The 454,103-nt window shown below is 69.6% G+C and carries 413 protein-coding genes, 15 tRNA genes, 3 rRNA genes, 1 other RNA gene, 7 pseudogenes and 2 riboswitches (2 of these 441 only partly in view); of the genes and pseudogenes, 210 read left to right on the top strand and 229 right to left on the bottom strand.

Annotation, left to right across the window (positions count from 1 at the left end):
* Nucleotides 1–471, top strand: the 3' portion of a protein-coding gene (locus OG504_RS29255) for a methyltransferase domain-containing protein (RefSeq protein WP_405992476.1). The gene continues 177 nt to the left of window position 1, outside the view; only the last 471 of its 648 coding nucleotides appear in the window; the start codon falls outside the window, past its left edge; it ends in the stop codon at nt 469–471.
* Nucleotides 472–496: 25 nt separating this feature from the next.
* Here the strand turns inward: OG504_RS29255 and OG504_RS29250 are convergent, their stop codons facing one another.
* The 4 genes from OG504_RS29250 to OG504_RS29235 all read right to left on the bottom strand — a co-directional run bounded on the left by OG504_RS29250 (nt 497) and on the right by OG504_RS29235 (nt 4,801).
* Nucleotides 497–2,134, bottom strand: coding sequence for a glycosyl hydrolase family 28-related protein (locus tag OG504_RS29250; protein WP_405992475.1), 1,638 nt, complete (start codon nt 2,132–2,134; stop codon nt 497–499).
* A gap of 110 nt (nt 2,135–2,244) precedes the next feature.
* The gene (locus OG504_RS29245; RefSeq protein ID WP_405992474.1) at nt 2,245–2,757 is read right to left on the bottom strand and encodes a YbjN domain-containing protein; all 513 of its coding nucleotides are present in this window, start codon (nt 2,755–2,757) and stop codon (nt 2,245–2,247) included.
* Nucleotides 2,750–4,087, bottom strand: coding sequence for a D-inositol-3-phosphate glycosyltransferase (mshA, locus tag OG504_RS29240; protein ID WP_405992473.1), 1,338 nt, complete (start codon nt 4,085–4,087; stop codon nt 2,750–2,752). The genes OG504_RS29245 and mshA overlap by 8 nt, the downstream gene beginning before the upstream one ends.
* 189 nt (nt 4,088–4,276) lie before the next feature.
* Nucleotides 4,277–4,801, bottom strand: a complete 525-nt coding sequence (locus OG504_RS29235; RefSeq protein WP_405992472.1) for a hypothetical protein — start codon at nt 4,799–4,801, stop codon at nt 4,277–4,279.
* A 136-nt stretch (nt 4,802–4,937) separates the two neighbouring features.
* On the opposite strand from OG504_RS29235, the gene OG504_RS29230 reads away from it, so the two are divergent.
* The 3 genes from OG504_RS29230 to OG504_RS29220 all read left to right on the top strand — a co-directional run bounded on the left by OG504_RS29230 (nt 4,938) and on the right by OG504_RS29220 (nt 8,835).
* Entirely contained in the window at nt 4,938–5,753 is an 816-nt protein-coding gene (locus tag OG504_RS29230; RefSeq protein WP_405992471.1) for a class I SAM-dependent methyltransferase, read from the top strand.
* Nucleotides 5,754–5,976: 223 nt separating this feature from the next.
* Nucleotides 5,977–7,062 carry an NlpC/P60 family protein gene (locus OG504_RS29225; protein WP_405992470.1) on the top strand — a complete coding sequence of 362 codons (1,086 nt, stop codon included), beginning with the start codon at nt 5,977–5,979 and terminating at the stop codon, nt 7,060–7,062.
* Nucleotides 7,063–7,344: 282 nt separating this feature from the next.
* The gene (locus OG504_RS29220) at nt 7,345–8,835 is read left to right on the top strand and encodes a PP2C family protein-serine/threonine phosphatase (protein WP_405992469.1); all 1,491 of its coding nucleotides are present in this window, start codon (nt 7,345–7,347) and stop codon (nt 8,833–8,835) included.
* A 93-nt stretch (nt 8,836–8,928) separates the two neighbouring features.
* On the opposite strand, the gene OG504_RS29215 is transcribed toward OG504_RS29220, so the two are convergent.
* From OG504_RS29215 to OG504_RS29205, 3 genes are all read right to left on the bottom strand, one after another.
* Nucleotides 8,929–9,264: a DUF2516 family protein gene (locus tag OG504_RS29215; RefSeq protein WP_327407202.1), complete on the bottom strand. Its 336-nt coding sequence runs from the start codon at nt 9,262–9,264 to the stop codon at nt 8,929–8,931.
* A gap of 131 nt (nt 9,265–9,395) precedes the next feature.
* The gene (locus OG504_RS29210; protein WP_405992468.1) at nt 9,396–10,049 is read right to left on the bottom strand and encodes a hypothetical protein; all 654 of its coding nucleotides are present in this window, start codon (nt 10,047–10,049) and stop codon (nt 9,396–9,398) included.
* A 58-nt stretch (nt 10,050–10,107) separates the two neighbouring features.
* Nucleotides 10,108–10,539 (bottom strand): helix-turn-helix domain-containing protein, encoded by a 432-nt coding sequence (locus OG504_RS29205; RefSeq protein ID WP_405992467.1) that lies wholly within the window; start codon nt 10,537–10,539, stop codon nt 10,108–10,110.
* A 244-nt stretch (nt 10,540–10,783) separates the two neighbouring features.
* Between OG504_RS29205 and OG504_RS29200 the strand changes: the two genes are divergently transcribed.
* The 4 genes from OG504_RS29200 (at nt 10,784) to OG504_RS29185 (ending at nt 14,517) form a co-directional block, all read left to right on the top strand.
* Nucleotides 10,784–12,061 (top strand): sensor histidine kinase, encoded by a 1,278-nt coding sequence (locus OG504_RS29200; protein WP_405992466.1) that lies wholly within the window; start codon nt 10,784–10,786, stop codon nt 12,059–12,061.
* On the top strand, nt 12,058–12,744 hold the full coding sequence (locus OG504_RS29195; protein ID WP_405992465.1) for a response regulator: 687 nt from the start codon (nt 12,058–12,060) through the stop codon (nt 12,742–12,744). The genes OG504_RS29200 and OG504_RS29195 overlap by 4 nt, the downstream gene beginning before the upstream one ends.
* 73 nt (nt 12,745–12,817) lie before the next feature.
* Entirely contained in the window at nt 12,818–13,360 is a 543-nt protein-coding gene (locus tag OG504_RS29190) for a hypothetical protein (RefSeq protein ID WP_405992464.1), read from the top strand.
* Between the two features lie 122 nt (nt 13,361–13,482).
* Nucleotides 13,483–14,517, top strand: coding sequence for an alpha/beta fold hydrolase (locus OG504_RS29185; RefSeq protein WP_405992463.1), 1,035 nt, complete (start codon nt 13,483–13,485; stop codon nt 14,515–14,517).
* Nucleotides 14,518–14,629: 112 nt separating this feature from the next.
* Here the strand turns inward: OG504_RS29185 and OG504_RS29180 are convergent, their stop codons facing one another.
* A complete protein-coding gene (locus OG504_RS29180; protein ID WP_405992462.1) occupies nt 14,630–15,658 on the bottom strand; it encodes a zinc-binding dehydrogenase in 1,029 nt (342 codons plus the stop codon).
* Between the two features lie 351 nt (nt 15,659–16,009).
* On the bottom strand, nt 16,010–16,987 hold the full coding sequence (locus OG504_RS29175) for an aldo/keto reductase (RefSeq protein WP_405992461.1): 978 nt from the start codon (nt 16,985–16,987) through the stop codon (nt 16,010–16,012).
* Nucleotides 16,988–17,192: 205 nt separating this feature from the next.
* Here OG504_RS29175 and OG504_RS29170 point away from each other — a divergent pair, with 205 nt between their 5' ends.
* Nucleotides 17,193–18,101, top strand: coding sequence for a helix-turn-helix transcriptional regulator (locus OG504_RS29170; protein WP_405992460.1), 909 nt, complete (start codon nt 17,193–17,195; stop codon nt 18,099–18,101).
* A 57-nt stretch (nt 18,102–18,158) separates the two neighbouring features.
* Here OG504_RS29170 and OG504_RS29165 read toward each other — a convergent pair whose 3' ends face one another.
* The 5 genes from OG504_RS29165 to OG504_RS29145 form a co-directional block, all read right to left on the bottom strand.
* Nucleotides 18,159–18,779 (bottom strand): DUF4240 domain-containing protein, encoded by a 621-nt coding sequence (locus OG504_RS29165; RefSeq protein ID WP_405992459.1) that lies wholly within the window; start codon nt 18,777–18,779, stop codon nt 18,159–18,161.
* Between the two features lie 97 nt (nt 18,780–18,876).
* Complete coding sequence (gene sigJ, locus OG504_RS29160; protein WP_405996455.1) at nt 18,877–19,809, bottom strand: RNA polymerase sigma factor SigJ; 933 nt, start codon at nt 19,807–19,809, stop codon at nt 18,877–18,879.
* 380 nt (nt 19,810–20,189) lie between these two features.
* On the bottom strand, nt 20,190–21,050 hold the full coding sequence (locus OG504_RS29155; protein ID WP_405992458.1) for an SDR family oxidoreductase: 861 nt from the start codon (nt 21,048–21,050) through the stop codon (nt 20,190–20,192).
* A complete protein-coding gene (locus OG504_RS29150; protein ID WP_405992457.1) occupies nt 21,047–21,478 on the bottom strand; it encodes a hypothetical protein in 432 nt (143 codons plus the stop codon). The genes OG504_RS29155 and OG504_RS29150 overlap by 4 nt, the downstream gene beginning before the upstream one ends.
* A gap of 55 nt (nt 21,479–21,533) precedes the next feature.
* Nucleotides 21,534–21,986, bottom strand: coding sequence for a GNAT family N-acetyltransferase (locus OG504_RS29145; protein WP_405992456.1), 453 nt, complete (start codon nt 21,984–21,986; stop codon nt 21,534–21,536).
* Between the two features lie 63 nt (nt 21,987–22,049).
* Here OG504_RS29145 and OG504_RS29140 point away from each other — a divergent pair, with 63 nt between their 5' ends.
* Nucleotides 22,050–23,126, top strand: coding sequence for an aminoglycoside phosphotransferase family protein (locus tag OG504_RS29140; protein ID WP_405992455.1), 1,077 nt, complete (start codon nt 22,050–22,052; stop codon nt 23,124–23,126).
* Between the two features lie 40 nt (nt 23,127–23,166).
* Here the strand turns inward: OG504_RS29140 and OG504_RS29135 are convergent, their stop codons facing one another.
* Nucleotides 23,167–23,664 (bottom strand): HAD domain-containing protein, encoded by a 498-nt coding sequence (locus OG504_RS29135; protein WP_405992454.1) that lies wholly within the window; start codon nt 23,662–23,664, stop codon nt 23,167–23,169.
* 128 nt (nt 23,665–23,792) lie between these two features.
* The gene (locus tag OG504_RS29130) at nt 23,793–24,416 is read right to left on the bottom strand and encodes an RraA family protein (RefSeq protein ID WP_405992453.1); all 624 of its coding nucleotides are present in this window, start codon (nt 24,414–24,416) and stop codon (nt 23,793–23,795) included.
* Nucleotides 24,417–24,620: 204 nt separating this feature from the next.
* Here OG504_RS29130 and OG504_RS29125 point away from each other — a divergent pair, with 204 nt between their 5' ends.
* Nucleotides 24,621–25,463: a nitroreductase/quinone reductase family protein gene (locus OG504_RS29125; protein WP_405992452.1), complete on the top strand. Its 843-nt coding sequence runs from the start codon at nt 24,621–24,623 to the stop codon at nt 25,461–25,463.
* Between the two features lie 98 nt (nt 25,464–25,561).
* On the opposite strand, the gene OG504_RS29120 is transcribed toward OG504_RS29125, so the two are convergent.
* Both OG504_RS29120 and OG504_RS29115 read right to left on the bottom strand, forming a co-directional pair.
* Entirely contained in the window at nt 25,562–27,703 is a 2,142-nt protein-coding gene (locus OG504_RS29120; RefSeq protein ID WP_405992451.1) for a phosphotransferase, read from the bottom strand.
* 183 nt (nt 27,704–27,886) lie between these two features.
* Entirely contained in the window at nt 27,887–28,930 is a 1,044-nt protein-coding gene (locus tag OG504_RS29115) for a phosphotransferase (protein WP_405992450.1), read from the bottom strand.
* Between the two features lie 246 nt (nt 28,931–29,176).
* Between OG504_RS29115 and OG504_RS29110 the strand changes: the two genes are divergently transcribed.
* Nucleotides 29,177–29,950: an HAD family hydrolase gene (locus OG504_RS29110; RefSeq protein WP_405992449.1), complete on the top strand. Its 774-nt coding sequence runs from the start codon at nt 29,177–29,179 to the stop codon at nt 29,948–29,950.
* On the opposite strand, the gene OG504_RS29105 is transcribed toward OG504_RS29110, so the two are convergent.
* Nucleotides 29,913–30,800, bottom strand: coding sequence for a winged helix-turn-helix domain-containing protein (locus OG504_RS29105; RefSeq protein WP_405992448.1), 888 nt, complete (start codon nt 30,798–30,800; stop codon nt 29,913–29,915). The two genes, OG504_RS29110 and OG504_RS29105, sit on opposite strands and share 38 nt — an antisense overlap.
* Before the next feature lie 172 nt (nt 30,801–30,972).
* Between OG504_RS29105 and OG504_RS29100 the strand changes: the two genes are divergently transcribed.
* Entirely contained in the window at nt 30,973–31,155 is a 183-nt protein-coding gene (locus OG504_RS29100; protein WP_405992447.1) for a hypothetical protein, read from the top strand.
* A 5-nt stretch (nt 31,156–31,160) separates the two neighbouring features.
* Here OG504_RS29100 and OG504_RS29095 read toward each other — a convergent pair whose 3' ends face one another.
* The 3 genes from OG504_RS29095 to OG504_RS29085 form a co-directional block, all read right to left on the bottom strand.
* The gene (locus OG504_RS29095; RefSeq protein WP_405992446.1) at nt 31,161–32,033 is read right to left on the bottom strand and encodes a GntR family transcriptional regulator; all 873 of its coding nucleotides are present in this window, start codon (nt 32,031–32,033) and stop codon (nt 31,161–31,163) included.
* A 74-nt stretch (nt 32,034–32,107) separates the two neighbouring features.
* Nucleotides 32,108–32,821 (bottom strand): HAD family hydrolase, encoded by a 714-nt coding sequence (locus OG504_RS29090; protein ID WP_405992445.1) that lies wholly within the window; start codon nt 32,819–32,821, stop codon nt 32,108–32,110.
* A 29-nt stretch (nt 32,822–32,850) separates the two neighbouring features.
* Nucleotides 32,851–33,729: a GntR family transcriptional regulator gene (locus OG504_RS29085; protein WP_405992444.1), complete on the bottom strand. Its 879-nt coding sequence runs from the start codon at nt 33,727–33,729 to the stop codon at nt 32,851–32,853.
* Nucleotides 33,730–33,885: 156 nt separating this feature from the next.
* On the opposite strand from OG504_RS29085, the gene OG504_RS29080 reads away from it, so the two are divergent.
* A complete protein-coding gene (locus OG504_RS29080) occupies nt 33,886–34,074 on the top strand; it encodes a hypothetical protein (protein WP_019062567.1) in 189 nt (62 codons plus the stop codon).
* A gap of 58 nt (nt 34,075–34,132) precedes the next feature.
* On the opposite strand, the gene OG504_RS29075 is transcribed toward OG504_RS29080, so the two are convergent.
* The 4 genes from OG504_RS29075 to OG504_RS29060 all read right to left on the bottom strand — a co-directional run bounded on the left by OG504_RS29075 (nt 34,133) and on the right by OG504_RS29060 (nt 38,732).
* Nucleotides 34,133–35,047 (bottom strand): winged helix-turn-helix domain-containing protein, encoded by a 915-nt coding sequence (locus OG504_RS29075; protein WP_405992443.1) that lies wholly within the window; start codon nt 35,045–35,047, stop codon nt 34,133–34,135.
* A gap of 226 nt (nt 35,048–35,273) precedes the next feature.
* Nucleotides 35,274–36,533, bottom strand: a complete 1,260-nt coding sequence (locus OG504_RS29070) for a GNAT family N-acetyltransferase (RefSeq protein ID WP_405992442.1) — start codon at nt 36,531–36,533, stop codon at nt 35,274–35,276.
* A 578-nt stretch (nt 36,534–37,111) separates the two neighbouring features.
* Nucleotides 37,112–38,032 carry an asparaginase gene (locus OG504_RS29065; protein WP_405992441.1) on the bottom strand — a complete coding sequence of 307 codons (921 nt, stop codon included), beginning with the start codon at nt 38,030–38,032 and terminating at the stop codon, nt 37,112–37,114.
* Nucleotides 38,033–38,129: 97 nt separating this feature from the next.
* Nucleotides 38,130–38,732 (bottom strand): aerial mycelium formation protein, encoded by a 603-nt coding sequence (locus OG504_RS29060; RefSeq protein WP_405992440.1) that lies wholly within the window; start codon nt 38,730–38,732, stop codon nt 38,130–38,132.
* Nucleotides 38,733–38,912: 180 nt separating this feature from the next.
* Here OG504_RS29060 and dtd point away from each other — a divergent pair, with 180 nt between their 5' ends.
* Nucleotides 38,913–39,338, top strand: a complete 426-nt coding sequence (gene dtd, locus OG504_RS29055) for a D-aminoacyl-tRNA deacylase (RefSeq protein ID WP_405992439.1) — start codon at nt 38,913–38,915, stop codon at nt 39,336–39,338.
* Between the two features lie 10 nt (nt 39,339–39,348).
* Here the strand turns inward: dtd and OG504_RS29050 are convergent, their stop codons facing one another.
* From OG504_RS29050 to OG504_RS29025, 6 genes are all read right to left on the bottom strand, one after another.
* Entirely contained in the window at nt 39,349–40,314 is a 966-nt protein-coding gene (locus tag OG504_RS29050) for a YgfZ/GcvT domain-containing protein (RefSeq protein WP_405992438.1), read from the bottom strand.
* A 10-nt stretch (nt 40,315–40,324) separates the two neighbouring features.
* On the bottom strand, nt 40,325–40,765 hold the full coding sequence (locus tag OG504_RS29045) for a transcriptional repressor (protein WP_318021720.1): 441 nt from the start codon (nt 40,763–40,765) through the stop codon (nt 40,325–40,327).
* 34 nt (nt 40,766–40,799) lie between these two features.
* Complete coding sequence (locus OG504_RS29040; RefSeq protein ID WP_019062576.1) at nt 40,800–41,375, bottom strand: FABP family protein; 576 nt, start codon at nt 41,373–41,375, stop codon at nt 40,800–40,802.
* Between the two features lie 221 nt (nt 41,376–41,596).
* Nucleotides 41,597–42,463, bottom strand: a complete 867-nt coding sequence (locus OG504_RS29035; RefSeq protein ID WP_405992437.1) for a hypothetical protein — start codon at nt 42,461–42,463, stop codon at nt 41,597–41,599.
* Between the two features lie 719 nt (nt 42,464–43,182).
* Complete coding sequence (locus OG504_RS29030) at nt 43,183–44,082, bottom strand: hypothetical protein (RefSeq protein ID WP_405992436.1); 900 nt, start codon at nt 44,080–44,082, stop codon at nt 43,183–43,185.
* Nucleotides 44,079–44,822: a hypothetical protein gene (locus tag OG504_RS29025; protein WP_405992435.1), complete on the bottom strand. Its 744-nt coding sequence runs from the start codon at nt 44,820–44,822 to the stop codon at nt 44,079–44,081. The genes OG504_RS29030 and OG504_RS29025 overlap by 4 nt, the downstream gene beginning before the upstream one ends.
* 147 nt (nt 44,823–44,969) lie before the next feature.
* Between OG504_RS29025 and OG504_RS29020 the strand changes: the two genes are divergently transcribed.
* Nucleotides 44,970–45,332 (top strand): DsrE family protein, encoded by a 363-nt coding sequence (locus OG504_RS29020; RefSeq protein ID WP_405992434.1) that lies wholly within the window; start codon nt 44,970–44,972, stop codon nt 45,330–45,332.
* Here OG504_RS29020 and OG504_RS29015 read toward each other — a convergent pair.
* Together OG504_RS29015 and OG504_RS29010 are read right to left on the bottom strand one after the other, a co-directional pair.
* Nucleotides 45,326–45,526 (bottom strand): DUF397 domain-containing protein, encoded by a 201-nt coding sequence (locus OG504_RS29015; protein WP_405992433.1) that lies wholly within the window; start codon nt 45,524–45,526, stop codon nt 45,326–45,328. The two genes, OG504_RS29020 and OG504_RS29015, sit on opposite strands and share 7 nt — an antisense overlap.
* Nucleotides 45,508–46,350 carry a helix-turn-helix transcriptional regulator gene (locus OG504_RS29010; RefSeq protein ID WP_405992432.1) on the bottom strand — a complete coding sequence of 281 codons (843 nt, stop codon included), beginning with the start codon at nt 46,348–46,350 and terminating at the stop codon, nt 45,508–45,510. Before OG504_RS29010 ends, OG504_RS29015 begins: the two co-directional genes overlap by 19 nt.
* A 183-nt stretch (nt 46,351–46,533) precedes the next feature.
* Here OG504_RS29010 and OG504_RS29005 point away from each other — a divergent pair, with 183 nt between their 5' ends.
* Both OG504_RS29005 and OG504_RS29000 read left to right on the top strand, forming a co-directional pair.
* Entirely contained in the window at nt 46,534–46,899 is a 366-nt protein-coding gene (locus tag OG504_RS29005; RefSeq protein ID WP_405992431.1) for a hypothetical protein, read from the top strand.
* On the top strand, nt 46,896–47,162 hold the full coding sequence (locus tag OG504_RS29000) for a hypothetical protein (RefSeq protein WP_405992430.1): 267 nt from the start codon (nt 46,896–46,898) through the stop codon (nt 47,160–47,162). The genes OG504_RS29005 and OG504_RS29000 overlap by 4 nt, the downstream gene beginning before the upstream one ends.
* Before the next feature lie 34 nt (nt 47,163–47,196).
* Here the strand turns inward: OG504_RS29000 and OG504_RS28995 are convergent, their stop codons facing one another.
* On the bottom strand, nt 47,197–48,321 hold the full coding sequence (locus OG504_RS28995) for an FAD-dependent oxidoreductase (protein WP_405992429.1): 1,125 nt from the start codon (nt 48,319–48,321) through the stop codon (nt 47,197–47,199).
* 141 nt (nt 48,322–48,462) lie between these two features.
* Between OG504_RS28995 and OG504_RS28990 the strand changes: the two genes are divergently transcribed.
* Nucleotides 48,463–49,146, top strand: a complete 684-nt coding sequence (locus OG504_RS28990; protein WP_405992428.1) for a TetR/AcrR family transcriptional regulator — start codon at nt 48,463–48,465, stop codon at nt 49,144–49,146.
* Nucleotides 49,147–49,235: 89 nt separating this feature from the next.
* On the opposite strand, the gene OG504_RS28985 is transcribed toward OG504_RS28990, so the two are convergent.
* A complete protein-coding gene (locus OG504_RS28985; protein ID WP_405992427.1) occupies nt 49,236–49,919 on the bottom strand; it encodes a TetR/AcrR family transcriptional regulator in 684 nt (227 codons plus the stop codon).
* A 160-nt stretch (nt 49,920–50,079) separates the two neighbouring features.
* Here OG504_RS28985 and OG504_RS28980 point away from each other — a divergent pair, with 160 nt between their 5' ends.
* Nucleotides 50,080–50,778 carry an MBL fold metallo-hydrolase gene (locus OG504_RS28980; protein ID WP_405992426.1) on the top strand — a complete coding sequence of 233 codons (699 nt, stop codon included), beginning with the start codon at nt 50,080–50,082 and terminating at the stop codon, nt 50,776–50,778.
* 35 nt (nt 50,779–50,813) lie between these two features.
* Nucleotides 50,814–50,999 (top strand): hypothetical protein, encoded by a 186-nt coding sequence (locus tag OG504_RS28975; protein WP_405992425.1) that lies wholly within the window; start codon nt 50,814–50,816, stop codon nt 50,997–50,999.
* 33 nt (nt 51,000–51,032) lie between these two features.
* Here the strand turns inward: OG504_RS28975 and OG504_RS28970 are convergent, their stop codons facing one another.
* The 9 genes and pseudogenes from OG504_RS28970 to OG504_RS28930 all read right to left on the bottom strand — a co-directional run bounded on the left by OG504_RS28970 (nt 51,033) and on the right by OG504_RS28930 (nt 56,651).
* Entirely contained in the window at nt 51,033–51,407 is a 375-nt protein-coding gene (locus OG504_RS28970; RefSeq protein ID WP_405992424.1) for a VOC family protein, read from the bottom strand.
* Between the two features lie 33 nt (nt 51,408–51,440).
* Nucleotides 51,441–51,713 (bottom strand): annotated as a pseudogene (locus OG504_RS28965) (DUF3099 domain-containing protein); the annotation flags it as partial.
* A gap of 62 nt (nt 51,714–51,775) precedes the next feature.
* Nucleotides 51,776–52,063, bottom strand: coding sequence for a DUF1416 domain-containing protein (locus tag OG504_RS28960; RefSeq protein WP_019064558.1), 288 nt, complete (start codon nt 52,061–52,063; stop codon nt 51,776–51,778).
* 39 nt (nt 52,064–52,102) lie between these two features.
* On the bottom strand, nt 52,103–52,942 hold the full coding sequence (locus tag OG504_RS28955) for a sulfurtransferase (protein WP_405992423.1): 840 nt from the start codon (nt 52,940–52,942) through the stop codon (nt 52,103–52,105).
* A 117-nt stretch (nt 52,943–53,059) separates the two neighbouring features.
* Nucleotides 53,060–53,170, bottom strand: coding sequence for a putative leader peptide (locus OG504_RS28950; protein WP_365309200.1), 111 nt, complete (start codon nt 53,168–53,170; stop codon nt 53,060–53,062).
* A 199-nt stretch (nt 53,171–53,369) separates the two neighbouring features.
* Complete coding sequence (locus OG504_RS28945; RefSeq protein WP_405992422.1) at nt 53,370–54,116, bottom strand: DUF2993 domain-containing protein; 747 nt, start codon at nt 54,114–54,116, stop codon at nt 53,370–53,372.
* 194 nt (nt 54,117–54,310) lie between these two features.
* Complete coding sequence (locus tag OG504_RS28940; protein ID WP_405992421.1) at nt 54,311–55,447, bottom strand: hypothetical protein; 1,137 nt, start codon at nt 55,445–55,447, stop codon at nt 54,311–54,313.
* An 8-nt stretch (nt 55,448–55,455) separates the two neighbouring features.
* Entirely contained in the window at nt 55,456–55,710 is a 255-nt protein-coding gene (locus OG504_RS28935; protein WP_405992420.1) for a MoaD/ThiS family protein, read from the bottom strand.
* Nucleotides 55,711–55,766: 56 nt separating this feature from the next.
* Entirely contained in the window at nt 55,767–56,651 is an 885-nt protein-coding gene (locus tag OG504_RS28930; RefSeq protein ID WP_405992419.1) for an alpha/beta hydrolase, read from the bottom strand.
* A 193-nt stretch (nt 56,652–56,844) separates the two neighbouring features.
* Between OG504_RS28930 and OG504_RS28925 the strand changes: the two genes are divergently transcribed.
* The 6 genes from OG504_RS28925 to OG504_RS28900 all read left to right on the top strand — a co-directional run bounded on the left by OG504_RS28925 (nt 56,845) and on the right by OG504_RS28900 (nt 62,982).
* Nucleotides 56,845–57,645 (top strand): response regulator transcription factor, encoded by an 801-nt coding sequence (locus OG504_RS28925; protein ID WP_033281324.1) that lies wholly within the window; start codon nt 56,845–56,847, stop codon nt 57,643–57,645.
* A 118-nt stretch (nt 57,646–57,763) separates the two neighbouring features.
* Nucleotides 57,764–58,789, top strand: a complete 1,026-nt coding sequence (locus OG504_RS28920; RefSeq protein ID WP_405992418.1) for a LacI family DNA-binding transcriptional regulator — start codon at nt 57,764–57,766, stop codon at nt 58,787–58,789.
* Nucleotides 58,790–59,062: 273 nt separating this feature from the next.
* Nucleotides 59,063–60,325: a S1C family serine protease gene (locus OG504_RS28915; protein ID WP_405992417.1), complete on the top strand. Its 1,263-nt coding sequence runs from the start codon at nt 59,063–59,065 to the stop codon at nt 60,323–60,325.
* A gap of 35 nt (nt 60,326–60,360) precedes the next feature.
* Nucleotides 60,361–60,567, top strand: a complete 207-nt coding sequence (locus OG504_RS28910) for a hypothetical protein (protein WP_366093107.1) — start codon at nt 60,361–60,363, stop codon at nt 60,565–60,567.
* Between the two features lie 160 nt (nt 60,568–60,727).
* Complete coding sequence (locus tag OG504_RS28905; RefSeq protein WP_019073726.1) at nt 60,728–61,465, top strand: response regulator transcription factor; 738 nt, start codon at nt 60,728–60,730, stop codon at nt 61,463–61,465.
* 62 nt (nt 61,466–61,527) lie between these two features.
* Nucleotides 61,528–62,982, top strand: coding sequence for a sensor histidine kinase (locus OG504_RS28900; RefSeq protein ID WP_405996454.1), 1,455 nt, complete (start codon nt 61,528–61,530; stop codon nt 62,980–62,982).
* A gap of 93 nt (nt 62,983–63,075) precedes the next feature.
* Here the strand turns inward: OG504_RS28900 and OG504_RS28895 are convergent, their stop codons facing one another.
* The 6 genes from OG504_RS28895 to OG504_RS28870 all read right to left on the bottom strand — a co-directional run bounded on the left by OG504_RS28895 (nt 63,076) and on the right by OG504_RS28870 (nt 65,343).
* Nucleotides 63,076–63,474 (bottom strand): hypothetical protein, encoded by a 399-nt coding sequence (locus OG504_RS28895; RefSeq protein WP_405992416.1) that lies wholly within the window; start codon nt 63,472–63,474, stop codon nt 63,076–63,078.
* Nucleotides 63,471–63,758 carry a hypothetical protein gene (locus OG504_RS28890; RefSeq protein WP_405992415.1) on the bottom strand — a complete coding sequence of 96 codons (288 nt, stop codon included), beginning with the start codon at nt 63,756–63,758 and terminating at the stop codon, nt 63,471–63,473. Before OG504_RS28890 ends, OG504_RS28895 begins: the two co-directional genes overlap by 4 nt.
* A gap of 140 nt (nt 63,759–63,898) precedes the next feature.
* Nucleotides 63,899–64,108: a DUF397 domain-containing protein gene (locus OG504_RS28885; RefSeq protein ID WP_405992414.1), complete on the bottom strand. Its 210-nt coding sequence runs from the start codon at nt 64,106–64,108 to the stop codon at nt 63,899–63,901.
* A complete protein-coding gene (locus tag OG504_RS28880) occupies nt 64,105–64,314 on the bottom strand; it encodes a DUF397 domain-containing protein (protein WP_405992413.1) in 210 nt (69 codons plus the stop codon). Before OG504_RS28880 ends, OG504_RS28885 begins: the two co-directional genes overlap by 4 nt.
* Nucleotides 64,311–64,520: a DUF397 domain-containing protein gene (locus tag OG504_RS28875; protein WP_405992412.1), complete on the bottom strand. Its 210-nt coding sequence runs from the start codon at nt 64,518–64,520 to the stop codon at nt 64,311–64,313. Before OG504_RS28875 ends, OG504_RS28880 begins: the two co-directional genes overlap by 4 nt.
* Nucleotides 64,504–65,343, bottom strand: a complete 840-nt coding sequence (locus tag OG504_RS28870; RefSeq protein WP_405992411.1) for a helix-turn-helix domain-containing protein — start codon at nt 65,341–65,343, stop codon at nt 64,504–64,506. Before OG504_RS28870 ends, OG504_RS28875 begins: the two co-directional genes overlap by 17 nt.
* A 136-nt stretch (nt 65,344–65,479) precedes the next feature.
* Between OG504_RS28870 and OG504_RS28865 the strand changes: the two genes are divergently transcribed.
* The 5 genes from OG504_RS28865 to OG504_RS28845 all read left to right on the top strand — a co-directional run bounded on the left by OG504_RS28865 (nt 65,480) and on the right by OG504_RS28845 (nt 68,175).
* The gene (locus OG504_RS28865) at nt 65,480–65,668 is read left to right on the top strand and encodes a hypothetical protein (protein ID WP_405992410.1); all 189 of its coding nucleotides are present in this window, start codon (nt 65,480–65,482) and stop codon (nt 65,666–65,668) included.
* Nucleotides 65,665–65,982, top strand: a complete 318-nt coding sequence (locus OG504_RS28860) for a hypothetical protein (protein WP_405992409.1) — start codon at nt 65,665–65,667, stop codon at nt 65,980–65,982. Before OG504_RS28865 ends, OG504_RS28860 begins: the two co-directional genes overlap by 4 nt.
* Before the next feature lie 67 nt (nt 65,983–66,049).
* Nucleotides 66,050–66,634, top strand: a complete 585-nt coding sequence (locus OG504_RS28855) for a hypothetical protein (protein WP_405992408.1) — start codon at nt 66,050–66,052, stop codon at nt 66,632–66,634.
* A 33-nt stretch (nt 66,635–66,667) separates the two neighbouring features.
* The gene (locus tag OG504_RS28850) at nt 66,668–67,408 is read left to right on the top strand and encodes a PH domain-containing protein (RefSeq protein ID WP_405992407.1); all 741 of its coding nucleotides are present in this window, start codon (nt 66,668–66,670) and stop codon (nt 67,406–67,408) included.
* A 44-nt stretch (nt 67,409–67,452) separates the two neighbouring features.
* Nucleotides 67,453–68,175, top strand: coding sequence for a response regulator transcription factor (locus tag OG504_RS28845; protein WP_405992406.1), 723 nt, complete (start codon nt 67,453–67,455; stop codon nt 68,173–68,175).
* A 3-nt stretch (nt 68,176–68,178) separates the two neighbouring features.
* On the opposite strand, the gene OG504_RS28840 is transcribed toward OG504_RS28845, so the two are convergent.
* Entirely contained in the window at nt 68,179–70,020 is a 1,842-nt protein-coding gene (locus tag OG504_RS28840) for an ABC transporter ATP-binding protein (RefSeq protein ID WP_405992405.1), read from the bottom strand.
* A 1,322-nt stretch (nt 70,021–71,342) separates the two neighbouring features.
* A complete protein-coding gene (locus OG504_RS28835; protein ID WP_405992404.1) occupies nt 71,343–73,154 on the bottom strand; it encodes a bifunctional metallophosphatase/5'-nucleotidase in 1,812 nt (603 codons plus the stop codon).
* Nucleotides 73,155–73,300: 146 nt separating this feature from the next.
* Here OG504_RS28835 and mshD point away from each other — a divergent pair, with 146 nt between their 5' ends.
* A complete protein-coding gene (gene mshD / locus OG504_RS28830) occupies nt 73,301–74,230 on the top strand; it encodes a mycothiol synthase (protein WP_405992403.1) in 930 nt (309 codons plus the stop codon).
* A gap of 167 nt (nt 74,231–74,397) precedes the next feature.
* On the opposite strand, the gene OG504_RS28825 is transcribed toward mshD, so the two are convergent.
* The 5 genes from OG504_RS28825 to OG504_RS28805 all read right to left on the bottom strand — a co-directional run bounded on the left by OG504_RS28825 (nt 74,398) and on the right by OG504_RS28805 (nt 78,965).
* Nucleotides 74,398–75,045, bottom strand: a complete 648-nt coding sequence (locus OG504_RS28825) for an ABC transporter (protein ID WP_405996453.1) — start codon at nt 75,043–75,045, stop codon at nt 74,398–74,400.
* A gap of 59 nt (nt 75,046–75,104) precedes the next feature.
* A complete protein-coding gene (locus OG504_RS28820; RefSeq protein WP_405992402.1) occupies nt 75,105–76,637 on the bottom strand; it encodes an ABC transporter permease in 1,533 nt (510 codons plus the stop codon).
* Entirely contained in the window at nt 76,634–77,494 is an 861-nt protein-coding gene (locus OG504_RS28815) for an ABC transporter ATP-binding protein (RefSeq protein ID WP_405992401.1), read from the bottom strand. Before OG504_RS28815 ends, OG504_RS28820 begins: the two co-directional genes overlap by 4 nt.
* Nucleotides 77,495–77,586: 92 nt before the next feature.
* Nucleotides 77,587–78,426 (bottom strand): zf-HC2 domain-containing protein, encoded by an 840-nt coding sequence (locus OG504_RS28810; RefSeq protein ID WP_405992400.1) that lies wholly within the window; start codon nt 78,424–78,426, stop codon nt 77,587–77,589.
* Complete coding sequence (locus OG504_RS28805; protein WP_405992399.1) at nt 78,423–78,965, bottom strand: RNA polymerase sigma factor; 543 nt, start codon at nt 78,963–78,965, stop codon at nt 78,423–78,425. Before OG504_RS28805 ends, OG504_RS28810 begins: the two co-directional genes overlap by 4 nt.
* A gap of 141 nt (nt 78,966–79,106) precedes the next feature.
* Between OG504_RS28805 and OG504_RS28800 the strand changes: the two genes are divergently transcribed.
* The 11 genes from OG504_RS28800 to pstB all read left to right on the top strand — a co-directional run bounded on the left by OG504_RS28800 (nt 79,107) and on the right by pstB (nt 91,073).
* Nucleotides 79,107–79,490 carry a GntR family transcriptional regulator gene (locus OG504_RS28800; protein WP_405992398.1) on the top strand — a complete coding sequence of 128 codons (384 nt, stop codon included), beginning with the start codon at nt 79,107–79,109 and terminating at the stop codon, nt 79,488–79,490.
* Complete coding sequence (locus tag OG504_RS28795; RefSeq protein ID WP_405992397.1) at nt 79,490–80,371, top strand: ABC transporter ATP-binding protein; 882 nt, start codon at nt 79,490–79,492, stop codon at nt 80,369–80,371. Before OG504_RS28800 ends, OG504_RS28795 begins: the two co-directional genes overlap by 1 nt.
* Before the next feature lie 139 nt (nt 80,372–80,510).
* The gene (locus OG504_RS28790) at nt 80,511–81,539 is read left to right on the top strand and encodes an ABC transporter permease (protein WP_405992396.1); all 1,029 of its coding nucleotides are present in this window, start codon (nt 80,511–80,513) and stop codon (nt 81,537–81,539) included.
* A complete protein-coding gene (locus OG504_RS28785; protein WP_405992395.1) occupies nt 81,536–82,492 on the top strand; it encodes a hypothetical protein in 957 nt (318 codons plus the stop codon). The genes OG504_RS28790 and OG504_RS28785 overlap by 4 nt, the downstream gene beginning before the upstream one ends.
* A 265-nt stretch (nt 82,493–82,757) precedes the next feature.
* Entirely contained in the window at nt 82,758–84,992 is a 2,235-nt protein-coding gene (locus tag OG504_RS28780; RefSeq protein ID WP_033281345.1) for an RNA degradosome polyphosphate kinase, read from the top strand.
* Nucleotides 84,973–86,085 (top strand): CHAD domain-containing protein, encoded by a 1,113-nt coding sequence (locus OG504_RS28775; RefSeq protein ID WP_405992394.1) that lies wholly within the window; start codon nt 84,973–84,975, stop codon nt 86,083–86,085. The genes OG504_RS28780 and OG504_RS28775 overlap by 20 nt, the downstream gene beginning before the upstream one ends.
* Nucleotides 86,086–86,126: 41 nt before the next feature.
* On the top strand, nt 86,127–86,570 hold the full coding sequence (locus tag OG504_RS28770; RefSeq protein ID WP_405992393.1) for an NUDIX hydrolase: 444 nt from the start codon (nt 86,127–86,129) through the stop codon (nt 86,568–86,570).
* A gap of 371 nt (nt 86,571–86,941) precedes the next feature.
* On the top strand, nt 86,942–88,072 hold the full coding sequence (pstS, locus tag OG504_RS28765) for a phosphate ABC transporter substrate-binding protein PstS (RefSeq protein WP_405992392.1): 1,131 nt from the start codon (nt 86,942–86,944) through the stop codon (nt 88,070–88,072).
* Nucleotides 88,073–88,180: 108 nt separating this feature from the next.
* Nucleotides 88,181–89,191 carry a phosphate ABC transporter permease subunit PstC gene (gene pstC, locus OG504_RS28760; protein ID WP_405992391.1) on the top strand — a complete coding sequence of 337 codons (1,011 nt, stop codon included), beginning with the start codon at nt 88,181–88,183 and terminating at the stop codon, nt 89,189–89,191.
* Nucleotides 89,188–90,249, top strand: coding sequence for a phosphate ABC transporter permease PstA (gene pstA, locus OG504_RS28755; protein WP_405992390.1), 1,062 nt, complete (start codon nt 89,188–89,190; stop codon nt 90,247–90,249). The genes pstC and pstA overlap by 4 nt, the downstream gene beginning before the upstream one ends.
* 47 nt (nt 90,250–90,296) lie before the next feature.
* Nucleotides 90,297–91,073, top strand: coding sequence for a phosphate ABC transporter ATP-binding protein PstB (pstB, locus tag OG504_RS28750; protein ID WP_318017226.1), 777 nt, complete (start codon nt 90,297–90,299; stop codon nt 91,071–91,073).
* Between the two features lie 339 nt (nt 91,074–91,412).
* Here the strand turns inward: pstB and OG504_RS28745 are convergent, their stop codons facing one another.
* Entirely contained in the window at nt 91,413–92,411 is a 999-nt protein-coding gene (locus OG504_RS28745) for an anion permease (RefSeq protein WP_405992389.1), read from the bottom strand.
* A 7-nt stretch (nt 92,412–92,418) separates the two neighbouring features.
* On the bottom strand, nt 92,419–93,039 hold the full coding sequence (locus tag OG504_RS28740) for a DUF47 domain-containing protein (RefSeq protein WP_266770821.1): 621 nt from the start codon (nt 93,037–93,039) through the stop codon (nt 92,419–92,421).
* A 197-nt stretch (nt 93,040–93,236) separates the two neighbouring features.
* On the opposite strand from OG504_RS28740, the gene OG504_RS28735 reads away from it, so the two are divergent.
* On the top strand, nt 93,237–93,602 hold the full coding sequence (locus OG504_RS28735) for a metal-sensitive transcriptional regulator (RefSeq protein WP_405996452.1): 366 nt from the start codon (nt 93,237–93,239) through the stop codon (nt 93,600–93,602).
* Here OG504_RS28735 and OG504_RS28730 read toward each other — a convergent pair.
* Together OG504_RS28730 and OG504_RS28725 are read right to left on the bottom strand one after the other, a co-directional pair.
* Entirely contained in the window at nt 93,599–93,781 is a 183-nt protein-coding gene (locus OG504_RS28730) for a hypothetical protein (RefSeq protein WP_365309157.1), read from the bottom strand. The two genes, OG504_RS28735 and OG504_RS28730, sit on opposite strands and share 4 nt — an antisense overlap.
* Nucleotides 93,782–93,888: 107 nt before the next feature.
* Nucleotides 93,889–94,752: a hypothetical protein gene (locus OG504_RS28725; protein WP_405992388.1), complete on the bottom strand. Its 864-nt coding sequence runs from the start codon at nt 94,750–94,752 to the stop codon at nt 93,889–93,891.
* 172 nt (nt 94,753–94,924) lie between these two features.
* Here OG504_RS28725 and OG504_RS28720 point away from each other — a divergent pair, with 172 nt between their 5' ends.
* Both OG504_RS28720 and OG504_RS28715 read left to right on the top strand, forming a co-directional pair.
* Nucleotides 94,925–95,104 (top strand): hypothetical protein, encoded by a 180-nt coding sequence (locus tag OG504_RS28720; RefSeq protein WP_078652460.1) that lies wholly within the window; start codon nt 94,925–94,927, stop codon nt 95,102–95,104.
* A 65-nt stretch (nt 95,105–95,169) separates the two neighbouring features.
* Entirely contained in the window at nt 95,170–96,741 is a 1,572-nt protein-coding gene (locus tag OG504_RS28715; RefSeq protein ID WP_405992387.1) for an FAD-binding oxidoreductase, read from the top strand.
* A 148-nt stretch (nt 96,742–96,889) separates the two neighbouring features.
* On the opposite strand, the gene OG504_RS28710 is transcribed toward OG504_RS28715, so the two are convergent.
* The 3 genes from OG504_RS28710 to OG504_RS28700 form a co-directional block, all read right to left on the bottom strand.
* Nucleotides 96,890–97,597, bottom strand: a complete 708-nt coding sequence (locus OG504_RS28710) for a phosphatase PAP2 family protein (protein WP_405992386.1) — start codon at nt 97,595–97,597, stop codon at nt 96,890–96,892.
* Nucleotides 97,598–97,763: 166 nt separating this feature from the next.
* The gene (locus OG504_RS28705) at nt 97,764–98,708 is read right to left on the bottom strand and encodes an NlpC/P60 family protein (protein ID WP_405996451.1); all 945 of its coding nucleotides are present in this window, start codon (nt 98,706–98,708) and stop codon (nt 97,764–97,766) included.
* A gap of 247 nt (nt 98,709–98,955) precedes the next feature.
* Complete coding sequence (locus OG504_RS28700; RefSeq protein WP_405992385.1) at nt 98,956–99,744, bottom strand: trypsin-like serine peptidase; 789 nt, start codon at nt 99,742–99,744, stop codon at nt 98,956–98,958.
* 189 nt (nt 99,745–99,933) lie between these two features.
* On the opposite strand from OG504_RS28700, the gene OG504_RS28695 reads away from it, so the two are divergent.
* Nucleotides 99,934–100,239, top strand: a complete 306-nt coding sequence (locus OG504_RS28695) for a DUF397 domain-containing protein (RefSeq protein WP_405992384.1) — start codon at nt 99,934–99,936, stop codon at nt 100,237–100,239.
* Nucleotides 100,232–100,615: a VOC family protein gene (locus tag OG504_RS28690; protein ID WP_405992383.1), complete on the top strand. Its 384-nt coding sequence runs from the start codon at nt 100,232–100,234 to the stop codon at nt 100,613–100,615. The genes OG504_RS28695 and OG504_RS28690 overlap by 8 nt, the downstream gene beginning before the upstream one ends.
* A 39-nt stretch (nt 100,616–100,654) precedes the next feature.
* On the opposite strand, the gene OG504_RS28685 is transcribed toward OG504_RS28690, so the two are convergent.
* Nucleotides 100,655–101,416 carry an SDR family oxidoreductase gene (locus OG504_RS28685; protein WP_405992382.1) on the bottom strand — a complete coding sequence of 254 codons (762 nt, stop codon included), beginning with the start codon at nt 101,414–101,416 and terminating at the stop codon, nt 100,655–100,657.
* 56 nt (nt 101,417–101,472) lie between these two features.
* Between OG504_RS28685 and OG504_RS28680 the strand changes: the two genes are divergently transcribed.
* Nucleotides 101,473–102,096 carry a TetR/AcrR family transcriptional regulator gene (locus OG504_RS28680; protein WP_405992381.1) on the top strand — a complete coding sequence of 208 codons (624 nt, stop codon included), beginning with the start codon at nt 101,473–101,475 and terminating at the stop codon, nt 102,094–102,096.
* Between the two features lie 464 nt (nt 102,097–102,560).
* Here the strand turns inward: OG504_RS28680 and OG504_RS28675 are convergent, their stop codons facing one another.
* Nucleotides 102,561–103,526 (bottom strand): oxidoreductase, encoded by a 966-nt coding sequence (locus tag OG504_RS28675; RefSeq protein WP_405992380.1) that lies wholly within the window; start codon nt 103,524–103,526, stop codon nt 102,561–102,563.
* Between the two features lie 99 nt (nt 103,527–103,625).
* Between OG504_RS28675 and OG504_RS28670 the strand changes: the two genes are divergently transcribed.
* The 9 genes from OG504_RS28670 (at nt 103,626) to OG504_RS28630 (ending at nt 115,150) form a co-directional block, all read left to right on the top strand.
* On the top strand, nt 103,626–104,222 hold the full coding sequence (locus OG504_RS28670; RefSeq protein ID WP_405992379.1) for a TetR/AcrR family transcriptional regulator: 597 nt from the start codon (nt 103,626–103,628) through the stop codon (nt 104,220–104,222).
* A gap of 440 nt (nt 104,223–104,662) precedes the next feature.
* Complete coding sequence (locus OG504_RS28665; RefSeq protein WP_405992378.1) at nt 104,663–106,024, top strand: peptidase S8; 1,362 nt, start codon at nt 104,663–104,665, stop codon at nt 106,022–106,024.
* A gap of 338 nt (nt 106,025–106,362) precedes the next feature.
* Nucleotides 106,363–107,676, top strand: coding sequence for a peptidase S8 (locus OG504_RS28660; protein WP_405992377.1), 1,314 nt, complete (start codon nt 106,363–106,365; stop codon nt 107,674–107,676).
* A gap of 376 nt (nt 107,677–108,052) precedes the next feature.
* On the top strand, nt 108,053–108,361 hold the full coding sequence (locus OG504_RS28655; protein WP_033281366.1) for a hypothetical protein: 309 nt from the start codon (nt 108,053–108,055) through the stop codon (nt 108,359–108,361).
* A gap of 166 nt (nt 108,362–108,527) precedes the next feature.
* On the top strand, nt 108,528–109,370 hold the full coding sequence (locus OG504_RS28650) for a hypothetical protein (protein ID WP_405992376.1): 843 nt from the start codon (nt 108,528–108,530) through the stop codon (nt 109,368–109,370).
* Entirely contained in the window at nt 109,360–110,682 is a 1,323-nt protein-coding gene (locus OG504_RS28645) for a hypothetical protein (RefSeq protein WP_405992375.1), read from the top strand. Before OG504_RS28650 ends, OG504_RS28645 begins: the two co-directional genes overlap by 11 nt.
* Nucleotides 110,679–112,238: an SCO6880 family protein gene (locus tag OG504_RS28640; RefSeq protein WP_366433775.1), complete on the top strand. Its 1,560-nt coding sequence runs from the start codon at nt 110,679–110,681 to the stop codon at nt 112,236–112,238. Before OG504_RS28645 ends, OG504_RS28640 begins: the two co-directional genes overlap by 4 nt.
* 7 nt (nt 112,239–112,245) lie before the next feature.
* Nucleotides 112,246–113,679 carry an ATP-binding protein gene (locus OG504_RS28635; RefSeq protein ID WP_019065414.1) on the top strand — a complete coding sequence of 478 codons (1,434 nt, stop codon included), beginning with the start codon at nt 112,246–112,248 and terminating at the stop codon, nt 113,677–113,679.
* A gap of 16 nt (nt 113,680–113,695) precedes the next feature.
* Nucleotides 113,696–115,150 carry a type IV secretory system conjugative DNA transfer family protein gene (locus OG504_RS28630; protein WP_405992374.1) on the top strand — a complete coding sequence of 485 codons (1,455 nt, stop codon included), beginning with the start codon at nt 113,696–113,698 and terminating at the stop codon, nt 115,148–115,150.
* A gap of 32 nt (nt 115,151–115,182) precedes the next feature.
* On the opposite strand, the gene OG504_RS28625 is transcribed toward OG504_RS28630, so the two are convergent.
* The 5 genes from OG504_RS28625 to OG504_RS28605 form a co-directional block, all read right to left on the bottom strand.
* A complete protein-coding gene (locus OG504_RS28625) occupies nt 115,183–115,728 on the bottom strand; it encodes a GNAT family N-acetyltransferase (protein ID WP_405992373.1) in 546 nt (181 codons plus the stop codon).
* A gap of 71 nt (nt 115,729–115,799) precedes the next feature.
* Nucleotides 115,800–115,916 (bottom strand): 5S ribosomal RNA (gene rrf, locus OG504_RS28620).
* A 93-nt stretch (nt 115,917–116,009) separates the two neighbouring features.
* A 23S ribosomal RNA gene (locus tag OG504_RS28615) occupies nt 116,010–119,132 on the bottom strand.
* Nucleotides 119,133–119,446: 314 nt separating this feature from the next.
* Nucleotides 119,447–120,974, bottom strand: a 16S ribosomal RNA gene (locus OG504_RS28610).
* Together the 16S, 23S and 5S rRNA genes form the textbook arrangement of a ribosomal RNA operon.
* 709 nt (nt 120,975–121,683) lie before the next feature.
* A complete protein-coding gene (locus OG504_RS28605) occupies nt 121,684–122,235 on the bottom strand; it encodes a MarR family winged helix-turn-helix transcriptional regulator (protein ID WP_405992372.1) in 552 nt (183 codons plus the stop codon).
* A gap of 118 nt (nt 122,236–122,353) precedes the next feature.
* Between OG504_RS28605 and OG504_RS28600 the strand changes: the two genes are divergently transcribed.
* Nucleotides 122,354–123,655 carry an MFS transporter gene (locus OG504_RS28600; protein WP_405992371.1) on the top strand — a complete coding sequence of 434 codons (1,302 nt, stop codon included), beginning with the start codon at nt 122,354–122,356 and terminating at the stop codon, nt 123,653–123,655.
* Nucleotide 123,656: 1 nt separating this feature from the next.
* Here OG504_RS28600 and OG504_RS28595 read toward each other — a convergent pair whose 3' ends face one another.
* Nucleotides 123,657–125,315, bottom strand: coding sequence for a SpoIIE family protein phosphatase (locus tag OG504_RS28595; protein WP_405992370.1), 1,659 nt, complete (start codon nt 125,313–125,315; stop codon nt 123,657–123,659).
* 214 nt (nt 125,316–125,529) lie between these two features.
* The gene (locus tag OG504_RS28590) at nt 125,530–126,897 is read right to left on the bottom strand and encodes an NAD(P)/FAD-dependent oxidoreductase (RefSeq protein WP_405992369.1); all 1,368 of its coding nucleotides are present in this window, start codon (nt 126,895–126,897) and stop codon (nt 125,530–125,532) included.
* Nucleotides 126,898–127,274: 377 nt separating this feature from the next.
* Between OG504_RS28590 and OG504_RS28585 the strand changes: the two genes are divergently transcribed.
* Both OG504_RS28585 and OG504_RS28580 read left to right on the top strand, forming a co-directional pair.
* Nucleotides 127,275–128,042: a TetR/AcrR family transcriptional regulator gene (locus OG504_RS28585; RefSeq protein ID WP_405992368.1), complete on the top strand. Its 768-nt coding sequence runs from the start codon at nt 127,275–127,277 to the stop codon at nt 128,040–128,042.
* A 515-nt stretch (nt 128,043–128,557) separates the two neighbouring features.
* Complete coding sequence (locus OG504_RS28580; protein ID WP_405992367.1) at nt 128,558–130,471, top strand: sigma-70 family RNA polymerase sigma factor; 1,914 nt, start codon at nt 128,558–128,560, stop codon at nt 130,469–130,471.
* Here the strand turns inward: OG504_RS28580 and OG504_RS28575 are convergent.
* On the bottom strand, nt 130,458–133,712 hold the full coding sequence (locus OG504_RS28575; protein WP_405992366.1) for a BTAD domain-containing putative transcriptional regulator: 3,255 nt from the start codon (nt 133,710–133,712) through the stop codon (nt 130,458–130,460). The genes OG504_RS28580 and OG504_RS28575 overlap by 14 nt on opposite strands.
* Before the next feature lie 224 nt (nt 133,713–133,936).
* On the opposite strand from OG504_RS28575, the gene OG504_RS28570 reads away from it, so the two are divergent.
* Nucleotides 133,937–136,954: an AfsR/SARP family transcriptional regulator gene (locus OG504_RS28570; protein WP_405992365.1), complete on the top strand. Its 3,018-nt coding sequence runs from the start codon at nt 133,937–133,939 to the stop codon at nt 136,952–136,954.
* 74 nt (nt 136,955–137,028) lie between these two features.
* Here OG504_RS28570 and OG504_RS28565 read toward each other — a convergent pair whose 3' ends face one another.
* The 11 genes and pseudogenes from OG504_RS28565 to OG504_RS28515 all read right to left on the bottom strand — a co-directional run bounded on the left by OG504_RS28565 (nt 137,029) and on the right by OG504_RS28515 (nt 147,564).
* Complete coding sequence (locus OG504_RS28565; protein WP_405992364.1) at nt 137,029–137,184, bottom strand: hypothetical protein; 156 nt, start codon at nt 137,182–137,184, stop codon at nt 137,029–137,031.
* Nucleotides 137,185–137,224: 40 nt separating this feature from the next.
* Nucleotides 137,225–138,208 (bottom strand): acetyl-CoA carboxylase biotin carboxylase subunit family protein, encoded by a 984-nt coding sequence (locus tag OG504_RS28560; RefSeq protein ID WP_405992363.1) that lies wholly within the window; start codon nt 138,206–138,208, stop codon nt 137,225–137,227.
* Complete coding sequence (locus OG504_RS28555) at nt 138,205–138,420, bottom strand: 4-oxalocrotonate tautomerase family protein (protein WP_405841516.1); 216 nt, start codon at nt 138,418–138,420, stop codon at nt 138,205–138,207. The genes OG504_RS28560 and OG504_RS28555 overlap by 4 nt, the downstream gene beginning before the upstream one ends.
* 39 nt (nt 138,421–138,459) lie before the next feature.
* Nucleotides 138,460–139,380 (bottom strand): annotated as a pseudogene (cysK, locus tag OG504_RS28550) (cysteine synthase A); the annotation flags it as partial.
* 27 nt (nt 139,381–139,407) lie between these two features.
* The gene (locus tag OG504_RS28545) at nt 139,408–140,673 is read right to left on the bottom strand and encodes a hypothetical protein (RefSeq protein ID WP_405992362.1); all 1,266 of its coding nucleotides are present in this window, start codon (nt 140,671–140,673) and stop codon (nt 139,408–139,410) included.
* Nucleotides 140,674–141,414, bottom strand: a complete 741-nt coding sequence (locus tag OG504_RS28540) for a hypothetical protein (protein WP_405992361.1) — start codon at nt 141,412–141,414, stop codon at nt 140,674–140,676.
* Entirely contained in the window at nt 141,411–143,912 is a 2,502-nt protein-coding gene (locus OG504_RS28535; RefSeq protein ID WP_405992360.1) for an ATP-grasp domain-containing protein, read from the bottom strand. The genes OG504_RS28540 and OG504_RS28535 overlap by 4 nt, the downstream gene beginning before the upstream one ends.
* Before the next feature lie 56 nt (nt 143,913–143,968).
* A complete protein-coding gene (locus OG504_RS28530) occupies nt 143,969–145,240 on the bottom strand; it encodes an MFS transporter (protein WP_405992359.1) in 1,272 nt (423 codons plus the stop codon).
* The gene (locus OG504_RS28525) at nt 145,237–146,172 is read right to left on the bottom strand and encodes a PLP-dependent cysteine synthase family protein (RefSeq protein WP_405992358.1); all 936 of its coding nucleotides are present in this window, start codon (nt 146,170–146,172) and stop codon (nt 145,237–145,239) included. The genes OG504_RS28530 and OG504_RS28525 overlap by 4 nt, the downstream gene beginning before the upstream one ends.
* 43 nt (nt 146,173–146,215) lie before the next feature.
* Nucleotides 146,216–146,806 carry a serine O-acetyltransferase EpsC gene (gene epsC, locus OG504_RS28520; protein ID WP_405996450.1) on the bottom strand — a complete coding sequence of 197 codons (591 nt, stop codon included), beginning with the start codon at nt 146,804–146,806 and terminating at the stop codon, nt 146,216–146,218.
* 182 nt (nt 146,807–146,988) lie between these two features.
* Complete coding sequence (locus tag OG504_RS28515) at nt 146,989–147,564, bottom strand: NADPH-dependent FMN reductase (protein WP_405992357.1); 576 nt, start codon at nt 147,562–147,564, stop codon at nt 146,989–146,991.
* A gap of 162 nt (nt 147,565–147,726) precedes the next feature.
* Here OG504_RS28515 and OG504_RS28510 point away from each other — a divergent pair, with 162 nt between their 5' ends.
* The gene (locus OG504_RS28510; RefSeq protein ID WP_405992356.1) at nt 147,727–151,572 is read left to right on the top strand and encodes an amino acid adenylation domain-containing protein; all 3,846 of its coding nucleotides are present in this window, start codon (nt 147,727–147,729) and stop codon (nt 151,570–151,572) included.
* A gap of 293 nt (nt 151,573–151,865) precedes the next feature.
* On the opposite strand, the gene OG504_RS28505 is transcribed toward OG504_RS28510, so the two are convergent.
* A complete protein-coding gene (locus tag OG504_RS28505) occupies nt 151,866–153,944 on the bottom strand; it encodes an asparagine synthase-related protein (RefSeq protein ID WP_405992355.1) in 2,079 nt (692 codons plus the stop codon).
* Between the two features lie 671 nt (nt 153,945–154,615).
* Between OG504_RS28505 and OG504_RS28500 the strand changes: the two genes are divergently transcribed.
* From OG504_RS28500 to OG504_RS28485, 4 genes are all read left to right on the top strand, one after another.
* Nucleotides 154,616–156,040, top strand: a complete 1,425-nt coding sequence (locus OG504_RS28500; protein ID WP_026151123.1) for a hypothetical protein — start codon at nt 154,616–154,618, stop codon at nt 156,038–156,040.
* Between the two features lie 149 nt (nt 156,041–156,189).
* On the top strand, nt 156,190–157,413 hold the full coding sequence (gene lhgO / locus OG504_RS28495; RefSeq protein WP_405992354.1) for an L-2-hydroxyglutarate oxidase: 1,224 nt from the start codon (nt 156,190–156,192) through the stop codon (nt 157,411–157,413).
* Between the two features lie 127 nt (nt 157,414–157,540).
* Entirely contained in the window at nt 157,541–158,329 is a 789-nt protein-coding gene (gene trmB / locus OG504_RS28490; RefSeq protein ID WP_405992353.1) for a tRNA (guanosine(46)-N7)-methyltransferase TrmB, read from the top strand.
* 49 nt (nt 158,330–158,378) lie between these two features.
* Nucleotides 158,379–159,686, top strand: coding sequence for a PrsW family intramembrane metalloprotease (locus tag OG504_RS28485; RefSeq protein WP_405992352.1), 1,308 nt, complete (start codon nt 158,379–158,381; stop codon nt 159,684–159,686).
* Between the two features lie 12 nt (nt 159,687–159,698).
* Here the strand turns inward: OG504_RS28485 and OG504_RS28480 are convergent, their stop codons facing one another.
* From OG504_RS28480 to OG504_RS28450, 7 genes are all read right to left on the bottom strand, one after another.
* Nucleotides 159,699–160,643: an aldo/keto reductase gene (locus OG504_RS28480; protein WP_405992351.1), complete on the bottom strand. Its 945-nt coding sequence runs from the start codon at nt 160,641–160,643 to the stop codon at nt 159,699–159,701.
* Between the two features lie 54 nt (nt 160,644–160,697).
* A complete protein-coding gene (locus tag OG504_RS28475) occupies nt 160,698–161,708 on the bottom strand; it encodes a M23 family metallopeptidase (protein ID WP_405992350.1) in 1,011 nt (336 codons plus the stop codon).
* Nucleotides 161,709–161,719: 11 nt separating this feature from the next.
* Nucleotides 161,720–161,876: riboswitch (cyclic di-AMP (ydaO/yuaA leader) on the bottom strand.
* Nucleotides 161,877–162,109: 233 nt separating this feature from the next.
* On the bottom strand, nt 162,110–163,285 hold the full coding sequence (locus OG504_RS28470) for a PP2C family protein-serine/threonine phosphatase (protein ID WP_405992349.1): 1,176 nt from the start codon (nt 163,283–163,285) through the stop codon (nt 162,110–162,112).
* 121 nt (nt 163,286–163,406) lie between these two features.
* Nucleotides 163,407–163,480, bottom strand: a tRNA-Met gene (locus OG504_RS28465).
* 52 nt (nt 163,481–163,532) lie between these two features.
* Entirely contained in the window at nt 163,533–164,738 is a 1,206-nt protein-coding gene (locus OG504_RS28460) for an alginate lyase family protein (protein WP_405992348.1), read from the bottom strand.
* A gap of 119 nt (nt 164,739–164,857) precedes the next feature.
* Nucleotides 164,858–166,060: an IS110 family transposase gene (locus tag OG504_RS28455; RefSeq protein WP_405992347.1), complete on the bottom strand. Its 1,203-nt coding sequence runs from the start codon at nt 166,058–166,060 to the stop codon at nt 164,858–164,860.
* Nucleotides 166,061–166,370: 310 nt separating this feature from the next.
* A complete protein-coding gene (locus OG504_RS28450) occupies nt 166,371–167,501 on the bottom strand; it encodes a dihydrofolate reductase family protein (RefSeq protein WP_405992346.1) in 1,131 nt (376 codons plus the stop codon).
* A 93-nt stretch (nt 167,502–167,594) separates the two neighbouring features.
* On the opposite strand from OG504_RS28450, the gene OG504_RS28445 reads away from it, so the two are divergent.
* The 5 genes from OG504_RS28445 to OG504_RS28425 all read left to right on the top strand — a co-directional run bounded on the left by OG504_RS28445 (nt 167,595) and on the right by OG504_RS28425 (nt 174,185).
* A complete protein-coding gene (locus OG504_RS28445; RefSeq protein ID WP_405992345.1) occupies nt 167,595–168,092 on the top strand; it encodes a MarR family winged helix-turn-helix transcriptional regulator in 498 nt (165 codons plus the stop codon).
* 116 nt (nt 168,093–168,208) lie between these two features.
* A complete protein-coding gene (gene ribA, locus OG504_RS28440; protein WP_405992344.1) occupies nt 168,209–168,850 on the top strand; it encodes a GTP cyclohydrolase II in 642 nt (213 codons plus the stop codon).
* Between the two features lie 157 nt (nt 168,851–169,007).
* Complete coding sequence (locus OG504_RS28435; RefSeq protein WP_405992343.1) at nt 169,008–171,227, top strand: MMPL family transporter; 2,220 nt, start codon at nt 169,008–169,010, stop codon at nt 171,225–171,227.
* A gap of 170 nt (nt 171,228–171,397) precedes the next feature.
* Nucleotides 171,398–172,351 (top strand): SGNH/GDSL hydrolase family protein, encoded by a 954-nt coding sequence (locus OG504_RS28430; RefSeq protein ID WP_405992342.1) that lies wholly within the window; start codon nt 171,398–171,400, stop codon nt 172,349–172,351.
* Nucleotides 172,352–172,505: 154 nt separating this feature from the next.
* On the top strand, nt 172,506–174,185 hold the full coding sequence (locus OG504_RS28425) for a carboxylesterase/lipase family protein (RefSeq protein WP_405992341.1): 1,680 nt from the start codon (nt 172,506–172,508) through the stop codon (nt 174,183–174,185).
* 13 nt (nt 174,186–174,198) lie between these two features.
* On the opposite strand, the gene OG504_RS28420 is transcribed toward OG504_RS28425, so the two are convergent.
* From OG504_RS28420 to OG504_RS28410, 3 genes are read right to left on the bottom strand one after another with little or no spacing between them, the layout of a single operon-like run.
* Nucleotides 174,199–174,645, bottom strand: coding sequence for an NUDIX domain-containing protein (locus OG504_RS28420; RefSeq protein ID WP_405992340.1), 447 nt, complete (start codon nt 174,643–174,645; stop codon nt 174,199–174,201).
* A 35-nt stretch (nt 174,646–174,680) separates the two neighbouring features.
* Nucleotides 174,681–175,088: a hypothetical protein gene (locus OG504_RS28415; protein ID WP_405992339.1), complete on the bottom strand. Its 408-nt coding sequence runs from the start codon at nt 175,086–175,088 to the stop codon at nt 174,681–174,683.
* Nucleotides 175,089–175,124: 36 nt separating this feature from the next.
* On the bottom strand, nt 175,125–176,393 hold the full coding sequence (locus OG504_RS28410) for a serine hydrolase (protein WP_405992338.1): 1,269 nt from the start codon (nt 176,391–176,393) through the stop codon (nt 175,125–175,127).
* Nucleotides 176,394–176,712: 319 nt separating this feature from the next.
* Here OG504_RS28410 and OG504_RS28405 point away from each other — a divergent pair.
* Nucleotides 176,713–176,811 (top strand): annotated as a pseudogene (locus OG504_RS28405) (flavoprotein); the annotation flags it as partial.
* 151 nt (nt 176,812–176,962) lie between these two features.
* On the opposite strand, the gene OG504_RS28400 reads toward OG504_RS28405, so the two are convergent.
* The 5 genes from OG504_RS28400 to OG504_RS28380 form a co-directional block, all read right to left on the bottom strand.
* Nucleotides 176,963–177,035: transfer RNA gene (locus tag OG504_RS28400), tRNA-Lys, on the bottom strand.
* A 131-nt stretch (nt 177,036–177,166) separates the two neighbouring features.
* Nucleotides 177,167–178,726 (bottom strand): amino acid permease, encoded by a 1,560-nt coding sequence (locus OG504_RS28395; protein ID WP_405992337.1) that lies wholly within the window; start codon nt 178,724–178,726, stop codon nt 177,167–177,169.
* Nucleotides 178,727–178,819: 93 nt separating this feature from the next.
* Entirely contained in the window at nt 178,820–181,900 is a 3,081-nt protein-coding gene (locus OG504_RS28390; RefSeq protein WP_405992336.1) for an FG-GAP-like repeat-containing protein, read from the bottom strand.
* A 182-nt stretch (nt 181,901–182,082) separates the two neighbouring features.
* On the bottom strand, nt 182,083–184,305 hold the full coding sequence (locus OG504_RS28385; RefSeq protein WP_405992335.1) for a DEAD/DEAH box helicase: 2,223 nt from the start codon (nt 184,303–184,305) through the stop codon (nt 182,083–182,085).
* Between the two features lie 220 nt (nt 184,306–184,525).
* Complete coding sequence (locus OG504_RS28380) at nt 184,526–185,035, bottom strand: hypothetical protein (protein ID WP_405992334.1); 510 nt, start codon at nt 185,033–185,035, stop codon at nt 184,526–184,528.
* 177 nt (nt 185,036–185,212) lie between these two features.
* On the opposite strand from OG504_RS28380, the gene OG504_RS28375 reads away from it, so the two are divergent.
* Entirely contained in the window at nt 185,213–185,635 is a 423-nt protein-coding gene (locus OG504_RS28375; RefSeq protein WP_405992333.1) for a hypothetical protein, read from the top strand.
* Here the strand turns inward: OG504_RS28375 and OG504_RS28370 are convergent.
* Entirely contained in the window at nt 185,614–186,372 is a 759-nt protein-coding gene (locus OG504_RS28370; protein WP_405992332.1) for a helix-turn-helix domain-containing protein, read from the bottom strand. The genes OG504_RS28375 and OG504_RS28370 overlap by 22 nt on opposite strands.
* 85 nt (nt 186,373–186,457) lie before the next feature.
* On the opposite strand from OG504_RS28370, the gene OG504_RS28365 reads away from it, so the two are divergent.
* The 10 genes and pseudogenes from OG504_RS28365 to OG504_RS28320 all read left to right on the top strand — a co-directional run bounded on the left by OG504_RS28365 (nt 186,458) and on the right by OG504_RS28320 (nt 194,894).
* The gene (locus OG504_RS28365) at nt 186,458–187,402 is read left to right on the top strand and encodes an LLM class flavin-dependent oxidoreductase (protein WP_405992331.1); all 945 of its coding nucleotides are present in this window, start codon (nt 186,458–186,460) and stop codon (nt 187,400–187,402) included.
* A gap of 40 nt (nt 187,403–187,442) precedes the next feature.
* Entirely contained in the window at nt 187,443–187,793 is a 351-nt protein-coding gene (locus tag OG504_RS28360; RefSeq protein ID WP_033285124.1) for a metallopeptidase family protein, read from the top strand.
* A 42-nt stretch (nt 187,794–187,835) separates the two neighbouring features.
* Complete coding sequence (locus tag OG504_RS28355; RefSeq protein WP_405992330.1) at nt 187,836–189,470, top strand: metallophosphoesterase; 1,635 nt, start codon at nt 187,836–187,838, stop codon at nt 189,468–189,470.
* A gap of 80 nt (nt 189,471–189,550) precedes the next feature.
* Nucleotides 189,551–189,623 (top strand) — tRNA-Glu (locus tag OG504_RS28350).
* A gap of 49 nt (nt 189,624–189,672) precedes the next feature.
* Nucleotides 189,673–189,747, top strand: a tRNA-Asp gene (locus OG504_RS28345).
* A 24-nt stretch (nt 189,748–189,771) separates the two neighbouring features.
* Nucleotides 189,772–189,845: transfer RNA gene (locus OG504_RS28340), tRNA-Phe, on the top strand.
* A gap of 70 nt (nt 189,846–189,915) precedes the next feature.
* Nucleotides 189,916–190,185, top strand: a pseudogene (locus OG504_RS28335) (hypothetical protein); the annotation flags it as partial.
* A 247-nt stretch (nt 190,186–190,432) separates the two neighbouring features.
* The gene (hrpA, locus tag OG504_RS28330; protein WP_405992329.1) at nt 190,433–194,398 is read left to right on the top strand and encodes an ATP-dependent RNA helicase HrpA; all 3,966 of its coding nucleotides are present in this window, start codon (nt 190,433–190,435) and stop codon (nt 194,396–194,398) included.
* 95 nt (nt 194,399–194,493) lie between these two features.
* Nucleotides 194,494–194,568 (top strand) — tRNA-Asp (locus OG504_RS28325).
* Between the two features lie 149 nt (nt 194,569–194,717).
* Complete coding sequence (locus OG504_RS28320; RefSeq protein WP_405992328.1) at nt 194,718–194,894, top strand: DUF6274 family protein; 177 nt, start codon at nt 194,718–194,720, stop codon at nt 194,892–194,894.
* A 413-nt stretch (nt 194,895–195,307) separates the two neighbouring features.
* Here OG504_RS28320 and bldC read toward each other — a convergent pair whose 3' ends face one another.
* A complete protein-coding gene (gene bldC, locus OG504_RS28315) occupies nt 195,308–195,514 on the bottom strand; it encodes a developmental transcriptional regulator BldC (protein ID WP_003949541.1) in 207 nt (68 codons plus the stop codon).
* A 533-nt stretch (nt 195,515–196,047) separates the two neighbouring features.
* Nucleotides 196,048–196,893, bottom strand: a complete 846-nt coding sequence (locus tag OG504_RS28310; RefSeq protein WP_405992327.1) for a hypothetical protein — start codon at nt 196,891–196,893, stop codon at nt 196,048–196,050.
* A gap of 223 nt (nt 196,894–197,116) precedes the next feature.
* Between OG504_RS28310 and OG504_RS28305 the strand changes: the two genes are divergently transcribed.
* Nucleotides 197,117–198,211: a Leu/Phe/Val dehydrogenase gene (locus tag OG504_RS28305; protein ID WP_405992326.1), complete on the top strand. Its 1,095-nt coding sequence runs from the start codon at nt 197,117–197,119 to the stop codon at nt 198,209–198,211.
* Nucleotides 198,212–198,514: 303 nt separating this feature from the next.
* Complete coding sequence (locus OG504_RS28300; protein WP_019061825.1) at nt 198,515–198,772, top strand: DUF3073 domain-containing protein; 258 nt, start codon at nt 198,515–198,517, stop codon at nt 198,770–198,772.
* A gap of 200 nt (nt 198,773–198,972) precedes the next feature.
* On the opposite strand, the gene purM is transcribed toward OG504_RS28300, so the two are convergent.
* The 5 genes from purM to OG504_RS28275 form a co-directional block, all read right to left on the bottom strand.
* Complete coding sequence (gene purM / locus OG504_RS28295; RefSeq protein WP_405992325.1) at nt 198,973–200,043, bottom strand: phosphoribosylformylglycinamidine cyclo-ligase; 1,071 nt, start codon at nt 200,041–200,043, stop codon at nt 198,973–198,975.
* Between the two features lie 35 nt (nt 200,044–200,078).
* Nucleotides 200,079–201,605, bottom strand: coding sequence for an amidophosphoribosyltransferase (gene purF, locus OG504_RS28290; RefSeq protein WP_393764904.1), 1,527 nt, complete (start codon nt 201,603–201,605; stop codon nt 200,079–200,081).
* 61 nt (nt 201,606–201,666) lie between these two features.
* Entirely contained in the window at nt 201,667–202,125 is a 459-nt protein-coding gene (locus OG504_RS28285; RefSeq protein WP_405992324.1) for an META domain-containing protein, read from the bottom strand.
* Nucleotides 202,126–202,181: 56 nt separating this feature from the next.
* Nucleotides 202,182–202,979: a sterol carrier family protein gene (locus OG504_RS28280; RefSeq protein WP_405992323.1), complete on the bottom strand. Its 798-nt coding sequence runs from the start codon at nt 202,977–202,979 to the stop codon at nt 202,182–202,184.
* A gap of 262 nt (nt 202,980–203,241) precedes the next feature.
* Entirely contained in the window at nt 203,242–203,883 is a 642-nt protein-coding gene (locus tag OG504_RS28275; RefSeq protein ID WP_405992322.1) for a TetR/AcrR family transcriptional regulator, read from the bottom strand.
* A gap of 79 nt (nt 203,884–203,962) precedes the next feature.
* Here OG504_RS28275 and OG504_RS28270 point away from each other — a divergent pair, with 79 nt between their 5' ends.
* Nucleotides 203,963–205,453: an MFS transporter gene (locus OG504_RS28270; RefSeq protein WP_405992321.1), complete on the top strand. Its 1,491-nt coding sequence runs from the start codon at nt 203,963–203,965 to the stop codon at nt 205,451–205,453.
* On the opposite strand, the pseudogene OG504_RS28265 reads toward OG504_RS28270, so the two are convergent.
* From OG504_RS28265 to OG504_RS28255, 3 genes and pseudogenes are all read right to left on the bottom strand, one after another.
* Nucleotides 205,438–205,542, bottom strand: a pseudogene (locus OG504_RS28265) (DUF397 domain-containing protein); the annotation flags it as partial. The gene OG504_RS28270 and the pseudogene OG504_RS28265 overlap by 16 nt on opposite strands.
* 73 nt (nt 205,543–205,615) lie before the next feature.
* Nucleotides 205,616–205,840, bottom strand: a complete 225-nt coding sequence (locus OG504_RS28260; protein ID WP_405992320.1) for a DUF397 domain-containing protein — start codon at nt 205,838–205,840, stop codon at nt 205,616–205,618.
* On the bottom strand, nt 205,837–206,700 hold the full coding sequence (locus tag OG504_RS28255; protein ID WP_405992319.1) for a helix-turn-helix domain-containing protein: 864 nt from the start codon (nt 206,698–206,700) through the stop codon (nt 205,837–205,839). The genes OG504_RS28260 and OG504_RS28255 overlap by 4 nt, the downstream gene beginning before the upstream one ends.
* A gap of 245 nt (nt 206,701–206,945) precedes the next feature.
* Here OG504_RS28255 and OG504_RS28250 point away from each other — a divergent pair, with 245 nt between their 5' ends.
* From OG504_RS28250 to OG504_RS28240, 3 genes are all read left to right on the top strand, one after another.
* Nucleotides 206,946–207,218 carry a hypothetical protein gene (locus OG504_RS28250; protein WP_405992318.1) on the top strand — a complete coding sequence of 91 codons (273 nt, stop codon included), beginning with the start codon at nt 206,946–206,948 and terminating at the stop codon, nt 207,216–207,218.
* Nucleotides 207,215–207,571: a hypothetical protein gene (locus OG504_RS28245; protein WP_405992317.1), complete on the top strand. Its 357-nt coding sequence runs from the start codon at nt 207,215–207,217 to the stop codon at nt 207,569–207,571. The genes OG504_RS28250 and OG504_RS28245 overlap by 4 nt, the downstream gene beginning before the upstream one ends.
* Nucleotides 207,572–207,861: 290 nt before the next feature.
* Nucleotides 207,862–208,995, top strand: a complete 1,134-nt coding sequence (locus OG504_RS28240) for an FAD-dependent oxidoreductase (protein ID WP_405992316.1) — start codon at nt 207,862–207,864, stop codon at nt 208,993–208,995.
* 7 nt (nt 208,996–209,002) lie between these two features.
* Here OG504_RS28240 and OG504_RS28235 read toward each other — a convergent pair whose 3' ends face one another.
* The 4 genes from OG504_RS28235 to purS all read right to left on the bottom strand — a co-directional run bounded on the left by OG504_RS28235 (nt 209,003) and on the right by purS (nt 213,709).
* On the bottom strand, nt 209,003–210,325 hold the full coding sequence (locus OG504_RS28235) for a hypothetical protein (protein WP_405992315.1): 1,323 nt from the start codon (nt 210,323–210,325) through the stop codon (nt 209,003–209,005).
* A gap of 188 nt (nt 210,326–210,513) precedes the next feature.
* Complete coding sequence (gene purL, locus OG504_RS28230) at nt 210,514–212,772, bottom strand: phosphoribosylformylglycinamidine synthase subunit PurL (protein ID WP_393034197.1); 2,259 nt, start codon at nt 212,770–212,772, stop codon at nt 210,514–210,516.
* A complete protein-coding gene (gene purQ / locus OG504_RS28225) occupies nt 212,769–213,449 on the bottom strand; it encodes a phosphoribosylformylglycinamidine synthase subunit PurQ (RefSeq protein WP_327402949.1) in 681 nt (226 codons plus the stop codon). Before purQ ends, purL begins: the two co-directional genes overlap by 4 nt.
* Nucleotides 213,446–213,709 (bottom strand): phosphoribosylformylglycinamidine synthase subunit PurS, encoded by a 264-nt coding sequence (purS, locus tag OG504_RS28220; RefSeq protein WP_015659417.1) that lies wholly within the window; start codon nt 213,707–213,709, stop codon nt 213,446–213,448. The genes purQ and purS overlap by 4 nt, the downstream gene beginning before the upstream one ends.
* 382 nt (nt 213,710–214,091) lie before the next feature.
* Between purS and OG504_RS28215 the strand changes: the two genes are divergently transcribed.
* The 6 genes from OG504_RS28215 (at nt 214,092) to OG504_RS28190 (ending at nt 217,971) form a co-directional block, all read left to right on the top strand.
* Nucleotides 214,092–214,409, top strand: coding sequence for an Lsr2 family protein (locus OG504_RS28215; RefSeq protein ID WP_019073805.1), 318 nt, complete (start codon nt 214,092–214,094; stop codon nt 214,407–214,409).
* A 136-nt stretch (nt 214,410–214,545) separates the two neighbouring features.
* Nucleotides 214,546–214,617 (top strand) — tRNA-Gly (locus OG504_RS28210).
* Between the two features lie 83 nt (nt 214,618–214,700).
* Nucleotides 214,701–214,776 (top strand) — tRNA-Gly (locus tag OG504_RS28205).
* Nucleotides 214,777–214,928: 152 nt separating this feature from the next.
* Nucleotides 214,929–215,867: an ABC transporter ATP-binding protein gene (locus OG504_RS28200; protein ID WP_405992314.1), complete on the top strand. Its 939-nt coding sequence runs from the start codon at nt 214,929–214,931 to the stop codon at nt 215,865–215,867.
* Nucleotides 215,864–216,640: an ABC transporter permease gene (locus OG504_RS28195; RefSeq protein WP_405992313.1), complete on the top strand. Its 777-nt coding sequence runs from the start codon at nt 215,864–215,866 to the stop codon at nt 216,638–216,640. Before OG504_RS28200 ends, OG504_RS28195 begins: the two co-directional genes overlap by 4 nt.
* Nucleotides 216,622–217,971, top strand: coding sequence for a sensor histidine kinase (locus OG504_RS28190; RefSeq protein ID WP_405992312.1), 1,350 nt, complete (start codon nt 216,622–216,624; stop codon nt 217,969–217,971). The genes OG504_RS28195 and OG504_RS28190 overlap by 19 nt, the downstream gene beginning before the upstream one ends.
* A gap of 14 nt (nt 217,972–217,985) precedes the next feature.
* Here the strand turns inward: OG504_RS28190 and OG504_RS28185 are convergent, their stop codons facing one another.
* Complete coding sequence (locus OG504_RS28185) at nt 217,986–218,606, bottom strand: hypothetical protein (RefSeq protein ID WP_405992311.1); 621 nt, start codon at nt 218,604–218,606, stop codon at nt 217,986–217,988.
* A 26-nt stretch (nt 218,607–218,632) separates the two neighbouring features.
* On the opposite strand from OG504_RS28185, the gene OG504_RS28180 reads away from it, so the two are divergent.
* Nucleotides 218,633–219,250 (top strand): response regulator transcription factor, encoded by a 618-nt coding sequence (locus OG504_RS28180; protein WP_327402944.1) that lies wholly within the window; start codon nt 218,633–218,635, stop codon nt 219,248–219,250.
* A gap of 23 nt (nt 219,251–219,273) precedes the next feature.
* Nucleotides 219,274–219,346, top strand: a tRNA-Gly gene (locus tag OG504_RS28175).
* Nucleotides 219,347–219,391: 45 nt separating this feature from the next.
* Here OG504_RS28175 and OG504_RS28170 read toward each other — a convergent pair.
* From OG504_RS28170 to ffs, 6 genes are all read right to left on the bottom strand, one after another.
* Nucleotides 219,392–220,291 (bottom strand): phosphoribosylaminoimidazolesuccinocarboxamide synthase, encoded by a 900-nt coding sequence (locus OG504_RS28170; protein WP_405992310.1) that lies wholly within the window; start codon nt 220,289–220,291, stop codon nt 219,392–219,394.
* Nucleotides 220,292–220,381: 90 nt separating this feature from the next.
* The gene (locus OG504_RS28165) at nt 220,382–221,893 is read right to left on the bottom strand and encodes a N,N-dimethylformamidase beta subunit family domain-containing protein (RefSeq protein WP_405992309.1); all 1,512 of its coding nucleotides are present in this window, start codon (nt 221,891–221,893) and stop codon (nt 220,382–220,384) included.
* 233 nt (nt 221,894–222,126) lie between these two features.
* Nucleotides 222,127–224,031, bottom strand: a complete 1,905-nt coding sequence (locus tag OG504_RS28160) for a hypothetical protein (RefSeq protein WP_405996449.1) — start codon at nt 224,029–224,031, stop codon at nt 222,127–222,129.
* 336 nt (nt 224,032–224,367) lie between these two features.
* Nucleotides 224,368–225,621, bottom strand: a complete 1,254-nt coding sequence (gene purD, locus OG504_RS28155) for a phosphoribosylamine--glycine ligase (RefSeq protein ID WP_405992308.1) — start codon at nt 225,619–225,621, stop codon at nt 224,368–224,370.
* A 366-nt stretch (nt 225,622–225,987) separates the two neighbouring features.
* Nucleotides 225,988–228,270, bottom strand: coding sequence for a DNA polymerase III subunit gamma and tau (locus tag OG504_RS28150; protein ID WP_405992307.1), 2,283 nt, complete (start codon nt 228,268–228,270; stop codon nt 225,988–225,990).
* Nucleotides 228,271–228,373: 103 nt separating this feature from the next.
* Nucleotides 228,374–228,472: signal recognition particle sRNA small type (ffs, locus tag OG504_RS28145), an RNA gene on the bottom strand.
* Between the two features lie 71 nt (nt 228,473–228,543).
* On the opposite strand from ffs, the gene OG504_RS28140 reads away from it, so the two are divergent.
* Nucleotides 228,544–228,631: transfer RNA gene (locus OG504_RS28140), tRNA-Ser, on the top strand.
* Between the two features lie 78 nt (nt 228,632–228,709).
* Here OG504_RS28140 and OG504_RS28135 read toward each other — a convergent pair.
* Genes OG504_RS28135 through OG504_RS28125 form a run of 3 tightly spaced genes read right to left on the bottom strand, consistent with a single transcriptional unit; the run spans nt 228,710 to nt 231,435 of the window.
* Nucleotides 228,710–229,963, bottom strand: coding sequence for a tyrosine-type recombinase/integrase (locus OG504_RS28135; protein ID WP_405992306.1), 1,254 nt, complete (start codon nt 229,961–229,963; stop codon nt 228,710–228,712).
* Between the two features lie 10 nt (nt 229,964–229,973).
* A complete protein-coding gene (locus OG504_RS28130) occupies nt 229,974–230,207 on the bottom strand; it encodes an excisionase family DNA-binding protein (protein WP_019075273.1) in 234 nt (77 codons plus the stop codon).
* Nucleotides 230,200–231,435 carry a replication initiator gene (locus OG504_RS28125; RefSeq protein WP_405996448.1) on the bottom strand — a complete coding sequence of 412 codons (1,236 nt, stop codon included), beginning with the start codon at nt 231,433–231,435 and terminating at the stop codon, nt 230,200–230,202. Before OG504_RS28125 ends, OG504_RS28130 begins: the two co-directional genes overlap by 8 nt.
* Between OG504_RS28125 and OG504_RS28120 the strand changes: the two genes are divergently transcribed.
* Nucleotides 231,361–231,513, top strand: a complete 153-nt coding sequence (locus tag OG504_RS28120) for a hypothetical protein (RefSeq protein ID WP_405992305.1) — start codon at nt 231,361–231,363, stop codon at nt 231,511–231,513. The genes OG504_RS28125 and OG504_RS28120 overlap by 75 nt on opposite strands.
* 144 nt (nt 231,514–231,657) lie before the next feature.
* Here the strand turns inward: OG504_RS28120 and OG504_RS28115 are convergent, their stop codons facing one another.
* The 8 genes from OG504_RS28115 to OG504_RS28080 all read right to left on the bottom strand — a co-directional run bounded on the left by OG504_RS28115 (nt 231,658) and on the right by OG504_RS28080 (nt 235,932).
* The gene (locus OG504_RS28115; RefSeq protein ID WP_405996447.1) at nt 231,658–231,900 is read right to left on the bottom strand and encodes a SpdD protein; all 243 of its coding nucleotides are present in this window, start codon (nt 231,898–231,900) and stop codon (nt 231,658–231,660) included.
* 25 nt (nt 231,901–231,925) lie between these two features.
* Complete coding sequence (locus tag OG504_RS28110; protein WP_019075277.1) at nt 231,926–232,120, bottom strand: hypothetical protein; 195 nt, start codon at nt 232,118–232,120, stop codon at nt 231,926–231,928.
* A gap of 16 nt (nt 232,121–232,136) precedes the next feature.
* Nucleotides 232,137–232,328, bottom strand: coding sequence for a mobile element transfer protein (locus tag OG504_RS28105; RefSeq protein ID WP_405992304.1), 192 nt, complete (start codon nt 232,326–232,328; stop codon nt 232,137–232,139).
* A gap of 2 nt (nt 232,329–232,330) precedes the next feature.
* On the bottom strand, nt 232,331–232,513 hold the full coding sequence (locus OG504_RS28100) for a hypothetical protein (RefSeq protein WP_405992303.1): 183 nt from the start codon (nt 232,511–232,513) through the stop codon (nt 232,331–232,333).
* Between the two features lie 3 nt (nt 232,514–232,516).
* Nucleotides 232,517–233,155: a DUF2637 domain-containing protein gene (locus OG504_RS28095; RefSeq protein ID WP_405992302.1), complete on the bottom strand. Its 639-nt coding sequence runs from the start codon at nt 233,153–233,155 to the stop codon at nt 232,517–232,519.
* Between the two features lie 81 nt (nt 233,156–233,236).
* Nucleotides 233,237–234,619, bottom strand: a complete 1,383-nt coding sequence (locus OG504_RS28090; protein WP_405992301.1) for an FtsK/SpoIIIE domain-containing protein — start codon at nt 234,617–234,619, stop codon at nt 233,237–233,239.
* Nucleotides 234,619–234,975 carry a hypothetical protein gene (locus tag OG504_RS28085; RefSeq protein WP_366494779.1) on the bottom strand — a complete coding sequence of 119 codons (357 nt, stop codon included), beginning with the start codon at nt 234,973–234,975 and terminating at the stop codon, nt 234,619–234,621. Before OG504_RS28085 ends, OG504_RS28090 begins: the two co-directional genes overlap by 1 nt.
* A 168-nt stretch (nt 234,976–235,143) precedes the next feature.
* Nucleotides 235,144–235,932, bottom strand: coding sequence for a GntR family transcriptional regulator (locus OG504_RS28080; protein WP_362985588.1), 789 nt, complete (start codon nt 235,930–235,932; stop codon nt 235,144–235,146).
* A 110-nt stretch (nt 235,933–236,042) separates the two neighbouring features.
* Between OG504_RS28080 and OG504_RS28075 the strand changes: the two genes are divergently transcribed.
* From OG504_RS28075 to OG504_RS28065, 3 genes are read left to right on the top strand one after another with little or no spacing between them, the layout of a single operon-like run.
* The gene (locus OG504_RS28075) at nt 236,043–236,450 is read left to right on the top strand and encodes an NUDIX hydrolase (protein ID WP_405996446.1); all 408 of its coding nucleotides are present in this window, start codon (nt 236,043–236,045) and stop codon (nt 236,448–236,450) included.
* Between the two features lie 46 nt (nt 236,451–236,496).
* On the top strand, nt 236,497–236,925 hold the full coding sequence (locus OG504_RS28070) for an ATP-binding protein (RefSeq protein ID WP_329253099.1): 429 nt from the start codon (nt 236,497–236,499) through the stop codon (nt 236,923–236,925).
* The gene (locus OG504_RS28065) at nt 236,919–237,317 is read left to right on the top strand and encodes a hypothetical protein (protein WP_405992300.1); all 399 of its coding nucleotides are present in this window, start codon (nt 236,919–236,921) and stop codon (nt 237,315–237,317) included. The genes OG504_RS28070 and OG504_RS28065 overlap by 7 nt, the downstream gene beginning before the upstream one ends.
* Before the next feature lie 270 nt (nt 237,318–237,587).
* Here OG504_RS28065 and OG504_RS28060 read toward each other — a convergent pair whose 3' ends face one another.
* Both OG504_RS28060 and OG504_RS28055 read right to left on the bottom strand, forming a co-directional pair.
* Nucleotides 237,588–239,996, bottom strand: a complete 2,409-nt coding sequence (locus tag OG504_RS28060; protein WP_405992299.1) for a S8 family peptidase — start codon at nt 239,994–239,996, stop codon at nt 237,588–237,590.
* A gap of 14 nt (nt 239,997–240,010) precedes the next feature.
* Entirely contained in the window at nt 240,011–240,964 is a 954-nt protein-coding gene (locus OG504_RS28055; RefSeq protein ID WP_405992298.1) for an AAA family ATPase, read from the bottom strand.
* Between the two features lie 484 nt (nt 240,965–241,448).
* Here OG504_RS28055 and OG504_RS28050 point away from each other — a divergent pair, with 484 nt between their 5' ends.
* From OG504_RS28050 to OG504_RS28040, 3 genes are all read left to right on the top strand, one after another.
* A complete protein-coding gene (locus OG504_RS28050) occupies nt 241,449–242,132 on the top strand; it encodes a hypothetical protein (protein WP_405992297.1) in 684 nt (227 codons plus the stop codon).
* 846 nt (nt 242,133–242,978) lie between these two features.
* A complete protein-coding gene (locus tag OG504_RS28045; protein ID WP_405989060.1) occupies nt 242,979–244,223 on the top strand; it encodes an IS256 family transposase in 1,245 nt (414 codons plus the stop codon).
* A 70-nt stretch (nt 244,224–244,293) separates the two neighbouring features.
* Nucleotides 244,294–244,803, top strand: coding sequence for a hypothetical protein (locus OG504_RS28040; RefSeq protein WP_405992296.1), 510 nt, complete (start codon nt 244,294–244,296; stop codon nt 244,801–244,803).
* Between the two features lie 298 nt (nt 244,804–245,101).
* Here the strand turns inward: OG504_RS28040 and OG504_RS28035 are convergent.
* Nucleotides 245,102–246,369, bottom strand: a pseudogene (locus OG504_RS28035) (tyrosine-type recombinase/integrase).
* Nucleotides 246,370–246,710: 341 nt separating this feature from the next.
* On the opposite strand from OG504_RS28035, the gene OG504_RS28030 reads away from it, so the two are divergent.
* The 3 genes from OG504_RS28030 (at nt 246,711) to OG504_RS28020 (ending at nt 250,642) form a co-directional block, all read left to right on the top strand.
* A complete protein-coding gene (locus tag OG504_RS28030; protein ID WP_405992295.1) occupies nt 246,711–247,187 on the top strand; it encodes a hypothetical protein in 477 nt (158 codons plus the stop codon).
* A 134-nt stretch (nt 247,188–247,321) separates the two neighbouring features.
* Nucleotides 247,322–249,508: a tetratricopeptide repeat protein gene (locus OG504_RS28025; RefSeq protein WP_405992294.1), complete on the top strand. Its 2,187-nt coding sequence runs from the start codon at nt 247,322–247,324 to the stop codon at nt 249,506–249,508.
* Between the two features lie 585 nt (nt 249,509–250,093).
* Entirely contained in the window at nt 250,094–250,642 is a 549-nt protein-coding gene (locus OG504_RS28020; RefSeq protein ID WP_405992293.1) for a DUF6313 family protein, read from the top strand.
* An 816-nt stretch (nt 250,643–251,458) separates the two neighbouring features.
* Here the strand turns inward: OG504_RS28020 and OG504_RS28015 are convergent.
* From OG504_RS28015 to OG504_RS28005, 3 genes are read right to left on the bottom strand one after another with little or no spacing between them, the layout of a single operon-like run.
* Nucleotides 251,459–252,997, bottom strand: a complete 1,539-nt coding sequence (locus tag OG504_RS28015; RefSeq protein WP_405992292.1) for a carboxylesterase/lipase family protein — start codon at nt 252,995–252,997, stop codon at nt 251,459–251,461.
* 5 nt (nt 252,998–253,002) lie between these two features.
* Nucleotides 253,003–253,323: a hypothetical protein gene (locus tag OG504_RS28010; protein WP_405992291.1), complete on the bottom strand. Its 321-nt coding sequence runs from the start codon at nt 253,321–253,323 to the stop codon at nt 253,003–253,005.
* A complete protein-coding gene (locus tag OG504_RS28005; protein ID WP_405992290.1) occupies nt 253,320–254,729 on the bottom strand; it encodes an acyclic terpene utilization AtuA family protein in 1,410 nt (469 codons plus the stop codon). Before OG504_RS28005 ends, OG504_RS28010 begins: the two co-directional genes overlap by 4 nt.
* Before the next feature lie 81 nt (nt 254,730–254,810).
* Here OG504_RS28005 and OG504_RS28000 point away from each other — a divergent pair, with 81 nt between their 5' ends.
* Entirely contained in the window at nt 254,811–255,791 is a 981-nt protein-coding gene (locus OG504_RS28000; protein ID WP_405992289.1) for a LysR family transcriptional regulator, read from the top strand.
* The gene (locus tag OG504_RS27995; RefSeq protein WP_405992288.1) at nt 255,784–256,062 is read left to right on the top strand and encodes a glutaredoxin domain-containing protein; all 279 of its coding nucleotides are present in this window, start codon (nt 255,784–255,786) and stop codon (nt 256,060–256,062) included. Before OG504_RS28000 ends, OG504_RS27995 begins: the two co-directional genes overlap by 8 nt.
* Before the next feature lie 20 nt (nt 256,063–256,082).
* On the opposite strand, the gene OG504_RS27990 is transcribed toward OG504_RS27995, so the two are convergent.
* The 3 genes from OG504_RS27990 to OG504_RS27980 form a co-directional block, all read right to left on the bottom strand.
* A complete protein-coding gene (locus OG504_RS27990) occupies nt 256,083–256,544 on the bottom strand; it encodes a hypothetical protein (RefSeq protein ID WP_405992287.1) in 462 nt (153 codons plus the stop codon).
* A gap of 56 nt (nt 256,545–256,600) precedes the next feature.
* Complete coding sequence (locus OG504_RS27985) at nt 256,601–256,930, bottom strand: hypothetical protein (RefSeq protein WP_405992286.1); 330 nt, start codon at nt 256,928–256,930, stop codon at nt 256,601–256,603.
* A 63-nt stretch (nt 256,931–256,993) separates the two neighbouring features.
* On the bottom strand, nt 256,994–257,377 hold the full coding sequence (locus tag OG504_RS27980) for a hypothetical protein (RefSeq protein WP_405992285.1): 384 nt from the start codon (nt 257,375–257,377) through the stop codon (nt 256,994–256,996).
* A gap of 354 nt (nt 257,378–257,731) precedes the next feature.
* Between OG504_RS27980 and OG504_RS27975 the strand changes: the two genes are divergently transcribed.
* The 6 genes from OG504_RS27975 to OG504_RS27950 all read left to right on the top strand — a co-directional run bounded on the left by OG504_RS27975 (nt 257,732) and on the right by OG504_RS27950 (nt 263,617).
* Complete coding sequence (locus OG504_RS27975; RefSeq protein WP_405992284.1) at nt 257,732–258,331, top strand: SigE family RNA polymerase sigma factor; 600 nt, start codon at nt 257,732–257,734, stop codon at nt 258,329–258,331.
* 2 nt (nt 258,332–258,333) lie between these two features.
* Nucleotides 258,334–259,179 (top strand): hypothetical protein, encoded by an 846-nt coding sequence (locus OG504_RS27970; RefSeq protein ID WP_405992283.1) that lies wholly within the window; start codon nt 258,334–258,336, stop codon nt 259,177–259,179.
* 106 nt (nt 259,180–259,285) lie between these two features.
* A complete protein-coding gene (locus OG504_RS27965) occupies nt 259,286–260,194 on the top strand; it encodes a hypothetical protein (RefSeq protein WP_405992282.1) in 909 nt (302 codons plus the stop codon).
* Nucleotides 260,191–261,648 (top strand): peptidoglycan-binding protein, encoded by a 1,458-nt coding sequence (locus tag OG504_RS27960; protein WP_405992281.1) that lies wholly within the window; start codon nt 260,191–260,193, stop codon nt 261,646–261,648. The genes OG504_RS27965 and OG504_RS27960 overlap by 4 nt, the downstream gene beginning before the upstream one ends.
* Complete coding sequence (locus OG504_RS27955; RefSeq protein ID WP_405996445.1) at nt 261,648–262,361, top strand: ABC transporter ATP-binding protein; 714 nt, start codon at nt 261,648–261,650, stop codon at nt 262,359–262,361. The genes OG504_RS27960 and OG504_RS27955 overlap by 1 nt, the downstream gene beginning before the upstream one ends.
* Nucleotides 262,358–263,617: an ABC transporter permease gene (locus OG504_RS27950; RefSeq protein ID WP_405992280.1), complete on the top strand. Its 1,260-nt coding sequence runs from the start codon at nt 262,358–262,360 to the stop codon at nt 263,615–263,617. The genes OG504_RS27955 and OG504_RS27950 overlap by 4 nt, the downstream gene beginning before the upstream one ends.
* Nucleotides 263,618–263,655: 38 nt before the next feature.
* Here the strand turns inward: OG504_RS27950 and OG504_RS27945 are convergent, their stop codons facing one another.
* Nucleotides 263,656–264,306: an O-methyltransferase gene (locus OG504_RS27945; protein ID WP_405992279.1), complete on the bottom strand. Its 651-nt coding sequence runs from the start codon at nt 264,304–264,306 to the stop codon at nt 263,656–263,658.
* 148 nt (nt 264,307–264,454) lie between these two features.
* On the opposite strand from OG504_RS27945, the gene OG504_RS27940 reads away from it, so the two are divergent.
* From OG504_RS27940 to OG504_RS27930, 3 genes are all read left to right on the top strand, one after another.
* Nucleotides 264,455–265,864: an alpha/beta hydrolase-fold protein gene (locus OG504_RS27940; protein WP_405992278.1), complete on the top strand. Its 1,410-nt coding sequence runs from the start codon at nt 264,455–264,457 to the stop codon at nt 265,862–265,864.
* 250 nt (nt 265,865–266,114) lie between these two features.
* Nucleotides 266,115–267,536, top strand: coding sequence for an alpha/beta hydrolase-fold protein (locus OG504_RS27935; RefSeq protein WP_405992277.1), 1,422 nt, complete (start codon nt 266,115–266,117; stop codon nt 267,534–267,536).
* Between the two features lie 134 nt (nt 267,537–267,670).
* Complete coding sequence (locus OG504_RS27930; RefSeq protein ID WP_405992276.1) at nt 267,671–268,657, top strand: cytochrome c oxidase assembly protein; 987 nt, start codon at nt 267,671–267,673, stop codon at nt 268,655–268,657.
* A 7-nt stretch (nt 268,658–268,664) separates the two neighbouring features.
* On the opposite strand, the gene OG504_RS27925 is transcribed toward OG504_RS27930, so the two are convergent.
* Nucleotides 268,665–269,255, bottom strand: a complete 591-nt coding sequence (locus tag OG504_RS27925) for a TetR/AcrR family transcriptional regulator (protein ID WP_405992275.1) — start codon at nt 269,253–269,255, stop codon at nt 268,665–268,667.
* 95 nt (nt 269,256–269,350) lie between these two features.
* On the opposite strand from OG504_RS27925, the gene OG504_RS27920 reads away from it, so the two are divergent.
* The 3 genes from OG504_RS27920 to OG504_RS27910 are packed head-to-tail and all read left to right on the top strand — an operon-like array spanning nt 269,351 to nt 272,730.
* On the top strand, nt 269,351–270,172 hold the full coding sequence (locus tag OG504_RS27920; protein WP_405992274.1) for an SDR family oxidoreductase: 822 nt from the start codon (nt 269,351–269,353) through the stop codon (nt 270,170–270,172).
* A complete protein-coding gene (locus tag OG504_RS27915) occupies nt 270,169–271,083 on the top strand; it encodes a haloalkane dehalogenase (protein ID WP_405992273.1) in 915 nt (304 codons plus the stop codon). The genes OG504_RS27920 and OG504_RS27915 overlap by 4 nt, the downstream gene beginning before the upstream one ends.
* Before the next feature lie 60 nt (nt 271,084–271,143).
* Nucleotides 271,144–272,730 carry a DUF4041 domain-containing protein gene (locus tag OG504_RS27910; RefSeq protein ID WP_405992272.1) on the top strand — a complete coding sequence of 529 codons (1,587 nt, stop codon included), beginning with the start codon at nt 271,144–271,146 and terminating at the stop codon, nt 272,728–272,730.
* A 5-nt stretch (nt 272,731–272,735) separates the two neighbouring features.
* Here the strand turns inward: OG504_RS27910 and OG504_RS27905 are convergent, their stop codons facing one another.
* The 4 genes from OG504_RS27905 to OG504_RS27890 form a co-directional block, all read right to left on the bottom strand.
* Complete coding sequence (locus OG504_RS27905; protein ID WP_405992271.1) at nt 272,736–274,520, bottom strand: copper resistance CopC/CopD family protein; 1,785 nt, start codon at nt 274,518–274,520, stop codon at nt 272,736–272,738.
* A 156-nt stretch (nt 274,521–274,676) separates the two neighbouring features.
* Nucleotides 274,677–275,468 carry an SDR family NAD(P)-dependent oxidoreductase gene (locus OG504_RS27900; protein WP_405992270.1) on the bottom strand — a complete coding sequence of 264 codons (792 nt, stop codon included), beginning with the start codon at nt 275,466–275,468 and terminating at the stop codon, nt 274,677–274,679.
* A complete protein-coding gene (locus OG504_RS27895; protein WP_405992269.1) occupies nt 275,456–275,938 on the bottom strand; it encodes a cupin domain-containing protein in 483 nt (160 codons plus the stop codon). Before OG504_RS27895 ends, OG504_RS27900 begins: the two co-directional genes overlap by 13 nt.
* 18 nt (nt 275,939–275,956) lie before the next feature.
* A complete protein-coding gene (locus tag OG504_RS27890; RefSeq protein WP_405992268.1) occupies nt 275,957–279,310 on the bottom strand; it encodes a GNAT family N-acetyltransferase in 3,354 nt (1,117 codons plus the stop codon).
* Between the two features lie 89 nt (nt 279,311–279,399).
* Between OG504_RS27890 and OG504_RS27885 the strand changes: the two genes are divergently transcribed.
* Nucleotides 279,400–280,113: a siderophore-interacting protein gene (locus tag OG504_RS27885; RefSeq protein WP_405992267.1), complete on the top strand. Its 714-nt coding sequence runs from the start codon at nt 279,400–279,402 to the stop codon at nt 280,111–280,113.
* Between the two features lie 537 nt (nt 280,114–280,650).
* Here the strand turns inward: OG504_RS27885 and OG504_RS27880 are convergent.
* Nucleotides 280,651–280,875 carry a DUF397 domain-containing protein gene (locus tag OG504_RS27880; protein WP_405992266.1) on the bottom strand — a complete coding sequence of 75 codons (225 nt, stop codon included), beginning with the start codon at nt 280,873–280,875 and terminating at the stop codon, nt 280,651–280,653.
* Nucleotides 280,872–281,753, bottom strand: coding sequence for a DUF5753 domain-containing protein (locus OG504_RS27875; protein ID WP_405992265.1), 882 nt, complete (start codon nt 281,751–281,753; stop codon nt 280,872–280,874). Before OG504_RS27875 ends, OG504_RS27880 begins: the two co-directional genes overlap by 4 nt.
* Here OG504_RS27875 and OG504_RS27870 point away from each other — a divergent pair.
* The 4 genes from OG504_RS27870 (at nt 281,752) to OG504_RS27855 (ending at nt 283,825) form a co-directional block, all read left to right on the top strand.
* A complete protein-coding gene (locus OG504_RS27870; protein ID WP_405992264.1) occupies nt 281,752–282,348 on the top strand; it encodes an HhH-GPD-type base excision DNA repair protein in 597 nt (198 codons plus the stop codon). The two genes, OG504_RS27875 and OG504_RS27870, sit on opposite strands and share 2 nt — an antisense overlap.
* 225 nt (nt 282,349–282,573) lie before the next feature.
* The gene (locus OG504_RS27865) at nt 282,574–283,233 is read left to right on the top strand and encodes an HdeD family acid-resistance protein (protein WP_405992263.1); all 660 of its coding nucleotides are present in this window, start codon (nt 282,574–282,576) and stop codon (nt 283,231–283,233) included.
* A 78-nt stretch (nt 283,234–283,311) separates the two neighbouring features.
* Nucleotides 283,312–283,650: a hypothetical protein gene (locus tag OG504_RS27860; protein ID WP_405992262.1), complete on the top strand. Its 339-nt coding sequence runs from the start codon at nt 283,312–283,314 to the stop codon at nt 283,648–283,650.
* Between the two features lie 52 nt (nt 283,651–283,702).
* Nucleotides 283,703–283,825: a hypothetical protein gene (locus OG504_RS27855; protein ID WP_267885236.1), complete on the top strand. Its 123-nt coding sequence runs from the start codon at nt 283,703–283,705 to the stop codon at nt 283,823–283,825.
* Nucleotides 283,826–283,846: 21 nt separating this feature from the next.
* Here the strand turns inward: OG504_RS27855 and OG504_RS27850 are convergent, their stop codons facing one another.
* Nucleotides 283,847–285,367 carry a helicase HerA-like domain-containing protein gene (locus OG504_RS27850; protein WP_405992261.1) on the bottom strand — a complete coding sequence of 507 codons (1,521 nt, stop codon included), beginning with the start codon at nt 285,365–285,367 and terminating at the stop codon, nt 283,847–283,849.
* A gap of 105 nt (nt 285,368–285,472) precedes the next feature.
* Between OG504_RS27850 and OG504_RS27845 the strand changes: the two genes are divergently transcribed.
* Nucleotides 285,473–285,769: a type II toxin-antitoxin system VapB family antitoxin gene (locus OG504_RS27845; protein ID WP_003999914.1), complete on the top strand. Its 297-nt coding sequence runs from the start codon at nt 285,473–285,475 to the stop codon at nt 285,767–285,769.
* A 122-nt stretch (nt 285,770–285,891) separates the two neighbouring features.
* Nucleotides 285,892–286,524 carry a LytR C-terminal domain-containing protein gene (locus OG504_RS27840; protein ID WP_405996444.1) on the top strand — a complete coding sequence of 211 codons (633 nt, stop codon included), beginning with the start codon at nt 285,892–285,894 and terminating at the stop codon, nt 286,522–286,524.
* A 124-nt stretch (nt 286,525–286,648) separates the two neighbouring features.
* Here OG504_RS27840 and upp read toward each other — a convergent pair whose 3' ends face one another.
* Nucleotides 286,649–287,284 (bottom strand): uracil phosphoribosyltransferase, encoded by a 636-nt coding sequence (gene upp / locus OG504_RS27835; RefSeq protein ID WP_033285566.1) that lies wholly within the window; start codon nt 287,282–287,284, stop codon nt 286,649–286,651.
* A gap of 96 nt (nt 287,285–287,380) precedes the next feature.
* Between upp and OG504_RS27830 the strand changes: the two genes are divergently transcribed.
* The 10 genes from OG504_RS27830 to OG504_RS27785 all read left to right on the top strand — a co-directional run bounded on the left by OG504_RS27830 (nt 287,381) and on the right by OG504_RS27785 (nt 293,248).
* Nucleotides 287,381–287,575 carry a hypothetical protein gene (locus OG504_RS27830; RefSeq protein ID WP_405992260.1) on the top strand — a complete coding sequence of 65 codons (195 nt, stop codon included), beginning with the start codon at nt 287,381–287,383 and terminating at the stop codon, nt 287,573–287,575.
* A 243-nt stretch (nt 287,576–287,818) separates the two neighbouring features.
* The gene (locus tag OG504_RS27825) at nt 287,819–288,358 is read left to right on the top strand and encodes a hypothetical protein (protein WP_033285564.1); all 540 of its coding nucleotides are present in this window, start codon (nt 287,819–287,821) and stop codon (nt 288,356–288,358) included.
* A gap of 56 nt (nt 288,359–288,414) precedes the next feature.
* Nucleotides 288,415–288,846, top strand: a complete 432-nt coding sequence (tadA, locus tag OG504_RS27820) for a tRNA adenosine(34) deaminase TadA (RefSeq protein WP_405992259.1) — start codon at nt 288,415–288,417, stop codon at nt 288,844–288,846.
* A 67-nt stretch (nt 288,847–288,913) separates the two neighbouring features.
* A tRNA-Ser gene (locus tag OG504_RS27815) sits at nt 288,914–288,998 on the top strand.
* 178 nt (nt 288,999–289,176) lie between these two features.
* Nucleotides 289,177–289,353, top strand: a complete 177-nt coding sequence (locus tag OG504_RS27810) for a hypothetical protein (RefSeq protein ID WP_328681707.1) — start codon at nt 289,177–289,179, stop codon at nt 289,351–289,353.
* 25 nt (nt 289,354–289,378) lie between these two features.
* Nucleotides 289,379–289,672, top strand: coding sequence for a Dabb family protein (locus tag OG504_RS27805; protein ID WP_405992258.1), 294 nt, complete (start codon nt 289,379–289,381; stop codon nt 289,670–289,672).
* 163 nt (nt 289,673–289,835) lie between these two features.
* Nucleotides 289,836–290,684, top strand: coding sequence for an RNA polymerase sigma factor SigF (locus OG504_RS27800; protein WP_405992257.1), 849 nt, complete (start codon nt 289,836–289,838; stop codon nt 290,682–290,684).
* 323 nt (nt 290,685–291,007) lie between these two features.
* Nucleotides 291,008–291,898: an RNA polymerase sigma factor SigF gene (locus OG504_RS27795; RefSeq protein ID WP_329253302.1), complete on the top strand. Its 891-nt coding sequence runs from the start codon at nt 291,008–291,010 to the stop codon at nt 291,896–291,898.
* 56 nt (nt 291,899–291,954) lie between these two features.
* Nucleotides 291,955–292,602 (top strand): hypothetical protein, encoded by a 648-nt coding sequence (locus tag OG504_RS27790; protein WP_405992256.1) that lies wholly within the window; start codon nt 291,955–291,957, stop codon nt 292,600–292,602.
* Nucleotides 292,603–292,804: 202 nt separating this feature from the next.
* Nucleotides 292,805–293,248 (top strand): GNAT family N-acetyltransferase, encoded by a 444-nt coding sequence (locus tag OG504_RS27785; protein WP_405992255.1) that lies wholly within the window; start codon nt 292,805–292,807, stop codon nt 293,246–293,248.
* A gap of 29 nt (nt 293,249–293,277) precedes the next feature.
* Here OG504_RS27785 and OG504_RS27780 read toward each other — a convergent pair whose 3' ends face one another.
* Nucleotides 293,278–293,481 carry a hypothetical protein gene (locus tag OG504_RS27780; protein WP_033285555.1) on the bottom strand — a complete coding sequence of 68 codons (204 nt, stop codon included), beginning with the start codon at nt 293,479–293,481 and terminating at the stop codon, nt 293,278–293,280.
* Between the two features lie 208 nt (nt 293,482–293,689).
* Here OG504_RS27780 and OG504_RS27775 point away from each other — a divergent pair, with 208 nt between their 5' ends.
* From OG504_RS27775 to OG504_RS27760, 4 genes are all read left to right on the top strand, one after another.
* On the top strand, nt 293,690–294,235 hold the full coding sequence (locus OG504_RS27775; protein WP_405992254.1) for a MarR family winged helix-turn-helix transcriptional regulator: 546 nt from the start codon (nt 293,690–293,692) through the stop codon (nt 294,233–294,235).
* 21 nt (nt 294,236–294,256) lie between these two features.
* Nucleotides 294,257–296,800, top strand: a complete 2,544-nt coding sequence (locus OG504_RS27770) for an MFS transporter (RefSeq protein WP_405992253.1) — start codon at nt 294,257–294,259, stop codon at nt 296,798–296,800.
* A gap of 94 nt (nt 296,801–296,894) precedes the next feature.
* Nucleotides 296,895–297,734, top strand: coding sequence for a YceI family protein (locus OG504_RS27765; protein ID WP_405992252.1), 840 nt, complete (start codon nt 296,895–296,897; stop codon nt 297,732–297,734).
* 36 nt (nt 297,735–297,770) lie between these two features.
* Nucleotides 297,771–298,238 (top strand): PPOX class F420-dependent oxidoreductase, encoded by a 468-nt coding sequence (locus tag OG504_RS27760; RefSeq protein ID WP_405992251.1) that lies wholly within the window; start codon nt 297,771–297,773, stop codon nt 298,236–298,238.
* A gap of 53 nt (nt 298,239–298,291) precedes the next feature.
* On the opposite strand, the gene OG504_RS27755 is transcribed toward OG504_RS27760, so the two are convergent.
* The 10 genes from OG504_RS27755 to OG504_RS27710 all read right to left on the bottom strand — a co-directional run bounded on the left by OG504_RS27755 (nt 298,292) and on the right by OG504_RS27710 (nt 310,411).
* Nucleotides 298,292–299,065, bottom strand: coding sequence for a TetR/AcrR family transcriptional regulator (locus tag OG504_RS27755; protein WP_405992250.1), 774 nt, complete (start codon nt 299,063–299,065; stop codon nt 298,292–298,294).
* A 142-nt stretch (nt 299,066–299,207) separates the two neighbouring features.
* The gene (locus OG504_RS27750) at nt 299,208–300,677 is read right to left on the bottom strand and encodes an MFS transporter (RefSeq protein ID WP_405992249.1); all 1,470 of its coding nucleotides are present in this window, start codon (nt 300,675–300,677) and stop codon (nt 299,208–299,210) included.
* A 105-nt stretch (nt 300,678–300,782) separates the two neighbouring features.
* The gene (locus OG504_RS27745) at nt 300,783–303,029 is read right to left on the bottom strand and encodes a glycosyltransferase family 39 protein (RefSeq protein WP_405992248.1); all 2,247 of its coding nucleotides are present in this window, start codon (nt 303,027–303,029) and stop codon (nt 300,783–300,785) included.
* Nucleotides 303,026–304,531, bottom strand: a complete 1,506-nt coding sequence (locus OG504_RS27740; protein ID WP_405992247.1) for a glycosyltransferase — start codon at nt 304,529–304,531, stop codon at nt 303,026–303,028. The genes OG504_RS27745 and OG504_RS27740 overlap by 4 nt, the downstream gene beginning before the upstream one ends.
* Before the next feature lie 13 nt (nt 304,532–304,544).
* Complete coding sequence (locus OG504_RS27735; RefSeq protein ID WP_405992246.1) at nt 304,545–306,191, bottom strand: sensor histidine kinase; 1,647 nt, start codon at nt 306,189–306,191, stop codon at nt 304,545–304,547.
* The gene (locus OG504_RS27730; protein ID WP_019054929.1) at nt 306,188–306,928 is read right to left on the bottom strand and encodes a response regulator transcription factor; all 741 of its coding nucleotides are present in this window, start codon (nt 306,926–306,928) and stop codon (nt 306,188–306,190) included. Before OG504_RS27730 ends, OG504_RS27735 begins: the two co-directional genes overlap by 4 nt.
* 220 nt (nt 306,929–307,148) lie before the next feature.
* Nucleotides 307,149–308,084, bottom strand: coding sequence for an amidohydrolase family protein (locus OG504_RS27725; protein ID WP_405992245.1), 936 nt, complete (start codon nt 308,082–308,084; stop codon nt 307,149–307,151).
* Nucleotides 308,085–308,097: 13 nt separating this feature from the next.
* Nucleotides 308,098–308,577 carry a hypothetical protein gene (locus OG504_RS27720; protein ID WP_405992244.1) on the bottom strand — a complete coding sequence of 160 codons (480 nt, stop codon included), beginning with the start codon at nt 308,575–308,577 and terminating at the stop codon, nt 308,098–308,100.
* A gap of 538 nt (nt 308,578–309,115) precedes the next feature.
* Nucleotides 309,116–310,006: a DUF2797 domain-containing protein gene (locus OG504_RS27715; RefSeq protein WP_405992243.1), complete on the bottom strand. Its 891-nt coding sequence runs from the start codon at nt 310,004–310,006 to the stop codon at nt 309,116–309,118.
* Between the two features lie 36 nt (nt 310,007–310,042).
* On the bottom strand, nt 310,043–310,411 hold the full coding sequence (locus OG504_RS27710) for an HGxxPAAW family protein (RefSeq protein WP_405992242.1): 369 nt from the start codon (nt 310,409–310,411) through the stop codon (nt 310,043–310,045).
* A gap of 92 nt (nt 310,412–310,503) precedes the next feature.
* On the opposite strand from OG504_RS27710, the gene OG504_RS27705 reads away from it, so the two are divergent.
* Together OG504_RS27705 and OG504_RS27700 are read left to right on the top strand one after the other, a co-directional pair.
* On the top strand, nt 310,504–310,986 hold the full coding sequence (locus OG504_RS27705) for a MarR family winged helix-turn-helix transcriptional regulator (RefSeq protein WP_405992241.1): 483 nt from the start codon (nt 310,504–310,506) through the stop codon (nt 310,984–310,986).
* A gap of 144 nt (nt 310,987–311,130) precedes the next feature.
* The gene (locus tag OG504_RS27700; RefSeq protein ID WP_405992240.1) at nt 311,131–311,643 is read left to right on the top strand and encodes a GtrA family protein; all 513 of its coding nucleotides are present in this window, start codon (nt 311,131–311,133) and stop codon (nt 311,641–311,643) included.
* Here OG504_RS27700 and OG504_RS27695 read toward each other — a convergent pair.
* Nucleotides 311,627–312,568: a phosphotransferase family protein gene (locus OG504_RS27695; protein WP_405992239.1), complete on the bottom strand. Its 942-nt coding sequence runs from the start codon at nt 312,566–312,568 to the stop codon at nt 311,627–311,629. The genes OG504_RS27700 and OG504_RS27695 overlap by 17 nt on opposite strands.
* 25 nt (nt 312,569–312,593) lie before the next feature.
* On the bottom strand, nt 312,594–313,532 hold the full coding sequence (locus OG504_RS27690) for an AraC family transcriptional regulator (protein WP_405992238.1): 939 nt from the start codon (nt 313,530–313,532) through the stop codon (nt 312,594–312,596).
* Nucleotides 313,533–313,643: 111 nt separating this feature from the next.
* Between OG504_RS27690 and OG504_RS27685 the strand changes: the two genes are divergently transcribed.
* Both OG504_RS27685 and OG504_RS27680 read left to right on the top strand, forming a co-directional pair.
* Complete coding sequence (locus OG504_RS27685) at nt 313,644–314,501, top strand: NmrA family protein (RefSeq protein ID WP_405992237.1); 858 nt, start codon at nt 313,644–313,646, stop codon at nt 314,499–314,501.
* A 2-nt stretch (nt 314,502–314,503) separates the two neighbouring features.
* On the top strand, nt 314,504–314,956 hold the full coding sequence (locus OG504_RS27680) for a nuclear transport factor 2 family protein (protein WP_405992236.1): 453 nt from the start codon (nt 314,504–314,506) through the stop codon (nt 314,954–314,956).
* A gap of 344 nt (nt 314,957–315,300) precedes the next feature.
* Here the strand turns inward: OG504_RS27680 and OG504_RS27675 are convergent, their stop codons facing one another.
* The 3 genes from OG504_RS27675 to OG504_RS27665 all read right to left on the bottom strand — a co-directional run bounded on the left by OG504_RS27675 (nt 315,301) and on the right by OG504_RS27665 (nt 316,141).
* Nucleotides 315,301–315,522 (bottom strand): hypothetical protein, encoded by a 222-nt coding sequence (locus OG504_RS27675; RefSeq protein WP_033285538.1) that lies wholly within the window; start codon nt 315,520–315,522, stop codon nt 315,301–315,303.
* A 250-nt stretch (nt 315,523–315,772) separates the two neighbouring features.
* Nucleotides 315,773–315,845 (bottom strand) — tRNA-Arg (locus OG504_RS27670).
* Nucleotides 315,846–316,050: 205 nt separating this feature from the next.
* Nucleotides 316,051–316,141, bottom strand: a tRNA-Ser gene (locus OG504_RS27665).
* Nucleotides 316,142–316,309: 168 nt separating this feature from the next.
* Here OG504_RS27665 and OG504_RS27660 point away from each other — a divergent pair.
* Both OG504_RS27660 and OG504_RS27655 read left to right on the top strand, forming a co-directional pair.
* Nucleotides 316,310–316,789 (top strand): SSI family serine proteinase inhibitor, encoded by a 480-nt coding sequence (locus OG504_RS27660; RefSeq protein WP_405992235.1) that lies wholly within the window; start codon nt 316,310–316,312, stop codon nt 316,787–316,789.
* A gap of 208 nt (nt 316,790–316,997) precedes the next feature.
* Nucleotides 316,998–321,479: a PAS domain-containing protein gene (locus OG504_RS27655; RefSeq protein WP_405992234.1), complete on the top strand. Its 4,482-nt coding sequence runs from the start codon at nt 316,998–317,000 to the stop codon at nt 321,477–321,479.
* A 111-nt stretch (nt 321,480–321,590) separates the two neighbouring features.
* Here the strand turns inward: OG504_RS27655 and OG504_RS27650 are convergent, their stop codons facing one another.
* Nucleotides 321,591–322,169: a TetR family transcriptional regulator gene (locus OG504_RS27650; protein WP_405992233.1), complete on the bottom strand. Its 579-nt coding sequence runs from the start codon at nt 322,167–322,169 to the stop codon at nt 321,591–321,593.
* A 163-nt stretch (nt 322,170–322,332) separates the two neighbouring features.
* Here OG504_RS27650 and OG504_RS27645 point away from each other — a divergent pair, with 163 nt between their 5' ends.
* Nucleotides 322,333–323,538: an MFS transporter gene (locus OG504_RS27645; protein ID WP_405992232.1), complete on the top strand. Its 1,206-nt coding sequence runs from the start codon at nt 322,333–322,335 to the stop codon at nt 323,536–323,538.
* Between the two features lie 186 nt (nt 323,539–323,724).
* Here the strand turns inward: OG504_RS27645 and OG504_RS27640 are convergent, their stop codons facing one another.
* The 8 genes from OG504_RS27640 to OG504_RS27605 all read right to left on the bottom strand — a co-directional run bounded on the left by OG504_RS27640 (nt 323,725) and on the right by OG504_RS27605 (nt 332,289).
* The gene (locus OG504_RS27640; protein ID WP_405992231.1) at nt 323,725–325,401 is read right to left on the bottom strand and encodes a long-chain fatty acid--CoA ligase; all 1,677 of its coding nucleotides are present in this window, start codon (nt 325,399–325,401) and stop codon (nt 323,725–323,727) included.
* A gap of 255 nt (nt 325,402–325,656) precedes the next feature.
* Nucleotides 325,657–326,130, bottom strand: coding sequence for a SigE family RNA polymerase sigma factor (locus OG504_RS27635; protein ID WP_033285534.1), 474 nt, complete (start codon nt 326,128–326,130; stop codon nt 325,657–325,659).
* Nucleotides 326,131–326,899: 769 nt separating this feature from the next.
* A complete protein-coding gene (locus tag OG504_RS27630) occupies nt 326,900–328,078 on the bottom strand; it encodes a lipid-transfer protein (protein ID WP_405992230.1) in 1,179 nt (392 codons plus the stop codon).
* Nucleotides 328,075–328,476: a MaoC family dehydratase gene (locus OG504_RS27625; protein WP_405992229.1), complete on the bottom strand. Its 402-nt coding sequence runs from the start codon at nt 328,474–328,476 to the stop codon at nt 328,075–328,077. The genes OG504_RS27630 and OG504_RS27625 overlap by 4 nt, the downstream gene beginning before the upstream one ends.
* A complete protein-coding gene (locus OG504_RS27620) occupies nt 328,473–329,561 on the bottom strand; it encodes an acyl-CoA dehydrogenase family protein (RefSeq protein ID WP_405992228.1) in 1,089 nt (362 codons plus the stop codon). The genes OG504_RS27625 and OG504_RS27620 overlap by 4 nt, the downstream gene beginning before the upstream one ends.
* Before the next feature lies 1 nt (nt 329,562).
* On the bottom strand, nt 329,563–330,546 hold the full coding sequence (locus OG504_RS27615) for a bifunctional MaoC family dehydratase N-terminal/OB-fold nucleic acid binding domain-containing protein (RefSeq protein WP_405992227.1): 984 nt from the start codon (nt 330,544–330,546) through the stop codon (nt 329,563–329,565).
* Nucleotides 330,543–331,724 carry an acyl-CoA dehydrogenase family protein gene (locus OG504_RS27610; RefSeq protein ID WP_405992226.1) on the bottom strand — a complete coding sequence of 394 codons (1,182 nt, stop codon included), beginning with the start codon at nt 331,722–331,724 and terminating at the stop codon, nt 330,543–330,545. The genes OG504_RS27615 and OG504_RS27610 overlap by 4 nt, the downstream gene beginning before the upstream one ends.
* Nucleotides 331,725–331,977: 253 nt before the next feature.
* Nucleotides 331,978–332,289: a hypothetical protein gene (locus tag OG504_RS27605; RefSeq protein WP_405992225.1), complete on the bottom strand. Its 312-nt coding sequence runs from the start codon at nt 332,287–332,289 to the stop codon at nt 331,978–331,980.
* A gap of 369 nt (nt 332,290–332,658) precedes the next feature.
* Here OG504_RS27605 and OG504_RS27600 point away from each other — a divergent pair, with 369 nt between their 5' ends.
* Together OG504_RS27600 and OG504_RS27595 are read left to right on the top strand one after the other, a co-directional pair.
* Nucleotides 332,659–333,561 (top strand): bifunctional DNA primase/polymerase, encoded by a 903-nt coding sequence (locus OG504_RS27600; protein ID WP_405992224.1) that lies wholly within the window; start codon nt 332,659–332,661, stop codon nt 333,559–333,561.
* Nucleotides 333,562–333,637: 76 nt separating this feature from the next.
* Nucleotides 333,638–333,844, top strand: coding sequence for a hypothetical protein (locus tag OG504_RS27595; RefSeq protein ID WP_405992223.1), 207 nt, complete (start codon nt 333,638–333,640; stop codon nt 333,842–333,844).
* Nucleotides 333,845–333,902: 58 nt separating this feature from the next.
* On the opposite strand, the gene OG504_RS27590 is transcribed toward OG504_RS27595, so the two are convergent.
* The 5 genes and pseudogenes from OG504_RS27590 to OG504_RS27570 all read right to left on the bottom strand — a co-directional run bounded on the left by OG504_RS27590 (nt 333,903) and on the right by OG504_RS27570 (nt 338,366).
* Nucleotides 333,903–333,989: transfer RNA gene (locus tag OG504_RS27590), tRNA-Ser, on the bottom strand.
* Between the two features lie 92 nt (nt 333,990–334,081).
* Nucleotides 334,082–334,966: pseudogene (locus OG504_RS27585) on the bottom strand (GNAT family N-acetyltransferase).
* A gap of 96 nt (nt 334,967–335,062) precedes the next feature.
* Complete coding sequence (locus OG504_RS27580) at nt 335,063–336,022, bottom strand: CU044_5270 family protein (protein WP_405992222.1); 960 nt, start codon at nt 336,020–336,022, stop codon at nt 335,063–335,065.
* Nucleotides 336,015–336,632: an RNA polymerase sigma factor gene (locus OG504_RS27575; protein WP_405992221.1), complete on the bottom strand. Its 618-nt coding sequence runs from the start codon at nt 336,630–336,632 to the stop codon at nt 336,015–336,017. The genes OG504_RS27580 and OG504_RS27575 overlap by 8 nt, the downstream gene beginning before the upstream one ends.
* 201 nt (nt 336,633–336,833) lie before the next feature.
* Nucleotides 336,834–338,366 carry a S1C family serine protease gene (locus OG504_RS27570; protein ID WP_405992220.1) on the bottom strand — a complete coding sequence of 511 codons (1,533 nt, stop codon included), beginning with the start codon at nt 338,364–338,366 and terminating at the stop codon, nt 336,834–336,836.
* A 270-nt stretch (nt 338,367–338,636) separates the two neighbouring features.
* Between OG504_RS27570 and OG504_RS27565 the strand changes: the two genes are divergently transcribed.
* The 3 genes from OG504_RS27565 (at nt 338,637) to OG504_RS27555 (ending at nt 341,394) form a co-directional block, all read left to right on the top strand.
* Entirely contained in the window at nt 338,637–339,467 is an 831-nt protein-coding gene (locus tag OG504_RS27565) for a glycerophosphodiester phosphodiesterase (RefSeq protein ID WP_033285508.1), read from the top strand.
* A 233-nt stretch (nt 339,468–339,700) separates the two neighbouring features.
* A complete protein-coding gene (locus OG504_RS27560; RefSeq protein ID WP_405992219.1) occupies nt 339,701–340,252 on the top strand; it encodes an ATP-binding protein in 552 nt (183 codons plus the stop codon).
* A 176-nt stretch (nt 340,253–340,428) separates the two neighbouring features.
* Nucleotides 340,429–341,394, top strand: coding sequence for a DUF5926 family protein (locus tag OG504_RS27555; RefSeq protein ID WP_405992218.1), 966 nt, complete (start codon nt 340,429–340,431; stop codon nt 341,392–341,394).
* Nucleotides 341,395–341,638: 244 nt separating this feature from the next.
* Here the strand turns inward: OG504_RS27555 and OG504_RS27550 are convergent, their stop codons facing one another.
* The gene (locus tag OG504_RS27550; RefSeq protein WP_405992217.1) at nt 341,639–342,223 is read right to left on the bottom strand and encodes a hypothetical protein; all 585 of its coding nucleotides are present in this window, start codon (nt 342,221–342,223) and stop codon (nt 341,639–341,641) included.
* Between the two features lie 56 nt (nt 342,224–342,279).
* Nucleotides 342,280–342,945: a bifunctional DNA primase/polymerase gene (locus OG504_RS27545; protein ID WP_026150092.1), complete on the bottom strand. Its 666-nt coding sequence runs from the start codon at nt 342,943–342,945 to the stop codon at nt 342,280–342,282.
* Nucleotides 342,946–343,407: 462 nt separating this feature from the next.
* On the opposite strand from OG504_RS27545, the gene OG504_RS27540 reads away from it, so the two are divergent.
* The 4 genes from OG504_RS27540 to OG504_RS27525 all read left to right on the top strand — a co-directional run bounded on the left by OG504_RS27540 (nt 343,408) and on the right by OG504_RS27525 (nt 349,414).
* Nucleotides 343,408–344,961 (top strand): PP2C family protein-serine/threonine phosphatase, encoded by a 1,554-nt coding sequence (locus tag OG504_RS27540; protein ID WP_405996443.1) that lies wholly within the window; start codon nt 343,408–343,410, stop codon nt 344,959–344,961.
* Between the two features lie 93 nt (nt 344,962–345,054).
* Nucleotides 345,055–346,530, top strand: coding sequence for an aminopeptidase P family protein (locus OG504_RS27535; RefSeq protein ID WP_405992216.1), 1,476 nt, complete (start codon nt 345,055–345,057; stop codon nt 346,528–346,530).
* 135 nt (nt 346,531–346,665) lie between these two features.
* Nucleotides 346,666–348,051, top strand: a complete 1,386-nt coding sequence (locus OG504_RS27530; protein ID WP_405992215.1) for a PLP-dependent aminotransferase family protein — start codon at nt 346,666–346,668, stop codon at nt 348,049–348,051.
* A 100-nt stretch (nt 348,052–348,151) separates the two neighbouring features.
* Nucleotides 348,152–349,414, top strand: a complete 1,263-nt coding sequence (locus OG504_RS27525) for an MFS transporter (RefSeq protein WP_405992214.1) — start codon at nt 348,152–348,154, stop codon at nt 349,412–349,414.
* A 28-nt stretch (nt 349,415–349,442) separates the two neighbouring features.
* Here OG504_RS27525 and OG504_RS27520 read toward each other — a convergent pair whose 3' ends face one another.
* The 3 genes from OG504_RS27520 to OG504_RS27510 all read right to left on the bottom strand — a co-directional run bounded on the left by OG504_RS27520 (nt 349,443) and on the right by OG504_RS27510 (nt 351,785).
* A complete protein-coding gene (locus OG504_RS27520; protein ID WP_405992213.1) occupies nt 349,443–350,276 on the bottom strand; it encodes a triphosphoribosyl-dephospho-CoA synthase in 834 nt (277 codons plus the stop codon).
* A 9-nt stretch (nt 350,277–350,285) separates the two neighbouring features.
* On the bottom strand, nt 350,286–351,224 hold the full coding sequence (locus OG504_RS27515) for an intradiol ring-cleavage dioxygenase (protein WP_405992212.1): 939 nt from the start codon (nt 351,222–351,224) through the stop codon (nt 350,286–350,288).
* Between the two features lie 114 nt (nt 351,225–351,338).
* Nucleotides 351,339–351,785 (bottom strand): ATP-binding protein, encoded by a 447-nt coding sequence (locus tag OG504_RS27510; protein ID WP_019055063.1) that lies wholly within the window; start codon nt 351,783–351,785, stop codon nt 351,339–351,341.
* 236 nt (nt 351,786–352,021) lie between these two features.
* On the opposite strand from OG504_RS27510, the gene OG504_RS27505 reads away from it, so the two are divergent.
* From OG504_RS27505 to OG504_RS27465, 9 genes are all read left to right on the top strand, one after another.
* Nucleotides 352,022–352,858: a hypothetical protein gene (locus tag OG504_RS27505; RefSeq protein WP_405992211.1), complete on the top strand. Its 837-nt coding sequence runs from the start codon at nt 352,022–352,024 to the stop codon at nt 352,856–352,858.
* A 177-nt stretch (nt 352,859–353,035) separates the two neighbouring features.
* Nucleotides 353,036–353,773, top strand: a complete 738-nt coding sequence (locus OG504_RS27500) for a YcnI family protein (RefSeq protein WP_405992210.1) — start codon at nt 353,036–353,038, stop codon at nt 353,771–353,773.
* 93 nt (nt 353,774–353,866) lie between these two features.
* Nucleotides 353,867–354,517 (top strand): SCO family protein, encoded by a 651-nt coding sequence (locus OG504_RS27495; RefSeq protein ID WP_405992209.1) that lies wholly within the window; start codon nt 353,867–353,869, stop codon nt 354,515–354,517.
* Complete coding sequence (locus tag OG504_RS27490; protein ID WP_405992208.1) at nt 354,514–354,960, top strand: copper chaperone PCu(A)C; 447 nt, start codon at nt 354,514–354,516, stop codon at nt 354,958–354,960. The genes OG504_RS27495 and OG504_RS27490 overlap by 4 nt, the downstream gene beginning before the upstream one ends.
* A 15-nt stretch (nt 354,961–354,975) precedes the next feature.
* Entirely contained in the window at nt 354,976–357,078 is a 2,103-nt protein-coding gene (locus OG504_RS27485) for a copper resistance CopC/CopD family protein (RefSeq protein WP_405992207.1), read from the top strand.
* Between the two features lie 8 nt (nt 357,079–357,086).
* The gene (gene efeB / locus OG504_RS27480) at nt 357,087–358,385 is read left to right on the top strand and encodes an iron uptake transporter deferrochelatase/peroxidase subunit (RefSeq protein ID WP_405992206.1); all 1,299 of its coding nucleotides are present in this window, start codon (nt 357,087–357,089) and stop codon (nt 358,383–358,385) included.
* 72 nt (nt 358,386–358,457) lie between these two features.
* On the top strand, nt 358,458–359,390 hold the full coding sequence (gene pheA / locus OG504_RS27475; protein ID WP_033285492.1) for a prephenate dehydratase: 933 nt from the start codon (nt 358,458–358,460) through the stop codon (nt 359,388–359,390).
* 562 nt (nt 359,391–359,952) lie between these two features.
* Complete coding sequence (gene serS, locus OG504_RS27470; protein ID WP_405992205.1) at nt 359,953–361,230, top strand: serine--tRNA ligase; 1,278 nt, start codon at nt 359,953–359,955, stop codon at nt 361,228–361,230.
* A complete protein-coding gene (locus OG504_RS27465) occupies nt 361,227–362,030 on the top strand; it encodes an HAD family hydrolase (protein WP_405992204.1) in 804 nt (267 codons plus the stop codon). The genes serS and OG504_RS27465 overlap by 4 nt, the downstream gene beginning before the upstream one ends.
* Nucleotides 362,031–362,169: 139 nt before the next feature.
* Here OG504_RS27465 and OG504_RS27460 read toward each other — a convergent pair.
* The 6 genes from OG504_RS27460 to OG504_RS27435 all read right to left on the bottom strand — a co-directional run bounded on the left by OG504_RS27460 (nt 362,170) and on the right by OG504_RS27435 (nt 366,438).
* Nucleotides 362,170–362,256: transfer RNA gene (locus tag OG504_RS27460), tRNA-Ser, on the bottom strand.
* Between the two features lie 339 nt (nt 362,257–362,595).
* Nucleotides 362,596–362,835: a hypothetical protein gene (locus tag OG504_RS27455; RefSeq protein ID WP_405992203.1), complete on the bottom strand. Its 240-nt coding sequence runs from the start codon at nt 362,833–362,835 to the stop codon at nt 362,596–362,598.
* A gap of 79 nt (nt 362,836–362,914) precedes the next feature.
* Nucleotides 362,915–363,634 (bottom strand): ABC transporter permease, encoded by a 720-nt coding sequence (locus tag OG504_RS27450; protein WP_365301098.1) that lies wholly within the window; start codon nt 363,632–363,634, stop codon nt 362,915–362,917.
* Nucleotides 363,635–363,645: 11 nt separating this feature from the next.
* Nucleotides 363,646–364,557 (bottom strand): ABC transporter ATP-binding protein, encoded by a 912-nt coding sequence (locus OG504_RS27445; protein ID WP_366435073.1) that lies wholly within the window; start codon nt 364,555–364,557, stop codon nt 363,646–363,648.
* Nucleotides 364,554–365,462 (bottom strand): ABC transporter permease, encoded by a 909-nt coding sequence (locus OG504_RS27440; protein WP_405992202.1) that lies wholly within the window; start codon nt 365,460–365,462, stop codon nt 364,554–364,556. The genes OG504_RS27445 and OG504_RS27440 overlap by 4 nt, the downstream gene beginning before the upstream one ends.
* Entirely contained in the window at nt 365,452–366,438 is a 987-nt protein-coding gene (locus OG504_RS27435) for an ABC transporter ATP-binding protein (RefSeq protein ID WP_405996442.1), read from the bottom strand. The genes OG504_RS27440 and OG504_RS27435 overlap by 11 nt, the downstream gene beginning before the upstream one ends.
* 246 nt (nt 366,439–366,684) lie before the next feature.
* Here OG504_RS27435 and OG504_RS27430 point away from each other — a divergent pair, with 246 nt between their 5' ends.
* The 8 genes from OG504_RS27430 (at nt 366,685) to OG504_RS27395 (ending at nt 374,334) form a co-directional block, all read left to right on the top strand.
* Complete coding sequence (locus OG504_RS27430) at nt 366,685–367,527, top strand: M24 family metallopeptidase (RefSeq protein ID WP_405992201.1); 843 nt, start codon at nt 366,685–366,687, stop codon at nt 367,525–367,527.
* Entirely contained in the window at nt 367,524–369,281 is a 1,758-nt protein-coding gene (locus OG504_RS27425) for an SDR family oxidoreductase (RefSeq protein WP_405992200.1), read from the top strand. Before OG504_RS27430 ends, OG504_RS27425 begins: the two co-directional genes overlap by 4 nt.
* Nucleotides 369,278–370,165: a metal-dependent hydrolase gene (locus tag OG504_RS27420; protein WP_405992199.1), complete on the top strand. Its 888-nt coding sequence runs from the start codon at nt 369,278–369,280 to the stop codon at nt 370,163–370,165. The genes OG504_RS27425 and OG504_RS27420 overlap by 4 nt, the downstream gene beginning before the upstream one ends.
* Before the next feature lie 107 nt (nt 370,166–370,272).
* On the top strand, nt 370,273–371,187 hold the full coding sequence (locus tag OG504_RS27415; protein ID WP_405996441.1) for a MerR family transcriptional regulator: 915 nt from the start codon (nt 370,273–370,275) through the stop codon (nt 371,185–371,187).
* 122 nt (nt 371,188–371,309) lie between these two features.
* The gene (locus tag OG504_RS27410; RefSeq protein WP_405992198.1) at nt 371,310–371,858 is read left to right on the top strand and encodes an RNA 2'-phosphotransferase; all 549 of its coding nucleotides are present in this window, start codon (nt 371,310–371,312) and stop codon (nt 371,856–371,858) included.
* Between the two features lie 79 nt (nt 371,859–371,937).
* A complete protein-coding gene (locus OG504_RS27405; protein ID WP_405992197.1) occupies nt 371,938–372,384 on the top strand; it encodes a hypothetical protein in 447 nt (148 codons plus the stop codon).
* Between the two features lie 42 nt (nt 372,385–372,426).
* Nucleotides 372,427–373,329: an LLM class flavin-dependent oxidoreductase gene (locus tag OG504_RS27400; RefSeq protein ID WP_405992196.1), complete on the top strand. Its 903-nt coding sequence runs from the start codon at nt 372,427–372,429 to the stop codon at nt 373,327–373,329.
* 117 nt (nt 373,330–373,446) lie between these two features.
* Entirely contained in the window at nt 373,447–374,334 is an 888-nt protein-coding gene (locus OG504_RS27395) for a Cof-type HAD-IIB family hydrolase (RefSeq protein WP_405992195.1), read from the top strand.
* 61 nt (nt 374,335–374,395) lie between these two features.
* On the opposite strand, the gene OG504_RS27390 is transcribed toward OG504_RS27395, so the two are convergent.
* The 6 genes from OG504_RS27390 to hisC form a co-directional block, all read right to left on the bottom strand.
* A complete protein-coding gene (locus tag OG504_RS27390; protein WP_405992194.1) occupies nt 374,396–375,439 on the bottom strand; it encodes a M23 family metallopeptidase in 1,044 nt (347 codons plus the stop codon).
* Nucleotides 375,440–375,739: 300 nt separating this feature from the next.
* On the bottom strand, nt 375,740–377,428 hold the full coding sequence (locus OG504_RS27385; protein ID WP_405992193.1) for a GAF domain-containing protein: 1,689 nt from the start codon (nt 377,426–377,428) through the stop codon (nt 375,740–375,742).
* A 60-nt stretch (nt 377,429–377,488) separates the two neighbouring features.
* Nucleotides 377,489–380,986 (bottom strand): thiol reductant ABC exporter subunit CydD, encoded by a 3,498-nt coding sequence (gene cydD, locus OG504_RS27380; RefSeq protein WP_405992192.1) that lies wholly within the window; start codon nt 380,984–380,986, stop codon nt 377,489–377,491.
* A gap of 132 nt (nt 380,987–381,118) precedes the next feature.
* Complete coding sequence (cydB, locus tag OG504_RS27375; RefSeq protein ID WP_405992191.1) at nt 381,119–382,123, bottom strand: cytochrome d ubiquinol oxidase subunit II; 1,005 nt, start codon at nt 382,121–382,123, stop codon at nt 381,119–381,121.
* 21 nt (nt 382,124–382,144) lie between these two features.
* Nucleotides 382,145–383,653, bottom strand: coding sequence for a cytochrome ubiquinol oxidase subunit I (locus tag OG504_RS27370; RefSeq protein ID WP_405992190.1), 1,509 nt, complete (start codon nt 383,651–383,653; stop codon nt 382,145–382,147).
* A 281-nt stretch (nt 383,654–383,934) separates the two neighbouring features.
* Nucleotides 383,935–385,014 (bottom strand): histidinol-phosphate transaminase, encoded by a 1,080-nt coding sequence (gene hisC, locus OG504_RS27365; protein ID WP_405992189.1) that lies wholly within the window; start codon nt 385,012–385,014, stop codon nt 383,935–383,937.
* A 530-nt stretch (nt 385,015–385,544) separates the two neighbouring features.
* Here hisC and OG504_RS27360 point away from each other — a divergent pair.
* The 3 genes from OG504_RS27360 to OG504_RS27350 all read left to right on the top strand — a co-directional run bounded on the left by OG504_RS27360 (nt 385,545) and on the right by OG504_RS27350 (nt 390,873).
* Nucleotides 385,545–386,657: a LacI family DNA-binding transcriptional regulator gene (locus tag OG504_RS27360; RefSeq protein WP_078622773.1), complete on the top strand. Its 1,113-nt coding sequence runs from the start codon at nt 385,545–385,547 to the stop codon at nt 386,655–386,657.
* A gap of 2,048 nt (nt 386,658–388,705) precedes the next feature.
* Nucleotides 388,706–389,821, top strand: coding sequence for a metallophosphoesterase (locus tag OG504_RS27355; protein WP_405996440.1), 1,116 nt, complete (start codon nt 388,706–388,708; stop codon nt 389,819–389,821).
* A gap of 191 nt (nt 389,822–390,012) precedes the next feature.
* Nucleotides 390,013–390,873, top strand: coding sequence for a hypothetical protein (locus OG504_RS27350; RefSeq protein WP_405992188.1), 861 nt, complete (start codon nt 390,013–390,015; stop codon nt 390,871–390,873).
* A gap of 100 nt (nt 390,874–390,973) precedes the next feature.
* On the opposite strand, the gene OG504_RS27345 is transcribed toward OG504_RS27350, so the two are convergent.
* Complete coding sequence (locus tag OG504_RS27345) at nt 390,974–391,978, bottom strand: hypothetical protein (protein ID WP_405992187.1); 1,005 nt, start codon at nt 391,976–391,978, stop codon at nt 390,974–390,976.
* 206 nt (nt 391,979–392,184) lie between these two features.
* Here OG504_RS27345 and OG504_RS27340 point away from each other — a divergent pair, with 206 nt between their 5' ends.
* Nucleotides 392,185–393,417 carry a serine hydrolase domain-containing protein gene (locus OG504_RS27340; protein WP_405992186.1) on the top strand — a complete coding sequence of 411 codons (1,233 nt, stop codon included), beginning with the start codon at nt 392,185–392,187 and terminating at the stop codon, nt 393,415–393,417.
* A gap of 33 nt (nt 393,418–393,450) precedes the next feature.
* Here OG504_RS27340 and thiC read toward each other — a convergent pair whose 3' ends face one another.
* A complete protein-coding gene (thiC, locus tag OG504_RS27335) occupies nt 393,451–395,289 on the bottom strand; it encodes a phosphomethylpyrimidine synthase ThiC (protein ID WP_405992185.1) in 1,839 nt (612 codons plus the stop codon).
* Nucleotides 395,282–395,471: riboswitch (TPP riboswitch) on the bottom strand. Its footprint overlaps the gene before it by 8 nt.
* 71 nt (nt 395,472–395,542) lie before the next feature.
* On the opposite strand from thiC, the gene OG504_RS27330 reads away from it, so the two are divergent.
* Complete coding sequence (locus tag OG504_RS27330; protein WP_405992184.1) at nt 395,543–397,051, top strand: YibE/F family protein; 1,509 nt, start codon at nt 395,543–395,545, stop codon at nt 397,049–397,051.
* Nucleotides 397,052–397,265: 214 nt separating this feature from the next.
* Here OG504_RS27330 and OG504_RS27325 read toward each other — a convergent pair whose 3' ends face one another.
* From OG504_RS27325 to OG504_RS27310, 4 genes are all read right to left on the bottom strand, one after another.
* On the bottom strand, nt 397,266–397,703 hold the full coding sequence (locus OG504_RS27325; protein ID WP_033285771.1) for an SsgA family sporulation/cell division regulator: 438 nt from the start codon (nt 397,701–397,703) through the stop codon (nt 397,266–397,268).
* Nucleotides 397,704–397,802: 99 nt separating this feature from the next.
* Nucleotides 397,803–398,645: an IclR family transcriptional regulator gene (locus OG504_RS27320; RefSeq protein WP_405996439.1), complete on the bottom strand. Its 843-nt coding sequence runs from the start codon at nt 398,643–398,645 to the stop codon at nt 397,803–397,805.
* A 522-nt stretch (nt 398,646–399,167) separates the two neighbouring features.
* Nucleotides 399,168–399,380 (bottom strand): DUF5326 family protein, encoded by a 213-nt coding sequence (locus tag OG504_RS27315; protein ID WP_405992183.1) that lies wholly within the window; start codon nt 399,378–399,380, stop codon nt 399,168–399,170.
* A gap of 177 nt (nt 399,381–399,557) precedes the next feature.
* Nucleotides 399,558–399,875 (bottom strand): cupin domain-containing protein, encoded by a 318-nt coding sequence (locus OG504_RS27310; RefSeq protein ID WP_262060822.1) that lies wholly within the window; start codon nt 399,873–399,875, stop codon nt 399,558–399,560.
* A gap of 48 nt (nt 399,876–399,923) precedes the next feature.
* Here OG504_RS27310 and OG504_RS27305 point away from each other — a divergent pair, with 48 nt between their 5' ends.
* From OG504_RS27305 to OG504_RS27285, 5 genes are all read left to right on the top strand, one after another.
* Nucleotides 399,924–400,301 (top strand): phage holin family protein, encoded by a 378-nt coding sequence (locus tag OG504_RS27305; RefSeq protein WP_019055113.1) that lies wholly within the window; start codon nt 399,924–399,926, stop codon nt 400,299–400,301.
* A gap of 7 nt (nt 400,302–400,308) precedes the next feature.
* Nucleotides 400,309–400,851: a low molecular weight protein-tyrosine-phosphatase gene (locus OG504_RS27300; RefSeq protein ID WP_405992182.1), complete on the top strand. Its 543-nt coding sequence runs from the start codon at nt 400,309–400,311 to the stop codon at nt 400,849–400,851.
* Nucleotides 400,848–402,005: a cystathionine gamma-lyase gene (locus OG504_RS27295; protein ID WP_405992181.1), complete on the top strand. Its 1,158-nt coding sequence runs from the start codon at nt 400,848–400,850 to the stop codon at nt 402,003–402,005. Before OG504_RS27300 ends, OG504_RS27295 begins: the two co-directional genes overlap by 4 nt.
* A 229-nt stretch (nt 402,006–402,234) precedes the next feature.
* Complete coding sequence (locus OG504_RS27290) at nt 402,235–403,140, top strand: LysR family transcriptional regulator (RefSeq protein WP_405992180.1); 906 nt, start codon at nt 402,235–402,237, stop codon at nt 403,138–403,140.
* A gap of 122 nt (nt 403,141–403,262) precedes the next feature.
* Complete coding sequence (locus tag OG504_RS27285) at nt 403,263–403,745, top strand: NUDIX domain-containing protein (RefSeq protein ID WP_405992179.1); 483 nt, start codon at nt 403,263–403,265, stop codon at nt 403,743–403,745.
* Between the two features lie 16 nt (nt 403,746–403,761).
* On the opposite strand, the gene OG504_RS27280 is transcribed toward OG504_RS27285, so the two are convergent.
* Nucleotides 403,762–405,498, bottom strand: a complete 1,737-nt coding sequence (locus tag OG504_RS27280; RefSeq protein WP_405992178.1) for a globin domain-containing protein — start codon at nt 405,496–405,498, stop codon at nt 403,762–403,764.
* 304 nt (nt 405,499–405,802) lie between these two features.
* Nucleotides 405,803–406,438, bottom strand: a complete 636-nt coding sequence (locus OG504_RS27275; RefSeq protein WP_405992177.1) for an HAD family hydrolase — start codon at nt 406,436–406,438, stop codon at nt 405,803–405,805.
* Between the two features lie 195 nt (nt 406,439–406,633).
* Between OG504_RS27275 and OG504_RS27270 the strand changes: the two genes are divergently transcribed.
* Nucleotides 406,634–407,500, top strand: a complete 867-nt coding sequence (locus OG504_RS27270) for a GNAT family N-acetyltransferase (RefSeq protein ID WP_405992176.1) — start codon at nt 406,634–406,636, stop codon at nt 407,498–407,500.
* Nucleotides 407,501–407,575: 75 nt separating this feature from the next.
* Here the strand turns inward: OG504_RS27270 and OG504_RS27265 are convergent, their stop codons facing one another.
* Nucleotides 407,576–407,998: a heme-binding protein gene (locus tag OG504_RS27265; protein ID WP_405992175.1), complete on the bottom strand. Its 423-nt coding sequence runs from the start codon at nt 407,996–407,998 to the stop codon at nt 407,576–407,578.
* A gap of 129 nt (nt 407,999–408,127) precedes the next feature.
* Entirely contained in the window at nt 408,128–409,336 is a 1,209-nt protein-coding gene (locus tag OG504_RS27260; RefSeq protein WP_405992174.1) for an MFS transporter, read from the bottom strand.
* A gap of 141 nt (nt 409,337–409,477) precedes the next feature.
* Between OG504_RS27260 and OG504_RS27255 the strand changes: the two genes are divergently transcribed.
* Together OG504_RS27255 and OG504_RS27250 are read left to right on the top strand one after the other, a co-directional pair.
* Nucleotides 409,478–409,936 carry a MarR family winged helix-turn-helix transcriptional regulator gene (locus OG504_RS27255; RefSeq protein WP_405992173.1) on the top strand — a complete coding sequence of 153 codons (459 nt, stop codon included), beginning with the start codon at nt 409,478–409,480 and terminating at the stop codon, nt 409,934–409,936.
* A 43-nt stretch (nt 409,937–409,979) separates the two neighbouring features.
* Nucleotides 409,980–410,432 (top strand): GNAT family N-acetyltransferase, encoded by a 453-nt coding sequence (locus OG504_RS27250; RefSeq protein WP_405992172.1) that lies wholly within the window; start codon nt 409,980–409,982, stop codon nt 410,430–410,432.
* Between the two features lie 94 nt (nt 410,433–410,526).
* Here the strand turns inward: OG504_RS27250 and OG504_RS27245 are convergent, their stop codons facing one another.
* Nucleotides 410,527–411,912, bottom strand: coding sequence for a serine hydrolase domain-containing protein (locus OG504_RS27245; RefSeq protein WP_405992171.1), 1,386 nt, complete (start codon nt 411,910–411,912; stop codon nt 410,527–410,529).
* An 85-nt stretch (nt 411,913–411,997) separates the two neighbouring features.
* Nucleotides 411,998–413,476, bottom strand: a complete 1,479-nt coding sequence (gene dnaB / locus OG504_RS27240) for a replicative DNA helicase (protein WP_405992170.1) — start codon at nt 413,474–413,476, stop codon at nt 411,998–412,000.
* Nucleotides 413,477–413,935: 459 nt separating this feature from the next.
* Here dnaB and OG504_RS27235 point away from each other — a divergent pair, with 459 nt between their 5' ends.
* On the top strand, nt 413,936–415,273 hold the full coding sequence (locus OG504_RS27235) for an MATE family efflux transporter (protein WP_405992169.1): 1,338 nt from the start codon (nt 413,936–413,938) through the stop codon (nt 415,271–415,273).
* Nucleotides 415,274–415,439: 166 nt separating this feature from the next.
* Here the strand turns inward: OG504_RS27235 and rplI are convergent, their stop codons facing one another.
* The 4 genes from rplI to rpsF form a co-directional block, all read right to left on the bottom strand.
* Complete coding sequence (gene rplI / locus OG504_RS27230; RefSeq protein WP_019073380.1) at nt 415,440–415,886, bottom strand: 50S ribosomal protein L9; 447 nt, start codon at nt 415,884–415,886, stop codon at nt 415,440–415,442.
* 18 nt (nt 415,887–415,904) lie between these two features.
* Entirely contained in the window at nt 415,905–416,141 is a 237-nt protein-coding gene (gene rpsR / locus OG504_RS27225; protein WP_006381652.1) for a 30S ribosomal protein S18, read from the bottom strand.
* Between the two features lie 57 nt (nt 416,142–416,198).
* Nucleotides 416,199–416,813 carry a single-stranded DNA-binding protein gene (locus tag OG504_RS27220; RefSeq protein WP_405992168.1) on the bottom strand — a complete coding sequence of 205 codons (615 nt, stop codon included), beginning with the start codon at nt 416,811–416,813 and terminating at the stop codon, nt 416,199–416,201.
* A 77-nt stretch (nt 416,814–416,890) separates the two neighbouring features.
* Nucleotides 416,891–417,181, bottom strand: a complete 291-nt coding sequence (gene rpsF, locus OG504_RS27215) for a 30S ribosomal protein S6 (protein WP_006604399.1) — start codon at nt 417,179–417,181, stop codon at nt 416,891–416,893.
* A gap of 276 nt (nt 417,182–417,457) precedes the next feature.
* Between rpsF and OG504_RS27210 the strand changes: the two genes are divergently transcribed.
* The 3 genes from OG504_RS27210 to OG504_RS27200 all read left to right on the top strand — a co-directional run bounded on the left by OG504_RS27210 (nt 417,458) and on the right by OG504_RS27200 (nt 420,188).
* Nucleotides 417,458–417,772, top strand: a complete 315-nt coding sequence (locus tag OG504_RS27210; RefSeq protein WP_401949737.1) for a hypothetical protein — start codon at nt 417,458–417,460, stop codon at nt 417,770–417,772.
* A 179-nt stretch (nt 417,773–417,951) separates the two neighbouring features.
* Nucleotides 417,952–419,073 carry a peptidoglycan bridge formation glycyltransferase FemX gene (gene femX / locus OG504_RS27205; protein ID WP_033285753.1) on the top strand — a complete coding sequence of 374 codons (1,122 nt, stop codon included), beginning with the start codon at nt 417,952–417,954 and terminating at the stop codon, nt 419,071–419,073.
* An 83-nt stretch (nt 419,074–419,156) separates the two neighbouring features.
* A complete protein-coding gene (locus OG504_RS27200; protein WP_365301175.1) occupies nt 419,157–420,188 on the top strand; it encodes an alanine racemase in 1,032 nt (343 codons plus the stop codon).
* A 99-nt stretch (nt 420,189–420,287) separates the two neighbouring features.
* Here the strand turns inward: OG504_RS27200 and OG504_RS27195 are convergent, their stop codons facing one another.
* Together OG504_RS27195 and OG504_RS27190 are read right to left on the bottom strand one after the other, a co-directional pair.
* Entirely contained in the window at nt 420,288–421,787 is a 1,500-nt protein-coding gene (locus OG504_RS27195; RefSeq protein ID WP_405992167.1) for a glycosyltransferase family 87 protein, read from the bottom strand.
* 136 nt (nt 421,788–421,923) lie between these two features.
* Nucleotides 421,924–424,170, bottom strand: a complete 2,247-nt coding sequence (locus OG504_RS27190) for a transglycosylase domain-containing protein (RefSeq protein WP_405992166.1) — start codon at nt 424,168–424,170, stop codon at nt 421,924–421,926.
* Between the two features lie 735 nt (nt 424,171–424,905).
* Here OG504_RS27190 and OG504_RS27185 point away from each other — a divergent pair.
* The 4 genes from OG504_RS27185 to OG504_RS27170 all read left to right on the top strand — a co-directional run bounded on the left by OG504_RS27185 (nt 424,906) and on the right by OG504_RS27170 (nt 428,799).
* Nucleotides 424,906–425,592 carry a PadR family transcriptional regulator gene (locus OG504_RS27185; RefSeq protein ID WP_033285749.1) on the top strand — a complete coding sequence of 229 codons (687 nt, stop codon included), beginning with the start codon at nt 424,906–424,908 and terminating at the stop codon, nt 425,590–425,592.
* A gap of 44 nt (nt 425,593–425,636) precedes the next feature.
* Nucleotides 425,637–426,719, top strand: a complete 1,083-nt coding sequence (locus OG504_RS27180) for an inositol-3-phosphate synthase (protein WP_019055136.1) — start codon at nt 425,637–425,639, stop codon at nt 426,717–426,719.
* 74 nt (nt 426,720–426,793) lie between these two features.
* Nucleotides 426,794–428,071 carry an MFS transporter gene (locus OG504_RS27175; RefSeq protein ID WP_405992165.1) on the top strand — a complete coding sequence of 426 codons (1,278 nt, stop codon included), beginning with the start codon at nt 426,794–426,796 and terminating at the stop codon, nt 428,069–428,071.
* Nucleotides 428,072–428,202: 131 nt separating this feature from the next.
* Complete coding sequence (locus tag OG504_RS27170; protein ID WP_405992164.1) at nt 428,203–428,799, top strand: hypothetical protein; 597 nt, start codon at nt 428,203–428,205, stop codon at nt 428,797–428,799.
* Between the two features lie 96 nt (nt 428,800–428,895).
* Here the strand turns inward: OG504_RS27170 and OG504_RS27165 are convergent, their stop codons facing one another.
* A complete protein-coding gene (locus tag OG504_RS27165; RefSeq protein WP_405992163.1) occupies nt 428,896–430,338 on the bottom strand; it encodes a CCA tRNA nucleotidyltransferase in 1,443 nt (480 codons plus the stop codon).
* Between the two features lie 258 nt (nt 430,339–430,596).
* Between OG504_RS27165 and OG504_RS27160 the strand changes: the two genes are divergently transcribed.
* The 7 genes from OG504_RS27160 to trxA all read left to right on the top strand — a co-directional run bounded on the left by OG504_RS27160 (nt 430,597) and on the right by trxA (nt 440,357).
* Complete coding sequence (locus tag OG504_RS27160; RefSeq protein ID WP_405992162.1) at nt 430,597–432,999, top strand: DUF6049 family protein; 2,403 nt, start codon at nt 430,597–430,599, stop codon at nt 432,997–432,999.
* A gap of 46 nt (nt 433,000–433,045) precedes the next feature.
* Nucleotides 433,046–435,292, top strand: a complete 2,247-nt coding sequence (gene murJ, locus OG504_RS27155; RefSeq protein WP_405992161.1) for a murein biosynthesis integral membrane protein MurJ — start codon at nt 433,046–433,048, stop codon at nt 435,290–435,292.
* Between the two features lie 118 nt (nt 435,293–435,410).
* Nucleotides 435,411–437,123, top strand: coding sequence for a protein kinase family protein (locus tag OG504_RS27150; RefSeq protein ID WP_405992160.1), 1,713 nt, complete (start codon nt 435,411–435,413; stop codon nt 437,121–437,123).
* A 27-nt stretch (nt 437,124–437,150) separates the two neighbouring features.
* Nucleotides 437,151–437,876, top strand: coding sequence for an RNA polymerase sigma factor SigM (sigM, locus tag OG504_RS27145; protein ID WP_033285742.1), 726 nt, complete (start codon nt 437,151–437,153; stop codon nt 437,874–437,876).
* Entirely contained in the window at nt 437,873–438,838 is a 966-nt protein-coding gene (locus OG504_RS27140) for a hypothetical protein (protein ID WP_405992159.1), read from the top strand. The genes sigM and OG504_RS27140 overlap by 4 nt, the downstream gene beginning before the upstream one ends.
* A 172-nt stretch (nt 438,839–439,010) precedes the next feature.
* Entirely contained in the window at nt 439,011–439,979 is a 969-nt protein-coding gene (trxB, locus tag OG504_RS27135; protein WP_019055145.1) for a thioredoxin-disulfide reductase, read from the top strand.
* Between the two features lie 42 nt (nt 439,980–440,021).
* Complete coding sequence (trxA, locus tag OG504_RS27130) at nt 440,022–440,357, top strand: thioredoxin (RefSeq protein WP_327402795.1); 336 nt, start codon at nt 440,022–440,024, stop codon at nt 440,355–440,357.
* Between the two features lie 69 nt (nt 440,358–440,426).
* Here the strand turns inward: trxA and OG504_RS27125 are convergent, their stop codons facing one another.
* From OG504_RS27125 to rpmH, 9 genes are all read right to left on the bottom strand, one after another.
* The gene (locus OG504_RS27125) at nt 440,427–441,044 is read right to left on the bottom strand and encodes a GNAT family N-acetyltransferase (protein WP_405992158.1); all 618 of its coding nucleotides are present in this window, start codon (nt 441,042–441,044) and stop codon (nt 440,427–440,429) included.
* A gap of 321 nt (nt 441,045–441,365) precedes the next feature.
* Nucleotides 441,366–442,457 carry a ParB/RepB/Spo0J family partition protein gene (locus tag OG504_RS27120; RefSeq protein ID WP_405992157.1) on the bottom strand — a complete coding sequence of 364 codons (1,092 nt, stop codon included), beginning with the start codon at nt 442,455–442,457 and terminating at the stop codon, nt 441,366–441,368.
* A complete protein-coding gene (locus OG504_RS27115; protein WP_078532690.1) occupies nt 442,454–443,527 on the bottom strand; it encodes a ParA family protein in 1,074 nt (357 codons plus the stop codon). The genes OG504_RS27120 and OG504_RS27115 overlap by 4 nt, the downstream gene beginning before the upstream one ends.
* Before the next feature lie 342 nt (nt 443,528–443,869).
* The gene (gene rsmG, locus OG504_RS27110; RefSeq protein ID WP_033285735.1) at nt 443,870–444,586 is read right to left on the bottom strand and encodes a 16S rRNA (guanine(527)-N(7))-methyltransferase RsmG; all 717 of its coding nucleotides are present in this window, start codon (nt 444,584–444,586) and stop codon (nt 443,870–443,872) included.
* Between the two features lie 135 nt (nt 444,587–444,721).
* Nucleotides 444,722–445,234 carry a R3H domain-containing nucleic acid-binding protein gene (locus OG504_RS27105; protein WP_019055151.1) on the bottom strand — a complete coding sequence of 171 codons (513 nt, stop codon included), beginning with the start codon at nt 445,232–445,234 and terminating at the stop codon, nt 444,722–444,724.
* Nucleotides 445,235–445,250: 16 nt separating this feature from the next.
* On the bottom strand, nt 445,251–446,552 hold the full coding sequence (gene yidC, locus OG504_RS27100) for a membrane protein insertase YidC (protein ID WP_405992156.1): 1,302 nt from the start codon (nt 446,550–446,552) through the stop codon (nt 445,251–445,253).
* Between the two features lie 3 nt (nt 446,553–446,555).
* The gene (gene yidD, locus OG504_RS27095) at nt 446,556–446,909 is read right to left on the bottom strand and encodes a membrane protein insertion efficiency factor YidD (protein WP_019073355.1); all 354 of its coding nucleotides are present in this window, start codon (nt 446,907–446,909) and stop codon (nt 446,556–446,558) included.
* Complete coding sequence (gene rnpA / locus OG504_RS27090; RefSeq protein ID WP_078532680.1) at nt 446,906–447,277, bottom strand: ribonuclease P protein component; 372 nt, start codon at nt 447,275–447,277, stop codon at nt 446,906–446,908. The genes yidD and rnpA overlap by 4 nt, the downstream gene beginning before the upstream one ends.
* 21 nt (nt 447,278–447,298) lie before the next feature.
* Nucleotides 447,299–447,436, bottom strand: coding sequence for a 50S ribosomal protein L34 (gene rpmH / locus OG504_RS27085; RefSeq protein WP_006381191.1), 138 nt, complete (start codon nt 447,434–447,436; stop codon nt 447,299–447,301).
* A gap of 398 nt (nt 447,437–447,834) precedes the next feature.
* Here rpmH and dnaA point away from each other — a divergent pair, with 398 nt between their 5' ends.
* The 4 genes from dnaA to recF form a co-directional block, all read left to right on the top strand.
* A complete protein-coding gene (gene dnaA, locus OG504_RS27080) occupies nt 447,835–449,763 on the top strand; it encodes a chromosomal replication initiator protein DnaA (RefSeq protein WP_405992155.1) in 1,929 nt (642 codons plus the stop codon).
* 1,215 nt (nt 449,764–450,978) lie between these two features.
* Nucleotides 450,979–452,109: a DNA polymerase III subunit beta gene (dnaN, locus tag OG504_RS27075; RefSeq protein ID WP_019073352.1), complete on the top strand. Its 1,131-nt coding sequence runs from the start codon at nt 450,979–450,981 to the stop codon at nt 452,107–452,109.
* Between the two features lie 150 nt (nt 452,110–452,259).
* Complete coding sequence (gene gnd, locus OG504_RS27070) at nt 452,260–453,135, top strand: phosphogluconate dehydrogenase (NAD(+)-dependent, decarboxylating) (RefSeq protein ID WP_405992154.1); 876 nt, start codon at nt 452,260–452,262, stop codon at nt 453,133–453,135.
* Nucleotides 453,136–453,222: 87 nt separating this feature from the next.
* Nucleotides 453,223–454,103, top strand: the 5' portion of a protein-coding gene (gene recF, locus OG504_RS27065; RefSeq protein ID WP_405992153.1) for a DNA replication/repair protein RecF. 241 nt of this gene lie beyond the right edge of the window; only the first 881 of its 1,122 coding nucleotides appear in the window; it begins with the start codon at nt 453,223–453,225; its stop codon lies beyond the right edge, outside the window.

Here is a 454,103-nt window from a genome sequence, read left to right as displayed (position 1 = left end):
CACCCCCGGGGTCCCGAAGTCCGCGCCCGGCTGGTCGAGTTGGACGAGCGGAACGTGGACACAGCGAGACAGGCGGCCCGCGCCGCCAACCTCCCCGGCGTCGAAGTCATCGCCGGAGACGCCTCGTTGACGGATCATTACGCCGAACTCGCCCCCGCCGACCTCGTCCTGGCCTGCGGCCTCCTCGGCAACATCTCCGACGCCGACGTCGAACGCGTCCTCGACCACTGCACCGCCCTGTGCCGGACGGGCGGCACGCTGGTGTGGACGCGCAGCCGGGACATCGCCCCCGACCTCGTCCCCCAGGTCTGCGCCTGGCTGGAGGAGCGCGGCTTCGAGCGCCTGTGGGTGTCGGACCCCTCGATCCCCCAGTCCGTCGGCGCCCACCGTTTCACCGGCGGACCCCGCCAACTCCCGACCGGCACCCGCATGTTCGACTTCATCGGCTACGACGTCCTCCGGCGCACCTGAGCTCACGCGTGAGCTCATGCGTGAGTCACAGCTCCCGCTGCGCCTCGTACAGGTTCCGCGGCCGTACGACACCCGTCGTGCCGTAGAGCTCCAGCCGTGCGTGCAGATCGCCGGTGAAGTCGGGGACGTCGATCTGGTCGAACTCGGTGACCGTGTTGAGGCCCACCGTGGCGCTGTACGGGGCGAGTTGGTCGATCTTCATCAGGCCGGCGCGGCCGTTCGTGACGCGGATGTTCCAGTGGGTGAAGCGGGCGCCGAAGAGCGGACCGGCGTTCGCGTCGCCGCCGTGGCGGCCGTCGTTGTTCACCGTGATGTCGGTGCGGACGTTGGCGAAGGGCAGGCCGCGGTGGCTGTCGAAGGTGCCCATGCGCATGTCGCCGCGCGACCAGACGTTGTACGACGACAGGCCCTCGACGTTGATGCCGTGGAGCTGGGTGTTGGCCGGGGCCGGGACCGTGCGCTCCTCGATCGTGAAGTCCTCGATGAGGTTGTCGTGCGAGCCCTCGCGGCAGAAGTAGGGGTGATGGGAGCCGCGGCCCGCCACCGTCGTACCGCGCAGCGTGCACGCCGAGGCCGCCACCAGGCCGAAGCCGTTGTCGACGTGCCGGACCGTCACGTCGTCGAGCCAGCAGTCGTAGGCGCATTGGAGGACGACACCGTTGTAGCCCTTGTCGAGGAGGTGGGGTTGTTGCGGGGTCTCCACCGCCTCCAGCGAGAGGCCCTCCACTCCCGAGCCCGTCAACTCCTCTACGTGTGTGGTGAGTTGAGGGCTCCACTCGGGGCGGATGTCGAGGGGCAGCGGGCGTTCGAGAGTGACCCTGCGGCCGTGGACGTGCGCGATACGGACCGGCCATTCGTAGGGGACGTACGACAACAGCTTCGTCTTGTCGTCCCAGTAGTACGCCTCGGGGCCGGGGCCGCCGCCCGCCATGTGCTCCAGGAGGGTGTGGCCGGGGTCGTCGGCGAGGCGGAGCAACACCAGTGCGCCCGGCTTCAGTTGGGAGGTGTCCGCCACCGTCACCGTCCACGCGCCCTGCCGGGCCGGTTCGACGGTCGTCAACTGCCGCCATTCGTCACGCCTGTTGCCGGTCCAGCCCTCGAAGGGCCAGGCCTTCGCCCTGATCGCGGCGACCAGTGAGTCCCAACGGGCCGTCGGCGCAAGCCAGATGAGGCCGCCCGCCCAGGACCAGGACGACTTGTCGCCGCCGTAGCGCGAGCCGTAGACGCCGATCAGTTCCGTCAGGTTCTTCGTCGCGTAGAGCTTCGTACGGTCGCTCCCGGCGCCCCGCAGGACGACCCCGGAGTGGCCGACGCGGATCACGTCGTCGATGCGAAAGGTGCCGGGCGGGATGAGCACCGTGCCACCGCCGGCCCTGCCGACAGCGGCGATGGCACGGTTGATCGCGGGGGCGGAGTCGACGGCGGAGTCCGCCACGGCGCCGTACGCGCGGACGTCCAGCACGCGCGAGTGCCGGGGGTGGCGCCGCGCACCCGCCTTCCCGATGTACGGGATCTGCGGGTGGGTGAAGGGGGTGCGGGTGAACTCCCGCCAGAGGGAAGGGACTTCGCCCCCGGGACCTCCGGGTCCCTGCTTCGGCAGGGGGACCGCCAAGGCCAGCGTGCTTCCGAGCAGGGTTCGTCTGGTGAGACGGGTGTGGCTCATGTACGTACGTCCTCCCACGCGGCTCTTCATGGATGTGAACGACGTTCAGAAATGTGCTGGCGGTGAGCATGCCACGACGCCCTCGCGCAGCGAAAGGGGTCAGTACGAGATCAGTCGGTCGGCCGCTGGGTCAGATTCGTGAACGCGTCCAGATTCCGCGTCGACTCCCCGCGCGACACCCGCCACGCGTACTCCTTGCGGATCGCGGAGGCGAAGCCCAGTTCCAGGAGGGTGTTGAAGCTGCCGTCGGCGGCCTCCAGGACCTGGCCGAGGAGGCGGTCGATCTCGGTCTCGGTGACCGCGGACAGCGGCAGCCGACCGGTGACGTACACGTCGCCGAGCTGATCGACGGCGTAACTCACGCCGTACAGCTTGAGGTTGCGCTCCAGGAGCCAGCGGTGGACGCCCGTCTCGTTCTCGTCGGGGTGCCGGATGACGAAGGCGTTGAGCGAGAGGGAGTGGCGGCCGACGAGGAGAGAGAGGGTCGTCGACAGCTTGCGGGTGCCGGGGAGTTGGACGACGAAGGCGCCGGACTCCGGGCTCTCCCAGTCGAGTTCGGCGCCCTTGAGGAAACCCTCGATGACCTGCGCCGCCCGCTCCTGGTCCGCTGCTGCCTCACCCATGGTGCGAGCGTACGTGACGGCGGTGGGCCTGTGCCGCGGCCGTGTAGACGTCCGCCGTGGCGGCGGCCGCGGTGTCCCAGCCGAAGCACTGGGCGTGCCGGGCGGCGGCCTCGCCCATGCGGGTCGCACGGTGCGGGTCGTCGGCGAGATCGCGAAGCACGCGCGCGTACGCGGCGGGGTCGTGGCCCTGCACCAGGAAGCCGGTCTCGCCGTCGCGCACGGCCACCGGGAGGCCGCCGACCGAGGCCGCGAGCACCGGCGTACCGGCCGCCTGCGCCTCTATGGCGACCAGCCCGAAGGACTCGCTGTACGACGGCATGACCAGCACGGACGCGGCCCGGAACCAGTCCGCGAGCTGCTCCTGCCCGACCGGCGGCCGGAACCGTACGACGTCCGCGATACCCAGCCGCGCGGCCAGTTTCTGCAGGCCCTCGGGCTTGGCGAGGCCGCTGCCGCTGGGGCCGCCGACGACCGGGACGACGATGTTCGAGCGCAGCTCGGGTCGCTCGTCCAGCAACACCGCCACCGCGCGCAGCAGCACGTCCGGCGCCTTCAGGGGCTGGATGCGGCCCGCGAAGAGCGGGATCAGGGCGTCCTGCGGGAGGCCGAGGCGGGCGCGGGCCGCGGCTCGGCCGTCCGCGGGGCGGAAGCGTTCGAGGTTCACGCCGGGGTGGACCACGGCGACCTTGGCGGGGTCGGCCGCGTAGTGCCGTACGAGTTCGTCGGCCTCCTCCGCCGTGTTGGCGATGAGGCGATCGGCGGCGGAGACGATCTGGGTCTCGCCGATGACGCGGGCGGCCGGTTCGGGGGTGTCGCCGTCGGCCAGGCTGGCGTTCTTGACCTTGGCCATGGTGTGCATGGCGTGCACGAGGGGGACGCCCCAGCGCTGGGCGGCGAGCCAGCCGACGTGGCCGGAGAGCCAGTAGTGCGAGTGGACGAGGTCGTAGTAACCGGGGCGGTGGCCGGCCCACGCCTGCATCACTCCGTGCGTGAACGCGCAGAGCTGGGCGGGGAGTTCCTCCTTGGCGAGGCCTTCGTACGGGCCCGCGTCGACGTGCCGGACGAGCACGCCGGGTGCCAGCTCGACGGTCGGGGGGAGGGCGGCCGTGGTGGCGCGCGTGAAGATCTCCACCTCGATGTTGATCGCGGCGAGGCGCTGCGCGAGCTCCACGATGTAGACGTTCATGCCGCCCGCGTCGCCCGTGCCGGGCTGGTGCAGCGGTGACGTGTGCACGGAGAGCATGGCGACCCGGCGGGGCTTGCGGTGCAGCCGCAGCCGGGCGGACGAGGCCGCGGAACGCCGTCCGAGCCTGCTGCCGTACTGGCTCACGTCGCGTTCCTCCTCGCTGCGGGCATGCCTGAGGGAGGGTGTGGGGTTCCCTCCAAGGAGGCCAACATCGGGAGGCCGGATTCTCATTCCGGCGCATGAGGATTTTACCCAGCCATTGCCGGGGGTCGGTCAACCGTTCGAGGGGGCGGTGCGTTGGCCCCCGCCCGTAGCTTGGCTCCCGTCCGCCGGTCAGCCCACCGGCGACGTCGCGAAGGCGTGCCAGTTCGCGGCCGTGCGGCCGGTCTGCTTGAGCAGTCGGGCCGGTTCGGGCGCGGCGGGCCATATCTGGAGGAGGTACCGGTCGTCGGTCGGCGGCTCGTCGTCCTCCCGGACGTCCTTGCTGCGGCCCGCGTCCATGCCGATGGCGGAGTACCGCACGCGGTAGTCGCGCTCCCCCAGTTCCAGCTCCCACCGGTTCTTCCCGTTCCACTGCCGCAGCACCGTCTCCTCCGACACCGGCCGGAACGGGACCTCGACGATCTCCTCCCACGTCTCGTCCAGCTCGGGCCGGCTGTCGTGCAGCTCGGCGGTGAAGTCGACGCCGCCGATGCGCAGACCGGTCAGAAGTAACAGCATCCCCTCCTGCCCACCGCCGCAGAGCCCGACGCCCTCCTGCCCGGCGAAGGCATCGTGCAGGTCGCAGTCGTCCTCGCCGCTCTCCACGAATATCTGGCCGTAGTCGACCTGCACTTCGTCGCTGACAAGCACCTTCATGAGTCCCGCCTCTCCCTCGGTCAACCTGATCTCCGATCCTGCCAGGCGGCACTGACAACGGGACGGGAAAGGCACCGACAACGTCGGCCGAGGCCCGTGCCGCGCCCCTCGTCCCGCGCCGCCTACCCTCGTAGGTATGACAGCCCGCGCGACGACCCCCCGCCCCGTGGGAACGGTCACGCGCGGCACGACCAACCCCAACCGGCTGCGCCGCATGGACCGCTGGATCGCGGCGACGCACGGCGCCGAGCTGCGGCGGGCCGTCGATCCCGTCGCCGTCGACCTCGGGTACGGCGCCGCGCCCTGGACGGCCGTAGAGCTGCTGGCGCGCCTCCGTACCGTCGCGCCGCACGCGCGCGTGGTCGGTGTCGAGATCGAACCGGCGCGGGTCGCGGCGGCGAAGCCGTACGAGCGGGAGGGGCTCTCCTTCCGGCACGGGGGGTTCGAGATCCCGGTACCGCAGCGGCCGTTGCTGATCCGCGCGGCGAACGTGCTGCGGCAGTACGACGAGGCACAGGTCGCCGACGTGTGGGCGCGGCTGTGCGGGCGGCTGGCGCCGGCGGGCGGGGGCTCCCGGGGCGGGCTGCTCGTCGAGGGGACCTGTGACGAGATCGGGCGGCGGCACGTGTGGGTCGCGCTCGGTCCTGAGGGGCCGCGCACGGTCACCTTCGCGACCCGACTCGGTTCCCTGGAGCGGCCGTCCGACCTGGCCGAGCGCCTCCCGAAGTCCCTCATCCACCGCAACGTCCCCGGCGAACCGGTGCACGCCTTCCTCCGCGACTTCGACCGCGCGTGGGCCGCGGCCGCGCCCTACGCCTCCTACGGCGCCCGTCAGCGCTGGATCCGCGCGGTGCGGGACCTCACCGCGGACTGGCCGGTGACGGACGGACCGGCACGCTGGCGGCAGGGCGAAGTGACCGTGACCTGGGGGGCGTTGGCTCCACGCGGGTGAATCCGGTTGCGGGTGAGGCGCGTGGGGAACGATCCCCGGCGACCGTTCGTCACACGGACGGGGAGACCGTCATGCCCGGTCGTGACAGCTCATGACCTGGAAGGAAAGGGAAGAAGTACGAGAAGTACTGCCTCTGTCGTTTTACGTGCGGACATGGCACGATCCCCCAGGCGTCCGTAAGTTACTGACGGTCAATCAGATACGGGATTGTGGGGGCAGGGGTATGGGAGCGGGCAGGCGAGCCCTGATCACGACGGCCGTCACGGTCGTCTGCGCGGTCACCGTGCTGGCGGCACCCGGTATCGCGTTCGCGAGCCCGGCGCCCACGCCGACCTCGACCCCGTCGGCCACCGCGTCCCCAACCCCCGTGACCAACAAGGACCTTGAGGCCGTACGCGAGAAGCTCGACGCGCTCTACCACGACGCGGCCGTCGCCACGGACGCCTACAACGCGGCCGAGGAGAAGTCCCAGAAGCAGTCCGCGGAGATCGTGGAGCTGGCCAAGAAGATCGTCAAGGGCCAGGAGAAGCTGGACGAGTTGAAGGACCGCGCCGGTGCCGCGGCCCGCTCCCAGTACCGCACGGGCGGACTCCCGGACGAGGCGCAGCTGCTGCTGAGCGACAACCCGCAGGCGTTCCTGGACGGTACGGGCCGGGTCCTCCAGGGCCAGCGCGCCACCAAGGGCCTGATCGCCGAACTGACCCGCACCCAGCAGGACTTGAAGCAGTACACCGCCGACGCCTCCGCCCAGTGGCAGCAGTTGGAGAAGAACCGGCAGGCCAAGGCCACCGCCAAGAAGAAGGTCACGACCCAGATCGCGGCGGCCGAGAAGCTCGAGTCCCAGCTGGAGAAGCAGGAGAAGGAGCGGCTGGCGAAGCTGGAGCAGCAGGCCGCGCTGAAGGCGCAGACCGCGTGGCTCGACTCCGGCGCCCTCAAGGACGTCAGCGGCAAGGCGACCTCGGCGGGCAAGGCGGCGGTGGCCTACGCGACGGCCCAGCTCGGCAAGCCGTACGAGTGGGGCGCCGAGGGCCCCTCGACGTACGACTGCTCGGGGCTGACCTCACAGGCCTGGGCGAGCGCGGGCGACCCGATCCCGCGCACCTCGCAGGAGCAGTGGAAGCAGCTCCCGCACGTCGCCGTGAAGGACATGCGGCCCGGCGACCTCATCATCTACTTCGACGACGCCAGCCATGTCGCCATGTACATCGGCGACGGCGCGATCATCCACGCCCCGCGGCCGGGGCGGACGGTGACAGTCGCGGGGGCGGGTTCGATGCCGATATTGGGTGTTGTGCGCCCGGATGCGTAATACGTCCGGTTGATGGGCGAAGTTCGGCCGGTGACCCGGGCCACGTGACCTGGCGCACGCACCCTCCGCGCCAAACACCCGCCCGGCGTGACCTTCGTCATCCCCGGGTAAGAGCCACCCTGCCCAACTGCCGTACGGATCACGGCATATGACAGTGGCCGCCTGCCAGGCGACCTGTCTCACACCATTCCTTTACGGCGCCCACTACCGCTATGGTCCCCGTCGGTGGGTCGAGGTCCCTCGCCCCACCGTGCCCTCGGGGGGAGGGAAGGAACCAGGACGATGCCCGCACCCATACCGCGGCAGAGAGCGGTCCCGGCCGCGGAAAGTGGTCAGGCGCAGGCCGAGCCCGCGATCGGCGGCCCCTCCGGACACAGTTCCGGAGGCATCACCGGAGACAGCTCCGCGGCCGCCTCCACCGCCGTCTCCGGAGCCACGGAGGCTCCGCGCACGCAGGACACGGTCAAGGACGACACGGTCGCCGCCGCCGACAAGGCGGGCGACAAGGCCGACGACGGCACGGCGGGCGACCGCCCGGCCGACGCCGCGCCCCGCGCTGCCCACGGCCACGCCCATGCCCACGGCACCCCGGCCGGTCACCTCACCCTGCTGATGATCGAGGACGACCCCGGCGGTTCGCCGGCCGTGCCCGAGCTGCTCGACCCGACCGGCAAGCCGATCCGGGTCCGCACCGCCCGCAACCTCACCGAGGCCGAGCGGCTGCTCACGGACGACGTCCACTGCATCCTGCTGGACCTCGCGCTGCCCGCCCCCGCCCGGGCCGCGGACGGCGCCGACGACGAGCTCGCCGTGCTCAAGCACGTCCTGCGGATCGCGCCGCACCACGCCGTCCTCGCCCTCACCGCCTCCGGCGACACCGAGCGCGGCGCCGAGGCGGTCCGCGTCGGCGCCCAGGACTACCTCTTCCGCGACGAGCTGGACGGCCGGCTGCTGAGCCGCGCGATCCGCTACGCCGTGGAGCGCAAGCGCTCCGACCGCGCCGAGCGCAAGCTCACCGAGTCCAAGCTGCGCGCCCAGGAGAACGCCCGCCTCGAACGCGGCCTGCTGCCCACACCCCTCCTGGAGGGCTCCCCGCTGCGCTTCGCCGCCCGCTACCGCCCCGGCCGCTCCCGCGCGCTGCTCGGCGGCGACTTCTACGACACCGTGCGCACCCCCGACGGGACGGTGCACGCGATGATCGGCGACGTCTGCGGGCACGGCCCCGACGAGGCCGCGCTCGGTGTGGAACTCCGCATCGCCTGGCGCGCGTTGACCCTGGCCGGCCTCTGCGGCGACCAGCTCCTCGGCACGCTGCAACAGGTCCTGGAGCACGAGCGCTCCGACGACGAGATCTTCGCGACGCTCTGCACGGTCGACATCGCCCCCGACGGCCGCCGCGCGGGCCTCTGCCTGGCCGGCCACCCGTCCCCGCTGCTCGCCTGCCCCGGCCGCCCGGCCGAACTGCTCCCCTACGACAACAACGGCCCCGCCCTCGGCCTGCTCACCGGCGCCCGCTGGCCCCGGATGCAGGTCGAACTGGGCGCCGAGTGGAGCCTGATGCTCTACACCGACGGCCTGATCGAGGGCCGGATCGGCGAGGGCCGCCGCGAACGGCTCGGCCAGGACGGCATGGTGGCCATGGTCCGCCGCCAGCTCGCCGAGGGGCTGCGGGGCGAGGAACTGCTCCGCGCGGCGGTCAACGAGGTCCGCGACCTCAACGGCGGCGAGCTGACGGACGACGTGGCGGTACTGATGCTGGACCGGACGCCGTAGCGAAGGCGGGCGACGGAAGGCGCCGTAGCGGAAGTGGGGAACGCACGGCGCCGCAGTCGTCGTACGGCGGGGCGCCCCGCGTGTTGTACGAGGTCAGCGGCCGCCGTTGTACGGGCCGTACGGGCCGTCGCTGCTGGAGCCGCCTCTGCGACTGCGGCCGCCGCCGGGGAGACCGCGGAGGGCCGGGCGTACGTCGACCATGTACACGATGGTCGCGACGAGGCCGATGATCGGCAGGAACGACAGGATGTTGAAGATGAGGTTCACCACGAAGGCGATCCCGAGGACGATCAGCCAGAACGGCTTGGTCTTCTTGTCCGCGGCGCGGTAGGCGTCCTCGCGACGCGTGGCGGCGTCGACGAGTGCGAAGCCGCTGAAAATGATCAGGGCGGTGCTCAACAGCCACATGAACCCTGCGAAGCCCTGCATCAGCACTACGTCCACCACCAGACTCGGCTAGTTCCTAAGCGGTCACCGTACCCGCAACCGGGTTCCCGCTACCCGAAGAACGGGCCGGGCACTCATGGAGTGCCCGACCCGTTACCGATCACCCGTACGTGTTACTTGGCGGGCGGAGTCGTCTTCTTGGCGGTGGTCTTGCGGGCCGGGGCCTTCTTCGCGGCGGGCTTCTTCGCCGGGGCGGGCGCGGCAGCGGCCGGGGCCGGGGTCTCGGCCTTCACCACGACGGGCTCGGCCACCGGGGTCGGGTCGGGCTCGACCGCGACGGCGAGCTCCTCGATCTCGTCGGCGGCCTCGCCGCGCCAGGTCTTCACGGCCTGCTCGCCGTGCTCGGCGACCTTCTCGTACGCCTCGCGGGCCTTGACGGCGTACTCGGCGGCGACGCCGACACCGCGCAGCGCGAAGTCCTGGGCGGACTCGCCGAACTTCTTCAAGTCGGCGTCGAGCGTGCTGCTGAGCTTCTTGAAGTCGCCGTCGAGGCTGGTGATGAACTCGTTGACCTTGGTCTGGAGGTTCTCCTGCGCCTCCTTGGCCTTGGCACTGGCCTCCTTGGCACGGGCGGCGGCCTTCTCCTGCACGGCCTTCGGGTCGGTGCCGCGCACGGCGTCGATCCGGGCCGGCGCCTCGGCACGCAACTGCTCGACCAGGCCGGGAACCTTCTTGGCCTGCTGGAGAGCGAGGTCGGCGGTGCCGGCGGCGAAGTAGAGGGGGGTGGGGTCGCTCAGGGTCTTGCGCAGGTCATCGGTGATGGCCATGGTGATGGTCCTCCCGGTTGCTATCAGCTGAGGGTTTTGTGTTGTGTACGTCCGCGGGTCAGCCGGCGGTCTCGTGCGGCGCGGCACTGTCGCCGCCGTCGGCAACACCGGGGCCGATGCCCGCGTCCCCGTCGGCGATCTCGAACCCGTTCTCCTTGCGGAAGGACTCGTAGATCTGAAGCAGCACCTGCTTCTGCCGTTCGGTGAGCGTGGGATCGGCGAGGATGACGGCACGCGTCTCGACCTCGTCCCGGTCCCGCTCGGCGTCGAGGATGCCGGCTCGCACGTACAGCGTCTCGGCGGAGATCCGCAGCGCCTTGGCGACCTGCTGCAACACCTCCGCGCTCGGCTTGCGCAGCCCGCGCTCGATCTGGCTCAGATACGGATTCGACACCCCGGCGGCATCGGCGAGCTGCCGCAGAGACAGCTGCGCGTTGCGCCGCTGCTCACGCAGGTACTCCCCGAGATTGCCGACGTTGAGTGTTGCCATGCCTCCACCTTGCACCACCCGCGCTAACTATTGCAAGCACCTGCTTGCAAAAGTGTGCTGTGCCACGTGCCGGGCCGGTCACCGGACGCGGCAAGGCGCGTGCCGACGCCACGTATATGCTCGCCGCCGTGCGCCGCCGGCCGTGCGTGCATCGCGTCGGTCGGGCTCGACGTAGCCGTGGTCACGTGGGGGACGCGCGGTGCGCGGACGGCGGGAGCCGGCCGATGGTGAACGGAGCGCGGGAATGGTGAGCACGTGGCCCGACACGATCCGGTCCGCGGCCGGTCCCGGTCGCCGCCGGATCTTCGAGCGTGGTGACGTGATCGGCGCGGGCGCGCTGATCGCCTGCGTGGTGGTCTCGGTGATCGCGGCCGACGGGGCGGCGCTGAAGGTCGTCGTCGCCGTGCTCGGGCTCTGCGCGGAGCTGGGCATGGTGCTCAGCGGCCGGGCCCTGCCGACGCCGCTGACCTGGTTCGGCCTCGCGCTGACCATCGGGACCGGCTTCGCCATCATGGCTCTCGTGCCCGCCGGGCTCGGCGAGGTTCCGGTGCTGGCCGCCGCCGCCGTGCTGCCGATGTGCGTCCCGGCCGGGCCGGTGCGCAACGCCTGCGTCGCGCTGCTCGCGGTCGGCTTCGGCGTCGCGGTCATGGTGATCTTCGGCAGCGTGGCAGGACTGTTGTCGGCCGTCGGCGTGTGGCTGCTCGCCGACCGTTCGATCGAGCACGCCGCGCTCCAGGCCGAGCGGGACCGCGCGGTCGCGCTGCTGGCCGAAGTGGAGGCGTCCCGCGCGTCCCGGCAGGAGGCGGCGGCCCTGGAGGAGCGCAGGCGCATCGCCCACGAGATGCACGACGTGCTCGCGCACAGCCTCGCCGGACTGTCCATGCAGCTGCAGGCGGTCAGGGCGATCGCGCGGCGTGACGGTGCTCCGGCGACGCTGACCGAGCCGCTGGACCGCGCCGCCGAGCTCGCGCGCGACGGAGTGCAGGAGGCCCGCGCGGCGGTGGGTGCGCTGCGTTCCGTACCGCTCCGGGGCGTGGCCGATATCGACGGCCTGACCAGGGGTTTTCCGGGCGAGGCGCGGCTGCGCGTCAGCGGCAGGACCGGTCGGCTCGCACCCGAGGCCGGGCACGCGGTGTACCGGGCGGTGCAGGAGGCCATGACGAACGCGGCGCGGTACGCGACCGGGAGTGCCATCGACGTGGACCTGGTGTGGCAGGGCTCCGAGCTGCGCGCTGTCGTGCGGGACCACGGGCTGCCGGCCGGTCGCGGCCCGTCGGGAGTGCAGGGCAGCGGCACGGGGCTGCGCGGCATGGCCGAGCGGATCGAGGCCGTCGGCGGCTCGTTGACCGCCGGACCCGCGCCCGAGGGACCGGGCTGGCGGATCGCGCTCCGTGTGCCGGTCGTGGAGGACGCCGGCGCCGCGGCGGACACCGCTTCCGAGGACGGTGCCGCGGCGGGCGGCGCTGTCGCACCTGGCAATGACACCGGCGGCATGACGACAGACGGGAAGGCGGACGCGTGACGATTCGGGTGCTGGTCGCGGACGACCAGGCGGTGGTTCGGGACGGGGTGGTGCTGCTGCTGACCTCGGCGGAGGACATCGAGGTGGTCGGGCAGGCCGGCGACGGGAACGAGGCGGTGCGGCTCGCGCTGGCGGAGCGGCCCGACGTCGCCCTCGTCGACCTGCGGATGCCCGGGCTCGACGGCGCGCAGGTGACGGCCGAGACAGTGGCGGCGGGCATCGGGACACGGGTGCTGATCCTGACGACGTTCGCCGACGACGACGCGGTGATGCCCGCGCTGCGGGCCGGCGCGCTCGGCTACCTGACCAAGGACGCGACCGGCGAGGCGGTGCTGGCCGCGGTCCGGGAGGTGGCGGCCGGCCGGACCGTCCTCGACCCGGCCGTGCAGCGGCGGCTCGTGCAGCTCGTCGTGACGGAGCCCGAGGCGCCCGCCGCCGCGCCCGCGTCCTCGCCGGCGGCGCTTCCTCCCGAGGCCGAGGGGCTGACCAGGCGGGAGGTCGACGTCGTCCGGCTGCTGGCGAAGGGGCTGAACAACCGGCAGGTGGCGCGCGAGATGGTCGTCAGCCTGGCGACGGTGAAGACGCACCTCAACCACGTCCTGGCCAAGCTGGCGCTGGAGGACCGCGGCGCGCTGATCGCCTGGGCCTGGCGCTTCGGCCTGGTCGACAACACCGAGCAGTAGCGGCGCGGACTTCAACCCGGGTTACACCCCTGGGTTGAAGGAGTTCGGGGCGCGTCGGCGAATGCTCTCAGACATGACAACGACCGACTGGTTCATCGACATCGCGCTCCTGCTCATCGTCCTTCGCCAGCTGCGCGAGGAGCGGCTGACCACCCGCACCATCCTCCTCCCGCTCGGCATGATCACCTGGGCCGCCGGCAACTACCTGACCGACATCCCGACCGCCGGCAACGACGTCCCACTGGCCGTGATCTTCGCGGCCACCGGGGTCGCCTTCGGCCTCGCCGGCGGCCTGCTCACCCGCGTCCGGCACGCCGACGGGCACGTGCTGATCAAGGCCTCCCGCGGCGCGGCCGCACTCTGGATCATCAGCATGGGCTTCCGCCTGGGCTTCGCCGTGTGGTCCACGCATTCCTCCGGCGCCGCGCACCTGACCAGCTTCTCCGCCGCGCACGACATCACCAGCGCCCAGGCCTGGGTCGTCGCCCTGCTCCTGATGGCGGTCGGCGAGGTTGTCGTCCGCCTGGGCACGATCGTCGTCCGCGGCCAGCTGCTCCAGGCACGGTCCGACCGCGACGCGAACAAGCCGGCCCACCGCCCGGGCGCCTACGTCTGAGCCGCGGAACAGCCCACGAACAGCCCGCGGCACGGCGCTCGACCCGCGCACCGGACCCACAGCTCATCTCGCTCAACACTGCTCAACACCCCACCCGCACCTGATCAGCACGGAGGTCCCCCATGTCCGCATCGCACCGCACGCCGCGTGCCCGCACCCTGCCCCGGCTGGCCGCGGCCGTCGCCACGGTGGCCCTCGGAGCGGTCGCCTGTTCGTCCGGCGGCGGGCACGCGACCAGCGCTTCGAGCAGCAGGCCGAACACGCGGGCCACGGCAACCACCGCTACGAAAGCGGAGTCGACCATCGTCCCGAACACCGCCCTCAGCGGGCCGGGCGCGTTCCTCGGGCCGGTGCGCCGGATCCCGGTCGACGGCATCAAGATCGGCTACCGCCAGTTCGGCTCCGGCCCCGACCTCGTCATGGTCATGGGCGACACCGGCACCATGAGCGACTGGACGGTCGACCTGCTGAGCCGGCTCGGCAGGCACTACCACGTCACGATCTTCGACAACCGCGGCGTCGGCTACACGACCGACGACACCTCGGTCCCCGACACCATTCCGCTCATGGCGGACGACACCGCCGGTCTGATCAAGGCACTGGGTCTACGGCACCCCGCCCTGCTCGGCTGGTCGATGGGCGGCGAGATCGGCCTGACCGTCGCCGCGCTCCACCCGGGTGCGATCGGCGCGCTCGTGAGCACCGGCGGCGACCTCGGCGGCAGCGAGGCCGTCAACACGCCGCCCGCCGTGGCCAAGGAGCTCAACAGCCCCAGGACCACGGGCCCGCAGATGATGGACCTGCTCTTCCCCGCCGACGCCACCGCCGCGCGGGCCGCGTACATCGAGCAGCTCGGTCTGATCCCGCCGGAGAAGGTCGGCAACGAGACGCTGCTGCGTCAGTACCAGGCCGGACAGGCGTACGAGTCCTTCGAGGGCACCTGGGACAAGCTGCCCGACAGCACCATCCCGATGCTGATCACCAACGGCTCCCTCGACAAGATCACCCCGCCCAAGAACGCGAGCATCATCACTCGGCGGGCCAAGCACGCCGAACTGGTCATGTTCCCTGACGCCGGCCACGCGATGCTCGTCCAGGACTCCGGCAGGTTCGTCTCCCTGGTGACGCGGTTCACCAAGGCGTCAGGCATCGGATGACAGACCACTTCGGACGGCGCAGGCCGGAGACGGCCGGAGACACGAGGATCAGTCTCCGGTTGAGGGTGACGAACTCCATGGGCGCGAGGCCTTCGCTGTGTACAGGCGGGGCTCAGGGGCGGACGAGGGCCTTGAGGACCCGGCGGTCGGCCATGCCCCGGTAGGCCTCCGGCGTACGGTCGAGGGCGAAGGTCTCGTCGAAGACGCGGCCCGGGGTGATCGTGCCGTCGAGGACGTCGGGCAGCAGCTGCTCGATGTAGGCGCGGGCGGGGCTGGCGCCGCCGGTCAGGGTGAGGTTGCGCATGAACCCGTCCCGGCCGAGCGGTCCCTGCTCGTACTGCGGGGCACCGAGGCGGCTGATGGTGCCGCCGTCCAGGACCGCGCCGAGGGCGGTGTCGAGAGCCTGGCGGGTGCCGACCGCCTCGATCACCTTGTCCACACCGCCGGTCAACTCGCGGATGCGGGCGATGCCTTCGTCGCCGCGCTCGGCCACGACGTCGGTGGCGCCGAACTCGCGGCCCAGGCTGGTGCGCGCTTCGTGGCGGCCGGCGAGCACGATCCGTTCGGCGCCGAACCGCTTCGCGGCGATCACCGCGCACAGGCCGACCGCACCGTCCCCGACGACCAGCACCGCGTCGCCGCGGCCGACGCCGGCGGTGACCGCGCCGTGGTGGCCGGTCGTCATCACGTCCGACAGCGCCAGCAGCGACGGCAGCAGCGCGGAGTCGGCGGCCACCGGCAGCTTGACCAAGGTGCCGTCGGCGTACGGGACGCGGACCGCTTCGCCCTGCCCGCCGTCGACGCCGTCGAAGCCGTACCGGCCGCCGTTGCGGCAGGAGATGTGCAGGCCCTTGGCGCAGTAGTCGCAGGTGTTGTCGCTGTAGGTGAACGGGGCGACGACCAGGTCACCCGCCGTCAGCCCGGTCACGTCCGCGCCGGTCTCCTCTACGACGCCCAGGAACTCGTGGCCCATGGGGCGGCCGGTGTCGGTGGCGGGCATCGACGCGTAGGGCCACAGGTCGCTGCCGCACACGCACGCGGCGAGGGTGCGTACGACGGCGTCGCCCGGCCGCACGATCTTCGGGTCGGGCCGGTCCTCGACACGGACGTCTCCGGCTCCGTACATCACTGCTGCACGCATGAGGGGTCTGCTCCAGACGGGGGTCGTACGGGTGGTTCGGGGAATCAGCGTTGGCGTGCGTCGCCGTACGCGTGACGGGTCTGCTTCGACGGGGGTCGCGCGGGGCGGTTCGGCTGAACCGCGTTCGCGCACCGCCGCACACGTGACAGGTCTGCTTCGACAGGGTTGTGCCGGTCGGCCCGGACGATCAACGTTCGTCAGCCCCGCACGCGCATGACGGGCGTGCCTCCAACAGGAGGAGTGCCGGACGGTTCAACTGAACCGCGTTCGCGCACCGCCGCACGCATGACGGGCCCGCTCCAACAGGGGCCGTGCCGGTTCAATGGCTGTCGTGCCGGTCGGCCCGGACGATCAGCGTTCGAGCAGCCGGGCCTGTGGCTCGCTGTGGGTGTTGCCGGCCGCGGGCGGCAGAGCGGCGAGCCGGTCGAGTTGGCCGGCGGTCAGCGTGAGCGCGTCGGCGGCGGTGTTCTCCTCGACGCGGCCGACCCGCTTGGTGCCGGGGATCGGGGCGATGTCGTCGCCCTGGGCCAGCAGCCAGGCCAGGGCCACCTGTGCGGGTGTGGCACCGACCTCGGCGGCCAGGGCCTGCACCTCGTCGGCGATCGCGAGGTTGCGCCGGAAGTTCTCGCCGGAGAAGCGCGGGTTGTCCCGCCGGAAGTCGTCCTCGTCGAACTGGTCGGTGGAGCGGACGGTGCCGGTCAGGAAGCCGCGTCCCAGCGGGGAGAACGGCACCAGGCCGATGTTCAGCTCCCGCAGCACGGGCAGGACGCGCTCCTCGATCCCCCGCGTCCACAGCGAGTACTCCGACTGCACCGCGGTGACCGGCTGGACGGCGTGCGCGCGGCGGATCGTGTCCGGGCCGGCCTCGGAGAGCCCGAAGGCGCGCACCTTGCCCTCGGCGATCAGCTCGGCGACGGCGCCGGCGGTCTCCTCGATCGGCGTGTTCGGGTCAACCCGGTGCTGGTAGTACAGGTCGATGTGATCGGTGCCGAGCCGCCGCAGCGAGCCCTCGACGGCGGTACGGATGTTGGCCGGCCCGGAATCCGGGTTCCAGGGGCCGTCGCCGCCGTGGGAGATCATGCCGAACTTCGTCGCCAGCACCACCTGGTCCCGGCGCCCCTTCAGCGCCCGGCCCACCAACTCCTCGTTGGTGTACGGGCCGTAGATCTCGGCGGTGTCGATGAGCGTGACGCCCAGCTCCAGCGCCCGGTGCACGGTCCTGATCGACTCCGCGTCGTCGGTGCCGGCGCCGCTGTAGCCGTGGGACATGCCCATGGCGCCCAGTCCGATCCGGGAAACTTCCACGTCACGCAGCTTGATGTAGCGCATTGGGCCCTCTCCGGTTCATGGCGTCGCCCGGCACCCTCACGCATCTCCCCGGCAGATCGTGCCCGCGGGGACCGGGGGGTACCGGCTTCCTCCTCACCCACCTTCGCCCGGATCACGCCGGCGTGGCAGGGCGGGCTCTTCAGGGGTAACGACAGGGCCCCTCACCCACCTGCGCGGCACGGACCGGACGGGCGAGACTGGAGTCATGGCAACCGAGAGCGCGCACAGCGAGGGCGCCGAGCTGGGCCGCTATCTGCGCGCCCGCCGCACCCAGACCAGCCCCGGGCACGTCGGCCTCACCGTCGGCACCGGTCTCCGCCGCACCCCCGGCCTGCGCCGCGAGGAGCTGGCCACCCTCGCCGGCATCAGCATCGACTACTACGTGCGCCTGGAACGCGGCAAGGAGACCCGCCCCAGCCCCGCCGTCCTCGACTCGCTCGCCCGCGCCCTGCGCATGGACGACCAGGAGCACCAGCACCTGCGCGAACTCGCCGCCCGCGCCGCCCGTTACGTCTCCGAGCCACCGCCCGCGCCCAGCCGTACCGTGCGCCCGCACCTGAAGCTGATCCTCGAATCCCTGCGCCCGAACCCGGCCTACGTCATCAGCCGCAGCATGGACCTGCTCGCCTACAACCCCGGCGGCCTCGCCCTCTACCCGGGCCTCGACGACTGGCCGGTCAAGCAGCGCAACCTCGCCCGCTACCTGTTCCTGCATCCCGCGGCGCGGACCCTCTACCCCGACTGGGAGCGGCAGATCACCGGCTGCGTCGCCCGCCTGCGCGCCATCGCCGGTACGGCCCCCGACGCCCCCGACCTGACCAACCTCGTCGGTGAACTCCTGCTCAAGAGCCCGGACTTCGCAGGCCTCTGGGAGCGCTACGAGGTGACCGGCCGCAAGCCCACCCACAAGACGTTCCAGCACCCGCAGGTCGGCACGCTCACCCTCACGTCCCAGTCCCTGCACGTGGAAGGCACCCCCGGCCAACGCATCGGCGTCTACACCGCCGAACCCGGCACCCCCGACCACGACGCCATGCTCCTGCTCGACATGACCGCGCCCCGGCCCACCGAACGTCCGGCACCCCACCTGAAGGCCACCGACCGGCAGCCGTAGCCGGCCTCAGTGGCGCCCGCTCCGTGCGGTCCGGGCAGACAGCACCGATCCGGCCCGTCACAGCACCGATCGTGAGCGAGGCCGCGCCGGAAACATCACGCTCAGTCTCGGCAGCCGGTGAGCCGCCTCGCCCTCGTCGCTCTCGTCGCGCACGTCCCGACGCTCGCCGAGAGGCCCTGAACCACCGTTCCCCTCACCCTTCTCCGCCTCGACGGCGTCATCGAACGCGTCGCCGTCGTCGTCGACGCCGGTGACGATGCCGTACGCCTCCATGGCGACGTAGTCGAGCGACTCCCAGTCGGGCCAGTCGTCGTTCCACAACTCCCGCGGGCGGCGGGCCAGTTCGTGAATCTCCGGGGCGTCGGCCAAGGCATCGGGATCAGCGTCGGGATCGGTCACCGCCCTGCGGAAAACGTCCCGGCCGAGCCCCACCATCCACAACCCGAAGCAGCAGAACCCGTCGTCCGAACACCGCCCACCGAGGATCAGGTCCGCCGCCGCCCACAGCCCCCGGGTGGACGCCTCGTACGTCACCTCGTCCAGGCACACCTGGAACCCCACGATCTCGGTCAACGGCCTGCGCGACAGCTCGCCGCGCAACCACGTGAGCCGTCCGTCCCGGCCCCGCGCCTGCCGCCGGCACTCCTCGATGAGGCCCCAGAAGGAATCGATGTCCACGCCGGCACTGTGCCAGACCGCTCTGACAACGCCTGGAGCGGCGGAAGGGCCACGGCAGCGCGTCCCGCAGGAACCGGGCGAGCGACCGGCGAAGGCATCACGGAGTCTCGCCGTCGCCGTACCCATTGCCGTCGCCGTGCCCATCGCCATCGCCGTACCCGTTCCAAGCCCGCAGCTTGTCCGGATTGACCACCAGCCACAAATCGGTGATCAGCCCACCCCCGACCCCCACCGCGAGCACAGCGAACGTGGTCCCGCCGATCCGCACCGCCACCCCCGGCATCCCGTTGACGTCATCCTCGACAAGCTCCACCTCCGGCTCCCGCCGCATGAGCCCGAGGAAGAGGCGGGCCACCTTGTCCCGGCCGATGACCGGACGCAGAGCCGCCCGCACCTTGCCGCCCCCGTCGCTACGCGACTCCACCGCCGGGTCGAGCAGCGCGACCAACGCGTCGAGGTCCCCGGTCTCGCAGGCCTCGCGGAACGCGGAGACGACGCGCCCGTGTTCCGCCGCCGTGGCGCTGCCGGGCGGGCGGTGGGCCAGGCGGCGGCGGGCGGAGGAGGCGAGTTGGCGGCAGGCGGCCGGCGTACGGCCGACCGTCTCGGCGATCTCGGTGAACGGCAGGCCGAAGACGTCGTGGAGGACGAAGGCGACGCGCTCCGCGGGAGTCATCGAGTCGAGCAGCACCAGCATCCCCATGCTGACCGACTCGTCCAGGGTGATCCGGTCGGCGGGATCCTCGGCACCCGCACCGCCGCCCGTACTGGCCCACCCGGCCCCGTGCCGCACCGGCTCCGGCAGCCACTCACCGGTGTACCGCTCCCGCCGGACCCGCGCCGACCCCAGCTGGTCGAGACAGATCCGCGACGCGACCCGGGTCAGCCACGCCATCGGCGCGTCGATCGCCCGCTGCCCCTCCTCGGACAGCGCGTACCAACGGGCGTACGTCTCCTGTACGACGTCCTCGGCATCCTGCACCGAACCGAGCATCCGGTAACCGAGATTGAGCAACCGCCGACGCTCGGCCATGAGCGAACCGAGGGTCGGGACGACCGGGTCGGCCGGGAGCGGCGGGGTGACCGGGCCCTGGCCCGATCCTGACGACGAGTCGGACGACGGATTGGAAGGCACGACGGCGCTCATCCTCCCTGCAAATCCAGCGAGTTCGCGATGGCCGGGATGGCCGGGACAGCCGTGCGCGGCAGGGTCGCCGGGCCCTGGCCCGACCCGGACGACGAGTCGGACGACGAGTTGGAAGGCACGACGGCGCTCATCCTCCCTGCAAATCCAGCGAGTTCGCGATGGCCGCGATGGCCGCGATGGCCGGGACAGTCGGGACAGTCGGGACAGCCGGGCCCTGGCCGGATCCGGACGACGATCCGCACGACGACTCGGACGGCACGGGGCGATCATCCTCCCTGCGAGTCTTTCGAATCCCGCGAATCCCGCACGTCCCGGACGCCCCGCGGCCCCTGCCCGCCCGACGACTCCCGCCCGCCCCGCGCATCCCGCACACTCTCCGCCAGCCACTCATCAAACGTCCGCACCCCCCGCGCCCCACTCCCCACCGGCAACTGCCCGTCCCCCGTCATCGCCGCCCCCACCCCACCCGGCATCCGCACCGGCACCACCAACCGCCGCTCCCCCCGAGCCCGCAGCAACCGCCGCACCATGTCGACGAGTTGCTCGACACGTGGTCCGGCGAGTTCCGGGGTCATGCCCTGAGCGGGACCCAGCGCCAGCTTCACCAGGTGCTGCGCGACCTCGCGGGCGGCAACCGGCTGGGTCCGCATCCGGGGTATCACCGCGAGCGGCCCCGGCACCCGTTCGAGGGTCTGCTCCGCGAACTCGTGGAACTGCGTCGCGCGCAGCACGGACCACGGCACCACCCCACCCCGCACGACGTCCTCCTGGCGGAGTTTGCCCTGGTAGTAGCCGAGCCCGACCCGGTCGATGCCGACGATCGACAGCACCACGTGATGCCGTACGCCGGCCCGCTCCCCCGCGTCCAGCAGAGTGCGCGCGACGGCCTCGAAGAACGCGACCGACTTCCGCGCGCTCGTGGTTGTCACATTGCTCACGTCGACGACCGCGTCCACACCGTCCAGCGCGGCATCGAGCCCCGCGCCGCCCGAGACGAGGTCGATGCCCCGCGACCGGCTCAGCACCACCGGTTCCCGCCCGGCCGCGACCAGTTCCTCGACCACGTACCGCCCGACCAGCCCGGTACCGCCCGCCACCGCCACCCGCATGCCGGCCCTCGCCTTCATCGGTCGTCACCCTGCCGCTCGGAACGCGCCCCCGCCGGCACCAGCAGCACCGCCGACAACAGCAACAACCCACCCAGGGACACCACATTCAGCACCTGGTCACGCGTCCCGTACATGTCGAGATGCTGCACGTGATAGCTGAAGTGCAGCACGTTGAAGACCAGCCACACCGCACCCGTCGTCTGCACCAGCCGGGTGTTCCGCACCTGACGCAGCGCGATGACCGTCAGGCAGGCCAGCGCGAGGAACATGGACCCCGCGTCCTTGACGAGGTGCTCGTTGTAGGGGCCCAACTGAGGCAGCCACTTCAGCCCGAGCCCGGGAAAGTTCGCGTACCACCCCGTCGGCGAGAAGTAGGCCCACAGCCCTGTGTACAGGCTGACCACGGCCAGCAGACCGAGGCTGACGTACCGGATTCTTGTGTTCATACCCGTACGACGACACAGCCCCCACGAATGTCACGGCGGAGCCCGAAGCCGCAGGTCAGGCAGACGGCACCCGCACCATGAACACGTCCACCGCATCCTCGGTCTCGACGACGAACCCGTGCCGCTCGTACAACCGCCGGGCCGGACTCCCCTGCAGCACATTCAGCCGTACGACGCGGACACCGTCCTGGTCGCACCGCTCCAGCAGCTCACCCAGCACCCCGGACCCGACCCCGCGCCCCTGGTGTTGCGCGCCCACATAGAAATGCTCCAGCCAGTGGCAACGGGCGTCCGCGTCCGGCCGTAGCGCCACACACCCCGCGAACGCCCCGCCCACCTCGATCACCCACGTGTACGCCGGCTCGAACCCGTCCCGCAGCCGCTGCCGCACCCGCCGCGCGTCGTACCGCCCGAGCCGTTCCAGATCGCCGCGCAGCACGACGGCACGCAGCTCGGCGATCGCCTCGACGTCGGCCGCCGACGCGGGCCGTAGCTCCCAGTCCGCCATGATCGGCACGTTACCGCGCGGAAATCGATGGAACCCGGGCGACCCCGCTGCTGGAATGACGCGATGCACGACGACACATCCGTGATCATGGACCGAGGCCGGCACCAGGACGCCAAGACGCCCTGGGATCAGGCGACTTGGCGGGACGAGGCCCTCGGCTGGGCCGCCCGCGAACTCGCGGCGAGGGGCCTGCGCGAGAGCGGGACAGCCCGCCGGGGCGTACGCCTCCGCCCCTGGTCCGTCCTGGTCCGCATCCCCGTCGAGGGCGCCGGCACCACCGCTGCCGCCACGTCCGCCGCCGTATGGCTGAAGGCCAATCCGCCCGCCAGTGCCTTCGAGGCCCCGCTCGCCGCCGCGCTCGCCCGCTGGGTCCCGGAGTACGTCCTGGAACCCCTCGCCGTCGACGCCGACCACGGCTGGTCCCTGCTCCCCGACGGCGGCGAACTCTTCCGCCAGGTCCTCGACCGCACCCCCACCGACCCCCGCGCCTGGGAAGAACCCCTGCGCCAGTACGCCACGATGCAGCGCGCCCTCGTCCCGTACACCAAGGACCTCGAACAACTCGACGTCCCCAGCGCAAGGACGACAGCCCTCCCCCAAGTCTTCGACGAGACAGTGGAGTTCATCGGGTCGGTCATGGAGAGAACAGCAGCGCCACTACGACACCCCGCCCCCGACGTCGACCCCACCACCCTGCACGCCCTACGCCCCCGCCTGCTCAACTGGTCCGAAGAACTGGCCGACTTGGGCATCCCCGACTCCCTCGACCACTCCGACCTGCACGACGGCCAGTTGTTCACCCCGGAGCCCGGCCGCTTCACCTTCTTCGACTGGGGCGACGCGGCCGTGTCGCACCCGTTCTGCAGCTTCCTGGTCCCCGCCGGACGCGTCACCGAACGCTACGGCCCCGACGCGCTGCCCCGCCTGCGCGACGCCTACTTGGAACCCTGGACGGGAACTGGCCGTACCAGCAAGGAACTTCGCCATGCGCTCACCCTGGCGGGACGGCTCGCTGTCATCGGCCGCGCGGTCTCCTGGGGCCGGCACTTCCCCGGCGCGTCCGACGAGACGCGGGCGGCGGGCGCGACGGAGAGTGCGAGGTGGCTGCGTCAACTGTCGTACGAAGAGCCCCCGTTCTAACAGCTCCCCTTCCCCCTGGACCCGAACTACCCACCCGGCGCTACCGGTTGGCGGCCAACCACGCCTCCATGGCGTCGAAGTCCGCGCCCGTGATCCCGTACCGATGGTCGACGCGTTGCAGCAGGGCCCGTTCGGGATGGTGGGCGGTGACCCAGTCGCGGTCGGCGTCCCGGATCTCGTCGTCGACCCAGACGAAAGGCCGCCCGGCGGCCCAGGCGACGAGCGACCGGGTCTTCCAGTGCAGGCGGCCACCAGCCGCACTCTCGCTCTCCTCGGCCGGGTCGAGCCAGTCCACCAGGGGGAGTTGGGGCAACCCGAGCCAGGGCGCGACGCAGACGTTCGCGTCGTCCATCCAGGTCGTGGCCCACACCAGTTCGCACCGCAACGCGGCGAGCCGCGGCCCGAGCGAGGGGTCGATCCGGGTCAGGAGCGGAGGGGCGGCGGCGGCCGGCGGCGCGAAGCCCGGCTCGTACACCGGGTAGGTCCGCGACGCGCCGAAGGGAAGCAGCGTCCCGTCGACATCGAGGAAGAGGAGCATCGCCACCAGGATCGGACACTTTCCGCTCCTACGCCACGCCCGTCAGCCATTCCGCTCCCACGCCACGCACGGCCGCCATTCCGCTCCCACGCCACGCACGGCCGCCATCCTCCCCTGCGCCACGCACGTCACCCCTCGAACCCGCCCGCGCGCAGAATCTCGTCGACCCGGGCCCGGTGCGCGGCCTCCCAGTCGTCAAGGCTCTCGTCGCCCTCCTGGGCCAACCGTGCCAACGCCCCGGCGAGCACCTCGTCCCGCCGCGTACCCGGCACGACCACCACCCCGTCCTCATCCGCCACCACGACATCCCCGGCGTCGACGGCGACGCCCCCGCACCGCACCCGCTCGTTCAACGGCAGTACGGCCTTCTTGACCCCCGGAATCGGCACGACCCCCCGCCCGAACACGGGGAACCCGGCCGCCCGCACCTCCCCCACATCCCGGATCACCCCGTCGACGACGAACCCGGCGATCCCGCGCCGCTGCGCGATGGCACACACATTCCCGCCGGCGAGCGCGTACTCCACATCCCCCGACTCCACGACGACGACCGAACCGGGCTCGGCACGGTAGATGGCCCCGTGCAGCATGAGGTTGTCGCCGGGCGGACACCGCACGGTGAAGGCCGGCCCGGCGAGCCGCGACATCGGCCCCCACAGCGCCCGGACGCCGAGGTCCAACACCTGCTCGTGGCCGAGCAGGTCGGCGAGGGTGGTCGTAGGGATGTCCTCGAATTCGGTGGCGTCAGTCATACGCCGGACGCTACCGTCCCCCTCATGACTGCCGGGTCGGCCCTGTGCCGTGAGCGAGTCGGGTACCCGGCCTCCGAGTGAGGCCGAGGCGGGCGAGAGGCCCGCCATCTGTCACTGCGTCGAAGTCAATTCGAGTCGAGTCCAGTCGAGTCGAGTCGAGTCACCACATCAGCCGCAGCGACAGAGAGAAGAGATCACCACCGCATGCCCAACGACTTCAACGAACCGGTCATCGACGAGTTCCGCGCCAACCGGGGCCGTATGACCGGCTACTTCGAAGGCGCCCGCCTGCTCCTCCTCACCACCACCGGCGCCCGCACCGGCACCCCGCACACCACCCCCGTCGGTTACCTCCCCGACGGCGACCGGGTCCTCGTCATCGCCTCGGCGGCCGGCTCCGACCGGCACCCGGACTGGTTCCGCAACCTCGTCGCCCACCCCCAAGTCACCGTCGAGAGCGGCACGTTCACCTACGAGGCCCGGGCCGAGGTCCTCACCGGCGAGGAACGCGACCGGCTCTTCGCCCGAGCAGTGGAGGCGGACCCGGGCTGGGCCGCGTACCAGGAGAAAACCACCCGCGTGATCCCGGTAGTAGCCCTCCACAGCCTGGCGCAGGGCGGCCCGGGAACCATCAACGCGACGTCCTTCGGCGAGGCCATCAAGGTGGTCCACGACGCGTTCCGCCGCGAACTGTCCCTGATCCGCGCCGAGTTCACCACCAGCACAAACCCCACAACCCTCGGCGCCCAACTCCGCGTCAACTGCCTCACGTTCTGCCAGGGCCTCCACAACCACCACACCGGCGAGGACCTGGCCCTGTTTCCCCTCGTGGCCGAACGCCACCCGGGATCCGCTCCGGCCCTGGCCCGCCTCCGCGAGGAACACGAACGGATCGCGGAGCTGGTGGAGAAGCTGCGCGAGGCCCTCGCGTCGACCACGGATGCGGCGGCGGTCCGCGCGGAGGTGGAGCGGCTGACGTCGGCACTGGAGGCCCATCTGACGTACGAGGAGGAGGAGTTGATGCCGCTGTTCGACGCCGCGCCCTAGCCGACCAAGGCGAACAGCGCGCCGCCGAGACAGGCCCCGCCCTCCAGGGGCGTCACATGACCACGTCCAGACCGGCCTCCGGTGGAGTCATCGTCTCCCTATGCCAGTGCGCGGGCGAGATAGGGGTTGGCTCCTCGGCGGACGGTCAGGCCGAGGGAACCGGTGGCCGCCGCCAGGGTCATCGCGTACGAGTCCACCGCGCGACGGACGTTGGGAGCATCCAGGGATCCCCCTGTGACGAGACGATCGAGATCCACGTACGCGGACCGCACGATCTCGATCCACCGGTAGACGCGCCAGTCCATCTCCCAGTCCCTCGTGTACGCGGCGGGCAGATCGCGCTGCCAGCGGCGGAACATCCGGTCGCGGATCTCCGGCCCTGTCGGAGTGAGGTGCATGTGCCGGACCAGGTCGTAGAGCGGATCACCGACCATGGCCATGTCCCAGTCGATGATCGTCAGCGCCAGGCTGTCGTCACGGCGTATCAGGTTCCACGGGTTGAGGTTCCCGTGGAGCAGGGCAGCAGCCCGGTGACTCACCGCGTACCGGGAGAGGATCTCCCGGAGTCGTGGCGCGTCGGGGAGCCCCACGAACCGGGCAAGTTGCTGCGACTCCTTCGGCAAGCGCCCTACCAGATCGACAAGTTGCTCGGTCAGCCAGCGGAAGAACCCACCGCCGTCGGCGACCGGGTCGACCTCCAGATAGTCCACCTCGGTCAGGGCGCGGAGCTGGTCGACGAGCCCGTCCGCCTCGCGGGGCAGCAGCCCGTGCACCGGGTGGCGGGGCTGCTGACGGGGGTCGACCGGCCCCTCGTAGGTGTGGATGGCGAACAGGTCCTTGGAGTACGTCCGGATGCCGGTGGCAGTCTCGGAGTGGCTCTCGCCCTGTGCCAGGACCCTCGGTGCCGCCACCTCCGCGTTCGACCGCTCGATGAGCTGCAGCACGGCGTGCTCGCTGAGAAAGCAGCGCTCTCGCCGGTGGACGTTCCCCACGCTGCGCCGCACCACGACGGGGAAGTCGGTGCCTGGTACCCGGACCGCGGTATTGAGATGCGCGGTGCCTTTGAACACCCGGCCGGCCGGGGCCGCGCCTTCCAGGAACAAGGCGTCCCTGACGGCGGTGTAGGGGAAGTCAGCGTGCTCCGGGACGCGCGGGTCCGGTTTCCAGGCGATCGCCGTTCTGTCGGCCGTACCGGGCGGCCGTGCGGTCCCGCGGGCCACTGCGGACACCTGCCAGCGGAACAGGATCCGCTCGATCTCGCGCTCACCCGGCACATGACTGAGCCTCAGCGGCTCCGCACCCGCCTCCAAGGCCCGCCGGACCGCCACCGTCGCGTCGTCCAGGCTCTTCTGGTCGAACAGTTCCTCCAGCGACTTCGCGGCCCGCATGATGTCCGGGTAGACCGACTGCGCCCGCTCGAAGGCGACGTAGTGCCGTAGGTCCTTCGCCACACCCTTGACGGCCGCGGGCCGGACGGCGTGCATGGCGTGCGCCCAGGCGTCGACCACCTCTCCCCACTGGTACGACGGGTAGTGCATCCGGACAAGGTGGGTCGCGAGATCGTGCAGCGGGTCGCCGTAGGTCGCCAGTTCCCAGTCGACGCAGATGAGCGGCGGATCACCGGCGTACGACATGATCAGGTTGTCGCGGTGCAGGTCCGCGTGGAGCAGGCTGTACGGTCGCCGCGCCATGGCGGGTACACGTTCGGCCAGCCGGACCAGGGCGTCCTCGGCAACACCGAGGGCCGCGAACAGGCCACCGAAACGGGGCCAGTTGGGCTTGCGGATCTGGCTGTCCGCCGTCAAGGACAGCGTCCGCAGAAAACCCTGGCTGTCCGTGTGGTTGGCAGGCCAGAACGGCGGCCTGGGCGGCAACGCCCCGCGGCGGACCCGGGCCATCTGGGCCAGGAGACCCATCAGCGCCTTCATGAGCAGCGCGTCGACCGGCTTTCCGTTCCCGCAGACACTGGACAGCGGTACGCCGTCCACATAGCTGTGGACAGCGAAACCGTCCCCTTCGATCAGGCACTCGGGCACATGGGGCAGCACGCCCTTGATGGCCCGGAGGATCTCCGCCTCGTTCTCCCAGGTCCGGATCACCACCGACAGGGCATCGGTACGCGGTATCCGCACGGTCACGGATGTGCCGACCGGGCGGCCCACCAACTGCGCCACACCGTCCGTCACCGGCAGCACGTAGTTCCGGTTGTGGTGGCCGTTCGCAGCCCGTCCGAAATTCACGGCGCTCGTCTTGAACGCCTCCAGGTCAGGCCGGCGGGGATCACGAGGTATGCCCACTGGATACTCCGAGTGTGCTCGTACCGCTGACGAAGCAGGACAGACATAGAAGCAGATAGAGAGGCACGATTCAGGAAGGATCTTCGCGGTCTCAATACGCGGACACAGACTCGCGGCCTTCTGATGTTAGCGGACGAGCGCCGCCGCGATCCGGGATCTGCTTGGAACCTCGGCCAGCCCCAACGGGCCTGCGGCAGCAGTCAGAATGGCCTGCAGTTTCCCGACCACCGAGGGAAGCCTGACCCAGTTGATTCTCGGCCCGTCACGCAGGAAGAGCGACAGGCGAATGACGTCGGTGAATACCGACTGCGCCTTCTTGAAACCGAGAAGGCGTTCCAGGTCCTCTTCCCAGCCCTGTGCGCTGCGGGGTCGTACCCGGTGGACGACTCTGGACCATTCCTCGACGATACGGCGCTCCTGGACCGCCGAATAGGACATCAGGTGGAGGTTGGTGGCCAAGTCGTAGAGCGGATCCCCCAACATCGCCAACTCCCAGTCGATGGCCCAGAGTTGGCCGAACAGGTCGAGGACGAGGTTCTCTCGGTGCAGATCGGCGTGCAGCAGACAGAAGTCACGTTCCCTCAGCCCGGAAACGTTCTTTCTCAGCTGGACGAACGCATCGTCGCCGATACCGAGGTCTTCGAAGAGCCTCCCGAAATCCGCGTGGTTCTTCTTGTAGACCTGGTCTTCGACGAAGACGACCAGACGTTCCAGGAAGCCGTCGCAGTCGCCGTCCTCGGCGCGGTCCTCGGGCGCACAGCGCCGCTCCACATGGAGCATGTCCGGCGTGATCCGTGCCATCTCCTGGAACAGATCGACGATCTGGTCGAGGACCGCCTCAGGAATTCTCCGGTCGCCCCAGGGACGGGCCTTGAGGGTCCGGCCCTCGATGAACCCCTGCAGCGCCATGCCCTCGACGTCGTGAATGGCGGGGATGCGGCCGACCTTCCCCTGCAGCGCGCGGAGCAGATCCTCCTCGGAGCGGAAGCATCTGCGGTCGAACCACAGGATCTCCTCGCGCGGCTCCCGGAACTTCACGATGCGCGTCTCACCGGGCATGAACAGCACATAGGTCTCATGGTGATAGCCCTTGAGAGGGCCTCTGACCACGCCGTTCACGCCGCCCAGTTCGTCGGCTCGCCGCCGAACGCCGGAGAGTTGGGATGTCATTCGCTGCGTTCAGCCCGTTCCGGTGGAGCCGATGAGGTAAGGGATGGGGCACGTTACTCCACCGACTTCGAGCGCCGGTGGAGAACCCGCCCATTGAACCGCCGCGGACGACGGTACGTACGTTCACTCGACGCGACGACGGACTCGGGGGTACGTGCCCCGGGCCGGATCCCGCTCGTTGGAACATGGGAACAGTGGAAATCGCGGGCCCGTCCGCGACAGACTGTCGCGACGACTAGGAGCCCCATGACCGACGTGGCCGACGCGCCCGACGACCAGGACGTGTTGCCGCGCCTGCTCGCCAAGACCCGTGCGGTGCTGTTCGACTTCGACGGACCCGTCTGCGACCTCTTCCGCGGTGTACCCACGGCCGATGTCGCGGAGCAGGTCAAGGAGGCGGCGCGGCCGTACTGGGGCTGGCGCGATCCGGAGGACCAGGGCCGGTTGGATCCGGACGTCGAGTCCTGCTACGACTCGCACGACATCCTCCGCCGGCTCAGGGACATGTACGAGCAGTCGGCCTCGAAGAAGCTCTCGCCGGAACCGCTTGAGCTGGCGGAGAGGATCGTCACCGAGCAGGAGACCGAGGCGCTCCGGACCGCCGTACGAACCCCGCACATCGTCACCCTCGTGGACCTACTGCACGAACTCGGCGTGCCCATGGTGGTCGTGAGCAACAATGCCGAGGGCCCGATCCGCAGATATCTCGAACAACCGGATTTCCACGGGAAGTTCGAGGGTGTATTCGGCCGTGACCCGTCTGATGCCCGCCGCATGAAACCCGATCCCCATTGCGTGGACCGAGCCCTCGAACACCTCGGAATTCCCGCATCTTCGTGCGTCCTGATCGGCGATCAGATCACCGATCTGAAAGCGGCTCGTTCGGCCGGAACCTGGTTCATCGGATACACCCGGAAAGAGAAGCGGGCCAGGGAAATGGAAGAGAGCGGTGCGGACGCCGCGGTCTCCACACATCTTTCGATCATCGCGGCTGCGGAGAAGCTCCGACCTGTTTGGTGAGACCCTCCCATATCGAGTCGAACCACTCCTGCCAGCTCGTCACGAACACCGTTCCCTGCGAATGGAGTTCAGCGTTCTTCACAAGGTGAGTGAGACCGGCACCCAGGCCCTCGACATCGAGGACGTCTTCGATCACTTCACCGTCCTCCATTTCGATGGACCGCTTGTACAGCTTGTACGGGCCGAAAACCGCCTCTGCCCCGTTCAGAAGATAGAGCTTGAACTGCGGTGCCAGCGGGCTCCAGCGGATCTGAAGATCCACGGAGGGCACGAGCCCCGTCGTGTGCAGATCGCTCAGCGCAGTATGCAGGGACTCAGTGGACCGCCTTGCGATGTTCAGGAACCGCGCTTTCAGACGCTTGTCCTGAGCCGGCTGCCCGGTCTGCCAGTACGGGATGTCCAGTGATTCGGAGGGCAGCACCATGCGCAGGGCGATGCGCTGCGGGGTGATCTCCTTGACCCGTATCCGCTCCGCCTGCATGTGGATGTGCGCGTTCAGCGACTCGGACGTCAACGTGAAGACGTCCAGGGTCACTTCGGGCTGCTCGAAGGCATGATCCATGAGCGGGCGGAGCGTGACCATCCCGCTGCTCGTCGGGGACTGGACCTGCTGGCCCTGGACGACCCTGGAACCGCTTCCCTGGCGCGTTTCGATCCAGCCCTTGTTCTTCAGCACCCTGAGGACCTTCTGCACGGTGTCACGAGACACCCCGAACTCCTCGGCCAGTTCACGCTGCGGAGGCAAGAGCGAACCCCCGGGGTAGATGCCGTCGTTCATCCGCGCCCGCAGCTCACCCACGACGCGCTGGAACTCCCTGCCGCCGCCATCGCCCGGGGTGTCGTCACTCACACCGCGACCGTACCTCTCATCGCCACCGAACAAACCACTTCCAGTCAAATCACCCCGCCAACTTGACTGCCGGTTAAGGGATCAGCAGGCCAGGGAACAACAGAATTACGTCAACCAGTCCAATTGGACGGGTAGTTGATCGCTTCTCGGGAAGCGGTGGTTTGGGGGAGTCGTGATCGTCTTTCAACTGCTGGGCGTCATCTTCAACTTGGGTCTCGCCCAACTGCTCCAGTCACGCTACGGCGCACTCGGCGTCCTGTGCATGTTCCTCATCGTGGTCGGCCTCCGGGCACGCAACACGGCCTGCCTCTCCGTCGGAGCCCTGATCTTCTTCCTGCTGATGACTCAGGCCTAGGAAAGCTAGTCGGCGAGCCGCGTCCAGACGGACTCGAACCAGGTCGTCATGCCTTCCACGAAGACGGACCCCGGCGAGGTCGGGTCGGCGTCCTTCACGTGGTGGGTGAGGGTGGCGCCGTAGCCCAGCACATCGAGCGCCGTGATCCTGTCCCCGTCGTCCAGGACCACCGCGCGCTCGATGACCGTGTAGGCGCCGTGCAGTACCTCGGCACCGTTGATCACGTACAGCTTGAAGGTCGGCGTCAGCGGCGTGTGCCGGATCCCCAACTCGACGGACGGCACCAGGTTTTCGGCCTCCAGCGCCATCAGCACCTCACGCAGGGACTCCGTGTGCCGCTTGGTGATGCGGTGCAGGCGGTCCTGCAAGCGTGGATCGTCCTTGTCGTCCTTGGCCCGCGGGTACGGCAGGGTCATCGACTCGGTGGGCAGCAGCACGCGCAGGGCGATGCGCTGCGGAGAGATGTTCCTGGTGCGGATCCGCTCCGCCTGGAGCCGAATGTGCGCGTCCAGGGACTCGGACGTCAACGTGTAGACATCCAGGGTGACTTCGGGCCGTTCGAAGGCCTCACTGATGAGAGGACCCAGCGTCAGTGCCTGGCGTGACCGGCTGGCCCTGGGTGACCAGGACTGTATGCGCTGGTTCTTGACGACACGTGAACCCGTGCCCTGCCGGGACTCGATCCAGCCTTCGTTGCGCAGCTCCTCGATGACCCGCTGCACGGTGTTCCGGGAGACCCCGAACTCCGTCGCGAGCGCCGACTGCGCCGGCAGGTAGGAGCCCAGCGGATACGCCCCGTCCACCATCCGGCCCCGGAGCTCCTCCGCGACCCGAAGGAACTCCTTGCCGCCGCCTTCGTCCGTCCTCGTCGCCGTCACGCGCCGTGGCTACCGCACCCTGTCGTTCGGCAAACCAACTCCAGTCAGGCGAACAAAGAGTCGCACCAATCCGTCTATCGCCGGAGCATCCGCAGCAGGGGCTCCAAAGAGCCCACAATGTGCTCCGCTCCGCCCTCCCTCAAGAGTTTGGCCTTACGTTCGTTACGCGCGTAGCCGAGGAAAGGGACCCTGGCCTCACGCGCGGCGTCGAAGTCCGAGGGGGAGTCGCCGATCATCAGGGCGGCGCCCGGCGCGGCCCCCATGGCGCTCAGGGCCCGGTTGAGGCAGTGCGGGTCGGGCTTGAGGCGGTGGAGGTTCTGGGTGCGGCCGTAGATGTGCGGGGCGAAGCAGGTGAGGAGACCGCGGCTCGCGAGGTATGCGCGGGCCGCCCGGGGGGAGTTGTTCGTGGCGATCGCCAGTCGGGATCCCACCGCGGTCCAGGTGCGGATCAGGGGGTCGGCGTAGGCGGTGGGCATCGCGGAGGCGGCGGCTCTCATCTCCTCCTGGGTGAGCCGTTCCTCCAGCTCCGCCACCAAGTCGCTGCCGGGATGCCGGCGGTCCACCGCTCGCAGTACCACTTGCGGGTCCAGGGACTCCCGTTCCTTGTCCGTGAGCAGGCTGTGGAGACCGCGACCCGCCAGCCACTCCACCACTTCGGCGGCCACCCGCTCCGCCTTGTGTCCAGCGAAGAGCCGGCAGATCGGGCCGTCGAAGTCCCAGAGCACCACGTGTGCACGCGTGATCAGTTTCCGCAGGTTCTCGGTCTCTTTCTCGGTCTCTGCTGTCACCGGTTCAGTCTGCGCCGTATCAGGAGTCACTAGGAGAGTGTCAGGTCCGTGGTGATGGTTTCCCAGAGGGCGTCGAACCACAGCTGTGATTGCTCCACGAACGCCGCGTCCCGCTCGCCGGCCTGCCGGAGGAAGGAGAAGAGGAGGGACTTGGCGCCGAGTACGTCGTACATGTCCAGGGTCTGGCTGCCGTATTCCTCCTCCCGTCTGGTGAGCATGTAGTAACCGAGCAGCGCCTCCTGGCCGTTGAGGAGGTAGAGCTTCACTGGTGGAGTGAAAGGGAGCGCCCGGAACGTGACCTTGACGTCCATGCCGTGCGTGGCTCTCAGGGACAGCAAATTGTGCTGGAGCACCTGGCCCTGGGCGTTGCGCATCGACAGCCAGCGCTGGTGGACCGAGTTGTCCTCGCCGTCACCGTCGACCGGGACCGGGAACGCGAGGGTGATCTCCCTGGAAGGCACGAGGATGCGGACCGCGATCGACTCGGGGCGCAGGCGGCCCTCGTGGATCTGGCGGAGAGGTTCGCCGATGGCCACCATCAGGGTCTCGGCGGTGTGGCACACCACGTCTATGTGGACGACCGGCGCGGAGAAGGCTTCTGTCAGGCGTGGTGCCAGCCCGACCATCGTCGGCTGGGGCGCACCCGGCGCGGGAGTCGGCACGGCGATCCGCGGTGGACTCCCCTTGCTCACGTTCGTCAGGAGGCCCGCGTCCTGGAGGAGGCGGAGTGCTTGGCGTACGGCGCCTCGTTCGACGCCGAATTCCTCCGCCAGGTCGGCCTGGGTGGGCAGGCGGTCTCCTGCCTTGAGGTCGCCGGTGCGGATGCGGTCGCGCAGGGCGTCGGCGATCTCCTGGGGCGAGAAGCTTCTGCTGCCGTTCACTGCCACGTTCTCCTGGGTCACTACCAAACGGTATAACTCTGCCCCATCTAAGGGGAGTTGTTTGGAACCTGATTGTAAGTAGGTGTGAGTAGGTGCCAATCGGGAACAACTTAAGCAGAGTTGGCAGCCAACTTCTCCAAGTTGGTGGAAGTTTTGCTTCCACAGCCCGAAGGGGGAACCATCGTGCCCGCCATAGCCCTCCTCTCCGCCGTCTTCGTCGTCGGCTTCGAGCAGATCGTCCAGTGGAAGTACGGCGCCACCGGGATCATCGGCCTGCTGTTGCTCTCCATCGGCATCAAGGCCAAGAGCCCGGCCATCAGTTCCATCGGGGCCGTCGTCCTGGCCCTGCTGGTCACCGGACCGGCCCTGTGACCGTACGACCCGAAGGCCGCCCCCAAGGTCACGTCAGGTCAGCCACTGCGGGAGGCGATCAGCTCGTGGGCGTCAGCGTGAGCTCCGAACTGATCGTCTCCCACAGTGCGTTGAACCACAGGTGCGACTGTTCCACGAACGTCGTGTCCCGCAGGCCGGCGCCCTGCTCGAAGGCGAACAGCATCGACTGGGTGCCCTCCGCGTCGTACATCTCCACCTGCTCGTGGCCGATCTCCGCCTCGCCCTTGGTCAGCGTGTAGTAGGCGAAGAGCGCCTCCGAGCCGTTGAGCAGGTACAGCTTCACGGGCGGGGTGAAGGGCAGCGCGCGGAACGTGATGTGCACGTCGATGCCGTGCGTCGCGCGTAACGCGAGCAGGTTGTGCTTCAACACCTGTCCCTGGGCGTTGCGTTGGGCCAGCCAGCGGCGTTGCAGCCGGCTGTCGGCCGGGGCGTCCACGCGGGAGGGGAAGGCGAGGTCGATGTCACTGCTCGGCAGCAGCACCCGGACGTCGACCTTGGCCGGTTTCAGACGTCCGGCGTGGATCTGACGCAGCGGTTCGCCGATGGCCAGCGTGAGCGAGACCGCGGTCAGGCAGAGGGCCTCGATCTCGACGTGCGGCTGCGCGAAGGCCTCCGATATGCGCGGTCCCAGGCCCACCATCGTGGGCTGCGGCGGGGCTCCCGGGCCGGTCAGCGCCAGATTGAGGTCGGGGGCCACGGTCGCCGGGCTGCCCTTGGACACGTTGGTGAGCAGCCGCTCGGACTGCAGGATGCGCAGTGCCTGTCGTACGGCTCCGCGCTCGACGCCGAACTCGTCCGCCAGCTTGGCCTGGGTGGGCATGCGCTGGCCGGGCCGCAGTGCACCGGACCTGATCCGGGTGCGCAGCTCGTCGGCCAGCTCGCGGTGTGACCACTGCGGCCGTGGTGACCTCGTCCGTCCATTGACGGTGGCGTGTTCCGGGTCCACGACCAAACACTACAACTTCCCGCCATCTTTGGGCAGTTCAAGGAAAGGTGGTTATGAGACGTACCCAAGAGGAGATAACTAGAAGAGAGTTGGTCGCCAACTTGGCCAACTTGGCCGCCTGGGTCTCTCTCCTGGAGGGGAGCCGAGAGCCCGGCGGCCGGCACCACCACAACTGAACAGCTACGGATGAGTCCAGTCCATCAACAGGCACCAGCGGAAAGGTCGTTCAGGATCAGAAGATGTCCGGGCACCATGGCCGCCTGGACGTACGCAGCAGGGCGTCGGCCACACGGGCGGCGCCCGCTCGTTCTTCTCGCACCCGCCCCAACGCGGCAAGCCGTACGGCCGACTCGTCCCCCAGCCACAGCGTCCCCAACTCCCTTACATCGAGGGTGAGTTCGGGACTCTCCGTCGTCGGCGTACAGGACGCCCCCTGCGCCGAAGCCTCCAACCGGTAGCGCCCACCGGCCAGTCCGGCCCCGTCGACGACCTCGAACACCAACACGCCCTCCCCCTCGTACGACCGCGCCTCCATGGCCCGTACGACGTCCAGGACCCGCACCCACAGCCAGTCCGCCTGTGTCGTGATCGTGGCGGCGCGCGGGTCCGGCAGCAGCAGGGGCAGCAGGTCGTCGGGGGCACGCCAGCCCGACTTCACCTTCGTCACCCAGTCGATCGAGCAGAGGTGGTGCCACAGCGCGCGTTCGGCCGCCGGGGTCGTGGCGATGAACCCCTTCACCGTGGCCGTGTCGAGCGGCTGCTTGGCGTCGGTCCACGTGTCGTCGCAGACGTACGCGACCAGGCCCTGCACCTCGCCGTCCGCCGCGCGGTGGACGGCGTAGAACGGCTCGGTCCACGGCGCGCGCGTCAGACGTACGGCGCCCGTGTTGACCTGCCACCAGCGGTCGTCGCGGGTGATCGCACCGGGCTGGACGCGGCGCAGCCGCTCGTGCAGTTCGGGACCGAGCTTGCGTACGTCCTCGCCGTCCACCAGGTCGATACGGCCGCCGTCCTCCGGGGCGGACCAGCGGGGGTCCAGGCCGGCCCTCGTCACGTCGATCTCCCACTGGGTCGCCGACGTGGCCGGGCCGAAGCCGTAGCGGCCGTAGATCCGGTACTCGGCGGCGATGAGCGTGGCCACGACGTCGCCACGCTCCTTCGCCGCGGCCAGGTCCTGGGCCATCATGCGGGTCAGGAGGCCTCGGCGGCGGTGGGTGACCGTGACGGTGACGTTCGAGATGGCGTCGGCCGGGACCGGTCTGCCGCCCACCGCCGTCAGCTCCTGAGGGAACGAGCGGAAGGTCGCCACGCAGCGGGTGCCGTCGAAGGCGCCGAGGGTGCGGGACGGGTCGATGTAACTGCTGCGGTCGGTGATCTCTTCGTCGGAGACGGACGGGGTGCGCAGGAAACCGGTGTTCAGGGCGCGGATCCAGTCGGGGATCTCGGGCTCGGTGACGGGGCGGACGGCGAGATCCTGGGGGTGACTGGTCATGGGATCACGCTAGGTGTACGAGCGGCGGGGTGTCTCGGGGATTTTTCTCGCCCCCGCCGCCCCTACCCGTCCCATCCCCGGGGCTGCCGCCCCCAGACCCCCGCATCGGCCTGAACGGCCTCGTCCTCAAACGCCGGACGGGCTGAGTGATGCCGACCTCGCTGAAAAGGTGAACGGGTGAACAGGCCCGATGAAAGGCGGAAGCACGCTCCCGCCCTTGCCCCTCTGGAGGCTGGGGCCTTTTCTAACCTGTCAAATACAGCTACGGTGGTTAGATTTACCCCCAGCTTCCAGCAACCACCCGACCGGGGTTGGACGCTGAGCCGACCCGGCGTGCTGTCGAGACGCGAACGCGCCCCTCCGTACCGGCCCGGAACGCAGTACAGGTACGGGCATACGTACCTGGCCACCCATCCTTCCGGGCCGCTCGCTCGCTTCTGAAACGGGCTGGAGCGGACCGTGTCAAGGGTGGCCCGCAGGGCCATCGCCGCAGGCGACGCGTAGCGCAGCGGAGCGCCCTTTACTCGGGCCGCGGAAGCCCGACACTGGCCAAGAAGCGAGTGGTCCAACCCCTGCCTCTAGAACACCGCTCGGATCTCACCCACCTCACGGCCTCCGCCCAACACCGCCGCCCTCCCCAGCCCCTCAGTCGACACGCCCATCAACGCCAGCGCCCTCCCCAACACCGGTCCCAGCGCCCGCCCCGCCCCGTCCTCCACCTTGAACGCCAGCGCCCGCCCGTCCGGAAGGGCGACCGCCTGGACCGCTTCCGCGCCCATCTTCGACAACACACCCGGCACCGCCCGCATCAGCCACGTGTCCGGCCGCCGCGTGCCGGCGACGTACTCGGGGTGAGCCCGCATCGCGTCGGCGACCCGGCGTTCCGCGGAACCCGGGGCGGCCAGGACGAAGAAACGGAAGGACCGGGCCAGGCCCGTCAGGGTGATCGCCAGGAGTGGGGCGCCGCAGCCGTCCGTGCCCACCGCCGCCACCCGCTCGCCCGAGACTTCTTCCACAACCCTGTGGATAAGTTTCTGGAGCGGGTGCTCGGGGTCCAGATACGACTCCAACGGCCAGCCCCGCAGCGCGCTCGCCGCCAGCATGGCCGTGTGCTTGCCGGAACAGTTCATGGCGATGCGGTCACGTACGGCGCCCGACGCCAGGTACGTCTCCTGCTCGACGGGGTCGAGGGGGAGGTCCGGCGGGCACTGCAACTGGCCTGCGTCCAGGCCGTGTTCGGAGAGAAGTCGGCGTACCAGATCGCGGTGGAAGAGTTCGCCGGAGTGGCTCGCGGCGGCGATCGCGAGGCGTTCGCCGGTGAGGTCGAGGCCCGCGCGCAGGACGCCCGCCGCCTGCATCGGCTTGTTGGAGGAACGGGGGAAGACGGGGGTCGTCACGTCACCCAGGGCCAGTTCCACCGAACCGTCCGCCGCCAGGACCACCAGGCTGCCCCGGTGCCGGCTCTCCACGAAGCCGGAGCGGACGACCTCCGCGAGCACCGGAGGGGGTGTGCCGAGAGCCCCCGTAACACCCGTAGACCCGGTAACCGCCGCAAAACGCGCATCTTCAGCCGTCACGTCGGGCCCCTCACGTCACTCACGTCAGCAGGTCGTCCACCTGTGCCTCTCCCTCACGGTACCTGCGGGCGATCTCCGCGCTACAGCCGTCGGCCGTGTGCTGGAGGAGCTGACGGCGGCGGGACACCTGCTGTTCGTACCGGACCAGGCGGCCCATCGCCGTGGTCAGCTCCAGATCGGTGCGGGCCTCCAGGTCGGAGAGTTCGACCTCGGCCAGCATCTCCGCGGCCAGCAGCCGGTACTCCTCGCTGTGCGGCGTGCCCAGCGTGACGTGCCGGGCCGAGGAGCGGTGCCGGGCGGGGGCGTCGGTGAGGATCTCCGACAGCCGGTCGACCACCGACGCCGCGCCCGCCGGGGAACGCCGGGCCAGTTCGGCGCGCAGGATGTCGATCCGGCCCTGGAGCAGCCGTCGTACGTAACTCAGATCGGCCTCGTCGCGCTGCGCGTCGCGGCGCAGCGCGCGCAGCTCCGGGAGCCGTAGCGCGGTCAGGTCGGGTGCGGGCGGTTCGGCGGGCAGCAGCGGGCTGTCGACGCGCTGCACGGGCGGGCGGCGCGTGGCCGGTCCCCCCGCGCGGATCAGCGAGACAGGCCCAGGGGGCTGCCCGGTACTCGGTGTGCTCATTGCCTCTACCCGTCCCCTCGACCGGCGTGTGGACAGCATCGTGCCACCCCAACTGGCCGCTATGTGACCGAGTGCCCCCGAACGGCCCCAGATGGGGGGTTAAGGATCAAAAATCGGCCCTCCTACGGCCCCCTCCAGCCGCCTGCGAACCGTTCTCGCCCGCACGGCATCATGGAACCCATGCGAGCAGTGGTGCAGCGGGTGGACAGCGCGAGTGTCGTGGTCGAGGGCGAGACGGTCGGGGCGATCGACGGCGAGGGGCTGTGCGTCCTCGTCGGCGTCACCCACGAGGACACCAAGGAGAAGGCGGCCCAACTGGCCCGCAAACTCTGGTCGATCCGCATGCTGCACGACGAGAAGTCGTGCAGTGACATCGACGCCCCGCTGCTCGTCATCAGTCAGTTCACGCTCTACGGCGACGCCCGCAAGGGCCGCCGCCCCACCTGGAACGCGGCCGCCCCCGGCGACATCGCGGAGCCCCTCGTCGACGAGGTCGTGGCCCAACTCCGCGCCCTGGGCGCCACGGTGGCGACGGGCCGCTTCGGCGCCCAGATGCGCGTCTCCCTCACGAACGACGGCCCGTTCACGGTGGTCGTGGACCTCTAGGACCCCACAACTAGGGCTCTACGACCACTTCCTGCGCCGCGGCCGTCGTGTCGGCCAGCAGCGGCGCATCCAGCGGCACGTTCCGCTTCACCAGCGCGAGCGCGATCGGCCCCAGCTCGTGGTGCCGTACGGACGTCGTGATGAAGCCGATCTTGCGACCGTCCGCCCCCTCCTCCGCGAGCCTCAACTCCGTGCCGTGGCCCGGGAGATGGACCTCGCTGCCGTCGAGGTGGAGGAAGACGAGGCGGCGCGGCGGCTTGCCCAGGTTCTGCACCCGGGCCACCGTCTCCTGGCCCCGGTAGCAGCCCTTCTGGAGATGGACCGCCGTACCGATCCAGCCCAGCTCGTGCGGGATGGTGCGGTGGTCGGTCTCGAAGCCGAGGCGGGGGCGGTGGTGCTCGACGCGCAGCGCCTCGTAGGCGAGGATCCCGGCCGGCGGGCCGGACTTCTCGGCGTACGACTCCAGGTCCTCGCGCGGGAGGAACAGATCGCGGCCGTACGGCGTCTCGCGTACGACGGCACCGGCCGGGACCTCGGCGATGGAGCCGGCGGGGACGTACACGACCGCGAACTCGCTTGTGCGGTCGGTGACTTCGACGCGGTAGAAGAACTTCATCGACTCCAGGTAGGCGATCAGCGCCTCCTGGGTGTCGGGTTCCGTGTGCATCCAGACCGTCGTGCCGTCGTCGACGAGGTACAGGGCGTGCTCGATGTGGCCGTGCGCCGAGAGGATCAGGGCCTCGGTGGCGACGCCGGTGGGGAGGTCGCTGACGTGCTGGGTGAGCAGGAGGTGCAGCCAGCTCAGGCGGTCGTCACCGGTGACGGCGACGACCCCGCGGTGCGAGAGGTCGACGAAACCGGTGCCGTCGGCGAGGGTGCGCTGCTCACGGAACAGGTCGCCGTAGTGGGCCGCGACGCCTTCGTCCACTCCTTCGGCGGGGACGGCGCCGGGCAGGGACAACAGGGGGCTCTTCATACCGGTAAGCCTACGACTCGGTAGTTGAAGTCTTCATGGAACAGTCGCGGCATCTGCCGAAGATGGCGAAGTGCTTCATGTCGGTCTCGAAGCCGAACGTGTCCCGCAGCTTGGCCCGGAACTCGGCGGCGACCTCGACATCGGCCTCGATGACGTTCGTGCAGTCACGGCAGACGAGGTGGATGTGATGGTGCCGGTCGGCGAGGTGGTACGTCGGCGCCCCGTGCCCCAGGTGCGCGTGACTGACCAGCTGGAGCTCCTCGAGCAGCTCCAGGGTTCTGTACACGGTGGAGATGTTGACCCCCGACGCCGTCTTCCTCACCTCGATGAGGATGTCGTCGGGGGTCGCGTGCTCCAGGGTGTCCACGGCTTCGAGCACGAGCTGCCGCTGCGGTGTCAGCCGGTAGCCGCGCTGCCGCAGATCACTCTTCCAGTCCGTGCCTGGGTCCATGCCTTGGGTGCTCACCACACCTCAGAGTCTAGAACTACTTGAAGAAAGCGATCCCGTCGTCCGGCATGTCGTCCGGGAGGGCCTTCGCCCAGCGTTCGACGTCGTCCGGGGTGACGATCTTCTTCAGGTGGGCGGACATGTAGGGGCGGAGTTCGACCTCGGGGGTCTGCTTCTCGCCGACCCACATGAGGTCGCTCTTGACGTAGCCGTAGAGGCGCTTGCCGCCGGTGTAGGGGCCGGAGGCGGCGGTGCGGGCGACGGCGTCGGTGACCAGGTCGATCTGGGGCTTCTGCTTGGCGAGTTCGCCGTACCAGATCTCGACGACTCCGTCGTCGCGGGTCATCGTGACCTCGACCTTGCGGTCGGCGTCGATGCGCCAGAAGCCGGACTCGGTCTCCAGGGGGCGGACCTTGTTGCCGTCGTTGTCCAGGACCCAGGTGTGGGAGCGGTACTCCAGGAAGTCGCGGCCGTCGTGCGTGAAGGAGACCTCCTGGCCGAAGTTGCACTTCTCGGAGCCGGGGAAGTCGTGCACGCCCGCGCCGGCCCACTCGCCGAGCAGGAAGACGAGGGGGACCAGGTCCTTGTGGAGGTCGGACGGGATCTCGATCATGACGTCAGCAGTTCCTCGGTGGGGGTCAGCGCTGGCCCTGGTACAGCTTCTTCACGCTCAGTCCGGCGAAGGCGAGGACGCCGACGCAGACCAGGACCAGCAGGGTTTCGAAGAAGATCTCCACGGGTGCTCCTCGGATGAGCGTGGTGCGGTACGCATATGTACACAGGGCCGGGCCCCAGCTTACGCGGCTGGGGCCCGGTGCTCACGGTGAGGTACGGCTAGGCGAGCAGCTGGCTCTGCAGGGTGACCGTCTGCTGGAACGGGACGGCTTCCGCCTCGCCCTTCCTCGACTGCACGATCATCGCGACGGTGTCGCCGGCCGTGAGGAACGCCTCACGGACCTGTTCGGCGCCGTACGGCTTCGTCTCGACGTACGGCAGGAGCGAGATGTCCGTGACCTTGGCCGCGTCCGGGAAATCGTCGTCCGACTCATAGCTGTCGGCGCCGCGTACCGGGTAGGTGGGCGCCGAGTATCCGCCCAGGCTCCCCGAGACCAGGCCGTCGGCGACCGTCGCCGTGTCGAACTGGAGCAGGTAGATCCGGGTGTGCGTGCCGTCCGGGGTGGTCCAGCCGCGGGCCGCGATGTGCCGCAGGCCGTCGTCGGTGAGCTTCTGCGCGAGCTCGGTCCGGTCGTCGCCGGAGGAGAACTCGGCGAGGAACACCTTCGTGGCCAGCCAGCCGTCACTGCCGTCGAGTGCCTTGTCTCCGGTGGCCCCCTTCGGCGCCGGGAGCACCAGCTCCCGCAGGTCCGCGAAGTGGGACCCCGCCGGGTTCGCCTCGGCCAACGGCCCCGGGCTGCCCTTCGGCAGTGGCGGCTTGGTGAGCACGGGGTAGTCCCACCGCCCGTCCGACTCCGTCCCGAGCCCGGGCACGTCCGACCGCTTCATGTCGGTGATCCCGTACGCCGTCCCGGCCCCGACCACCGCGAACACGACCACGGCGGCGGTCCAGCGGAACACCGCGCGGAGAACCCGGCGGTCTTTCTTGCCGGCGGTGATGGGGCTGAGCGCTTCGGTGGCAGGCGGAAGGACCGGAAGGGGCGGCGCTGCGGGAGCACCCGGGTCGAGCGGGGGTCGAGCGCCCACCGGCTCAACCGGAGCCTCGACGAAGGCCGCCGGGACTGCCGGAGCCTCGGGGCCCGCCGGAACAGCCGGAGGCTCCGCGACTGCCGGTGCGGCCGAGGCCTCGAAGGCCGCCGGTGTCACAGAAGGCTCCGAAGCAGCCGATGCCGCCAAGGGCTCCGAGGCCGCCGGAACGGCCGGAGGCTCCGCGACTGCCAGTACGGCCGACGACTCGAAGAACGCCGGTGTCACAGAAGGCTCCGAAGCAGCCGATGCCGCCAAGGGCTCCGAGGCCGCCGGAACGGCCGGAGGCTCCGCGACTGCCGGTGCGGCCGACGACTCGAAGAACGCCGGTGTCACAGAAGGCTCCGAAGCCGGCGGAACCACGGAAGACTCAGCGGCTGCCCGTGCCGCCGAGGGCTCCCTGCCGGCCGGTGTCGCCAAGGGCTCTGAAGCAGCCGCTGTGGCCACGGGCTCCGAGGCGGGAAGGGTGGCCGAAAGCTCCTCAGCCACCGAGGACTCTGAGGCCGCCGGTGTCGCCGAAGGCTCCGGAGCCGCCGGAACCACCGAAGACTCAGAGGCCGCCGGTGTCGTCGAAGACTCCGGAGTCGCCGGAACCAGCGAGGGCTCCGGGGCGGCCGGGGCGGTCGCGCGCTTCGTCATCGTCGGTGTGGTCGAGGCGTCGGCGGTGGTCGGAGTCGGGGCAGGCTCTCCGGGTGTCGTGTTCTCCTGCTGCTGGTCGGTCATACCGCCTCCCCCGGGTCCTTGATGCGGTCGAGTTGTTCCTGGAGCAGGCGGCCGATGGCGTACGTCTGCATCGGGCGGGCGGATTTCGCCGTGAGGGTGACCAGGACTTCCCCCTGGTAGGCGGAGCAGTAGATCGTGTCGAGCTTCTCGTCGGTGCTCTTCGGCGAGAGGAAGCACTCGGCGTTCTTGTAGCCGTTGATCGACGGGCCGGGACGGAAGATGCCCAGGGAGTCGAAGAACTCGTTCTGGAAGCGGGACGCGTTCCGTACCGCCGTCTTGTCCGCGATCTGGGCCAGCACGATGCTCACCGTCGACGCCTTGTCCGTGTAGACGGACGCCTGCTCGTCGGTGCTGACGTAACTGCGCATCGCCAGGCCCTTGGTGTGCTGCTTGTCGATCTCCTTCTCCAGCGGCTTGCGCTGTTTGGCCGGCAGTTCCTTCAGCGACTCCTTGCGCAGCGCCGCGGCCTGCGCCCCGGTGAACGCCACGTCGTGGCCGTACTCCGCGAGGTCGGGCCCCTGGCTCCAGCCGTCCGGGCCGTACGGCACGAGCGCCGCGGCGAGCCCGGTCGGTTTGGCCGCGCCCTCCGCCTTCTCCGTGGACACCTTCGGGAACTTCCATACGGCGTCGCCCGCGTCCCGGTCCGCGCCGTTCACGGTCACGACGGTGTACCCGGCCGCGCCGACCACGGCGACGACGAGCAGCACGGCTCCGGCGATCGCGGCGATACGGCCCTTGCGCACCGGTTTCCTGACAGTCTCAGGAGTCAACTCCTCGGAGCTGCCGACGAGTTCGGGGACGAGCACGTCCGCCGGCTCCGGCTGCGTCACTGGCTGCGCCTCAGGCCCCGGCTCCGGCTCCGGCTCCACCCGCTCGGTGGGGTTCTCGGTGGTCACAGCCGCTCCATCTGCCGCTCGGCCAGATCCATGATCTTCTTCTTCGGGACGGGCTTCGACGAGGAGACCCAGATGTCCATCTCGACGTCACCACGCCAGGCGTGCGCCTCGGCGCTGTAGACGTCCGTGTAACCGGCCTCGCGGTCCGGCGAGTTGTGGACGTACGCCATCCCGTCGCCCGTGCCCGGGATGGGCCAGCTGTCGGTGTCGGACTTCTTCTCGGCCCAGTAGTAGGCGTCGTCCGAGTCGTCGGCGACCACGAGTTCGTCCTCCTGGCGGAACTGCACGAGCCGGATCTCGACGAAGAGCGAGCTGCCCTCCCGCCAGTTGGCGACGGCCGCGCGGCGGAACTCACTGGCGACGAGGCCGCTGAACGCGTCGGCCGGCTCGTCGAACGTCTCCGCGTACTCGGCCAGGTCCATCCACCCGTCGACGCCGACGTCGTAGCCCGCGTCCCGGGCCCCGCTCGGCCTCTTCAGCAGCAGCTTGCGCAGGTCGCCGTCCGTCTTGACCCTGCGGTCCTGGGCGGCGGACAGGGGCTCCGGAGCGGGGCCCTTCGCCTGCGTCAGCGTCGCCTGCGAGAGCGAGGGCAGCTTGTCGGGTGCGCGGTCCGCCTGGACCAGGTAACCCGTGCAGGTACCGGCTACGACCCCGAGTACGGCCGCGACGGCGATCAGGAGTGTGGTGCGGCCACGGCGGCGCGGCTGCCGGGGCACCTCATCGGTTGTTTCCTCGGGCATCTCGGGTACTTCGGGTACTTCCGAGGCTGTTTCTTCGGGTACTTCCACAACGTCCCCCACGGAACATGACGTGCGCATTCCATATGCGCGCACAGGAGACCCATGGCCAACGCAGGGAGTTGTAAGGGAGTTGATTACGATTCGGTCATGTCGAAGAAGCTCGTGATCAAGGTGACGGCAGGAACCGACGCCCCCGAACGCTGCTCACAGGCGTTCACGGTGGCCGCGGTCGCCGTGGCCAGCGGAGTGGACGTCTCCCTGTGGCTCACCGGTGAGTCCGCGTGGTTCGCCCTGCCGGGCCGCGCCGCCGAGTTCGAACTCCCGCACGCCGCGCCGTTGCCGGACCTGATCGACTCGATCCTGGCCGCGGGCCACATCACCCTGTGCACACAGTGCGCGGCCCGCCGGGACATCTCCGAGAAGGATGTCATCGGGGGCGTGCGGATCGCCGGGGCGCAGGTGTTCGTGCAGGAGGTAATGGCCGACGGTACGCAGGCGTTGGTCTATTGAGCCTGTCCCTTGACCGAGCCCACGAACTCCGACCAGGCGTCGACGCCGAAGATCAGGGTGCCGTGGTCGGGGTTCTTCGAGTCACGGACGGGGACGAGGGGGAGGTTGGAGGCGACCTCGACGCACTCGCCGCCACTCGTGTTGCTGTAGCTGCTCTTCCGCCACGTCACACCATTTAGGTCGATGGCTCGCAAGGGACTTCCTCCAACATCCTCAGGATGAACGTTCGCGACTCGGCCGGAGACAGCGCCAGGTCACGCACCGAATCGTACCTACGTTGGAGCTCCTCAACTGAGGTGTTTTCCTCGATCAGTTCGCCACGCAGGTCGTTTTCGGCGTAGGCGACCGTGCGGCCGTCGAGCAGCCGCAGGAACATCACGGCGGTGTTCATCAAGCCGTGCGGGCCAATGCTTAACGGCAGCACCTGGATCGTTACGTTCGGGCGTTCCGCGATCGCCACCAGGTGCTCCAACTGGTCCCGCCATGCCCGTACATCACGCAGGGGCGTGCGCAGTACCGCCTCGGAGAGGACGGCTCGGAACGAGGGCGCGTCCTCTCCTTCCAGCAAACTCCGTCGCCCTGCGCGCGCCTCGACCTGTTGATCCACCTCGTGGCTCTTGAGCCAGCCCACCCCGAGCGCTTCGCGGACGTACCCGTCCGTCTGGAGCAGGCCGGGCGGCGCGCTCACCGCGTAGTGCCACAGGCTGACCGCCTCGGCCTCCAGCATCATGTACCGCCGGTACTGCTCCTTGAACTGCGTCGGGTCGCCAACTGCCAACTCCCACAGGGTGAGTAGCAGCGGCGCCGTGCCGTAGTACTGATCCAGTGCCTGTACGACCTCAGGCCCACCCAACGTGCCCCCGCGCTCCATCTTGCCGAACAACGACGAATCCCACCCCACCGCCTTCTGCAAGTCCCGCAAGCTCAGGCCCCGTTCGACCCTCAGCCTCCGCACCTCCTCGGCAAACCGCTTCCTGGGCTCATGGCTCATCTCCGTAACCACCAGCCGTTGCGGCATCTCGACCTCCCGTTGCTGTGGAATTTGTGGAATTTGGCGTGCCCCGCGCGGAAGTTGAGCCCGTTGCCGCTGCATTCGCCTCCGCCCTGGGCCATCCTCGTAACACACCCAGGACTGCACAGAGTAGTGCAACTGTCGCATTCTGTATGGAAGTTACATAAAAAGGAAGAGGAGGACGCGCCGATGGAACCCGGAACGCTGCTCTACGACTCGGCGACCGACACGGTCGGCGAGTACCAGGACAAGGCAGGGCCCTACGCCCTGTTGCGCCCCGTCGGCGGCGGGCGCGAATGGCAGGCCGACCCCGGGTCGCTTCGACCGGTCACGGACGCGGAACGCATCAGCGCAGGGGTCCGCGCCGCGAACCATCGCGCCCGCACCGACGCCCCGTTCCTGGTCGCCGTACCACCGCAGCCGGCGCCAGGGTGCGCGGGTTGCGCGGAACTGGCCGAGGTCCGGGCGGCGGCACGCACCGCGCGTGACTACAGCGCCGAGACCGACGCGAACGTCCTGCTCCGCAAACACCGCAGCGAGGCCCACCCCGTATGAAGCGCCCACTCCCTCACCAGCTGATCCAGGCACCGTGGGTCCAGTCGGTACCGCCCCCGCTCATGCCGCCCGCACCCTGGCCCGTCGTAGAACGGCAGGAGCCCCCAACACCACCACCCGCAGCCACACCCACGCCCGTATCCGCCCGCCGCCGACGACGGTTCCGCGCACCCCGGGCCCTGCGCGAGGACGCGTTCTGGACGGGCGCGCTCACGGCGATGTGCATCGGCGGATTGCTGATGGCGATCATCGCGACGACGTGAGTGCGCAGACGTCCATATCAACACCCGGAACGCCTCAGGACAGTTTCGCTCCGGGAGCGAACGCGGGCAGCTTCTCAAGGCTGCTGCGCACGGCCTCCGCGCCGTACTCGAACATCTGCCGCTCGTAGTCGCCGACCGCGCCGAGCAGATCCCGGCGGCCTTCGTCGACATCGATCAGGCAGCGGCGCAGCAGGTCCGCATCGCGCAGCGCGGTGTTCGCGCCGTTGCCCCCGGTCGGGGAGGTCGCGTGGATCGCGTCGCCGAGCAGCGTGACCGGGCCGGACGCCCAGCGCTCACCGGGCTTGACCACCCGGATGGACAGCAGCGTGCTGTTGTCCGGGTCGGCCTGCTCGATCAGCGCACGCAGCTCCGGGTGCCAGCCCTCCATCCTGGACAGCACGGCGTCCTGCGCGGTCAGCTCCTCCAGCGAGCCGTTCGACGGCAGGATCATGGCCCAGCGCACGTAGTCGCCGATGTCGGGCAGCGTGACGTCGGGGGCCAGCTGCTCGGCGGCCTGCTTCGGCGGGGTTCGGAAGCGCATCGCGCCGAGCAGCAGGCTGACGGCGTCGCCCGTGATCTTCGAGCCGTACGCCTTGGACAGGCCGGCGAACTCGTCGGTCAGCGGGGTGCGGCCGATGACGAACCGGACGCCGGTGTCGGTCGGGGTGGTCCGCGGCGACAGCACCCCGCGGACCGCGGAGGTGACGCCGTCCGCGCCGACGAGCAGGTCGGCGGTGGCCGGGCCGCGGTGGGCGAACCGGGCTCGGACACGGCCGTCGGCCAGCACGTCGTAGTCGGTCAGCGCGGCATCGGTGTGCACGGTGAGGCCGGTCAGCAACAGGTGCCGCAGCACCTGCCGGTCGACCACGATGCCGGTCCGGCCCGCGCCGAGCCTGCCGATCTCGTTCAGCCGCGGGTCCAGGACCAGCTGCTCGGCGGAGGCGTCCATGACGATCTCGTCCAGCAGCGGGTGCCAGCGCGTCGGCAGGCAGTCGCGCACCGCCTGGAAACCGGTCGGGTTCAGCACGAGCCGGTAGCCCTGGAACCGGGCGACGATCCCCGGGTCGCGCTCGAACACGTCTGCCTCGATGCCGGCACCGCGCAGACCTTGCGCGAGAGCGAGACCTCCCAGACCGGCTCCGACTACGGAAACTCGCATCACATACCTCCGGGACATGGACGGCATCGTCGACATCGACGACATCGACGCGAACCGAGTTCGCCTTGACGAACTTAGTTCGTTCTGACGATCTAAGTTCTACTCAACGAACTTAGTTCGTGTCAAGGTACAGTGACCGTCATGCCCGCCGATCCCCGCCAACGCCGCGCAGCCCGCAAGAAGCCGATCACCGTCGAGCGGATCACCGACGCCGCCCTGGAGGTCGTCGCCACCGAGGGATACGACGCGCTGACCATCCGCCGGGTCGCCGCCGTGCTCGGCACCGGCCCGTCGTCGCTGTACGCGCACATCGCCAACAAGGACGACATCGACGACCTGCTGATCGGCAGGCTCTACGCCGAGGTCACGCTCCCCGAACCGGACCCGGCCACCTGGCGCGAGCAACTGCTCGGGGTCTACACGCAGATCCGCGACCTGTACCTGAAGTACCCCGGAGTCTCGCGCGCCGCGCTGGCCATGGTGCCGACCAGCCTGGAGACGCTGCGGGTCGGCGAGGGAATCCTGGCGATCCTGCTCGCGGGCGGCATCGAACCGAGGACTGCCGGATGGGCCCGCGACGCGCTGTCCCTCTACGTCAGCGCCTACGCACTGGAACAGTCGCTGGTCCGGCAACGGCGCCGGCAGCAGGATCCGGAATGGGTGCTCAGCCACGAGGAGTTGCTGGACCGCTTCACGGCACTGCCGGCCGAGAGATTCCCGCAGACCCGACTCCATGCCGCCGAGCTGATCTCCGGCACCGGACCCGACCGCTTCGAGTTCACCCTCGGCCTGCTCATGAACAACCTGCGGCCCGCCTCCGGTTGACCCGCGGCGTGCGGTGACCGCGTGACGCCCTGCGGCCAGACCGTGGATGCGGGGGTGTCGCTGGGACCACCGGGGGATCGGGCAAGCGGTCAGCCGGGGGCAGGGCCGTACGGGAACGCGAGCCGAGTGATGATCTCCTCCTCCAGCGGACCGGGGGCCGGCCACGGGAATCGGGGAATGCGGGCGCGGAGCAGGATGAGGCCGTGCAGGGCCGCCCACAGAGCGGTCGCCGTGGCGAGGGCGTCCTCCGCACGGGACGTGCCGTCGTGCATCGTGTCGGCGACGTCGCGCAGCAGTATCGAGAACGCCTCGGCGGGCGCGAGCTGACTCGCGACGGACTCGCCGACGATGGGCGCGAGTTGGCGTACCGCCTGGTCGACGCGTTCTTCTGTGATGGTGCTGCCCCTGGGCCGCGGCCGGGAGAACAGCAGGGCGTAGAGCTCGGGCTGCTCGGCACCGAAGACGAGATAGGCGTGGCAGTCGGCCAGCAGCCGTCCACGCGCGTCGTCCGCTCCCGCCCGGGCGGTCTCGAGCTGACGCACCAGCAGTGAGCGGGTTTCGGTGACCACGGCCTCGACGATCTGGTCGGGCGTGTCGAAGTGCGCGTAGATCGACGGTGGCGCGATGCCGACCTTGCGGGCGATCGCCCGCAAGGTCACCGCGCTGTCCGATCCGGTCTCGACCAGCAGCTCGCGGGCTGCGGTCACGATCTCGTCGCGGAGTTGCCCTCCCTGACCTCGGGGGTTGCGCCTCCGTGCTGGTGCTGGAGCCATGTCGAAGACTTTACAGGCGTAAGTTCTCATGCTCTACTAACGGCCGTAAGGTTACATGGGTAGCGCGAAGGAAGATGATCATGGACGTTTCTGTTCGAATACTCGGCGTCGACAGCCGCGTGAACGTCGGTGCCGGCGCCGAGGCATCGCGGTACACCGCATGAGCGCCACGACCGTCATCCCGCTGTCCATGGGCAACAGCAACGCCTACCTCCTGCGCGGCGAGCAGGCGATCCTCGTGGACGCGGGCGGACCGGAGGACGGCGACCGTCTGCGTGACGCGCTGGCCGCGCAGGGCCTTCAGCCTCGCGACATCGCCCTGGTCCTCCTGACCCACGGCCACAACGACCACAGCGGCACGGCGGCGTCGTTCGCGGAGGCCGGGGTGCCGATCGCGGTCGGCCTGGGTGACGAACAACTCCTGCGTACCGGACGCATCGGCGCACTCCCGATCAGTCATCCGGCCGGTGCGCTGTTGAAGCCCATGGTCCTCCGCGCGAAGGCACAGCCCGTCGAAGCCGACATCCTGGTGGAGGACAGGTTCGACCTCAGTCCCTACGGCGTCGACGCGCACGCCGAGCGGTTCGGCGGCCACACCCCCGGGTCGCTCGTCGTCCGCGTCGGCGACGACACCCTCGTCGGCGACCTGGTCCGCGGTGGCGTGCTGCGCCCCCGGAGCCCGAAGCGCCACTTCTTCACCGAGGACGCCGCCGGAGTGCGCAGGGCACTCATGACCGAGCTCGACCGCCGCCCGCAGCGCCTGCTCCCCGGCCATGGCGGCCCCCTCGACGCCGACGAGACCCGCCGACGCCTCGACAAGGTCGCTCCGGCGCCCGGTCTGCCCGCCGCATCCGGGTGAGGCGGGTGGCGCTGCGGTCCGCGACACGGTCGCACGTGGCGTCGAGGAGCGGGTGGCTCTGTCGAGCCGATGCCGACAAGCCGCTCACGCCGTACGACAGGCCGCGCATCCTGGAGGAGTGGGACGGCTTCGCCTACCAACTGGTGGGTGCCACCGACGACTTGGCCGTGGCGCGGGAGTGGGTAAACGAGCTCCGGACCGGCGACGACCCGGCCGCGTGACGCCTCTCGGCGCGGGTTATCCCGGTCGCGCCCCTACTCCCGTCGCCACAAGCAGAACGGGTGTCCCGCCGGGTCGAAGAAGACCCGTACGTGGTCCTGGGGCTGGTGATCGGCGAGCGTGGCCCCCTCCGCCACCGCCCTCGCCGTCTCGGTCTCCAGGTCGTCGACCTCGATGTCGAGGTGCAGCATCATCTGCTGCTCACCGGGGTTGCGGGTGGGCCACACCGGCGGGACGTACTCCGGCTCGGCCTGGAAGGAGAGGCCGGTGCCTCCCGCGGGCGGCACGATGACCACCCAGTCGGGCTCGTCCTCCCGCACCACGTAACCGAGCAGCCGGCAGTAGAAGTCGGCCAGCTCGTGCGCGTCAGGAGCGTCCAGCACCACGGTGGTCAGGGTCGTAGGCGACATGCCTGCCCTCTACCCACTCTCCGCCGCCCTGCCCTACTGGCGCCGCTTCTTCCCGTCCAGCTCGTCCCACCACTCGTCGGACTTGGGGTCGCCGGACGGGTCGTCCCACCAGCGGTCGTCGGGGCCGCGCCGGTTGGCGACCATCGCGGCGACCGGCGGGATCAGCATCGCGACCACACACATCCCCACGGCCGCGGGCACCGACCAGATCCGCACGACTCCCCAGGCCAGGATGAAGAGCCCGATGCAGATGCCCATCATGACGAAGTAGGTGCGACGGCGACGTGCCAGCATCTCTCCAGGGTAGGCCCGTGCATGCGAAAGGGCCGCACCTCAGGAGGTGCGGCCCTTCGACAGCAATACGGCGATCAGACGGCGATCGCCACCTCCGCCAGGCCGCCCGTCTGGGCGACGACCGTGCGGTCGGCGGTGGCGCCCGGGACGAGGGCGCGGACGGTCCAGGTGCCTTCGGCCGCGTAGAAGCGGAACTGGCCCGTCGCGGAGGTCGGGACCTCCGCGGTGAACTCGCCGGTCGAGTCCAGGAGCCGGACGTAGCCCGTCACCGGCTCGCCGTTACGGGTCACCTGGCCCTGGATGGTGGTCTCGCCGGGCTTGATCGTCGAGGCGTCGGGGCCGCCGGCCTTCGCTCCACACATGTCTTGGTTTCCTTCAGGTCGCAGCGGTGGTGCGGTTGCTTACTTGTTGGCGCCGAGCTCGATCGGAACGCCGACCAGGGAGCCGTACTCGGTCCAGGAACCGTCGTAGTTCTTGACGTTCTCGACGCCGAGCAGCTCGTGCAGCACGAACCAGGTCAGGGCCGAGCGCTCGCCGATACGGCAGTACGCGATGGTGTCCTTGGCCAGGTCGACCTGCTCGTCGGCGTAGAGCTCCTTGAGCTCGTCGTCCGACTTGAACGTGCCGTCGTCGTTGGCGTTCTTCGACCACGGGATGTTGCGCGCGGACGGGACGTGGCCCGGACGCTGCGACTGCTCCTGCGGAAGGTGCGCCGGCGCGAGCAGCTTGCCGCTGAACTCGTCGGGCGAACGGACGTCGACCAGGTTCTGCGCGCCGATGGCGGCCACGACGTCGTCGCGGAACGCGCGGATCGCGGTGTTCTGCGGCTTCGCCTTGTAGTCGGTGGCGGGACGCGAGGGGACTTCCTCGACCAGCTCGCGGGCGTCCAGCTCCCACTTCTTGCGGCCACCGTCGAGGAGCTTGACGTTGTCGTGGCCGTAGAGCTTGAAGTACCAGTAGGCGTACGACGCGAACCAGTTGTTGTTGCCGCCGTAGAGGATCACCAGCGTGTCGTTGCCGATGCCCTTGCCGGACAGGAGCTTCTCGAAGCCCTCCTGGTCGACGAAGTCACGGCGTACCGGGTCCTGGAGGTCCTTCGTCCAGTCGATCCGGATCGCGTTCCTGATGTGGTTCTTCTCGTACGCGGAGGTGTCCTCGTCGACCTCGACGATCGCCACGCTCGGGTTGTCGAGGTTGGCCTCGACCCAGTCGGCGTCGACCAGGACGTCACTGCGGCTCATGCTTTTCTCCTCCGGGGCAGTTACGGCGGTGCGGTGCGTGAGAGAAAGGGTGCGCGCTCGCGCGGGTGTCCCTGATCAGGGACACGGAGGGGGGAAGACGGAAGCCTGCGCTTCCGCTCAGACAGTGCGACAGAGCATGGCGGCGACGCGGCACAGGTCTACTGCCCGCCGCTTCGTGAGGTCGTCCGCCTGGCCACGCGGCCGGAGGGCGCTGAATGTGCACTGCATAGGGTCGATCGTAGGGACGGATCGCGGGGCATGTCACCGGCGTGTCGTATTTTGAGACGCGATCGTCCGTGATGTGAGACGAGAAAGCCGTCAGGGGCGCTACGGCGGGGAATCCGAGCCCGCTCGGCCGTTGATTCCCCTGCCGTACGGACACCGCCGTCTCGCCCCTCGGACAGGTCATCGCCTGCCCGGACCCGTCCTACCCGGCCAGCCTGACGTTCGAACCCTTCACCTTGATGTCCACACCGCCCTTCGCGGCCTGCACACTGTCCAGCTTCACACCGCCCGGCAGCTGGTCGAGCGTCTGCTGGAAGTCGGTGATCGAGCGGACCCGGGAGTCGGCGAGGTCGACGACCAGCTTGGGCAGGTTGTCCGCGTGCACCTTCACCGTGTTGCCCACGACGGTGACCGTGCTGAGCACCGGATACGTCGTCGTCCCGACCCCGGTGACCGTGACCTTCATGTCGGCCTTGATCTTGCCGTCGCCGCCGTCGGAGAGGCTGACGATCTGGGCCGTGACGCCGGTGAAGACGCTCGTCGGCGCGGACTTGGCGGCCTTGAGCAGCTGGTCGTAGGAGATGCTCGCGGTGCCCGTCGCGCTGGCCGCCGTGGCGGAGCTGTAGCCGCTGGAGAACTTGACGTCCTTCATGTCGGCCTTGAGGTCGTCGATCCGGATCGTGGTGGCGCCGCCGGAGGCGCTCGTGTTGCCGGTCGGGGCCTCGTACTGGCCGACGCCGAGTTCCACGTCGTCCAGCTCACCGGAGGCGACCTGGGTGAGGAAGGGGAAGCCCTTGATGGAGACGTCGGGGGTGCTGGCCAGGTTCTCGCTGGTCTTCACCTTGGACGCGGCCTCCTCCTCGGCGAAGTGGAGCGCGACCCGGTCCACGACCACGAACAGAGCTCCCAGAATCACCACGACGATCAGAAGTATTCGTAGCCCACGCATGTACGGAGATCCCCACCTGGTGGTCGTCGACGAAAGCGGTACGACGACCTGGTGGCCGCCCAGCGCGAGAGTAGTCCTGCGGGACGCGTGTATCGCGAAATTGTCGATCAGCTGTGACAGTGCTCTTAACTGCCTCAGACAACCATCACGGATCTTTTAACTACCGCCCACAGCACGGCACTTGGCCACCCGGGCTAGACGAGCGCCCGTCCCAGCACGTACACCGCCGGGGCCGCCGCGGCGAGCGGGAGGGCCACACCGGCGGTGAAGTGGACGAAGCGGGACGGGTAGTCGTAGCTCGCCACCCGGTGGCCGATCAGCGCGCAGACCGCCGCGCCCGCGCCGAGCAGCGCGCCCTTCGCACCCATGCCCGTCATTCCTCCTACGGCGATGCCCGCACCGGCGGCCGCGAGCAGCGAGACGACGACCGACGCCACGGTCGGCAGCGGCAGCGCGCGGGCCAGGATCGCGACGGCGACCGCGGCCGCGCCCACCGTCACCGCGTCCGGGTCGGCCGCGAGGTGACCGGTCGCGACGATGGCCAGGGCAGCCGAGGCGACCGTGGCCATCAGGCCCGTGATCCGGGTGTCCGGGTCGGCGTGCGAGCGCAGCTGCATGACGAGGGAGAGCAGGACCCAGACACCCAGGGTGCCGAGGATCGCGGCGGGACCGTTCTCCCGCCCGGCCGCGAGCAGTGCCACGTCCGCGACGAGCGCCCCCGCGAAGGCGAGCGCGATGCCCTGCCGGGCCGGCCACATCCCGTTCAGCCGGAACCAGCCCGCGGCCGTCACCGCCTGAAGGACGACGAGCGGTACGACGAGGGCGTACGACCCGACCTGCGCGGTGACGGAGAGCAGGAGCGCCAGGACTGCGGTGAGGCCGGCGGGCTGCATCCCGGGCTCGATGATCGGCGAACGGCCCTCGAGGCGGGCCCGCTGGGCGTCGGTGATCCGGGCGTTGCCCGCGATGGAGGGCGGGCCATAGCCGTCTCCGGCCGAGGGAGCGACGGATGCCTGTGCTTCGGGCACCTCGGGTCTGGGCGGCTGGGCGTACGCCTCGGCCTGCGCGTAGGGGTCGTAACTCTGCGCTGCCGCTTGGTAGTTCTGCGGCGGGAAGTACGCCAGGTCGGACGCGGCGGGCCTGGTCTGCTGGACCTGGGTGTCCCAGGTCTGGCCCTGCCACTGCTGGGTGTACTGCTGGTCGCCCTGCGTGTCGTCGTACGCCTGCTGCTGATGCCCGGGCCACGCCTGCGACTGTGCCTGCTGGGGCTGCTGTTGCTGGGCGTAGGGGTCGTAGCCCTCGCCATAGCCCTCGTACGGCTGGTTGCTCATCGCTTCGCTCATCCTCCTGCGAACGGCGGGAGCACCTCGACCGTGCCGCCCTCGGCCAGCCGTACCGTCTCATGTCCGCGGGTGCCCACGGGGTCACCGTCGACGAGGAACGAGCATCGCAGCAGTACGCGGGCGAGTTCCCCGGGGTGTCGCTCGCGGACGGCGGTGAGGGCGTCGGCGAGGGTGACCGCGTCGTACGGCTCCTCGGCGATGCCGGCCGCGGCCTTCGCGGCGGCCCAGTAGCGCACCGTGACCTTTGGCATGTGCTTGCTTCCTCGGTAGACCGGTGTCGACGGATCCGGCGTCAACACCCGTCAGGCTAGCTGTCCTGTGAACTGCCCCAGCGACCGATGCGGGCCAGCAGGTCGTCCGCGGCCGCGTGCTCGGCGTGGCCCATGCCCGGCTCCAGCCAGAGTTCGGCCTGGTCACCGGCGGCGTCGGCCAGCATGCGGGGGTGGTCGACGGGGAAGTAGCCGTCGCGGTCGCCGTGCACGATGAGGAGCGGGGTCGGCGCGATGCGCGGGACCGCCTCGACCGGAGGCATCGGGACCGGGTCCCAACCCCTGCGCTCGATACGGGTGTTGAGGCCGTAGCGGCCGACCAGACGCCCCTCGGGACGGGTCACCAGCCAGTGCAGCTTGCGCATGGGGGCCGTGCCTCGGTAGTACCAACGGGCCGGCGCACTCACGGAAACCACCGCGTCCGTGTGCGCTTCTGTGCGCCCCTCGCGCCTCTGGCCGTCGGCGTGCGCCTGAGAGCCGTAGAGCGCCGCGTGCCGCAGCACCACCGAACCGCCCATCGAGAAGCCGACGGTGACCACGCGCGCGTGCCCTTGCTCGCGCGCCCACGCGACCGCCGCCGCCAGATCGAGGACCTCGCGGTCGCCGACGGTGGACCGTCCGCCGGAGGCGCCGTGGCCCCGGAAGGAGAAGGTGACCACCGCCCCGTACTGGAGGAACGCCTCGGCAACCCGCCGTACATGGGGCTTGTCCACATCGCCCGTGAAACCGTGCGCCACGACGAACACGGGATCACCGGAAGGTGACCGGGAGGCGTCGTATACGGGCGCCCCCGGTTCGTATACGGAATCGATCGTCACCCCGTCGTCGGTGTGCAGAAACGTCCGCAAAGGTGTACGTCTGATCGTCTCAGAGTTCGGACGAACGGTGGATCGTGCCACATGACCTGCCGTACCAGCGCTCATGTGGGCTATTCTGCTCGACAGAGGACTCGGGCAGCGAAGCCCCCGGGTCCTTTTGTGCTTCCGGGAGCGTTGTATACGAAGCGGTACACCGCGGGAAACCACAGGTGGCCGCCGGTGATACAGGGCCCTCGGGATCGCAAACGCTGTGCCGCACGACACACGTCCTCGCAGGGACCGAGGAGGAACCAGACATATGAGTTCTCTGCTGCTCCTGACCAATGCCCTCCAGCCGTCTACGGAGGTGCTTCCGGCCCTTGGCCTGCTGCTGCACAACGTGCGCGTGGCACCGGCGGAAGGCCCCGCTCTCGTCGACACCCCCGGTGCCGACGTCATCCTGATCGACGGCCGCCGTGACCTGCCCCAGGTGCGCAGCCTGTGTCAGCTCCTCCGGTCCACCGGCCCGGGGTGCCCGCTCATCCTCGTCGTCACCGAGGGCGGCCTCGCCGCCGTCACCGCCGACTGGGGCATCGACGACGTCCTGCTCGACACGGCGGGCCCGGCCGAGGTCGAGGCGCGACTGCGCCTCGCCATGGGCCGCCAGCAGATCGTCAACGACGACTCCCCCATGGAGATCCGCAACGGCGACCTCTCCGTGGACGAGGCGACGTACTCCGCCAAGCTCAAGGGCCGGGTCCTCGACCTGACCTTCAAGGAGTTCGAGCTCCTCAAGTACCTCGCCCAGCACCCGGGCCGCGTCTTCACGCGCGCCCAGCTGCTGCAGGAGGTCTGGGGCTACGACTACTTCGGCGGTACGCGCACGGTCGACGTCCACGTACGACGGCTGCGCGCGAAGCTCGGAGTCGAGCACGAGTCGCTGATCGGGACCGTCCGGAACGTCGGTTATCGATTCGTTACCCCTGAGAAGGGTGACCGGGGCGGCGAGGAGGCCAAGCTCAAGGCAAGCGCTGCCATCGCCGACGCAAAGCCGGAGGATGCGGACGGTACGGCCGATTCGGCCGCCCTGGACGCCGCCGAGATCCCGGCCGAGGCGTAATCGTTCCGGGCAGGGCGTCGCTTCTCGGTGTCGGCTCCGCGCGGAGATGGTGCGCGGAAGCTGAGAGAAGCTTCGAAACGCCCTGCCCAGAGCGGGTCCATCCGCGTAGACTCCGCGCGTGGCCAAGGTGACTCGGGATGATGTGGCGCGGCTGGCGGGTACTTCGACCGCCGTTGTCAGCTATGTCATCAACAACGGACCCCGGCCGGTTGCCCCGGCCACGCGCGAGCGTGTCCTCGCCGCGATCAAGGAACTGGGGTACCGACCCGACCGGGTGGCCCAGGCCATGGCGTCGCGGCGTACGGACCTCATAGGCCTGATCGTGCCGGACGCGCGCCAGCCCTTCTTCGGGGAGATGGCGCACGCGGTGGAACAGGCCGCGTCCGAGCGCGGAAAGATGGTGCTGGTCGGCAACTCCGACTACGTGGGCGAGCGCGAGGTCCACTACCTGCGCGCGTTCCTCGGGATGCGCGTCTCCGGCCTGATCCTCGTCAGCCACGCGCTGAACGACAACGCGGCCGCGGAGATCGACGCGTGGGACGCCCGCGTCGTCCTCCTCCACGAACGCCCCGAGGCGATCGACGACGTGGCCGTCGTCACGGACGACCTCGGCGGCGCCCAGCTCGCCGTCCGCCACCTCCTCGAGCACGGCTACGAATACGTCGCCTGTATGGGCGGTACGGCGGAGACGCCGTCCGTCGGTGACCCGGTCTCCGACCACGTCGAGGGCTGGCGCCGCGCGATGACCGAGGCCGGCCTGCCGACCGAGGGGCGCCTCTTCGAAGCCCCGTACAACCGCTACGACGCCTACCAGGTCGCTCTCGGCATCCTCTCCGGACCCCGCCGTCCCCCCGCGATCTTCTGCTCCACCGACGACCAGGCGATCGGCCTGCTGCGGGCCGCGCGCGAGCTGCGCATCGACGTACCGCGCGAGCTGGGTGTCATCGGCTTCGACGACATCAAGGAAGCGGCCCTGGCCGACCCGAAGCTGACAACGATCGCATCGGACCGCCCGGCGATGGCCCGCGCGGCGGTGGATCTTGTCCTCGACGACGGCCTGCGGGTGGCGGGGTCCCGGCGCGAGCGGCTGAAGGTGTTCCCGTCGCGGCTGGTCATACGGCAGTCGTGCGGGTGCGAGGGCTGAGGTCTTCGGGTGCGAGGGCTGAGGTCTTCGGGTGCGAGGGCTGAGGTCCTCGTGTGCGGGGAATGAGGACGTTCGGCTGCGAGGTCTGCGGCTGCGGGCGCTGAAGTCCTCCGGCTGCGGCGGCTGAGCACACCCGTCCCGGCTGTCACCCGGTTCGCTGGAATCCCCGAGTTTTCGGGGCTCCGGCGTCTTTATATCGGGCATACGAGGTTCTGTCGGGCTTCTCAGCGGGGACTCAGGTACCTCTCATGATCGCGCGACAGGCTCTGTTCCATGACCGAGAGCTTCCGCCGCAGCGGCGAGTACGAGACCCCCCAGGGCGACCAGCCGCAGGCGTACCCCCAGCAGCAGCACGCCTCTTCTCCCGTGAACCCGGAGTGGCCGCCCCCGCCGGCCTACCAGCCGCCGGTGCAGCAGCCTCAGCCCGTGCAGCAGACGCAGCAGCCGGCCGCACCCGCGTGGCCGGCCCAGACGCCCGCCCCCTCGCCCGCCCCGCAGGCCGCCTTCGGCGCCGACGGCGGAGCGTACGGCGGCGGTGACGGCTACGGCGCCGGTGACGGCGGGGCTCTCGCCGCGGACGGCAGCGGCGGTCACGGCGGCGGCGACACCGCTCTCCTCACCCACGTCCAGGGCGAGGCGCCCAAGCCGAAGAAGCGCTCCCGGGGTCCGCTCGCGCTGCTCGCCGCCGTGGCGATCGTCGCCGCGGCCGTCGGCGGCGGCACGGCGTACGCCTTCCAGGAGCTGACCGGCAAGGACACCGTCGCCACCTCCAGCACCACCACGGCCGTCGTGCCCTCCAGCAAGAAGGGCGACGTCGCCACGATCGCCGCGACCGTCAGCCCGAGCGTGGTCGAGGTCGAGGCCACCCTCAGCAACGGCTCGTCGACCGGCGCCGGCGTGATCATCACCGCCGGCGGCGAGGTCGTCACCAACAACCACGTCATCTCCGGCGCCACGTCCGTCAAGGTCAAGACGAGCAACGGCAAGACGTACACCGCGACGGTCGTCGGCACCGACAGCAAGAAGGACCTCGCACTCCTCAAGCTGTCGGGCGCCTCCGGCCTGAAGGCGGCCACCCTCGGCAACTCCGCCGGCGTCCAGATCGGCGACACGGTCGTCGCGATCGGCTCCCCCGAGGGCCTGACCGGCACGGTCACCAGCGGCATCGTCTCCGCCCTGAACCGTGACGTGACCGTCTCCACCGACGAGAGCCAGAGCCAGGGTTCGGATTCGGGCGGCAGCGGTCAGTGGCCGTTCCAGTTCGGCGGCCAGCAGTTCAACGGTGACACCGGTTCGTCGACCACGACGTACAAGGCGATCCAGACCGACGCGTCCCTCAACCCCGGCAACTCCGGCGGCGCGCTGATCGACGCGAACGGCAACATCATCGGCATCAACTCCGCGATGTACTCGTCCAGTTCGGACTCCTCGTCCTCGTCGTCCGAGGCCGGAAGCATCGGCATCGGCTTCGCCATCCCGATCAACACCGTCAAGGCGGACCTGGCTTCGCTGCGGGCGGGCGGTTCCGACAGCTAAGCACTGCCCCACACGAACCAAGTAGGGAGTACGTCATGATCAAGCAGGTTTCGCACACGGTGACCGACACCGGAGCGGCCGGTCTCGGCCTGGCCCTCGGGGTGGCGTACGAACTGCACGCGCCGGCCGCGCGGGCACCGGAAGTGGCGCCCGTCCCGGAGCTGATGGGCCTGCGCACCAGCGCGGCCCGCACGCACCACCGCAAGGTGCCGCTGAACCGCCTTCAGACGATGCGAGGCTGAGTGGGAGACGGGGGAAGCCGATCTCACCACGAGGCGAGGCGGATCTCACCCTTTTTCTCACTTCCTCCCCTCTTCACGCACCGGCCGGGAAACATGCGAGGCTGATTGCGACCAGCCGATCGTTGTCTCCCCGTCCCACCGCACCCGAGGAATCCAGCCCATGAGCCCCGCCGAAGGCGACCGTGACACCCAGCGCATCCTGATCGTGGACGACGAGCCGGCTGTGCGCGAAGCACTCCAGCGCAGCCTCGCCTTCGAGGGGTACGACACCGAGGTCGCCGTCGACGGCGCGGACGCGCTGGAGAAGGCGACCGCGTACCAGCCCGACCTGGTCGTCCTCGACATCCAGATGCCGCGCATGGACGGCCTGACGGCGGCCCGCCGGATGCGGGGCGCCGGTACGACGACGCCGATCCTGATGCTGACGGCCCGCGACACGGTCGGCGACCGGGTGACCGGACTGGATGCCGGGGCGGACGACTACCTGGTCAAGCCCTTCGAACTCGACGAACTCTTCGCGCGGGTACGGGCGTTGCTCCGCCGCAGCTCGTACGCGGCGGCCGCGGCAGCCGGTACCGCGCCCGAGGACGACTCCCTCACCTTCGCGGACCTCCGCATGGACCTCGCGACGCGTGAGGTGACGCGGAACGGGCGCCAAGTCGAGCTGACTCGCACGGAGTTCACGCTGCTGGAGATGTTCCTGGCGCACCCCCGCCAGGTCCTCACCCGCGAGCAGATCCTGAAGGCGGTCTGGGGCTTCGACTTCGAGCCGTCCTCCAACTCCCTTGATGTGTACGTGATGTACCTGCGCCGCAAGACGGAAGCCGGGGGCGAGCCTCGGCTTGTGCACACGGTTCGGGGCGTGGGGTACGTGCTGCGGCAGGGCGGGGCGGAGTGAAGAACGTCCTCGAGCGGTTCCTGCACCGGTTCCGGACCCTGCCGATCCGGTCACGGCTGGCGATGCTGGTCGCGGCGGCGGTGGCGTTCGGGGTGGCGGCGGTTTCGGTCACCTGTTGGTTCATCGTGCAGGGGAAGCTGTACGACCAGGTCGACGGCGATCTCAGGAAGATGGCGCAACCGCAGCGGGCCGGGCAGGTACAGGAGTTCCTGAGCAGCTGCCCGCAGGCCCCCCAGCCGAATCAGAGCGACGTCAGCGACTTCAACAGCTTCTGGTCGCAGACCAGCTATATCCAACTGGTCGAGTCGGACGGGAAGGCCTGCATCTCCGCCAACTCGGCCGGCGTCGTCAAGGTCACCGGCGCCGACAAGAACGTGATCAAGGACGCCGACAACCTCGGGCGGTTTTCGACCACCACCCTCAAGGGGGTCTACCGCAACGGTGTCGACAAGAACGGCAACGCCGTCCGTGTGCTGACCACACCTCTGCTCGTCAGCCAAGCTCCGGCCGCCCCGAATCAGCTGTACGAGGGCACCGCACTCCTCGTCGCGGTTCCCCTCAAGAGCACCCAGAACACGCTCAACGACCTCGCGCTCATCCTCCTCCTCGTCTCCGGCATCGGAGTGGTCGGCGCCGGCGCGGCCGGTCTCGCGGTCGCCCGTGCGGGTCTCCGCCCGGTGGACAAGCTCACCGAGGCCGTGGAGCACGTGGCCCGGACCGAGGACCTCACCATCCGCATCCCGGTGGACGACGACAGCGAGGACGAAGTCGCCCGCCTCTCCCGCTCGTTCAACTCCATGACCACCTCCCTCGCCAACTCCCGCGAGCTGCAACAGCAACTCATCGCGGACGCCGGTCACGAACTCCGGACCCCCCTCACCTCCCTCCGCACGAACGTCGAACTCCTCACCCGCAGCGAGGAGACCGGCCGCCCGATCCCCCCGGCCGACCGCAAGGCGCTGCTCGCCTCGGTGAAGGCGCAGATGACCGAACTGGCGTCCCTGATCGGCGACTTGCAGGAGTTGTCCCGCTCGGAGGGCCAGCGGGGTGAACGCGTCCAGGTGGTCTCGCTCCAGGACACGGTCGAGGCCGCGCTCCGCCGAGCCCGCCTGCGCGGCCCGGAGTTGACGATCACGGCGGACGTACAGCCGTGGTTCGTGCAGTCGGAGCCGTCCGCCCTGGAACGCGCGATCGTCAACATCCTCGACAACGCGGTGAAGTTCAGCCCCGAGGGCGGCACGATCGAGGTCCAACTCACGCGCGGCGTCCTCACCGTCCGCGACCACGGCCCCGGCATCCCCGCCGACGAACTCCCGCACGTCTTCGACCGGTTCTGGCGTTCACCGTCGGCGCGCGCACTCCCCGGCTCAGGCCTGGGCCTGTCGATCGTCGCCCGCACGGTCCAACAGGCGGGCGGAGAGGTGACGTTGGCGCACGCGCCGGGTGGGGGGACGGTGGCGACGGTACGGATGCCGGGGTCGCCGACTGCACCGCCCGAAAGCTCCACCCCTCAGTAGGTGAGTTGAAAAAGTGTGACACTTCGGCAGGAAGTGTCACACTTCGCGGGGGAAGGGTCGGCGGGTCTGAGCATGCGCCCGTCGCATTCGCCCTCAGTGGAAGACGAGCATTCCGGGGGAGTCGATGTCGACAGTGACCACACCCGGCGGGTAAGCCTCTTCCCGGGTGGTCAGGAGAATCGACATGCCAGTGAACTCGGCTCGCGGCAGGGCGCAGTACAGGGCGTGACAGGTGTCCGGGCCGCCGTACCCATCACGGATCATGGTGCCGACGGTGACCGAGGAGACCGTGGTCAAGTCGTCGACGACCACCGAGGAGAACGCGAGCACACGGTCCCCGGCGCCCGCGTCCTCGGACTCCGCCCGCATGAGGCAGAGCGCGGGAATCCGAAGCCGGTCGCCCGGGGTGTGGGCCATGTTCGCGGCGAGAAGGTTCAGTGTCTTGTGCCCGTTCGCGAGGGCACGGGTGGCACCGGTGTCCAGAATGATCACGCCGCCGCGCCTCGCGCCCTACGGACCTTCTCGGCAGCGACCTTGTAGATGTTGCCGAGGACGTCAGGCGCTCTGTCGAACTCCTCGTCGCTGATGTCCAGGCCGATCACATCTCGGACGACCTTCCGGTCGGCGGCCACCCGCTCCGCGATCTGCTCCGCAGTGGGCTGCTCGGCCGCCAGCTGCTCGACCAGTTGCCCCAGTGTGACCCCCCGTTCCTTGGCGACCTGGGCGAGATGGTCACGAGCCTGCCGGGACACCTGGATGGTCGCGTTCTCCGCCATGGCCCCCCCGTAGCCCTACCATGGCCGCACTGCTTCCCAGCTGACCATGGCATCTACGGCCCCGCATCAAGGACCACAACCTTGAGGTGGTGGGCGGATCTGTTCCGACACCGGCCGGTGGCAACAGATCCGCCCTGCGCTCACAAAGTCGAGGAACTCTTGACCGCCTCGACGAATGATCCCCAGGGCGACCAGCCGAAGATCAGCGGACTGCCCGACGGGGCCTTGCTGTCCCGGACGGGGACGAGACCGGTGCAGCCGTCGGCGACCTCGACGCAGTTCGTGCCACCCCCGTCGCTGTACGACGACTTGCGCCAAGCGGCGGTGCTGAGGTCGAGGGTGGACTTCATGCGCCCTCCTGGCCCCGGACCGACTCCACGAACGTGACCCAGGACCCGGCCGAGAAAACCAGCGGACGGCTCGACGGGGTCTTACTGTCCCGGACGGGAACCACACCGGTGTAGCCGTCGGCGACCTCGACGCAGTCGTTTGCTCCACCTTGGCTGTAGCTCGACTTGCGCCAAGCAGCGGCGCTGAGATCGAGGGTGGACTTCATGCGCCCTCCTGGCCCCGGACCGACTCCACGAACGTGACCCAGGACCCGGCCAAGAAAACCAGCGGACGGCTCGACGGGGTCTTACTGTCCCGGACAGGGACGAGGCCGGTGCAGCCGTCGGCGACCTCGACGCAGTCGTTGGCTCCACCTTGGCTGTAGCTCGACTTGCGCCACACAGCGGTGCTGAGGTCAGGGGTGTGCGTCATGACGTCTGTGCTCCTTCAGTACAGCCCGGATGAACACCAGCGAGTCACCTGGGGACAGCGCCAGGTCGCGAAGACGATCGTAGGACAGTCGGAGGCGCAGAACATCGTCCGGATCTTCGACCAACTGACTGCATCCGTCGCCTTCTTTGTAGGCAACGGCACTGCCGTCCTTCTGCCAGAGCAGCGTCAGCGACCCCGTCATGTGGTGATGAACACCCGCCGAGAACGGCAGCACTTGAAGGGTCACATTGGGCAGTATCGCGACCGTCTCCAGATGAACCAGCTGGTCTAGCCAGGTCTTGGCAAGGGCTGCGGGTCGCCGGAACGCCACCTCGTCCATGACGATCCGGACGTCGGGCGCGGGCTTCTGCCAGAGCACGTACTGCCGACCCAGCCTCGCAGCCACCTGTTCCTCGACCATCTCGTCGGCGTCCGCTGTTGTCTGGCCCCCAGACAACACCTCCCGAGCGAAGTCTTCTGTCTGCAGGAGGCCAGGCAGAGCGGGGGTGAACACCCTCATCACCCGCGCCGTCGCCTCCAACTCCATGAACTCTTTGTACTCGTCCTTGAACGCGTCCAGCCGAGCCGCCTTCCAGTGGCTGACCAGCAGCTCACCGGCCTCGTAGTAGACGTCCAGGTCCTCCATCACCGTCACCTTGGACAGCCGCTCCCCCGACTCCAGTCGGCTCAGGTAGTTCTTGTCGTAGCCGGTGTCCTCCGCCAACTGCCCGAGCGACTTCCCCGCCTTCTCCCGCAGATACCGGAGCGTCCGTCCCAGTACCGCGCGCCCCGACTCGCCCTCGGTGTCAACCTGTTCGGTCACTTCACCCCTCCCCGTTGCCTGGGCCCGCAGACAACGCCAACCCTCTTCCGCAGCGTACGCCGCACCGGTGACCATCGAGACACGAACGGTAATCACCGCTCGTCAGGACCCCGGCAGGACAGAGGAGCGCAGCGGAATGAGCGAACGCGTCGTAGGAATCCGGGAGTTACTGCTGATGGCACTCGTGCACACCCTGCTCCCGTCCCAACGTCGCGCTCGACGCAAACGGCGACTTCAGCGGCAGCGGCGACGTGCCCTCTGGCTCGCCGTGCACGGCATCGATGTCGGGCCCCGTCGTATCCACGGGGTGGTGGTGCGGGCATGAGCATCCCCAGCAACATCCCCAACTCGGCGCGCGGGGAACTGCGGTTGCTGCCCTGGACCACCCCCGACGGCAAGCCCTGTTACCTCAGCGCCGACAGTCACGACAGCCGTCTCTCCCTCCTCGCCGATGACATCGAGGCGGCCCAACTCGACTCCGGGGAACAGGTGTTGGCCGGAGCCAAGGCCGTACTAGCCGACCCGAAGGCCGGCGAACGGGCCGTGCGGTTCGCGCTCACCAGGGCGTCCGAATCCCTCGGCGACATCCTCCGCATCGCCGTCAGCCGAGGCGCACGCATCCCGGAGTGGGAACGGTGACACCCCCTCCTTACGTGCACAGGTTGCTGCCATACGATCCCCTCTGCTGCTGACCGGGGGAGGGTCCATGAGCGGGATCGAGCGGGCGTACGGACGGCGAAGACCGTTGGCCATCGTGTGGTGGCAGGCCGGCGTCAACATGCTCGTCGGCGTCTACCTCGTCCTGGATGCGTCGACGAACCCCTATGTCTCCCGGCGCGGGGCCGAGATCGTGATCCTGGCGCTCCTCCTGGGCAAGATCGCGCTGGTCCTGCTCTACCGGCAGCGGGGCCGCACGGTCGTAGGCACTCAGGGGATCAGCGCCCGCAACGCCGTACGGACAGCCACCCGGACCTGGCACGACGTCTATGACATCCGGGCCGAACTGAACCCGGGCGGGCGCACCGAGAAGGCCCAGTGGACGACCTATGTCTACGGCAACGACGGCCGCAGGATGCTCCTCCCCTACTTCGACGACTGGCAGCTTCCCGACTTCGACGCCGAACTCGTCGACCTGCGTACCGTATCCGCTCTGCACCGGGGCATGGCCTGGGAGCTGCGGCCCGAGGTGGAGGACCGGATACGGCGCCGCGCGCGAGACCGCACGGTCTCGGCCGCGGTGTGCGTCACAGCCGTCATCGCCGCGACTGCCGCGTTCGTGGTCATGGCGTAGTCCAGCGAACAACACCGGTTCTGGGGAGGGTCGATGGGCGGGGACGACGAGGACGACCGCGACGACGAGCGTGGGATCGAGCGGGAGTACAGCAGGCGGAGAAAGATGTCCCGGGGAAGGTTCGTCGCCCTGTGCATCGTCGAAGGGAACTTCGTTCTTCAGATGACGCGGCCCGACAACACCATCCCCGCCCGGTACAAGCTGCTCGCGGTGGCGCTCATGGCACTGCTGAGTGTCTGGGCGATTCTCACCGCGCGACGGGGAGGCACCACCGTGGGGGCCGACGGTGTCTCCACGCGCGGAGCCTTCCGCGTGCGCAGGTGGGCCTGGCACGACATCTACGATCTCCGCGTAGAGACCAATCCGGGCCAACGCAGGGCCGACATCAAGTCGTTCACCTACCTCTACGAAAACGACGGCCGCAGGGCACGCCTCCCCTACCTCGACGACTGGCAGCTCCCGGACCTCTGGGCCGAGGTCGCCGACCTGCACACCGCGTCCGCCCGGCACCGGGGCATGACCTGGGAGCGGCGCCCGGCGGTCGAGGTGCGCATCCGCGAGCGGGCCGCGTACCGCAAGGCCCAGCAGCGAGCGACCACCGGGGCCCTGATCGTCTTCCTCGCCGCCTTCCCGTACCTGCTGTGGGAGATGTCCGCCGACGGCGATCCCCACCCCTTCCTCAACCTCCTGCTCTTCTGCGCCCCCCTCGCCGTCTACGCCCTCCTCGCGTTTCTCTTCCGTCGGCGCTACATCCGAGCCCTAGCCCCCGCATAACCCCCTGCCAGCTCCAGCACAGCCGCCCGTCACACCGTGTTCGGATGGCGCGGAAGATCCTGCTTGCCGACGACGACGTGGACGTACGCGAAGGGCTTGGGCGGCTGCTCAGATTCGAGGGGTACGAGACCGTCCTCGCCGGGGACGGGCGTACCGTCATCGATCTGGTCGGTGTGGCCGACGAGGCCGCCGCGCCGGACCTCGTGCTGATGGACGTCACCATGCCCGAGCTGGACGGACTCGCCGCCACCCGCCGCATCCGCGCCTCCGGCTCCACCGTGCCGATCCTGATGATCACCGGGCGGGACGCGGTCGGCGACCGTATCGTCGCCCTCGACAACGGTGCCGACGACTATCTCAGCAAACCGTTCGCCGTCGAGGAACTCCTCGCCCGCGTACGGGCGTTGCTGCGTCGCAGTGCGCAACAGACCCCGGTGGTCGGCACGTTGCCCGAGCTCGAACGGCTCGTCTTCCAGGATCTCGTGATGGACCTGCGTACCCGTACCGTCGCCCGTGACGGGCGGCCGCTCGATCTCACGCGGACCGAATTCCTGTTGCTGGAGCACCTGTTGAGGCATCCGGGCGCCGCGCTCACCCGGTCACAGATCCACCGGCAGGTGTGGGGCTTCGACTTCGAGCCCGCGTCCAACACCCTCGACGTCTACGTCATGTACCTGCGCCGGAAACTGGAGAGCCGCGGCGAACCGCGGCTCATCCACACCGTGCGGGGGCTCGGGTACAGCCTCCGTGCAACTCCCTCTACATGATCCCTACTTGAGGGGAAGCCGCAGGATCATCGTCTCGTCCGGTGCCTGCGGCGGGACCTGGCGCAGGGTCATCGTGTCCTCCGAACGATGCCGTCCCGTTCCCGTGATCGCCATTTCGGGGAGCGGGCCCGCAAGTCGCGCGTACGCGCCACCCCTTGCCACCAGCTCCGCGTGCGTGCCCGTCTCCACCAGGCGTCCGCCCTCGACGACCAGGATGCGGTCCGCGTCCGGGGCGAGGCTCAGGTCGTGGGTGATCATGATGGTCGTACGGCCGGACATCAGGCGGCGCAGGGGCTGGATCACCTGGCGGGCGGCCACCGAGTCGAGGCCGGCGGTCGGTTCGTCCAGGACCAGGACCGGGGCCTCGCGGAGCATCGCCCTCGCGATCGCGATCCGTTGGAGCTGGCCGCCGGACAACGCCGCCGTGCCGGGGGCGAGTTGAGTGTCGTAGCCCTCGGGGAGTGCGGCGATGAAGTCGTGGGCCGCCGCCGATCGCGCCGCTCGTTCGATGTCCTCGTCCGTCGCTCCGGGGCGTCCGCACTCGATGTTCTCGCGGACCGTGCCGTTGAGAATGAGGGTCTGCTGGGGGAGCAACGCGACGTTCTCCCGCAGGAATTCGAGGGGTACGTCACGGAGGGGGACGCCGTCCAGGCAGATCACGCCGGCCGAGGGGTCGTAGAAACGTGTCAACAACTTCGACAGGGTCGACTTGCCCGCTCCACTCTCGCCCGTGATGATCACCAGCTCGCCCGGGTTCGCCCTGAAGGTGACGTCGTCGACCGAGTTACGGGTCCCGCCGGGGTAGCCGAAGGTCACGCCGTGGAAGCTGACCCAGCCGTGGACGGGCCACGCGGGGACGGGTTCGCGGGGGTCGCCGACGGACGGGGTGGCGTCCAGGATCTCGTTGATGCGGGCGGCGCCGGCCGTGGCGGCGGTGAGGGTGAGGCCCAGCTGGCCGAGGTTGCGGACCGGGGGGTAGAGGTAGCCGATGAAGGCCGCGAAGGCGAGGAGTGCGCCGAGGGTCATGCGGTCGGCGGAGATCTCCCAGACGCCGAGGCCAATCACCGACAGGACGCAGAGCGTCTCTACGACCTCCACGAACTGCTCGTACATCTCGCTGAGTCGGGCGCCGCGGACCGATGCCTTCATCCATGCGCGGGCTTCGACGTCGAGGCGCTTCTCCTCGTCCCGGCGGCGGTTGTACGCCTGGGTGAGGACCACGTTGCCGAGGGACTCCTCGACGACCGAGGTGATCGCGCCGTCGGCGACCCGTTCGTCCTGCGAGGCCTGCTTGATGCGGCCCGAGAAGCGGCGGGCCGCGAGGAGGAAGAGGGGGGCGAGGACGAAGGTCGCGAGGGCCAGGTCCCAGCGGAGGTACAGGGCCGCGCAGGCGTAGAACACGGCTGAAAAAGCTGCCGAGATGGTGCCCACGACCCCGGACACGACCATCTGCTCGATGGCCTCGACGTCTCCGGTGAGGCGTTCGACCAGGTCGCCCTGGCGGTGCTTCTGGAAGAAGTGGGGCGGGAGGTCCTGGACGTGGCGGAAGACGTTCGCGCGCAGGCGCAGGACGAAGCGTTCGGCGGTCCAGGTGGCGAGGGAGTTGCCGAAGTAGCCGACGAGCGCGCCCAGTGCGGCGACGCCGAGCCAGGCCGCGGCCGGGCCCCAGAAGTCGGACAGCGAACCGGCCTTGAGGGCGTTGTCGGTGAGGTCCGCGAACAGCAGGATCGCGGCGGTCTCGGAGAGCGCCGACACGACGACGCACGCGATGATCACCGCGAGCCACTTGCGGTCACCGCGGGTCAGCGGCCAGAAACGGCGGAAGGCCTCACGAGCTTCCCTCATGGTCAACAACTCCCTTCAGAGCAGGCCGGGTTCAGTGGATGGCCGATGTGCGTCCATGGCCTGGACGTGGCCGAGGCGGGGCCACCGGAGCGAGTTCGCTCGCTAACCGGTGGCCCCGCCTCACGGTGTGCGGGATCAGCCCTTGTGGGCGACCGGGCGCTTCGGGGCGTGCTTCTTCGGCGCGGGCTTCTTGGGGGCCGGGGCCGGCTTGCGGTGCTTCTTGACGGGGACGATCTTGTGGAAGCTCATGACGGGTTCCCTCCCGGTAAGTGCCGCTGTGCCGCGGCGAGTTGTGGGGTACTGCGGGTGGTGCTGCGGGTGCTGCGGGTCTTCTACGGCCGACCTGGCGGCTTACTTGTGGCCGACCGGACGACGCTTCGGGGCCGGAGCCGGCTTCTTCGGCGCGGGCTTCTTGGGCGCCGGGGCGGGCTTGTGGTGCTTCTTGACCGGGGCGATCTTGTGGAAGCTCATGGTGGGGTCCCTCCCTGTAAGTGCCGCGCTGGTGCGGCGGGTTGTGGAGTGGTGCGAGTACTGCGGGTGGTGCGGGTCTGCTGCGGGTGGCCGAGCCGCTTACTTGTGGCCGACCGGGCGACGCTTCGGGGCGTGCGCGGGCTTCTTCGGCGCCGGCTTCTTGGGGGCCGGGGCGGGCTTGCGGGTCTTCTTCACCGGGGCGATCTTGTGGAAGCTCATGTCTGTGTCCCTCTCTGTCGCGGCTACTGCCGGCTCTGCTGCGGTTCTGCAACAGTTCCTCTACCGATCTGCTGCAACTGCCTTTGATTTACTTCTGAATTACGCCTGTAAATTCTTTGTCAGCCTTTGTCGGCGACCGGGCGACGCTTCGGGGCGGGCTTCTTCGGAGCGGGCTTCTTGGCTCCCGGAGCGGGCTTACAGGTCTTCTTGACGGGGTGAATCTTGTTGAAGCTCATGATTAATTCCCTCCCTGTTGTTAGTTTTTATGTGCGACTTACTTGTGGCCGACCGGGCGGCGCTTCGGGGCCGGAGCAGGCTTCTTCGGGGCCTTCTTGGGGGCCGGGGCGGGCTTGTGGGCCTTCTTCACCGGGGCGATCTTGTGGAAGCTCATCGTGGTCTCCTTCGTCTCTTGCGTCTTCTTGTCGTTTGCGCTGTTCGCTTTCGACATGGAAAACACTACTGGACTCCTGACGCAGAAAAAGCCTTTTCCGCTTAGACCTTCCTGAGCAATCCCTATGGAAGACTCTTATGGAATTTGCGGAACTGAACCGGGTCTTACACAGAATTTAGAACGGGAAAACAGAAGGGGCCCGGCGCCGACCTGCGGCTCCGGGCCCCTCGTCAGAGATGGGTTACTGCACGATGTTGATCCGGTTCGCCGCCGGGGGCACCAGCGGGCCGGTGGCCGACGAGTTCGCCGTCAGGTAGTCCGCCAGCGCGGTCAGGTCGTCCGTGCCGACCAGGTCGCCGGTGCCCTGCCCCAGCGTCGTGAAGCCGTCACCGCCGCCCGCGAGGAAGCTGTTCGTCGCGACGCGGTACGTGGCCGCCGGGTCGATGGCGGAACCGTTGAGCTTGATCGAGTCCGTGACCACGCGGTCCGCGCCCGTCTTCGTCAGGTCCAGCGTGTACGTCAGCCCGGACGACACCTGGAGCACCTTCGGCGCCGCCGTGTTCGTGCCGCTCACCTGTTCCTTGAGCGCCTGGATCACCTGGGCGCCCGTGAAGTCCTGGAGGTTCACCGTGTTGGCGAACGGCTGCACCGTGAAGCCCTCGGCGTACGTCACCACGCCGTCGCCCTCGGCACCGGTCGCCTTGTAGGTGAGGCCCGCCCGCACCCCGCCCGGGTTCATCAGCGCGAGGTCGGTCTCCGGGTCCAGCTTCTTGCCGTACGCGAGTTGGGCGTCGGCGATGAGGTCGCCCATCGGGGACTCGGTGCCGGTGCTGTTGACGTCACCGGAGATGTAGCCGATCGCGCGGTTGCCGATGGGCGCCGCGAGGGTGTTCCACTTGCTGATCAGGGAGGTCATGTCGGCGGCCTTGGGCACGGTCCGGGTGACCACGTGGTTCGCCGACTTGACCGCCGTACGCGCGATGTCGCCGGTCTTGCGGTCGTACGTCAGCGTGGTGTCCGTGTAGAGGCGGCCGAAGGAGGCCGCCGAAGTGACCATGCGGGGCTTGCCACTTGGGTCGTCGATCGTGCAGACGTACGCGTTGTGGGTGTGGCCGGTGACGAGGGCGTCGACGGCCGGGGTGACGTTCTTCGCGATGTCGACGATCGGGCCGGAGATGCCGGAGCCGCCGCCGGACGCGTCGCAGTCGTAGTTGTACGACGCGGAGGCCGGGAAGCCGCCCTCGTGGATCAGCGCGACGATCGACTTGACGCCCTGCTTCTGCAGCTCCTTGGCGTACTTGTTGATCGTCTCGACCTCGTCCTTGAACTGCAGGCCCTTGACGCCGTCGGCGGAGACGATGCCCGGGGTGCCCTCCAGCGTGACGCCGATGAAGCCGACCTTGACGCCGTTCTTCTTCCACACCCAATAGGGCTTCAGGATCGGCTTCTTGGTCTTCTCGTCGAGGACGTTGGCGGCGAGGTAGGGGAAGTCGGCGCCCTTGAACTTCTTGTCCGTGTAGCAGCCCTCGGTGGGGTGACAGCCGCCGTTCTGGAGGCGGGCCAACTCCTTGGCACCCTCGTCGAACTCGTGGTTGCCGACCGAAGTGACGTCCAGGTCAAGCTTGTTGAGCGCCTCGATCGTCGGCTCGTCGTGGAACAGGCCCGAGATCAGCGGGGACGCGCCGACCATGTCGCCGCCGGCCGCGGTGATCGAGTACGGGTTGCCCTTGCGGGCGTCGCGCAGGTGCGTCGCGAGGTACTCGACGCCGCCCGCGTCGATCGTCTTCGTCGTGCCGTCCGCCTGGAGTTCGGTGACCCGGCCGGACGAACCGGTCGGCGGCTCCAGGTTGCCGTGCAGGTCGTTGAAGGAGAGGAGTTGTACGTCCTGGTAGCGGCTGGGCTTGGAGCTGTGGCCGTGGCCGCCGGGGTTGCCGTGGGCGTCGGCGGGCAGTGCGGCGGCCAGCGCGCCCGCCGTGGCGAGGCTCACGGTGGCGGCGAGCAGTGCGGCGGTACGGCGTCTGCGCGGGCGGTTCGGCTGGGTTGTGGCTGGCATGAGCCCCCCTGTGTGTCGGCTGAGAAGGTCACCACGTTCCGGCGCAGCCTAGGGTCAACGCGCGTAGCGCGGCAGGGGGTTCTTGGTTACATCCTGGTTTCTTCTTTGCCGCCACTTTGCTGGGGGATCGGCTTACCCTCATACCCATGACCAGCGACGACACCGTACGGCCCGCGCCCGGCTCCCGATCCATCGAGACCTACTCCGCGCTCTCCCCGGACCAGGGCGAGGCCGTGCTCGCGCTGATCGGCGAGGCCGCCGGGACCGACGGGCAGCCGGCGGTGTCCGAGCAGGGGCGCTTGCGGATCCGTGGAGGTGAGCGGGCCGGGGTCTCGCATCTGCTGCTGACCCTGGGCGAAGAGCTCGTGGGCTACGCGCAGTTGGAGGACACGGATCCGGTGGAGGCGCCGGCCGCCGAACTCGTCGTTCATCCCTCGCATCGGGGGCACGGGCATGGGCGGGCGCTGGGCGCTGCGCTGCTGGCCGCGTCGGGGAAGCGGTTGCGGGTGTGGGCGCACGGGGGGCACGCCGCCGCGCGTCATCTCGCGCAGGTCCTCGGTCTCACGATGTTCCGTGAACTCCGGCAGCTGCGGCGGCCGTTGACCGGCCTTGAGCTGCCGGAGCCGGTGCTTGCGGAGGGGGTGACCGTACGGACCTTCGTGCCCGGCGTCGACGACTCGGCGTGGCTTGCCGTGAATGCCGCGGCCTTCGCTCACCACCCTGAGCAGGGGTCCCTCACCCAGCGGGACCTCGACGACCGTAAGTCCGAGGCGTGGTTCGATCCCGCGGGGTTCTTCCTGGCGGAACGGGGTGGGGAGCTGGTGGGCTTCCACTGGACCAAGGTGCATGAGCAGGAGCAGCTCGGTGAGGTCTACGTCGTCGGGGTGTTGCCGGGTGCGCAGGGTGGAGGGCTGGGCAAGGCGTTGACGACGATTGGTCTACGGCACCTGGCCGCGCAGGGGTTGCCTACGGCGATGTTGTACGTCGACGCGGACAACAAGGCGGCGGTGTCCGTGTATGAGCGGCTGGGGTTCACGACGTATGAGACGGACCTGATGTACCGGTCGGAGTCGTGAGGTGCGGGCCGAGGTCATGAGGTGCGGGTCGGGATGCTGAAGGTCCTGGGGGCTGCGCCCCCAGACCCCCATCGGCCCTGAAGGGGCCTCGTCCTCAAACGCCGGACGGGTTGGATTTTGCGGGCCTGCGCCGGAAGTGACGGACGGGCCAAGGATTGTCGGCCCGGTCAAGAAGTGACCGCCCTCCTTCGCCCCAGCACCCTCCTCCTCACCGGTTCCGGCCCACAAGCCGCCCACACCAGCGCCGCCCCCACCAACACCATCGCCCAGTGATCGTGCCCCACCCCCCACTGCTTCTCCACCGGGGAGACGTACATCCCCCAGTCGTTGGGGAGGGCGAGAGGGGACACCAGGGCGATGACCAGGAACCCGGCGGCGACGCGTTGGCCCGGTTCGGGTTCGGCCGTGAAGCGGAGGGCCGCTGCCGCCGCAGCGAGGGAGAGGACCGCCGCCGCTGCCGCCTCCAGGGTCATGTCGCCCACCGGAGGGCGGATCTTCGACGGGATCAGCAGGACCGCCGCGGTCCACCAGGCCACCGCGAACGGGGCCACCAGTGCCACCCGCAGGGTCGTGCGGAGGATGCGGCGGGTCGGTACCGAGCTCGTCAGGTCTCGGGTCGGGTCGTCCAGGACGAAGGCCAGGCCCAGGGCGAAGGTGAGGGCGGCGGCCCGCAGGGCGATGAGTGCGGACCACTGGTCCGGTTCGTCCGAGAGCAGGCGGGGCAGGGCCGCGATCAGCAAAGCCACCGCTGCGGTCGCGGCCAGTGCCCGTACCGGCAGGGCGCGCAGGACCGGTCGGATCAGCTGCGCCAACACCCTTGCCGTAGAAGGGGGTTGAACTCCCGCCTGCTTGGTCTCCCCGCTCCCCCTCGTCATCACTCGCACTTGTCAGCCCCACCGGGAGCCTTGACGCCCAGCAGCTGAGCGACCTTTGCCGTCGTCACCTTCGGAGAAGTCAGTTCCGCCCAGTGCGCCTTCACCTTCGGGGTGACCGTGGACGGGCCCGCCGCGAGCAACTCCCTTACGACGCTGGTCTGTCCGGCCGTCATGGTCATTCCGTTGGTCGGCGACAGGACGATGGAGGAGCCGGTCACGGTGTCGCTCAGGCGGACCGCGCGGAGCTCGGTCACCGGGTCGGACGTCCAGCCCAGGGCCAGCCACATGATGGTGACCATGCGGCCGTCGCACACGTCACCACCGGCCTTCTCGTTCCCGAGGACCAGTACGGAGGCGACCGCGGCGGAGAACTCCGGTGTCCGGGGTCCGCCCCACATCGTGCGGACGGTGACCTGGTTCGGTGTGGTGGACGGGTCGATCGCGCCGTCGGCCTCCATGCCGTAGCGGGCCTCGACGCGTTGCTGCACGAGCAGCTTCCGAGTCTGGGCGGTGCCGCCCGTGAGGGACTGCACGTGGTCCGTGACGTCGGCCCATGTCACCGTCCTGGGGACCCACTCGGGGAACGCGCAGTACGTCGAGCGGCCGTGCCGGACGCAGGACTGGACCTTCTGCGGGTTGAGGGTGGCCACTGTGCGCGCCGCGACCGTCTCCGACGAGACGCCTGCCGCCTGGCCGACTCCGCCGGCCACGCCGAGGGCGATCGCTCCGGCCAGGGAGCCGGCCAGTACCGCCGTCGCCGTCTTCGTGCGGCCCTTGCTGATCAGTACCGCGAGGAGGGCGAGGGCCAGCGCCAGGCCCGTCAGGTACAGGGCGTGCGAGGCGGCCGGGCGGCCGATCAGGTCGGAGGGGATCGTCTTGGTGCTCCCCTCGCCGACGATCGGGGTCAGCCAGGCCGTGGCATCGCCGCCGCCGATCGAGACCGGCGCGAGGACGGAGAACACGAGGAGCAGCACCGCGGCCACCGGGATCGCGAACGGCTTCGGCACCAGCCTCGCCATCAGCAGGCCGATCGCCCCGCAGAGCAGCACGCACAGGGGGCCCACCAGCAGTTCGCCCACCGAACCGTGGCCCACCGCCGTCGACTTGACCGCCTGCCAGCCGAACTGGACCGCCACGCCCAACGCGACGAGTCCGGTCACCGGCAGGATCGACAGCGCGTGCGCGACCGTACGGCGCCAGGGTTCGAGGACCAGGACCCCGAACAGCCGCTCCGTGTCGTGCCGTCGGGAACGCAGCACGGCCTGGTTGACGCAGAGGAGGACCGCGAAGCCGACCAGCAGCGGGCCCGTCTGGGTGGCGCGGTCGACGTCCTGGAGGGCCGGATAGCCGTTCCAGTCACCCCTGGTGCGCCACACGATCCAGGCGACGTAGGCCGCCAGCATGAACAGCACCGGGATGCGGAGGAGGAGTTTGCGGGACTCGAAGCGGGCCAGGGCGAAGATCGCCTGCCATGACTGGCGGGCGGGTGCCGTGCTCGTCCCGGTGGGGGTCGGGGTCAGTACGGTGCTCATGCCGTCGCCTCCGCGTGCATGCCGTCGAGGGTGAGCAAGTAGCCGTCCTCCAGGGTGGGTTCGACGAGTTCGGCGCCGGGCGGCGGGTCGCCCACGTTGCGGAAGACGCCGAGGCCGGTGCGCCAGCCCGCCTTCGCGTCGGGGTCGCGTTCCGAACTGCTCCACACGCGGCCCGCGGCCCGTGCGGTGAGCTCGGCGGGGGTGCCGTCGAAGCGGACGCGGCCGCCGGCCATCACGACGACGCGGTGGCAGAGCATCGCCACGTCCTCGGTCTGGTGGGTGGACAGGAGAACCGTTCGCCCCTCCCCCGCGCGGGCGATCAACTCCCTGAAACGCATGCGCTGTTCGGGGTCCAGGCCGACCGTCGGCTCGTCCAGGACCAGGAAGCCCGGGTCGCCCACCAGCGCCGCCGCGAGCGCGACCCGCTGGCGCATACCGCCGGACAGCTTCTTGATGCGCTTGCCGCGTACGTCCGACAGGTCGACCTCGGCCAGCACCCGCCGTACCTCGTTGTGGCGGGCGGTGCGGTCGGTCAACTCCTTGAGGATCGCGACGTAGTCGACGAAGTCGAAGGCCGAGAAGTCGGGGTGGAAGCCCGGCGTCTGCGGGAGGTAGCCGAGCACGCGCCGGGTCTCCTGACGCCCTGCGGGGGTGCGGGGGTCGTGGCCGAGGACGGTGAAGGTGCCCTCGTCGGCGGGGACCGCGGTGGCCAGCACCCTCAACAGGGTCGTCTTTCCTGCCCCGTTGGGGCCGAGCAGGCCGGTGACGCCTTCGGTGAGCCGCAACGACACGTCGTCGAGGGCGGTCGTCAGGCCGTAGCGCAGGCTGAGCCCGGCCGCGGAGACGGTGGTGGTCATGACGTACTCCAGTCGGAAAATGGCATGAAGTGGCGTTGAGTTGGGTGAAGTTGCTTTTAGTGGTGCGAAGTTGCGTGAAGTGGCGTGAAAAATCAGGCAGTTGGATGGAAACCCGGGGTCTTGGTATCGAAGCGGTCGCGGGCCAGGTAGAGCAGGCCCGCGGCCAGGACCGCCACCGCCGCGGCCACCGTCTGGCCGGTCGCGGTGAAGGGGGCGAGCGTGCCGCCGTGCATCGCCTGCTCGCGGGCGATCACCAGCAGGGCCGTCCAGGCACCGCCGACCACACCCGGCGCGAGGACCGGGCCCAGGCGCGGGGTCAGCGCGAGGCTCGTCGTGGTGAGGGCGAGCGCGGGCAGCAGCCAGGCCAGGGCGGCGAGGCCGTATCCGGGCAGGGCCAGGGTGGCGAGGCCGTTGAGGCCAAGTCCCGCCACCAGTACGGCGGTTGTGCGGATCATGAGGAGTTTGAAGCCGTGCATCGGGGCCACGACGGTCATCTCGTAGGTCGGGTCGAGCACCGGGCCGTACGCCATCGCCACGCCCACGAGCGGCAGCAGCGGGGCGAGGGCGAGGAACACGTTGGGCGCCGCGACGTTCGAGGCGTCGGTCACCAGGACCGTCATCACGAGCAGCAGGGCCACCGCGCCGAACCATGAGCGGCGCAGTACCGGTGTCGCCGCGAGGAGGCGGGCCGTGTGGTCGGCCACGCCGATCCGCACGAGCAGGGATTCCACCAACCCCCTTCTGGGGGCGTCGAGTTCGGCGTCGAGGCGCTCCCAGCCCGCGTCGAGGGCCACCGGGTCGGTGACCGACGCCAACAGGGCCCTGCATTCGGCGCACTGGGCGAGATGGGCGTCGGCGGACCAGAGCAAGGGCGGTGCCAACTCGCCCCGCGCATAGGCGCGTACGTCGTCTTCGGCCACATGCCAGGTCATGCCAGCTCCTCCCGCAGTTGCTTACGGGCCCGCATGGCCCGTGTCTTGACCGTGCCGGCCGGGATGCCCAGCAGCACGGCGGCCTCCCGGGTGGTCAGCCCGTCGATGACGGTGGCCTGGAGGACCGCCCGCAGCTCCGGCGAGAGCCGGACCAGCGCGCCGGCGAGGTCCCCGTGCTCGACTCCCGCGAGCACGCGTTCCTCCGCCGACGCCTCGTCCCGGTGCCGCAGCCGCGCCAGCGCCTGCCGCATCCGGCCGCGCGCCCCGTCGCCGCGCAGCACGTCGATCAGCCGCCGCGACCCGATCCGCCACAGCCACCCGGCCACATCGCCCTCCTCCCGGTAGCGGGCGCTGCCCCGCCACACCGCGAGAAACGTCTCCTGTACGACGTCGTCGACCATCCCGGCGTCGGCGCACCGGCCGCGCAGCCGCGCGGTCAGCCAGGGCGCGTACCGCCGGTACAGCTCCTCGAACGCGCGCCGGTCGCCGTCCGCCGCGATGGCCCGCAGCAGCTCCCCGTCGCTTCCCGTATCGCTCACATCTCCTCATCGCACGAGCCCCGCCGATCGGTTCACGGACCGGCACATCGATCTCACTCGACTCTCTCAGCTCGCTTGACTTTCACGACTCTCCTGCACCACCCTTTCACTACTCAATTAGTGAAAGGGTGGTGGAAGCGAGTGGTCGAGTACCGCATCGACCGGCACAGCGGCGTGGCCACCTATGTACAGATCGTCCAGCAGACCAAGCAGGCGCTGCGCCTGGGAATGCTGGAGCCGGGCGACAAGCTGCCGACGGCCCGCGAGGTCGTCGAGGCCACCGCCATCAACCCGAACACCGTCCTCAAGGCCTACCGCGAGCTGGAGCGCGAGGGACTGGTCGAGGCCCGGCGCGGCCTGGGCACCTTCGTCCGCCGCGGTCTGAGCATCACGCCCGCCGACTCGCCGCTGCGGTTAGAGCTCGACGACTGGGCCGCGCGGGCCCGGGAGGCCGGCCTGGGCCGGGACGACGTCGCCGCGCTCTTCACCGCCGTACTCGAAAAGCACTTCCAAGGAGAAGACTGATGACAGGGACCGCCGCGATAGAGGCCGACGCGCTCGGCAAGCGGTTCGGCCGGCGGGGAGGGTGGGCCCTGCGGGACTGCTCCTTCCGGCTGCCCGCCGGGCGGGTCTGCGCGGTCGTGGGACCGAACGGCGCGGGCAAGTCCACGCTCCTCGCCCTGACCGCCGGACTGCTCGCCCCCACCGAGGGTGCGATATCCGTCCTGGGCACGGCGGCGGGCACCGCCCGCGAGCGGGTCGCCTACGTCGCGCAGGACAAGCCCCTCTACCCGCAGCTCACCGTCGCCGAGACGCTGCGCATGGGCGCCGACCTGAACACCGACCGCTGGGACGCCTCGGTCGCCGAACGCGTCGTAGGCGATGGGGACTTGAACCCGAAGTCCCGCATCCGCACCCTCTCCGGCGGCCAGTGCACGCGTGTCGCCCTCGCCCTCGCGCTGGCCAAGCGGCCCGAACTGCTGCTCCTGGACGAGCCGATGGCCGACCTGGACCCGCTGGCCCGGCACGAGATGATGGGCCTCCTCATGGCGCAGGCCGCCGAGTCCGGCACCACGATCGTGATGTCCTCGCACGTCGTGGCCGAGCTGGAGGACTCCTGCGACCACTTGCTGCTGATCGGCGGCGGCCGGGTCCGCCTCGCCGGGGAGATCGACGAGCTGCTCGCCGCGCACGTCCATGTGTCCGCGCCCGCGCACACGGCCCTCGACCCGCACACGGTCGTCGAGTCGCGCACCACCGGCCGCCAACTCAGCGCCCTGGTCCGCCCCTTGAGCCCGCTCGACACCGACTGGCGCACCAGCACGCCCTCGCTGGAGGAGCTGGTCCTCTCCTATCTGCGCAACCCCGAGGCCGGCAGCACCAAGACCCCGGAGACCGTCGCGTGACCGCCCCCGCGTCGCCCCCGGCGACCCTGCGCCCTCGGGAAGCCGGTGCCTCTTCTAACCACTCACACGCCATGACAGTGGTTAGTTTTACCCACAGCCTCCAGCACCCACCCACCACCGACACCCCGGAGACCGCCGTATGACCGCCCTCGCCACACCGCCGGTCACCGTGCGCCGGAACGGATCGCCGCCGCATCTGCTCCGCTGGCTGCTGCGCCTGCACCGGACCGCCCTGCTGGCCTGGACCGTGTTCGTGCTCGTCCTCGCCGGCCTCCTGCTGTGGGTGGGCGGGCCGCTCACCGACGCCGCGGCCGAGGGCTGGAAGCAGTACCACGCCTGCGCGTCGGGCGGCTGCGTGTACGACCCGAGCGCGGTCGGCCGCTACAAGGACTGGTACACCTACACGACCATCGCCGTCCTCGCCGCCCCGTTCCTGGTCGCCGCCTGGGCGGGCGCCACGCTGACCAGCCGCGAACTGGAGCACGGCACAGCACAGTTGGCCTGGACCCAGTCGGTCTCCCCCGCGCGCTGGCTCGCCGCCAAGCTCGCCGTCCCGGCCGTCCTGGTCGCCGTCGGCTCCGGACTGCTGGTGGGGCTGCACCACTGGGCCTGGTCGGCGGGCCAGGGCCGCCGTCTCGACTCGGCCAAGGACTGGTACGACATAGGGACCTACGCCGCCAACGGCACGGCCACCGCCGCCATGGCCCTGGCCGCCCTGGCGATCGGCGCCCTGTTCGGCCTGCTCAAGCGCAACTCCCTCGCCTCGCTGGTCGGTTCACTGTCCGCCACGGCGTTCCTGTGGAGCGTCATGGCCATCGCGACCCCGCATCTGTGGCCCACCGTCACCAAGCTCAGCAGCCTCAAGAACACCGCCCCGGCCGGCTCCGGCATCGTCGTCGACCAGGGGCTGGTCACCACCACCGGCGCCCACGTCGCCGACCCGCACTGCGGGGGCTCCGGCTGGGCGAGCTGCCAGGCCCTCTACACCAAGCTCGACGCCGTCGGCTACTACAACGACTACCACCCCCAATCCCACTACTGGCCCCTCCAGTTGACCGCGACCGCGATCATCCTCGCCGTCACCGCCGCCCTCACCGTGGCCGCGTTCCGACTCCTCAAGCGCCAGACCGGTCCGTCGACCCCCGCACGCAAGGCAGCCGCCGTATGACCGCCCTGGCCACCCCTCCGGCGGTCCGCCCGAGACCGGCCCGCGCCTGGCGCGCCGTCCTGCGGCTGCACCGGCCCGCCCTGGTCCTCTGGGGAGTCTTCGTCGCCGTGGTCTCGGCGGTGCTCCTGTGGGCGTACGGCCCGGGAGGGAACGCGGCCCGTGCCGCGTGGGGGCGGAAGTGCACCGTCGACCTCTGCACCGTGGACTACTCGCTGGACACGTACCACCTCGCCTACCGGTTCAGCGAGGCCGCGATCGGCATCCTGCCGGTCGTCGTCGCCGTCTGGGCGGGCGGCATGCTGATCGGCCGCGAGCTGGAGAACGGCACCGCGGAGCTCGCCTGGACCCAGTCGGTCAGCCCGGCCCGCTGGCTGGCCACCAAGCTCGCCGCCCCGGCCGTACCGCTCACCGCGGGCACCACCCTGCTCGTCCTGCTGCACCGCCTGCTGTTCGACGCGCACCAGGTACCGAAGGGCTGGAACTGGACCGACAACGGCACCTTCGAGACCAACGGGCCGATCGCTGTCGCGTTCCCGCTGCTCGGCCTCGCCCTCGGCGCCCTCACGGGTCTGGCCGTACGCCGCGCCCTGGCCGGCCTCGCGGTCGCCGCCGTGGCGACCGTGGTCGCGAGGAGCCTTGTTCTCCGGGCGAGCCCCCACCTCTGGCCGTGGAAGGCCGACGTCAGTGCCCTGCCTGCCGGCTACCCGCCGATGAAGGCGGCCTTCCACGGCGGCGAAGGCGCCGTCACCTCCACCGGCGCCCACATCCCCGACCCGTGCGGCACAGCCGAAAAGGCGTGCCTGGCCGCCCACGACATCGTCGGCCACTACCGGGAGTACCACCCCTCCTCCCAGTTCTGGCCCCTCCAGCTCACCGAAACCGCCCTGATCCTCGCCGTCGCCGCCCTGGCGACCGCCGCCGCCTTCGCCCTGCTGCGCCGCCGCACGGCCTGACCGGATCCCCCCTCCCCGCGGCTCCCACGCATCCGTTACGTTCGTTTCCGTGCCGTAGACGTCCGGGAGCCGCCCCCCGATATCCCGCACGCCATGTCGCCGTAACCAACGGTTCAGACGGGCTTGCGAGGCTCGGCGAATGAAGCCCGTCGTGCCAGAGCCTTCGCCGCCTCCCGAGGTGAACGGGAGCAACGGGGCCGTCGTCCCGCTCCTTCCGGCGCTGTCCGACGCGCCTGTATCGCCGGTGGCGCGGAACAATGGGCACATGAGCAGCCAGCCCAACGCCCAGGCACAGGTCCAGCACGCGCAGCCCTCCGTGGGCTCCATAGCCGCGCACCGCCCGCACACCGTGTCGGCGGCGGTCTCCGATCTGGAACCCGACATCGACGCCGACCTCGACGAGTACGAGGAGTCGCCGTACGACGGGCCCCAGCTGCCGCAGGGCCGCTTCCTGGACCGGGAGCGCAGCTGGCTCGCGTTCAACGAGCGGGTCCTGGAGCTGGCCGAGGACCCGAACACGCCCCTGCTGGAGCGGGCGAACTTCCTCGCGATCTTCGCCAGCAACCTGGACGAGTTCTTCATGGTCCGGGTGGCCGGACTGAAGCGCCGTATCGCCACCGGTGTCGCCACCCGCTCCGCGTCCGGCCTGCAGCCGCGCGAGGTGCTGGAGATGATCTGGGCCCGCTCGCGCGAGCTCATGGCCCGGCACGCCGCCTGCTACCACGAGGACATCGCCCCCGCGCTCGCGGAGGAGGGCATCCACCTGGTCCGCTGGAACGAGCTGACGGAGAAGGAGCAGGCCCGCCTCTTCACCCTGTTCCGGCACCAGATCTTCCCCGTGCTGACCCCGCTGGCCGTCGACCCCGCCCACCCCTTCCCGTACATCTCGGGTCTCTCGCTGAACCTTGCGGTCGTCGTACGGAACCCGGTCACCGGCCACCGGCACTTCGCGCGCGTGAAGGTGCCGCCGCTGCTCTCCCGCTTCCTGGAGTCCTCCCCGGGCCGGTACGTCCCCCTCGAGGACGTCATCGCCGCCCATCTGGAGGAACTCTTCCCGGGCATGGAGATCCTGGAGCACCACGCGTTCCGGCTGACCCGCAACGAGGACCTCGAAGTCGAGGAGGACGACGCCGAGAACCTGCTCCAGGCCCTGGAGAAGGAGCTCATGCGGCGCCGCTTCGGGCCGCCGGTGCGCCTGGAGGTCGAGGAGTCCATCGACCGCGAGGTGCTCGACCTGCTGGTGCGCGAGCTGAAGATCAGCGAGGCCGAGGTGTACCCGCTGCCGGGTCCCCTCGACCTGACCGGGCTGTTCCGCATCGGCTCCCTCGACCGGCCCGAGCTGAAGTACCCGAAGTTCATCGCGGGCACCCACCGCGACCTCGCCGAGGTCGAGTCGGCCTCCGCGCCCGACATCTTCGCCGCCCTGCGCAACCGGGACGTGCTGCTGCACCACCCGTACGACTCGTTCTCCACGTCCGTCCAGCGGTTCCTGGAGCAGGCGGCGAACGACGACGACGTCCTCGCGATCAAGCAGACCCTGTACCGCACCTCGGGCGACTCCCCGATCGTCGACGCGCTGATAGAGGCGGCCGAGGCCGGCAAGCAGGTCCTCGTCCTGGTCGAGATCAAGGCCCGCTTCGACGAGCACGCCAACATCAAGTGGGCGCGCAAGCTGGAGGAGGCGGGCTGCCATGTCGTCTACGGCCTGGTCGGTCTCAAGACCCACTGCAAGCTGTCGCTCGTGGTCCGCCAGGAGGGCGACCTGCTGCGCCGCTACAGCCATGTCGGCACCGGCAACTACCACCCGAAGACGGCCCGCCTCTACGAGGACCTCGGCCTGCTGACGGCGGACCCGCAGGTCGGCGCCGACCTCTCGGACCTCTTCAACCGGCTGTCCGGCTACTCGCGCCGCGAGACCTACCGCCGCCTGCTGGTCGCCCCCAAGTCCCTGCGCGACGGCCTGATCGCCCGGATCAACAAGGAGGTCCAGCACCACCGTGCCGGGCGCCCCGCGTTCATCCGCATCAAGGTCAACTCGATGGTGGACGAGGCGATCATCGACTCGCTCTACCGCGCGTCCCAGGCGGGCGTCCCGGTCGACGTGTGGGTCCGCGGCATCTGCGCGGTGCGACCCGGCGTCCCCGGCCTGTCCGAGAACATCCGCGTACGGTCCATCCTCGGCCGCTTCCTCGAACACTCCCGTGTCTTCGGCTTCGGCAACGGAGGCGAGCCCGAGGTGTGGATCGGCAGCGCCGACATGATGCACCGCAACCTCGACCGTCGGATCGAGGCCCTCGTCAGGGTCACCGACCCGGCCCACCGCGCCGCGCTCAACCGGATGCTGGAAACCGGTATGTCGGACACCACGTCCTCCTGGCACCTGGGCCCGGACGGCGAGTGGACCCGGCACGCGACCGACGCGGAGGGCCAACCACTGCGCAACGTCCAGGAGATGCTCATAGACGCCCGGAGGCGCCGGCGTGGCACAGCAACACCTTGACCCGACGGATCCCAAGGCCCGGGCCGTGACAGGGGACGCCCTCGCGGGCTACCTGCGCGGCCAGGCCACCGAGTTCCTCCGCGCCCTGCGGCTGCACCGGGAGACCGGCAACGGGCAGAACGGCACGGAGGACTCCGTCGACGCGGCGCGCGCCCTGCGCCACTCGGCCCGCCGGATCAGCGGCAGCCTGCACACCTTCCGTCCGCTGCTGGACGCCGACTGGTCCGAGGAGATGCGCCCCGAACTGGCATGGCTGTCGGGCACGTTGGCGCTGGAGCACGCGTGCGCGGCCCGCCTGGAGCGGCTGCTGCTGGCGCTGCACCGGCTGTCGGGCTCGGCGGCGTTCCCCGCCCAGTCGGCGGCCTCGGCGGTGGGCGGCCGGGTCACCGGCGCGGGCCGCGGCATCCCCGCGCCCGCCACCGCCGCCGGCCGCGGACCGGCCACGCCCCCGACCGCCACCGCCGACCGCGGCAACCTCACCGTGGGCGCGGCCAAGGCGGGCGCCCTGCTGGAGCGCCAGCTCACCCTGGCCCGGACCCGGGCCCACTCCACCGCGCTGCAGGCCCTCGGCTCCTCCCGCTTCCACGCGGTCGCCGACAAGGTCGCCGTACTGGCCAGCGAGGTCCCGCTGACCCCGGCCGCGGCCACCGCCGACCTGCGCCCGCTGGCCGCCGCCGCCGGGGAACGCCTCACCGACGCCGTCACGGCGCTGCCCCTGGTCACCGCCGGGCACCCGTACAACGCGGAGGCCCTCATCCACGGCCTCTCCCCCGACCCCGCCCCGCACCCCCAGGACGGCCCCTGGCACCAGGTCCGCCTGCTGCTGCGGCTGCACCGCTACGCCGGTGAGGTCCTGCACGCGGACGGCGCGCCGATGGACGTACGCCTGCTGACGGCCGGCCAGGCCCTCAATCTGCACCGGGACGCCTCGGAGGCAGCGGCGGCCGCCGCGTCGGCGGCCCGCACCCCGCGCATCGCCCCGGCGACCGCGTACGCGCTCGGCGTGCTCCACGCCGACCAGCGCCACGAGGTGGAGGCGGCCCGCTTCGCCTTCCAGCAGTCGTGGCAGAAGCAGGCGGTGGGCACCCCCTGACGCCCTGAACGAACCCGCACGGAGGAGACGGTGAACGACCAGTGACTTCCACGCACGACACCACCGTCCAGGCGGCCGGCTGCGTCCTGTGGCGCCGCCCGTCCGCCGGAGCCCTCGAACTGGCGCTGGTCCACCGGCCCAAATGGGACGACTGGTCGTGGCCCAAGGGCAAGCTCAAGCGGGGCGAGACGTTCGAGGAGGCCGCCCGCCGCGAGGTGCTGGAGGAGACCGGCCACGCGTGCCGGCTGGGGACACGGCTCCCGTCGGCCCAGTACCTCGACCATCACGGGCGGCCCAAAGAGGTCCGCTACTGGGCGGCGGAGGCGACCGGCGGAGCCTTCGCACCCAACGACGAGGTCGACGTACTGCTCTGGCTCACCCCGGACGAGGCCCACCAGCGGCTCTCCTACGAACGGGACCGCGACCTGATCTCCCTCGCACTCATGGCCGTCGGCACCGACGAGGACGGGCGGGAGCCGCGATGAGCACGCTACCGCCGGTGCCTTCCCGCCCACCGTGCGTTACGTTGCGAACGGGCGGACCAGGACGCTCCACCCGCCCGAAACCGTCTCACCCAGCCGAGGGACCGCACCCTCGTGGGCGCGCTGCCGACCGGTCCACGCCTGGCATAGTCCGGAATCAGCCCGTGTCCTCGACGTGAGCGTTCCGTGACCTAACCGCACCGCCCACAGGGGTTCACCCTCCGTTCACTTATGCCCATAGGCGCCTTCACCTGTTCTGCCTAATTTCGGCCTTACGCGATGCGAGCCGCGACCTGGGGGTCGCCACCCGCGTCACCCCGTCTTCGCACGCCGCCGTAATTCAGGACGGCGGCTCTCGGAAGGAACTCTTTCAAGTGAAGCTTCAGCGCATGAACCGGCGGGCCCTCACCCTCGGTGCTCTCGCGGTCTCCGGCGCCCTGGCCCTCACGGCGTGCGGCTCGGACGACAACGGCGGCTCCTCCAGCAGCAGCAGCTCGTCGGCGGCCAACGCCAGCTCGGCCAACTGCGGCACGGCGAAGAAGGGCCAGCAGCTCCTCGCCGACGGCTCGTCCGCGCAGAAGAACGCGATCGACGCGTGGGTCAAGGCCTTCAGCCAGGCCTGTGGCGTCCAGATCAACTACAAGGGCGGCGGCTCCGGCGCCGGTGTCACCTCCTTCAACCAGGGTCAGCTGGCCTTCGCCGGTTCCGACTCCGCGCTGAAGCCCGAAGAGGTCACCGCCTCGAAGCAGGTCTGCTCCGGCGGCCAGGGCATCGACCTCCCGATGGTCGGCGGCCCGATCGCGCTCGGCTACAACGTCCCGGGTGTCGACAACCTGGTCCTGGACGCCCCGACGCTCGCCAAGATCTTCGACAGCAAGATCACCAACTGGAACGACGCGGCGATCAAGAAGCTGAACCCGTCCGCCAAGCTGCCCGACCTCAAGATCCAGGCGTTCCACCGCTCGGACGAGTCCGGCACCACGGACAACTTCACCAAGTACCTGATCGCCACCACCGCCGCCAACTGGAAGTACTCCGGCGGCAAGGCCTGGCAGGCCAAGGGCGGCCAGTCGGCAGCCGGCTCCGCGGGCGTGGCCGCGGGGGTCAAGCAGACCTCCGGCGCCATCGGCTACTTCGAGCTCTCCTACGTCGGTGACGGCGTCAAGGCCGTCAGCATCAACACCGGTGCCTCCGCCCCGGTCGCACCCAGCACCGACAGCGCCACCAAGGACATCGCCGACGCCAAGGTCATCGGCACCGGCTCGGACCTGGCGCTCAAGCTGAACTACAACACCAAGGCCGAGGGCGCGTACCCGATCACCCTGGTGACGTACGAGATCGTCTGCGACAAGGGCAACAAGGCCGACACGCTGCCCGCGACGAAGGCGTTCCTCACCTACATCGCCAGCGAGGAGGGCCAGAAGGTCCTCAGCACCATCGACTACGCGCCGATCCCCGACGCGATCATCACCAAGGTTCGCAGCACCATCGCGAGCATCAGCTAGTCCGAGTGTGCGGCCGGGTCCCGGACCAGGGACCCGGCCGCACCGTCCGGTGCACCGCCGCCACGGACCCCACACCGCACGTGTGGACCCGCAGACCGGAGAAACCCGATGGACATATCGACCAAGAACCCCGAAGAGGCACCGCCTCCCACCCCCGCACCCTCGGCCGCCGCGCAGAAGCGCACGGCCCGCGGTGCCACCCGACCCGGTGACCGGATCTTCCTCGGTCTCTCCCGCGGGTCGGGCATCCTGCTGTTGGTGATCATGGCCGCGATCGCGGTCTTCCTCACCTATCGCGCCTCGCTCGCGATCAGCAAGGACCACGCGAACTTCCTCACCACCTTCGAGTGGAACACCAACCTGCTGCCGCCGAAGTTCGGCATCGCCGTCCTGGCGTTCGGCACGGTGGTGTCCTCGATCATCGCCATGGTCATCGCGGTCCCGATCGCGGTCGCCATCGCCCTGTTCACCACGCACTACGCCCCGCGCAAGCTCCGCGGCCCGGTCTCGTACGTCATCGACCTGCTGGCCGCCGTACCGTCCATCGTGTACGGCCTGTGGGGCGCCCTGATCCTCGTACCGCACATGGTCGGGCTCTTCGGGTGGCTCAACGACTACTTCGGCTGGACCGGGATCTTCTCCTGGGACGAAGGCGCCCCCCGCTCGATGCTCACCGTCGGCATCCTGCTCGCGATCATGATCCTGCCGATCATCACCAACGTGAGCCGTGAGGTCTTCCGCCAGGCCCCGCAGATGATCGAAGAGGCGGCCCTCGCCCTCGGCGCCACCCGCTGGGAGGTCATCCGCATGGCGGTGATCCCCTTCGGCCGCTCCGGCGTGATCTCCGCCTCGATGCTCGGTCTCGGCCGTGCGCTCGGCGAGACGATGGCCGTCGCCACCGTGCTCTCCCCGGACTTCCTGATCCACGCCAGCCTGCTCAACCCGGGCGGCGGAACCTTCGCCCAGAACATCGCCAGCAAGTTCAGCGAGGCGTCGGCGGACGGCCGGGACGCGCTCATCGCGTCCGGTCTCGTCCTGTTCGTCATCACCCTGCTGGTCAACGGCGCGGCCCGGCTCATCATCGCCCGCCGCGCGGAGTACTCGGGGGCCAACGCATGAGCAACGCAGCCGTAGCGGAAAAGCCCGTGAGCACCCTGCAGGGCGCGACCCTCCCGAAGTGGTCGCCGTACGCGATCGCCGGCGGGTCCATCGTCGTGGCCGTCCTCATCGGACTGGTCGGCAGCCTCGACAGCAAGATCCAGTGGGGCCTGATCGCGGCGATCCTCTTCGTCGTCGGCACGTACGTCATCGCCGCCCGCGTCGAGGGCAGCCGCCAGGCCAAGGACCGGATCGCGACCAGCCTGGTCTGGGTCGCGTTCCTCCTCGCCGTCGTCCCGCTCGTCTCCCTCCTGTGGACGACGATCTCGCGCGGCGTGAAGGTCCTCGACATCTACTTCCTGACCCACTCGATGGGTGTGGTCGCCGACTCCGAGCCCGGCGGCGGGATCTACCACGCCATCATCGGCAGCCTGGAGCAGGTCGGCCTCGCCACCCTGATCGGCGCCCCGATCGGTGTGCTCACCGCGATCTACCTGGTCGAGTACGGACGCGGCGCCCTCTCCAAGTGGGTCACCTTCTTCGTCGACGTCATGACGGGCATCCCGTCGATCGTCGCGGGTCTGTTCATCCTGTCCCTGATGCTCATGTGGGACATGGAGCCCTTCGGCTTCGCCGGTTCCTGCGCCCTGGCCATCCTGATGATGCCGGTCGTGGTCCGCTCCACCGAGGAGATGCTGAAGCTCGTCCCGAACGAGCTGCGCGAGGCATCGCTCGCCCTCGGCATCCCGAAGTGGCGCACGATCCTCAAGGTCGTCCTCCCCACCGCGATCGGCGGCATCACCACCGGCATCATGCTGTCGGTGGCCCGTATCGCCGGTGAGACCGCGCCCGTCCTGCTGCTGGTGTTCGGCAACCCGTTCATCAACAACGACCCGTTCCACGGGGCGCAGGCGTCGCTGCCGCTGTACATCTACCAGCAGTTCGCGCAGAGCGCGGGCGCCGGAGCGGCCTACGACCGCGCCTGGGCGGCCTCGCTCACCCTGATCGCCTTCGTGATGATCCTCAACCTGGTGGCCCGCGGCATCGCCCGCTGGAAGGCCCCCAAGACCGGTCGCTGACCGCGACCCCCTCAGCGACCGTTCCGAAGTCTGGAAGTGAAGCAGTCATGTCCAAGCGAATCGACGTCAGTGGGCTCACCGCCTACTACGGCTCCCACAAGGCAATCGAAGACATCTCGATGACGGTCGAGCCCCGCTCGGTGACGGCCTTCATCGGCCCCTCCGGCTGCGGCAAGTCGACGTTCCTGCGCACGCTCAACCGTATGCACGAGGTCACGTCCGGCGGCCGCGTCGAGGGCAAGGTCCTCCTGGACGACGAGGACCTCTACGGCCACGGCATCGACCCGGTGTCCGTCCGCCGCGAGATCGGCATGGTCTTCCAGCGCCCGAACCCGTTCCCCACGATGTCGATCTTCGACAACGTGGCGGCGGGCCTACGCCTGAACGGCAGCTACAAGAAGAGCGAGCTGTCGGACGTGGTGGAGAAGTCCCTCAAGGGCGCGAACCTCTGGAACGAGGTCAAGGACCGCCTGAACAAGCCGGGTTCGGGCCTGTCCGGCGGCCAGCAGCAGCGTCTGTGCATCGCGCGGGCGATCGCGGTGGAACCGAAGGTCCTCCTCATGGACGAGCCCTGCTCGGCCCTGGACCCCATCTCCACCCTCGCGATCGAGGACCTGATCGGCGAGCTGAAGGAACGCTTCACGATCGTCATCGTGACGCACAACATGCAGCAGGCGGCGCGTGTCTCGGACCGTACGGCCTTCTTCAACCTGGCGGCGGTCGGCCAGCCCGGCCGCCTGATCGAGATCGACGACACGGAGCGCATCTTCTCCAACCCGTCGGTCCAGGCCACGGAGGACTACATCTCGGGCCGCTTCGGCTAAACCGGGAGTTCCTCCTCTGAACCCCTCGCGGTGCTGCATGGCGGTGCCACCGCGAGGACGAAAAGGGCCCGCCCCTGGCTCCCGGGGGCGGGCCCGTTCGTTTGCGTTTCCCACCCACCCACCCACCCGTTTACGGTGGGTCGAGAGGTGAGCGACCCGCGTCTCGACTTGTGTACCCACCCAGCCGTTTACGGCAGGTCGCGAGGTCGAAAGGTGGAGCGCTCGCGAGACCCCGGCCCATTCGCTCTGCTTCTACGGCACCCTCTTGGCCGACCGTAAACGGGTGGGTGGGTGGGAAACAGGGGGCCAGGGGGCGCAGCCCCCGGCATACAGCGGCGCCTACAGGAACGCCAGATCCACGACCCAGAACGAGCACGCAGCCACCACCGCGGCCGCCGGCATCGTGATGAACCACCCCAGCACGATGTTCTTCGCAACACCCCACCGCACGGCATTGACCCGCTTCGTCGCCCCGACACCCATGATCGCCGAGGTGATGACATGGGTCGTGGAAACCGGCGCCTTGAAGAGATAGGCGGTGGTGAACATGATCGCCGCACCCGTCGTCTCCGCCGCGAACCCCTGCGGCGGATCCAGCTCGATGATCTTCCGCCCCAGCGTCCGCATGATCCGCCACCCACCCGCGTACGTCCCCAGCGACAGCATCAACGCGCAGACGATCTTCACCCAGACCGGAATCGGATCGCCGTACGTCGAGTGGCCGGAAATCACCAGTGCCATCACGACGACACCCATGGTCTTCTGCGCGTCCTGGAGACCATGACCGAGGGCCATCCCCGCCGCGGACACGGTCTGCGCGATACGGAACCCCCGCTTCGCCTTGTGCGGGTTCGCCTTCCGGAAGATCCACATGATCGCCGTCATCACCAGATAACCGCCGACCAGACCGACGACCGGCGACACGAACATCGGCACGATGACCTTGTCGACGACCCCGTGCCAGATGACATCCGTACCGCCCGCGAGCGCGGCCCCCACCATGCCGCCGAACAACGCGTGCGAGGACGACGACGGCAGCCCGAAGTACCAGGTGACCAGGTTCCAGGTGATCGCGCCGACCAGCGCGGCGAAGAGGATCCCCATCCCCTTCGACCCCTCGGGGGTCTCGATCAGCCCCTCACTCACCGTCTTGGCGACCCCGGAACCGAGAAACGCACCGGCGAGATTCATCACGGCGGCCATCGCGAGCGCCGCGCGCGGAGTCAGCGCCCGGGTCGAGACGGACGTAGCAATCGCGTTGGCGGAGTCGTGGAAACCGTTCGTGTACGTGAAAAAGAGCGCGACCAGAATGGTCACGACCAGAGCGAAGGTGTCCATGGAGAGGTCAGGACTCCTTGACGGCGATGGTCTCCACCGTGTTCGCCACGTGCTCGAACGCGTCCGCCGCTTCCTCCAGCACATCCACGATCTGCTTGAGCTTCAGCACCTCGATCGCGTCGTACTTGCCGTTGAAGAGCTGGGCCAGCAGCTTGCGGTGGATCTGGTCGGCCTGGTTCTCCAGGCGGTTGACCTCGATCCAGTACTCCGTGAGGTTGTCCATCGTGCGCAGGTTCGGCATGGCCTCAGCGGTGAGCTCCGCCGCCCGCGCCAGCACCTCGATCTGCTGCTCGACGCCCTTGGGCAGTTCCTCCACGTTGTAGAGGACGACCAGGTCGACGGCCTCCTCCATGAAGTCCATGATGTCGTCGAGGCAGGAGGCGAGGTTGTAGATGTCCTCGCGGTCGAAGGGCGTGATGAAGGAGGAGTTCAGCTGATGGAAGATCGCGTGCGTGGCATCGTCACCGGCGTGTTCCGCGGCCCGCATACGCTCTGCGATCTCGGCCCGGCCGGCGGTGTCCGCCCCGAGCAGTTCCATGAGGAGTTTCGAGCCCGTGACGATGTTGTCCGCGGACGCGGCGAACATGTCGTAGAAGCTCGTCTCCCTGGGGGTCAGACGAAAGCGCACAAGGGGTCCTCGGGAAGCATGGGTTTCGGTCAGGCTGATGCTAAGTGCATCATCCGGCCACGGCTAATGGGCCGTCCCCCAGTGTCGCCCATCAGGCACAGTGATCCGCACGGGGGCGTACCAAGGGCCCTATACCCAGCAAAGTTCGTTACGATATACCCACTAGGGGTATATGTCTGGAGGACGCGATGGACGCGATGACGACCACCGAGGCCGGCGCGGCGGCAGCGCCCTCCGAACCGGCGCACGAGCCGGCCGGGAAATCGACCCAGGAACCGGTCACGCACGGTTACCACCACCAGAAGGACGAGCACCTCAAGCGCCTGCGCAGGATCGAGGGCCAGGTCCGCGGACTGCAGCGCATGGTCGACGAGGACGTCTACTGCATCGACATACTCACCCAGGTGTCCGCCTCCACGAAGGCCCTGCAGTCGTTCGCGCTGCAGCTCCTGGAGGAACACCTGCGGCACTGCGTCGCGGACGCGGCGGTCAAGGGCGGCGAGGAGATCGACGCGAAGGTCGACGAGGCGACGAAGGCGATCGCCCGACTCCTCCGCACCTAGCCCCTGGACCCGCCGGGGGCATCCCGCTCCTCGGCGACCTTCAGCACCTCGTCGATGCTCTCCAGGCTGAGCCGGTCCTCAGCGGCCGAGGCCGCGATGATCAGGTCTCCGCACAGCTCGATCTCGGCGAGGGCCACGTGGTCCTGAACTGCCGTACCGCCGACCGGAGCCACGTGCATCACCTCTTCTCTGCCGTCACCGACTTCCTAGAGTAGGGAGCGGTCTACACAACGCGCATGGCACGGACGGGCTAGTCCTCACCCCGACCCACACCGACCGTTTCAGGTCACTTCTCGGCGATCTGCCCGGCGTAGATGTCCTTCGAGGCCGGAAGTCGTACGTCCACGGGGGCCCCGAAGTCGTACAGCAACGTCGTCGAGGTGACCGCCACCGGGTTGTGCCGCTGCCCGTTGACGAAGCTGAACCGCTGCCCCAGCTTGCGGACGCGCCCCTGGTCGTCGAGGTAGACGTCGAAGGGCACCCGGGCGGTGGCGAACCCTTTCGCCGCCGACCGCAGAGCCGCCTCGTTCCCCGCCGACGCGCTCCGCGCGGCGACGGCGAGATCGGCGACCCCCCGATAGTGACGCACGGAGGCCCCGGCCACCTCCGTCTTCCCCAGATACGTCGCGCCAGTCGTCCCGCGCAGCAACTCGGCGGCGGCGTACGGGTCGGTGGCCCCGCCGGTCACGAGGTTGCCGTCGGTCAGCGTCCCGGTGTCGACCCGTACCCATTTGTCGGCGGGCACCCCGGCACCCCGGTTCTTCATGAACAGGGCGCCCGGCGCGAGGAGTTCGGTGATCGGCCGGTGTTCGCTGGCGCCGGCCGGGTCCTGCGGCAACTGCACCTTCAGCCGGCCGAGTTGGCGCCGGAAGTCGTAGACGCCCTCGCCGCGGATGGTCACGCGGGTACCGCCGGTGGCCATCTCCATGGACGTACGGGCCTGTGAACTCCCCGCCGCCACAAGGGAGTCGGCCGCGCGCCGCACCGCCGCGACCGCGTCCCCACCGCCGCGCGCGTCCGCGGTCGCCGCTCCGTCACCCGCGCTGCATCCACCGGCGCCGACACAGACCCCGACCATGAGTCCCGCCGCGACGACCACCCCGCCGGCCGTCCACCGGTCCCGGCTCCGCTCGGCCGGGGGGATCCCCATCTGCTGCCGCTCCATAGCCTGCCGTACCCCCGTACGTCGTCACGGGCCCTGTCGTTCCGCTTAACGACGGGTGGATGGGCCCGTCACGCGTTGTCGCGGCCGTACAACCGCCCTATGGGCGTCGCGCGACCGCCATACGAGCGCTTTACCCGGGCTCGGTACCGTGGTCGACGTGGCGCAGCAGGACGAACGACAGGCTCCCCCCGCACATCCCGAACATCGCACGACGACGGTCGAGCAGGGCCCTTTCTGCTTCGCCCGTTGCGTCTGCGGCTGGCGAGGTCCGGCGAGACGGGCGAGAAGCCAGGCCAGGACGGATGCCACGGGGCATCTGCCTGTTCCGAACCTGTGACATGCGCACGAGAACTTGTGGGGTCCGGCCCGTATCTCACTTGACGGAACCCCACAGGAGGCGAAATGGAACGGCGTTCGTTCATAGGCGGCGGCGTGGCCGCGATAGCGGCGGTCGCGACCACCGCGTGCAACGGCAAGAACACCGGCGGCGGTGACGCGTCCGCGACGGCGTCCAACGCCTCCACCTCGACGAGCACATCGGGCCTGCGCACCACCACCGCGGCCGCCGCCGCGAACTGGGCCGCCCTGGCCCGTGAGCTGGACGGCACCCTGGTCCGCCCCGGTGACGCCTCCTGGAAGACGGCCCACCAGCTCTACAACACCCGCTTCGACTCCCTGAAGCCGGCCGCGGTGGCGTACGTCGCGAACCCCGACGACATCCGTTCGGTCCTCTCCTACGCCCGCGCCCACAACATCCACGTCGCGATCCGCAACGGCGGCCACTCCTACGCGGGCTACTCCTCCGGCGACGGCCGTCTCATCGTCGACGTGTCGAAGCTGAACAAGATCCGGGCGAGCGGTTCCTCCGCGGTCGTCGGCGCCGGCGCCAAGCTGATCGACGTCTACCGGGGCCTGGCCGCGAAGGGCGTGACGATCCCCGCGGGCTCCTGCCCGACGGTCGGCGTCTCCGGCCTCACCCTGGGCGGCGGCCACGGCGTGGTCTCCCGGGCGTACGGCCTGACCTGCGACAGCCTCACCCAGGCCACGCTGATCACCGCGGACGGCAAGCAGCTGGTCGCCAACTCCACTGAGAACAAAGACCTGTTCTGGGCGCTGCGCGGCGCGGGCAACGGCAACTTCGGCGTCGTGACCGAGCTGCAGTTCAAGACCCACCCCGCGCCCCAGGCCGTATCGGGCTATCTGACCTGGCCGTCGTCGATGGCGGCGGCCGTGGTGAAGGCATGGCAGGAGTGGGGCCCGGACCAGCCCGACGAGATCTGGTCGTCCTGCCACCTGACGAACACGCCGGGCGGCACCCCCAAGGTCTCGGTGGCCGCGTTCTCCCTGGGCACCTACAACGAACTCCAGAACGCGGTCGACAAGCTGGCCCACCTGGTCGGCGGCAACGCGTCGAGCGTCTCGCTGAAGCGGCACACGTACGAGGAGTCGATGGACGCGTACGCGGGCTGCTCGTCGTTCTCGACGGACGCCCAGTGCCATCTGCCGGGTTCGACCCCCGGCCGCTCCCCGCAGGGCGCACTCGCGAGGGAGACCTACGTCGGCCGCTCGGACTTCTTCGACCGCTCGATCTCGGCCACGGGCATCCAGACGATGCTCAACCAGATGAAGGCGGTCCGCGGCAACTCCGGCGACATCGCCCTGACGGCCCTCGGCGGCGCGGTCAACCGCGTCTCCCCCACGGCGACGGCCTTCGTCCACCGCCGCTCGCGCATCCTGGCCCAGTACATAGTCTCCTGGCCCTCCGGCACGGCCGGCACATCGGCCCAGTCCTGGCTGACGTCCTTCCACAACGCCATGAAGCCCTACGCCTCCGGCGCGGCCTACCAGAACTACACAGACCCAACTCTCACCAACTGGCGCAAGGCGTACTACGGCGACGCGGCCACCCGCCTGGCAACTCTGAAGAAGCAGTACGACCCGACCCACTTCTTCACATACCCGCAGGGGCTGTAGGCGGGGCCAAGCAAGGGGTACGAAATCAGCTCCGGTTCGGCAACCCCCTCAGGGGCGCGGCGCTGTATCCAACTGCGGCTCCGCCGCGCGGGCGCGACCAGCCACAACGGACACCCGCAGCCGACGACCCGACCTCCAGGCGGAGCCTTTATGCCGCAAGGTCCCGCTCTTCAGTACCGGACGACTCAGTGCGGGCCCCCGGGATCAAGGCGTCCCGCCGAACCCGCCGAGCATCGGCCGACCGAACCAGCCACCCACCCCACGCCGACCACTCAACCGCCTTGAGCACCGGCGTAAGCAGAGCCATGGCAACCGGAGAGAGAAGCAGAGCAACAGCCGTACCGAGCGCGAACCCACCGATCACGTCGGTCGGATAGTGCACGCCCATGTAGACCCGGCAGAACCCTTCGAGCAGCGCGAGCCCGATCCCCGCCACCCCGAACCGCCGGTCCGCGACGAACAACGCGACCCCCATCGCCATGGTGATGGTCGCGTGATCGCTCACGAACGAGTAGTCGGTCTTCCCGGAGATCAGCACATCGAGCCCGGTGTGGTCGAGGAACGGCCGGGGCCGCTCCACGAACCCGCGTATGGGCACGTTCACGAGGACAGCGAACGAGGCGGCGAGCGGCGCCCACACGAGCCCGGCCACAGAACCCGCCGCGTCCTCGCCCCCACGCCGCCGCACAGACCACCAGCACCACACCACGAGCAGCACCATCGCGACGAGCAACCCGTACTCACCGACGAACTCCATGCCCCGGTCGAACCAGTGCGGTGCGTCCTTGGCGAGCCCATTGATGTCGTAGAGCAGATCGACGTCGGGATTCGACCCGGATTCGGCGAGTACAGCCATGGTGCTGCGGCTCCTTCGTCGTAGTTCCGGGCGCACCTCTCGTGCGCATTACTGAACAGGAACGCACGGTCCCGCTTAATACGTTCCACCCTCCACCGAATGATCACTCAGACGTTATCGAAGAGAGACTCATCGCCGCAGCTCAGGGGGTGGGTTCACGCTCGGTTCACACCGTCGTGGGGAGCGCTTTCGCGCCATCTTCGGTGACCCGGGTGGCCCCGAAGTAATCGGGGGTGTCAATGGGGTCGAAACGGATCACAGCACCCGTCCGGGGTGCGTCGATCATGTACCCGCCGCCGACATAAATCCCCACATGCCGGATCGCCCGGGAATTGGTCAGGTCGTCCGAGAAGAACACCAGATCTCCCGGCAGCAATTCGGCCCGCTGCGGATGCGGTCCCGCGTTGTACTGATCGTTCGCGACACGCGGCAACGTGATCCCCGCCGCCGCGAACGCCGCCTTCGTCAGCCCCGAGCAGTCGAACCGCCCGTCCTGGTCGGCCGTACCGTTCCCGCCCCACAGATACGGCGTGCCGAGCTTGCCCTGTGCGTAGGTGATGGCGGTCGCGGCCTGCTCGGAGGGATCGACCCGGCTGACGGGCGCGGCGAAGCTCTGCGAGAGCGTCGTGATCGTCTTCACGTAGTTCTTGGTCTCGGAGTACGGCGGCACACCCCCGTACTTGATGACCGCGTACGCCCCCGCGTTGTACGAGGCGAGCATGTTCGCGGTCTGGTTCCCCGGCACGTCCTTCACGTACGAGGCGAGCTCGCAGTCGTAGGTCGCGGCCGACGGGATCGCGTCGTTCGGGTCCCATACGTTGCGTACGCCGTCGCCGTTGCCGTCGATCCCGTGCGTGGCCCAGGTCCCGGGGATGAACTGCGCTATCCCCTCGGCCTTCGCCGGGCTCTTCGCGTTCGGGTTGAACCCGCTCTCCTGGTACAGCTGAGCGGCGAGCAGCGCGGGGTTGAGGGCGGGACAGAGGTTGCCCCACTTCTGCACGAGCGCCGAATACGCCGTCGGCACCGCGCCCTTGGCGAGCGCGACGCTCCCGCCGCCGGCCCCGTTCACGAGGTTCCCGGCGACGAGGTAGACCCCGACGACGAGCAGCATCACAAAGCTGAGCCCCAGCCCAGCCGCGACCCCACCGGCCACCCATACTTTTCGCACGGCTCAACCCTCCCCCATGTCAGCCCTGTTCAAGGCCATTTCGGGGCAGGGTGGCGGCATTTCGCCGTGCTTCCACCACATCTGACGCGTATTCAACGAGTCGCGTACACCACACACCGCGCCTTACAGCGCCTCATTACGGACGATCCATACGACTACGGACCAGCGGCCCTACGACTGATCAGCCGTCCTACGACGGGTCGCTCGTGGCGTCCTTGTACAACTCGGCCGCCTCTTTCCCGAACACGACGCTGTACGAGATGTCGGGCGTCAGCCCGCCCTGCTCATGCCCGCCGATGACCCCCACGACCTGCTGGTCCCCGTTCACCCAGGGACTCCCGCTGGTGCCGCCGGTGAAGCCCGGGCAGTCGATGCGCTGCTGGGTGCCGCTGTGCAGGGTCGGCTTGTTGGTGCAGCTGATGGGCTGGTCGGTGGCGGAGGGATACCCGGTGATCGTCACCGCCGTGGCCCCGGTCGCCGTCCCGGTCGTGAACCGGTCGGCGCCCACCACGTCCTCGATGTTCTTGCCGCCCACCTCGACGAGCGTGGCGAACCCGATGTCGCTGTCCTCGGCCTGCCCCTTGGACCACCCGTCCGGCAGGAACCGCTGCTCGACCTTCCACACCCCGTACGGCGCCTTGCCGTCCCGGTAGCCCGGCACGAACACGTCACCGGGGTCCCCGTCCAGGCAGTGCGCGGCGCTGACGATGAGGTTGCGCCCCGCACTGTGCACCACGGACGCTGTGCAGTGGTGGCCGCCGGCAAGGCTGGTGGCATGGGCCGCCCCGAACAGGGCGCCGACCCGCAGGCTCTGCTTGCTCACCTCGGTCACGGTGGTCACCCCGAAGGGCCCCGGACCGTCGTCAGCGGTCGCCACGGACGCCGAGGTCAGCGCCAGCGTCACCACGGCGACGAACAGCGCGTACCTGCGGTTGCCCGCGAGGCGAGCGGAACGGGAGATGCGTGAGCTGCGCTTCATCGGGCCCCACTCTGTCCCACGAAGGTGAGAAAGGACGTCGACGTTTACTGAAATTTCGCTGTGAACAGCGCGTTCGCGCTCAGGTCGACGCTTGGTCCGGCGGTCTGTCCACCGTACTGTCCGTCCGCCCCTCCCGCCTCTCCTGCGCGATACTCGTCGTCTCCCCGGCACCCGACGAAGGAAACCCCCGTGTCCGACATCCCCCCCGACCTCACCTGGGAACGAGCCGCCCCGCCGGACGCGACGGGCCCCGGCCCCTGGATCGAGCTCGCCTTCGGTCCCGGCGACGACGGCGAGGCCCCGGTCTACATCCGCGAGACCAGCGACCCGGAGAACGTAGTCACCACCAACCGCCGCAAGTGGGACGCCTTCGTACTCGGCGTACAGGCAGGCGAGTTCGACCACTTCGTGGAGGGCGTGGAGAACGTGGAGGGCACGGCGGACACAACACCCCTGGAAACCAAGGGAATCAGGCCGGATACGCCGGATGCATAGAAGCCGCGTCTACGCCCTCCTGATCGACACCCCCGGCCCGGAGGCCGCCGTCGCGGCGGCCTTCTGGTCCGCGGCACTCGGCACCCCCGCGGAACCGGTCCCCGGAGAGGAGCAGTTCACCACGCTCCACGAGGCAATTCCCGGCCTGGTCACGGCGGTTCAGTCGATCGACGATCCCAACCCGCGCTTCCACATCGACATCGAGACCGACGAGGTGGAGGCGGAGACCACCCGCCTGCTCACCCTCGGCGCGACCGAGACAGCCCGCTGGTTGGAATGCCGAGTGCTGCGCGCCCCCGGCGGCCACCTGCTCTGCGTCCTGCCGGTGCACAGCGACCCGGCGGTGTTCAACGCCCAGGCGCGCACCTGGAGTTGAGGGGAGCGGGGGAAACCAGGGGGAGCTGGCGGGCGCGGCTCAGAACGTCGTCGTCATCCCGCCGTCCACCGCGATCGTCTGCCCCGTGATGAACGACGCCGCGTCGCCCGCCAGGAACACCACGATCCCGGCGATCTCCGCCGGCCGCCCCCAACGCCCCAGCGCGGTACGGCTCTTGAGCCACCGGCCCCACTCGGGGTCGTCCGCCAGCCCGGCGTTGACCTCGGTCGCGAACGTCCCCGGGGCCACCGAGTTGACCGTCGTACCGCTGGGCCCCAGGTCCGCGGCCAGCGCCCGGGTCAGTCCGTCGAGGCCGGCCTTGGCGGTGGCGTAGGCGATGTCTCCGGTGCGGCCCAACTGGCCGACGACCGAGGAGACGTTGATGATGCGGCCCGAGGTGCCGCGCCCGGCCAGCCCTTCGGCGACCGTCCGGCTCAGCGCGTACGCCGAGATCAGGTGGACGTCCAGCATGTGCGCCAGTTCGTCCGGCGTCATGGCGTCGAGGCCACGCCGGTCCCGGTGCCCGACGTTGTTGACCAGCACGTCGATGTCCCCGAGCCCGCCCACCGCCTCCCGCGCCGCCGCACGGTCGGTCACGTCGAAGACGGCGGCCGCGGCGTCCAGCCCGTCGTCACGCAGCGCGGCGGCGGTCGCCTCCGCGGTGACCGGATCCCGCCCGTTGACCAGCACCCGCGCGCCCGCCCTGGCCAGCCCCCGCGCCATCTCCAGGCCCAGCCCGCGCACCGAGCCGGTCACCAGGGCCGTACGCCCGCCGAGCGCGAAGTCGTCGTGGCCACCCATCCCGCGACCTCCACCGAGACCGACACTGAAACACTCGTTTCAGTTACGGTAGCGCAGTGGGTACGACACCGTCATCACCGCCGTCACAGCCATCACCGCCTTCACCGCCTTCACCGCCTTCACCCCGGCGCACCGAACTCCTCGACGCCTGCTACGGCTACCTCCTCGAGCACGGTCTCACCGGTCTGTCCCTGCGCCCCCTGGCCGCCGCCACGGGCACCAGCCCGCGCGTCCTGCTCTACCTCTTCGGCAGCAAGGACGAGCTCCTACGGCAACTGCTCGCCCGGGCCCGCCACGAGCAGCTCGGGATGATGGCAGCGGTCCTGGCGGAGCCGGACAACGCGGCCGGTACGGCCGGTGACGGCTTCGACGCCCTGACGGAAAGCCTGTGGACCTTCCTCGCCGCACCGGAGCAACGCCCCATGGTGAGGCTGACGTACGAGGCCTTCCTGCTGTCCCTCAGCCACGACCCCGGCCCCTGGGCGGGCTTCGCCGGCGAGGCGGCCCGGGACTGGCTCGACCTCCTCGTACGGGCCCAGCCCCCCGGCACACCACCCGCCCTGGCGGAGACCAGGGCGACCCGGGCACTGGCCCTGATCCGAGGCCTCCTGCTCGACCTGCTGGCCTGCGGAGACGACGGCCGGGTGAGGGCGGCCGCGGGCCGCGACTGGCAGCGGTGAGCCGGGACTCCCTTGAGATATGAGCCGACGGTGCGCCGGGATTCCCCCGAGATATGAGCCGCCGGTGCGCCGGGAATCCCTTGCGGGCCGGGGGTGTACCGGGCCCCTGAGCGAATCCGGTCCCCGGAACGCTGCGCCAATCCGATCCCCGCAGCACTGAGCGAGTCCGACCCCCGCGGCCAGGATCCGCCGATCCCCGACCGGCGACCGGCGACCGGCGACCGGCGACCGGCGACCGGCGAGCAACCGATACCGCCACAACCACGGCCACGGCCACGGCCACGGCCCGATGCTGCCCGACACCGCCCAGCCGACCTGACTCCTGCCTCAACTCCCGCCCGCCTCCTGCCTAAGCTCCCGCCTCGAATCCACCGCGACCTCACGCCCGCCCCGACCGGTGCCTCAGCCCTCGCCCTACCCCAACCCCCGCCCCAACTCAGCTCCCCCTCGAATCCACCGCAACCTCACGCCCGCCCCGACTCCGCCCGCACCGGAAGACTCAGCGCCGGGAAACCCACTCCGGTCAGCCCCTCCGACGCCTCCCACAACCGCTCCGCCGCCTCCACGTCACTCGCCGCCGTGCTCCGCCCCACCAGCGTCGGCGCGCCCCGCATCTCGCCCATCCCGCTCGGGCCGGCGAAACTCGCGCCCGGAAGATCCTGGGTCGCCGCGAAGAGCGTCGGCAGGGCGCCACCCTTGTCGTCCTGGGCGACGACCTTGTTGCCGACGGCCATGAGCACGCGGGAGACCGGGTTCGCCGTATGGCTCTGGAGGTTGGTCGCCGCCCAGCCCGGGTGGGCCGCGAGGGAGCGGACGCGCGAGCCCGACTCCGTGAGCCTGCGCTGGAGTTCGAGCGTGAAGAGCAGGTTGGCGAGCTTGGACTGGGAGTACGCGCGCTGGGGGCTGTAGATCCCGTCCAGGTTCAGGTTCTCGAAGTGGATGAAGCCGTCGCCCATCCGGTGCGCGCCGGAGGAGACGGTCACCACGCGGTCGGTGATGTGCGGCAGCAGCAGGTTCGTGAGGGCGAAGTGGCCCAGGTGGTTCGTGCCGAACTGCATCTCGAAGCCGTCGCGCGTCCGCCGCTCGGGGAGCATCATCACGCCGGCGTTGTTGACGAGCAGGTCGAGCGGCCCGTCCCAGCCCTCGGCGAACTCCCGCACGGACGCCAGATCCGCGAGATCCAGCCGCCGCACCTCGGTACTCCCGCTCACCTTGGCCGCCGCGGCCCGCCCCCGCTCCAGGTCCCGTACGGCGAACACGACACGCGCGCCCGCACGGGCCAGCTCGGCGGCGGCCGCGAACCCGATCCCGCTGTTGGCCCCGGTGACGACGGCGGTACGCCCGGAGAGATCAGGAATCCGCTCGACGCCCCACTTGACCTTGCTCTTGCCCTTGCTACTGCTGCCGATGGTGCTGTCCGTGTTGTCCATGCCTCCCAATGTAGGCAACGCCAACAATGCTGTCAATGACAACAATGGTGACGGCGACAACAATGTCGGCATCGACAACATCGGGATACGATGGTTCGCATGCCTGTACGCCCCTATCACCACGGAGACCTGCGCCAAGCCCTCCTGGCGAGCGCGGAACGCACCCTGCTGGAGAAGGGGGTCGCGGCGCTGTCCCTGCGCGAACTGGCCCGGGACGTCGGCGTGAGCCACGCGGCCCCCGGCCGCCACTTCAAGGACAAGCAGGCCCTGGTGGACGCCCTGGCCCTGACCGGCTTCGAGCGCATGGCCAAGGAACTGACCGCCGCGGACAGCCCCGAACTCCCCCTCGAAGCCCGCCTCACCGAACTGGCCAGGACCTACGTCCACTTCGCGGTCACGAACGCCGAACTGCTGGAGGTCATGTACTCCCGCAAGCACGACCCGGACATCTCCGAGCAGCTCCGGGCAGCGGTGGACGGCACGACAACCCAGTTCGTACAGATCGTCATCGACGCCCAGGAGCGCGGCGAGATGATCCCCGGCCCCCCTTGGACCATCGCCCTCGTCCTCGGCGCCGCCCTCCACGGCACGGCATCCTTCGCAGCCCAGGGCACCCTCACCCCCGAGGCCGCGGTATCCGACATCCCCACCTTGATCCACCACTTGCTGAACGGCCTCACCCCTCGCGAGTCCTGACGCCCCAGGGGTCGCGGGGCTGCGCCGGCACACGACTCCGCAGCACCTCCCAACCCCGCCCGCCCCGGTGCCGTCAGGGGCGCGGGGCTGTGTCGATATGCGGCTCCGCCGCGCGGGCGCACCCAGCCCCCACCCACCCGCACCCCGCAAACAACGGAACCACCCACCCCGAACCCGCCCGCGACCCCAGTCAACGCGCGTCCCGCTGTGAAGTTCCCGTGGAGAGAGTCAAGCCCGAGCCATCCCCACCCCATCCCGCCGCCACTGATCAGCAATCCCCCAACCCCCTTGAGTAACGCGGAAGTCAGAATTCCGGAACCCGCCTTGTTGTCACGTACTCAACAAGAGATGGTCGTCGCGGGCCGCCGCCCCCACCGGGAACCTCACCGGTGGACCCCCCACCCGCAGGCCTCTGCCAACCTCTCTCTGGAGGCTGTACGTTGCGTACGTCACCCCCCAATTCCCCCCACATACGCGGCAACTGGCGCAGACTCGGCGCCGCCGCCACCGCGACCGCCGCGCTCCTGCTCGCCGGACTCGGCACCGCGGCCCACGCGAGCGCCGCCACCACCCCCCACAAGGCGACCGCCAAGACGATCGCCGCCCAGGTCGCCAAGGCCCACGTGCAGTACGCGAAGATCGGCTGCGCCGCGACGCCGAAGAAGGGCTTCGCCGCGTGTAACGCCCTCCGTGTCACCGGCGGCACCACCGCCTTCATGGAGAAGCAGGCCGCGCTGAAGGGCGTCACGCCGAAGACCATCTCCCCGAAGGCCGCCTCGGACGACCCCACCGGCTACGGCCCCTCGGACATCCAGTCCGCCTACGGCCTGGCCGACGCGGCCGCCGACAACGGCTCCGGCGAGACCGTCGCGATCGTCGACGCCTACGACGACCCGAACGCCGAGTCCGACCTCGCGACCTACCGCTCGTACTACGGCCTCTCGGCCTGCACGACGGCCAACGGCTGCTTCAAGAAGGTCAGTCAGACCGGTTCGACGAGCTCGCTGCCGACCGCCGACAGCGGCTGGGCCGGCGAGGAGTCCCTCGACGTCGACATGGTCAGCGCGACCTGCCCGAACTGCAACATCCTCCTGGTCGAGGCCAAGTCGGCGAGCGACGCCAACCTCGGCACCGCGGTGAACGAGGCCGTGAAGCTGGGCGCGAAGTTCGTCTCGAACTCCTACGGCGGCTCGGAGTCCTCCTCCGACACGTCGTACGACACCTCGTACTACAAGCACGCGGGCGTCGCCATCACCGCCAGCGCGGGCGACGAGGCCTACGGCGCCGAGTACCCGGCCGGTTCGCAGTACGTCACCTCGGTCGGCGGCACCAAGCTCTCCACGTCCTCCAACTCCCGCGGCTGGACCGAGTCCGTGTGGAAGACGAGCAGCACCGAGGGCACCGGCTCCGGCTGCTCGGCGTACGACGCCAAGCCCAGCTGGCAGACCGACACCGGCTGCACCAAGCGCATGATCTCCGACGTCTCCGCCGTCGCCGACCCCGCCACGGGCGTCTCGGTCTACGACACCTACGGCGACGACGGCACCGGCTGGGGCACCTACGGCGGCACCAGCGCCTCGTCCCCGATCATCGCCTCGGTCTACGCCCTCGCCGGCACCCCCGGCAGCAGCGACTACCCGGCGTCGTACCCCTACGCAGCGGCCGGCACCTCCGCCCTGAACGACGTGACGAGCGGCAACAACGGCTCCTGCTCGACGAGTTACTTCTGCACCGCGAAGTCGGGCTACGACGGCCCGACCGGCTGGGGCACCCCGGAGGGCGTGTCCGCCTTCACCGGCTGACCGCACTCCACTCCGTAAGAACCTCCCCGTCGGGTCACGGGGAGCCGCCGGCAAGAGGGGGACGTGGGGTCCCCTCGGCGGAGCAAGTGGCAACGGGCCGCGGCAACCAGCCGCGGCCCGTTCGCCGTGCCGTGGGGCCCAACTCCCATGAGAATCCTGTGGGTTTGGTAAAGGGCCAGACCCTGTTCGGTAAGCCGGAAGTCAGGATTCCAGCAGCCCCTTGTTGTCGCGTACTCAACAAGAGATGGTCATCGCGGGCCGCCCCCCACGGCCGGGGAAACCGTACCGGCAGCACGCACCCGCACCGCCCCTGTTCCACCGACTCAGGAGGCTGCACCTTGCGTACCACGACCCCCAACTCCCCCCACACGCACGGTAGATGGCGCCGCACAGGGTCCGTCGTCATAGCCACAGCCGCACTTGTCTTCACCGGCCTCGGCACCGCCGTACAGGCGGACGCGGCACAGAGCGCCACCACCTCCACCGCGGTGACCTACGCCGCCACCCCCTGTGCGACCCCCAAGCACACGGGTGACCTCACCTGCAAGTCCTACCGCGTCACCGGCGGCCTCACCGCCTTCCAGAAGATGCAGGCCGCGAAGACCGGCATCACCCCCAAGGCGGCCGACGCGTCGACCCCCTCCGGCTACAGCCCGACCAACCTCCGGTCCGCCTACGGCCTGACCTCCGCCGCCGCCTCCAACGGCTCCGGCGAGACGATCGCGATCGTCGACGCGTACAACGACCCGAACGCCGAGGCCGACCTCGCCACCTACCGTTCGTACTACGGCCTCTCGGCCTGCACGACGGCCAACGGCTGCTTCAAGAAGGTCAGTCAGACCGGCTCCACGACGTCCCTCCCCACCAGCGACGCCGGCTGGTCCGAGGAGATCTCCCTCGACCTCGACATGGCGAGCGCGATCTGCCCGCTGTGCAACATCACCCTCGTCGAGGCCACCAGCGCCAGCTACGCCAACCTCGGCACCGCCGAGAACGAGGCCGTCGCCCTGGGCGCCAAGTTCGTCTCGAACTCCTACGGCGGCTCCGAGTCCTCCTCCCAGACGTCGTACGACACCTCGTACTACAACCACGCGGGCGTGGCCATCACCGTCTCCTCCGGTGACAGCGCCTACGGCGCCGAGTACCCGGCAACCTCCCGGTACGTGACGGCCGTCGGCGGCACCAAGCTCTCCACCTCCTCCACCACCCGCGGCTGGACCGAGGCCGTCTGGCGCACCTCCAGCACCGAGGGCACCGGCTCCGGCTGCTCCGCCTACGACGCCAAGCCCACCTGGCAGACCGACACCGGCTGCACCAAGCGCATGGAGTCCGACGTCTCCGCCGTCGCCGACCCCGCCACCGGCGTCTCCGTCTACGACTCCTACGGCGTCACCGCCGGCTGGTACACCTTCGGCGGCACCAGCGTCTCCGCCCCGATCATCGCCGGCGTCTACGCCCTCGCCGGCACCCCGGCCAGCGGCACCTACCCGGCGCAGTACCCCTACGACTACGCGGGCACCTCGTCCCTCAACGACGTGACCAGCGGCTACAACGGCTCCTGCTCGACGGCGTACTTCTGCACCGCCGAGACCGGCTACGACGGCCCGACCGGCTGGGGCACCCCGGAGGGCATCTCGGCCTTCGCCAACTGACGGACGGTGACCTGCTCCCCACCCTGAACTGATCACCAGTCACATGTCGTGTCACAGTGGGTCGTGGGGGCCACACCTGGCACGGGAGAACGGGCCGCGGCATCCAGCCGCGGCCCGTTCATCATGAGAACATCAACGCGAACGCCACCGGGTAATCAGGGGCTAACGACCAAACCACGGACAGGTTCCGCACCGGAATCGTTGCCCGGCGTTACCTACCGTGATACACAGAGTAACCGTACGGGGTATTCGTACGAAACCCGCCAATCAATGACGCCAAGTCGACATCGGACGGCGCCTTTGTCGGCGACAATGATGCCTGACCTCTGCGCACCTGCAGGGGACGCGGAACTACCCACCAGGGGCGGTGACTTACATGCTCTCTGCGGCCGACAAGGGAGACATCAACACCATCATCGGGGGGATCGCTCCGGACTGGGGCCCCTTCGGCAGCCTGGGCAACGAGGCGAAGGTGATGATCGAGGTCGTGATGGCGGTCGCCATCCTGCTCTGCCTCGGTATCGCCGTATGGGGTGCGGCCAAACAGCGCATCGGCGCGACGGCGCTCCGCGACACGTTCAGCGCGGAACAGGGCAAGGGCCTCATCGTCGCCGGCCTGACCGGCGTCTTCATCATCGGCTCCCTCGGCACCCTCTTCACGATCGTGTACGGCATGGCCGTGTAGCCGTCCGACCGAAGCCCTTCACCTCTCCCCACCCATCCGTCGTGCCCACCGGCTGAGGTTGCGTCTCCCTGATGTCGAGTCACCACTCCGCGCCCGCGCGGGAACCAGCACGGCTACCGTCGTACATCCAGGTGTTTCTGGACGACGGCGAAGGGGCGTACCCGGCATGAGTCCCGGAGACGAGCACGAGACCTCCGGCGGTTACGGCGGCACCGGCCAGACCCGCACCCGCTACCCCCAGGGAACGGGCGACGTCTACGGCGGCGCCCGCCGCGGCGGCAGACCCTCCTCCTCGAAAAGCCTGGTGACGGTCGTCGGAGTCGTCGTCCTCCTCATCGCCGCGATCGCCTTCGCCAACCGCGGCGACGGCACGTCGTCGTCGAACGACAGCACCACGTCGAGCGGCTCGAAGCCGGACGCGGCGTCCACGGCGGCGAGCGGGACGAAGCCGGTGGAGACGAAGACCGGGGGGATTCCGTCGGGCTTCGCGCGCACCCAACAAGGGGCGCAGTCGGCGGCAGCGAACTACTCCGTGTCGCTGGGCTCGACCGGCATGTTCCAGAAGGAGATCCGGCACTCGCTCGTGAACTCCCTCTACACGTCCGCTGCCGCGAGCAAGCTGACGGGTCCGATGGATCAGGCCTACTCGGCCGACTTTCTCGGCAAGTTGGGCCTCGACGCCAACGGCAACGCACCGACCGGCAGCACGTTCGTCTCCCGCGCGATCCCGGTGGGCACGACCGTCCAGCAGTACAGCGACACCGACGCGAGGGTCGCGGTCTGGTACGTGGGGCTCATCGGCATGTCCGGGCAGACCTCGACCGACCCCGTCACCACCTCGTGGAAGACCTGGACCTTCGACCTTCAGTGGTCCAACGGCGACTGGAAGATCGTCACGGACTCCCAGAAGGACGGCCCCGCCCCGGTACCCGGCGACGACACGGCCGCCACCTCGGACGAGATCAGCAAGGCCATCGACGAGTACGGAGGGTTCACGTATGCCCGGTAACCCGCAACGCGTGCTCAGGCTCGCCGGAGCCGTGACCGCCGTACAGACGTCCCTCGTGCTGCTGGCCACCCATGCCGTGGCCGCGACCCCCAGTCCGTCGCCCACCACGTCCAAGAGCGCCGACTCCTGCAAGCTCATCGTCGGCGAGGCCAAGAAGTACTGCGAACGCGGCAACCAGAAGAGCACCACCACCGACCCAGGGGTCACCGACACCCTCGACCCCCTCTCCTCCCTGGGAAAGGGCTGCGCCGAAGCCGCCTCCTGGACCATCGACAAGCTCAGCGACGCCGTCAAGGAGACGGCGAACGTCGACTTCACGAACCCCAGGTTCCTTCAGCAGTACGCCGTGGTCTTCGCCGCGTCGACGATCCTCACGCTCCTCCTGTGGCTCCTCGCGGTAGCGAAGCGCGCGGTCCGAGGCGTCCCCCTCACCACCGCGATCTCCGAGGCCATCGGCTTCCTCTGGCTCACGGTCATCGCCTCCGCGTTCACCCCCCTGATCCTGTACACGGTCGTCTCCGCCACCGACGGAATCACCCAGGTCCTAGCGAAAACCACCGGCAACCAGACGGACACCTTCTTCGGAAACTTCTCCGGCGCCCTCGCCAAGGGCAACAACATCGGCGGCGGCCCGATCATGCTGATCGTGGTCTCCCTGGTCAGCATCCTCGCCGCCGGCGTCCTCTGGCTGGAGCTCGTCATCCGCGCCGCCCTCCTCTACGTCGGCGCCCTCCTCGGCACCGTCGTCTACGCGGGCCTCGTCGACAAGAACCTGTGGGGCCACGTCCGCCGCTGGGCCGGCATCATGATCGCGGTGATCCTGGTCAAACCGGTCATCGTGATCGTGCTGGGCCTGGCCGGCGCGCTGTCCACCGCCGACGGCCCGGACTCGTTCTCCGCCGTCGTCTCCGGCCTCGCGATCATCCTGCTCGCCATCTTCGCCAGCGCGATGATCTACCGCTTCGTCCCCGGCTTCGGCGACGAGATCGCCGGCGGCCGCAACAACCGCATCATGCAGGGCGCCGAGGGCAAGGCCGCCGCGGTCATCAGCTCCCCGGCCACCATGGTCGCCCAGGGCATCAAGACCCACAGCGCCCGCACGAACGACGGCGGGGGCGGCCAGTCCTCGTCCGGCGGCGGCGCCCGCCCGTCCAACCCGGTCTCCGGCGGCGTCGCGGCCCACAGCAGCCGCCCGTCGAGCGGCGGCGGCGGAGCCGTCCCCTCCGCCGCGCCCCCGCCCCGCCAGAGCCCGGCGAACACCCCGCACGCCAGCAACGCCCGCAACAACCGCACGGGAGGTGAAGGGCGTTGACGACAGAGTCCCACCTGTCCCATCCGATCACGCCCCGCCGGACATATCTCATCGGCCGTGCCCGGCCGAACGCGATCGTCGGCAAGAATCGCGAGACCGGCGAGATCGCGCTCATCATCGTGGGCGCGTTCCTCGGCATGATGAGCGGACTCCTCGTCCCCGTCCTGTCCCTGCGCATCGTGCTCCTGACGGGCTTCCCGATGCTGGCGCTGATGGCGGTCTACGTGCCGTACAAGCGCCGTACGTTCTACAAGTGGTTCGAGATCAACCGCAGTTACAAGCGAACCCTGCGCAACGGCACGACGTACCGCTCCTCCGTCATGGAGGCCGGCGTCCACCTCGACGGACGCGAGGTGGAGATCGGCCCGCCTCCAGGGATCGGCCGCATCAACTGGCTGGCCGCCCCCTTCGGCCCGGACGAGATCGCCGTACTGCTGCACGCCGACCGCCGTACGGTCACCGCGGCGATCGAGATCGAGGGCCCGGGCGTCGGCCTGCGCGACAGCGAGGACCAGGAGGCCCTCGTCGACCGCTTCGGCACGCTCCTGAAGCACGTGGCGAACGGCGACGGCTTCGTCACCCGCATCCAGATGCTCGCCCGCACGCTCCCCGCCGACCCGGACGCCCACGCCAAGGACGTCGCCCAGCGCGGCGACGAGAAGTCACTGACCTGGCTCCAACAGTCGTACGACCAACTGCAGTCGATGGTGTCCACCAGCAGCGAGCAGCACCGCGCCTACCTCGTCGCCTGCATGCACTTCAACCGCGAGCTCTCCGCCGAGGCCCACGCGATGGCCCGCGCGTCCCGCCCGCACGCGGGCCGCAAGCTGGACCGCGACGCGGGCCTCGCGGTCGTCATGGCGCGCGAGTTGACGGACATCTGCTCACGTCTCCAGGAAGCCGACATCCGCGTACGGCAGCCGCTCGGCCAGGGCCGGCTCGCCTCGCTGATCCACTCCATGTACGACCCGGACCACCCCATCGACCACCTCCAGGCGATGACGAAGCGCAACGCCTGGCCGGCCGAACTCGACGCCATGGAACCGACGTTCCTCCAGGCGAAGACCCGTGAGTCGTCGACCCGCGAGCCGTGGTGCCACGCCACCGCCTGGGTGAAGGAGTGGCCGATGACCCCGGTCGGAGTCAACTTCCTGGCGCCCCTCCTCGTCCACACCCCGGACGTGATCCGCACGGTCGCCGTCACGATGGACCTCGAACCCACCGAGATCGCCATCGAGCGCATGCTGACCGAGAAGACGAACGACGAGGCCGACGCCTCCCGCGCCGCCAAGATGAACCGCACCGTCGACCCCCGTGACGTGGCCGCCCACGGCCGCATGGACCAGCGCGGCGAGGACCTGGCGAGCGGCGCGGCCGGGGTGAACCTGGTCGGCTACATCACCGTCTCCTCCCGCAATCCCGAGGCCCTCGCGCGCGACAAGCGCACGATAAGGGCGTCCGCCGGCAAGTCGTATCTGAAGCTGGAGTGGTGCGACCGCGAGCACCACCGCGCGTTTGTGAACACACTGCCGTTCGCCACCGGCATCCGGAGGTAGGGCTCAGATGCGGGATCCGCTGTCCGTCCTCACCGACGCCTTCACGTCCTTCCTCTTCGGAAAGATCGAGTCCACCCGCCTCCCGGTCCGCACCTCGACGGGCCAGGCCCAGGCGGTCTACCTGCCCACGGCCGCACCCGGGTTGGGCGACTCGGGCGTCATCATCGGCCGCGAGGTCTACTCCGGCAAGGGCTACATCTACGACCCCTTCCAGCTCTACGGCCAGCAACTCCCCGCCCCCCACTGGCTGGTGCTGGGCGAGTCCGGCAACGGTAAGTCGGCCCTGGAGAAGACGTACGTCCTACGACAACTGCGCTTCCGCGACCGCCAGGTGGTAGTCCTGGACGCCCAGGGCGAGGACGGCGTCGGCGAATGGAACCTGATCGCGGAGGAGTTGGGGATAACTCCTATCCGCCTGGACCCAACTGCCGCCCTGGACATGGGAATCCGCCTCAACCCCCTCGACCCGGCGATCACGACGACAGGCCAACTCGCCCTGCTCCGAACGATCATCGAGGTGGCGATGGGCCACGGCCTCGACGAACGCTCGGGCTTCGCGCTGAAGGTGGCGCACGCCTACGTCAACGAGACGATCGTCGAACGCCAGCCGGTCCTCATGGACATCGTCGAGCAACTCCGGCACCCCGAACCGGAGTCGGCCGAGGCGATGAACGTCGCCATAGACGACGTACGGGCATGGGGCCTGGACGTCGCCCTGGTCATCGACCGCCTGGTCGACGGTGACCTCCGCGGCATGTTCGACGGCCCGACAACGGTGGGCATCGACCTGGATGCGCCCCTGATCGTCTTCGACCTGTCCCACATCGACCGCAACTCCATCGCCATGCCCATCCTGATGGCGATCGTCGGCGTCTGGCTCGAGCACACCTGGATCCGCCCCGACCGGAAGAAGCGCATCTTCCTGGTCGAGGAGGCCTGGCACATCATCAACAGCCCCTTCGTGGCCCAACTCTTCCAGCGCCTGCTGAAGTTCGGCCGCCGCCTGGGCCTGTCGTTCGTGGCGGTGGTCCACCACTTGTCGGACGTGGTTGACGGGGCTGCCGCAAAGGAAGCGGCAGCGATCCTGAAAATGGCCTCGACGCGAACGATCTACGCCCAAAAAGCGGACGAAGCCCGGGCAACCGGGCGGGTGTTGGGGTTGCCACGCTGGGCAGTGGAGATCATCCCCACCCTCACCCCCGGCATCGCGGTCTGGGACGTCAACGGCAACGTCCAGGTGGTCAAACACCTGATCACCGAGACGGAACGCCCGCTCGTCTTCACCGACCGCGCGATGACCCAGTCCTCGCGCGAACACGACCAGGAAGTGACGGACGACGCCCTGCGCGCCGCCGAGTTGGAGGCCGAGGAACGCGCGGCGGCCTTCATGGAACAACAGTTGAGCGATCTCGACGGCTCCTCCGAGTCCACGGTGGCGTGAACGGCGGTGGCATGACATGAGACCGGACGACGGTGGACGCGAGCGCCAAGGGGGCATCCCCGACGGCCTGTTGGTGGGCCTGCTCGCGTTCCTCATCGGCATGACGCTGCTGGTGTGGTCGGCGACGGGCCTGGCCGCCCTGTCCTCCAAGGGCAGTTGGCCGACCGGCGTGACCTTCGCCCGCACCCCGACGGCCATGCGCCACCTGATCGCCCAACCACACGACATCGCCGGCGCCTGGCCCCAGTCCCCACCCGCCGAGTTCTCCGGCTACGGCCTCTTCTGGGGCCTGTTCATCGGCCAGTTGATGATCCTGGTCGTCCTGACGGTGTTCGTGATGGGCACGCTGGCGAGATGGCGGGCGGTACGGGCGAGGGGCAGGGCGGTACCGGTTCCAGAGGTCAACGAGGTACCGATACAACGCCCCGAACCCGAACCCCAGCCGCAGCCGCAGCCGCAGCCGCAGCCGACGGTCACCCTCGAACAGGCGCCGCCCGCAGCGCCCCTCTCCTCAGCCTTTCCAGTGAACGGCGAACGGGTGGGTGAGTGGGAAAAAGTCTTTCTGGCAACGGCGGAAAGCCGCCAGACCAGAGCCACCCAGGCCGTACGGGACGCGGAAGGCCCAGCCCTGGTAGTCACGTCGAACAAGACGGTCTGGCAGGACACCAAAGACGCCCGAGCCAAACTGGGCCCGGTCCTCCTCTACGACCCCACCCACCTCTGCGACACCCCGGCCCGCCTCCACTGGTCCCCCACAACGGGCTGCGAGGACAAACAAACAGCGGTGAAAAGAGCCACCGCCCTCCTCACCCCGGTAAGACCCACGGCAAAGATCGACCAGGCGGTAGCGGACACAGCCGAGACACTCCTCCGCAGCTACCTGCACGCCGCCGCCATCGACGGCCGCACCATCCGCCACGTCCACCGCTGGTCCCAGGGCACCCAGGTCCAGGACGCGGTGAGAATCCTCCGCACCAACCCCAAGGCAGCCCCCGGCGCGGCAGGCGAACTGGAGGCGGCCCTCACGTCCCACCCCGAACGCCGGGACATCGCCCAGGAGTTGACGAGCCGCGCGCTCTCCTCCCTCTTCACGGTCAACATCCGCGAAGCCTGCACACCCAACCGAACTGACGCCCTCTCCTTGGATTCCTTCGCGAACGAAGGGGGCACGCTTTATCTGGTCGGTGAATCCATCGAGGACCCCCGTACGAACCCGGGCGCGATGCCTCTCCTCACCGCCCTCGCATCAAGCGTGGTCGAGCGCGGCCGGCACATGGCCGAACGGTCATCGGCCGGTCGCCTCGACCCACCAATGACGCTTGTCCTGGACGACGTCGCCGCCGTGGCCCCGCTCCCCCAACTCCCGGAACTCCTGGCCACAGGCGCGGACCGAGGCCTGCCGACCCTGGCCCTCCTCCGCTCCAGAGAACAGGCCAGGGCTCGCTGGCCCCACCACGAACTACCGGTCTAGCAAGGGCAGTTACGCCCCCTACAGACCCACAGCTACGGCCGCTCGACCACCATCTCCAGCTCCCGCTCATCCGCGTTCCCGCCGAGCGGCACGGTGACGCCAGTGGGTACGAAGCCGATCTTGCCGTAGAACCGCCGGGCCCGTTCGTTGTCCTCGTGCACGATGAGCCGCACCCGCTCGACCCCGCGCCCCCAGGCCCACTCCAGCGCCGCGTCGAAGAGCACCTCGGTCAGCCCGATGCCCCGCACCTCCGGCCGCACGAACACACCGACGAGGTGCCCCTGCTTCCGCTCGACCGCGAAGCCGGCCCAGTCAACGGTCCCGGCCTCCTCAAGCAGCACGGTCACCGTCCCGACCCACTCCCCGTCCGGCCCCTCGGCAATGACCTGCTGAGCCTTCTCAGCACCTTCGGCAGCCCCTACGGCCCGCTCCTGATAGAAGGAGTCCGGCTGAGCCAGCGCCGTGTCGTAGGTCTCCAGGAAGGCAAGGTGCGCGACGGGATCCTGCAGGGCGACGAGCCGCAGCTCCTTCGCCGCGGCCCACTCGTCGGCGCGTATCGACCGGATCTTGTAGTTCATGCCAGCCACGGTAGCCGAAACGCAGAAAACCCCCGTACCGAATTAACGGTACGGGGGTTTTCGCAATATTTGTTCGGCGGCGTCCTACTCTCCCACAGGGTCCCCCCTGCAGTACCATCGGCGCTGTAAGGCTTAGCTTCCGGGTTCGGAATGTAACCGGGCGTTTCCCTCACGCTATGACCACCGAAACACTATGAAACACATCAACCGCACCACACCCAGTGGCCCTGGACATGGGGTTGTTCGTGGTTTCAGAACCAACACAGTGGACGCGAGCAACTGAGGACAAGCCCTCGGCCTATTAGTACCGGTCACCTCCAGCGGTTACCCGCCTTCCAGATCCGGCCTATCAACCCAGTCGTCTACTGGGAGCCTTAACCCCTCAAGGGGGTGGGAACACTCATCTCGAAGCAGGCTTCCCGCTTAGATGCTTTCAGCGGTTATCCCTCCCGAACGTAGCCAACCAGCCATGCCCTTGGCAGAACAACTGGCACACCAGAGGTTCGTCCGTCCCGGTCCTCTCGTACTAGGGACAGCCCTTCTCAATGTTCCTGCGCGCGCAGCGGATAGGGACCGAACTGTCTCACGACGTTCTAAACCCAGCTCGCGTACCGCTTTAATGGGCGAACAGCCCAACCCTTGGGACCGACTCCAGCCCCAGGATGCGACGAGCCGACATCGAGGTGCCAAACCATCCCGTCGATATGGACTCTTGGGGAAGATCAGCCTGTTATCCCCGGGGTACCTTTTATCCGTTGAGCGACGGCGCTTCCACAAGCCACCGCCGGATCACTAGTCCCGACTTTCGTCCCTGCTCGACCCGTCGGTCTCACAGTCAAGCTCCCTTGTGCACTTACACTCAACACCTGATTGCCAACCAGGCTGAGGGAACCTTTGGGCGCCTCCGTTACTCTTTAGGAGGCAACCGCCCCAGTTAAACTACCCATCAGACACTGTCCCTGATCCGGATCACGGACCCAGGTTAGACATCCAGCACGACCAGACTGGTATTTCAACGACGACTCCACCTGAACTGGCGTCCAAGCTTCACAGTCTCCCAGCTATCCTACACAAGCCGAACCGAACACCAATATCAAACTGTAGTAAAGGTCCCGGGGTCTTTCCGTCCTGCTGCGCGAAACGAGCATCTTTACTCGTAGTGCAATTTCACCGGGCCTATGGTTGAGACAGTCGAGAAGTCGTTACGCCATTCGTGCAGGTCGGAACTTACCCGACAAGGAATTTCGCTACCTTAGGATGGTTATAGTTACCACCGCCGTTTACTGGCGCTTAAGTTCTCAGCTTCGCCCAACCGAAGTTGGACTAACCGGTCCCCTTAACGTTCCAGCACCGGGCAGGCGTCAGTCCGTATACATCGCCTTACGGCTTCGCACGGACCTGTGTTTTTAGTAAACAGTCGCTTCTCGCTGGTCTCTGCGGCCACCCCCAGCTCAAGGAGCAAGTCCTCTCACCGGTGATGGCCCCCCTTCTCCCGAAGTTACGGGGGCATTTTGCCGAGTTCCTTAACCATAGTTCACCCGAACGCCTCGGTATTCTCTACCTGACCACCTGAGTCGGTTTAGGGTACGGGCCGCCATGAAACTCGCTAGAGGCTTTTCTCGACAGCATAGGATCATCCACTTCACCACAATCGGCTCGGCATCAGGTCTCAGACTATGTGTGATCCGGATTTGCCTAGACCACGTCCTACACCCTTACCCCGGGACAACCACCGCCCGGGATGGACTACCTTCCTGCGTCACCCCATCACTCACCTACTAACCGCTTGGGCCGGCGGCTCCACCACTTTCCATTCCCCGAAGGGTCCGGAACGGCTTCACGGCCTTAGCATCACGATGCTCGATGTTTGACGCTTCACAGCGGGTACCGGAATATCAACCGGTTATCCATCGACTACGCCTGTCGGCCTCGCCTTAGGTCCCGACTTACCCTGGGCAGATCAGCTTGACCCAGGAACCCTTAGTCAATCGGCGCACACGTTTCTCACGTGTGTATCGCTACTCATGCCTGCATTCTCACTCGTGAACCGTCCACCACTAGCTTCCGCTGCGGCTTCACCCGGCACACGACGCTCCCCTACCCATCCATACAGGCGTTGGCCCTATTGTATGAATGACACGACTTCGGCGGTACGCTTGAGCCCCGCTACATTGTCGGCGCGGAATCACTAGACCAGTGAGCTATTACGCACTCTTTCAAGGGTGGCTGCTTCTAAGCCAACCTCCTGGTTGTCTCTGCGACTCCACATCCTTTCCCACTTAGCGTACGCTTAGGGGCCTTAGTCGATGCTCTGGGCTGTTTCCCTCTCGACCATGGAGCTTATCCCCCACAGTCTCACTGCCGTGCTCTCACTTACCGGCATTCGGAGTTTGGCTAAGGTCAGTAACCCGGTAGGGCCCATCGCCTATCCAGTGCTCTACCTCCGGCAAGAAACACACGACGCTGCACCTAAATGCATTTCGGGGAGAACCAGCTATCACGGAGTTTGATTGGCCTTTCACCCCTAACCACAGGTCATCCCCCAGGTTTTCAACCCTGGTGGGTTCGGTCCTCCACGAAGTCTTACCTCCGCTTCAACCTGCCCATGGCTAGATCACTCCGCTTCGGGTCTTGAGCGCGCTACTAAACCGCCCTATTCGGACTCGCTTTCGCTACGGCTTCCCCACACGGGTTAACCTCGCAACACACCGCAAACTCGCAGGCTCATTCTTCAAAAGGCACGCAGTCACGACGCACCAAGTAAACTTGATGCGCGACGCTCCCACGGCTTGTAGGCACACGGTTTCAGGTACTATTTCACTCCGCTCCCGCGGTACTTTTCACCATTCCCTCACGGTACTATCCGCTATCGGTCACCAGGGAATATTTAGGCTTAGCGGGTGGTCCCGCCAGATTCACACGGGATTTCTCGGGCCCCGTGCTACTTGGGTGTCTCTCAAACGAGCCGTTGATGTTTCGACTACGGGGGTCTTACCCTCTACGCCGGACCTTTCGCATGTCCTTCGCCTACATCAACGGTTTCTGACTCGTCCTGTCGCCGGCAGACGACAGAAGAGAGATCCCACAACCCCGTATACGCAACCCCTGCCGGGTCTCACACGCATACGGTTTGGCCTCATCCGGTTTCGCTCGCCACTACTCCCGGAATCACGGTTGTTTTCTCTTCCTGCGGGTACTGAGATGTTTCACTTCCCCGCGTTCCCTCCACTTGCCCTATGTGTTCAGGCAAGGGTGACAGCCCATGACGACTGCCGGGTTTCCCCATTCGGAAACCCCCGGATCAAAGCCTGGTTGACGACTCCCCGGGGACTATCGTGGCCTCCCACGTCCTTCATCGGTTCCTGGTGCCAAGGCATCCACCGTGCGCCCTTAAAAACTTGGCCACAGATGCTCGCGTCCACTGTGCAGTTCTCAAACAACGACCAACCACCCGTCACAACCCACCGAAGCAGATTTTTACCGGGGTCGGCACTGAAGGCAGCCTCTCGGCCGTGCCCTCAGACACCCAACAGCGTGCCCGGCATCCCCACCGCTCTGATCAGCTTTCCACGCCCCCAAAAGGGCAGTACTTGCAGTCCGAGACGGACGGCGACACCGAATAATCAACGTTCCACCCTTGAGCAACCAGCACCGGACATTCGCCGATGTACTGGCCTCTGACCTCACCCCGAAGGGATCGGTAAGAAGTGCTCCTTAGAAAGGAGGTGATCCAGCCGCACCTTCCGGTACGGCTACCTTGTTACGACTTCGTCCCAATCGCCAGTCCCACCTTCGACAGCTCCCTCCCCACAAGGAGGTTGGGCCACCGGCTTCGGGTGTTACCGACTTTCGTGACGTGACGGGCGGTGTGTACAAGGCCCGGGAACGTATTCACCGCAGCAATGCTGATCTGCGATTACTAGCAACTCCGACTTCATGGGGTCGAGTTGCAGACCCCAATCCGAACTGAGACCGGCTTTTTGAGATTCGCTCCACCTCACGGTATCGCAGCTCATTGTACCGGCCATTGTAGCACGTGTGCAGCCCAAGACATAAGGGGCATGATGACTTGACGTCGTCCCCACCTTCCTCCGAGTTGACCCCGGCGGTCTCCTGTGAGTCCCCGTCACCCCGAAGGGCACGCTGGCAACACAGGACAAGGGTTGCGCTCGTTGCGGGACTTAACCCAACATCTCACGACACGAGCTGACGACAGCCATGCACCACCTGTACACCGACCACAAGGGGGGCACTATCTCTAATGCTTTCCGGTGTATGTCAAGCCTTGGTAAGGTTCTTCGCGTTGCGTCGAATTAAGCCACATGCTCCGCTGCTTGTGCGGGCCCCCGTCAATTCCTTTGAGTTTTAGCCTTGCGGCCGTACTCCCCAGGCGGGGAACTTAATGCGTTAGCTGCGGCACCGACGACGTGGAATGTCGCCAACACCTAGTTCCCACCGTTTACGGCGTGGACTACCAGGGTATCTAATCCTGTTCGCTCCCCACGCTTTCGCTCCTCAGCGTCAGTAATGGCCCAGAGATCCGCCTTCGCCACCGGTGTTCCTCCTGATATCTGCGCATTTCACCGCTACACCAGGAATTCCGATCTCCCCTACCACACTCTAGCTAGCCCGTATCGAATGCAGACCCGGGGTTAAGCCCCGGGCTTTCACACCCGACGTGACAAGCCGCCTACGAGCTCTTTACGCCCAATAATTCCGGACAACGCTTGCGCCCTACGTATTACCGCGGCTGCTGGCACGTAGTTAGCCGGCGCTTCTTCTGCAGGTACCGTCACTTTCGCTTCTTCCCTGCTGAAAGAGGTTTACAACCCGAAGGCCGTCATCCCTCACGCGGCGTCGCTGCATCAGGCTTTCGCCCATTGTGCAATATTCCCCACTGCTGCCTCCCGTAGGAGTCTGGGCCGTGTCTCAGTCCCAGTGTGGCCGGTCGCCCTCTCAGGCCGGCTACCCGTCGTCGCCTTGGTGAGCCATTACCTCACCAACAAGCTGATAGGCCGCGGGCTCATCCTGCACCGCCGGAGCTTTTAACCCCCACACATGAGTGCAGGAGTATTATCCGGTATTAGACCCCGTTTCCAGGGCTTGTCCCAGAGTGCAGGGCAGATTGCCCACGTGTTACTCACCCGTTCGCCACTAATCCCCACCGAAGTGGTTCATCGTTCGACTTGCATGTGTTAAGCACGCCGCCAGCGTTCGTCCTGAGCCAGGATCAAACTCTCCGTGAATGTTTTCCCGTAATCGGGACCACACACACGAGAGCGGAACAGTCAGGCGGAATAAGCCCGACCGTTCACAGCGTCCTCGCTGTATGTTTTCTTCAAAGGAACCTCGCCCCAGCCGTGATGGCCGGAGACGGGGTATCAACATATCTGGCGTTGATTTTTGGCACGCTGTTGAGTTCTCAAGGAACGGACGCTTCCTTTGTACTCACCCTCTCGGGCTTTCCTCCGGGCTTCCCTTCGGTCTTGCGTTTCCGACTCTATCAGACCGTTTCCGGTTCCGATTTCCTCGGTGCTTTCCAGGTTTCCGCTTCCGCGTTTCCCTTTCCGGCGGTTCCGACTCTATCAGATCCTTTCGGGCCTGACTCCCAGTCAGCGGGGCTTGCCATCCCGGCCCTTGGGCCGTTCCGACGTCTCAAACCTTAGCCGATTCCCCCGGCGGAGTTCCAATCGAGTCCTAGTGACCTGATCGAACACAGCCGAGCCCAAATCGAATTGAATTCGGGCACGCCGAAATCAATCCCGTTGGGAGATCGTGCGGTTGGTTTGGGTTGCCGCTGTCGCGGCGGAGGTGCTGCCGGAGAACCGTTACGGCTCGGCGGCAACCCGAAGAACTTTACGGATCGAACAGGGGCGTGTCAAGCATCCTCTGTCAAGATCTTTTATGGCGAGACCCGCCGAGGGATCGACCGAGGTCAGCCGGGGTCAGCCGGGGTCAGTCGAGGTCGCTGAGTCGGCCGCCGGCGTCCGGCTGAGCGTGCTCCACCCTGCGCAGCAGGCGGGTGAGGACCTCGCCGAGGGCGGCGCGTTCCTCCTGGGACAGGTCCTGGAGGAGCTCGCCCTCGAAGATCGTCGCCATCCGCATCGCCTCCAGCCACTTGCCGCGGCCCTCGGGCGTCAGTTCCACGATCACGCGCACGCGGTTGGACTCGTCCCGCTCCCGGGTGACCAGACCCTCCGCGACCATGCGGTCGATCCGGTGAGTCATCGCGGCCGGCGTCAGGCCGAGGCGCTTCGCGAGGTCGCTCGGGCCCATCCGGTAGGGGGCACCGGAAAGGACGAGGGCCTTGAGGACCTCCCACTCGGCGTTGCTGATGCCGAGGTTCGCGGTCTGGCGGCCGTACGCGACGTTCATTCGGCGGTTCAGGCGGCCCAGGGCCGAGACGATCTTCTCGACCTGGGGGTCGAGGTCGTGGAACTCGCGCTGGTAGGCGGCGATCTGCTCATCGAGTGTCGGTTCGCCGAGGGTGCTGGGGGTGTCGCCCATGGGCGTCAGTATGGCACGGGGCTGCTTGGCGTTGAAGTCCTTCTAGGTGTACTGTTTAGCTTCTAACTTTAGCTTCGAAGTCTTCGGCTCTAAGTAGTACCGAGACTGACCAACTCACATGATTGAGGTGAACGTGACCAGGGCGATGGGCGCAGCGATGCGCCGGATCCACGTGGGAAACGCACTCAGCGCGTTCGGGCTCGGCTTCACGGTCCCCTACCTGTACGTCTATGTGGCGCAGGTGCGGGGCCTTGGAGCCATGACGGCGGGTCTCGTACTCGCCGTCTTCGCCGTGGCCGCGCTGATCGTGCTGCCGTTCGCCGGGCGAGCCATCGTCCGGCGCGGTCCCCGACCGGTTCTCCTCGTCGCCCTGGTTCTGGCCGCCGTAGGGTCGATGAGTCTGGGGCTGGCGGGGAGTGCGACCGCTGTGTTGCTGTCGGCTGCCGCGCTCGGGGCCGGGCAGGCCGTGATGCAGCCGGCGCTCGCCACGATGATCGTGGAGTGTTCTACGGCGGACACGCGCTCGCGTGCCTTTGCCATGCAGTTCTTTCTGCAGAACCTCGGGCTCGGTGCCGGCGGGCTCATCGGCGGTCATCTGGTCGACACGACCAGCGCGTCCTCGTTCACGCTGCTCTTCGGGATCGAGTCGGCGATGTTCCTGGTGCTCGCCGGTGTGATGGCGACCGTACGGATGCCGCACTCGCCGGTCATCGGTGACGCTCCCGCGCAGTCGTCCGCCAAGGGCGCCTGGAAGCAGTTGCTCGGCAACCGGGCCATGGTGCAGCTGAGCGTGCTCGGCTTCGTGCTGTTCTTCGCCTGCTACGGGCAGTTCGAGTCCGGGCTGAGTGCGTACGGGGTCGAGGCCGCCGGTATTTCCACGTCCGCGCTCGGGACGGCGCTGGCCGCGAACACCGCGATGATCGTCGTCGCGCAGTTCGCGGTGCTGAAGTTCGTCGAGCGGCGTCGGCGCTCGCGCGTGATCGCGGCCGTAGGAATGATCTGGGCGCTGGCCTGGGTCACGGCCGGGTTCGCGGGGCTCGGGCACGGGAGTCAGGAGATGGCTACGGCGGCCTTCGTGTCGACGTACGCGCTGTTCGGGCTGGGGGAGGCGATGTTGTCGCCGACCGTCGCTCCGCTGGTGGCCGATCTGGCGCCGGAGGGGATGGCCGGGCAGTACAACTCGGCCTTCGCCCTCGTCAAGCAGCTCGCGCTGGCTGTCGGGCCCGCGGTGGGCGGGCCGCTCGGGGCTTCGCTGCCGGGGCCGTATGTCGTGACGTTCTTCTTGTTCTCGCTGGGGATCAGCCTGCTCGCCGTGAAGCTGGGGCGGCAGTTGACCGCCGTACAGGATCAGCCTTGGCGGGCGAAGGGGAGTCTGGTCGTCGCTCGCGGGAGTGTGGAGCCGGTCGGGGTCGAGGCGTAGGTCACGCCGGGGGCGTCTTGGGGAGTACGAACTCGCACCAGACGGCCTTGCCTCCGCCCGGTGTGCGGCGGGAGCCCCAGTTCGAGGCGATCGTCGCGACGATCGCGATGCCTCTGCCCGACTCGTCGGCCGGTTCCGCGCGGCGGCGGCGGGGCAAGTGGTCGTCGCCGTCCGTCACTTCGACGATGAGGCGGCGGTCCGTGCGGCGGAGGCGTAGGCGCATGGGTGGGGTGCCGTGCTGGAGGCTGTTGGCGACCAGTTCGCTTGCCGCCAGGACGCCCAGGTCGTGGAGTTCGGTGGGGAAGCGCCAGCTGGTGAGGACTCCGGAGGCGAAGGCACGCGCGCGTGGGGCCGCTTCGACTCCGCCGAGCAGCTCCAGGGCCGCGTTGCGGAAGAGGTCGCCGGCCGGGCCGGTGCGGGCCGGGTGCTGGAGGACCAGGACGGCTACGTCGTCGTCGTGGTCGGCGGTGACGCCGAGCGAGCGGACCAGGCGGTCGCAGACGACCTGGGGAGTGCCGGTGGCGCCGGCCAGGGCGCGCTCCAGGGAGGCGATTCCCTCGTCGAGGTCCTCGTCCCGGCGTTCCACCAGGCCGTCCGTGTAGAGGACCGCCGTGGAGCCGGGGCTGAGGGGGATCGAGCCCGAGGAGTGGATCCAGCCGCCGGTGCCGAGCGGGGGGCCGGTGGGTTCGTCGGCGCGCTGGACCGCGCCCGTCTCGTCGCGGACGAGGATCGGGAGGTGGCCTGCCGAGGCGTAGACCAGGCGGCCCTCGTTCGGGTCGAAGATGGCGTACACGCAGGTGGCGATCTGGTTCGCGTCGATCTCCGTGGCGAGGCCGTCCAGGAGCTGGAGAACCTCGTGCGGGGGCAGGTCGAGGCGGGCGTACGCGCGGACGGCCGTGCGGAGTTGGCCCATGACCGCTGCTGCCCTGACGCCTCGGCCCATGACGTCGCCGATGACCAGGGCGGTGCGGCCGCCGCCGAGGGTGATCACGTCGTACCAGTCGCCGCCGACCGCCGCCTCGGTGCCGCCGGGCTGGTAGGTGGCGGCGATGCGCAGGTCGTCGGGCTCCTCCAGCTCCTGTGGGAGCAAGGAGCGCTGCAGGGTCACTGCTGTCTCGCGCTGGCGGCGTTCGCTGGCGCGGAGGCGTTCGGCGGCCTCGGCGTGGTCGGTGACGTCGGTGGCGAAGATCAGGACGCCGCCCTCGGCGGTGTCGGCGCTCACGGCGACCGGGGTGCACGTGAACGTGTACGAGCGGCCGCCGGGTGCCTTGCGGGACTTGAGGGTGCGGGGCTTGCCGCTGCGCAGGACCTGGTCGAGGAGCGGGAGCAGGCCCAGTTCGTCCAGCTCGGGGAGGGCCTCCCGGGCCGGGGCGCCCAGGGGGCGGGTGCCGAAGGCGGCTGCGTAGGCGTCGTTGACGTACGCGATGCGCTGGTCGGGGCCGTGCACCAGGGCGACGAGGGCCGGGACGCGGTCGAGGACCTCGCGGACGGGGAGGTCCTCGACGGCGGGGACCGGCGGTGGCTCGTCGGTGAGCTGCTCGGCGCGGGCCGCGGGCACGGAGCCTTCTCCCCGCCGGTCCGGGGTGACCGTGTGGTCGGTCCGCGCTGCGGCGCGGCGCTGCGTTCCGGGGAGCCGGGCGCTCCAGCGCGTGAAGTTCACGAATCCTTGCCTCGTGTAGGTGTTGTCGGCCCGCTCCGGACCCTGCCGGGGGTCCGGGGGTTGGCCCCCGGGGGATGCAGCACAGTGGGGAAAGCCTCTTGGGTGAGAAGGGCGAGCGCGGGCCCGCCCGAAGTCGTGGACCAGTCTGGCAGTGTGACCGACCGGAGCGACATTCGTCAGACGCCTCGGCGGCCGGTGGAGTTCCTCGGTCCGGTCAGTTCGACCCCTTCGGGTCGTGTGGAGGCTTTCCACCGGCCGCGAGTTCGAACTCCGCTCGGGGATGTTCGAGTGAACCGAGAGAAACGATCTCCCTCTTGAAGAGCCCCGCCAGGGTCCATTCGGCGAGCACACGGGCCTTGCGGTTGAAGGTGGGGACCCTGCTCAGGTGGTAGACGCGGTGCATGAACCAGGCAGGGTAGCCCTTCAGCTTCCGTCCGTAGACCTGCGCGACGCCTTTGTGCAGTCCCAGGGAGGCGACCGAGCCGACGTACTTGTGGGCGTACGTCCGAAGGGGCTCGCCCCGCAGGGAGTGCGCGATGTTGTCGCCGAGGATCTTGGCCTGGCGTACGGCGTGTTGGGCGTTGGGGGCGGTCTCGGTGCCGGGGTCGGAGGCGGTGACGTCGGGGACGGCTGCCGCGTCTCCCGCTGCCCACGCGTGCGTGACGCCCTCGATCGTCAGCTCGGCGGTGCACTTGAGGCGGCCGTGCGCGTTGAGCGGGAGGTCGGTGGCGGCGAGGACGGGGTGGGGTTTCACGCCGGCCGTCCACACGAGGGTGCGGGTGGGGAACTGCTGGCCGTCGCTGAGGACGGCGACGCGGTCGACGCAGGATTCGAGGCGGGTCTCCAGGAGGACCTGGATGTTGCGGCGGCGCAGCTGGGTGATCGTGTAGGTGCCCATCTCCTCGCCGACCTCCGGGAGGATGCGGTTCGAGGCTTCCACGAGGATCCACTTCAGGTCGTCGGCGTCGACGTTGTGGTAGTAGCGCACGGCGTAGCGGGCCATGTCCTCCAGCTCGCCGAGCGCCTCGACGCCGGCGTAACCGCCTCCTACGAAGACGAAGGTCAGGGCCGCGTCGCGGATCGCGGGGTCGCGCGTGGAGGAGGCGATGTCCATCTGCTCGATGACGTGGTTGCGCAGGCCGATGGCCTCCTCGACGGTCTTGAAGCCGACGCCGTGCTCGGCGAGACCGGGGATCGGGAGGGTGCGCGAGATCGAGCCGGGGGCCAGGACGAGTTCGTCGTACGCCAACTCCTCGGTGCCCGTGCCCTCTTCCTCGGTGGCGAGGGTGCTGAGGGTCGCGGTGCGCTTGCCGTGGTCGATGGCGGTGGCCTCGCCGATGACGACCCGGCATTGGCCGAGGACGCGGCGCAGCGGGACGACGACATGGCGGGGGGAGATCGAACCGGCGGCGGCCTCGGGGAGAAACGGCTGATACGTCATGTAAGGGTCGGGACTGACTACGGTGATCTCGACCTGCCCGCGCTTGATTTCACGTTTCAACTTCTTCTGAAGGCGCAGGGCTGTGTACATCCCGACGTAGCCGCCACCGACAACGAGAATGCGCGCGCGTTCCTTCACCATCCCATGACGCACCCGGCGCTTGAGTTTGTCCACAGCCTCGACAAATTGTGTGACCGGCGACGGAGGGCGCGCACGGGCGCCGGAATTGCCGTCGCGGCGGGCAGGTTCGCAGGTCAGTGGGGGTGATCGGGGTGGTGCCCCGGGGTGCAATCGGGACGTATGCGACCCGTACTCCGATCGGGGGGCGCTCCGTGCGGAACCTGCCCCTTCTGAATTGACCCCCTCTCAACTATGTTCGTGTGTCGACGGGGTGAAGGGGGATGTGCTCAGCGAGTCCGCGAAGAGCGGGGCTCGCGAACCGGGCTTGTCTCACGATGCTCCGGCTGCCGATGGCGGGGAGTCTCCGGGGGGAGACGTCATTAACCGGGGGAACGTGTATGCATATTCAGGATTCTCATTGGACATCCGCGTCAGCCGTCGCATCCGGCGGCGCGGTCGGAACGGCGGCGAACGGACGCGGGGACTCCTCGCGGACGACGCCGTTGCGGGTGGACGCACAGCGCAATCTGGAGCACGTGCTGCGGGCGGCGCGTGAGGTCTTCGGCGAGCTGGGCTACGGCGCGCCGATGGAGGACGTGGCGCGACGCGCGCGGGTCGGTGTCGGCACGGTGTACCGGCGCTTCCCGAGCAAGGACGTCCTGGTGCGCCGGATAGCCGAGGAGGAGACCTCCCGACTGACCGACCAGGCGCGTTCGGCGCTCGGCCAGGAGGACGAGCCGTGGTCGGCGCTGTCGCGCTTCCTGCGGACGTCGGTGGCCTCGGGCGCCGGGCGGCTGCTGCCGCCGCAGGTGCTGCGGGTCGGCGTCGCCGAGGAGGGTGAGGGTGCTGCCCTCCTCGACGAGGCGCGGGTGCCGCAGCAGCGGACGCAGCCGGGCACGGGTGAGCTGCGGTTGGTGCCGGAGGAGTCCTCGGGGGCTTTGTCCTCGGAGTACGACGCCGGGGCGACCGCGCTGCTGGAGGTCGTGGGGCAGCTGGTCGATCGGGCGCGGGCTGCGGGGCAGTTGCGGGCGGATGTCTCGGTGTCGGATGTGCTGCTGGTGATCGCTACGGCAGCTCCCTCGTTGCCGGATGCCGCGCAGCAGGCGGCGGCGTCGGCGCGGTTGCTGGACATCCTGTTGGAGGGGTTGCGGTCGCGGCCGTTGTGAGGGCGGCGGGGTGACTCGGCGGGCGATGGAGTGGCGCCCGGTGTCGGTGCGGGCGTCTTCTGGGGGCTGCGCCCCCAGACCCCCGTCGGCGCTGAAGGGGCCTCGTCCTCAAACGCCGGACGGGCTGGATTTTGCCGACCCGAGTCGAAGAGCTGCCGGACGGGCCGATTGATGCCGGCCTGCGTTGAGAGGTGCCGGACAGGCTGAATTTGCCGGCCCGCGTTGGCACGGTGACTCGAATAGGTGACTGTGGGGCGCGGGTACCGCACCGCCCGCGCCCCTCGTGACGCCAGGGAACGTTCCGGGCATTTCAGTCACCGTCACCAACTCCCTTTCCGGGCGCGACAGTTGAGCCTTCCCCGGAGGGGTGAACGCTAGTACTGCGGTGCGGGAAGTCCCCACGGATGAGTGGATGGTCCGTACGACGGGGTCCTGAACAAAAGCCAATATGGCTACGCTGACCCGGTGTTCGGGACTGGTTGGACTGGCTTGGCAGGCGGCGGGGGCTTTCCGCGATGAGCGTTGACGGGCGGGACGAGTCACTGGGTGACGGTGACCCGGAGGCCGGTGGGCTGACCTCACCACAGGTGCCGAGTCAGGGCGGGCCCAGTGGTCTCCCCCCGGGTTTCGAACCCGGCGAGGGCAGCGTGCCGCCGCAGCGCGAGGGGAGTGTGCTGCCTCCGCCGCTGACGCCGTTGGAGATGCCGGCCGCCGACGCCTCGCTGATCGAGCGGATGCGCGCCGGTGACGACACGGCGTACGAGGAGCTGTACCGGCGCCACGCTGACGCCGTGCGCCGGTATGCGCGGACTTGTTGCCGGGACGGGCACACCGCCGACGATCTCACCGCCGAGGTGTTCGCCCGCATGTTGCAGGCGGTGCGCGGCGGTTCGGGGCCCGAGCACGCCGTACGCGCCTATCTGCTGACCTCGGTCCGGCGCGTCGCCGCGAACTGGACGAAGTCGGCGAAGCGGGAGCAACTCGTCGACGACTTCGCGGTGTTCGCCGCGCAGTCCGCTCGGGTGTCGGAGGTGTCGGACGACGACACGATCGATCTCGGCGCCGATGTCCGGGCCATGCACGTGGCCGAGCAGTCGATGGCGATGCAGGCCTTCCGGTCGCTGCCCGAGCGCTGGCAGGCCGTGCTGTGGCACACCGAGGTCGAGGACGAGTCGCCGAGCGAGGTCGCCACGCTCTTCGGGCTCGACGCCAACGGCACGCGCGTGCTGGCCAGTCGGGCCCGCGAGGGTCTCAAGCAGGCCTATCTCCAGGCCCATGTCAGCGCGACCCTCACCGACGACGAGGAGTGCGCGCGCTACGCCGACCAGCTCGGCACCTACGCCCGCCGCCGGCTGCGCACGCGTGCCGAACGGGGGCTGCGCAAGCACCTGGAGGAGTGCGCCAAGTGCCGGCTGGCCGCGCTGCAGATCGAGGAGGTCGCCAGCGGTATCCCGGCGGTCGTCCCGGTCGCGGTCATCGGCTGGTTCGGCGCCGCCGGGTACGCCAAGGCGGTCGCGCTCATCGCCGGCGGTGCGAGCGCGGGCGCGGCCGGTGCCGCGGGCGCCGCGGCCGCTGCGGGCGGGAGTTCGTCCGGCAGTGCCGGTGCCGGGGGCGCGGCTGCCTCCGAGGGGCTCGGCGCCCCGGTGAAGGCGGGCATCGCGGCCGGTGTGGTCGCCACGGCGGCAGCGGCGGCGATCGCCCTCGCGCTGGCCGGCAGCACCCACACCCCCGCGAAGAAGCCCGAGGCGAAACCGGCACCCTCGTCCTCGCCCATCGCGAAGCCCGAGTCGACGCCCCCGACGCCCCCGAAGAAACAACCCGCCCCGGAACCAGCGGTGTTGAAGCCCCGGCCGACACCCACTCCGCCCCCCACACCCAAGCCCACACCCCGGGCGAAGCCCACACCCGCCCCGAAGTCCACCCCGACTCCGAAGCCGACCCCCAGGCCCACCCCGACGCCCACGCCCACCCCGACCCCGACACCCCCACCCGCGCCGACGATCTTCCAGGTCAGCGAGCTCTCGTACAACGTCAACGGCGACGGCACCGCCCCGGAGATCCAGCTCGGCCAGAGCAGCTGGGTGTGGCAGCGCTACGGCGTCTCGATCGGCGGCACGCGCTACGCGCACGGCGCGACCGTGCACGGCCGGTCCTCCGTCACGATCGACCTCAACCGCCAGTGCGTCTCCTACGACGCGACGGTCGGCGTCGACGACATGATGCTGGGGATCGGCAAGGTGTACTTCGCGGTGTACGCCGACGGGGTGCGGCTGTGGCGGTCCGGGGAGATCGACGGCGGGGATCCCGCGGTGCCGGTGCATGTGAACATCGCCGGGCGCAGGACCGTACGGCTCGTGGTCGAACCGCACAGCTCCTTCGACAACCTGGCGCTGGCGGACTGGGCGGAGTCGAAGTTCACGTGCCAGTAGGGCGCGGTGCCGGGGCGGGCAGCTCCGCCAGGACCTCGTCCAGGGTGAGGGTCTCGCCGCGGGCGCGTTCGGCGGCGTAGCGCTCGGCGCCCAGGGCGGTGCGGGCGACGGCCTCGGTCTGCTCGACGCGGGCGCGCTCCGGCATGGGGCGCGGGTGGCCGCCGCGCCAGTGGTCGCCGGCGGCCAACAGGCGTACCGCGCGCGGGAGTTCGCCGAGGTCGGCGGAGAGCAGGGCCGTCTGGTCCACCAGCATCGCGATCAGCGCGTCGGCGCAGTCCTGGTCGACGGCCTCGCGCAGGGTGGCGGTCATCAGCTCGCGGCCGCGTGCCGGGCCGGACTCGGCGGCGGTGACCAGGGCGGCGACCGCGTTCAGGCCGGCCCTGAACTGCGGTGGGGGTGTGCCCTTCTGGCTCTCCGTCGTGGCCAGGTCGCTCAACTCCCGTGCGCGGGCGACCTGTCCGTCCTCCAGGGCGATGTGCGCGCGCAGCATCAGGACGAAGGTGCGGGCGTCCGCCACGCCGTGCCGGTCGGACTCCTCGGTCGCCCGGTCCAGGCCCGCCAGCGCGCCGTCGCGGTCCCCCGCGCGGAAGGCGAGTTCGGCGAGGCGGGCGATGAGGAACGGGGTCTCGGTGTTGGCGCCGACCTCGTAGGCGAGCGCCAGTGCCTCCTCGTACTCCGTCCGCGCCTCCTCGAAGCGGCCGCGGACCATGGCGGCCTCGCCGACCGCGCTGGACACCTGGGCGCGCACCCAGCGGTCGCCGACGCGTCGGCAGAGCACCTTCAGCGCCTTCAGGTCCTCGTCGATGCCGGCCATGCCGCCCGGTGAGTCGACGAGGAGGTGGGTGCGGAACATCAGCATGACGGCGTTCTCCCAGTCGCCGCCGTGGGCACGGGCGTTGACGACCGCCGCCTCCATGGCGGGCCGGATGTCCATCGACTCGGTGAGGAAGTAGGCGGTGAGCGGCCAGATGAGTCCCGGCATACGGGCCGACTGCGGGCCTCCGGCGGCGAAGTACCCCTGGATCAGCTGCATGTACTGCCACATGCGCTCGTCCCGCAGGCCGTCCTCCGTCCGGCCCAGGAGCTCGGACTCGGCCCTGAGGAAGAGGTTCAGCAGCCGGAGGTCCATCCGCCGGGTGTGCAGGGGGTGCCGGGCGTCCGCCTCCGGGTCGGCGACGTAGGCCTCGTACGGGTCCTGGGCGGAACCCTCCGGTGTGGCCAGGTCGAGGACGCGGATCACCCATTCCGCGCCCTCGGTGCGGTAGTTGCGCAGCCACCAGAACCAGCCGACGGCGAGGACCAGGGCGCTCGCCTCCACCTCGTCGCGCGCGGCGACGGAGCGGGTGAGGGCCGTCCGGATGTTGTCCAGCTCGGTCTCCAGGCGGGCTATCCACGGGAGTTGGTCGCCCGAGCGGAGGAGCGGCTCGGCCTCCTCGACGAGGGCGAGCACCCACGCGCGGTGCCTGCGCTCGGCGGCGGCGCGCAGCTCGGGGGTCTCGGCGGCGCGCTCCAGGGCGTACTCGTGGATGGTCTCCAGCATGCGGTAGCGCATGCCGCCGTCCGTGTCCCCGGGGGTGGCCACGATCAGGGACTTGTCGACCAGGGAGCCGATGAGGTGGGCCGCGGGGCCGGTGCACACGGCCTCGGCCGCCGCGAGGTCCCAGCCGCCGGCGAACACGGAGACCTCGCGCAGCACCGTGCGCTCCGGCTCGTCGAGCAGTTCCCAGGACCAGTCGACGACGGCACGGAGGGTCTGCTGGCGGGGCAGGACCGTGCGGCTGCCGGAGGTGAGGAGGCGGAAGCGGTCGTCGAGGCGGTCGGCGATCTGGCGCGGGGTGAGCAACCGGAGCCGGGCGGCGGCGAGTTCGATGGCGAGGGGCAGACCGTCGAGGCGGCGGCAGATCTCCGCGACCGCCTCCGTGTCCTGGAGGACGGCCCGCGCGTCGGGGCGGACGGTGGCGGCGCGCTCGGTGAAGAGGCGGTGCGCCTGGTCGGGGACGAGGGGTTCGACCGGGCGCACGGACTCGCCGGGGACGCCCAGGGGTTCACGGCTGGTGGCGAGGATCGTGAGCCCCGGGCAGCGGGTCAGGAGGGTCTCGGCGAGGTCGGCCACCGCGCCGATGACATGTTCGCAGTTGTCAAGGATCAGGAGTCGGCCGCGCGAGGCGCAGTACTCCACCAGCAGGGCGACCGGGTCGTCCTGCGTGCTCACCAGCTCGGTGGTCAGCAGCGCGGTCTCGCGCAGACCGAGGGCACTGACCACCGCGCCCGGCACCGCCTCCGGCCGGTCGAGCCGGGCCAGCTCGACGAGCCACGCCTGCGGGAGCCCGGCGGCGGCTTCCTCGGCGAGACGGGTCTTTCCGGAGCCGCCCGGTCCGGTGAGGGTGACGAGGCGGGCCCTGTGCACTTCGGAACGGATGGCGGCGATCTCGGGTTCCCGGCCCACGAAAGAGGTGAGACGTGGACGTAGGTTGCCGTTGCGTTCGAGCCGTCCCGGTGCCGGGGGCGTCGTACTCGCCGGTGCCGTCGAGGTGAGCAACTCCCCGTGCAGGGCGCGGAGTTCGGGCCCCGGGTCGGTGCCGAGCCCCTCGGCGAGCGCGCGCCGGGCCGCCTCGTACGCGGCGAGCGCGTCGGCCCCGCGGCCACAGGCGCGCAGGGCGCGGATGAGGAGGGCGTGCAGAGGTTCGTCGTAGGGATGCGCCGCGGTCAGTTCCTTCAGTTCCGGTACGACGTCGGCGGCGCGGCCGAGCAGCAGGTCGGCTTCGGCCCGCGCGCGGGTCGCCTCCTGACGCAGCGCGTCCGGGCGGGCGGCGGCGGAGCGGTCCGGGAGGTCGGCGAGCGCGGGCCCGCGCCACAGGGCGAGCGCTTCGGCGAGGTCGCGGGCGGCGGTGGTCGCGTCGCCCCGGTCGAGGGCGGCCGTACCCCTGCGGGTGAGGTGTTCGAAGACGAACAGGTCGACGTCGTCCCGGGTGGCCGCGAGACGGTAGCCGCCGGGGTCGGAGGCGATCGCGTCTTTACCGAGGGTGCGGCGGAGGCGGCCGACCAGGGCCTGGAGGGCGGCCGGGGCGTCCTGGGGAGGGTCGTCCGCCCACACCTCGTCGATCAGGGTGCCGAAGGGGACGATCCGGCCCGGGCGCAGGGCGAGCGCGGTGAGCAGGGCGCGCAGCCGCGCACCGCCGAGGGATACGCCGGTGCCCTGTTCGTCGTCCGCCCGGGTGCTGCCCAGGATTCTGTACCGCACCGGACCATTGTCGCCGGGCGGGCGGGGCGGGGGCACGGGGTTTCGCGGCGGGGCGGACGGATGGGGTGGTTTGGGGTGTGCTGCCCATCACCTCGCGGGTCGGTACAACGACTGTCTGTGAACAGTTAATGTCCGTATACAGCCAAAGCCTTCACCTGGGCCTAGGCTGCGCAGCCGAAGCCCCTACCTGGGCTTCGGCACGTTTCATGGGGGCAGGGGACGCGTTGACCGGAGCAGCACCGCAGGCTGTGCACTTCAACATCCTGGGCGCGCTGGAGATCTGGGCCGACCAGCAGCGTCTGCGGCTCGGCGGGCCGATCCAGGAACGGGTCCTCGTCACCCTGCTGCTGGAGCCCGGACGTGTCGTGCCGGTAACGCGTCTCGTCGAGGCCGCGTGGAACGAGGAGCCGCCCGCGACGGCCGTCCACCAGATCCGCAAGGCCGTCGCCGATCTGCGCCGCCGGATACCCGGCGGGGCCGCACTGCTGGTCACGGACGGGCCCGGCTACCGTGCCGCCGTCGCCGACGAGCAGCTCGACCTCAGCCGTTTCACCCGGCTCACCGGCGAGGCCCGCGAGCAGTTCGCCGCGGGTGGTGCCGCCCGGGCCGCCGACCTGTTGCGCGGGGCGCTCGCGCTGTGGCGCGGGCCCGTCCTGGCGGGCTCCGGGGGCACCACCCTCGACGCCGCGGCCACCGCCCTCGACGAGCGCCGGCTGGCCGCCGCCGAGCAGCTCTTCCAGCTCCGCCTCGACCAGGGCGAGAGCGGCGAACTCGTCGTGGAGCTACGCGGGTTGATCGTCGAACACCCGCTGCGCGAGACCCTGCGCGGCCAGCTGATGCTCGCCCTGTACCGCTCGGGCCGGGCCGCCGAGGCCCTGGAGGAGTACGGCCGGGTGCGCGACCTGCTCGTCGCGGAGCTCGGCATCGACCCGGGCCCCCGGCTGACCAAGCTGTACGAGGCGATCCTGCGCGACAGCGACGAACTGACCGGCCCCGAACCGCAGTTGCCACCCGCCGCGGGACCGCAGGTCCCCGCCACCGCTCCGTCACTGTCCACGCTCCCCTACGACCTCTCGGACTTCACCGGCCGCGAGGAGGAGCTGCGCACCCTGCTGCGGCACGCCGCCGAGCCCTGTGACGGGACGCGGATCGTGGCCGTCGACGGCATGGGCGGCAGCGGCAAGACCTCCCTCGCGGTGCGGGCCGCCCACCAGCTCGCCGAGCAGTACCCGGACGGGCGGCTCTGCTTCGACCTGCGCGGCTACTCGCCCGGCGAGGAACCCCTCCAGCCGACCGCCGTGCTCGGCGCGCTGCTGCGCACCCTCGGCGTCCCCGACCAGCGCGTCCCCGAGGACGAGGGCGGCCGGGCGGCGCTGTGGCGGGCCACCCTCGCGGGCCGGCGGGTGCTGCTCCTGCTGGACAACGCCAGTGACTCCAGCCAGGTCCGGCCGCTGCTCCCGGCCTCGCCCGGCTGTCTGGTCCTGGTCACCAGCCGGGCGCGGCTGATGGACCTGGACGGCGCCGAGTGGATCTCGCTCGGGGTGATGCCGCCCGAGGAGAGCCTGACCCTGCTCGCGGAGACACTCGGCGAGCGGCGGACCTCGGCGGAGCCGGAGGCCGTCGCCGAACTGGCCGAGCTGTGCGGCCACTTGCCGCTGGCCCTGCGGATCGCGAGCGCCCGGCTGCGCAACCGCCAGCGCTGGACCGTGCAGTACCTGGTCGACCGGCTGTGCGACGAGACACGGCGGCTGGGCGAGCTGAGTTCGGGCGAGCGCAGTGTCGCGGCGACCATCCAGCTGTCGTACCAGGCGATGGAGGAGGAACACCGCCGGGCCTTCCGGCTGCTCGGGCTGCATCCGGGGACCGAGGTCGACGTGCACTCCGGCGCCGCGCTGCTCGGCACGGACCGGCACACCGCCGAGGACATCCTGGAGCGGCTCCTCGACGTGCATCTGGTGCAGCAGCACACGCTCGGGCAGTACACGCTGCACGATCTGGTGCGCAGCTTCGCGCAGAGTCTGCGCACCGACGCCGCCCGGGCCACCGACCACGCCGCGCTGGAGCGGGTCCTCGACTACTACGTGGCGGCCTCCGAGCAGGCGTGCGCGGTGCTGTTCCCGCGCCGGGCCCGGCATGCCACACCGGCCCCCGCGGACGTGGCCGAACTGCCGCCGCTGCACGGGGTGGAGCAGGCGCGCGGCTGGTTCGACCAGGAGCACTCCGCGCTGCTGTCCGCGGTGACGGTCGCCCATGAGCAGGGCCTGGACGTGCAGACCGGGCAGCTCGCCCGCAACGCCATGTTCTATCTGAACCTGCGCGGCTCGTTCGACGAGTACGAGAACGTGGCCGTCCTCGCCGTGGCCTCCGCCCGCCGGCTCGGCGACCCCTCCGCGCTGCGCGCCGGACTGTCCAACCTGACGTCCTCGCACTGGAAGCTCGGCAAGTTCCGCGACGGCCTCGCCTCGGCCGAGGAGGCCCTGCGGATCGCACGGTCGGCCGGTGACGTCCATGGGCAGGCCGTCAGCCTCGACCAGTTGGGGCTGCTGCACAGCTGCCTCGGTCATCTGAAGGAGGGCCGGGACAACCTGGTCCGCAGCATCGAGCTGCACGAGAACGCGATGCGCAAGGAGATGGCCCTGTGCAACCTCAGTACCGTCTGCGCCTGGCTCGGCCGGTACGAGGAGGCGGCGGCCGCGGCCGAGCGGGCCGTCGAGCTGCGCCGCGCGCTCGGTGAGCCGGTCAGCCAGATCCCGGCCCTGAACGACCTGGCGATCGCCCTGCTCGGCCTCGGCGAGCCCGAGCGGGCCAGGGCGTGCCTCGGCGAGGCGATGTCCGTCGGGGACGAGTCCTCGTTCCCGGAGGACCTGGCGCTCACCCTCGCGCTCGCCGCCGACGCCGAGCAGCGCCTGGGCCGGCAGCGCGCCGCGTCGGCGTACGCGGAGCAGGCCCTGGACCTGGTGCGGGAGCGCGGTACGGCGCTGCGGTGCTGTGACGTCGAGAACATCGTCGGCCGGATGCACCGGCAGCGCGGCGCGCACGCGCAGGCCCTGGAGCTGCACCGGAGCGCCGCGCGGCGGGCCGGCGCCATCGAGTACCGGGTGGAACTGGCCCGCGCCCACGACGGGATGGCGCACGCGGCCGCCGCGCTCGGCGACGGCGCGACGGCGCGCCTGCACCGCACGCAGGCCGACGAGCTGTTCGCGTCGATGGACATGCCCGCCATGTCGGAGGGGCCCGGCTGACCCTCAACTGCCCACGACGGGGCTACGGTTGTGCCCCGCACCCGGACGTACGGGTGCGGGGCACTGTCGTGCCGTCAGCCGGAGATGAAGTCCGGGCCGCCGTTGTTCAGCGGGGCCGCCACCACCGTGTCGGGGCCGCCGTTGTTCGCCGGCAGATCCGTGGCCGTCCCCCAGCCCAGTACCAGAACCGCCGCCACGATCCCTATGAGCCCGACCGTCTTCCTGCGCATCGCTCTTCCCCCCTGTGGTGGTGATGTCGTTCGACGTCCCTCATGGTGCCGTCGAGCGATCCCGAAGCGATACCGTGCGAGTACCGCTGGTCACCGGCTGTTCCCGGGCGAGGGTGCGGAACAGCCACAGGTCGGGATCGAACCCCCCGCCGGCGCGCGGGAGTCCGGGATCACGGCAGACGAAGGACGCCTCGGCGGCGACCACGCGGGCACCCCGCTCGGTGAGCACCAGCCGGATGTACGCGAGCCCGGAGCGGTAGTCGGCGAGGTCGAGCAACGCCCGTGCCGCCGACCGCAGTTCGGACCGCACCTGGGTGTCCAGCGGAGCCGGGTACAGCTCGGTGACGGGTCCGCCCGCAGGGTGCCGGGCCGTGAGGGCGAGGACGTGGTGGGCGCCGTCGACCGTCAGGGTGTGCACCCCGAAGACGGGTCCGGCGAGATACTCCTCCAGCAGGTAGGGTCCCGGCGCCGCGTCCACCTGCCGGCGGGCCGTCCAGGCCGCCAGGTCTTCCGCGCAGCCGATCCGGGTGACGTGGTGACCGCCCGCCGCGTCGGTCCGCTTGACGACCAGCGGCAGCCCCAACGCCCGCACCAGAGCCGGGACTTCCCCCACCGACCGGGCTTCTCGGGCGCGCACCACCGAGCGGCCGTCCTCGTTCAGCAGGCGGCGCATCGCGGTGCGGTCGCAGATCCGGCGCACGGACTGCGGGCTGGTCGTCGACGGCCCCGCCGCGTCGGCGGCGGCGCGCGCGGCGGCCCTACGGCGCCGGTCGCCCAGGTGCAGCACCTGGGCGATGCCGTGCCGGCGGGCGGTCCTGCCCAGCAGGGCGGCGAGGGCCACCGGCTCGCCGGTGTCGGTCAACAGCAGGGCCTGCGAGAGCCGTTCGGTCTCGGCGAGGCAGTGCGGTGCGCACAGCGCCGGGTCCTGCACCGACCAGACCCGGAACCCGGCGGCCACGGCCCTGACCACCGAGGTGTGGCAGGGCTGGACGAGGAGCAGCCGCCGGTCGGCTCCGCACCTCACGTGTCGGCCGACGACCGGTCCGGTCCGACGAGTTCGTCGGCGAGGGTGCCGCCGCTGCCCCAGTGATCGTGCGCCACGTCCCGGACGAGGACGGTCACGGCCTCCTTGGGACAGCCCGCGATGCGGGAGGCGGTGGCGGTCAGTTCGGCCACGAGTTCGGCGCGGGCGGCACGGTCGTTGCCCTGCCACCAGTCGACGGTGATCACCGGCATGTCAATGCTCCTTGCTGTCAGGGGTGTTGGGGTGGTGTCGTCCTGCCACAGGCTGAGGTAGCGCTCGCCGGTGTCGGGCAGCACGGTGACGACGGTCCGGCCCGCGTACTCGGGCTTGGCGACGAGCCGGGTACAGGCGTGCACGGCCGCGCCGGAGGAGACGCCGACGAACACGCCCTGGCCGCGCGCGAGTTCACGGGCCGTGTGCAGGGCGTCCGCGTCGGGCACGGTGACGACCTCGTCGATGAGGGAGACATCGGTGGTGGCGGCGACGAAGCCGCCGTTCAGGCCGGGGATGCGGTGCCGGCCCGCCGAACCGCGCGACAGCACCGGGGAGTTCTCCGGCTCCACCGCGACAACGTGCACCGCGGGGTTGCGCTCCTTGAGGTAGCGGGCGATGCCGGTCAGGGTGCCGCCGGTGCCGACCCCGCACACCAGGACGTCGACCCGGCCGCCGGTGTCCGCCCAGATCTCGGGGCCCGTCGTCTCGTAGTGCGCGCGGACGTTGTCCTCGTTCTCGTGCTGGCGGGTGAACCAGGAGCCTGGTGTGGCCGCGTGGATCTCCTCGGCGCGGGCGATCGCGCCCTGGTAGCCGGTCTCGCGCGGGGTGCGGACGACCTCGGCGCCCAACGCACCCAGCAGGGCGGTCCGTTCGGCGGTGGCGCTGTCGGGCAGCACGATCACACAGCGGTGGCCGCGCGCGGCGGCGAGGGCGGCCAGCGCGATGCCCGTATTGCCCGAGGTCGCCTCGACGACTGTGCCGCCGGGCCGCAGTTCGCCGCGTTCCTCGGCGGCCCGCAGCATGAACAGGGCGGCCCGGTCCTTGATGCTGGACAGCGGGTTCACGGACTCCAGTTTGGCCAACACCCTTACACCGTCGGCGGCTTCGTCAACGCGCAGGCGGATCAAAGGAGTTGAGCCGACCAGGTCGGCGATGCTGTCGGCGATGGGCTGGGGCACGGTGTCCTCAAGGGTGTCAGGAGTGGGTCAGGCGTCTTCGAGCACGAGCTGCTCCAGGAACCAGGTCTCGACCTGCCGCAACCGCTCCTCCACGGCCGCCCGGTCGGGACCCGAGACCAGCACCGTGCACAGGAAGTCGGAGGAGGTCCGGGCCGCCGTCATGGTCTGGCCGGGCTTCACGAAGACCCGGAACCGCTCGATCCAGGGGAAGTCGGACGGTGCGGTGTCCGGTACGGCGGCCACCCGTCCCGGGCGCTTCATCAGCACCAGCTGGCCGGTCATGGTGCGCGGCAACGGCCGTTCACCGGCGGGGAGTTGCTCAATGGCCACCGGCAGGCCCAGCTCGGCGCGCAGCCAGCTCTCCGTGGGGTCCGCGCCGAACAGCAGGGTGACGATGTCGCGGATCGCGGCACCGCCCGTGCGGCAGGCGATCTCGCAGAGCACCAGCTCGTCGTCGGGCGTGTGGAAGACCTCCGCGTGGAAGGCGAAGTTCTCCGGTCCCGGCAGCGCCGCGAGCAGCCGCTCCGTGAACGCGAGCAACCGGTGGGACAGCGGGTCGTCGACGTCGAGGGTGAGGTCGATCCGGGGTCCGGTGTCGGTGGCGTACGTGGCGAGGGCGTACTGGTACTGCGAGGGCCAGGCCAGCGCGAGCCGGCCGCCGAGCACCAGTCCGTCGATGTGACAGAGCGGGCCGGGGACGTACTCCTCGGCGATGAGGTTCGGCAGGTCGGGGCCGTAGAGGTCGAAGTCCTCGGCGAGGTAGGTGTCCAACTCCTCGCGGCTGTGCAGGATATGGAGGCCGACCGAGCCCGCGCTGTCACGCGGCTTGAGGACCACGGGGAAGCCGTGCGAGTCGGCGAACGCCACGATGTCGGTCGCCGTCTCCATCTCCCGGTACGCGGCCACCCGCACCCCGGCCGCCGCGGCGAGCTCCTTCATCAGGGACTTGTCCCTGAACGGCAGGACGGTTTCGGTGCGTTGACCGGGCAGGCCGAGTATCTTCCGCAGTACGGCGGCCCGTTCGAGGTCCCGTTCGTGCGGGGCGACGACGTGGGTGACGCCGTACTCGCGAGCGAGGTCGAGAGCGCGCTCTTCGAGACGCCCACTCGTGTCGTAGCCGACGACCGCCTCGGTGTACGCGTATCCGGCGCCGGACAGCGGGAGTTGCTCCCCCACCCGGTCCAGGTTCTCGCGCGAGGCGAGCAGCAGGACGTCACCGGCGTGGTCGGCGAACCAGGTGTCGTAGGGGACCGCGTGCAGCGATCCGACCTGATGCAGGACGAGCACACTCATTCAGACCGCCTCCACGCTTTCGAGCTGCCGTGCCTGTGCGCACACGAGATGGCGTGCGTCGGCGGTACGTCCGGTGTAGCGGACGGTGTCGACGCGCCAGGTGCCGGACGCGTCGCGTACGGCCTCGATCTCCAGCGGATGACCCGCTACGGCGGGCAGCACCGCGAGGGCCGCGTCGGTGGCGGGGTTGCCGGGGCCGTGGTGCCGGGGTCCGCTCGTCGCGGGTTCGACGGTGAGCCCGGCGGTCGCGGCCGTGTCGCCCTCGGCGAGACCGCCCCGGGCGAAGACACGCAGCGCGGTCTCGTCCGCGAGGTCGGCGACGACCGCCCGCTCGGGTCCGCGCCCGCGCCGCACCCGTAGGGGATATCCCCAGGCGTGGGCAGCCCGGTACAGATCGGGGATCGTGGCGGCGGGCACCCGCCGTACGACGGGCACACCGGCTCCACCGAGCAGCTCGGCCGCCCGGATCGCGTCGGCGCCGACCACGGCCTCGTCCCGGGTCTGCCCGGCGAGACCCAGGTGGTCGCGGAGCGAACCGGCGCGGATCTGGTCGTCGGGGTGCAGGGCGACCAGGGCGGTGATGTGCGTGTTCGACGCGAGACTCAGGACGGCGAGTTCGGCGGTGGCGGAGTCGGAGTCGGCGGCGGTGCTGGAGGAGTCCACCACGATCGCGTCCCCGCCGAGCCACTCCCCGTAGGGCAGATCCCCCAGGGACCGCCGGTGCAGTACGACGACCGTCATGCCCGCGCCTCCTCTTCCGTCTCCATGCGTACCGTCAGGCCGGTCGCCGCCAACTCCTCGCACAGCAGCACCGCCTTGTCGGTGGTCGGGGCGGTGACGGCGATCAGGCCGAGGCGGTCCCAGTTGTCGCGGGCGGCGCGGAGCACGGAGCCCTTGCGGGCGGCGATGTCGACGGCGAGGACGTCGGGGTGGGCGCGGAGTTCCTCGGCGCCGGTGATCTCGGCGACCGTGCCGGGGTGCCCGATCAGGCCGCGTACGCAGCCCGCGGCGCGTGGCTCGGGGCGGGCGGGCAGCGGCTCGGCCAGGCCGAAGGGCCAGGCGAGGGTGTACCGCACGAGGTCGATGTCGTAGGCCGCCTCGACGAGGGTCTGGATGCGGCCGCCGCCGTTGCGGTTGTGGCCCTCGATGACGAGCGGCCCGCGCGGGGAGAGCCTCAACTCGGTATGTCCGGGGCCGTCCTTGAGGCCGACCGCGTCGAGGAAGGTCGCTACGGCCTCTTCGATGCGCCGTTCCTTGTCCGCGGTCAGTCTGGCCGGCATCGCGTGGCCCAGTTCCGCGAAGTGGGTCTCGTCGACGAGCTTCTCGGTGATCGCGACGACGACGTGCCGGCCGCCGAAGCTGAAGGTCTCGACGCTGAACTCGGGGCCCGGGATGTACTCCTCCATGAGGTAGCCGCCGACCTGGTAGAGCGTGGTGCCCCGGTCCACCCCGCCCGAGCGCAGCGCCTCGATGTGCTGCCACACCGTGTCGACGTCCTCGGGTCCGGACACCTTGAAGATGCCGAACCCGGCGGTCAGGTCGACCGGCTTCACCACGAACGGGTAGCCGTGCGCCGGGCCGAACGCGGCGAGGCTCTCCCGGTCGGTCAGCGGACCGGCGCCGATCGCGAACTCCGGTGCCACGTGCGCGAGATGGCGGCGCATCGCCAGCTTGTCGCGCAGCAGCCTGGCCGTCTCGTAGCCCGTTCCGCCCAGCCCGAACAGGTCGTTGATCCGGCCCGCGATCTCCAGTCCCGGTTCGGTCAGGGAGAGCACGGCGGCGAAGTTCCACACCTGGTGGGCGGCCCTGGCCAGCGGTTCCACCACGGCCCAGTCGGTGAAGTCGGCGACGAAGGTGACGTCGGCGAGCTTCGCCTGTTCCGGGTCGAACTTGTCCTTGTGCTGGATCAGGATCACGTTCAGGCCGAGGGACTTGGCGATGCGAAGTGGTTCGGTGAGATGTCCGAGGAGGAGCAGGGTGCGCTCGGGCACCATCGGCTGCGCGTTCTGCGGCTGTACGGCGTTCAGGAGTGCCGAGGTGTACGTCACCCGCAGCAACTCCTTTGCCGTACTAGCCCGTTCCTCGGTCTCCCGTGCGTCGGCTCCCTCGACCACGACGAACCCGTGGCGGCTTCCGGAGTGCACGGTGACGGGGAGTTCGTCGCCGGGTCCGTAGGGGAAGCGCACGTCGTGCACGTACGCCAACTCCCTTATGGAGTCATCACCTTGGAGCTTCTCGATACGGCCCGGCTCCAGTTGGAAGAAGGAGATCGCGGCCGAGCGGACGGCGGCCCCGGGTACGAAGGGGCGGCCCGCGAGTGCCTCGAAGATCGCCGCCTCGATGTCGAAGCCGGTGGCGACGCGGATCAGGTGCGGGATGCGGTCGCCGCCGAGCCGGGCCTGCGACTCGACGATGCGCGGTCCGTCGGCGGTCAGGATGATCTCGGTGTGGGCGGGGCCGAAGCGGTGTCCGGCCGCGTCGAGCAGGGCCGTCACCAACTCGCCCATCTCCACGGCGGTTTCGGCGGGGAGCGGGGCCGGGAAGAGCTGGCCCGTCTCCACGAACAGGGGACCGTCCGTGACCTGCTTGGCGGTGATGCCGACGACCTGGTGGACACCGGCCGCGCTGAGCGTCTCGACGCTGAACTCGGGGCCGTCGAGGAACTCCTCCACGACCACGGGACCGTCGTAGGCGAAGGTCCGCAACTCCGTCTGCCAGGCGTGGAGTTCGTCGGGGGTGCGGACCAGGCGGACGCCCGCGCTGCCCTGCAGGCGGGTCGGCTTGACGATCGCCGGGTAGCCGAAGTCCCGTAGGAGTGCGGGGACTTCGGCGGGGGTGTCGGTCACCGCGCTGCGCATCGGGGAGAGGCCGTGCTCGGCGAGGAGTGCGCGCATCGCCGCCTTGTCGTTGAGGCGGCGGACCGCCTCGGGCGGGTTGAGGGCGAGGCCCAGGGCGTCGGCCTCCAGGGCGGCCGGGAGCATCGTGGACTCCTTGCCGAGGTGCAGCACGTGCGCCACGTCGTGAGCCAGGGCGCTCTCACGGATCAGGGTGCGCAGGGCGGGCTCGTCGGTGAAGTCGGCGTACAGCAACTCGACGGAACTGCTTGCCACTTCGCGCAGGTAGTCCGGCGTCTGGAGCGTCGGGTCCCAGATCGAGACGACCTCGAAGCCGGCGGCCACGGCCTTCTCCACCAGCTGGCGGTACGGCTGGACCATGAGGATCCGGTTGTTCTCGGTCACTGCTGGGCCCTTTCAGGAAGATGCGCAGGAGGGGTGCGGGATACGGCGGTTACGGCTCAAGTAGCGGTCGGCACCGGGTGGGCGACCGCGGCCGTGCGGGCGTCCTGGGCGCGGAACAGCGACTGGTACAGGGCCATCGCGGCGAGGCCGAAGACGGCGTAGACGACGGCCATGCCCCAGGGCGGGACGAGGGCGCTGACGGTCACGCAGAGGGAGCCGACGAGCAGGCCGAGGCGGACCTGGAGGCCGTACGCGGCCATGTACTTGGTGCGGGCGGCGTCCGGCACGGAGTTGGCCAACAGGGTCTGTTTCACCGGGGCGTTCATCAGCTCGCCCGCCGTGACCACGAAGGTCGCGACGATCAGGGTCCAGGCGTCGCCGCTGACCGCCCACACCATGTAGCCCGCGGTGAACACGACGATCCCACCCATCAGCCGGCGCCGTTCGCCGACCTTGCCGAGCAGCTTGCCGACCCACAGCGCGCAGCACACGACCAGCAGGGTGTTGACGGCCCGCATGATGCCGAGCATGTTGACCCCGTTCACGCGCACGTGCCACGGGCCGAGGTCGATGAGGTCCTGGGTGGTGAAGTGGTCGCCGAGGCGTACCGCGATCGACGACGAGATCTGCACCTCGATGGAGCGGATCAGCAGGGCGGCGACGATGAGCCGCAGGAAGACGCGGTCGCGTACGACGGAGACGTAGCCGGTGAGCGCGGACTTGACCCCGCGCGGGTTCTCCACGCCGTCCGCGGGTGCCGTCTCCTTGATGCCGAGGAAGGTGGTGGTGAAGACCGCGCCGAGGCATACGGCTGCTGCCGCGAGGAGTTGGAAGAAGTAGCCGTAGTAGAAGAAGCCGCCGACGAGCGAGCCCAGCATGAACGCCATGTTCGTGGACCAGTAGTTGATCGTGTAGATGGCGGTGCGGGACTCGACGGAGGTGACGTCGACGAGCATCGCGTCGTTCGCGGGCAGCGCGGTACCCGCCGAGCAGGCGGCGAGCAGGTACAGCGCGTAGAGGACAACTCCGTTGCCGCCACCGGCCGGTGAGGCCACGAACGCGAGGCCCGCGTAGGCGAGACAGGCGCCGAGTTCGCCGCCGAGCAGGACCGGGCGGCGGCCGTAGGTGTCCGAGAGGTGGCCGCCGACGAGGTTGCAGGTGATGGCGGCGAGGGCCACGACCAGCGTCATGAGGCCGGCGGTCGCGGCGCCGTAGAGCTTCGCGAAGTGGATCACCATCAGCGGGACGAGCATGATGTCGAAGAACCGCTGGACGAAGGCGACGCCTATGCGCAGCCGGAGGTTGGGGTGCAGCTCCTTGAAGTTCACCGCCCCTCCTCAGCGTCCGTGGGCCACCAACTGAGGTACCGCTCGCCGGTGTCGGGGAAGACGGTCACCACGGTGGCGTCCGACAGGTCGTGGCGGCGGGCCAGTTCGGCGCAGCCGTGGGCGGCGGCGCCCGAGGAGATGCCGACGAGGAGTCCGGTGCGGGCCGCGATCGCGCGGGTGGCGGCCGCCGCGTCCTCGTCGGAGACCGCGATCACCTCGTCGATCAACTCGACGTCGGTGACCGGGCTGATGAAGCCGCCGTTGAGACCGGGGATGCGGTGCGGGCCGGGCTCGCCGCCCGACAGCAGCGCGGATCCGGTGGGTTCTACGGCCACGACCCGCAGCTCCGGGTTGCGTTCGCGCAGGTAACGCGCGGTGCCGGTGAGCGTGCCGCCGGTGCCCACCGTGCAGACCAGGTGGGTGACTTGGCCCTCGGTGGCCTGCCAGATCTCCGGTCCTGTGGTCGAGTAGTGGGCCCGTACGTTGTCGGGGTTGGTGTGCTGGCTCGCGTACCAGGAGTGGGGGAGGTCGGCCGCGAGCTTCTCGGCGCGCTCCACGCAGCCCGCGAACCCGAGGGTGTGGTCGGTGAACTCGACCTCGGCGCCCAGCATCCGCAGGGTCAGGACGCGTTCCTGGGTGGCGTTGTCGGGCAGCACGATCAGGCACCGGTAGCCGCGGGCGACGGCCAACGCGGCCAGGGCGATACCGGTGTTGCCGGACGTCGACTCCACCACGGTGTCACCGGGCCGTAGTTCACCGCGTCCCTCGGCGGCCCGGAGCATGAACAGGGCGGCCCGGTCCTTGATGCTGGACAGCGGGTTGGCGCACTCCAGCTTGGCGAGCACCCGGGCGTCCGTGCCCTCAAGGGGCAGCCGCAGGAGGGGAGTTGAGCCGACCAGGTCGGCGATGGTGTCGACTACGGCCAGAGACATGGGCGGTCCTCGGTGGGAAGCGGTCGGTGTGCGGTGCGGGCGGTCACCAGGACCCCGCCGACGCGGTCACCGCGAACAGGTCCTCCATCAGGCGGGGTTGGTGCCCCTTGGCGCGGATCACGGCGGTCGGCGCGAGGACCCTGGCGTACGCGGGCACGTCCTTGTTGACCAGCGCCTGGGCGCCGATGACGGCGTGGTCGCCGATGGTGACCGGGCCCAGCACGGTGGCGTTGGTGCCGAGCACGACGCCGTTGCCGACGCGGGGGTGCCTGCGCTCGCCCTCCGGCCGCTTCACGTCGCTCCACCAGCCGACCGCGCCCAGCGTCACCTGGTGGTAGATCGTCACGTCGTCGCCGACCTGCGCGGTCTCACCGATCACCACGGCAGCGCCGTGATCGATGAACACCCGCCTGCCCAGCTCGGCGCCGGGGTGGATCTCCACACCGGTCGCGCGCCGGGCGCCGTAGGCCAGCAGACGGGCCGCCATCCGGTGGCCGCGACGGTGCAGGCGGTGCGCGACCCGGTGCGTCCACAGAGCGGGGAGCGCCGGGTGCAGCAGGGCCTCGCGGCGGCTGCGGATGGAGGGATCGCGCTCGACGACCACGCGGAGGTCTTCGCACAGGGTGCGGAACAGGCCGTACGCCGGTTGGAGGTGGGCGGGGTCCTGCGGGCCGTACGCCGGTCGCTGGAGGCCGGGCTCGTGCGGGCCGCCCACCGGTCGCGGGGCAGCGGGGCCGCGCAGGCCGATCACCGGACCCGGGACGGCCGGTCCGTACGACCCCTCCGCCGACGGCGTGACGCCACGCCCGTGGTCCCTCATGCGCTCGCCCCCGCCGGCTCGCGCAGCGCCGCCAGGGTCGCGTCGATCAGTCCGCTCAGGGCCGCGACGGTCTCCGGATCGGTGAAATCTCCCTCGCTGGTGCGCAGTTGGCCCGCGCGGCCGACGGCTACCGGCTCGTGGTCCACCACCCGCGCCCCGCACTTCGTCAGCACCCGGGCGAGCGCGGTCTGTGCGTCGACGGCACCGCGCGCACCCGACGAGGCGCTGGTGAGCGCGACGGTCCTGCCGGTCAGCGCGCTCTCGGCGTTCGGGCGGGAGAGCCAGTCGAGGGCGTTCTTGAGGACGCCCGGCATCTCGCCGTTGTAGGCGGGCGTGCTGATGAAGACCGCGTCCGCGTCCCCCACCAGCCGTTTGGCGGCCCGCACTTCGGGCGAGCCGTCCGCCTGTTCGACGTCCCAGTCGAAGTGCGGGAGCAGGCCCACGGACAGCGACCCGATCTCGTACGTGTCCCCGTCCGGCCGCTCGGTCAGCAGGCGGCGCACGGTGGCGAGGACGGACGCGTTGAGCGAGTCCCTACGGACGCTCCCGGAGATGAGCACGATCTTGGTCACGGCGGCTTGCCCCTCAGTTCTCGGCTGGCTCCGAGCCTGACCCCCGCCGGTCCCGAACCCGTCCCGTGCCGGTCCCGTGCCCGGCGGTACCGGCACGGGAGGCCTTCGGTAGCCCCCGACCGCAACCTGATCAACGGCTGATCAACAGGGGGAACCACGCCAATGAAGACCGCGAGTGCACTGACGTCCGGCATACCGCTCACGGGCAGCAACCTGCCCGACCTGCTGTCGCACCAGGCCGCCCTGCGCCCCGACGCGACGGCGGTCGACCACCGCGACACACGGCTCTCCTACGGCGAACTCCACCGCCGTAGCCGCGACTTGGGCGACCGGCTCGCCCGCCTCGGTATCGGCCCCGACACCCGTGTGGGCCTGTTCACGGAGCCGTCCCTGGACCTGATGGTCGGCGCGTGGGGCATCCTCGCCGCCGGCGCCGCCTATCTGCCGCTGTCCCCGGACTACCCGGAGGACCGGCTGCGCTACATGCTGGAGGACTCCGGGACCTCGGTCGTCGTCACCCAGCCGCATCTGCGCGACCGGGTCACCGCCCTGGCGCCGCGCGGTACGACGGTCCTCACCCCGCAGGACGCGTCGCCCGAGGGCGAGTCGGCGCCGCCCGCGGCCCCGTCCTCGGCAGCCCCGGACCAACTCGCCTACGTGATCTACACCTCAGGCAGTACGGGTCGCCCCAAGGGCGTGATGATCGAAAACCGGGCCGTCGTCAACCAGCTCCGCTGGCTCGCCGACTGCGGTCATCTCGGGCCGCAGGTCACGGTGTTGCAGAAGACGCCGATGAGCTTCGACGCCGCCCAGTGGGAGATCCTCGCCCCGGCCGTCGGCGCCCGGGTGGTGATGGGCGCCCCCGGCATCCACCGCGACCCCGAGGCCGTCCTCGCGGCGGTACGGGCGGGCGGGGTCACCACCCTCCAGTGCGTGCCGACGCTGCTCCAAGCCCTGCTGGACACCGAGGAGTTCGGCTCCTGCACCTCGCTGGAGCGGGTCTTCTCCGGCGGCGAGGCCCTCACCCACCGGCTCGCCCGCGACCTCCTCGCCGAACTGCCCGGGGTCTCCCTGATCAACCTGTACGGCCCGACCGAGACCACCATCAACGCCACCGCCCACCAGGTGGACCCCGACGACCTGGGCGGCGGCGCGAGCGCGACCGTCCCGATCGGCGTCCCCGTCGACGGCCTGAGCGCGTACGTCCTCGACGCGGACCGCGCGCTCGTCGACATCGGCGAGAGCGGTGAACTCCACCTGGGCGGGATCCAGTTGGCCCGCGGCTATCTCGGCCGGCCGGAGCAGACCGCGGAACGGTTCGTGGACTCGCCGTTCGCGGCGGGTGAGCGCCTGTACCGCACCGGCGACGTGTGCCTGTGGAACCCGGACGGCACGCTGCAGTTCGTCGGCCGTACCGACAACCAGGTCAAACTCCGCGGCTACCGCGTCGAGTTGGAGGAGGTCGCGGCCCGCATCGAGGAGCACACCTGGGTGCGCCGCGCGGCCACGCTCGTCACCGACGACGCCCGCACCGGCCACCAGGCCCTCGTCGCCTGCGTCGAGCTGAACCCCCGCACCGCCGCCGTCATGGACCAGGGAGCGCACGGCGCCCACCACCAGTCCAAGGCGTCCAAACTCCAGGTCAGGGCCCAGCTCTCCAACCCGGGCCTGCGCGAACCCGCCGAGCTGGCGGGCCGCCCGGTCATCGCCCTCCCGGGCCGCGAGGCGACCCCGGAACAGCGCCGCGCGGCCTTCGCCCGCAAGACCTACCGCTTCTACGAGGGCGGCCCGGTCACCCGCACCGACCTCCTCGACCTGCTCGCCCCGCGCCGGGCACCCCGGCACCCCCGCCCGCTCACCGATCTCTCGATCGACCAACTCGGCTCTGTTCTGCGCTGGTTGGGCCCCTTCCGCAGCGAGGAGCGACTGCTCCCCAAGTACTCCTACGCCTCCCCCGGCGCTCTGTACGCCACCCAGCTGCACATCGAGTCCGGTGGAGCGGCGGGCCTCGCGCCCGGCGTGTACTACCACCACCCCGCCGACCACACCCTGGTCCGCGTGGGCGACCCGAGCGGCCACTGCCCGGACGGCGGGCTCGTCCTGCACTTCCTCGGCAAGCGGCGCGCGATCGAACCCGTCTACCGGACCAACATCCAGGAAGTCCTGGAATTCGAGACCGGCCACATGGTGGGAGTCCTGGAGGAAGTACTCCCCGAACACGGTCTGACCGTACGGCCGTTGGGCCACTTCCCCAGCGTCAAGGACGTGCTCGATGTCGCCGACGAGGACTACTACCTCGGCACGTTCACGATCACGCCGGACGACGGTGAGCCGCGCCCCGACTCCACCGAGCTGTTCGTGCAGGCCCACCCCGACCGGGTCGAGGGCCTGCCCGGCGGGCAGTACCGCTACCGCGAGGGCCGACTGGAGCCGCTGGGCGAGGAGTTGATCGAACCCCGGCACGTCATCGCCATCAACCAGGGCGTCTACGAGCGCGCGAGCTTCGGCATCAGCGCGGTCGGCCGGGCCGCCGAACCCTGGCTGGAGTACATCGAGTTGGGCACCCGGCTGCACCACCTCCAGCGCACCCCGGGCTTCGGCTTCATGTCCTCGGGCTACTCCTCGAAGACCGGGCACCCGCTGCCGGCCGCCCGCCGCCTGGACGACATCCTCGGCGCCGCCGGCATCGCGAACGGGGCGTCGTACTTCTTCCTCGGCGGCCGGGTCAGCGCCGAGCAGGTCGTGAGCGAGGGCATGCGCGAGGACGCCGTGCACACCAAGGGCCCCGCCGAGATGATCCGCGACGAACTCGCCCGTTCCCTCCCGGACTTCATGCTCCCGAGCCGCGTCCTCGTCCTGGACGCGCTCCCCCTGACCGCGAACGGCAAGATCGACACGAAGGCCCTCACGACCGCCCCCGAGGTCATCTCGGCCCGCACGACGGGGCCGTACGTCGCACCGGCGACGCCCACGGAGGTCCGCCTGGCGGTGACTTGGGGCACGGCGCTGAAGTACCCCGACCCGGCCGAGGTCTCCACCGAGGACAACTTCTTCGCCTCCGGCGGCAATTCACTGATCGCGGTCGCCCTCGTCAACCGGATCAACAGGGAGTACGGCACGAAACTCCCCCTCCAGGCCCTGTTCGAGGCACCGACCCTGCGCGAACTCGCCGCGCGCGTCGACAAAGCCCCGTCCACTCCCGTGTCCCGGCTGATCCCCCTCGCCCGCGAGGGCGGCTTCGACCCCGTCTTCTGCTGGCCCGGCCTCGGCGGCTACCCGATGAACCTGCGTCTCCTCGGCGGCCAAGTCGCCCTGGACCGCCCCTTCTTCGGCGTCCAGGCGCACGGCATCAACGCCGGCGAGACCCCGTACGCCACCATCCGCGAGATGGCGAGCGCCGACCTCCGCGAACTCCGGCGCGTCCAGCCGGGCGGGCCGTACACCCTGTGGGGCTACTCCTTCGGGGCCCGGGTCGCCTTCGAGGCGGCCTGGCAGCTGGAGCGGGCGGGCGAGAAGGTCGAGCGCCTGCTGCTGATCTGCCCCGGCAACCCGGAGGTCCGCCGGGCGGACGGACAGACCTGGGGCCGTGACGCGTCGTACACGAACCCCGCGTACGTGACGATCCTCTTCTCCGTCTTCGCGGGCACCATCCACGGCCCGGCCCTGGACGCCTGCCTCGCCGCCACCCGGGACGAGGACAGCTTCGTGTCCCACGTCGGCGAGTTCCTCCCGGCCCTCGACGAGGAGACGATCCGCCGCATCACCCGCATCGTCGCGACGACGTACGAATTCGACTACACGTTCCGGGAGTTGGCGGAGCGGAGGGTGGAAGCACCGATCACCGTCTTCAAGGCGCGGGGCGACGACTACTCGTTCCTGGAGGGAGCCTCTGGGTACTCCGCGAAGCCGCCCTTCGTGGTCGATCTGGAGGGGGATCACTACGGGGTGCTGAAGGAGCGGGGAGTGGGGGAACTGGTGGCGGCGGTGCGGGCGGCTATGGGGAGTTGAGGGGTGCGGGGTGTCGTGGGGCGTGGGTGTCGGAGGGCGGGCTGGCTCGGGCCCGGGGGCTCCAGAAGGCGGACGTGCTCAAGCCCCGGCCCGGGGGCGTCGGCGGGCCGCCGTCCTCAAGCCCGGCCCCGGGACTTCGGCAAACGTCCGTCCTCAAGCCCGGCTTCAGGGGTGTCTGCGAGCGAGCGGGCTCAAGCTCAGCTCCGGCCTCGGCGCCGGCCACTCCTCACGGACCCCGCCCCGGCTCAGGCAGAGCCCCCGCCTCGAACAACCCCCGGCGCTCACGCCCCCGTTCACGCCCCCGAAGCCAACGCCCCCCGCTGCGGCCGAATCCCCTCCGGCACCGCACGCGCGCGTGCCGGTGTTCCCGTCCAGCACGTGCCCCGGCGGGCCAACAGCCGTCCCAGCCACAGTTCCAGGGACACCAGGTCCGCGAGGCCGTCCAACGGCAATGGCTCGCCCTGGGCCGCCGCGCGCAGCGCCTTGCGGACGACCCGGGCCTCCACCAGGCCCGCCTGCGCGAGCAGCGGCGTGGCGAACAGGTCCATCAGGGGGTCCGCTGCGACCCGTAGACCCTTACGGGCCGCGGCCGCCGCCGAGGCGTGGGAGGGAGCGCCCCAGCCGGGCGGGAGGTCACCGACGCCGGCGCCCTCCAGGACCGTGCGCAGGATCGCCGCGCGGGCGCCCGGCTGGACCCGTAGCGCCTCGGGGAGGGAACGGCAGGCGCGGACCACCTGGTTGTCGAGGAAGGGGGTGTGCAGGCGCTGGGAGCGGATCTCGGCGGCCTGTTCCAGGACGCGGAGGTCGTTGGCGTGCCGGGCCAGGGCGGCACGCGCGCGGAAGTCGCCGGGGCGCTGGCCCGGGCCGCTGCCCTGACGGCTGGGCGCGCTCTGCAGGCGAACCGATACTTCAGCCAGGGCCTCGCCGGTCAGCCAGCGCGCGGCGGGCCCCGGTCTGGCCCAGGTGAGCGCGGCGAGGGAGGCACCGACGGCGCCTCCGGGTTCGTCGAAGCGCTGGTTCATCAACCGGTCGGCGAGGACCTCGAGTCCCGCGCCGTAGGGCGTGCGGGCGAGGCGGCGGGCCGCGCCGTAGACCCGCCCCGGGACCATCACCGAACCGTCCGCCTTCGCCAACGCGGCCACCGGGCGCACCAGATGACGTCGTTTGCGGTCCATGAGGAGGTCGGCAAGGCGGGCCGGGTGGGCGTCCAGGACCTGGCGGGCGCCGTAGCCGGTGAAGTGGTCGGCGCTGCCCGCGGCGAGCCGGGCGCGGTGGCGGGCGGCGACGATCAGGGAGGGGCCGGGTTCGTCGGTGAGGGGGCCGTCGAGTTCGGCGTACGGCAGGACGTCCTCGGCGCCGGTCACCACCACGTGGTGCAGGCGGGGGTTGGCCGCGAGGGTGCCCGCGCGCTCCACCTCGGACTCGCGCCCGGGAACGGCGAGATCGTTGAACGTGACGGCGAGGAGCCGCTCGCCCGCGCCGGTGCCGTGCCCGAGGACCGTGCCCGGCGCCCCCGGCAGCCCGGCGGCGAGCAGGGCCAGCGTCCCGGAGGCGGGCCCCCCGGAGAGGTCGGCGCCGATCCCGGGGACGGGCATCCCGCGCGCGGCACGCCGTTCGGCGGGACCCATGCCGGGGACGGGCCCCGGGTCTATGTCGGGCACGTGGCGAGGTGCGGAGAGGCGGGCGCGCACGGCCTCGACGAGCGCGTCGCGTACGGCGTCGACCGCGCTGTCCGGGTCCACGGCGGCCGCCGCGACCGCGAGGGAGGCGACCGGCTCGTATCCGGCGATCTCGCGCGCCCCGGCGCGCAGCACCAGCGCATGCCCCGGCGGAATGCGCCGTACGCCGTCGTAGGGCGTGGAGTCGTGCAGTGCGGCGGGGACGTCCGGGGCGGCGAGCAGCGCGGCCAGGTGACCGAAGTCGAGGTTGGCCTCGATGAGGTCGGCGAGGGGGAGCGCGGCCGTGGAGTACGCCGTACCGCCGGCCCAGGGGGTGTAGAACACCGGCTTGGCGCCCGCGAGATCACCGCAGACCATGGTGCGGCGGCCGACCTTGACGACCGCCGTGTAACTGCCCGACCAGGCCGTCAGATGCCGAAGTGCCCCTCCGCGCGCGGCGAACAGGCTCAGGCGCAGCTCCTCGTCGGAGGCACCGCACGTACCCAGGACCGCGATACGCGTCTCCGCGTCGACCTTCACGACCCGTACCTCGTCGGGCCGCCAGTCGCCGACCGCCCACAGCGGATCCGGGTCGCCCCACAGGAGTTGGGACCCCACCGGGTGAACCGTCTCACCGTCGAGTCCGGTCGCCCCCGCGGAACCGATCGCGGCGGCTCCAGCGGCGGTACTGCTCCATCCCACCAACCACCGCATCGACGCCTCCACAGGCTGTGGACAACCAGTGCACCGCACGAACTGGGCACCATGCTGCCATGAAGGACGCCTTCCGGAGGGCCGGAGAAGCCGCTTGAGATCGCGTGAAGACGCCCTGGACGAGGGACAACCGGACAAGGGAGACCCTACGTCCACGACGCGAATGCGCCCCCGATACGCTCCCCCAAAACACCTAACGCGCCCTCAACTCCCATGGTAGGAGCGGTATTCGACATCGGGAGGCAGGGGCGGTTTTCGGCCAAATCGGCGATACAGGGACAGGCTCGCGCACGCTCCGTACATGCCGTGCGCACCGCTTCGCACCGCGCACAGTCCGGGAGGCGGAGTACGCCTCCCGGACCGGTCCGCCGCCCGCGGGGATGTAGGCGGCGGTGTCCCCCAGCCCACTGGATCCAGTACAGCGGGCCGACCCACGCACGATCCATCGAAGCGCTCCCGTGATGGCCGGAGAAGAGCGCACACACGGGCGCACGGCCACACGACGGGGGCACGTCGCAACCCTGCGTGCAAACCCCGCACTCGCGTACGGACCACAATCCCGCCAACCGGAACAATGCCCCTTAACGCTTGGGATGCGGCGAACTACGCTGGGTTTACGAATGCCGGGTGGTTATGCCAGCGCGGCAGCCGTCTGTGTCGAGGGGTGGCGCATGTCCAGGGAGCAACGCGGGCCGAACGAAAAACTCGGCACCGTTCTCGCCCTCGCGGGAATCAGCAACGCAGGACTCGCGCGTCGCGTCAACGATCTTGGCGCTCAACGCGGGTTGACACTTCGCTACGACAAGACGTCGGTGGCGCGCTGGGTGTCGAAGGGAATGGTGCCCCAGGGCGCCGCCCCGCACCTCATCGCGGCCGCCATCGGCCAGAAGCTCGGCCGCCCTGTGCCGCTCCACGAGATCGGCCTGGCGGACGCGGATCCCGCACCGGAAGTGGGCCTCGCCTTTCCCCGGGACGTCGGTCAAGCCGTGCGTTCCGCAACGGAGTTGTACCGGCTCGACCTCGCCGGCCGCCGGGCCGGTTCCGGCGGCATCTGGCAGTCCCTCGCCGGGTCGTTCGCAGTCAGCGCATACGCAACGCCCGCCTCACGGTGGCTGATAACCCCGGCCGACAGTTCGGTGGCCCGGGAGGCGAACTCCGCGGAGAGCTCCGGGACACCGCTCAAAGTCGGCCACAGCGATGTGCAGAAGCTGCGGGAGGCCGCGGAGGACGCCAGGCGCTGGGACTCCAAGTACGGGGGCGGCGACTGGCGTTCGTCGATGGTGCCCGAGTGTCTCCGGGTGGAGGCGGCACCGCTGCTGCTCGGCTCGTACTCCGACGAGGTCGGCAGAGCGCTCTTCGGGGCGAGTGCCGAACTCACCCGCCTGGCGGGGTGGATGGCCTTCGACACCGGTCAACAGGAGGCGGCGCAGCGGTACTACATCCAGGCGCTGCGGCTCGCCCGTGCGGCGGCGGACGTCCCGTTGGGCGGCTATGTGCTGGCGTCGATGTCGTTGCAGGCGACCTATCGCGGCTTCGGCGACGAGGGCGTCGATCTCGCGCAGGCGGCTCTGGAGCGGAACCGGGGGCTCGCGACTGCCCGCACCATGAGCTTCTTCCGGCTCGTCGAAGCGCGGTCCCACGCGAAGGCGGGGGACGCGCAGGCGGCCGGGGCGGCGCTGAAGGCTGCCGAGGGGTGGCTGGAGCGGTCCCGGGAGGGCGACAACGATCCGTCCTGGCTCGGGTTCTACGGCTACGACCGGTTCGCCGCGGACGCGGCCGAGTGCTACCGGGACTTGAAGGCGCCTCGTCAGGTCCGGCGGTTCACCGAGCAGGCGTTGTCGAAGCCGACGGAGGAGTTCGTGCGGTCGCACGGGCTTCGGCTCGTTGTCTCTGCGGTCGCCGAGTTGGAGTCGGGGAATCTTGATGCGGCTTGTGAGCAAGGGGTTCGGGCGGTTGAGGTTGCGGGGCGGATTTCGTCGGCCCGTACGACCGAGTACGTGAAGGACCTTTTGCACCGGTTGGAGCCGTATGGGGATGAGCCGCGGGTTGTTGAGCTGCGGGAGAGGGCTCGGCCGTTGTTGATGGCGCCCGCCTGAGCATCTGCCGGGCTTGTGCCGTCTTGCGTGTGCGGGTGCGCTGTGGCTGGTCGCGCAGTTCCCCGCGCCCCTTGGGGGTTCTGCCTTCCCGGCGTTTGAAGTGACTGTCAGTGGTGCAGTGCACTATCGGATGCGGGAGGTGGTGCACCGTGGTCGGGTACGACTGTGACGTGCTCGTGGTTGGTGGCGGGATTGTCGGGCTGTCGACGGCGTATGCGATCACGCGTGCCGCGCCGGGCACGCGGGTCACCGTGCTAGAGAAGGAAGCTGGGCCCGCCCGGCATCAGACGGGGCGCAACAGCGGGGTCATCCACAGCGGGATCTACTACCGGCCGGGGTCGCTCAAAGCGCGGTATGCCGTGCGCGGGGCTGCCGAGATGGTCAAGTTCTGTGCGGAGTACGGGGTTCCGCATGCCGTCACCGGGAAACTGATCGTCGCCACGGAGCGGGCCGAGCTGCCCCGCCTGCACGCGCTCGTGCAGCGTGGGCGGGAGAACGGGATTCCGGTGCGGGAGCTGGGCGCCGCCCAGATCGCCGAGTACGAACCGGAGGTGCGCGGCCTCGCCGCCATACACGTCGGGACAACCGGGATCTGCGACTACACCGCGGTCGCCCGCCACCTCGCGGACGCCTCCGGCGCGGAGATCCGCTACGGCGCGCGGGTCGCCCACATCGACCGGCGCCCGGAGCGCGGGGTCGCCGTCCGTACGGTGACCGCGACCGGCGGTGACGTGGTCCGCGCGCGCGTGCTGGTGAACTGCGCCGGCCTGCACTGCGACGAGGTGGCCCGCCTCACCGGCGACGACCCGGAGATGCGCATCGTCCCGTTCCGCGGCGAGTACTACACCCTCACCCGCCCCGAACTGGTCCGGGGCCTCGTCTACCCGGTCCCCGACCCCGCCTTCCCGTTCCTCGGCGTCCACCTCACCCGCGGCATCGACGGCAGCGTCCACCTCGGCCCGAACGCGGTCCCGGCCCTGGCCCGCGAGGGCTACGACTGGGGCGTCGTACGCCCCCGGGAGATCGCCGCGACAGCAACCTGGCCCGGCTCCTGGCACATGGCCCGACAGCACTGGCGCTACGGGGCGGGCGAGCTACGCCGGTCCCTCTCCAAGACCGCGTTCACGGCAGCCGTACAACGCCTCCTCCCGGCGGCGACCCCGGACGACCTGGTCCCGTCACCGGCCGGAGTCCGCGCCCAGGCGGTACTGCGGGACGGCACCCTGGTCGACGACTTCCTGATCAAGGAGGGCCCACGCGCCGTACATGTGCTGAACGCCCCCAGCCCAGCGGCAACGGCCTCCCTACCGATCGGCAGAGAGGTAGCCCGCCGGGCCCTGGCTGCACTACACCGGGAACTACAGCACCGCTGAGGGGCGCGGGGCTGTATCGATATGCGGCTCCGCCGCAGGGGCGCGACCAGCCACGACGGCCCCGCACTCGCACGACAACACAAGCCAGGCACCCCCCTAGGCGCACGCCCAGTAAAATCACCGCATTGTGTCTGACTCCCCCAACACCCCCGAACAGCGAACCCGGCCCAAGGGCGAACCCCGTTTCCCCGGCGGCCCGACGCCCGACCCCGCCGGCTCCCACCACGAACGCCGCATCCGGAGTTTCCAGCCCCGCAGAAGCCGGGTGACCGCCGGCCAGGCAGACGCCCTGGAACGCCTGTGGCCCAAGTGGGGCCTGGACATCGACGGCCAACGGACCCTCGACCTCACCGAGCTGTTCGGAAACGACAACCCCGTCGTCCTGGAGATCGGCTTCGGCATGGGCGAAGCCACCGCCCAGATGGCCGCCGAAGCCCCCGAGACGAACATCCTCGCCGCCGACGTACACACCCCGGGCCAGGGCAACCTCCTCGGCCTCGCCGACCACCACGGCCTGTCCAACATCCGGGTCGCGAACGGCGACGCGATCATCCTGCTCCGCGAGATGCTCGCCCCGGACGCGCTCGACGGACTGCGCGTGTACTTCCCGGACCCCTGGCCCAAGAAGCGCCACCACAAGCGCCGCCTGATCCAGCCGGAGTTCCTCACCCTCGCCGCGACCCGCCTCAAGCCCGGGGCCACCGTGCACTGTGCGACGGACTGGGAGCCGTACGCGGAGCAGATGCTCGAAGTCCTGGACGCGCATCCGGACTTCGAGAACAGCCAACCCGACGGCGGTTTTGCGCCCCGTCCGGAGTTCCGGCCGCTGACCCGTTTCGAGGGCCAGGGACTGGACAAGGGTCATGTCGTGAACGATCTGCTCTTCCGTCGCGTACCCCACGACGACCAGCGCTGACGCCAGGCTCCATCGCGGGCCGTGCCCTTACCTCGTTAGGGTCGATGCCGTGGCCACGTTTCCGCCGTACCCCCCGCACCCCGGCCACCCCGCCGGTGGTGTGCCCGGGCACGGGCCGCGGGTGCGCTGGTGGCAGCGGAACTGGGTCCGCTACGGCGCGCTGATCGCCCTGCTCACGCTCTCCGGGCTCGTCATCCTCGCGCTGGTGCGTCAACAGACCGGTACGGAAGGGTTCTTGGTCGGTCTCGGGCTCGCCGTACTGCCCGTACCCCTCCTCGTCGCCGCTTTCCGCTGGCTGGACCGGGTCGACCCCGGCCCCTGGCGGAACCTGCTCTTCTCCTTCGCGTGGGGCGCCTGCGCCGCGGCCCTCATAGCCATCGTCGCCAACAGTTTCGCGACGAGATGGATAGCGACCACGACCGCGGACCCGACCAGCGCGGACACCCTCGGCGCGACCGTCATAGCCCCGATCGTCGAGGAGTCGGCGAAGGCGGCGGCCGTCCTGCTCGTGTTCCTGTTCCGCAGACGGGACTTCACCGGGATCGTCGACGGGGTGGTGATAGCCGGGGTCACCGCCACCGGCTTCGCGTTCACCGAGAACATCCTCTACCTCGGCACCGCCTTCGGCACCGACCAGCTCACCGGCGACCGCGGCTTCACCTCCGTCACCGCGGCGACCTTCTTCGTGCGCATCGTCATGTCCCCCTTCGCGCACCCCCTGTTCACCGTCCTCACCGGCATCGGCTTCGGCATCGCCGCGCTCTCCCCCGACCGGCAGCACATCCGCCGCGTCCTGGTCCCGCTGACCGGCCTGCTCCTCGCGATGGGCATGCACGCGATCTGGAACGGCTCCTCGACCTTCGGCCAGTACGGCTTCTTCGAGGTCTACGGCGTCTTCATGGTCCCCGCGTTCGGCCTGCTGACCTGGCTCGCGGTCTGGACCCGGCAACGCGAACTGCGCAGTGTGCGCGAGGAGTTGCCGGCCTACGTCTACGCGGGCTGGCTGATCCCGGCCGAACCGTTCGTACTCGGCTCGATGAAGGCCCGGCGCCTGGCCCGCGAGTACGCCCGCCACCACCTCGGCAGACAGGCGGCCCGCTCGGTCGCCCAGTACGAGGCGTACGCGACCTCCCTGGCGTTCCTGCGGCACCGGGCGGGGCGGGGCCGCGCCGGCGCCGACTTCGTCGTACGGGAAAGGGAGTTGCTGCACGAGCTGTGGCTGCGCCGGGAGGTGGCGCGGCCCGCGCTGGACTACGCGGCGCGGCGCACGGCGACGCCGGTACCGGTGGTGGTGCCGCCGTGGCCGCCGGTGTACGGGTCGTACGGGACTCCCCTGTACAACCCGTACCGGTCATAGCTCCAAGGACATCTACGCCGACGCCTGCGTGAGGCGGGCGATCTCCGCGTCCGTCAGCTCCAGTTCGGCCACGCCCAGCAGCGCGGGGAGTTGCTCCAGCGACCGGGCCGACGCGATCGGGGCCGCGACCGTGGGCTGGGCGGCGAGCCAGGCGAGGGCCACCGTGGCGACCGGGGCGTCGTGGGCCTGGGCGACCTCGTCCAGGGCCGTCAGCACCTTCTGGCCGCGCTCGGTGGTCAGGTGCTTCTCGGCGCCCTTGGCCCGCGGGCTGTCGACCGTCGTACCGGGGCGGTACTTGCCGGTGAGGAAGCCGGCGGCCAGCGCGAAGTACGGGACCGCGGCCAGGCCCTCCTGCGCGGCGAGCGCGCTCAGCTCACCCTCGTAGGTGTCGCGCGAGACCAGGTTGTAGTGGGGCTGGAGGGCGACATAGCGCGCCAGGCCCTCGCGCTCGGAGAAGTCGAGGGAGGCCCGGAGCCGCTCCGGGGTGATGTTGGACGCGGCGATGTGCCGCACCTTGCCCGCCCTCACCAGCTCGTCCAGCGCGCCGATGATCTCCTCGACCGGCACCTCGACCTTGTCGAAGTGGGTGTAGTAGAGGTCGATGTGGTCGGTGTCCAGGCGGCGCAGGGAGGCGTCGGCGGCGGCCCTGATGTTGGCGGCGCTCAGGCCGGGGAAGTCGGGGTGCTGGCTGACCTTGGTGGCGATGACGACGTCGGAGCGGTTGCCGCGGGCCTTGACCCACTTGCCGATGATGGTCTCGGACTCGCCGCCGTGGTTGCCCGGCGCGAACGCCGAGTACGAGTCGGCGGTGTCGACGAAGTTGCCGCCCGCGGCCGCGTACGCGTCGAGGACGGCGAAGGAGGCCGCCTCGTCTGCGGTCCAGCCGAAGACGTTGCCGCCCAGGGAGAGCGGGAAGACCTCGAGATCGGACCGGCCCAGCTTGCGAAGAGAAGTCATGCTTCTCGTCAACAGCCGGACCGGAACGGGATATTCCAGACGATCAGGGAGAGATCAGGGGTTGAGGCCCTTGCTGCGCAGCCAGGGCGCCGGGTCGCTCGCGGTGGCGGCGCCGTTGATGTGCACCTCCAGGTGGAGGTGCGGCCCGGTCACGTTGCCGGTCGCGCCCACCCGGCCGATGACCTCGCCGGTGGAGACCTTCTGCCCGACGCTCACGTTGATCGAGGACTGATGGCAGAACCACAGCTCGGTGCCGTCGTCGAGGGTGAGGATCGTGCGGTACCCGTACGACCCGGCCCAGCCCGCCTCGGTGACCGTGCCGCTGTGGATCGCCTTGATCAGCGTGCCGGTGGGCGCGGCGAAGTCGAGGCCCGTGTGATACCCGGAGGACCACATCGAGCCGGCCTGGCCGAAGGTGCCGGTGATCGTGTACGAGCCGACCGGCAGCGTGTACTGCTTGGCCAGCGCGGCGAGCTTCGCGGCCTCGGCCTTCTTCTGGGCGGCGGCCTCCGCGGCCTTCTTCGCGTCGGCGGCCTTCTTCGCGGCGTCCTTCTCGGCCTTCGCGGCGGCGTCGTCGACCTGCTTGGCGACGGCGGCCTCCACGGCGGCCTTCGACTTGCCGTCGACCTGTACCTGCTGCGACTCGGCCTGCGCCATGATCCGGTTGCGCAGCAGCTCACCGGCGTCCGAGGCGCCCTTGGCGGTCTCGGTGGTGGAGACGCCGACACTACTGAGGGCGGTCGCCGAACCCTTGGGGGTACTACTGGACGAGTCGTCCAGCAGATGGCCCACGGAGGGCAGGTCGGGTATGGAGATCGATACCGGCGGCTTGCCGGTGTTGGCGCTGGCCATGCCGCCCGCACTGACGGCGGCTATGACACCGACGCCCAGGACGGTGGAGCTGCGGGCGAATCCCCCGCCACCACGCTGCTTGGCGACACGGTGCTTGCCGCGGTTGGGAGCAACGGACTCCGCACTGGGATTCCACTCCTCCCAGGGGCCCTCGTCGGGGCGGTAACCGCCGTAGACGACAGGGGCTTCAGGGGCAGCCTGGTTGGACGCCACGTGGGCGTGCTCCTTTCCTTCCTTCTCGCCTACCGGGTTAGCTGACGGGTTCGGAGCAGGAAGGTCTCCTACGCGCGTAAACCGGCCGTGTTTCCACGGCAGTCGACGAGCGATTCACCCCAAGTGGTGGTTCCCCGGTTCCCTTTCAGGATTCGGCGCGTGCGCACGGAGCCATCTCTAGTGACGGCTGGGACGACCGCGCTGCGTTATCGAACGTTAATAGACACGGGCGCCCGTTTCCAAGCTGTTCGGCTTGATCATTAACCTTTCCTTGCTGGACGAAGGGCCCACCACCGGCGAAAAACGGGCGAGTTGGCCAAGTCTCAGAATTCCCACAGGTATTGACGGCATGTCAGTTGTTATGCGGAGGGCGCTCACGCAGTCACCCCCCGTAATAACGGTCATGGATGGCGTACGGCGATCATCGCCATGTCGTCCGTCATCCAGCCCCCGGAGTACCGGCGCACCTCCTTGGCGAGGATGCCGAGCAGCGCCTCGGGGGTGCGGAAGGTCCGGCCGGCCAGCCGCGCCCCGGGGTCGTAGAAGACACCGCGGGCGTCACGCGCCTCGGACAGCCCGTCGGTGTGGACGAGGAGAGTGGCCCCGCCCGGGAACGCGAACTCCTCGGCGCGGTCGGGCCAGACCCCCAACTCGCCCATTCCCAGAGGCAGTGCGGGCTCCTGGACCTGCAACGTGCGTACAGTGCCGTCCTCGAGCAGGAGCAGCGGCGGCGGGTGTCCCCGGTCGACGATCCGTACGACGCCGTCGCCGTGCGGGAGTTCGGCGAGGACGGCCGTGGTGAACCCCTCGAACGCGTCGAGCCCGTCACGCCGGGTGCCCTCGCGCGCCAGCGCCCGCTCCAGCCGCTGCGCGACCGCCTCCAGGGTGGCCTCCTGCTCGGCGGCCTCCCGAAACGCCCCGATGACCACGGCGACGGCGGCGACCGCGCCCATGCCCTTGCCGCGCACGTCACCGACGACCAGCCGTACGCCGTGCGGGGTGTCCTGCACCGCGTACAGGTCGCCCCCGATGAACGCGCCCTCCTGCGCCGCCTCATACCGTGCCGCGATCTCGAACCCGCCGATCCGCTCGGCCGGTTCGGGCAGTACGGCCCGCTGGGCGGCCTCGGCGATCTCGCGCGCGGAGGCGAGCTGTTCGCTGCTGCGGCGGACGAGGAGGTTGATGAGGACGGCGAGGACGGCGACCGTCGCCACGGTGACCACCTCGGTGACCGCGTCGATGTCGAAGACGATGCCGAGCCTGACGTGGATCACGAGCACCACGGCGACGGCCGCCAGCCCGGTGAGGACGGTGCCGCGCCGGGAGTAGAGCGGGGCGGCGACCAGTGGGGCGGCGGTGAAGAGCGGGGCCGCCGTGAAGTCGGACGGGGTGAGGTAGTCGTAGAGCGCGGCGGCGATCAGCAGCAGGACGGGGAGACGGCGGACGACGGCGCGGGCGGACGAGATCCGCCGGCCCTCGCCCTCGGGGTGGGGGGCCGGGCTGTCGCCGAGGCCGGGGTCGGGCACGGGATCGCCGGGCAGGCGCCCGCCGGCTCGCACATACGGACCCTCCTCCACGCGTCCAGTTTTTCCTGGTGGGGGGAGGGCGGCGAGCGGTGTGGGCCGATCGAGGAAACAAGAGAGGGGGAGAAACACCAAGGGCCGGAATCCATTTCTGGATTCCGGCCCTTGGCCTTAGTAGCGGGGACAGGATTTGAACCTGCGACCTCTGGGTTATGAGCCCAGCGAGCTACCGAGCTGCTCCACCCCGCGCCGTTGTGATTGCAACTATACGCCATCCGCGGGGTCCGATGTCACACAGGTTTCAGTCGGCGGTGTTCCCGGCGTGCGTGAGGGTCTCCCAGGAGACGAAGAGGTCGTCGCTGCCGGCCGGCCGGGTGGACTCGGCGAGCTTGTGCGCGGCGGGCACCTTCACGCCGAGCCGGCCCTCCAGGTGGTTGACGGCGACCTCCAGGTCGGGGCCCATGTTCCGGTCGACCTTGCCGCCGCACAGCCAGGCGGGTGCGGGCTCGCCGAGCTGGTAGCGGGCGTGGAACTCCAGGGCCGCCTTGAGCCGGTCCTTGACCCCGTCGTAGAGGTCGACGCCCTGGTGCCAGGCGGTCTCGGCGATGTGCGCGGTCGCGGCCAGCGAGTACCCGACGTGCTTGAAGTTGCGGCAGGTCTCCTGGGCGACGCCGTCCTTGAACGTCGTCTGCTTGAACCAGTACGTCGTCAGCTTCTGCGGGGTGGTGAGCTTGGAGCCCACCGGGGTGAGCGGCACCTTGCCGTCCTTGGCGAGGTAGAAGTAGGCGGGCACGCGGTCCTGGAAACGTTTCACGGCGGCGTCGAACGCCTTGTGGTCGTCGAGGAAGACGGCGATGCCGATCGCCGCGTCCGTCATCGCGAGGTCCCAGTTGCCGTTGTAGTCCGGCAGGTCCTTGGTGACCTCCGGCTCGTAGGCCGTACGCAGCATGGTCCCGAAGCGCTTGACCCGGTCCGCCGGCCAGCCCGCGCCGGGCGCGTACCGCACGATCTCCGCCGCCCGCGCCCAGGTCGAACCGGCCCACGCGGTCTGCAGCCCGGCGTCGTCTGAGGTGTGCTCCTTCATCTTCGCCGACCAGTCGTCCATGATCTCCCGCGCCTTCAGCGCGTGATGCTGCTTCCCGGTGATGCTGAACAGCAGGGCCTGCGTGTACGCCGCGATCGCGTCCTCGCGCTCCTCGACACAGCCGTGCGCGGCCTTTCCGTTCCAGGGGCAGTCGACGTCCGCGACCGGCTTCGCCGTGTACTTGTACGACCCGTACTTGCTGTCCCGCATCCCGAAGTACGCCTTCAGCCAGGGCTGCTTGCCTGCGGCCACGTTCTTGCGTACGGCGTCCAGCTGGCCCTTGCTGACGAGCACCCCGGGGTGGGTGAACGCGGCGCCCGCGGGCAGCGCCCTTGCCATGGTTCGCGTACCGGTGTCCGTCGATCCGCACGAGGCGAGTAGTCCTACGGCTACGGACGCGCCCAGCACCGCGACTGCCCTCATGTGTCCTACCTCCGCGTTGTCCTCCGCACCGGTTCTTTGTGAGCGTGACCCGGTGAGGGGTGGGGCGCAGGATTTGATGGGCCGGTCGGGGAGCCGGGGGGGTGCCCCTATGACTTCGGTCAAGGGGTGATCGGGGTTGGTGGTTGGTAGAAGGTGCCGTCGCGGAGCATCGCGAAGAGGACGTCGGCTCGGCGGCGGGCGAGGCAGAGGATGGCCTGGGTGTGGTGCTTTCCCTGGGCGATCTTCTTGTCGTAGTAGGTGCGGGAGGCCGGGTCGGCCAGCGCGGCGAACGCCGAGAGGAAGAAGGCTCGCTTGAGCTGCTTGTTTCCTCTCCGCGAAGGTTGTTCGCCGCGGATGGAGGACCCGGAACTTCGGGTCGCCGGGGCGAGGCCGGCATAGGCGGCGAGGTGGGCGGCGGACGGAAACGAGGTGCCGTCGCCGACGTCGATGAGGATGCGGGCGCCGGTCCTGATGCCGATGCCGGGCATGGACATCAGGACCTGGGAAAGAGGGTGGGCCTCCAGTAGTTCCTCGATCCGGTGAGCCAGCAGTTTGCGCTGGTCGAGCACTGCCTGGAGCGAGGAGGCGAGGCTGGGGACGATCAGTGCGGCCGCATCCGTGCCCGGAACGACGACGGTCTGCTCGTCGAGTGCGGTGAAGACGTCGTCGATCAGCCGCTCGGCCATGCGGGGCGCCTTCGGACGGATCAGTGCGATGAGTCGTCGGCGTCCGGCCTTGCGGATCTGTGCCGGCGAGCCGAACTGATCCAGCAACCTGAGCACGGCCGGGTGCTGCATGCGCGGGCCCAGGACCCGTTCCAGGTGCGGGTGGATCTGGGTGAACAGGCCCCGCAGCCGGTTCGACAGACGGGTCGCTTCCGCGGCGAGGTCGTCGTCGAACCCGACGATCATCGACAGCTCGGCGATCGTCTCGTCGTCGAGGTCGACCGAGCGCAGCGTGTGCGGCATCGCCCGGGCCGCGTCGGCGATGATGAACGCGTCCTTCGCGTCGGTCTTGGCCTCGCCGGGGTAGAGGTCGGCGATCCGCCGCATGGTCAGGCCGGGCAGGTAGGCGACGTGGCAGCCCAGGTCCCGGGCGACGGTCAGCGGCAGGGCGCCGATGGAGGCGACCTGGTCGACGATGACGAGGACGGTGCCGTGTTTGGCCTGCAGCCTGGCGAAGACCTCGCGGAGTTTGGGTTCGCTGTTGGGCAGCCGCTTGTCGAAGGTCTTCTTCCCGGCCGGGGTGAGTGCGGTGGCGTGGTGCTCGCCCTTGCCGACGTCCAGTCCGAGGTAGACGTCGATGTCGCTGGTATCGATCACGTCGTGGTTCCTTCGGTGCTGTTCACCCGGCCTGCCACGGCACTGATCGCCACATCCACATTACGAAGAGCCTCCCGACCTGCGGAAAGGCCGGTGGTCATGCCCCTAATCAGCGGTCTGTCAGTGCCTTCGGAGCTGGTGACACCACCCCCCGGGCCATGCACTCGACAAGGGGAGGTAGTCATGCCAACTCCGAAGGCCGGTAACCCCATTGCGGGGCTACGAAGACGGTAATGGGGAGGTAGGTGTCCCGAAAAAGTGTGACACTTTTCGCGGAAGTGTCACACTTCTCCGGGGAAGGTGTCCCAGGTCAGCCCAGCAGATGCCCGTTCGGTGCCTTCGCTCGCTCCTCGTACTTCCGGAGTACGACCACGGTCACCCCCCGCGCCGCCAACATCCCGCTCCCGTCCGCCCCCGCCACGAACGTGTCCGGCTCGCGCCAAGCGGTCACCACTCTCCGCACACCCGCGTCGAGGATCAGCCGGGCGCAGGGCTTGGGGCGGGAGGCGCGGTGGGTGCAGGGTTCGAGGCTGGTGTAGACGGTGGCCGTGGGGAGTCGGGGGTCCGCCGGGTCGATCTTCGCCAGCGCCGCCTCCTCCGCGTGGACCACCGGGTCGCCCGCCTCGCGGGAGTGACCCCGGGACAGCTCCGTACCGTCGTCCGACACCACCACCGCGCCGACGCTGAACGCCGTCTCCGAGGGCGGGCAGTCCGCCGCCAGGTCGCAGGCGAGGGCGAGCCAGTGGTGGTCGGCGGCGGAGGGGAGGTCGCCGGTGCCGGGGGCGGTGGGTTCGTAGCGCATGAGGACGACGTCCTCGATGGGGCGGGTCTCGACGAGACGCAGGCGGCCGGGCTGATATGCGCCCGGGCCGAAGAGGCGGGGGGCCTTGTCGTCGCCTACGAACAGGGGGGACAGGACGAGTTGGAGTTCGTCGGCCAGGCCCTGCTGGAGGAGTTGGGTGTGGATCGTGCCGCCGCCCTCGACCATCAGGCGGTCAACTCCCCTTACCGCGTGCAGGTGTTCAAGAAGGGCGCGCCAGTCGAGGTCCGGGCCGAGGGCCACGACGTCCGCCGCCAGGCCCAGTTCGCGTACTCGTTCCGCGCCCCTGTCCGTCGTACAGACCAGCTTTCCGCCGCCCGTGTGCCAGAAGTTGGCCTTCGGGTCCAGGTCTCCGGAGCCGGTGACCGTGACCTTGAGGGGGTATTCCGGCTTGCCTGCGGCGACTCGACTCGCCCTGCGGTCATGGGAGTTGACCAGGAGACGCGGGTTGTCCGCGCGGATCGTTCCGGCGCCGATGAGGATCGCGTCGACCGATGCCCGGACCTCGTCGACGCGGTCGAAGTCGGCCGGGCTGGAGAGGAGCAGCCGGTCGGGGCCGGTGTCGTCGAGGTGGCCGTCGAGGGACACGGCGGCGGACAACAGGACGTACGGGTGGGGCATCGACGCGCTCCCGGGTCATTGCTCGTGAGGATGGCGGGGCTGGGTGGAACGGCGGGGCTTGGTTCAAGTTTGAAACAAAACTACACTGGGGGCATGACGACCCGCTGGCTCACCGCCGAGGAGCAGCGCGCCTGGCGCGCGTACATCGCCGCGACGCACCTCCTGGAGGACGCGATCGACCGGCAGCTCCAGCAGGAGGCCGGCATGCCCCACCTGTACTACTCCATCCTCGCCAACCTCTCCGAGGTGCCGGACCGCCGGCTGCGGATGACCGACCTCGCCGAGAAGTCGAAGATCACCCGGAGCCGGCTGACGTACGCCGTGACCCGGCTGGAGAAGGACGGTCTGGTGCGGCGGGAGGGGTGTCCGTCGGACAAGCGGGGCAGCACCGCGATCCTGACCGACGCGGGGATGGAGGTGCTGGAGCGTACGGCGCCGGGCCATGTCGAGACCGTACGTGCCGCGATCTTCGATCACCTCACCCCGGAGCAGGTGGGGCAGCTGGAGGAGATCAGCGCGGGGATCGCGCGGGCGCTGGAGGAGCCGGAGGACGTGCCGTGGCGCCGCCGCTCCACTCCTTCCTGTTCGTGACCCGTCACACAATTCTGTTGCTTCAAATTTCAAGCATGAGGTAGTCTCCGTGATCGTGGATGTGTTTCAAAACTGAAGCACATCCGCGTACCTGCCGCCGGACCACGGAGACCCGCATGCCCGACTTCCCCGCCGCCACCCCGCGTGCCCGCGTCCGGGTTCCGCTGCGCTTCCAGGACGGCTACGGCGTCGACGCCGAACTCGTCACCTTCCACGGCCTGACCGACGGCCAGGAACACGTGGCGGTCGTCCTCGGCGACCCCGCCCCCGGCACCACCCCGCTGGTCCGGCTGCACTCCGAGTGCCTCACCGGCGACGTCTTCGGCTCCGCCCGCTGCGACTGCGGACCCCAGCTGCGCGAGGCGGTCGAGCGCATCGCCGAGCGCGGCGGTGTCCTGCTCTACCTGCGCCAGGAGGGCCGCGGCATCGGCCTCTACAACAAGCTCGACGCGTACGCCCTCCAGGACCAGGGCCTCGACACGTACGCCGCGAACACCGCGCTGGGCCTGCCCGAGGACGCCCGTGACTACACGGCCGCCGCGCAGATGCTCACCGCCCTCGGGACCACGTCCCTGGACCTGCTCTCCAACAACCCCGACAAGGCCGACCAGTTGCGCGGTCTCGGCATCGACGTGCACGACCGCGTCCCGACCGGCGTCTTCACCACCCCGCACAACGTCCGGTATCTACGCGCGAAGGTCCTCCAGACCCAACACACACTGCCGCTGGGCCAGTTGACGGAGCTGAACGCGGGCTGAAGGGGCTGAGCCGCGCGGCGATGGTGTAGCGGGCTACACCATTCATTCGGGAGGGCACTCCCTCGTGCCGCAGAGCGGGCGACGGAAGGCTTGAGACCACGATCACTCACCTGATCCGGATCTCGACCGACCGCCGACGTGGAGGCCTTCCCCAGCCATGGCAACTCTCCTTTATCGCTTGGGCCGTACGGCCTTCCGGTGGCGCTGGTTCGTCACCCTGTTGTGGGTGGCGGTCCTCGGCGCCGTCGGTTTCGCCGCCGCCAAGGCCCCGGCCACTCCGGACGACGGCTTCACGATGCCCGGCATCGAGTCGCAGCGCGCCTTCGACCTGCTGGAGCAGCGCTTCCCCGGCACCGCGGCGGACGGCGCGAACGCCCGGATCGTCTTCGTCGCCCCGAACGGCGAGAAGGTCACCGCGACCGAGAACAGGGCGGCGATCGAGAAGCTGGTCACGGAGGCGGCCGACGGTTCCCAAGTCGCCTCCGCCGTCGACCCGTTCGCCGCGAAGGCGGTGAGCAAGGACGCGTCGACGGCGTACTCCACCGTCACCTTCAAGGTGAAGGCCGACGACCTCACCGACGCCGCCAAGACCCACCTGGAACGGGCCATCGACACGGCCCAGAAAGCGGGCCTGACCGTCGAGGTCGGCGGCGACGCCCTCGCCACCCAGCCCGCCGCCGGCGGCAGCGCCGAGGCGATCGGCATCGCGATAGCGGCCGTGGTCCTGCTCATCACCTTCGGTTCGCTGGCCGCGGCCGGCCTGCCCCTCCTCACCGCGATCCTGGGCGTCGGCATCAGCATGTCCGCGGTCCTCGCCCTGGGCAGCGCCTTCGGCCTCTCCGAGACCACGGGCACGCTGGCCACGATGCTGGGCCTCGCCTGCGGTATCGACTACGCGCTGTTCGTCGTCTCCCGCTATCGGGAGGAGCGGGCGAAGGGCCACGCGCCCCGCGAAGCGGCGGGACTTGCGGCCGGCACGGCGGGTTCGGCAGTGGTGTTCGCCGGACTGACCGTTGTCATCGCCCTGGCCGGTCTGTCGGTGGTTGGCATCCCGATGCTGACGAAGATGGGCCTGGCGGCGGCGGGCGCGGTCCTCCTGTCGGTCCTGATCTCCCTCACCCTGGTCCCGGCCGTCCTCGGCTTCTGGCCGAACGCCGTCCTCTCCCGCCGCGAACGGAAGGGCAAGGCCAAGGCCGGGCGGGGCGACACCAACGGCGAGAACGGGGGCAGCCGTTGGGCCCGGCTTGTCGTCCGCCGCCCGATCCCGGTCCTGCTGCTCGGCGTCGTGGGCCTCGGCGCGATGGCCCTCCCGGCCCTCAACCTCCAGCTCGGCATGCCCGGCGACGAGGCCAAGTCCACGGCCACCACCGAACGCCGCGCCTACGACGACCTCGCGCAGGGCTTCGGCCCCGGCTTCAACGGCCCCCTGACCATCGTCGTGGACGCGAAGAAGGCGGACGACGCGAAGAGCGCCGTAGCGACGATCTCGAAGGAGATCGCGGCCACGGACGGGGTGGTCTCGGTCTCACCGGCCCGCTTCAACTCGGCAGGCGACACAGCGGTGTTCAGCGCGACCCCCGCCACCAGTCCCACCGACGAGAAGACGAAGCAGCTCGTCCAGACGATCCGCGACGAACGGTCCGGTATCGAGTCCGGCTCATCCGGCGCGAGCTTCGAGGTCACCGGCACCACCGCGCTGAACATCGACGTGGCACAGAAGGTCCAGGACGCGCTGATTCCGTACCTGGCGTTGGTGGTCGGCCTGGCGATCGTCCTCCTGCTCCTGGTCTTCCGTTCCCTCCTCGTGCCGCTGAAGGCGGCGCTCGGCTTCCTGCTCTCCGTGCTCGCGGCGCTCGGCGCGGTCGTCGCGGTCTTCCAACAGGGCCACGGGGCCTCACTGTTGGGCGTCGACCAGACCGGCCCGATCATGAGCCTGATGCCGATCTTCCTGGTGGGCATCGTCTTCGGCCTCGCCATGGACTACGAGGTGTTCCTGGTCTCCCGGATGCGCGAGGCGTACGTCCACGGGGACGGGCCGGGTCAGGCGATCGTCTCCGGATTCCGGCACAGCGCACGGGTGGTCGTGGCCGCCGCACTGATCATGATGGCGGTGTTCTCGGGCTTCATCGGCGCGGGCGCCTCGATGATCAAGATGATCGGCTTCGGGCTGGCCATCGCGGTCCTGTTCGACGCGTTCGTCGTCCGGATGGCGATCGTGCCCGCGATCCTCTCCCTGCTGGGCAACAAGGCCTGGTACCTGCCGAGTTGGCTGGACCGCCTCCTCCCCCGCATGGACGTCGAGGGCGAGGCCCTGAGCCGCAAGGTCCCGGCGCCGACCGCCGACACACCCACCGCCCGGCTCACTCCCGTCCCCTGACTCCCCCAGACCGGGGCCGCCAAGAGCGGAGGCGGCCTCGCGGTGCCGGATCCCGTGGGGACGGGGACCGGCGCAAGTCCCGGGCCCGGCGACGGGGCACTCCCCCCGCCCGTCGCCGGGCCCGCGGACGTCCACACCTCACCAACTCGCCCACCAGAGAGGGCACTTCGATGAAAACCTCAGTGCAGGCCGGCGTGGCCGGGCTCCTCGCCTGCGGCACCCTGCTCACCGTCGTCCTGGTCACCCGCGACGGCGACGGCCACGACGACAGCCACACCGGCATCGCCTACTCGGCCCAGTCCAAGGGCCCGTACGTGGCCCTCGGCGACTCCTACACCGCGGGCCCCGGCATCACCGACCCCACCGGCACCCCCGCGGGCTGCGACCGCTCCGCCGGAAACTACCCGGCCCTCGTGGCAGCCGAACTCGGCCTGAAGGGCGGCGACTTCCGCGACGTGAGCTGCAGCGGCGCCACGACCGCCGACCTCACGGGTTCGCAGCACACGAACGACGGCACCAACTCCCCCCAGCTCAGGGCACTTTCGTCGACCACCCGCCTGGTCACCGTCGGCATCGGCGGCAACGACATCGACTTCAGCTCGATGATCAAACGGTGCGTGGCGATGGGCGCGCTGTACGAGATGACGGGCAGCGGCAAGTACCTCCCCGAGAACGCGCCCTGCGAACGGAACTACGTCAGGGGCGACTTGGACGCCGTGGAGAAGAAGATCGCCACGACGGGCGAACGCCTCACCCGGGTCCTGACCGAGGTCAGGCGCCGCGCCCCCGAGGCCCGGGTCTACGTCGTCTCGTACCCGGCGATCCTGCCGGCCGACAGCGCCGACTGCGGCCGGGAGATGTCCCTCGCACCGGGCGACGTGACCTTCCTCCGCGAGAAGGAGCAACAGCTCAACACCATGCTCCGCCAACGTGCTTCGGAGGCAGGGGCCGGCTACGTCGACACGTACACGCCCTCCGCCGACCACAACGCCTGCGCGACGAAGGACACCCGCTGGATCGAGCCGCTCGTACCGGAGAGCCCGGCGGCGCCGGTGCATCCGAACGCGCGGGGTGAGCGGGGCATGGCGGACGCGGTGCTGCGCACGGTCAAGTCGGCGCTGTAGGACGGTCGTTCACGATCCGAGGTGTCAACCCGCGAGTCCGCAACCTAAGTTGCACCCGTGGACACTGTGAGTCACGACAACTCCCTAGGCCGTCCCGGTAGCCCCGGCACAGCATGAGGCGACTCGACTCGTCCTCAAGTGATCGGGAGACACAGTGAACTCCTCCCCCACCGGTGCCGGCCGCCGCGCCTTCCTCGGCCGCACGGCAGGCGTCACGGCCGGCGCGGCCCTGCTGAGCACCCTGCCCCCCGCCCCCGCGTCAGCCACCCCGCACAACGACGCGAGCCACCCGGTCAGAACCCAGTCCGGCCAGGTCACAGGGGTCCCCGCCGCCCTCCCCGGCGTCACCCTCTACAAGGGCATCCCGTACGCCGCCTCCACCGCGGGCGAGAACCGCTGGCGCGCGCCGCGACCCCCCGCCTCCTGGCAGGGCATCCGCAAGGCCGACACCTGGGGTGCGGCCTGCCCCCAGCCGGTCACGGGCATCACCGCCGACAAGGTCCCCCCGCTGAGCGAGGACTGCCTGAACCTCAACATCTGGACAGGAACGGGCAGTTCGACATCCTCCCGGGACCTCCGCCCGGTCTTCGTCTGGATCTACGGCGGCCGCAACAGCGCCATGTGGGCCTCGCAGCCGGTGTACGACGGGGCGAACCTGGCGGCCAAGGGCGCGGTCGTGGTGACGTACAACCACCGCGTGGGCGCCTTCGGCAACCTCGCGCATCCGGCGCTGAGTTCGGAGGGCGGGCACGGTGGTTCCGGGAACTGGGGTGTGCAGGACACGGTGGCGGCGCTGAAGTGGATCCGCCGCAACATCGCCGCGTTCGGGGGCGATCCGGAGCGGGTGACGCTGGCGGGCTGGTCGCACGGCTCGTCGTTCGTGAACATCCTGATGATCTCGAAGCTGGCGCGGGGCCTGTTCCACCGGGCCGTCCTGTCGGCGGGCGTGCAGTACACCAAGGACCCGGCACTGGGCCATGTGGCGGGCGGCTACGCGGAGTTGGCGGCGGCGGAGGCCAACGGCACAGCGTTCGCGACGTACATGGGCGCGTCCTCGCTGTCCGACCTGCGCGCGCTGACGGCCGACGAGATCGTGACCAAGGTGTACGCCCAGGGCGCCCCGGCGGCGGGCACGAGCTTCGGCAACGTCCTGGACGGCTATGTCCTGCCGGAGTCGTACACGGCCGCGATGAAGTCCCGTACGGAGTACGACATCCCGGTCCTCACCGGCAACAACAAGGACGAGAACGGCGCGTCCCCGACACTGACGATGACGGTCGCGGCGTACGAGGCGTACGCGGCAACGACGTTCGGCGACAGGGCAGCCGGCTTCCTCGCCCTCTACCCCGCCACCACGGACGCGGAGGCGGCAGCCCAGTACAACAACTACGCCCGCGACGAGGAACGGGTCTCCACGTTCCTCTGGGGCACCCAATTCCGGCTGACGGCCGCCAACCGCAGCCCCGTCTACGCCTACTGGTGGACCCACGTCCCCCCGGGCCACGACACCACCAACCCGATCGAACCGGCGGACGGCGTCGGCGCCTACCACGGCGCCGAGAAGTACTACTTCTTCGGCAACCTGTACGGCACGGACCGCCCGTGGACGTCCGCGGACCACGCGACAGCCGACCGGACGTCGTCGTACGTCGCGAACTTCGTGGCCACGGGCAATCCGAACGGCCACGGGCTGCCGACATGGCCGGCGTTGCGCACGTCGAGGCCGGTGTCGATGGAGTTGGGCGACCATTTCGCACCGTTGCCCGCGGCGGACACGGACGCCAAGTACGCGTTCTTGAAGGGGTACTTGGAGGCGCAGGGGACGGAGTACTGAGGCCGACAGCCGCTCACGCCCAACCGTACAGACGCAGCTGCGGTTCGACGCCGTCGAGGTACTGCTGAAGGGCGAGCCGGTTGCCTCTCACGAACTCCTCTGGCACGGCGTCGACTTGGACCCAGCGGACCTGGGCGTGCTTGAGGGGTTCGCGGTTCTCGGCTTCACCGGTCCACTCGTCGGCGGCGAAGACGACGGTGAGGAACCCGCTGGGCGCCTCGACCCCGTGGGCGGCATGGATGACATGGACGACCTTCAGGGACTTGGCCTCCACAACGATCCCGGTCTCCTCGTACAGCTCGCGCGCGGCGGTCTCGGTGACGGGCTCGCCGGGTTCGTTCTTGCCCACGGGGAGATCCCACATCCCGCGGCCGAACTTGGCGTACTCACCGCGCTGGAGGAGGAGGACTCGGCCTTCGGCCTTGTCGTGGACGATGACGGCGGCGACGAGCAGAGTCATGGAGAAGAGGAAAGCACGCTCCTCCCGGACGATCCTCACCGGAGGACGACAACCCCGCGCCGCTCCAACTCCGTCAGCAGCGCCGGGGGCGGGTCACAGTCGTTCCAGCGCAGGTCCAGTTCCTCCAGCGACGGCATGGCCGGCACCCAGTCCGGCAGCAGGGTGAGGCGATTGCTTCGCAGGTCGAAGTGACCGAGGTCCAGGGTGGTCAGCCGGTGCAGGTGTCCGATCTCGGGCGGGAGTTCGGTGAGCCGCCGTACGGAACGGCGCCCCCACCGGGAAGGGCGGCGGCACCGCCGAGCCCGTCCTCGAAGCCCTGACAGCCGGCGGTGCCGTAGACGTCGTATCGGCGGGGACGGCGCCGCTCGCCGAGGCTGAGGCCATTGCATCGCCTGCGTGGCGCGGAGTTCGAGGACGGGCTCGGCGTCGGCCAGGTCCCGCACACGACACCGGCCGGGTATAGGGGAATCCCCGGTGGCTCAGCCCCCCGATCCCCCGTCGGCCGGGGCCCCGGTGATGGCCTGCGTCTCCTGGCCGATCATCTCCTGGAGCGGCACGCCGTCGCGGTTGCCGAGGATGACGCCGACCCAGCCGGTGTCCGGGTAGATGTCCCAGTTGGCGCCGACGCCGGGGTTGCCGCCGGCGCGCTGGTACATCCACTGGCCGCCGACGATGGAGACCGGAATTCCGTACGCCCCGAACGACGCCGGTCCATGGGGGATCCTGGCGGCGGTGAGCACGTCGGCCCAGGGCCGGTCCAGCACCGTGCCGTCGGCCAGCGCGTGCGCGAACCGGACCAGATCCGGCGCGGTGGCGAAACCGCCGTCCCCGGGGGCGTCGATGAAGGCGCGGCCCGGATTCTTGCCGAGGACGTTCGGGTCCGGGCTGCTCCTGTCCAGGTTGCGGACGGCGTCCACCACGCTGCCGTCGGCCAGTTCCATGTACGGGTGCGCGATGTGCCCGTCGGTGAGCCACTGCGGCCGCGCGTAGAACCCCGAGCCGGTCATGCCGCAGCGCGCGAAGACGTTCTCCTGCACATAGTCCCAGTACGACCGACCGCTCACGGCCTCCACGATCAGCGCGGAGAGGGTGACCTCCGCCTCCTCGTGGTCGGTGTCGGGAACGCCCGGGATGCCCACGAGTCTCGCCTGCCGGGCCCGCTGCTCGTAGTACGCGTGCACCTCGTCCCGGCTCCGGAAGACCCGTTGTACGTCGTCGTCCGCGACGTCCAGCCCGGAGGTGCCGGACAGCAGGTGGTGGACGGTCACCTGCTCGGCGACCTCCTTGGCGAGGCCCTTCAGATGGGTGCCCACCGGGTCCGACAGCTTCACCTTGCCCTGCTGCGCCAACTGCAACATGGCCACCGTGCCGAACGGCTTGCCCGCCGAGCCGAGGCTGAACGCGACGCCCTCGTGGTTGGCGATCCCCTTCTCCTCGTCGGCCATGCCGTAGCTGCGGGACAGCACCGTCCGGCCCCGGTGCGACAACAGCACCACGCCGGAGAACCTGCCCTCGGAGGCCAGCTTCGCCACGTACCGGTCGTAGGCGCCGCCGGGCCGGGTGTCCGACGGGATCGGGTCTGTCGAGGCCTGGCCGGCGTGACGGGCCCGGGCGACGAAACCGGCGTCGGCGGCGTAACCGGGCTGGGCGCCCACCAGCGACGCGCCCGCCACCCCGCCGACGGCCGCCAGCCCGCTCCACCCGAGCAGCCTCCGCCGGCCGACACCGCGTACGGAATCCGAGTCCATGCGCACAGTCCTTTCCCGTTCCCGATGGACGAACTGACCTTTGACACAAGGCAGTTCGGACCTCCACTGAAGACGGTGGACTGTTGCGGGGGCCTATGCGATTTTCGATACGTCCGCGATACACGTTCCGGTTGCGGGAAGATCGCCGATCGTCGTACCGGGGTCGGCCCGGCGCGGGCGGCCCGCGAGAACCTGGCGCACCCTCTCTTCACCTCGACCGCGACAGACCGGCAAGCACAGGATCCGGGGAGGCCTCACCCGCCCCTGCGAGCCTGAACGTACAACCCCTGTGGAGAGAGCCTGATGGACGCACAGCCCGCACTGGGACGTCGGTGTCGTCGCCACCCCGCAAGGACTCGGCTTCCTCGACGCGGAGGCGGTCGAGGCACGGACCGGCCACCCCAGACCGCCCAGACCGCCCACGTGACCGTGACGCCGGCGTCAGCCCATGCCGCACCGTGCGCACTCGGGCACGCAAGCCCCCGAAAACAAAGCAGCGCCCGAGCCGGCCGAAGCCGACACGGACGCTGCACAGCAGGTCAGAGGGGATATCCCCCGCCCACCACCGGTAGACCCTGTGGGACTCGAACCCACAACCAATGGATTAAAAGTCCACTGCTCTGCCAATTGAGCTAAGGGTCCTCGCGATGTTGCCTCCCCGAGCATAGCGGGAGGTGGCCGTGTCTCCGATCGGGTATCGGGGACACGGCCGCGCCGGACGGCGAAACAGAGTGCGAGAAGGGCCGGGACGAGGGACCGACTGGTCCGGAGTGTTACGGATCCACCGGTTCGGGCGCCCCCGCCCGCGCCGCCTCCCGTGCCTTCGTGCGGGCGTGTTCCGGGTTCAGGAACCAGTGCTGGGCCGAGGCGAACCACCAGGCCGCCGCGAAGCCCAGCACCACCAGCACCGCTACCGGCGCGTAGTTGAAGGACTCCCACGTGACCGGCGACACCTGCGGCAGCATGAACAGCACGGTGATCACGATCACCCACACCACCGACACCGTGCCGATTAGCCGCGACCACCGGCCCAGATGCCACGGCCCGCGCTGGAAGTCGTCCCCCTTGCCCAGCCGTAGGAGGGTCGGGATGACGTACGCGATGTACAGGCCGATCACCGCGATCGACGTCACCGCCGCGTACGCCGTGACATTGATCAGGTACGGCAGGCCCAGCACCAGCGCCCCCGCCGCCGCCAGCCACACCGCCGCCACCGGCGTCCGGGTGCGCGGGCTCACCGTGTGCCAGACGCGCGAGAACGGGAGCGCGCCGTCGCGTGAAAAGGCGTAGATCATGCGGCTGTTGGCCGTCACCGACGCCATCCCGCAGAACAGCTGCGCGCCGATCACCACCAGGAGCAGGAGCTTGCCCGAGGTCGCTCCCAGGGCGTCGAGGAGGATCTGGGCCGGGGGCGCGCCCGTCGCCGACTTCAACTCCCCGTTGTACGACTGGATCGCGTACGTGAAGCCCAGGAGCAGGACGAAGCCCGCGATCCACGACGTCCAGATGGAGCGGACGATGCCCTTCGGGCCGGCCGTCGACGCGTCGTGGGTCTCCTCCGTCATGTGGGCGGAGGCGTCGTAGCCGGTGAAGGTGTACTGCGCCATCAGGAGGCCCAGCAGGACCACGTACACCCCGCTGCCCCAGCCCGTGTTGTTCACGAACTTCGTGAAGACGAACGTCGTCGACTGGTGGTGGTCGGGGACGAAGGTGAGAGCCCCTACGATCACGCCGACGCCCAGCACGTGCCACCAGACGCTCACGTTGTTGAGGATGGCGACGATCTTCACGCCGAAGGTGTTCAGGAGGCCGTGCAGGACCAGGATCCCGGCGAACAGGAGCACCGTGCGGCCCGGCGTCACCTCGAAGTCGAACTGCAGGTTCAGGTACGCGCCCAGGAACGACGCCGCCCCGAAGTCGATGCCCGCGGTCACCGCGACCTGGCCGAGGACGTTGAACCAGCCCGTGAACCACGCCCAGGCCGCCGCCGTGCGCGGGGGCGCCAGGCGGTGGGCCCAGAAGTACAGGCCCGCCGACGTCGGGTAGGCCGAGCAGATCTCGGCCATCGACAGGCCGACGAACAGCGTCATCAGGCCTACGGCGACCCAGCCCCACATGATGACGGCCGGGCCGCCCGTGTTCATGCCGAACAGATACAGCGTCAGGCAGCCCGACAGGACCGAGATGATCGTGAAGGAGACCGCGTAGTTGGAGAACGCCGACATGCGGCGGGCGAGAACCTGCGTGTAGCCGAGTTGGGCAAGCCGTTCTTCGTCCGAGAGACCGGAGTGATCTCCCTTTGACAGCCCACTCGCTATGGCGTCATCTGTCATGCCCCCAGCGATTCCCTCACCGGGGGCGTGACATGCGCCACTTAAGGAATCGATAAGGACTCGATGTGGCCAAAAAACGCCCTGGGAGTCACATCAGAAGACGCCCTTGTACCCGCTCCACCCGCCCGAGATCTTCACCCGCGGCCCGAACGACCCTCTCCCGTCACCGCTGTTGCGGAACAGGTTGCCCACCGAGTCCCGCTCGACCAGGTCCGCCTTCCCGTCCCCGGTGATGTCCCCGACCCCGACCACCACGTTGTACGACCCGCCCCACGCGCCGAACAGCTTCCCGCGCGCCCCGAACGTGCCCTTCCCGGTGCCGTAGTAGCGGTACACGGTGTTCGACTTGTCCTGGGCGATCAGGTCGCCGATGCCGTCGCCGTTGATGTCACCGACGCCGACGACCTTCTTGTACGTCTTCCAGTCGGCGTACAGCTTCACGCGGGCGGAGAGCTTGCCGGTGCTGGTGCCCTTGTAGAGGTACACGGTCCCCGTCGACGTGTTGCGCGCGATCAGGTCCGGACGGCCGTCACCGCTGATGTCGCCGGGCGCGGTGAGGACGTCGTACTGGTTCCAGCCGCTGGTGCCCAGCGAGGTGTACGCCGTCGACGTCTTCAGCGTGCCGTCGCAGGTCGGCCTGTACGCCCGCAGCGCCCCGGTCCTCAACCGGACCAGGACGTCGTTGCAGCGGTCCCCGCTCAGGTCGCCGATCGACACCACCTTGTCGGCCGTCGTCCAGCCGGTGCTGCCGCCGACCGAGGAGGAGAACGTGCCCTTGCCCGAGCCCTGCCGGAAGGCCAGCGCGCCCGAGGAGCTGAGGGTGACCAGGTCGCCGACGGAGTCGCCGCCGATGTGGTCGTGGCGGGCCGGCGCGGCGTCGAACAGCCGGACCGTACCGCTCGCCGTCACCGGGGCCCCGACCCCGTCGGCCGGTGTGACGGACAGCGTCCAGTCGTACGACCCGTTCGTCAGGAACGCCCCCTTGGCGTCCGTCCCGGACCAGCCCACCTTCACCTCGCCGCGCGTCTCACCGCCGGTCCGCGTGTCCACGACCTTGCCGGTGGCCCGGCTGCGCACGGTCAGCCGCCAGCCCGCGGCCGGCTTCGACAGCAGCAGGGTGGTGAGGGTGGACGGTGTCGTGTCGATCTCCCGCGCGTCGAGCGCGGCCGCCGAGTCGACCGGGGCGAGCGGCCGCAGCGGCTGCTGGGTCACGCCGGTCGGTACGAGGTGCACGCGCTCCTGGTCGTCGACGTAGGCCACGTTCCCGGTCGACTCGTCGACCGTCCAGCGCACCTCGCGCTGGGAGACCCCGGTGTCGGGCAGCGCGCCGATCACCCGGCTCACGGGTGTGCCGTCGGCGACCGTCGTGAGGACCAGCCGGCCGGCCTGCCTGTCGTGCGTGACGACGAATCCGTCGCCCAACTCCGCGTCACCGGAGGGGACTTGGACGGACCTCTGCGCCGTACGGTCGTAGACGCCCGCCGTGCCGTCGGCGCAACTCCAGTACAGCCAACGGCCGTTGGCCCGCAGTTCGGTGGGTGCGCAGTCGGCGTCCGTGGTGAGGGTCTCGGTGGTCTTCTTCGTGGTGAGGTCGTACGCCGTGAGGGTGCCGGGGGTGGTGCCCGGCTTCCACAGGGTGTCGCCGGAGAGGGCGGCGGCGCCGGGGGTGCGGGTGAGCGCCGGGGTGCCGTCGCTGCCGATCCGGTAGACGGTCTGCGCGGTCGCGGTGGTGTGGATCAGGTACTGGCCGGAGACGTCGGTGATCCGGCCGCCGGCGGGCACCGGACGCTCCCAGTAGTCGTACGGGCCGGACCCGCTGACGGTGAGACGGTCGTGGTCGGCCGAGTTCTTCGACAGCCAGAGCGCACGGTTGTCGTCCGTGCCGTACAGCTGCGAGCAGCCGACCTCCGTGTCCGGGCAGTTGCCGACGAGCAGATCGGTCCCGTCGTACGAGGACCGCGCACCGAACGTGGGCGTACCGGTCGCGGCGACGGTCCGTACGTAGTCGTCGCGGACCCCGCCCCAGCTGGCGTCCGCGACGGTCAGCCGCCCCTGCTCCAGGGCGATTCCCTGGATCTTGTACGGCGGTTTCGGCAGCGGCTTGACGAGGGTGACGGCCGGCCTGCCGTCGGGGCCCGCCTGGATGCGCTGGATGCCCCAGTCGTCGGCTCCGGTGCGGCCGATGATGACGGCGGTGCCGTCGGGGCCGACGGAGACACCGCTGTTCGAGGCGGCGATCAGGGTGACCGGGGCACCGCCCGCGATCGGCAGAGCCGTCAGATGTGAACCGGTGCCGGGACGGTGGACGATCCAGTCACCGACCACGGAGAGACCGACGGACTGGCCGTCGCCGGAGCTGTCCCTGTCCAGGGTGACCTCGACCGGGGCGGCCGACAGGTCGGCGCGGGAGAACACGAGTGCCGTGGTGCTGCTGTAGCCGCGGTAGGCCACGAGACGCTCGGGCGATATCTTGCTCAGCGTGTAACCGGTCGGCAGAGCGGGCGTCGAGCCGTCGACCCGGCCGGTCGCCGGATCGACGTCGAGGAAGTGGTAGCCGTCGTCCGAGTAGGCGAGGAAGAGCAGCCCGGCGGCGTCCCCGTTGCGCGGGGCCGCGAGCGTCATGCCCTCGGGCACCCCCTCGACGGTCACGTCACGTGTGGTCCCGTCGGGGCCCGGGGTCAGCAGGTGCTTGACCTTGGTGACGGTCCCGTCCTCGGCCGTGACGTCCTGGTTGGTGACGGCCGTGCCGCCGTAGACGCCGTAGAGGGTCTGGCCCGCGGGAACCTGAAGGGTGGTGGTCGTGCCGTCGACCGCGTCCCACAGGTCGACCCGGCCGTCGCTGTAGCGATAGGAGAGAACGTCGCCGCCCGTCCCCCGGGTGATCACGCCGACCGGAACCGACGGCGCGTCGAAGGACCGGCCGTCCGAGTAGCGCGTCCACACCAGCCCCGCGTGGCCCTCCAGGTAGTGGAAGACGCCCTTGGTACCCGCCGCGTCGACCCCCTGGGTGTCCGCGTTGAAGAGCGAGGCCGTGGTGTACGTGCTGCGCACCGTGGCCGGTACGACCGTCTCCTGCGCGGCACCCACCGCGAACGCGGGCGCCGGCAGCAACGGCCCCAGCCCGGCGGCGAGCACGGCCGAGGTGGCGACGGCGACGAAAACATGGCGAGCCAAGAGGTCCTCCCCCGGAAAAGAGAGGGATGCGTGGCGTGCCTGCCGCCCCCGGCCCCCAGCCGTCACATCCCCCACAGAAGTCGGCTGATCATACAGTCAGCACACAGCCTGAAGCGCGCAAAAATGGCCCCCGCCCGAACCCGGGCGGGGGCCATCTCACTGCTCTGCTACGTCACTTGACGTCAGCCGTTGCGCTTCCAGCGGGGCTTGTCGTCACGGCGGCCGAAGGAACCGGTGCCGGTGCCCGTGCCGGTCGTGCCGCGGTGGCCCGGGCGGTCGTGGCCGCCGGCGCGGAAGCCGGGGCGGTCGCCCTGGCGGTCACGGTTGAACGGGCGGTCGCTGCCCCGGTGACCGGTCGCGGGACGGTCGTCGCGGCGGAAGCCGCCGGACGCGGGACGGTCGTTGCCACCGCGGTCGTCACGACGGAAACCACCGGACGGACGGTCGTCACGACGGTCACGGTCGAAAGAACGGCCGCCACGGTCGCCGCCGCGGTCGTTGCTGCCGCCGCGGTCGTCACGGCGGAAGCCACCCGAGGGACGCTCGTCACGCCGGTCGAAAGAACGGCCACCGCGGTCGCCGTCACGACGGTCGTTGTTGAAGCCGCCCGAGGGACGGTCGTCGCGGCGGAAGCCGCCGGACGCGGGACGGTCGTTGCCACCGCGGTCGTCGCGGCGGAAGCCACCGGACGGACGGTCGTCACGACGGTCACGGTCGAAAGAACGGCCGCCACGGTCGTTGCCGCCGCGGTCGTCACGACGGAAGCCGCCCGAGGGGCGCTCGTCACGACGGTCGAAGGAACGGCCGCCACGGTCGCCGCCGCGGTCGTCACGACGGTCACGGCGCTCGTAGTTGCCGCGGTCGTCACGCTGCTGACGCGGACGGTCGTAGGAGGACTCCTCGCGCACCGGCGCCTCGGCGACGGCCGACTGCTCGGCGGCCGCGGCCTCGACCACAGCGGCGGCCTCGGCCACCGCCGTCTCCGGGTCGTCGCCCCGCTCGCGCGCGGCACGGGCGATCAGGCGGTCGGACTCCTCGCGGAGCTCGGCGGCACGGCGCGTGGCCCGCTCCAGCTCCTTGGTGAGCTGGGCGACCTCGCGCTCGGCCTGCTGGGCGGCGTCGCCCGCGGACTGGGCCTGGACCTCGGTCATCGAACGGGCGCCGGTGATCTCGGCGACCTCGGGCTCGAAGGCCGTACCGGTGTTGATGATGTGACGCCCGGCGTCGACGCCCGCGTCCTCCATCAGCCGGAAGATCTGACGGCGCTGGTGCGGCAGGGACAGGGAGACGACGGTTCCCGTACGACCGGCACGCGCCGTGCGGCCCGCGCGGTGCAGGTAGTCCTTGTGGTCGCCGGCCGGGTCCACGTTCAGGACCAGGTCGATGCCGTCGACGTGGATACCGCGGGCGGCGACGTCGGTCGCGACGAGCGCGTTGACGTAGCCCTCCTTGAAGTCCGCGAGGGTCCGCGTGCGGGCGCCCTGCGTCATGCCGCCGTGCAGCGCGTCGGCCTTCACGCCGGACTCGCGCAGCTGCTCGGCGATGCGGTCGGCGCCCAGCTGGGTGCGGACGAAGATGATCGTGCGGCCCTTGCGGGAGGCGATCGCGGCGGTGACCGGCGCCTTGTCCTTGGGCTTCACGATGAGGATGTGGTGGGACATCGTCGTGACGTTGCCCTGCGCGCTGTCGACCTCGTGCGTGACCTGGTCCTTGAGGTAGCGCTTGACCAGGGTGGAGATCTCGTTCTCCATGGTCGCGGAGAACAGCATGCGCTGGCCGCCGGCCGGGATCTGGTCGAGCAGCTCGGTGACCTCGGGCAGGAAGCCCAGGTCGGACATCTGGTCGGCCTCGTCGAGGACCGCGATCCGCACGTCCTCGAGGGAGCAGGCGCCGCGGTTGATGATGTCGCGCAGGCGGCCGGGAGTGGCGACCAGCACATCCACGCCCCGCTCAAGGGCGTAGATCTGGTTGCCCATGGACGTACCGCCGCAGACGACCTTCATCTTCAGGCCGAGGACGTCGCCGTAGGGCTGCAGGGCGTCCGCCACCTGCATCGCGAGCTCGCGGGTCGGGGTGAGGATGATGCCGCGCGGGCGCTTCTTCTCGGTGCGGCCGCCGGACAGCGTCGCGAGCAGCGGCAGACCGAACGAGAGGGTCTTGCCGGAGCCGGTGCGGCCACGGCCGAGGATGTCCTTGCCGGCCAGGGCGTCCGGGATGGTCGCCGCCTGGATCGGGAAGGGGGCTGTCACACCGTTCTGCGCGAGCTTGCGCACGATGCCCTCGGGGAGACCGAGGGACGCGAAGGTGACCTCGGGGGCCGCTTCGGTGGTGGCCTCTACGGCCGTCTCGTCGCCCTCGTTCTCGTTCTCGGGCATGACGATGTGATCAGTACTGGAAATGGACATGCGAATGCGAAACCTTCCGGAGTATCCGTCGGCACGCGCCCGTCAACTCCGTGATTCGCTATCGACCGCCTCAATGCGGTCCGCCACGGCAAGGGAGAGTACGCGCCACACGGCGCGCTCTACAGTGGCGCCGGGCAATGGGATCAAACGATCTACCACCTTACGCACCTACCACCCCCCAACGCAAACCGGCTCGGATTGACGTGCGTCACACCCGTCGCTACGCCGGCGACCCGGCCGCCGGCGCCGGTTCCCGGTCCATCAGCTGCGGTACGGGGTCCTCGTGGGCCGAGGACGAGGGCTCCGCGACGGTCGGCTCGACGGACGGCGGCGGCGGGCTCGGCGACGGGTCGGCGGGCGGGGGAGTCCGCGTCGGGGTCGGCTGCGGCGCGGCCGTGCTCGGCGCCCCCGGCTTCGGGCTCGTACCCGGTCTGGGCGCCTTGGTGGCGGTCGGACTCGCCGCACCCCCCGGCGCGGACGGCGAGGCCGAACCCGAGGCGGACTCCCCCGGCTTGGGCTTCCCGTGCCCGTGCTTCCCGTCCCCCGCCGACCCGCCGAACCCGATCCCGCCCCCCGGCACCCCCGAACCACCGTCCGGCGCCTCACCGGCGTGCTGCCCGGCGGAGTGCGAGGGCTTGGCACCGCCGCCCGCGTCGTCGCCCACGCTCATACAGCCGGCGGCAGCGGCGACGACGGCGACCGCTGCGGCCAGACGGACGGGTACGTACATGGGGCGCACGGGGCCACCTCCGAGGGCGGAAAAAGGGAGTCCCCCTCTCAACTCCCGCCGCCCACCGGAAGACACGCGCCGCACCCACGTCGCCCATTCCTGGCCGGGAATTGCCCCTTCCCGACGCCCGCCGCACGATCGACCGCGAACCGACCGGAGTGTCCGAAGGAGCCACGGATGACCGAGACCGACCCCCAGCACCTGGCCGAGCGTTACATCGCCCAGTGGACCGAACCGGACGCCGCCCGGCGCCGTGCGGCGATCGAGAGCCTCTGGGCGGCGGACGGCACGCACGTCCTCCAACCGCCCGCCGAGATCCGCGAGATCGCCGCGGGCCTCGGCTTCGACCGCCCGACCCTGCGCGCCCAGGGTTACGACGCCGTCGAGACCCGCGTCGCCCGCAGCTACGAACGGTTCGTCGAGAAGGGCGAGTTGACCTTCCGGCCGCGCACCGACGCCGTACGCCTCGACGGCGTGGTCCGGTTCCACTGGGACACGGTGGCCGTCGGCAGCGGCGAAGTCGTGGGCGGCGGCCTGGAGTTGCTCGTACTCGACCCCGACGGCCGCATCCGCACCGACTACATGTTCCCCGGAGCCTGATCCCTTGCCGCGGCCGCCAACGCCTCCGCCGTCGCCGCGTCCGCCGGCAGGAACGCCTCCAGTTTCAGCTCGGCGAGGGTCACGTCCACGGCGGTGGCGAAGGTCGTCACGGTCGTCATCAGCCGCAACTCCCCGTACGACGACCGCAGCCGCAACGGCACAGCGAACCCCAACAGTCCTTCCCCCGACCCGAGTTCGGGCACATACCCGGCTAGCTCGGCCCGCAGCTCCGCCAACTGCCCCAATCGGGCCAGGATGTGCCGCGCCCACTCCGCGAGATTGATGATCCGGGGCGCCAACCCGTCCGGATGCAGGGCGAGTCGGTACACACTCGCCCCCGGCCCCAGCAGCTCGGCCGCGACCCCCTCGGTGATCACCCCGAACGCGTCGTTCGCGGCGACCAGTCGACCACCCCGGTCCACCACCACCGCGGGATACGGCAGATGCCCCCGCAGGATGTGCCCGATCGCCTCCCGCACCGGAGCCAGCACCGGCCCGTCCAGCGGACTCTCCGCGTACACCGGCGCGTACCCGGCGGCGAGCAACAGCTCGTTCCGCTCCCGCAACGGCAGTTCGAGCGCCTCCGCCAGCCGCACGACCAACTCCCGCCCCGGCACCGACCGCCCCGACTCGACGAAACTCACATGCCGCTGCGTGGTCCCGGCCCGCAGCGCCAACTCCAGCTGACTGAACCGGCGATCCGTACGGCACTCACGCAACACCCGACAGAAGTCCACGCCCCAGTTCTACGACCCCCCGTCCCAACCGGCCATTCCCCACCGGGAATTGAGCCGATACCCACCCCCGCCGACCATCGACCGCATGGACATCGGCGTACTGCTCCCGACCGGAACCGCCCAGTGGGCCAAGGACGACGACCCGCGCGACCTGATCGCCCTCGCCCGCACCGCCGAACACCTCGGCTTCACCTCCCTCTTCGTGAACGACTCCCTGATCACCCCCCGCATCGAAGCCCTCACGATGCTCGCCGCCCTGGCCGCGACCACCGAGACGGCAACCCTCGGCACCGGCGCCCTGCTCCCCTTCCTCCGCCGTCCGGTCCAGGCCGCCCAGTCCCTCGCGTCGATCGACCTCCTCTCCGGCGGCCGCCTCATGCTGGCGGTCGGCGCGGGCTACCCCGGCCGCTTCGGCCGCCCCCTCTACGACCTCTCGGAGGTCCCCTGGCCCCGCCGCTTCGCCCGCCTCGACGAGACGGTCGAACTCTGGCGGGCGCTGTGGCAGGGCGCCGACTCCTTCCACGGCGAGTTCCACCACTTCCCCGACCTCCCGCCCTCCCTACGGCCGTACCGCCCCGCCGGCCCACCCATCTGGCTCGGTGGCGCCACCCCCACGGCCCGCACCCGCACCGGCCGCCTCTACGACGGCTGGCTCCCCTACCCGCCCGACCCCGCCGACTACGCGACCGGCCTGCACGACATCCACGAGGCCGCAGCCGCGGCGGGCCGCACCCCCGAGGCCATCACCCCGGCACTCTTCGTCACCGTACGAATCGACGGGGCCGACGAGGACACAGCGCACCGGGCGACGGACGACTACGCCCGCGCCGCCTACGGCATGCCCCTCCCGGAACTGAAGAAGATCCAGGCCGTCGTGACCGGCACCGCCGAGCAGGTCACCGACCGTCTGAACCGGTACGTCACGGCCGGCGCCCGGCACCTGGTCATCCGCCCGGCCGCCCTGGACCTGCCCGCCCAGCGCGAGCAGATGGAACGCACAGCCGCCCTGATTCCCGACCTGCACGCGTGACCGCCGCCCCGAACCCGCGTTCGTCCCCGACAATGGGCGTGTGCTGGAAATGACACGCGAGGCGTTCGAAGAGCTGGTGAGTGAGGCCCTGGACCGGATCCCGCCGGAGCTGACGCGGGTCATGGACAACGTGGCCGTGTTCGTCGAGGACGAACCCGACCCGTCCGACCCCGAGCTGCTCGGCCTCTACGAGGGGACCCCGCTCACCGAGCGCGGCGAGTGGTACGCCGGCGTCCTGCCCGACCGGATCTCGATCTACATGGGCCCGACCCTGCGCTACTGCGCGACCACGGAGGACGTGGTCCACGAGGTCGCCGTCACCGTCGTCCACGAAGTCGCCCACCACTTCGGCATCGAGGACGAGCGGCTGCACGAACTGGGCTGGGGCTGACCCACCCGCATACCTGCCCCCACCCCTGGGCATACGGGACCAATGGCCAGCGTCCCCGTCGCAGCCCTGAACCGCCTCCGCCGAACCCAGCACGCCCTGATCCGCCAGTACCGCGCCCGCCGTCCCCGCCCCACCGTCGAACTCGTCCCCCAGCCCCACCCCTGGCCCCGCGCCCTCGGCCTCGTCATGGTCGTCGTCGTCGGGGCCTGGCTCGGCCTGCTGATCGTGGGCAACGTACGGGCCCAGGTCGGTCCCATGGACACGACCATGACCCTGCGCCCGTCCCTCACCGGCGGCACGAAGATCAACGTGTCCCCGCTCGGCGCCCTGTCCCTGGACAGCCATCACGCCCCGGTCCGCCTGGACGTCAACGTCGACCAGCTCGACCCGGAACGCTCCCAAGCCCTCGTCGACCACCCCGAGCGCATCTCCGGCCTCCAGGACGAGGTGGCCCGTGACGTCGAACACGGCACGCTCGATCTGGCCGTACGGTCGTGCGCGGCCGTGGTCCTGGGCGCCACGACCCTCGGGCTGGCGGTCTACCGCCGCCCCCGCCGGGCCCTCGCGGCCGGCGGCCTGGCCCTGGCCCTCCTGGCGGCGTCCGGAGCGACGGCGTTCGCGACCTGGAACCCGAAGTCGATCCTCGAACCGAAGTTCTCCGGCCTGCTCTCCTCGGCCCCGTCCCTGGTCGGCAACGCACGCAACATCGTCACCGAATTCAACGTCTACCAGCAGGAGTTGGCCCGCCTGGTGACGAACGTGACGAAGCTCTACGACGTCACGTCGACGCTCCCCGCCTACCAGCCGGACCCGACCACGATCCGCGTCCTGCACGTCTCGGACATCCACCTGAACCCCGCGAGCTGGAAGATCATCGCGTCGCTGGTGGAGCAGTACAAGGTGAACGTGATCGTCGACACCGGCGACACCATGGACCACGGCACGACGGCCGAGAACGGCTTCCTCGACCCGATCGCCGACCTCGGCGCGCCCTACGTCTGGGTCAGGGGCAACCACGACTCCCTCGCCACCCAGCGCTACCTCGAACACATCAAGAACGTGCACGTCCTGGACGAGGGCCGGGCGGAAACGGTCGCGGGCATACGCTTCGCGGGCATCGGCGACCCCCAGTTCACCCCGGACCGCTCGACCGCACCGGGTGCCGACAACGCGGAGGAACTGGCCGGCGACCAGCTCGCCTCCGCCCTCCGCGACCAGCAGGCCGCCGGCACCCCGGTCGACATCGCCCTGGTCCACGAACCCTCGGCGGCACGCCAGACCGACGGCACGGTCCCGCTGGTCCTGGCCGGCCACCTCCACCACGAGGGCACCGAGGTCATGAAGCACGGCACGCGCCTGCGCATCGAGGGCTCGACGGGCGGCAGCGGCCTGCGCGCCGTGGAGGGCAAGTACCCCGACCCGATCGAGGCGTCGATCCTCTACATCGACCGCGACACCCACCGCCTCCAGGCCTGGGACGAGATCAAACTCGGCGGCCTGGGCCTGACGACGGCCGAGGTGAGCCGCCACCTCCCGAAGGAGAACCTGCCGGGCGCGGTCCAGTCGCCGAGCCCGTCCCCGAGTACGCCGCCGAGTCCGTCCTCGAGCACGTCCTCAAGTGGGTCTCCGAGTACGTCCCGGACCCCCTCCCCGCGCCCCTCACCATCGGCCTCGTAAACCGTTTTGGCGATACCTCCCGCCATCCCATATGCTTCTCACGTCCCCGACGCGCTGAGAAGCGCCCAGGCGGGCCGATAGCCCTCATCGTCTAGCGGCCTAGGACGCCGCCCTTTCAAGGCGGTAGCACGGGTTCGAATCCCGTTGGGGGCACGCAACACCGTGTGCGACACTGGCTCCGCCAGTTCGCGCGCAACAGCAAGGTCCTGTGGAGCAGCTTGGAGTGCTCGCCACCCTGTCAAGGTGGAGGCCGCGGGTTCAAATCCCGTCAGGACCGCTGAGGTTCCGCAAGGAATCTCGTGGCTGGGTAGCTCAGTTGGTACGAGCGATCGCCTGAAAAGCGATAGGTCGCCGGTTCGACCCCGGCCCCAGCCACCGGATCGAAAGCCCTGTCCCACCCGGGACGGGGCTTTCGTCGTTACCGGACGACACAGGGCGGGGCGCGATGGGTCAGGACGAGGCCAGAGGCATCCGGGACACGGACCTGGAGAAGATACGGGCGCGGTACGGACTGCTCGCGGTGGTCGGCAGCAACCTCGCGATCACGGCGGTGGCGGTCTTCGGCGTATGGCAGCTGAACGGCGACCGCGCGGTGATCGTGGGCGTCCTGACCTCGGCGTTCACCGCGATGGCGAGCCTGACGACGGCGTACTTGGGCATCAAGGCCGTATCCAATACGGCCCAGTCGATGTCCAAGGAGGCCGGCAGGCAGCAGGACGCCGACCGCCAACAACAGCAGGACGCCGGCCAGCAGAATTCAGCCCCTCCGGCGCTTGAGGACGAGGCCGTTCAGGCCGACGGGGGTCCGGGGGCGGAGCCCCCGGGAACGTCCACCGTCCCCTCGCCCAGCACTCCGACAACGGCGCCCTGACTCACCCGCACGCCCCCTGCCGAGCCGTCGCGGGCCACCCCGGACAATTCATTCGCCAGGAATTTCGCCGAGGTGAGATCCTTGACGGCGTATGTCTACGCACCCCGCCTCCGCGCCCGGCACTTCCGCCCCCGCCCTCGGCGACCTCGCCCCCCGCCTGACCGAGCTGACCCTGCGCGACGCGCACCGGCTCGGGCGCAGGCTCGAAGGCGCGCGCAAGATCCGTAAGCCGGAGGCCCGCGCCGCCGTCCTCGCCGAGATCGAGACCGAGGTGGCCCGCGGCGAGGAGCGGATGGCCGCGCGGCGCACCCGCATCCCGGCGATCTCGTATCCCGAGCAGTTGCCGGTCAGCCAGAAGAAGGACGACATCGCGGCCGCGATCCGGGATCACCAGGTCGTGATCGTGGCCGGTGAGACCGGCTCCGGCAAGACGACCCAGATCCCGAAGATCTGTCTCGAACTCGGCCGCGGCGTCCGCGGCATGATCGGGCACACCCAGCCCCGCCGTATCGCCGCGCGCACCGTCGCCGAGCGCATCGCGGAGGAGATGGACACCCCGCTCGGCGAGGCCGTCGGCTGGAAGGTCCGTTTCACGGACCAGGTCAATCAGGAGTCGACGTTCATCAAGCTGATGACGGACGGCATCCTGCTCGCCGAGATCCAGACCGACCGTGAACTGCGCGCCTACGACACGATCATCATCGACGAGGCCCACGAGCGGTCCCTCAACATCGACTTCCTCCTCGGCTACCTCGCCCAACTGCTGCCCAAGCGCCCGGACTTGAAGGTCGTCATCACCTCGGCGACCATCGACCCCGAGCGTTTCTCCCGGCACTTCGGCGACGCCCCGATCATCGAGGTGAGCGGCCGGACGTATCCGGTCGAGGTCCGCTACCGCCCCCTGCTCGAAGACGAGTCGGAGGACTCCGACCGCGACCAGATCACCGCGATCTGTGACGCCGTGGAAGAGCTTCAAGGGGAGGGCAAGGGCGACATCCTCGTCTTCCTCTCCGGGGAGAGGGAGATCCGCGACACGGCGGACGCGCTGACGAAGAAGAACTACCGCTTCACCGAGGTCCTCCCCCTCTACGCGCGCCTCTCGCACGCCGAGCAGCATCGCGTCTTCCAGCAGCACACCGGGCGAAGGATCGTTCTGGCGACCAACGTCGCCGAGACCTCGCTCACCGTCCCGGGCATCAAGTACGTCATCGACCCCGGCTTCGCCCGTATCAGCCGCTACAGCCACCGAACGAAGGTGCAGCGGCTGCCCATTGAGGCCGTCAGCCAGGCAAGTGCCAACCAGCGCAAGGGTCGTTGCGGCCGTACGTCGGACGGCATCTGCATCCGGCTGTACTCCGAGGACGACTTCCTCGCCCGCCCGGAGTTCACGGACGCGGAGATCCTGCGGACGAACCTCGCCTCCGTGATCCTGCAGATGACCGCGGCCGGGCTCGGTGAGATCGAGAAGTTCCCGTTCATCGATCCGCCGGACCACCGCAACATCCGCGACGGCGTCCAACTCCTCCAGGAACTGGGCGCGTTGGACCCGGACGAGAAGGACCCGCGCAAGCGCCTCACGCAGACGGGCCGCAAGCTGGCCCAGCTCCCCGTGGACCCGCGCCTGGCCCGGATGGTCCTGGAGGCCGACAAGAACGGCTGTGTCCGCGAGGTCATGGTGATCGCCGCCGCGCTCTCCATCCAGGACCCGCGCGAACGCCCGGTCGACAAGCAGACGCAGGCGGACCAGCAACACGCCCGTTTCCGCGACGAGTCGAGCGACTTCCTCGCATTCCTGAACATGTGGCGGTACATCCGCGAGCAGCAGAAGGAGCGCGGCTCGTCCGCGTTCCGTCGCATGTGCAAGCAGGAGTACCTGAACTTCCTCCGGATCCGCGAGTGGCAGGACATCTACAGCCAACTCCGCACGGTGGCCAAGCAGATGGGCATCCAGTTCAACGAGGAGGACGCGGCCGAGCAGAGCGTCCACGTCTCCCTCCTCGCCGGCCTGCTGTCCCACATCGGCATGAAGGACGTGAAGGACGGCGCGAAGAACGAGTATCTCGGCGCCCGCAGCGCCAAGTTCGCGATCTTCCCCGGTTCGGCGCTCTTCAAGAAGACCCCGCGTTTCGTCATGTCGGCGGAACTGGTGGAGACGTCACGCCTCTGGGCCCGCGTCAACGCCAAGATCGAGCCCGAGTGGGTCGAACCCCTCGCCGGCCACCTCCTCAAGCGGACGTACAGCGAACCGCACTGGGAGAAGGACCAGGCGGCCGTGATGGCCTTCGAGAAGGTCACGCTCTACGGCGTCCCGATCATCGCGCAGCGCAAGGTGAACTACGGCCGGATCGACCCGGAGGCGTCCCGCGAGCTGTTCATCCGCAACGCGCTCGTCGAGGGCGACTGGCGCACGCACCACAAGTTCTTCGCCGACAACCGCAGACTCCTCACCGAGGTGGAGGAGTTGGAGCATCGTGCCCGCCGCCGGGACATCCTGGTCGACGACGAGACGCTCTACGACTTCTACGACCAGCGGGTGCCCGAACACGTCGTCTCCGGCGCCCACTTCGACTCCTGGTGGAAGCACAAGCGCCATGAGGAGCCCGAACTCCTCGACTTCGAGCGCTCGATGCTCATCAACGAGCGCGCGGGCGACATCAGCAAGGCCGACTATCCCGACTCCTGGCATCAGGGACGGCTGAAGTTCCGGGTGACGTACCAGTTCGAGCCGGGCGCGGACGCGGACGGTGTCACGGTCCACATCCCCCTCCAGGTCCTCAACCAGGTCACGGACGAGGGCTTCGACTGGCAGATCCCGGGGTTGCGGGAAGAGGTCGTCACCGAACTCATCCGCTCCCTCCCGAAGCCGATCCGCCGCAACTACGTCCCGGCCCCGAACTTCGCGCAGCGTTTCCTGGCGGTGGCGACCCCTCTGCAAGAGCCCCTCCCCACCACCATGGCCCGCGAGTTGAAGCGCATGGTCGGAGTCCCCTTCACCGCCGACGACTTCGACTGGTCGAAGGTCCCGGACCACCTGCTCATCACCTTCCGGATCGTGGACGAGCGGCGCCGCAAGATCGCCGAGGACAAGGACCTGGAGGCGCTGAAGGTCCGCCTGAAGCCGAAGGCGCGCCAGGCCATCTCCCAGGCGGCCGCGGCGACGGCCGAGCGCGAGGGCGGGGAGTCCCTGGAGCGCAAGGGCCTCACCGACTGGTCGATCGGCACGCTCACCCGTGTCTTCGAGACCCGCAGGGCCGGCCAGCCGGTGAAGGCGTACCCGGCGCTGGTCGACGACGGCGACACCGTCTCCGTACGGCTCTTCGACACGGAGGAGGAGCAGGCGGAGGCGATGTGGAAGGGCACGCGCCGGCTCATCGTGCGCAACATCCCGGTGAATCCGGCGAAGTTCGCGTCCGAGAAGCTCACCAACACGCAGAAGCTGGCCCTGTCCGCGAACCCGCACGGTTCGATCCAGGCGCTGTTCGACGACTGCGCGCTGGCGGCGGCGGACAAGCTGATCGGTGACTTCGGCGGCCCGGCGTGGGACGAGGAGTCGTACCGGAAGCTCTACGAGAAGGTGCGCGCCGAGATCGTCGACACGACGGTCCGGGCGGTGGGCCAGGTCCAACAGGTGCTGGCCGCCTGGCAGGCCTGTGAGCGCCGTCTGAAGGGCGCGAGCAGCCCAGCGTTGCTGGCGAACCTCTCCGACGTACGCGCCCAGCTGGACGCCCTCGTGAAGCCGGGCTTCGTCACGGCGGCGGGGATACGCCGCCTGCCCGACCTGATGCGCTACCTGGTGGCCGCGGACCGTCGTCTCCAGCAGATGCCGACCGGGGTCCAACGGGACACCACCCGCATGGAGAAGGTCCACGAGATGCAGGACGAGTACGCGTGGCTGCTGGAACAACTCCCCCAGGGCCGCCCGGTTCCGTCCTCCGTCCGGGACATCCGCTGGATGATCGAGGAGCTCCGGGTCAGCTATTTCGCCCACGCGCTGGGCACGGCGTACCCGGTCTCCGACAAGCGGATCGTGAAGGCGATCGACGCGGCCGCACCGTAACAGCGCCTGCACACCGAGTGAGTTCGACCAGGCGGGCCCGCCTCCTGTACAGTCTCATCTCGCGGCACAACGCACCATCAAGTGCCGCGAATCAAGGTCCTGTGGAGCAGCTTGGAGTGCTCGCCACCCTGTCAAGGTGGAGGCCGCGGGTTCAAATCCCGTCAGGACCGCAGCAGATCAAACAAGAGCCCGGGTCTTCGGACCCGGGCTTTCGTACGTTCCGGTGCCCTCATGGCCGCTACGGCTCCCTTGACGCCGCCCAACCCTCCAGGTACCCAGAAACCAGGCCCCGTTCCACGCAGGGCCACGGAGGTGGCGCATGGCGGCTTCGGTCAGGCACGAGACGCGGGCGTTGCTCCGCGCGCACCTGGCGGCCGCCAGCTCCTACCGCCATGCGACCCGGCACTGCCCGATCTGCCACCGCCTGCTGCGGCTGGCCCTGGACGCCCCTCCGCCGCGGGAACCGGAGGACGACCCGGAGGGCGAAACCTCTTAGCGCACATAGGTCAGAGGCAACAAGCCATCTGGCATGTGACGGGTGTCACCGCATAAGTTTTTGAAACGTCGGAACTTACGACTCACCTACAACTGGTCAATTTAATATGTGCAATTGCACCCCTACGAAGGATCGCGCACAGGAGATCCGACACCCCTCCCCAGACTCCGACAAGGTCCCTCACAGGACCTCGCGCTCAGGGTCTGTCAGCCGCACACGGACCCACGACCAGGCACAAAAAAGATCGCGCTGGACCCGGCGGAGTCCAGCGCGATCTACGACGCACCCTGTTCAAGTTGGATCAAAAGCGTTGGGCGTGGGCCCTGTTGGGGCAGAACCCGCGTCGCTTGGAGCTGTGCTGTCGGGCACCGTGGCCGGTTGGGGGACCAGCCGTCGTGCCCTTATTCAGTTGGTCAGGCTTCGCTGCGCTGCTGCGGAATGCCCGCGAGCAGTGCACGGACCTCCGCCTCGCGGTAACGGCGGTGTCCGCCGAGCGTGCGAATCGAAGTGAGCTTGCCGGCCTTCGCCCACCGCGTGACCGTCTTGGGGTCCACACGGAACATCGTGGCGACCTCAGCCGGGGTCAGCAGCGGCTCGGCATCAGGGGTGCGAGCGGTCATGAGCGGCCTCCTCGGGAGAACCGAACCTTCTCGGTTCTTTCCTCTAAATTCTGCACCTTGACCCGCGTTGCCCGAAATGGCGTGTGCGGGTCGAGTCGGTTATAGGACGAACGGCTTGTCCTCGGCACTACAACTACACCATCTGTCCAACCGCGTAGGCCAAACCGATGGAATTGCCCTCCCAGGTGTCCATCAGCGACGGAAGCCGATGGACCATGCCATAGCGGACAGTCACACCCCTGTGACGATCAGTCACAGGGGCGATCAGGAGTCATCCAGACCCCCCAAAGCGCGCAATGCCGAGATTCCGCCCAAAGCATGACGGATGGAGTCCTCCCCGGACTCCTTGTCCTATTTTGGCATGAGGAGGGGCAAGCGGCGCAAGGCATCTGCACGTGCGGTCCGTCACGCTTGGCATCAAACGTCCGGATCGGGACCTACGTCCCGTGTTGACGAACCGTAAGAATCCTATGCGCATCTGTTCGAAGATGTCAGCCACGTTCGAAGGCGAGCCGGTCCCGTCCGGCTCCGCGTCAGTTCGCCGAGCGCCGGTCCCTGACCGACCGCCAGCGCTCCACGAGCCGCCCGTACGCCTCGCCCGCCGCCGCCCCGTCCCCGGTCCGCAGCGCCTCGATGCCCGCGGCCACGTCCGCCGCCGAGTGGTCGTCCTCCAGCTCGCCGGCCGGCAGGACGTGCACGAGCCCGCCGTAGTCCAGCTCGACCAGGGACCGCGGATGGAACTCCTCCAGCCAGCGCCCCACGTCCACCAGGCCCTCGATCAGCGGCCCCTCGTCCATCGCGTCCTTCAGGGCCCGCAGCGCCCGCGCCACCCGCCGCCGCGCCTGCACCATCGGCGTCCGGTACCGCAGCATCGGCGGCACGTCCCCGGAGGCCTGGTCGTAGCGCCGCTCCTCGTCACCGACGAGCACGAACCAGTTCAGCGGCACCTGCCAGGTCGCCGTGCGGATCCACGGCCGGGCGTCCGGGTTCCGGGCCAGCCAGCGCTCGTAGTCCTGGGTGGCCTGGTGCCGTACGAGCGGCGGGAGTACGGCGTCCAGGACCGGCGGCGGGAGCTCCTCCGCGAGGTCTCCCAGGGCCTGCCAGCCGCGCAGCCGGGTGCGCCAGGGGCAGACGCAGACCACGCCGTCGACCTCCACCACGAAGGCGTCGGCGCTCTCGTGCACCGGCACCGGAATCGGCGGGGTGGGCAGCAAGTCGGCCAGCGCGCGGCGCAGTTCGTCCTGGTACGACGGGCGGTCGGGGCGGCGGGCGTAGCGCGTCCAGTGGCCGCGCTCGGGCTCGGGGAAGGCGGCCAGCGGCTCGTAGACGCGCAGATACGTCGCGTACGGGACGATCACCGAGGACACCTTCTTGGGCACGCCTGCTCCCTCCCCCACCGGCTGTCGGGAAAACCTTCGGAACCCGCTCACAAACGCGCGGGAAAACTATGCAAATCGTCGCACGGACACCCCCCTTCGGTAGGTGATCCTGAACACTGCACCGATGGCGGCCGGACGCAGGCTCTACGCTCACTCCACCGGCACCCGCCACCCCTACGGGAGCCTGTCTCCAACCGCCGCCACTCACCCAGGAGTCACCACCGTGACCGACGTAGACAACGGCGTCCTGCACACCCTGTTCCACTCCGACCAGGGCGGTCATGAGCAAGTCGTGCTCTGCCAGGACCGGGCCAGCGGCCTCAAGGCCGTCATCGCCATCCACAACACCGCCCTGGGCCCCGCCCTGGGCGGTACGCGCTTCTACCCGTACGCGAGCGAGGAAGAGGCCGTCGCCGACGCGCTCAACCTCGCCCGCGGGATGTCGTACAAGAACGCCATGGCCGGTCTGGACCACGGCGGCGGCAAGGCCGTGATCATCGGTGACCCGGAGCGCGACAAGACCGAGGAACTGCTGCTCGCCTACGGCCGGTTCGTGGCCTCGCTCGGCGGGCGGTACGTCACCGCGTGCGACGTCGGCACATATGTCGCCGACATGGACGTCGTGGCGCGCGAGTGCCGCTGGACGACCGGACGCTCTCCCGAGAACGGCGGCGCGGGCGACTCCTCCGTCCTGACCGCCTTCGGCGTCTTCCAGGGCATGCGGGCCAGCGCCCAGCACCTCTGGGGCGACGCCTCGCTGCGCGGTCGCAGGGTCGGCATCGCGGGCGTCGGCAAGGTCGGGCACCACCTGGTGGAGCACCTGCGGGACGAGGGCGCCGAGGTCGTGATCACGGACGTGCGCGAGGAGTCCGTACGGCGGATCCTCGACAAGCACCCGACGGGCGTGAGCGCCGTCACCGACACCGAGGCGCTGATCCGGGTCGAGGGACTCGACGTCTACGCCCCCTGCGCGCTCGGCGGCGCCCTGAACGACGCGACCGTGCCGGTGCTCACCGCCAAGGTGGTGTGCGGCGCGGCCAACAACCAGCTGGAGCACCCGGGCGTCGAGAAGGACCTCGCCGACCGCGGGATCCTCTACGCGCCGGACTACGTGGTGAACGCCGGTGGCGTGATCCAGGTCGCCGACGAGCTGCACGGGTTCGACTTCGAGCGGTGCAAGGCGAAGGCCGCGAAGATCTTCGATACGACGCTGGCAATATTCGCACGTGCGAAGGAAGACGGTATTCCGCCGGCCGCCGCGGCCGACCGGATCGCCGAGCAACGGATGCACGAGGCGGCCGGCGCACGCGGACGCTGAGGTTCCGTTAAGCCCCTCGGGAGGCATCTTCGGTACCCGTCGGCGACGACTTAGAGAGAACTCTCACGTTCGTCGGCGGGTCGCCTGCCAAGAAGTGGTTAAAATCGCGGTTGACCAGCGAGTACAGGGCACCTCGCGGGTCCTGGAGCCCGGCACGTGCTGCGGGCGACGTACCGTATGGGCGCGGGCTCAGGTACCGTGGAAGCCCTACGGACCGGTCTCTCCACGGAGAGTCCGTTCCAGATCATGAACGCGTGTCAAGACTCTGAGGCCACCGAGCCTCGTATCCGAGGGGGTCGAGCCATGGGGCGCGGCCGGGCAAAGGCCAAGCAGACGAAGGTCGCCCGCCAGCTGAAGTACAGCAGCGGCGGGACTGACCTCTCGCGTCTGGCCAATGAGCTGGGCGCTTCGACTTCGAGCCAGCCGCCGAATGGCGAGCCGTTCGAGGACGACGACGAGGAAGAAGACGACCCGTACGCTCAGTACGCGGATCTCTATAACGACGATGACGAGGACGAGGACGACGAGTCCGGTCCCCAGTCTCAACGTCGCGGTGCGTAATCGCTTGCAGCGCGCTCACCGGTTAAATCTTCCCGTCAGCTGACTGCACCTCGCCCGGTCCGGGGCATCTAGCACCGGACCGGGTTTTGTGCTGCCGTCACGGGGCTCCGCCCCGGACCCCGCTCCTCAAACTCCCCCACTGCCTTAAAGGCGTGGGGGGACCCCCAAGGGGCTGATTTACGCGTCCCGGAGCGGCTGATTTATGCGTAGTCGCCGACCATCTCCGCGCCCGTCGCGTGCTCTCCGCGCTCGGTGATCTCGCCCGCGACCCACGCCTCGACCCCGCGGTCGGCCAGGGTCTCCAGGGCCACGTCCGCCGATTCCTCGGGGACGATCGCGATCATGCCGACGCCCATGTTCAGGGTCTTCTCCAGCTCCAGGCGTTCGACCTGGCCCGTCCTGCCGACGAGGTCGAAGATCGGGGCCGGGGTCCAGGTGGAGCGGTCCACGATCGCGTGGAGGCCGTCCGGGACGACCCGGGCGAGGTTGGCGGCGAGTCCGCCGCCGGTGACGTGCGAGTAGGCGTGCACGTCGGTCGTGCGGGTCAGCGCCAGGCAGTCCAGCGAGTAGATCTTCGTCGGCGCGAGGAGTTCCTCGCCGAGCGTGCGGCCGAGCTCCTCGATACGCGCGTCCAGGTTCAGGCCGGCCTGGTTCAGGAGCACATGCCGGACGAGCGAGTACCCGTTCGAGTGAAGTCCCGAAGACGCCATCGCGATGACCGCGTCACCCGTCCGGATGCGATCCGCGCCGAGCAGCCGGTCGGCCTCCACGACGCCCGTACCGGCGCCGGCGACGTCGAAGTCGTCCGGGCCCAGCAGACCGGGGTGTTCGGCGGTCTCGCCGCCGACCAGGGCGCAGCCGGCCAGCACACAGCCTTCGGCGATGCCCTTGACGATGGCCGCGACACGCTCGGGGTGCACCTTGCCGACGCAGATGTAGTCGGTCATGAAGAGCGGCTCGGCGCCGCACACCACGATGTCGTCCATGACCATGGCGACCAGGTCGTGACCGATCGTGTCGTAGACGCCGAGCCGGCGGGCGATGTCGACCTTCGTGCCGACGCCGTCCGTGGCGGAGGCGAGCAGCGGGCGCTCGAACCGCTTGAGGGCGGAGGCGTCGAAGAGCCCGGCGAAGCCGCCGAGGCCACCGAGGACCTCGGGGCGCTGGGTCTTCTTCACCCACTCCTTCATGAGTTCTACGGCGCGGTCGCCCGCGTCGATGTCGACGCCGGCCGCCGCGTAGGAAGCACCGGGAACAGGGGTCTCAGACATTGCCTGGGATCTTTCGGGTTGGTGATACGAGGCTTCTACGGGCGACGGATCGCGTCGGCCGCTGCCGTGGCGGCCGGACCGGCCGCCAGCTCGGTCTCCAGGAGCTGCTTGCCGAGCAGTTCGGGGTCCGGGAGGTCCATCGGGTACTCGCCGTCGAAGCAGGCGCGGCAGAGGTTCGGCTTGGCGATGGTGGTCGCCTCGATCATGCCGTCGATGGAGATGTACGACAGGGAGTCGGCGCCGAGCGAGGTGCCGATCTCGTCGATGGTCATGCCGTTGGCGATGAGCTCCGCGCGGGTGGCGAAGTCGATGCCGAAGAAGCAGGGCCACTTCACGGGCGGCGAGGAGATCCGGATGTGGACCTCGGCGGCGCCGGCCTCGCGGAGCATGCGCACCAGCGCGCGCTGGGTGTTGCCGCGCACGATCGAGTCGTCGACGACGACCAGACGCTTGCCCTTGATGACTTCCTTCAGCGGATTCAGCTTCAGGCGGATGCCGAGCTGCCGAATCGTCTGCGAGGGCTGGATGAACGTACGGCCGACGTAGGCGTTCTTCACCAGACCCGCACCGAACGGGATGCCCGAGGCCTCCGCGTAACCGATCGCGGCCGGGGTGCCGGACTCCGGAGTCGCTATCACCAGATCGGCGTCGACCGGAGCTTCCTTGGCGAGCTTCCGGCCCATCTCGACACGGGAGAGGTAGACGTTCCGCCCGGCGATGTCGGTGTCGGGGCGGGCGAGATAGACGTACTCGAAGACGCAGCCCTTGGGCTTCGCTTCCGCGAATCGGGAGGTGCGCAGGCCGTTCTCGTCGATGGCGACGAACTCGCCCGGCTCGATCTCGCGGACGTACGCGGCGCCGCAGATGTCGAGGGCGGCGGACTCGGAGGCGACGACCCAGCCGCGCTCCAGGCGGCCGAGGACCAGCGGGCGGATGCCCTGCGGGTCGCGGGCCGCGTAGAGGGTGTGCTCGTCCATGAAGACGAGGGAGAAGGCGCCCTGTACCTGCGGGAGGACCGCGTGGGCGGCCTCCTCGATGGTCAGCGGCTTGCCGTCGGTGTCGACCTGGGCCGCGAGGAGCGCGGTGAGGAGGTCGGTGTCGTTGGTGGCCGCGACGCGGGGCGTACGGCCTTCCTGCTTGGGGAGGTCGGCGACCATCTCCGCGAGCTGCGCGGTGTTGACCAGGTTGCCGTTGTGGCCGAGCGCGATGGATCCGTGCGCGGTGGCGCGGAACGTCGGCTGGGCGTTCTCCCACACGGAGGCGCCGGTGGTCGAGTAGCGGGCGTGACCGACCGCGATATGACCCTGGAGCGAACCGAGCGAGGTCTCGTCGAAGACCTGTGAGACGAGGCCCATGTCCTTGAAGACGAGGATCTGCGAGCCGTTGCTGACCGCGATTCCCGCGGATTCCTGGCCTCGATGCTGGAGGGCGTAGAGCCCGAAGTAAGTGAGCTTGGCGACCTCTTCACCGGGAGCCCAGACTCCGAAGACGCCGCAAGCGTCCTGGGGTCCTTTCTCGCCGGGGAGCAGATCATGACTGAGTCGACCGTCACCACGTGGCACGGCACCGAGTGTAGGCGAGATCGACCACTGGTCCGAATTCGGGTTACTGGCAGGTAATGGATCACTTGTCGGCGCGTGCGTGGACGATCGTGCCGTTTTCGCTGGTCAGCGTGAGGGTGTCGTGATCGACTCGGTAGCCGACCGAGTCGTTGAAGAGGCCGAGGAGCGCGCGTTCGGTGCCCATGAGTGAGGCGTCGCACATCATTCGGGTGGTGGAGGGGCGGCCCAGCGTGATCTGCGCGGTGCGCACGGTGGCTGTCGCGTTGACGGCGTTGCAGCCGAGGCGGCCGCCGACCTTGCCGTTCTTGGCGTCGAAGGTGAGGTACGGCTTGCCCTGCACCTTGGTGGTCGCGCCGCCCGTGGTGATGCTCTGCACCTGCCAGTCGACGCCGGTGACGGGGCGCTGCGCTTCTACCGAGCCGGAGCCGGAGTTGCTGCCGCTGGTCGCCTTTTCGCTGCCGCACGCCACCACGAGCGGAACGATGGTCAGGACGGCGAGGGTGAATCGCTGTTTGTCCATGGGGGTGGGACGGGAGGGGCGGGGGACGGGTTCCCTTCAGGGTTCCCCGGGTCACTTCACCCCATGATCGGCAGCAGACCGCCCAGGTCCGCCCGTTCCCCGCTCGCGCTGACCTTCGCCTCTTCCACGGCGTCCTTCCACCGCGTCCGCCCGGTCGCCAGCCTGAGCCAGGTCAGGGGGTCGGTCTCCACGACGTTGGGCGGGGTGCCTCGGGTGTGCCGGGGGCCTTCTACGCACTGGACCACGGCGTACGGCGGGATGCGGACCTCGGTCGAGCCGCCGGGGGCCTTTGTGGCCAGGGCGTCGGCGAGGAGGCGGGTGGAGGCGGCGAGGGCCTGGCGGTCGTAGGGGATGTCGAGGCCGGGGACGGCGGCGTTGAGGTCGTCGGTGTGGACGCAGAGTTCGACGGTGCGGGTGACCAGGTAGTCGGCCAGGGGCATCGCGCCGACGTTGGTCTCGAGCAGCCGGGTGCCGGGGTGGGTGTCGAGGTGCGCGGTGAGGGTCTGTTCGACGTCGGCGAGGTAGGTGTCGAGGTCGGGGTGCTCGGCGGCGAGTGTGCGGGTGAAGTCGGCGATGGCGGAGGAGTTGGCCGCGGTGGCGAAGGGCCAGTCGAGGATCACGGCGTTCTGCGCCGGCGGGGACGGGTGGTCCAGGGCGCGGTGGATCGCGGTGATTGCCATGCCGATGTGTGCGACCAGTTCGCGTACGGTCCAGTCGCCCAGGCGGGTGGGGAGCGCGAGTTGGTCGGGGGTGAGTGTCCCTACGGCTTTTCGTACGTTGCCGAACTGGGCCAGGACCGCGGTGCGGGTCTTGGCGGGGTCGTATGTACGGGCGCGCTTCTTGGCCGGGGGCATGGCGGGGAGCCTAATCCTCGGGCGTGGGAGGTACACGGCGTTTTTGCCCGCGCGGGTGGGGCGCCCGCAGGTGTGTGGGTGGGGTCGGGGTCGTGGCGGTACGGCGAGCCCGCCGCTGGTCGGGCCCTTCGGTTTGTCACCACGGTGGGGCGGGGTTGGTGCCGGGTACGCGGCGGGCTGCGCCGTACCGCCACGACCCACTCCCGTTGTTCGGCGGCTGCGGGCGCGTGGGGGTGGAGGGGCATGTGTGCTGTCCTGCTGGTCAGGGGGCTTTGCGGGCGTAGTCCCCTAGGCCGTGTTCCACCAACTTGAATGCGCGGTCGGCTCGTTCGGGGGCTTCGGCTGCAACTGTGGTGACCGGCTCGCCTGCGTCGATGCGGCGGTAGTGCTCCTCGATGAGGGCGTTGCGGGCTGCGCTGATCATGGCGGCGGCGACTGTGGCGAGCATCAGGTCGCCGGTCTCCTCGGCCAGGTGGGCAGCCAGGTCCCGCGTGCCTTTCTGGGCGGCGAGGAACGCGCGCTCCATCAACACCGGGGTGCACATGACCAGTTCGCGGAGTTGGCGGGCGAACGGATCGCCGTGCAGGCCGACCGCCGGATCGCGGGTCTCGACCATCTCCAGGAACTGCCGTCGTACGGCGTCCAGGGCCGACTCGCCGGGCGGCCGCTCGCGTACCGCGCGGGCGGCGTCACCGAAGTGCTCCTCCATCGGCCAGAAGACCAAGTCCTCTTTGGTGCCGAAGTAGTTGAAGACGGTCATCTTGGAGACGTCGGAGGCGTCGGCGATCTCCTGCACGGACACGTTGTCGAAGCCGCGCTCGACGAAGAGGGCGATCGCGGTCCGGATGATCCGCCTGGCCGTCTCGATCTTCTTCCGCTCGCGCAGCCCCATCACTTCGGTCACGCACTCACTGTACCAAGACGAAATTTGATCCCGGATGAAATATTGACTCGGTACACGAACTGCCTTCATGGTGGATGCCATGACCGAGACCCAGCGAAAAATCGGCTTCGTCGTCTGCCTCGTCACGATCGTGCTGGCGCTGCTCGACATGCAGATCGTGTCCGCGGCCACCGTCCCGATCGTCCGGGACCTGGACCCCGCCCACGGCATCGACAAGATCCCGTGGCTGGTCAGTGCGTATGCGCTCGCGTCCGCGGCGATGCTGCCGCTGTACGGCAAGTTGTGCGACGTCCATGGTCCGAAGCGGGTCTTCACGGGGGCGATCGCGACCTTCCTGGTCGGTTCGGCGTTGTGCGGCGCCGCGCGGTCGATGGACCAGCTCATCGCGGCGCGCGCGGTGCAGGGGCTCGGCGGGGGAGGGTTGATGAGCATCACGATGATCGTGATCGCCCACCTCAGGGGGCCCGGCGAGAAGGACTCGGGGAAGGGCGCGAACGCGGGTGGGCTGGTGGCCGGCGGTGCGATGGCGGTCGGGCCGTGGATCGGCGGTCTGCTTGCCGACCATGTGAGTTGGCGGTGGATCTTCTACGTCAACCTGCCGGTGGGGGTTGTTGTGTTGGTGACGGTCGCCTTCGTCCTGAAGCTCCCCGAACACCATGTCCGGCGCCCGTTGGACTACTTGGGCGCGGGGTTGGCTGCCGGGTTCTCCAGCGCGTTGTTGTTGATGACCGACTGGGGAGGGAAGCGGTACGGGTGGGCTTCGCCGGAGATCGTGGGCCTGGGTGTCGTTACGGGGGTGACGCTCGGCCTGTTTCTGTGGCGCCAACTCCGGGCGCCCGAGCCGGTGTTGCCGCTGTCGTTGTTCAAGGTGCGCGAACTGCGGCTGGGCTTCGCGGTGCAGGCGATTCTCGGTGGGGCGATGATGTGCGCGATCTACTACGTCCTGATCTATCTGCAGGTCGCGCGGGGTATCGCCAGTTCGTCGGCGGGGCTGTTCCTGGTGCCGTTGGCGGTGGGGTTGGGGGTGACGGGTCTGCTCACCGGGCCGTTGGGGGCGCGGGGGTGGTCGGCACGGACGTTCACGCTGAGCGGTACGGCGACGACGGCACTCGCGTTCGCGCTGCTCGCCACGACGACCGGCCCGGACACCTCCCTCTGGCTGATCCGGGCGGAACTGCTCCTGGCGGGGGCGGGGTTCGGCCAGCTCGTCGGCCAACTGGTCCTGCTGGTGCAGGACTCGGCACCGCGCCCTCAGCTGGGGGTGGCCACGACCTCGATCCGCTTCTTCCAGACCCTGGGCAACGCGCTGGGCACGGCCGTCTTCGGCACGGTGCTCGCCCGTTTCTACGCCGGCCACGGGCCCGGTGGTGACATCACGGGGCTGGCCCGTCTGACGGGGGCGGCTCACGTGGCCGGTGTCCAGGCCTTTGTGGATGCGACGCGGGTGGTGTTCTGGGGTGGGGCCGGGTTGATGGCGGTGGCCGCGGTGTTGGCCTGGCGGTTGCCCAAGTCCGGGGAGGGGGAGGGTGCTTCGGTTGCGGGCGATGACCTCGCTTATGTGCGCACGTAGGTCACGAACGCGGTGAATGCCTCCGGGGGGAGGGTGAGGGCGGGGCCGTGGGGGAGTTTGGAGTCTCGGACGGCGACCAGGGGTTGGGTGGGGGTGAGGTTGGCGACCTCGACGCAGTTGCCGCCCGAGTCGTTGCTGTAGGACGACTTGCCTAGGTTGGCTTCAAAGCCGGGCCGACTTCATGTGGGCGACGAAGCTCACGAACGCCTCCGGCGGGAGAACGAGGGCGGAGCCACCCGGGAGCTTGGAGTCGCGGACGGCGACCCGGGCGTGGGTAGAGGTGAGGTTGGCTACCTCGACGCAGCTGGATCCCTGCTCGTCGCTGTACGAGGACTTGAACCAGGTCCCCTCGGCGGCCAGTTCAAGGGCATTGGGGTGCGTGCTCATTGCTGCTCCAACTCTCGTACGGCTCGTTCCAGAAATCGCGGTGTCTCCCGGGGCCCGGGTGCCCCGGCCCTCATGGCGTCGAACCGGCGCGTATATCTCCAGATCTCGGTGTCCTTATCCGTGACGGTGGTCCCGTCAGCCGCGTCCATGCTCACCACAGTGGGCAGGGGCGAGGGAAACTCCATGAGGATGAAGTTCTTGCTGCAACGGTAGACGGGTTCCGCCATCGGGAGAATCTGCACCGTCACGTTGTCCAGCGAGGCCAGCTCTGCCAGGTGCTTGTACTGCTCCCGCATGACCTCGGCACCGCCGAACACCCGTCGTAGTGTCGCCTCCTCCAGGATCGCGTGGATCTCCACCGGCTGTTCAGAGCGCGTGATCACCTCCCTGCGCCGCATGCGGATCTCGACGTTGCGCTCGACGAACTCCGTGTTGCGCTCGTCGACCGGTTTCGCGGTCTCGAACTGAGCTCGCGCGTACGCCTCGGTCTGGAACAAGCCGAACATCACGTCGGGTTGGTAAACCCGGAGGATCTTGGCGTCCCCCTCCAACCCGACGCTCATGTTGAACCCGGACGGCATGAAGGCCCGATACACCGACCACCAACCCCGTTTCAGCGAGTTCTTGTGGATGTCCAGCAAGAACTCAACATCGCTCGGGTCGCTCACCCCGTACCGCTTCAACAACGACTTGAGGTCCTGGACGCTGGGCAGGCTCGTCAACCCCCGCTCCACCCGGTGCAGTGTCGACTCGGACACGCTCGTCCCCTTCACCGCTTGGCCCCTCGTGATGCCCCGGCCCAACTCACCTCCCCCGTCCGCCTGTTCGCGTAGGCGTCGCAGCTCCTGACCCAGCTGCATACGACGAATCGTGGGCCCCGTTTTCGCTGCCACCGTGTCCACCTCTTTTCGTGCCGTGCCCGCCAACTCGACCCGCATGCCCACCGAATCACGCACGGTGCCCGACGGATCGCAGCCAGTGCCCGGAGTCTGGCATACCGTGCCCCGCGTCCGCAGGAGAATGCCCACCATCCGGCATATACCAGTTAATGCGGGATTCCCTTGTTCGATTGCCGCACCCGATCCCACCTGCGGAAAGTGGTCCCATGACCACACCACGCAAAAACCCCACCCCTCCCTCCAACCCCCGCCCCCGAACCGACGCCCCCTTCCTCGTCGGCGACCGAGTCAAGGGCACCAGCTACGTGCCACCGGGACCCCACCGGCGGGAAGCACCGGAAAACTTCGAGGGCGTCGTCGTGCAGGTCGGTTCCGGGTATGCCGGGGTCGACGCCGAGCACGCGTTTCTCTGGGTGAAGCTGAAGGATCACACCGAGCGGCAAGCGCTGGTCGCCGACACCGAGTTGGTCGAGGAGTGAACCTCGTCCTCAGTACCCTCGCCGGCCTGCTTGCCCTGCTCGCCCTCTTCTTACTGGTCAAGCCGGACAACGAGCCGTATACCGAGTCACCGCCACCCCCGGCCGAACAACCTCCCCGCCCCGAACTCCCCTCCCCCGCCACCTCGTTCATCACCACCGGCCTCGGCGGCCCCTGGCCCCCCGCCACCTACTGCGGCGAACGTTGCCGCACCGCCATGACCAACCCGCTCGACCACGACAGCCGCACAGAACGGAAATCCGGGCGTCCCTCCAACTCGACCAACACACGTTTCACCGCGGCCTCGTGGGACGCCGGCCAGTTCGGTTGTGGGAGCAGGTCGTCGATCAGGTAGGTGCCGCCGGGGGACCCGAGGCCCAAGGCCCGTTCCAGGTGGGTGAATTCGCCGGGCGGTGCCCTCGCCTACGCCGGTGACACCTCACCCCACCCCACCCCACCCCACCGACGACCCCACCAACCGCCATGTCGGTCCGCTGTCGGCCGTGTCGGTCCCGCGTCGGCGACTTGTCGGTGCTCGCTGGAAACGTTCCGTTCCGGAGTACCCGCCGGGCGCCCGTCCAGCGGGCCCGCACCACGCAAGGCACACACGCCACGCAAGGCACACAAGACACCCAAGGAGTCGTCATGACCACACACGTCACGATCATCGGCGCCGGACTCGGCGGACTGACCCTCGCCCGCGTCCTGCACGTGAACGGCATCCCTGCCACCGTCTACGAAGCGGAGGCCTCACCGATGGCCCGGCTCCAGGGCGGGATGCTCGACATCCATGACTACAACGGCCAACTCGCCCTGAAGGAAGCTGACTTGATGGACGAGTTCCGTGCCATCATCCTGGAGGGCCGCCAGGCGACCCGCGTCGTCAACTGGGACGGAACCGTCCTGATGGAGGAGCCCGACGACGGCACCGGGGGCCGACCCGAGGTGCAGCGCGGGGAGTTGCGGCAGATCCTGCTCGACTCGCTCCCGGAAGGGACCGTGCGGTGGGGGCACAAGGTCAGCGGCACCCGCACCCTCGACGACGGCCGGCACGAAGTCACCTTCGCCGACGGGAGCATCGTCGTCACGGATCTGCTCGTCGGCGCCGACGGCGCCTGGTCACGCGTACGGCCGTTGTTGTCCGATGCCACTCCCGAGTACTTCGGGCGGTCGTTCGTCGAGACCTATCTGTACGAGAGTGAGAGCCGGCATCCGGTCGCCGCGCGGACGGTCGGTGGCGGTTCGCTGTTCGTGCTCGCCCCGGGCGAGGAGGCGAACGGGAAGTGGATAGCGGCACACCGAGAGCGCGGCGAGACGCTGCACGCCTACCTGATCCTGGCCAAGCCGCAGGAGTGGTTCGCCGCCATCGACTTCACCGACCCCGCCGCGGCCACCGCCCGCATCGCCGCCGAGTTCGACGGCTGGGCCCCCGAGATCACCGCCCTGATCACCGACACCGACACCGCTCCTGTCCTACGGCCCCTCAACTTGCTCCCGATCGGCCACCGTTGGGACCGGGTACCGGGAGCGACTCTCCTGGGCGACGCCGCCCATCTCTCACCGCCGGACGGCGAGGGCGCCAACCTGGCCATGCAGGACGGTGCCGAACTCGCCCTGGCCATCGCCGCGCACCCCGACGACATCGAGGCCGCGCTCACCTCGTACGAAGAAGCGCTGTTCCCCCGTAGCGCCGCCGCGGCCACCGCGGCCGTGGCCACCAACGAAGCCATCGGGCAGATGCTGATCGACGGCCTCGACCTCGGCGAGCGGAGCGCGTGACAGACGGTTACGCCTTGGACAGCTGGAACGTCGCCGCCGCCGGGAACTTCAGGTCGGTGCAGTCGCGGCGGGCGGCGACATCCGTGACGTACGCCTTGAAGAGGGCCTGGAGCCTCGGCTGGACGATCTTGTCATACGGATAGTCGCTGCTCAGCGTGTGGACGGCCGGCTGTCCGGCGCAGGTGGAGGAGGCCCACCACACGTTTTCCTCGTCGTCGTAGCCCGCGGTGCCGGGGTCCAACGACCTGTGGTCCCTGCCGAAGTGGTCCGTCGCGACCTCGCGTGCCTCGTCGCCGAAGTAGGACTCGGTCCGCAGCCAGAAGGGGGCGAGCCGGATCACGTCGTCGAGGCTGTTGCCGCTGCCTTCGTCCTTGGTGAGGTCGGGCCACATCCTGCGCACCTCCTTGCTGCTCACTCCGAGCAGGCAGCTCTCCTCCTGCGCGTGGGTGGCGGCAGGGGTGCCCAGGGCGCGGTCGGGGAGCCGCCAGCGGCCCTTCGCCGCGATGTATCCGGCGTACCAGCCGCACGTTCCGCCGGCCGACTTCGCGTTCACCAACTTCATGCTGGGCGTGGGCAGTTCGGCCGGAAGCGCGGGCAGCGTGGCCTTGCAGCCCAGCTTCTTCGCCGCCCGTACGACCGCGGTGCGGGCCAGCCCGGCGAGCGTTCTGCGGTCGGCGTCCGTGACCGGGTCGCGCTCGAAGTACTTGGCCACGGTCATGGCGTTGACGGAGGTCGTCCCGCCGGACTTGTCGGTGCACTTGGCCTTCACGACGGCGGCATTGCCGTAGTACACACCGATCCGCCCGTCACCCATCGGGTACGCGCCCGTCTGCCTGGTCTCCCGCGTGACGTCGGCGTTCGGCTTCCTGCCCATTGTCGGGAACGGGTCGTCCCACCCGCTCACCAACTGCGCGAAATCGTCGCTCGGGTTCGACCAGACCGAGAGAACGAAGTGGTTGTACGTGGTGCCCGGCTTCCCGACCCGGTAGATCTCACACCGCGCGGGCATGAAGGCCGGACCGAGCTCGTCGATCGAGTCGTTGTCTTCGCTGCCCGCCCGCGCCCTCGTCGTACCGCCGTCGAGGTCCAGCACCCGGTCGGGGTCGACCAGCCCGGCGCATGCCTTCGCGATCCGATCCCGGCTGGCGGACCGGTCGTACTGGTCCCTCGCCTCCAGCCACAGCCCCCAGCCACCCGCCCCGACCCCGAACAGCGCTGCCACAGCCACGAGTTGGTTGAAGGCGTTGCGCCGACGGCTCCCTCGGTCCGGAGTCAGCCAACGGGAGCGCGGAAAAGGCACCCGGGCCCGCTCGGAGGAATCATCTGGCATGGGCTCAGCGTCGAAACTCACGCGCACCTCCGGCCGTCGTCGCCGAACTCACGAACTCCCGTATCTCCACCGGTACTTCCACGTTCCCGCTCCCCCGTTCCACGTCCACGGCCGTCGAAGTTAGCACGCGCGAAGACCCTGCCCGGATCCCGGACAGGGCCTTCACATGCGTGTGTTCTTACGACGACCTACGCCAGCAGCGCCGGGATCGTCCCCTCGTGCGCCTCACGCAGTTCCTCCAGGGAAAGTGCGAACTCGCCCTGGATCTCTACGGAGTTGCCGTCGACGACACCGATGCGCGTGACCGGGAGACCCCGCGCCCCGCACATGTCGTTGAAGCGGAGTTCCTCCGAGCGCGGGATCGCCACGACCGCACGCCCCGCCGACTCCGAGAACAGGAACGTGAACGCGTCCAGGCCGTCGGGGACGATCAGGCGTGCGCCCTTCTCGCCCAACAGGGCCGATTCCACCACCGCTTGGATCAGACCGCCGTCGGACAGGTCGTGCGCCGAGTCGATCATGCCGTCGCGGGACGCGGAGATCAGGATCTCGGCCAGCAGCCGCTCCCGCTCCAGGTCGACCTTCGGGGGCAGGCCGCCGAGGTGGTCGTGGACCACCTGCGACCAGGCCGAACCGCCGAACTCCTCACGCGTGTCGCCGAGGAGGTAGAGGAGCTGGCCCTCTTCCTGGAAGGCGACCGGGGTGCGGCGTGCCACGTCGTCGATGACGCCCAGGACCGCGACCACCGGGGTCGGGTGGATCGCTACGTCGCCCGTCTGGTTGTAGAGGGAGACGTTGCCGCCCGTGACCGGCGTGCCCAACTGCTGGCAGGCGTCCGCCAGTCCACGGATCGCCTCCGCGAACTGCCACATCACCGCCGGGTCCTCGGGCGAACCGAAGTTCAGGCAGTCCGACACCGCGAGGGGCTTCGCGCCCGTCGTCGCCACGTTGCGGTAGGCCTCCGAGAGCGCCAACTGGGCGCCCGCGTACGGGTCCAGCTTCGCGTAGCGGCCGTTGCCGTCCGTCGCGATGGCGACCCCGAGGCCGGTCTCCTCGTCGATGCGGATCATGCCCGAGTCCTCGGGCTGCGCCAGCACCGTGTTGCCCTGCACGAAGTGGTCGTACTGCGAGGTGATCCACTTCTTGGACGCCTGGTTCGGGGACGACACCAGCGCCAGGACCTGGGACTTGAGTTCCTCCGAAGTCCCGGGCCGGGCAAGCTTGTTGGCGTCGTCCGCCTGCAGCGCGTCCTGCCAGGACGGGCGGGCGTACGGGCGCTCGTAGACCGGGCCGTCGTGCGCGACCGTGCGCGGGTCGACGTCCACGATCTTGCCGCCGTGCCAGAAGATCTCGAGGCGGTCGCCGTCGGTCACCTCACCGATGACCGTGGCGATGACGTCCCACTTCTCGCAGATCTCGAGGAAGCGGTCGACCTTCGACGGTTCGACGACCGCGCACATCCGTTCCTGCGACTCGCTCATGAGGATTTCCTCGGGAGAGAGGGTCGAGTCGCGGAGGGGGACGTCGTCGAGCGTCACCGTCATGCCGCCGGAGCCGTTCGACGCCAACTCGCTTGTGGCGCAGGAGAGTCCGGCCGCTCCCAAGTCCTGGATGCCGACCACCAGCTTCTCGGCGAACGCCTCAAGGGTGCACTCGATGAGGAGCTTCTCCTGGAAGGGGTCGCCGACCTGGACGGCGGGGCGCTTCGACGGCTTGGCGTCGTCGAAGGTCTCGGACGCGAGGATCGACGCGCCGCCGATGCCGTCGCCGCCCGTGCGGGCGCCGTAGAGGATGACCTTGTTGCCCGCGCCGGACGCCTTCGCGAGGTGGATGTCCTCGTGCCGCATGACGCCGATGGCGCCGGCGTTGACCAGCGGGTTGCCCTGGTAGCAGGCGTCGAAGACGACCTCGCCGCCGATGTTGGGCAGGCCCAGGCAGTTGCCGTAGCCGCCGATGCCCGCGACGACGCCCGGGAGGACGCGCTTGGTGTCGGGGTGGTCGGCCGCGCCGAAGCGCAGGGGGTCCACGACCGCTACCGGGCGGGCGCCCATCGCGATGATGTCGCGCACGATGCCGCCGACGCCCGTGGCCGCGCCCTGGTAGGGCTCGACGTAGGACGGGTGGTTGTGCGACTCGACCTTGAAGGTGACCGCGTAGCCCTGGCCGACGTCCACGACGCCCGCGTTCTCGCCGATGCCGACGAGGAGGGCGTCCGACTGGGGGGCCTTCTCGCCGAACTGGCGGAGGTGGACCTTGGAGGACTTGTACGAGCAGTGCTCGGACCACATGACCGAGTACATGGCGAGCTCGGCGCCGGTCGGGCGGCGGCCGAGGATCTCCACGACCTTCTCGTACTCGTCCTTCTTCAGACCGAGTTCGGCCCAGGGCAGCTCGACGTCGGGGGTCTCGGCCGCGTGCTCGACCGTGTCCAGAGGCGTCCGGCTCATGCGTTGACCAGCTTCTTGAGGATCGAGGTGAAGAAGGGGAGGCCGTCGGTGCGGCCGGACCCGACGAGCGCCTCGACGGCGTGCTCCGGGTGCGGCATGAGGCCCACGACGTTTCCGGCGGCGTTCGTGATGCCGGCGATGTCACGCAGGGAACCGTTCGGGTTCACGTCCAGGTAGCGGAAGACGACGCGGCCCTCCGCCTCCAGCTCGTCGAGCGTGTGCTCGTCGGCGACGTAGCGGCCGTCCATGTTCTTCAGCGGGATGTGGATCTCCTGGCCGGACACGTAGTCGCTGGTCCAGGCGGTGTCCGCGTTCTCCACTCGCAGTTTCTGGTCACGGCAGATGAAGTGCAGGTGGTTGTTGCCGAGCATCGCGCCGGGGAGGAGGTGCGCCTCGGTGAGGATCTGGAAGCCGTTGCAGATACCCAGGACGGGGAGTCCCGACTTCGCCTGCTCGATGACCGTCTCCATCACCGGCGAGAAACGGGAGATGGCGCCCGCGCGCAGATAGTCGCCGTAGGAAAAACCGCCCGGGAGGACGACCGCGTCGACCTGGTGGAGGTTCTTGTCCTTGTGCCAGAGGGCTACCGGTTCGGCGCCGGCGAGACGGATCGCGCGCTGGGTGTCGCGGTCGTCCAGGCTGCCGGGGAAAGTGACGACGCCAATACGAGCGGTCACTTGGCCGCCTCCGCCACTTCTTCCACCTTGACGGTGAAGTCCTCGATCACCGTGTTGGCGAGGAAGGATTCCGCAAGATCGTGGATGCGGGCGAGCGCGGCCTCGTCGACCGGGCCGTCAACTTCCAGTTCGAATCGCTTTCCCTGACGTACGTCGGAGATGCCTTCGAAACCCAGGCGTGGCAGCGCACGCTGGACCGCCTGGCCCTGGGGGTCGAGGATCTCCGGCTTGAGCATGACGTCGACTACGACGCGTGCCACTGGCACTCCCGGTGTTGTGGTGCTGAGCGTGTTCCTGCGGGTCTTCGACAGGTGACTTCAGACTACCTGCACAAAATTTCTACGCGAGTAGAGTTGTAGGAATCTACGTGAGGACCATCACGATCCGGTGTCGGGTGGGGGTCTTCACGAAAAGTTCAGGGAAAGATCCCGGATCGATCCCGGTTCCCTATTGCGCGGAGACACGCGGGAAGATTTAGTCGGGCTTCACATTGCATTGCCGGGCACTGTACAAATGAATTGGCAATAGCCGATACTTTGCCCAATAACAGGCGGACAGTCGACATCTCCGCACCTCCGTGACGTCTCCGTGCGTCCCCGCGGATAGTGCGGTTTCAGGTGTCGCACGAAGGGACCGATATTCGTGGCGCAGAAGGTCGTGGTCACTCTCTTTGACGACATCGACGGCTCGGAAGCGGCGGAAACGATCGCCTTCGGGCTCGACGGCAAGTCGTACGAGATCGACCTGAATCAAGCCAATGCCAAGAAACTGCGTAAGGCGCTCGCGCCCTACGTGGACGCAGGTCGCAAGCGGTCGAGGTCGGGCAAGGCCTACCGCCAGACCGAGGTCGCCCCCGACCCGGCTGCCGTCCGGGCCTGGGCGCAGGCGAACAAGATGGACGTGCCGGCGCGCGGACGCATCCCCAAGAAGGTCTACGAGGCGTTCGCCGCCGCGCAGTAGGACAGCGGCGGGACATGAGCCGACTGCCGGTCATCGGCCCCTCGGGGCAACCGACTTGCGCTGCACCCCTCCTGGTCAGCTAGAGTTCGGAGCACGCCGAGGGGCGAGGCCGAAAGGCCCAGCTCACGGAGTACATGCGGGTGTAGTTCAGTAGCAGAACATCCCCCTTCCAGGGGGAAGGCGCAGTGTGCAATTCCTGTCACCCGCTCTGCAGCATCACCGTTCGGACCACTCTGGTGGATCGGGTAGGCTGGTGCTCGCGCCGATCAGTGAGAGCTGGTCGGAGGCAATGCGGACGTAGCTCAGTTGGTAGAGCGCAACCTTGCCAAGGTTGAGGTCGCCAGTTCGAACCTGGTCGTCCGCTCCAGCGAAAGACCCCGGTCCAGTGGACCGGGGTTTTTGCTGTGCCCGATCCATCGCCCGCTCCGCGTCAACAGATCGTTCCCGTCTGACATTTGTCATGCCGAGTGATGACACCGCGCACTGCTGTCTGGCCCTCGCCGCGGCGACGCTGAAGTCATGGACACCAACGAACACGAACACGTGATTGAGGTCACTGACCTACGCCGTGTGTACGGGGGCGGGTTCGAGGCTGTGCGGGGGATCACCTTCTCCGTGCGGCGCGGGGAGGTCTTCGCGCTCCTGGGCACCAACGGCGCGGGCAAGACGTCCACGGTCGAACTTCTCGAGGGGCTCGCGCCGGCGTCCGGCGGGCGGGTGCGCGTCCTCGGCCACGATCCCTACAGCGAGCGGGCCGCCGTACGGCCGCGGACCGGGGTGATGTTGCAGGAGGGTGGGTTTCCGTCCGAGCTGACCGTCGCCGAGACCGCGCGGATGTGGGCGGGCTGCACGAGCGGGGCGCGGCCCGAGGCGGAGGCGCTCGCGCTGGTCGGGCTCGCGCGGCGGGCGGACGTACGGGTGAAGCAGTTGTCCGGGGGTGAACGGCGGCGGCTCGATCTGGCGCTGGCGCTGCTCGGGTCGCCCGAGGTGCTGTTCCTCGACGAGCCGACGACCGGACTCGACGCCGAAGGGCGGCGGGACACCTGGGAGTTGGTGCGGGCGTTGCGCGACGGCGGGACGACCGTGCTGCTGACCACGCACTACCTGGAGGAGGCGGAGGGGCTCGCCGACCGGCTCGCGATTCTGAGCGAGGGGCGGATCGCGGTCACCGGGACACCGGCCGAGGTGACGGCGGGGCGGCCGTCGCGCATCTCGTTCGAGCTGCCCTCGGGTTATTTCGTGGGGGATCTGCCGCCGCTCGGTGAGCTGGGGGTCGTCGGGCACGAGGTGGCGGGGAGGGTCGTACGGCTGGAGACGCACGAGTTGCAGCGGGCGGCCACCGGGCTGTTGGTGTGGGCCGAGGGGGCGCGGATCGAACTGCGGCGGCTCGAGGTGCGGTCGGCCTCGCTGGAAGAGGCGTTTCTGGGGATCGCGCGCGAGCAGGGAGTGACCGTATGAGTGCCGTGACGACCACGCCGGCCGGGCGGCTACGGGCGCTCGGGCGGGCCGAGTTGGCGTTGCTGGGGCGGAACCGGAGTGCGGTGGTCACGGCGCTGCTGGTGCCGCTGGCGCTGCCGTTCAGCGTGCGGCCGGCCGTCGACCAGATGAATCTCAAGGGGGAGGGGCTGACGGTCGGGGCGGTGATGCTCACCGCGGCGATCGGGTTCTCATTGCTGTTCGCCGTGTACTCGTCGCTGGTGAGTGCCTTCGTCTCGCGGCGGGAGGAACTGGTCCTCAAGCGGTTGCGCACCGGGGAGCTGGGCGACGCCGAGATCCTCACGGGGACCGCGCTGCCGGCGGTGTGTGTCGGGTTCGTGCAGTCCGTGCTGCTGGCGGTGGCGTGCGTGCTGCTGCTCGATGCGGGGGCACCTGCGATGCCCCAACTCGTCGTCCTGGGGCTCCTGTTCGGCCTATTCCTGTCCGCCGCGCTGGCCGCCCTCACGGCGACGGTGACCAGGACGGCGGAGAGCGCGCAGGTGACCGCGTTGCCGGTGCTGTTCGCGTCCATGATGGGGTCCGGGATCATCATCCCGCTGCAGCTCCTGCCCGACCGGGTCGCGGACGTCTGCCAGTTCCTGCCCCTCTCCCCCGCGATCCGGCTGATCAGCGGCGGCTGGAACGGCGACCTGTCCGGCTACGACGCGCTGGGCGCCGTTCTGACCGCGCTGGCCTGGACCGTCCTCGCGGTGTTTGCTGTACGGCGGTGGTTCCGGTGGGAGCCGCGGCGCTGAAGTACGCGGAGCACGGCAAGCACGGGGAGCACCGAGAGATGCGGACACCTGGAGGATCGGGCGAGGGCTCGGGCGGCTGGTGGGGGCGGAAGAGCACGCCCGGGAAGGTCGAGACGTACACCCGGTGGTCCTTCCACTTCTTCGCGCTGATCGAGGTCGCGTCGATCGGGCTGCCGCTGTTCGCGCAGGTCGGGGTGGATACCGCGGGCTGGATGGCGACCGTCGTGACCGTGCACGCGGCGCTCTGCTCCACCACCGCGTCCCGGGCGCTCGACTGGACCCGGGGTCGGCGCGCGCGTCCGGTACGGCTCATGTGGTTCCTCGGCTCGGTGACCGCGCTGATCGCCGTCGTCGCGCTGGTCCTACGGGAACGGGGTCCCGGTGACGACCAGGTGCGGGCCGCCGCGAGCACGCTCTTCGTGGGGGTGCTGAGCTTCGGCGCGGGCACGCTGACGCTCGGGATGCGCGGGCGGCGGCAGGTCCTCGCGGTGGTCGCGGGTGTGGTCGGCGGCACGCTGGTCGCGCAGCTCCCGCTGGAGGTGGCCGCGCCGGCCGCGCTCGGCACCGCGGTGGCGGTCCTCCTCGGAGGCGGCGGCCTCGCCTTCACCGCCGCGTTCTCCGTCTGGCTCCTCGACGCCGTCTACGAACTCGACGAAGCCCGCGAGACCCGGGCCCGCCTCGCCGTCGCCGAGGAACGGCTCCGGTTCGGCCGCGACCTGCACGACGTGATGGGCCGCAACCTGTCGGTGATCGCGCTGAAGAGCGAGCTGGCGGTGCAGTTGGCGAGGCGGGGACGCACCGAGGCCGTGGAGCAGATGATCGAGGTCCAGCGGATCGCCCGGGAGTCACAGCGCGAGGTACGCGATGTCGTACGGGGCTACCGCGAGGCCGACCTCCGGCTCGAACTGGCAGGCGCCCAGGGCGTGTTGGCCGCCGCGGGCATCGAGTGCGAGGTGACCGGCGACGCGGCGGGGCTGCCGGTCGAGGTGCAGTCGGCGCTCGGGTGGGTGGTCCGCGAGGCGACGACGAACGTGCTGCGGCACGGGGATGCGGGGCGGTGCGTGGTGGGGGTGCGGGTGGCCGGGGGGCGGGTTGTGCTGACCGTGGAGAACGACGGGGTGAAGGTGGCGGAGGGAGGCGGAGGCACTGTCGGCTCCGGTGATGACGACGGGGGTGGCGGCAAGGGCGGCTCGGGCCTCGTGGGGTTGCGGGAGCGGCTGACCTCGGTGGGCGGGGAGTTGGAGGCGGGGGCGGTGGACGGCGAACGGTTCCGGGTGGTGGCCACGGTGCCGTTGCCTTCGGCGACGGGGACAGGGAGCGGCGCTTCATGACCGCGCCGCGCGTCCTACGTCCGCCGGGTGCCGGGCGCTGTGAGCGGGGCGGGATGCCCGGTGACCGGGTACGTCGGACAGCCCCTGCCGGCCGCGAGCGAGATCGCCTCACGGCCGCGCCCGCCACCCCGCCGCACCGTGAGCGGAGCGGGATGCCCCGTGACCGGGTGCGTCGGACAGCCCCTGCCGACCGCGAGCGAGATCGCCTCACGATCGCCCCGGCCACCCCGCCGCACCGTGAGCGGGGCCGTATGCCCGGTGACCGGGTACGTCGGACAGCCCCTGCCAGCCGCGAGCGAGATCGCCTCACGATCGCCCCGGCCACCCCGCCGCGCCATGAGCGGGGCCGTATGCCCGGTGACCGGGTACGTCGTACAGCCCCTGCCGACCGCGAGCGAGATCGCCTCACGATCGCCCCGGCCACCCCGCCGCACCGTGAGCGGGGCCGTATGCCCGGTGACCGGGTACGTCGGACAGCCCCTGCCAGCCGCGAGCGAGATCGCCTCACGATCGCCCCGGCCACCCCGCCGCGCCATGAGCGGGGCCGTATGCCCGGTGACCGGGTACGTCGTACAGCCCCTGCCGACCGCGAGCGAGATCGCCTCACCATTCGGCCACTTCGCCGCCCCCGCCACCTCCCCGTCTCGATCAGGAGCACCCCATGACCGCCCCCGTCGTAAGACTCCTGCTCGCCGATGACGAGCACCTCATCCGGGGTGCGCTCGCCGCGTTGCTCGGGCTGGAGGATGACCTCGTGGTGGTGGCCGAGGCGGCTACCGGGCCCGAGGCGTTGGCCATGGCTCGGGCGCATGAGCCGGATGTGGCTGTGCTGGATCTTCAGATGCCGGGGGCGGACGGTGTGAAGGTGGCCACATCGTTGCGGGCCGAGTTGCCGGGGTGCCGGGTGCTGATCGTGACCGGGCACGGTCGGCCCGGGCATCTCAAGAGGGCGCTTGCGGCGGGAGTGCGGGGGTTCGTGCCCAAGACCGTCAGTGCTCAGCGGCTTGCCGAGATCATTCGTACCGTGCATGCCGGAAACCGTTACGTCGACCCCGAGTTGGCCGCCGACGCGATCTCCGCCGGGGACTCGCCGCTGACCGCCCGGGAGGCCGAGGTGCTGGAACTGGCCGCCGACGGGGCGCCGGTCGCGGAGATCGCCGAACGGGCCGCGCTCTCGCAGGGCACCGTGCGGAACTATCTCTCCTCCGCCGTCTCGAAACTCGGGGCCGAGAACCGTCATGCGGCAGTGCGTCTCGCACGCGAGCGAGGTTGGGTATAGTTGCTCTCGCGCCACGGCGCAGCGCGGACGTAGCTCAGTTGGTAGAGCGCAACCTTGCCAAGGTTGAGGTCGCCAGTTCGAACCTGGTCGTCCGCTCAAGACGAAGACCCCGGTCCACTGGACCGGGGTCTTCTCGTGCGCCTAGCTCCAGTTCAGGCCCGTCAGGCGCTCGTACGCCTCGATGTACTTCGCGCGCGTCGCGTCCACCACCTGCTGCGGAAGCGCCGGCGGCGGCTGCTCGCTCTTGCGGTCCCAGCCGGACTCCGGGCCGGTCAGCCAGTCGCGCACGAACTGCTTGTCGTACGACGGCTGCGCGTGGCCCGGCTCCCAGGTCTCGGCCGGCCAGAAGCGGGACGAGTCCGGGGTGAGGACCTCGTCGGCCGCGATCAGTGTCTCGCCGTCGTAGCCGAACTCGAACTTCGTGTCCGCGAGGATGATGCCCCGGTCGCGCGCGATGTCCCGGGCCCGGCCGTAGACCGCGAGGGTCGCCTGGCGCAGCTGCGCGGCGGTGTCCGCGCCGACCTGGCGCGCGACCTCCTCGTACGACACGTTCTCGTCGTGCTCCCCTACGGCCGCCTTGGTGGCCGGGGTGAAGATCGGAGCGGGGAGTTCGCTGCCGTCGACCAGGCCCTCGGGGAGGGCGAGGCCGCAGACCGTGCGGGAGGCGTCGTACTCGACCAGGCCGGAGCCGGTGAGGTAGCCGCGGGCCACGCACTCCACCGGGACCATCTGGAGGGACTTGCAGATCAGCGTGCGGCCCTCCCAGTCGGCGGGGGCGCCGGGCGGGAGGTCGGTGCCGAGGACGTGGTTGGGGATCAGGTCGGCGAGCTGGTCGAACCACCAGAGGGAGAGCTGCGTGAGGACCCTGCCCTTGTCGGGGATCTCCGTCGGCAGTACCCAGTCGTACGCGGACATGCGGTCGCTGGCGACCATCACGAGCTCGCCCGCCTCGTTCTGGTACAGCTCGCGCACCTTGCCGGTGTGGAGGTGCGTCAGGCCCGGAACCTGGAGCGGCTCGGGCTTTTCTACGAATCCGGACACGGTTCCTCCAGTGGGTCTCTCCAACTGGCTCGATTGTCCCGTATGCGCGGCCGCATCCGGACAGGGGGTGAGTCTGCCCGGTACGTGCGGTCAGTCGTGCTTGCAGATGCGGTCCAGGAGGTTGGCCGTGGCCCGCTGGACACGGGCGTCCACATGGCCGGGGCGGTCCAGGGCCGGAGACCAGGCGAAGGTGCCGGAGGCGAAGACGAGGGAGCCGGACGGCGCCCGGTACAGGGAGGTCTCCTGGTGGCGGAGGGCGCCCTCGCCGTCCGCGTACGGGGAGTGGGCGAGCAGGATGCGCTCCTCGTGCGGGGGCAGCTGGGTGCGCGGGAAGTACCGGTCGGCCTCGCCCGCGACCAGGCCCTCGACCGGGTCGCCCTCGCCGGCGCCGGTCGCCTCCCACAGCCAGTGGTCGGCGTTGCGGACGATCAGGGGGGACGGCTCGGGCACCCGGCCCGCGTACTGGATACCCACCAACTGCTGTTCCGGGCGGTCGACTTCACGCCACAGCACCGGTTTGCCCGGGCCCCGGCGCTTGCGGCAGGTGAGGAGGCGGTCGGGGACGCCGGACGGGGAGGGCCCCAACTCCACTTGCCAGTACATGGTGTTGGCGGAGAGGAAGACGAGGGACGTGCCGTGGTCGCGGGCGCGTTCGACGGTACGGCGCATCTGTGCCGACCAGTACTCGTCGTGGCCCGGGAAGACCAACCCCCGGTAGCGGGTGGGGTCCACGCGCCCGGAGTGCAGGTCGCGGGCGTCGGCGTAGGCGAGGTCGTAGCCGTAGCGCTCGGCCCAGCGGATGAAGTCGTAGGCGTGGCCGACGTGGAGGGGCAGGCCCGCGCCCGCGTACGGGCGGTCGAAGGAGACCGTCGTCGCGGCCTCGGACTCGCCGAGGAGGCGGCCGTCGCCGTCCCAGGCGTGGTAGAGGCTCGCGCCGGTGTGGCCGTCCTCCGGGTAGAGGTTGTACGCCTGCCACGTGATGTCCGGCAGGAGGAGGAGCAGGTCGGCGGGGTGGCTGTCGCGGACCGTGAACGGGATGTGCGAGCGGTAGCCGTCGGCGGTGGTGAGGACGGCCACGTACGCGCCGATGCTCCAGTAGCTCGGGATCTGCAGCCGCCAGGAGAGCCACCAGTGGTGGCAGGAGACCGTGCGGTCGGCGGTGAGCGGCGGGGGCTGGACGATGCCCGAGAGGCGGGGGCTGGTGGTGATCTTGGCGGCGCCGTCACCGCCGTAGTGGCCGATGCGGTAGATGTCGACGGCGAACTCCTGGGGCGGGTCGACCGTGACATGGAAGTCGAGGGCCTCGCCGGGGGCGACCGCGCTGGCGGAGGTGAACCCCTTGATCTGGCGGCGCACGTCGTCGGCGGAGCGCGGGCCGCCGCCTCCGGATGCGCGTGGGGCGGGGAGCTTGGGGGCGTTCCTTCCGGAAGCGCGGGGGGCGTGGGCCGGGGTCGGGTCCACGTACCAGGGGACGACGTGGCCGGTGTCGTCGAAGTAGGTCTCACTGCCCCGGAGCCAGGGGACGGGGCCCTGCCCGAAGGGGTCCGTGACGGCGTGCGCCAGCGCTCCGGACTCCCAGCGGCGGATCTGCTCCGACCCCATGGTCGCTCCCCTCCCTCGTGCCCCCGTGGTGTTCCTTCGTTCAACTGTCGTATGCCGTAAGCCTTTGCCATGGACGGGACGGCGTACGGGATCGGCCCCAGCACATCACATTAAGCACGCACTCTGTCACTGGTCGTTGCCAATTGACCAAAAGTGGAGCTCGGGGTTCCGATACGCATGGGTGGCCGGGCAATGGGGGGAGGGCGCCCTCACGTGGTGATGCGGCTCGGGTGTCAGACCAGCCGTACCGGCTTCTCCGGGCGTATGCCGAGGTCGATCAGCCAGGCCCGCAGCGGGGCCGGGTCGCCGTCCTCCACGAGGCTGAGCACCCTGGGGGCGAGGTCGGCCGCCCGTTCGCCGTTGACGAGCAGCGTCGGGCCGTCGAGCCAGTCCAGGCCGGGCAGCGCGCCGGCGGTGTCCATCGCGGCGCAGCACACCATCGCCGTGACGTGATCGGCGAGCAACTCCCGCCCTGTGCGCGGGGGTTGGAGCGGGAAGAGGGGGAGCGCGGTGTCGTCCCAGAGCCCGGTGTCGGGACCTTGCCCGGACGGGGCCGAACTCGTCGGCGGGGTCGCGGCCTCCTCGCGCGCCAGCTCCGCGGTGAGGCCTGCGGCGAGCGCCGCGCTGTGGGGCGAGCCGTTCTCGCCGAGCTCTTCGTCGTCGTCGGCTGCCATCGCCTTGTAGGGATCGGGGGCCGGGTGGGAGTGGGGGTCGGGGTCCGGTTTCAACTCCGGCTCCGGGCCTTCCAGTTGTGCGGGGGTGGACGGGTCGCCGAGCGTGGCGTCCGACGTATACGGATCTACGGCGTCGACCTCCCCGTACCGCTCGTCCGTACGACCGTCCGTCGCCGTCGGGTCCGTCAGGTGGTCCACCACGCGGGCCAGGGTCGGGGCGTCGTGGTGCGGCGGGGTGGGGTCGGGGGCGCGGCGCACACCGAGGGTGTCCAGGACGCGGTGGAGGCGGGCCGCGTCGGTGCGCCATTTGCGGTCGACGACCTCCTCCGGGTACTCCTGCCAGCTCACCGGCGCCCAGTCGGGACCGGTCTCGGCGGGGCCGCCGTGGAAGAGGCGGGCGGCGAGGAGCGAGGTCGCCTCGTCGATCGTGCCGGGCTCTTCGAGCAGGTCACAGGCGGGGCGCTCGCCGAGCCTGGAGGCGAAGCCCTCGGCCAGGCGGTCGCGGCGGGACAGCTCCGTGAGCGCCGCGACGACGCCCGCGTCCAGCCGGGACGGCCAGCGCCCCATCCGCCACGCGGGCAGCGCGACCCGGGTCAGCAGCCGGTCCCAGCCCGCGTACGCCAGGCCCACCTGCTCCTGCGCGACGATCCGCAGGCCGTAGTCCACAGCCTGTGCGCGCTCGGCGGCCGCGGCGGCCACACCCCGCTCCATCTCGGCCGCGTGCCCCCGGCAACTGCGCAGCAGCAGCCGGGCGACCCAGCCGACACCGGCGAGCACCGAACGGAACAGGGGACCGCGCGGTGCCGAGGTCACGGCCACCGCCGCGTCCAGCCCCCGTACGAAACGGCGGGCCGCGGCTATGTCCGGGTGCGCCGAGGGTCCCGTACCGGCGACGACCGGCGCGAGCACCGCGCGCAGCTCACCCACCCGCATCCACCACAGGAACGGCGAGCCGATGACGAGGACGGGCGAGGCGGCCGTGCGACGGGAACGGCCCGGGGTGAGGCCCCGTACGCCGGTGATCTCGTCGCGGTTCTCCTGCGGGGGCGGGCCGTGGGCCGGGTGGGTGCGGTCCTCCAGCCAGCTGTCGCAGTCCGGGGTGAGCGCTATCGCGGACGGCGCGGGGACGTCGAGGCGATCGGCGAGGTCGCGCACCAGGCGATACAGGTCGGGGGCCGACTCCTCGGCGATCGCGACCGTAGGACTCACCGCCGGGCGGGCCCGCGCGACGACCAGCGCGATGGCGCCCGCGGCGAGCAGCACGACGACCGCGGCCACGCCCATGATCCAGCGGGAGAGGTCCCAGCCCCGGCCCACGAGATGGCCGGTGGAACCGCCTACGAGCAGGATCACCGCGACGGCTGCGGGCAACAGGGCGACGGCCAGCGCCCGGCTGCGGATCCGCAGCACGGCCACCGCCCGGGAACGCGCCGCCTGCGCGCCCGCCTCCACACCCACACCCATACCGGTCACGACCGGACCTCGCCCCCTCCGTGCTGTCCCGCTCTGCTGGCGTTGCTCACTCCCCCACTGTGGCACCCGCCACTGACATCGCAATGCCGGTGGGCCAAGTGCCGGAACGCTTGCGCCGCACCATAGTTGGGGCCCCGGTCCCCGTCAGCCGGTTGGGCCATCGGTCACTCGATGGAATGGCTCAGGGGAAAGGTGGATGACAGAGGGCAAGGATCAGGCCCCGAATCGTGAGACGGATTCGGGGCCTGTCGGGTTTATCGGTGCGGTCCGCCGGTGTGGTGCATCGGTGTGGTCCACCGGCGCGCGGGGGCGCTAGAGGGCTTGGGGTTACTCGCCCGCCGCCGCCTTCGCCGCGATGTCCGTGCGGTGCTGGGAACCGTCGAGACGGACGCGGGCCACGGCCGCGTACGCGCGCTCGCGGGCCTGCGTGAGGTCCGCGCCGGTCGCCGTGACGGAGAGGACGCGGCCGCCCGCGCTGACGACGTCGTCGCCGTCGTACCTGGTCCCGGCGTGCAGCACGTACGCGTGCGGGGCGTCCTGCGCGGCCACCTCGTCGAGGCCGGTGATCGGGTCGCCGGTGCGCGGGGTGCCGGGGTAGTTGTGCGAGGCGATGACGACGGTGACCGCCGCGTCCTCGCTCCAGCGCAGGGGGGCCAGGTCGTCGAGGGTGCCGTCGGCGGCGGCGAGCAGGACGCCGGCCAGCGGGGTCTTCAGGCGGGCCAGGACCACCTGGGTCTCCGGGTCGCCGAAGCGGGCGTTGAACTCGATGACCCGGACGCCGCGGCTGGTGATCGCGAGGCCGGCGTAGAGGAGGCCGGAGAAGGGAGTCCCGCGGCGGCGCATCTCGTCGACGGTGGGCTGGAGGACGGTCTGCATGACCTCGTCCACCAGCTTCGGGTCGGCCCACGGCAGCGGGGAGTACGCGCCCATGCCGCCGGTGTTCGGACCCTCGTCGCCGTCGAGCGCGCGCTTGAAGTCCTGCGCGGGCTGGAGCGGTACGACGGTCACGCCGTCGGTGATCGCGAAGAGGGAGACCTCGGGGCCGTCGAGGAACTCCTCGATGACGACCCGCTCGCAGGCGTTGGCGTGCGCCTTCGCCGCGTCGAGGTCGTCAGTCACTACGACACCCTTGCCGGCGGCCAGTCCGTCGTCCTTCACGACGTACGGCGCACCGAAGGCGTCGAGGGCCTCGTCGACCTCTTCCGGGGTCGTGCAGACGTAGGAGCGGGCGGTCGGCACGCCGGCTGCCGCCATCACTTCCTTGGCGAAGGCCTTGGAGCCTTCCAGCTGCGCGGCTTCACCGGAGGGGCCGAAGACCGGGATGCCCGCCTCGTGTACGGCGTCGGCGACCCCGGCGACGAGGGGTGCCTCCGGGCCGACCACGACCAGCTCGGCGCCGAGCTCTGTCGCCAGCGCGGCTACGGCTGCGCCGTCGAGGGGGTCGACCTGGTGCAGCTCGGCCACCTCGGCGATGCCGGCGTTGCCGGGGGCGCAGTGCAGGGCGGTGACGTTGGGGTCGTTGGACAGGGAATGGCAGAGGGCGTGTTCGCGGGCGCCGGTACCGATGACGAGGACCTTCACGGGGTCAGCCTAGGTCACGGTGAGGGTGGGGCGGGGCGGGGTGGGGGTTCGGGCCGGGGTTGGGGCGGGGTTGGGGGCGGGTCGGGGGTGGGTGGTTTGGGTTGTTCGCGGGGTGCGGGTGGGTGGGGGCTGGTCGCGCAGTTCCTCGCGCCCCTGAGGGGGTTGGGGTGGGCGGGGTGGACCGGCGGGGTGGGCGCGCCCTCGCGGTGGAGCCGCATGTCTGCACAGCCCCGTGCCCCTAAGGGGGTGAGGTGGGGCGGAGTGGACCGGCGAGCTGGGCGCGCCCTCGCGGTGGAGCCGCATGTCTGCACAGCCCCGCGTCCCTGAGGGGGCATTGGGGTGGGCGGAGTGGACCGGGGAGGGTGCTTACTCGTTGGTGAACTCTTCGATCACCGTGGCTCCCAGTTCTCGGACGATGAGTTCGTGGCCGGAGAGGGCCGATTCGTCGAGGTCGGGGTCGTCGTCCTCGGGGGTGTCGTCCTCGGCGGAAACCGTGCGGGGGGCGGGAGTTGGGGAGGGAGAGGCGGAGGGTGGGGGTTGGGTGGGGGTCTGTGCTGAGGGTGGGTTCGTCGGGTTCGTGGGTGCGGGTGTGGGTTGGGAGGACGCCGGGCGGGGGGCCTGTGGGGCGGGGGCCGGGGTGCCGTAGCCGCCGGACGGCGCACCGCCGTAGCCGCCCGCTGCTCCGCCGCCACCGCCACCACCACCGCCGTAGGAACCGCCCGGCTGCGGGGGCGGGGTGCCGCCGCCCGACGGGTCTACGACCGCGTCGATCTTCCACTGGACGTTGAACTGCTCGGACAGCGCCTGCTTCAGTACGTCCTCGCTGCCGCTGCTGTTGAAGTTGTCCCGCGCACCGGCGTTGACGAAGCCGATCTGGAGGGTCGTGCCGTCGAAGCCGGTGACCTGCGCGTTCTGGCTCAGCAGGATCCAGGTGAAGCGGCGGCGGTTCTTCACCACTTCCAGGATGTTCGGCCAGAGCATGCGGGGGTCGAGGCTGCCGGCCGGGGGGGCTTGGATGGGGGCCGCGGCCTGGGAGGCGGGGGCCTGTGCGGGGGTGGGGGCGGGGGTGTTGTGGGCGGGGGCCGGGGGTTGTCCGCCGCCGCCCGCCGGGGTCGCTGTGGGCCAGCCGCCGGGGCGGCGACCGCTGCCCGCGGCCGTGGCGGTGGGCCAGGCGCCCGGGGTGGCGGCGGCGGGCTGGGCCTGGGGCTGCGGCTGTTGGGGTTCCGGGGTGGGCGGGGCCGCCGGCTGGGCGTGGGCGACGGGCGCGGGGGGCTGCTCCGCCGGCATCGCGGGCGGGGTCGCGACGGGAGCCGGGGTGGTGCCGGGCGCCCCCGGACCTCGTACGGCTGCGCGCGCGGCGGCGGCACCACCGCCGGGCGGGACGGGGGGCTGTGAGTAAGCCTGGGCAGGGGGCTGCGCGTGGGCTTGGGGGTGGGCGTCGGGTCCGGGGACGTAGGCCATGGCGGGGGCGCCGCCGCCCCCGGCGAAGTTGACGCCGCGCTCCAGGCGGTCGAGGCGGGCCATGACCGACTGCTCGTCGCCGTAGGCGGCGGGGAGCATGACGCGGGCGCAGATCAGCTCTAGTTGGAGGCGGGGGGAGGTGGCGCCGCGCATCTCGGTCAGGCCGGTGTTGACGAGGTCGGCGGCGCGGCTGAGTTCGGCGGCGCCGAAGGTGCCTGCCTGGGCCTGCATGCGTTCGAGTACGTCGGTGGGGGCGTCGATGAGGCCCTTGTCGAGGGCGTCCGGGACGGCCGCGAGGATCACCAGGTCGCGGAGGCGCTCCAGCAGGTCGGCGACGAAGCGGCGCGGGTCGTTGCCGCCGTCGATGATGCGGTCGACGACCTCGAAGGCGGCGGCGCCGTCACCGGTGGCGAAGGCCTCGACGACGGAGTCGAGGAGCGAGGCGTCGGTGTAGCCGAGCAGCGAGGTCGCCATGGCGTATGTCACACCGTCGGTGCTGGCGCCCGCGAGCAACTGGTCCATGACGGACATGGAGTCACGCACGGAACCGGCGCCGGCGCGCACGACGAGGGGCAGGACGCCCTCCTCGACCGGGATGTTCTCCTGCCCGCAGACCTGCCCGAGGTACTCGCGCAGCGTGCTGGGCGGCACGAGCCGGAAGGGGTAGTGGTGCGTCCGCGACCGGATCGTCCCGATGACCTTCTCGGGTTCGGTGGTCGCGAAGATGAACTTGAGGTGCTCCGGCGGCTCTTCGACGACCTTGAGCAGCGCGTTGAAGCCGGCCGACGTGACCATGTGGGCCTCGTCGATGATGTAGATCTTGTAACGGCTGCTCGCGGGCCCGAAGAACGCCTTCTCGCGCAGCTCACGGGCGTCGTCCACACCACCGTGCGACGCGGCGTCGATCTCGATGACGTCGATGGATCCCGGGCCGTTGCGCGCGAGGTCCTGGCAGGACTGGCATTCCCCGCAGGGGGTCGGCGTGGGGCCCTTCTCGCAGTTCAGACAACGGGCCAGGATGCGTGCGCTCGTGGTCTTGCCGCAGCCTCGCGGCCCGCTGAACAGGTACGCGTGATTGACCCGGTTGTTCCGCAGCGCCTGCTGCAACGGGTCGGTGACATGTTCCTGCCCGATGACCTCGGCGAACGACTCCGGGCGATAGCGACGGTAGAGCGCGAGAGACGACACGCGTACGAGGTTATAGGCGCCCACTGACAACGGGGGCCGCCGACAAGATCCACGGAGGCGCTCCCGCGCCGGGGACGGCCGGGAACGGTGAGGATCGGTCGGGAACGCAAGCGCCCCCCACGCACCCGCCAGAGCCAACCTACCCTTGCTGCCTTCCGGCCCTGGGGGAGTTCAGTCAGATAGCGCCGCGTGAGGGGCTCCGCACAGGCTACAGGATCTGAGCGGGGGGAACGAGTTCGCGAGCACTCCTCAACGTCTTGTATTGTTTGCCGCGGAGGATTCGCCTAGTGGCCTAGGGCGCACGCTTGGAAAGCGTGTTGGGGGCAACCCCTCACGAGTTCGAATCTCGTATCCTCCGCCAGTGCCTCACCGGGCACGATGTCGAAGGGCCCCACCGTTCGCGGTGGGGCCCTTCGTCGTGTCCGTCTCAGTTTCCGTCTCAGTTTGTCTCTGAGTCCGTTTTCGGGAGCTCCCAAAGGGCGTCGCCAACTTGCTGGGCGACTTTGCGAAGCATGGTCCCCGTCACGTGCATGTACCGAGCGCGCATCCGGGCCGCTCCCCCGGGCTCCCAACCCATGATCGAGTCGATCACGACGTCGGGTACGCCGAGGATAAGGAGCACGGTCGCGGCGGTGTGACGAGCGTCGTGAAGACGGCCGTTCCGTACGCCCGCGTCCCGGAGAAGCCGCTTCCAGGTGTGGAAGTCGGTGTTGGGACTGAGAGGGCCGCCGATCGGCGAGGCGAAGACGTACCCCTTGCCCTCCCAGTCGGTACCGGCCGCGATGCGCTCCCGCTCCTGGGCTTCCTGGTGCTGGCGAAGAATCTTGATCAGCGGGTCGGGCAGGCCGATGGTGCGTCGGCCCGCGCGTGACTTGGTGGACTTGTGCTCGCGCCGGGTCTGCTCCCGCTTGGGGCAGTAACCAGCCTTCCGGCCACACGGGTTGGCAGCGCCGCAGCCATGCGCGTACTTGGGGCGGAGTCGGTTCTTACGAATACGGACGTATCCCGAGGCGAGGTCGACGTCTTCCCAGTGCAGGCCGAGCGCCTCACCCTGCCGGAGGCCGAGCGCCAGGGCGACGACCCAACGTGCGCTGTTGCGGAGCTTGGCCGCTTCGACGAGCAGGCTCTGAACCTCCTCGATCGTGAACGGCTCGATGTCCTCCTCTTCGAGTCGCGGAGCCTTGGCGATCTCGGCTGCGTTGGTGGGCACGTGTCCGCGCCGTACTGCCTCACTGAGGGCGGTACGGACTGTGCGGTGCACGTGGTGGGCGGTGCCGGCCGCGCTGCCGTTGCTCTGCATCTTTTGGTAGAAGCGCTCCAGGTGCTCGGGCTCCAGCCGATCGAGCCGGTGGGCGCCGAGGCCCGGGACCAGGTGCACGCGTACGTCCACTTCGTATCCGGCGTACGTGTTCTCGGAGACGTACGGCTTGGCGATGTTCTCGACCCAGTGCTCAAGCCAGACCTGGACGGTCCAGCCCTTGCCCGGCTTCCGGAGCTTCTTGTCATCGCGGGCCCGTTCCAACTCGCGGACAGCCTTGGTCACTTCGGCCTTCGTCTTCCGCTCCACGTGGCGGCGGTCAGGCTTGCCGTCATCGCGGACGCCGACCGTCACGCGGCCGTGCCATTTGCCGTCCTTGCCGAGGTAGATGGACGAGGCGCCGTTGGGCTGGCGGGTGCGTTTCGTCTCTGCCATATCTCCCCCTTCAGGCCGCTACGGCGGGACGGCGGCGGAGTTGGGTGACGTAGGCGGGCAGCGCCTCAGCCGGAACTCGGCGGAGTCGACCGACCGTGACCGATTCGATCTCGCCCGCGAGCACGAGCTTGAAGCACGTCGTACGGCCGATACGGAGTCGCCGTGCCGCCTCTTCGACGGTCAGCAGGACCAAGGACGGGTCGGCCAGTTCCGGGACAGCGGTCAGGGCTCGCGGCTCAGCCACGGGTGGGCTCTCCTTCCGTGCCGGGGGCAGGTTCGAGGGATTCGGCGAGCCAGGCTTCGGTAGAGGAGAGGCCGGTTCCGGCGAAGACCCAGTGCGCGAGTACGTACGTGGTGTTGGTGGTGGGGCCGTTGGCGGGTGCGGCTTGTGCTCGGCGCCATTCGGCTCGGGCGTTGCGGAGGGCGCCGAGGGTGGTGGAGTAGCGGCGGGATTTGGTGGAGAAGTGGCCGCGGAAGCCGAGCATGTGGGCCCAGGCGCGCAGGCGGAGGTGTTCCAGGCTCTTGCGGGCGCCGAGGGTCCAGGCGGTGCGGATGAGGCGGCGGGCGTGGTCGCTGATGTCGAGTTGGGCGAGTTCGGCGGCGAACTTGAGCGGGCGGTCGAGAGCGCCGCCGGTCGCGGTTTCGGCGCCCTTGGTGGCGTACTTGGCGATGTAGGCGGCGACGGCTCGTTCGGTGAGTTCCTGGCCGTCGTTGAAGTCGGCGGATCGGATGGTGCGGACGTCGAGTTGGCGGCCGAAGGTGAAGGTGTGGGGGCGGTCGTCGATGGTCGGGCCGTCGACGCGGACCTTGGCGGTTGCGGTGCGGATGGCGTCGGTGAGCAGGTCGGCGGTGGCCCAGGGCGGGGGTGGGGTGTCGCCGCCGGTGGGGCCGTCGATGCGGATGACGGCGTGGAAGTGGACGGCGCCGCGCTTCTGGTACTCGGCGACCTTGGCGAAGGACACGCGTGCGTGGTCGCGGAACCGTCGTTGGGAGAGGCCTGCTCGCTTGGCGACTTCTCGGCGCAGGTAGGTGGAGAAGCGGCGCCAGAGGGGACCGGCGTGGGCGTTCCAGAGGACGGCGGCTTCGTAGTCGTAGGTGTCCGGGTCATGGGGTGTGCCGAGCACGTCGTCGTCCTGGGTGTGGTGGAGGCCGCAGCGGCAGGGGCGGCCGTCGGTGCGGCGGTTGTGGACGGGGCCGAAGCCGGGGGCTGTGAAGGTGGCGAAGACGCGGGGGTGGGTGGCGACGTGTTCGGGGGTGCCCTTGCCGCCGCGCAATCCTGCGGTGATCAGGTGGAAGGTGTCGCGGCGGTAGACCTCGGAGCAGGCTGGGCAGCGGGTGGTGCGGCGGTTGTTGCAGCGGACGAGGAGTTGGCCGGCCGGGAGGGTCGAGGAGTTGAGGTGGTGGAGGATGCCGCCGATCTCGCCGGTTGTGGTGTCGACGTCGTATTCGGTGCGGTGGCCGTCGAGGCGGATGGGGTGGGCGCAGCCGCCGAGGCCGGAGAGTTGGCGGAGGATACCCGGGAGGGTGCCTTGCGCGGCCAGGTTCGTTAGTTCGGGGAGTGGGGCCGGGGTGGGGCGGGTGAAGATGGCTTGCTCCTTCTGGCTGGCTCGGTCAGGAGAGACGGGCCCCGGGGCGGCGAAATGCTTGGTCGTGTGCCGCCGCCCCGGAGGTCAGGGATCGAGGCCGGGAGTCGTTCAGCGGCGGTGGTCGCGGAGCATCGAGCGCAGGACCACGGCGGCGATGGCCACGGAGATGGCCGTTACGGCGACGGCGGCCAGGAGCGCGGTGAGGACGACTCCGCCGACGACCAGGGCGACGACCGTGTTGCGGTCGATGGCGAGCGGCGGGAGCGAGCGCCGTACAGGCGTCGGGTCGGCCGGGGTGTGGGTGTGTACGGGCGGCGGGGTCGGGTTGTCGGGGTACTTGGGCAGGAGCACGGCGAACCCTTTCTCATCTACTCGTCTAGTCATGTGAGCCGTTTACGACACCCACGCCGGAGCGCGTGCCGGACTCGATGGCGGGGGCGAGGAAGGTGTGCGAGAGCCAGAAGCCGAACAGAGCGATCAGCACGACGATCCAGGTACGGACGCCGAGGAACTTGACCGCTCCCCAGGCGAAGAAGCCGAGGACGACGACGAGCGGCAGGCTGACGGTCACGGGGTGGAACTCCCTTTCAGCGGACGGGGCAGCGGTGGGTGTGGGCCGCCAGTTCGGCAGCGGCGCGGCTGTCGTAGTCGTGCGAGGCACCGCAGCGCGGGGCAGTGCAGGCGGCGGTGTGCTTCTCCTGGCCCCGGTCGTCGTAGGACGTGGCGACCTGGACGGGGCCGATGCGGATGACGTTGCGGAAACAGCGGTTGGCGGGCATCGTCAGCCCTCCTCTCGGCGGTTCGGGGCCGGGAATTCGGCGAGGATGCGGGCAGCTTGGGCAGGGTCCGAGGTCCGGCCGGCGGCTTCCTCGGCGAGGAGCCGGGCAAGGGCCCATCGGTTGCTGCGGGCCATCTCGCGGGCCGCGTCGAGGTAGTCGGCGGCGGTGTTGAAGGTGAGGGGCACGGGTCAACTTCCTGTCGGTGTGAGGTGGGCAGCGATGGCTTCGGCCATGGGCGCGGGGACGCCGAGGCGGGCGCGGAGGGTCGGGGTGTCGATCGGGGTTCCGGTGCGGGTGTGGTGCTCGGCGGCGACCTTGCGTGCGTGCTCGATCAGAGCGGCCGGGACCGGCACGGCAGGGCGCTCGGGTGGTGCCTCAATGGCCGGTTGCACGGGCGTCTGAGGCGAGGGTTCGGGTGCCTCCTCCTGGACATCGACGGCCTCAATGTCGGTGGGTGCTAGGGGCGTTGTGGTGTGGGCGAGGAGGGTTCCGCCGAGGAAGGCGACGGCGGGCCAGCCCGCGACGAGGATGCGCAGCCAGGCGGGGACGTCGCCGAGGTCGAGCAGGCCGGCGGTGGCGACGTTCGCGCCGAGGGACGCGGTCAGTGCGATGACGAACCAGCACCAGCCGGAGGCCTTCGCGTCGCCGGTACGCAGTCGGCGCCAGGCGGCGACGAGCAGCAGGTCGACGCTGATGGGGTAGGCCCACGCCTTCCACCCGTCCTGTCCGGCCGCCGAGGCGATGTCGTGCAGGTGGGCGAAGGAGAGGGCAGCGGCGATGAGGGCTTGGACGAGTACCGCGTCGACGCGGGCCAGTTGGGCGCGCATGATGCGGCTCCTTCCGGGTTCGGGCATGGAGGGGTAGGGACGTGGCGCGAGGCGGTCACGCCAAACCGGGCTGGGTGAAGGTCAGTTGGTTGCCGGGCGCGGCTGGACGTTGGGGCCCGGGGCCTTGACCGGTTGCGCGGGCGCGTACGGCTGGAAGCGCTTGAGCGCGGGCAGGTCGGGCACCAGGTGCGCGGAGTCGCGGCAGATCTCGACGGCGTCGCCGAGGGACAGGTAGGGGGTGCGGATGCGGGACCAGCCACCGGAGGTGTCGCCCGCGACGGCCAGGCCGGGGCGTTCGGGAGCGATCGCGCAGGCGGCACCCACGGCTTCGGGGGCGATGTCTCCGAGCGCCATCTTGGCGGAGGCTTCATCGTTGACGCGGTGGCAGACGCGGCCGGTGAGCTGGGCACGAAGCATGGTGGCGCCCTTGCCGAGTTCGGCGCCGAAGCGCTGGCCGCAGACTTCGAGGTAAATGCCGGCGGCGCGGCCGAGTTGGGCGAGACGGATGAGCTGGGTGACCATCTCGTCGCGGCGTTCCTCGTCCTTGCGGGTGGCGACGAGGAAGAGTTCGGCCACCTCGTCGACGAACAGCACGATCGGGACCGGGCGTTCGCGCTCCGGCAGGCCCCAGATGTCTGAAGTGATCTCCTCGTCGGGGGTGTTGGGGGCGACGCCCTGCCGGGACTTGATCAGGTCGTAGCGGTCCTCCATCTCGTCGATGAGCGCAGGCAGCAGGTCGGCCGCCTGGTCCGGGTCGGTGGCCAGCGCCGAGAGGCGGGACGCGAACGGGGACAGTTCCACGCCCCGCTTGCAGTCGATGCCGACCAGGGCGACCGGCTGACGGGCGAGCCCGGCGACCAGGTGACGCAGGTACATGGACTTGCCCGACAGCGTTGCACCGAGGGTGAGTTGGTGCGGGACGGTGCGGTAGTCCCGTACGAACGGGGTGGCATCCTCCCGCAGGGCCACCGGCACTTTGAGGAGGCCGGACGGGAGCTTGCGGGTACGCGGCATGCGGACCCGGCGCAGTACGTCGTAGCCGACGAGCCGGAGTTCGACGACGCCGGGCTTGAGGGTGGTGACGTAGACGGCGTGAACTCCCCAGGCGTGGCGCAGTCGTTCGGCGGAGGCGGCGACGTCGGCGGGTTCCTGGCCCGGGGCGAGCCGCAGACGTATCCGCAGGCCGGTCGTGGTGGGTCGGATGATGCCCCGGCGGGGCGGTACGGGCCGGACTTCGCGGCGGGTGGTGGCTTTGACGGCGAGGATGCGCAGCCGGGACGGGGTGACGGTCAGGCCGCAGGCCTCCATGACCGAGCCGTACGAGCTGAGCAGGCGGGTTGTCGATATCGGCAGGCCGATCGTGGACCAGTACGCGGCCGGGTGCTTGGCCCGGGTGTAGGCGGCCCCGCCACCGAGTGCGGCGAGGGGACCACCCACCTCCAGGAGCGTCGTCAGGTCGGTCATCAGGCGGCGACCTCGGCGACGGCCGGGAACGCGGCCGGAGTGACGGCAGCGGCGCGGAAGGCGATGCCGTGGCGCTGCTGCCCGTTGAACACGCTTTCCCAGGGGCGAGCGACGAGTCCCGGGAGCGAGACCGGAGCTCCGAGCGCGAGCCCCTCGGAGACACCGCCCTCGGGGACGGTGACCTTGATCAGGGACGACTCGCCCTCCTCGATGTAGACGACGCCGAGCGTCATCAGCGCCTCGCCACTCACGGCGTCCTTGGCGATCTCGCCGGTCTGACGGTCGCGGACCTTCGGCTCCGGGGCCTCGGTCAGCAGGATCGTCGCGGCAGCGGTCTCAACACGGATGGTACGCAAGGAAGTTTCCCTATCTACTCGTCTATACATGTAGCGATCCGCGAACCCGATCTCCGGGTTCGTGCGGACCACCCTGCCACACAACTTGCCCACTCGTCTATACGAGTATGCACGTTGGGGTGTACGAGTTCGGGGAGTGTCCCCCGCGCACCACCGCCAGTCATGCGATCAGGTCGCCGGGAGCTGGTACGACAGCACGTACGCGTCCGCCGCCATGACCGTGTCGCAGACCTCCACCGCCCGCCCCTCGGTGTCATACGCGGTACGGACGAGGTGGATCACGGGCACGCCGGAGGCCAGCCGGAGCGTCTTGACCTCGGTGGGCGAGGGCATCCGGGCGCGGATCTCCTCCTCGAAGTGGTCGAGGTGGTGGCCCAGTTCTTCAAGGCGGGCGTAGATGCCGCCGGGGCCCGGGTTGGGTTCGGCGATCTGCGTACCGCGCGCGATGTCGAGCGGGAGGTAGGAGGTCGCGAACTCGACCGGCTTCCCGTCCAGCAGATACCGGCGCCGGCGGGCGAGCACACGCCGTACGGAACCGAGCCGGGTGGAGATGTCCTGGCTGGCCTTCTCCTCCTTGACCTCCAGGCTGTCGACCTGAGGGTGACTGCCGGCGGCGTCGGCCTCGACGATGAACGCGGACTTGCCCTGCTCACGGTGGCGTCGGGCGAACCGGTCGGAGGCGAGGCGCCGTACGGGCGGACGGGGACGGACAAAGACGCCCTTGCCGTGCTCGGCATGCACCAGGCCCTCGCCCTGGAGGACGGAGAAGGAGTTGCGGACGGTCATCCGGGAAACCCCGTAGTGCTCGACCAGGTCAGCCTCCGAGGGCAGCTTTTCGCCCTCCTTGAACCGTCCACGGTCGATGGCCTCGCGCAGCTGGTCGGCGATCTGCCGGAAGACCGCACGATCACTCGTGGGGTCGAGATCGCCGAGCAAGCCGGAACGGAGAGGGCTCACGTTGAGTACTCCTTTAGGTATCTAGACGAGTGGGCGAGTGTTGTTGCTACGGTGGAGAGCCTAGCCAGCCGGGAGGGCCGAGGAACGTGAGCACTGACCGTCCGCACTCCGTGAGCGTCGCCGGAGTCATCGTCGACGACCACGGCCGCGCCCTCCTGATCAAGCGCCGGGACAACGGCAAGTGGGAACCTCCGGGTGGCGTCGTCGAGCGAGACGAAACCCTCCCCGAGGCCCTTCAGCGCGAAGTCCTCGAAGAAACCGGCATCAAGATCGCACTCCCCGCGACCCTCACCGGCGTCTACAAGAACATGACGGGGCTGATCGTCTCCCTGGTCTTCCGCTGCCAGGCCGCCGACGGCACACCCACCACCGGGGACGAGACCCGCGCACTGCGCTGGGCCACCCGCGAAGAAGTATCCGAACTCGCCGACGAGGCATACGCGATCCGCGTCTTCGACGCACTCGACGCGACGTCTCCGCCGGCCATCCGCGCCCACGACGGCGTGAAACTCGTCTAGCCCGAACCCGCTGCACATGGCGGCCTACCAGCACGAAGGAACTTGTATGCACGAGTATACGAGCACTGCGCGGGTCTGGGGACTCACTTGCCCAGGTTTCCCGGAAGAGGTCAGCCGGGCCCGCCGCTGGACCCGCGACATCCTGCGCGGTTCGCCGTTGGCCGAGGACGCGGAACTGATCGTGAGCGAGCTGAGCGCGAACGCGATCCTCCACACCGCGAGCGGGCGAGAGGCTGGCAGCTTCCACCTGGCGCTTGCGGTGTCCTCGCAGGTGGTTGCGCTGTCGGTGACGGATGGCGGGGGCGCCGGGACGGCTCCGAAGGTCGAGCACCGGGACCAGGAGGCGGAGCACGGCCGGGGGCTGGGCATGGTCAGCGCGATTGCGCACCGGGTCGTGGTCCACGACAGCGACGGCGGTCACACGGTCACCGCGGAACTCTTCACGGACGTACGTCGAGGCGGTCACCCATGCTGAGCAAGAGCACGGCGATCAGCCCAGGCTTCTGGTGCGAGTGCTGGACCCGACATTTGGAGGACGGCCGGCCGCCGACGCTCTTCGGCTCCTACGACGCGCGCACAGAGGTCGAGGCGAACAACTGGGTCTCCGAGATCCTGCGCACCATCTCACCGGCACTCGACACGGACACCTCCGAGGAGGCATGGGAACGGCTCTACGACCACCGCATCAACACCCGCAGAGCCCTGCTACGCCGTGTGCCCTGGACGGTGTCTGTCACCCACGCCCGCACACTCATCACCTGGACCGTAAGCCCAGTCACCTTCCTACCGCTGGCGCACCGTCAGACCGCAGAACTCCCCACATGCGCATACGACTTCAAGCCCCACACGCCCCGAACGACCGACTGAGTTACAACTTTCTCTACTGGTTCAAGGCGGCTCGCTCCGCTCCCCGCGCGCGACCCGACCCCCGGCCGGGCCTGCGCTCCTGTCTCCGCCCCGCTCCAGCCCGGCCGGCGCCCGGACCGCGCGCACAGCAATCAGCCGCCTGACGCCAGAGTAGGAGTACGTCGTAGCTCGGGCGATCGGCTCCACGGCTGTACGGAGCCATAAACACTCACGCCAAAGCAGCGCCAGCCGCTCCACCGACCTATGTGGTACCAGTGCGAGTCTTCCAGCTCACCTCAGACGCTCGCGAGCGCGGAGTCGAGGTACGCGGCTACGGATTTCGTTATAGATCGGAGGCAGTCGATCATCGACCCAAAAACGAACAGTAAGTGCATAGCGTTGCTTGCTCTTCGGAGCTACCCATCGCCTGGTGTTTTGAATCGCCAACAGAAACTCGTCATCCTTTCCGGACAATCTCGACAAGGATTGCTTCCATACGTATCTGCCTAGCTGATTCGCTCCGCGAGATCGGGCCGTCTTACTCGGGCTGAACCCAATTCTATTGACTGGACTCATCTCAGAAAGAGGAGAAACAGCGGCATTGATGTGACCCGCCGCCGTGTCATCAAGAAATAGTTTAAGCGCAGCATCCGCAGATATCCCGCGAACCACTTCGAAAGCCATACGACTTCCAAGGTAGTCATATCTCCGCACCCGGACTGGCGGGTCGTAGCACAAAGCGATCGTCACTCCCCGAGGAAAGCGTCTACGCTCAAAAAACGCGACCGGAATTGGGAGTGCGAACAGATGGACATCGTCAACCTCAATGTCATCCTCTGCATAAAGGACCGTGTTTCGCTCATCACTTGTCGCGCTATTAAGCATGACAGGAATTCCGAAACCGGTTGCTCTCCTTTGGAGTCTTTCCCGCTCGGCCTTTTTCAAATCCACATAGCCGTCTAGAAAGTCAGGGGCATCTTGCGTCGACTGCAAGATCAGCGCGCGAAGCAAGTTCGCCGATGCGTTTGGGTAGGCCCCGTGGAGCGCTCCAGCCATACGGGCCACAAGCGGAGCGGCAAAGCTGGTACCGAGATCATGCGTTACGACACCCGTGGCATCGGGACGGCCATCCGCGACCAAGACCTTGGCCTCGTCTGCAAGCCTCAGATCCCAGGAGCCGATCTCTTGCACCATTGTGCCGCCAACGGCAGCCAACTCGGGTTTGACAGCGCCAGCCACTCCCTCGCCTACGCGCGAGAACGGTGAAGGCCATCCAGCCTCGCCCATGCCACGCATCCCTAGAGGCATCACCCTAGGCGGCGGCACTACACTACCCACGGTCAACGCGATAGCAGCGGGGGCAGGATCAATTATGCGTGTTAGATCAGATTCCACCAAGGCGCGCGCATAAATGCGACCAAAATCTTCATTATACTCCTCTATGTAGTCGGCTGGAAATGCCGTTCCGGTTGGGACCGTAAAGACAACGTTCAGTTCGCGCGCCAATTGATCCAGCATGCCAGCGAGAATCGGCGCCTTGCCGCCATCGAAATTTGCACCAAGATCCCCCAGGCTCAAATTGATTACGCGCACGCCTTCGCTAGCTAGAAAACGAATCGCCTCTTCGATTTCATTCTCAACAAGCCGATGCATGGGGAGTTCATTCTGCTCGTCGAGCACGCGAACCGACAAAAGACGGCAAGGCGGATCCTCCCATTCTCCATCGGTTAGCTGGGCCTCGATCTGCCCTCTAATGATAAGTGACGCAATTGCAGTACCATGCCCTGTACGATCCGCTCCGTCGGGGAGCCAATCACTCAGGACAACCGCCCCGGCCACACAGCCTCGGAGAAAAGGGTGCTCGGTTGCCACGCCGCTATCGATCAAACCCACTAGCGGCGCGTCTGATGAAGGCGTCGGAAGTGCACCGATCTCTTCATTCGAGTACTGACTCAGCGCAGTATTCCGAGGGGCCCCTCCGGGAACCACCTCAATACGTGCCACCAGGTCAACATGCAAAAGCTGCTCAACTACATCGCGTGAAGCCTTAACACGGACGAGGCAGATACCGGCCGCCGGGCCGAGGTACTCATCTACTACCTCGCCACCTCGGCCTGTCACGCCGGCCTTAATCTGCTTCAACCACTCCTTAACCAGTGAAGCATCACTGGGGTACCAGACCTCGACATCGACGACTAGCACATCATTCGATGGACTACTGAGAGCCACATCAAGAAGCCCTCCCATACGATCCTGAGGTCCGTATGGTCGAACAGTGTCGATACCATCGAAAAAGGCTAGATAAGGCGGGTGCTTCTGCTTACCTTCGGGTCCTTTTCTGTATGCCTCTAGACGCTTGAGGAATTCACTCAATTGCGGATCGCTGCCGAACGCTACAACTTTCTTTTGCACACTGGAATCTACAATCCTAAGACCGGAATTTGCCCAGCCTTTCTCGTCGTCTACTGCCACAGGAGGGCCGGTCTCGACGACCAGAATTAGCTTCGGATCAATACCTAGGACAGCGGAGCGTTCTTCCACATCGGCGATAACTAGCTCGGCAAATGATTTGAGGTCAGCTGCATGCCCCTCGGAATCGCCATAGCGGGGCCCGTCACCCACGGGTCGTGAGATTTTTCGTCGACCGCCTGTGTAATCGATGCGCTCAAACTGAACGTGATCCAGACGGATGGGTTCCATACCCGGTAACGGCATCATTTCTCGGTTTGACCTGCTTCCCTCAGCCTCTTTTTGCGGGAGTTAGCACATTCCACAATATCTCCAGTGGTCAAGTACTCCTCGCCGGAAAGGATGTTTCGACGCAGAGCGTCTAGGCACACTGACTCGATTTGCGCATGGCTGAGGCCATGAAGAGTCTTAGCAGCTTGCTCTCGATTAACCTTCAAGTGCTTAGCTCGCCGCAATTTCAGCTTGAGTAGCTGATAAATTTGCTCTTGCGTTGGATGCTTATATGTCAGGATCTCATCGAACCTCCGCCACAGGGCAGCATCAAGCAGGTCCCCATGGTTCGTGGTAGCAACTACCAGGTTATCTGATGAGTATGTTTCGAGCTCCTGAAGAATCACAGTAACGACGCGACGAATTTCGCCATTATCTGACCCATTTCGATCGCTCGCCAGCATGTCAATCTCATCAAAACTCAGCACCAAAGTGCCGCGTTTTGCAAACTCAAGGATTTTCTCAATATGGCGAGCAGTCTGCCCTAGGTACGAAGAGACTACGGCTGCGAGCCGAACGCGAGCGATAGGAATCCCAAGCTCATAAGCCAGAGCTTCAGCCGTCTGAGTCTTGCCCGTCCCGCTCGGACCTGCGAGGAGTAGACGGCGCCTTGGCCGCAGTCCATGTGCAGCCAGTAAGTCCCGCATTCGGTGCTCATGAATCAGCTCAAGGAGAATATCCCGATTTTCCTTGGATAGCACCATTTCAGATAGACTGACCCGGCTGTCATTAAGGGACAACAGCGGCATGCCGTCATCACTCAACGGCAACGACGTGACGCCACCCGTTAGGGGACGCTTGTGGCTTCGCACTGTTTCCGCGTGCCGTTCGATCGCTTGAGCTAGACCCCCGCCTCTAGTGGGTTCGTTCTGTTGTGTGCCGTTGCTAAAGCCCATCAAGGTATCCTGGATCACCGCATCCTCACCCACGCGTTGTCAGATGCTCCTGTTGCGGTCGGCCCTGCGCGGATTTGGCCGTCGGCGCGGGACGCTCGTCTACACCGTGTATGATACCCCACGCGCGCGACAAGTATGCGGAATCACGTAATGAAGAATTTGTAAACTTAACTTTCGGGGGCTGAAAGTTGGCAGGCGGCGCAGTCTCTTACTCGGAGCGTACGAGCGCGAATTTCGGGAGAGCGCTAAACAGTTTTTCGCGAGAGGACATTGATGGAGGTTTCATCATCAATGGCCAGTGTCCCGATTGTAGCCACAATTTCACCTTCGTGTTCATCACTTCTCCGCAGCTGATAACCCCCGGCCGGGCGGTATCCGGTCAGTCAGCTAGGGGCCTCACCGATAAACCGGCCAAGCATCTGGTGCGATGCACCTGCGCCGAAGACCATCCAGGGCGTCCCGCTGATGTCGAATCGGGATGCGGAGCCAAGGCATTCATTACGATTAGGCGCTGACGATGGGGATTTTGAGGAGAAGTAAAAAGGAAGACGATCTTTCGCAAGTTGCCAGCAGTCAGCTGACCCTGGAGTTCGTTGACGTTCCGGTAACCACTGAAGACGTTGAATGGGACCGGCGTGCTACGGAAGCACGCTTCAACAGTCTAAATGCCATTCAAGCAACGGCCGAACGGTGGGGAGCCACCATTCTGGTCATTACAGGTCTCCTAACGGCCTTGACAGTCATTCGTGGCCCAAGTGATCTCAACTCGCTACAAGGTATGACTAGCAAAATTGCGGTCGGGGTTCTGTCTGCCCTTTCTCTCTTCGCGGCTTTGGCTAGTGTTGTATTCGCCGCTATGGCCGCGCAAGGACAGGCAGTTCGCGTCCTCCCAACCGGTGACAGGTTCAGGCAGGCCACCGTTGTAGGCGCCAAGGTAGCCAATAAGCACTTGACACGAAGTAGGAGAATCGCCCTCCTTATCATTCCTTTCTACTTGGCCTCGATCGCGGTGCTGGCTTACGCTCCACAAGAAGAAAAAGGAAAGCCTGTCATCTCCGTAACTGACACAGAAGGCGTCACGTACTGTGGCAGTGTCAAGATCTCCAAGGGGAAATTCATAATCGTCAACAAACGTGGCGTAGTGAACAAGATTCCTTCTGCATCGATCCAGTCAGTTACGGCGCAGGAAGAGTGCAAGTAGCAACACAGGAATGATATAGCTGAACTCACCGGCACATGTCTATGGGCAGGCAGCGGCGAAATTTCCTGCGCATACTCTTAATGACGCCTTCGGGCGAACCTGCCCCGTACGCAGGCTCCGGATCGATTGAGTCCCAAAACTTGAGTGTCTAATCGTGTGACAACGCCGATGAACAACGGCAGGCGAAGCTGGATTCCAGCAGACCGTCATCACAGGGGAGGAACGCTCTAGGCCAAGGCAGGGGCCTGACCCAAGTTGCTTCGGGACGAAGAAGTCATCGCCCAAGGCCTCACCACAGGACTTCCGCCGGCGCAGCTAGCGACGGACGTCGCCGGACAGCGTGGCTGAGGATCGATGGTGGTTGCCCTGGCACACGCGCGCCTGATCGGTCGGCGCACCCGACGATGTGGCTGACGTTCGTCGGCTGAGGAACAGACATCCAAGGCCCCGCAACCGATCAAAGTCCGCTGAGGTGAGAGGGCAGGAGTCGTGCCATTCGCATGCCAGATACTGCGGGGCCTCACGGGGAACAGCGGGGACCCGACTGCGGATCCGGAAAGGCTCGTACACCGCCCCGCCGCAGGCTAGGACAGCCATCGACCCCTAGAAGACCCGAGCTTCCCAAGCTGAGGGCGCCGCAGTGCAGTCACGCGGTGTGCTGTACAGCAGCCTCCCACGCACCCGACCAGATCGCGTCCCATGAGGTGGTGTAGTCGGGCACGGTCCCGGAACGCGCGGGTGTCTGCCCGGGGCGTGCATCCGCTGGCGGTGCATGCTCCCTGAACAAGGGCAGGCCATCGCGCAAGTCTCCCTGGTGAACGGGCGGTTCAACCGGAGGAGCACGCGATGGCCTTGTCCCAGTCTGAGCTGATGCGGCTGCTGGAGTCACTACGTCGGGCCGAGGGAGTTGAAGCAATCAGGGTGGTGTGCGAGCGCATCCTGCAGGAGCTGATCGAGGCCGAGGCCACCGATGTGATCGGTGCCGCGCCGCGTGAGCACACCGAGACGCGCACGACCTGGCGCAACGGACACCGGGAGAGGCTGCTGACCACGCAGGCCGGTGACCTGGATCTGAAGATCCCGAAGGTGCGGAGCGGGTCGTTCTTCCCGTCTCTGCTGGAACGCCGGCGGCGGATCGACCGGGCGTTGTTCGCCGTGGTGATGGAGGCATACGTGCACGGGGTCTCGACCCGCTCGGTCGATGACCTGGTCAAAGCACTGGGTGCGGACAGCGGGATCTCCAAGTCCGAGGTCTCGCGGATCTGCGGCGAACTGGACGAGGAACTGACCGCGTTCAAGGAACGGCCACTGGATCACACCGTCTTCCCCTACGTCTTCTTGGATGCCACCTACTGCAAGGCGAGGGTGAATCACCGGATCGCCTCGCAGGCCGTGGTCATCGCGACCGGCATTTCCGCCACCGGGCACCGCGAGATCCTCGGCCTGATGGTCGGCGACAGCGAGTCGAAGCCGTTCTGGACGAAGTTCCTGCGCTCGCTTCGGGCCCGAGGCCTGGACAACGTCCAGCTGGTCATCTCCGACAGCCACAGTGGTCTGGTGGCCGCGATCCGCACCGTTTTCCTCGGCGCGGCCTGGCAACGCTGCCGGGTTCACTTCGTCCGGGACGTGTTCTCGGTGATCGAGAGGGGTTCCGGAGAGATGGTCGCCGCCACCATCCGCACGATCTTCGCGCAGACCACCGGCGAGCAGGTGCGCACCCAGCTGAACGTGGTCGCCGACATGCTCGGACGGCAGTTCCCAAGGGTCAAGACGATGCTGCTGGACGCCGCAACCGACATCACCGCGTTCGCCGACTTCCCGTCGGCGCACTGGAAGAAGATCTGGTCGACCAACCCGCTGGAGCGGCTGAACCGGGAGATCAAACGGCGGGCCGACGTCGTCCAGGTCTTCCCCAACCCCGCCGCCCTGGACCGGCTCGCCGCCGCAGTGCTGGCCGAACTCCACGACGAATGGCAGGTCTTCGACCGCCGCTACCTCTCCGAAGCCTCCATGGCCGAACTCCTCACCACCAAGCCAACCGAACCCGAACCGCAGATCACCACACAACCGGAACCGAAACAGCTGCCGTGACTACACCACCCCGCGGGACATGACCCCCGACCATGGCCGAGGGCAACTCCAGAGCCGGGGAGGAAAGCGCATGGCGGACAGAGAGGCGGCAACACACGCTGTGGCGCGCCGCGCTGACCACGTGTACTGGGTACGGGAGTGGCCCGACAAGCCGACCTGGCGGGACCGGCTTCGCCGATGGATGGACCCCGCGTCGTACCACTTCGACCGGACCGCCACCCCACCGGAACCCTGGGTCGACCGGCCCGCCGGCTACTACGAGCGAACAGGCTGGCGTATCCGTGCGGCCTACGTCAGATCCGACCTGGCTTTCGAGGTCGAGTACGTGGTCTGCGATCTGTGCAAGATCGGCTGGGTGGAAGCACCTCACTCCTACGAAGGCTATAAACGCTGCGGCCTCGCCTCAGCCGCCCTCCGCTCCCTGCGCCAGGTCTACCCAGGCCTCCAGTGGCACACGGGCGGCGGACATTTTCGAGAAGCCCAGCCCTTCTGGAGTTCCGTCAGCGTCGACGTGCCCGGCGGCTACACCCAGCGGGGAAGATGCCGCCATGTGGAACCGAGGCGAGCGCAGTCAGCGTGAAGCCGCTCCCAGGTCCGTGACCAGGGAGCACGTGATGGCCGCCCGTCTCAGTTTCCGTCTCATTCAGCCACGTTCACGGCCGTTCAGACGAGACCAGGAATCGGGTGCAGCCTACGAGCGGGCCGCCCATGAACCCAGGTGAACGCCCCTGCACGCACCTACACACCCCACCACCACAGTTGGAAAGCGTGTTGGGGGCAACCCCTCACGAGTTCGAATCTCGTATCCTCCGCCATTGCTCTCACCGGGCAATACGTCGAAGGGCCCCACCGTGAGGTGGGGCCCTTCGACGTTGTCCTCAGGCCCCGTTGTCCTGGTTTTTGTCCACAGCGGCTGTTTCCGGTGGCCCCCAGATGGCTTCGGCAATCTTCCGGGCGACGTCTTTCAGCATCGCGTCGGGCACGTGCAGGTACCGCGCCCTCATGCTGTCGGAGGTTCCCGGTTCCCAACCCATGATCTGGTCGATGACCCGAGCCGGGACACCGAGCAGCATGAGCACGGTGGCGGCCGTGTGCCGGGCGTCGTGCAGTCGGCCGTCCCGGACCCCCGCGTCCTCCAACAGCCGCTTCCAGTCGTGGTAGTCCGTGTTCGGGCTGAGCGGGCCACCGAGCAGCTTGGTGAACACGTAGTCCGACTCGGTCCACAGGTCGCCGGCCGCCTTGCGCTCGCGCGCTTGCGTCTCGGCATGTGCACGGAGCATCGCGACCAGCGGGCCAGGTAGGGGCACGGCACGGCGGCCGGCCCGGGACTTGGCGTTCTTGGTCTCGCGCCGAACCTGCACCTTGACAGGGCAGTACCCCGCCTTCCGGCCGCACGGCGAGGCCTCCGGGCACCCGTGCTCGTACCGGGGGCGCAGGCGGTTCCGACGCAGCTTCAGGTGCTCGTTGTCCAGGTCGACGTCAGACCAGCGCAGTCCGAGCGTCTCGCCCTGTCGCAGTCCGAGCGCCAGTGCCAGCATCCAACAGGCGCTGTTCCGGCGCCTGTTGGCTTCGAGCAGCAGGCACTGCACTTCGTCCACGGAGTAGGGCTCAACCTCGGATTCATCCTCTTCCATCCGTGGCGGCTTCGCCAGCGCGGCAGCGTTCTTCGCCGCGCAGCCGCGCCGTACGGCCTCCCCCAGCGCGGTAGGGCGGTAGGGCGGTGCGGAGCGCCTGGTGAGCCGTACCCGCCTTGCGCGCCCCGTTCGCCTGCATCCGGCGATACAGGCTCTCCAAGTGCTCGGGCTGCAAGCGGTCAGGGCGGTGCCTGCCGATACCGGGCACCAAGTGGACGCGAACGGCGACCTCGTAGCCGTCGTACGTGTTCTCGCTGACGGTCGGCTTGGCGATGTTCTCAACCCAGTGGCTGAAGCCACTTCTCAACCGTCCACGGCTTGCCGGGCTGACTCGCTCCGGGTCGTGCGGGTGCGGGGGACGGAGTGTCCGGTGCGCTCGCAGAGCGCCTTGAAGGTTGTCGCGCCGTCAGGCGTGTCCGCTTGGCCGTCTTTGTTCCTAGGTTGGCCGCGCCCCTAGGTACGGCCGCCGCTGTCGTAGCTGTGGCTGTTGCCCTGATCTCTCGGGACGCCAGACCGCCGGTCGAGGGAGGCCCTGGAGACGGTTCCTGACGCCTTGTGGGCCATCTGTGGGCCAGGGCCTCAATGGTGACGCTCCAGGGGCGCTGCTGCGCAGCTCAGGGGTGGTATCGGAACTGACTCCGCGACGCTCTTGAAAACCGTCGTGGCAGCACTCAGGTGGGTGCGTCCAGGGGGTGCACCCCACCTACGGATCAGAAGGCTGCTGGGTCCAGGCGTGGATGGTTCGCGAAGTGCGGCGCGAGACTAGGCATTGGCCACGCTACAAGCGGTTGATGGATTGATGCCCGCGGTGGTGACCGTCCCGCTACGCTCGGTACGAGCAACAGGGGGCGGTATGACGGGTGTTGAGATCGCGATCGGCTACGTGTTCGCGTGGGCGGTACGCAAGGCCCGCCGGGTGGCGGGACGGGCCGATGCCGAAGTGGATCTGGCTCTCGACGGGGCGATGGATCGCGTGCACGGCGTTGTGGCCCGGCGGCTGGGCGATGACTCGGAGCTGGAGCGGTTGGAGGCGGAGGCAGCGGCCGGCCAGGAGGAGCCGAGTGCTCTGACTCGTCAGCGTGTCGAGGCCGCTGTCTCCCGGGCTGTGGAGCAGGACGCCGGTTTCGCGCGGGATCTGGATGAGGCGGTCGCCGCGGTCCAAGAGGCCGCGCGGGCGGCGGGCGGCGCGGTGGCCGGTGCCTACGGGCTGGCCGTGGGCGGTGACCTGTCGGTGACGGCGGAGGGGGGTTCCTTCGCGGCGGGTGTGGCCAACATCCGTGATGGGGTGCGGCTGGGAAACCCTCAGCAGCCGGGTACGGACCGGTCCTGACCGAACCCGGCAAACCAGACGCCCCGGCACCGGGCGTACAGGCCAGCAACGGATCACTCGCCGCGCGTGACTTCAGAGCCCGCAACGTCTACTTCGGTGATTCCCGGTCCGCTCCCGAACCCGCCGCCGTCACGGTGGCACCGCCGCTGGCCCTGCACGATCCACAGCGCCCCCTGCGGGGCCGCGACGCACTGATCGAGCAGCTGGAGTCGGCGCTGTCCGTTCCGGGAAGCCCGCGGATGCAGGTTCTGTGCGGAATGGGCGGTTCCGGAAAGACCTCGATCGCCCTGGAACTCGTTCACCGGCGGCTGGGCCGCGCACAGCAGGTGTGGTGGATCGACGCACGCCAGTCCACCACGCTTGAGGCCGGACTGCGGGCAGTGGCCCGGCAGGCCGGCGCACCCGACGAGCAGTTGCGGGCTGGAGACGCGGCGGACGTGCTGTGGCGGTATCTGGCACGGTACGAGCGTCCCTGGCTGCTAGTGGTGGACAACGCGGACGAGCCGGCGCTGCTGGACGGTGCCGGAAAGCTGAGCGAGGGAACCGGCTGGATCCGGCTCCCCACCAACGGTGCTGGGAGCGTCCTGGTCACCACCCGCGACAGCACCCCACACACCTGGGGCAGCGCCTGCACGCTGCATCCGGTGCACCCCCTGATCGGCGACGACGACGCGGACGCCGCACAGATTCTGCACGACCACGCGGGCACCATGGCAGGCCCCCCGGATGATGCCCGACGCCTGGCCCGACGCCTGGGAGGGCTCCCCCTGGCCCTGCGCCTCGCCGGCACCTACCTCGCCGACGCCAACACCGTGCCGGCCGCCTACCGCGAGCCAGGCACGCCCGTGGACTTCCGTTCCTACCAGGCAGCACTGGACCGTGGCCTTGAACACGTGGACCAAGGCAACGTCATCGCGCAGACCTGGGCCATGTCCGTGAAGCTGCTGGACCAACGCGGCCTGCCCCTCGCCCGGCCCCTGCTGCGACTGATCGCCACATTCGCCGACGCGCCATTGCCGTACACCCTGCTCCTGACACCAGAAACGCTGACCTCCGCCGGGGAGCTGGCACATCTCGACGGGCCTGACATGTGGAGACTGCTCACAGCCCTGGCCGGCCTCGGCCTGGTCGACCTCTCAACCGCCACGGGCTCCGATGCATTGCCCACGCTGCGCGTCCACCCGCTGGTCCGCGACGCAAGCCTCGACCAAGCCGCACTCCGTACAGCCGTTACTGCACTGCACAGCGCAGCGTTCGCAGGCGACACAGGGATCCCTGAGGAACCGGACTACTGGGATCACTGGCGGCTCCTGCAACCCCATGCCCTGGACCTCTTCCATCGAGCCACGGCCACCGAATTACCCAATCAGACAGTCCATAGCGCCGGGCGCGCGGCCGATCTCGCTGCCCGATACCTGCTGGTCAGGGGCCTGTTCGACCAGGCCCGCAGCGAGTTCGAGGCCGTCCTCGCCCACGTACGCGTCAGCCTCGGCGACACTCACCCGGACACCCTCACCACCCGGCACAATCTCGCCTCGGTTCTGCATGAGCAGGGGGAGTTGGAGCAGGCCCGCAGCGAGTTCGAGGCCATCCTCGCCCACGAGCGCGTCAGCCTCGGCGACACCCACCCAAGCACCCTCACTGTCCGGCACGAACTTGCCCGGGTTTTGCATGATCAGGGCGAGTCGGAGCAGGCCCGCAGCGAGTTCGAGGCCATCCTCGCCCACTGGCGTGTCAGCCTCGGCGACACCCACCCAAGCACCCTTGCCACCCGGCACGAACTTGCCCGGGTTCTCCGGGATCGGGGCGAGTTGGGCCAGGCCCGCAGCGAGTTGGAGGCCGTCCTCGCCCACTGGCGTGTCAGCCTCGGCGACACCCACCCAAGCACCCTCACCACCCGGCACAACCTTGCCCGGGTTCTGCATGGTCAGGGCGATTCGGAGCAGGCCCGCAGCGAGTTCGAGGCCATCCTCGCCCACCGACGCGTCAGCCTCGGCGACACCCACCCAGACACCCTCGCCACCCGGCACAACCTTGCCCGGGTTCTGCATGGTCAGGGCGATTCGGAGCAGGCCCGCAGCGAGTTCGAGGCCATCCTCGCCCACCGACGCGTCAGCCTCGGCGACACCCACCCAGACACACTCACCACCCGGCACGAACTTGCCCGGGTCCTCTGGGATCGGGGCGAATTGGGCCAGGCCCGCAGCGAGTTGGAGGCCATCCTCGCCCACCGACGCGTCAGCCTCGGCGACACCCACCCAGACACACTCACCACCCGGCACGAACTCGGTGAGCTTCAACAGCCCCGCGTGGTCGACTGACAGGAACTGCAAGACGACTCAGGGGCTGCTCTCTGGGCCATACGTGGGCCAGCACTCTCCTGAATCTGCCACATCGAGCCATAGACGCAGGTCAGAGGAGGCGCCAGTGGTGGTGGTGACGCGACGCTCTTGAAAACCGTTGTGACACAGCTCCTCCTGCGCGGCAGGCGCATCCTTCCGGACGACGACCCGCTGGCATCACTAGCACCAAATCCTGTACTGAAATGTCCTGTTACAGGTTTCTCTACCTCATCGACCTGCCGCATACAACGACAGTTGCGGGCGAGCGTCGACAGCTACGGCTGGTGAGGGCTCTGATGAGCTTCTGGTGCCCCACCAGCTAGACCACGAGGTTCCTGCGAGTCCCCATCAGGGGCTGCAACCACGGACCGCGTGGGAGCGTCACTTGCGGTGACCGAGCCCTGTCACCTCTTTGGAGGGCCTCCATTGCCACCATCACCCCAGCCGCCTCGGCCGCCGTCGTTGCCACCGCTGCTCGGGCAGTCTGTGGCTGTGTGGATACGGCGTACGTTCCGCTCGCGCAAGGCGTTGTCGGGCGTCACACAGTGGTTCATCGAGTGGGGTATGCCCATCGCCTTAGTAGTTGGGTTCGTCTGGGTGTTCGGCGCCAGCCGGGCCGAAAAGGGTTGGAGCGGCATCTACAGGGTGTTCGCGCTCATCGACCCGCCCGTGCACGAATCGTCCTGGGGTGCGTCGGTACTTGGCTGGCTGCTGGTACCCGCCCTGATCGGTGGCGTGGCTGGTCATGTGATCGCTGCCCGAATGCAGCGGGTCAAGGAGATCGCTACCAACCACCTCTTTCAACAGAGAGGCCTGGGTCGCCGCCTCAAGTTACCGGGAAAGATCACCTTTCTTGAGTCACTGCATGCGAAGAGCCCGGTGGACCAGGAGTTCCTGGATCGCTTTGTAAGGCTGGCGCATTGGGGAGACTGGAAGAAGGCTCAGGACCACTGGGAGATCCTCGTCCGAGACGTGCTCTGCACAGTCGAACTTGCTGAACTGGACCGCACGGAGGCGCTCGACTCCGCCGAGAGCTTCGCACGAGCGGTGATGTGGATGACTGGCTACCAGGACAAGTGCCTCGTGTGCACCGCACGCGCCAACCGCCCATGACTCTGCCCGAAGGGCTATACCAATGCAGACACGAAGCGCCATGGAGATAGCTCGCGCTGCCTTGCGCGAAATCTTTCCCACTGCTCCCGAGAATGGCCTTGACGAGGGGGCACGTCTCCTCACCCGCTGGGGGGTCGAGGGTCACGGAACTCAGCTCGGCAGCTCAACAGCTGCGCTCATGTACACCGACTTGGCGGCGGCATCCCACGAGAGGCACGTGCCAGACGACGTCTATGCGGCCGCTGAAGTTCGTGGCACGGCACGGACCTGGCGTGCGCCGACGCAGGGCTAACGGGGAACTGCGATGGTCGGCAGGCGGCTGATCCTGTATACGCCTCTCCGGACGTCTCACAGCTCAGGGCCACACAGGCCCAGCCGTGCTGAGATCTCAGCACGGGGCCTCTCGTTGTCCTGGTCTTTGTCCAGTGCGCCCACGGCCACCATCGTTGCTCTTCACGGGCGTGCGACGACAAGTACGTTCAGGACCGTCGACGAGGCTCGGTGTTCCTCGCAGACAGCCCACCAGCTGTCGCCGCCCTTGCTCGTCACATGAACGCTCCAACTCGCTTCGCGTCCGCAGGGAGCGTTCCAAGCACAATGCTGCTGATACGACTTCGTGCTGGGAGCATGCTTCAACTGGTCCCACTTGACGGGTGGTTCGACGAGTTCCACGGGACCAGTGAAGCGCGTTTCGCCGGTTCCCGCAGGCCGATGTCTGCCGACGCCGCGGAAGACGGATCTGTAGTCACCGCTCCGGACAAGCTCGTCGACGGCATCGGCCATCCCAGGAATGCCTCTGTCACGGCGTCTAGTGCGTCACGACCCGGAATTCCACCAGGCCGACACATACCCCGGCGGCTCCTCCACAAAGGCCGTCCCCCCGCCGATCTGCCGGGTGCGGGCGCCCTGGGGATCGTCCGCGTCGTACGCCGGCCAACCAGGATCACCATCCGTGAGGAACGCCGTCCACGCGCCGATGAGGGTGTCGCGGACCGCGCGGTGTTCCGGGGTGTCGATGTCCAGGAGGGCCAGTTGGTCGAAGGCGTAGAAGCGTTCGCAGCCGTGGAAGGCGCCGTAGTGGGGGCCCAGGGGTTCGGCGGAGAGGAGGTAGGTGTGGGCGGGGCCGCCTGCCCTGGTCTGGAGGTCGGCCAGGTGGGTTGCCCGGCGGCGGTAGACGGCATCGGAGAGGAAGCGGGTTCGTAGGTCGGACAGGTCGTTGGACTTGGTGTTGGTGTCGGTGTTGGGCTTGGTGTTCGGCTCGGCCGGTACTTGGTGGGTTCGGTACTCCTCCAGCAAGTCGCGCGGGTGTTGTACCCCCGCCAGTTCCATCTCGGCCAGCAACGCCCGTTCGTCCGAAGGGTGTTGGTAGTGCTCGCTGGCGTAGAGGTACTGGAAGGTGCGGAACTCGTCCCGGTTGGCGCCGATCAGGAGGGGGATGTGGGTCGCCGCGCCCGCTGCGATGGACGCCGCGGGGTCCTCGGTGATGACCGTTCCGTCGTGGACCAGGCCCCATGCTCGGCCGCCGGGGAGGTTGCGGGCGCCGAAGTCCTGGTCGATCACCTTGTGTTGGGCCTCGATGATGCGGGTCAGGGGGGTCGACTGCAGGTCGGTCATCGTCTTGGCGCCGACCTGGGTCATGAGGTCTTCCGTGATGGCGGTGGAGATGTCGGGCGGGTAGAGGCGGCCGATGCTGCCGCTGTGGAGGATCGCCTTGTGGAAGGTGCCTCCGGCGGCGGGATGAGTCAGCAGGGCGCCGATGGAGAAGGCGCCTGCCGAGTGGCCTGCGACGGTGATGTTGGCCGGGTCGCCGCCGAACGCGGCGATGTTGTCGTGGATCCAGTGCAGCGCGGCCGTCTGGTCCTGGAGGCCCAGGTTGGCTCCGGCCGTCCATTCGGCCGCGTCCGGGCCTGCCGGGTTCAGCCAACCCAGGGCGCCTACGCGGTAGTTGGGGGCCACCACCACCGCGCCGGTGAGGCGGGAGAGGGCTGCGCCGTCCGTCGTCGGCGGGGACGCCGTACCGAGTTCGAAGCCGCCGCCGTAGACCCACACCAACACCGGGCGCCTGCCCTCGAGTTCGGGCGTCCATACGTTCAGGTACAGGCAGTCCTCGGAGGTCTCCCAGCCGCCGGGGCCGTCCGCGCCTCGCTGTGCGGGGCCCGCGGGGTACTCGGTCGCCTCGCGTACGCCCTCCCAGGGGGTGGGGAGTTGGGGTGGGCGGAGGCGGAGCGGGCCGATGGGCGGGGCGGCGAACGGGATGCCGGCGAACAGTGCCGCCGTGCCGTCGTCCGTACGGGTTCCGCGCAGGATGCCGTACGAGGTGCGGGCGGTGGGGTCGGTGGAGGGTTTCGTCGTCATCGGGGTCAGTCCTTCGAAAGGGGGGCCGGTACGTCCATCTCCAACAGGCAGGCCGCGAGGCTCTTTCCGTGGGCGTCCAGGCGGAGGGAACGGGTGACGCCGCCGTCGAGAGCGCCGTGGAGGACGAACTTGAGGGCGTGGAGGGACGGGATCTCGTAGCGGTGGATCGGGCCCGGGGGGAGGTCGGGGAAGTGTGCGCGAATGCGGTCGGGGGTGAGGTGTGTGCGTAGGTGAGGGTAGTGCGCGGGATGGTAGGCGATGACCGAGATGTCCGCCGTGGAGCCCTTGTCGCCGGAGCGGGCGTGGGCCAGTTCGTGGAGTCTCATGGCGTCGCCGCTCCTGCCACCGTCAGCTGAACTCCCGTGCTGGGCATGACCAGTTCGCGGGGCAGCAGGACCGAGGTGATGGCGATGTTCTCGCGGGCCTCGCGGGTGACGCCCGCGCCTCCGTACGGGCCGTTCAGCCACAGGGACGCGACCTCTCTGCCAACCCGGCGTGCCTGGAGGTGAGTTGCGGTGCGGGTGGCCACACGCAGGCGAACCTCGGCCGGTTCTACGGCAGTTGCGTCAGCCCCTCTGTGTACCGCGTCGACGCCGATCAGGTCGTAGCGCGCCTCCGTGACCGTCAACTCGGCTGCCGTCAGGCGTTGTTCTACGATCCGTGCCGCCTCCCGGGCCCGGGACACGGCGCCCGGGCCGGCGTAGGAGATCTCGCCGGTGGCGACGAAGCCATCGCGGTAGCCGACCGACGTCTTGAGCGTGGTGGGGGGTTCGCGGCCGGTGATGCCGGTGACCGCGACCCGGTCCTCCGCGAGGTGGGTGAGGCGGGCGTGGGAGAAGTCGGCGGTGACGTCCGGGGTGAGGTAGGCGGCCGGGTCGTGGATCTCGTAGAGCAGCTGCTCGGTGACCGTGGCCGGGGTCAACTGGCCGCCTGAGCCAGGCACTTTGGTGACGGTGAACGACCCGTCCTCGGCCACCTCCGCGAGCGGGAAGCCGAGGCGGGCGAGGTCGGGGACGTCCTTGGTGCCGGGGTCGGCGTAGTAGCCGCCGGTGAGTTGGCCGGCGCATTCCAGGAGGTGGCCCACGGCGGTTCCGCGGGCCAGGAGGGGCCAGTCGGTCGGGGACCAGCCGAGCTCGTGCATGAGCGGGGCGAGGAAGAGCGACGGGTCCGCGACCCGGCCGGTGACGACCACGTCGGCGCCCTGGGCGAGGGCCTCGGTGATGGGGGTCGCGCCGAGGTAGGCGTTCGCCGATACGACGGTTTCACCGAGGTCGTTCGCCGTGGCTGATCCGAACGGGCCGTCCAGGAGCGGGAGTTGGGTGCCTTTGACCAGGTGGAGTACGTCGTCGCCGGTGACCGTCGCGATGCGCAGGCCGTCGAGGCCCAGGCGGTGGGCGACCTCGGCCACCACCCGGGCGGCGGCCGTCGGGTTGGCCGCGCCCATGTTGGTGATGATGCGGGTGCCCTGGCGGGCGCAGGGTTCGAGTACGGCTTCCATGCGCTCCTCCAGCCACTCGTTGTAGCCGGCGTCCGGGTCGCGGAGGCGGTCCAACTGGGCCAGGGCGACGGTGCGTTCGGCCAGGCACTCGAAGACGAGGTAGTCGAGGCGGCCGTGTTCCGCGAGTTCCACGGCGGGGTCGATGCGGTCGTCGGCGAAGCCCGCGCCGCAGCCGATGCGGATCCGTCGCCGCGGCGGCACCCGTGGTGGCGTCCGTGTCGCTGTCCGGCTCATGGGACCACTGTGGGTCCGTGGGGTGGGCCGGGGCAAAGATCGATTGCGCATTGATTCATGTGGCGTGCGCATGAATGTGCGGTGATCTGGTACTTCTACGGCATGGACGTCACCCTGCGGCAGATGGAACTGTTCCTCAGCGTCGCCGAAGCCGGGTCCTTCACCGGGGCCGCCGAGGAGGTGCTCCTCAGCCAGCCCGTGCTGAGCCGTACCGTCCAGCAGCTGGAACACGCGGTGGGCGCGAAGCTCTTCGAGCGGACCACGCGGTCGCTGGCGCTCACCTCGGAGGGCACCGAGTTCCTCGGGATCGCCCGCGACATCCTCCGGACGTATCACCGGGGCATGGAACGGTTCGCCGCGATCCGGGCCGGGGAGCGGGCCACGGTGACGGTGGCCGCGCTGCCCTCGGTGGCCGCGGGGATGCTGCCCGGCGTCTTCCGGGCCGTGCTGGCGGATCGTCCCGGGATGCAGCTCCGGATCCTGGACGGGACCACGCGGGAGGTGATCGAGTACGTCCGTTCCGGCGCGGCGGAGCTGGCGATCGCGGAGGGCGGGCACGCGGACCCGCAGGTACGTGGTCAACTCCTCTGCGAGGAACCGGTGTTGGCTGTTCTGCCGACGGATCACCCCCTCGCCGAGCGGGCGTCCGTGACCTGGAACGACCTGGCCCAGCAGCCCTTCGTCGCCTTCACGCCGTCCAGCAGTGTGCGGCGACTCGCCGATCTGTCCTTCGAGCAGGCGGGGGTCCGGCCGACGAACGTGATCGAGACCCGGGAGGTGGGTACGGCGGCGGGGATGATCTCGGCGGGGCTCGGTGTCAGTGCCGTACCTCGGCTGGTGCTGCCGCTGATGGCCTTCGGTCGGCTGGTGACACGGCCGCTGAACGACCCCGGTACGGTGCGGAAGTTGGCGGTCTACACGCCGCGTACGCCGGTGCTGCCGCCGGCGTCCGCGTACTTCCTTCACCGGCTTCTGCATACCGCGGGTGCCGAGCATGATGGTCCGGTGCCGGGTCGGTCGGAGACCGGCGAGCAGGGAAACAAGGGGGAGAGACGTGTCTGAAGAGCCCGGTGAAGTCGTCGTCTACTGGCGGCCCATGTGCCCGTACTGCATGAAGCTTCTCGCCCGACTCCGGTTCACACGGCTGCGGTTCACCAAGGTCAACATCTGGCAGGACCCCGACGCGGCGGCGTTCGTCCGCTCCGTCGCGGACGGGAACGAGACCGTGCCGACAGTGACCGTGGCGGGGCGGGCGATGGTGAATCCGTCGAAGCGGGAGCTGTTGGAGGCGGTCGAGGCGTATGCGCCGCATCTGTTGCCGGGGAGCGGCTGACAGAGCCGTTCCCCGGGCTCCTACAGCGGCTGTCCGTCGCGGAGTTGGGCGTCGGACACTCGTTTCACCTCGGCGAACCGGTCGTCCTGGCGGCTTCCGCCCGCCAGGTCGCTGAGGGCGTACGCCGTGTACGTGAAGCCGTCCGTCGTGTGGAACCGCGCTCCCCAATTGCCGAGAGTCACCGCGCTGACACGCGACCAGGGCAGGCGCTGAGTGCCCCAGGGGTTCACCATGACGATCACGTCCGTGGTGAGTTCCAGACGTACGCGCAGCAGCACCCACCAGGCGAAGAGCGCGAAGAACAGAGCGAAGGCGGTCGCTGCTCCGGCGGACTCCGCGTTCGCCGCGTCCGGGTGGAAGAGAGCACCCCACCAGGCGGACAGCGCCCCGCACGCCGGCCCGACGGCCAGCACGTACCCCCCGATCCGCCCGGACCGGCTGACCCGCCAGACGCCTATGCCGTCGTCCCGTACACCGTCCACGGTACGAATGATGCCCGGCCGAGCGCGGGATCGTCGCGCTGTTCTCGTTGCCTTGTTCAGGGTGAGGGCGTGAACCCGGTGGAGAGGTCCAGGTGGAACGGGGAGCCGGGGGACGTCGGGGTCCAGCCTTCGCGGAGGGCGCGCTCGATGGCGCGGGCGACGTCGGACGGGAGGACGGACTTGGGCTCATGGCCCAGCCAGTTGCTCGGGTGCGGGTGGTCGGTGGTGACCACGAGTGTCGTACCGGCTTCGTCCGCGTGCTCGACCGCGAACGTGCACGGTGACCAGGCCAGCGCCTGGGAGTAGGTCGGCCTACGGCGCAGGCGCCAGCGGTAGGTCGTGCCGCCGACGGTGATGCTCCGGGATCCCTTGCGGGGCACTGCCATGCTTCCTGTTCCTCCTCGGTGGCACGGGGCGTACGGACGTCGTCGAGTCGGTGCGCGACTGGGCTAGCGGGGTGGGGCGAGCGGGTTCCGATCCGGGGGCTGTGGGGTGTTCCACCAGGCCGGTGGGGGTGGGATCGGGGTCCAGTCGGGGCCTCGGTGGGTCTGCCACCAGGTTTCTATCGTGTGGAGCTTCTTCTCGAAGTGGCGGTCCCAGGAGAGGAATCCGGTGGTGGGTGCCCGGAGTTCGGTGCTGCGGCCGTTCGCCTCGTGGAGGACGATCGACTTGATGCCCAGGGTGGACCGGAGCTGGACGGCCTGGATGTCCGACCAGGGGATGGTTCGGCGGCGCACGTTGTGGACCACTGCCGCGGACGGGGTGAGGGTGATGCCGAAGCGGGAGGGGAGGAGGTTGCCCAGCAACAGCAGGGCGGCCCAGAACGCCACCATGCCGGGCACTCCACCCGGCGGCGGGATCTCGGTCCCGGCCGTGGTGAAAAGGAGAGCTGATACAACCGCCGGGGGAAGGAAGGGAGTTGTCCGTTGCCACATCGCCATACGGATGCGCACCGCGGCCGGCGACGGTCTTCCGCCCGGTGAACTGTCCACCACTGCCACCCCGTTGTCCCGTTGCCCCGTTGGTCTGTCGTCCCGTTGTGCGGTCGTTCATTGTCGCTGTTGTCGCTGTGCTTGTCGTTGAAGAATTTCCCCGCGGCGTGACAACCTCCCTGGCCCATGGCCCCGTTCCTCAGGCATGAAGTACTTCTCACCGTGCGCCGCGCCGGTGCCGGGTGGAGGTGGCCTGTGATCCGGACGTCCCCCGGACAGGGCGTCTCCGCTGATCCCGGTGGCGTTGTCGACGTCGGGCTCGACTTCGACGACTTCGCCCGCAGCCGGCAGACGCATCTGCGGCGTACGGCTCATCTGCTGTGCGGGGACTGGCACTTGGCCGAGGACCTGACGCAGACGGCGCTGGCGAAGCTGTACGCGGTGTGGCGTCGGGTACGGCAGCTGGAGTCGCCGGACGGGTACGCGCGGCGCGTGCTGTACCGGACGTTCATCGACGAGACCCGGCGTCGGCGCTGGCGGGAGCGGCTGGGTACGCAGCAGGAGGATGTCATGGCTCCCGTCTCGGACCCGGACCTCCGGCTGACACTGCTCGACGCGCTACGGCAACTGCCGCCGCGTGGGCGGGCGGTGCTGGTGCTGCGGTTCTGGGAGGACCAGAGCGTGGAGGCCACGGCGGCGGCGCTGGGATGCAGCGTCGGCACGGTGAAGAGCCAGACCTCCCGGGGTCTTGGCACCCTGCGGCGCATCCTCGCCGACTCCGGCAAGGACCTCGGCAAGGACTTCGGACCGGGAAAAACGGGGACCGGAACGGGCTATCTGCAGGCGGAGTGGTGAGCATGAGCGGAAAGGCCGGTGACAACTTCACGGACCGGACGGGCCAGTCGGGCCGGACAAGCCAGGCGGACCGGACGGACCAGATCGACCAGCACGTGTACGAGTCCGCGCTCGCTGATGCCCTGGGCGGGCTGGGCTCCGGAGCCGAACCGCCCATGCCCGACCTGGTGCCGGGCGCCGTCGCGCGCGGCGTGCGGATCCGCCGGCGGAGGCGGGTCGGGGCGCTGGTAAGTGCCGCCGTCGTGGCGGGAGTTGTCGCCATCGGCGGGCACGCGCTGCTCACGCCCCGGCCGGAGAGCGCGCCCACGCTTCCCGCCGGGCAGCCGTCGGTCTGGTCCCCGTCACTGGAGTTGGTGCGGTCGATCCTCTCCGCCGGGAAGGGCACCGGCACGACCGTCTCGGCCGAGCAGCCGCGCCAACCCCTGCGGCCCGGACGGTACTTCAGGATGACCACCGCCGACGGCGGCGTGAACGACCTCTATGTGAGCGTCGGCCGGACCGCCACGGACCCGTCGTACGCCCACCCGACCCGGGCCTGCCTGGACAGCAACGGCCGGGTGCTCGCCTCCCCGTGGAACGGCCTGATCACCCGATGCTCCCTGACCGAGCACGGATCGGGCAGCCTGTTGTTCTACTACGTGGCCGACAGGACCCTGGCCGTCGGCGTCACCTATCTGACCGCGGGCGGATGGACGGTGCAGGTGATCGCCGGTTCGCTCGACGAGGCCGCGGTCGGCCGGAGCGGCGGCAGCACTCCGCGGACCGGACCACTCACCCAACTCGCCACCGATCCCCGCATCTTCGACGCCGTGAAGGCCGAGAAGACCCCGAAGGGGAACGGCGGCTGAGCCGGGGCCTCACCGGCTGAGTCCAACACCCCTTACCCATGCCTTGATCAACCCTGAAGGAGTGCATGGCATGAGCATGCCTAAATTTGGCACGCCCAGAATACGTATGTCCGCCCTGGCCCTCGGCCTGCTCCCCCTCCTCGCCGCGTGCGGCGGCTCGGACGGCAAGTCGGCCTCCAGCAGCGGGAGTTCGGACTCGAGCGCGGCCACGACCACCGTCAACGGCGCGACCCAGCTCACGGTCCCGGACGGCGTGGACGACGCGACGAAGAAGGAGTACATCCAGGAGAACGCCATCGCGGTCTGCATGAAGAAACAGGGCTTCACCTACACCCCGCACGTGGAGTCCTCGACCACGGCCGACACGTTCGCCGCGGTCGACGGGGAGGACTACGCGCGGGCCAAGCAGTTCCGGCAGAAGTACGGCTTCGGGTACTACGCCGGCGCCGTCTACCCGAACGACGCCGACGTCCCGTTCAGCAAAGCCGCGATGGCGAAGCGGACCGCACCCCAGGACCAGGACGAGGACGGCCTGACCGACGCGCAGAAGAAGGCGTACGACGTCGCGCTGTCCGGTCCCCAGGCCAAGACCAAGGCGGACGAGAAGCTCGCCGGCTGCTCCGAGGTGGGACGGGTCGCGGCGAACGGGCCGGCGCTCAGCGCGGCGGCCGAGAAGAACGCGGAGAAGGCCCGCGACGACCAGAACCACGCCAACGGCCTCGCGCTCAACGGCGACGCCCAACTCGTCCAGCTCGCCCAGCAGTTCGCGACCTGTCTGACCGGACAGGGCATCTCAGTCAGCACCACCCAGCCGACCGGCATGGTCTCCATGGTCCGCCTCGACATCTCCCGCCAACTGCCGGAGAACTTCATGTCGTTGAGCAAGGACAAAGCGCTGCCGCTCCTCAACAAGGACATCGGCATCGCCCTGAAGGACCTGGAGTGCGGCAAGAAGTTCCGCGCCGCCTACTTCCCCAAGGAAAAGGCCAAGCCCTACTACGGGGAGAACGGATGAGCCACCCGGAGGAAGCAGGCCCGAGCCGCGTCGGCAGCCGAATCGGCAGCGGGCGCAGGCGACTTGGGGTCGTCGTCTCGGCGGTCGTGCTGGTCGGGGCGGGTGGATGGTTCGCCGGTACGCAGGTGCAGTCGCCCGCGGACGCCGCCGCCTCGCACCAGGCACCGAAGGCCGGTCCGGTGACGGTCGCCGTCGTACGGCAGTCGCTCACCGCGAGTGTGGTGGCGACCGGGTCCGTCGAGTTCGCGTCACCGCGGCCCTTGTCGCTGGCCGGGCCGGTCGGCAGCGGGGCGGCCGCCGGCGCGGACGGCGAGGGTGCCGAACAGCGGGTCACCAAGGCGCCGGTGGCCGGGACGAAGATCAAGGAGGGCGACGTCCTGATGACGGTCAACGGCCGGCCGGTGTTCGCGCTCGGCGGTTCCGTACCGATGTACCGCGCCCTGGGACCCGGCACTTCGGGCGACGATGTGACACAGCTTCAGAAAGCCCTGAAGCGGCTCGGGTTCGACCCCGGCGGCACCACCGGGACGTACGGGCAGGGCACCGCCACCGCCGTCTCCGACTGGTACAAGAGCGAGGGCTACGACGCCCAGGAGCCGAGCCCCGCCGATCAGCAGCAGCTCGGTTCGCTCGAACAGGCCGTCTCCGCCGCGCAGGAGACGCTTCTCACCACCAACAGCGGTGCTGGCGCGGCGAGTTCCGGTGAGACCGGATCGTCCGCTACCCCCGCCCCTCAGTCCAGCACGGACAAGCAGGTCCACGAGATCCAGGTCAAGTCCGCCCAGAAGGCACTGGACCTGGCGAACGACGCGCTCAGCAGCTTCAAGGCCACCTACGGCACGAAGGTCCCGGCCGGCGAGGTCGTCTTCCTGCCGAAGCTGCCCGCGCGGCTGGACAAAGTGACCGTCAAGACGGGCGACACCCCGTCCGCCCAGATCGGCACGGTGACCAGCTCCGACGTGGTGGTCCAGGCGGCCGTCCCCGGCACCGACGCCCAGCTCCTCCGCCACGGCATGACCGCCCAACTGACCACGGCGGACGGCGAGTCGGCGCAGGGCACGGTGGACGTCGTGGCGGACGGTTCCGATTCCTCATCGGGCGCGGACTCCGCCGCTACGGCCCCCTCCACCACCGACGACGCGAACTCCGCCTCCGACTCCACCGCCGCGGTCCAGGTGCGGATCACCGTCCCGGACCCCGGTCCGCTCGCCGGGGAGGCCGAGGCCGCCGTGCAGGTGACCATCAAGGTCGGCGCCTCGGACGGCAAGGTGCTGACCGTGCCGATGGCCGCGATCCACACCTCGTCCGACGGGCGGGCCCGGGTCAAGGTCCAGCGCGGCGCCACCGTGGCCGACGTCCACGTCACCGTCGGGCTCTCCGCCGCCGGGATCGTCGAAGTCAAGCCGGACGGGGGCGCGTTGAAGGCGGGCGAGAGGGTGGTGGTGGGCGAGTGATCGACACCCCGGTCGGTACCGCGCTCGACGCCGTCATCCAACTCACCGGTGTGGAGCGGACGTTCCCCTCCGACCCGCCCGTGCACGCCCTCCGTGACGTCCACCTGACCGTGCGCCGCGGTGAGCATCTCGCCATCGTCGGGCCGTCCGGCTCGGGGAAGTCGACACTGCTCAACACGCTCGGTCTGCTGGACCGGCCCACGGTGGGGTCGTATCTGCTGGACGGGGTGGAGACCACCGGGCTCGGCGACCTCGAACGGACTTCCCTGCGGGGAAGCCGGATCGGGTTCGTGTTCCAGTCCTTCCACCTGTTGCCGTACCGGACGGTCGACGAGAACGTGATGCTGGCCGAGGCGTACCGCAGGCCGCGGCCCGGACGCGGGCGGGGCGGGCGGCTCGCCCGCGCCCATCAAGCCCTGGAACAGGTCGGGTTGGGACACCGGGTGGGTTTCCGGCCCGACCGGCTGTCCGGAGGTGAACGTCAACGGGTCGCCATCGCACGGGCGTTGCTCAGCGACCCGGCGCTGCTGCTCTGCGACGAGCCGACCGGCAACCTGGACACCGAGAACACCCTCTCCGTACTGGAACTCTTCGACGACCTGTGCGCCCAGGGCATGACCCTGGTCGTGATCACCCACGACGAGGCGGTCAGCCGTCGGGCGGGGCGGTGCGTCCGTATCACCGACGGGCGCCTGGCCGAGGAGGTCAAGTGAGCGTTGTAGAGAGGGAGTTGGAGGACTCGGCGCGGGTCGAGCGGCCCTGGATGGATCCCCGGGATCTGTGGACGGAGGCCCTCGCGGGGGTTCTCGCGCGGCCGGTGCGGTCCGCGCTGACCACGCTCGGTACGGTCCTCGGGATCACCACGCTCGTCATCACCATCGGGGTCGCGTCCACCGCGGGCAACCAGATCGTCGGCCGTTTCGACGCGCTCACCGCGACCTCGGTGACCGTGACCGTGCCGGAGCCGCTGCCCGGCGCGGAGGACGCCGGGCCGTTGGTGCCGTGGTCGGGGACCGATGCCGTGGCGCGGCTGGCGGGGGTGGAGTCGGTGGCGGCGCTCGCCGACTCGGACGCGACCGACAGCGTGCTGGTGCGGGCCAACGACGTGACCGCGCCGGGCGATCTGTCCGGCCAGACCCTCGCCGTGGTCGCCGCCTCGGCGGGCCTGCCGGCGGCCGTGCACGGGCGGATGACCGCGGGACGGTTCTACGACGCCGGGGACATCGCCCGGCGCGACCACGTCGTCGTACTCGGCGACCAGGCGGCCCAACTCCTGGGTATCGAGCGGGTGGAGGACGCGCCGGCGGTCTTCTTCCGCGGGCAGTCCTACACCGTCATCGGCATCCTCGGCGGGATCCGGCGCGAGGCGCGGCTGTCCACCGCCGTGATGGTGCCGCCCACCACCGCGGCCGATCGGATCGGGCTGCGGAACATCACCCGCGTGCTGGTCGACACCGCGCTGGGGGCCGCCAAGCAGGTCGCGCGACAGGCGCCGATCGCGCTCGCGCCCGGGCACCAGGACTCACTCGCCGTCGTGGCAACGCCCGACCTCTCCAAGGCCCGCGCCGGCGTCCAGAACGACGCCAACAGCCTCTTCCTCGTCCTCGGCCTCGTCTCCCTCGTGGTCGGCGCGATCGGCATCGCCAACGTGACCCTGGTGACGGTGATGGAACGGGTCGGCGAGATCGGGCTACGGCGCTCCCTGGGCGCGTCACGGCACCAGGTGGCCGGGCAGTTCCTGCTGGAGTCGACAACCATCGGGCTGCTGGGGGGAGTTGTGGGCGCGGCCCTGGGCATCGCGGTCGTGGTCTGCGTCGCCGTGTTCAAGGAGTGGACACCAGTGCTCGACCTCCGGCTCGCGCTGGGTGCGCCGCTCGCCGGTGCGCTCGTCGGACTCCTGGCGGGGCTGTATCCGTCGCTGCGGGCCGCCCGTATGGAGCCGGTGGACGCGCTGCGTGCGCCGTCGTAGGAACACGATCGGCTGAGGTGAGTTGTCGCCCAGGGTCCTCAACTCACCTTCACGGACAGCTCTGTTGAGCCCTTGAGCGGGAGGGTCACGGAGCGGAAGCCGTTGGCCGGGTCGCGGATGTAGTCGAGGTAGTCGGGTTCGGCGTTGTCGTTCATCACGAAGGCTCCGGTGCGGAGTTGGGGTGCGACGATCTCCATCACCTGGCGGGCCAGCGTCGGGCCGCCGTCGCTGATCGGCCAGCCGTCGATGAGCGCGAAGTCGACGGGGCCGCCGAGATCGCGCAGTGTCTCCCGGGCGTCGCCGACGCGCAGGTCGACGTACTTGTCCAACTCGGCCTCGGCCAGGTTGCGTTGGGCGGTGGCCGCCTTCTCCGGCACGATCTCGGAGCCGATCACCGTCCCGCCGCCGTTGTCGCGCACGGCGGCGGCGAAGTAGATCGTGGACACGCCGACGGACGTGGCGAACTCGACGACCCTGGTCGCGGCGATCGCCCGGCAGAGCAGGTAGATGAGGTCGCCCTGATCGGCGTGGATCGAGAAGCCGATGTCGGCGTACGCGTGCGGATCGCGGGTGTCCGCGCCGCCGCGCGGGCCTCCGTTGGCGGGGCCGCGGCGTTCGGCCTGGAGTCGGTCCAGTACGGCTGTGACCGTGGGGTCCTGCAGCGGGCTGGTGGAATTCTGCGCGGGCATCATCACTCCAGTTGTTGTATCGCCGATACGTCCCAGGCCTATCACGATATATCGATTGCTGTCGACGGCTCCCGTTGCGAGCCACCCGGGGCCGGGGTGAGGTAGGCGAGGGAAGGGGGCAATACAGGCAATACAGAAGGAGTCCGTCGTGGTCGACCGGCGCAGGTTCATCGTGGGGTCCGGTGCCGTCGGCACCCTGGCCGTGCTCGGCACGACGGCCGCGTGCACGGCGAAGGAGGCCGAGGGTGAGGCCGTGAGCGAGACGTCCTCGGCCGCCGGTCACATCCGGAGCGCCACCGCGATCACCCAGGTCTACGGCGACGGCCAGAAGCTCATCGCCGTGGCGGTCGAGTACGACACCGACATCACCGGTTCGGCCCTGTCGACGTCCACGTTCAAGGTGGCCGGCCGAACCGTCACCAAGGTGTACGCGAACCGCGAGCCCAGCCTCGCCGCGCAGGGCAGGAACGGCCGCTACGTCATCGTCGAACTGTCGCCGGACGACAAGGCGGCGGCCCTGTGGGTAACCCAGCAGGGTTCCGGCACAGCGTCCGGTTCCTCCCCTGCGAGTATCTCCCCCGCGAGTACCTCCAGCGCGGCCCCCGGCGGAGGCGGCCCGAAGGTCGGCGACAGCACCCCCGGCGGGACCGTCGTCGCCGCGAAAGCCACGCTCACCCAGACCGGCACCGTCACCACCACCGGCGGCACGCGCTACCCCGCGAGTACTACGGGGCTGACGACCGACGCGGTGAAGAACCTGATCGTGGACGACTTCCGGCAGTTCACGTTCACCGACCCGGCGACGAAGCGGACCCTCAAGTACAACCTGTTCATCCCCGAGGGCTACGACCGCGACCACAGCAAGAGCTACCCGCTGGTCCTGTTCATGCATGATGCGAGCGTCGTGAACGTGGCCACAAAAGGCCCCCTCGTCCAGGGCCTCGGCGCCGTGTGCTGGGCGAGCCCCGAGGACCAGGCCCGGCACGAGGCCTTCGTACTGGCTCCGGAGTACGACTCCGTCGTGATCGACGACACCTACAAACCGTCGCCCCTCTTCGACGCCACCGCCCATCTCGTGCAGGCGCTCACGAAGAAGTACAACCTCGACGAGAAACGGCTCTACGCCACCGGCCAGTCGATGGGCGCGATGATGACGCTCGGCCTGAACATCAAATACCCGGACCTGTTCGGGGCGTCGTTCGTCGTCGCCGGGCAGTGGCCGGCGGACCAGGCGAAGCCGCTGGCGAAAAAGAAACTCTGGATCGTCGTCTCCCAGGACGACGACAAGTCCTACTCCGGCGAGAACGCCATCACCAAGGTCGTCAAGGAGCAGGGGACGGCCGTAGGAACCGCGGTCTGGAACGGCCGGTCGACGGCGGCCCAGTTCGCCGCCGACGTGCGGAGCCTGAAGGCCCAGAAAGCGCCGGTCAACTACGCCTCCTTCAAGACCGGCACGGTCGTGCCGACCGGGTCGACGACCAGCGCGCACATGGCCACCTGGCAGGTCGCCTACACGATGCCCGGCATCCGGGAGTGGGTCATGGACCAGTCCCTCTGAGTTCGCTCTGAATTCGGCTCGTTCTCGCCGTCGAATTTCCGCCGATGATAAAACGGGGGAATAAAGGCAACCAATTCAGACGCAATGCGGCGCGTTATCTAAGATTGCACGACGCGAATAACCCGCACCACCAGGAAACTTCTGCGTAACCTGTGAAAAGGGGTCTCCTTTCTCCTTTCGCTTCACAGATCGAGGCAGGACAGTGGCGCACGGCAGCCCTGACAAACCTCGATCGAAGGAGCTCACCTTCATGGACAGGCGTAGGTTCATGGCCGGTACCGCGACCGCGACGGCCGGAGCCCTGGCGGTCTTCGGCAGCGCGACCCCCAGCTCGGCGAACGAGGCGAACGAGGCGAACGGGACGAGCAAGGCCGGCGGGACGGGTACGGCGGATTCCACCGGGGACCACGTGAAGGGCCTCACCGCCATCACCCAGGTCTTCGGCGCCGGGCAGAAGCTCGTCGCCGTGGCCGTCGAGTACGACCGGGACATCGACGGCCGGACGCTGTCGACCTCGACGTTCACCGTCACCGACCGCACGGTGACCAAGGTCTACACGAACCGCTCCGCCGACCTCGCGGAGCGGTCGCGGGACGGCCGTTACGTCATCGTCGAGCTGTCGCCGGACGACACGGCGGCGGCCCTGTGGGTGACGGGGCAGGGTTCCGGCACCCCGCCCACCGGCGGCGGGACCGGCGGGACCGGTGACTCCGGCGGCGGGGTGGGCGCGGGCGGCCCGCAGGTCGGCGACACCACCCCCGGCGGGACGATCGTCGCCGCGAAGGCCACGCTCACCCAGACCGGAACGGTCACCACCACGCGCGGCAGGCAGTACGCCGCGAGTACTACGGGGCTGACGACCGACGCCGTGAAGAACCTGATCGTGGACGACTTCCAGCAGTTCACCTTCGCCGACCCCGCGACCGGCCAGACCCTGAAGTACAACTTGTTCGTCCCCAAGCACTACAACCCGCGCAAGAGCTACCCGCTGGTGCTGTTCATGCACGACGCGAGCGTGGTCAACGTCGCGACCGAGGGCCCGCTCGTGCAGGGCCTGGGCGCGGTGTGCTGGGCGAGCCCGGAGGACCAGGCCCGGCACGAGGCCTTCGTACTGGCCCCCGAGTACGGCGCGGTCGTGATCGACGACAACTACGAGCCGTCGACCCTCTTCGACGCCACCGCGAACCTCGTCGAGTCCGTCACGCGGCAGTACAGCATCGACCCCGACCGCCTTTACACGACCGGTCAGTCGATGGGCGCGATGATGTCCCTCGGCCTGAACATCAGGTACCCCGACCTCTTCGCGGCGGCGTTCATCGTGGCAGGCCAGTGGCCGGAGGCGCAGGCGGTACCGCTCGCGAAGAAGAACCTCTGGATCCTCGTCTCGGCCGACGACACCAAGGCGTACCCGGGAGAGCAGGCGATCACCGAGGTCATCCAGGAACAGGGCACGAAGGTCAGTACCGCGCTGTGGGACGGCCAGTCCACCGCCGCCGAGTTCGCGGCGGACGTCCGCACCATGAAGGCCCAGCGGACCCCGGTGAACTTCGCCGCGTTCAAGACCGGCACGACCGTACCGACCGGCTCGACCACCAGCGCGCACATGGGCACCTGGCAGACCGCGTACTCGATCCCCGGCATCCGGGACTGGATCATGCGGCAGTCGCTGTAGCGGGACAGACGCGCGGGGGCGGGTCTTCGGCGCGGCGCTCCGCGTCATAGAGTGCTGCGGCAGATCCGACAGAACCGGCCGAACCGACGGAACCAGCCGACCGTCCGGCCGCCCGCCCGTGGAGGTAGATCGCGATGGAGACCCCGCCGCAGCTCACCGACGGACGGCTGTTCTCCTCGTGGCAGGCGGACGTCCCCGCGCTGCTGGTCGTCGTACTCCTCGGCGGCCTGTACGGCTGGGGCGTCCTGCGCCTGAGGCGTCGCGGCGAGGCCTGGCCGGTGGCGCGGACCGCCGCGTTCGCGCTGCTCGGCCTCGGCACGATCGTGGTCGCCACGATGTCGGCGCTCGCCGTGTACGACCGCGTGCTGTTCTGGCCGGCCGCCGTCCAGAACGTCCTCCTCGACCTGATCGCCCCGCTCGGCCTGGCCCTGGGCGATCCGCTGCGGCTGGCCCTGCGCGCCCTGCCCGAACGCGCGGCGGCTCGCACAGAGGGGGCGATGACCGGCCGACTGTTCCGGCTGCTCACGTTCCCTCTGGTCAGTACGGCCCTGGTGCTGGCGACCGAGCTGACGATCTACTTCACGCCGTACTTCGAGACCGCCCTGGCCGACAACTGGCTGCACCAGCTGATGTATCTCCATCTGCTGCTCGCCGGGAGCCTGTTCGTGCTGCCGGTGCTCACCCGCGAGGAGGCGCTGCCCGCCTGGTGCACCCACCCGGTGCGGGCGGGGCTGGTGTTCGTCGACGGGATCATCGACGCGATCCCGGGCATCGTGGTCATGACCCACGGCACGTTGATCGCCGGCGCCTGGTACCTCAGCCACTCCCCGTCCTGGGCCCCCGACGTCCAGCACGACCAGCAGCTCGGCGGCGGCGCGATGGTCAGCATCGCCGAGCTCGTCGCCCTCCCCTTCCTCCTCGCGATCCTCGTCCAGTGGGCCCGCACGGAGCGGGCCGAGACGGTGGCGTTGGACCGGCGGCTGGACACGGAGCTGGAGGTGGTCCGGGCGGCGCCCACAGAGACCAAAACGGGGACTTCTACTGAAGGGCCCGATCTCGTACGCCCCTGGTGGGAGACCGAGAACAGCGAGGTCGCGGAGCGCATCCGGGGTCAGCGGTAAGCGTTCCTCACACCACGTCCAGGGCGTCCAACTCCCTTATGAGCCGGGCCCCTTCGCGGGTCATGATCTCCGGGTCGCGCAGGGCGTTGGAGAGCAACGACATGCCCTGATAGGCGCCGATCAGGGTCAGGGCGAGACCCTCGGGGTCGACCGCGCCGAGCTGCCGGTACTGCTCCGCCACCCAGTCCACCAACCGCCGTATGACCTGGCCCGCGGCGAGATCGAGGCCGTCCTCGTAGCGCTTGTCCAGTTCTACGGCGAGCGTGCCCATGGGGCAGCCGTGGCGGGCCGCGATGTCCTTCTGCTCGACCCAGCCGCCGATGAGGGCCTTGAGGCGTTCGCGCGGGTCGGGGAGCTGGTCGAGCTGGGCGGTCAGGGTCTCCAGGTTGCCGGTGTGCTCGGAGAGGGCCGCCTCGATCAGCTCGTCCTTGGTCTTGAAGTAGTAGTAGACGTTGCCCGTCGGGACGTCCGCGGCGCGGGCGATGTCGGCGATGGTCGTGCGCTCCACGCCCTGCTCGTGCAGGACCCGGGCGGTGGCGGTGGTCAGACGCTCCCGCTTGCCGCGCGGGGCGGGCCGGGAATCTTTTGAGTCAGTCACCTGACTAACTATAGACAAACTGCGGGTCGGTCGTGTTAGCGTCTTCTCAATGGAGTTAGTCAGCCAACTAACTCATACATGACGGGGGTGGCGAGATGATCGTGGTGACGGGTGCGACCGGGAACGTGGGGCGAGCGCTGGTGCGGCTGCTCGACAAGGAGGGCGTGCCGGTGACGGCCGTGGCCCGGCACATCGGCGAGGCTCAAGTGCCGCCCGGGGTGCGCACGGTGGCCGCCGACCTGGCCGAACCGGACGGTCTGCGGGGCGCGTTCGAGGGGGCCGAGGCGCTGTTCCTGCTGGCGGCGGGCGAGCGGCCGTACGACATTCTGGACGTGGCCAAGTCCGCCGGTGTCCGCGAGGTGGTGCTGCTGTCCTCGCAGGGGGCCGGGACCCGTCCGGAGACGTACGCGCATCCGCGCCGATTCGAGGCCGCCGTAAGGGAGTCGGGGCTCGACTGGACGATCCTGCGGTCGGGCGGGCTGGACAGCAACGCGTTCGCCTGGGCCGGGTCGATCCGCGCGGGGCGGACCGCGGCGGCGCCCTTCGGTGACGTGGGGCTGCCCTTCGTGGACCCCGACGACGTGGCCGCGGTCGCTGCCGCCGCGCTGCTCACCCACGCTCACACAGGCGCGACCTACACCCTCACCGGCCCCGCGCCGACGACACCCCGCGCGCGGGCGGCGGCGATAGCGACCGCGCTCGGTGAGCCGGTGACCTTCGCGGAGCAAACCCCGGCGGAGGCCCACGAGTCGATGGCACGGTTCATGCCGCCGCCCGTGGCCGAGGGCACGTTGGCGCTGCTCGGCGAACCGACCGAGGAAGAGCAGTGCGTGAGTCCCGACGTCGAGCGAGTGCTGGGGCGGGCGCCCGGCACGTTCGCGGGATGGGCCGAGCGGAACGTGGTGGCGTTCCGGTGACCACAACCCACTCCACCCGCGTCCTCGACTCGACCATGTCCCACCGGGAGTTGGGCAGCGGGGCGCCGATCGTGTTCCTGCACGGCAACCCGACCTCGTCCCACCTGTGGCGGAACGTCATGCCGGGTGTCGCTTCCGGGCGGCTGCTGGCACCCGACCTCATCGGCATGGGCGACTCGGGCAAGCCGGAGATCGCGTACTCCTTCGCCGACCAGGCCCGATACCTGGACGCCTGGTTCGAGGCGCTCGGGCTGCGGGACGTGGTGCTGGTCGGACACGACTGGGGTGGCGCCCTGGCCTTCGACCGGGCCGCGCGCCATCCGGACCGGGTGCGGGGCATCGCGTTCACCGAGACCATCGTCAAGCCGATGAGCTGGGCGGAATTCCCCGAAGGGGGGCGGGAGTTGTTCCGCGCGATCAAGACGGAGGGGGTCGGCGAGGCCATGATCCTCGACGAGAACGCCTTCATCGAGCAGGCACTCCCCGCCGCCTCCGCGACCCCGCTCGCCCCGGCCGACCTCGCCGTCTACCGCGAGCCGTACCCCACCCGCGAGAGCCGCCGCCCCCTCCTGCGCTGGGCGCGCTCGATGCCGCTGGGCGGCGAACCCGCCGACGTCGTGACCAGGATCGAGGCCTACGACCGGTGGCTGGCGGCCAGCCCGGAGATACCCAAGCTGCTGCTCACGTTCGCGCCCGGAGCGGGGGCGATGATGGACGAGGACGCCATCGCCTGGTGCGCGGCGAACATCTCCGCTCTGGAGATCGAGCACTCGGACGCCGTCGCCGGCCATCACACACCGGAGGACCAGCCCGAGTTGATCGCGGCCGCGATATCGGGCTGGGTGGAGCGGCTCGGCCTCACGCACGGTCACAGAACGATCACGGCGAGGGACTCCCAGGTGAACGGGTAGCGGATCGGCGACAGAATGTGACCCTCCGTCAGGGGGGACGGGGCTCAGGGGGGATGGTCAATGAGCGCTTACCGGTTCAATCCGCCGCCCGGCTGGCCTGTGCCGCCTCCGGGGTGGGCGCCGCCGCCGGAGTGGGTGCCCGACCCGACGTGGCCGACGCCTCCGGAGGGCTGGCAGTTGTGGGTGCCGGAGGGGACTCCGCCCGGGACCGTCACGGCGGCCGCACCGGAGCCGGGCGCACCCATCTCCCCCAACTCCCCCACTGCTCCGGCCGTACCCGCGCCCCGGAAAAGCGGCCTCTTCGGCCGTCGCCGGGCCGACGCCCTCTCCGAGGCCGACGAGTTGCGGGCCTGGATCACCCGGACGCAGGGGCTGGACGCCGTACAGGTGGCCGATCTGGTGCGGCGGACCGAGCTGGAGGCGGCCGAGTTGCGCGAGCGGCTCGGTGCCAAGGTCGCGGCGGAGGCCCAGGGGGTGTTGAAGGACGCCCGGGACACGGCGAAGGAGATCCTCGACGACGCGCGCCGGACCGCGAAGGAGACCGAGCGGACGCGCAAGGACGCCGACCGGCAGCGCAAGGAGGTGTTCGACGGGGAGCGGCGGCTCGCCGAGCTGCAGGCGCGGATCGTCGTCACCGACGAGACCGCGATGCTGCAGGAGGCCGGGGTCTACGCGTACCGGCACGCCCTGCACGACGCCATCGCCTACCGCAGCCGGCTCGACACCCTGCAGACCGAGATCAAGAACCTCGCCCGCACCGACCGGGCCGTGCTCGCCATCACCGGCTGGACGGTCAACGGCTCCACGCGCGAGGGCCAGAAGATGGTCCGCGACTTCTCCAAGCTGATGCTGCGCGCCTACAACGCCGAGGCCGACTACGCGGTGCGGACCATGCGCCCGCACCGGCTGCGCTCGCTCGTCGACCGGCTCTACAAGAGCCGCGAGACGATCGCCAAGCTCGGCGCCACCATGCACATCCGGATCAGCGACGAGTACCACACCGCGCGGGTACGGGAGTTGGAGCTCACCGCCGACTTCCTGCAGAAGAAGGACGAGGAGAAGGAGGCCCAGCGCGAGGCCCGCGCCAAGGAGCGCGAGGAGGCGGCCGTGCAGCGCGAACTCGACCGCCAGCGCGAGAAGTTGAACAAGGAACTCGGCCACTACCAGGTGGCTCTCGACCGGCTCCGCGAGCGCGGCGACGAGGCGGCCGTCGCCGAGATGGAGGCCAAACTCGCCGAGATCGAGGGCGCGTTGCAGGACGTCGAGACCCGCGCGGCGAACATCCGCACCGGCTACGTCTACGTCATCTCGAACGTCGGCGCCTTCGGTGACCGCGTCGTGAAGATCGGCATGACCCGCAGGCTCGAACCCCTCGACCGGATCTACGAGTTGAGCGGCGCCGCGGTGCCGTTCCGCTTCGACGTCCACGCGCTGATCTTCAGCAAGGACGCGGTGGGCCTGGAGTCGGAACTCCACCGGCGGTTCGCCCCGCGCCGGGTGAACCAGGTGAACAGCCGCAAGGAGTTCTTCTACGCCACCCCGACCGAAGTACGGGACGCGCTACGGCCGTTCACCGGCCAGCATCTGATCGAGTTCACGGAGGAACCCCAGGCACTGGAGTGGCGGGCCAGCAAGCAGCCCGCCTGAGCCGGCTACCGCACGATCCGCACCTGCCGCGACACACTCACCTGGTCCACGTCGGACGTCCTGACCGTGACCTTCATCGTCCAGGTCCCGGCGATCGGCAGGTTGAGGGTGTTGGTCCCCCAATAGCCGCCCTCGTCCTTGACGTTGGCGTCGAGGGGGCCGATCTTCTGGGCCGCGAGGGTGAAGGAGAGCCGGAGTTCGGGGACCGTGGCGAAGCCGCCGTCGGGGCCGTAGACGACCGCCTCGACGGAGTTCTCGCCGACGCGTCCGGGGTCGAGGGTGATCTGCACCTTGCCGCCCGCGTTGCCGACGCGGAAGGGGACGATGGTGACGGAGGCCACCGGGATGCCGGCCGAAGTCGCCGTCTGCTGCGCGTCCGCCGCCGCGCGGCCGGGGAGGGTGTTGGTCAGCAGGGTCGTGATCACCAACACCACGACACCGACGCCGACTTCGAACAGCACCGAGCGGCGCAGACCGCGCCTGTAACGGTCCTGCGAGCCGTCGCCCCGGTCCGGAGAACCGTCGCCCCCGCCCTTGGAATCGTCACCGGAAGTCGAGCCCCCCTCGCCCCCGGACGCCGCCGCCCCGTCCGCCCCCGCCCGCACCAACTCCGGTACCTGGAGCCGTACTTCCTCCCCCACCATCCGCCCCGTCCACCGCCGCGACCACCCGGCCACCGCGAGCAGCAGGGTCACCGCGCCGAGTTTCACGAGCAGGATGCGGCCGTACGACGTCTCGGTGAGGGCGTTCCAGGAGCCGAGGCCGCGCCAGGACTGGTAGACGCCGGTGACGACCAGGACGGTCACCGAGGCGAAGGCGAGGCGGGAGAAGCGGGCCACCGGGGCCGCGTCGAGGTCCGAGGAGCGGTAGAGGACGGTGAGCAGGGCCGTCAGGCCGCCCAGCCATACCGACATCGCGAGCAGATGCAGCACCGCCGAGGCCATCGCCACCGGCACCTGGATCCCGGCGGACGCGTGTTCCGCGGACGCCCAGGTCAGCGCCAGCCCGACCGCGAGGGCGGCACCCGTCCCCAGGGCCACCCGCCCGAACCGCTCCCGCCCCCGAAGTCGTAGGAGAAATGCGGCTGTTGCGGCCAGGAGGAGGAGACGGGCCGCGAGTGCCAGGCCCGGGCGGGAAGTCAGTGTCCTCGGGATCGCGGAGGGCTCGAAGGCCGTGGCCAGGCCGGTGCCCGCTTCGTACGGGGCGCGGAGGATCAGGAGGGCGACCGTGGCCGCCAGCAGCGTCCACCAGCCCATCAGGATCGGCTTGTTGAGGACCGTCGGGTTCGGGGGGCGGCAGAGGGTGACGAAGGTCGCCGTGCCGATGAGGAGGGCCGCGGCTATGTACGCGAAGTAGCGGGCTATGTCGTACAGGCTGCCGGTCAGCGGGTCCTCGACCGGGGCCGTACTGACCGGGGTGGTCGTGGCGGAGGGTTTGCCGATGGAGAAGGTGAAGGCGCCCGAGACCGGGTGGCTGTCGGCCGAGACCACGCGCCAGGCGACCGTGAAGGTGCCGGTGCCGAGCTTGGCCGGGAGGGTCACGCTCGCCGTGTCACCGGCGTCCTTCGCGTGGTGCGCGGAACTCGTCCTCACCCGCCGGTTGTCGGGGTCGTAGACGCGGAAGGAGTCGTCGAGCAGGGCGACGGACTCGGAGAAGGTGAGGGTGAGGGTGCGGGGGGCGGACTTGAGGACGCTGCCGTCGGCGGGGTCGGTGGATTCGAGGGCGGCGTGCGCGGACGCGGTGCCCGCGGTGCCGAGGAGGAGCAGGACCAGCAGGGAGCCCAGCAGCACCAGCCCTTGAACTCCTCGCCGGGCGCCGCGTCCACCCCTTCCGCCGCCTCCGTCGCGTCCAAACCCCTGTCCCTCATTCCGTCGTCGGCGCACGTCACATCTCCGTCTTCGGACTTGCAGGTCTGCGGTTATGTACGGAGGAAACACACGTCTCGCTCACCAGGTGGGCCGCGCCAACACTCCGCCGTCCACGACCAGGTCGTGCCCGGTGACCCAGGAGGCGAGGCGGGATGCCAGAAACACGCACGCGTCCCCGACATCCTCCGGCCGCCCCAGCCTCCCCGTCGGCGCCGCCTCCCGCCACCTCCGCACCCCGTCCGGCCAGGCCTCCGCCAGCCCCTCCCGGTCGATCAGACCGGGCGAGACCGTGTTGACGCGGATGCCGTACGGGCCGTACTCCAGGGCGGCCGACCTCGCGTGCATGACCACGGCGGCCTTGGACGCGGAGTAGTGCGCGTGGAGGGCGGCGGGGGCGCTCGCCTCGATGGACGCGATGTGCGTCACCGTGCCGCCGGTACCGCCGTCTCCGCTCTGTTCTCTCATCACCTCGGCCGCAGCCTGCGTGCACGCGAACACGCTGGTCAGGTTGGTGTCGACGACCGCCCGCCAGTCCGCCGCCGTCATTCCGGGCAGGGGCTGGGTCGGCTGTACGCCCGCGTTGTTGACCAGCGCCGTGAGCTGCCCGCCGCTCCACTCGGCCGCCTCGCGGACCAGTCCGCGGCAGGCGTCCTCGTCGGTCAGATCGGCTTGCAGTACGACGACCCGGGCGCCCAACTCCCGCACGCGGGCCGCGACTTCACCGGCCGCCTCCACCGCCGTACGGCACTGGACCGCGACCCCCGCCGCGCCCTCCTCCGCGAACCGCAGCGCGATCCCCCGGCCGATGCCGCCGCTCGCGCCCGTGACCAGGGCGAACTGGCCCTCCAGCAGGCGGCTCACGGGCGGCACAGCCCGGTGATGCGGGCGGCCTCGGACGGGGTGCGGGCGTAGCGGGCGGTCAACTCGCCCGCGTCGCCGTGCTCGTAGCCGTCGTAGGTGAAGCCGGGGGCCATCGTGCAGCCGAAGAACGTCCACGCGCCGCCCGCCACCACCCGCGCCCCCATCCACGTGCCGCCGGGCACGGTGAACTGGAGATGCCGGCCGTGCAGTGGGTCCGGCCCGAGGACCGCCGTGCTCGACGTGCCGTCCGGGGCGAGAAGCAGGAGTTCCAGCGGGTCGCCGAGGTAGAAGTGCCAGACCTCGTCGGCGGGGAGTCGGTGGAGCGCGGAGAAGTCGTCCGCTGTGAGCAGGGCGACGATCGCGGTGCCCTCCGGGCGGCCGTCGGGCCGCGTCGGGCCCGCCCAGGTCTGGCGGAACAGGCCGCCCTCGCGGGGGATCGGCTCCAGGCCGTAGTGGGCGACGAGGTCTTCTGGGGTCACTCCGGTCACCTCGGCAGGCTACGGGAAGGCCACCTCGCGAGGGAGAAACGCCAGTTGAGCGTGCTTTTCGGGGATGAACACGTCCGGGATGTCCACCTCCGGAAGGACGACCCTCGGGCCCGCCACGAACCCCTGCCGCAGGAAGCGCGCGATCGCCTTCTCGTTCCGTACGTCCGGGTCGACCACGACCCGGCGCCGGTCCAGACCGAGCAGGACGTAGGAGGCGAGGACGCCCATCACCGCCGCCGACCAGCCGGGCCGTTCGCCGTCCGGGCCCGCGGGTGCGAGGAGGAGGTGGATGCCGATGTCTCCGGGTTCCACGCCGTAGCAGTCACCGACGCGGTCGGCTGCGGGGTCGTAGGTCTGGAGGAGCGCGACGGGTTCGTCGTCCCTCGTGACCAGGTGGGCGTGGTGGGTGTCGAGGGTTTCCATGTGGGCGTAGATCTCGGTGACTTGGGCCTGGGTGAGGCCGTTCATGCCCCAGAACGCGGCACGTTGCTCACTGACCCAGCGGTGGATCGTCCCGGCGTCGGCGGCCGGGTCGAGGGGGAGGATGCGGATGGTGCCGAAGCCGGCGACGTGTTGCGAGTGGACGGGTTGGCGGGTGGGGGCGGTCTCTCTGTGGAGGTCGAGGCGGCTGAAGTCGGTGATGACCGGGACGAGATCTCCCTTGAGCCACAAGGGCAGTTGATCGCGGCGATGGGCTGACCCGGCCATCCCCGACGCCCCCAACGGCACCACCCAGAGGCTGTCCTCGCGCCGGGCCAGGTCCCACACGAACCGGGCCGCCGGGCCCCGGGCACTGAGGTCGGTGAGCCCGGGTACGGCGGAGGTGCAGAGCACGCAGTCGTGGTCACCGGACAGGCCGGGACCGGGAGTTGGGGCTGTCTCGGCCAACGCCCGCCAGGGGGCAAGGCGATGGGTGTCGCCCCACGTGCCGATCGGCTTCGCGGCGGCCTCCTCGATCGCCGCCCGCACAATCTCCGGCCGGTCGATGCCGTACAACTCCCCTGCGCTCAGGAGGTGTTCGAGCGCGAAGGCGATGCGTGGGAGCAGTGCGAGCCACGGCAGGAAGACCTCCGGGTACGCGGGTGGTTCGGCCAGCGCGGCGAAGGTGGGGTGGGCCGCGAGCCGTCGTACGACCGCGCCGCGCACGGCCGCGTAGGCGGCGGCGTCGGTGCTGTCGGCGTCCATGCGGCGGTTCCAGGCGAGCAGCCGGTCGCGGAGGGCGGAGGCCTCGGGGGTGAGGTCGGACAGGTCGACGAGATGGTCCAACAGGGGTGTGGCGGAACCGAGATGGGTGTCCATGTGGATCGCGGGCATGTCGGCGGCTGACCACTTCTCGCGCTCGGCGAGCAGTGCGGTGATGCGCTCGGCGCGGTGGTTCGGGGCGAACTCGACGCCGAGGGGGGTGGCGGGGCCGCGCTGGTTGGCCATGACGGCGATGCCGTCGTCGGTGAGGCGGCCGCGGGGCGGTCGGTGCCAGCCGTGCCACTCATGACCGGGTTCCCAGGCGGGGACGAGCCGGGTGCGGTTGGCCTCGGCGCGCGACGGGACCTTGCCGGCGACCCGGTGCAGTAGTCCGCCCTCGGTGTCGGCTGCCTGGACGACGTTGACGGGTTCGACCCAGTCGTCGAACGCCCGGTCCACGTCGGCGACTTGGCGGGCCCGGAGGAGGGGGAGCAGGGCGGTGAAGCCGAGGTCTTCGGTGACGCGGGGAGGGTAGCGGAGGCTGACGGCGAGGGGTGGGGCGTGGAGCGGGGCGTGGAGCGGGGTGTCGGGCGGGGTGCTGATGCCTCCGGCGAGCCGTTCCGGTTCGCCGACGATGCCTCCGTCGAGTCCCTCCGGGGTGCCGACGATGTCTCCGTCAAGCTCCGGGCCGCCGATGATGCCTACGTAAAGCCCTTCCGGCCCGCCGGTGATGCCTCCGTCAAGCCCCGGCCCGCCGATGATGCCTCCGTAAAGACCTTCCGGTTCGCCGATGATGCCTCCGTCGAGTCCCTCCGGCCCGCCGATGACGACCGGCCCGCGTTCGGTCTCGATGATCTCGACCTCGACGGGGTCCTCGTCGGCCACGTCGATCGTCTCCGTGTGGCGGGCGGCGCGGCGCCAAGTGCCGTCCGGGCCAAGGGCTTCGACGCCGGCGCCGGTGCGGCGCAACCGTTCCCGGTAGAGGTCCTGGTAGTCGGCCATCGCGTTGGTGATGGCCCAGGCGACCGTGCCGGTGTGCCCGAAGTGGGCGATGCCGGGGACTCCGGGCACGGTGAGGCCGACGACGTCGAACTCCGGGCAGGAGAGGTGGACTTGCTGGTAGACACCGGGGTCTTCGATGAAGCGGTGCGGATCCCCGGCGAGCAGGGCCTGCCCGGTCGTGGTCCGTTCCCCGCTCACCAGCCAGCCGTTGCTACCGGATGTGCCGGGGCCGTCGGTGGCGAACAGCCCGACCGCGTCCGGGCCGAGGTGCCGTATCGCCTCTTCGCGCCAGAGCTTGGCGGGGAAACCGGCGAAGAGGATGTGGGTGGCGAGCCAGATGCCGAGGGGGGTCCAGGGCTCCCAACGGCCGGGGGTCAGGCCGGACTTGGCGAACTCCGGGGGCGGGGCGGCTGTCGTGTCCGACTCGGGGACGGGGTTGCCCGTCCTGCCCGACCCAGAGGCGGGGTTGCCCGTCCTGCCCGACCCAGAGGCAGGGGTGCCTGCCCTGCCCGACCCAGAAGCAGGGGTGCCTGCCCTGCCCGACCCAGAAGCAGGGGTGCCTGCCCGGCCCGACCCAGAAGCAGGGGTGCCTGCCCGGCCCGACCCAGAAGCAGGGGTGCCTGCCCGGCCCGACCCAGAAGCAGGGGTGCCTGCCCGGCCCGGCCCGGAGGCCAAGACGTCCGTCCCGCCTGCCGCGGATCCGGGGGTGCCTGTTCTGTCCGACCCCGAGGCGGGGGCACCCATCCCGCCCATCCCGGAGAGCGAGGCAGTTCCTCGCATACCGGCCATGGAAGCGGAGGCAGAGCCGGAAGCGACCCCCTCGCCGACCCCAGATCCCGAAGTACCAACCCCCAACCCCTCGTTGACCCCGTCGACGTACGCCCGCACCCACCGCGCGGTCTCCGGGTCCCGCCGTTCCAGGGCTTCGAAACAACGTCGAGCCGTGTCGTCGAGGCGGACGCGTCGGGCGAACAGATCCCAGGGCAGGGCGCGGACGCCGAGGAAGGAGGCCGACGTGCCCTGTGCGCGATGCCGTTCGACCTCGATCTGCCAGCCGCGGTCGAGGGCGGTGACGCGGCCCTGGGTGTGGGCGAGTTCGTCGGCGGTGTCGGCGCGCAGGTGGGGGATTCCCCAGGTGTCGCGGTAGATCCCGGCGTCGCGGTAGATCTTGGTCGTCACCCGGTGACCCCTCTGTTTCGAGGCTGCTTTTTAGGTTAGCCTTGCCTAAGTTACTGTTGGGGAAAGCGTACGCGAAAGGTGAAGAGACCATGGCGCAGGGGCGTGGTTGGGAGGGCGCGGTTCTCCGGCTGCTGCGCGCGAAGGACTTCGAGTTCACGGTGACCCGGGCCGAGGACGTCACCCCGCGCTACCGCCGCCTCCGCCTCACCGACGGCGGCATGCTCGCGGCGACCGGCGTCCACCCCACCATGTGGGTCCGCCTCTGGTTCGACAACGCCGGCAAGCCGCACCAGCGGGCGTACACCCTGGTCGACCCCGACCCGGCGGCCGGCACGTTCGGCCTCGAATTCGCCCTGCATGAAGGGTGTGCGAGCGACTGGGCACGGGGCGCGAAGCCCGGCGACACGATCGAGGCGACCGTCCAGGGAACGGGTTTCGAGACCCCCGACCCCACCCTCTCCCACCTCTTCGTCATCGGCGACCCGGCGTCACTGCCGGCCATCAACTCCCTTCTGGGGACGGTGGGTTCGAAGGTCCCGGCGACGATCTGGTTCGAGGGCGAGCCCGGCAACCTCCCCTTCCGCACCGACCCGTCCCTCCACGAGGTCCGCCACCACCCCCGGGGCCAACTGGCCGACCGGGTACGCGCGGAACTCCCCGACCTGCTGAAGGGCAGCGCCGACCCGTACGTCTGGATCACCTGCGACACGGCCACGACCCGGGGGCTGTCGTCATACGTCCGCAGGGAGTTGGGCGTGCGGCGGGAGCGGGTGCACGCGTTGGGGTACTGGCGGGCGTCCTGAGGGCGGGGGACCCCTTTCGCAAAAGTGAGACACTTCCACGCGAAGTGACACACTTCTGGGGCTGCCCTCTCCCGGGGGACCGGGCGTCCCCGCGCACCACGATTCCGGAGTACAGACGTTCGTCTGCGTAGCCTGCGTGGGATGAGGACTTGGCGTGAGGCCCTGACGGAGAGATATCTGGCGGTCGAACGCGTAGCGGGAGCCGGGCGCCCACGGACCCGCCTCCAGAAGTGGGCTTCGCGGCATCCAGTACGCCTCGGTGTCTACATCGCTGCTCCCGTGACCATCGGAGGCCTGCTGATAGCCGAGAAGCCCGGATCAGTGATGGTTGCGCTCATCGCCGGGCCCGTGTCGGGGGCCTTCTATTCCCTGATGGTCATCACGGACCAGCTCCTTCGAAGCCGCCTCAGGCGACGAATGGCACTCGACAGCGAGGACTGACGCAGAAGTGATCAGGGTCAGCAGGACGAGCGCATGAGTTCACCCTGACCGGTTGGACACCGGCCATCGACGCCACACCCGCCTCACGTACGACCGTCACGCCCAGCCGAATTCACCAGCGCCGACACCCACGCCCGCGATGAACACGGCGAACCCCGAGTCCGAGAGCCTCACTATCGGCCCCGCCGGGTCCTTGCTGTCGCGGAACGCACGGCCACCACCAGGCAAAACGGCAGTCTCAACGCAATTGCCGTTGTTTCCTGAGTACGACGACTTCACCCACTCCAGTGGGGCCGAAGCGGGTTGAGTGTTTGGGTTCATCGGCCCTGTTCCATTTCGTGAAGGGCGTTTTGGATGAGCGCCCGGGACTTGCTGACGTTGGCTGCGGCCATGTTGAGACGCCGAAACAGCGTCGTGTACGTCTCCACGTCCGCGGCGTCCTCGTAGTAGAGGGTGCTGGTAGGCGATTCCGTGTAAACGACGTCGGTTTCCGCCGAGGTCGGGAAGCTCATGATCACGAAGGGCCCGAACAGGCAGGCGTTCATGGGGTCTTCGCGCGGCAGGATCTGCAGCTCGATGTTCTGCTTCCGGCTGTCCGCAAGCAGAGACTCAAGTTGAGCCTTCATCACGTCACGACTGCCAACCTGGTGGTAGAGCACGTTCTCCGCGACGATGACCCACAATTGCAGCGGGTTCTCCCTGGTCAGGATGGCCTTGCGCTCCCGCCGCACGTCGACCTGGGCCTCCACGTGATCCCCCGTGGCTTCCGACACCTGCAACTGGATCAACGCCTTGGTGTACTCCGGCACTTGCAGCAGCCCGGGCACCAAGTTGGTCTCGACGTTGTACAGCTCCGAGGCGTCCCACTCAACAGCGGCGTAAGCCGCATACGCGGGATCGACCACGTTGACGTACCGGCTCCACCAACCCTTCTGCCTGGCCTCACGCGACAACTTCTCGATCGCGGCGCGCTCGGTGGGATCGGTGACGTTGTAGGCGTCCATCAAGCCCGCACAAACCACTCCTCCTGCCCCACGGCGTCCGCGCACCACAAGGACCTGTCGAGCTCCAAGCACGTCAAGCCCTGCTCGACCACCTGATGGTGACGACGTTGGAGCGGAGGCGAAGGTGACGCACCCGGCGACGAACCCGCCCACCGGCAGGCATCCCCCGCCCGAACGCGCCATCATCGAGGTCATGGACGCAACCCTTCACCTTGCCCAGGACCCCGCCGCCGACGAACTCCTCGGCCGTTCCCCGCTCGCCGCGCTGGTGGGGATGCTGCTTGATCAGCAGGTGCCGATGGAGTGGGCGTTCAAGGGGCCGCGGACGATCGCCGACCGGCTCGGGGCCGCCGATCTGGACGCGCAGGAGATCGCCGCGCAGGACCCCGAGGCCTTCGCGGCGCTGCTCTCCGAGAAGCCGGCCGTGCACCGCTACCCGGGGTCCATGGCCAAGCGGATCCAGCAGCTCTGCCAGTACCTCGTCGAGCACTACGACGGGGACGCGAGCGGTGTCTGGGCGGGCGTCGGCACGGGTGCCGAGCTGCTCAAGCGGCTTGAGGAACTGCCCGGGTTCGGGCAGCAGAAGGCCCAGATCTTCCTCGCCCTGCTCGGCAAGCAGCTCGGTGTCACGCCGAAGGGCTGGCGCGAGGCCGCCGGGGCGTACGGCGAGGCGAAGTCCTACCGTTCCGTCGCCGACATCACCGGACCCGAGTCGCTGGCCAAGGTCCGCGCCCACAAACAGGAGATGAAGGCCGCGGCCAAGGCGGCGAAGGCGGCCGGCGGCAAGTAGCCCCGGCCTCTACACCCCGCCAGGCCCCAACCCCCTAGGGGCGCGGGGCCGTGTCGACATGCGGCTCCGCCGCGCGGGCGCGCCCAGCACCCACCCACCCGCACCCCGCACACAACCCGAACCACCCACCAACCGCGTCGGCATCCGCCAGCCGGCTCCGGCACCCCGTCAGCCAGGTGGCCCGCCCCGGTGGCGCCCCGTAGGTCCCCGGTCAAAACATGGACCATGACCGAGGCACCGAGCGGCCCCTGGGGCCCGGAGTACGACGACCGCCGCGCCCACGCGCCACGCGACCCGCGGCCCCCGCAAGACGAGCCGGAATTCGAAGGCCCCCTCTTCGCCCTCTCCAAAGCCGCCTGGCAGGTCGTCCTGCTCACCGGCGTCGCTTCTCTCATCCTCGGCGTGCTGGTCCTCGTGTGGCCCGGCGCGTCCCTCTTCGCGGCCGGCATCCTCTTCGGCCTCTACCTGCTGATCAGCGGCATCTTCCAGCTGGTCGCCGCCTTCGGCACGCACCGGGCGACCTCGCTGCGCGTCCTCGCGTTCATCAGCGGCGCGCTGTCGATCGTGCTGGGCCTGTTCTGTTTCCGCGGGCCGATGCAGTCGATCCTGCTGCTCGCCCTGTGGATCGGCATCGGCTGGCTGATCCGGGGCATCACGCAGACCCTGGCCGCCATCCACGACCAGACCATGCCCGCCCGCGGCTGGCAGATCTTCCTCGGGATCGTCACCTTCATCGCCGGCATCGTGCTGATCGACTCCCCGTTCCGCTCGGTCGCCGTCCTCACCCTCGTCTGCGGCATCTGGCTGGTCGCGGTCGGCGTCGTCGAGATCGTCACCGCCGTCCGGATGAGGAGCCACGCCAAGCAGGTGCCCCAGGCCCTGTGAGCCTCGTGGGTAGGCCGTGCGGGCGGTTTCCGCGCCCGCCGCGATGAACGCCGTACGGCCGCTGGGAGATGACCTTCCATGAGCACGAGGGTGCGCCCCGCACACAACCTCCCCCGCAGCCGCGCCTGGCTGCGGGGCCTCGTGCTGCTGCTCGCCCTGCTGGTGCCCGGCACGCACGCCGAGGTGCGCGCGATGCCGGTCGCGGCGGCGTCCGTAGAGACGACCGTCGAGTACGACGTCCTCGATACGGCCGCTGCCCTGCGGCCGTCCCCCTCGCTCACCGTCCACCGGCCCACCGCGCCCCTGCGGCCCGCGCCCTGCCCGGCGTCCCGGGCACCCCGGGTGCGCTCCTTCCCCGCGCCGCCCTCGCCGCCGTACACCCTCCGCGCCCTGCGCACCGTGGTCCTGCGCTGCTGACGGACCGACCGTCCCCCAGGTCAACCGTCACCACGACGCTAGGAACACAGCCATGCCCATCGACCCGTACGCGGTCCTGCGCGCCCTGTTGCGCGCGGAGGCCGTCCGCAACGCGCCCAAGCCGGAGGTCCGCCGACCCGAGCCGCAGCGGCCCCCGGAGGAACAGGGGCGCTGAGCCAGTGCGGCCCGGCGGGGGCTAGCGCTTCCGCCGGGCCGTGCCGAAGAGCGAGCGGGTGATCTCGCGGCCGATCTGGGTGCCGACGGAACGCGCCAGGGACTTGAACATGCCGCTGCCTACGACCTGTTGGACCATCGACTCGTCCTCCTTGGGCGGAGACTTCTTCGCTGCCGCCTTCGGTGTCTCCTGCGGCTGCGGCTGCCGCTCCGCCGTCGTCAGCTTCTCGTACGCCGACTCGCGGTCCACAGCCTGTGCGTAACGGCCGTACAGGGACGAGGACTTGACCGCCGCGTCCAGGGTGGCCGCGTCGATCGGGCCCATCAGGGACTCGGGGGCGCGGAGGCGGGTGACCGCGACCGGGGTGGGCGCGCCGTTCTCGCTCAGGACCGTGACGACCGCTTCGCCGGTGCCCAGGCCCGTAAGGATCTCCTCCAGGTCGTAGGAGGAGTTCGGGAAGGTCTTCACCGTCGCCTTCAGGGCCTTCTGGTCGTCCGGGGTGAAGGCGCGCAGCGCGTGCTGGACGCGGTTGCCGAGCTGGGCCAGGACGTCGCCGGGCACGTCCTTCGGGGTCTGGGTCACGAAGAAGACGCCGACCCCTTTCGAGCGAATGAGGCGGACGGTCTGGGTGATGGAGTCCAGGAAGGCTTTGGAGGCGTCGTTGAAGAGCAGGTGCGCCTCGTCGAAGAAGAAGACGAGCTTCGGTTTGTCGGCGTCTCCGACCTCCGGGAGGTCGTGGAAGAGGTCGGCCAGCATCCACATCAGGAAGGTCGAGAAGAGCTGCGGTTTGTCCTGGACCGCGGGGAGTTCGAGGACGGAGACCATGCCCCGGCCGTCCGACGCCGTGCGCAGCAGCTCGCTCGTGTCGAAGTCGGGCTCACCGAAGAAGTCGGCCATCCCCTGCGCCTCGAAGGCGGTGAGGGAGCGCAGGATCACGCCGGCCGTGGCGGTGGACAGGCCGCCGATGTTCTTCAGTTCCGTCTTGCCCTCGTCCGAGGTCAGGAAGGTGACTACGGCCCGCAGGTCCTTGAGGTCGATCAGCTCCAGGCCCTTGGTGTCGGCGTAGTGGAAGATCAGGCCGAGGGACTGCTCCTGGGTCTGGTTGAGCTGCAGGACCTTCGACAGCAGCACCGGGCCGAAGCCCGTGATCGTGGCCCGGACCGGGATGCCGTGGCCGATGCCGCCGAGGGCGTAGAACTCCGCCGGGTAGCCGGTCGCCGTCCACTGCTGCTTCACCTCGGCCGCCCGGCCCGCGACCTTGTCGTTCGTGACGCCGGGGGCCGAGATGCCCGACACATCGCCCTTCACATCCGCGAGGAACACCGGCACGCCCTGCGCCGAGAGCTGCTCGGCGATGAGCTGGAGGGTCTTGGTCTTGCCGGTGCCGGTGGCGCCCGCGACGAGGCCGTGGCGGTTGAGCATCGGGAGGGGGATGCGGATCTGCGCGTCGGGCAGACAGGCGCCGTCCCACAGCAGGGCCCCCAGGTCGAGTGCAGGTCCTGTGAAGGCGTACCCGGCGGCGATCGTCTCGCTGTCACTCATATCAGGCCTCTGTTCCCGTTTTGCCCGGCTTTACGGCATCTTTTCCAGCGTCGCACTCCGTCTCCATGGCTGCGCCCGGAACGTCATGACCGGTAGGCTTTCCGTGTGATCTTCAAGCGCATCGGAAACGGCCGGCCGTACCCCGACCACGGCCGGGAAAGCACCCGGCAGTGGGCGGATGTCGCGCCGCGCCCGGTCCGCCTCGATCAACTCGTGACGACCAAGGGCCAGCTCGACCTGGAAACGCTCCTCGCCGAGGACTCGACCTTCTACGGCGACCTCTTCGCGCACGTCGTGAAGTGGCAGGGCGACCTGTACCTGGAGGACGGGCTCCACCGGGCGGTCCGCGCCGCGCTGCAACAGCGCCAGGTGCTCCACGCGCGCGTGCTTGAGCTGGACTAGCACCGGACCCGTTCGGCGTTGACCCTTTCGGGTTGGTCTCGGCGCTGTCGAATGATCATCTAGTAGGCATCGCCGCCCGGGCGCACTACGCTGCGCTCATGAGCATGCTGACTCCCCCAGGCATGGGCGGCCAGTACCGGATCACGGGGGACAAATACCCGCGTATGCGCCGTCCGCGGCGCCGCGGGAGGCTCGTCCTCATAGTGGTCGCGTCCGTCGCCGTACTGGGTGTGGGCGGGTGGGGCACGTTGCAGCTCATCGACGTCTTCACCGGTGGCGGCAAGCAGGCCGCGGCGGCCGGTCCCAAGGCCGACTGCGCGACCAAGGCGAGCCCCTCCGCGAGTACGGGCGCGAGCACCGACTCCGCCGTCCCGAAGCCCGCCCAGATCACCGTGAACGTCTACAACGCCACCCCCCGCAGCGGCCTCGCCAAGTCGACCGCCGACGAGCTGAAGAAGCGCGGCTTCAAGATCGGCGACGTGGGCAACGCGTCCGCGCAGTGGGACAAGAAGGTCAAGGGCACCGGCGTCCTGCTCGGCCCCGCCTCCGCCCTCGACACCTCGCTGCCCGTCCTCGCCACCCAGCTGACCGGCGCCGAGCGCCGCACCGAGGCCACCCGCAAGGGCACCGCGGTCGACCTCGTCATCGGCACCGCCTTCAAGAACCTCACGGCGAAGGCGGCCGCCGACAAGGCCCTGGCCGCGCTGGCCGGACCCGAGCCGACGGCCAGTGCGTCACCGAAGGCGTGCTCGTAGCTCGTAGCTCGTAGCTCGTAGCTCGTAGCCGTACAAGAGCAGCCGTACGAGAGCTGTCGTACGACAACACCCGATTCCCGTACGGCAGGTAAGAGCCGTACGGGAATCGGGTGTTGATGGAGTCCTACTCGGCCGCGCCGTACAGGCGGTCGCCCGCGTCGCCCAGGCCCGGGACGATGTAGCCGTGCTCGTTCAGGCGCTCGTCGACCGAGGCCGTCACGACGGTCACCGGGGTGCCCGCCAGCTCGCGCTCCATGACCTCGACGCCCTCGGGGGCCGCGAGCAGCACCACGGCCGTCACGTCGTCGGCGCCGCGCTTGATCAGCTCGCGGATCGCGGCGACCAGGGTGCCGCCGGTGGCCAGCATCGGGTCCAGGACGTACACCTGGCGGCCGGAGAGGTCCTCCGGCATGCGCGTGGCGTACGTGGAGGCCTGGAGGGTCTCCTCGTTGCGCACCATGCCCATGAAGCCCACCTCGGCGGAGGGCAGCAGCCGGACCATGCCGTCCAGCATGCCGAGGCCGGCCCGCAGGATCGGCACGACCAGCGGGCGCGGGTAGGACAGCTTGACGCCGGTGGTCGGGGAGACCGGCGTGACGATGTCGACCTGTTCGGTGCGCACGTCGCGCGTGGCCTCGTAGGCGAGCAGGGTGACCAGCTCGTCGGCGAGGCGGCGGAAGGTCGCGGAGTCGGTGCGCCGGTCGCGCAGCGTGGTGAGCTTGTGGGCGACCAGGGGGTGGTCGACGACGTGGAGACGCATGTCCACAACAGTAGCCGCCGCTCCGTACCTGCTCGCGCTGGCATCAAACCGCCCGTCCGGGGGAAAGTGGGAAGGACGGAACGGGGTGGTGAACCGATGCCTGACCGTGAGTCCCACGAGGAACCGTCACAGCGGAACAGCAGGGAGACCGAGGCCGAGCGCAGGCGGCGCCGGGCCCAGTTCCTGCGTGAGCTGACCGAGGCGCGCGAACTGCGCGACCGGGTCCAGCCCCGCCGTGCCAAGGTCGCACGGCTGCGCCACGCCATGCGTATGCGCACGTTCCGCTGGTAGCTGAGGCCTGTCTCACAGCACTTTGTAAGGCCAACCGGGTGCGTGTGTACGGCGATCGCCGCGTACGATCCCGCTGGTGGTCGATCAAAACGGGCGGACACAGGGAGCCGAAGACGTCCCCTGAACGCCTTGTTTCTGCCACGATTCCGAGTGGGTGGGGCTCGGAGCACGAGCTCTCCCCGCCCGCAGCCTCAGCCGGGGGGACCCCCAACCGGCACACCTATGACCAGTGGGAGAGTCACGGTGTACTTCGCCGCACTGCTCGCGCGCACCGAAGACGGGTGGGAAGCGAGCGACACAGAGCTCGACGATGTCGAGAGCCTGTCGGATCTGGCCGAACTGGCCCGTGAAGCCTCGCCCGAGGACGACACGGTGCTGGTGCTCATCGAGCAGGAGGACGCCTGGTTCGGCGTCGTCCGCATCGACGGCGAGGACGACCCTCGGATCTACGTCTCGGACGCAGCTGCCGCCGCACGCAGCTCGTACGGCGAGATCCTGCTCACCGACGAGCTGCTCGGACGGGATCCGGACGACGACGACGTCGTCGATCTGGACTCCCTCGACCTCGACGGCACCGAGGACGGTGACACCGAGGAGGAGGACGACGACGAGGACGGCACCTCCTCGGCCGAGGCCGTTCCGCACAGCCCCGTCGGTGACAGCCAGATCCTGGACGACCTGGGAGTCGGCGAGAAGGAGCTGCGTCTTCTGGACGCGGACGACGCGCTGAGCTCCATCGCCGAGGCCCTGGGGGCCTCGGAGGTCCTGGAGACCGTCCGCTGACCACAGCACGCACAGAAGGGACTCCGGACCCGGTACGCGACCGCTGGCGGGCCGCGATGCGGCTCGCCCTGGACGAGGCCGCGGCGGCCGCCCGGGGCGGCGACGTCCCGGTCGGCGCGGTCGTGCTGTCCCCGGACGGTACGACCGTGCTCGCCACCGGGCACAACGAACGCGAGGCCACCGGCGATCCGACGGCACACGCCGAGGTCCTCGCGATCCGCAGGGCCGCCGCCCACCTCGGTGAGTGGCGGCTGTCGGGCTGCACGCTCGTCGTCACCCTCGAACCCTGCACGATGTGCGCGGGCGCGCTGGTCCAGTCCCGGGTGGACCGGGTCGTCTACGGCGCCCGCGACGAGAAGGCCGGCGCGGCCGGCTCGCTCTTCGACGTCGTCCGCGACCGGCGCCTGAACCACCGCCCCGAGGTGATCGGGGGCGTCCTCGCGGACGACTGCGCCCACCTGCTCACGGAGTTCTTCCGGGACCGGTAGCCGGATCGGTGCCGGGGCTCGATTACCGATTTCAAACCACGCCCCACCTTGTTGTAAGGTCTCTCTCGGTAGCGTGTCCGAGCGGCCGAAGGAGCTCGCCTCGAAAGCGAGTGTGGCGCAAGTCACCGAGGGTTCAAATCCCTCCGCTACCGCTTCTGGAGGGCCCCGTCGAAAGACGGGGCCCTTCGTGCGTGACGGTGTCAACACCCCTTCACCTGCGGGCCGTTGGTCTCTGGTTGATCCCTGATTGATCCAAAAAAGGGCCGTGAAGGTTACACTCACCGCCGGCAACAGGGGGCCCACGGGCACGGAGTCACAGGGGAGGCCGCGATGGCGGTGAACGCCAAGAAGATCGTTGTCTACTTGCTCGTGGTCTTCGCGCTGTACGTGATCATCACGGACCCGTCCAAGGCGGCCGACTACGTCCAGATAGGCTTCGAGGGCATATCGGACGCCGCGAAGGCCATCGGCGACTTCATGACCTGGCTGGCCGACGGGGCGCAGTAGCCGACTACCCACCAGGAGCGCGCAGATGATCCGCCACCTCGTCCTCTTCAGGCTCAACGAGGGCGTCGAGCGCGACGACCCGCGCGTCGTGGCCGGCGTCGAGGCGTTCCGCCCGCTCGGCGACCTGGTCGACGAACTGCGCTTCTGGGAGCTGGGCTGGAACATTAGCGACCGCCCCATCGCCTACGACTTCGCGATCAACTCGGCGGTCGACGACCCCGACGCCCTGAAGCGGTACATCGAGCACCCCGCGCACCAGGCCGGCGTCGCGCTGTGGCGCGAGTTCGCCACGTGGATCGTCGCCGACTACGAGTTCTGAGCGCACCCCCGAACCGCCTTCCACAGAGCCCCTTGCCATCACGGCAAGGGGCTTTTGTTGCTCAACACGGCATAACACGGTATTAGGCGGTGCTTGCACACAGTGCACATGTCTTGTGATGCTATGACCGCTTTTGACGGATGAGTTGACCTATTGAAGAGGTGTGGCGTTGACCGTGTCGGCCAGTACAGCGCCGCCCCAGGACGAGGCGCCCGCCCAGACCCCGGTGGCGGCCGCTCCGCCGCGCAGCCGCGGTGCGGACACCCGGGCCCTCACCCAGGTGCTCTTCGGCCAGCTCAAGGGGCTCCAGCCGGGCACGCCGGAGCACAACCGCGTGCGCGGGGCGCTCATCGAGGCGAACCTCCCGCTCGTGCGCTACGCCGCCGCCCGCTTCCGCTCCCGCAACGAGCCGATGGAGGACGTCGTCCAGGTCGGCACCATCGGTCTGATCAACGCCATCGACCGCTTCGACCCGGACCGGGGCGTGCAGTTCCCGACGTTCGCGATGCCGACCGTCATCGGCGAGATCAAGCGGTACTTCCGCGACAACGTCCGCACGGTCCATGTCCCGCGCCGGCTCCACGAGTTGTGGGTACAGGTCAACGCGGCGACCGAGGACCTGACGACCGCCTTCGGACGCACCCCCACCACCGGCGAGATCGCCGAGCGGCTGCGCATCGGCGAGGACGAGGTGCTGTCCTGCATCGAGGCCGGACGGTCGTACCACGCGACCTCCCTGGAGGCCGCCCAGGAGGGCGACGGACTGCCCGGCCTGCTCGACCGGCTCGGCTACGAGGACCCGGCCCTGGACGGCGTGGAACACCGCGACCTCGTCCGCCACCTCCTCGTCCAACTCCCCGAGCGGGAACAGCGGATCCTGCTGCTGCGCTACTACAGCAACCTCACCCAGTCGCAGATCAGCGCGGAGCTCGGCGTCTCCCAGATGCACGTCTCCCGGCTCCTCGCGCGCAGCTTCCAGCGGCTGCGATCCGCGAACCGCATCGAGGCGTAGAAGCCGCGGCGGGAGCCGCATCGGAAGCCAAAGCGGCAGCCGTACCCGGACGTAACCGAAAGCACGAGCGAGCTGTCACCGGTACGAACGAATCACTCACAGGGCCCTTTCCCGACAGTTCTGCGCTGAAAAGCCGTCAGACCCCCTGTTTCCAGGGCTGTTTCGTCACAGACATGTCGACATGTCACTACAGCGTGTTGCCGACATGTGACATTCTGCGGGAAGCGCGTTTGCCGTGGCCCCGGCTCCGGTATTCAGGTGAAGGCACCGCTCCCCAGACGGGGGCGATCGCCGCGACCGTCCCGCGACCCAAAGGGGGTGGCATGTCCGCAGACCAGGGCAGCTCGAAGGTGCTCACGCTCACCAAGAGCGAGGCTGAGCCCGCACTCGACGCCGTTACGGTCCTCGAGGCCGTACCCGCCGTACCGGCCCCGGCCCTCCCGACCACGGGAGCCATCGACACCCGCACCCTGTCCCGCTCCCTCTTCCTGCGGCTCGCCGCACTCGACGAGAACAGCCCCGAGCGTGGTTACGTCAGGGACACCCTCATCGAGCTCAACCTCCCGCTGGTGCGTTACGCCGCCGCGCGTTTCCGCTCCCGCAACGAGCCGATGGAGGACATCGTCCAGGTCGGCACGATCGGCCTGATCAAGGCGATCGACCGCTTCGACTGCGAACGCGGGGTGGAGTTCCCGACGTTCGCGATGCCGACCGTCGTGGGCGAGATCAAGCGCTTCTTCCGCGACACGTCGTGGTCGGTGCGCGTCCCGCGTCGCCTCCAGGAGCTGCGGCTGGCCCTCACGAAGGCCAGCGACGAGCTCTCCCAGAAGCTGGACCGGTCGCCGACCGTCCCCGAACTCGCCGTGGTCCTGGGCGTGTCCGAGGAGGACGTCGTCGACGGCCTCGCGGTCGGCAACGCCTACACGGCCTCCTCGCTCGACTCCCCGGCCCCCGAGGACGACGGCGGCGAGGGCTCCCTCGCTGACCGCCTCGGCTACGAGGACACGGCCCTGGAGGGCGTGGAGTACCGCGAGTCGCTCAAGCCGCTGCTCGCCAAACTGCCGCCCCGCGAGCGCCGGATCATCATGCTGCGCTTCTTCGCCAACATGACCCAGTCGCAGATCGGCGAGGAGGTCGGCATCTCCCAGATGCACGTCTCCCGGCTGCTGACCCGCACCCTCTCGACCCTCCGCGAGGGCCTGATCTCGGACTGACCCCCAAGAGGGTCCCGAGGGTTCCTATTTGACGGAGTGTCAGCCACCATGGCGCGATGCCTCGTTCGACATGGACAGCCGGCCGCCGAGGCGCCCTGTTGGGCGCGTCGGCGGCCGTCCTCTGCGCGACGCTGACCGCGTGCGGAGACACCGGCGACGGCTACGTGGCGGTCGGCCCACCCCGCCCGTCCACTACGGCGGTACGCCCGACCGGAAGCGTCACGCTGGTGCCGCTGGACACCCCGACGCCGCCCGAGGGCAGCAAGTCACCGTCCGGCGGGGCGACTTCAGCACCTGCCCCGGCTCCCTCTCCACCCACGGGCGCCAAGTCCGGCCGTAGCAGCGCGCCTTCGCCGTCACCGACCCCAACTGCCGTTCCTACGACGGCTCCCGCCACCCCCGCCGCCCTCACCTGGGGCGATCCCGCACGCAGGGCCACCGACCACCGCTGGTGCGAGGACGTCACTCTGACCTTCCGCAACTCCGGGGGTACGGCGGTGCGTTCGGGCACCGTGGCGTTCGGGACGCACATCATCGGGGCCCTGGGGATCGACTGGGCGACGATCGGGTCGACCGAGCAGCTTCCCGTGCCGATCGCGGCCCACGCGCGCGAGGACCACACCTGGACCGTGTGCGTCGACGCCTGGCGCGTGCCGTTGGGGATGCACATCGAGACGCGGGACGTGTCGGTGGAGTGGCACTAGGGGGCGCGGGGAACTGCGCGACCAGCCACGACGGCGCCGCAGAGGACTGACGGCAGATCGCGGCTCCTACAGCGGAGCATCTCGTGCGCGACGAACACCGTACTGGTCGCGCGAGCCGAGGGCACGGTGACGCTGGGGGCGCCCATCGAGACGCGGGATGTCTCGGTCACCTGGCGGTAGTGCGGTCGATAGGCTCCGCGGCATGGACGTTCAGGTGGAGATCGCGCGCGAGGCGACCGGTGAACTCGTGGACGCGTTCGGGCGGTTGCTGCCGCAGTTGTCCTCCACGGCCGAGACCCTCGACCGGGCCGCGGTCGAGCGGATGGTCTCGTGCGCGACGAACACCGTGCTGGTCGCGCGTGTCGAGGGCGCGGTCGCCGGCACTCTCACGCTGGTGATGTCCCCCGTGCCGTCGGGGCTGCGAGGGCGCGTCGAAGACGTCGTCGTCGACAGCGCCGCCCGGGGGCGGGGGATCGCCGCGCTGCTCATCGACGAGGCGCTGCGCATCGCCCGGGAGGCCGGGGCGCGGACCGTCGATCTGACCTCGCGGCCGGACCGCGCCGCGGCGAACCGGCTGTACGAGCGGCTCGGCTTCCGGGTGCGGGAGTCGACGGTCTACCGGTTCCCCATGGAGCCGAAGCGGTAGACCACCGCACCCAGGTAAAGCGGTCGGTGTTACATGAAGGCCAGGTAGGCCACCGCCGCCACGACCAGCACGGCGACGACGACGCCGACGATCAGGCCGACGCGGGGTCCGGCCGAAGCGGTGGGCGCGGCCTGGGGCCGGCCGCCCTGTGGGGTCTCGTCGACGAAGGCACGGAACATCTGGGTGCTGCCGGCGGGGTCGTAGTTGCCCTCGGGGCCCTGGGTGTTTGCCATGGGCCGAGACACTAGCGAATCCCCGGGTGACACCCAAGTGCGGGGCCTCGGACATCCTTTCCCACCTGCGGGTTTACATACCGCAATGCTTGCCTTTGCCAACTTTTTATGCCACACCTACCCGTTTTATTTGCCTGTAGCAACCAACCTCTCTTAGTCTCTTATGGTTGCCCCAAGCAACGAATGTGGACCGAGCAGGGGAGGTGTGATGGCCGAGCGGACGCAGTACGAGGAGCTGATGCGTCAGTTCAGTGCCTTCGGTGCCGTACGCAGGGAGTTGGGGCGGATCATGCCGTCCGACTGTCCCGGCGGCTCCGCGGCCGTGCTGACCCTGCTCGACCGGTACGGCGACATGCGGATGAGCAAGCTCGCGGAGCTGCTCTCCGTCGACATGTCCGTGACCAGCCGCCATGTCGCGCACGTCGTCGACCGGGGCTGGATCGAACGGTCCCCCGACCCCGCCGACAAGCGCTCCCGCATCCTGCGCCTCACCCCCAGCGGTCGGGCCCAGGTGGACGAACTCTCCCGGCGGACCGCCCAGTTGCTCGCCGACCGGCTGAGCGACTGGAGCGACGAGGAGGTCGGCCAGCTGATCCGGCTGATGACCCGGCTGCGGGCGAGCTTCGGCGACTGCCGTACCGCGCAGCCCCCACCCACGCCTCCACCGACGCGCCCTCCCGTCGCGGCCGACACCCCCCGCACCAGCGACTCCCCCCACCACGAACTCGAACACACCACCCGTACACCCGCATAAGCACGGAAGAAAAGGAAGCCCATGGCAACGACCACACCAGCCGGTGTGCGGGCTCACGCCAAGCACGGAGGGGCCTCCCCCGCGGCCCCCGACGGCGCTCCGATGACGCACCGGCAGATCATGGAGGCGCTCTCCGGGCTGCTGCTCGGACTGTTCGCCGCGATCATCTCGTCGACGATCGTCACCAACGCCCTGCCGACCATCATCGGCAGCCTCGGCGGCGGCCAGGAGGCCTACACCTGGGTCGTCACCGCGGCCCTGCTCTCCATGACGGCCTCGGTGCCGCTGTGGGGCAAGATGGCGGACCTGGTCAGCAAGAAGGCCCTGGTCCAGCTGTCCCTGGTCATCTACATCATCGGCTCGGTCGTCGCGGGTCTCGCGCAGAACCCGGCGATGCTGATCGGCGCCCGTGTCATCCAGGGCCTCGGCGCCGGCGGTCTCTCCGCCCTCGTCCAGGTCGTGATGGCCGCGATGATCGCTCCGCGCGAGCGCGGCCGGTACTCCGGCTACACCGGTGCCACCTTCGCGGTCGCGACCGTCGGCGGTCCGCTGCTCGGCGGCGTGATCACCGACACCTCGTGGCTCGGCTGGCGCTACTGCCTGTTCGTCGGGATCCCCTTCGCGCTGATCGCGCTGATCGTCCTCCAGAAGACGCTGAACCTCCCGGTCGCCAAGCGGAAGGTCAAGGTCGACTGGACCGGCGCCTTCTTCATCACCGCCGCGGCCTCGCTGCTGCTGGTCTGGGTGACCTTCGCCGACGACAAGTACGAGTGGCTGTCGTGGCAGACGTACGCGATGGTGGGCGGCACGGTCGTGCTGGCGCTGCTGTTCGTGTTCACCGAGACGCGGGCGAGCGAGCCGATCATCCCGCTGCGCCTGTTCCGCAACCGCACCGTCTCGCTCGCCTCGCTGGCCTCCCTGTTCGTCGGGGTGGGCATGTACTCGGGCACGGTCTTCTTCTCCCAGTACTTCCAGCTGGCCCGCGACAAGTCGCCGACGATGTCCGGGGTCATGACGATCCCGATGATCGGCGGTCTGTTCGTCGCGTCGATGGTCTCCGGCCGCTTCATCACCAAGACCGGCCGCTGGAAGGGCTGGCTGGTCGCCGGCGGTCTCTTCCTCACCGCGGGCCTCGGCCTGCTCGGCCTGATGCGCTACGACACCCCGTACTGGGAACTGTCCATCTACATGGCCATGTTGGGCATCGGCGTCGGCACGATGATGCAGAACCTGGTCCTCTCCACGCAGAACCAGGTCACCCCGAAGGACCTCGGCGCCGCCTCCTCCACGGTGAGCTTCTTCCGGTCCCTCGGCGGCGCGGTCGGCGTCGGTGTGCTCGGCTCGGTCATGTCCGGCCGGATCACGCACTACGCCAAGGACACCGTCGCCTCCCTGGACCCGCAGTCGCAGGCCGCCGCCGCCAAGGCCGTCGGCAGCAGCGCGCTCCCCGACATGGACGCCCTGCCGAGCACGGTCCGCACCTGGCTGGAGAGCGCCTACGGCCACGGCATCGCCGATGTCTTCCTCTACGCGGCCCCCTTCGCGCTGATCGCCTTCATCGTCGTGATGTTCATCAAGGAGGTCCCGCTGCGGACCTCCGGCGGGCTGGCGCAGGCCGCCGAGGAGGCCGTGGGCGTGCTGGACGCGGGCGAGTTCCCCGCGCCGGCCGAGGAGAAGGTCCCCAGCTGGGCGACCAGTACTGAAGGAACCGAGCAACTCGCCGCCGTATCAACGGTGGTGGGGGAGGAGACCGCACCCGTGACCGCATCCGACTCCGGTCCCCTGTCCGATCCCGTGTCCGGTGGGATTCCGGTCCGCGGCTTCGTCCGGGGCGCCGAGAGCGCGCCCGTCCCGCAGGCCGCCGTCACCCTGATCTCCCTCGCGGGACGCCAGTTGGGCCGCTCGGTCACGCAGGCGGACGGCTCCTACGCGCTGGCCGCGCCGAGCGTCGGCTCGTACGTCCTGATCGCCTCCGCCGACGGCTTCCAGCCGCAGGCGTCCACGGTCGTGGTCAACGGCGCCGAACCGGTGTCGTACGACGTGCTGTTGAGCGGTACCAGCGGGCTGAACGGGCTCGTGCGGGCGGCCGAGACGGGGCTGCCCGTCAAGGACGCGATGGTCATCGTGACGGACGTGCGCGGCGACCTCCTCTCCACCGGAATCACCGGTGAGCAGGGCGAGTTCGCGTTCGCCGAGCTGGTGCCGGGGGCCGTGACCGTCGCGGTGAACGCCGCCGGGTACCGGCCGCGCGCGCTGCCCGTCGAGGTCGGCGGCACGGGTGTCACCCGGGTCGAGATAGACCTCGACTCCGGCGCCCTGGTCCAGGGCGTCGTCCGCGCCCCGCACGGCCCGCTGGCCGACGCCCGCGTGACCCTCGTGGACGCGGCGGGCAACGTGGTCGGCACCGCCACGACCGGTTCGGACGGGGCGTACGCCTTCACCGACCTGAGCGGCGGCGAGTACACGGTGATCGCGACGGGCTACCCGCCGGTCGCGACCGCCCTCACGGTGAACGGCCGCGGGGCCGACGGGCACGACATCGAACTGGCCCACCCCGGCGAGTAGTTGATACCCCGGCCCGCGCAACGCGTCCCGAGCGGAGGCGCGTTGCGCGGGCCGGTCCCCTTTGTAGGGCTGTACGGCAAGGAGTTAGAGGGACATGGGACTGACCGCGAAGATCCGTACCCGCGACGGATGGGCCGTGTCGCACGCGGTCGTCACGGTGACCGACATGACCGGGGCGCAGGTGCTGCGGGCCGAGGCGGACGCGGAGGGGGCGGTGCGGGACGTGAACCCGCTGGCGCCCGGGCCGTACACCGTGATCGTGACGGCCGTCGGGTACGCGCCCGCCGCCGCCACCGCGATCGTCACCGCTGGGGGTCCCCCCTCTGGGGGAGGGCGGGCCGAGGTCGGCACGGTGACGCTGGCGCGGCAGGGCGGTACGGAGCTGCCGCCGCCCGGGCCGTGGACGGTCGACCCCGCGCACTCCACGGTCGGCGCGGTCGCGCAGCACCTGGGGATCTCCAGCGTGCGGGGCCGTTTCACCGACTTCACGGCGTCGGTCGAGATCGCGCCGGACGACATCGCCAAGTCCCGGGTGGAGGCGGTCATTTCGGCCGCGTCCATCGACACCGGCAACGGCATGCGCGACGAGCACCTGCGCTCGGCCGACTTCCTGGACGTGGCCCGCTACCCGGAGATCACCTACTCCTCGACGGGCCTCACCCCGGCCGGTTCGGACCGCTGGACGGTCTCCGGCGAGCTGACCCTCCACGGTGTCGTACGCCCGGTCGACCTCGACCTCGCCTACCTCGGCACCGGAGCCGACCCCTGGGGCGGTACGCGCGCGGCGTTCCGGGCGACCACGGAACTCCACCGCGAGGACTTCGCGATGAACTACAACCAGGTCGTCCAGGCGGGGATCGCGGCGATCGGTACGACGCTCAAGGTGGAGCTGGACGTCCAGGCGGTGCAGGGGGAGTCGCTGCCGCAGGCGTGACGGCGGGGCGGGGCCGGCTGCGCCTAGGCTGACCGTATGGCTTCGAACATCGCGAGCAACACCTCTGTGTCCCTGGACGAGCTGCTGGACTTCGTACGGCCCCGGCACCGGGCGATCCTGCTGACCCGGCGGACGGACGGCAGCCCGCAGGGTTCACCGCTGACCTGCGGGGTCGACGACTCGGGGCGGATCGTCGTCTCGACCTACCCCGAGCGCGCCAAGACCCGTAACGCCAAGCGGGATCCGCGGGTCAGCCTGATCATCCTGAGCGACGAGTGGAACGGGCCGTGGGTCCAGATCGACGGCACGGCCGAGGTCATCGACTCACCCGACTCCGTGGAACCCCTCGTCGAGTACTTCCGGAACATCTCCGGGGAGCATCCGGACTGGGACGAGTACCGGGCGGCGATGGTGAAACAGGGGAAGTCGATCGTGCGGGTCACGCCTGAGAAGTGGGGTCCGGTGGCGACGGGTGGCTTCCCGGCGCGGCTCGCCGAGAGCTGAGCGGGCGGGTCGTCGGGGCTGAGGTGGTGCTGGGGGCTCCGCCCCCAGACAGGCTACTTTTCACGCTCGACCATCGCCTCGATGCCCGCCACCAGCAGGTCCAGGGCGAAGGTGAAGTCGCGGTTCATCATGTCCGCGACCGTGTCGCCGCCGCGGGCCGCCATGAGTTGCTTGGACTCCTCCACGACCTCGGCGGTCGTCGGGGCGCCGTCGAACGTCGACATGGCGTGCCGGAAGTAGTCGTCGGGGGTCATGCCGGTGTCGGCGACGCGGGCGAAGAAGTGGCCCTCGATCGTGCCGTAGCCGTACACGAACTGGAAGACGGCCGAGATCGCCCCGGTCAGGCCGTGGTCCGGCAACCCCGTGCGCCGGATCACGCGTTGTACGACACGGGAGAACGCGAGCGAGTTCGGCCCGATGTTGAGGAAGGTACCGGCGAGCGGCGACAGCCAGGGGTGTCGGACCAGCAGCGCCCTGTACTCCGTTGCCAGGGCGCGGAGTTGGTCCCGCCACTCCTCACCCTCGGCCGCCGGATCGGGCAACCGCAACTCCCCGAAGACGGCGTCCAGGGCGAGTTCGAGGAGATCGTCCTTGGTGTCGACGTACCAGTAGACGGACATCGCCGTCACATTCAGCTCGGCCGCAAGCCTCCGCATCGAGAACTTGGCCAGACCTTCCGCGTCCAGCAGCCGCACGGTGACTTCGGTGATGCGGGTGCGGTCGAGGCCCGGTTGACCTCCGCCGCCCCGTCCGCCCCGGCGCGTCTTGGTCTCCAGCCAGACACTGGTGCGTGCGGAACGCCCCGACGACGGCGATGTCTTGGCCATGACGCACCTTCCTCAACTTCCCAATCCCGGCCACTGTAGGCGCCCCTTCAGGGGCGCGGGGCTGTGACATTTGCGGCTACCGCCGCGTGGGCGCGACCAGCCACAACGCGCCCGCAGCCGCCCACGCACCCCGCCACCCGAGCTACTGGGCGACCACCATCTCCGAGTCTGCCCGCTCCGCCCGCCACAGCAACGCCGCGGCAAGCAACCCCCCGGCCAAAACCGCGACCGCCCCCACCAACTGACTGACCTCCAGCCCCGCAGAGAAGGAATCGGTCACCTTCCGCCTCTCCTCGGCCGAAGACGCCGCCGCCAAGCCGACCGGCAGGGACACCGCCGCGAACCGGGAACTCAGCACCGCACCAAGAACCGCGACCCCCAACCCGTTCCCGAACTCCCCCAACGTTCCGTTGATGCCCGCACCGACCCCCGCCTTCTCCGGCGGAATCGCACTCATGATCGCGTGAGCCATCGCCGGATTCGCCATCGCCGCCCCCGCTCCGATCAGCAACAACCCCACCAACGTCCCCGCATACCCCCCGGACGCGAGCGACGCGATCGACACCAGCCCCGCCGACATCAGCACCATCCCCAGCCCGATGGAAACCGGCATCCCAAGCCGCTTCGTCCACCTCGCCGCCAGCCCCGAGAAGTTGAGCGCGACGATCACCAGAGCGAGCGGCGCCGTACGGACACCTGCCTCCAACGGGCCGTAGCCGAGGACGAATTGGAGGTGCTGGGTGAGGAGGAACAGTGAGCCGGCCATGCCGAAGGTGATCAGGACGACCCCGGTCACCGCGCCCGTGAAGCGGCGGTCGCGGAAGAAGTCCAGGTCGAGCATGGGGTACGGGACACGGTTCTCCCAGTACGCGAAGGCGGCCAGGACGACCACAGCCACGGCCACAGTCAGCAGCACCCGGCCTGACGTCCAGCCGTGCGCCGGGCCGGAGATGATCGCGTAGACCAGCGCCGCCATGCCGACAGTCGAGAGCAGGGCGCCCAGGAGGTCCGGGCGGTCACCTCGCGGGTTCTTCGACTCGGGGACCAGGACCACCGCCGCCACCAGCGCCAGTGCCGCGACCGGGATGTTGATCAGGAAGATCGCGCCCCACCAGAAGTGGTTCAGCATGAAGCCGCCGAGGAGCGGGCCGGTCGCGAAGCCGAGGGCGTTGACCGCGGCCCAGATGCCGATGGCCCGCGGCTGTTCCTCAGGGCTGAAGATCTGCATCACGACCGCGAGGGTGGTCGTGATGAGCAGCGCCCCGCCCACGCCCATACCGGCCCTCGCGGCGATCAACTGCCCAGTGGACTGGGCGAGTCCGGCGACCAGCGAACCCACGCCGAACAGCACGAGACCCGCGATCAGCATCTTCTTGCGGCCGTACCGGTCGGCCGCGCTGCCCGCTGTGAGGAGGAGTCCGGACTGGACGAGCGAGTACGCGTTGATCATCCACTGGATGTCCGCGGTGCTCGCGTCGAGTTCGCGGGTGAGCGAGGGGATCGCCACGTTCAGCACGGTGTTGTCGAGCAGCACGGTGAGCTGGGCCAGGCAGATGACTCCGAGCACGATCCAGCGCTGAGGGTGGCCCTGGAGGCCTGAGGAGGTCGACATGCTGTACACCGTAGAACAGTTGCTATACGGCGTACAACAGAGATACGGCAGACACGAAGAGGGGCGGCGACCGTGTGGTCACCGCCCCTGCTCAGTGGAGAACCGTCAGCTGCTCGTCTTCTGCGTCAGGTCGTAGAAGGTGGCCGAACCGACCGTCACCTTCTTGTAGTTCTTCTCGACCCACGAGGAGATCTGCGAGGAGCTGCCCGTGCTGCTGCCGCCCATTCCGGTGCCGCCCGAGATGAAGTAGTGGATCTTGCCGTCCGCCACGTACTTCTGGAACTGGGCCAGCGTCGGCGACGGGTCGGTGCCGTTGAAGCCGCCGATCGCCATCACCGGGTCGCCGGTGGCGAGTTGGTAGCTCGCGGCGTTCTGGGAGCCGATGGACGCGGCGACCCAGGTGTACTTGCCCGCGTCCGTCTGGAGGAGCTTCTTGGCCGCCGAGGTGACCGTCGCGCCGTTCAGCAGGCCGCCGACGCCACCGCCGCCGCCCATGCCGCCGTCGCCGCCCGTCTGGCCGCCGAAGCCGCCGCCCTGCCTCTGGGTGCCGGTGCCGCCGCCGGGTGCTGTGCCCGTGCCACCGCCGGGCATCGTGCCCGTGCCGCCGCCGGGGAAGCCGCCGCCCTGGTTCTGGGTGGTGCCGCCGCCCTGCTGGCCGGGCATCGTGCCCGTGCCGCCGGTGCGGTTGCCGCCGCCGAAGCCGCCGCGACCGCCGCCGCCACCCGGACCGCCGCCCATCATGCTCGCGCCGGCCGGACCGGCCGTCGGGATGGAGCCGGTGTGCGCGGAGTTGACCGTCGAGAGGGTGTACGCCGCCGGGCCCGCCAGGCCTGCCACGATGCTCAAGCCGACTGCCGCGAGGGCGAGTTGGCGGCCGATCTTCGCGACGAAGATCAGGCCGAGCGCGCCGGCGAGGGAGCCGAGGAGGACCAGCCACTTGAGCCAGGGCAGGTAGTCGGAGGTGCGGCCGAGGAGCGTGTAGCCCCAGACGCCCGCCGCAACTACCGCCGCCGCCAACGTGATCGACGCCCAGATCTCGCCGCGCTTCTCCCAGAGGGAGCCGGCGCCGATGCCGATCACCGCGGCCATGTAGGGGGCCAGCGCGATCGTGTAGTACTGGTGGAAGATGCCGGCCATGTAGCTGAAGACGACCAGGGTCGTCACCAGCGAGCCGCCCCACACGAGCATCGAACTGCGCCTGACCGACGTACGGTTGAGCTTCCGCGTGGCCACCAGGCCCGCGACGAGGAGGATCAGCGCGGTGGGCAGCAGCCAGGAGATCTGGCTGCCGATCTCGTCGTTGAACATGCGGTTCCAGCCGGTGGCGCCCCACATGCCCGTGCCGGTGCCGCCGCCTCCGCCGCCGACGCTGCCGGTCTCGTCACCGCTGAGGCGGCCGAACCCGTTGTAGCCGAAGGTCAGTTCAAGGAAGCTGTTGTTCTGCGAGCCGCCGATGTAGGGGCGCGAGGACGCCGGCCACAGCTCGACGAGCGCGACCCACCAGCCGGCCGCGACGACCAACGCGCCGGTGGCCAGGCCCAGTTGGGCGAACCTCTTCTTCACGCTCACCGGTGCGCAGACCGCGTAGACGATGGCCAGCGGCGGCAGGATCAGGAAGGCCTGCAGGGTCTTCGACAGGAACGCGAAGCCGATCGCGACTCCGGCCCACACCAGCCACTTGGTACGGCCGTCCTCCAGCGCCCGGACGACGAGGTAGCAGGCGGTCGCCATGAGCAACGCCAGTGCCGCGTCGGGGTTGTTGAAGCGGAACATCAGCGCGGCGACCGGGGTGAGCGCCAGCACGGCGCCCGCGATCAGACCGGCCTGGGGGCTGTGCCGGCGCCGTACCGCCGCGTAGACGACCGCGACCGTGCCGACGCCCATGAGAACCTCGGGGACCAGGATCGCCCAGGAGTTGAGGCCGAAGACGCGGACCGAGATCTCCATCGGCCACAGGAAGGCCGAGGGCTTGTCGACGGTGATCGCGTTGCCCGCGTCCAGCGAGCCGAACAGGAACGCCTTCCAGCTCTTGCTGCCGGCCTGAACCGCCGCCGAGTAGAAGGAGTTGGAGTAGCCGGACGCGCTCAGGTTGTAGAGGTAGAGCAGGGCCGTCGCCAGCAGCATGCCCCAGAACGCGGGGCGCGCCCAGCGCGGGTCCTCGGGCCGGCCGCGCCACAGCCGCCGGCCGAGCGGCTGCTTCGGCTCACCGGACTGAGGGGCCAGGGTGTCCGCGGGCGCCACCGGTTCGTGCACGGCCGTATCTCTGCCGGTGTCGCTGTCACCGGTAGTCGGCCCCCAGGACGAGGGGCTGCCTCCTCCCGGGTAGGTCGTCTGATCGGTGTCGGTGGTCATCGGGGGTCCCTCGGATCGGTGTCGTGGGGACGCACCGGCTGCAACTGCATGGTCGCGTCCCTCCAGGTGCCGTCCGCGGCTTCACCGGCGCGGAACTGGGTGGTGTGCGGGGTGGTGTCGTACGCGCTCTGCTGCGGCAGCGGCTGACGCTGGGGCAGCGGGGCGGCGTACGAACCGGGGTGCTGCGGGTGCTGCGGCGTCGTCGAATAGGTCGGCGACGAAGGGGAGTTGAGGGCTACGACCGTCGAGTCCTCGGTGCTGTCGTCGCGGTCCGGGAACACCCAGGCGCGGAAGAGCAGGAAGCGCAGCACGGTCGCGGCGAGGTTGGCGGCCACCAGGACCGCGAGTTCGGTGGAGTGCGCCGGGTTGCTGCTGGCCGCGTTCAGCGCGGCGAGCGAACCACTGGTCAGCGCGAGGCCGATGGCGAAGACGACGAGGCCCTGCGCCTGGTGGCGGACGGCGCCGCCCCGGCCGCGGACCCCGAAGGTCAGCCGGCGGTTCGCGGCGGTGTTGGCGACCGCCGAGACCAGCAGCGCGAGCGCGTTGGCGACCTGGGAGCCGCCGAACTGCCGGAAGAGGCTGTAGAGGACCAGGTAGAAGAGGGTGGAGAGACCGCCGACCACGCAGAACCCGACGAGCTGGCGGGCCAGCCCCTTGGGCACGTCCTGGATGTCGCGGTCGCGCGGGTCGTCGCCGAAGGGCCGCGTGACGCGGTCGAGCGGCAGCGAACCGGAGGCCAGGGCCTTGCCCACGCGCCACACTCCCTTCAGGTCCTCGGTCGCCGTCCTGACGATGTGGACGGTCGAGTTCGGGTCGTCGACCCAGTCGACCGGCACCTCGTGGATACGGAGTCCGGCACGCTCGGCCAGCACCAGCATCTCGGTGTCGAAGAACCAGCCGGTGTCCTCGACGAGCGGCAGCAGCGCCTGGGCCACATCACGCCGGATCGCCTTGAATCCGCACTGGGCGTCCGAGAAGCGGGCCTGCAGCGAGCCGCGCAGGATCAGGTTGTAGGTCCGGCTGATGAACTCGCGCTTGGCGCCACGCACGACACGCGACGAGCGGGCCAGCCGGGAACCGATCGCCAGGTCGGAGTGACCCGAGATCAGCGGCGCCACCAGGGGAAGCAGCGCGTTGAGGTCGGTGGAGAGATCCACATCCATGTAGGCGAGGATCGGGGCGTCCGAGGCGGACCAGACGGTGCGCAGTGCTCGACCGCGCCCCTTCTGCTCCAGCCGGAACGATTTGACCTCGGGGATCTCCGACTCCAGCCGCGCGGCCACCTGAGGGGTGGTGTCGATCGACGCGTTGTCCGCGATGGTGATGCGGAACGCGTACGGGAACGTGCGCTTGAGGTGCTCGTGCAGTCTGAGCACACATGGCTGGAGGTCCTTCTCCTCGTTGTAGACGGGGATCACTACGTCCAGGACAGGCGTACCGGCGTCTCCGGCCGGGAGGTGCTCCCGCGCCGGCAGGGTGCCGGGAGAAGAGTCGGTTCGCATGCCCCGACTCTCCTCAAGCGCCCTGTTGCACCCATGTGGTGGCACTGTGCTGTGCCTGTGAGTGCGATTGCCAATTCGTTTCGGGGGCGGGCGCGGGCACAGCGGGTGCGAGCGCGGGTAGATGCACGGTGAACACGGTGCGTCCGGGAACGCTGTCCACGGTGACGGCTCCGCCGTGCGCGGTCGCGACCGCCTGCACGATGGCGAGACCCAGCCCGGTCGATCCCGTGGAGCGGGAACGCGCCGAGTCGCCGCGCGCGAACCGCTCGAAGACATGCGGCAGCAAATCGGGCGGGATGCCCTGGCCGTTGTCCTCGACGTCCACGCACATCCACGGTCCGCGCCGCTGTACGCGGGCGGTGATCGTCGTACCGGGCGGTGTGTGCTTGCGGGCGTTGCCCAGCAGGTTGATCAGCACCTGCTGGATACGGGCCGCGTCCGCCGACACGAGGGCCGGTTCGTCGGGCAGGTCGAGCCGCCAGTTGTGGTCCATGCCGGCCGCGCGCGAGTCGCTGATGGTGTCCACGACGAGCGGGATGAGGTCGGTCTGGTCGAACTGCAGCGGTCTGCCCGCGTCGAGCCGGGCGAGGAGCAGCAGATCCTCCACGAGGAGGGTCATGCGGCCGGCCTCGGACTCGATCCGGCCGAGGGCGTGCTTGGTGTCGGGGCCGGTCTGTTCGCGCCCGCGCCTGGTCAGCTCGGCGTAACCGCGGATCGACGCGAGCGGCGTCCGCAGCTCATGGCTGGCGTCCGCGACGAACTGCCGTACCCGCATCTCGCTCTGCTGTCTCGCGTGCAGGGCGCCGTGGACGTGGTCGAGCATCCGGTTGAGCGCGGCTCCGACCTGGCCGACCTCGGTGTGCGGGTCGGTCTCGGACTCGGGGACACGTTCGTTGAGGGTGACTTCGCCGGTGTGGAGGGGGAGTTCGGAGACGCGGGTGGCGGTGGAGGCCACGCGGCGCAGGGGGCGGGTGGCCACGCCGACGAGGACGTAGCCGGCGATGGCGGCGGCCACGAGGCCGGCGCCGGTGACGCTGAGCTCGACGAGGATCAGGGTGTTGATGGTGTTGTCGACCTCGGCGGTCGGAACGGCGACGTAGTAGTTGCCGCTGTCCCCGCTCTTGTACTCGACGCGGAAGTCGCCGACTCCCGGGATCTCCACGGTGTGCTGCTTGTTGTCCTGGGGGACGGAGCCGAGCGCGGCGATCTGCGCCGTGCTGAGCGGCTTCGGGGTCATCTGCAGGTCGCTCGTCTGCTTCACACCGCGGCGGGCGTCCGTGATGGAGCCTTTCACCACCTTGGCGATGATCGTGCCCTGGGGCTGCGGGCCCTTGGTGACGAAGTCCTCGAGGGAGGTCGCGTGGGCCTGCGCGGCCGCCTGCGCGGCTGCCTGCGACTTCCCGCCGGGCGCACCGAGGCCGTCCTTGAGCTGCTGGCCGCCGGGCGGCCCGAACGAGCCGGACGCACGCGAGGCGGACTCGTTCAGCTGGCCGTCCAGCTGGCCGTACAGATGGGAGCGCAGGGCGAGCGTCGTCACCGTACCGATCACCGCGCACACCACCGCGATCAGCGTCACGGACGCGACGACGAGCCGTGTCCGCAGGGTGCGCGGCTTACCCGCTCGCTTCTTCTGCGCACGCGGCCGTCGTCGCCCGCTCATGACGCCGCGGGCTTGATCAGGTAACCGGCCCCACGCCGGGTGTGGATCATCGGCTCACGGCCGGCGTCGATCTTGCGCCGGAGGTACGAGATGTAGAGCTCGACCACATTGGCCTGCCCACCGAAGTCGTACGACCACACACGGTCGAGGATCTGTGCCTTGCTGAGTACACGCCGGGGATTACGCATGAGGAAGCGCAGCAGCTCGAACTCGGTCGCGGTGAGGTGGATGCCCTCCCCGGCCCGCGACACCTCGTGGCTGTCCTCGTCGAGGGTGAGGTCACCGACGACGAGCACGGAGTCCGAACGGCGGTCGGCGGCACCGGAGCGGCGGATCAGTCCGCGCAGCCGGGCGACGACCTCTTCGAGGCTGAAGGGCTTGGTGACGTAGTCGTCGCCGCCGGCGGTGAGCCCGGCGATACGGTCCTCGACGGCGTCCTTCGCCGTCAGGAACAGCACCGGCACGTCCGGCAGCTCGCGGCGCATCCGCCCGAGAACGGTCAGGCCGTCCATGTCCGGCAGCATCATGTCGAGGACGACTGCGTCGGGCCGGAACTCGCGCGCGGTCTGTATCGCGCCGGTCCCGTCACCCGCACTTCTGATCTGCCAGCCCTCGTATCGGAGGGCCATGGACAGCAGCTCGGTGATCGACAGCTCGTCGTCCACCACAAGCACTCGGACGGGGCTCCCGTCCGGCCTCAGCAGTTCGGTGCGCCCCTGGGGCGAGGTCGTGGTCATAGTGGACACCTTGTCGGGGTCCCCTAAGAACACGCTTTCCGGAGTCTGTGATTTTCCTGAGAAACTCACAGCCGCCACTCAGGGAACACCTTGGAACCGCTTGCCCAGCGCTCATCCGGCGGTCATGGAGCCGTGCAACCCTCCCGGACCTGCCCGGGTCTCCCCGGTATCTCCACTTTCTCCACGCATCACCCGTACCGGCCGGACTCTCAGCTCATCCTCACCGTGCGAACAGCCGCGCCCCGTTGTCGTGGCAGACCGCGCGCAGCCAGTCGTCACCGAGGTCCAGGCGCTCCAGGGCGTGCAGTTGGTGCAGGTAGGGATAGGGGATGTTCGGGAAGTCGCTGCCCAGCAGCACGCGGTCGCCGAGGGCGGCGAGCCGGGGGAGCGCGCCGGGCGGGAAGGGCGCGAGGCGTTCGCTGAAGTCCGTGAACGACATCGTCGTGTCCAACCGGACCTCTCCGTACCGCTCGGCCAGGTCCAGGAAGTCCTCGTACTCCGGCATCCCCATGTGCGCGATCACCAGCCGCAACCGCGGATGCCGGGCCAGCACCCGCCCGATCGGCTCGGGCCCGGTGTGCTTGCCGGGCGCGGGCCCCGACCCGCAGTGGATCACGACGGGCGTCCCCGCCTCGCCGAGCAACCCCCAGACGGGATCGAGGAGTTCGTCGGCGGGGTCGTACGCCCCGACCTGCACATGCGCCTTGAACACCCGCGCCCCGGCATCGAGGGCTCGCAGGACGTAGTCCTCGACTCCCGGCTCCGGGAAGAGAGTCGAGGTGTGCAGACAGTCGGGCGTCCGCGCGGCGAAGTCGACGGCCCAGCCGTTGAGCCACTCGGCCATCCCGGGCTTGTGCGGATAGAGCATGGCGGTGAAAGCGCGTACTCCGAACTCCCTTATCAGCGCGACCCGTTCCGCTTCCTCCTTCCGGTACGTGATCGGCCACTCCAGCGCTCCGCCGGTCGCAGGACCGAGCGCGTCGAAGTAGTCCCAGACCTTGCGCAGCACCCGCTCGGGCATGAAGTGGGTGTGCACGTCGATCAGCCCGGGGAGGCCCAGCCGCCGCCAGAACGCCTGGACTTCGACTGCTTCGGCCACGTCGGCTGCTTCTGGTGTCTCCGCCGCTTCTGGTGTTTCCGCCGCTTCGGCATCCATGTCTTGATCCTCCCTATCGAACCGGGCCCTGCTCATCCACATGGAAGTCGGGCGTCCCCAGAAACACGTCGGCGGTCACCGGCCCATAGGCGATGTTGAAGGTGTCCAGCCAGTACGACCAGTCCTGCATGCCGGCCGCGCTGCTGAAGCGGTAGTTGAGCTGCCACCGGACCCACTGCCCCGGCACGAGCCGCACCGCGGGAGGTCTGCGCGGCCTGGGCGGCAGCCCGAACAGCGGCTCCACACGGGGGAGCACCCGCAACCGCCCGTCCACCCGGCGGAGTTGGACATCGACGTTCTTCAACTCCGCCCGGCCCTCGACCGGCGTGAAGTCCTCCCGCTCGCGCACCGTGACGGTGTGGGCGAGGGGCGCCACCCCGTCCGGCAGGGCGAACCCGACCGGCACCGCGTTCCTCCGCGCGGCGGCCTCACCGCCACGCGACCGCTTCGTCCAGGACGTCCGGACCCACTGGACGGTGACGGGGACCTCCATGACAACTCCCTCTCTGCCCGGCTCTGCCCGGTCTCCACACTTCCCGAAGACGACTGCGGTTGCGTGCTTCCCGCACCGCCCGACGACGACTGCGGCTGTCTGCCTCCCGCACCACCCGATGACTACGGCGGCGGCTCGACTCCCCACCGCCCGATGACCAAGGCGGCTGCCCGCTTCCCGCACCACCCGATGACTACGGCGGCTGCTCGACTCCCCACCGCCCGATGACCACGGGGGCTGCCCGCTTCCCGCACCACCCGATGACTACGGCGGCCGCTCGACTCCCCACCGCCCGATGACCAAGGCGGCTGCCCGCTTCCCGCACCACCCGATGACTACGGCGGCCGCTCGACTCCCCACCGCCCGATGACCAAGGCGGCTGCCCGCTTCCCGCACCACCCGATGACTACGGCGGCGGCTCGATTCCCCCACCGATGACCACGGGGGCTGCCCGCTACCCCGGCCGCCCGATCTCCTCACCGCCCGATGACCACCGCGGCCGCCCGATGACCCCACCCCAGTCACCTCAGCCGCCCCATCAGAACAACCCCTCCTGCACCCCCGGCGCTTCCCGCCTGAACTCCCGTACCGGCACGGTGAATCCACCCGTGTCACCCCCGGAGGAACCCGCGGGGATCAGCTCCCACCCCGTCATCAGCCGGGTGTCCAGCACGACCACGCCCCGGCCGGTCGCGAGGTGGAGGTCCGGTCCCGCGGCCGCGACGACCTCCCCGCTCACCAACCCGCCCGCGATCAGCCCGCTCACCTCGCCGACGGGGGCCGGGAGTCCCGTGAGGCCGAAGGCGTCGACGTGGTCCACGGGTCGGTACGGCTCGCGGTGGAGCGACTCCGGCCATTCGCGCAGCGCGAGGGCGCGGGCGTGCAGGTCGGCGATCTCGGCGGCCCGCTCCGCGGCCGACGTCGGCAACGCGGAACGGACGGCGCGCTTCTCGGCATAGGGAATCCGGTCCGGGACCCGGAGCGCGGCGCGGAGCAGTTCCTCCGAGCGGCGGGCCGCCATCAGCGGGCCGAGGCCCAGCCAGCTGAAGCAGACGGCGCCCTGTTCAAGCAGCCGCGCGGAGCCTCGCTCTTCGGCGGTGATGCCGACCTTGAGCAGGCCGGGGCCGAACCAGGCCAGGTATACGTGGTACGGCCGCGGGTCGTCCGCGATGGTGTCGGCGGCCACCGAGTGCGCCCGGTCCAGCCGCGCGCACTCCTCGCACCGCGCCCCCGTACTCCGCTCCGGCACCGCCGCCCGCACCGGACAGGCGTTCCCCCGCGCCCCCACACATGTCCGCCCGCCTCCTTCCGCGACCTCGAAGGCCACCCGCTTCCCCCGGGGCAACGGGCTCCCCCGCCCGCCGTCCCACTTCAGCTCGGGACCGTCCACCGCCCAGCGCAGCCCCGAGCACTTCCATGTCTGTGCCATCGCTCACGAGATTAGACGGCGGCACTGACAACCGCGTCAGCCTGCGGTTTCACTGACCCGAGCGGACTCGCGAGGCACGACGGCGTACTCCTCGACAACCCGCGCCCGCCCCCGCCCCGCCAAGCGGCACCCGACACACCCCGCATGCCCCGCCCTCGCCGACGGATCCCGCACCCGCATCCCCCACTGCGCCCGGTCCCGCCGCCCGGGCGGCTTGCCCCACCCGGTGAGATGGAGCGCCCACGTCACCAGGACGCTCACCACGACGATCCCCAGCCCGATCCCGATCAGCAGGGCCGACACCGTGCACACCCCCACCCCCGCGACGGTCGACCCGACGGTCGCGATACCGAATCCGGTCCAGCCCGCGACCGTATGCCCCTCGTCATACTGATGTGCGCTCATGTGCGGCCTCCCTCGAAGCCCAGACGGACAGCATGTCTCTCACTTCCTAAGAAGTTTAGAGTAGAAACCTCTCACAAGCTAAGGCAATAACGATGCAAGCCAAGCCTCGCCCCACCGCCACCCCGGCCCAGGCGCTGGACGCGATGGACTCCCTCATCGCCACCGCCCAGCTCGGCCAGCAGGAAATGGCCGAGCGGCTGGGCCTGAACGTCACCGATCTCGTCTGTTTCGCCTACGTCCTGCGGTCGGGCGAGAGCCTCCTCACCGCGGGCGACCTCGCCGAACACGTCCACGTCACGACGGGCGCGGTGACCGGCATCCTCAACCGCCTCGAACGCGCCGGTTTCATCACCCGCGTCCCCGACCCCACCGACCGCCGCCGCGTCCGCGTCGCCGCGGTACCGGCCGCGGTGACCCGGGTCGTCGCCCTCTACGGCCCCTACTACGACCGCCTCAACGCCCAGTTCGCCGACTACTCCCCCGCCGAGATCGCCGTACTGAACGACTGGTTCACCCGGACGTCGACGCTGGCGCAGGACTACATCGAGGAACTCCGGGCGCGGGACGGGGGGTAAACCCGACCCCGTTGGTAGAGCCCGCTACACCAACGGTCCGGGAGACCGCTTCATCGTGCCCGGACCCGTACGACGGCATCGTTGACCTCAGCCGGTCAAGAGGGTCGGCGCAGGCCCAACGGCCGCCGTACGGAGGGAAATCCCATGAAGTCGCTGCTCTCGCCGAAGCCGGGAACCGCGACCGGGACGACCCCCACGGCCGCCGCTCCGGGCCCGTTCGCGTCCTTCGTCAGGTTCGTGGTGTGCGGCGGCGGGGTCGGGGTGCTGTCCAGCGCGGCCGTACCGCTGCTGGCCGCGCTGATGCCCTGGGCGGCGGCGAACGCCCTGATCACGATCGCCTCGACCGTCCTCTGCACGGAGCTGCACGCCCTGTTCACCTTCGGCACCGGCCGCCGCCCCGGCTGGCGCGAGCACTGGCAGTCGGCGGGCTCGGCCACGGCGGCCTACGCGGCGACGTCCGCGGCGATCCTGATCCTCCACACCGTCCAGCCGTCCCCCGGAATGCTCACCGAACAGGTCGTCTACCTCAGCGCCTCCGCCCTCGCCGGCATCGGCCGCTTCCTGGTCCTGCGCCTGTTCGTCTTCGCGGACCGCGGCCCGCGCACGGCCGCCATCACGATCCCGGTGGGCCCCTCCGCGTTCAGCGCGGCCGCGTAAGAACCCAGACGCACCAACGGAAGTGCCCGTCGCCACCGTCCGACGAGAACAGGTCGTAGGTCGCCAGCGCGTACGCCCGCTGATAGAGCACGAGCGTGTCGGGCGAGTACCGGAACTCCTCGGCGAACAACCGGGTGAGCGTGACGGTGTGCCGTTCCGCGTACGGCCCGTACATGTCCCACACGGCGGCTGCCACGGCGGCCTCGAAGGCCGGGTCGCCGGCGGTGGTGAAGAACCCGAAGTCGAGTACGGCCACAGGGGCGCCCGTGTCGTCGACGTGGACGTTGGGCGGCACGAGGTCCCCGTGCACGACACTGACCGGCCCACCGTCCGGAAGCGCCCGCAGTGAGTCCACCGTCTCGCGCACGATGCCCGCGAGGTCGGGAACCTGAGCGGCCAGCAGACCGCCGTGCCGACGAACGGCACGCCGGACGAGGTCGGCAAGCGCGTCGGGAAACCGGGCGTGCCCCTCCCAGAGGGCCTGATCATCACCCTGCACGACGAGCCGCCGCACGGCCCCGGTGCCGGGCACGGCGGCCAGCCCGCGCAACACCGTCAACAGGGCGTCGGTCTCCCGCGCGGCCAACTCCGGTCCCGGCGCCACGACCGCCGAGTCACCCCGCAACGGGACGCCTCCCAACTCCCTTTCATAGGTGACGAGTACGCCTCCGTGCTCCTCGACTCGAAGGATCTCCGGCGTGGCGAAGGGCAACGACTCCGAGTGCCACGCGATGTCCGCGTACACCCGCCGCATGAGCTCCACCCCGACCGGCCGCCGACCGCTCCACACCTTCCCGACGGTCCCGTCCCCGAGCCGGTAGACGGCACCCTCGACACCTGCGGCGAGCGACCGGACGTCTCCGTGACCCCGGTCGGCGAAGTACCGGATCCAGTGGGCGGTGTGATCCTGGCGGTGGCTGACCATGGCTGGACCGGACCCCCTGGGGGTGTCAATGGGCGTACGGGTGAGGGTCGTTCGGGGAGTGCGACTCCCGTTGCCGCCAACTCCCCGGCGGTTCACCGTGGTTGCGGGTGAAGGCCGCCGCGAAGGCGTACGGCGAGGTGTAACCGACGGCGTGGGCGATGGCCGTGAGGGTGAGTTCGCCGGTGCGGAGGTGGTCGCGAGCCAGGGCCATCCGCCAGTCGGTGAGGTACTGCATCGGGGTCTGGCCCAGGGCGTCGCGGAAGGTGCGGGCGAAGGCCGCCCTCGACAGGCCGCTGATCGCGGCGAGTTCGGGGACCGTCCAGGGGTGGCCGGCGTTCTCGTGGACGGCCTGGAGCGCGGCGTTGAGGCGGGGGTCCGCACAAGCCCGGTACCAGCGGGGCGCGTTGGGGCTGCGCCGGAAGTCGTTGCGGATGGCGAGCACCAGGAGGACGTCCAGGAGCCGGTCCAGGACCGTGGGCCCGCCCGGTTCGCCGGGCGCCGGTGTCGCCAACTCGTGGGAGAGCAGCCCGATCACGTCCCGCAACGGATCACCCACCGCCGCCGACAACGTCAACACCTGCGGCAGCGCCTCCAGCAGCCCCGCGCCGATGTCCCCCGAGAACCGGTACGCGCCGCACAGGAACACCGTGGCCCGCGGATCCTCCGAACTCCCGTCCTGCGCATGCCTGTTGCGGAACTCCTCCGGCTCCAGGCACTCCGCGCCCGGCTCGTGCCCGATGTGGTGATCGGGGCCGCCGCGCACGAGCGTCACCTCACCCGGGACGAGTTCCACCGCAGCACCGGGGTCGTCCAACCACAGCCAGCCCCGGCCCCGTACGACCGTGTGCACGGCCAGTTGGATCGACCCGGCCAGCCGCAGTCCCCACGGCGGTTCGGCCACCGTCCGCGCGAAGACGGCACCGGAGGCGCGGGCCCGCGCGAGGCGGTCGTGCAGTATGTCCACCCGACCAGTATCCGCGAGGCGACTCCACAACGGCCACCTCCGAGCGTCTGACGTAATGAATCAAGCCATTCACACATTGATCCGCTCCCATCCCGCTCCCACGATGGAGCCATGACTGGATCACCCCCCACCGCACTCGTCCTCGGCGGCACCGGCCGCACCGGCTCCCTCGTGGCCCGGGAGCTCCCCGAACGAGGACTGTCCGCCCGCACCGCCGCCCGCCACGGCGCCGACGTGCTCTTCGACTGGGACGACCCGACCACCCACCCCACCGCCCTCGCCGGCGTCGACCGCCTCTACCTCGTCACCCCCGTCCTGCGGATCTCCTACGCCGACCAGGTGGCCGCGTTCCTCGACCTCGCCGTGGACTCGGGGGTACGTCACGTCACCTACCTGAGCACCTACGGCGGCCAACTGGCGCCCCCGGACGTCGACATCAGGGCCGTGGAGGACGATCTCGCCGCCCGAGGCACCCTCACGCACGCGATCCTGCGTCCCGCGTGGGTGATGCAGAACTTCAGCGACGCGCACCTGCCGGTCGTCGACGGCGTGATCAGGGTGCCGACCGGCGGCCGTAGGGAGGCCTTCGTCGACGCGGGCGACATCGCCGCCGTCGCGGTGGAGACACTGCTCGACCCCGAGGGCCATGACGGGGCGCGGTACGCGCCGACCGGGCCGAGGGCGCTCACCGTCGCCGAGGTCGCCGACACCATCGCCGCCGTGAGCGGCCGGCCTGTACGGCACCAGGACATCGACCCGGAGGTGTGGATCGGGGGCGCGGTCGCGGCCGGGGTCGTGCCCGCCGACTACGCGATGATGCTGCGCTGGCTGACCGGTGCCATCGTCTCCGGGAACGGTTCCACGCCCAACGGCGACATCGAGAAGGTCACCGGCCGGGCGCCGACCGCCTTCGACGACTTCGCGCGGCGCAACGCCGGTGCCTGGGCGTCCCCGGCGGGGGTGAAGTGACCGTGTCCGAGCCCGAATCCATGGAGGACATGGGCGAGTTCGCGGCGCTCGACCCGTTCTTCCGGATCGTCCAGGAGGGGCTCGCGGGGCTCGTCGACGGCGGGCACTTCTTCGAGCTGCTGGCCGAGGACGTGGTCGTCGAGTACGTCGTGTCCGTGCCCGGCTACCCGCGCCGGGTTGAGGGACGCGGGGCGGTGGCGGACCTGTATCGCGGCTACGGCGACGTCATGCTGCTGCACAGCGCGGACGAACTGGCCGTCCACCGGGACCCCGGGACGTCCGTGGTCGTCCTCGAGTACGCGGTGCACGGACGGGCGGTCCGCACCGGGCGGGCCTACGACAACCACTTCGTCTCCGTGCTCACCGTCAAGGACCGGAAGGTGACGCACTGGCGCGACTATCTGGACCCCGTCGCCGTGTTCCGTGCCACGGGGTGGCCGGCGGAGGATCGCTGAGAGTCCGAGGGGTCGCTGAAGGACCGCTGGAGGAACGGCTCGTCGTTGGCTGACGGGCTTCGCCGGACCTGACCGTGGAAGCCCTGCCCGCCTTGAACTAGCCGGCCCTGCGGAAAACCTCGTCCATGTCCGAGAAGGGTGCTTGCCCGTCGTCGAGCAGCAGCGTCTCGTCCTCCCCGAAGTCCGGGGCCTGGAAGGGGTTCGTCGCCGGAGGGGGCGATCCCGCGCTGGACTGGCGGGACGCCCCTTCCGGGGCGGAGAACAGCGAGGTCAGGTCGATGAGAGGTCTCCCGTTCGTTACAGGCCGCTAGGACCTGGTGTGCCGTGAACCGGGCACAGCGGTCCTACAGCTTGCTCATCTTGGAGTACGGACTCAGGATGCGCTCCTGGACCGACCCGAAGTCGACGAGCACCGCGATTCCGTCCTCGATGCCGATGACCCGGCCGAGGCCGTACATGTCGTGTGTGACCTGGTCGCCCACGGCGAACTGCTTGGGTGCCGCCGCGGCCGGGGCCTTGAAGGGACTGGTGGGCAAATAGCGCTTCGGTGCAGCTGGCTTTGTCATTGACTCCAGTATGGGCCTAGACACGCCACTCGCTGAGGCCGTCCACATCGCTTGTTCATCACAGATCGGGCAACCGGGAACCACGACGCCGCCCCGGACGTACCCCTCACGCCCCTGACCTGGCCCTTCCCGGACCCACCCCGGAACCACCAGAAACCGCCACCGGCCTTCGAAACAACGGATGCCGGGGGATACGCGCCAGGGACACACACGAGAGGCCCCGGATCACTCCGGGGCCTCTCGTCAGATGTGCACTCGGCAGGATTCGAACCTGCAACCTTCTGATCCGTAGTCAGATGCTCTATCCGTTAAGCTACGAGTGCTTGTTTTCTCTTGTTTTCCTTCGTCGTTCCCGGCCCTTCCGGCCCGCTCGCGGCGACAGGAAGAACATTACATGACTGCCGCCGCCATGTGAAATCCGTTAGCCATACCCCTTGTGAGCTGCGAAAACGGCTTCAGAGCGGCTGTGCGGACACGCCCGGGAACGACCGAAGCCCCGGTCGCACGGACCGGGGCTTCGACGAGGTGCGGAGGCGGAGGGATTTGAACCCTCGATGGGATTTGCGTCCCAAACCGCATTAGCAGTGCGGCGCCATAGACCGGACTAGGCGACGCCTCCAGCACAACCACCCGCGCGAGCGCGGAAGGTGCGTGCAGATGATGACACAGACGAGCGCGGTGTCACCAATCGCCTCCCACGGTACTAGGCAGGCGGCCCGCAGGGCAAAGCCGTTGATGTCGGCCGCCGTGTCCGCAACGTCCGGGGGCGGCGGGCGTTAGTCAGGTCATGTTGCAGGTCAACCGTCTCCTCGTGATCGCCGCCGCGTCCGCCGCCACCGTCGGCTCGCTGGCCGCGGTGCCCGCCGCCGCGTCCCCCGGAACTCTCCGCACCCTCGCGCCGCCACCCGTCCGCGACGAGGACCGCTCCGGCGGCGACCACCTCACCGTCACCGTCCGGCACGCGGGCGGCGCGGCCGACGGCACACGCGAGCTGTACTGCCACCCCGGCGGCGGCACCCACCCGGACGTGACCGGCGCCTGCGAGGCCGTCGGCCGCAACACCCAGTGGGGAAAGGACCCGTTCGCCCCGGTGCCCCCGGACAGCATGTGCACGATGATCTACGGCGGCCCCGCCACCGCCCATGTCACCGGCACCTGGGCAGGCCGCCCGGTCGACGCGACGTACGACCGGAGCAACGGCTGCGAGATCTCGCGCTGGAACGGGATGGTCCCGCTGCTGCCCGACCTCGGCGCCGATCGCCAGTGACAACCGGAGGCCACTGAAGACGCCGCGGATCGGTGGCCGGTTGGTGCTCGGTCACACGTTCTACGTCACTTCACCGTGCGACCTCCCTCTCATCTCACTCCGCGAGCACAAGGACTGCCCTTAGACTCCCTCGCGTGACACGTCGCGGGCAGGTTGGCAAGATGGCCTCCGCGGTCGGCAAGGTGCGGTAACAGGGAGGAAGCGTCTCGTGAGCAGCAGGCCATCCCGAGGCGCTGCTCGCCTCGCAGCCATACTCGACGCGCTCCCGGACGCGTTGGTCCTGGTCAACGCCAACGGGACCGTCGTCAACGCGAACACCATCGCGCTGGAGGCCTTCGAGGCGCCGGGCACCGCGCTCGTCGGGCGCGGACTGCTGGACCTGCTGCCGGAGTTCGACTCCCGGCTCATCCCGGGTTCCATGCGCCGCCCCGACTCGATGGACCCGCGCGGCCGGACCAAGCCCACCCGTATGACCGCCCGCCGCACCGACGGCTCCGAGTTCCCCGTCGAGGTCACCAGCGCCAACCTCGAGGACGGCCAGCAGGCCTACGACGGCTACGGCTACACCTCCGACGAGCTCCTGATGCTCGTCGTGCGCGACCTCTCCGGGACCGTGGACACCGAGGCCGAGCTGGCCCGTTCGCAGCGGCAGACCGAGATGATCCTGCGCGCGGCCGCCGAGGGTGTCGTAGGAACGGACACGGACGGGCGGGTCGTGCTCGTCAATCCGGCCGCCGCGCAGATCCTCGGCTACCGCGCCAGCGACCTCGGCGGCAAGGAACTGCACAACCTCGTCCTGCACTCGCGCGCGGACGGCTCCCCCTTCCCGTACGCCGAGTCGCCGCTCGCCGACACCCTGCGGTCCGGGCGCAAGCACCGGGTGCGCGGGCAGGTGCTGTTCGCGAAGAACGGGGACCGGGTCTCCGTCGACCTCACCACCGCACCCGTGCGCGACGGCGACCAGCTCGTCGGCGCCGTGATGACGTTCACCGACCGGCGGCCCTACGACTCGCTCGCCGAGGAGAAGGAAGCCGCCGACAAGCTGCACCGGGACGAGCTGGAGCGGCTCGACGAGGAGCACGCCTCCGAGCTGACCTCGCTGCGCCAGAAGCACATCACCGAGGTCGAGGAACTCCAGGAGCGGCACGAGGAGGAACTCGCCGCGAACGAGGAGCGGTACGCCGCGCTCGGCGAGCGGGAGAAGGACCGGTTCGAGGAGCTTGCCGGACGGCACGAGCAACTCCTCACCCTGCTCGGGCGGTCGTTGCGCGGGCCCCTCGACGAACTGCGCCGCGAGCTGGCCGCGTTGGCCGCCGATGACGCGGGGCAGTTGTGGCCCGAGGCCAACCAGGTGCTCCATCACCTCTCGGCGGGCTACTCGCGCATCACGCAGCTCATCGACAACGTGCTCGGGTACCAGCGGCTGGAGACCGGCGACGCCGAACTCGCCCGTACGAAGGTGATGCTGGACGCGGTGGTCGCGGCCGGTGTCGACGGGGCCGTGGAACTGATCGGTCCCGGGCGGGTGCAGTTCGCCGTGCACGCGCCGCCCATCGAGGCCGAGGTCGACCCGGTGCTTCTCGCGACCGCGCTCGCGCATCTCGTCGCGGATGTCGCGGGGGTCGACGCGACCGGCAACTCGCCCGTGTCGGCGGGCGGTTACATGGACAACACGGTCGTCGTGGCGGCGGCGCAGCGCGGTGAGGTCGTACGGATCGAGGTGCGCGGGCCGTACGCCGGGGGAGACCCGGTGCACGAGCCGATCGTGCGCGGGATCGTGCGGGCGCACGGCGGTGTGCTGCAGACGCACGACGTGCCGGGGATGAGCGGCAGCGCGTACGTCCTGGAGGTGCCCATCGGAGGCGGGGCGGGGGCCGTCGCGGCTCCGGCCGCGACCGGTGGCGGCGCCGAACTCGCCCTGGCCGAGCCCGCGTCGGGCAGCAACGGGCGGCGGCGGGCCCGGCGGTCCTCCGTGGACGCGTTCCTGGAGAGCGAGGTGCCGGGGGCCGATGACACGGGTGGCTCCGGTGGCTCCGGTGGCTCCGGTGGTGAGGCCGCGGTGCCGACCGGGCGGCGTAGGAGGCGTGCGGGCGAGGAGTCGGCCGCCGCGGAAGCCGGCGGTGACGGTGCGTCCAGCGGTACCGGGCGGCGGCGTGGGCGGGCGGCCGAGGGTGCGGCCGGTGAGGTGTCCGACGGTGACGCCGAAGGTGTGTCCGGGGGTGTCTCCGAGGGCGCTGTGATGACGGCGGCGGAGCATGCCGCCGGGACCGCGGCTTCCGGCACGGGGCTGGGTGGCACCGTGTCGCCGCGGGGTGTGCCTGTGGGTGGGGAGCAGCGGCAGGCTCTGCCGGCCGCGTTGCCCGCGAGCGGCGGCTCCGATGACTCCGGCGACTCCGGTGGCGAGGACGGGCAGCCGACCGGGCGTCGTAGGCGGGCCTTGGCTGCCGCGGCCGAGCGGGCCGCGGCTCAGGAGGCGGGGGCGCGGACCGTGTTCGCGTTGCCGCCGGCCGAGGCCGACCGGACGCCGGACGTTTCCGCGGCTACGGCTGCGCAGGCGACGGGAGTTCAGGGGGCTCGGGGGATTCCTGGCGCTCCTGGGGTTCCGGTTGTGCCTGGGCAGGTTCCCGGGGGTGTTCCTGGTGGGCATCCCGGTGGGCATCCCGGTGACGACGGGCGGCACGATGCCGTTCCGGTCGATCAGTCCGAGGATCACACTCCGCCTCAGCCGCATCCCGCGAGCGCGCCAACCGGTCGGCGGCGTCGGGCTGTTGCCCAGCCGCAGCCTCAGGTTCAGGCTCAGCAGCAGGCGCAGGGTGGGGAGTCGGTGCCGGTGCAGGCCGGGGCCTCGGCCTCGGTTCAGGCCGGTGTCGCGGTGCAGGGGCAGGGGCAGCCCGGTGCGGTGGTTCCGGCGCAGGGGACGGCCGGGCAGGGGCAGCAGGGGGTTCCGGCGCGGGTCGGTGCCGGGCAGCAACAGGGCTTGGGGCAGGCGGGAGTTGGGCAGGCGGGAGTTGGGCAGGCGGTTGCCGGGCAGCCCGGTTCCGCCGTGCAGCTTGCCCCCGCGCAGAATCTTCCCGCTCCGGGGCAGGCTCCGGCGGGGCAGCCGTTGCCGGCCGAGGCGGTTCCCGGGCAGGGCATTCCGGCTCAGGGGAACCCCGGGCAGCCGGTTGCGCCGCAGGGAATCCAGGGGCAGCCCGTCTCGCCGCAGGGGATCCCGGGCCAAGGCATCCCGGGGCAGGCCGCCCCCGGTGTTCCCGGTCAGCCGATTCCGCCGCAGGGTATTCCCGGTCAGGCCGTGCCCGCGCAAGGGCTCCCGGCTCAGGGGACCCAGGGGCAACCCGTCTCCCCGCACGGCATTCCCGGTCAAGTCGCCCCCGTTCAGGGGCAGTCCGGTGAGCCGGTGCCGCCGCAGGCTCTGCCCGCCGCGCAGCCGACGCCGGCCGCGGCTCCGGCACCCGTGGCGGCGAACGGCGCCGAGACCGCCGTAGCACCGAACGCGGAACCGAACCCCGACCCGAATACTCCTGCGCCCGGCAATGCCGTTGCCGGGCAAGCTCGCGCCGCTCAGCCGCTTCCCGCCGAAGCCGCCGCTCCCATTGATCCCAACTCCACTCAGGGGCGGGCGATCAGTGTGCGGACGTTGGGGCAGGGGGTGCCGTTCACGCGGCAGGCCGCTCAGGTGCAGGTGCCTACCGCTACGCCTACGCCTCCGCCGCATCAATCGGGCGGGCGGCGACGGAAGTTGGGGACTCGGCCCGAGCCCGCCGCCGGGGTGGCGGAGCAGAGTGAGCGGGCTCAGCCCTCCATGGCCGGACAGTCCCGGCTCGCGCAGATGACCGAGGGGGCCGGGCGGTCGTACGCCATAGGGGCACCGGACGAGAACGCGGCCGAGGGGCCGGAGCCGTTGGACGGTCCCGGTGGGGCCGTCGAGATCGCGGACACGCCCAGGCCGCAGCCGCTCGACGACGAGCTGCCGCCCGAGCCGCTCGACAACCCGCGTCGGCTGCTCGTCTGGCCCGCGCCGGACGTGACGACCACGCAGGCGCTCAGCGACCGCGGGTACCGGCCCGTCATCGTGCACTCGCGCGAGGAGGTCGACGCGCAGATCGCCGCGTTCCCGGCGGCGCTGTTCGTGGACCCGCTGACCGGGCCGATCACGCGGACCGCGCTTCAGTCGTTGCGGCAGGCGGCCGTCGCCGCCGAGGTGCCGGTGCTGGTGACCGCGGGGCTGGGACAGGCCACGCGTGAGGCTGCCTACGGTGCCGATCCCGCCGTTCTGCTGAAGGCGCTCGCGCCGCGGGACAGTGAGCAGCATCCGCCGCGGGTGCTGTTGATCGAGGAGCACGCGGAGATCGCACTGGCGCTGACGGCGACGCTGGAGCGGCGCGGGATGCAGGTGGCCCGGGCCGCGAGTGACGCCGACGCGGTGACGTTGGCGGGGCAGTTGAGGCCGAACCTGGTCGTGATGGATCTGCTCCAGGTGCACAAGCGGCGGGCCGGGATCGTCGACTGGCTGCGGGCGAACGGGCAGCTCAACCGCACCCCGCTCGTCGTGTACACGGCCGCGGTGGACCAGGCCGACCTGCCGAGGCTCGCCTCCGGCGAGACCGTACTCTTCCTCGCCGAGCGGTCGACCAGTACCGAGGTCCAGTCGCGGATCGTGGACCTGTTGGCCCGGATCGGCACCAACTAGCCGACGGCGCGCGTCACTTGGCGGTCGACCCTGGCTGGCCGTCAAGTGGCTGTCAACTGCCCTTCGAGGGCAGCCAGTTGGCGATCACTGTCAACTGACCGGCGGGCACGGCTACTTGGCGACCAGCCTGCGCGCCGCCTCCTTGACCGACTCGCGGAGCCGGTCCCGGTCCGTGTCGTCCGCGCCCACCAGGACGCGGCGCATCTGCGGTACGACGACACCCCAGTTGGCCATCGCGACCAGCAGGAAGAGCAGGTCGCGGGCCGGGATCGCGTCGCTCACGACGCCCCGGTCCTGGCCGTCCTGGAGCGCGGCGACCTTGAACGCGTAGTGCTGCTGGCGCTCGGCCTCGTCGGGCAGTTCCGCAGTGCCGTACTCCAGGCCCTCCCAGAAGAGGAGGCGCAGGACTTCGGGGTGGGCCGCGTGGTAGTCCATGAGCCGGTCGATCCAGCCCTCGATGTCGTCGGGGTCGACGGGGAGCTGGACGGCCAGGTCGAGCATGGACCTGCCGAGGACCTGCGTGAACAGCTCCGCCTTGTTGCCGAAGTAGGCGTAGATCAGCTGCTTGTTGGCCTTGGCCTCGGACGCGATGCGGTCGATGCGTGCGCCCGCGATGCCGTGCCGCGCGAACTCGGCGACCGCCGCCTCGTAGATCCGGGCCTTGGTGGCCTCGGGGTCTCTGACTCCCATGGGGCCAGCGTACTCGGCGAGCGACGGTAACCAACTATTTGGTTGACAGGGAATTCCGGGGCGCTGCATGCTGTTCCAGCTTCCAACCAACCAGTTAGTTGCTAGAGCCCCCTCGAAGTGTTCGTGGGCTTGAATTCGTGGACTTCAAGGAGTGCCGCCGCTCATGTCCTCCGCCACCGTCACCCAGACTTCGGTCCAGAAGCCGGGCGTCCCCACCGCCTCCGGCCGCCTCTTCCTCGTCCTCATCGCCGTCTGTACCGCCGTGACGGCCGCCAACATCTATCTCGCGGGCCCGCTGCTCCCCCTCATCGCCCACGACTTCGGCTCGACCCCGTCCGCCGTGGCGTGGATCGCGTCGGTCGCGCAGTTCGGCTACGCCACCGGTCTCCTCTTCTTCGCGCCGCTCGGCGACCGCGTGAACCGGCGCCCCCTGGTCGCCGCGCTCTCCGTGGCCACCACGGCGGCGCTGCTCGTCGGCGCCGCGGCCCCCGGCACCGCCGCCCTCGCGGTCGCCGTCTTCGTCGCGGCCGCCGCGACCGTCGTACCGCAGCTCCTCGTCCCGCTGGTCGCCGAACGCGCCCCCGCCCACCACCGCGCCCGCCATGTCGCGGCCGTCATAGCGGGCCTGTTCACCGGCATCGTGGCGGCGCGCGTCGTGGGCAGCCTGGTCGGCCAGGCCTACGGCTGGCGGGTCGTGTTCGTCGGCTCGGCCGCCCTGACCCTCGTCCTCGGCCTCGCCACCGCGTACGTCCTCCCGTCCGAGAAGCGCCGCGGCTCCGGCCCGCTGTTCGCCGGCCTCGCCGCCCTGCCCGGCCTGGTCCGCACCTCCCCCGATCTGTGGCGCGCGTGCCTGCGGCAGGCGGGGATGTTCGGCGCGTGGAGCGCCCTGTGGACGACGCTGGCCCTGCTCCTGACCGGCACGACCGGCGGTTCCTACGGCTTCTCGACCGCGACCGCCGGGCTGTTCGGGCTCTTCGGGCTGGCGGCCAGCGCGGTGGCTCCGCTCGCGGGCGGGTTCGTCGACCGGTTCGGCGCGGGGAAGGTCGTACGGTCCGCGTATGTGCTCGCGGCCGTGTCCGTGCCGCTGTTCTGGCTGGGCGGGCATGTGCTGTGGGCGCTGTTCGTGGCCGCGATCGCCGTCCACGCGGCCCTGGTCGCCTCCCACGTCGCCAACCAGACCCTCGCCCTCACCACCACCTCCACCCCGGCGACCGCCAACACCGCGTACGTCGTCGCCGGCTTCACGGGCGGCGCCCTTGCCTCCTCCCTCGCGGGACCGGCGTTCAGTCACTGGGGCTGGGGCGGGGTGTGTGTGGTGGCGGGGGTGTGGCTGGTGATCGGGTGGGGTGCGACAGCTGTACGGCGGTGACGACCTGCGCGGCGTCGGGATCTTCGAAGGGGGGCGGTGCGTGGGGCGCTCGGCGCCGGGGGGTACAGCGCGAAAGTGTGACACTCGACGGAAAAGTGTCACACTTCCGCGGGGAGGGTCCGCTCCGGCGGGGACGAACAGAAGCCGCACCGCTCAAGTCCGAAGACCCGTCATCGCGGGTGCGCGTCAGAGCTTGGTGACGTCCAGGTCACCGGCGGCGTACCGCCTGCGCAGCACCTTCTTGTCGAACTTGCCGACGCTCGTCTTCGGGACCGACTCGATGATCGTCCAGCGTTCGGGGAGCTGCCACTTGGCGATCTTTCCCGCGTCGGCGAGGAAGGCGCGCAGGGACTCGAAGTCGGCGGTGGAACCCTCCTTCAACACGACCGTGGCGAGCGGGCGTTCGCCCCACTTCTCGTCCGGTACGGCGACCACGGCGGCCTCGGTGACGTCCGGGTGGGACATCAGGGCGTTCTCCAGGTCGACGGAGGAGATCCACTCGCCGCCGGACTTGATGACGTCCTTGGCACGGTCGGTGAGGGTGAGGAAACCGTCGGCGGAGATGGTGCCGACGTCACCCGTCTTGAGCCAGCCGTCCTCGCTGAACTTGTCGGCGGGGCGCAGGGGTTCGGCGTCCTGGCCGTTGTAGTAGGCGCCGGCGATCCACGGGCCGCGCACCTCCAGCTCGCCCGCCGACTCGCCGTCGAACGGCAGCCGTTCGCCGCCGGGGCCGGTGAGGCGGGCCTCGACGCTCGCCGGGAAACGGCCCTGGGTCAGCCGGTACTCCCACTCCCGGTCGGTGCCGACCGCCTCGGCCGGCGGGCGCGAGACCGTGCCGAGCGGGGAGGTCTCCGTCATGCCCCAGGCATGGCAGACCCGCATGCCCAGCTTGTCGAAGGCCGCCATGAGGGCGGGCGGGCAGGCCGAACCGCCGATGGTGACCTGGGTGAGCGAGGAGACATCGCGGGGCTTGGCGGTCAGTTCGGCGAGCAGGCCCTGCCAGATGGTGGGGACGGCCGCCGCGTGCGTCGGGCGCTGGCTCTCGATCATCTCGGCGAGCGGGGCGGGCTGCAGGAAGCGGTCCGGCATCAGCATGTTCACGCCGGTCATGAAGGTGGCGTGCGGCAACCCCCAGGCGTTGACGTGGAACTGGGGCACGACGACCAGGGACGTGTCCTGGTCCGTGAGTCCCATCGACTGGGTCATGTTGACCTGCATGGAGTGCAGGTAGATCGAACGGTGGCTGAACACCACGCCCTTGGGGTCGCCCGTGGTGCCGGAGGTGTAACACATCGCGGCGGCCTGGCGTTCGTCCAGCTCGGGCCAGTCGTACGTGGTCGGCTTGCCGGCGATGAGGTCCTCGTACTCGTGCACGCGCGCGTGGGCACCGTCGAGGGGGGTGCGGTCGCCGGGGCCGGAGACGACGATGTGCTCGACCGTCGGCAGCTTGGGCAGCAGGGGTGCGAGCAGCGGGATCAGCGAACCGTTGACGATCACCACCCGGTCCGCCGCGTGGTTGACGATCCAGGCCAACTGCTCCGCCGGAAGACGGAGGTTGAGGGTGTGCAGTACCGCGCCCATGGCGGGGATCGCGAAGTAGGCCTCGACGTGTTCGGCGTTGTTCCACATGAACGTGGCCGTGCGCTCGCCGTCCACCACCCCGAGGTCCTCCCGGAGGGCGTGCGCCAGTTGGGCCGAGCGGGCACCGACCTCCGCGAAGGAACGGCGCTGCGGCTCTCCCTCACCGGTCCAGCTGATCACCTGCGATGTTCCATGGACCGTCGACCCGTGGGTCAGGATCCTGGAGATCAGCAGCGGTACGTCCTGCATGGTGCTCAGCACGGCGTCCTCCCGGGGCGACATTGCCTACGCGGTAGTAAGGGATGCGCTGATTCTGCGCACATACCGCACGGTATGTCACTAGGGACGGGTGATCGATCACGTCACGTCGGGTGGAGGTGCGGTTTTGGTGGGTGGGCTGGGGCACGGCTGGGGGCGGGGCTGCGGCGCGGCTGGGGGTGAGGCTGGGGTGTCATGGCCTCGCCGACAGCCGGGTGACTTGAATGTGACGCCCGCCTGGCCCTCCAACGGCCTGACCTCCAGCGGGCGGCCTGACTTCTAGCGGGCCAGAACCAACTCCGGGTCCTCGCGCAGCTTGCCGAGCGCCCGCGACACCGCCGACTTCACGGTGCCCACGGACACCCCGAGCACCTCGGCCGTCTGGACCTCGCTGAGGTCCTCGTAGTACCTGAGGACGACCATCGCCCGCTGCCGCTCCGGCAGCTTCGCGATCGCCCGCCACATCGCGTCGTGCAACGCCTGCTGCTCGGCCGGGTCCTCCGCGCCGCCGACGGCCTCCGGCTCGGGCAGCTCGTCGCACGCGAACTCGTCGACCTTCCGCTTGCGCCACTGCGAGGTCCGCGTGTTCAGCAGCGCGCGGCGGACATAACCGTCCAGCGCCCGGTGGTCCTCGATCCGCTCCCAGGCGACATACGTCTTGGTCAGCGCGGTCTGCAACAGGTCCTCCGCGTCACACGCATTCGCGGTCAGCGACCGCGCGGTGCGCAGCAGCACGGGCTGTCTGGCCCTCATGTACGACGAGAACGAGGGGTACGTGAGCGCCTGACCCCGAGCCGGGGCAGAGTCCTGGGCCGGGGTCCCGGTCTGGAGCTGGGCCTGAGATTGGGATTGGAGTTGGGCTTGGGGTTGAGCCTGGGTCTGCGTGGACCGTGCGGCGGGCCGGGTGGCGGTCCGCGTGACAGGCCGTGCGGCCGGCCTGGGTGCGGGCCGGGTGGCAGGCCTGGTGGCGGCTCCGGCGGCGGCCCGTGCGACGGCGTTCGACGCGCTGGTGCAGACTGCTGTGGTCATGGCTCCACGCTATGAGTGACCCCCACTCCTGCGGATCGGCCGCAGGTCCCGAAGCAGACTCCGCCTCAGGTTGTAGGGGTGGGGCTGGCTCCACCTCCTGAAGGTGGACGAGCGACTGACATGTACTGCGGGTTTACCCCTGGGGGCTCACCCGTCCGAGGTACGGGCGACGAGGGTGGTGGGGGCTGTTGTGGCAGCGGGGTCGCGAGGGCGGCCGGGGTCGTAGGGCGGCCTGGGTCGTAGGGCGGCCGGGGTCGTAAGGGCGGCCTGGGTCCGCGAGTGCTATGGCGGTCGCCGGAGCGTCGTAAGGACGGCCGGGGTTGCAAGGGCTGCGGCGGTCGCCGGAGCTGTGAGGTCGGTGGAGGTCTCCGGAGCCACAAGGCCGGTAAAGGTCGCCGAGGCGGTGAGGCCCGTGAAGGTCTCCGGCGTAGCAAGGGCAGCAGGAGCCGATGTCGAGGCGGCCGAGGTCGGCAGAGGTTGCTGCGAAGGTGGCCTAGGTCGCAGGCTCCGCAAGGCCCGTGAGCACCAGCCCCGATGTCGGCACCCCCGTCCCGGCCGTCACCAGGACCCGCTCCGCCCCCGGTATCTGGTTCACGGCAGTGCCCCGCACCTGTCGGACGCCCTCCGCGATCCCGTTCATCCCGTGCAGATACGCCTCCCCGAGCTGTCCACCGTGCGTGTTGATCGGCAGCCGTTCCTCGGCCACGAAGTCCGCCGCCTCCCCCTTCCCGCAGAACCCGAACTCCTCCAGCTGCATCAGCACGAACGGCGTGAAGTGGTCGTAGAGGATCGCCACGTCCAGGTCCTCGGGACCCAGCCCCGCCGTCCGCCACAACTGCCGCGCGACCACGCCCATCTCCGGCAGGCCGGTCAGATCGTCGCGGTAGAAACTGGTCATCTGCTCCTGCGCCCGCCCGGCACCCTGCGCCGCCGCCGCGATGACCGCCGGCGGACGCGACAGGTCGCGGGCCCGCTCCACCGACGTGACGACGATCGCCTGGGCCCCGTCCGTCTCCTGGCAGCAGTCCAGCAACCGCAACGGCTCCACGATCCACCGCGAAGCCGCGTGCTCGGCGAGCGTGATCGGTCTGCCGTGGAAGTACGCCGCCGGGTTCGTCGCCGCGTACTTCCGGTCCACCACCGCCACCTGCCCGAACACCTCCGGGGTGAGGCCGTACGTGTGCAGATACCGCTGCGCCGCCATCGCCACCCACGACGCCGGCGTGAGCAGCCCGAACGGCAGCGACCAGCCGAGCGCAGCACCCTCCGCCGACGGCTCCCGGTGCGTGACCCCTGAGCCGAATCTGCGCCCCGACCGCTCGTTGAAGGCGCGGTAGCAGACCACCACCTCCGCCACTCCCGCCGCCACCGCCAGCGCCGCCTGCTGGACAGTCGCGCAGGCCGCGCCGCCGCCGTAGTGGACCCGCGAGAAGAAGGACAGCTCACCGATCCCGCAGGCCTGGGCCACGGTGATCTCCGGGTTGGTGTCCATCGTGAACGTGACCATCCCGTCCACATCCGCCAGCGTCAGCCCCGCGTCGTCCAACGCGGCCCGCACCGCCTCCACGGCCAGCCGCAACTCACTGCGCCCCGAGTCCTTGGAGAACTCCGTCGCCCCGATCCCGACGATCGCCGCCTGCCCACCGAGGGTGTCGCGGGTACGCGTACTCATCCGGCCTCCCTCGATACGGTCGGTACGGTCACCGTCACGGTGCCTGTCACATGCCTGCCGATACCGTTCGCCCCGAGCACGCGCACGGTCGCGGTGTCGCCGTCCGTCTCCTCGATCCGCCCCGTCAACACCATCGTGTCGCCCGGGTAGTTGGGCGCACCGAGCCGTATGGCCACCTTGCGGAGGATCGCTCCCGGTCCGAAGTGGTCCGTGATGTAACGCCCGACCAGGCCGTTCGTCGTCAGGATGTTCATGAAGATGTCGGGGGAGCCCTTCTGCCGCGCCGACTCCGCGTCGTGGTGCACGTCCTGGTAGTCCCGGGAGGCAACGGCCCCGGCGACGATCAGGGTCCGGGTGATCTCGATCTCCAGCGGGGGCAACTCCTCACCTGTCCTCATGGCTGCACCTCCTCGTCCACGATCAACTCCCCCAGCTCTTGCAGCACTTCGGCCCCGCCACCCAGATACGCGTCCAACTGCCGGCCCCAGAGAAAGTGCCGGTGCACCGGATGCTCCAGGTCCGCTCCCGCCCCGCCGTGCAGATGCTGACCCGTGTGGACCACGCGCTGGCCCGCCTCGGACGCCCACCAGGCGGCGGTGAGCGCGTGCGTGGCGTACGGCAGCCCCGCATCCCGCCGCCAGGCCGCCTCGTACGCCGTCACCCTGATCGCCTCGATGTCCATGTGCGCGTCAGCCGCCCGGAGTTGAACCCCCTGCCGCGTCGCCAACGGACGCCCGAACTGCTCCCGGTCATTCACATGCGCCACAGCCCGAGCGAGCGAACCGGCACATATCCCGGCCTGCAACCCGGCGAAGGCGGTACGGGCAGTGGCCAGAACGTCCGTGTAGGGGGAGGCAGTTGGGGGGCGGGACGGGACCCGCTCGCCCTGGACACCGAGGTGAACGCCCACCGCACCGAGCCGCTCCGCCGATGCCCCGTCCAGCGTCAGTCGCCCCGCCGACCAAGGTGCCGTCAGCTCGACCGCCTCGACGCGCACGGCATCCGTGACCGGGGTCAGCCACAACCCCCGCTGATCGTCGGCGACCAGGACGTGCGTGGCGTCGCGCAGCCAGGGGACGACAGGAACCGTCCCGCTCAACTCGCCCTGCGCAGAGGCCCGCACACCCCCCTGCGCCGGAAACGCCCCGCACACCACCACCGACCCGTCCCCGATCCCCGGCAACAACCGCTCCCGCTGCCCGGGCGAACCATGGGCCACCACCGCCAGCAACCCATACACACAGGTCGACGCGAAGGGCACCTGGGCCGTCGTCCGCCCCTGTTCCTCCAGGAGCAGTACGAGACCGAGCAGCCCCAACTCCTCGACAGTGCCCACCAGTCCGGCCGTGCACAGGGCCTTCCACAGTTCGGAGTCGCTGTCCGTGCCGACCGCCGTGAGCCGCTCGGGTGTCGCGAGGTCGCCGAAGATCCGGGCGGCCAGATCACGGGCCGCCGCCTGCTCCTCCGTGGGCGTGAAGTCCATGTCAGCCCACCCCGCCCTCTCGGCCTTCCTGGACCCGGAAGACGGGGAGCACCAGCGGGCCGTCCTCGTCGCCGGACCCCCGCGGTTCGTCGTACCGCTGGAATTCGAGCCGTACCGGAAGCCCGATGCGGACCTTGTCGAACGGCACCCCCACCACGTTGCTCACGAGCCGTACGCCCTCGGCCAGTTCGATCAGCCCGACCGCGTAAGGAGGGGCGAAGGCGGGGAAGGGCGGATGGTGCATCACCACGTACGAATAGACCGTCCCCTCCCCACTCGCCTCGACCGTGTCCCAGTCCAGGCCGCCGCAGGCGTTGCAGCCCGGCAGCCAGGGGTGGCGCAGCGTCCCGCAGTCCGTGCAGCGCTGGATGAGGAGTTGATGCCGCTCCACACCCTCCCAGAACCCAGCGTTGTCCCGGTTGACGACGGGCCGCGGCCGCCGCGCGCGGGCCCCCTTCTGTTCCTGTCCCTGTTTCTGTTTCTGTTCCTGTTTCTGGCGTGCGGGGGCGTACTTGAGGATGCGGAAGCGGTGGGTGCCGACGAGGTCCGGTCCCACCCGGACGTCCATGCGCGTCGTGACGAAGTACCCCGTGCCCAGCTTCGTCGTCTTGCGGTCCGACACCGACTCGATCACCGCGTCGAACGTGACCTCGGCGCCCGGCCGCAGGGGCCGTAGATACTCCTGCTCGCAGTCCGTGGCGACCACCGAGGTGCAGCCCGCCGCGTCGAGGAGGTCGAACAGCTCGTCGTAGGCCCCCGTGCGTCCCGTGTGGCCGGAGAGGCCGCCCATCGTCCACGCCTGGAGCATGGTGGGCGGGGCGACGGCGTCCGGGCCCTCGTACGCGGGATTCGTGTCGCCCATGGCCTCGCACCAGTGCCTGATCATCGGCTCGTTGACGGGGTCCTTGCCCCTGCCCGCGACGGCGGCCGCGCGCCCCTCGTACGTCTTGAGCCGCGCCCCCAGCTCGTCGACCACCGTGCTCACCTCCGCCCCCTCGTCATCCCGAGCCGCATCGTCGCGACGATCTCCCGCTGCACCTCGCTCACCCCGCCCCCGAACGTGTTGATCTGTGCCGCCCTGTTCAACCGCTCCAGCTCGCCGTCCCCGAAAGCGCCCGGCGATCCCGAACGCACCAGTCCTGCCAGTCCCGCCGGTCCGTCCGCCCCGGCGACGTGCTGACATATTCGGTACACCGCCACCGTCGATTCGGTTCCCACGACTTTCACGCCGCTCGCGTCGCCGGGCGCCGGCCGGCCCGCCCCGACGTCACCCACCAAACGCCAGTTGAGCAGGCGCGTTGCCGCCAGCCGGGCATGTGCCTCGGCCAACTGGGACCGCACCCACGGCTCGTCAACCCGGCGCCGCCCCGTCACCGGATCGGGGGTGCGGGCGGCGGTGAGCACGGCGGCGTAGAACTCCTCGGCCTGCATTCCGGTCGCGGCGAGGGCGACCCGCTCGTGGTTGAGCTGGTTGGTGATGAGGGACCAGCCCTCGTTCTCCGCGCCGACGAGGTTGCCTGCCGGGACGCGGACCCCGTCGTAGTACGTGGCCGTCGTCCGCTGCCCGCCGACCGTCTCGATCGGGGTCCACGAGAAGCCGGGGGCGTCGGTCGGGACGAGGACGATCGAGATGCCGCGGTGTTTGGGGGCCTCGGGGTCGGTGCGGCAGGCGAGCCAGATCCAGTCGGCGTTGTGGGCGTTGGAGGTGAAGATCTTCTGCCCGTCGATCAGCCAGCCCCGCTCGTCCCGTACCGCGCGCGTGCGGAGGGACGCGAGGTCCGTGCCGGCCGACGGTTCGCTGTAGCCGATGGCGAAGACGATTTCGCCGCGCAGGATGCCCGGCAGGAGGGCGGCCTTCTGTTCCTCGCTGCCGTACTTCATGAGGGTCGGTCCGACGGTGTTCAGGGTGACCATCGAGACGGGCGCGCCCGCGCGGTAGGCCTCGTCGAAGAACACGAACTGCTCGTCCGCGCCCCGCCCTTGACCGCCGTACTCGACCGGCCAGCCGAGCCCGAGCCAGCCGTCGCCGCCGATGCGGCGCAGGAGAGCCCGCTGGCCCTGGGGGTCGTCCGCGCGGGGTGGTCCGTCCGGCATGAGGGCGGCGAAGTACGTACGGAGCTCGGCGCGCAACCGCCGCTGGCGTTCGGTGGGGGCGAGGTGCACGACGGCGGACCTCCGGGGCGTCGTAGTCGTCGTAGCTGTCCTGGTCGTACGGACGAGGGTTTCTGACTGTCCGTCAGATACCGTGCACTGTCAAGGTCGTTCCCCTACAGGTGCCCCACCGGCGGGCACACGCGCGTGGGGCACGAAAAACGCCTGCGCGGCGGTGCCGAAGCACCACCGCGCAGACGCGTCACGACCCCAGAGAGCACACCTCACACACCCCCGCGCATCCCCACGCGGAAGTGGGGCGCGGCTACCAGAAGTTGGCGAAGTTGACGGCGACGTTCGAGTTTCCCTGGTTGATGGCGGTGAACGCGGATCCGTTGACCTGGGCGGTGTTGCTCTGGTTCGAGGCCCCCGAGCCGACCGCCTGCTGCTGTGTGGTGGAGGAGTTGCCCTTGTTGTCGTGCCCGACCCCGCTGCCGCTGACGGTCGCCACACCCGCGTTCGATCCGTTGCCCGCGATGGCACCGTTGTCCGCCGCCGCGACGCCGGTGAAGAGGACGGCTGCCAGCGGGAGGGCGGAGACGGCGGCGATGACGCGGGCGGTACGGATGCTTGCCATGTTGTTCCTCCAGAACAGGGTGCGTACCGGCTCCGTAGCCGGACGCGCATGAACTACGGCTTCAAGTACTGCTTCCGCCAAGGCAGTTGGCCGACCGCCTCGGTGTTGTGCACGACGTCGCGGAACCAGAGTTGCCCACCGAATCCCCGGCGAACCAGACCGGAAGCGGTTATTCCCCCTGAAGCGTGATGACAAGTCGATAAACCCCTTCACCTACCTTGAAGCCGCAGTTCAGGACAGTACGGACAGCTCGCCCCAGGCGCCCCAAGGGGCGAAGCGTTCCGCCAGATTTCCGGCCAATCCGCCCGGCCCGGCGAGTCGCCGCCTCCCCCTCTTCCCTTTTTCGAACACCCGTACGAACATGGAGGCATGGCCACCACCGACCGGCAGGCCACGACGCTGGCCCTCGCACACGCCCTGTCAGCCGCCGAACGCGGACTGGCCGTGATCCCCCTGTCCCGCACCAAACTCCCGGCCCTGCGCTCACCGCACCGCGACGACCCGTCGCCCCCGGCGGGCGAGGCAGGCACGGCGAACCCGGCCGGCCCGCGCTGCCACGGCGAGTGCGGCCGCCTCGGCCACGGGGTGTACGACGCCTCGACCGACCCGGCGCGCATCCGCGAACTGTTCGCCGCCGCGCCCTGGGCCACCGGCTACGGCATCGCGTGCGGACTGCCTCCGCACCACCTGATCGGCATCGACCTCGACACCAAGTCCGGCACCGACTCCTCGTCCGCCCTGCGCGAACTCGCCCTCCGCCACCTGTTCACGATCCCCGAGACCGTCGTCGTCCTGACCCCCAGCGGCGGCCGCCACCTCTGGCTCACCGGCCCGCCCGACGTGGTCGTCCCCAACTCCGCGGGCCGGCTCGCCCCCGGCATCGACATCCGCGGCGCCGGCGGCTACCTCGTCGGCCCCGGCTCCCGCACGGACCACGGCCTCTACGGCACCGCCCCGGCCACCGCCCACCTGGCCCCCGCGCCCTGCCCACCCTCGCTCCTGCGCCTCCTGCTCCCCCCACCCCGTACGAACCACCCCACCCCCACCTCGACCGGCCAACACGGCCAGGGCCTCGTCCAGTTCGTCCTCGCCGCCCACGAGGGCCAACGCAACACCCGCCTCTTCTGGGCGGCCTGCCGCGCCTACGAGAACGACATCGGCCCGGCGCTGGTCGACCCCCTGGTCGAGGCGGCCCTGGGCACGGGACTGTCCGAACGGGAGGCCCGGGCGACGATCGCGTCGGCGGCTCGGATGACGGGGCATCGGCCGTGAACTCCGCGTTGTCGGCTGCCGGTTGCCGGCCGGGGCTCAGGCCGGGACGCGCGAACTCCCGCTGTAGCGTGACCGTATGGAAGAACCTCGGATCAAGGTGTCCGGCGCAGACACCGAGATCACCGTGACCGGCAACGCCGCCGGCCTGCGGTATCTCGGCGAAACGCTCATCGGCCTCGCCGATCCCGAACACCGGAACGGCTACCACGTGCACCTTGAGCCCGGCATCAACCTCCAGGACGGCTCGGTCAGTCTGATCCTGGCGCGCGACGAGGAACTGTAGGACCGACCACGAGCGGCCCCCGACCGATGTACCCGGTCGGGGGCCGCTCGTCCGTCTGCGGTGGGTGTGGGATTTGAACCCACGGTGACATCGCTGCCACGACGGTTTTCAAGACCGTTCCCTTAGGCCGCTCGGGCAACCCACCTCCGCCCGCGCCCACCAGGGACGGAGCGGGTACAGCGTACCGGCACCGCGCGGTTCGCGGGTGGTGTGGCCCCGCTTGGGGCTCCGCCGCGGCTATGCGCGAGCCGCCCCCGAGAAGTCGTACCCGACGAAGTCCCCCACCGGAACGAACCCGATGCGCCGGTAGAGGGCGGTGCTGGTGGTGTTGGCCGGGTCGGCGAACAGGACGACGTCTGTCGCGCCGGCCGCCAGTGCGGCCCTGCTCACCTAGACCGTCACGGCGCCGGCGTGGCCGCGGGCCCTGAGGTGGGCCGGGGTGTAGACGGGGTCGATCCGGACCATGGCGGCGGTCATCGAGGTGACGGCCGCCATGGAGGCAGGGATGCCGTCGGGGGTCTCCCAGAACGTGAAGTGTCTGTCGCCGAAGCGCGAGGTGGCCCAGTCGCCGGCGTCGATGGCGTCTATGGAGACGGTCTCTCCGACGTCGACGCAGAACTCACGGCACCAGCGCACGACTTGGGCACGGTCCTGCTCGCCCGCGACTCGGCCCCGGCCCTCCGGGATCGGTTCCGGTGGGGTGAGCGTGCCGAGACGGTGGAGACGGGCACCCCAACTGCGTACCGACGTCGCACCCGTGTGCCGCTGCCAGGCCTCGGCGAACGTGGTGGCGGTGTCGTGGTCCGAGAGGACACCGGGCAGGGAGTGGCCGAGCCCGGCCAGGTGGGCGGCGAGAGTGTCGGCCTGCTCGGGGGAGAGGGAGGTGGGATTCAGGTTGCGGTGGGAGTCGACGCGGTAGAAGGCGGCGTGGACCTCGCCCCCTCGCTCCAGTCGGCCGAACACGGGGGCCTCTGTACCGTGGGCCTCCGACCCCCGCTTTCGTATTTTCTCGATCGCCGTCAGCGTCAGGGTGTGGAGGGTGGGGCGTGACCTCAGGAACTCTCCGGCCCGGGCCAGGAACTCGTCGACGTCATCCGTGAGGTGCCAGTCATCCGGTCGCATGGTTCATGATTTCCCGTGCCGTCGGCGTGCGCCCGTGTTTTGCTCAGCGATCCTCGCCGAGTACACAGGCACCCCGCCGACCGGCACGTCACGCCCCTACGGCCGCTGCATCACCCGGTCCACCACAGCGCTCGCGGCGACGTACGACCACTGCTCGTACGTCGTCCAGCCCGCCGTGCGCCGATCGTGCATGCCCAGGTACCGGTACGTCTTCGCGTCGAAGACCAGGACCGGCCCGCCGTGTGCCCAGGGGGTTCCGGCGGGCCCTACGTACTGGATGCCGATGCCCACGCGGCCGTCGGCGTCCTTCTGGTGGGGCAGGACCTTGATGCCGGGGACGGCGGCGAGCGCCTCGTAGGCCGCGGAGCGCAGCCCCCTCGGCAGCACAGGGGTGCGGAGCAGACCGGAGACGAAGACCTGGGTAATCGGCCAGTCGGCGGCCTTCATCGGCCTGTTGAAGTCCGGCTTTCCGGGACCGTCCCGGAGGGCGATCAGCAACTTGCCCGGATCGGTGGGCAGTTGCTTCAGCAGGGTCCACCTGCGCGGCGGCCAGTCGGTCTGGTTCGGCGGGTACACCGGGACCCATTGCTTCTGGCCCAGTTCGCTGACGTAGGACCTCTTGGAGCCGTCGACCGAGTCCCAGCTCTCGTCGACGTACGTCCTGGTCCGGCCGCCCCCGGTCGGGGTCTCCTTGATGACCTCCTTGGTGTAGATGAACTGGTCGTCGCGCGGGGCGATCGGCTTCTCCAGTCGGCGTTCCTCGGCCGCCGCGCCGTGCAGCACGGTGGTCGCGCTCACAGGCTGAGTGCGGGGGGAGGACCTGTTGTTTTCGGCGACCACCACACTCGTCGCCACCGCCGCGGCCGCGACACCCGCCACCGCCATCCGCAGGACGGGACGGCGCCGTACGGCCGAGGGAGCGGGCGCGAGGGTGGTGGGCGTGAGCATCGCCTGGTGGAGGCGGAAAAGGGCACGCGCGCGTGCGGGGTCCGTGAGCGGGGGTGTGTCCGCGTCCCACTCCCTCAGGAGCTGGAGTTCGTTCCTCGGTTCACTCATCGTCGGATTCCTCTCGGAAGGCTGTCGGATCGGATCCGCCCAATGCGTCGCGAAGTTTTCTGCGGGCCCTGTGCAGCCGTGACCGGACCGTCCCCACCGGTACCTCCAGTGCGCGGGCGACCTCCTCGTAGCCGAGGTCGGCCCAGGCGACCAGCAGCAGCACGTCCCGGTGTCTGGCGGGCAACCGGGCCATCGCCAGGGCCAGTTCGCCCCGTACGGCCTGTGCGCTGACCCGCGCGGCCACCCGGTCGGCGACCGGGTCCTCGGAACCCTCGGCGCGGGCGGCCGACGGCAGCCGGCCGATCGCCTTCAGCCGTCGGGCCTCGGCCCGCCGGTGCCGGCCTATGAGGTTGGTCGCGATGCCGAACAACCACGGGCGGGCGTCGGCCAGTTCCGTGTTGTACCGGAAGCGCTGCTGGAACGCGGTGGTGAACGTCTCCGCCATCAGGTCCTCGGCGACCTCCGTACCGAGCCGGCGCGCCGCGTAACGGTGCACCGAGTCGGCGTGGCGGTCGAAGAGCACGGCGAATGCCTCGGGCTCGTCCCACGACCGTTCGATCACCGAGGCGTCACTGTCCTGCCCCACCCTGACGCCTGGTCCGACGGTCATCGGGGCTCCTCTCGTCCATACGGACACGCTGATGAAGATTGGGCTTTCACCCGTACTTCGCCGCAGGGAGGAATCCAGTTCCCGAATCGAGGTCCCGGAGTCACGTCAAGTCGTGCTCCACACACGCGTGGAGGGCGAAAAACGGTCGGGCCGGGCAAGGAATCCCTTGCCCGGCCCGCCGGTTGATGGTCTGGCGCTACGTCAGCTGTCGCCGACCCTCGATCCCAGGGTCAGGTCGGTCGTGTGCTCCGTGCCGCCGCGCTTGTACGTGATCTTGACCTTGTCGCCCGGCTTGTGGGTCCAGATCTCGCCGATCAGGGTCGGGCCGCTGTCGATCACCGAGTCGTCGAGCTTGGTGATGACGTCGCCGGCCTTGAGGCCCGCCTTGGCCGCGGGGCCGCCGGCCTCCACCGAGGAGGCGCCGCTGACGCCCTCGGCGGTGATCGTCGCGCCGGAGGAGCTGTCCTCCAGGGAGACGGAGGCGCCGATCTTGGCGTACACCGGCTTGCCGGTCTTGATCAGCTGCTGGGCGACGTACTTCGCCTGGTTGATCGGGATGGCGAAGCCCAGGCCGATCGAGCCGGACTGGCTGGTGGAGCCGAGGCCGCCGCTGCTGGTCGACTGGATCGCGGAGTTGATGCCGATGACCGAGCCCTGCGCGTCGAGCAGCGGGCCGCCCGAGTTGCCGGGGTTGATCGAGGCGTCGGTCTGCAGGGCGCTCATGTAGGACGCCTTGCTGGTGGAGCTGCCGTCGCTGGAGGCCACCGGGCGGTTCTTGGCGCTGATGATGCCCGTGGTCACCGTGTTGGACAGGCCGAAGGGGGCGCCGATGGCGATCGTCTCGTCGCCGACGGCCACCTTGTCCGAGTCGCCGAGGGCGAGCGGCTTGAGGTTGCTGGGGGCGTCCTTGAGCTTGATCACCGCGACGTCGTAGCCCTGGGCGTGGCCGACGATCTCGGCGTTGTACTTCTTGCCGTCCGGGAAGGTCGCCGTGAGCTTGCCGCCGTCGACCGCGTCGGCGACGACGTGGTTGTTGGTGACGATGTGGCCCTGGGTGTCGAACACGAAGCCCGTGCCCGTGCCGCCCTCGCCGCTGGTGCTCTCGGCCTCGATGGTGACCGTGCTGGGCAGGGACTTGGCGGCGACGCCCGCGATGGTGCCCGGGTCGCGCTTCACGGAGGCGCTGCTGCCGGTGTCGGCGGAGACGGTGGTGGAGTTGCTGTTGTCGTCGTGGTCCTTGGCCAGGGTGTAGCCGAGGCCACCGCCCAGGCCGCCGGCGACCAGCGCGGCGATCAGCACGGCGGCGATCAAGCCGCCGCGTCCGCCGCCGGGCTTCTTGGGCGCGGGCTGCTGCTGGTACGGCGTGCCCCAGCCGCCACCGGCACCGGCGCCGTCACCTCCGTAGGCGTCGCCGCCGTACCCGCCGACGCCCTCGCCGCCGTACGCGCCCGTGCCCGCGCCGCTGTCGGCGTACGACGGGGTGGCGGGCGGCGGGGGCGGCCAAGCGGCGTCGGGAGCGGATCCCGTGCCCTGCGGGGGCGCTCCGGCGTACGCCGGAGCGGGGCCCGCGTACGGCGTGTCCTGCGGGGCGCCCGGAGGCACCGGGGGGAGCTGCGTGGTGGGCGCGCCCCCCTCGGCCGCGGCCGCCTGCGGGGAAGCTGCGGGAGATTCCACCGGCACAGGAGGTGCAGACGGGGCCGGGGGTACCTCAGTGCCCTCGTTCTCGGTGCTCACAGCTCTTCTCCTCGGTCCACGGCTGTTGTTCTCGGAAGCATGCGGTCACACTCTTCACGCTTGTCGATCGGTCCGGCGCGAAACAGCTGTGCATGTGCTTTTGTATGCCGTCAGCTTTTCCCACCGGCCGTCAGAGCACCATAAGCGGTGCCTGTGGGTTCATGGCGAACCTTTATAAGGGACCTGTCGGGCTAAGAAGACATAGCTCCTACGAGCCGTCCACGACCCTTCGGTTCCACGCCTTCCCCGTCGCGGTGGCACCATGACGCGGTGACCCTCGCACGGCAGCACCGGATCCAAGTCGTCGCCCACCGCGGAGCCTCCGAAGAGGCCCCCGAGCACACCCTCGCCGCCTACAAGAAGGCGATCGAGGACGGTGCGGACGCCCTCGAATGCGATGTACGGCTGACCGCCGACGGCCATCTCGTCTGTGTCCACGACCGCCGCGTCAACCGCACCTCGAACGGGCGCGGGGCGGTCTCGGCGCTGGAGCTCGCCGATCTGGCCACTCTCGACTTCGGGTCCTGGAAGGGCCGCGACTCCCGGACGACGCGGGACGAGGAGCCCGACTGGGAGCACCTCCCGGAGGACCGCGAGGACACCTCCGTGCTCACCCTGGAGCGGCTGCTCGAGCTCGTCGCGGACGCGGGCCGGCGGGTGGAGCTGGCCATCGAGACGAAGCATCCGACGCGCTGGGCGGGCCAGGTCGAGGAACGGCTGCTGGTGCTCCTGAAGCGCTTCGGCCTGGACGCCCCGGCCTCCGCCGCCGACTCCCCGGTACGGGTCATGAGCTTCTCGGCGCGCTCGCTGCACCGGGTGCGGGCGGCCTCCCCGACGCTGCCGACGGTGTACCTGCTCCAGTTCCTCTCGCCCCGCCTCAGGGACGGTCGACTTCCGGCCGGTGTCCGGATCGCAGGCCCCTCGATCCGGATCGTGCGTAATCACCCTGCGTATATCGAGCGGCTGAAAAACGCCGGTCACCAGGTGCACGTGTGGACGGTCAACGAGCCCGAGGACGTCGATCTCTGCGTTGACCTGGGCATTGACGCCATCATCACCAACCGGCCGGGGGCCGTTCTGAGCCAGCTCGGCCGCGGGTAGCAAACAACCTCATAAAGACCGCCAAACACCCCTTGACCCGGCCACCCCACCTGCACCATCCTCCGAACCCGGCCACACCGTCGAGAACAAGCCACTCGATTACAGGGAGTGCACCGGCGCGTTCGGTCCGTGTTCGATCGTTGCGAATGCGTCACTGAACGTGGATTGGCCGGTTTCCGGTACAGGCCAATGGGGCATCCACACCGTGGCGTGGGGCGAAGGAGGTCTCGGGGGTGGCGTTGGTGGTGGCACAGGAGGTGCCCACGTCGTCGAGCATGGCCGTGTCCCATGGCCCTGCGGGCGTGGGAGAGGCAAGACATCGCATGCGCGATCAGCTGCGCACGGGCGGTGTGTCGGAAGCGGTCATCGACGACGCCGTACTGATCCTTTCCGAACTGCTGAGCAACGCGTGCAAGCACGGCCGACCCCTGGGCGACGCCCTGGCCGGTGACGGCGACGTCCGGTGCGCCTGGCGCGTGGACACGGGCGGACGGCTCACGGTCGAGGTGACGGACGGCGGCGGCCCGACCCGCCCGGCTCCGGCAACCCCGTCGGTGACGGCGCACGGCGGACGCGGCCTGAACATCATCACCGCACTGGCCGACGACTGGGGTGTCCGGGACGACACCCGGGGCGAGGTCACGGTGTGGGTCGTCGTACAGGACGACGTCGATGATCCGGATGCCGGGCACCGACGCGACGACTTCGCTACGCGCGTCACCGCCCCCACGGTCGCCGCGGTCCCCCGGCTGGAGTTCGCGGACGCGTTCGACGACCTGGACTGACCCGCCGACCCGCACCTGTCCATGTCGGCCGCGTCGGCCGTGTTGTCCACGTCGGCCGCGTTGTCCACAGGCCGCCGTCCGCACCCGCCGGGTTGTCCACAGGCTCCCGTCGGTCATGGCGTGAACGGCTAGGCTCCCGCCAGTACGAGACGAGCCGTAACCGGGAGACACCCACGATGGCCAAGAAGCGCCCCCAGACCACGGCCAGGCGGCCGCAGCTCAGCGACGGAGAGGTCGCGGTCGTCGGTGCCCGCGAGCCCTGCCCCTGCGGCAGCGGCCGCCGCTACAAGGCCTGCCACGGCCGGGCCGCCGCGCACGCGGTGACCGAGCTGGTGCAGCGCCCCTTCGAGGGGCTGCCCGGCGAGGGCGACTGGGTGGCACTGCGCGAGCTGGTTCCCGCGGCCACGGTCGCGCTGCCGCTGAAGGGCGGTCTCCCCGAAGGGGTTCCGTCGGTCACGCTCGCCACGGTGCTGCCGATGGCCTGGCCGGCCCTGCGCCGGGACGACGGCTCGGTGCTGCTCGGCCTGCAGAACGACACGGCCTCCGGCGACATCAGCCGCGACCTCGCCGACACCCTCCAGCGCGCGCTGGCCGCCGATCCGGGCACCCCGGTGCAGGCCCGCCGCGCCCCCGCCGAGGGTCCGCGACTGCAGGATCTGCTCGACCCGGAAGGCACGTTCGAGCCAGTTGTGCACCCGGGCTTCGAATTCTGGGTCCCGGAGGCGGAGAACGCGGCGCCGGAGGTGACCGCCTCCCTGGAGCGCGCCAACGCCGCCGCCATCCCGACCGTGAAGCTCCAGGGCGTGGACGCCGCGTACTGGTGCGAGACCCCCGACAAGAACCATCTGCGCTGGGTCATGCCGTACCCGGAGGAGCAGCTTCTGGACGGTCTCGCCCGGCTGCACGCCGCGGGCCGCTCGGGTCTCGGTGAGGGCACGCGTCTCGTGGGGTCCTTCCGTGCTCACGGGCTGACCGTGCCGGTCTGGGACCTGCCGAGCGGCATGGGCGCGGACGACATCGAGAAGCCGGCCGCCGAGTTCGCCGAGCGCCTCACCGCCGCTCTGGCCACGGACGCACCGCTCACCGCGGACGAGCGCCGCGCGCGGGGCGGCCTCACCAACCGGCAGGTCACGCTGAGCTGACACCCGGAATGGGCCAAGGGTTCGACTGAACGACCGTTCAGCCGCAACAGGCCTGTTCACTCGGGTGACTCCTGTCACAACTCCCCGTTGTGAAAGGGAAGTCGGTGTCCGAATAGCCGAGATCGAATTTGCGAACCGCCGATCTCTTGTTACCGTTCGAGTAGCCCGGTTGCTGGTGCATCCCCCGTCGCCAGCAACCGGGTCTTTTCATGCCCGGCCCGCGTGTACGGAACGATGCCGTCCGTCAACTCGCCGTAGGCGCCGAGGAGTTGCTCCCCGAGCGCAGCAGCAGCGGCCCGCTCCCGCTCCGCCTCGCGAACTCCGCCACGGCCGTGTAGGCCGCCAGCTCGCCCCGTGTCCGCTCCCGGGGTGTCTCGCACAGCGCGGGCTCGTCCTCGGCCGCCACGACGCAGTGCATCTGCACGGTGCGGTCCGCCGGACCCATGAGGCTCAGCACCGCGTCCAGGTCGTCGCCGGTGACGTTCCGGTAGTAGGTGCGCGCCCAGGTGTCCTCACCCTGCGTCATGACACAGGTCTGCGCCTCGATGCCGTCGGGGGAGGAGAGCTCGGGTCCGCAGCGCGCCGCCGTCGCCAGCCCCAGGCCGAGCGTCAGCGGGGAGCGGACGGGCGAGGGCGCGACGGACGGCGCCTTGGCGTCGCCCTCGGAAGAGCCGGAGGGGTCGGAGGAGCCGGAGGTATCCGAGGAGTGGACCAGGGACCGTACGACCGCGTGACCCTCGTCGCGTACGGGTCCCGCGGACGCCACGGCCAGCGGCAGCGCGACCGCGCACACCGCGACGCCCGCGAGGGCGAGCAGACGAAGGTTCATGCTTCGGAAGATAACGACCAACTACGGGCGCCATGTCCCGCGCACGCCCGACACCCCTACAACTCGGGTGCGCTCACACCCGTACGAGTGAGGGCCTCGACCACGGCGTCCACCACGGCCTCGACGTCGGGCACCCAGGGCGAGGACGAGCCGGGCAGTGGTGCGCGCTCCCAGCGGATCTGACCCTGGCCGGTCTCGGAGGGCGGCAGGGCGAGATAGCCGCCCTCGCCGTGGAAGCGGAGCGAGCCGGGGACGTGGTCCTTGGCGTAGAGCAGCTCGCCCAACTGCTCCAGGGAGTACGGCTTGACGAGCAGCGACCAGCGGGTCGGCGCGGCGACGACCGGGCCGAGGCGCATGCCCTGGCGGTCGAGCGCGGCGAGGGCCCGGGAGGCCGCGGGTGCGGGCAGGCTGACCGCGCAGGGAGCCTTGTCGCCGGTGGCGAGGACGATCGGGGCGGCGGGCCGGTTGCCCCACCACCAGCGCACCATCCGGGCGTCGGTGGTGGCCGCGAGGAGGCCGGGGTCGAAGGGGTGTGCGCCGGGCACCGTGCACTCCGGGTCCGGACAGCCGCAGCGGGCCCGCCCTTGAGGATCCGGTGCCACGCCCGGGAGTACGGGCCATTGCCATTCTGTCGCGAAGGTCAGGGCCGCGCTGAGCATCTCAGACCTCCTGTTGTCTCGCCTGGACAGGAGCCTGCGTCGCTTTCCGAGGATCTCGCGCATGAGCGCTCGTTCCTTTCCGTTGCACCGCTGGCAACACCGAGGACCACGTCACACCATGTGTCGATCACTTCACTGTGCGTACCTGTTGGCGCATCACACCCCTGCCTTCGGCAAGGGGAACCCGTGCGTGCTTGAAAAGCATGGGCGTGGCGATTGGGGGTGGCGAAGTCTGGCGTTTTGCCGTCCCGCGTAGTTCTCTCCGCCTCCGCCACGGGAGGATGGGGCACGATCGTCGGTGGTTAAGACGCCCGGGTCCTTCACCAGGTTCCGGGTGGCCCCCAGCCACCCCTGGCCTTCTCCGAGTACGTACCCATCACGACCGCTGTGACGCTCCGTCGAGCAAACCCAGTCGACCGCAATGGACCGTCCCCTGATGCAGTTTTAAGCCAACTTTGCCAATCCGCAAGGGGAGAGCGAAATAGCACCCGTAGACCCATGGACACCAGGAATCCCAGCAGGACAATGCTGGACATCCCCTCACGAGTGCGTGTACATGTGGAGACACTGCCAGCGGCGCAGAATGACATGGGGGTTTGCGATGCTTTTGAGCAATACGCACCGGTCGGAAAGCCGGACGCCATGAACGCCCCGCACCCTCCGAAAGTGGCTGGAATCGATTCAACGGTTCCCTCGCCCGCACACACTGTCGCGCCCGCGCCTGCCGCCACCGATACCCCGCCGAGCCCCTCCTCGAACACGCAGAACACGCCAGAAACCGCACCGAACGCGCCAGGTGCCCTGCTCCAGGACCGGCTCGCGGGCTGGGTGTCCGATCTCACGACCCTCCATGAACTCACGGAGCGGCTGGCACGCACGGACGCACTCGACGAAGCACTCCAGGAGCTGCTGCGCGCCGGAGCCGCCCTGGTGGGAGCCCGCCGCGGCCTCGTCGTCCTGGAACCCGGCGACGGCCTGGGCCCCGACACCACCATCGGCCTGGGCCTCGCCCGCTCCGACCTCGGCCACATCGAGACCGTCCCGCGCGGGGAGATGTCGTACGGCCAGATCCTCGACGGACCGGCCGGCGCTCCCGGGGGCGAGGGCGGCGAGATCCTCCACCCCGACCTGTTCGCCGAGGACGCCCTCGACCCGCGCCACCGCGAGGTCGCCGTACGCCTGGGCTACGCGGCCAGTTACGCGCTGCCCCTGGCGACCGACGCGGCCGGGCGCCTGGGTGCCGCCGTGTGGCTCTACGACGAGCCCGCCGAGCCGGTCGAGCGCCAGCGCCACCTCGTCGGCCTGTACGCCCGGTACGCCACCGAGCACCTGGCCCGCGTCCTCGAGGTCGAGCGCACGCGCGCGTGCATGACGACCATCGCCGAGGAGCTGCTGCCGTCCCGGCTCCCCCGCGTGGCCGGTGTGCAGCTCGCCGCGCTGCACCGCACGGGTCCGCGCGGCGGCGGCGACTGGTACGACGCGCTGCCGCTGCCCGACGCCGCGCTCGGCCTCGCCGTCGGCTCGGTGACCGGCTCAGGGCCGAGCGCGATCGCCGCGATGGGCCGGCTGCGCGCGTCCCTGCGGGCGTACGCGGTGATGGAGGGCGAGGACCCGGTCGCGGTCCTGTCCGACCTCGAACTGCTCCTCAGGCTCACCGAGCCCGCCCGCTCGGCCACCGCCCTGTTCGCCTACTGCGAGCCCGCGCTGCGCAAGATCACCCTGGCCGGCGCCGGACACAGCCCGCCCCTTCTGGTCGGCGAGCGGCGCACGGAGTTCGTGGAGACCTCCGTGTCCGCGCCCCTGGGCATGCTCGCCTGCTGGGAGGCGCCGAGCGTGGAGCTGGAGGCGGAGCCCGGCGAGACGGTTCTGCTCTACACCGACGGCCTGCTGCACCGCACCGGCGACCCCATGGACCGCGCCTTCGCCCGCCTCCACGCGGCCGCTGCGAGCGTCCCCAAGGCGCTGCGCGACGACCCGGCCCGGATCGCCGACCACGTCCTGCGGACGGTCCTCCCGGACGGCCTCGACACGGCCGACAGCGACGAGGACGTCGTCCTCCTGGCGGCCCGTTTCGAGTAGCCGCCCGGACGCCATGTGTAACAGGCCATACGGCCCTGGGCTCCCTTCCGTACGACCGTACGATGGACGGGGTCCAGTGCCGTATCTAGGAGGATGACCGTGGCCGACGAGCTCACCCCGGAGACCCCGGAGACTGAGTCTGAGGAGCCTGAAGAGCCCATCAAGAAGCGGAAGAACGGCTTGTATCCCGGCGTGTCCGATGAGCTGGCAGACAGCATGAAGTCCGGCTGGGCCGACACGGAGCTGCACGATCTGCAGCCGGTCGAGCAGGCCGAGGACACCGCCCGCCGCCGTGCCGCGCTCTCCGCGCGCTTCCCGGGCGAGCGCCTGGTGATCCCCGCGGGCAACCTGAAGACCCGCTCGAACGACACCGAGTACCCCTTCCGGGCGTCGGTCGAGTACGCGTACCTGACGGGCAACCTCACCGAGGACGGCGTCCTCGTCCTGGAGCCCACCACCGAGGGCCACAAGGCGACGATCTACCTGCTGCCGCGCTCCGACCGTGAGAACGGCGAGTTCTGGCTCTCCGGCCAGGGCGAGCTGTGGGTCGGCCGCCGCCACTCCCTCACCGAGGCCGAGCAGCTCTACGGCATCCCCGCCTCCGACGTCCGCGAACTGCCCGCCGCCCTGCGCGAGGCCACCGGCCCCGTCCGCGTGGTCCGCAGCTACGACGCCGGCATCGAGGCCGCGCTGACCGACAAGGTCACCGCCGAGCGCGACGAGGAACTGCGGGTCTTCCTCTCCGAAGCCCGCCTGGTCAAGGACGAGTTCGAGGTCGGCGAGCTGCAGAAGGCCGTCGACTCGACGGTCCGCGGCTTCGAGGACGTCGTGCGCGTGCTCGACAAGGCCGAGGCCACCAGCGAGCGCTACATCGAGGGCACGTTCTTCCTCCGCGCGCGCGTGGAGGGCAACGACGTCGGCTACGGCTCGATCTGCGCCGCCGGCCCGCACGCCACCACCCTGCACTGGGTGCGCAACGACGGCCCGGTCCGCTCCGGCGACCTGCTCCTCCTGGACGCCGGCGTCGAGACGCACACCCTGTACACCGCCGACATCACCCGCACGCTGCCGATCAACGGCCGCTTCAGCGAGATCCAGAAGCAGGTCTACGACGCCGTGTACGAGGCCCAGGAGGCCGGTATCGCGGCGGTGCAGCCGGGCGGCAAGTACCGCGACTTCCACGACGCGGCGCAGCGCGTGCTGGCCGAGAAGATCGTCGAGTGGGGTCTTGTCGAGGGTCCCGTGGAGCGCGTCCTGGAGCTGGGCCTCCAGCGCCGGTGGACGCTGCACGGCACGGGTCACATGCTCGGCATGGACGTCCACGACTGCGCCTCCGCGCGGACCGAGACGTACGTCGAGGGCACCCTGGAGCCCGGCATGGTCCTCACGGTGGAGCCCGGCCTGTACTTCCAGGCGGACGACCTCACCGTCCCCGAGGAGTACCGCGGCATCGGCGTCCGCATCGAGGACGACATCCTCGTCACCCAGGACGGCAACCGGAACCTGTCGGACGGCCTGCCCCGCACCTCGGCCGAGGTCGAGGGCTGGATGGCGTCCCTCAAGGGCTGACAGTCGACGGCTGACACCTGATACAAGACTGATGGCCGGGCCGGGCACACCTGCTGTGCCCGGCCATTCGTGTGCCGATCGCATGCCTAGGGGGAGGGCTTTTTTCATGAACGCGCCTAGGGGGAGGGCTTTTTCGTGAACGACTTCTGGTCCGGCGTCGGAGTCGACCTGCACCTGGAACCCGACCCGGAGGGAGGCCGCCGGGTCGGTCTCGAACGCGCGCTCCGGGACGCCGTACGGGACGGCCGGCTCGCCCCGGGGACCCGTCTCCCCGCCACCCGCCGGCTCGCGGCCGAACTCGGCGTCTCCCGGGGCACCGCGAAGGCGGCCTACGACCAGCTCGTCGCCGAGGGCTACCTGACCGCCCGCCAGGGCTCGGGCACCCAGGTCGCGCTGCTGCCCTCCGTCGACGCGGAGGCACCGGGCGCGGCGGCACGCGCGCGTGTACCCCGTTTCGACCTGCGGCCCGGCAGCCCCGACGTCGGCATGTTCCCGGCGGCGGCCTGGCTGCGCTCGCTGCGCCGCGCGATCGCGACGGCACCCTCCTTGGCGTACGACTACGGGGACCCGCGCGGCCGCGTCGAACTGCGCACCGCGCTCTCTGGGTACCTGGGGCGGGCGCGCGGGGTGATCGCGCCCCCAGAGCGGATCGTCATCACCTCCGGGTACGTGCAGGGACTCGCGCTCCTCACGCGCGTGCTGGACGCGGCGGCGGGCCGCGGTGTCGCCGAGGTCGCGATGGAGGACCCGGGGCTGCCGTTCCACCGGGAGGTGGTGCGGCACAACGGCGGGCGCGTGGTGCCCGTCCGGGTCGACGAACGGGGCGCCTGCGCCGAGGACTTGGGGAACCCGGCGGCCGTGGTGGTGACACCGGCCCACCAGTACCCGACCGGCGTGACCCTGCACCCGGAGCGCAGACGGGCGCTGACCGACTGGGCACGCGCGCGTGGCGGGCTGATCGTCGAGGACGACTACGACGGGGAGTTCCGCTACGACCGCCAGCCCGTGGGCGCCCTCCAGGGGATGGCACCGGGCCAGGTCGTGTACCTGGGGACCGCGTCCAAGACCCTCGGGCCCGCGCTGCGGCTCGGCTGGATGGTGCTGCCGCCGCACCTGGTCGACGCGGTCGCCGACGCCAAGCTGCACAGCGACCACCACACCGAGACCATCGGCCAGTTGGCACTAGCCGAACTGATCGACAGCCATGCCTACGACCGTCACGTGCGTGCGTGCCGGCTGCGGTACCGGCGCCGCCGCGACCAGCTCCTCGGCCGGCTGGGGACTCACGCAAACGTTTACGGCATCGCGGCCGGGCTGCACGCGCTGGTGGAGGTCGCCGACGAGGAGGCGGTGCTCGCGCGGGCCGAGAAGGAGGGGCTCGCGGTGGGGCGGCTGGGTGAGCACTGGCATACGGCGGGCGAGAACCGGCCGCAGGGACTGGTGGTCGGGTACGGGACGCCTCGCGAGCGGGTGTACCCGGAGGCCCTGGACGCGTTGGGGCGCGTGCTGGACGGGTCCTGAAGGGGGCCGGTGACGGGATCCGGTCGGGCCCGATTGGACCAGCAAAAGGAGCTGCCATTGGGCCTCTTCACAGGCCCACCGAGCTTCTAACGTCGTACCCATGACGAACGCACTCGTCCCGCCCGCGGGCCCGCAACGCACCCTCGCACTCGCCCAGTTGACCAACTCCGTCGGCGACGGCGCCTACTACGTGACCTCGGCGCTGTACTTCACCCACGTCGTCGGGCTCGCCCCCGCGCGCGTGGGCCTCGGGCTCACTCTCGCGTGGGCCGTCGGTTCGCTGGTCGGGGTGCCGCTGGGGCGGCTGGCGGACCGGCGCGGGCCGCGCGGTACGGCGGTGCTGCTGGCGCTGGCGACGGGGCTCGCGGTGGCGTCCTTCCTCGTCGTCCGGGGATTCGTGCCGTTCGTGATCGCCGCGTGTGCCTACGCCTCGGCGCAGTCGGGGCTCGCGGCGGCCCGGCAGGCGCTGCTGGCGGGGCTGGTGTCCGCCGGGGAGCGGACCGGGCTGCTGGCACACCTCCAGTCGACGCTGAACGCCGGTCTCGCGGTGGGCGCGGGCCTCGGCGGGCTCGCGCTGCGGGCGGGGACGCGGTCGGCGTACCTCGGGGTGTTCGCGCTGGACGCGGTGAGCTTCCTGGTGTGTGCCGGGCTGCTGGTGCGGCTGCCGTCGGTGCGGGGCGTCCAGGTGCGGAAGGCGGGCGGGCTCGGGGTGCTGCGGGACCGGCCGTACGTCGTCGTCACGCTGCTCAACACCGTGCTGCTGCTGCGGATGCCGTTGCTCAGCCTCGGGCTGCCGCTGTGGATCGCGGAGCGGACGGACGCGCCGACCTGGCTGGTGTCCGCACTGTTCGTGCTCAACACCGGGGCGGTGATGGTCTTCCAGGTGCGGACGGCCCGCGGGATCACGGGGCTCGCGTCGGCCACGCGCGCGGTGCGGCGGTCCGGCTGGATCATGCTGGCGGCCTGCGCGGTGTTCGCGCTGTCGGCGGGCGCGTCGCCGTGGGTGGCCGTGGGCGCGCTGGTGGTCGGGGCGGTGCTCCAAGTCGCCGCCGAGATGGGGCAGTCGGCGGGTTCCTGGCAGCTCTCCTTCGACCTGGCCCCGGCCGACCGGGTGGGCGAGTACCAGGGCTTCTTCGGCACGGGCGTCACGGTCGCCAGGACGATGGGCCCCCTGGTGCTCACGTCCCTCCTCCTGGAGTGGGGGACGCCGGGCTGGCTGCTGCTGGGCGGGGCGACGGTCGTGGCGTCGTACGCGATGGGGCCGGCGGTACGGAGGGCGGCGGGTGCCGGGCGGGGGACGGACGAGGAGGGCGACGAGGGTGAGGCGGGTGCGGTGAACAGGCAGCCTGCGCTGGCGAGTTGACCGGTACCGGTCTCGGTCCTCTTCGGGTTCAGGCCGCCCACGCGAGTGAGTTGACCGGTAAAGAGTCCAGGAACAGCGCGCCCGCCAGGAGCCCCGCACTTCCGCGAGGGCTCCACGCGCGTGCGTGCAGGTCGGTGTCGAAGGCGGTCAGGGCCTCCGCACCCGCCGCCGTCGCCGTGCCGCCCGCCTCCAGGACCCCGCGAGCCCCGGCCTGGACGTGCCGCAGGCCGAAGGGGCCGACGGCGTGCAGGAGTTCGGTGTCCTGGAGGGTGGACATCACCGTGAGCAGGGCGTCGAGGCGGGCCTGTGTCTCCGTCGCCCCGGCCGCGCGGACCGTCGCGAGGGTGTCCAACGCCCGCCGTACGTGCGGGAATCCGGCCTTGGCCTCGCCCCGCGCACCGGCCGCGCCGTACTTCGCCGAGATCGACGAGCCGCGCGAGGGCCTGCGCGGGGCGCGTCGGTCGGGGTGGGCGGCGATGCGCTTCGCGGTCGCGGCGACGTCCTTGGCCCCCGCGTGGGGGTCCAGCGCGGCCGCCGCGACCAGCAGGCCCAGCGCCCACAGGGCGCCGCGGTGGCCGCCGCCCGCGAGCGCCACGGAGTGTTCCGTGCAGCGGCCGATCGCGCCGAGTTCCGCGCGGAGCACGGGAGTCGGCTCGCCCGTGCGGCGGGCGGACGCCGCCATCGCCGCGAGGCCGGGTGTCAGCGCCTTGGCGGACCAGCGCAGGGCGCAATGGTCCACGCGGGTCGTACGGGCGGTCAGGTCGCGCGGGTCGGGCAGCCCCGGCTTGGGAACCAGCGCCAGTTGCCCGGTGAGCGCGTCCACGGCGGCCCGCGCCAGTGCCTCGTCCTCGCGGCTCTGCATCGTCGTACCTTACGAGGAGGCGGAGTCCGAAGGGGAGGGGCTGTCGCTGGGCGGCGCACCCGTCGGGGCACCGCTCGGGGGCGTACCGCCTCCGCCGCTGCCCGCGCCCGTGCTCTCCGCGTCCGGGTCGACGCCGAGGGTCAGCGAGCCCTTGTACCCCTTGGACGGGTCCTTCTTGTGCACGGCCTTGAGGGTGAGCAGGCCGCTGGCGGCGCCACCGCCGTCGTAGACCATGTCGTCGGCGAGGACGGTGTACGAACCCGTGTGCCTGGCGTACGGGTCGAGGGTGAAGATCTCCTCGGCGATGTCGTCGGCGAAGAACAGCTGGCCGGTGTAGTTGACCTTGCCGCCCTCGTAGGTGCCGTCCTCCTTCTCGCCGCCGGTGTGCACCTTCACGTGGATGTGGCAGGTGCGGGGCGTGTACCAGCCCGGGAAGATCGTCTCGAACTTGACGACCCCGTTGGCGTTGGCGACCTGGTAACCCCGGAGGTACGTCTGGTCGTTGGCGGAGTCGCCCTCCTCGCTCTCCGCGGGGGCCGAGCCGCCCGGGTTGGCGGTGGTGTAGCCGGAGTAGTAGCCCCAGGCGTCGCAGTGCCAGATCTCCACGGCCGCGCCCTTGACCGGGGTGCAGCCGTCCGTGGCGTCGACGACGGTCAGTCGCAGGGTGAGCGGGACGCCCGCCTTGCCCTCGGTGATGTCCTTGCGCACCAAGGCACCGTCGAGGTAGTAGGGGCCCTCCGTGACGCTCGTCATCAGCGTCATGCACTCACCGCTGGTCGAACTGGCCGAAGCCGAGGCCGTCGCGTCCGCGTCGGTCGTCGTGTCGGCGGTGTCGGCGAACGCCGACTGGAACCCGGCGGCGACCAGCCCGCCGGCCGCCACCGTCCCGCCGGTCACCGCGAGGGCGCGGCGCCGGCTGATGGTTTTGTCTTTGTGGTTTCCCGTCATGATCACGAAGTTATGGACGGCAGCCGTCAGGAGCGTGGGCCTGGGCTGTGCGCAAGGTAAGAATCCTCAGAAAGCTGAAGCCGGGTCATCAGGCACACGCGCCCCGGACGCGCCTCACACCGCCATCAACGGCGCGTCCTTGCGCCACTTCAGGATCTTGTCGAAGCTCACCACCGCGCCGCCCACACCCGGTTTGTTGCCGATGTGGACGTGGTCGGCGAGTTCCTGGATGAGGCACAGGCCGCGGCCGTTCTCGGCCTCGCTGGGGGCCGGGCGGACGGATTGCGTGCGGGCGAAACCGGGGCCGGAGTCCGCGACTTCGATACGACACTTCTCGCCGTCGAGGTACGCGGTGACCCGGTACGCCTCCGTGGGCGCGCCGTGCGCCGTGTCGCCGCCGTGCTCGACGGCGTTGGCGCACGCCTCGCTCAGGGCGACGGAGAGGTCGTAGGAGATGTCCGGGTCGACGCCCGCGGTCTCCATCGTGCCGAGAAACAGTCGCCGGGCGAGTGGCACGCTCGCGGCCTCGCGCCTGAGATGGAGTGACCACCAGATGCTCATGCTCCAGCCTCCCGGCCGCGGCTCGACATAGTGATACCTATTGCCGCCAGTGCCCCTGTGTAAGCACGGAGTTGACGTGATGCCGCCCATATGGGCGATGCGTCCCAAACGTAATTGGTGTATCCGGAGGTAGCTCACGCCGGAGAGTGATCTTTGTGACCTACGACACACTATGGCCTCGATGTTGCGGACCTGCCGTATGGCGGCGATAAGGCCGGTGCGATGATGAGCCCGCCATGACTGCCCCCCACCCACGTACGGCGCGCTCCGGAGGTGAACTCCGGGTCCTGAGGGCCGCGGTGTTCGCCGCGGTCTGTGTCGTGCTGGCCGCGGCCGGTCATGCGATCGCCTCCTGCGCCACCGTTCCGCTGTGGACACTGGGCGCGGGCTTCCTCGCGACCTTCCTCGTCGTGGCACCGCTCGCCGGGCGCGCGCGCTCGCTGCCGGGGATCGTGGTGCCGCTCGCGGTCGGACAGACCGTGCTGCACACGCTGTTCGGGCTCGGGCAGACGGCCACCACCACATCGACCGACTCCCTCTCGGCCTCCGACGCCACGCTCGTCGCGCGCGCCGCGCATCTCCTGTGCGGGACCACCGCCGCGGCGATCAGCCCGGCGCAGGCCCACCAGATCCTCAGCGACGCGAGGCTCCTGCCGACCTCGGGCTCGATGGGTTCGATGAGCGGCATGGGGTCGATGCATCACCCGGCGGACGCCATGTCCACCTCCGCCGCCTCCTCGATGTCGCTGTTCCCGTCCCTGTCCATGCTGCTCGGTCACGTCCTCGCGGCGCTCGCCGCGGGCTGGCTGCTGCGGCGCGGGGACCTGGCGCTGCTGCGCCTGATGGAACTGTCGGCGCACGGAGTCGCCGAAGGGGCGCTCGTACGGTCCCTGCGCGGGGCCCTCGCCCTGGTGCGCGCCCTGCGGGCCGGGCTGCCGGGGGCGCCCGAAGCGGGCCCGCGGCCGCGTCGTAGCGCCCTGTTCGCGCCGCCCGCGCCGCACACCACCGCGCTCCAGCACTCGGTGATCCGCCGCGGCCCGCCGGTCGCCGCCGCACACACCCTCGCCGCCTGACGCGACGCGACCACCACCCCCGCACTCCCTTCTGTTCTGTGCGTGGAGAGGCCGCCGTCGTGCGGCACACGCGCGTGCCCGTGTTCCTCAGCCGGGAAACCCCGATGCACCTGAGACACCACGCGCCCCTCTTCACCACCGGAACTCACTCGAACTCGAAGTGGAGTGCTCCCTTCCATGAAGTCCATGCAGTCTTTGAAGACCTCTCGTGTCGTCGCCGCCGCTGCCGTCGCCGGCTCGGCCGTCCTCGTGCTGTCCTCCCCCGCCTTCGCGCACGTCTCCGTGCAGCCGGAGGGCGCGGCCGTCAAGGGCGGCTACGCGGTCGTCGACTTCAAGGTCCCGAACGAGCGTGACGACGCCTCGACCACCAAGCTGGAGGTGAACTTCCCGACCGACCACCCGCTCGCCTCCGTGATGCCGGAGCCGATCAGCGGCTGGACCGTGAAGGTCACCAAGTCGAAGCTCGCCAAGCCCGCCGAGATGCACGGCGAGACGATCACCGAGGCCGTCACCAAGGTCACCTGGACCGCGACCGGCAAGGGCGTCGAGCCGGGCTACTTCCAGAAGTTCCCGGTCTCCGTCGGCATGCTGCCCACGGACGCCGACCAGCTCGTCTTCAAGGCGCTGCAGACGTACTCCGACAAGCAGGTCGTGCGCTGGATCGAGGTGCAGAAGGACGGCGAGGAGGAGCCCGAGAACCCGGCTCCCACCCTCACACTGACCTCCGCCTCGGCCTCCGGCGCGACCGCCGAGGACGCCTCCGAGAAGACCGAGACCACCGCCGCCGACTCCACCTCGTCGTCCGCCGACTCCTCCGACACCACCGCCCGCGTCCTCGGCGTGGTCGGCATCGCCGTCGGCGCGGCGGGCGTGGCGTACGGCGTTCTCGCCGGCCGACGGCGTACGACCGTCTGAGGCCCGTCCGCTCATGGTGCGCACAGGGGTCCGTGCGACTCTTGCGTACGACCCCGGTGCGCGCCGGAGCTCTCACAACTGGGACATTTCTCTATGCGCAAGAAGACGTTCGCGGCGGCTGTTCTGCTCGCCGCCGCCACCCTGACGCTCTCCGCCTGCGGAAGCGGCGACGACAGCACGAGCCCCGTCTCCGTGGTCTCCGAGGACACCGCGACCCAGGCCGCCACCGTGCTCGACACCCCGTTCGAGAAGCCGGACCTGGTCCTCACGGACACACACGGCAAGAAGTACGACTTCCGGGCGGAGACCAAGGGCCGGCCGACGCTGATCTACTTCGGCTACACCCACTGCCCCGACATCTGCCCGCTGACGATGAACAACATCGCCGTCGCCAAGAAGTCGCTGCCCAAGGCCGAGCAGGACAAGCTGCTGGTCGTGTTCGTGACGACCGACCCGGCGCGGGACACCCCCTCCGAGCTCGGCAAGTGGCTCAAGGGCATCGACACCCAGTTCGTCGGCCTGACCGGCGACTTCGCCACCATCCAGGCCGGCGCCCGCTCGATCGGCATCTCCATCGAGCCGACCTCGAAGGACAAGAACGGCAAGCTCGTCTCGGTCCACGGCACCCAGGTCGTCGCGTTCTCCCCGAAGACCAACGGCGGTTACCTGCTCTACGGCCAGGACACCACCGTCGACGACTACACCAAGGACCTCCCCAAGATCGTCAAGGGGGAGACGCCGTGAGGCAGTTCGCCGTGCCCGTCGCGGTGCTGACCGGCGCGCTGGTCCTCACCGGCTGCGGCGGCTCGGACGACGCGAAGGCCCAGCTGTCCGTCAACTCGGCCTACATGCCCCAGCCGGTCTCGGACATGGCGGCGGGCTTCCTGGACATCGCCAACAAGGGCGGCGCGAAGGACGAGTTGACCTCTGTCACCAGCGACCTCGGCCCGGTCTCCGTGCACGAGACCGTCGGCCAGGCGATGGAGGAGGTGAAGTCCCTCGCTGTGCCCGCACACGGTCAACTCGTGTTCAAGAGCGGGGGCAACCACCTGATGTTCGACAAGCTGAAGCACACGCTGAAGCAGGGCGACAGCGTGACCGTGAAGCTGCACTTTGCCAAGTCCGGCCCTCTCACGGTTGAGATGCCCGTGAAGTCGGCGACGTACAACCCCACGACCGGGCACTGAGGGAGGGACCCCACCTTGAAGACGACCATCACCCCCCGCGTCCGCAATCTGGTGCTGCTGCTCCTGGCTGTCACCGCCATGCTCTTCGCCGGGGCGGGTACCGCCTCCGCGCACGCCGCGCTGACCGGCAGCGACCCCAGTTCGGGGGTGGTGGTCGACAAGGCTCCGACGCAGATCTCGCTCACCTTCTCCGAGAAGGTGTCGACGAACGACGACTCGCTGCGCGTGCTCAACCCGAAGGGCAAACGCGTCGACGTCGGCAAACCGTCCAACATCAGCGGTACGACGTACGCCATCCAGGTCCGCAGTGGCCTGCCCGACGGCACCTACACGGTGGCCTGGCAGGTCGTGTCGGCCGACAGCCACCCCGTCGCCGGCGCCTTCACCTTCTCCGTCGGCGCCCCCTCCAAGACCACCGTCTCGGTCTCCGACCAGGACGTCGGCGGCGGGCTCGTCGGCGGGCTGTACGGCTTCGGGCGCTACATGTCGTACGCCGGCTTCATCGTCATGGTCGGCGGCGCCGCCTTCATCCTGGCCTGCTGGCAGCGGGGCGCCGGAGTGCGCGCCCTCCAGCGGCTGGTGGTCTCCGGCTGGGTCTCGCTGACCGCGGCCACGCTCTGGCTGCTGCTCCTGCGCGGCTCGTACTCGACCACCGGCAAGGTCGGCGACATCTTCGACCTGAACCTCCTCGGGCAGGTCCTCCAGACCAAGACCGGCGCGGCCCTCGTCTCCCGGCTGCTTCTCCTCGCCGCCGCCGCGCTGTTCATCGCCGTGCTCTTCGGGGCGTACGACAAGCGGGAGGACGAGGAGAAGCGGGACCTCACCTTCGGTCTCGCGATCGGCGGCGGTGTGGTGGCCGCCGGGCTCGCGGCGAGCTGGGCGCTGGCCGAGCACGCCTCGACCGGACTGCAGCCGGGCATCGCGATGCCCGTCGACGTCGTCCACCTGCTGGCCGTCGCGACCTGGCTCGGCGGCCTCTCCGCCCTCCTCGTCGCGCTCTACCGGGCGCCCGCCGACAACCTCGTCGGGCGGACGGCCGTACAGAACTTCTCGCGCATCGCCTTCGGGAGCGTCCTCGCGCTCGTCGCGACCGGCATCTACCAGTCCTGGCGCCAGCTCGGCTCCTGGTCGGCGTTCACCGACACCGGCTACGGCCAGCTGCTGCTCGTGAAGATCGGCCTCGTGGCGCTGCTCGTCGGCATCGCGTCGATCTCGCGACGCTGGACGGGACGGCTGGCGGAGACCACCGCGACGGCCGGGACAGTCGTCGAGGAACGCACGCCGGAGAAGGAGAAGGCGCACGCCAGCGCGTCCACGACGGCTGCCGACTCCAGCGCTACGGCGTCTGCCGCGGCCAGTGCCTCCAGCGCTACGACCTCCACCGCGGCCGGTACCTCCAGCGCGTCCGCCAAGGCCGGCGTCTCCGGCGCCACGACCTCCGCGAGGACCGGCGTCTCCAGCGCCACGACCTCCGCCGAGGGCGATTCCGATGCGGCCGTGTCCGCCAGCGGCGGCGACTCCGAGGCGCCCGGCGGTTCCAAGCGCGCCGCCCAACTCGCCCGCCAGCAGGCCGCCGTGGACTCCACCCGGCAGAAGCGGCTGCGGGACGCCGACCCGGTCCGCTTCGGGCTGCGCCGCTCGGTGCTCGCCGAGGCCGCCGTCGCGGTCGTCGTCCTCGCCGTCACCACGGCCCTGACGGCCACCGAACCGGGCCGCACGGAGGAGGACGCCAAGGCGGCCAAGTCCTCGTCCTCGTCCTCTTCTTCGTCGTCCGCCGGCGCGCTGACCCTGGACATGTCGTTCGACACCGGGGGCACGGACGGCAAGGGCGTCATACGCCTCGACCTCGACCCCGCGCGCGTGGGCGGCAACGAGATGCACGTCTATGTGCAGCGCCCCAACGGCCGGGCCTTCGACGTCCCCGAGGTGAAGGTCGCCTTCACCCTGGCGGCGAAGAAGATCGGCCCGCTGCCCGTGACGCCCGACCGCATCACCACCGGGCACTGGGCCGCGAACGGAATCCAGATCCCCATGGCGGGCGACTGGAAGATCTCGGTGACCGTGCGGACCTCCGACATCGACCAGACGACCGTCGACAAGAACGCGCAGATCGGCTGAACCACGCCATGCCTGACCAGTCCATTCCCGAGGCCCGCATCGCAGAGGCATCCCCCGGGGAGGCCGTTTCCGAAAACGCCTCCCCAGGGGAGGGCATTTCCCGCCGACGGCTCCTCGGTACGGCCGGTGCCACCGGGCTCGTGCTCGGTGCGGCGGGCGGGGCCGTGGGGTACGCGTCCGCGCCCGCCGGGGCCACACCGCTGACCTCGCTGGGCGAGGACATGGCAATGTTTCACGGGAAACATCAGCCCGGCATCACCGAGGGCCTCCAGGCGCGCGGCCACCTCGTCGCCTTCGACCTGGCGGCGGGCGCGAGCCGCAAGGAGGCGGCGGCCCTGCTGCGCCGCTGGTCGACGACCGCCCAGCGGCTGATGGCGGGCGAGGCGGCGGCGCAGGACGACACGGATGTCGCCCGGGACGCGGGGCCCTCGTCGCTGACGATCACCTTCGGCTTCGGCAACTCCTTCTTCTCCCGTACGGGGCTGGAGAAGCAGCGGCCTGTCTCCCTCGACCCGCTGCCCGACTTCTCCTCCGACCACCTCGACAAGGCGCGCAGCAACGGCGACCTGTGGGTGCAGATCGGCGCCAATGACGCGCTGGTCGCCTTCCACGCCCTGCGCACGATCCAGAAGGACGCGGGCAGCGCGGCCAAGGTCCGCTGGCAGATGAACGGCTTCAACCGGACGCCGGGCGCCACGGCCCACAAGATGACGGCCCGCAATCTGATGGGCCAGCTCGACGGCACCCGCAACCCCAAGCCGACCGAGTCCGACTTCGACAAGCGGATCTTCGTGCCGGCGTCCGGTTCGACCGACCCGGCGTGGATGGCGAACGGCTCCTACGCCGTCGTACGCCGGATCCGCATGCTTCTCGACGACTGGGAGAAGCTCTCGGCCGGCGCCCAGGAGAACGTCATCGGGCGCCGCAAGTCCAACGGCGCCGCGCTGTCCGGGGGCGGCGAGACGACCGCGATGGACCTGGAGAAGACCGACGCGAAGGGCGCCCTGGTCGTCCCCATCAACGCGCACGCCCGGATCGCCCGCCCCGACCAGAACGGCGGCGCGGCGATGCTCCGGCGCCCCTTCTCCTACCACGACGGCATCGCCGCCGACGGCACCCCGGACGCCGGGCTCCTCTTCGTGTGCTGGCAGGCGGACCCGCTGCGCGGCTTCGTCACCGTGCAGCGGAAACTCGACCGCGGGGACGCCCTGTCGACGTACATCCGGCACGAGGCGAGCGGCCTGTTCGCGGTGCCGGGCGGGGCGGCGGAGGGCGAGTACGTGGGGCAGCGGCTGCTGGAGGGGTGAGGCCGTCGCCCTCACGAGTGGCCCATCGAGGAAGCGTGCGCCCGGTTTCGCAAGGCCCATTAGGGTGAGGTCATGCCAGCCAGCTACGCGTATCTCGGCCCTGAGGGCACCTTCACCGAAGTCGCCCTGCGGACGCTTCCCGAGGCGGCCACCCGGGAGCTGATCCCCTACGTGTCGGTGCAGTCCGCGCTGGACGCGGTGCGCACCGGCGAGGCCGAGGCCGCGTTCGTGCCGATCGAGAACTCCGTCGAGGGCGGCATCACCACCACCCTGGACGAGCTGGTCGCCGGTGCGCCGCTGATGATCTACCGCGAGGTGCTGCTGTCGATCACCTTCGCGCTGCTGGTCAGGCCGGGCACGAAGCTCTCCGACATCAAGACGGTCTCCGCTCACCCCGCCGCCCAGCCGCAGGTCCGCAACTGGATGAAGGCGAACCTCCCGGACGCCCTGTGGGAGTCGGCGGCCTCGAACGCGGACGCCGCCCGGCTGGTCCAGGAGGGCCGCTACGACGCCGCGTTCGCCGGTGAGTTCGCGGCCGCCCGGTACGGTCTCGAGGCCCTGGAGACCGAGATCCACGACGCGGAGAACGCGCAGACCCGGTTCGTCCTGGTGGGCAGGCCCGCCCGCCCGGCGGCCCCGACCGGCGCGGACAAGACGTCGGTCGTGATCTGGCAGCGCGACGACCACCCCGGCGGGCTGCGCGACCTGCTGGGCGAGTTCGCCACCCGGGGCATCAACCTCATGCTGCTGCAGTCCCGTCCGACCGGCGCCGGCATCGGCAACTACTGCTTCTGCATCGACGCCGAGGGCCACATCTCCGACCGCCGGGTCGCCGAGGCGCTGGCCGGGCTCAAGCGGATCTGTCTCCAGGTGCGCTTCCTCGGTTCGTACCCGCGCGCGGACGTCGGCGTGGACGGGGTGCGGCCGCTCTTCCCGGCCACCTCGGACGAGGATTTCCTGGCCGCGGCCGACTGGGTCGCGCACTGCCAGGACGGCCGTTTCTGACCGCTGGTACCTGTGTAGCGTCCCGGTACTACCTGCGTATCTTCGTTATCCACAGAAGTTATCCACAGGTCCGCTTCTCGACCTGGGGACAAGTCGACACCGACATGCGATCCAGTCGACAAATCTCCCTACAGGCCGTCGACTCGTCCACCGGGGCGTAGGTCACTCTTCGTCCACCTGTTTCCTTCGAGCAATCCTATGGAGCGACGCATTTCCACCCGAAAGTGGGTGGGAGGTGCGTTTGGGGCAGGAATTACCCGTCGCGCGAAACCTTTTGGAAATGATCACTTCCGATGTCCACAGATCTTTCGCACACCCTGTGGATAACTCTTCCGGGATGTGGATTCCTGTGGACAACCGCGACCTCAAGTCCCGTTTCCCGCAAGGGATTCGGGTCAACAGGCCGCCACGCGCCTGCCCCGTTCCAGGGAGCGGGACGCCTTTTCATTGACACGCATCGACATGCGCGAACACTCTGCGCAATTACCCCATAACTGGATGTAAGCCGCAGTTCGTAATGCTGAGTCGTGAGCCGGAACCCGGCACCGGTAGCCTGTTCCGCGTGATTGACCTTCGCCTGCTCCGTGAGGACCCCGACCGTGTGCGCGCGTCCCAGCGCGCCCGTGGAGAGGATGTCGCGCTCGTCGACGCTCTCCTGTCCGCCGACGAGCGGCGCAGGTCGTCCGGCGTCCGCTTCGACGAGCTGCGCTCCGAGCAGAAGGCGCTCGGCAAGCTCATCCCCAAGGCCTCCGGCGACGAGAAGGCCGAGCTGCTCAAGAAGACGGGCCAGCTCGCCGCCGACGTCAAGGCGGCCGACGCCGAGCAGCACGAGGCGGACGAGGAGACCAAGCGCCTCGCGCTCCAGCTCGGCAACCTCGTGCACCCCGACGTGCCCGTCGGCGGCGAGGAGGACTTCGTCGTCCTGGAGACGCACGGCACGATCCGCGACTTCGCCGCCGAGGGCTTCGAGCCCAAGGACCACCTGGAGCTCGGCGAGGCGCTCGGCGCCATCGACGTCGAGCGCGGCGCGAAGGTCTCCGGCTCGCGCTTCTACTACCTCACCGGCGTCGGCGCCCTCCTGGAGCTGGCGCTCGTCAACGCGGCGATCGCGCAGGCCACGGAGGCCGGCTTCATCCCGATGCTGACCCCGGCGCTGGTCCGCCCGCGCGCCATGGAGGGCACCGGCTTCCTCGGCCAGGCCGCGGAGAACGTGTACCACCTGGAGAAGGACGACTTCTACCTGGTCGGCACCTCCGAGGTCCCCCTCGCGGCCTACCACATGGACGAGATCCTCGACGCGGAGAAGCTGCCGCTGCGCTACGCGGGCTTCTCCCCGTGCTTCCGCCGCGAGGCCGGCACCTACGGCAAGGACACGCGGGGCATCTTCCGCGTGCACCAGTTCGACAAGGTGGAGATGTTCTCGTACGTCCTCCCCGAGGACGCGGAGAACGAGCACCAGCGGCTCCTGGACTGGGAGAAGCAGTGGCTCACCGCCCTCGAACTGCCCTTCCAGGTCATCGACGTGGCCTCGGGCGACCTGGGCTCGTCGGCGTCCCGCAAGTTCGACTGCGAGGCGTGGATCCCCACCCAGGGCAAGTACCGTGAGCTGACCTCGGCCTCCAACTGCGACAGCTTCCAGGCCCGCCGGCTGTCCGTGCGGCTGCGCGACGGCAAGAAGGTGCAGCCGCTGGCCACGCTCAACGGCACGCTGTGCGCCGTACCGCGGACGATCGTGGCGATCCTGGAGAACCACCAGCTCCCCGACGGATCCGTGCGCGTGCCCGAGGTGCTGCGTCCCTACCTGGGCGGCCGTGAGCTGCTGGAGCCGATCGCCAAGTGAGCACCGGCTTCCCGTACAAGCTGATCGCGACCGACCTCGACGGAACGCTCCTGCGCTCCGACGAGTCGGTCTCCCCGCGCACCCGCACCGCCCTCGCGGCGGCCGCGGAGACCGGCGCCGCGCACATCGTGGTGACCGGCCGCGGGGTCCCCTGGACCCGGCACATCCTCGACGACCTCGGCTACGAGGGCCTCGCGGTCTGCGGCCAGGGCGCCCAGGTCTACGACGCCGGGGAGCACCGCCTGCTGACCTCGGTCACCCTGGACCGCCAGCTCGCCGGTGTGGCACTCGCCAAGATCGAGGCGGAGGTCGGCCCGCTGTACCTCGCGGCGAGCCGGGACGGCCTGGACGGCGAGGTGCTGGTCGGCGACGGGTACGCGGTCACGGGCTCGTTGCCGTCGACGCCCCTCTCGGACGTGTCCGAGCTGTGGGCGGCGCCGCTGAACAAGATCTACATCCAACACCCGACCCTCACGGACGACCAGCTCGCCGAGGCGGCGCAGCGGGCCGCGGGCGGTTTCGTCTCGGTCGCGATGGCCGGCGCGGGGATCGTCGAGCTCCTCCCGCTCGGCCTGTCCAAGGCCACGGGGCTGTCCCTCGCGGCCCGCCGTCTGGGTCTGAAGTCCGCCGACACGATTGCCTTCGGCGATATGCCCAACGACATCGCGATGTTCGCCTGGGCGGCCCACAGTGTGGCGATGGCCAACGCGCATGAGGAACTCAAGGCGGTGGCCGACGAGGTGACGTCTTCGAATGAGGAGGACGGGATCGCGGTGGTGTTGGAGCGACTGCTGGGCTGAGGTCGTCGTATGGCTGCGCGCCGGTGGGGGCTGGTCGCGCCCACGCGGCGGAGCCGCAAGTCGACACGGCCCCGCGCCCCTTGGGTGGGACCACGTGCCCCGGGTTGGAGTGCCGCCCGGTCCCAGTGACGACGTCTTGCGGAGGATGCACGGATCGAACGTGCGCGGGCTTTTCAACCCGACCATGGCTTAGCAAGCCAGTGCCTTACCACTCGGCCAATCCTCCGGGAGGGCGGCCCACGCGATAATGAGTCGCGTGCTCGAAGCGGCCGCCCCGGGCAGCTCCCCGTGGTGGGCGACTCGACGGAGGGTAACTACTCCGGAGACCGCCGCGGGCTGCCCTGAAGGGAGTTGGACGTCCTGTCGTGCATCGACATCGTCCAGCTCCTCTCCCAGTCAGTGGCGCCAGCTGATCCGGCGTCGACACAACAACTGTGCCTGTAAGCCGAGTTGGACGCCACTCAATTAACCAGGGCTCAGGCAAGTGCCCCATAGGGGCGCGGGGAACTGCGCGACCAGCCCCCCACCGGCCCGCAGAAAACGACTACGCGCCCGGCAAGAACCCCTACCGCCGCCGCCACTTCCGCCGCCGAGCCTTGCTGAAGAACCACCCAGCAGGCGGCTCGTCCGAGCGCCACGGCTGCGGCTCGGGCGCCTCCGCGCGCCAGCGCGCCGCGAGCATCCGGGCCCGGGCGGACGGCTCGGCCGTCTCGGCGGACCGTATGAAGTCGTCGTCCAGGACCAGCTTGTCCCAGCCGTCGCCGGACTCCGCCTGTCCGCCGCCGTACGTCGCCTCTCCGGCCATCCCCGTTCCTCCTAGCCGTGCGTCCCGTTTGCCCAGTGTGCCCGGACGGAGATGAAGCCCCCGTCAAGATCAGGACCTGTCATTCCTCGCCGGCGAGCTTCAGCGAGCGCAGCTTCTGGCCCGCGTACCAGGTGGCTCCGGCGGTGACCGCGACGAGGAACACCGTGGCCGTGGTCAGTCCGACGTCCGAGGTGACCAGGTCTCCGCCGGCGACCTTGTGGGCGACGGCCAGGGACCACTGCTGGACGCTGAGCGTGCGGGCGCCGGCGACCAGGGAGCCGAACAGGGCTTCCCAGACGAGGGCGTAGACGAGTCCGAAGACCACCGCGTGCCGGGAGACCGTGCCGAGCAGCAGGAAGAGCGCCGCGTAGGCGATGGAGGCGACCAGGGCGGCCACCGTGTAGGCGACGGCGATCTGCTGGCCGTTGCCGTTCAGGATGAGGCCGGCGATCAGCATGGGGACCGCCGAGAACACCATGGTGACGGCGACCGCCACGATCAGCTTGGTGAAGATGATCGTGGGCCGCTTCAGCGGCTTGGACAGCAGGTACACCACGGAGCCGTCGTCGATCTCCGGTCCGATCGCGCCGGTGCCCGCGATGACGCCGATGATCGGCACCATCGTGGCGAGGCCGAGCCCGCCCAGGACGTCGACCGCTGTCTGGTCGTCGGCGCCGGTGAGGCCGCGCACCACTACGGAGATCATGATCAGCAGGAAGGGCAGGGCGCCCAGGATGAGGGCCCGGCGCCGGCCGAGCAGGGCCCGGTAGGTGAGTCGGGCGACTGTGGGGTCGTACATCTCTTGGCCTCCTACGCCGCGACGAGATACGAGAAGACGGACTCGAGGGACTCGTCGGACGGCGAGACCGTGAGCAGCCGGATGCCGTGGTCCTTGGCCACCCGGGGCAGCAGGACCGTGAACCGGCCGAAGTCGACGGCCTGGACGCGCAGCGCGCCCTCGGCGAGGTCGACCTCGATGCCGGACGTCGACGGGTCGGCGATCAGCGCGGCCGCGAGGGCGCGGTCGTCGCTGGAGCGGACCAGGTAGCGGTGCGGGCGGTCGGTCATCAGGCGGCGGATCTTGCGGAAGTCGCCGCTGGCCGCGTGCCGTCCGGCCACCACCACCTCGATGTGCCAGGCGAGTTGCTCGACCTCTTCGAGGATGTGGGACGAGAACAGCACCGTGCGGCCCTCGTCGCCCATCCGCCGCAGCAGGTCCATGAGCTGCATGCGCTGGCGCGGGTCCATGCCGTTGAACGGCTCGTCCAGGAGGAGCAGCGACGGGTCGTGCACCAGGGCGCTGGCCATCTTCACGCGCTGGCGCATGCCCTTGGAGTACGTGGAGATCTTGCGGTCCTGCGCGTACTCCATCTCGACCGTGGCCAGCGCCTTCTGGGCCGCCTTGGCGCCGAGGCCGTGCAACTCGGCGTTGGCGACGACGAATTCGCGTCCCGTAAGGAAGTCGTACATCGCCTCGCGCTCGGGGACGATGCCGATGTGCTTGTAGATCTGTTCGTTGCGCCAGACCTGCTGGCCGTCGAGGGTGACGGTGCCGGTGGAGGGGGCGAGGAAGCCGCCCATCATGTTGATGAGGGTGGACTTCCCGGCGCCGTTGGGGCCGAGGAGTCCGGTGACGCCGGGACCGACGTTCATGGTGATGTCGTTGACGGCGACCACGTTGCCGAACCAGCGGGAGACGTGGTCGATGGAGAGCGTGGTCACAGGCCCACCTTCCGGTAGCGGCGGATCAGGAGGCCGTAGGTCGCGGCGATGAGGCCCAGGACGGCGAGGACGTAGACCACGCCTTCGGCGTGGCTGGGGCCGACGCCTCCGGGGAACGCCGAACTCGCGCCCAGGAAGGCCGACTGCAGGCCGTCGATGAGGGTGACGGGCGAGAAGAGGCCGATCCAGGGGATGGCGCTCGTGGAGTTCTGCGCGTCGGCGATCGCCTGGAGGGTGGAGACGGCGCCGGAGGAGATGGTCAGTACGGCAATGACGGCGGCGATGCCGAAGCCGCGGCGCGGGGTGACCGCGGCGATGACCAGGCCGATGCCGGCGAAGAGCAGCGAGAGGAGGGTCACGGAGACGAGTCCCTGGGCGAAGCCCTTGGTCTGGTCGGCGAAGTCCAGCTTGGCGAGCAGGGCGCCTACGTAGAGCACGATCAGCGGAGCCCCGGTCAGGATGAGCATGGCCGAGGCCAGGGCCGCGAACTTGGCCCGCACGTAGTCGGCGGTCTCGATCGGCCGCGAGAAGTACAGCGGCACGGTCTTGAAGCGCAGGTCGCGCGAGACCGACTGGGGTGCCTGTGAGGCGACGTAGAGGCCGATGACGGCCTGCATGATGATCGCGTAGCGCGTGTAGTCGACGGGCAGTTCCTTGGCCTTCGTGGCGACCGCGACGGCCACCATGATGGCCGCGGGCACGCACATGACCACGAACAGCAGCATCGGCAGCACCTTGGACTTCACCGAGCGGCCGAGGCCGTAGGAGCCGCGCAGGGACTGCGAGTAGAGGGAGCGGCGGGCGTAGGCGCGGCCCAGGCGGGGGCCGTCGTAGTGGCGGTAGCCGATGTTGTGGATACGGGTCTGGTCGCCCGGCTGGGGGACCAGGGGCTGGTCAATTGCCATGGCCTACGGCCTCCTTCCGCTCTGCGTCGTGGCCGGCGCCCGTGTCGGTGCCGGTGTCGGTGAAGACCTCGGAGATGTGGTGCCTGCGCTGCTCCATACGCACCAGTCCGAGGCCGAGGTCCGCGATCGCGTCCCGGACCACGTCGTACGTCTCCTCGCCCGTGGCCGTCAGGAGGAGGACGTGGCCCGCGCCGGGCAGGCCGCTGCCGTCATGGGTGTCCACCCCGCGCGCGTGGAGCGCGTCGCGCACCGCGCGGGTGCCGTCCGGGTGCTCGTCGGTGTCGGTGACCTCGATCGCCAGGGTCGTCGTGGTCTGGGTGAAGTCCGTGGTGGAGCTGGAGCGCAGGAGCTTGCCTCCGTCGACCACGATCACGTGGTCGCAGGTGCGCTCCAGCTCGCCCAGCAGGTGCGAGGTCACCAGGACCGAGATGCCGAAGTCGGTGTGGATACGGCGGATGAGGCCGAGCATCTCGTCGCGGCCGACCGGGTCGAGGCCGTTGGTCGGCTCGTCCAGGAAGACCAGCTGCGGGTCGTGGACGAGGGCCTGCGCGAGCTTGACGCGCTGCTTCATGCCCGTCGAGTAGCCGCCGATGGGGCGGTAGCGCTCCTCGTACAGACCGACATGGCGCAGGGTGTCCGCGGTGCGCTCGCGGGCCGCGGTGGGCGGCAGGCCGGACATGCGCGCCATGTGGACGACGAACTCGGTGGCCGAGACGTCGGGCGGCAGACAGTCGTGCTCCGGCATGTACCCGACGCGCTCGCGGATGTCGGCACCCTTGGTGGCGACATCGAGGCCGAGCACTTCGGCTCGGCCCTCGGAGGCGGGGGACAGCCCCAGCAGGATCTTGATCAAGGTTGACTTGCCGGCTCCGTTGGCACCGACGAGCCCCGTCACACCGGGTCCGACGTCCACGGAGAGCCGGTCAAGCGCGGTCACCCGTGGGAACCGCTTGCTCAGGCTTTCGGTCGCGATCACAGTCACGTCTACGAAGGTAGTGACGCGGACCACTGCGGTCGTCACCCCGCAGAGCTGTACTCGCGTCAGACTCCAGGCGTACGGGTCCGTAGGGGATGCCCCTACTTGAGAGCTACGCGACCGGCCCTCGCGGTTGTCCACAGGTAGAGATCACACCTATTGACGCAGCCTCTAACAACTGTCACATTCACGAGTGTCAAGTTACGAGCACGTACCGCAGTCGGTGTGGACAGGTGGGGCGGTGGCATGACTACGGCGGTGACACGCGAACTCTCCGCGGAGCTGCGGGGGTTCAGGGAGGTCCAGCGGCTGGCGTACGAATGCGCCGAGGCCGTGGCGGCCCGGCTGGAGCCCGGGGTGACCGAGCGCGACGCGGCGCGGATGCAGCGGTCGTGGCTGCGCGCGCGGGGTGTGAGCGACTGGTTCCATCTGCCCTTCGCCTGGTTCGGCGACCGCACGGCGTTCACGAACTTCCGGGTGCCGCTGCAGTTCTTCCCCACGGGCCGCCGGCTCGAGCCCGGGATGCCGTTCATCCTGGACATGGCCCCCGTGTACAAGGGCTTCACGGCCGACATCGGCTACTCGGGCTCCCTGGGCGCCAACCCGGTGCAGGACCGGCTGATGGCCGACCTGGAGGCGCACCGCGCGCTGCTCCTGCGCGAGGTGCGCGAGCGGCGCCCGCTGCGCGAGATCTACGAGGATGTGGACCGCCTCATGGTCCGCCAGGGGTACGCCAACCGGCACCGCGCGTATCCCTTCGGAGTGATCGCGCACAAGGTCGACCGGGTCGCCGAACGCCCTTGGTCCCCACGGGTGTTCGGGTTCGGCACGCAGTCCCTGAAGGGTCTCGCGAGCGACGCGCTGCACGGCCACCGCGACGGCTGGTCCCCGCTCTGGTCGCCGTACCGCTTCTCCGACCATCCCCCGCACCCGGGCCTGTGGGCGGTCGAACCGCATCTCGGATTCCGCGGCACGGGCGCCAAGTTCGAGGAGATCCTGGTCGTCACCGACTCCAGGGACCCCGAACAGAGCGCCTTCTGGCTCGACGACGATCTGCCGCACGTGCGGCGCTGGGCGGAGGACAAATGACGCTTGAGGGTGCGCGCGAGCGCTGGGTGCGGACCGGCGGAGTCGAGCTGTGCGTGGCCGAGTTGGGGGACCCCTCGCGCCCCACGGTCGTCCTGGTGCACGGCTACCCCGACAGCAAGGAGGTGTGGTCCGAGGTCGCGTCCCGCCTCGCGGACCGCTTCCACGTCGTGCTCTACGACGTCCGGGGCCACGGCCGGTCGACGGCACCGGAGCCGCTGCGGGGCGGGTTCACCCTGGAGAAGCTCACGGACGACTTCCTGGCGGTCGCGGACGCGGTCAGCCCGGACCGGCCGGTGCACCTCGTAGGGCACGACTGGGGCTCGGTGCAGTCCTGGGAGTTCGTCACGGTCGAGCGCACGGTGGGCCGGATCGCCTCCTTCACGTCGATGTCCGGGCCGTCCCTCGACCACTTCGGGCACTGGATCAACAAGCGCCTGACCCGGCCCACCCCACGCCGCGTCGGCCAACTCCTCGGCCAGGGCGCCAAGTCCTGGTACGTGTACCTGCTGCACACGCCCGTGCTGCCCGAACTCGCCTGGCGCGGCCCCCTGGGCAAGCGCTGGCCGAAGATCCTGGAACGCGTCGAGAAGGTCCCCAGCGGCGACTACCCGACCCCGTCGCTCCCCACGGACGCGGCCCACGGCGCCTGGCTGTACCGCGACAACATCCGCGCCAGGCTTCGCAGGCCACGCCCCGACGCGTACGCGCACGCGCCCGTGCAGCTCGTCACGCCCCTCGGGGACGCGTTTCTCTCCGAGAAGCTCTACGACGAACTGGAGCTGTGGGCGCCGGGGGCGGTGCGCCACACGCTGCCCGCCAAGCACTGGATCCCGCGCACCCGGCCCGATCAACTGGCGTCCTGGATCACGGAGTTCGTGACCACCCATGAAGGCGAGCGGCCCAGGTCGACGCCGGCGACCGGCAAGTACGTCGAGCGGTTCGGCGGGCAGCTCGTGCTGGTCACGGGCGCGGGCAGCGGCATCGGGCGGGCCACGGCGTTCGCGTTCGCCGAATCCGGCGCACGCGTGGTGGCCGTCGACCGGGACACGGAGAGCGCGGCCCGTACCGCCGAACTCGCCCGGCTGATCGGCGCCCCCGAGGCCTGGGCCGAGACGGTCGACGTCTCCGACGAGCAGGCCATGGAGAAGCTCGCCGCGAAGGTCGCCGCCGAGTACGGCGTGGTGGACGTGCTCGTGAACAACGCCGGAATCGGACTCTCCGGTTCCTTCTTCGACACCACCCCGGAGGACTGGAAGAAGGTCCTGGACGTCAACCTGTGGGGGGTGATCCACGGCTGCCGCCTCTTCGGGAAGCAGATGGCCGACCGCGGCCAGGGCGGCCACATTGTCAACACGGCCTCGGCGGCGGCGTTCCAGCCCTCCAAGGTGCTGCCCGCCTACAGCACCTCCAAGGCCGCCGTACTGATGCTCAGCGAGTGCCTGCGCGCGGAACTGTCCGGCCAGGGGATCGGCGTCTCGGCGATATGCCCCGGCCTCGTCAACACCAACATCACCTCGACCGCGCACTTCGCCGGGGTCGACGCCGCCGAGGAGAAACGGCGCCAGAAGAAGTCGGCGCGGCTCTACGGAATGCGCAACTACCCGCCGGAGAAGGTCGCCGACGCGATCCTGCGGGCCGTCGTCCGCAACGAGGCCGTCGTACCCGTCACCCCGGAGGCGCGCGGCGCCCATCTGATGTCCCGGTTCGCCCCGCGCGCGTTGCGGGCGATGGCCCGCCTGGAGCCGCCGCTGTGACCTCCGAGAACGAGCAGCACGCGATCGCCCCGCGCCGGGTCTCCTTCGACTGGTCGCGTACACCGCTGCACTGGATACCGGACGAGCCGACCGCCACCCACGTCATCAACGTGCTGCATCTGCTGCTGCCGGCGGGGGAGCGGTGGTTCGTCAAGGTCTTCAAGGAGGGCCTGCCGCTGGTCAGGGACCCCGAACTCCGCGCGGACGTCAAGGGGTTCATGGGCCAGGAGGCCACCCACAGCGTCCAGCACGCGCACGTGCTGGACCACCTCGCGGCCCAGCGGCTCGACACCGCCGACTTCACCCGGCACGTCGACTTCCTCTTCGAACGGCTCCTCGGCGAACGCCCGCCGCTCGGCGCGCCGTTGCCGGAGCGGGAGTGGCTGCGCTTCCGGCTGGCGGTCGTCGCGGCGATCGAGCAGTTCACGGCGGTGCTGGGCGACTGGATCCTGGCCGCCGACGCCCTCGACCGGTCCGGCGCCGACGCGATCATGCTCGACCTGCTGCGCTGGCACGGCGCCGAGGAGGTCGAACACCGCGCGGTCGCCTACGACATGTTCCAGCACTGCGGAGGCCACGGCCTCCCCCGCTACGCCCGCCGCGTCGCCGGCATGGCGGTCACCGCGCCCGTGATGCTGTCCCTGTGGGCCTGGGGCACCGCCTACTTGATCCGCCACGACCCCCAACTCGCGGGCCGCGTCCGCTACTCGCTCACCGAGCACAACAGGGCCGTACGCAAAGGCCTGTTGCCCACCTGGCGATCGCTCGGCGCGGCCGTCCCCCGCTATCTGCGCCGCTCCTACCATCCGTCGCGGGAGGGGTCGTTGAACCGGGCGGTGGAGTACCTGAAGCGCTCACCGGCGGCTCGGGCGGGGGCTGCGTGAGGTCCGGGGTGGGCGGGGGCGGCGGACGCGGGGCGAGGGGAACGGTCGGCTCCGGCTCGGGGGCCGGGTCGGGTCCGGGCTCCGGACCCCGCGAGGCCGCCTACCGCATCGAGGACCTCGCGCATCTCAGCGGCGCCACCGTCCGGACGATCCGTGCCTACCAGGACCGCGGTCTGCTCCCCCGCCCCGAGCGGCGGGGCCGGGCCAACGTGTACGCCGACGTCCATCTCGCCCGGCTCCGGCAGATCGCGGACCTCCTCGACCGCGGCTACGGCCTGGCGTCCATCAAGGAGTTGCTGGACGCCTGGGACGCGGGCCGGGGGCTGGGCGGGGTGCTCGGGCTGGCCGCCGAGGTCGACGGACCGTGGACGGACGAGCAGGCGGTCCGGATCTCGCGTGCCGAGCTGGAGCAGCGGTTCGGCGGCAGCCCGGACGACGCGGCCGTCGCCGAGGCCGTCGAACTCGGCGTACTGGAACCGGTCCCCGGAGACACCGACTCCTTCCTCGTACCGAGCCCCCAAGAGCTGGCGGTCGCCGTCGAGTTGTACGCCTCGGGGGTTCCGCTCCCCGCGATCTCTTCCCACCTAAGGGAGTTGAGGGTCCAGGTCGAGCACATCGCCTCCCGTTTCCTGGAGTTCACCACCGAACACGTCTTCGCCCGCTACCTCGACGGTTCGCACCGTCCGACGGACGCGGATGCCACGGAGGCGGCCTCTCTCGTACGACGACTGCGGCCCCTCGCGCAGCAGACGGTGGACGCCGAACTCGCCCGGGCGATGCGCCTGTTCGCCAACCGTTCGCTGCGCCGGCACCTCGGTGCGGCGGAACCTTCACGCCCCGTGTCCTCGTCACGTTCCGTGGCCGTGCCCGAGACGACAATGCGGGCCGTGGAGGGGTTGGTTGGGACGGAGAAGGCGGGCGAGTTCATCGCGCTGGCGGCCGAACGGGAGCTGCGGGCAAGGGCGTTGGATGCGCTCATGCCAAGGGGTGGGCCCCCAGCTGATCTTGACGAACAGGTGTGACATGACAGGGAGTTGTCCACAGAATCGCCAATTCCCCTGTGGATAACTACAGTTGGTTGTGGATCAAACATCGGCCACAAAATAAAGTGCGTGATCCACGTCTCTCCCGTCATGCTGACCGGATGGATGAAAGACGCACCGTGAAGGTGTCGAAGTACCTCTCCAAGCATCTGCGCCATCAGCCCGAGCGGATCGGGCTCACCCTCGACGAGGCCGGCTGGGTCGAGATCGACACGCTGATCGCCGCCTGTGGCACACACGGGTTCCGGTTCAGCCGCGAGGAACTCGACCACGTGGTGGCCACGAACGACAAACGCCGCTTCGCGATCGAGGGCACCCGTATCCGCGCCAGCCAGGGCCACAGCATCGAGGTCGACCTCGGACTGCCCCCGGCCACCCCGCCGCCGTACCTCTTCCACGGCACGGTCGCACGCAACCTGGACGCGATCCGGGCCGAGGGGCTCCGGCCCATGAACCGCCACGCCGTGCACCTCTCCGCCGATCGGGAGACCGCGACCCGTGTCGGCGCCCGCCGCGGCCGCCCCGTCGTGCTCTCCGCGGACGCGGGCGCGATGCACAAGGACGGCCTGGTGTTCCGGGTCAGCGAGAACGGGGTGTGGCTCACGGAGGCGGTACCCGTGCGGTACCTGCGGTTTCCCGAGTCGCACTGACCCCCGCACGGCCCGAGACACCGAGAAGTACCGCCCCGGTATGGCTCCGGCCGCGTCACCCCCGGCATGATTCAGTGGTATGGACCACTTCCACAGCACCGAGGCCGCCGTCACCGCCCTACGCGCGATCGCGTCCGAGTACGGGCGCGAGATCGAGGTCACCCATGACATCGGCGCCGACCAGACCTCCCGCCGTACCTCCGCGGGGTTCGGCGTCACCACCGACCCGGACGGTTCGCTCCCGCACGAGGCCTTCGCCGAGTTCGGTGGAGTGCCCCGGGTGAGCGTGCGGCTCTATCCCGAGGACGACGCGCTGATCACGGTCGAGGGCATCGACTGCCCCGACATCGCCCGCGACGACGTCCCCGCCTTCCTCCGGTCCGTCTTCGACGGCCACGCCTATGTCAAGGCCCGCAGCTTCCCGCCCAGTTGCAACCTGGTCGTCCCCCTGCCCGGCGACCGGACGCACAAGGAGTGGATCTCGATGATCGTCCTCACACCGTGGCTGAACAGCCGCATACGGTGACGGTTTCACGTGAAACACGGACAGACGCCTAGCCTGGAAACCATGAACCTGCGCCTGAGCACCGTGATCCTCCCGTACCGCCGCTGGAACGAGGGGAGCCGCGAGTCCTGGCAGCGCGCGGAGCAGCTCGGCTTCCACACCGGTTTCACCTACGACCACCTGTCCTGGCGCACCTTCCGGGACGGCCCGTGGTTCGGCGCCGTACCGACGCTGACCGCCGCCGCGGCCGTCACCGAGCGGATGCGGCTGGGCACCCTGGTCACCTCGCCGAACTTCCGGCACCCGGTGACCCTCGCCAAGGAACTCATCACGCTGGACGACGTCTCCGACGGGCGGGGGACGCTGGGGATCGGTGCGGGTGGTACCGGGTTCGACGCCACCGCGCTGGGCCAGGAGCCGTGGACCCCGCGGGAGCGTGCCGACCGGTTCGGGGAGTTCGTGCCGCTGCTGGACCGGCTGCTCACCGAGGACTCGGTGTCGTACGTGGGGGACTTCTACTCGGCGCACGAGGCACGCAACATCCCGGGCTGTGTGCAGCGGCCCCGGCTGCCCTTCGCGGTGGCCGCCACCGGTCCGCGCGGGCTGAAGCTCGCCGCTCAGTACGGACAGGCGTGGGTGACCACCGGTGACCCCAAGCTGTTCGAGAACGGCACGCCTGAGCAGTCGGTTCACGCCATTCGCGGGCAGGTGGACAAGCTCGCCGACGCCTGTGCGGCGATCGGCCGGGACGCGGCCGGGATCGACAAGATCCTGCTCACCGGTTTCACCCCGGACCGCGGCCGTCCGCTGGAGTCCCTCGGTGCCTTCGTCGACTTCGCGGGCCGGCACCAGGAACTGGGCTTCACCGACATCGTGATCCACTGGCCCATCCCGGACTCCGACTTCGCCGCGGACGAGAAGATCTTCGAGCAGATCGCCATGGAGGCTCCGGCACAGCTCCGCTGAGTCGGCACCCCTGCCCCTGCCCCTGCCCCTGCCCCTGTCAGGAGCGTGGAGTACAACGGCCCTGGTAGGGGCGGTATCCACTCACCTGTGCACTCTCCCGCACAGCCGTACGGACATATGCGGGAGAATGGCCCGGTGACCTCAGCTACTCGACAGCCCGAGACCCCGGCCTCCGCCGTCCCGCCACGGCTGATCGCCACCGACCTGGACGGCACTCTGCTGCGTGACGACAAGTCGGTGTCCCCCCGCACGGTGGCGGCCCTGGCGGCAGCCGAGGAGGCGGGTGTCGAGGTCTTCTTCGTCACCGGCCGCCCGGCCCGCTGGATGGACGTCGTCAGCGACCACGTCCACGGCCACGGCCTGGCGATCTGCGGCAACGGCGCCGCCGTGGTCGACCTGCACGGCGGCCCCGGCGCCCACCGCTTCGTGAAGGTCCGCGAACTGGCCCGGGAGAACGCCCTCGACGCCGTACGCCTGGTGCGCGAGGCGGCGCCCGGGACGGTGTACGCGATCGAGCTGACGTACGGCTTCTACCAGGAGCAGGCGTATCCGAAGCTGCACATGGAGATACCGGACAGCCTCGCCACCGCCGAGAAACTCCTCGCGCCGGACGCCCCGGGGGCCGACGAGCCGGTGCTGAAGATCCTCGCGTTCCACCCCGAGCTGGACCCGGACGTCTTCCTGAACCTCGCCCGTCTCGCCCTCGGCGACCGCGCGAACGTCACCCGCTCCAGCCCCAGCGCCCTGCTGGAGATCAGCGGGCCCGGCGTCTCCAAGGCCAGCACCCTCGCCCTGTGCTGCGCGGAGCGCGGTATCGCGCCCGAGGAGGTCGTCGCCTTCGGGGACATGCCGAACGACGTCGAGATGCTCACCTGGGCGGGACGGTCGTACGCGATGGGCAACGCGCACCCCGACGTGCTCGCGGCGGCGTCGGGACGGACCGTCGACAACAACGAGGACGGTGTGGCGGTCGTGATCGAGCGGATGCTGGCCGAACGGCGGTAGCGGCGGCCGGCAGTAATTGGCGTCGTCCTGGAGCGCGCTCCTTACGCGAGCGACGAGTGCCCTAGCCGAGCGGGACTCCTCGCTGTGCCAGCCAGGGCAGCGGGTCGACCGCCGATCCCATGTCCGGGGTGACCCGCACCTCGAAGTGCAGATGCGGGCCGGTGGAGTTGCCGGTCGTGCCGGACTGGGCGATCCACTGGCCGGTGGTGACGCGGTCCCCCTGGTCGACGGTGACGGCGGCGAGGTGGGCGTACTGCGTGTAGTAGCCGCCCGGGTGCTCGATGACGATCTCGATGCCGAAGGCGCCTCCGCAGGACACCCGCACCACGCGACCCGCTCCGGCCGCCCGCACCGGCGTGCCGATGGGGACCGCGAAGTCCTGGCCGGTGTGCCGGTTCGCCCAGCGGGAGCCGCCGCTGCCGAAGCCCGCGGACAGTTCGACGGTCTCCACCGGCGCGACCCACGGGTCGGTGACCCGGATCGGCGGCTGGTCGAGGCGGACGGCGCCCCGGCAGCTGCCCGCCGCGACCGAGGCGTCCGCCTGGCCCTGCAACTGCCCACGCGCCTCCTCGAGTTTCCGCTGGATGCCCTGCTTCAGGTCGGCGAGTTCGGCGTTCCGTTTCTCCAGCGTCCGCCAGGCCGACGCGGCCTTCACCTCGTCACCGGCGAGCCGTGCCTCGGCCCGGTGGCTCCTGCCGATCGCGTTGCCGACGGCGAGATCCGCCTGGGAGAAGACGTGCTGATCGCGCATCAGGTCCTCGGGGCTGTCCGCGAGGATGATCCGGGCAGCCATCGGAATACCGCCTCCGCTGCGGTACTGGGCGCGGGCGATCCGGCCCAGGTCCTCGTGCAGCCGTGCGATCTCCCGCCGCTCGCGGTCCAGTTGAGCCTCGACCCGCTGGGCGCGGGCCCGTTGCGCGTCGGCCGCCTGCCGACCCGCCTCGTACCGCTGCGCCGCGACGGCCGCGTCCTGGTACAGCCGCGCCACCTCCCCGCTGGCACCGGCGGCAGTGTGGGTGTCGTCGTCGCCGGGGCGGGCCGCCAGGACGGCGAGCGCGCACAGCAGCACCGGAACGAGCAGCGGGTGACGGCGAGATGAGCGCATGTCAGCGATCGTGACCCGCGCGCGGGACGAAGGCCCTGTTCAAGTCGTACGCATGGGGGACGCGTTGCTGCGAACGGCTCAGCGGGAGCCACGGCGGGCAGGTGCCCGACAGGGCTCGACGGAAGCCACACCGGACGGGTGTCTGACGGGCTCAGCGGAAGCCACACCGGACGGGTGTCTGACGGGGCTCGGCGGGAGTCACGGCGGACAGAGTCCCGGCAGGGCTCAGCGGAAGCCGCACCCGACAGAGTCCCGGCAGGGCTCAGCCAAAGCCGCACCCGACAGAGTCCCGGCCGGGGCTCAGTGGGGCGCCTGCCACGCCACCGTCGTGCCGCCGCCGTCCTCGCCGATACCCGGGCCGTACCAGCTGTCGCCGCCCAGGGATTCGGCCCGGCGCTTGAGGTTCTTCAGGCCGCTGCGCCGACCGCCCGCGGGGATGCCGACGCCGTCGTCCGCGACGGTGAGCCGTACGCCGGGCCGGCCGTCCGGCAGGGTCGCGGTCGCGTCGACGACGACCTCGATCCGGGCCGCCTCCGCGTGCCGGAACGCGTTGGAGAGGGCCTCGCGCAGGGCCGCGATGAGGTTCTTGCCGGTGAGGTCGCCGACCGTCGTGTCGACCGCGCCGACGAAACGGTGCCCGGGCTTGAAGCCGAGCGGCACGGCCGCCATGTTGATCTCCCGCAGCACCCGCGTGCGCAGCCCGGAGGGCGCCTCGGCGGGGCCCTGCTGGAGCGCGAAGATCGCGGTGCGGATCTCCTGGATGGTGACGTCGAGTTCGTCGACGGCGTTGCCCACGCCGTGTCGCACCTCGGGGACGAGCGACCCGCGCTGGGCACTCTCCAGCATCATCCCGGTGGCGAACAGCCGTTGGATGACAAGGTCGTGCAGGTCACGGGCGATACGGTCGCGGTCCTCGTACACCGCGAGCCGTTCCCGGTCGCGCTGCGCCTCGGCCATCATCAGCGCGAGCGCGGCCTGCGAGGCGAACTGGATCGCGAGCGTGCGTTCCGCCTCCGTGAAGGGCCGCTCGCCCTGCGCGCGGGGTGTGACCAGGGCCCCCAGGACGCGCCCACCGCTCTGCAGGGGCAGCGCCATGATCGGTCCGTACGCGCGCGCGAGGGCGCTGATCATCCGGGGATCGGTGGCCGCGTCCGCCACGAACACCGGCTGTCCGTCGAGGAGTTGCGCGATGATCTCGCTGTCCGGCGCGACGACCCTGCCGAGCTGGTCCGACGGCTGTTCCGAGGACACGGCGACGATCTCCATGCCGCCCTCGGCGGCGGGCAGCAGCACGATCCCGGCCGCCGAACCGGAGAGCCTGCGGGCCCGTTCCGCGACGACCTGCAACGCGTCCTCGGCGTCCCCGCCGGACAGCAGCGCGGTCGTGACGGCCACCGACCCGTCGATCCACCGTTCACGCTGCTTGGCGGCCTCGTACAACCGGGCGTTGCCGATGGCGATACCGGCCTCGGTCGCCAGCACCCGGACCATGCTGACGTCGTAGTCGTTGAAGGGGTCTCCGCCGCGCTTCTCGCCCAGATAGAGGTTGCCGAAGACCTCCCCCGAGACACGGATGGGGACGCCGAGGAAGGCACGCATCCGCGGATGGTGCTCGGGGAAACCCCAGGACCGCGGATCCTCGGTCACATCAGTCAGCCGTACCGGATCGGGCTCCCGGATGAGCGCGCCGAGCAGGCCCGTGTGCCCGTCGGGCAGCCGCCCGATGCGCCGCGCGGTCTCCGCGCCGACGCCGTGGAAGACGAAGTCGGCGAGGGCGTCGCCGTCCTCGTCGACGACACCGATCCCCGCGTACCGGGCGTCCGTCAGCGTGGCCGCCGCCTCGCAGATCCGCTCCAGTGTGGAGTGCAGTTCGAGCCCGCTCCCCACGGACCGCATGGCCTCCAGCAACTGCGGGACGCGGAGGGCCAGTTCGGCCGAGAGTCCCGGGGCGGGTGGCGGCGGGGGACCGGGGCGCGGGGCGGCTGACATACATCGAGCCTAATTAGTCCCCTTTCTCACGGAAAGTCGAGCGGCTCGGCCACCGGACCCCTAACCGGCCGCCACCAGCAGCTCCGACTCCGCCTCCCGCTCCGCCATCCCCCGCAACGGCCCCTCCACCGAGGCCAGTCCGGCGAACGGCCCCCGCTGCACGACCCGTCCTTCGTCCAGCACGATCACCTCGTCCACGTCCTCCAGGCCCGCGAGCCGGTGGGTGATGAGCAGGGTCGTACGGCCCTCCGTGGCGGCCAGGAGATCGGCGGTGAGCGCGTCGGCGGTCGCCAGGTCCAGGTGTTCGGCGGGCTCGTCGAGCACGAGGACCGGGAAGTCGGCGAGCAGCGCGCGGGCGAGCGCCAGCCGCTGCCGCTGCCCACCGGACAGCCGCGCCCCGTGCTCACCGACCAGCGTGTCCAGGCCCTCGGGCAGCCCGTCGGCCCAGTCGAGCAGCCGGGCCCGCGCCAGCGCGCCCCGCAGTTCGTCCTCGGTCGCGTCCTTCTTCGCGAGCAGCAGGTTCTCGCGCACCGAGCTGTCGAAGAGGTGCGCGTCCTGCGCACACAGCCCGACGAGCTGTCGTACGTCGTCGCCGTCCAGGGCGTACGCGTCCACACCGGCCAGCGTGTACGTGCCGGCGTCCGCGTCGAGGAACCGCAGCAGCACCTGCGCCAGCGTCGTCTTGCCTGACCCGGAGGACCCGACGACGGCGACCCGGCGCCCCTTCTCCAACGTCAGGGCGAGCCCGGCGAGCGCGTCCCGGTCCTGCCCGGTGTGCCGGGCGGCCAGTCCCTGCACGACGAGCGGGAAGGGTGTCGCGGGCGCCTGGCGGGGCCGCTCCGGTTCGCGTACGGGCTCGGGAGCGTCGAGCACCTCGTACACGCGCTCGGCGCTCTTGCGGACCCGCTGCCGGTACTGCACGGCGAGGGGCAGTCCGAGGACGGCCTCGAACGCGGCGAGCGGGGTGAGGACGACGACCGCCGTCAACACGCCACTGAGCCGCCCCGCGGTGACGGCCTGGGCGGCAACGAGCGCGGTGGCGGCGACGGTCAGGCCCGAGATCAGCGCGGTGAGTCCGTCGCCGAGGGCGGTGGCGGTGGCCGCTCGGGAGGCGATCCGGGTGAGCGTGCTGTCGGCCCGCTTGGCCTCCGCCGTACGGGCGGGCAGCGCACCGGCGACCGTCAACTCGGCGGTTCCGGTGAGCAGTTCGGTCACGCGGGTGGCGAGTGCTCCGCGGGCGGGGGCCAAGCGCCGTTCGGCACGGCGGGCCACGGCGCCGGTCACGAGGGGGACGCCGACACCGGCCGCGAGGAGACCGACCGCGAGGACGGCACCGGCCTCGGGCAACAGCCAGGCCGTGAAGCCGACCGTCGCCGCGGATACGGCGGCCGCGACCCCGGCGGGCAGCAGCCAGCGCAGCCAGTAGTCCTGGAGCGCGTCCACGTCGGCGACGAGCCGGGACAGCAGATCGCCGCGACGGGTGTCGCGCAGCCCGGCGGGCGCCAGCCGCTCAAGGCGCCGGTAGACGGCGACCCGGGTGTCGGCCAGCATCCGCAGCACCGCGTCGTGCGACACGAGCCGCTCCGCGTACCGGAAAACGGCCCGCCCGATCCCGAAGGTCCGGGTCGCCGTGACGGCCACCATCAGGTACAGCACGGGCGGCTGCTGCGAGGCCCGCGAGATCAGCCACCCCGAGGTACCCATGAGCCCAACAGCACTGCCCAGCGCGAGACTTCCGAGCAACAGCGCCAGGGCGAGGCGACCGCGCCGGGCACCGGACATGGCACGGACCCGGGCGAGGACACCACCCGTGTGCGCCGCGAGCCGTGTCTCGGGCTCGTCGGCGACAGCAGAATCCACCGGCACCTCCGACGAGACCGGGTTCATGTCGGCGAGCGTCGGCGCGGCCTCCGCGTGAATCGCAGCCACGCCCTCCGTCACCCGCACCACCCGGTCGGCCACCGCCAGGAGGGCCGGCCGGTGCACCACGAGCAGCACTGTCCGCCCGACCGCCAACCGCCGTACCGCCTCGACCACTTCGGCCTCGGTCGCTCCGTCCAGCGCTGCCGTCGGTTCGTCGAGGAGCAGGACGGGCCGGTCGGCGAGGAAGGCCCGGGCGAGGGCGAGCCGTTGCCGCTGCCCGGCGGACAGCCCGGCCCCGTCCTCACCGAGCACGCTCCCGATGCCCTCGGACAACGCGTCCACGAAGTCCAGGGCGCCCGCATCGGTCAACGCCCGCCGTACGGCGGTGTCGTCGGCGTCGGGGTGGGCGAGCCGGATGTTCTCGGCGATCGTCCCGGCGTACAGCTGTGGGCGTTGCGGCACCCAGGCGATCCGCGACCGCCAACGCTCCAGGTCGACGTCGGTGAGATCGACTCCCCCGACGCGTACCCGACCCTCGGTGGGCCGTACGAACCCCAACAGGGCGTTCAGCAACGTGGACTTGCCGGAGCCGCTCGGGCCGACGAGGGCGACCGTCTCTCCGGGTGCCACGGCGAAGGACGCGTCCGACACGGCGTCCGCAGACCGCCCGGGATAGCGGACCGTCACGCCCTCGAAGGTCAGGGCGTCCGACGGCACCTCTTCGGTGCCCGAGGCCGAGACCGGCGTCTCCAGTACGGCGAAGATCTCCTCAGCCGCCGCGAGGCCCTCCGCCGCCGCGTGGTACTGCGCGCCCACCTGACGCAGCGGCAGATACGCCTCGGGGGCCAGAACGAGGACGACAAGGCCGACGTAGAGGTCCATGTCGCCGTGGACGAGGCGCATGCCGATCGTCACGGCGACCAGGGCCACGGAGAGGGTGGCGAGAAGTTCCAGGGCGAAGGAGGAGACGAACGCGATCCGGAGCGTCCGCATGGTCGCCTGGCGGTACTCGCCGGTGATGCGCCGGATCGAGTCGGCCTGTGCTTTGGCCCGCCCGAACACCTTCAGGGTGGGCAGGCCCGCGACCACGTCCAGGAAGTGCCCGGACAGGCGGGACAGCAACTGCCACTGCCGGTCCATCCGGGACTGCGCGGCCCAGCCGATCATCACCATGAAGAGCGGGATGAGCGGGAGTGTGCCGACGATGATCGCCGCCGACACCCAGTCCTCGGTGACGATCCGGGCCAGCACCGCCACCGGGACGACGATCGCGAGGCCCAACTGCGGGAGGTAGCGCGAGAAGTAGTCGTCGAGGGCGTCGACGCCCCGGGTGGCGAGGGCGACCAGCGAACCGGTCCGCTGCCCGCTCAGCCAGCCGGGGCCCAGCTCCACGGAACGCTCCAGCAGCCGTCGCCGTAGCTCCGACTTCACGGCGGCGCTGGCGCGATGGGCGGCGAGTTCGGTGAGCCAGGAGACGAGGGCGCGGCCGACGGCGACCGCCACCAACAGCAGCAGGGGAGTGCCGAGTTCACCGACGGACATCCGGTGCTGGAAGGCACCGACCACGACCTCGGCGATGAGCATCGCCTGGGCGATGACCAGCAACGCACCGACAGCACCCAGGCCGACGACCGCCATGAGGAAGAGGCGGGTGGCGCGGGCGTAGCGGAGCAGACGTGGGTCGATCGGTTTCACGTGAAACACACCCTCTTCTCGGGAGGTCCCCGACTTCGCAGCGGGTTCCGACTTCTCGGCGGGCCCAAGGGGGCATGTTTCACGTGAAACATGCCCCAAGTCGGACTCAGTGCGCGGACTCGGCTCTCAGACTCAGTGCGCGGCTTCGGCGATGTGCTGCGTGCCGATCCGCTTGCGGAACACCCAGTAGGTCCAGCTCTGGTAGAGCAGGACGATCGGCGTGGCGATACCCGCGCACCAGGTCATGATCTTCAGGGTGTACGGGCTCGACGAGGCGTTGGTGACCGTGAGGCTCCAGTCCGGGTTGAGCGAGGACGGCATGACGTTCGGGAAGAGCGACAGGAAGAGCATCGCGACGGCCGCCACGATGGTCAGGCCGGAGAACGCGAACGACCAGCCCTCACGGCCCAGCTGGATCGCCCCCAGCGCCGCGACGAGCGCGACGACGGCCACGATCAGCGCGACCAGACTCTTGCCGTCACCGCTGTCGACCTGGGTCCAGATCAGGAAGGCCAGCGCCAACAGGGCGGTGACGAGGCCGACTTGAAGCGCCAGCTTCCGGGCCCGGGTCCGGATGTCCCCGACCGTCTTGAGGGCCGTGAACACCGCGCCGTGGAAGGTGAAGAGGGTCAGGGTGACCAGGCCGCCGAGGATCGCGTACGGGTTGAGCAGGTCCCAGAAGTTACCGGCGTACTCGAAGTTCTTGTCGATCTTCACGCCCCGGACGATGTTGCCGAAGGCCACGCCCCACAGGAACGCGGGGAGCAGCGAGGTCCAGAAGATCGCCGTCTCCCAGTTGCGCTGCCAGTTCTCCTCGGGCCGCTTCGCCCGGTACTCGAAGGCGACGCCCCGGACGATCAGGCAGACCAGGATGATCAGCAGGGCGAGGTAGAAGCCGGAGAAGAGGGTGGCGTACCACTCGGGGAAGGCGGCGAAGGTCGCGCCGCCGGCCGAGAGGAGCCAGACCTCGTTGCCGTCCCAGACCGGGCCGATCGTGTTGATCAGGACCCGCTTCTCGGTGCGGTCGCGGGCGAGCAGTTTGGTGAGGATGCCGACCCCGAAGTCGAAGCCCTCCAGGAAGAAGTAGCCGGTCCACAGGACGGCGATGAGGACGAACCAGACGTCGTGCAGTTCCATGACTGTTGCAGCTCCCTCGGCCTAGTACGAGAAGGCCATCGGCTTGTCGGCGTCACGGGAGTCGCCGCCGATCTTCGTGGGCGGGTTGAGGTCGGCCTCGGTGAGTTCGGGCGGGCCGGCCTTGACGTACTTCGCGAGCAGCTTGACCTCGATGACGGCGAGGACGGCGTAGAGCGAGGTGAAGACGATCATCGAGGTGAGGACCTCGCCCTGGGAGACGCTGGGGGAGACCGCGTCACGGGTCTGGAAGAGGCCGTAGACGACCCAGGGCTGGCGGCCCATCTCGGTGAAGATCCAGCCCCAGGAGTTGGCGATCAGCGGGAAGCCGAGGGTCCAGATCGACACGAGCCAGTAGAGCTTGGTGAGTTTCGGGCCGAGGGCCTTCTTCTTGAAGAGGACGACGTTCGGCACTTCGTCCTCGGCGACCCGCAGATGCTGGGGCAGCATGAACTTCTTGCGGGTCAGCCAGAGTCCGGCCAGGCCGATGACGAAGGACGCCATCCCGAAGCCGATCATCCAGCGGAACGCCCAGAAGGTGACGGGGATGATGGGCCGGTAGTCGCCGGGACCGTACTTGGCCTGCTCGGCCTTGTTGGTGTCGTTGATGCCGGGGACGTAGGAGCTGAAGTCGTCGTCGGCGAGGAAGGACAGTATCCCGGGGATCGACAGCTCGACGGAGTTGTGGCCCTTGCTGACGTCGCCGTAGGCGAAGATCGAGAACGGCGCGGAGTTCTGGCCGTCCCACAGCGCCTCGGCGGACGCCATCTTCATCGGCTGCTGCTTGAACATGACCTTGCCGAGGGTGTCGCCGCTGACGGCGGTGAGCAGGCCGGCGATGGCGACGGTGATCAGGCCCAGCCGCAGCGAGCTCTTCATCACCGCGATGTGCTTCTTGCGGAACAGGTGGAAGGCCGCGATGCCGACCATGAACGCGCCACCGGTCAGGAACGACGCGGAGAGCGTGTGGAAGGCCTGCGCGAGGGCGGTGTTCTGGGTCAGCACGTGCCAGAAGTCGGTGAGTTCGGCACGGCCCTTCGCCTTGTTGATCTTGTAGCCGACGGGATGCTGCATCCACGAGTTGGCCGCGAGGATGAAGTACGCCGACAGGATCGTGCCGAGCGAGACCATCCAGATGCAGGCCAGGTGGATCCGCTTGGGCAGCTTGTCCCAGCCGAAGATCCACAGCCCGATGAAGGTGGACTCGAAGAAGAACGCGATCAGCGCCTCGAAGGCGAGCGGGGCACCGAAGATGTCACCGACGAACCGCGAGTAGGTGGACCAGTTCATGCCGAACTGGAACTCCTGGACGATGCCCGTGACGACGCCCATGGCGATGTTGATCAGGAAGAGCTTGCCCCAGAACTTGGTGGCCCTGAGGTACTTCTCCTTCTCCGTGCGCACCCACGCGGTCTGCAGCCCGGCCGTGAGAGCGGCGAGCGAGATCGTCAGGGGGATGAACAGGAAGTGGTAGACGGTGGTGATGCCGAACTGCCATCGCGCCAGTGTCTCTGGCGCCAGAGCCATTTCCACGTCGTCGGTCTCCTTATGTCGCCGTGGTACAGCGGCAGTTTGCCCCTTTTATCGCACGCATCATGGGACGAACTGGGACACGCTTGTGAACGCGTTCACATTCACAAGCTATTATGACGTACGGATTTTCGGCAGCGGAAGGGGGGTCCCGCTCGGAGGCCCATTACGGAGGGGAGTCCCCCTGAGGCAACCCCCCTGACGTCACTCGTTACGAACCCTCACATCGGCGGTTGTGACGAACGACCCATCGGCAGTGGTGACGAACCACCCGCCGCCGACGGCTAGAGCTCCTTGCGGAACCCCTCCGCCACCTTCAGGAAGATGTCGTTGCCCTCGGTCTCCCCGATCGTGATCCGCACACCCTCACCCGCGAACGGCCGTACCACCACGCCCGCCTGGTCGCAGGCCGCCGCGAAGTCGAGCGTGCGCTCCCCCAGCCGTAGCCACACGAAGTTGGCCTGGGTCTCCGGGACCGTCCAGCCCTGGGCGCGCAGCGTGTCGACCACGCGGGTGCGCTCGCCGACCAACGAGCCGACGCGGCCGAGCAGTTCGTCCTCGGCACGCAGCGAGGCGATCGCCGCGTCCTGCGCGAGCTGGCTCACCCCGAAGGGCACGGCCGTCTTGCGCAGCGCCGCGGCCACCGGCTCGTGGGCGATCGCGAAACCGACCCGCAGGCCGGCGAGGCCGTACGCCTTGGAGAAGGTCCGCAGGACGCAGACGTTCGGCCGGTCGCGGTAGAGCTGGACGCCGTCCGGGACCTCCATGTCGCGGATGAACTCCCGGTACGCCTCGTCCAGGACGACGAGCACATCGCCGGGCACCCGGTCCAGGAAGCGCTCCAGCTCGGCCCGGCGGACGACCGTGCCCGTGGGGTTGTTGGGGTTGCAGACGAAGATCAGCCGGGTGCGGTCGGTGATGGCGTCGGCCATCGCGTCCAGGTCGTGCACGTCACCCGGTGTCAGCGGTACCTGCACGGCCGTGGCGCCGCTGACCCGGGTGATGATCGGGTACGCCTCGAAGGAGCGCCAGGCGTACATGACCTCGTCGCCGGGGCCGGCGGTCGCCTGGATCAGCTGCTGGGCGACGCCGACCGAGCCGGTGCCGGTGGCCAGGTGGGAGACGGGGACGCCGAACCGTTCCGCCAGCTCGTTCATCAGGCCGGTGCACGCCATGTCGGGGTACCGGTTGAAGTTCTGGGCGGCCGCGGTGACGCTCTCCATCACGCCGGGCAGCGGGGGGTACGGGTTCTCGTTGGAGGACAGCTTGTAGGCCACCGGACCGTCCGCCGAGGCGGGCCTGCCCGGCTTGTAGGTGGGGATACCCTCCAGCTCGGCGCGCAGCTTCGGGCTCGTCTCGCTCACCGCAGTCCTCCTTGTGACCACCACCGGCACCACCGGCTACCAATACTGCTCACCTTATGAGGATTCGGGGGTGGTGCGTACAGGTGCGGTACGGGGGTCCGGTACGAGCGGGCGGCTTCCGGCATCAGGATGAGCAGCCTCCGGCGTCCGCGTGATCAGTCACCGGCGTCCGATCGACGCCCGCGTGAACGGTCTTCCGGCGTCTCCCGAGATCGCCCCACGCGTCACATACGCATCAGGGGCAACACCGCACGAAGGCGCACGAACCGGGGGCGCGCTGTACATATATCTATGCGCCGGTAGCTCGCGCCGTGGCGCGCATCCCTCGTGCAGGTGAGTTGAGACCTCTTCGAAACATGGGGGTCTTGGCAGGCCCATGCGCGCCGACAAGTCACGTAATGCCATCGCATCGTTTAACTGACTTTGTTTCTAAGGCAGTTGACCCCTTCTGACCTTGCAGAAACGTGCCTGTCAACGCGTGCATATGCGTCCGCACTACCCCACCGCATGAGCCCTACTATCGGCTCGCCATGACAGCAGCAGGGAAGCACCAGGTGAGCCGCGCGGAAACCTCTCGTCGAGGAAGCCGGCCGGGCCGGGCGGGAATCAGAGACGTGGCCGCCGCGGCCGGAGTCTCCATCACGACCGTCTCCGACGCCCTCAACGGCAAGGGCCGGCTCCCGGACGCCACCCGACGCCATGTCCGAGAAGTCGCCGACCGGCTGGGCTATCGGCCCTCAGCGGCGGCTCGCACACTCCGTACCGGCAAGTCGGGCCTCATCGGCCTGACCGTGACGACGTACGGGGATGAACCTTTCACCTTCACCGAGTTCGCGTACTTCGCCGAGATGGCGCGGGCCGCCACCTCGGCCGCGCTCGCCCGCGGCTACGCCCTCGTGATCCTCCCCGCGACCTCGCGCCACGACGTGTGGTCGAACGTCGCCCTGGACGGCACGGTCGTCATCGACCCGTCCGACCAGGACCCGGTGGTCAGCGAGCTCGTCCGGCAGGGTTTACCGGTCGTCTCCGACGGCCGCCCGGCCGGCTCGCTCCCGGTGACCGCGTGGGTGGACAACGATCACGAGGCCGCGGTCCTGGGCATCCTGGACCACCTGGCCGACGCCGGCGCCCGCCGGATCGGCCTGCTCACGGGCACGAGCACGGACACGTACACGCATCTCTCGACCACGGCGTACCTCCGGTGGTGCGAGCGGGTGGGCCAGGATCCGGTGTACGAGTCGTACCCGGCGCACGATCCGTGCGCGGGAGCCGTCGCCGCCGACCGTTTGCTCGCCCGGCCCGACCGGCCCGACGCGGTCTACGGCCTGTTCGACCCCAACGGCACGGATCTGCTGGCGGCGGCGCGGCGGTACGGCATGCGGGTGCCGGAGGATCTGCTGCTCGTGTGCTGCAGCGAGTCCACGGTGTACGCGAACACCGAGCCGCCGGTCACGACGCTGTCGCTGAAGCCGCGGCGGATCGGTACGGCGGTCGTCCAACTCCTCATCGACGCGATCGAGGGGGTCGAGTCCGACCTGCCGATCGAGCAGGTGATACCGACGGAGCTGATCGTGCGGACGTCGTCCCAACGGCGCCCGCCGAGAACGACTGTCAGTCCACCTCGGTCGCCTGAGGGGAAGTAGGGGCGGGGTGTCCCGAGGGGGCGGGGGTGCCCCGGGGGGACGGGGGCGCCCCCGGGGGTCGGTGCCGTCCGGGTGGGTGTGGGCTCGGGCGGGGGTGAGGGGTAGGGGTTGCATCGGGGGCTGTGGTCGGACGGAGGCGGGGCGGCTGGGTTCGCTCCGGGCACTGGGCGGGGTGCGGCGGTACCAGGCGGGCTCGGGGCTTGGTGGCGGTCGGGGCGGTGCTCGGACTTCCCCAGGGTGCCGTGATCGGGCGGAAGCGGAGGCCGGGCTTGTTCCGGGTGGCCGTGGGGGGCGGTGCCGGGGGCTCCCGTCGAGTTGCCGCCGGGGTCCCGGCGTCGAGGGTCAGCTCGGGTGCCGAGGCTCACCTCAGGTCCCAGGGCGAGCCTCGGGTGCCGTCGCGAGCGGAACTGGGCCGGGACTTCCACCTGGCAACCCGGTCCGGCCTGGCAACCCGGTCCTGCCTGGCAACCCGGTCCTGCCCGGCACCTCGGTCCGCCCCCGCCACCTCGGTCCGCCCCCGCCACCTCGGTCCGCCCCCGCCACCCCGGTCCGCCCCGCCACCCCGGTCCGCCCCGCCACCCCGGTCCGGTCAGGGACCGGAGTACTCGCGCCGGGTGCCACAGGCGCAGCCGGGGTGGTGCCGCCAGGCGCCATGGGGGTGGCCGGAGCGGTAACGGGGACTCCTCTCGGGCCCGCGGCGCGCAGGCCCCCTCAGGTGCCCGTGGCGGGCCGAACCGCCGCCGGGACTCCCACTCGGCGCCGGGGCCGGCCCGGCGGGCGGTGAGGCCTGCGCCCCCGCGGGCAAGGACGGCAGTCGGGCCCGGTACCAACGCCGGACAGTCGGTCGGTGCCGGGGCCTGCGGGGCGGGCGGTGGATCCGGCACCCTGGTAGGCAGGCCGGCCAGCGGTCGGGATCGATACCGACGCCGGCCAGGCGACCGTACCCGGGGCCCACAAGGCGGACCGCCGAACCGGCCCCCTGACGGTCAGGGCGCGCACTGGGGACCGGCAACGAAGCGGGCGCCCAACACCAGCGCCGGACACCCGGTCAACACCGCTGCCAAGACCAACTGAACCGGCGGTGAGACCAGCGCTGAGACCAGCACCGTGACGGACAGGGCACGCACTGAGCACCGACGAACCGCAGGCAGCCGGCCCGGAGCAGAATCCCGATATCGGCACCGAGGTGGACGACCGGCACCAGCACCGGACAGGCGATCGGCACCCACGACGAACAGCCCGCCGCCACCGCCCCCAGAAGTGGAAGACCGGCACCAACGCCAACCAGGCAATCGGCACCCACGTCAGCCAGTCAGCCCGCACCAACCCCGATCAGCCGGTCCACACCAGCCCCACGGAGCGCCCCACCACCCCCGAACAAGCCCCACCCAACCAGCCCCACGGAAGCGGCCCGCGAAGCCCAGTGCCCCGCAGAGCCCCCCACTCGCCACCCACTCGCCCGCAGCCGCCGACGAACCGGGAGCGGGTCGTGGCGGTACGGCGCAGCCCGCCGCGTACCCGGCACCAACCCGTCCAGCCGTGGTGACAAACCGAAGGACCCCGCAAGCGGCGGCCTCGCCGTACCGCCACGGCCCCGACCCCACCCACCACCCCCGGCGGGCGACCACACCCCGCCCCCACCACACACCTGCGGGCGATCCCACCCCGAAACGACACCCCCGCCACCCCGCACAAGCGATCGCCACCGCCCTCAGCCAGGCACCGCCCCACCAACCCCACCCAGGCACCACCCAAGCAACCCCCACCACCCCCGACCACGCACCCCCCACCCACCCCACCGCAAGGAACCACCACCAACGATTTCCAGCCGCCCAACGGCGCGAACCAACCCCCGCCCACCCCCCGTCAAGCAGACGGCCGCCAGCCGAACCCCTGCCCAATCGGGGCGAAAGCCGCGGTGGACCGGAGTCCTGGTCCGATTCAGCACCCCTGGGTCATCACATGGCGCGATCCGCATTCCTATGATGGGCCCACGACACCGCGGGCCGCTGCGACCAGGCAGTCCGACGCGGTGCAGACGCGGCGTGATGGTGGAGGGGTCGATGACTCAGGGGGCCGGTCAGGGACCCGAGACGGAGCGGACGGCGACGTTGCGCGACTTCCGGGTACCCGCGTACGTCCACGAGACCGGTCCGTACGCCGACAGCGCGCAGCCCGGCGAGGCCGTACGACCCGACGAGGAGGCCTTTGACGAGGCCTTCGACGAGGTCTATCCGGAGGGCTACACGCCCACGCAGCGCGATCTGCCCGTCATCCGTCGGGGTGACACGGTTCAGGTCGCGGTGGACCCGGCGTCGGCGGTCGTCCCGCAACAGACGGAGGGCCCCGGTCCGCTGTTCGTCGTAGGGGATGTGCACGGCTACCTGGACGAACTGGTGGCCGCCCTGCGGGAGAAGGGCCTGATCGACGCCGCGGGCAGCTGGTGCGCGGGCACCGCGCGGCTCTGGTTCCTCGGCGACTTCACCGACCGCGGCCCCGACGGCATCGGCGTCATCGACCTGGTGATGCGGCTGTCCGCCGAGGCCGCCGCGGCCGGTGGCTACTGCAAGGCCCTGATGGGCAACCACGAGCTGCTCCTGCTCGGCGCGAAGCGGTTCGGCGACACCCCCGTCAACTCCGGCGCGGGCACCGCCACCTTCCAGGCGGCCTGGCTGCTCAACGGCGGCCAGAAGACCGACATGGACCGCCTCCAGGACGTCCACCTGCAGTGGATGGCCCGGCTGGACGCCATGGAGGAGGTCGACGGCCACCTGCTCGTCCACTCCGACACCACCGCCTACCTCGACTACGGCGACTCGATCGAGGCGGTCAACGACAACGTCCGCGAGACCCTCACGCGCAACGACGCGGACGAGGTCTGGGACGTGTTCCGCAAGTTCACCAAGCGCTTCTCCTTCCGCGACGAGGGCGGCGCCGACCATGTCCGCTCCCTGCTCGACATGTACGGCGGGACCCGGATCGTGCACGGCCACAGCCCGATTCCCTATCTCCTGGGCGACGTGGGCTCCGAGGACGGCGAGGACACCGCCGGTCCCGTGGTCGAGGGACCGCACGTCTACGCCGAGGGACTCGCCATCGCGATGGACGGCGGAGTGACCATGGCCGGAAAACTGCTGGTCCAGCAACTGCCCCTGGATATCTGAGCGTTTATCGGGCAGGCGTCCCCTCCGGAGGACCGGCGGACGACAGCGCTGGCCAGGGCCAATTTCTGGAAACCCCCTGTCACCGTGTGCCGTCGCCGCTCTACCATCGGCTTATCCGTAGCAGGCTCCCCTCCGTTTCTGCCCGACGGCTCGTTGGCATGCGAGCCCCAAGCCCTACGGAGCATCGGGGGATGCACATGAACAGCGTTCCGCAGCACCTGCACAGCGAGGACCGCCAGGAGTACGAGCGGATCCTCGACGAGGCGCTGCGCTCCGCCCCTACCCGCCCGGAACTGGCCGCAGTCGGTAAGCGGCTCAACCCCGAACAGCTGCGCACCATGGCGCTGAACGCCACCGCGCTCATCACGGCGGCCGCGGCGACCGAGTACCAGCACTACGTGAAGGTCCGCGAGGAACTGCGCCGGCCGGCGTCGTCCACCCCGTCACCCGTCCACGAGACCGACTCCGCGGAGCCGGCCGGCGTGGGCGCGATGGGGCTCGCCACCACCCTGGGGGAGGCGGCCGAGGGTGCGGGCGCCATCGCCGTAGCCGCCGTCCTCACCCCCGTCCTCGCCGGCACGGCCGCGGCGATATTCCTGCTCGTGGGCTACATCCTCAAGATGCTCAGCCCCGAACCGGCGTTCGCCAAGACCATGCTCACCGCCGGCTGGGTGTTCGGCGCCATGACCGCCGCGGCGATCCTCGTCGCCATCGTCGGCCTGCTGCTCACCGCTCTGCGCAACAGGCCCTCACCCGACACCGGCCCCTACGGCGAGTCGGGCGGCGAAGTGGCCCGCGCCAGGGAGGCCTGGCACGACGCCCTCCTGGAACGCGGCATCCTGCCGTTCCTCCAGGAGGCGCTCGCGGCTCCTGGCACGGCGACCCTCCGCCGTACGACACCCACGGCACCGAGTCGCATGCCGCACCTCGGCTACGACCGCCCCGGCTTCTCCAGCCCGGACGACGGCCCGGCACCGGGTCACCGCCCGAGCTTCACCAGCCCGGACTTCTCCAGCCCGGACTTCGGGGGGCCCGAACACCAGCCGGAGTAGCCCCTCGGCTTGCGCCCCCGACCAGGGGAGCGCAAGCCGAACGCCCGGTCACGGGGACACAGGGGCGGCCAAGTGATGCGCTCGGCGAACGGCAAGTCCCTCAGAGAGCCTTGCCAGGAAGATCGACGACCGCGATGCTCTCCGCCTGCGCGACAGCCAGCCGCCGGCCGTCCGGATGCAGGGCCGCGACCGGCGTCGGGATGTGCGTCACCCCGTAACTGCCCTCCCGGCAAGGCACTTCCACAGCAGGCCACTCCGCCACCGACGCCCCCGTCGTGACATCGATCAGCCGGGGATGCCCGTACAGCGAGACGAGCGTGTCACCCCGCGGGATCAGCGTGCCGATGTGGAAGTCGACCCTGTTGCGATGCACCCACCGCTTCTCGGAGAGCGACCACACGCCCAGCTGCCGTTGGCCCAGGCCTTCGGTCTCCGCGCTCTCCTCCTGGTCGACGAACTCCTCCCCGGTCGCCACCGCCACCCGGTCACCGTCGATCCAGCAGGCCGAGATCACCTCGGAACTGTTGCCCGGGTTGAAGGACGGCACGCCACGGCCGTCGAGCAGAGCGGGATCCCTCAACACCCTTTCCAGCTCGAAGACTTCGACGATCCCGTACGGATGCCACAGCCAGCCCGCCGACAACAGATGAGTCCCACCCGGAGACACCGCCAGCCGCGAGTGGAAGACGTCGTTCCGCGTACGGTCGCCGACCGTGAGCCGTTCTCCCGATTCCGCGTCCTCGATCTGGAGGAGGTCGTACTCGTCCGGGCAGTGCACCAGCACCTCACGGCCGTCCCGCAGCACCCCGAGGGCGACCGGATAGTCGAAGTCCGGGGCGTAGTCGTCATTGCGCTCCAGCTCACGGACCGTCCGATCGCCCTCCAGCAACAGTGCCCCGGTGCCCCGCTCGTCGTAGACCACGGTGAAGCGGCCGGACGGAGAGCTGACGCTCCGGTCGAACGAATACCCATGATCGTCCGAGACCTGGCGCTCCACACCATCAGGCCCCCACCGCCGACCACCCACGACGTCCACCAGATCATCGCCGTCCCACGCCAGCGACTGCGCCTCGTCCGTCACCTGCAGAAGATTCACGGTCCCCATCCCCCAGTCCCCCGACCCACGACAACACTCCTCCGAAACCACTCAACCCCCTGGACCAGAGCCAATCAACGGGGGGTGAACCCGTAGTTCGCACGGGGGCCAGGTGCACCCCTCATCCGGAGGACAGTCCCATCCCCTCGCTCCGGCGGATCCGGTTGGCTGGTGATCGTCACCGACCGAGAACCAGAGCACCGGGGGATACGACCATGCAGATGCCGTCGTCGAAGAAGGCCGGCGCCGCCGCGCTGGCAGCAGCCCTGCTGGCGCTGGGCTCACCCCTGGCCGCGACCGCCGCCACCGCCGGGCACACGACGCCGAGGCCGTCGTCCTACACCGAGCACACACTCCGCCAAGACCTCGCAGCCGTACGGAAGTCCGGCGGCGACGACGTGAACGTGCTGGCCAGGGTCGACGGACCGAACGGCCCGCCGCTCATGGCCCGCATCGGCACCCGCACCGCCGGCTCCACGGACCCGATCCCCTGGAACTCCCACTTCCGCGTGGCCAGCACGACGAAGACGTTCGTGGCGACCGTGGTCCTGCAACTCGTCGCGGAGAAGCGCCTGTCGCTGGACGACACCGTCGAGCACTGGCTGCCGGGGGTCGTCTCGGGCAACGGCAACGACGGCAGCCGCATCACCGTCCGCGACCTGCTCCGCCAGACCAGCGGCGTGTACGACTACATCGACGACCCGGAGATCCAGGACCAGCTGATCAACCACTTCGACGAGAACCGCTACAACGCCACCCCCACGGCCGACCTGGTCGCGGTGGCGATGGAGCACCGGCCGGTGTTCGTCCCGCAGCCGGGCGGAGCCACCCGCTGGGCGTACTCCAACACCAACTACCTGCTGGCCGGGATGATCGCCGAGAAGGCCGGCGGCGCGAGCTGGCAGGACCTGGTCGAGCACCGGATCATCGCGAAGCTCGGACTGCGCAACACCTCCGTTCCCGGGCTCAACCCGTTCCTTCCCGACCCGCACGTGAACACGTACCTGACGACCGCCGACGGCAAGCGTCTCGACGTCACCGAGCACAGCTACCAGCACACCGCCGACTCCGGTGTGGTGAGCACCACCGCCGACCTGAACACCTTCTTCCGCGCCCTGGCCGACGGCCGGTTGCTCCCCGCCGAGCAGTGGCGCGAGATGCGGCAGACCGTCGCGCGGAACGACGACCCGGAGGACGTGGCCGAGATACCCGAGGGCACCTACGGCCTCGGCCTCCGCAAGATCCCGCTGACCTGCGGCGGCTTCTACTACATGCACGAGGGTGACGGCGTGGGCGTCAACACCCGCCCCGCGGTGAGCGCGGACGGCAGGCGCGCGGTGACGGTCTCCATCACGACCACCACCGCACCGCCGGACCTGGCCGCCCTCAACCGCGCGACGGACACCCTCGTCGACCACGCCCTGTGCGCGCAGCCCGCCGAGAACTGACGGAGAACTGACCGAGAGCCGGGCCGGTCGTCGTCAGTCGGCGATCGGCAGGTACACCCGGTTGCCCGCCGCCGCGAACTCCTTCGACTTCTGTTCCATCCCGATCTCGATCTCCTCCCGACTCCCGCCGTGCTCACGGCGGATGTCGTGGGAGATCTTCATCGAGCAGAACTTCGGCCCGCACATCGAGCAGAAGTGAGCGGTCTTGGCGGGCTCGGCCGGAAGCGTCTCGTCGTGGAACTCCCGTGCCGTGTCCGGGTCGAGGGCCAGGTTGAACTGGTCCTCCCAGCGGAACTCGAAGCGGGCGTCGGACAGCGCGTCATCCCACTCCTGTGCACCTGGGTGCCCCTTGGCGAGGTCGGCTGCGTGGGCGGCGATCTTGTAGGTGATGACGCCGGTCTTGACGTCGTCACGATTAGGCAGGCCCAAGTGCTCCTTGGGCGTGACGTAGCAGAGCATGGCCGTGCCCCACCAGGCGATCATCGCGGCACCGATGCCAGAAGTGATGTGGTCGTACGCAGGCGCGACGTCCGTCGTCAGCGGGCCGAGCGTATAGAACGGAGCTTCATCACAGATCTCCTGCTGAAGGTCGATGTTCTCCTTGATCTTGTGCATCGGGACATGTCCCGGGCCCTCGATCATGGTCTGTACGTTGAAACGCTTCGCGATCGTGTTGAGTTCCCCGAGCGTCCGCAATTCCGCGAACTGTGCCTCGTCGTTGGCGTCCGCGATCGAGCCCGGCCGCAGGCCGTCGCCGAGCGAGTACGTGACGTCGTAGGCGGCGAGGATCTCGCACAGTTCCTCGAAGTTCTCGTACAGGAACGATTCCTTGTGGTGCGCAAGGCACCAGGCCGCCATGATCGAGCCGCCGCGCGAGACGATGCCCGTCTTGCGGTTCGCCGTCAGCGGTACGAACGGCAGCCGCACGCCCGCGTGAACGGTCATGTAGTCCACGCCCTGTTCGGCCTGTTCGACGACCGTGTCCTTGTAGATCTCCCAGGTCAGCTCCTCGGCGCGGCCGTCGACCTTTTCGAGCGCCTGATAGAGCGGCACCGTGCCGATGGGAACGGGGGAGTTGCGCAGCACCCACTCGCGCGTGGTGTGGATATTGCGGCCGGTGGAGAGGTCCATGACCGTGTCGGCGCCCCAACGCGTCGCCCAGGTCATCTTCTCGACCTCCTCCTCGATGGAGGAAGTGACCGCGGAATTGCCGATGTTGGCGTTGACCTTCACCAGGAACCGCTTGCCGATGATCATCGGCTCGATCTCCGGATGGTTCACGTTGGCCGGCAGCACCGCCCGCCCGGCCGCGATCTCCTCCCGGACCACCTCGGGCGAGACCTTCTCCCGTACGGCCACGAACTCCATCTCGGGCGTGATCTCACCCCGCCGTGCATAGGCGAGTTGAGTGACCGCCGTGCCGTCCCGACCGCGCCGCGGCTGACGCGGCCGCCCGGGGAACACCGCGTCGAGGTTGCGCAGTCCGCCGCGCGGTGAGGTGTGCTTGATCCCGTCGTCCTCGGGGCGGACGGGACGGCCCGCGTATTCCTCGGTGTCGCCGCGCGCGATGATCCAGTTCTCCCGCAGCGGCGCCAGCCCCCGGCGGACGTCGGTGTCGACGAGCGGATCGGTGTACGGGCCGGAGGTGTCGTACAGCGTCACGGACTGCCCGTTGGTGAGGTGCACCTGACGGACCGGCACCCGCAGATCGGGGCGCGAGCCCGCGACATACCCCTTGTGCCAGCCGATGGACTTCCCGACCTCCGTCGGCTTTGCGGCCGCCGTGGGCTGTTCGGCCCGTGCGGACTTCTCGCCCGGAACGGGCTGTTCGTCCTGGCTGGAGGCAGGCGTGCGTGCGTCCTTGTTGGTCATGAGACCTACTCCCTACGCCGGCATTACCCGGTAACAGGTTCGGCGGTCGACGCAGCGGCTTCCGTCAGCCGATGTTTCATGTGAAACATCACTCGATACAGGTGACGTTTCCCGTGAAACATCGCAGAGACGAAGGTCAGCGCCCTCTCAGCCCGGTGCTCCGAGCTCCCGCGTGTGCAAAGGTGCCTCCACGCTAGCGTCATAAGTGGCGCGGTGAACAGTGGGCCTCCGGCGTTCTTGCGATGATCGGGCGGTGACCACGACACAGCAGCCCCCGTACCCGCCGACCGGGCCGCCGCATGGCCACGACCAGGGATCCGGCGACGAGCACGGGTCCGGTTCCGGGCACGACCACGGACCGGGTGGGGACGGCGGGCACGGTTCCGGCGCGGACGGTGGTCACGGTTCCGGTGGAGGCGGCGGGCACGGTCATTCACACAGCCACGGCCCGGCCGCGCCCGTCTCCCGGCATCTGCGGAAGGTCATCGCGGCGATCCTGATCCCGTTCACGGTGGCGGTCGTCGTCGGCATGGTGGTGCTGTGGCCCGGCGGCGCCCCGTCGCACAAGCGCACCGGGGTCGGCTTCGACCGGCAGACACAGCAGGCGACGGTCACCAAGGTCGTCAGCGTGAGCTGCGCGTCGGTGAACGCCTCGGGCGGGGGCTCGACCGGGGACACCTCCACCGCCGAGGGCTCCTCCGCGGCACAGGAGGCGGCCGGCACCTGCAAGAAGGCCACGGTCACGGTCTCCACGGGCAAGGACAAGGGCCGTACGTTCACGGAGATCGTCCAGCCCGACCAGTCACGGCAGTTGCATCAGGGCGAGAAGGTCGTGGTCGCGTACGAGCCCTCCGCGCCCAGGGATCTGCAGTACTCCGTCACGGACGTGAACCGTAAGTTCCCGATGGCACTGCTCGCCGGGATCTTCGCGCTGGCCGTCGTGGTGGTGGGCCGGCTGCGCGGTGTCATGGCGCTGATCGCGCTGGCCATCAGCTTCATGATCCTGAACTTCTTCATCCTGCCCGCGATCCTGCACGGCTCGAACCCGCTGATCGTGGCGGTGGTCGGATCGAGCGCCATCATGCTGATCGCCCTCTACATGTGCCACGGCCTGTCGGCCCGTACGTCGGTGGCGGTGCTCGGCACCCTGATGTCGCTGGTGCTGATCGGCGTCCTGGGCTCGGTGTTCATCGGGTGGGCCGCGCTGACCGGGAACACGGACGACAACACGGGCCTGATCCACGGCCTGTACCCGTCGATCGACATGAGCGGTCTGCTGCTCGCCGGCGTCATCATCGGCTCGCTCGGCGTGCTCGACGATGTGACGGTCACCCAGACATCGGCGGTCTGGGAGCTGCACGAGGCCAACCCCTCGATGGGCTGGCGCGGGCTGTACCGCGCCGGCATCCGCATCGGCCGCGACCACATCGCGTCGGTCGTCAACACGCTCGTCCTCGCCTACGCGGGCGCCGCACTGCCCCTGTTGCTGCTCTTCTCCATCGCGCAGAGCAGCGTGGGCGCGGTCGCCAACAGTGAGTTGGTCGCCGAGGAGATCGTGCGCACGCTGGTGGGTTCGATCGGCCTGGTCGCGTCGGTACCGGTCACCACGGCCCTCGCGGCCCTGGTCGTCTCGGCGGACCGACCGGGACCCGAGGCGGTTCCGGCGGGTGCGGTTGCGGCCACGGCAGGTGCGCCCACGGCGGCGCCGAGCGCCAAGCCCGCTGCGGCGCGCGGCGGGAAGGGCCGACGCCGCAAGCACTGAGCGCCGCCGGCACTGCAGTGGGCGGCGAGAACCGCCCCATGAGGCCGCGCAGAAGCGTTACTGCGGATCCCCGGGTCCCCAGGACTTCAAGCTCACCCGGGGCCTTCAGAACTCCACAGGGCCCTTCAGGGCTCGCGGCGCCTCCAGCGGCTTCAGTTCAGGACTCGTGGCGAAGCGTTACGCCAACGTCCCGACCCCTCGCCGCCACACCACGTCACCCCGCGCTCTGCTCCTCGGCCAGGATGCGGTCCAGCGCCTCGTCGAGGTGGGTGTCGAAGTCCGCGAGGGCGCCCTCCTGACCGAGCGGAACCAGCCGGTCGGTGCGGTCGAGGAACGCCACGAGCGGGGCCGCGCCGGTGCGGAACAGCGCCTGGTCACTGCCCACCTGAAGCCGGATCAGCACCTCACCCAGCGTCTCGGGGTCGACGGGCTCGATCCGCACGTCGCCCTCCCCGCACGCCATGCCCACCCCGTCGATCAGCAGCTCGCGACCGAAGGCCCAGGTCACCGGGGCGTCACCCGGCAAATGGAACGTCAGCCGCACGGCGTACGGATCGGACGTCTCGTAGCCCAGCTCGACCGGGATACGGAAGGAGAGCTCCTCGGAAACGAGGAAGCTCATCATGACCTCTGCCTGTACGGACTCGCGCATCGCCTATCCCGTCAACTGCCGTCGCCTGGCCGGGAATGATCCCCGTGACACTGAAGGAATATTGCTGAACGTACACGTTAGATCACAAGGAGTAAGTTTTCAGATACTGATAGAGAGCGCGAGCGACCCCAGAAGCCTGCCGACCTCGGCCTGCAACTGCCGCGCCGCGACCGGCAGTCGATCGGCCTGATGCGCGGGCAGGGAGATGGCCATCGTCGCGGCCGTGGCGCCGAGCGTGATCGGAACGGCTGCGCAGACCGTCCCCAGCGCGTACTCCTGACGCTCCACCACCAGCTCCGTCCGCCGCATCCGGTCCAGGCGCCGCACCAGGGCGTGACCGTCGCGCACGGTGTACGGCGTGAGGGACCGCACGGGGTAGCGGTCGAGGTGGTCACGACGGACGTCCTCGTCCAACTGGGCCAGCAGACACTGGCCGATCGCGTGCGCGTGGCCCGTCTCACGGAAGTCCGCCCACTCCTCCACCGCCGGAGTACCGGGGGTGTCGGAGACGCACAGGACCTCGATCTCGCCGTCGCGGTACATCGCGTAGTACACCGGTGCACCGATCAAATCCCGCCACTGCGCCAACGCGTCGACGATCGTGCTGCGACGTTTCTCCTGCGCCCCGCTGCTGCCCAGCCGCTCGGCCGCCTCCCCGAGGAAGAACAGCCCCTTGTCGCGCCGGAGGTATCCCTCGTGCACGAGAGTGCGCAGCAGGTGGTACGCCGTGGGCAGGGCGAGGCCGGTCTCACGGGCCAACTGCTTGGCGGGGGCGCCGTGTTCGTGCCCGGCGACGGACTCCAGCAGGCGCATGGCCCGTTGGACGGAGCCGATGAGGGTGGCGGCGGACGGCTGCGGATCGGCGGCCTCGGCGACGGTCGCAGCGGAGCGCTGCTGCGGCGGGGCCGCGACGGGGCGGGAGCGCGCGGCGGCGGCTGTCATGGGGCGCGGCGGCGCGATGTCTGTCACGGGACGTTGCGGCTCGGCGTCTGTCATGGGTCGTAGCTGCGCGGGGGCCGCCACGGAACGCGTTTGTGCGGGGGTCGCAACGCGTCGTACCTGCGCCGGGGTCGCCATGGAACGCATCTGCGCAGGAGTCGCAGCGGGTCTTGGCTGAGCCGGGTTCGCCACGGGACCTAGCTGCGCGGAGGCCGCCACAGGGCGTAGCTGTGTGGGGATCGCCACTGCGCGCGGCCAGGTGGGCGGGACGGGCTGGGTGGGGGGTGCGTGGGGTTGTTCTGCGGGTGCGGTGTCAACCGTGGCCAAGGGTCACTTCCGGAGCGCGAGGGGGCAGCCCGTGCGGGGAACACGGGGAGGGGTGCGCCGCCCGCGGGGTTCGTCCCCGCGTCGAATTCCGGACTTTAACCGCCCGCCACCGCCCGCAGACGGCCCGTCCGGGAAACTTCCCCCGCCCGAGGGAACCGGTGATACCTGTTACCGATCACCGGTCGCCCCAGCAGGACCTCACCAGTCGCTGCGTGAGGAGGAACTCGAGGTGAACTTCCGCACGACGTAGACCAGTCCGCCCACCAGCGCCACGAAGACCAGCGCCTTGAAGAGCAGTCCGATGACAAAGCCCACGACGGTCGCTATCAGCCCGCCGAACACGATCAGGGCGATGACCGGCACCGCGACCCACTTAACCCACCACGGCAGTCCCGCGAAGATCTCTCGCATTGTCCTCGTCCTGTACCTCTCCGCCCGTCGCTCGTACCGGGTCCGGTCGATGTCCGGCACTCCGGTGCCGGATCTCTGATGTCCTGCACTCGATGCTAGGGCGGGCGAGGGCGGAACGGGGGCCTCGCATCCCTTGTCCTCCCCTGACCGTTCCCCTAGGGAACCCTGAGACGCGGGTCAGGCTTCGGGTGGAGAGAACACCACGAGCACCCGCAGGTCCTCGCTGATGTGGTGGAACTTGTGGGCCACCCCGGCCGGCACATAGACCACGCTGCCGCGCGCCACCTGGGTGGTCTCCATGCCGACGGTGATCGCGGCCCGGCCGCTCACCACGAAGTACACCTCGTCCTGGTTGTGCGGCTGCTGACGGTCGTGCTCGCCGGAATCGAGCGCGTACAGGCCGACCGACATGTTCTTCTCGCGCAGGAACTGCAGGTACGCCCCGTCGTTGGCGGCACGCTCCGCCTCCAGTTCATCCAACCGGAATGCCTTCATCGCCCTCGTCCACACTCGGAGTCGATCTCTTCTGTCACGATCAGACACATGAAGAATTTCCTAGTCAAGACGATCGCCAACGCGGGTGCCCTGGCGGTCGCCGTATGGCTGCTCGACAAGATCACCCTGACCGGTGACAGCACCTTCAAGAAGGTCTGGACGCTGCTCCTCGTCGCCCTGGTCTTCGGCATCGTGAACTTCCTGGTCAAGCCGATCGTCAAGGTGCTGACCTTCCCGCTGTTCATCCTGACGCTCGGTCTGATCACCCTGGTGGTCAACGCGCTGATGCTGATGCTGACCTCGTGGCTGGCCGACAAGCTCGACCTGAGTTTCCATGTCGAGGGCTTCTGGACCGCCGTCCTGGGCGGCCTCATCATCTCGGTCGTCTCCTGGGCGCTCAACGTCGTCCTGCCCGAAGGGGACTGAGCGCGCGATGACGTACCGCGTCAGCTTCGTCTGCACCGGCAACATCTGCCGTTCGCCGATGGCCGAATCGGTCTTCCGCGCCCGGGTTGCGGAGGCCGGGCTCGACGGCCTGGTCGAGGTCGACAGCGCGGGCACGGACGGCTGGCACGAGGGCGACGGCGCCGACCCGCGCGCCGTCGCCGTCCTGGAGGAGCACGGCTACGGGACCGACCATGTCGCCCGCCGCTTCCAGGCCTCCTGGTTCGCCCGCCTGGACCTCGTCATCGCCCTCGACTCCGGCCACCGCAAGACCCTGCGCCGCCTCGCCCCGACCGAGCAGGACGCCGAGAAGGTCCACCTGCTCCGCTCCTACGCCCGCCCGTCGCCCGACCACCACCCCTCAACGAGTGCTTCGCACACCCCTTCTGATTCCGCCGACGCCGACCTCGACGTACCGGACCCGTACTACGGGGGCCTGGACGGCTTCGAGGAGTGTCTTGAGATGGTGGAGGCAGCGAGCGAGGGTCTGCTCGCCGCGGTGCGGGACGAAGTGGAGGGACGAGCGGTATGAGTGATTCCGCTGCAGCCGGAGGTATCGGGAACGGCATGGGCGACGGCACGCGCGCGGTGCGGGCCGGTCTACCCGAGCCGGTCAAATACGAACCGACGCTCCCCGGGCCGGTGTTCGCCGCGCACTTCCATCTCCCGGGCGAGGCGACGGGCCCGTACAAGTACGGCCGCGACGAAAACCCCACCTGGACCCACCTGGAGCGCGCCATCGGCGAGCTGGAGGCGCCCGGGCGGGACGACGTCGAGACGCTCGTGTTCGCCTCCGGGATGGCCGCCATCTCGTCGGTGCTCTTCTCCCAGCTGCGCGCCGGCGACGCGGTAGTCCTGCCCGACGACGGCTATCAGGTACTGCCCCTGGTGCGCGAGCAGTTGGAGGCGTACGGCATCGAGGTGCGCACCGCGCCGACCGGCGGGGACGCCCAGCTCGACCTCCTCGAGGGCGCCAAACTGCTGTGGATCGAGACGCCGTCCAACCCCGGGCTCGACGTGTGCGACGTACGGCGGCTCGCCGATGCGGCACACGCGCGTGGCGCCCTCGTGGCCGTCGACAACACCCTCGCCTCGCCCCTGGGGCAGCGCCCGCTGGAACTCGGCGCCGACTTCGCCGTGGCGAGCGGCACCAAGCAGCTCACCGGGCACGGGGACGTCCTCCTCGGGTACGTCGCCGGGTCAGACGCCGCCGCGATGGCCGCCGTACGGCGCTGGCGCAAGGTCGTCGGCGCGATTCCCGGGCCCATGGAGGCCTGGCTCGCGCACCGCTCGATCGCCACGCTCCAGCTGCGCGTCGACCGGCAGAACGCCACCGCGCTGATCCTCGCTCAGGCCCTGCGCGAACGGGCCGACGTGACCGGGCTGCGCTACCCGGGACTGCCGGACGACCCCTCGTACAAGATCGCCTCGCAGCAGATGCGGCGCTACGGGTGTGTGGTTTCCTTCACGCTGCCCACGCGCACGCGTGCCGAGCGTTTTCTCGACGCGCTGCGGCTCGTGGACGACGCGACGAGCTTCGGCGGGGTGCGGTCCACCGCGGAACGGCGGGGACGCTGGGGCGGGGACGCGGTTCCGGAGGGCTTCGTTCGTCTGTCGGTCGGTGCCGAGGACCCCGAGGACCTGGTGGCCGATGTGCTGCGTGCGCTGGACGAGTCGGCGCGGTGACCGCTTTACGTACCGCCGGCCGGTGTCCGGCTACGCACAGCGGACGGTCCGAGCCTCCCCCCTCGTGGCTCGGACCGTCCCTCGGTTCTGCGCGCGAAGAACCGCGCGCACAAGGCTAGTTGACTCTGTGTCAGTGTCCAATCACGGTAGCGACAGAGACCTATCGACTTATTTATAGTTGGGCCCTGCCCGGGGCCGCGGGAAGGGCGGGGAAAGGAGAGTGCGTGCCATGGATCTGGCCTTGCTGCGCACCTTCGTGACCGTGCACCGGGCCGGCTCCTTCACCCGCGCCGCGGCTCTGCTCGGCCTCTCCCAGCCGGCGGTGACGTCCCAGATCCGCACCCTGGAACGGCAGTTGGGCCGCCCCCTGTTCCTGCGCCAGGCCCGTGGGGTCACCCCCACGACCATGGGCGACGAACTCGCGCACAAGGCCGCGCCCCATCTCGACGCCCTCGTGGAGATAGCCGAGACGGGGCCCGACAACGACGCCTCGCTGCGCACTCTGCACCTCGCCGGTCCCCCCGAGTTCACCGCCGAGCGGGCCCTGCCCGCGCTCACGGAGCTGACCGGCGACGACGGCCAGGGCTTCGCACTGCGCGCGTCCTTCGGGAACGCCGAGGAGACCCTGGAGGGACTGGCCGCCGGACATCATGATCTGGCCATCAGCACGGCCCGTCCGCGCGGTGCTCTGCTCACCGCGACAACGCTCTGCGACGAGGAGCACGTCCTGGTCGCCGCCCCGCACCGGGCCGAGCAACTCGGCTCCACGCAGCTCGGCCCCAAGGACGCGCCTGCCCCGGACGACCTCCCCGTGATCGAGGTCCACGAGTCGCTGCCCTTCGTCTCCCGGTACTGGTCCTCTGTCTTCGACTCCCGCCCGGCCGCCCCGGGCACCGTGATCGTGCCGGACCTCCGCGCGGTCCTCGCGTGCGCGATCGCGGGCGCCGGGCTCGCGGTACTGCCCCGCTATCTGTGCGCCCTGGCGCTGAAACGTGGCGAGGTCGTCCCGCTCCACGAACCCGTGATTCCGCCGCTGCGGACGTATTTCCTGGTGGTGCGCACCGGCACTCTCGCGATGCCGCACATCGCCCGGGCCCACGAGTGGCTACAGCGGGCCGCGACCAACTGGGGCTGACCAGGGACTTTGCCGCCGTTCCGCGGCGAACCGGCTGGTTTCACGTGAAACATCACGCTCCGAACCGTCAAGGTCACGCCTTGCGATGTTTCACGTGGAACCAGCCGGGCCACATTTCTCCCATGACCGTCCGACCCGTGGTCAAGCGCACCGCACGTGCCGTTCTCCTCGACGGCGACGCTCTGATCCTGATCAAGCGCACCAAGCCAGGTGTCGATCCCTACTGGGTCACGCCCGGTGGCGGGGTCGAACCCGAGGACACCACCGTCGTCGACGCCCTGCACCGGGAGGTGTACGAGGAGCTCGGCGCCAAGATCAGCGACGTGGTGCCCTGCTTCGTGGACACCGTCGAGCACATCGGCGCGGACGCGGCCTCGACCGGTGTGAAGGTGCAGCACTTCTTCGTCTGCCACCTGGAGTCCATGGACCCGGCGCTACGCCACGGCCCCGAAGTGGACGAGCCCCTCGGCGAGTACGAGATCGTCAGAGTGCCCTTCACCCGCATCGGCATCGCGTCCGTCCACCTCGTGCCCCTGTCCCTACGGCACTACCTGGACGGCAACATCGAAGGCGTCCTCGCGATGCACGCCCCCGACCTGGGCTGACGTCTCCGGCGCCGGGTCAGTCGCCGGCGGCCACCAACTCCTCGACTGAGTCGTGCCGTATGCGCTCCGTCGGGAAACCGGCGTCCCGCAGGGCGTGGACACCGCTGCGGATCATTCCGGGCGGCCCGGAGACATAGGCGTCGAACTCGTTCCACGGCCCGTAGGTGCGGATGGCGTCCGGGAGTTGGAGATTCCCCTGCCGGTCGACGATCGGCCGGACCGCGAGCCACGGGTGGGACTGCTGGAGCCGGAGCATCGTGTCGATGTCATAGAGGTCGTGGTCGGTACGGGCTCCGTAGAACACCTCCACCGGGCGCCGCTCGCCGCGTTCGGCGACGTCCTCGACCAGTGCCTTGATCGGCGCTATGCCGGTGCCGCCGCCGACGCAGAGCAGTCCGCTGTCGGTGGTGTGGTCCACGGTCATCGAACCGGTCGGCGGGCCGAGCCGGATGACGTCGCCGGGTCGGGCCCGGTGCACCAGCGCGTTCGAGACCCAGCCCGCCGGGACGGCCTTCACGTGGAATGTCAGCAGCCCGTCCGAACGGGGCGCCGAGGCGAACGAGTAGTGCCGCCAGATCCGCGGCCACCAGGGCGTCTCCAGGCTCGTGTACTGCCCGGCGAGGAAAGGATAGGGCTGGTCCGGGCGGAGGGTGACGACGGCGACGTCCCGGGTCCTGAGGTCGTGGGTGACGACTTCCGCGTGCCACCAGGGCGGGGCGCGCAGTTCGTCCGCGGCGGCCGCGTCGATCATGACCTGCGAGATCGTCGTGTACGCCCGCACCCAGGCCGCCTCCATCTCGGCGTCCCAGACACCGGAGGCGTACTTGCTCAGCGCGCCGATGAGGCACTCGCCGACGGCCGGGTAGTGCTCGGGCCGGGTGCCGTACTTGCGGTGCCCGCGGCCGAGGTTCTGCAGATACGCGACGAGGACCTCGGTGTTGTCGATGTGCTCGGCGGCGGTCAGCAACGCCTTGAGCAACCGGTCCCGCTGGGTGTCCATCGCCGCCGGGAACAGCGACCGCAGCTCGGGGTGACGCACGAAGAGCAGCGCGTAGAAGTACGAGGTGACCTTGTCGGCCACGGGACCGACTTCGGCCATCGTCCGGCGAATGAGTACGGCGTCCGGGGAGGCCTTCTCAGTGGCGGTGGCCGCGCCGGAAGAGCGCTGGGCGGGCACGCGCACGGGGGCCGGTACAGGGGCGGGGGCGGCCTGGGCTTGGGCAACCTCAGCGACGACCGGAGCGGGTGCGGCGGCGGGCTGCGGCGCGGGAGGCGGGGGTGCTGCCGACGCAGGGCCGGGAGCCATGCGCGGGGCGGGGCTTGAGGACTGGACAGGGGGCGAGGTCTGGACGGGAGTTGAGCGCTGCGCGGCGGTCACGGCCGACGGTATTCGCTGCTGCCCGGCCGCCAGGTCCCGCTGAGCGGCGTGCCCGTCCGGATGGGACGCGACACCGTCGCCGCTCGGAGCCGTCGGGACAGGCGGGGCTGCTGAGACGGGTGGAGTCGAGAGGGCGGGAGGAGCCAATGGGGCCGGTGGAGTCGAGGGGGCCGAACCGTCCGTGGGCGGAAGCTCTGTGCTCCCCGCCGCCGCGCCCCTGCGGACCGGACGCAGCACGGCCGGACGCCGTCCCTCCGTCGCCCCACGTTCTTCGCCCGGAGGCACCTCCGGCTGTTTGCGCGGAGTGAACCAGCCGCCTCCGCCGCTGCCGCCGGATGTGCCGTTGTCGGCCGACGGGGTGGTCGGAGCGTCCATGGTGTGCCTCGCCTCGAACATCTTTCGGTCGGTCTGCGCGCTTCCTCAGCCGGAAGCTGACTGCTTCCGCGCGGACGGCTTGCTTCTCCCCGTTCGGTCAAGCTGCCGATACAGCCATATCCAACCCACATTCCCACTGCGTACGGACAAGTAAGGCGAGAGTGTGACATTGCCCGCAGTACTCTCACGCGGCGTCCGGCTCCGGACAAGAACCGGAGTCGACCCTACCGGCCCGTGCTCCGCACACAAATGCCGCCTCGCTCCCCCACGGACAGGGGGAGGGGCGAACCATCGATTCCCTCAATTACCGGGCGCCGCGCACCAATTCGTAGGCATCCCACAGATCCCGCCCCTCATAGGAGTGGGTCGCGAGCCCCGACAGATGCTGATCCGCATTGACCGCGACGGAGACGGGCACGGCACCGAACAGGTCTTTGTCCGACATCGAGTCGCCGTACGCGACGCAGTCCGCCCGCGTCACCCCGAACTCCTCACAGAGCCGGTCCGCGATCACCACCTTGGCCGCGGAGTTGAGGACTCCAACCAGGTCCATGGACGGCGCGGTGAACGGCACGGCGGGGAAAAGCGATCCGTGTGCCGCGTGGGCGCCCCAGCCCGTGAGCCGTTCCACAAAGAAGGAAGGCGAGAGCGATACAACAGCGCAGTATTCGCCGGCGCTGCTGATCTCGGCCCAGACCTCACGGATCCGCGCCAGCCAAGGGGCCCCTTCGAAGGCCGCCGCCACATGCGCCTCGGTGAGATCCGCCCACAGCGTGTATACGCGGGTCGCGTACTCCGGTGGCCCGATCAGCCCGGACGAGATCGCCTGCTCGAGTTCCACCGTCTCGGATTCCAGGCCGAGTTGACGGGAGATCTCCAGGGGTGCGCTGGTTCCGTGCAGCAAAGTGCCGTCGAGGTCGAAGAGATGAAGTCTCGCCATGAGCCACGAGGTTAGTCGGCGGACCTGTGGCACCTTCCGCGAGGCTGCCGGATGCTCGCCGTTCCCCGGTGTTTCACGTGAAACATCCGGCTTCTGTGGGTGCGTTGTGCCGCTGATCACGACATGGCCAAAAGCACATACGTCTCACCGGAAACAGGTGGACGCCGACAACGCACGTCAGACAGCCTGACCTGCGTGCCGACTCCTTCCCTCGCCGCTCTGCCCATCCGCCGACTGACGCTCCGCGATCGCCTCGCCTGCGCCGACTTGTCCGAGGACCGGGGGTGGCCACGCGAGGAACACAAGTGGGGCTTTCTCCTGAGCGCCGGGAAGGGCTACGGCATCGACGCCCCCGAGGGCGGTCTTCTCGCGGCATGCGTGGTCACGGAGTACGGCCCGCAGGACCGCCCAGATCTGGTTGCCATCGGCATGGTCCTGGTCGCCGAGCGGTACGCCCGTCAGGGCGTGGGACGCCGTCTGATGCGCCACCTGGTCTCAGCGATGGGCACCACACCACTGACCCTGTACGCGACCCCGAACGGCCGCCCGCTCTACGAAGAACTCGGCTTCAAGGCGACCGGCCGGGCCGAGACGCTGCGCGGCCACTTCACACCTGCCGGACGCGAGTCCCCGATCGCCACCCGTGCGGCCACGGCTGAGGACCTCACCGGCATCCTGCGCCTCGACGAGGCGGTCTTCGGGACCGATCGCACGCTCCTCATCACGCGACTGCCCGCCTTCTCCGACCAGTTGAGGGTGGCGGAGGAGAACGGCCGGATCATCGGCTACGCGGCCGCGTGGCCCAACATGGACACCCAGGTCGTGGGCCCACTGATCGCACACGACACGGAGACGGCGAAGGCCCTCCTCGCCTCCCTCGCCGCCCGCATCGACCGTCCCCTGCGCACCGACATCGACGTACGCCACGAGGACCTGCTGTCCTGGGCGAAGGAACACGGCCTCGTCTCCTCCGCCGTCAACTCCGTGATGACGTACGGCATCGCCGAACTGCCCGGCGACTGGACACGACGGTTCGCCCCCCTGACGGTCGCGGCCGGCTGACGCTCTCCGCGCAACGCAGAACGCCGGTTCCCGACCTACCTCGTCGAGAACCGGCGTTTCCGTCACCTACAGACGTCAGACAAGCGCCTCTACGGCGGCCTGGGCGAAGCCGTGGTCCTGCGCGGGCGCGCCGCCGCCGACCCCGATCGCCCCGATCAGCCGGCCGTCACGGTGCACCGGGATGCCGCCCGCGATGAACAGCAGCGGCCTGTCGAGCGCGGTGGGCAGGGTGTGGAAGAGGCCTCCGGGCTGGACGGCATCAACGAGGTCGGCGGTGGGCGCGTTCAACTGAAGCGCGGTGTACGCCTTGCGGGTGCTGGTCTCTCCGGAGATCAGCACAGCCTGGTCGTCCCGCCGGAAGGCGAGCAGATGACCGCCCGCGTCCAGCACGGTGATGCTCACGGTGACCCCGGCGGCCTCCGCGGCTCGGCGGGCCTCGGCGACGAGCGCTTCGGCGTCCTGAGTGGTCAGCGGGGCTACGGCGGTGGTGGTGCTCATCAGGGTTTCTCCTTGCGGGTGTTGCTGTTTCTGGTGGTGGTCGGGCAGCCAAGGCGGCTGTTGGCCGGACGGGCGGGGATGCACGGGGACGACCCTGGCCCCGCGTCTCCCCGTTCCGGCCGGGCAGGGTCAGTGGTGGACGACGGTCCGCTGCTCGCTCGGCGTACCGGCCGCGACGACGGCGCCGCGGGCGTTGGTGCGGCGCTCCAGGGCGGCCGAGAGGATCGCGAGGACGAGGGCGGCCGCGGCAAGGACGGCGCCGACCCAGTTCGGGGCGGTGTAGCCGAAGCCGGCCGCGATGACGATGCCGCCGAGCCAGGCGGACAGCGCGTTGCCGAGGTTGAAGGCGCCGATGTTCACGGCCGAGGCCAGGGTCGGGGCACCGTGCGCCTGGTCGAGGACCCGCTTCTGCAGCGGCGGCACGGTGGCGAAGCCCAGAGCGCCGATGAGGGCAATGGTGACGGCTGCCGCGATCTTGTTGTGGGCGGTGACGGTGAAGAGCGCGAGCACGACGGCCAGGGCGGCCAGCGAGACGTACAGCATGGGCATCAGGGCGCGGTCGGCGAACTTGCCGCCGACGAGGTTGCCGCCGACCATGCCGAGGCCGAAGAGGACGAGCAGCCAGGTGACGGAGCCGTCGGCGAAGCCGGCGACGTGGGTCATCATCGGCGCGATGTAGGTGATGGCCGCGAAGACGCCTCCGAAGCCGAGGACGGTCATCGCCATGGCGAGCAGGACCTGGGTGTTCTTGAAGGCGGCCAGTTCGTGCCGCAGCCGTACGCCCTCGGGCTTGGGCAGGTCGGGCACGAGCTTGGCGATACCGGCCAGGCCGATCACGCCGAGGCCCGCGACGATGGCGAAGGTGACGCGCCAGCCGACGGACTGCCCGACGAGGGTGCCCAGCGGAACGCCGACGACATTGGCGACGGTCAGCCCGGTGAACATCATCGCGATGGCTCCGGCCTTCTTGTCCGGGGCGACCAGTTCGGCCGCGACGACCGAGCCGATGCCGAAGAAGGCGCCGTGGGCGAGCGAGGCGACCACACGGCCGATCAGCATCACGGAGAAGCTGGGGGCGACGGCGGAGAGCAGGTTGCCGAGGATGAACAGCCCCATCAGCAGCATCAGCATCCGCTTGCGGGGGATCTTGGTGCCGAGCACGGTCATCAGCGGGGCGCCGATCACCACACCCAGCGCGTAGCCGGTGACCAGCAGTCCCGCGGTGGGGATGGAGACCCCGAAGTCTCCCGCGACCTGGGGCAGCAGGCCCATGATCACGAACTCGGTCGTTCCGATTCCGAAGGCCCCGATCGCGAGGGCCAGAAGCGCGAGAGGCATGTGGAGGTACCCTTCCCAGAAGATTGCAGGAGCGCTTTGCGTGCGTTCACAATAGTTGCAGACGCGGGTTATATGCAAGCGCGGACTATTTCATCTGTGCTCTATCCTGGGTTCAGCCACTCCGGGACGGAGGAAACGCCCATGACAGCGACCGACCCCGCACTCACCGCCCTCGCCCAGGGCTGGTGCGCCCTCTCCTTGCTGCACGGGAGGATCGAGACGCACATCGAGCGCGCCCTGCAGGCCAAGCACGACCTGAGCATGCGCGAGTACTCGCTGCTCGACGTGCTCAGCCGTCAGCACGACGGTGACGGGGGCCATCTGCAGATGCGGCAAGTCGCCGACGCGGTCGTCCTCAGCCAGAGCGCCACCACCCGGCTGGTCACCCGGCTCGAGGACCGCGGCCTGCTCGCGCGGTACCTGTGCCCGACCGACCGCCGGGGCATCTACACGAACGTCTCCGAGGCCGGCCTCACGCTGCTCGAAGAGGCCCGCCCGACCAACGACACCGCCCTGCGCGAGGCACTCGACGCGGCGGCCACGATTCCCGAACTGGCCCCACTGGTCCGGGTCGTGGAGTCGATGAACGTGCCCGCATAAGCCCGTCCCGCCCCGCACCCACGCCTCTGCCTAAGGTGTGGCCATGGGAGATCTTGAGATACGAGCCGCGGTCACCGAGGACGTCCCCGCCATCGTCGGCATGCTCGCCGACGATCCCCTGGGTTCCCAGCGCGAGTCACCGGACGACCTGACGCCCTACCTGGCCGCGCTGGACCGCCTGACCGCCGACCCGAACCAGAACCTGGTCGTCGCCGTCCGCGAGGGCCGCGTCGTCGGCACCCTCCAGCTCACAGTCATTCCGGGGTTGTCCCGCAAGGGCGCCACCCGCTCGGTCATCGAGGCCGTACGCATCCATGCGGACGAGCGGGGCAGCGGTCTGGGCACACAGCTCATCGAGTGGGCGATCGCCGAATCGCGCCGCCAGGACTGCCAGTTGGTCCAGCTGACTTCCGATGTCACACGCACCGACGCCCACCGGTTCTACGAGCGACTCGGCTTCACCGCCTCACACGTGGGCTTCAAGCTCCCCCTCTGAAGACCTTTTCTCCGAGGAGAGTGCGGCGGTCCCGCCGGCAGCCGGGATGGCGCCATGTTTCACGTGAAACATGGCGCCATCCCGGCTGCGGTAGCTAGCGGATCCCCCGCCACCCCTCCGGGTCCACCCCGCCCGGCACAGAAGCGCTCTCGTCGTACGGCTGACGCGTGAAGACGAACGATCCGAGGTCCAGGTGGCTCAGGGACCCGTCCGGGCGCCGTACGGGCCGCAGGAGCTCTCCGGCGTAGTAACCCTCCAGCCCGGTCCAGGTGCCGTCGCCGTTGGCCCGGAACCGCGAACGGCGGCCGCTGCCCGCCAGCGGCTCCAGCCAGGCCCCGCCGTCAGCGGTCAGCCGTAGGGCGAAACCGTGCGTGCCCCAGTACCACTGACCCGCCAACTCCATTGCTTCGACGTCGACTTCGGGCATGGGGCGCCAGGGCTCGGGGATCCTCGGCTCGGCCTCGGCGACGATCCGGACGAGATCAACGGCCACCGATGCCAGCGGCGGGCCGGAGGTGCAGTTGGCCAGTACCACCGCCGAGACGTCGTCCGCGAGGCTGATGGTGAGGCTCGCCAGGAAGCCGGGCAGCGATCCGCCGTGGCCGATGAGCAGCCGGCCGTCGCGGCGCTGGACCTGCAGACCGAGACCGTATGTGGAACCGTCCATGACGTCGGCAGCCTCCGCCGGTGCCGCCGGGGTCCGCATCTCCGTCACGGAGTCCGCACTCAGTACGCGGTCGTCTCCGTGCGCCAGGAACACGGCGAACCGCGCCAAGTCGCCCGTAGTGGACCAGAGTTGACCGGCCGACGCCATACGGCCCAGATCCTCGGCGGGTTCCGGCAACAGCGCGTCGGCCCAGGGATGCACCGCCCAGCCACCCGCGTGCGGTGCCTGCGGCTGAGCACTCGTACGGTCGAGACCCAGGGGTTCGAGCACTTCCCGTCGGAGTACGTCCTCCCAGGGAGCGCCCCGCAACTCCTCGACGAGCGCGCCCAACAGTGAATAGCCGGGGTTCGAATAGTGGAAGCGGCGGCCGACCGGATGCAGCAGCGGCTGTTCGCCCAGCACATCGCGGAGCTCCGGACGCAGGGAACCCGGCGTCCGCTCCCACCAGGGCGCGGGCGATTCTGCCGCCAACCCGCTTGTGTGCGCGAGCAGTTGGGCGATGGTCGCCTCCCCCGCACCGGTACCGGGCAGATGCTTCTCCAGCGGGTCACCGAGGTCGAGGACGCCCTCGTCGCGCAGCCTCAGGACCAGGACGGCGGTGAACGTCTTGGTGATCGAGCCGACCCTGTACTGCACGTTCTCGTCCGGCCCGTGCCCGTCCACCGAGGTCCGCGCGCCGTGCCACACAGCCCGCCCGCCCCGTACGACCGCCGCGACCAGCGACGGCGCCCGCCCCTCGGCCTGGGCCACGGCGATGCGATGCAACAGCGCCCGGCGAGTACCGGGAAGCAATTCGTCCTGAGATGTCGTCATGCCCCCAGTCCATCCGGCGGGACGGCGGTACGTCGAGCACATTTCTCGGGACACTGCCCCGGGTCGGCCGCCTACAGCCGCCCGGTCACGTCTGCGCCATGTCCACGAAGCGCGAGTAGTGGCCCTGGAAGGCGACGGTGATCGTCGCCGTCGGGCCGTTACGGTGCTTGCCCACGATGATGTCCGCCTCGCCCGCGCGCGGGGACTCCTTCTCGTACGCGTCCTCGCGGTGCAGCAGGATGACCATGTCCGCGTCCTGCTCGATGGAACCGGACTCACGCAGGTCGGACACCATCGGCTTCTTGTCCGTGCGCTGCTCGGGACCACGGTTCAGCTGCGAGAGCGCGATCACCGGGACCTCCAACTCCTTGGCCAGCAGCTTGAGGTTTCGGGACATGTCCGAGACCTCCTGCTGACGGCTCTCTTGGCGCTTGGAGCCACCGGCCTGCATCAGCTGCAGATAGTCGATGATCACCAGCTTGATGTCGCTGCGCTGCTTGAGCCGACGGCACTTCGCGCGGATCTCCATCATCGAGAGGTTCGGGGAGTCGTCGATGAAGAGCGGTGCCGACGACACCTCGGGCATCCGACGCGCCAGCCGCGTCCAGTCCTCGTCGGTCATGGTGCCGGAACGCATGTGGTGCAGGGCGACGCGGGCCTCGGCGGACAGCAGACGCATCGCGATCTCGTTGCGCCCCATTTCGAGGGAGAAGATGACGCTCGGCAGGTTGTGCTTGATCGACGCCGCCCGCGCGAAGTCCAGCGCGAGTGTGGACTTACCCATGGCGGGACGAGCCGCGATGACGATCATCTGGCCCGGGTGCAGACCGTTGGTGAGCGAGTCGAGGTCGGTGAACCCGGTGGGCACGCCGGTCATCTCGCCGCTGCGTGAACCGATCGCCTCGATCTCGTCGAGCGCGCCCTCCATGATGTCGCCGAGCGGAAGGTAGTCCTCGCTGGTCCGCTGCTCGGTGACCGCGTAGATCTCGGCCTGGGCCCGGTTGACGATCTCGTCGACGTCGTCGTCGGCCGCGTATCCCATCTGGGTGATGCGGGTGCCGGCCTCGACCAGGCGGCGCAGGACGGCGCGCTCGTGGACGATCTCCGCGTAGTACTCCGCGTTCGCCGCCGTGGGCACGGTCTGGACGAGGGTGTGCAGATACGATGCGCCGCCGACCTTGTTGATCTCACCGCGCTTGGTGAGTTCGGCGGCGATGGTGATCGGGTCGGCCGGCTCGCCCTTGGCGTAGACGTCGAGGATCGCCTGGTAGATCGTCTCGTGCGCGGGCTTGTAGAAGTCGTGGCCCTTGAGGACCTCCACGACGTCGGCGATGGCGTCCTTGGACAGGAGCATGCCGCCGAGCACGGACTGCTCGGCATCGAGATCCTGCGGCGGCACGCGCTCGAAGGCCGAACCCGCGCCTTCCCACTCGCCGCCCTCCCTGCCGCGGTCGTGCTGCTCGTCCCGGCCGCGGCCTCCTTCACCGCGTCGTCGGGAAGCAGGCAGACGATCACTTGGACCGCTCTCGGCCCACGGGTCGTCCAAGGGCTCGGAAATACTCACCGAGCCACCTCCTCCCGTCCGTCGAGCGGACCTCGCCGTGCCTCTTATTTCTACGGCACGGCACTGACAAATGAAGCGCCCAACTCCGGTACGGGCGCGTCGGTTTTGTGATGGTTCTCGGTCCGACGGACGGGGCGGGTACCGGTCCACCGTAGGCCTGTGGGCACCGTCAGCCAATCTGGTTATCCACAGGCCATGTGGACGACGGCCCGGATGCTGTGGAGAACCCGCCAAAACCTGTGCACGACCCGGTGGACAGCCCTGTGAACAAGCCCTCGCCACTTCTGCCGTAACCGATCTGACCTGCACCTTTCCCATCCACCGGCTGTGCAGAAGAAAAACTTTCCACATCGGACCAAGATCGCTTCGAACAGTGCGCGAGAGGACACGAGGCGAGATCGGAGGTAAGGGTCACAAAGCGATTGCATCTCTTACCTGTGGACGATTAGATTGGTGCTCATGACACAGGCTCCCGCGGCCGCCAAGGCCACCCGACGACAGCATGACCGAGAGATCGTCATGCTGGCCGTCCCGGCCTTCGGCGCACTCGTCGCCGAGCCCCTCTTCGTCATGGCCGACAGTGCGATCGTCGGCCATCTCGGCACAGCACAACTGGCCGGACTCGGAGTCGCGTCCGCCCTCCTGACGACAGCCGTGAGCGTCTTCGTCTTCCTCGCCTACGCCACCACGGCGGCCGTCGCCCGACGCGTCGGCGCGGGTGATCTCCAGGCCGCCATCCGCCAGGGCATGGACGGCATCTGGCTCGCCCTGCTGATCGGCGCCACCGTCATAGCTGTCGTCCTCCCCGCGGCACCCGCCCTCGTCGATCTCTTCGGCGCCTCGGACACCGCCGCCCCCTACGCGACGACCTATCTGCGAATCTCCTCCATCGGCATCCCGGCCATGCTGATCGTCCTCGCCGCCACCGGAGTCCTCCGCGGACTGCAGAACACCAAGACTCCGCTGTACGTCGCCGTCTCAGGCTTCATCGCCAACGGCGTCCTCAACGTAGGACTCGTCTACGGCGCCGACCTCGGCATCGCCGGTTCCGCCTGGGGCACCGTCATCGCCCAGTGGGGCATGGCTGCCGTATATCTCGTCGTGGTCGTCCGCGGAGCCCGTCGGCACGGCGCCTCCCTCCGTCCGGACGCCGCAGGGATACGAGCCTCGGCCCAGGCCGGCGCGCCTCTCCTCGTACGCACGCTCTCCCTGAGAGCGATTCTCCTGATCGCCACGGCCGTGGCGGCCCGCCTCGGGGACGCCGACATCGCCGCACACCAGATCATCCTGTCCCTGTGGTCCCTGCTGGCCTTCGCACTCGACGCCATCGCGATCGCGGGCCAGGCCATCATCGGTCGCTACCTCGGTGCGGACGATCCAACGGGCGCCCGAGCCGCATGCCGTCGCATGGTGCAGTGGGGGATCGCCGTGGGAGTGGTGCTCGGACTCCTGGTGATCCTGTCCCGCCCGCTCTTCCTCCCCCTGTTCACCAGCGACCCCACCGTCAAGGACACCGCCCTACCCGCCTTGATCATGGTGGCGCTCTCCCAGCCGATCTGCGGTGTCGTCTACGTCCTGGACGGGGTGCTAATGGGCGCGGGAGACGGACCGTATCTCGCCGGGGCGATGTTGCTGACGCTGGCGGTCTTCGCACCAGCGGCCCTGCTTGTACCGACCTTCGGCGGCGGCCTGACCGCAGTCTGGGGAGCGATGACCCTCATGATGACGGTGCGCATGCTGACGCTTCTGCTGCGCGCCCGCTCGGGCCGCTGGGTCGTCACGGGCGCGACCCGCTGATCGTTTCACGTGAAACACCGCGCACTGCCATGTTTCACGTGAAACATGAGCACTGTAGCGCCGTCTCGAACGCACCACGCGGGCCATGTCTCACCGTCCCAGGCACAGCAGAGGGGCCGCACCCCAACGGGTGCGGCCCCTCTCTCAGCTGTGCCGAGTGCAGCGATCAGGCTGCGATGACCTCGATGTTGACCTTGGCGGCAACCTCGGGGTGCAGACGCACGGACGTCTCGTGGGCGCCCAGGGTCTTGATCGGGGCAGACAGCTCGATGCGGCGCTTGTCGACCTCGGGGCCACCGGAAGCCTTGATCGCCGAAGCGATGTCGGCCGGGGTGACGGAACCGAAGAGACGACCGGCGTCGCCGGAGCGGACGGCCAGACGGACCTTGACGCCCTCGAGCTGGGCCTTCACGGAGTTGGCCTGCTCGATGGTCTGGATCTCGTGGATCTTGCGAGCACGACGGATCTGCTCGACGTCCTTCTCGCCACCCTTGGTCCAGCGGATAGCGAACTTCCGCGGGATCAGGTAGTTGCGAGCGTAACCGTCCTTGACGTCGACGACGTCGCCCGCGGCACCGAGGCCGGAGACCTCGTGGGTGAGGATGATCTTCATTAGTCGGTCACCCTTCCCTTATCGCGCGGTGGAGGTGTAGGGCAGCAGCGCCATCTCACGGCTGTTCTTCACAGCCGTGGCGACGTCACGCTGGTGCTGCGTGCAGTTGCCGGTCACGCGGCGGGCACGGATCTTGCCGCGGTCGGAAATGAACTTCCGCAGCATGTTCGTGTCCTTGTAGTCCACGTACTGGACCTTGTCCTTGCAGAATGCGCAGACCTTCTTCTTCGGCTTGCGCACAGGCGGCTTCGCCATGGTGTATCTCCTGTGTGATCAAGAAGTGTGGGTACGACCCACCCTCGGCCCGAGGGCCTAGAAGGGGGGTTCGTCCGAGTAGCCGCCACCGCCGCCACCGCTGGCGCCGCCGGAGTTTCCACCCCAGCCACCGCCACCGCCGCCACCGCCCTGGTTTCCACCGGCAGGAGCGCCGGTGGCCCACGGGTCGTCGGCGGGAGCGCCGCCGGCCGGCTGACCGCCGCCGGAGTTTCCACCCCAGCCACCGCCACCCTGGCCGCCACCACCGCCACCGCCGAAGCCGCCGCCCTGGCCACCGCGAGCGCCACCGGCGGTCTTGGTGACCTTGGCCGTGGCACTGCGCAGGCTGGCGCCGACTTCTTCGACGTCCAGTTCGTAGACCGTGCGCTTGACGCCCTCACGGTCCTCGTAGGACCGCTGCTTCAGCCGGCCCTGCACGATGACGCGCATGCCTCGCTGGAGCGATTCGGCGACGTTCTCCGCCGCCTGACGCCAGACCGAGCAGGTGAGGAAGAGGCTTTCGCCGTCCTTCCACTCGTTCGTCTGACGGTCGAAGGTGCGGGGAGTGGACGCGACACGGAACTTCGCGACCGCCGCACCGGACGGGGTGAAGCGCAGCTCGGGGTCGTCGACAAGATTGCCGACGACCGTGATGACGGTCTCGCCTGCCATGGGGGAACCTCTCGGCGGGTTTGCTGCTGGCTGCTTGGTGCTGCTACTCGAATCCCGAGATCAGCTGAGCTAGATGCTCAGTGGGTCTCGGGGCGGAGGACCTTGGTCCGGAGGACCGACTCGTTCAGGTTCATCTGGCGGTCGAGCTCCTTGACGACCGCAGGCTCGGCCTGCAGGTCGATGACCGAGTAGATGCCCTCGGGCTTCTTCTTGATCTCGTACGAGAGACGACGACGGCCCCAGGTGTCGACCTTCTCGACCTTTCCGTTGCCCTCACGGACGACGGAGAGGAAGTTCTCGATCAGGGGGGAGACAGCGCGCTCCTCCAGATCGGGGTCGAGGATGACCATCACCTCGTAGTGACGCATGTGGAACCCACCTCCTTTGGACTCAGCGGCCACGGTCGATCCGTGGCAGGAGGGTTGTGATGCGTAAGCAACAGTGTGTGCCAGTAAAACAGCCGCCACTGACATCGGATGCCCCTCGTGGGGATTCCGGGTCGTGACATGGGCAGACACCAGTGCAGAGGGTACAGAGTACCCGCACACCGGCTTCCGGTTGAAATCCGGTGGCGGAGAGCGTCAATCTGTACACATCGGGTGCGTCCGGCGCGACGATGCGCCGCCTTCCGCAGGAGGTGCCACATGGCACAGGCATTGCGACCCAACACCGCCGGTTCTCTCTTCGCCACCGACGGCAAGCCCCATCCGCTCCAGGACACGCTGCTCGCGGTGACCCTGGTGCTCGGGCTGACCGCGTTCATCACGGGCTTCTTCCACAGCCTGCACCTGCTCAGCTCATGGGCCGGCCTGGTGGGGATCCTCACCGGCGCCTACGGGCAGTGGATCTCCGAGACGACGAGGGAGCGCTTCGGCCTGATCCTGGGTCTCGGTGCCGCGGGTGTCGGATTCTTCCTCGGCATGGCCCACGGCGGCCTCTTCGGCGGCGTCATCAGCTGACGGCCCGGACGCCGTAGTCCGAACTCCGCGTAAAACAGCACGGAACGCCTTGGCGGCCAACAGGCCGAGGCGAAGGTTGCATACGCCCAGTCGGGGCGCTCGTAAGGCGCAGTAGGCTTCGGCGCGAGAGCCGGAGCCCCTGTACCCATGGGGACACCCCAGCCCGAGGAGCGCCCCGAATGAGCCTGACCCTGAGGACCATCAGCCGTGAGCAGCATCTGGCATTCATCCAGAGCCTGCCCTCGGCGAGCCACATGCAGGTCCCGGCATGGGCTGATGTGAAGGCGGAGTGGCGCTCCGAGAGCCTCGGCTGGTTCGACGAGAAGACCGGCGAGCTGGTCGGTGCGGGCCTGGTCCTCTATCGCCAACTCCCCAAGATCAAGCGGTACTTGGCCTATCTGCCCGAGGGCCCGGTCATCAACTGGTTCGCGCCGAATCTGGACGACTGGATCCAGCCGATGCTGGCCCACCTCAAGCACCAGGGCGCCTTCTCGGTGAAGATGGGCCCGCCGGTCATCATCCGGCGCTGGGAGGCCACCTCCATCAAGGCCGGCATCCAGAACCCCGACGTGAAGCGACTGCGGGACATCGAGGCCGACTTCATCGAACCGCGCGCCTTCGAGGTGGCCGACAAGCTGCGCCGTATGGGCTGGCAGCAGGGTGAGGACGGCGGCGCCGGCTTCGGCGACGTCCAGCCGCGCTACGTCTACCAGGTGCCGCTGGCGAACCGCTCCCTCGAAGAGGTCCACAAGAACTTCAACCAGCTGTGGCGCCGCAACATCAAGAAGGCCGAGAAGGCCGGTGTCGAGGTCGTCCAGGGCGGTTACCACGACCTCGAGGAATGGCAGCGGCTGTACGAGATCACGGCCGTGCGCGACCACTTCCGGCCCCGCCCGCTGTCGTACTTCCAGCGCATGTGGACGGCCCTCAACACCGAGGACCCCAACCGGATGCGGCTGTACTTCGCCCGGCACGACGGGGTGAACCTGTCGGCGGCGACGATGCTCGTGGTGGGCGGGCACGTCTGGTACTCCTACGGCGCCTCCGACAACATCGGGCGTGAGGTCCGGCCCTCGAACGCGATGCAGTGGCGGATGCTGCGCGACGCCTACGCGCTCGGCGCCACCGTCTACGACCTGCGTGGCATCTCCGACTCGCTGGACGAGACCGATCACCTCTTCGGTCTGATCCAGTTCAAGGTGGGCACCGGCGGGCAGGCCGCCGAGTACCTCGGCGAGTGGGACTTCCCGCTCAACAAGCTGCTCCACAAGGCGCTCGACATCTACATGTCGCGCCGCTGACCTCGCGGTCCTCGCTTCGATAACGTCGACAGCTCTCATACTTCTGATACACCGCAGCCACCCGAAAGGTTCCAGGTCCGGCCATGGCGCTCACGCTCTACGTCGACACCGCGCGCTGGCGGGCGCATCACAAGCACGTTGCCGGGCAGTTCCCCGGGCTCGTCCCGGTCTGCAAGGGCAACGGCTACGGCTTCGGGCACGAGCGGCTGGCGGAGGAGGCGACGCGGCTCGGCGCGGACGTCCTGGCCGTCGGTACGACGTACGAGGCCGCCCGGATCAAGGACTGGTTCGGCGGTGACCTTCTGGTGCTGACGCCGTACCGCCGCGGCGAGGAGCCCGTTCCGCTGCCGGACCGGGTGATCCGCTCGGTGTCGTCCATCGACGGCGTGTACGGCCTCGTGGGCGCCCGTGTGGTCATCGAGGTGATGTCCTCGATGAAGCGTCACGGCGTCAGCGAGCAGGAACTCCCGCAGCTGCACTCGGCCATAGAGAACGTGCGCCTGGAGGGCTTCGCCATCCACCTCCCGCTGGACCGCACCGACGGCTCGGACGCCGTCGAGGAGGTCATCGGCTGGATGGACCGGCTGCGGGCCGCCAGGCTGCCGTTGCACACGATGTTCGTCAGCCACCTCAAGGCCGAGGAACTGGCCCGGCTGCAGCAGCAGTTCCCGCAGACCCGCTTCCGGGCCCGGATCGGCACCCGGCTGTGGCTGGGGGACCACGAGGCGACCCAGTACCGCGGGGCGGTCCTGGACGTCACCCGGGTCTCCAAGGGCGACCGCTTCGGCTACCGCCAGCAGAAGGCGGCCTCGGACGGCTATCTGGTGGTCGTGGCGGGCGGTACGTCGCACGGGGTGGGCCTGGAGGCTCCCAAGGCGCTGCACGGCGTCATGCCGCGCGCCAAGGGCGTCGCCCGCGCCGGCCTCGCCACGGTCAACCGGAACCTTTCTCCGTTCGTCTGGGACGGCAAGCAGCGCTGGTTCGCCGAGCCGCCGCACATGCAGGTCTCGATCCTGTTCGTACCGGTGGAGGCTGCCGAGCCGAAGGTGGGCGAGGAACTGGTGGCCCATCTGCGGCACACCACCACGCAGTTCGACCGCATCGTGGATCGCTGAGCCACTCCAGCACAGCCGAAAGGCCGTACACGGAACCCTCCGTTACGGCCTTTTCGCGTGGTCGCGCTGTCTCTCGCAGGCTCTCCGCGCCCTGTTCGCTCAGAGCGAACGGTCGGCCGGGCCCTCGCTGCCCCACTCCACCTGCGGTCCGTCGAAGTGGGCCGCGTGCCGCCCGGGACGGGCCGCGGCCCCGAAGACGAAGACGTCCTCCGCCCTGTCGAGCACCCCGCCCGAGGGGTCGTCGTCGCCCGCCAGGCGCACCACGTCCCGCTCCGGCATGAGGATGTCGCGCACGATCACGGCGCACAGGTAGAGCGTGCCCAGGATGTGCAGGCCGATGGCCCAGTGGTAGCCGTCGGTCGGCAGGCCCTTGTGGGCGTCTCCGCTGGTCGTGTAGGCGAGGTACATCCAGATCCCCAGGAAGTACGCCACCTCGCACGCCTGCCAGATCAGGAAGTCCCGCCACTTCGGCCGGGCCAGCACCGCCAGGGGGACCAGCCACAACACGTACTGCGGCGAGTAGACCTTGTTGGTCACGATGAACGCCGCGACGATCAGGAAGGCCAGCTGGGCAAAGCGCGGTCGGCGCGGAGCCGTCATCGTGAGCGCCGCGATGCCCGCGCAGCACAGCAGCATCAGCAGCGTGGCGAACGTGTTCACAGTGTCGGTGCTGAGCGGGTCGCTGGAGTTCTGGGCGAAGACCAGCCAGAAGGACCCGAAGTCGACGCCCCGTTCCTGGCTGAACGTGTAGAACTTCGACCAGCCGTCGAAGGCGAAGAGCATCACCGGCAGGTTGACCGCCAGCCAGGCGACGGCAGTTCCTCCGAGCGCCTTCCCGAAGTCCCGCCACTTGCCCGCGCGCCAGCACAGCAGGAACAGCGGGCCGAGCAGGAAGACGGGATACAGCTTCGCGGCCGTTGCAAGGCCCAACAGGACGCCGAACGCGAGGGATCGACCCCGCGACCACATCAGCATCGCCGCGGCCGTCAGAGCGACCGCCAGCAGGTCCCAGTTGATGGTGGCGGTCAGCGCGAAGGCGGGTGCCAGGGCGACCAGCAGACCGTCCCAGGGCCGACGGGCGTGCGTGCGGCTGACACAGACGACGATGACGGCCGCGCAGACCATCAGCATTCCGGCGTTGACCATCCAGTACCACTGTTCCTGGTGCTGGATGCTGCCGCTGCCCGGCGTGAGCCAGGCGGCCACCTCCATGAACACGCCGGTCAGCACCGGGTATTCGAGGTACTGCATGTCGCCGGGCAGCTTGTCGAAGTACGGCACGAGGCCATCGGCGAAACCGCGTCCCTGATACAGGTGCGGGATGTCCGAGTAGCACGCGTGCGTGTACTGCGAGCTGGCCCCGAAGAACCAACCGCTGTTGTAGCAGGGCGCCTTCTGGACCAGGCCGAGGGCGAACATGCCGATCGCCACCAGCGCGACGACCCGTACGGGAGTCCACCAGGACGTCCCCAGGAGAGCGCGCCGGCCGATGGGGCCACCGATCAGTTCACTCCCGGCGGCGGCGACCTGGTCGTCCTTGGTCGGCCGTACCGGATCCGGCTCGTGCACGCTCGTGGGCGTCAGTTCTGCACTGGGCATGGGGCACATCCTGCCGTACGGACCTAGGTGTACGCCGAGGGCCGCCGCACCTCGTGGGTGCGACGGCCCTCGTTTCACGTGAAACATCCGGTGAAGGGTGTTTCACGTGAAACACCCTCCATGAGCGATATGACGGCTAACCGGTTGCGCCTCCGAAGATGCCCCCGTTGTCGCCACCTCTACTGGTGCCACTGGATTCCGTAGCAGTGGCCGTGTCCGTCGGCGTGGACGTCGCGCCTCCGTCGGTGCCACCGTCGTCGCTGCACTGCCAGCTGAACTTGCAGGACTCGGTGGCCGAAGGCGTCTCACTCGGCGTCTCGCTGGGCGTCTCACTCGGCGTCTCGCTGGGCGTCTCACTCGGCGTCACCACGGGCGTCGGAGTGGGAGTCGGAGCGCCGTCCTCGTTGGACACCTTGTCGATCTTGGTGGCGTCCGGGAAGCCGGGGTCCGACTTCCCCTTCAGCGCGGCCTCCATGTACTCGGTCCAGATCGACGTCGGAATGTCACCACCGTGGATGGACGCCACCCCTGCCGTGCCGTTCATGGAGAGCAGTTCGGCGTCCTTGGGGTTCTCCCGGAACATCGCGATCGACGTCGAGAGCTGCTGGGTGTAGCCGACGAACCAGGCCGACTTGTTGCTGTCGGTGGTACCGGTCTTGCCGGCCGCATCACGGCCCAGAGCCTTCGCGCTCTTGGCCGTACCGTTCTGGATGACGTTCTCAAGGGTGTCGGTGACGTTGTTCGCCACGTTTTCCGGAATCGCCGTCTTCACGACCGGCTTGGTGAAGCCGGACACCGGCTGTCCGTCCTGCTTGACGGCGGTCACGGAGTACGGGTCCGCCTGCTTTCCCGAGGCGGCGAACGTAGCGTAGGCGTCAGCCATACGGATCGCGCTGGGAGTCGACGTACCGATGGCGAAGGACGCATTGAGATCTCTCGCCATGCTGTCGCTCAGGATGCCCGCCGACTTGGCGACGTCCCTCACCTTCGTCATCCCGACGTCCATCCCTAGCTGCACGTACGGCGTGTTGATGGACTGCTCCATCGCCTTGCGCAGCGAGATGTAACCCCAGGGAAAGTTGCTCTCGTTGTTCTGGTAGAAGATCGAGCCGTCCTTGTTCAGGACGTTCGTGCCGTCCTGGTTTTGGACCTTGAGATGGTCGTCGCCGTTGTACTTGCTGAGCGGCGAGATCCCGACGCCGTCGGTCTTGTACGTGCCGTACTCCATGGCCGCGGCGAGCACGAACGGCTTCCAGGTCGAACCCACCGGGACACCCGAGGTGTCCGCGTTGTTGGTGAAGTGGCCGTTCTCGTAACCGTCACCGCCGTAGAGGGCGACGATCGCACCGTCCTTGGGCACCACCGACGCCGCGCCGAACTGGACGTACTTGTCCAGATCGCGCTTCTTCGGGTCGATGCGCTCCTTCTGGATCTTCTTCACGGCCGCGCTCAGCTCGTTGACCTGGTCCTTCTGGAAGGTCGTGTAGATCTGGAAGCCGCCCTGGTCGAACTGGGTCTGCGAGATGTTCGAGTGGCTCAGGACGTATTTCTTGGCCGTGTCCACCAGGTAGCTGATCTGGCCGGTCATGCCCTTGGTCGCCTTGAGCCCCTGGGGCATGGGGTACTTCTTGATGGCCGTCTGGTACTCAGCGTCCGTGATGTGCTTGTCGTTGTGCATCTGCTCGAGGATCCAGCTCCAACGAGCCTTGGAACGGGCCGTGTTGGACTTGGCATCCGCCGCAGGGTCGATGTTCGTGGCGCCGATGGGGTCGTAGTACGTCGGACCCTTCAACAGGGCTGCCAGGAAGGCACACTGACTGGGCGTCAGCTTGACCGCGTCCACGCCGTAATAGGTCTGCGCGGCGGCCTGTATGCCGTAGGCACCGCGGCCGTAGTACGAGGTGTTCAGGTAGCCCTGCAGGACCTGCTGCTTGCTGAGCTGGGTGCCCACCTTTATGGAGATGAACATCTCCTTGAACTTACGGGTGACCGTCTGTTCCTGGCTCAGGTAGGTGTTCTTGACGAACTGCTGGGTGATCGTCGAACCACCCTGCGTCTCGCCGCCCCGGGCCATGTTGGCCAGGGCCCGGGCGATGCCCATGGGGTCGACGCCCGAGTCCGTGTAGAAGCTCTTGTTCTCGGCCGAGATCACCGACCACTGCATGGCCTGGGGGATCTGGGCGATGGTGATGTTCTGCCGGTTCGCCCCGGTGCCCGTGGCGACCATCTGGTCGCCGTTGGACCAGTAGTAGACGTTGTTCTGCGACTTGGCCGCGGTGTTCTCGCTGGGGATGCCGACCATCGCGTAGCCGACGCCGACAGCGGCCACCAGGCTGCCGAAGAAGAACAGGCACAGGCCGGAGACAAGCCTCCAGGAGGGCATCCAGCGGCGCCATCCGTACTTGTCGAAGCGCGGATAGTCGATGAACCGCTTCTTGCCGGGCGCGGGAGCGCGCCCTCTGCCCCGGCCGGGCCCGTTCGGGCCTCCGGGACCTTGGCCGGCGGGCTCTCTGCGACGGCCGCCGCCTCTCTGGGCAGCCCTGCGTGCTTCGGCGCGGCTGCCGTACTGGCGCTCCTCACCCCCCGGCTCTGCGGGGTTCGACCCATAGGAGTCGGAGGGAGACCCGGTGGTGGCGCCTCGCGGTGCCGCGCGGCGGCCGGGGGTAGGTCCGGACTGGCCGCGTCGGGCCGCGGCACGTCCGCCTCCCTGCGGCTGCGGCGGTTTGCGACGGTGCTCGCTCATCGAACGATTACTCCTCGGGCAGGCGCATCCGTGCGCGCCTGGAAACGGCGGCTGGTTTCCGGTCCCCCCGAAGTACGGATGTGGTCGGTTCTGCATTCATCCGTACCGCACCGGGGACGTCGACGCCCCCACGCGTCACTTGGTTCCCGGTGGTGTGCATGCCGCACAGACTACGCACCGTCAAAACCTGCTTAGCCCCGAAGTTCACCCCAAATCAGGCAACTTGATTCCAACGAATCAGTGATGTGACGCCGCTCACCATCTCCCCACTTGTCGCATCCGGAAGGCCGTTCTATCGTCTGGATGTATCGAGTCGATACATCAGCTCGGCATAAAGGCCGTCACGGTCGGCCCGCGGACAGGAAGGAGACGACGATGAGCAGACGCTCCGGCATCCTCGAGTTCGCCATCCTCGGCCTGCTCCGCGAATCCCCGATGCACGGCTACGAGCTGCGCAAACGACTCAACACGTCACTGGGTGTGTTCCGTGCGTTCAGCTACGGGACGCTCTACCCCTGCCTCAAGACGCTGGTCGCCAACGGCTGGTTGATCGAGGAGACGGGGAACACCCCCGAGGACGCCCTTACCGCCACCCTCGCCGGACGTCGCGCCAAGATCGTCTACCGGTTGACGGCGGAAGGTAAGGAGCACTTCGAGGAGCTGCTCTCGCAGACGGGGCCCGACGCGTACGAGGACGAACATTTCGCCGCTCGTTTCGCCTTCTTCGGGCAGACGTCACGCGACGTACGCATGCGCGTACTGGAAGGTCGCCGCAGCCGGCTGGAGGAGCGTCTCGACAAGATGCGCACCTCCCTGGCACGGACCCGGGAGCGCCTCGACGACTACACGCTTGAGCTGCAGCGCCACGGAATGGAGTCCGTGGAGCGCGAAGTGCGCTGGCTGAACGAGCTCATCGAGAGCGAGCGAGCCGGACGGGACCTGAAGGGTCCCGCCTCCGGTGGCTCCGCTCAGCAGGACAGCACATCTGGGGAGTCGGGCGGCCTGCCCCGGCTCGGGGGCGCCACCCCCGGGCCGGATCCGTCCGACGAAACCACCACATGAGGTCCAGTCAGGGCCTCACCTCGCACACACAGGGAGCAACCGGAATGGGTTCGGTTCGCGTAGCCATCGTCGGCGTGGGCAACTGCGCCGCCTCACTGGTACAGGGCGTCGAGTACTACAAGGACGCCGATCCGGCGGCCAAGGTGCCCGGCCTGATGCACGTCCAGTTCGGCGAGTACCACGTCGGTGACGTCGAGTTCGTCGCCGCGTTCGACGTCGACGCGAAGAAGGTCGGCCTCGACCTCTCCGACGCCATCGGTGCCAGTGAGAACAACACCATCAAGATCTGCGACGTCCCGAACAAGGGCGTCACGGTCCAGCGGGGTCACACCCTCGACGGCCTGGGCAAGTACTACCGCATGACGATCGAGGAGTCCGACGAGACCCCGGTCGACGTGGTCCAGATCCTCAAGGACAAGCAGGTCGACGTCCTGATCTGCTACCTGCCCGTCGGTTCCGAGGACGCGGCGAAGTTCTACGCCCAGTGCGCCATCGACGCCAAGGTCGCCTTCGTCAACGCCCTCCCGGTCTTCATCGCCGGCACCAAGGAGTGGGCGGACAAGTTCACCGAGGCCGGCGTCCCGATCGTCGGCGACGACATCAAGTCGCAGGTCGGCGCCACCATCACGCACCGCGTGATGGCGAAGCTGTTCGAGGACCGCGGTGTCCGCCTCGAGCGCACGATGCAGCTCAACGTCGGCGGCAACATGGACTTCAAGAACATGCTGGAGCGCGACCGCCTCGAGTCCAAGAAGATCTCGAAGACGCAGGCCGTCACCTCGCAGATCCCGGACCGCGACCTGGGCGAGAAGAACGTCCACATCGGCCCGTCGGACTACGTCCAGTGGCTCGACGACCGCAAGTGGGCCTACGTCCGCCTCGAGGGCCGCGCCTTCGGCGACGTCCCGCTGAACCTGGAGTACAAGCTCGAGGTCTGGGACTCTCCGAACTCCGCGGGTGTCATCATCGACGCCCTGCGCGCCGCGAAGATCGCCAAGGACCGCGGCATCGGCGGCCCGATCCTCTCCGCGTCGAGCTACTTCATGAAGTCCCCGCCGGTCCAGTACTTCGACGACGAGGCCTACGCCAACGTCGAGAAGTTCATCAAGGGCGAGGTCGAGCGCTAGGACCCGCCGGTTCGGTCGTCGAGGGTCCCCGGGCATTGCGCCCGGGGACCCTCCTCGTATGTGAGGCTGTGCCCATGGCCGTCGTCCGTGACCTGCGCATCCTCCTGCGCTTCCAGGGCTTCCGCCGCCTGCTCGCCGTACGCCTGCTCTCCCAGGGCGCGGACGGCGTCTACCAGGTCGCACTCGCCGCCTACGTCGTCTTCTCCCCCGAGAAACAGACCTCGGCCGCCGCGATCGCCTCCGCGATGGCGGTCCTGCTCCTCCCGTACTCCCTCATCGGCCCCTTCGCCGGCGTCCTCCTGGACCGCTGGCGCCGCCGCCAGGTCTTCCTCTACGGCAACCTGCTGCGCGCCCTGCTGGCCGGGCTGACAGCCGTCCTGATGCTGAGCCACGTCCCGGACTGGCTCTTCTACGTCTCCGCCCTGTGCGTCACCGCCGTCAACCGCTTCGTCCTCGCCGGCCTGTCCGCCGCCCTCCCGCGGGTGGTCGACGACGAACGCCTGGTCGTCGCCAACTCCCTTTCCCCCACGGCCGGAACGCTCGCGGCGACGATGGGCGGCGGCATCGCCTTCCTCGTACGGCTGCTGGTCGCGGACACCGACGCCGCGGTCGTCCTGCTGGGAGCAGCCCTCTACTTGTGCGCAGCCCTCACCTCCCTGCGCATGGCCCCCGAACTCCTCGGCCCCGACCGCGCGTTGACCCGGCCCCGACTGGCAACGGCACTCGCCGGCACCGCCCGGGACCTGACGGCGGCGGTACGACACCTTGCCGCGCCGGAACGCAGGGAAGCGGTCTGGGCTCTGGCCGCGATGACGCTGATGCGCTTCTGCTACGGCGCCCTCACCGTCCTGCTGCTGATGCTCTGCCGCTACGCCCTCTCCTCGACCCCGGACGGCGGACTGCGCCTGCTGGGGCTGGCGTTGGGGGCGTCCGGCGCCGGCTTCTTCGTGGCGGCCGTGGTGACGCCTTGGGCCGCGGGACGACTCGGCCCCGGCCGCTGGATCGCCGTGTGCGCCGCGGGCGCCGCCCTTTTGGAACCGGCCCTCGGCCTCCCGTTCGCCACCGCCCCCATGCTGGCGGCGGCCTTCGTCCTGGGTCTGACCACACAGGGCGCGAAGATCGCCACGGACACGATCGTGCAGTTCTCGGTCGACGACGGCTTCCGCGGCCGCATCTTCTCCGTCTACGACGTGCTCTTCAACGTCGCCTTCGTCTGCGCCGCCGCGATGGCCGCGCTGATGCTTCCCCCTGACGGGCGCTCAGCGGTGCTGGTGCTCACCGTGGCCATCGTCTACGGAGCGGTTGCTGTGGCTATGGCCCACTTTGAGCGCCGGACAGTGTCACATCACTGATACGGAGCCGTTCCGGGCCATGGCAGCGTCAGTGGGGGCAGGTAGCTTACGGGCGTCTTATTTCGCATCATGCCGCACGCCAGACCATGGGTCATGCCGTGCCATGCGTCCACGTTCCAGGGGGGACCCCAGTGACTACTCCGCCGCCTCAGAGCCCGAACCCATACACCCAGGGCCCAAATCCCTACGCCCAGGACCAGCAGCCCTACGGCCAGCCTCAGACTCCGGCGCCGTACCCGCCGCAGGCCCAGGCGCAGACGCCCTACCCGCCTCAGGCCCAGGCTCCGTACCCGCCTCAGGGCGGCTACCCGCAGCAGCCCGGCCAGCCCGGGTTCCCGCCCCAGGGCGGGGCCCCGTACGCCCCGGTCCCCCCGCAGCCGAAGCGCAAGTTCAGCCCCAAGATGATCCGCCTCGGCGTCGTCGTCCTGATCGCTGCCGGCGCGGCCATCTTCAGCTTCATATCGAGCCAGGACGATGCCGACACCGCCAAGGTCGGCGACTGCATGCACCGTGGCAGCACCAGCGACACCAACCCGGACCTTGAGGTCGTGAAGTGCAGCGACTCGAAGGCCCAGTACACGGTGCTCGCCAAGATCAGCGGCAAGTACTCCGAGTCGGAGGCCGACGCCAAGTGCGCCGCGGCCGCCAAGGACTTCCAGTACTCGTACACCGAGAGCGGTGACGGCAGTAACTTCCTGCTCTGCCTGAAGGACTACGCGAAGAAGTAGAGAAGACGCGACGAGGGGCGGTGTTTCACGTGAAACACCGCCCCCGATGCTGTCCGGGGTCATGTTTCACGTGAAACATGACCCCGTTTCACCGCCTCAGCCCTCCGCGGCCCACCACTCCTTGAGCGCGGCCACCGCCGCCTCATGCTCCATCGGCCCGTTCTCCAGCCGCAGTTCCAGCAGGAACTTGTACGCACGGCCGATGACCGGCCCGGGAGTGACGCCCAGGATCTCCATGATCTGGTTGCCGTCGAGGTCGGGACGGATCGAGTCCAGCTCCTCCTGGTCCTGCAGTTGGGCGATGCGTTCCTCCAGACCGTCGTACGCGCGGGACAACGCGGCGGCCCTGCGCTTGTTCCGTGTGGTGCAGTCCGAGCGGGTCAGCTTGTGGAGGCGACCGAGGAGCGGGCCGGCGTCACGGACATACCGGCGGACGGCCGAGTCGGTCCACTCGCCGGTGCCGTAGCCGTGGAAACGCAGGTGGAGTTCGACGAGCCGTGAGACGTCCTTCACCAGGTCGTTGGAGTACTTGAGCGCCAGCATGCGCTTCTTGGTCATCTTCGCGCCGACCACCTCATGATGGTGGAACGAGACCCGGCCGTCGTTCTCGAAGCGTCGAGTCCGCGGCTTGCCGATGTCGTGCAGCAGGGCGGCCAGCCGGAGGGTCAGGTCGGGACCGTTCTCCTCCAGTTCGATCGCCTGCTCCAGAACGATCAGCGTGTGTTCGTAGACGTCCTTGTGCCGGTGGTGCTCGTCGCTCTCCAGGCGGAGGGCGGGAAGCTCGGGCAGGACGTGGTCGGCGAGTCCAGTGTCGACCAGCAGGGCCAGTCCCTTGCGGGGGTGCGCCGAGAGGATCAGCTTGTTCAGCTCGTCCCGCACCCGCTCGGCCGAGACGATCTCGATCCGCCCGGACATCTCCGTCATCGCCGCGACGACCTCGGGAGCGACCTCGAAGTCGAGCTGCGCGGCGAAGCGTGCCGCCCGCATCATCCGCAGGGGATCGTCCGAGAAGGACGCCTCAGGAGTACCCGGAGTCCGCAGCACCCGGGCCGCGAGGTCGTCGAGGCCGCCGTGCGGGTCGATGAACTCCTTCTCCGGGAGCGCGACAGCCATCGCGTTCACGGTGAAGTCGCGCCGGACGAGGTCCTCCTCGATGGAGTCGCCGTACGACACCTCGGGCTTGCGTGAGGTCCGGTCGTACGCCTCCGACCGATAGGTGGTCACCTCGATCTGGTAGCCGTCCTTCTGCGCCCCGACCGTGCCGAAGGCGATCCCGACCTCCCACACGGCGTCCGCCCACGGCCGGACGATCTTCAGTACGTCCTCGGGACGTGCGTCCGTGGTGAAGTCCAGGTCGTTGCCGAGCCGCTCGAGCAGCGCGTCCCGGACCGAGCCGCCGACCAGGGCGAGAGAGAACCCGGCCTCCTGGAAACGGCGGGCGAGGTCGTCGGCGACGGGAGCCACCCGCAGCAGCTCGCTCACCGCGCGATGCTGCACCTGGCTCAGGGCACTGGGGTTGTCTTCGTTGGCGTTCGGCACAACAGAAAAGGGTACGTGGCCCCGGCCACCACGAGCGCCTCCATTAAATGTGCACGGACACGTCCCCTGATACCCGTGCAAGCGCTGCCCTTGCGACGTACACGAGTGCTCCCCTTTATACGGGCACATACGGGACGGTCCGCCGCTGTTCTCCGATCTTGTGGAGCAGTCCGCGGCACTTCCCCTCAGCGCGCATCGTTACCATGCGTGGACGCACATTGCGACGACCACTGACGATGACGAGGGACGGGCGAGCGCGTGGCCGAGGCGGCAGACTTCCAGGGGACGAGTCCCTCACCTGCCCGCCGGTGGCTGCGGCGCACCGGCGCACTGCTCGCCGGGGCGCCTCTGCTGGCCGGCCTCCTTCAGCTGTCCGCCGTCGCGCCCGCCGGTGCGGCCGAGCAGACGTCCGCGAAGGCCGCCTCCGGCTCGCAGACGGTGTCCATCTCCCTGGACACGCTCAGCCCCAGCATCCCCACGGACGGGGACACCCTGACCGTCTCCGGGACGGTGACCAACAACGGCAAGCAGGCGGTCACCGACGCCCATGTGGGCCTGCGCCTGGGCCAGGCGCTGAGCACCCGCTCGGCGATCGACAGCGTCGCCAAGCGCACCGACTATGTCCAGGGCGTCGACGGCTCGGAGGTCGGCGACAAGTACACCGAGCAGTTCTCCAAGCTCACTCCGGGCGTCGCCGAGCCCTTCACCCTCTCCGTGCCGGTCGACAAGCTGGATCTCGGTGACGACGGCGTCTATCCGCTCGGTGTCTCGCTCTCCGGCCAGACCTCCGCGCAGCCGTGGGAGCAGGTGCTGGGCATCCAGCGGACGTTCCTGCCGTGGCAGCCCGACGAGGCGGACACGAAGACGAAGACGACGTATCTGTGGCCTCTCGTCTCCGGCGTCCACATGACGGCGCAGACGGGTTCCAACGAGCAGCAGACGCCGGTCTTCCTCAACGACGACCTCGCCAGGGAGATCGCCCCGGGCGGTCGCCTCGACCAGATGCTGTCGCTGGGCAAGGATCTCGACGTCACCTGGGTGATCGACCCGGACCTGCTGGCCTCCGTCGACGCGATGACCAGCAGTTACAAGATCCAGGGGGACGGCGACACCACGACGACGGGCACCCACCAGGCGGTCGCCAAGGCGTGGCTCGCCGAGCTTCAGTCGGCGGTCGCGGACAAGGAGGTCGTAGCCCTCCCCTTCGCCGACCCGGACCTGGCCTCCCTCGCCCACAACGGCACCAGCGTCACCGGCTCCCTGAGCCACCTCAAGGACGCCACCGACGTCGCCGCGAGCACCGTGGAGACGGTGCTGCACGTGACGCCGAACACGGACTTCGCGTGGCCGGTGAACGGCGCCGTGGACCCGTCGATCATCAAGGTCGCCACGTCGGCCGGCGCCGACAAGGTGATCGCCCGCAGCGACAGCCTCCAGGAGACCGGCGGCCTGTCGTACACGCCCTCAGCCGCCCGACCCATCGGCGGCGGTACGACGGCGGTGGTCGCGGACGCGCGCCTCTCGACGGCGTTCGAGGGCGACCTGACGAAGGCCGGGGCCGCCACGCTCGCCGAGCAGCAGTTCCTCGCCCAGAGCCTGGCGCTCGACCTGCAGACGGACAAGCAGCGCAGCATCGTCGTCGCCCCGCAGCGCATGCCGACCGGGAGCCAGGCCCAGACGATGGCCGAGGCGCTGACGACCCTCCAGGGCAGCACCTGGACCGAGTCGCAGGGGCTCGCCGCGGCGGCCAAGGCCAAGCCCGACCCGAACGCCACCACGAAGATCCCGTCGTCCTCCTCGTACCCCTCCTCGCTGCGCAAGCAGGAGCTGCCGAAGGTGGCCTTCGAGCAGATCGCGGCCACCCAGGACAAGCTCGACAACTTCCGGGTGATCCTCACCGACGAGTCCCGGGTCGTGACCCCGTTCGGGCGGGCCATGAACCGTGAGATGTCCACGTCGTGGCGGGGGCAGGCGGGCGAGGCGGCCAACTTCCGCCAGAGCGTGCTGGATTATCTCGACGACCTCACCAACCAGGTGAAGCTGATCGACAAGTCCGAGACCAAGCTCTCGGGCCGCAGCGCCACGATCCCCGTGACCGTGCAGAACAACCTGGTGCAGGGCGTCGAGCACCTGGTCCTGCGCCTCACCTCGACGAGCCCCACGCGACTGAAGATCGGCGACAAGGCCTACACGGAGCAGCGGGTCACGGTCAACGGCGGGCACAGCCAGTCCGTGAAGTTCACCACCTCGGCCAACGCCAACGGCAAGGTGACCGTGATCGCGCAGCTGTACACGGAGGACGGCCAGGAGTACGGACAGGCCGTCAGCTTCGACGTGAAGGTCACCGAGGTCACGGCCACCGTCATGCTGGTCATCGGCGGCGGTGTCCTGCTGCTCGTCCTCGCCGGCTTCCGGATGTACACCCACCGCAAGCGCGCCGTCGCCCGCCAGGCCGAGGAAGAGGGTCCCGACGGACCCGACGACGGGGCGGCCGAGGAACCCGACGGCCCGGAGAACCCCGAAGGCCCCCAGGGCCGTCTCAAGGAGGAGTCCGGCACTCCGTCCCGGGCAGACGACCCGGAGCACCCGAGTGACCCGACACCGGACACCGCACCGGAAAGCGCCGACCCGTCCGGCACGGGTGAGAGAGTGGACCGTTGAGCGATGTCGTGGCCGGTGGGCCCGGGGACGATGAGGTGGGGTAACCATGAACGCGCCGTACGACGGTGACCGCGGTCAGGGCGCGGGCGGCTCGGGCTACCCCGAGGGCCCGCCGCCCGAACACGGCCAGGTGCCGCCGCAGCCCCCCGCGGACATGTACCTCCAGGACGCCTACGACCAGGACCCCTACCGGGCGCAGGACCTCTCCGCCCAGGACCCGGTCGCCGAGGCGCTCTACGACCGTGCCGCACACCCCCCGCCGCCTCCGGGCACGTACCAGCCGCAGCCCCCGCTCTACGCGCAGCCACCCCAGTCCCCGTACGCCCCCGACCCCCGCGTGTGGGCGCAGACCCCGGCGCCCGAGCCGGAGGGCCCGACCCAGTACCTGCCGTACGGCGACGATGCCCGGACGACCCAGTTCGTGGGCGTGGACGACCTGGTGACCGGAGCCGGCGAGGAGCACCACGAGCCGGACGCCTTCGCGCATCTCTTCCGGGATCAGGGCCAGGGCGGCGGACGTCCGCAGATGAATTCCCCTGCGGTCCCCGGCCCGTCCCCGGCACCGCCCTCGGGCCAGGCGCCCCCGGCGCCGATGTCCGACGCCACGATGCAGCTCACTCCTACAGCACCGGCACCGGTGCCCGCGGCCGCTCCCAAGAAGGGCGGGAAGGCCTCCGGCCTGCTGAAGTCGAGCGCCGTGATGGCGGCGGGCACGATGGTCTCCCGCCTGACCGGCTTCGTCCGCTCCGCGCTGATCGTCGCGGCGCTGGGCACGGCTCTCCTCGGCGACACCTTCCAGGTCGCCTACCAGCTGCCGACGATGATCTACATCCTGACCGTCGGCGGCGGACTCAACTCCGTCTTCGTGCCGCAGCTCGTGCGCGCCATGAAGGAGGACGACGACGGCGGCGAGGCGTTCGCCAACCGTCTGCTGACCCTGGTCATCGTGGCGCTCGGAGTGCTGACCGCGCTGGCGATGTTCGCGGCACCTCTCCTGGTCCGCCTGCTGTCGGTGAAGGTCGCCAGCGACCCGGCGGCCGACAGTGTCGCCATCACCTTCACCCGCTACTTCCTGCCCTCGATCTTCTTCATGGGCATCCACGTGGTGATGGGCCAGATCCTCAACGCCCGCGGCAAGTTCGGCGCGATGATGTGGACCCCGGTCCTCAACAACGTCGTCATCATCGTGACGCTCGGCATGTTCCTCTGGGTGTACGGCACCTCGGCCGACTCCGGTATGGGCGTCCAGAACATCCCGCCGGAGGCCCAACGCCTCCTGGGCATCGGTGTTCTGCTCGGTCTGGTCGTCCAGGCGCTGGCGATGATCCCGTACCTGCGCGAAACCGGGTTCAGGCTGCGGCTGCGGTTCGACTGGAAGGGCCACGGCCTCGGCAAGGCCGCGATGCTCGCCAAGTGGACCGTCCTCTTCGTCCTCGCGAACCAGGCGGGTGCCCTCGTGGTCACCCAGCTCGCCACCGCGTCGGTCGCGGACACGAACATCGCCGGGACCGGATTCAGCGCCTACGCCAACGCCCAGCTCATCTGGGGTCTGCCGCAGGCCATCATCACGGTGTCCCTCATGGCAGCCCTGCTGCCGCGCATCTCGCGCTCGGCCGCCGAGGGCGACGGCGGAGCCGTCCGCGACGACATCTCCCAGGGTCTGCGCACGACCGCCGTCGCGATCGTGCCGATCGCCTTCGGCCTGCTGGCCCTCGGCATCCCGATGTGCACCCTGATCTTCGGCTCCTCGGGTACCGGCGCGGCCACCAACATGGGCTTCATGCTGATGGCCTTCGCCCTCGGCCTGATCCCTTACTCGGTGCAGTACGTCGTCCTGCGGGCCTTCTACGCCTACGAGGACACCCGGACGCCCTTCTACAACACCGTCATCGTGGCCGCGGTCAACGCGGGTGCCTCGGCGGTCTGTTACTTCGTGCTCCCGGCCCGCTGGGCCGTGGTGGGCATGGCGGCCTCGTACGGCCTCGCGTACGCGACCGGTGTCGGTGTCGCCTGGAACCGGCTGCGCAAGCGGCTGAACGGCGACCTGGACGGCACGCGCGTGCTGCGGACGTACGCTCGGCTCAGCATCGCCTCCGTGCCGGCCGCACTGCTCAGTGGTGCGGCTTGCTACGGGATCGGCCATACCCTCGGCCAAGGCGTCGTCGGCTCGTTCGCGGCGCTCGTGGTGGGTGGGGCCGTACTGCTCGGAATCTTCTACGTCGCGGCCCGGCGCATGCGCATCGAGGAGCTCAACTCCCTCGTGGGCATGGTGCGCGGGCGCTTGGGGCGCTGAGGCGGGGGCACACGCACAACCATCGTCTGCCGCTGTGTGTCGTGCATAGCGGCAGACTGTGGGCACAATTGGTTTCGGCGTCGAACAGCGTGCAACGGATGGGGAGGCAGGAGCGACGGTGGCGGAACGGAGCACGGCTGCCGTCGACGTGGCAGACAACAGCGGCGACGAGCCGCTGACCGCCAAGGCGGACCAGTCCACGGCCGACGGGGTGGCCCAGAACCCGGAGCGGGACACGGAGAGCGACAAGGCACAGGGGAGTGGCGGGATCGAGGAAACCGAGAAGGCCTCGCCTCCCGAACTGCACAGCGGTCACAAGCTCGCCAGACGCTATCGCCTCGAAGAGTGCGTCACCCGTCTGGACGGCTTCAGCAGTTGGCGCGCGGTGGACGAGAAACTCCGCCGTGCCGTCGGCGTCCACATCCTGCCCGCGGATCATGCGAGGGCCCGCTCGGTGCTGGCCGCGGCCCGTTCCTCGGCGCTGCTGGGTGATCCCCGCTTCGTCCAGGTCCTGGACGCCGTGGAGGAGAACGACCTCGTCTACGTCGTGCACGAATGGCTGCCCGACGCCACGGAACTGACGGCGCTTCTGGCCCCCGGCCCGCTGGAGGTGCACGACGCCTACCAGATGGTCAGTCAGATCGCCTCGGCCATGGCCGCCGCGCACCGCGAGGGCCTCGCCCATCTGCGCCTGAACCCGAACGCGGTGCTGCGCACCTCGTCCGGCCAGTGGCGCATCCGCGGCCTGGCCGTCAACGCCGCACTGCGCGGCATCAGTTCGGACACCCCGCAGCGCACGGACACAGAGGCGATCGGCGCCCTCCTGTACGCGGCGCTCACCCAGCGCTGGCCGTACGAGAGCGACGCCTACGGCCTGTCCGGGCTACCCAAGGGTGTCGGTCTCATCGCCCCCGACCAGGTGCGCGCCGGTGTCCACCGCGGTCTGTCGGAGCTCGCCATGCGCGCCCTCGCCAACGACGGTGCCACAGCCTCCCGGCACGAGTCGGCGTGCACCACGCCGGAGGAGTTGGTGAAGGCGATCGGCGAGATGCCCCGCATCCGCCCGCCGGAGCCCGCGTTCACCGCACCGCCCGAGTACCAGCGCACGACATACCAGCAGGGCACGTACGGCCGTCCGTCGCCGCCCGGTGCCACCCAGGTTCCGCCGACCCCGCCGCCCCCGCTCCAGAGCCGCACCGGCAAGGTCCTCAAGTGGGCCGTGTCCGCGCTGCTGATCGCCGCACTGGGCCTGGGCAGTTGGCAGCTCGCGGACGCGCTCATGAACCAGGGCAACAAGTCCGAGGACACGAAGCAGACGCAGACGACCGACGGGAACGACAAGAGCGGCGACAAGACCAAGCCGGTCAAGACGCTCGCGATCCAGGGCGCCGAGGAGTTCGTGGCGAAGGGCGACGCCCAGCACCCGAACGACGTCGACAAGACCTACGACGGCAAGGCGTCGACGTACTGGCGGACTTCCAGCTTCATAGGGGGCCCGGTGCTCGCGCCGTACAAGCCGGGCGTGGGCATCGTCTACGACCTCGGTTCGGTCCAGGACGTCTCCACGGCGACCATAGGGCTCTACTACAGCGGCGATCACACGACGGTGAAGCTCTACGCGACCAACTCGCTGTCGCCCTCCTCGCTGGACTCCATGACACAGCTCGGCACCGTCACGACGACCGGTACCAGTGCCACGGTGAAGGTCACCAAGCACCTGAAGAGCCGGTACGTTCTTGTCTGGCTCACCGCTCTGCCGCACGCGGACAGCGACCAGTACAGCGACGCCGGCTACAAGCAGGCCATCACCGACGTGAAGTTCACGGGCTGACGTCTCACCGGAGGGGGAGGGGGTCCGATGGCGGAAGGCGCCGGATACGACGGAACGAGCGATCAGGATCTGCTCGCCCGCCATGTCGAAGGCGACCCGGACGCCTTCGGTGAGCTCGTAAGGCGGCACCGGGACCGGCTCTGGGCCGTGGCCCTGCGCACGCTGGGAGACCGCGAGGAGGCCGCTGACGCGGTCCAGGACGCCCTCGTCTCCGCCTACCGGGCCGCCCACACCTTCCGCGGCCAGTCGGCCGTCACGACCTGGCTGCACCGCATCACGGTGAACGCCTGCCTGGACCGCGCCCGCAAGGCCGCCTCCAGGAAGACGTCCCCGGTCGACGACACCGAGCGCCTGGAACAGCTCCTGGAACCGCACGAGTCGGCCTCGGCTCCCGCGGAACGCAACGACCTGCACCGCCAACTGCTTGAAGCCCTGGGCACCCTCCCGCCCGACCAGCGCGCCGCCCTCGTCCTCGTGGACATGCAGGGCTACCCCGTCGCGGAGGCCGCCCGCATGCTCGATGTGCCGACCGGCACGGTGAAGAGCCGCTGCGCCCGCGGAAGAGCCAGACTGCTGCCGTTGCTCACCCATCTACGGCCGGAAAGAGCCGGTGACGGCAAGGAACCGGGCGCTGGACGGAACCGGGCGCAGGGGACATCCGTCCCACCGGCAGCGGGACCTCGCGACGGAGGTCCCAAGGATGCAGGGCCGAGCGATTCAGCTGCTGTGAAGGGCGGAGGTGGGCGAGCGTGACATCCACGACAGACACGGCCGGGCACCCGGACGTCGCGGAGATCTCCGACCTCACCGAGGGCCTTCTCCCGCCGTCCAGGACAGCCGAGGTACGACGGCATCTGGACGAGTGCGCACTCTGTGCGGACGTCCACGACTCGCTGGAGGAGATCCGGGGGCTGCTGGGCAGCATGCCCGGACCGCCGCGCATGCCCGCCGAGGTCGCGGGCCGTATCGACGCAGCCCTCGCCGCGGAGGCCCTGCTGGGCTCCACCTCACCCGAGTCCCTCGCCGCGCCGACGTTGGTGAGCGCGTCCCGAGCCACATCGGGCGAGGACGGCGAGCACACCGAGGCACATGTTTCACGTGAAACATCGCCTACGGCGGACCGCCCGTCAGGACACGCACACGCGGCGACCGGTCCCGGACGCAACAAGGACCGCAAGGAGCGGACTCGCGGCGGACGTCGCGGGCGGATCGTCCTGGGAGCCGTATTCACCGCGGCCGTTCTGGGAGCCGGCTCCCTGTTCATCCAGTCGCTGGGCGACCACACCTCGTCCGACACGGGTCAGGGGAACTCGACCAGCTCCGCGGACACCTTCTCCAAGGGGAAGCTGGAGACCGAGGTCTCGGATCTCCTCTCCACCAAGTCGGCCACGAGTCAGGGCGCCAACAGTGAGAAGCCCTGGAACGTCGCGTCCGATCCCGGCGGCATGGAGTCGTCCACCAAGACTCCCAAGACCCTGATCGAACCGTCCGGCTCCATCCCGGACTGCATCCGGCAGGGCGTCGACCGTGGCAACACGGATGTCCTCGGTTTCAAGAAGGGCACCTACAACGGGACCGCCGCCTATCTCGTGGTGCTCCCCGACGCTTCCGACAACAGCCGTGTCACGGCCTACGTCGTCGACGCGACCTGCGTGAGCCGCCAGACATCCACTCCTGGCAAGGTCCTTCTGACGCGATCGTTCCCGCATTCCTGACTCCGGACGTCTCCTCTCCATCCGCCGTGGCGATTCCCTACCACGTGCCGTCTCCGTGTGCCCGGACACAGCGGGAATGCGGGCCCCGTAGGATCCGTTGGGTGGTGTGGAGGCTCCGACAGGGGGCTCCCACCGGTCGTACTGACGCAGTCCAGAGACGAGGAACCAAGCCGTGAGCGACGTCCGAAACGTGATCATCATCGGCTCCGGGCCCGCCGGCTACACGGCGGCGCTCTACACCGCGCGCGCGTCGCTGAAGCCGCTGGTGTTCGAAGGTGCCGTCACCGCTGGTGGCGCGCTGATGAACACCACCGAGGTCGAGAACTTCCCCGGCTTCCAGGACGGCATCATGGGCCCCGAGCTCATGGACAACATGCGCGCCCAGGCCGAGCGCTTCGGTGCCGAGCTGATCCCGGACGATGTGGTCTCCGTCGACCTGACCGGTGAGATCAAGACCGTCACGGACACCTCGGGCACCGTGCACCAGGCGAAGGCCGTCATCGTCACCACCGGCTCGCAGCACCGCAAGCTCGGCCTGCCGAACGAGGACGCGTTGTCCGGCCGGGGCGTTTCCTGGTGTGCCACCTGTGACGGATTCTTCTTCAAAGACCAGGACATCGCCGTCATCGGCGGTGGCGACACGGCGATGGAGGAGGCGACCTTCCTCTCCCGTTTCGCCAAGTCCGTGACCATCGTCCACCGCCGGGACAGCCTGCGCGCCTCCAAGGCGATGCAGGAGCGTGCCTTCGCCGACCCGAAGATCAAGTTCGTCTGGGACAGCGAGGTCGCCGAGATCGAGGGCGACCCCAAGCTCGCCGGCCTCAAGCTGCGCAACCTGAAGACCGGGGAGCTCTCGGACCTGGCGGTGACGGGCCTGTTCATCGCGATCGGCCACGACCCCCGCACGGAGCTCTTCAAGGGCCAGCTCGACCTGGACGGGGAGGGCTACCTGAAGGTCGAGGCGCCCTCGACCCGCACAAACCTGACCGGTGTCTTCGGCGCCGGTGACGTCGTCGACCACACCTACCGCCAGGCGATCACCGCCGCCGGCACTGGCTGCTCCGCTGCTCTGGACACCGAGCATTTCCTTGCCGCTCTCGCGGACAAGGAGCAGGCGGAGCCCGCGAAGACCACCGTCTGACCCCCATCCTCCCCACCGCACGATCAAGTTAAGGAGCCCGCCGTGGCCGGCACTCTGAAGAATGTGACCGACGCTTCCTTCGACGAGGACGTCCTCAAGAGCGACAAGCCCGTCCTGGTGGACTTCTGGGCTTCCTGGTGCGGTCCGTGCCGCCAGATCGCTCCGTCCCTCGAAGCCATCGCTGCCGAGCACGGCGACGCGATCGAGATCGTCAAGCTCAACATCGACGAGAACCCGGCTACGGCCGCCCGGTACGGCGTCATGTCCATCCCGACCCTGAACGTCTACCAGGGTGGCGAGGTCGCCAAGACCATCGTCGGCGCCAAGCCGAAGGCCGCGATCCTTCGCGACCTCGACGAGTTCATCGCCAGCAAGTGATGTTTCACGTGAAACCGTGTTTCACGTGAAACATGAAGGGGCCGACTCTCCGGAGTCGGCCCCTTCGCTTTAGAGCGGTCGAAGCGCTGGTTCCTTCTGTACGGCTCCCAGCAACCGGTCGAGCGCCATCTCCACGTCTTCCTTCCAGGAGAGCGTCGTACGCAGCTCCAGCCTCAGCCGTGGATAGGCGGGGTGCTGACGGACCGTCTTGAAGCCCACGGCGAGCAGATGGTCGGCGGGCAGGACGCAGGCGGCCTCTTTCGCGCGGGCATCACCGAAGGCCTCGATCGCCTTGAAGCCCCGCCGCAACAGATCCTTGGCCACCGTCTGCACCATGACCCGGCCCAGTCCTTGCCCCTGATAGCCAGGCATGATGAACGACGTCATCAACTGCACGGCGTCCGGTGACACGGGGCTCGTGGGAAACGCCGTCGAGCGGGGGACATAGGCAGGGGGCGCGTAGAGGACGAAGCCCACCGGCACGTCATCGACGTAGACGACGCGCCCGCAGGAGCCCCAGTCCAGGAGGACGGCGGAGATCCAGGCTTCCTTCTCCAGGGCCGCCGTGCCCGCCTTTACCGCGGCTTGCCCCCTGACGGGGTCCAGCTCCCAGAAGACGCACGACTGACAACGGTTGGGAATGTCCGGGAGGTTGTCCAGCGTGAGCGGTACGAGCCGACGCCCCATGAAGGCTGATCCTCGCTTCCTTCGCCCGCAGCGCCACGGGCGGCTGTCAGAGCGCTGCGTTCCCTGAGCAGACTGCCGACGAAGCCGCCGACCGCCCCCAGGCCCAGACCCGCGCTCACCAGTCCGGTGCGGCTCACCGTTCGCATGGCCCCCGCCTCCCCTAAGAGGTGCTGCCAGGTGGATGCGCCATACCCGAACGCATCGTATCGACGATGCGATTGCATCGATACCGTCAGAAAGCAAAGAGCGGGCCGCGTTCCGGTACACACCGGACACGGCCCGCTCTGCTGGTCGGGCGGACAGAACCGTCGGCAGGACGGCTCAGGCCTCGTCCTCCGAGTCGTCGTCCAGCAGACTCCGCTGCAGGACCGGCCCCTCACCCGGAGCCAACGAACCGAGGATCCGCTCAAGGTCCTCCATCGAGGCGAACTCGACAGTGATCTTCCCCTTCTTCTGGCCCAGGTCGACCTTCACCCGGGTCTCGAAGCGATCCGAGAGACGTGTGGCGAGATCGGACAGCGCCGGGGAGACCAGAGCGCCGGCCCGCGGTCCCTTGGAGCGCTGAGCGGTCTGGGGCCGCGAACCCATCAGGGTCACGATCTCCTCGACGGCCCGCACCGAGAGCCCCTCGGCCACGATCCGGTGGGCCAGCCGGTCCTGCTCCTCCGAGTCGTCCACGGAGAGCAGCGCCCGGGCGTGACCGGCGGAGAGGACTCCGGCGGCGACACGGCGCTGGACCGACGGCGAGAGCTTCAGCAGACGCAGGGTGTTGGAGACCTGCGGACGCGAACGTCCGATGCGATCCGCCAGCTGGTCGTGCGTGCAGTTGAAGTCCTTGAGCAACTGGTCGTAGGCAGCCGCCTCTTCGAGCGGGTTCAGCTGGGCGCGGTGCAGGTTCTCCAGGAGGGCGTCCAGGAGAAGCTTCTCGTCGTCCGTGGCCCGCACGATCGCCGGGATCGCCTCCAGGCCCGCCTCACGGCAGGCCCGCCAGCGCCGCTCGCCCATGATGAGCTCGTAGCTCGTCGGGCCGATCTGCCGTACGACGACGGGCTGGAGGAGGCCGACCTCCTTGATGGAGGTGACGAGCTCTTGCAGCGCGTCCTCGTCGAAGACCTCACGGGGCTGGCGCGAGTTCGGCGTGATGGAGTCGAGGGGCAGCTCGGCGAAGTAGGCACCGATGGGAGGCGCGAACGTCTCCACGGCGCCGTTCGACGACGGCTCCTCCATGTCGTAGGAAACCGGCGGCAGCGTGGTGACCTTCGCCGCGGCCACTCCCCGGTCGCCGGTGATGACCGGAACAGCCGTCGGGGAAGCGGAGCCCATGGCGGCCGGAGCCACCGTCTTCTCCCCGGTCGGGGCTGCGGGGATCAGTGCGCCGAGCCCACGGCCCAAACCCCTCCGTCGCTCGCTCACTGAATGCCCTCCACCATGCTCTGGTCGCTCTGAGCGCCGATGTGCGCATGCGGTGCGTCGTAGCTGACGCCCACACCCTTCAGCGCGATTTCCCTTGCTGCCTCAAAGTAGGAGAGGGCACCGCTCGATCCGGGATCGTAGGTCAGTACCGTCTGCCCATAACTCGGCGCCTCGGAGATACGGACCGAGCGGGGAATGCTCGTCCGCAGCACCTCGTCGCCGAAGTGACTGCGCACCTCGTCCGCGACCTGGGACGCGAGACGCGTCCGGCCGTCGTACATGGTGAGCAGGATGGTCGACACATGCAGGTTGGGGTTGAGGTGCCCCCGAACCAGGTCGACGTTGCGGAGCAACTGTCCGAGGCCTTCCAGCGCGTAGTACTCGCACTGGATCGGGATGAGGACCTCCGCACCGGCGACCAACGCGTTGACCGTCAGCAGGCCGAGCGAGGGCGGACAGTCGATGAGGATGTAGTCCAGCGGCTGCTCGTAGGCCTGGATCGCCCGCTGGAGTCTGCTCTCTCGTGCCACCAGGGACACCAGCTCGATCTCCGCACCGGCGAGATCGATCGTGGCGGGGGCACAGAAGAGACCCTCGACATCGGGGACCGGTTGCACGACCTCGGAGAGAGGCCGGCTGTCGACCAACACGTCATAGATGGAAGGGACTTCCGCGTGGTGATCGATCCCCAGTGCCGTGGACGCATTGCCCTGTGGGTCGAGGTCGACCACCAGAACACGGGCGCCGTGCAGTGCCAGCGAAGCGGCAAGATTGACGGTCGTCGTCGTCTTGCCCACCCCGCCCTTCTGGTTGGCGACGACCATGATGCGGGTCTGCTCAGGACGTGGCAGGCCCTCGCCGGCACGGCCTAGGGCTTCCACCGCCAGTTGGGCAGCACGACCGATGGGAGTGTCGTCCATAGGGGGCGGTGTTTCACGTGAAACATCCTCCCCCATCGACTCGGTACGGGGACCGGGGACCGGATCGGTCATCGGTCCCGCGATGTTGGCGTCGGACCGCAAGGATTCACTCTCCTCGACTTCAGGCTCGCAATGAACAGAGCCTCCCATGTCTTCAGGGTCGTGAACCAGTGAGGCCTGTTGTTCTGTGGAGAATTCCACCTCTGTGGACAACTCCGTGCCCTCTCCGAGTGATCCGAGAGGCTTCCGGTCGCGGGGTTCGGCCGCGGCGCGGGTGCGACCGATGATGCCGTGCAGCAGTGAGCGACGTTTCACGTGAAACACGATGCACAGCCGCCGAGGCCGAACTGTCGGCGACACTCCGGCATGCGTAGGTTTGGCAGCTTGTGTGGAGTAAGTCTCGTCGTCAGGACGGATCAGCGACACGCTTCACGCGCTGACACCGCAGTACCTCAAGCGCTGAGACCGACCCGTCCCAGCGCTGATGCAGCCTCAACGACGCCGACGTGTACGGCCCGTACGAGCCGCCTTGGCCCGCTTCGCCGCGAAACGAACCCCGCCGGGGCTCTCTCCGACCTCTACCCGGACCACCGTGGACAGCGGATCGACGATGCCTTCGCCGACATGCAGGATGGACGTCTCCACGGCTCCGAGCTTGCTGAGCACGGTCGCCGCGCTCTTGAGCTCCTCCTCGGCCGTGTCCCCCTTGAGGGCGAGCATCTCGCCGTAGGGACGCAGCAGCGGGATGCCCCAGGTGGCCAGTCGCTCCAGCGGAGCCACCGCCCGGGCCGTCACCACGTGGACCGGCTGCAGTGTGCCCATGACCTCCTCGGCACGCCCGCGCACGACGGTGACGTGGTCGAGGCCCAGGAGTTCGACGACCTCGGTGAGGAAGGTCGTGCGGCGGAGGAGCGGTTCGAGGAGGGTGATCTTGATGTCCTCGCGGACCAGGGCCAGGGGAATGCCCGGGAGGCCGGCGCCGGAGCCGACATCGCAGACCGTCACTCCGTCCGGCACGACCTCCGAAAGGACCGCGCAGTTCAGGAGGTGCCGCTCCCACAGGCGGGGCACCTCACGTGGGCCGATCAGGCCGCGCTGCACACCCGCGTCGGCGAGCAGCTCGGCGTACCGGACCGCATCCTCGAAGCGATCGCCGAACACCTCGCGCGCCTGCTCGGGCGCGGGGGGAAGCTCCGCTGCCTCCGTCACGGGGGACCGTCCTTCCGTACCGCAAAAGCGCATTGGGCGCTGACCACCAGGACCACCAGAACTACAGGACTATCAGGCTGACAAAGTTCGGCCCCGTCTGATCGACAGACGGGGCCGGTGGAACGTCGGGACCGATCAGGCGGGAAGCACGACGACGAAGCGCTGCGGCTCCTCGCCCTCCGACTCGCTGCGCAGTCCCGCGGCCTTGACCGCGTCGTGCACGACCTTGCGCTCGAACGGGGTCATCGGGTTCAGCTTCACCGGCTCGCCGGTGTTCTTCACGTCGGCCGCGGCCTTGGCGCCCAGCTCGGAGAGCTCGGTGCGCTTCTTGGCGCGGTAGCCCGCGATGTCCAGCATCAGCCGACTGCGGTCCCCGGTCTCCCGGTGCACGGCCAGGCGGGTGAGCTCCTGGAGTGCTTCCAGCACCTCACCGTCACGGCCGACGAGCTTCTGGAGGTCGCGGCCGCTGCTGTCGCTGATGATCGAGACAGCGGCGCGGTCGGCCTCGACATCCATGTCGATGTCGCCGTCGAGATCGGCGATGTCCAGCAGACCCTCGAGGTAGTCCGCCGCGATCTCGCCCTCCTGCTCCAGGCGGGACAGGGTGTCTGCACCCTCGGCAGCGGCGGAGGTGGTGCCTTCCGTCACGGGATGGACTCCTTCTTTACTTCTTGGACGGGGACTTGGGCCGCTGCGGACCCTTGCGCTGTCCGGACTGGGCCTTGCTGCGGGTGCCGCCGGCCGGCTTCGGGGCGGGCTTCTTCGCGGCGGTGGCGGGCTTCGCGTCCTCGGGTTCGTCCGACTTGCTCAGCGAGGTCTTCGGCTCGTCGGCGTCGTCGGCCTCGTGCTCGGCGCTGTCGTCGGCCGCCTTCGCGGCGGCGGACTGGCGCTGGGCCTTGGTCTGCCGCTTGGGCTGCTGACGCCTGGGAGTGGCCGGGGTCGTAGTCGTACCGTCCTCGGACTCCACAGCCGCGCTCTCACCCTTCACCACAGTGCCGTCCGGCTGGGCCGCGAGGCCCACCTTCGTGAGGCTGTTGATGAACTTGCGCTCGAACTCGTTGCGGTCACGGCCCTTGGAGACGATCGCCTTGACGATGGCCTTCTCGCCCCGGCTGCGGGTCTTCTCGTGGTGCGTGACGTGCTTGGTGAGGCGCTCCAGGTAAGCGGCCTGGGCCTTGGAACCCGGGGTCGGGTTGTTGTGGATGACGTACATCTGCTGACCCATGGTCCACACGTTGGTGGTCAGCCAGTAGACGAGGACACCGACGGGGAAGTTGATGCCGAAGATGGCGAACATGACGGGGAAGACGTACATCAGCATCTTCTGCTGCTGCATGAACGGGGTCTTCACCGTGGTGTCGACGTTCTTCGTCATCAGCTGGCGCTGCGTGTAGAACTGCGACGCCGACATCATCACGATCATGACCGCGGTGACGACCCGGACGTCGGTCAGCGTGGCGCCGAGCGCCTCGACCTTGCTGCTGCCGTCCGTGAACTTCGCGGCGAGCGGGGCACCGAAGATGTGCGCCTTACGCGCGCTGGCGAGCAGCGAGTCGTTGATGACGCCGATCGTCGTGCCCGTCGCGATGCCGTTGAGCACGTGGTACAGGGCGAAGAAGAACGGGGACTGCGCCAGGATGGGAAGGCACGAGGAGAGCGGGTTGGTACCCGACTCCTTGTACAGCTTCATCATCTCTTCGGACTGACGCTGCTTGTCGTTCTTGTAGCGTTCCTGGATCTTCTTCATCTCGGGCTGCAGGGTCTGCATGGCCCGGGTCGCCTTGATCTGCTTCACGAAGAGCGGGATCAGACAGATGCGGATCAGGATCACCAGGGACACGATGGACAGGCCCCAGGCCCAGCCCGTGTCGGGACCGAAAACCTTCCCGTACACCGAGTGGAACTGGACGATGACCCAAGAAACGGGTGTCGTGATGAAGCTGAAAAGACTGGCAATCGTGTCCACTAATCATGCTCCTTGGGCATGGGACGGTGTCTCTGCGGCCGGGCTCGAAGGACTCAGCCCTTCAGTGGCCGTTTCGGCGGCGGAGGTCCCGCCCTTGTCTGCGCGCCGTGCGCCCCGCAGCATCTCGTGCCACCGCGGGCGCTTGCGCGGTGGGACATGGTCCACACCGCCGAGCGACCACGGATTGCAGCGCAGGATGCGCCAGGCCGTGAGCGCTGTGCCCTTGATCGCGCCGTGCCGGTCTATGGCCGTGTAGCCGTAGTGGGAGCACGACGGGTAGTACTTGCAGACCGGCCCGAGCAGGGGACTGATCGTCCACTGGTACAGCTTGATCAGCGCCAGTAGTGGGTACTTCATCGCGCGCCCCCTCCCAGCAGCCGCTGAACGGCGGCATCCAGGTCTTGGGCCAGCTGTGCATGGTCGGCGTCGCCCGCTCCGGGCAGCGCTCGTACGACTACCAGGCTACCGGGGGGAAACAGGGCGACTCGCTCGCGCATCAGATGACGGAGTCTGCGCTTCACCTTGTTGCGCACCACGGCGCCGCCCACCGCCTTGCTGACGACGAAACCCGCACGCGTCGGGGGAGCGCTCTCCCCTGGCGCGTGCGGGTCCGTGGCACCGCTACGAAAGTGGACGACGAGAAGCGGGCGGCCGGCCCGGCGACCCCGTCGTACCGCGGTCGCGAAGTCTTCGCGCCGCCTCAGCCGATGCTCGGTAGGCAGCACGACGTCATGACCTGATCGGGATCAGGCGGACAGGCTGGCGCGACCCTTGCCACGACGGTTCGCGAGAATCGCGCGACCGGCACGGGTACGCATCCGCAGGCGGAAGCCGTGGGTCTTGGCACGACGACGGTTGTTCGGCTGGAAGGTGCGCTTGCTCACGAGGGGGCTCCAGAAATAAATCGGTGGTGGCGGGTGCCGTCCTGGCTGTCACCGTGCGCCCACGAGTAGCTCGCAGTTACGCCCGAGTGCACCGCTTCCCGATCACCTCGAAGCGATCTGTGCCCATCGGAGGCAGGCGGCAGCAGCCATCGACAACTCGACCTGGTCACGGTACGCGGGGCTACGCCATCCGGTCAAACCAGCGGTCACGAGGAGACACTATCCACAGGCTGGGGACAACAACTTGAACCGCACCCGTCGCCCTGACTACCGTGGCTGGACTCCGATTCGTTCCTTTGTCCCCCGCCCCACACCTTTTTCCCGAGCGCCCCACCCGATGTAGATCCCGTCCCGTCCGCGAACCACACGTTCGTGGGACCCGTGAGAGAGCGTGCCCTGTGGCTGACGTACCTGCCGATCTTGCCGCAGTGTGGCCACGAGTGCTGGAGCAACTTCTCGGTGAGGGGCGTGGGCAGGGTGTCGAGACCAAGGACGAGCACTGGATCCGGCGCTGCCAACCCCTGGCACTCGTCGCCGACACCGCCTTGCTCGCCGTACCGAACGAATTTGCGAAGGGCGTGCTCGAAGGCCGCCTCGCGCCGATCGTCAGCGAGACGCTGAGCCGCGAGTGCGGCCGGCCCATCCGTATCGCGATCACCGTCGACGACTCCGCCGGCGAGCCCCCCGGCCCGCCGGCACCCCCCGCCCAGCCCCAGCGCCGCTACGAGGAACCCGAGCAGAACCGCGACCCCTACGAGGGCGGCTACGGCCGTCATCGCGCCGAGCCGCTCCCGGGCGGCCCCGGCGACCAGCTGCCCACCGCCCGCCCCGCCTACCCGTCGGAATACCAGCGCCCCGAGCCGGGCGCCTGGCCGCGTCCGTCGCAGGACGACTACGGCTGGCAGCAGCAGCGGCTCGGCTTCCCCGAGCGGGACCCGTACGCGTCGCCGCCTCAGGACCAGTACGGACCGCCGTCCCAGGATCAGTACGGGGCACCCGCGAAGGACAAGTACGGTCCGCCGCAGGACTCGTACCAGTCGCAGCAGGACCAGTACGCGCCGCCGCAGCAGGAGTACCGCCCGCAGTCGATGGAGCGTCCGTCGTACGAGCAGCAGCGCGCCGAGTACGAACAGTCGCGGGCCGAGTACGAGAAGTCCCGGGAGCAGTACAACCAGCGCGACGCGCGCCGCGACCTGTCCGACTCGCACGTGCCGTCCAACTCCGGTCATGTGCACCGCAGCGGTCCGGGGCCGCTGGGCTCGAAGCCCGCGCCGGCGGCCGGCCCGGGTGAGCCGACCGCACGCCTGAACCCGAAGTACCTCTTCGACACGTTCGTCATCGGCGCCTCGAACCGGTTCGCGCACGCGGCCGCGGTCGCCGTCGCCGAGGCGCCCGCGAAGGCGTACAACCCCCTTTTCATCTATGGGGAGTCGGGGCTCGGCAAGACGCACCTGCTGCACGCGATCGGGCACTATGCCCGGAGCCTGTACCCCGGCACGCGCGTGCGGTACGTCAGCTCCGAGGAGTTCACCAACGAGTTCATCAACTCGATCCGCGACGGCAAGGGCGACAGCTTCCGCAAGCGGTACCGCGAGATGGACATCCTTCTTGTCGACGACATCCAGTTCCTCGCGGACAAGGAGTCGACGCAGGAGGAGTTCTTCCACACGTTCAACACGCTCCACAACGCGAACAAGCAGATCGTGCTCTCCAGCGACCGGCCGCCCAAGCAGCTGGTCACGCTGGAGGACCGGCTGCGGAACCGTTTCGAGTGGGGACTGATCACCGACGTCCAACCGCCCGAGCTGGAGACCCGTATCGCCATCCTTCGTAAGAAGGCGGTGCAGGAGCAGCTCAACGCCCCGCCGGAGGTCCTGGAGTTCATCGCCTCCCGCATCTCGCGGAACATCCGCGAGCTGGAGGGGGCGCTGATCCGGGTGACGGCGTTCGCGTCGCTCAACCGGCAGCCGGTGGACCTCGGTCTCACCGAGATCGTCCTCAAGGACCTGATCCCGGGCGGCGAGGACTCCACACCGGAGATCACCGCGACGGCGATCATGGGAGCGACCGCCGACTACTTCGGCATCACGGTCGAGGACCTGTGCGGCAGTTCACGCGGCCGCCAGCTGGTCACGGCCCGGCAGATCGCCATGTACGTGTGCCGCGAACTGACCGACCTCTCCCTGCCGAAGATCGGCGCGCAGTTCGGCGGCCGCGACCACACGACGGTCATGCACGCCGACCGCAAGATTCGCGCCCTCATGGCCGAGCGCCGCTCGATCTACAACCAGGTCACCGAACTGACCAACCGCATCAAGAACGGCTGACAGCCGGGGAGTTACGACACCAGAGCTACGGCACCGAGGGCGCCCCGGGATCTTTCCCGGGGCGCCTTTTGCCGTGCCGGGAGGCGGTCGGGACGGGGCGCTGAGACGACGCCGGGAGGCGCTTCGGCGGGCGCCGGAAGAGGGCGGAAAGAGGTGGACGGGAGCGCCGCAGGGGCGCCGGGGGCCGCGCCGAGAGAGGCATCCCGGAGGAGGCGGGCGGAGGTGTCAGTGGCGTCCGATGACGATCCACGGACGTTTCCGGACCCGCTTCGGAGCCTCTTCGAAGCCGTTCCCGAGGGTTACGGAGCCGCCCTGAAGCCCCTCCGAAGCGGTCCGCAGCTGATTCTCAGCCCGCCCGAAGCACGTTCGGAGCGCATCCAGAGCCGATCCGGCAGACGCTCGCCGTCGTTTCAAACCCACGGACCGAACCCCCGCTGTTCGAATACCCGCCGGGTTACGGCCGTCCTCCACAGATTCGGTGACTTTCTTCCGTCCACACCCTGGGGACTGTGAAGTTGTCCAGATCGTGTCCACAGGCGTCGCGGGTGAGGGACCATCAGACCAGGTCAAGTGCTTGTGGATTCGTGGACAAAAGATATCCACAGGCTGTGGAGAGACTCTTGATCCCCAGCCTGTGGATCAAGTTGTCCACCGACAACCCACAGGCCGGGGCCGGTTGTCCCCAGCGATCTCCAGCTTCTCCACACCGCTGTCCACTGTTCGGCAACGCAACGCGCCATCTCACCGTGTCGAGTGAAAGGCGTCACACGAAGGTGCCGGGTTGGGCTGTGGGAAAGGCGGGTAAAGCTGGGGACGGCGCTGGGGAGAAGTGGCCCTCGGCTGTGCATGGGGTGTGCAGAACTTTCCGTTCTCCACAGAAACCCGAAGTTGTCCACCGCCGTCGCCCACAGGGTCGGTGGACAAAATTCCCGCCCTGACCTGCGAAAACGCGGTTATCCACGGTATCCACAGCCCCTACTACTACTAGCAACTAGAGAGAGCTGGGAAACCGTTTCGAAGCGGGGCCTGTGCACAACTCGCGCTTCGTCGCCCGACAGCCCCTCGTCACGACTTGACCCCGATAGGCACCTACTGTCAGTGCCGTGCGTCAGACTGTTCCCCGATGTCCTTCCCCTCACAGGGACCGACGACACCGAGACAGACGACGAAGCCAGGCAGGCCGAGAAGCGCCGGCAACAGCAGGAGGCGGCAACAGTGAAGATCCGGGTGGAACGCGACGTACTCGCGGAGGCAGTGGCCTGGGCGGCACGCAGCCTCCCGGCCCGTCCGCCGGCGCCGGTCCTCGCCGGCCTCCTGCTGAAGTCCGAGGAGGGACAGCTGAGCCTGTCCAGCTTCGACTACGAGGTCTCCGCGCGCGTGTCGGTCGACGCGGAGGTCGAGGAGGAGGGCACGGTCCTCGTCTCCGGCCGACTGCTCGCCGACATCTGCCGCGCCCTCCCCAACCGGCCGGTGGAGATTTCCACAGACGGTGTACGGGCGACGGTGGTCTGCGGCTCCTCCCGCTTCACGCTGCACACACTGCCTGTGGAGGAGTACCCGGCGCTGCCGCAGATGCCGGGCGCGACCGGCACCGTCCCCGGTGAGGTGTTCGCCTCGGCGGCCGCCCAGGTGGCCATCGCCGCCGGCCGTGACGACACGCTGCCCGTCCTCACCGGTGTGCGCATCGAGATCGAGGGCGACACGGTGACGCTGGCGTCCACCGACCGCTACCGCTTCGCGGTCCGTGAGTTCCTGTGGAAGCCGGAGAACCCGGAGGCGTCCGCGGTCGCCCTGGTGCCCGCCAAGACGCTCCTGGACACCGCCAAGGCCCTCACGAGCGGCGACAGCGTCATCCTGGCGCTGTCCGGCTCGGGCGCGGGAGAAGGCCTCATCGGCTTCGAGGGCGCCGGCCGTCGTACGACGACCCGCCTCCTGGAGGGCGACCTCCCGAAGTACCGCTCGCTGTTCCCGACGGAGTTCAACTCCATCGCCGTGATCGAGACCGCCCCCTTCGTGGAGGCCGTCAAGCGTGTGGCCCTGGTCGCCGAGCGCAACACCCCGGTGCGGCTGAGCTTCGAGCAGGGTGTGCTGATCCTGGAGGCCGGTTCCAGCGACGACGCACAGGCTGTGGAGCGCGTCGACGCCAACCTTGAGGGCGACGACGTGTCGATCGCCTTCAACCCGACGTTCCTGCTGGACGGCCTGAGCGCCATCGACTCCCCGGTGGCCCAGCTCTCCTTCACGACGTCCACCAAGCCGGCGCTGCTCAGCGGCAAGCCGGCCCTGGACGCCGAGGCGGACGAGGCCTACAAGTACCTGATCATGCCGGTCCGCCTCAGCGGCTGATCCTGCACCGACGAGAACACCGCAGGTCGGGGCATACGGCTCGGTACTTCTGAGCGCGTATGCCCACAGGTGTGCATGACCGTCCGGGTCTAGGCTCGGACACAGGTACGCAAGTGCCTTCATGCCACGTCGCACCCTAAGGAACAACTGATGGAGCTCGGTCTCGTCGGCCTCGGCAAGATGGGCGGCAACATGCGTGAGCGCATCCGCCGCGCAGGCCACACCGTCATCGGATACGACCGCAACCCGGACCTCGCCGATGTCCACAGCCTGGGAGAGCTTGTGGGCAAGCTCAAGGGCCCGCGCGTGGTGTGGGTGGTGGTCCCGGCCGGTGCCCCGACCCAGGCGACCGTCGACGAGCTGGCCGGCCTCCTGGAGCCCGGTGACGTCGTCGTGGACGGCGGCAACTCCCGCTGGACGGACGACGAGAAGCACGCCGAGGAGCTCGGGGCCAAGGGCATCGGCTTCGTCGACGCGGGCGTCTCAGGCGGCGTCTGGGGCCTCCAGAACGGCTACGCGCTGATGGTCGGCGGCGCCGCCGAGAACATCGCCAAGGTCCAGCCCGTCTTCGACGCCCTCAAGCCCGAGGGCGAGTTCGGCTTCGTCCACGCCGGCAAGGTCGGCGCGGGCCACTTCTCGAAGATGGTCCACAACGGCATCGAGTACGCCATGATGCAGGCCTATGCCGAGGGCTGGGAGCTGCTGGAGAAGGTCGACTCGGTGACGGACGTCCGCGAGGTCTTCCGCTCCTGGCAGGAGGGCACGGTCATCCGTTCCTGGCTGCTCGACCTGGCCGTCAACGCCCTTGACGGCGACGAGCACTTGGACAAGCTCAAGGGCTACGCCGAGGACTCCGGCGAGGGCCGCTGGACCGTCGAGGCGGCCATCGACAACGCCGTGCCGCTGCCCGCGATCACGGCCTCCCTCTTCGCGCGGTTCGCGTCGCGCCAGGAGGACTCGCCGCAGATGAAGATGATCGCCGCTCTGCGCAACCAGTTCGGCGGCCACGCGGTAGAGACGAAGTAGCCCACAACGACGAAGTAATCCACAGATCCGCAGATCCACGGGCCCCGGCCTGTGGATCCACAACCTGGGGGAGGTCGGCGAACGACCATGCACGTCACGCATCTGTCGCTGGCCGACTTCCGCTCCTACGCCGGGGTCGACGTCCCGCTCGACCCCGGCGTCACCGCGTTCGTGGGCCCCAACGGGCAGGGCAAGACCAACCTCGTCGAGGCGATCGGCTATCTCGCCACCCTGGGCAGTCACCGCGTCTCCTCCGACGCCCCCCTCGTCCGCATGGGCGCCGAGCGGGCGATCATCCGGGCGCAGGTCAGGCAGGGCGAGCGGCAGCAGCTGGTCGAGCTGGAGCTGAACCCCGGCCGCGCCAACCGCGCCCGCATCAACCGGTCCTCGCAGGTCAGGCCCCGTGACGTGCTGGGCATCGTACGGACCGTGCTGTTCGCGCCCGAGGATCTCGCCCTGGTGAAGGGCGACCCGGGCGAGCGGCGCCGCTTCCTGGACGAGCTGATCACCGCGCGCTCGCCGCGCATGGCCGGGGTCCGTTCCGACTACGAGCGGGTGCTCAAGCAGCGCAACACCCTGCTGAAATCGGCCGCGTTGGCGCGGCGGCACGGTGGGCGGTCGATGGACCTGTCCACGCTCGACGTGTGGGATCAGCATCTCGCGCGCGTGGGCGCCGAGTTGCTCGCCCAGCGGCTCGATCTGATCGCCGCGGTCCAGCCCCTCGCCGACAAGGCGTACGAGCAACTCGCCCCCGGCGGCGGCCCGGTGGCCCTGGAGTACAAGCCGTCGGCGCCCGGTGAGGCACACACGCGTGAAGACCTCTACGAGCAGTTGATGGCGGCGATCGCGGAGGCACGCAAGCAGGAGATCGAGCGAGGCGTCACCCTCGTAGGACCGCATCGGGACGATTTGGTTCTCAAACTCGGTCCGATGCCCGCAAAGGGGTACGCCTCGCACGGTGAGTCCTG

Origin of the sequence: Streptomyces sp. NBC_00986, assembly GCF_045162565.1 — a bacterium.
In the GTDB taxonomy this organism is placed as follows: domain Bacteria; phylum Actinomycetota; class Actinomycetes; order Streptomycetales; family Streptomycetaceae; genus Streptomyces.
This window is presented reverse-complemented; position numbering and strand designations above follow the sequence as displayed.

What these genes read in the sequence shown, in the direction of transcription:
- OG504_RS29250 (WP_405992475.1), bottom strand. Translation starts at nt 2,134, where the DNA reads ATGAGCCACACCCGTCTCACCAGACGAACCCTGCTCGGAAGCACGCTG.
- OG504_RS29245 (WP_405992474.1), bottom strand. Translation starts at nt 2,757, where the DNA reads ATGGGTGAGGCAGCAGCGGACCAGGAGCGGGCGGCGCAGGTCATCGAG.
- OG504_RS29235 (WP_405992472.1), bottom strand. Translation starts at nt 4,801, where the DNA reads ATGAAGGTGCTTGTCAGCGACGAAGTGCAGGTCGACTACGGCCAGATA.
- OG504_RS29230 (WP_405992471.1), top strand. Translation starts at nt 4,938, where the DNA reads ATGACAGCCCGCGCGACGACCCCCCGCCCCGTGGGAACGGTCACGCGC.
- OG504_RS29225 (WP_405992470.1), top strand. Translation starts at nt 5,977, where the DNA reads ATGGGAGCGGGCAGGCGAGCCCTGATCACGACGGCCGTCACGGTCGTC.
- OG504_RS29220 (WP_405992469.1), top strand. Translation starts at nt 7,345, where the DNA reads ATGCCCGCACCCATACCGCGGCAGAGAGCGGTCCCGGCCGCGGAAAGT.
- OG504_RS29215 (WP_327407202.1), bottom strand. Translation starts at nt 9,264, where the DNA reads ATGCAGGGCTTCGCAGGGTTCATGTGGCTGTTGAGCACCGCCCTGATC.
- OG504_RS29210 (WP_405992468.1), bottom strand. Translation starts at nt 10,049, where the DNA reads ATGGCCATCACCGATGACCTGCGCAAGACCCTGAGCGACCCCACCCCC.
- OG504_RS29205 (WP_405992467.1), bottom strand. Translation starts at nt 10,539, where the DNA reads ATGGCAACACTCAACGTCGGCAATCTCGGGGAGTACCTGCGTGAGCAG.
- OG504_RS29200 (WP_405992466.1), top strand. Translation starts at nt 10,784, where the DNA reads ATGGTGAGCACGTGGCCCGACACGATCCGGTCCGCGGCCGGTCCCGGT.
- OG504_RS29190 (WP_405992464.1), top strand. Translation starts at nt 12,818, where the DNA reads ATGACAACGACCGACTGGTTCATCGACATCGCGCTCCTGCTCATCGTC.
- OG504_RS29185 (WP_405992463.1), top strand. Translation starts at nt 13,483, where the DNA reads ATGTCCGCATCGCACCGCACGCCGCGTGCCCGCACCCTGCCCCGGCTG.
- OG504_RS29180 (WP_405992462.1), bottom strand. Translation starts at nt 15,658, where the DNA reads ATGCGTGCAGCAGTGATGTACGGAGCCGGAGACGTCCGTGTCGAGGAC.
- OG504_RS29175 (WP_405992461.1), bottom strand. Translation starts at nt 16,987, where the DNA reads ATGCGCTACATCAAGCTGCGTGACGTGGAAGTTTCCCGGATCGGACTG.
- OG504_RS29170 (WP_405992460.1), top strand. Translation starts at nt 17,193, where the DNA reads ATGGCAACCGAGAGCGCGCACAGCGAGGGCGCCGAGCTGGGCCGCTAT.
- sigJ (WP_405996455.1), bottom strand. Translation starts at nt 19,809, where the DNA reads ATGGCCGAGCGTCGGCGGTTGCTCAATCTCGGTTACCGGATGCTCGGT.
- OG504_RS29155 (WP_405992458.1), bottom strand. Translation starts at nt 21,050, where the DNA reads ATGAAGGCGAGGGCCGGCATGCGGGTGGCGGTGGCGGGCGGTACCGGG.
- OG504_RS29150 (WP_405992457.1), bottom strand. Translation starts at nt 21,478, where the DNA reads ATGAACACAAGAATCCGGTACGTCAGCCTCGGTCTGCTGGCCGTGGTC.
- OG504_RS29145 (WP_405992456.1), bottom strand. Translation starts at nt 21,986, where the DNA reads ATGGCGGACTGGGAGCTACGGCCCGCGTCGGCGGCCGACGTCGAGGCG.
- OG504_RS29140 (WP_405992455.1), top strand. Translation starts at nt 22,050, where the DNA reads ATGCACGACGACACATCCGTGATCATGGACCGAGGCCGGCACCAGGAC.
- OG504_RS29135 (WP_405992454.1), bottom strand. Translation starts at nt 23,664, where the DNA reads ATGCTCCTCTTCCTCGATGTCGACGGGACGCTGCTTCCCTTCGGCGCG.
- OG504_RS29130 (WP_405992453.1), bottom strand. Translation starts at nt 24,416, where the DNA reads ATGACTGACGCCACCGAATTCGAGGACATCCCTACGACCACCCTCGCC.
- OG504_RS29125 (WP_405992452.1), top strand. Translation starts at nt 24,621, where the DNA reads ATGCCCAACGACTTCAACGAACCGGTCATCGACGAGTTCCGCGCCAAC.
- OG504_RS29115 (WP_405992450.1), bottom strand. Translation starts at nt 28,930, where the DNA reads ATGACATCCCAACTCTCCGGCGTTCGGCGGCGAGCCGACGAACTGGGC.
- OG504_RS29110 (WP_405992449.1), top strand. Translation starts at nt 29,177, where the DNA reads ATGACCGACGTGGCCGACGCGCCCGACGACCAGGACGTGTTGCCGCGC.
- OG504_RS29070 (WP_405992442.1), bottom strand. Translation starts at nt 36,533, where the DNA reads ATGACCAGTCACCCCCAGGATCTCGCCGTCCGCCCCGTCACCGAGCCC.
- OG504_RS29060 (WP_405992440.1), bottom strand. Translation starts at nt 38,732, where the DNA reads ATGAGCACACCGAGTACCGGGCAGCCCCCTGGGCCTGTCTCGCTGATC.
- dtd (WP_405992439.1), top strand. Translation starts at nt 38,913, where the DNA reads ATGCGAGCAGTGGTGCAGCGGGTGGACAGCGCGAGTGTCGTGGTCGAG.
- OG504_RS29050 (WP_405992438.1), bottom strand. Translation starts at nt 40,314, where the DNA reads ATGAAGAGCCCCCTGTTGTCCCTGCCCGGCGCCGTCCCCGCCGAAGGA.
- OG504_RS29045 (WP_318021720.1), bottom strand. Translation starts at nt 40,765, where the DNA reads ATGGACCCAGGCACGGACTGGAAGAGTGATCTGCGGCAGCGCGGCTAC.
- OG504_RS29040 (WP_019062576.1), bottom strand. Translation starts at nt 41,375, where the DNA reads ATGATCGAGATCCCGTCCGACCTCCACAAGGACCTGGTCCCCCTCGTC.
- OG504_RS29025 (WP_405992435.1), bottom strand. Translation starts at nt 44,822, where the DNA reads ATGCCCGAGGAAACAACCGATGAGGTGCCCCGGCAGCCGCGCCGCCGT.
- OG504_RS29020 (WP_405992434.1), top strand. Translation starts at nt 44,970, where the DNA reads ATGTCGAAGAAGCTCGTGATCAAGGTGACGGCAGGAACCGACGCCCCC.
- OG504_RS29010 (WP_405992432.1), bottom strand. Translation starts at nt 46,350, where the DNA reads ATGCCGCAACGGCTGGTGGTTACGGAGATGAGCCATGAGCCCAGGAAG.
- OG504_RS29005 (WP_405992431.1), top strand. Translation starts at nt 46,534, where the DNA reads ATGGAACCCGGAACGCTGCTCTACGACTCGGCGACCGACACGGTCGGC.
- OG504_RS29000 (WP_405992430.1), top strand. Translation starts at nt 46,896, where the DNA reads ATGAAGCGCCCACTCCCTCACCAGCTGATCCAGGCACCGTGGGTCCAG.
- OG504_RS28995 (WP_405992429.1), bottom strand. Translation starts at nt 48,321, where the DNA reads ATGCGAGTTTCCGTAGTCGGAGCCGGTCTGGGAGGTCTCGCTCTCGCG.
- OG504_RS28990 (WP_405992428.1), top strand. Translation starts at nt 48,463, where the DNA reads ATGCCCGCCGATCCCCGCCAACGCCGCGCAGCCCGCAAGAAGCCGATC.
- OG504_RS28985 (WP_405992427.1), bottom strand. Translation starts at nt 49,919, where the DNA reads ATGGCTCCAGCACCAGCACGGAGGCGCAACCCCCGAGGTCAGGGAGGG.
- OG504_RS28980 (WP_405992426.1), top strand. Translation starts at nt 50,080, where the DNA reads ATGAGCGCCACGACCGTCATCCCGCTGTCCATGGGCAACAGCAACGCC.
- OG504_RS28970 (WP_405992424.1), bottom strand. Translation starts at nt 51,407, where the DNA reads ATGTCGCCTACGACCCTGACCACCGTGGTGCTGGACGCTCCTGACGCG.
- OG504_RS28960 (WP_019064558.1), bottom strand. Translation starts at nt 52,063, where the DNA reads ATGTGTGGAGCGAAGGCCGGCGGCCCCGACGCCTCGACGATCAAGCCC.
- OG504_RS28955 (WP_405992423.1), bottom strand. Translation starts at nt 52,942, where the DNA reads ATGAGCCGCAGTGACGTCCTGGTCGACGCCGACTGGGTCGAGGCCAAC.
- OG504_RS28950 (WP_365309200.1), bottom strand. Translation starts at nt 53,170, where the DNA reads ATGCAGTGCACATTCAGCGCCCTCCGGCCGCGTGGCCAGGCGGACGAC.
- OG504_RS28945 (WP_405992422.1), bottom strand. Translation starts at nt 54,116, where the DNA reads ATGCGTGGGCTACGAATACTTCTGATCGTCGTGGTGATTCTGGGAGCT.
- OG504_RS28940 (WP_405992421.1), bottom strand. Translation starts at nt 55,447, where the DNA reads ATGAGCAACCAGCCGTACGAGGGCTATGGCGAGGGCTACGACCCCTAC.
- OG504_RS28935 (WP_405992420.1), bottom strand. Translation starts at nt 55,710, where the DNA reads ATGCCAAAGGTCACGGTGCGCTACTGGGCCGCCGCGAAGGCCGCGGCC.
- OG504_RS28930 (WP_405992419.1), bottom strand. Translation starts at nt 56,651, where the DNA reads ATGAGCGCTGGTACGGCAGGTCATGTGGCACGATCCACCGTTCGTCCG.
- OG504_RS28925 (WP_033281324.1), top strand. Translation starts at nt 56,845, where the DNA reads ATGAGTTCTCTGCTGCTCCTGACCAATGCCCTCCAGCCGTCTACGGAG.
- OG504_RS28915 (WP_405992417.1), top strand. Translation starts at nt 59,063, where the DNA reads ATGACCGAGAGCTTCCGCCGCAGCGGCGAGTACGAGACCCCCCAGGGC.
- OG504_RS28910 (WP_366093107.1), top strand. Translation starts at nt 60,361, where the DNA reads ATGATCAAGCAGGTTTCGCACACGGTGACCGACACCGGAGCGGCCGGT.
- OG504_RS28905 (WP_019073726.1), top strand. Translation starts at nt 60,728, where the DNA reads ATGAGCCCCGCCGAAGGCGACCGTGACACCCAGCGCATCCTGATCGTG.
- OG504_RS28900 (WP_405996454.1), top strand. Translation starts at nt 61,528, where the DNA reads ATGCTGGTCGCGGCGGCGGTGGCGTTCGGGGTGGCGGCGGTTTCGGTC.
- OG504_RS28890 (WP_405992415.1), bottom strand. Translation starts at nt 63,758, where the DNA reads ATGGCGGAGAACGCGACCATCCAGGTGTCCCGGCAGGCTCGTGACCAT.
- OG504_RS28885 (WP_405992414.1), bottom strand. Translation starts at nt 64,108, where the DNA reads ATGAAGTCCACCCTCGACCTCAGCACCGCCGCTTGGCGCAAGTCGTCG.
- OG504_RS28880 (WP_405992413.1), bottom strand. Translation starts at nt 64,314, where the DNA reads ATGAAGTCCACCCTCGATCTCAGCGCCGCTGCTTGGCGCAAGTCGAGC.
- OG504_RS28875 (WP_405992412.1), bottom strand. Translation starts at nt 64,520, where the DNA reads ATGACGCACACCCCTGACCTCAGCACCGCTGTGTGGCGCAAGTCGAGC.
- OG504_RS28865 (WP_405992410.1), top strand. Translation starts at nt 65,480, where the DNA reads ATGAGCGAACGCGTCGTAGGAATCCGGGAGTTACTGCTGATGGCACTC.
- OG504_RS28860 (WP_405992409.1), top strand. Translation starts at nt 65,665, where the DNA reads ATGAGCATCCCCAGCAACATCCCCAACTCGGCGCGCGGGGAACTGCGG.
- OG504_RS28855 (WP_405992408.1), top strand. Translation starts at nt 66,050, where the DNA reads ATGAGCGGGATCGAGCGGGCGTACGGACGGCGAAGACCGTTGGCCATC.
- OG504_RS28850 (WP_405992407.1), top strand. Translation starts at nt 66,668, where the DNA reads ATGGGCGGGGACGACGAGGACGACCGCGACGACGAGCGTGGGATCGAG.
- OG504_RS28845 (WP_405992406.1), top strand. Translation starts at nt 67,453, where the DNA reads ATGGCGCGGAAGATCCTGCTTGCCGACGACGACGTGGACGTACGCGAA.
- OG504_RS28840 (WP_405992405.1), bottom strand. Translation starts at nt 70,020, where the DNA reads ATGAGGGAAGCTCGTGAGGCCTTCCGCCGTTTCTGGCCGCTGACCCGC.
- OG504_RS28835 (WP_405992404.1), bottom strand. Translation starts at nt 73,154, where the DNA reads ATGCCAGCCACAACCCAGCCGAACCGCCCGCGCAGACGCCGTACCGCC.
- mshD (WP_405992403.1), top strand. Translation starts at nt 73,301, where the DNA reads ATGACCAGCGACGACACCGTACGGCCCGCGCCCGGCTCCCGATCCATC.
- OG504_RS28820 (WP_405992402.1), bottom strand. Translation starts at nt 76,637, where the DNA reads ATGAGCACCGTACTGACCCCGACCCCCACCGGGACGAGCACGGCACCC.
- OG504_RS28815 (WP_405992401.1), bottom strand. Translation starts at nt 77,494, where the DNA reads ATGACCACCACCGTCTCCGCGGCCGGGCTCAGCCTGCGCTACGGCCTG.
- OG504_RS28810 (WP_405992400.1), bottom strand. Translation starts at nt 78,426, where the DNA reads ATGACCTGGCATGTGGCCGAAGACGACGTACGCGCCTATGCGCGGGGC.
- OG504_RS28795 (WP_405992397.1), top strand. Translation starts at nt 79,490, where the DNA reads ATGACAGGGACCGCCGCGATAGAGGCCGACGCGCTCGGCAAGCGGTTC.
- OG504_RS28790 (WP_405992396.1), top strand. Translation starts at nt 80,511, where the DNA reads ATGACCGCCCTCGCCACACCGCCGGTCACCGTGCGCCGGAACGGATCG.
- OG504_RS28785 (WP_405992395.1), top strand. Translation starts at nt 81,536, where the DNA reads ATGACCGCCCTGGCCACCCCTCCGGCGGTCCGCCCGAGACCGGCCCGC.
- OG504_RS28780 (WP_033281345.1), top strand. Translation starts at nt 82,758, where the DNA reads ATGAGCAGCCAGCCCAACGCCCAGGCACAGGTCCAGCACGCGCAGCCC.
- pstC (WP_405992391.1), top strand. Translation starts at nt 88,181, where the DNA reads ATGGACATATCGACCAAGAACCCCGAAGAGGCACCGCCTCCCACCCCC.
- pstA (WP_405992390.1), top strand. Translation starts at nt 89,188, where the DNA reads ATGAGCAACGCAGCCGTAGCGGAAAAGCCCGTGAGCACCCTGCAGGGC.
- pstB (WP_318017226.1), top strand. Translation starts at nt 90,297, where the DNA reads ATGTCCAAGCGAATCGACGTCAGTGGGCTCACCGCCTACTACGGCTCC.
- OG504_RS28745 (WP_405992389.1), bottom strand. Translation starts at nt 92,411, where the DNA reads ATGGACACCTTCGCTCTGGTCGTGACCATTCTGGTCGCGCTCTTTTTC.
- OG504_RS28735 (WP_405996452.1), top strand. Translation starts at nt 93,237, where the DNA reads ATGACGACCACCGAGGCCGGCGCGGCGGCAGCGCCCTCCGAACCGGCG.
- OG504_RS28730 (WP_365309157.1), bottom strand. Translation starts at nt 93,781, where the DNA reads ATGCACGTGGCTCCGGTCGGCGGTACGGCAGTTCAGGACCACGTGGCC.
- OG504_RS28725 (WP_405992388.1), bottom strand. Translation starts at nt 94,752, where the DNA reads ATGGGGATCCCCCCGGCCGAGCGGAGCCGGGACCGGTGGACGGCCGGC.
- OG504_RS28715 (WP_405992387.1), top strand. Translation starts at nt 95,170, where the DNA reads ATGGAACGGCGTTCGTTCATAGGCGGCGGCGTGGCCGCGATAGCGGCG.
- OG504_RS28710 (WP_405992386.1), bottom strand. Translation starts at nt 97,597, where the DNA reads ATGGCTGTACTCGCCGAATCCGGGTCGAATCCCGACGTCGATCTGCTC.
- OG504_RS28705 (WP_405996451.1), bottom strand. Translation starts at nt 98,708, where the DNA reads ATGCTGCTCGTCGTCGGGGTCTACCTCGTCGCCGGGAACCTCGTGAAC.
- OG504_RS28700 (WP_405992385.1), bottom strand. Translation starts at nt 99,744, where the DNA reads ATGAAGCGCAGCTCACGCATCTCCCGTTCCGCTCGCCTCGCGGGCAAC.
- OG504_RS28690 (WP_405992383.1), top strand. Translation starts at nt 100,232, where the DNA reads ATGCATAGAAGCCGCGTCTACGCCCTCCTGATCGACACCCCCGGCCCG.
- OG504_RS28685 (WP_405992382.1), bottom strand. Translation starts at nt 101,416, where the DNA reads ATGGGTGGCCACGACGACTTCGCGCTCGGCGGGCGTACGGCCCTGGTG.
- OG504_RS28675 (WP_405992380.1), bottom strand. Translation starts at nt 103,526, where the DNA reads ATGGACAACACGGACAGCACCATCGGCAGCAGTAGCAAGGGCAAGAGC.
- OG504_RS28670 (WP_405992379.1), top strand. Translation starts at nt 103,626, where the DNA reads ATGCCTGTACGCCCCTATCACCACGGAGACCTGCGCCAAGCCCTCCTG.
- OG504_RS28655 (WP_033281366.1), top strand. Translation starts at nt 108,053, where the DNA reads ATGCTCTCTGCGGCCGACAAGGGAGACATCAACACCATCATCGGGGGG.
- OG504_RS28650 (WP_405992376.1), top strand. Translation starts at nt 108,528, where the DNA reads ATGAGTCCCGGAGACGAGCACGAGACCTCCGGCGGTTACGGCGGCACC.
- OG504_RS28645 (WP_405992375.1), top strand. Translation starts at nt 109,360, where the DNA reads ATGCCCGGTAACCCGCAACGCGTGCTCAGGCTCGCCGGAGCCGTGACC.
- OG504_RS28635 (WP_019065414.1), top strand. Translation starts at nt 112,246, where the DNA reads ATGCGGGATCCGCTGTCCGTCCTCACCGACGCCTTCACGTCCTTCCTC.
- OG504_RS28630 (WP_405992374.1), top strand. Translation starts at nt 113,696, where the DNA reads ATGAGACCGGACGACGGTGGACGCGAGCGCCAAGGGGGCATCCCCGAC.
- OG504_RS28625 (WP_405992373.1), bottom strand. Translation starts at nt 115,728, where the DNA reads ATGAACTACAAGATCCGGTCGATACGCGCCGACGAGTGGGCCGCGGCG.
- OG504_RS28605 (WP_405992372.1), bottom strand. Translation starts at nt 122,235, where the DNA reads ATGGGCGACACCCCCAGCACCCTCGGCGAACCGACACTCGATGAGCAG.
- OG504_RS28600 (WP_405992371.1), top strand. Translation starts at nt 122,354, where the DNA reads ATGATTGAGGTGAACGTGACCAGGGCGATGGGCGCAGCGATGCGCCGG.
- OG504_RS28590 (WP_405992369.1), bottom strand. Translation starts at nt 126,897, where the DNA reads ATGGTGAAGGAACGCGCGCGCATTCTCGTTGTCGGTGGCGGCTACGTC.
- OG504_RS28585 (WP_405992368.1), top strand. Translation starts at nt 127,275, where the DNA reads ATGCATATTCAGGATTCTCATTGGACATCCGCGTCAGCCGTCGCATCC.
- OG504_RS28580 (WP_405992367.1), top strand. Translation starts at nt 128,558, where the DNA reads ATGAGCGTTGACGGGCGGGACGAGTCACTGGGTGACGGTGACCCGGAG.
- OG504_RS28565 (WP_405992364.1), bottom strand. Translation starts at nt 137,184, where the DNA reads ATGCGCAGGAAGACGGTCGGGCTCATAGGGATCGTGGCGGCGGTTCTG.
- OG504_RS28555 (WP_405841516.1), bottom strand. Translation starts at nt 138,420, where the DNA reads ATGCCGGTGATCACCGTCGACTGGTGGCAGGGCAACGACCGTGCCGCC.
- OG504_RS28545 (WP_405992362.1), bottom strand. Translation starts at nt 140,673, where the DNA reads ATGAGTGTGCTCGTCCTGCATCAGGTCGGATCGCTGCACGCGGTCCCC.
- OG504_RS28540 (WP_405992361.1), bottom strand. Translation starts at nt 141,414, where the DNA reads ATGACGGTCGTCGTACTGCACCGGCGGTCCCTGGGGGATCTGCCCTAC.
- OG504_RS28525 (WP_405992358.1), bottom strand. Translation starts at nt 146,172, where the DNA reads ATGTCTCTGGCCGTAGTCGACACCATCGCCGACCTGGTCGGCTCAACT.
- OG504_RS28510 (WP_405992356.1), top strand. Translation starts at nt 147,727, where the DNA reads ATGAAGACCGCGAGTGCACTGACGTCCGGCATACCGCTCACGGGCAGC.
- OG504_RS28505 (WP_405992355.1), bottom strand. Translation starts at nt 153,944, where the DNA reads ATGCGGTGGTTGGTGGGATGGAGCAGTACCGCCGCTGGAGCCGCCGCG.
- OG504_RS28500 (WP_026151123.1), top strand. Translation starts at nt 154,616, where the DNA reads ATGTCCAGGGAGCAACGCGGGCCGAACGAAAAACTCGGCACCGTTCTC.
- OG504_RS28480 (WP_405992351.1), bottom strand. Translation starts at nt 160,643, where the DNA reads ATGACTTCTCTTCGCAAGCTGGGCCGGTCCGATCTCGAGGTCTTCCCG.
- OG504_RS28460 (WP_405992348.1), bottom strand. Translation starts at nt 164,738, where the DNA reads ATGAGGGCAGTCGCGGTGCTGGGCGCGTCCGTAGCCGTAGGACTACTC.
- OG504_RS28450 (WP_405992346.1), bottom strand. Translation starts at nt 167,501, where the DNA reads ATGCCCCACCCGTACGTCCTGTTGTCCGCCGCCGTGTCCCTCGACGGC.
- OG504_RS28445 (WP_405992345.1), top strand. Translation starts at nt 167,595, where the DNA reads ATGACGACCCGCTGGCTCACCGCCGAGGAGCAGCGCGCCTGGCGCGCG.
- ribA (WP_405992344.1), top strand. Translation starts at nt 168,209, where the DNA reads ATGCCCGACTTCCCCGCCGCCACCCCGCGTGCCCGCGTCCGGGTTCCG.
- OG504_RS28435 (WP_405992343.1), top strand. Translation starts at nt 169,008, where the DNA reads ATGGCAACTCTCCTTTATCGCTTGGGCCGTACGGCCTTCCGGTGGCGC.
- OG504_RS28430 (WP_405992342.1), top strand. Translation starts at nt 171,398, where the DNA reads ATGAAAACCTCAGTGCAGGCCGGCGTGGCCGGGCTCCTCGCCTGCGGC.
- OG504_RS28420 (WP_405992340.1), bottom strand. Translation starts at nt 174,645, where the DNA reads ATGACTCTGCTCGTCGCCGCCGTCATCGTCCACGACAAGGCCGAAGGC.
- OG504_RS28410 (WP_405992338.1), bottom strand. Translation starts at nt 176,393, where the DNA reads ATGGACTCGGATTCCGTACGCGGTGTCGGCCGGCGGAGGCTGCTCGGG.
- OG504_RS28395 (WP_405992337.1), bottom strand. Translation starts at nt 178,726, where the DNA reads ATGACAGATGACGCCATAGCGAGTGGGCTGTCAAAGGGAGATCACTCC.
- OG504_RS28385 (WP_405992335.1), bottom strand. Translation starts at nt 184,305, where the DNA reads ATGTCCATTTCCAGTACTGATCACATCGTCATGCCCGAGAACGAGAAC.
- OG504_RS28380 (WP_405992334.1), bottom strand. Translation starts at nt 185,035, where the DNA reads ATGTACGTACCCGTCCGTCTGGCCGCAGCGGTCGCCGTCGTCGCCGCT.
- OG504_RS28375 (WP_405992333.1), top strand. Translation starts at nt 185,213, where the DNA reads ATGACCGAGACCGACCCCCAGCACCTGGCCGAGCGTTACATCGCCCAG.
- OG504_RS28365 (WP_405992331.1), top strand. Translation starts at nt 186,458, where the DNA reads ATGGACATCGGCGTACTGCTCCCGACCGGAACCGCCCAGTGGGCCAAG.
- OG504_RS28355 (WP_405992330.1), top strand. Translation starts at nt 187,836, where the DNA reads ATGGCCAGCGTCCCCGTCGCAGCCCTGAACCGCCTCCGCCGAACCCAG.
- hrpA (WP_405992329.1), top strand. Translation starts at nt 190,433, where the DNA reads ATGTCTACGCACCCCGCCTCCGCGCCCGGCACTTCCGCCCCCGCCCTC.
- OG504_RS28320 (WP_405992328.1), top strand. Translation starts at nt 194,718, where the DNA reads ATGGCGGCTTCGGTCAGGCACGAGACGCGGGCGTTGCTCCGCGCGCAC.
- bldC (WP_003949541.1), bottom strand. Translation starts at nt 195,514, where the DNA reads ATGACCGCTCGCACCCCTGATGCCGAGCCGCTGCTGACCCCGGCTGAG.
- OG504_RS28300 (WP_019061825.1), top strand. Translation starts at nt 198,515, where the DNA reads ATGGGGCGCGGCCGGGCAAAGGCCAAGCAGACGAAGGTCGCCCGCCAG.
- purM (WP_405992325.1), bottom strand. Translation starts at nt 200,043, where the DNA reads ATGTCTGAGACCCCTGTTCCCGGTGCTTCCTACGCGGCGGCCGGCGTC.
- OG504_RS28285 (WP_405992324.1), bottom strand. Translation starts at nt 202,125, where the DNA reads ATGGACAAACAGCGATTCACCCTCGCCGTCCTGACCATCGTTCCGCTC.
- OG504_RS28280 (WP_405992323.1), bottom strand. Translation starts at nt 202,979, where the DNA reads ATGCCCCCGGCCAAGAAGCGCGCCCGTACATACGACCCCGCCAAGACC.
- OG504_RS28270 (WP_405992321.1), top strand. Translation starts at nt 203,963, where the DNA reads ATGACCGAGACCCAGCGAAAAATCGGCTTCGTCGTCTGCCTCGTCACG.
- OG504_RS28260 (WP_405992320.1), bottom strand. Translation starts at nt 205,840, where the DNA reads ATGAGCACGCACCCCAATGCCCTTGAACTGGCCGCCGAGGGGACCTGG.
- OG504_RS28255 (WP_405992319.1), bottom strand. Translation starts at nt 206,700, where the DNA reads ATGCAGCTGGGTCAGGAGCTGCGACGCCTACGCGAACAGGCGGACGGG.
- OG504_RS28250 (WP_405992318.1), top strand. Translation starts at nt 206,946, where the DNA reads ATGACCACACCACGCAAAAACCCCACCCCTCCCTCCAACCCCCGCCCC.
- OG504_RS28240 (WP_405992316.1), top strand. Translation starts at nt 207,862, where the DNA reads ATGACCACACACGTCACGATCATCGGCGCCGGACTCGGCGGACTGACC.
- OG504_RS28235 (WP_405992315.1), bottom strand. Translation starts at nt 210,325, where the DNA reads ATGCCAGATGATTCCTCCGAGCGGGCCCGGGTGCCTTTTCCGCGCTCC.
- purL (WP_393034197.1), bottom strand. Translation starts at nt 212,772, where the DNA reads ATGAGCCGGACGCCTCTGGACACGGTCGAGCACGCGGCCGAGACCCCC.
- OG504_RS28200 (WP_405992314.1), top strand. Translation starts at nt 214,929, where the DNA reads ATGGACACCAACGAACACGAACACGTGATTGAGGTCACTGACCTACGC.
- OG504_RS28195 (WP_405992313.1), top strand. Translation starts at nt 215,864, where the DNA reads ATGAGTGCCGTGACGACCACGCCGGCCGGGCGGCTACGGGCGCTCGGG.
- OG504_RS28180 (WP_327402944.1), top strand. Translation starts at nt 218,633, where the DNA reads ATGACCGCCCCCGTCGTAAGACTCCTGCTCGCCGATGACGAGCACCTC.
- OG504_RS28165 (WP_405992309.1), bottom strand. Translation starts at nt 221,893, where the DNA reads ATGGGGTCGGAGCAGATCCGCCGCTGGGAGTCCGGAGCGCTGGCGCAC.
- OG504_RS28160 (WP_405996449.1), bottom strand. Translation starts at nt 224,031, where the DNA reads ATGGGTGTGGGTGTGGAGGCGGGCGCGCAGGCGGCGCGTTCCCGGGCG.
- OG504_RS28135 (WP_405992306.1), bottom strand. Translation starts at nt 229,963, where the DNA reads ATGGCAGAGACGAAACGCACCCGCCAGCCCAACGGCGCCTCGTCCATC.
- OG504_RS28105 (WP_405992304.1), bottom strand. Translation starts at nt 232,328, where the DNA reads ATGCCCGCCAACCGCTGTTTCCGCAACGTCATCCGCATCGGCCCCGTC.
- OG504_RS28095 (WP_405992302.1), bottom strand. Translation starts at nt 233,155, where the DNA reads ATGCGCGCCCAACTGGCCCGCGTCGACGCGGTACTCGTCCAAGCCCTC.
- OG504_RS28090 (WP_405992301.1), bottom strand. Translation starts at nt 234,619, where the DNA reads ATGACCGACCTGACGACGCTCCTGGAGGTGGGTGGTCCCCTCGCCGCA.
- OG504_RS28070 (WP_329253099.1), top strand. Translation starts at nt 236,497, where the DNA reads ATGCACGAGTATACGAGCACTGCGCGGGTCTGGGGACTCACTTGCCCA.
- OG504_RS28065 (WP_405992300.1), top strand. Translation starts at nt 236,919, where the DNA reads ATGCTGAGCAAGAGCACGGCGATCAGCCCAGGCTTCTGGTGCGAGTGC.
- OG504_RS28060 (WP_405992299.1), bottom strand. Translation starts at nt 239,996, where the DNA reads ATGGAACCCATCCGTCTGGATCACGTTCAGTTTGAGCGCATCGATTAC.
- OG504_RS28050 (WP_405992297.1), top strand. Translation starts at nt 241,449, where the DNA reads ATGGGGATTTTGAGGAGAAGTAAAAAGGAAGACGATCTTTCGCAAGTT.
- OG504_RS28045 (WP_405989060.1), top strand. Translation starts at nt 242,979, where the DNA reads ATGGCCTTGTCCCAGTCTGAGCTGATGCGGCTGCTGGAGTCACTACGT.
- OG504_RS28040 (WP_405992296.1), top strand. Translation starts at nt 244,294, where the DNA reads ATGGCGGACAGAGAGGCGGCAACACACGCTGTGGCGCGCCGCGCTGAC.
- OG504_RS28030 (WP_405992295.1), top strand. Translation starts at nt 246,711, where the DNA reads ATGACGGGTGTTGAGATCGCGATCGGCTACGTGTTCGCGTGGGCGGTA.
- OG504_RS28020 (WP_405992293.1), top strand. Translation starts at nt 250,094, where the DNA reads ATGCCCATCGCCTTAGTAGTTGGGTTCGTCTGGGTGTTCGGCGCCAGC.
- OG504_RS28015 (WP_405992292.1), bottom strand. Translation starts at nt 252,997, where the DNA reads ATGACGACGAAACCCTCCACCGACCCCACCGCCCGCACCTCGTACGGC.
- OG504_RS28010 (WP_405992291.1), bottom strand. Translation starts at nt 253,323, where the DNA reads ATGAGACTCCACGAACTGGCCCACGCCCGCTCCGGCGACAAGGGCTCC.
- OG504_RS28005 (WP_405992290.1), bottom strand. Translation starts at nt 254,729, where the DNA reads ATGAGCCGGACAGCGACACGGACGCCACCACGGGTGCCGCCGCGGCGA.
- OG504_RS27985 (WP_405992286.1), bottom strand. Translation starts at nt 256,930, where the DNA reads ATGGCAGTGCCCCGCAAGGGATCCCGGAGCATCACCGTCGGCGGCACG.
- OG504_RS27980 (WP_405992285.1), bottom strand. Translation starts at nt 257,377, where the DNA reads ATGGTGGCGTTCTGGGCCGCCCTGCTGTTGCTGGGCAACCTCCTCCCC.
- OG504_RS27970 (WP_405992283.1), top strand. Translation starts at nt 258,334, where the DNA reads ATGAGCGGAAAGGCCGGTGACAACTTCACGGACCGGACGGGCCAGTCG.
- OG504_RS27965 (WP_405992282.1), top strand. Translation starts at nt 259,286, where the DNA reads ATGTCCGCCCTGGCCCTCGGCCTGCTCCCCCTCCTCGCCGCGTGCGGC.
- OG504_RS27960 (WP_405992281.1), top strand. Translation starts at nt 260,191, where the DNA reads ATGAGCCACCCGGAGGAAGCAGGCCCGAGCCGCGTCGGCAGCCGAATC.
- OG504_RS27945 (WP_405992279.1), bottom strand. Translation starts at nt 264,306, where the DNA reads ATGCCCGCGCAGAATTCCACCAGCCCGCTGCAGGACCCCACGGTCACA.
- OG504_RS27935 (WP_405992277.1), top strand. Translation starts at nt 266,115, where the DNA reads ATGGACAGGCGTAGGTTCATGGCCGGTACCGCGACCGCGACGGCCGGA.
- OG504_RS27930 (WP_405992276.1), top strand. Translation starts at nt 267,671, where the DNA reads ATGGAGACCCCGCCGCAGCTCACCGACGGACGGCTGTTCTCCTCGTGG.
- OG504_RS27920 (WP_405992274.1), top strand. Translation starts at nt 269,351, where the DNA reads ATGATCGTGGTGACGGGTGCGACCGGGAACGTGGGGCGAGCGCTGGTG.
- OG504_RS27910 (WP_405992272.1), top strand. Translation starts at nt 271,144, where the DNA reads ATGAGCGCTTACCGGTTCAATCCGCCGCCCGGCTGGCCTGTGCCGCCT.
- OG504_RS27885 (WP_405992267.1), top strand. Translation starts at nt 279,400, where the DNA reads ATGGCGCAGGGGCGTGGTTGGGAGGGCGCGGTTCTCCGGCTGCTGCGC.
- OG504_RS27880 (WP_405992266.1), bottom strand. Translation starts at nt 280,875, where the DNA reads ATGAACCCAAACACTCAACCCGCTTCGGCCCCACTGGAGTGGGTGAAG.
- OG504_RS27870 (WP_405992264.1), top strand. Translation starts at nt 281,752, where the DNA reads ATGGACGCAACCCTTCACCTTGCCCAGGACCCCGCCGCCGACGAACTC.
- OG504_RS27875 (WP_405992265.1), bottom strand. Translation starts at nt 281,753, where the DNA reads ATGACCTCGATGATGGCGCGTTCGGGCGGGGGATGCCTGCCGGTGGGC.
- OG504_RS27865 (WP_405992263.1), top strand. Translation starts at nt 282,574, where the DNA reads ATGACCGAGGCACCGAGCGGCCCCTGGGGCCCGGAGTACGACGACCGC.
- OG504_RS27860 (WP_405992262.1), top strand. Translation starts at nt 283,312, where the DNA reads ATGAGCACGAGGGTGCGCCCCGCACACAACCTCCCCCGCAGCCGCGCC.
- OG504_RS27855 (WP_267885236.1), top strand. Translation starts at nt 283,703, where the DNA reads ATGCCCATCGACCCGTACGCGGTCCTGCGCGCCCTGTTGCGCGCGGAG.
- OG504_RS27850 (WP_405992261.1), bottom strand. Translation starts at nt 285,367, where the DNA reads ATGAGTGACAGCGAGACGATCGCCGCCGGGTACGCCTTCACAGGACCT.
- OG504_RS27840 (WP_405996444.1), top strand. Translation starts at nt 285,892, where the DNA reads ATGGGCGGCCAGTACCGGATCACGGGGGACAAATACCCGCGTATGCGC.
- upp (WP_033285566.1), bottom strand. Translation starts at nt 287,284, where the DNA reads ATGCGTCTCCACGTCGTCGACCACCCCCTGGTCGCCCACAAGCTCACC.
- OG504_RS27830 (WP_405992260.1), top strand. Translation starts at nt 287,381, where the DNA reads ATGCCTGACCGTGAGTCCCACGAGGAACCGTCACAGCGGAACAGCAGG.
- tadA (WP_405992259.1), top strand. Translation starts at nt 288,415, where the DNA reads ATGCGGCTCGCCCTGGACGAGGCCGCGGCGGCCGCCCGGGGCGGCGAC.
- OG504_RS27810 (WP_328681707.1), top strand. Translation starts at nt 289,177, where the DNA reads ATGGCGGTGAACGCCAAGAAGATCGTTGTCTACTTGCTCGTGGTCTTC.
- OG504_RS27805 (WP_405992258.1), top strand. Translation starts at nt 289,379, where the DNA reads ATGATCCGCCACCTCGTCCTCTTCAGGCTCAACGAGGGCGTCGAGCGC.
- OG504_RS27795 (WP_329253302.1), top strand. Translation starts at nt 291,008, where the DNA reads ATGTCCGCAGACCAGGGCAGCTCGAAGGTGCTCACGCTCACCAAGAGC.
- OG504_RS27790 (WP_405992256.1), top strand. Translation starts at nt 291,955, where the DNA reads ATGCCTCGTTCGACATGGACAGCCGGCCGCCGAGGCGCCCTGTTGGGC.
- OG504_RS27785 (WP_405992255.1), top strand. Translation starts at nt 292,805, where the DNA reads ATGGACGTTCAGGTGGAGATCGCGCGCGAGGCGACCGGTGAACTCGTG.
- OG504_RS27780 (WP_033285555.1), bottom strand. Translation starts at nt 293,481, where the DNA reads ATGGCAAACACCCAGGGCCCCGAGGGCAACTACGACCCCGCCGGCAGC.
- OG504_RS27775 (WP_405992254.1), top strand. Translation starts at nt 293,690, where the DNA reads ATGGCCGAGCGGACGCAGTACGAGGAGCTGATGCGTCAGTTCAGTGCC.
- OG504_RS27770 (WP_405992253.1), top strand. Translation starts at nt 294,257, where the DNA reads ATGGCAACGACCACACCAGCCGGTGTGCGGGCTCACGCCAAGCACGGA.
- OG504_RS27765 (WP_405992252.1), top strand. Translation starts at nt 296,895, where the DNA reads ATGGGACTGACCGCGAAGATCCGTACCCGCGACGGATGGGCCGTGTCG.
- OG504_RS27760 (WP_405992251.1), top strand. Translation starts at nt 297,771, where the DNA reads ATGGCTTCGAACATCGCGAGCAACACCTCTGTGTCCCTGGACGAGCTG.
- OG504_RS27755 (WP_405992250.1), bottom strand. Translation starts at nt 299,065, where the DNA reads ATGGCCAAGACATCGCCGTCGTCGGGGCGTTCCGCACGCACCAGTGTC.
- OG504_RS27750 (WP_405992249.1), bottom strand. Translation starts at nt 300,677, where the DNA reads ATGTCGACCTCCTCAGGCCTCCAGGGCCACCCTCAGCGCTGGATCGTG.
- OG504_RS27745 (WP_405992248.1), bottom strand. Translation starts at nt 303,029, where the DNA reads ATGACCACCGACACCGATCAGACGACCTACCCGGGAGGAGGCAGCCCC.
- OG504_RS27740 (WP_405992247.1), bottom strand. Translation starts at nt 304,531, where the DNA reads ATGCGAACCGACTCTTCTCCCGGCACCCTGCCGGCGCGGGAGCACCTC.
- OG504_RS27735 (WP_405992246.1), bottom strand. Translation starts at nt 306,191, where the DNA reads ATGAGCGGGCGACGACGGCCGCGTGCGCAGAAGAAGCGAGCGGGTAAG.
- OG504_RS27730 (WP_019054929.1), bottom strand. Translation starts at nt 306,928, where the DNA reads ATGACCACGACCTCGCCCCAGGGGCGCACCGAACTGCTGAGGCCGGAC.
- OG504_RS27725 (WP_405992245.1), bottom strand. Translation starts at nt 308,084, where the DNA reads ATGGATGCCGAAGCGGCGGAAACACCAGAAGCGGCGGAGACACCAGAA.
- OG504_RS27720 (WP_405992244.1), bottom strand. Translation starts at nt 308,577, where the DNA reads ATGGAGGTCCCCGTCACCGTCCAGTGGGTCCGGACGTCCTGGACGAAG.
- OG504_RS27715 (WP_405992243.1), bottom strand. Translation starts at nt 310,006, where the DNA reads ATGGCACAGACATGGAAGTGCTCGGGGCTGCGCTGGGCGGTGGACGGT.
- OG504_RS27710 (WP_405992242.1), bottom strand. Translation starts at nt 310,411, where the DNA reads ATGAGCGCACATCAGTATGACGAGGGGCATACGGTCGCGGGCTGGACC.
- OG504_RS27705 (WP_405992241.1), top strand. Translation starts at nt 310,504, where the DNA reads ATGCAAGCCAAGCCTCGCCCCACCGCCACCCCGGCCCAGGCGCTGGAC.
- OG504_RS27700 (WP_405992240.1), top strand. Translation starts at nt 311,131, where the DNA reads ATGAAGTCGCTGCTCTCGCCGAAGCCGGGAACCGCGACCGGGACGACC.
- OG504_RS27695 (WP_405992239.1), bottom strand. Translation starts at nt 312,568, where the DNA reads ATGGTCAGCCACCGCCAGGATCACACCGCCCACTGGATCCGGTACTTC.
- OG504_RS27685 (WP_405992237.1), top strand. Translation starts at nt 313,644, where the DNA reads ATGACTGGATCACCCCCCACCGCACTCGTCCTCGGCGGCACCGGCCGC.
- OG504_RS27675 (WP_033285538.1), bottom strand. Translation starts at nt 315,522, where the DNA reads ATGACAAAGCCAGCTGCACCGAAGCGCTATTTGCCCACCAGTCCCTTC.
- OG504_RS27660 (WP_405992235.1), top strand. Translation starts at nt 316,310, where the DNA reads ATGTTGCAGGTCAACCGTCTCCTCGTGATCGCCGCCGCGTCCGCCGCC.
- OG504_RS27650 (WP_405992233.1), bottom strand. Translation starts at nt 322,169, where the DNA reads ATGGGAGTCAGAGACCCCGAGGCCACCAAGGCCCGGATCTACGAGGCG.
- OG504_RS27645 (WP_405992232.1), top strand. Translation starts at nt 322,333, where the DNA reads ATGTCCTCCGCCACCGTCACCCAGACTTCGGTCCAGAAGCCGGGCGTC.
- OG504_RS27640 (WP_405992231.1), bottom strand. Translation starts at nt 325,401, where the DNA reads ATGTCGCCCCGGGAGGACGCCGTGCTGAGCACCATGCAGGACGTACCG.
- OG504_RS27635 (WP_033285534.1), bottom strand. Translation starts at nt 326,130, where the DNA reads ATGAGGGCCAGACAGCCCGTGCTGCTGCGCACCGCGCGGTCGCTGACC.
- OG504_RS27630 (WP_405992230.1), bottom strand. Translation starts at nt 328,078, where the DNA reads ATGAGTACGCGTACCCGCGACACCCTCGGTGGGCAGGCGGCGATCGTC.
- OG504_RS27625 (WP_405992229.1), bottom strand. Translation starts at nt 328,476, where the DNA reads ATGAGGACAGGTGAGGAGTTGCCCCCGCTGGAGATCGAGATCACCCGG.
- OG504_RS27620 (WP_405992228.1), bottom strand. Translation starts at nt 329,561, where the DNA reads ATGGACTTCACGCCCACGGAGGAGCAGGCGGCGGCCCGTGATCTGGCC.
- OG504_RS27605 (WP_405992225.1), bottom strand. Translation starts at nt 332,289, where the DNA reads ATGGCAAGCATCCGTACCGCCCGCGTCATCGCCGCCGTCTCCGCCCTC.
- OG504_RS27600 (WP_405992224.1), top strand. Translation starts at nt 332,659, where the DNA reads ATGGCCACCACCGACCGGCAGGCCACGACGCTGGCCCTCGCACACGCC.
- OG504_RS27595 (WP_405992223.1), top strand. Translation starts at nt 333,638, where the DNA reads ATGGAAGAACCTCGGATCAAGGTGTCCGGCGCAGACACCGAGATCACC.
- OG504_RS27580 (WP_405992222.1), bottom strand. Translation starts at nt 336,022, where the DNA reads ATGAGTGAACCGAGGAACGAACTCCAGCTCCTGAGGGAGTGGGACGCG.
- OG504_RS27575 (WP_405992221.1), bottom strand. Translation starts at nt 336,632, where the DNA reads ATGACCGTCGGACCAGGCGTCAGGGTGGGGCAGGACAGTGACGCCTCG.
- OG504_RS27555 (WP_405992218.1), top strand. Translation starts at nt 340,429, where the DNA reads ATGGCCAAGAAGCGCCCCCAGACCACGGCCAGGCGGCCGCAGCTCAGC.
- OG504_RS27550 (WP_405992217.1), bottom strand. Translation starts at nt 342,223, where the DNA reads ATGAACCTTCGTCTGCTCGCCCTCGCGGGCGTCGCGGTGTGCGCGGTC.
- OG504_RS27545 (WP_026150092.1), bottom strand. Translation starts at nt 342,945, where the DNA reads ATGCGCGAGATCCTCGGAAAGCGACGCAGGCTCCTGTCCAGGCGAGAC.
- OG504_RS27540 (WP_405996443.1), top strand. Translation starts at nt 343,408, where the DNA reads ATGCTGGACATCCCCTCACGAGTGCGTGTACATGTGGAGACACTGCCA.
- OG504_RS27535 (WP_405992216.1), top strand. Translation starts at nt 345,055, where the DNA reads ATGACCGTGGCCGACGAGCTCACCCCGGAGACCCCGGAGACTGAGTCT.
- OG504_RS27525 (WP_405992214.1), top strand. Translation starts at nt 348,152, where the DNA reads ATGACGAACGCACTCGTCCCGCCCGCGGGCCCGCAACGCACCCTCGCA.
- OG504_RS27520 (WP_405992213.1), bottom strand. Translation starts at nt 350,276, where the DNA reads ATGCAGAGCCGCGAGGACGAGGCACTGGCGCGGGCCGCCGTGGACGCG.
- OG504_RS27515 (WP_405992212.1), bottom strand. Translation starts at nt 351,224, where the DNA reads ATGACGGGAAACCACAAAGACAAAACCATCAGCCGGCGCCGCGCCCTC.
- OG504_RS27510 (WP_019055063.1), bottom strand. Translation starts at nt 351,785, where the DNA reads ATGAGCATCTGGTGGTCACTCCATCTCAGGCGCGAGGCCGCGAGCGTG.
- OG504_RS27505 (WP_405992211.1), top strand. Translation starts at nt 352,022, where the DNA reads ATGACTGCCCCCCACCCACGTACGGCGCGCTCCGGAGGTGAACTCCGG.
- OG504_RS27500 (WP_405992210.1), top strand. Translation starts at nt 353,036, where the DNA reads ATGAAGTCCATGCAGTCTTTGAAGACCTCTCGTGTCGTCGCCGCCGCT.
- OG504_RS27495 (WP_405992209.1), top strand. Translation starts at nt 353,867, where the DNA reads ATGCGCAAGAAGACGTTCGCGGCGGCTGTTCTGCTCGCCGCCGCCACC.
- efeB (WP_405992206.1), top strand. Translation starts at nt 357,087, where the DNA reads ATGCCTGACCAGTCCATTCCCGAGGCCCGCATCGCAGAGGCATCCCCC.
- pheA (WP_033285492.1), top strand. Translation starts at nt 358,458, where the DNA reads ATGCCAGCCAGCTACGCGTATCTCGGCCCTGAGGGCACCTTCACCGAA.
- OG504_RS27455 (WP_405992203.1), bottom strand. Translation starts at nt 362,835, where the DNA reads ATGGCCGGAGAGGCGACGTACGGCGGCGGACAGGCGGAGTCCGGCGAC.
- OG504_RS27450 (WP_365301098.1), bottom strand. Translation starts at nt 363,634, where the DNA reads ATGTACGACCCCACAGTCGCCCGACTCACCTACCGGGCCCTGCTCGGC.
- OG504_RS27440 (WP_405992202.1), bottom strand. Translation starts at nt 365,462, where the DNA reads ATGGCAATTGACCAGCCCCTGGTCCCCCAGCCGGGCGACCAGACCCGT.
- OG504_RS27430 (WP_405992201.1), top strand. Translation starts at nt 366,685, where the DNA reads ATGACTACGGCGGTGACACGCGAACTCTCCGCGGAGCTGCGGGGGTTC.
- OG504_RS27425 (WP_405992200.1), top strand. Translation starts at nt 367,524, where the DNA reads ATGACGCTTGAGGGTGCGCGCGAGCGCTGGGTGCGGACCGGCGGAGTC.
- OG504_RS27410 (WP_405992198.1), top strand. Translation starts at nt 371,310, where the DNA reads ATGGATGAAAGACGCACCGTGAAGGTGTCGAAGTACCTCTCCAAGCAT.
- OG504_RS27405 (WP_405992197.1), top strand. Translation starts at nt 371,938, where the DNA reads ATGGACCACTTCCACAGCACCGAGGCCGCCGTCACCGCCCTACGCGCG.
- OG504_RS27400 (WP_405992196.1), top strand. Translation starts at nt 372,427, where the DNA reads ATGAACCTGCGCCTGAGCACCGTGATCCTCCCGTACCGCCGCTGGAAC.
- OG504_RS27395 (WP_405992195.1), top strand. Translation starts at nt 373,447, where the DNA reads ATGCGGGAGAATGGCCCGGTGACCTCAGCTACTCGACAGCCCGAGACC.
- OG504_RS27390 (WP_405992194.1), bottom strand. Translation starts at nt 375,439, where the DNA reads ATGCGCTCATCTCGCCGTCACCCGCTGCTCGTTCCGGTGCTGCTGTGC.
- OG504_RS27385 (WP_405992193.1), bottom strand. Translation starts at nt 377,428, where the DNA reads ATGTCAGCCGCCCCGCGCCCCGGTCCCCCGCCGCCACCCGCCCCGGGA.
- cydB (WP_405992191.1), bottom strand. Translation starts at nt 382,123, where the DNA reads ATGGAACTGCACGACGTCTGGTTCGTCCTCATCGCCGTCCTGTGGACC.
- OG504_RS27360 (WP_078622773.1), top strand. Translation starts at nt 385,545, where the DNA reads ATGACAGCAGCAGGGAAGCACCAGGTGAGCCGCGCGGAAACCTCTCGT.
- OG504_RS27355 (WP_405996440.1), top strand. Translation starts at nt 388,706, where the DNA reads ATGGTGGAGGGGTCGATGACTCAGGGGGCCGGTCAGGGACCCGAGACG.
- OG504_RS27350 (WP_405992188.1), top strand. Translation starts at nt 390,013, where the DNA reads ATGCACATGAACAGCGTTCCGCAGCACCTGCACAGCGAGGACCGCCAG.
- OG504_RS27345 (WP_405992187.1), bottom strand. Translation starts at nt 391,978, where the DNA reads ATGGGGACCGTGAATCTTCTGCAGGTGACGGACGAGGCGCAGTCGCTG.
- OG504_RS27340 (WP_405992186.1), top strand. Translation starts at nt 392,185, where the DNA reads ATGCAGATGCCGTCGTCGAAGAAGGCCGGCGCCGCCGCGCTGGCAGCA.
- thiC (WP_405992185.1), bottom strand. Translation starts at nt 395,289, where the DNA reads ATGACCAACAAGGACGCACGCACGCCTGCCTCCAGCCAGGACGAACAG.
- OG504_RS27325 (WP_033285771.1), bottom strand. Translation starts at nt 397,703, where the DNA reads ATGCGCGAGTCCGTACAGGCAGAGGTCATGATGAGCTTCCTCGTTTCC.
- OG504_RS27320 (WP_405996439.1), bottom strand. Translation starts at nt 398,645, where the DNA reads ATGACAGCCGCCGCCGCGCGCTCCCGCCCCGTCGCGGCCCCGCCGCAG.
- OG504_RS27315 (WP_405992183.1), bottom strand. Translation starts at nt 399,380, where the DNA reads ATGCGAGAGATCTTCGCGGGACTGCCGTGGTGGGTTAAGTGGGTCGCG.
- OG504_RS27310 (WP_262060822.1), bottom strand. Translation starts at nt 399,875, where the DNA reads ATGAAGGCATTCCGGTTGGATGAACTGGAGGCGGAGCGTGCCGCCAAC.
- OG504_RS27305 (WP_019055113.1), top strand. Translation starts at nt 399,924, where the DNA reads ATGAAGAATTTCCTAGTCAAGACGATCGCCAACGCGGGTGCCCTGGCG.
- OG504_RS27300 (WP_405992182.1), top strand. Translation starts at nt 400,309, where the DNA reads ATGACGTACCGCGTCAGCTTCGTCTGCACCGGCAACATCTGCCGTTCG.
- OG504_RS27295 (WP_405992181.1), top strand. Translation starts at nt 400,848, where the DNA reads ATGAGTGATTCCGCTGCAGCCGGAGGTATCGGGAACGGCATGGGCGAC.
- OG504_RS27290 (WP_405992180.1), top strand. Translation starts at nt 402,235, where the DNA reads ATGGATCTGGCCTTGCTGCGCACCTTCGTGACCGTGCACCGGGCCGGC.
- OG504_RS27285 (WP_405992179.1), top strand. Translation starts at nt 403,263, where the DNA reads ATGACCGTCCGACCCGTGGTCAAGCGCACCGCACGTGCCGTTCTCCTC.
- OG504_RS27280 (WP_405992178.1), bottom strand. Translation starts at nt 405,498, where the DNA reads ATGGACGCTCCGACCACCCCGTCGGCCGACAACGGCACATCCGGCGGC.
- OG504_RS27275 (WP_405992177.1), bottom strand. Translation starts at nt 406,438, where the DNA reads ATGGCGAGACTTCATCTCTTCGACCTCGACGGCACTTTGCTGCACGGA.
- OG504_RS27265 (WP_405992175.1), bottom strand. Translation starts at nt 407,998, where the DNA reads ATGAGCACCACCACCGCCGTAGCCCCGCTGACCACTCAGGACGCCGAA.
- OG504_RS27260 (WP_405992174.1), bottom strand. Translation starts at nt 409,336, where the DNA reads ATGCCTCTCGCGCTTCTGGCCCTCGCGATCGGGGCCTTCGGAATCGGA.
- OG504_RS27255 (WP_405992173.1), top strand. Translation starts at nt 409,478, where the DNA reads ATGACAGCGACCGACCCCGCACTCACCGCCCTCGCCCAGGGCTGGTGC.
- OG504_RS27250 (WP_405992172.1), top strand. Translation starts at nt 409,980, where the DNA reads ATGGGAGATCTTGAGATACGAGCCGCGGTCACCGAGGACGTCCCCGCC.
- OG504_RS27245 (WP_405992171.1), bottom strand. Translation starts at nt 411,912, where the DNA reads ATGACGACATCTCAGGACGAATTGCTTCCCGGTACTCGCCGGGCGCTG.
- OG504_RS27235 (WP_405992169.1), top strand. Translation starts at nt 413,936, where the DNA reads ATGACACAGGCTCCCGCGGCCGCCAAGGCCACCCGACGACAGCATGAC.
- rplI (WP_019073380.1), bottom strand. Translation starts at nt 415,886, where the DNA reads ATGAAGATCATCCTCACCCACGAGGTCTCCGGCCTCGGTGCCGCGGGC.
- rpsR (WP_006381652.1), bottom strand. Translation starts at nt 416,141, where the DNA reads ATGGCGAAGCCGCCTGTGCGCAAGCCGAAGAAGAAGGTCTGCGCATTC.
- OG504_RS27220 (WP_405992168.1), bottom strand. Translation starts at nt 416,813, where the DNA reads ATGGCAGGCGAGACCGTCATCACGGTCGTCGGCAATCTTGTCGACGAC.
- rpsF (WP_006604399.1), bottom strand. Translation starts at nt 417,181, where the DNA reads ATGCGTCACTACGAGGTGATGGTCATCCTCGACCCCGATCTGGAGGAG.
- OG504_RS27210 (WP_401949737.1), top strand. Translation starts at nt 417,458, where the DNA reads ATGGCACAGGCATTGCGACCCAACACCGCCGGTTCTCTCTTCGCCACC.
- femX (WP_033285753.1), top strand. Translation starts at nt 417,952, where the DNA reads ATGAGCCTGACCCTGAGGACCATCAGCCGTGAGCAGCATCTGGCATTC.
- OG504_RS27200 (WP_365301175.1), top strand. Translation starts at nt 419,157, where the DNA reads ATGGCGCTCACGCTCTACGTCGACACCGCGCGCTGGCGGGCGCATCAC.
- OG504_RS27195 (WP_405992167.1), bottom strand. Translation starts at nt 421,787, where the DNA reads ATGCCCAGTGCAGAACTGACGCCCACGAGCGTGCACGAGCCGGATCCG.
- OG504_RS27190 (WP_405992166.1), bottom strand. Translation starts at nt 424,170, where the DNA reads ATGCCCTCCTGGAGGCTTGTCTCCGGCCTGTGCCTGTTCTTCTTCGGC.
- OG504_RS27185 (WP_033285749.1), top strand. Translation starts at nt 424,906, where the DNA reads ATGAGCAGACGCTCCGGCATCCTCGAGTTCGCCATCCTCGGCCTGCTC.
- OG504_RS27180 (WP_019055136.1), top strand. Translation starts at nt 425,637, where the DNA reads ATGGGTTCGGTTCGCGTAGCCATCGTCGGCGTGGGCAACTGCGCCGCC.
- OG504_RS27175 (WP_405992165.1), top strand. Translation starts at nt 426,794, where the DNA reads ATGGCCGTCGTCCGTGACCTGCGCATCCTCCTGCGCTTCCAGGGCTTC.
- murJ (WP_405992161.1), top strand. Translation starts at nt 433,046, where the DNA reads ATGAACGCGCCGTACGACGGTGACCGCGGTCAGGGCGCGGGCGGCTCG.
- sigM (WP_033285742.1), top strand. Translation starts at nt 437,151, where the DNA reads ATGGCGGAAGGCGCCGGATACGACGGAACGAGCGATCAGGATCTGCTC.
- OG504_RS27125 (WP_405992158.1), bottom strand. Translation starts at nt 441,044, where the DNA reads ATGGGGCGTCGGCTCGTACCGCTCACGCTGGACAACCTCCCGGACATT.
- OG504_RS27115 (WP_078532690.1), bottom strand. Translation starts at nt 443,527, where the DNA reads ATGGGAGGCTCTGTTCATTGCGAGCCTGAAGTCGAGGAGAGTGAATCC.
- yidD (WP_019073355.1), bottom strand. Translation starts at nt 446,909, where the DNA reads ATGAAGTACCCACTACTGGCGCTGATCAAGCTGTACCAGTGGACGATC.
- gnd (WP_405992154.1), top strand. Translation starts at nt 452,260, where the DNA reads ATGGAGCTCGGTCTCGTCGGCCTCGGCAAGATGGGCGGCAACATGCGT.